Source organism: Clostridium sp. BJN0013 (assembly GCF_040939125.1).
Lineage (GTDB): Bacteria > Bacillota > Clostridia > Clostridiales > Clostridiaceae > Clostridium_B.
On the sequence record NZ_CP162495.1, the window covers coordinates 1,208,780 to 1,670,152 of the forward strand.

General features: G+C 31.2%; 425 protein-coding genes, 1 tRNA gene, 32 pseudogenes, 6 riboswitches and 4 other annotated features (2 of these 468 only partly in view). Of the genes and pseudogenes, 346 read left to right on the plus strand and 112 right to left on the minus strand.

Annotated features, from left to right (window positions below; all coding sequences use genetic code 11):
• The 5 genes from AB3K27_RS06300 to AB3K27_RS06320 form a co-directional block, all read left to right on the plus strand.
• Positions 1-408, plus strand: partial view of a PIG-L deacetylase family protein gene (locus tag AB3K27_RS06300; RefSeq protein ID WP_368490388.1) — the 3' portion only. It extends 264 nt beyond the left edge of the window; only the last 408 of its 672 coding nucleotides appear in the window; the start codon falls outside the window, past its left edge; it ends in the stop codon at positions 406-408.
• 93 nt (positions 409-501) lie between these two features.
• Entirely contained in the window at positions 502-1,653 is a 1,152-nt protein-coding gene (locus AB3K27_RS06305) for a LegC family aminotransferase (protein WP_368490389.1), read from the plus strand.
• A 16-nt stretch (positions 1,654-1,669) separates the two neighbouring features.
• The gene (locus tag AB3K27_RS06310; RefSeq protein ID WP_368490390.1) at positions 1,670-2,716 is read left to right on the plus strand and encodes a nucleotidyltransferase family protein; all 1,047 of its coding nucleotides are present in this window, start codon (positions 1,670-1,672) and stop codon (positions 2,714-2,716) included.
• 39 nt (positions 2,717-2,755) lie between these two features.
• Entirely contained in the window at positions 2,756-3,469 is a 714-nt protein-coding gene (locus AB3K27_RS06315) for an acylneuraminate cytidylyltransferase family protein (protein ID WP_368490391.1), read from the plus strand.
• Positions 3,470-3,485: 16 nt separating this feature from the next.
• The gene (locus AB3K27_RS06320) at positions 3,486-4,238 is read left to right on the plus strand and encodes a hypothetical protein (RefSeq protein WP_368490392.1); all 753 of its coding nucleotides are present in this window, start codon (positions 3,486-3,488) and stop codon (positions 4,236-4,238) included.
• 57 nt (positions 4,239-4,295) lie between these two features.
• On the opposite strand, the gene AB3K27_RS06325 is transcribed toward AB3K27_RS06320, so the two are convergent.
• Entirely contained in the window at positions 4,296-5,708 is a 1,413-nt protein-coding gene (locus AB3K27_RS06325; protein WP_368490393.1) for a DHA2 family efflux MFS transporter permease subunit, read from the minus strand.
• Between the two features lie 345 nt (positions 5,709-6,053).
• A riboswitch (guanidine-I (ykkC/yxkD leader) is annotated at positions 6,054-6,158 on the plus strand.
• 200 nt (positions 6,159-6,358) lie between these two features.
• On the opposite strand from AB3K27_RS06325, the gene AB3K27_RS06330 reads away from it, so the two are divergent.
• The 8 genes from AB3K27_RS06330 (at position 6,359) to AB3K27_RS06365 (ending at position 15,884) form a co-directional block, all read left to right on the plus strand.
• The gene (locus AB3K27_RS06330) at positions 6,359-7,084 is read left to right on the plus strand and encodes a DUF1287 domain-containing protein (RefSeq protein WP_368490394.1); all 726 of its coding nucleotides are present in this window, start codon (positions 6,359-6,361) and stop codon (positions 7,082-7,084) included.
• Between the two features lie 165 nt (positions 7,085-7,249).
• Positions 7,250-8,965 carry an ABC-ATPase domain-containing protein gene (locus AB3K27_RS06335; protein ID WP_368490395.1) on the plus strand — a complete coding sequence of 572 codons (1,716 nt, stop codon included), beginning with the start codon at positions 7,250-7,252 and terminating at the stop codon, positions 8,963-8,965.
• A gap of 238 nt (positions 8,966-9,203) precedes the next feature.
• Positions 9,204-10,253: an NADH:flavin oxidoreductase gene (locus AB3K27_RS06340; protein WP_368490396.1), complete on the plus strand. Its 1,050-nt coding sequence runs from the start codon at positions 9,204-9,206 to the stop codon at positions 10,251-10,253.
• 78 nt (positions 10,254-10,331) lie between these two features.
• Positions 10,332-11,684: a TrkH family potassium uptake protein gene (locus AB3K27_RS06345; protein ID WP_368490397.1), complete on the plus strand. Its 1,353-nt coding sequence runs from the start codon at positions 10,332-10,334 to the stop codon at positions 11,682-11,684.
• A gap of 24 nt (positions 11,685-11,708) precedes the next feature.
• Positions 11,709-12,362: a TrkA family potassium uptake protein gene (locus tag AB3K27_RS06350; RefSeq protein WP_368490398.1), complete on the plus strand. Its 654-nt coding sequence runs from the start codon at positions 11,709-11,711 to the stop codon at positions 12,360-12,362.
• 139 nt (positions 12,363-12,501) lie between these two features.
• Positions 12,502-13,470: a GTP-binding protein gene (locus tag AB3K27_RS06355; protein WP_368490399.1), complete on the plus strand. Its 969-nt coding sequence runs from the start codon at positions 12,502-12,504 to the stop codon at positions 13,468-13,470.
• 15 nt (positions 13,471-13,485) lie between these two features.
• Positions 13,486-15,156 (plus strand): permease, encoded by a 1,671-nt coding sequence (locus AB3K27_RS06360; RefSeq protein WP_368490400.1) that lies wholly within the window; start codon positions 13,486-13,488, stop codon positions 15,154-15,156.
• Positions 15,156-15,884 carry a TIGR03943 family protein gene (locus tag AB3K27_RS06365; RefSeq protein ID WP_368490401.1) on the plus strand — a complete coding sequence of 243 codons (729 nt, stop codon included), beginning with the start codon at positions 15,156-15,158 and terminating at the stop codon, positions 15,882-15,884. The genes AB3K27_RS06360 and AB3K27_RS06365 overlap by 1 nt, the downstream gene beginning before the upstream one ends.
• Before the next feature lie 207 nt (positions 15,885-16,091).
• On the opposite strand, the gene AB3K27_RS06370 is transcribed toward AB3K27_RS06365, so the two are convergent.
• Positions 16,092-16,388 carry a 4-fold beta flower protein gene (locus AB3K27_RS06370; protein ID WP_368490402.1) on the minus strand — a complete coding sequence of 99 codons (297 nt, stop codon included), beginning with the start codon at positions 16,386-16,388 and terminating at the stop codon, positions 16,092-16,094.
• Between the two features lie 260 nt (positions 16,389-16,648).
• Here AB3K27_RS06370 and AB3K27_RS06375 point away from each other — a divergent pair, with 260 nt between their 5' ends.
• The 4 genes from AB3K27_RS06375 to AB3K27_RS06390 all read left to right on the plus strand — a co-directional run bounded on the left by AB3K27_RS06375 (position 16,649) and on the right by AB3K27_RS06390 (position 21,679).
• The gene (locus AB3K27_RS06375; RefSeq protein WP_368490403.1) at positions 16,649-16,870 is read left to right on the plus strand and encodes a pirin-like C-terminal cupin domain-containing protein; all 222 of its coding nucleotides are present in this window, start codon (positions 16,649-16,651) and stop codon (positions 16,868-16,870) included.
• 202 nt (positions 16,871-17,072) lie between these two features.
• Positions 17,073-18,071 (plus strand): helix-turn-helix domain-containing protein, encoded by a 999-nt coding sequence (locus AB3K27_RS06380; protein ID WP_368490404.1) that lies wholly within the window; start codon positions 17,073-17,075, stop codon positions 18,069-18,071.
• Between the two features lie 106 nt (positions 18,072-18,177).
• Complete coding sequence (locus AB3K27_RS06385) at positions 18,178-19,938, plus strand: ABC transporter ATP-binding protein (protein ID WP_368490405.1); 1,761 nt, start codon at positions 18,178-18,180, stop codon at positions 19,936-19,938.
• Complete coding sequence (locus AB3K27_RS06390; RefSeq protein WP_368490406.1) at positions 19,931-21,679, plus strand: ABC transporter ATP-binding protein; 1,749 nt, start codon at positions 19,931-19,933, stop codon at positions 21,677-21,679. The genes AB3K27_RS06385 and AB3K27_RS06390 overlap by 8 nt, the downstream gene beginning before the upstream one ends.
• 58 nt (positions 21,680-21,737) lie before the next feature.
• Here the strand turns inward: AB3K27_RS06390 and hcp are convergent, their stop codons facing one another.
• Positions 21,738-23,390: a hydroxylamine reductase gene (gene hcp, locus AB3K27_RS06395; RefSeq protein WP_368490407.1), complete on the minus strand. Its 1,653-nt coding sequence runs from the start codon at positions 23,388-23,390 to the stop codon at positions 21,738-21,740.
• A 280-nt stretch (positions 23,391-23,670) separates the two neighbouring features.
• On the opposite strand from hcp, the gene AB3K27_RS06400 reads away from it, so the two are divergent.
• The 3 genes from AB3K27_RS06400 to AB3K27_RS06410 all read left to right on the plus strand — a co-directional run bounded on the left by AB3K27_RS06400 (position 23,671) and on the right by AB3K27_RS06410 (position 26,857).
• Positions 23,671-24,345, plus strand: a complete 675-nt coding sequence (locus tag AB3K27_RS06400) for a MarR family winged helix-turn-helix transcriptional regulator (protein WP_368490408.1) — start codon at positions 23,671-23,673, stop codon at positions 24,343-24,345.
• Between the two features lie 253 nt (positions 24,346-24,598).
• Positions 24,599-25,720 (plus strand): transposase, encoded by a 1,122-nt coding sequence (locus AB3K27_RS06405; RefSeq protein WP_368488027.1) that lies wholly within the window; start codon positions 24,599-24,601, stop codon positions 25,718-25,720.
• Positions 25,721-26,110: 390 nt separating this feature from the next.
• Positions 26,111-26,857 (plus strand): MerR family transcriptional regulator, encoded by a 747-nt coding sequence (locus AB3K27_RS06410; RefSeq protein ID WP_368490409.1) that lies wholly within the window; start codon positions 26,111-26,113, stop codon positions 26,855-26,857.
• A gap of 149 nt (positions 26,858-27,006) precedes the next feature.
• Here the strand turns inward: AB3K27_RS06410 and msrB are convergent, their stop codons facing one another.
• On the minus strand, positions 27,007-27,453 hold the full coding sequence (gene msrB / locus AB3K27_RS06415) for a peptide-methionine (R)-S-oxide reductase MsrB (protein WP_368490410.1): 447 nt from the start codon (positions 27,451-27,453) through the stop codon (positions 27,007-27,009).
• 201 nt (positions 27,454-27,654) lie between these two features.
• Between msrB and AB3K27_RS06420 the strand changes: the two genes are divergently transcribed.
• Positions 27,655-27,975: a heavy metal-binding domain-containing protein gene (locus AB3K27_RS06420; RefSeq protein WP_368491190.1), complete on the plus strand. Its 321-nt coding sequence runs from the start codon at positions 27,655-27,657 to the stop codon at positions 27,973-27,975.
• A gap of 29 nt (positions 27,976-28,004) precedes the next feature.
• Positions 28,005-28,784 (plus strand): class I SAM-dependent methyltransferase, encoded by a 780-nt coding sequence (locus tag AB3K27_RS06425; protein WP_368490411.1) that lies wholly within the window; start codon positions 28,005-28,007, stop codon positions 28,782-28,784.
• A gap of 19 nt (positions 28,785-28,803) precedes the next feature.
• Here AB3K27_RS06425 and AB3K27_RS06430 read toward each other — a convergent pair whose 3' ends face one another.
• The 3 genes from AB3K27_RS06430 to AB3K27_RS06440 form a co-directional block, all read right to left on the minus strand.
• Positions 28,804-29,304 (minus strand): amidase domain-containing protein, encoded by a 501-nt coding sequence (locus AB3K27_RS06430; RefSeq protein ID WP_368490412.1) that lies wholly within the window; start codon positions 29,302-29,304, stop codon positions 28,804-28,806.
• 252 nt (positions 29,305-29,556) lie between these two features.
• Positions 29,557-29,925 (minus strand): metal-dependent transcriptional regulator, encoded by a 369-nt coding sequence (locus AB3K27_RS06435; RefSeq protein ID WP_368490413.1) that lies wholly within the window; start codon positions 29,923-29,925, stop codon positions 29,557-29,559.
• Between the two features lie 74 nt (positions 29,926-29,999).
• Positions 30,000-30,461 carry a PPC domain-containing DNA-binding protein gene (locus AB3K27_RS06440; RefSeq protein WP_368490414.1) on the minus strand — a complete coding sequence of 154 codons (462 nt, stop codon included), beginning with the start codon at positions 30,459-30,461 and terminating at the stop codon, positions 30,000-30,002.
• Between the two features lie 451 nt (positions 30,462-30,912).
• Here AB3K27_RS06440 and AB3K27_RS06445 point away from each other — a divergent pair.
• A pseudogene (locus tag AB3K27_RS06445) lies at positions 30,913-31,347 on the plus strand (DNRLRE domain-containing protein); the annotation flags it as partial.
• Between the two features lie 35 nt (positions 31,348-31,382).
• Here AB3K27_RS06445 and AB3K27_RS06450 read toward each other — a convergent pair.
• On the minus strand, positions 31,383-32,819 hold the full coding sequence (locus AB3K27_RS06450; protein ID WP_368491191.1) for a DUF4573 domain-containing protein: 1,437 nt from the start codon (positions 32,817-32,819) through the stop codon (positions 31,383-31,385).
• Between the two features lie 655 nt (positions 32,820-33,474).
• On the opposite strand from AB3K27_RS06450, the gene AB3K27_RS06455 reads away from it, so the two are divergent.
• Positions 33,475-34,548, plus strand: a complete 1,074-nt coding sequence (locus AB3K27_RS06455; RefSeq protein ID WP_368490415.1) for a glycosyltransferase — start codon at positions 33,475-33,477, stop codon at positions 34,546-34,548.
• Positions 34,549-34,803: 255 nt separating this feature from the next.
• Here AB3K27_RS06455 and AB3K27_RS06460 read toward each other — a convergent pair whose 3' ends face one another.
• The gene (locus AB3K27_RS06460; protein WP_368490416.1) at positions 34,804-36,330 is read right to left on the minus strand and encodes a class I SAM-dependent methyltransferase; all 1,527 of its coding nucleotides are present in this window, start codon (positions 36,328-36,330) and stop codon (positions 34,804-34,806) included.
• 89 nt (positions 36,331-36,419) lie between these two features.
• Between AB3K27_RS06460 and AB3K27_RS06465 the strand changes: the two genes are divergently transcribed.
• The 5 genes from AB3K27_RS06465 (at position 36,420) to AB3K27_RS06485 (ending at position 39,656) form a co-directional block, all read left to right on the plus strand.
• Positions 36,420-36,617, plus strand: a complete 198-nt coding sequence (locus tag AB3K27_RS06465; protein ID WP_368490417.1) for a hypothetical protein — start codon at positions 36,420-36,422, stop codon at positions 36,615-36,617.
• Positions 36,618-36,733: 116 nt separating this feature from the next.
• Entirely contained in the window at positions 36,734-38,662 is a 1,929-nt protein-coding gene (locus AB3K27_RS06470) for a glycosyltransferase family 2 protein (protein WP_368490418.1), read from the plus strand.
• 65 nt (positions 38,663-38,727) lie between these two features.
• Positions 38,728-38,889 carry a hypothetical protein gene (locus AB3K27_RS06475; protein ID WP_368490419.1) on the plus strand — a complete coding sequence of 54 codons (162 nt, stop codon included), beginning with the start codon at positions 38,728-38,730 and terminating at the stop codon, positions 38,887-38,889.
• Positions 38,890-38,899: 10 nt separating this feature from the next.
• On the plus strand, positions 38,900-39,058 hold the full coding sequence (locus AB3K27_RS06480; protein ID WP_368490420.1) for a CPC_1213 family protein: 159 nt from the start codon (positions 38,900-38,902) through the stop codon (positions 39,056-39,058).
• On the plus strand, positions 39,024-39,656 hold the full coding sequence (locus AB3K27_RS06485; RefSeq protein WP_368490421.1) for an HDIG domain-containing metalloprotein: 633 nt from the start codon (positions 39,024-39,026) through the stop codon (positions 39,654-39,656). The genes AB3K27_RS06480 and AB3K27_RS06485 overlap by 35 nt, the downstream gene beginning before the upstream one ends.
• Positions 39,657-40,120: 464 nt before the next feature.
• Here the strand turns inward: AB3K27_RS06485 and AB3K27_RS06490 are convergent.
• Positions 40,121-41,498: pseudogene (locus tag AB3K27_RS06490) on the minus strand (transposase).
• A gap of 163 nt (positions 41,499-41,661) precedes the next feature.
• Here AB3K27_RS06490 and AB3K27_RS06495 point away from each other — a divergent pair.
• Both AB3K27_RS06495 and AB3K27_RS06500 read left to right on the plus strand, forming a co-directional pair.
• The gene (locus AB3K27_RS06495) at positions 41,662-42,441 is read left to right on the plus strand and encodes an SIMPL domain-containing protein (RefSeq protein ID WP_368490422.1); all 780 of its coding nucleotides are present in this window, start codon (positions 41,662-41,664) and stop codon (positions 42,439-42,441) included.
• Positions 42,442-42,775: 334 nt separating this feature from the next.
• The gene (locus AB3K27_RS06500; RefSeq protein ID WP_368490423.1) at positions 42,776-42,898 is read left to right on the plus strand and encodes a hypothetical protein; all 123 of its coding nucleotides are present in this window, start codon (positions 42,776-42,778) and stop codon (positions 42,896-42,898) included.
• Between the two features lie 348 nt (positions 42,899-43,246).
• On the opposite strand, the gene AB3K27_RS06505 is transcribed toward AB3K27_RS06500, so the two are convergent.
• Together AB3K27_RS06505 and AB3K27_RS06510 are read right to left on the minus strand one after the other, a co-directional pair.
• Entirely contained in the window at positions 43,247-43,924 is a 678-nt protein-coding gene (locus tag AB3K27_RS06505) for a Crp/Fnr family transcriptional regulator (protein WP_368490424.1), read from the minus strand.
• Between the two features lie 282 nt (positions 43,925-44,206).
• Positions 44,207-45,505 carry an IS110 family transposase gene (locus tag AB3K27_RS06510; RefSeq protein ID WP_368487541.1) on the minus strand — a complete coding sequence of 433 codons (1,299 nt, stop codon included), beginning with the start codon at positions 45,503-45,505 and terminating at the stop codon, positions 44,207-44,209.
• A gap of 432 nt (positions 45,506-45,937) precedes the next feature.
• On the opposite strand from AB3K27_RS06510, the gene AB3K27_RS06515 reads away from it, so the two are divergent.
• Positions 45,938-46,684 (plus strand): ATP-binding protein, encoded by a 747-nt coding sequence (locus AB3K27_RS06515; protein WP_368491192.1) that lies wholly within the window; start codon positions 45,938-45,940, stop codon positions 46,682-46,684.
• Here the strand turns inward: AB3K27_RS06515 and iadA are convergent.
• Both iadA and AB3K27_RS06525 read right to left on the minus strand, forming a co-directional pair.
• Positions 46,681-47,847 (minus strand): beta-aspartyl-peptidase, encoded by a 1,167-nt coding sequence (gene iadA / locus AB3K27_RS06520; RefSeq protein ID WP_368490425.1) that lies wholly within the window; start codon positions 47,845-47,847, stop codon positions 46,681-46,683. The genes AB3K27_RS06515 and iadA overlap by 4 nt on opposite strands.
• Positions 47,848-47,928: 81 nt before the next feature.
• On the minus strand, positions 47,929-48,915 hold the full coding sequence (locus AB3K27_RS06525; RefSeq protein ID WP_368490426.1) for a biotin--[acetyl-CoA-carboxylase] ligase: 987 nt from the start codon (positions 48,913-48,915) through the stop codon (positions 47,929-47,931).
• A gap of 196 nt (positions 48,916-49,111) precedes the next feature.
• Between AB3K27_RS06525 and AB3K27_RS06530 the strand changes: the two genes are divergently transcribed.
• The 10 genes from AB3K27_RS06530 to AB3K27_RS06575 all read left to right on the plus strand — a co-directional run bounded on the left by AB3K27_RS06530 (position 49,112) and on the right by AB3K27_RS06575 (position 61,047).
• Positions 49,112-50,440, plus strand: coding sequence for an ectonucleotide pyrophosphatase/phosphodiesterase (locus AB3K27_RS06530; RefSeq protein WP_368490427.1), 1,329 nt, complete (start codon positions 49,112-49,114; stop codon positions 50,438-50,440).
• A 167-nt stretch (positions 50,441-50,607) separates the two neighbouring features.
• Positions 50,608-51,477 carry a pyridoxal 5'-phosphate synthase lyase subunit PdxS gene (pdxS, locus tag AB3K27_RS06535; protein ID WP_368490428.1) on the plus strand — a complete coding sequence of 290 codons (870 nt, stop codon included), beginning with the start codon at positions 50,608-50,610 and terminating at the stop codon, positions 51,475-51,477.
• A 2-nt stretch (positions 51,478-51,479) separates the two neighbouring features.
• On the plus strand, positions 51,480-52,046 hold the full coding sequence (gene pdxT / locus AB3K27_RS06540; RefSeq protein WP_368490429.1) for a pyridoxal 5'-phosphate synthase glutaminase subunit PdxT: 567 nt from the start codon (positions 51,480-51,482) through the stop codon (positions 52,044-52,046).
• 226 nt (positions 52,047-52,272) lie between these two features.
• Positions 52,273-54,420, plus strand: coding sequence for a methyl-accepting chemotaxis protein (locus AB3K27_RS06545; protein WP_368490430.1), 2,148 nt, complete (start codon positions 52,273-52,275; stop codon positions 54,418-54,420).
• 115 nt (positions 54,421-54,535) lie between these two features.
• Positions 54,536-54,757 carry a helix-turn-helix domain-containing protein gene (locus AB3K27_RS06550; protein ID WP_368490431.1) on the plus strand — a complete coding sequence of 74 codons (222 nt, stop codon included), beginning with the start codon at positions 54,536-54,538 and terminating at the stop codon, positions 54,755-54,757.
• 158 nt (positions 54,758-54,915) lie between these two features.
• Positions 54,916-55,824: a ribonuclease Z gene (locus tag AB3K27_RS06555; RefSeq protein ID WP_368490432.1), complete on the plus strand. Its 909-nt coding sequence runs from the start codon at positions 54,916-54,918 to the stop codon at positions 55,822-55,824.
• Between the two features lie 168 nt (positions 55,825-55,992).
• Positions 55,993-57,171, plus strand: coding sequence for a PDDEXK nuclease domain-containing protein (locus tag AB3K27_RS06560; protein ID WP_368490433.1), 1,179 nt, complete (start codon positions 55,993-55,995; stop codon positions 57,169-57,171).
• A gap of 116 nt (positions 57,172-57,287) precedes the next feature.
• Positions 57,288-58,748 (plus strand): MDR family MFS transporter, encoded by a 1,461-nt coding sequence (locus AB3K27_RS06565; protein ID WP_368490434.1) that lies wholly within the window; start codon positions 57,288-57,290, stop codon positions 58,746-58,748.
• Between the two features lie 186 nt (positions 58,749-58,934).
• The gene (locus tag AB3K27_RS06570; RefSeq protein WP_368490435.1) at positions 58,935-60,167 is read left to right on the plus strand and encodes an NADP-dependent malic enzyme; all 1,233 of its coding nucleotides are present in this window, start codon (positions 58,935-58,937) and stop codon (positions 60,165-60,167) included.
• A 583-nt stretch (positions 60,168-60,750) separates the two neighbouring features.
• Positions 60,751-61,047 carry a hypothetical protein gene (locus AB3K27_RS06575; protein WP_368490436.1) on the plus strand — a complete coding sequence of 99 codons (297 nt, stop codon included), beginning with the start codon at positions 60,751-60,753 and terminating at the stop codon, positions 61,045-61,047.
• Positions 61,048-61,495: 448 nt separating this feature from the next.
• Here the strand turns inward: AB3K27_RS06575 and AB3K27_RS06580 are convergent.
• The 6 genes from AB3K27_RS06580 to AB3K27_RS06605 all read right to left on the minus strand — a co-directional run bounded on the left by AB3K27_RS06580 (position 61,496) and on the right by AB3K27_RS06605 (position 67,370).
• Positions 61,496-61,573 (minus strand) — tRNA-Cys (locus AB3K27_RS06580).
• Between the two features lie 186 nt (positions 61,574-61,759).
• Positions 61,760-63,400, minus strand: a complete 1,641-nt coding sequence (locus tag AB3K27_RS06585) for a peptide ABC transporter substrate-binding protein (RefSeq protein WP_368490437.1) — start codon at positions 63,398-63,400, stop codon at positions 61,760-61,762.
• A 112-nt stretch (positions 63,401-63,512) separates the two neighbouring features.
• Entirely contained in the window at positions 63,513-64,496 is a 984-nt protein-coding gene (locus AB3K27_RS06590) for an ABC transporter ATP-binding protein (protein WP_368490438.1), read from the minus strand.
• On the minus strand, positions 64,486-65,502 hold the full coding sequence (locus AB3K27_RS06595) for an ABC transporter ATP-binding protein (RefSeq protein ID WP_368490439.1): 1,017 nt from the start codon (positions 65,500-65,502) through the stop codon (positions 64,486-64,488). Before AB3K27_RS06595 ends, AB3K27_RS06590 begins: the two co-directional genes overlap by 11 nt.
• A gap of 18 nt (positions 65,503-65,520) precedes the next feature.
• Positions 65,521-66,435, minus strand: a complete 915-nt coding sequence (locus AB3K27_RS06600; RefSeq protein ID WP_368490440.1) for an ABC transporter permease — start codon at positions 66,433-66,435, stop codon at positions 65,521-65,523.
• Between the two features lie 11 nt (positions 66,436-66,446).
• Positions 66,447-67,370, minus strand: a complete 924-nt coding sequence (locus AB3K27_RS06605) for an ABC transporter permease (protein WP_368490441.1) — start codon at positions 67,368-67,370, stop codon at positions 66,447-66,449.
• A gap of 396 nt (positions 67,371-67,766) precedes the next feature.
• Here AB3K27_RS06605 and AB3K27_RS06610 point away from each other — a divergent pair, with 396 nt between their 5' ends.
• The 26 genes from AB3K27_RS06610 to AB3K27_RS06735 all read left to right on the plus strand — a co-directional run bounded on the left by AB3K27_RS06610 (position 67,767) and on the right by AB3K27_RS06735 (position 90,301).
• Positions 67,767-68,321 (plus strand): hypothetical protein, encoded by a 555-nt coding sequence (locus AB3K27_RS06610; RefSeq protein ID WP_368490442.1) that lies wholly within the window; start codon positions 67,767-67,769, stop codon positions 68,319-68,321.
• A gap of 322 nt (positions 68,322-68,643) precedes the next feature.
• A complete protein-coding gene (locus AB3K27_RS06615; protein ID WP_368490443.1) occupies positions 68,644-69,855 on the plus strand; it encodes a PucR family transcriptional regulator in 1,212 nt (403 codons plus the stop codon).
• Between the two features lie 323 nt (positions 69,856-70,178).
• Positions 70,179-71,327, plus strand: coding sequence for an iron-containing alcohol dehydrogenase (locus AB3K27_RS06620; protein WP_368490444.1), 1,149 nt, complete (start codon positions 70,179-70,181; stop codon positions 71,325-71,327).
• 56 nt (positions 71,328-71,383) lie between these two features.
• A complete protein-coding gene (locus AB3K27_RS06625; RefSeq protein WP_368490445.1) occupies positions 71,384-72,742 on the plus strand; it encodes an aminotransferase class III-fold pyridoxal phosphate-dependent enzyme in 1,359 nt (452 codons plus the stop codon).
• A 133-nt stretch (positions 72,743-72,875) separates the two neighbouring features.
• Positions 72,876-74,102, plus strand: coding sequence for a Zn-dependent hydrolase (locus AB3K27_RS06630; RefSeq protein ID WP_368491193.1), 1,227 nt, complete (start codon positions 72,876-72,878; stop codon positions 74,100-74,102).
• Between the two features lie 35 nt (positions 74,103-74,137).
• A complete protein-coding gene (locus AB3K27_RS06635; protein ID WP_368490446.1) occupies positions 74,138-75,625 on the plus strand; it encodes an NCS1 family nucleobase:cation symporter-1 in 1,488 nt (495 codons plus the stop codon).
• A gap of 41 nt (positions 75,626-75,666) precedes the next feature.
• Positions 75,667-77,034, plus strand: coding sequence for a dihydropyrimidinase (gene hydA / locus AB3K27_RS06640; protein WP_368490447.1), 1,368 nt, complete (start codon positions 75,667-75,669; stop codon positions 77,032-77,034).
• 32 nt (positions 77,035-77,066) lie between these two features.
• Entirely contained in the window at positions 77,067-77,396 is a 330-nt protein-coding gene (locus AB3K27_RS06645) for a hypothetical protein (RefSeq protein WP_368490448.1), read from the plus strand.
• Positions 77,393-78,598 carry an NAD-dependent dihydropyrimidine dehydrogenase subunit PreA gene (gene preA / locus AB3K27_RS06650; protein ID WP_368490449.1) on the plus strand — a complete coding sequence of 402 codons (1,206 nt, stop codon included), beginning with the start codon at positions 77,393-77,395 and terminating at the stop codon, positions 78,596-78,598. The genes AB3K27_RS06645 and preA overlap by 4 nt, the downstream gene beginning before the upstream one ends.
• A gap of 131 nt (positions 78,599-78,729) precedes the next feature.
• Positions 78,730-79,317: a protein kinase gene (locus AB3K27_RS06655; protein WP_368490450.1), complete on the plus strand. Its 588-nt coding sequence runs from the start codon at positions 78,730-78,732 to the stop codon at positions 79,315-79,317.
• A gap of 92 nt (positions 79,318-79,409) precedes the next feature.
• Entirely contained in the window at positions 79,410-80,276 is an 867-nt protein-coding gene (locus tag AB3K27_RS06660) for a hypothetical protein (protein ID WP_368490451.1), read from the plus strand.
• A complete protein-coding gene (locus AB3K27_RS06665; RefSeq protein WP_368490452.1) occupies positions 80,242-81,255 on the plus strand; it encodes a radical SAM protein in 1,014 nt (337 codons plus the stop codon). Before AB3K27_RS06660 ends, AB3K27_RS06665 begins: the two co-directional genes overlap by 35 nt.
• Positions 81,256-81,267: 12 nt before the next feature.
• Positions 81,268-81,963, plus strand: coding sequence for an SDR family oxidoreductase (locus AB3K27_RS06670; protein ID WP_368490453.1), 696 nt, complete (start codon positions 81,268-81,270; stop codon positions 81,961-81,963).
• A 74-nt stretch (positions 81,964-82,037) separates the two neighbouring features.
• Entirely contained in the window at positions 82,038-83,027 is a 990-nt protein-coding gene (locus AB3K27_RS06675; RefSeq protein WP_368490454.1) for an ABC transporter substrate-binding protein, read from the plus strand.
• A complete protein-coding gene (locus AB3K27_RS06680) occupies positions 82,990-83,733 on the plus strand; it encodes an ABC transporter permease (protein WP_368490455.1) in 744 nt (247 codons plus the stop codon). Before AB3K27_RS06675 ends, AB3K27_RS06680 begins: the two co-directional genes overlap by 38 nt.
• Before the next feature lie 85 nt (positions 83,734-83,818).
• Positions 83,819-84,451, plus strand: a complete 633-nt coding sequence (locus tag AB3K27_RS06685) for an ATP-binding cassette domain-containing protein (RefSeq protein ID WP_368490456.1) — start codon at positions 83,819-83,821, stop codon at positions 84,449-84,451.
• 256 nt (positions 84,452-84,707) lie between these two features.
• Positions 84,708-84,792, plus strand: a riboswitch (cyclic di-GMP riboswitch).
• Between the two features lie 150 nt (positions 84,793-84,942).
• A complete protein-coding gene (locus AB3K27_RS06690; RefSeq protein ID WP_368490457.1) occupies positions 84,943-85,128 on the plus strand; it encodes a hypothetical protein in 186 nt (61 codons plus the stop codon).
• Between the two features lie 156 nt (positions 85,129-85,284).
• Positions 85,285-85,590, plus strand: a complete 306-nt coding sequence (locus AB3K27_RS06695) for a hypothetical protein (RefSeq protein ID WP_368490459.1) — start codon at positions 85,285-85,287, stop codon at positions 85,588-85,590.
• Positions 85,591-85,621: 31 nt separating this feature from the next.
• Complete coding sequence (locus AB3K27_RS06700; protein WP_368490461.1) at positions 85,622-85,912, plus strand: hypothetical protein; 291 nt, start codon at positions 85,622-85,624, stop codon at positions 85,910-85,912.
• Positions 85,913-85,927: 15 nt separating this feature from the next.
• Positions 85,928-86,557, plus strand: coding sequence for a DUF5081 family protein (locus AB3K27_RS06705; RefSeq protein ID WP_368490462.1), 630 nt, complete (start codon positions 85,928-85,930; stop codon positions 86,555-86,557).
• A complete protein-coding gene (locus AB3K27_RS06710) occupies positions 86,558-86,857 on the plus strand; it encodes a hypothetical protein (RefSeq protein ID WP_368490463.1) in 300 nt (99 codons plus the stop codon).
• Between the two features lie 58 nt (positions 86,858-86,915).
• Positions 86,916-88,439 carry an HNH endonuclease gene (locus AB3K27_RS06715; RefSeq protein ID WP_368490464.1) on the plus strand — a complete coding sequence of 508 codons (1,524 nt, stop codon included), beginning with the start codon at positions 86,916-86,918 and terminating at the stop codon, positions 88,437-88,439.
• Positions 88,440-88,454: 15 nt separating this feature from the next.
• On the plus strand, positions 88,455-88,817 hold the full coding sequence (locus AB3K27_RS06720; RefSeq protein WP_368490465.1) for a hypothetical protein: 363 nt from the start codon (positions 88,455-88,457) through the stop codon (positions 88,815-88,817).
• A gap of 333 nt (positions 88,818-89,150) precedes the next feature.
• Entirely contained in the window at positions 89,151-89,468 is a 318-nt protein-coding gene (locus AB3K27_RS06725) for a hypothetical protein (protein WP_368491194.1), read from the plus strand.
• Positions 89,469-89,487: 19 nt separating this feature from the next.
• Complete coding sequence (locus AB3K27_RS06730; protein ID WP_368490466.1) at positions 89,488-89,985, plus strand: SMI1/KNR4 family protein; 498 nt, start codon at positions 89,488-89,490, stop codon at positions 89,983-89,985.
• Between the two features lie 193 nt (positions 89,986-90,178).
• Complete coding sequence (locus tag AB3K27_RS06735) at positions 90,179-90,301, plus strand: hypothetical protein (RefSeq protein WP_368490467.1); 123 nt, start codon at positions 90,179-90,181, stop codon at positions 90,299-90,301.
• 96 nt (positions 90,302-90,397) lie between these two features.
• Here the strand turns inward: AB3K27_RS06735 and AB3K27_RS06740 are convergent, their stop codons facing one another.
• A complete protein-coding gene (locus tag AB3K27_RS06740; protein ID WP_368491195.1) occupies positions 90,398-91,174 on the minus strand; it encodes an MFS transporter in 777 nt (258 codons plus the stop codon).
• Positions 91,175-91,282: 108 nt separating this feature from the next.
• Between AB3K27_RS06740 and AB3K27_RS06745 the strand changes: the two are divergent.
• A pseudogene (locus tag AB3K27_RS06745) lies at positions 91,283-92,146 on the plus strand (IS256 family transposase); the annotation flags it as partial.
• On the opposite strand, the gene AB3K27_RS06750 reads toward AB3K27_RS06745, so the two are convergent.
• Both AB3K27_RS06750 and AB3K27_RS06755 read right to left on the minus strand, forming a co-directional pair.
• A complete protein-coding gene (locus AB3K27_RS06750; protein ID WP_368490468.1) occupies positions 92,120-92,383 on the minus strand; it encodes an MFS transporter in 264 nt (87 codons plus the stop codon). The pseudogene AB3K27_RS06745 and the gene AB3K27_RS06750 overlap by 27 nt on opposite strands.
• On the minus strand, positions 92,377-92,835 hold the full coding sequence (locus tag AB3K27_RS06755; protein ID WP_368490469.1) for a PadR family transcriptional regulator: 459 nt from the start codon (positions 92,833-92,835) through the stop codon (positions 92,377-92,379). Before AB3K27_RS06755 ends, AB3K27_RS06750 begins: the two co-directional genes overlap by 7 nt.
• A gap of 100 nt (positions 92,836-92,935) precedes the next feature.
• Between AB3K27_RS06755 and AB3K27_RS06760 the strand changes: the two genes are divergently transcribed.
• The 3 genes from AB3K27_RS06760 to AB3K27_RS06770 all read left to right on the plus strand — a co-directional run bounded on the left by AB3K27_RS06760 (position 92,936) and on the right by AB3K27_RS06770 (position 95,585).
• On the plus strand, positions 92,936-93,205 hold the full coding sequence (locus tag AB3K27_RS06760; RefSeq protein WP_368490470.1) for an AbrB/MazE/SpoVT family DNA-binding domain-containing protein: 270 nt from the start codon (positions 92,936-92,938) through the stop codon (positions 93,203-93,205).
• Positions 93,195-93,464 (plus strand): hypothetical protein, encoded by a 270-nt coding sequence (locus AB3K27_RS06765; RefSeq protein ID WP_368490471.1) that lies wholly within the window; start codon positions 93,195-93,197, stop codon positions 93,462-93,464. The genes AB3K27_RS06760 and AB3K27_RS06765 overlap by 11 nt, the downstream gene beginning before the upstream one ends.
• 240 nt (positions 93,465-93,704) lie before the next feature.
• A complete protein-coding gene (locus AB3K27_RS06770) occupies positions 93,705-95,585 on the plus strand; it encodes a MutS family DNA mismatch repair protein (RefSeq protein ID WP_368490472.1) in 1,881 nt (626 codons plus the stop codon).
• A 96-nt stretch (positions 95,586-95,681) separates the two neighbouring features.
• Here AB3K27_RS06770 and AB3K27_RS06775 read toward each other — a convergent pair whose 3' ends face one another.
• Positions 95,682-95,852, minus strand: a complete 171-nt coding sequence (locus AB3K27_RS06775) for a hypothetical protein (protein WP_368490473.1) — start codon at positions 95,850-95,852, stop codon at positions 95,682-95,684.
• Between the two features lie 297 nt (positions 95,853-96,149).
• On the opposite strand from AB3K27_RS06775, the gene AB3K27_RS06780 reads away from it, so the two are divergent.
• Complete coding sequence (locus AB3K27_RS06780) at positions 96,150-97,085, plus strand: metallophosphoesterase (RefSeq protein WP_368490474.1); 936 nt, start codon at positions 96,150-96,152, stop codon at positions 97,083-97,085.
• A 3-nt stretch (positions 97,086-97,088) separates the two neighbouring features.
• Here AB3K27_RS06780 and AB3K27_RS06785 read toward each other — a convergent pair whose 3' ends face one another.
• Positions 97,089-98,360 (minus strand): IS110 family transposase, encoded by a 1,272-nt coding sequence (locus tag AB3K27_RS06785; protein ID WP_368488380.1) that lies wholly within the window; start codon positions 98,358-98,360, stop codon positions 97,089-97,091.
• Between the two features lie 263 nt (positions 98,361-98,623).
• On the opposite strand from AB3K27_RS06785, the gene AB3K27_RS06790 reads away from it, so the two are divergent.
• The gene (locus AB3K27_RS06790; RefSeq protein ID WP_368490475.1) at positions 98,624-100,852 is read left to right on the plus strand and encodes an ATP-binding protein; all 2,229 of its coding nucleotides are present in this window, start codon (positions 98,624-98,626) and stop codon (positions 100,850-100,852) included.
• A gap of 296 nt (positions 100,853-101,148) precedes the next feature.
• On the opposite strand, the gene AB3K27_RS06795 is transcribed toward AB3K27_RS06790, so the two are convergent.
• Positions 101,149-102,144 carry a YeiH family protein gene (locus AB3K27_RS06795; RefSeq protein ID WP_368490476.1) on the minus strand — a complete coding sequence of 332 codons (996 nt, stop codon included), beginning with the start codon at positions 102,142-102,144 and terminating at the stop codon, positions 101,149-101,151.
• A 108-nt stretch (positions 102,145-102,252) separates the two neighbouring features.
• Between AB3K27_RS06795 and AB3K27_RS06800 the strand changes: the two genes are divergently transcribed.
• From AB3K27_RS06800 to carB, 11 genes and pseudogenes are all read left to right on the plus strand, one after another.
• Positions 102,253-103,122: a LysR family transcriptional regulator gene (locus tag AB3K27_RS06800; RefSeq protein WP_368490477.1), complete on the plus strand. Its 870-nt coding sequence runs from the start codon at positions 102,253-102,255 to the stop codon at positions 103,120-103,122.
• A 261-nt stretch (positions 103,123-103,383) separates the two neighbouring features.
• Complete coding sequence (locus AB3K27_RS06805; protein WP_368490478.1) at positions 103,384-103,866, plus strand: RNA polymerase sigma factor; 483 nt, start codon at positions 103,384-103,386, stop codon at positions 103,864-103,866.
• On the plus strand, positions 103,859-104,617 hold the full coding sequence (locus AB3K27_RS06810; RefSeq protein WP_368490479.1) for a hypothetical protein: 759 nt from the start codon (positions 103,859-103,861) through the stop codon (positions 104,615-104,617). Before AB3K27_RS06805 ends, AB3K27_RS06810 begins: the two co-directional genes overlap by 8 nt.
• Before the next feature lie 584 nt (positions 104,618-105,201).
• Positions 105,202-105,550 (plus strand): annotated as a pseudogene (locus AB3K27_RS06815) (MFS transporter); the annotation flags it as partial.
• A 151-nt stretch (positions 105,551-105,701) separates the two neighbouring features.
• Entirely contained in the window at positions 105,702-106,289 is a 588-nt protein-coding gene (locus AB3K27_RS06820; RefSeq protein WP_368490480.1) for a hypothetical protein, read from the plus strand.
• A 444-nt stretch (positions 106,290-106,733) separates the two neighbouring features.
• Entirely contained in the window at positions 106,734-108,899 is a 2,166-nt protein-coding gene (gene recQ, locus AB3K27_RS06825; protein ID WP_368490481.1) for a DNA helicase RecQ, read from the plus strand.
• Entirely contained in the window at positions 108,896-109,801 is a 906-nt protein-coding gene (locus AB3K27_RS06830; protein WP_368490482.1) for a fumarylacetoacetate hydrolase family protein, read from the plus strand. The genes recQ and AB3K27_RS06830 overlap by 4 nt, the downstream gene beginning before the upstream one ends.
• Before the next feature lie 455 nt (positions 109,802-110,256).
• A complete protein-coding gene (locus AB3K27_RS06835; RefSeq protein ID WP_368490483.1) occupies positions 110,257-111,057 on the plus strand; it encodes an ABC transporter substrate-binding protein in 801 nt (266 codons plus the stop codon).
• A gap of 16 nt (positions 111,058-111,073) precedes the next feature.
• Positions 111,074-112,084, plus strand: coding sequence for an ornithine carbamoyltransferase (gene argF, locus AB3K27_RS06840; protein WP_368490484.1), 1,011 nt, complete (start codon positions 111,074-111,076; stop codon positions 112,082-112,084).
• A gap of 14 nt (positions 112,085-112,098) precedes the next feature.
• Positions 112,099-113,163 (plus strand): glutamine-hydrolyzing carbamoyl-phosphate synthase small subunit, encoded by a 1,065-nt coding sequence (gene carA / locus AB3K27_RS06845; RefSeq protein WP_368490485.1) that lies wholly within the window; start codon positions 112,099-112,101, stop codon positions 113,161-113,163.
• 21 nt (positions 113,164-113,184) lie between these two features.
• Positions 113,185-116,403 carry a carbamoyl-phosphate synthase large subunit gene (carB, locus tag AB3K27_RS06850; RefSeq protein ID WP_368490486.1) on the plus strand — a complete coding sequence of 1,073 codons (3,219 nt, stop codon included), beginning with the start codon at positions 113,185-113,187 and terminating at the stop codon, positions 116,401-116,403.
• A gap of 140 nt (positions 116,404-116,543) precedes the next feature.
• On the opposite strand, the gene AB3K27_RS06855 is transcribed toward carB, so the two are convergent.
• Positions 116,544-116,717 (minus strand): hypothetical protein, encoded by a 174-nt coding sequence (locus AB3K27_RS06855; protein WP_368490487.1) that lies wholly within the window; start codon positions 116,715-116,717, stop codon positions 116,544-116,546.
• Positions 116,718-116,953: 236 nt separating this feature from the next.
• On the opposite strand from AB3K27_RS06855, the gene AB3K27_RS06860 reads away from it, so the two are divergent.
• The 5 genes from AB3K27_RS06860 (at position 116,954) to AB3K27_RS06880 (ending at position 121,063) form a co-directional block, all read left to right on the plus strand.
• Positions 116,954-117,346, plus strand: a complete 393-nt coding sequence (locus tag AB3K27_RS06860) for a helix-turn-helix domain-containing protein (protein WP_368490488.1) — start codon at positions 116,954-116,956, stop codon at positions 117,344-117,346.
• A gap of 176 nt (positions 117,347-117,522) precedes the next feature.
• Positions 117,523-118,419 (plus strand): M15 family metallopeptidase, encoded by an 897-nt coding sequence (locus AB3K27_RS06865; protein WP_368490489.1) that lies wholly within the window; start codon positions 117,523-117,525, stop codon positions 118,417-118,419.
• A 119-nt stretch (positions 118,420-118,538) separates the two neighbouring features.
• Entirely contained in the window at positions 118,539-119,636 is a 1,098-nt protein-coding gene (locus tag AB3K27_RS06870; RefSeq protein ID WP_368490490.1) for an amidase domain-containing protein, read from the plus strand.
• Between the two features lie 161 nt (positions 119,637-119,797).
• Complete coding sequence (locus AB3K27_RS06875; RefSeq protein WP_368490491.1) at positions 119,798-120,250, plus strand: MBL fold metallo-hydrolase; 453 nt, start codon at positions 119,798-119,800, stop codon at positions 120,248-120,250.
• A gap of 411 nt (positions 120,251-120,661) precedes the next feature.
• Complete coding sequence (locus AB3K27_RS06880; protein WP_368490492.1) at positions 120,662-121,063, plus strand: hypothetical protein; 402 nt, start codon at positions 120,662-120,664, stop codon at positions 121,061-121,063.
• Between the two features lies 1 nt (position 121,064).
• On the opposite strand, the pseudogene AB3K27_RS06885 reads toward AB3K27_RS06880, so the two are convergent.
• Positions 121,065-121,834, minus strand: a pseudogene (locus AB3K27_RS06885) (IS5 family transposase).
• A 274-nt stretch (positions 121,835-122,108) separates the two neighbouring features.
• Here AB3K27_RS06885 and AB3K27_RS06890 point away from each other — a divergent pair.
• From AB3K27_RS06890 to AB3K27_RS06950, 13 genes are all read left to right on the plus strand, one after another.
• Entirely contained in the window at positions 122,109-122,786 is a 678-nt protein-coding gene (locus AB3K27_RS06890; protein WP_368490493.1) for a hypothetical protein, read from the plus strand.
• A 305-nt stretch (positions 122,787-123,091) separates the two neighbouring features.
• Positions 123,092-123,460 carry a GntR family transcriptional regulator gene (locus AB3K27_RS06895; RefSeq protein WP_368490494.1) on the plus strand — a complete coding sequence of 123 codons (369 nt, stop codon included), beginning with the start codon at positions 123,092-123,094 and terminating at the stop codon, positions 123,458-123,460.
• A 2-nt stretch (positions 123,461-123,462) separates the two neighbouring features.
• Positions 123,463-124,164, plus strand: a complete 702-nt coding sequence (locus tag AB3K27_RS06900; RefSeq protein WP_368490495.1) for an ABC transporter ATP-binding protein — start codon at positions 123,463-123,465, stop codon at positions 124,162-124,164.
• Complete coding sequence (locus tag AB3K27_RS06905) at positions 124,157-124,936, plus strand: hypothetical protein (RefSeq protein ID WP_368490496.1); 780 nt, start codon at positions 124,157-124,159, stop codon at positions 124,934-124,936. Before AB3K27_RS06900 ends, AB3K27_RS06905 begins: the two co-directional genes overlap by 8 nt.
• A 413-nt stretch (positions 124,937-125,349) precedes the next feature.
• On the plus strand, positions 125,350-126,252 hold the full coding sequence (locus AB3K27_RS06910) for an alpha/beta hydrolase (RefSeq protein ID WP_368490497.1): 903 nt from the start codon (positions 125,350-125,352) through the stop codon (positions 126,250-126,252).
• Positions 126,253-126,406: 154 nt separating this feature from the next.
• Positions 126,407-126,679 (plus strand): hypothetical protein, encoded by a 273-nt coding sequence (locus AB3K27_RS06915; protein ID WP_368490498.1) that lies wholly within the window; start codon positions 126,407-126,409, stop codon positions 126,677-126,679.
• 371 nt (positions 126,680-127,050) lie between these two features.
• On the plus strand, positions 127,051-127,503 hold the full coding sequence (locus AB3K27_RS06920) for a methyl-accepting chemotaxis protein (RefSeq protein WP_368490499.1): 453 nt from the start codon (positions 127,051-127,053) through the stop codon (positions 127,501-127,503).
• A gap of 268 nt (positions 127,504-127,771) precedes the next feature.
• Positions 127,772-128,449, plus strand: coding sequence for a response regulator transcription factor (locus AB3K27_RS06925; protein WP_368490500.1), 678 nt, complete (start codon positions 127,772-127,774; stop codon positions 128,447-128,449).
• Complete coding sequence (locus tag AB3K27_RS06930; RefSeq protein ID WP_368490501.1) at positions 128,446-129,975, plus strand: ATP-binding protein; 1,530 nt, start codon at positions 128,446-128,448, stop codon at positions 129,973-129,975. Before AB3K27_RS06925 ends, AB3K27_RS06930 begins: the two co-directional genes overlap by 4 nt.
• Before the next feature lie 150 nt (positions 129,976-130,125).
• Positions 130,126-132,018, plus strand: a complete 1,893-nt coding sequence (locus tag AB3K27_RS06935) for an LTA synthase family protein (protein WP_368490502.1) — start codon at positions 130,126-130,128, stop codon at positions 132,016-132,018.
• A 723-nt stretch (positions 132,019-132,741) separates the two neighbouring features.
• On the plus strand, positions 132,742-133,023 hold the full coding sequence (locus AB3K27_RS06940) for a hypothetical protein (RefSeq protein ID WP_368490503.1): 282 nt from the start codon (positions 132,742-132,744) through the stop codon (positions 133,021-133,023).
• 337 nt (positions 133,024-133,360) lie between these two features.
• Positions 133,361-134,212, plus strand: coding sequence for a DegV family protein (locus AB3K27_RS06945; protein ID WP_368490504.1), 852 nt, complete (start codon positions 133,361-133,363; stop codon positions 134,210-134,212).
• 5 nt (positions 134,213-134,217) lie between these two features.
• The gene (locus AB3K27_RS06950; RefSeq protein WP_368490505.1) at positions 134,218-134,685 is read left to right on the plus strand and encodes a PadR family transcriptional regulator; all 468 of its coding nucleotides are present in this window, start codon (positions 134,218-134,220) and stop codon (positions 134,683-134,685) included.
• Between the two features lie 54 nt (positions 134,686-134,739).
• Here AB3K27_RS06950 and AB3K27_RS06955 read toward each other — a convergent pair whose 3' ends face one another.
• Positions 134,740-135,447: a TerC family protein gene (locus AB3K27_RS06955; RefSeq protein ID WP_368490506.1), complete on the minus strand. Its 708-nt coding sequence runs from the start codon at positions 135,445-135,447 to the stop codon at positions 134,740-134,742.
• Between the two features lie 331 nt (positions 135,448-135,778).
• Here AB3K27_RS06955 and AB3K27_RS06960 point away from each other — a divergent pair, with 331 nt between their 5' ends.
• From AB3K27_RS06960 to AB3K27_RS07085, 26 genes and pseudogenes are all read left to right on the plus strand, one after another.
• Positions 135,779-136,687 carry a WG repeat-containing protein gene (locus AB3K27_RS06960; protein ID WP_368490507.1) on the plus strand — a complete coding sequence of 303 codons (909 nt, stop codon included), beginning with the start codon at positions 135,779-135,781 and terminating at the stop codon, positions 136,685-136,687.
• Between the two features lie 150 nt (positions 136,688-136,837).
• Complete coding sequence (locus AB3K27_RS06965; protein WP_368490508.1) at positions 136,838-137,419, plus strand: TerD family protein; 582 nt, start codon at positions 136,838-136,840, stop codon at positions 137,417-137,419.
• Between the two features lie 455 nt (positions 137,420-137,874).
• On the plus strand, positions 137,875-139,479 hold the full coding sequence (locus tag AB3K27_RS06970; RefSeq protein ID WP_368490509.1) for an Hsp70 family protein: 1,605 nt from the start codon (positions 137,875-137,877) through the stop codon (positions 139,477-139,479).
• 10 nt (positions 139,480-139,489) lie between these two features.
• On the plus strand, positions 139,490-141,082 hold the full coding sequence (locus AB3K27_RS06975; RefSeq protein WP_368490510.1) for an Hsp70 family protein: 1,593 nt from the start codon (positions 139,490-139,492) through the stop codon (positions 141,080-141,082).
• A gap of 14 nt (positions 141,083-141,096) precedes the next feature.
• Positions 141,097-142,641: a hypothetical protein gene (locus tag AB3K27_RS06980; protein ID WP_368490511.1), complete on the plus strand. Its 1,545-nt coding sequence runs from the start codon at positions 141,097-141,099 to the stop codon at positions 142,639-142,641.
• Positions 142,642-142,680: 39 nt separating this feature from the next.
• Positions 142,681-144,171: an Hsp70 family protein gene (locus AB3K27_RS06985; protein ID WP_368490512.1), complete on the plus strand. Its 1,491-nt coding sequence runs from the start codon at positions 142,681-142,683 to the stop codon at positions 144,169-144,171.
• 17 nt (positions 144,172-144,188) lie between these two features.
• Positions 144,189-145,661, plus strand: a complete 1,473-nt coding sequence (locus AB3K27_RS06990) for an Hsp70 family protein (protein ID WP_368490513.1) — start codon at positions 144,189-144,191, stop codon at positions 145,659-145,661.
• Between the two features lie 390 nt (positions 145,662-146,051).
• Positions 146,052-147,671, plus strand: a complete 1,620-nt coding sequence (locus AB3K27_RS06995; protein WP_368490514.1) for an ABC transporter substrate-binding protein — start codon at positions 146,052-146,054, stop codon at positions 147,669-147,671.
• A gap of 106 nt (positions 147,672-147,777) precedes the next feature.
• The gene (locus AB3K27_RS07000) at positions 147,778-148,773 is read left to right on the plus strand and encodes an ABC transporter ATP-binding protein (protein ID WP_368490515.1); all 996 of its coding nucleotides are present in this window, start codon (positions 147,778-147,780) and stop codon (positions 148,771-148,773) included.
• A gap of 3 nt (positions 148,774-148,776) precedes the next feature.
• The gene (locus tag AB3K27_RS07005; RefSeq protein WP_368490516.1) at positions 148,777-149,787 is read left to right on the plus strand and encodes an ABC transporter ATP-binding protein; all 1,011 of its coding nucleotides are present in this window, start codon (positions 148,777-148,779) and stop codon (positions 149,785-149,787) included.
• A gap of 21 nt (positions 149,788-149,808) precedes the next feature.
• A complete protein-coding gene (locus AB3K27_RS07010) occupies positions 149,809-150,759 on the plus strand; it encodes an ABC transporter permease (RefSeq protein ID WP_368490517.1) in 951 nt (316 codons plus the stop codon).
• Positions 150,760-150,775: 16 nt separating this feature from the next.
• Positions 150,776-151,693: an oligopeptide ABC transporter permease gene (opp4C, locus tag AB3K27_RS07015; protein WP_368490518.1), complete on the plus strand. Its 918-nt coding sequence runs from the start codon at positions 150,776-150,778 to the stop codon at positions 151,691-151,693.
• A gap of 87 nt (positions 151,694-151,780) precedes the next feature.
• Positions 151,781-152,950, plus strand: coding sequence for a M20 family metallopeptidase (locus tag AB3K27_RS07020; RefSeq protein WP_368490519.1), 1,170 nt, complete (start codon positions 151,781-151,783; stop codon positions 152,948-152,950).
• A gap of 25 nt (positions 152,951-152,975) precedes the next feature.
• Positions 152,976-154,148, plus strand: coding sequence for a M20 family metallopeptidase (locus AB3K27_RS07025; protein WP_368490520.1), 1,173 nt, complete (start codon positions 152,976-152,978; stop codon positions 154,146-154,148).
• Between the two features lie 311 nt (positions 154,149-154,459).
• Entirely contained in the window at positions 154,460-154,759 is a 300-nt protein-coding gene (locus AB3K27_RS07030) for an ATP-dependent Clp protease adaptor ClpS (protein WP_368490521.1), read from the plus strand.
• Between the two features lie 5 nt (positions 154,760-154,764).
• Positions 154,765-157,005 carry an ATP-dependent Clp protease ATP-binding subunit ClpA gene (gene clpA, locus AB3K27_RS07035; RefSeq protein WP_368490522.1) on the plus strand — a complete coding sequence of 747 codons (2,241 nt, stop codon included), beginning with the start codon at positions 154,765-154,767 and terminating at the stop codon, positions 157,003-157,005.
• Between the two features lie 94 nt (positions 157,006-157,099).
• A complete protein-coding gene (locus AB3K27_RS07040) occupies positions 157,100-158,182 on the plus strand; it encodes a YibE/F family protein (RefSeq protein ID WP_368490523.1) in 1,083 nt (360 codons plus the stop codon).
• A gap of 108 nt (positions 158,183-158,290) precedes the next feature.
• Positions 158,291-158,632: a hypothetical protein gene (locus tag AB3K27_RS07045; RefSeq protein ID WP_368490524.1), complete on the plus strand. Its 342-nt coding sequence runs from the start codon at positions 158,291-158,293 to the stop codon at positions 158,630-158,632.
• A gap of 270 nt (positions 158,633-158,902) precedes the next feature.
• Positions 158,903-162,445 carry a BREX-1 system adenine-specific DNA-methyltransferase PglX gene (gene pglX, locus AB3K27_RS07050; RefSeq protein ID WP_368490525.1) on the plus strand — a complete coding sequence of 1,181 codons (3,543 nt, stop codon included), beginning with the start codon at positions 158,903-158,905 and terminating at the stop codon, positions 162,443-162,445.
• 39 nt (positions 162,446-162,484) lie between these two features.
• Positions 162,485-163,882 (plus strand): aspartate ammonia-lyase, encoded by a 1,398-nt coding sequence (locus AB3K27_RS07055; protein ID WP_368490526.1) that lies wholly within the window; start codon positions 162,485-162,487, stop codon positions 163,880-163,882.
• A 192-nt stretch (positions 163,883-164,074) separates the two neighbouring features.
• Entirely contained in the window at positions 164,075-165,316 is a 1,242-nt protein-coding gene (gene hydF, locus AB3K27_RS07060) for a [FeFe] hydrogenase H-cluster maturation GTPase HydF (protein ID WP_368490527.1), read from the plus strand.
• Positions 165,317-165,591: 275 nt separating this feature from the next.
• Complete coding sequence (gene abc-f, locus AB3K27_RS07065; protein WP_368490528.1) at positions 165,592-167,214, plus strand: ribosomal protection-like ABC-F family protein; 1,623 nt, start codon at positions 165,592-165,594, stop codon at positions 167,212-167,214.
• 13 nt (positions 167,215-167,227) lie between these two features.
• On the plus strand, positions 167,228-167,707 hold the full coding sequence (rlmH, locus tag AB3K27_RS07070; protein ID WP_368490529.1) for a 23S rRNA (pseudouridine(1915)-N(3))-methyltransferase RlmH: 480 nt from the start codon (positions 167,228-167,230) through the stop codon (positions 167,705-167,707).
• Positions 167,708-168,594: 887 nt separating this feature from the next.
• Positions 168,595-169,115 (plus strand): annotated as a pseudogene (locus AB3K27_RS07075) (cysteine hydrolase family protein).
• Positions 169,116-169,174: 59 nt separating this feature from the next.
• A complete protein-coding gene (locus AB3K27_RS07080) occupies positions 169,175-169,954 on the plus strand; it encodes an alpha/beta fold hydrolase (RefSeq protein WP_368490530.1) in 780 nt (259 codons plus the stop codon).
• Positions 169,955-170,062: 108 nt separating this feature from the next.
• Positions 170,063-170,321, plus strand: a pseudogene (locus tag AB3K27_RS07085) (DapH/DapD/GlmU-related protein); the annotation flags it as partial.
• A gap of 363 nt (positions 170,322-170,684) precedes the next feature.
• Here the strand turns inward: AB3K27_RS07085 and AB3K27_RS07090 are convergent.
• The 3 genes from AB3K27_RS07090 to AB3K27_RS07100 form a co-directional block, all read right to left on the minus strand.
• A complete protein-coding gene (locus AB3K27_RS07090) occupies positions 170,685-172,217 on the minus strand; it encodes a methyl-accepting chemotaxis protein (RefSeq protein WP_368490531.1) in 1,533 nt (510 codons plus the stop codon).
• Between the two features lie 39 nt (positions 172,218-172,256).
• A complete protein-coding gene (locus AB3K27_RS07095; protein ID WP_368490532.1) occupies positions 172,257-173,243 on the minus strand; it encodes a 3-oxoacyl-[acyl-carrier-protein] synthase III C-terminal domain-containing protein in 987 nt (328 codons plus the stop codon).
• A 111-nt stretch (positions 173,244-173,354) separates the two neighbouring features.
• Positions 173,355-173,443: riboswitch (cyclic di-GMP riboswitch) on the minus strand.
• A gap of 431 nt (positions 173,444-173,874) precedes the next feature.
• Positions 173,875-174,270 (minus strand): pyridoxamine 5'-phosphate oxidase family protein, encoded by a 396-nt coding sequence (locus tag AB3K27_RS07100; protein WP_368490533.1) that lies wholly within the window; start codon positions 174,268-174,270, stop codon positions 173,875-173,877.
• A 218-nt stretch (positions 174,271-174,488) separates the two neighbouring features.
• Between AB3K27_RS07100 and AB3K27_RS07105 the strand changes: the two are divergent.
• The 14 genes and pseudogenes from AB3K27_RS07105 to AB3K27_RS07170 all read left to right on the plus strand — a co-directional run bounded on the left by AB3K27_RS07105 (position 174,489) and on the right by AB3K27_RS07170 (position 184,152).
• Positions 174,489-175,213 (plus strand): annotated as a pseudogene (locus AB3K27_RS07105) (IS5 family transposase).
• Positions 175,214-175,428: 215 nt separating this feature from the next.
• Positions 175,429-175,644: pseudogene (locus AB3K27_RS07110) on the plus strand (response regulator); the annotation flags it as partial.
• 284 nt (positions 175,645-175,928) lie between these two features.
• Positions 175,929-175,982, plus strand: a complete 54-nt coding sequence (locus AB3K27_RS07115; protein WP_368491196.1) for a hypothetical protein — start codon at positions 175,929-175,931, stop codon at positions 175,980-175,982.
• Between the two features lie 110 nt (positions 175,983-176,092).
• Positions 176,093-177,019: an ATP-binding cassette domain-containing protein gene (locus AB3K27_RS07120; protein WP_368490534.1), complete on the plus strand. Its 927-nt coding sequence runs from the start codon at positions 176,093-176,095 to the stop codon at positions 177,017-177,019.
• On the plus strand, positions 177,003-177,755 hold the full coding sequence (locus AB3K27_RS07125; protein WP_368490535.1) for a hypothetical protein: 753 nt from the start codon (positions 177,003-177,005) through the stop codon (positions 177,753-177,755). Before AB3K27_RS07120 ends, AB3K27_RS07125 begins: the two co-directional genes overlap by 17 nt.
• Before the next feature lie 16 nt (positions 177,756-177,771).
• Positions 177,772-178,674 (plus strand): sensor histidine kinase, encoded by a 903-nt coding sequence (locus AB3K27_RS07130; protein WP_368490536.1) that lies wholly within the window; start codon positions 177,772-177,774, stop codon positions 178,672-178,674.
• Positions 178,675-178,818: 144 nt separating this feature from the next.
• Positions 178,819-180,011: pseudogene (locus tag AB3K27_RS07135) on the plus strand (MFS transporter).
• Positions 180,012-180,278: 267 nt separating this feature from the next.
• Entirely contained in the window at positions 180,279-180,569 is a 291-nt protein-coding gene (locus AB3K27_RS07140) for a hypothetical protein (RefSeq protein WP_368490537.1), read from the plus strand.
• Positions 180,562-180,723, plus strand: a complete 162-nt coding sequence (locus AB3K27_RS07145; RefSeq protein WP_368490538.1) for a hypothetical protein — start codon at positions 180,562-180,564, stop codon at positions 180,721-180,723. The genes AB3K27_RS07140 and AB3K27_RS07145 overlap by 8 nt, the downstream gene beginning before the upstream one ends.
• A 90-nt stretch (positions 180,724-180,813) precedes the next feature.
• The gene (locus AB3K27_RS07150) at positions 180,814-181,425 is read left to right on the plus strand and encodes an AAA family ATPase (protein ID WP_368490539.1); all 612 of its coding nucleotides are present in this window, start codon (positions 180,814-180,816) and stop codon (positions 181,423-181,425) included.
• A 63-nt stretch (positions 181,426-181,488) separates the two neighbouring features.
• A pseudogene (locus AB3K27_RS07155) lies at positions 181,489-182,492 on the plus strand (N-6 DNA methylase).
• Position 182,493: 1 nt separating this feature from the next.
• Positions 182,494-182,790 carry a hypothetical protein gene (locus AB3K27_RS07160; RefSeq protein ID WP_368490540.1) on the plus strand — a complete coding sequence of 99 codons (297 nt, stop codon included), beginning with the start codon at positions 182,494-182,496 and terminating at the stop codon, positions 182,788-182,790.
• A 199-nt stretch (positions 182,791-182,989) separates the two neighbouring features.
• Complete coding sequence (locus AB3K27_RS07165; protein WP_368490541.1) at positions 182,990-183,460, plus strand: RNA polymerase sigma factor; 471 nt, start codon at positions 182,990-182,992, stop codon at positions 183,458-183,460.
• On the plus strand, positions 183,457-184,152 hold the full coding sequence (locus AB3K27_RS07170) for a zf-HC2 domain-containing protein (RefSeq protein WP_368490542.1): 696 nt from the start codon (positions 183,457-183,459) through the stop codon (positions 184,150-184,152). The genes AB3K27_RS07165 and AB3K27_RS07170 overlap by 4 nt, the downstream gene beginning before the upstream one ends.
• 279 nt (positions 184,153-184,431) lie before the next feature.
• On the opposite strand, the gene AB3K27_RS07175 is transcribed toward AB3K27_RS07170, so the two are convergent.
• From AB3K27_RS07175 to AB3K27_RS07185, 3 genes are all read right to left on the minus strand, one after another.
• Positions 184,432-185,097: a LysM peptidoglycan-binding domain-containing protein gene (locus tag AB3K27_RS07175; RefSeq protein ID WP_368490543.1), complete on the minus strand. Its 666-nt coding sequence runs from the start codon at positions 185,095-185,097 to the stop codon at positions 184,432-184,434.
• A gap of 169 nt (positions 185,098-185,266) precedes the next feature.
• Entirely contained in the window at positions 185,267-186,856 is a 1,590-nt protein-coding gene (gene asnB, locus AB3K27_RS07180) for an asparagine synthase B (protein ID WP_368490544.1), read from the minus strand.
• A 203-nt stretch (positions 186,857-187,059) separates the two neighbouring features.
• Positions 187,060-187,335 (minus strand) — a binding site (T-box leader).
• A gap of 178 nt (positions 187,336-187,513) precedes the next feature.
• Positions 187,514-189,208 (minus strand): M3 family oligoendopeptidase, encoded by a 1,695-nt coding sequence (locus AB3K27_RS07185; RefSeq protein ID WP_368490545.1) that lies wholly within the window; start codon positions 189,206-189,208, stop codon positions 187,514-187,516.
• A gap of 159 nt (positions 189,209-189,367) precedes the next feature.
• Here AB3K27_RS07185 and AB3K27_RS07190 point away from each other — a divergent pair, with 159 nt between their 5' ends.
• The gene (locus tag AB3K27_RS07190) at positions 189,368-189,967 is read left to right on the plus strand and encodes a TetR/AcrR family transcriptional regulator (protein ID WP_368490546.1); all 600 of its coding nucleotides are present in this window, start codon (positions 189,368-189,370) and stop codon (positions 189,965-189,967) included.
• A 200-nt stretch (positions 189,968-190,167) separates the two neighbouring features.
• Here the strand turns inward: AB3K27_RS07190 and AB3K27_RS07195 are convergent, their stop codons facing one another.
• A complete protein-coding gene (locus AB3K27_RS07195; protein ID WP_368487505.1) occupies positions 190,168-191,289 on the minus strand; it encodes an IS4 family transposase in 1,122 nt (373 codons plus the stop codon).
• Between the two features lie 442 nt (positions 191,290-191,731).
• Here AB3K27_RS07195 and AB3K27_RS07200 point away from each other — a divergent pair, with 442 nt between their 5' ends.
• From AB3K27_RS07200 to AB3K27_RS07290, 19 genes are all read left to right on the plus strand, one after another.
• Positions 191,732-192,844 (plus strand): acyltransferase family protein, encoded by a 1,113-nt coding sequence (locus AB3K27_RS07200; protein WP_368490547.1) that lies wholly within the window; start codon positions 191,732-191,734, stop codon positions 192,842-192,844.
• Between the two features lie 89 nt (positions 192,845-192,933).
• Positions 192,934-193,089: a hypothetical protein gene (locus AB3K27_RS07205; protein ID WP_368490548.1), complete on the plus strand. Its 156-nt coding sequence runs from the start codon at positions 192,934-192,936 to the stop codon at positions 193,087-193,089.
• On the plus strand, positions 193,064-193,588 hold the full coding sequence (locus tag AB3K27_RS07210) for a peptidylprolyl isomerase (RefSeq protein ID WP_368490549.1): 525 nt from the start codon (positions 193,064-193,066) through the stop codon (positions 193,586-193,588). Before AB3K27_RS07205 ends, AB3K27_RS07210 begins: the two co-directional genes overlap by 26 nt.
• 113 nt (positions 193,589-193,701) lie before the next feature.
• Positions 193,702-193,968, plus strand: a complete 267-nt coding sequence (locus tag AB3K27_RS07215; RefSeq protein WP_368490550.1) for a CDP-alcohol phosphatidyltransferase family protein — start codon at positions 193,702-193,704, stop codon at positions 193,966-193,968.
• 33 nt (positions 193,969-194,001) lie between these two features.
• Complete coding sequence (locus AB3K27_RS07220) at positions 194,002-194,235, plus strand: hypothetical protein (RefSeq protein ID WP_368490551.1); 234 nt, start codon at positions 194,002-194,004, stop codon at positions 194,233-194,235.
• A gap of 326 nt (positions 194,236-194,561) precedes the next feature.
• Positions 194,562-195,194, plus strand: coding sequence for a TetR/AcrR family transcriptional regulator (locus tag AB3K27_RS07225; protein ID WP_368490552.1), 633 nt, complete (start codon positions 194,562-194,564; stop codon positions 195,192-195,194).
• A gap of 16 nt (positions 195,195-195,210) precedes the next feature.
• Complete coding sequence (locus AB3K27_RS07230; protein ID WP_368490553.1) at positions 195,211-197,556, plus strand: PEP/pyruvate-binding domain-containing protein; 2,346 nt, start codon at positions 195,211-195,213, stop codon at positions 197,554-197,556.
• A 106-nt stretch (positions 197,557-197,662) separates the two neighbouring features.
• Positions 197,663-198,772, plus strand: coding sequence for a metallophosphoesterase (locus AB3K27_RS07235; RefSeq protein ID WP_368490554.1), 1,110 nt, complete (start codon positions 197,663-197,665; stop codon positions 198,770-198,772).
• Between the two features lie 273 nt (positions 198,773-199,045).
• A complete protein-coding gene (gene grpE / locus AB3K27_RS07240) occupies positions 199,046-199,621 on the plus strand; it encodes a nucleotide exchange factor GrpE (protein WP_368490555.1) in 576 nt (191 codons plus the stop codon).
• A 63-nt stretch (positions 199,622-199,684) separates the two neighbouring features.
• Positions 199,685-201,391, plus strand: coding sequence for an Hsp70 family protein (locus AB3K27_RS07245; RefSeq protein WP_368490556.1), 1,707 nt, complete (start codon positions 199,685-199,687; stop codon positions 201,389-201,391).
• Positions 201,392-201,394: 3 nt separating this feature from the next.
• Positions 201,395-201,970, plus strand: coding sequence for a tetratricopeptide repeat protein (locus AB3K27_RS07250; protein WP_368490557.1), 576 nt, complete (start codon positions 201,395-201,397; stop codon positions 201,968-201,970).
• 13 nt (positions 201,971-201,983) lie between these two features.
• Positions 201,984-203,354 (plus strand): tetratricopeptide repeat protein, encoded by a 1,371-nt coding sequence (locus AB3K27_RS07255; protein ID WP_368490558.1) that lies wholly within the window; start codon positions 201,984-201,986, stop codon positions 203,352-203,354.
• A 493-nt stretch (positions 203,355-203,847) separates the two neighbouring features.
• Positions 203,848-206,061, plus strand: a complete 2,214-nt coding sequence (locus tag AB3K27_RS07260) for a heavy metal translocating P-type ATPase (RefSeq protein ID WP_368490559.1) — start codon at positions 203,848-203,850, stop codon at positions 206,059-206,061.
• 216 nt (positions 206,062-206,277) lie between these two features.
• On the plus strand, positions 206,278-206,802 hold the full coding sequence (locus tag AB3K27_RS07265; protein ID WP_368490560.1) for an RNA polymerase sigma factor: 525 nt from the start codon (positions 206,278-206,280) through the stop codon (positions 206,800-206,802).
• Positions 206,795-207,574, plus strand: coding sequence for a hypothetical protein (locus AB3K27_RS07270; RefSeq protein WP_368490561.1), 780 nt, complete (start codon positions 206,795-206,797; stop codon positions 207,572-207,574). Before AB3K27_RS07265 ends, AB3K27_RS07270 begins: the two co-directional genes overlap by 8 nt.
• A 31-nt stretch (positions 207,575-207,605) precedes the next feature.
• Positions 207,606-208,493, plus strand: a complete 888-nt coding sequence (locus AB3K27_RS07275; RefSeq protein WP_368490562.1) for an ABC transporter ATP-binding protein — start codon at positions 207,606-207,608, stop codon at positions 208,491-208,493.
• Between the two features lies 1 nt (position 208,494).
• Positions 208,495-209,724 carry an ABC transporter permease subunit gene (locus AB3K27_RS07280; protein WP_368490563.1) on the plus strand — a complete coding sequence of 410 codons (1,230 nt, stop codon included), beginning with the start codon at positions 208,495-208,497 and terminating at the stop codon, positions 209,722-209,724.
• A gap of 134 nt (positions 209,725-209,858) precedes the next feature.
• Positions 209,859-210,344 carry an N-acetyltransferase family protein gene (locus AB3K27_RS07285; protein ID WP_368490564.1) on the plus strand — a complete coding sequence of 162 codons (486 nt, stop codon included), beginning with the start codon at positions 209,859-209,861 and terminating at the stop codon, positions 210,342-210,344.
• Between the two features lie 125 nt (positions 210,345-210,469).
• Positions 210,470-210,646: an H-type small acid-soluble spore protein gene (locus tag AB3K27_RS07290; RefSeq protein WP_368490565.1), complete on the plus strand. Its 177-nt coding sequence runs from the start codon at positions 210,470-210,472 to the stop codon at positions 210,644-210,646.
• A 163-nt stretch (positions 210,647-210,809) separates the two neighbouring features.
• On the opposite strand, the gene AB3K27_RS07295 is transcribed toward AB3K27_RS07290, so the two are convergent.
• From AB3K27_RS07295 to AB3K27_RS07310, 4 genes are all read right to left on the minus strand, one after another.
• A complete protein-coding gene (locus AB3K27_RS07295; protein ID WP_368490566.1) occupies positions 210,810-213,428 on the minus strand; it encodes a calcium-translocating P-type ATPase, PMCA-type in 2,619 nt (872 codons plus the stop codon).
• A gap of 334 nt (positions 213,429-213,762) precedes the next feature.
• Complete coding sequence (locus AB3K27_RS07300; protein ID WP_368490567.1) at positions 213,763-216,006, minus strand: ABC transporter permease; 2,244 nt, start codon at positions 216,004-216,006, stop codon at positions 213,763-213,765.
• On the minus strand, positions 216,006-216,704 hold the full coding sequence (locus AB3K27_RS07305; protein ID WP_368490568.1) for an ABC transporter ATP-binding protein: 699 nt from the start codon (positions 216,702-216,704) through the stop codon (positions 216,006-216,008). Before AB3K27_RS07305 ends, AB3K27_RS07300 begins: the two co-directional genes overlap by 1 nt.
• A 1-nt stretch (position 216,705) precedes the next feature.
• Complete coding sequence (locus tag AB3K27_RS07310) at positions 216,706-217,350, minus strand: TetR/AcrR family transcriptional regulator (protein ID WP_368490569.1); 645 nt, start codon at positions 217,348-217,350, stop codon at positions 216,706-216,708.
• A gap of 194 nt (positions 217,351-217,544) precedes the next feature.
• Here AB3K27_RS07310 and AB3K27_RS07315 point away from each other — a divergent pair, with 194 nt between their 5' ends.
• From AB3K27_RS07315 to AB3K27_RS07330, 4 genes are all read left to right on the plus strand, one after another.
• On the plus strand, positions 217,545-217,880 hold the full coding sequence (locus AB3K27_RS07315) for a PadR family transcriptional regulator (RefSeq protein WP_012102631.1): 336 nt from the start codon (positions 217,545-217,547) through the stop codon (positions 217,878-217,880).
• A 3-nt stretch (positions 217,881-217,883) separates the two neighbouring features.
• Positions 217,884-218,774 (plus strand): permease prefix domain 1-containing protein, encoded by an 891-nt coding sequence (locus AB3K27_RS07320; RefSeq protein ID WP_368490570.1) that lies wholly within the window; start codon positions 217,884-217,886, stop codon positions 218,772-218,774.
• Positions 218,775-218,877: 103 nt separating this feature from the next.
• On the plus strand, positions 218,878-219,750 hold the full coding sequence (locus AB3K27_RS07325) for a DMT family transporter (protein WP_368490571.1): 873 nt from the start codon (positions 218,878-218,880) through the stop codon (positions 219,748-219,750).
• A 42-nt stretch (positions 219,751-219,792) separates the two neighbouring features.
• Entirely contained in the window at positions 219,793-220,038 is a 246-nt protein-coding gene (locus AB3K27_RS07330) for a TetR/AcrR family transcriptional regulator (protein ID WP_368490572.1), read from the plus strand.
• A 79-nt stretch (positions 220,039-220,117) separates the two neighbouring features.
• Here AB3K27_RS07330 and AB3K27_RS07335 read toward each other — a convergent pair whose 3' ends face one another.
• From AB3K27_RS07335 to AB3K27_RS07345, 3 genes are all read right to left on the minus strand, one after another.
• Positions 220,118-221,161 (minus strand): polysaccharide deacetylase family protein, encoded by a 1,044-nt coding sequence (locus tag AB3K27_RS07335; protein WP_368490573.1) that lies wholly within the window; start codon positions 221,159-221,161, stop codon positions 220,118-220,120.
• A 432-nt stretch (positions 221,162-221,593) separates the two neighbouring features.
• Positions 221,594-221,929, minus strand: coding sequence for a hypothetical protein (locus tag AB3K27_RS07340; protein WP_368490574.1), 336 nt, complete (start codon positions 221,927-221,929; stop codon positions 221,594-221,596).
• A gap of 3 nt (positions 221,930-221,932) precedes the next feature.
• Positions 221,933-222,148, minus strand: a complete 216-nt coding sequence (locus tag AB3K27_RS07345; protein WP_368490575.1) for a helix-turn-helix transcriptional regulator — start codon at positions 222,146-222,148, stop codon at positions 221,933-221,935.
• Between the two features lie 429 nt (positions 222,149-222,577).
• On the opposite strand from AB3K27_RS07345, the gene AB3K27_RS07350 reads away from it, so the two are divergent.
• The 4 genes and pseudogenes from AB3K27_RS07350 (at position 222,578) to AB3K27_RS07365 (ending at position 225,575) form a co-directional block, all read left to right on the plus strand.
• Entirely contained in the window at positions 222,578-223,474 is an 897-nt protein-coding gene (locus tag AB3K27_RS07350) for a YitT family protein (RefSeq protein WP_368490576.1), read from the plus strand.
• Positions 223,475-223,662: 188 nt separating this feature from the next.
• Positions 223,663-223,899: pseudogene (locus tag AB3K27_RS07355) on the plus strand (biotin/lipoyl-containing protein); the annotation flags it as partial.
• Positions 223,900-224,118: 219 nt separating this feature from the next.
• On the plus strand, positions 224,119-224,679 hold the full coding sequence (locus tag AB3K27_RS07360) for a GDSL-type esterase/lipase family protein (RefSeq protein WP_368490577.1): 561 nt from the start codon (positions 224,119-224,121) through the stop codon (positions 224,677-224,679).
• Between the two features lie 59 nt (positions 224,680-224,738).
• The gene (locus AB3K27_RS07365; protein ID WP_368490578.1) at positions 224,739-225,575 is read left to right on the plus strand and encodes a DNA adenine methylase; all 837 of its coding nucleotides are present in this window, start codon (positions 224,739-224,741) and stop codon (positions 225,573-225,575) included.
• 180 nt (positions 225,576-225,755) lie between these two features.
• Here the strand turns inward: AB3K27_RS07365 and AB3K27_RS07370 are convergent.
• The 4 genes and pseudogenes from AB3K27_RS07370 to AB3K27_RS07385 all read right to left on the minus strand — a co-directional run.
• Positions 225,756-226,513 (minus strand): annotated as a pseudogene (locus AB3K27_RS07370) (IS982 family transposase); the annotation flags it as partial.
• 363 nt (positions 226,514-226,876) lie between these two features.
• Positions 226,877-228,004, minus strand: coding sequence for an ABC transporter permease subunit (locus AB3K27_RS07375; protein ID WP_368491197.1), 1,128 nt, complete (start codon positions 228,002-228,004; stop codon positions 226,877-226,879).
• Positions 227,937-228,661 (minus strand): annotated as a pseudogene (locus AB3K27_RS07380) (IS5 family transposase). Before AB3K27_RS07380 ends, AB3K27_RS07375 begins: the two are co-directional and overlap by 68 nt.
• A 175-nt stretch (positions 228,662-228,836) precedes the next feature.
• Positions 228,837-229,553, minus strand: a complete 717-nt coding sequence (locus tag AB3K27_RS07385) for an ABC transporter ATP-binding protein (RefSeq protein ID WP_368490579.1) — start codon at positions 229,551-229,553, stop codon at positions 228,837-228,839.
• Between the two features lie 147 nt (positions 229,554-229,700).
• Here AB3K27_RS07385 and AB3K27_RS07390 point away from each other — a divergent pair.
• Positions 229,701-229,853 (plus strand): annotated as a pseudogene (locus tag AB3K27_RS07390) (IS110 family transposase); the annotation flags it as partial.
• 663 nt (positions 229,854-230,516) lie between these two features.
• Here the strand turns inward: AB3K27_RS07390 and AB3K27_RS07395 are convergent.
• Both AB3K27_RS07395 and AB3K27_RS07400 read right to left on the minus strand, forming a co-directional pair.
• Complete coding sequence (locus tag AB3K27_RS07395) at positions 230,517-231,350, minus strand: permease prefix domain 1-containing protein (protein ID WP_368490580.1); 834 nt, start codon at positions 231,348-231,350, stop codon at positions 230,517-230,519.
• A 7-nt stretch (positions 231,351-231,357) separates the two neighbouring features.
• Positions 231,358-231,678 carry a PadR family transcriptional regulator gene (locus tag AB3K27_RS07400; RefSeq protein ID WP_368490581.1) on the minus strand — a complete coding sequence of 107 codons (321 nt, stop codon included), beginning with the start codon at positions 231,676-231,678 and terminating at the stop codon, positions 231,358-231,360.
• Positions 231,679-231,899: 221 nt separating this feature from the next.
• On the opposite strand from AB3K27_RS07400, the gene AB3K27_RS07405 reads away from it, so the two are divergent.
• Entirely contained in the window at positions 231,900-232,049 is a 150-nt protein-coding gene (locus AB3K27_RS07405; RefSeq protein ID WP_368490582.1) for a hypothetical protein, read from the plus strand.
• A 49-nt stretch (positions 232,050-232,098) separates the two neighbouring features.
• Here AB3K27_RS07405 and AB3K27_RS07410 read toward each other — a convergent pair whose 3' ends face one another.
• Positions 232,099-234,762 (minus strand): penicillin-binding transpeptidase domain-containing protein, encoded by a 2,664-nt coding sequence (locus tag AB3K27_RS07410; protein ID WP_368490583.1) that lies wholly within the window; start codon positions 234,760-234,762, stop codon positions 232,099-232,101.
• A 25-nt stretch (positions 234,763-234,787) separates the two neighbouring features.
• Complete coding sequence (locus AB3K27_RS07415; protein ID WP_368490584.1) at positions 234,788-235,726, minus strand: AEC family transporter; 939 nt, start codon at positions 235,724-235,726, stop codon at positions 234,788-234,790.
• Between the two features lie 403 nt (positions 235,727-236,129).
• On the opposite strand from AB3K27_RS07415, the gene AB3K27_RS07420 reads away from it, so the two are divergent.
• Genes AB3K27_RS07420 through AB3K27_RS07430 form a run of 3 tightly spaced genes read left to right on the plus strand, consistent with a single transcriptional unit; the run spans position 236,130 to position 240,724 of the window.
• On the plus strand, positions 236,130-237,980 hold the full coding sequence (locus AB3K27_RS07420; protein ID WP_368490585.1) for an APC family permease: 1,851 nt from the start codon (positions 236,130-236,132) through the stop codon (positions 237,978-237,980).
• A 46-nt stretch (positions 237,981-238,026) separates the two neighbouring features.
• On the plus strand, positions 238,027-240,036 hold the full coding sequence (locus AB3K27_RS07425) for an ATP-binding protein (protein ID WP_368491198.1): 2,010 nt from the start codon (positions 238,027-238,029) through the stop codon (positions 240,034-240,036).
• Positions 240,026-240,724 (plus strand): response regulator, encoded by a 699-nt coding sequence (locus AB3K27_RS07430; protein WP_368490586.1) that lies wholly within the window; start codon positions 240,026-240,028, stop codon positions 240,722-240,724. Before AB3K27_RS07425 ends, AB3K27_RS07430 begins: the two co-directional genes overlap by 11 nt.
• Before the next feature lie 158 nt (positions 240,725-240,882).
• Here the strand turns inward: AB3K27_RS07430 and mmuM are convergent, their stop codons facing one another.
• The 3 genes from mmuM to AB3K27_RS07445 all read right to left on the minus strand — a co-directional run bounded on the left by mmuM (position 240,883) and on the right by AB3K27_RS07445 (position 244,243).
• The gene (mmuM, locus tag AB3K27_RS07435) at positions 240,883-241,830 is read right to left on the minus strand and encodes a homocysteine S-methyltransferase (RefSeq protein WP_368490587.1); all 948 of its coding nucleotides are present in this window, start codon (positions 241,828-241,830) and stop codon (positions 240,883-240,885) included.
• 24 nt (positions 241,831-241,854) lie between these two features.
• Complete coding sequence (locus AB3K27_RS07440; RefSeq protein ID WP_368490588.1) at positions 241,855-242,142, minus strand: DUF503 domain-containing protein; 288 nt, start codon at positions 242,140-242,142, stop codon at positions 241,855-241,857.
• A 358-nt stretch (positions 242,143-242,500) separates the two neighbouring features.
• Complete coding sequence (locus AB3K27_RS07445; RefSeq protein WP_368490589.1) at positions 242,501-244,243, minus strand: ferredoxin hydrogenase; 1,743 nt, start codon at positions 244,241-244,243, stop codon at positions 242,501-242,503.
• Between the two features lie 751 nt (positions 244,244-244,994).
• On the opposite strand from AB3K27_RS07445, the gene AB3K27_RS07450 reads away from it, so the two are divergent.
• Positions 244,995-246,218, plus strand: a complete 1,224-nt coding sequence (locus AB3K27_RS07450; RefSeq protein WP_368490590.1) for an MFS transporter — start codon at positions 244,995-244,997, stop codon at positions 246,216-246,218.
• A 68-nt stretch (positions 246,219-246,286) separates the two neighbouring features.
• On the opposite strand, the gene AB3K27_RS07455 is transcribed toward AB3K27_RS07450, so the two are convergent.
• Both AB3K27_RS07455 and AB3K27_RS07460 read right to left on the minus strand, forming a co-directional pair.
• On the minus strand, positions 246,287-246,874 hold the full coding sequence (locus tag AB3K27_RS07455; protein WP_368490591.1) for an HD domain-containing protein: 588 nt from the start codon (positions 246,872-246,874) through the stop codon (positions 246,287-246,289).
• 277 nt (positions 246,875-247,151) lie between these two features.
• Positions 247,152-247,607, minus strand: a complete 456-nt coding sequence (locus tag AB3K27_RS07460; RefSeq protein ID WP_368490592.1) for a hypothetical protein — start codon at positions 247,605-247,607, stop codon at positions 247,152-247,154.
• A 117-nt stretch (positions 247,608-247,724) separates the two neighbouring features.
• Between AB3K27_RS07460 and AB3K27_RS07465 the strand changes: the two genes are divergently transcribed.
• On the plus strand, positions 247,725-248,483 hold the full coding sequence (locus AB3K27_RS07465; protein ID WP_368490593.1) for a hypothetical protein: 759 nt from the start codon (positions 247,725-247,727) through the stop codon (positions 248,481-248,483).
• A gap of 351 nt (positions 248,484-248,834) precedes the next feature.
• Here AB3K27_RS07465 and AB3K27_RS07470 read toward each other — a convergent pair whose 3' ends face one another.
• On the minus strand, positions 248,835-249,224 hold the full coding sequence (locus tag AB3K27_RS07470) for a DUF1284 domain-containing protein (RefSeq protein WP_368490594.1): 390 nt from the start codon (positions 249,222-249,224) through the stop codon (positions 248,835-248,837).
• Positions 249,218-249,763 carry a biotin transporter BioY gene (locus tag AB3K27_RS07475; RefSeq protein ID WP_368490595.1) on the minus strand — a complete coding sequence of 182 codons (546 nt, stop codon included), beginning with the start codon at positions 249,761-249,763 and terminating at the stop codon, positions 249,218-249,220. The genes AB3K27_RS07470 and AB3K27_RS07475 overlap by 7 nt, the downstream gene beginning before the upstream one ends.
• Positions 249,764-250,050: 287 nt before the next feature.
• Between AB3K27_RS07475 and AB3K27_RS07480 the strand changes: the two genes are divergently transcribed.
• On the plus strand, positions 250,051-250,902 hold the full coding sequence (locus AB3K27_RS07480; protein WP_368490596.1) for a DUF1186 domain-containing protein: 852 nt from the start codon (positions 250,051-250,053) through the stop codon (positions 250,900-250,902).
• Between the two features lie 86 nt (positions 250,903-250,988).
• On the opposite strand, the gene AB3K27_RS07485 is transcribed toward AB3K27_RS07480, so the two are convergent.
• Positions 250,989-253,289, minus strand: coding sequence for a heavy metal translocating P-type ATPase (locus AB3K27_RS07485; RefSeq protein WP_368490597.1), 2,301 nt, complete (start codon positions 253,287-253,289; stop codon positions 250,989-250,991).
• A 466-nt stretch (positions 253,290-253,755) separates the two neighbouring features.
• Here AB3K27_RS07485 and AB3K27_RS07490 point away from each other — a divergent pair, with 466 nt between their 5' ends.
• From AB3K27_RS07490 to AB3K27_RS07500, 3 genes are all read left to right on the plus strand, one after another.
• Complete coding sequence (locus AB3K27_RS07490; protein WP_368490598.1) at positions 253,756-253,935, plus strand: hypothetical protein; 180 nt, start codon at positions 253,756-253,758, stop codon at positions 253,933-253,935.
• 156 nt (positions 253,936-254,091) lie between these two features.
• The gene (locus tag AB3K27_RS07495) at positions 254,092-254,478 is read left to right on the plus strand and encodes a BlaI/MecI/CopY family transcriptional regulator (RefSeq protein WP_368490599.1); all 387 of its coding nucleotides are present in this window, start codon (positions 254,092-254,094) and stop codon (positions 254,476-254,478) included.
• Between the two features lie 5 nt (positions 254,479-254,483).
• Positions 254,484-256,343, plus strand: a complete 1,860-nt coding sequence (locus AB3K27_RS07500) for a M56 family metallopeptidase (protein ID WP_368490600.1) — start codon at positions 254,484-254,486, stop codon at positions 256,341-256,343.
• 13 nt (positions 256,344-256,356) lie between these two features.
• Here AB3K27_RS07500 and AB3K27_RS07505 read toward each other — a convergent pair whose 3' ends face one another.
• Positions 256,357-258,144, minus strand: a complete 1,788-nt coding sequence (locus AB3K27_RS07505; protein ID WP_368490601.1) for a GGDEF domain-containing protein — start codon at positions 258,142-258,144, stop codon at positions 256,357-256,359.
• Between the two features lie 444 nt (positions 258,145-258,588).
• Positions 258,589-261,561: an HAD-IC family P-type ATPase gene (locus AB3K27_RS07510; RefSeq protein WP_368490602.1), complete on the minus strand. Its 2,973-nt coding sequence runs from the start codon at positions 261,559-261,561 to the stop codon at positions 258,589-258,591.
• Between the two features lie 220 nt (positions 261,562-261,781).
• Between AB3K27_RS07510 and AB3K27_RS07515 the strand changes: the two genes are divergently transcribed.
• Positions 261,782-262,432 (plus strand): hypothetical protein, encoded by a 651-nt coding sequence (locus AB3K27_RS07515; RefSeq protein ID WP_368490603.1) that lies wholly within the window; start codon positions 261,782-261,784, stop codon positions 262,430-262,432.
• 80 nt (positions 262,433-262,512) lie between these two features.
• On the opposite strand, the gene AB3K27_RS07520 is transcribed toward AB3K27_RS07515, so the two are convergent.
• Positions 262,513-262,704 carry an asparagine synthase gene (locus AB3K27_RS07520; RefSeq protein WP_368490604.1) on the minus strand — a complete coding sequence of 64 codons (192 nt, stop codon included), beginning with the start codon at positions 262,702-262,704 and terminating at the stop codon, positions 262,513-262,515.
• 199 nt (positions 262,705-262,903) lie between these two features.
• Between AB3K27_RS07520 and AB3K27_RS07525 the strand changes: the two genes are divergently transcribed.
• From AB3K27_RS07525 to AB3K27_RS07555, 7 genes are all read left to right on the plus strand, one after another.
• On the plus strand, positions 262,904-263,416 hold the full coding sequence (locus tag AB3K27_RS07525; RefSeq protein WP_368490605.1) for a hypothetical protein: 513 nt from the start codon (positions 262,904-262,906) through the stop codon (positions 263,414-263,416).
• The gene (locus AB3K27_RS07530) at positions 263,413-264,675 is read left to right on the plus strand and encodes an HMA2 domain-containing protein (protein WP_368490606.1); all 1,263 of its coding nucleotides are present in this window, start codon (positions 263,413-263,415) and stop codon (positions 264,673-264,675) included. Before AB3K27_RS07525 ends, AB3K27_RS07530 begins: the two co-directional genes overlap by 4 nt.
• 88 nt (positions 264,676-264,763) lie before the next feature.
• Positions 264,764-265,021: a hypothetical protein gene (locus AB3K27_RS07535; protein WP_368490607.1), complete on the plus strand. Its 258-nt coding sequence runs from the start codon at positions 264,764-264,766 to the stop codon at positions 265,019-265,021.
• 108 nt (positions 265,022-265,129) lie between these two features.
• Entirely contained in the window at positions 265,130-265,450 is a 321-nt protein-coding gene (locus AB3K27_RS07540) for a hypothetical protein (protein ID WP_368490608.1), read from the plus strand.
• 27 nt (positions 265,451-265,477) lie between these two features.
• Entirely contained in the window at positions 265,478-267,634 is a 2,157-nt protein-coding gene (locus AB3K27_RS07545; protein WP_368490609.1) for an HAD-IC family P-type ATPase, read from the plus strand.
• Positions 267,635-267,734: 100 nt separating this feature from the next.
• Positions 267,735-269,201, plus strand: coding sequence for a PLP-dependent aminotransferase family protein (locus tag AB3K27_RS07550; RefSeq protein ID WP_368490610.1), 1,467 nt, complete (start codon positions 267,735-267,737; stop codon positions 269,199-269,201).
• A gap of 157 nt (positions 269,202-269,358) precedes the next feature.
• On the plus strand, positions 269,359-269,982 hold the full coding sequence (locus tag AB3K27_RS07555; RefSeq protein WP_368490611.1) for a LysE/ArgO family amino acid transporter: 624 nt from the start codon (positions 269,359-269,361) through the stop codon (positions 269,980-269,982).
• Positions 269,983-269,989: 7 nt separating this feature from the next.
• Here the strand turns inward: AB3K27_RS07555 and AB3K27_RS07560 are convergent, their stop codons facing one another.
• Positions 269,990-270,466: a DsrE/DsrF/DrsH-like family protein gene (locus AB3K27_RS07560; protein WP_368490612.1), complete on the minus strand. Its 477-nt coding sequence runs from the start codon at positions 270,464-270,466 to the stop codon at positions 269,990-269,992.
• Between the two features lie 186 nt (positions 270,467-270,652).
• Between AB3K27_RS07560 and amrA the strand changes: the two genes are divergently transcribed.
• From amrA to AB3K27_RS07595, 7 genes and pseudogenes are all read left to right on the plus strand, one after another.
• A complete protein-coding gene (amrA, locus tag AB3K27_RS07565; protein WP_368490613.1) occupies positions 270,653-272,059 on the plus strand; it encodes an AmmeMemoRadiSam system protein A in 1,407 nt (468 codons plus the stop codon).
• 16 nt (positions 272,060-272,075) lie between these two features.
• Positions 272,076-272,933: an AmmeMemoRadiSam system radical SAM enzyme gene (amrS, locus tag AB3K27_RS07570; protein ID WP_368490614.1), complete on the plus strand. Its 858-nt coding sequence runs from the start codon at positions 272,076-272,078 to the stop codon at positions 272,931-272,933.
• 97 nt (positions 272,934-273,030) lie between these two features.
• A complete protein-coding gene (locus AB3K27_RS07575) occupies positions 273,031-274,011 on the plus strand; it encodes a D-isomer specific 2-hydroxyacid dehydrogenase family protein (protein ID WP_368490615.1) in 981 nt (326 codons plus the stop codon).
• A gap of 195 nt (positions 274,012-274,206) precedes the next feature.
• Positions 274,207-274,683 (plus strand): DUF6323 family protein, encoded by a 477-nt coding sequence (locus AB3K27_RS07580; RefSeq protein ID WP_368490616.1) that lies wholly within the window; start codon positions 274,207-274,209, stop codon positions 274,681-274,683.
• Positions 274,680-275,990, plus strand: coding sequence for a DUF6179 domain-containing protein (locus AB3K27_RS07585; RefSeq protein ID WP_368490617.1), 1,311 nt, complete (start codon positions 274,680-274,682; stop codon positions 275,988-275,990). Before AB3K27_RS07580 ends, AB3K27_RS07585 begins: the two co-directional genes overlap by 4 nt.
• Positions 275,991-276,232: 242 nt before the next feature.
• Positions 276,233-278,107 carry a molecular chaperone HtpG gene (gene htpG, locus AB3K27_RS07590; protein ID WP_368490618.1) on the plus strand — a complete coding sequence of 625 codons (1,875 nt, stop codon included), beginning with the start codon at positions 276,233-276,235 and terminating at the stop codon, positions 278,105-278,107.
• Between the two features lie 283 nt (positions 278,108-278,390).
• Positions 278,391-279,058, plus strand: a pseudogene (locus AB3K27_RS07595) (MFS transporter).
• 14 nt (positions 279,059-279,072) lie between these two features.
• Here the strand turns inward: AB3K27_RS07595 and AB3K27_RS07600 are convergent.
• Positions 279,073-279,972: a DMT family transporter gene (locus tag AB3K27_RS07600; RefSeq protein WP_368490619.1), complete on the minus strand. Its 900-nt coding sequence runs from the start codon at positions 279,970-279,972 to the stop codon at positions 279,073-279,075.
• A 342-nt stretch (positions 279,973-280,314) separates the two neighbouring features.
• Between AB3K27_RS07600 and AB3K27_RS07605 the strand changes: the two genes are divergently transcribed.
• The 4 genes from AB3K27_RS07605 to AB3K27_RS07620 all read left to right on the plus strand — a co-directional run bounded on the left by AB3K27_RS07605 (position 280,315) and on the right by AB3K27_RS07620 (position 284,247).
• Complete coding sequence (locus AB3K27_RS07605; RefSeq protein ID WP_368490620.1) at positions 280,315-281,739, plus strand: aldehyde dehydrogenase family protein; 1,425 nt, start codon at positions 280,315-280,317, stop codon at positions 281,737-281,739.
• 130 nt (positions 281,740-281,869) lie between these two features.
• Positions 281,870-282,802, plus strand: a complete 933-nt coding sequence (locus AB3K27_RS07610; protein ID WP_368490621.1) for a ketopantoate reductase family protein — start codon at positions 281,870-281,872, stop codon at positions 282,800-282,802.
• Positions 282,803-282,862: 60 nt separating this feature from the next.
• On the plus strand, positions 282,863-283,738 hold the full coding sequence (locus tag AB3K27_RS07615) for a response regulator (protein WP_368490622.1): 876 nt from the start codon (positions 282,863-282,865) through the stop codon (positions 283,736-283,738).
• Positions 283,720-284,247 carry a chemotaxis protein CheX gene (locus tag AB3K27_RS07620; protein ID WP_368490623.1) on the plus strand — a complete coding sequence of 176 codons (528 nt, stop codon included), beginning with the start codon at positions 283,720-283,722 and terminating at the stop codon, positions 284,245-284,247. Before AB3K27_RS07615 ends, AB3K27_RS07620 begins: the two co-directional genes overlap by 19 nt.
• Positions 284,248-284,278: 31 nt before the next feature.
• Here the strand turns inward: AB3K27_RS07620 and AB3K27_RS07625 are convergent, their stop codons facing one another.
• A complete protein-coding gene (locus AB3K27_RS07625) occupies positions 284,279-284,659 on the minus strand; it encodes a L,D-transpeptidase (RefSeq protein ID WP_368490624.1) in 381 nt (126 codons plus the stop codon).
• Positions 284,660-285,327: 668 nt separating this feature from the next.
• Between AB3K27_RS07625 and AB3K27_RS07630 the strand changes: the two genes are divergently transcribed.
• Positions 285,328-286,419, plus strand: coding sequence for an alkaline phosphatase family protein (locus tag AB3K27_RS07630; protein ID WP_368490625.1), 1,092 nt, complete (start codon positions 285,328-285,330; stop codon positions 286,417-286,419).
• Here AB3K27_RS07630 and AB3K27_RS07635 read toward each other — a convergent pair.
• Together AB3K27_RS07635 and AB3K27_RS07640 are read right to left on the minus strand one after the other, a co-directional pair.
• Complete coding sequence (locus AB3K27_RS07635; protein WP_368490626.1) at positions 286,388-286,876, minus strand: dihydrofolate reductase; 489 nt, start codon at positions 286,874-286,876, stop codon at positions 286,388-286,390. The two genes, AB3K27_RS07630 and AB3K27_RS07635, sit on opposite strands and share 32 nt — an antisense overlap.
• Entirely contained in the window at positions 286,876-287,667 is a 792-nt protein-coding gene (locus AB3K27_RS07640) for a thymidylate synthase (RefSeq protein WP_368490627.1), read from the minus strand. The genes AB3K27_RS07635 and AB3K27_RS07640 overlap by 1 nt, the downstream gene beginning before the upstream one ends.
• A 146-nt stretch (positions 287,668-287,813) precedes the next feature.
• Between AB3K27_RS07640 and AB3K27_RS07645 the strand changes: the two are divergent.
• Positions 287,814-287,987, plus strand: a pseudogene (locus tag AB3K27_RS07645) (RNA polymerase subunit sigma-70); the annotation flags it as partial.
• Positions 287,988-288,075: 88 nt separating this feature from the next.
• Positions 288,076-290,322, plus strand: coding sequence for a bifunctional mannitol-1-phosphate dehydrogenase/phosphatase (gene mtlD, locus AB3K27_RS07650; RefSeq protein ID WP_368490628.1), 2,247 nt, complete (start codon positions 288,076-288,078; stop codon positions 290,320-290,322).
• A gap of 78 nt (positions 290,323-290,400) precedes the next feature.
• Here mtlD and AB3K27_RS07655 read toward each other — a convergent pair whose 3' ends face one another.
• Positions 290,401-291,252 carry a dimethylarginine dimethylaminohydrolase family protein gene (locus AB3K27_RS07655; protein WP_368490629.1) on the minus strand — a complete coding sequence of 284 codons (852 nt, stop codon included), beginning with the start codon at positions 291,250-291,252 and terminating at the stop codon, positions 290,401-290,403.
• A 117-nt stretch (positions 291,253-291,369) separates the two neighbouring features.
• Complete coding sequence (locus tag AB3K27_RS07660; protein ID WP_368490630.1) at positions 291,370-292,200, minus strand: MerR family transcriptional regulator; 831 nt, start codon at positions 292,198-292,200, stop codon at positions 291,370-291,372.
• A gap of 162 nt (positions 292,201-292,362) precedes the next feature.
• Here AB3K27_RS07660 and AB3K27_RS07665 point away from each other — a divergent pair, with 162 nt between their 5' ends.
• Positions 292,363-293,682: a hemolysin family protein gene (locus AB3K27_RS07665; RefSeq protein WP_368490631.1), complete on the plus strand. Its 1,320-nt coding sequence runs from the start codon at positions 292,363-292,365 to the stop codon at positions 293,680-293,682.
• A gap of 183 nt (positions 293,683-293,865) precedes the next feature.
• Here the strand turns inward: AB3K27_RS07665 and AB3K27_RS07670 are convergent, their stop codons facing one another.
• A complete protein-coding gene (locus AB3K27_RS07670) occupies positions 293,866-295,152 on the minus strand; it encodes an O-acetylhomoserine aminocarboxypropyltransferase/cysteine synthase family protein (RefSeq protein WP_368490632.1) in 1,287 nt (428 codons plus the stop codon).
• A 198-nt stretch (positions 295,153-295,350) separates the two neighbouring features.
• Here AB3K27_RS07670 and AB3K27_RS07675 point away from each other — a divergent pair, with 198 nt between their 5' ends.
• From AB3K27_RS07675 to AB3K27_RS07685, 3 genes are all read left to right on the plus strand, one after another.
• Positions 295,351-296,283: a LysR family transcriptional regulator gene (locus tag AB3K27_RS07675; RefSeq protein ID WP_368490633.1), complete on the plus strand. Its 933-nt coding sequence runs from the start codon at positions 295,351-295,353 to the stop codon at positions 296,281-296,283.
• 16 nt (positions 296,284-296,299) lie between these two features.
• Positions 296,300-297,415: a 5-methyltetrahydropteroyltriglutamate--homocysteine S-methyltransferase gene (locus AB3K27_RS07680; protein WP_368490634.1), complete on the plus strand. Its 1,116-nt coding sequence runs from the start codon at positions 296,300-296,302 to the stop codon at positions 297,413-297,415.
• A 62-nt stretch (positions 297,416-297,477) separates the two neighbouring features.
• Positions 297,478-297,975, plus strand: coding sequence for a GNAT family N-acetyltransferase (locus AB3K27_RS07685; protein ID WP_368490635.1), 498 nt, complete (start codon positions 297,478-297,480; stop codon positions 297,973-297,975).
• Positions 297,976-298,078: 103 nt separating this feature from the next.
• Here the strand turns inward: AB3K27_RS07685 and AB3K27_RS07690 are convergent, their stop codons facing one another.
• Positions 298,079-298,696 (minus strand): Hsp20/alpha crystallin family protein, encoded by a 618-nt coding sequence (locus AB3K27_RS07690; RefSeq protein WP_368490636.1) that lies wholly within the window; start codon positions 298,694-298,696, stop codon positions 298,079-298,081.
• A 177-nt stretch (positions 298,697-298,873) separates the two neighbouring features.
• Positions 298,874-298,981: riboswitch (SAM riboswitch) on the plus strand.
• Between the two features lie 195 nt (positions 298,982-299,176).
• Here AB3K27_RS07690 and AB3K27_RS07695 point away from each other — a divergent pair.
• The 8 genes and pseudogenes from AB3K27_RS07695 to AB3K27_RS07730 all read left to right on the plus strand — a co-directional run bounded on the left by AB3K27_RS07695 (position 299,177) and on the right by AB3K27_RS07730 (position 306,725).
• On the plus strand, positions 299,177-300,475 hold the full coding sequence (locus AB3K27_RS07695; RefSeq protein ID WP_368490637.1) for an O-acetylhomoserine aminocarboxypropyltransferase/cysteine synthase family protein: 1,299 nt from the start codon (positions 299,177-299,179) through the stop codon (positions 300,473-300,475).
• Between the two features lie 36 nt (positions 300,476-300,511).
• Positions 300,512-301,510 (plus strand): alpha/beta fold hydrolase, encoded by a 999-nt coding sequence (locus AB3K27_RS07700; protein WP_368490638.1) that lies wholly within the window; start codon positions 300,512-300,514, stop codon positions 301,508-301,510.
• Between the two features lie 113 nt (positions 301,511-301,623).
• Positions 301,624-302,778 carry an O-acetylhomoserine aminocarboxypropyltransferase/cysteine synthase family protein gene (locus AB3K27_RS07705; protein WP_368490639.1) on the plus strand — a complete coding sequence of 385 codons (1,155 nt, stop codon included), beginning with the start codon at positions 301,624-301,626 and terminating at the stop codon, positions 302,776-302,778.
• Between the two features lie 34 nt (positions 302,779-302,812).
• A pseudogene (locus AB3K27_RS07710) lies at positions 302,813-303,582 on the plus strand (IS5 family transposase).
• Positions 303,583-303,613: 31 nt separating this feature from the next.
• Positions 303,614-303,832, plus strand: a pseudogene (locus AB3K27_RS07715) (PLP-dependent transferase); the annotation flags it as partial.
• A gap of 18 nt (positions 303,833-303,850) precedes the next feature.
• Entirely contained in the window at positions 303,851-304,852 is a 1,002-nt protein-coding gene (locus AB3K27_RS07720; protein WP_368490640.1) for an ABC transporter substrate-binding protein, read from the plus strand.
• Between the two features lie 44 nt (positions 304,853-304,896).
• The gene (locus AB3K27_RS07725) at positions 304,897-305,949 is read left to right on the plus strand and encodes an ABC transporter permease (RefSeq protein WP_368490641.1); all 1,053 of its coding nucleotides are present in this window, start codon (positions 304,897-304,899) and stop codon (positions 305,947-305,949) included.
• Positions 305,925-306,725 (plus strand): ABC transporter ATP-binding protein, encoded by an 801-nt coding sequence (locus tag AB3K27_RS07730; protein WP_368490642.1) that lies wholly within the window; start codon positions 305,925-305,927, stop codon positions 306,723-306,725. The genes AB3K27_RS07725 and AB3K27_RS07730 overlap by 25 nt, the downstream gene beginning before the upstream one ends.
• A 121-nt stretch (positions 306,726-306,846) precedes the next feature.
• Here AB3K27_RS07730 and AB3K27_RS07735 read toward each other — a convergent pair whose 3' ends face one another.
• Complete coding sequence (locus AB3K27_RS07735; protein WP_368490643.1) at positions 306,847-307,233, minus strand: hypothetical protein; 387 nt, start codon at positions 307,231-307,233, stop codon at positions 306,847-306,849.
• 175 nt (positions 307,234-307,408) lie between these two features.
• Here AB3K27_RS07735 and AB3K27_RS07740 point away from each other — a divergent pair, with 175 nt between their 5' ends.
• The 16 genes and pseudogenes from AB3K27_RS07740 to leuB all read left to right on the plus strand — a co-directional run bounded on the left by AB3K27_RS07740 (position 307,409) and on the right by leuB (position 326,394).
• A complete protein-coding gene (locus tag AB3K27_RS07740; protein ID WP_368490644.1) occupies positions 307,409-309,133 on the plus strand; it encodes an ABC transporter ATP-binding protein in 1,725 nt (574 codons plus the stop codon).
• A gap of 3 nt (positions 309,134-309,136) precedes the next feature.
• Entirely contained in the window at positions 309,137-310,993 is a 1,857-nt protein-coding gene (locus AB3K27_RS07745; protein WP_368490645.1) for an ABC transporter ATP-binding protein, read from the plus strand.
• Between the two features lie 171 nt (positions 310,994-311,164).
• Complete coding sequence (locus AB3K27_RS07750; protein ID WP_368490646.1) at positions 311,165-312,415, plus strand: transglutaminase domain-containing protein; 1,251 nt, start codon at positions 311,165-311,167, stop codon at positions 312,413-312,415.
• A gap of 316 nt (positions 312,416-312,731) precedes the next feature.
• Positions 312,732-312,849, plus strand: a riboswitch (FMN riboswitch).
• Between the two features lie 290 nt (positions 312,850-313,139).
• Positions 313,140-314,249: a bifunctional diaminohydroxyphosphoribosylaminopyrimidine deaminase/5-amino-6-(5-phosphoribosylamino)uracil reductase RibD gene (gene ribD / locus AB3K27_RS07755; RefSeq protein ID WP_368490647.1), complete on the plus strand. Its 1,110-nt coding sequence runs from the start codon at positions 313,140-313,142 to the stop codon at positions 314,247-314,249.
• A gap of 23 nt (positions 314,250-314,272) precedes the next feature.
• Complete coding sequence (locus AB3K27_RS07760) at positions 314,273-314,926, plus strand: riboflavin synthase (RefSeq protein ID WP_368490648.1); 654 nt, start codon at positions 314,273-314,275, stop codon at positions 314,924-314,926.
• Positions 314,927-315,024: 98 nt separating this feature from the next.
• A complete protein-coding gene (locus AB3K27_RS07765) occupies positions 315,025-316,227 on the plus strand; it encodes a bifunctional 3,4-dihydroxy-2-butanone-4-phosphate synthase/GTP cyclohydrolase II (RefSeq protein WP_368490649.1) in 1,203 nt (400 codons plus the stop codon).
• A 22-nt stretch (positions 316,228-316,249) separates the two neighbouring features.
• A complete protein-coding gene (ribE, locus tag AB3K27_RS07770) occupies positions 316,250-316,714 on the plus strand; it encodes a 6,7-dimethyl-8-ribityllumazine synthase (protein ID WP_368490650.1) in 465 nt (154 codons plus the stop codon).
• Positions 316,715-316,889: 175 nt separating this feature from the next.
• Positions 316,890-317,325 (plus strand): annotated as a pseudogene (locus tag AB3K27_RS07775) (flavodoxin).
• Positions 317,326-317,555: 230 nt separating this feature from the next.
• Positions 317,556-318,106 (plus strand): annotated as a pseudogene (locus tag AB3K27_RS07780) (DUF3793 family protein).
• A 91-nt stretch (positions 318,107-318,197) separates the two neighbouring features.
• Positions 318,198-319,067: a DUF1002 domain-containing protein gene (locus AB3K27_RS07785; protein ID WP_368490651.1), complete on the plus strand. Its 870-nt coding sequence runs from the start codon at positions 318,198-318,200 to the stop codon at positions 319,065-319,067.
• A gap of 20 nt (positions 319,068-319,087) precedes the next feature.
• On the plus strand, positions 319,088-319,423 hold the full coding sequence (locus AB3K27_RS07790; protein WP_368490652.1) for a cytochrome C biogenesis protein: 336 nt from the start codon (positions 319,088-319,090) through the stop codon (positions 319,421-319,423).
• Positions 319,424-319,615: 192 nt separating this feature from the next.
• Positions 319,616-321,397, plus strand: a complete 1,782-nt coding sequence (locus AB3K27_RS07795; protein WP_368490653.1) for a methyl-accepting chemotaxis protein — start codon at positions 319,616-319,618, stop codon at positions 321,395-321,397.
• Positions 321,398-321,462: 65 nt separating this feature from the next.
• Positions 321,463-321,658: a binding site (T-box leader), on the plus strand.
• A gap of 55 nt (positions 321,659-321,713) precedes the next feature.
• Positions 321,714-321,911: a binding site (T-box leader), on the plus strand.
• Between the two features lie 67 nt (positions 321,912-321,978).
• Positions 321,979-323,526: a 2-isopropylmalate synthase gene (locus tag AB3K27_RS07800; RefSeq protein ID WP_368490654.1), complete on the plus strand. Its 1,548-nt coding sequence runs from the start codon at positions 321,979-321,981 to the stop codon at positions 323,524-323,526.
• Between the two features lie 50 nt (positions 323,527-323,576).
• On the plus strand, positions 323,577-324,842 hold the full coding sequence (gene leuC / locus AB3K27_RS07805) for a 3-isopropylmalate dehydratase large subunit (protein WP_368490655.1): 1,266 nt from the start codon (positions 323,577-323,579) through the stop codon (positions 324,840-324,842).
• Positions 324,839-325,333, plus strand: coding sequence for a 3-isopropylmalate dehydratase small subunit (leuD, locus tag AB3K27_RS07810; protein WP_368490656.1), 495 nt, complete (start codon positions 324,839-324,841; stop codon positions 325,331-325,333). The genes leuC and leuD overlap by 4 nt, the downstream gene beginning before the upstream one ends.
• Positions 325,330-326,394, plus strand: a complete 1,065-nt coding sequence (gene leuB / locus AB3K27_RS07815; RefSeq protein ID WP_368490657.1) for a 3-isopropylmalate dehydrogenase — start codon at positions 325,330-325,332, stop codon at positions 326,392-326,394. The genes leuD and leuB overlap by 4 nt, the downstream gene beginning before the upstream one ends.
• A 65-nt stretch (positions 326,395-326,459) precedes the next feature.
• Here leuB and AB3K27_RS07820 read toward each other — a convergent pair whose 3' ends face one another.
• From AB3K27_RS07820 to cooS, 3 genes are read right to left on the minus strand one after another with little or no spacing between them, the layout of a single operon-like run.
• Positions 326,460-327,722: an NAD(P)/FAD-dependent oxidoreductase gene (locus AB3K27_RS07820; RefSeq protein ID WP_368490658.1), complete on the minus strand. Its 1,263-nt coding sequence runs from the start codon at positions 327,720-327,722 to the stop codon at positions 326,460-326,462.
• Positions 327,719-328,174 (minus strand): 4Fe-4S dicluster domain-containing protein, encoded by a 456-nt coding sequence (locus tag AB3K27_RS07825; RefSeq protein ID WP_368490659.1) that lies wholly within the window; start codon positions 328,172-328,174, stop codon positions 327,719-327,721. The genes AB3K27_RS07820 and AB3K27_RS07825 overlap by 4 nt, the downstream gene beginning before the upstream one ends.
• Positions 328,175-328,193: 19 nt before the next feature.
• Positions 328,194-330,074, minus strand: a complete 1,881-nt coding sequence (cooS, locus tag AB3K27_RS07830) for an anaerobic carbon-monoxide dehydrogenase catalytic subunit (RefSeq protein ID WP_368490660.1) — start codon at positions 330,072-330,074, stop codon at positions 328,194-328,196.
• Between the two features lie 310 nt (positions 330,075-330,384).
• Here cooS and AB3K27_RS07835 point away from each other — a divergent pair, with 310 nt between their 5' ends.
• From AB3K27_RS07835 to AB3K27_RS07890, 12 genes are all read left to right on the plus strand, one after another.
• Positions 330,385-330,846, plus strand: a complete 462-nt coding sequence (locus tag AB3K27_RS07835; RefSeq protein ID WP_368490661.1) for a DUF4342 domain-containing protein — start codon at positions 330,385-330,387, stop codon at positions 330,844-330,846.
• Between the two features lie 326 nt (positions 330,847-331,172).
• The gene (locus AB3K27_RS07840; protein WP_368490662.1) at positions 331,173-331,859 is read left to right on the plus strand and encodes a response regulator transcription factor; all 687 of its coding nucleotides are present in this window, start codon (positions 331,173-331,175) and stop codon (positions 331,857-331,859) included.
• Positions 331,852-333,036, plus strand: a complete 1,185-nt coding sequence (locus AB3K27_RS07845; protein ID WP_368490663.1) for a sensor histidine kinase — start codon at positions 331,852-331,854, stop codon at positions 333,034-333,036. Before AB3K27_RS07840 ends, AB3K27_RS07845 begins: the two co-directional genes overlap by 8 nt.
• A 119-nt stretch (positions 333,037-333,155) precedes the next feature.
• Positions 333,156-335,414: an MASE3 domain-containing protein gene (locus tag AB3K27_RS07850; RefSeq protein WP_368491199.1), complete on the plus strand. Its 2,259-nt coding sequence runs from the start codon at positions 333,156-333,158 to the stop codon at positions 335,412-335,414.
• A 256-nt stretch (positions 335,415-335,670) separates the two neighbouring features.
• A complete protein-coding gene (locus AB3K27_RS07855) occupies positions 335,671-337,620 on the plus strand; it encodes a type IIA DNA topoisomerase subunit B (protein WP_368490664.1) in 1,950 nt (649 codons plus the stop codon).
• Between the two features lie 164 nt (positions 337,621-337,784).
• The gene (locus tag AB3K27_RS07860) at positions 337,785-340,643 is read left to right on the plus strand and encodes a DNA topoisomerase IV subunit A (protein ID WP_368490665.1); all 2,859 of its coding nucleotides are present in this window, start codon (positions 337,785-337,787) and stop codon (positions 340,641-340,643) included.
• Positions 340,644-340,764: 121 nt separating this feature from the next.
• Positions 340,765-341,328, plus strand: coding sequence for a DJ-1 family glyoxalase III (locus AB3K27_RS07865; protein ID WP_368490666.1), 564 nt, complete (start codon positions 340,765-340,767; stop codon positions 341,326-341,328).
• Positions 341,329-341,474: 146 nt separating this feature from the next.
• Positions 341,475-342,710: a M16 family metallopeptidase gene (locus AB3K27_RS07870; protein ID WP_368490667.1), complete on the plus strand. Its 1,236-nt coding sequence runs from the start codon at positions 341,475-341,477 to the stop codon at positions 342,708-342,710.
• Between the two features lie 44 nt (positions 342,711-342,754).
• On the plus strand, positions 342,755-344,542 hold the full coding sequence (gene recJ, locus AB3K27_RS07875) for a single-stranded-DNA-specific exonuclease RecJ (RefSeq protein ID WP_368490668.1): 1,788 nt from the start codon (positions 342,755-342,757) through the stop codon (positions 344,540-344,542).
• 374 nt (positions 344,543-344,916) lie between these two features.
• Entirely contained in the window at positions 344,917-345,978 is a 1,062-nt protein-coding gene (locus AB3K27_RS07880) for an undecaprenyldiphospho-muramoylpentapeptide beta-N-acetylglucosaminyltransferase (protein ID WP_368490669.1), read from the plus strand.
• A gap of 286 nt (positions 345,979-346,264) precedes the next feature.
• A complete protein-coding gene (gene nifJ, locus AB3K27_RS07885) occupies positions 346,265-349,774 on the plus strand; it encodes a pyruvate:ferredoxin (flavodoxin) oxidoreductase (protein WP_368490670.1) in 3,510 nt (1,169 codons plus the stop codon).
• Between the two features lie 211 nt (positions 349,775-349,985).
• The gene (locus AB3K27_RS07890; protein ID WP_368491200.1) at positions 349,986-350,342 is read left to right on the plus strand and encodes a DUF1292 domain-containing protein; all 357 of its coding nucleotides are present in this window, start codon (positions 349,986-349,988) and stop codon (positions 350,340-350,342) included.
• A 48-nt stretch (positions 350,343-350,390) separates the two neighbouring features.
• On the opposite strand, the gene AB3K27_RS07895 is transcribed toward AB3K27_RS07890, so the two are convergent.
• Complete coding sequence (locus AB3K27_RS07895) at positions 350,391-351,032, minus strand: HAD-IB family hydrolase (RefSeq protein ID WP_368490671.1); 642 nt, start codon at positions 351,030-351,032, stop codon at positions 350,391-350,393.
• A 289-nt stretch (positions 351,033-351,321) separates the two neighbouring features.
• Here AB3K27_RS07895 and AB3K27_RS07900 point away from each other — a divergent pair, with 289 nt between their 5' ends.
• The gene (locus tag AB3K27_RS07900; RefSeq protein ID WP_368490672.1) at positions 351,322-352,149 is read left to right on the plus strand and encodes an aminotransferase class IV; all 828 of its coding nucleotides are present in this window, start codon (positions 351,322-351,324) and stop codon (positions 352,147-352,149) included.
• 177 nt (positions 352,150-352,326) lie between these two features.
• Here AB3K27_RS07900 and AB3K27_RS07905 read toward each other — a convergent pair whose 3' ends face one another.
• Positions 352,327-353,625 carry an IS110 family transposase gene (locus tag AB3K27_RS07905; RefSeq protein WP_368487541.1) on the minus strand — a complete coding sequence of 433 codons (1,299 nt, stop codon included), beginning with the start codon at positions 353,623-353,625 and terminating at the stop codon, positions 352,327-352,329.
• 430 nt (positions 353,626-354,055) lie between these two features.
• Here AB3K27_RS07905 and AB3K27_RS07910 point away from each other — a divergent pair, with 430 nt between their 5' ends.
• Both AB3K27_RS07910 and AB3K27_RS07915 read left to right on the plus strand, forming a co-directional pair.
• Positions 354,056-356,005 carry a flagellar assembly protein A gene (locus AB3K27_RS07910; protein ID WP_368490673.1) on the plus strand — a complete coding sequence of 650 codons (1,950 nt, stop codon included), beginning with the start codon at positions 354,056-354,058 and terminating at the stop codon, positions 356,003-356,005.
• Positions 356,006-356,097: 92 nt separating this feature from the next.
• Positions 356,098-356,544 carry a chemotaxis protein CheW gene (locus AB3K27_RS07915; protein WP_368490674.1) on the plus strand — a complete coding sequence of 149 codons (447 nt, stop codon included), beginning with the start codon at positions 356,098-356,100 and terminating at the stop codon, positions 356,542-356,544.
• Between the two features lie 255 nt (positions 356,545-356,799).
• On the opposite strand, the pseudogene AB3K27_RS07920 reads toward AB3K27_RS07915, so the two are convergent.
• A pseudogene (locus AB3K27_RS07920) lies at positions 356,800-358,177 on the minus strand (transposase).
• A 172-nt stretch (positions 358,178-358,349) separates the two neighbouring features.
• Between AB3K27_RS07920 and AB3K27_RS07925 the strand changes: the two are divergent.
• The 23 genes and pseudogenes from AB3K27_RS07925 (at position 358,350) to AB3K27_RS08035 (ending at position 379,175) form a co-directional block, all read left to right on the plus strand.
• A complete protein-coding gene (locus AB3K27_RS07925; RefSeq protein WP_368490675.1) occupies positions 358,350-358,838 on the plus strand; it encodes a chemotaxis protein CheD in 489 nt (162 codons plus the stop codon).
• A 23-nt stretch (positions 358,839-358,861) separates the two neighbouring features.
• Positions 358,862-359,977, plus strand: coding sequence for a chemotaxis response regulator protein-glutamate methylesterase (locus AB3K27_RS07930; protein ID WP_368490676.1), 1,116 nt, complete (start codon positions 358,862-358,864; stop codon positions 359,975-359,977).
• 5 nt (positions 359,978-359,982) lie between these two features.
• Entirely contained in the window at positions 359,983-360,750 is a 768-nt protein-coding gene (locus AB3K27_RS07935; protein WP_368490677.1) for a protein-glutamate O-methyltransferase CheR, read from the plus strand.
• Between the two features lie 12 nt (positions 360,751-360,762).
• Positions 360,763-362,841 carry a chemotaxis protein CheW gene (locus AB3K27_RS07940; RefSeq protein WP_368490678.1) on the plus strand — a complete coding sequence of 693 codons (2,079 nt, stop codon included), beginning with the start codon at positions 360,763-360,765 and terminating at the stop codon, positions 362,839-362,841.
• A gap of 11 nt (positions 362,842-362,852) precedes the next feature.
• Positions 362,853-363,449, plus strand: coding sequence for a chemotaxis protein CheC (locus AB3K27_RS07945; protein WP_368490679.1), 597 nt, complete (start codon positions 362,853-362,855; stop codon positions 363,447-363,449).
• Positions 363,450-363,483: 34 nt separating this feature from the next.
• Positions 363,484-363,846 (plus strand): response regulator, encoded by a 363-nt coding sequence (locus tag AB3K27_RS07950; RefSeq protein ID WP_368490680.1) that lies wholly within the window; start codon positions 363,484-363,486, stop codon positions 363,844-363,846.
• A 219-nt stretch (positions 363,847-364,065) separates the two neighbouring features.
• Complete coding sequence (locus tag AB3K27_RS07955) at positions 364,066-364,467, plus strand: chemotaxis protein CheW (RefSeq protein ID WP_368490681.1); 402 nt, start codon at positions 364,066-364,068, stop codon at positions 364,465-364,467.
• Between the two features lie 62 nt (positions 364,468-364,529).
• On the plus strand, positions 364,530-365,525 hold the full coding sequence (fliM, locus tag AB3K27_RS07960; protein ID WP_368490682.1) for a flagellar motor switch protein FliM: 996 nt from the start codon (positions 364,530-364,532) through the stop codon (positions 365,523-365,525).
• The gene (gene fliY, locus AB3K27_RS07965; protein ID WP_368490683.1) at positions 365,518-366,714 is read left to right on the plus strand and encodes a flagellar motor switch phosphatase FliY; all 1,197 of its coding nucleotides are present in this window, start codon (positions 365,518-365,520) and stop codon (positions 366,712-366,714) included. Before fliM ends, fliY begins: the two co-directional genes overlap by 8 nt.
• A gap of 223 nt (positions 366,715-366,937) precedes the next feature.
• Positions 366,938-367,210, plus strand: coding sequence for a flagellar biosynthesis anti-sigma factor FlgM (flgM, locus tag AB3K27_RS07970; protein ID WP_368490684.1), 273 nt, complete (start codon positions 366,938-366,940; stop codon positions 367,208-367,210).
• Positions 367,211-367,238: 28 nt separating this feature from the next.
• Positions 367,239-367,646, plus strand: a complete 408-nt coding sequence (gene flgN / locus AB3K27_RS07975; protein ID WP_368490685.1) for a flagellar export chaperone FlgN — start codon at positions 367,239-367,241, stop codon at positions 367,644-367,646.
• A gap of 176 nt (positions 367,647-367,822) precedes the next feature.
• Positions 367,823-369,724 (plus strand): flagellar hook-associated protein FlgK, encoded by a 1,902-nt coding sequence (gene flgK, locus AB3K27_RS07980; protein WP_368490686.1) that lies wholly within the window; start codon positions 367,823-367,825, stop codon positions 369,722-369,724.
• A gap of 24 nt (positions 369,725-369,748) precedes the next feature.
• Positions 369,749-371,161: a flagellar hook-associated protein FlgL gene (gene flgL / locus AB3K27_RS07985; RefSeq protein ID WP_368490687.1), complete on the plus strand. Its 1,413-nt coding sequence runs from the start codon at positions 369,749-369,751 to the stop codon at positions 371,159-371,161.
• 28 nt (positions 371,162-371,189) lie between these two features.
• Complete coding sequence (gene fliW / locus AB3K27_RS07990; protein WP_368490688.1) at positions 371,190-371,627, plus strand: flagellar assembly protein FliW; 438 nt, start codon at positions 371,190-371,192, stop codon at positions 371,625-371,627.
• Positions 371,621-371,842 (plus strand): carbon storage regulator CsrA, encoded by a 222-nt coding sequence (gene csrA, locus AB3K27_RS07995; RefSeq protein WP_368490689.1) that lies wholly within the window; start codon positions 371,621-371,623, stop codon positions 371,840-371,842. Before fliW ends, csrA begins: the two co-directional genes overlap by 7 nt.
• Positions 371,843-371,861: 19 nt before the next feature.
• Complete coding sequence (locus tag AB3K27_RS08000) at positions 371,862-372,236, plus strand: flagellar protein FlaG (RefSeq protein WP_368490690.1); 375 nt, start codon at positions 371,862-371,864, stop codon at positions 372,234-372,236.
• 126 nt (positions 372,237-372,362) lie between these two features.
• Positions 372,363-372,665 carry a hypothetical protein gene (locus tag AB3K27_RS08005; protein WP_368490691.1) on the plus strand — a complete coding sequence of 101 codons (303 nt, stop codon included), beginning with the start codon at positions 372,363-372,365 and terminating at the stop codon, positions 372,663-372,665.
• A gap of 128 nt (positions 372,666-372,793) precedes the next feature.
• Positions 372,794-373,189 (plus strand): flagellar export chaperone FliS, encoded by a 396-nt coding sequence (fliS, locus tag AB3K27_RS08010; protein ID WP_368490692.1) that lies wholly within the window; start codon positions 372,794-372,796, stop codon positions 373,187-373,189.
• 130 nt (positions 373,190-373,319) lie between these two features.
• Positions 373,320-375,017 carry a flagellar filament capping protein FliD gene (gene fliD / locus AB3K27_RS08015; RefSeq protein ID WP_368490693.1) on the plus strand — a complete coding sequence of 566 codons (1,698 nt, stop codon included), beginning with the start codon at positions 373,320-373,322 and terminating at the stop codon, positions 375,015-375,017.
• Positions 375,018-375,187: 170 nt separating this feature from the next.
• Positions 375,188-375,529: a hypothetical protein gene (locus AB3K27_RS08020; protein WP_368490694.1), complete on the plus strand. Its 342-nt coding sequence runs from the start codon at positions 375,188-375,190 to the stop codon at positions 375,527-375,529.
• Between the two features lie 271 nt (positions 375,530-375,800).
• A pseudogene (locus tag AB3K27_RS08025) lies at positions 375,801-376,163 on the plus strand (four helix bundle protein).
• Positions 376,164-376,386: 223 nt separating this feature from the next.
• A complete protein-coding gene (locus AB3K27_RS08030) occupies positions 376,387-377,856 on the plus strand; it encodes a flagellin (protein WP_368490695.1) in 1,470 nt (489 codons plus the stop codon).
• Between the two features lie 890 nt (positions 377,857-378,746).
• On the plus strand, positions 378,747-379,175 hold the full coding sequence (locus tag AB3K27_RS08035) for a hypothetical protein (RefSeq protein WP_368490696.1): 429 nt from the start codon (positions 378,747-378,749) through the stop codon (positions 379,173-379,175).
• Between the two features lie 52 nt (positions 379,176-379,227).
• Here AB3K27_RS08035 and AB3K27_RS08040 read toward each other — a convergent pair whose 3' ends face one another.
• Complete coding sequence (locus AB3K27_RS08040) at positions 379,228-380,094, minus strand: hypothetical protein (RefSeq protein ID WP_368490697.1); 867 nt, start codon at positions 380,092-380,094, stop codon at positions 379,228-379,230.
• A 293-nt stretch (positions 380,095-380,387) separates the two neighbouring features.
• Positions 380,388-381,325, minus strand: a pseudogene (locus AB3K27_RS08045) (Rpn family recombination-promoting nuclease/putative transposase).
• Positions 381,326-381,866: 541 nt separating this feature from the next.
• On the opposite strand from AB3K27_RS08045, the pseudogene AB3K27_RS08050 reads away from it, so the two are divergent.
• The 8 genes and pseudogenes from AB3K27_RS08050 to AB3K27_RS08085 form a co-directional block, all read left to right on the plus strand.
• Positions 381,867-382,120, plus strand: a pseudogene (locus AB3K27_RS08050) (aminoacyl-histidine dipeptidase); the annotation flags it as partial.
• Positions 382,121-382,136: 16 nt separating this feature from the next.
• A complete protein-coding gene (locus AB3K27_RS08055) occupies positions 382,137-382,286 on the plus strand; it encodes a hypothetical protein (protein ID WP_368490698.1) in 150 nt (49 codons plus the stop codon).
• A 57-nt stretch (positions 382,287-382,343) separates the two neighbouring features.
• Positions 382,344-382,526, plus strand: a pseudogene (locus AB3K27_RS08060) (aminoacyl-histidine dipeptidase); the annotation flags it as partial.
• A 179-nt stretch (positions 382,527-382,705) separates the two neighbouring features.
• Positions 382,706-384,625 (plus strand): OPT family oligopeptide transporter, encoded by a 1,920-nt coding sequence (locus AB3K27_RS08065; protein WP_368490699.1) that lies wholly within the window; start codon positions 382,706-382,708, stop codon positions 384,623-384,625.
• Positions 384,615-384,965 (plus strand): PqqD family peptide modification chaperone, encoded by a 351-nt coding sequence (locus AB3K27_RS08070; protein ID WP_368490700.1) that lies wholly within the window; start codon positions 384,615-384,617, stop codon positions 384,963-384,965. Before AB3K27_RS08065 ends, AB3K27_RS08070 begins: the two co-directional genes overlap by 11 nt.
• A 432-nt stretch (positions 384,966-385,397) precedes the next feature.
• Positions 385,398-385,805: a nucleotidyltransferase domain-containing protein gene (locus tag AB3K27_RS08075; RefSeq protein ID WP_368490701.1), complete on the plus strand. Its 408-nt coding sequence runs from the start codon at positions 385,398-385,400 to the stop codon at positions 385,803-385,805.
• Positions 385,798-386,202, plus strand: coding sequence for a DUF86 domain-containing protein (locus AB3K27_RS08080; protein WP_368490702.1), 405 nt, complete (start codon positions 385,798-385,800; stop codon positions 386,200-386,202). Before AB3K27_RS08075 ends, AB3K27_RS08080 begins: the two co-directional genes overlap by 8 nt.
• Positions 386,203-386,350: 148 nt before the next feature.
• A pseudogene (locus AB3K27_RS08085) lies at positions 386,351-386,653 on the plus strand (Rpn family recombination-promoting nuclease/putative transposase); the annotation flags it as partial.
• A gap of 59 nt (positions 386,654-386,712) precedes the next feature.
• Here AB3K27_RS08085 and AB3K27_RS08090 read toward each other — a convergent pair.
• Entirely contained in the window at positions 386,713-387,663 is a 951-nt protein-coding gene (locus AB3K27_RS08090; RefSeq protein WP_368490703.1) for an Rpn family recombination-promoting nuclease/putative transposase, read from the minus strand.
• Positions 387,664-387,929: 266 nt separating this feature from the next.
• Here AB3K27_RS08090 and AB3K27_RS08095 point away from each other — a divergent pair, with 266 nt between their 5' ends.
• On the plus strand, positions 387,930-388,109 hold the full coding sequence (locus tag AB3K27_RS08095; protein ID WP_368490704.1) for a YjfB family protein: 180 nt from the start codon (positions 387,930-387,932) through the stop codon (positions 388,107-388,109).
• Between the two features lie 388 nt (positions 388,110-388,497).
• Here AB3K27_RS08095 and AB3K27_RS08100 read toward each other — a convergent pair whose 3' ends face one another.
• On the minus strand, positions 388,498-389,742 hold the full coding sequence (locus AB3K27_RS08100) for a hypothetical protein (protein WP_368490705.1): 1,245 nt from the start codon (positions 389,740-389,742) through the stop codon (positions 388,498-388,500).
• A 269-nt stretch (positions 389,743-390,011) separates the two neighbouring features.
• Between AB3K27_RS08100 and AB3K27_RS08105 the strand changes: the two genes are divergently transcribed.
• On the plus strand, positions 390,012-391,046 hold the full coding sequence (locus AB3K27_RS08105) for an FIST signal transduction protein (RefSeq protein WP_368490706.1): 1,035 nt from the start codon (positions 390,012-390,014) through the stop codon (positions 391,044-391,046).
• A gap of 15 nt (positions 391,047-391,061) precedes the next feature.
• Entirely contained in the window at positions 391,062-392,024 is a 963-nt protein-coding gene (locus tag AB3K27_RS08110) for a methyl-accepting chemotaxis protein (protein WP_368490707.1), read from the plus strand.
• 95 nt (positions 392,025-392,119) lie between these two features.
• On the opposite strand, the gene AB3K27_RS08115 is transcribed toward AB3K27_RS08110, so the two are convergent.
• Positions 392,120-393,541, minus strand: coding sequence for a sodium:solute symporter family protein (locus tag AB3K27_RS08115; RefSeq protein ID WP_368490708.1), 1,422 nt, complete (start codon positions 393,539-393,541; stop codon positions 392,120-392,122).
• A 486-nt stretch (positions 393,542-394,027) separates the two neighbouring features.
• Here AB3K27_RS08115 and AB3K27_RS08120 point away from each other — a divergent pair, with 486 nt between their 5' ends.
• The 3 genes from AB3K27_RS08120 (at position 394,028) to AB3K27_RS08130 (ending at position 396,855) form a co-directional block, all read left to right on the plus strand.
• The gene (locus tag AB3K27_RS08120; RefSeq protein ID WP_368490709.1) at positions 394,028-395,074 is read left to right on the plus strand and encodes a PocR ligand-binding domain-containing protein; all 1,047 of its coding nucleotides are present in this window, start codon (positions 394,028-394,030) and stop codon (positions 395,072-395,074) included.
• A 97-nt stretch (positions 395,075-395,171) separates the two neighbouring features.
• A complete protein-coding gene (locus AB3K27_RS08125; protein WP_368491201.1) occupies positions 395,172-395,258 on the plus strand; it encodes a DUF2179 domain-containing protein in 87 nt (28 codons plus the stop codon).
• Positions 395,259-395,403: 145 nt separating this feature from the next.
• A complete protein-coding gene (locus tag AB3K27_RS08130) occupies positions 395,404-396,855 on the plus strand; it encodes an amino acid permease (RefSeq protein WP_368490710.1) in 1,452 nt (483 codons plus the stop codon).
• Between the two features lie 109 nt (positions 396,856-396,964).
• On the opposite strand, the gene thiT is transcribed toward AB3K27_RS08130, so the two are convergent.
• Positions 396,965-397,597 carry an energy-coupled thiamine transporter ThiT gene (thiT, locus tag AB3K27_RS08135; protein ID WP_368490711.1) on the minus strand — a complete coding sequence of 211 codons (633 nt, stop codon included), beginning with the start codon at positions 397,595-397,597 and terminating at the stop codon, positions 396,965-396,967.
• A 62-nt stretch (positions 397,598-397,659) separates the two neighbouring features.
• A riboswitch (TPP riboswitch) is annotated at positions 397,660-397,759 on the minus strand.
• A gap of 103 nt (positions 397,760-397,862) precedes the next feature.
• Between thiT and AB3K27_RS08140 the strand changes: the two genes are divergently transcribed.
• Both AB3K27_RS08140 and AB3K27_RS08145 read left to right on the plus strand, forming a co-directional pair.
• A complete protein-coding gene (locus tag AB3K27_RS08140; RefSeq protein WP_368490712.1) occupies positions 397,863-398,504 on the plus strand; it encodes a lactate utilization protein in 642 nt (213 codons plus the stop codon).
• 135 nt (positions 398,505-398,639) lie between these two features.
• A complete protein-coding gene (locus AB3K27_RS08145; protein WP_368490713.1) occupies positions 398,640-399,746 on the plus strand; it encodes a Ger(x)C family spore germination protein in 1,107 nt (368 codons plus the stop codon).
• A gap of 337 nt (positions 399,747-400,083) precedes the next feature.
• Here the strand turns inward: AB3K27_RS08145 and AB3K27_RS08150 are convergent, their stop codons facing one another.
• From AB3K27_RS08150 to AB3K27_RS08160, 3 genes are all read right to left on the minus strand, one after another.
• On the minus strand, positions 400,084-400,377 hold the full coding sequence (locus AB3K27_RS08150; RefSeq protein WP_368490714.1) for a hypothetical protein: 294 nt from the start codon (positions 400,375-400,377) through the stop codon (positions 400,084-400,086).
• A gap of 599 nt (positions 400,378-400,976) precedes the next feature.
• Positions 400,977-401,435: a GtrA family protein gene (locus AB3K27_RS08155; RefSeq protein WP_368490715.1), complete on the minus strand. Its 459-nt coding sequence runs from the start codon at positions 401,433-401,435 to the stop codon at positions 400,977-400,979.
• Between the two features lie 115 nt (positions 401,436-401,550).
• Positions 401,551-402,303 (minus strand): NYN domain-containing protein, encoded by a 753-nt coding sequence (locus tag AB3K27_RS08160; protein WP_368490716.1) that lies wholly within the window; start codon positions 402,301-402,303, stop codon positions 401,551-401,553.
• A gap of 425 nt (positions 402,304-402,728) precedes the next feature.
• On the opposite strand from AB3K27_RS08160, the gene rbr reads away from it, so the two are divergent.
• The 3 genes from rbr to AB3K27_RS08175 all read left to right on the plus strand — a co-directional run bounded on the left by rbr (position 402,729) and on the right by AB3K27_RS08175 (position 404,715).
• A complete protein-coding gene (rbr, locus tag AB3K27_RS08165) occupies positions 402,729-403,313 on the plus strand; it encodes a rubrerythrin (protein ID WP_368490717.1) in 585 nt (194 codons plus the stop codon).
• Between the two features lie 351 nt (positions 403,314-403,664).
• On the plus strand, positions 403,665-404,018 hold the full coding sequence (locus tag AB3K27_RS08170; protein ID WP_368490718.1) for a CidA/LrgA family protein: 354 nt from the start codon (positions 403,665-403,667) through the stop codon (positions 404,016-404,018).
• Positions 404,011-404,715, plus strand: a complete 705-nt coding sequence (locus AB3K27_RS08175) for an LrgB family protein (RefSeq protein ID WP_368490719.1) — start codon at positions 404,011-404,013, stop codon at positions 404,713-404,715. The genes AB3K27_RS08170 and AB3K27_RS08175 overlap by 8 nt, the downstream gene beginning before the upstream one ends.
• Positions 404,716-404,816: 101 nt before the next feature.
• On the opposite strand, the gene AB3K27_RS08180 is transcribed toward AB3K27_RS08175, so the two are convergent.
• The 3 genes from AB3K27_RS08180 to AB3K27_RS08190 form a co-directional block, all read right to left on the minus strand.
• Positions 404,817-405,779 carry an alpha/beta fold hydrolase gene (locus AB3K27_RS08180; protein WP_368490720.1) on the minus strand — a complete coding sequence of 321 codons (963 nt, stop codon included), beginning with the start codon at positions 405,777-405,779 and terminating at the stop codon, positions 404,817-404,819.
• Positions 405,780-405,909: 130 nt separating this feature from the next.
• On the minus strand, positions 405,910-406,146 hold the full coding sequence (locus AB3K27_RS08185) for a hypothetical protein (protein ID WP_368490721.1): 237 nt from the start codon (positions 406,144-406,146) through the stop codon (positions 405,910-405,912).
• 99 nt (positions 406,147-406,245) lie between these two features.
• Positions 406,246-407,160 carry a DMT family transporter gene (locus AB3K27_RS08190; protein ID WP_368490722.1) on the minus strand — a complete coding sequence of 305 codons (915 nt, stop codon included), beginning with the start codon at positions 407,158-407,160 and terminating at the stop codon, positions 406,246-406,248.
• A gap of 151 nt (positions 407,161-407,311) precedes the next feature.
• Between AB3K27_RS08190 and AB3K27_RS08195 the strand changes: the two genes are divergently transcribed.
• Positions 407,312-408,220: a helix-turn-helix domain-containing protein gene (locus AB3K27_RS08195; protein ID WP_368490723.1), complete on the plus strand. Its 909-nt coding sequence runs from the start codon at positions 407,312-407,314 to the stop codon at positions 408,218-408,220.
• Between the two features lie 1,183 nt (positions 408,221-409,403).
• Here AB3K27_RS08195 and AB3K27_RS08200 read toward each other — a convergent pair.
• The 3 genes and pseudogenes from AB3K27_RS08200 to AB3K27_RS08210 all read right to left on the minus strand — a co-directional run bounded on the left by AB3K27_RS08200 (position 409,404) and on the right by AB3K27_RS08210 (position 412,437).
• Complete coding sequence (locus tag AB3K27_RS08200; RefSeq protein WP_368490724.1) at positions 409,404-409,853, minus strand: YsnF/AvaK domain-containing protein; 450 nt, start codon at positions 409,851-409,853, stop codon at positions 409,404-409,406.
• Positions 409,854-410,237: 384 nt separating this feature from the next.
• A pseudogene (locus AB3K27_RS08205) lies at positions 410,238-410,729 on the minus strand (FAD-dependent oxidoreductase); the annotation flags it as partial.
• Positions 410,698-412,437, minus strand: a complete 1,740-nt coding sequence (locus AB3K27_RS08210; RefSeq protein ID WP_368490725.1) for a recombinase family protein — start codon at positions 412,435-412,437, stop codon at positions 410,698-410,700. The pseudogene AB3K27_RS08205 and the gene AB3K27_RS08210, both read right to left, overlap by 32 nt.
• A 137-nt stretch (positions 412,438-412,574) precedes the next feature.
• Here AB3K27_RS08210 and AB3K27_RS08215 point away from each other — a divergent pair, with 137 nt between their 5' ends.
• The gene (locus tag AB3K27_RS08215; protein WP_368490726.1) at positions 412,575-412,736 is read left to right on the plus strand and encodes a hypothetical protein; all 162 of its coding nucleotides are present in this window, start codon (positions 412,575-412,577) and stop codon (positions 412,734-412,736) included.
• 194 nt (positions 412,737-412,930) lie between these two features.
• On the opposite strand, the gene AB3K27_RS08220 is transcribed toward AB3K27_RS08215, so the two are convergent.
• The 3 genes from AB3K27_RS08220 to AB3K27_RS08230 all read right to left on the minus strand — a co-directional run bounded on the left by AB3K27_RS08220 (position 412,931) and on the right by AB3K27_RS08230 (position 414,823).
• The gene (locus tag AB3K27_RS08220) at positions 412,931-413,110 is read right to left on the minus strand and encodes a hypothetical protein (RefSeq protein ID WP_368490727.1); all 180 of its coding nucleotides are present in this window, start codon (positions 413,108-413,110) and stop codon (positions 412,931-412,933) included.
• A 148-nt stretch (positions 413,111-413,258) separates the two neighbouring features.
• Positions 413,259-414,575, minus strand: a complete 1,317-nt coding sequence (locus tag AB3K27_RS08225; protein ID WP_368490728.1) for a sensor histidine kinase — start codon at positions 414,573-414,575, stop codon at positions 413,259-413,261.
• Positions 414,576-414,679: 104 nt separating this feature from the next.
• The gene (locus AB3K27_RS08230; protein ID WP_368490729.1) at positions 414,680-414,823 is read right to left on the minus strand and encodes a cyclic lactone autoinducer peptide; all 144 of its coding nucleotides are present in this window, start codon (positions 414,821-414,823) and stop codon (positions 414,680-414,682) included.
• 494 nt (positions 414,824-415,317) lie between these two features.
• Here AB3K27_RS08230 and AB3K27_RS08235 point away from each other — a divergent pair, with 494 nt between their 5' ends.
• On the plus strand, positions 415,318-416,460 hold the full coding sequence (locus AB3K27_RS08235) for a thermonuclease family protein (protein WP_368490730.1): 1,143 nt from the start codon (positions 415,318-415,320) through the stop codon (positions 416,458-416,460).
• 311 nt (positions 416,461-416,771) lie between these two features.
• Here the strand turns inward: AB3K27_RS08235 and AB3K27_RS08240 are convergent.
• Positions 416,772-418,149: pseudogene (locus AB3K27_RS08240) on the minus strand (transposase).
• Positions 418,150-418,322: 173 nt separating this feature from the next.
• On the opposite strand from AB3K27_RS08240, the gene AB3K27_RS08245 reads away from it, so the two are divergent.
• The 3 genes from AB3K27_RS08245 (at position 418,323) to lysS (ending at position 421,716) form a co-directional block, all read left to right on the plus strand.
• Positions 418,323-419,123: a YhfC family intramembrane metalloprotease gene (locus AB3K27_RS08245; RefSeq protein ID WP_368490731.1), complete on the plus strand. Its 801-nt coding sequence runs from the start codon at positions 418,323-418,325 to the stop codon at positions 419,121-419,123.
• A gap of 338 nt (positions 419,124-419,461) precedes the next feature.
• A complete protein-coding gene (locus tag AB3K27_RS08250; RefSeq protein WP_368490732.1) occupies positions 419,462-419,740 on the plus strand; it encodes a hypothetical protein in 279 nt (92 codons plus the stop codon).
• A gap of 115 nt (positions 419,741-419,855) precedes the next feature.
• Positions 419,856-420,110 (plus strand) — a binding site (T-box leader).
• Between the two features lie 85 nt (positions 420,111-420,195).
• Positions 420,196-421,716, plus strand: coding sequence for a lysine--tRNA ligase (lysS, locus tag AB3K27_RS08255; protein WP_368490733.1), 1,521 nt, complete (start codon positions 420,196-420,198; stop codon positions 421,714-421,716).
• 426 nt (positions 421,717-422,142) lie between these two features.
• Here lysS and AB3K27_RS08260 read toward each other — a convergent pair whose 3' ends face one another.
• Positions 422,143-422,937 carry a helix-turn-helix domain-containing protein gene (locus tag AB3K27_RS08260; protein WP_368490734.1) on the minus strand — a complete coding sequence of 265 codons (795 nt, stop codon included), beginning with the start codon at positions 422,935-422,937 and terminating at the stop codon, positions 422,143-422,145.
• 162 nt (positions 422,938-423,099) lie between these two features.
• On the opposite strand from AB3K27_RS08260, the gene AB3K27_RS08265 reads away from it, so the two are divergent.
• Entirely contained in the window at positions 423,100-423,339 is a 240-nt protein-coding gene (locus tag AB3K27_RS08265; RefSeq protein ID WP_368490735.1) for a helix-turn-helix transcriptional regulator, read from the plus strand.
• Positions 423,340-423,451: 112 nt separating this feature from the next.
• Here the strand turns inward: AB3K27_RS08265 and AB3K27_RS08270 are convergent, their stop codons facing one another.
• A complete protein-coding gene (locus AB3K27_RS08270) occupies positions 423,452-423,628 on the minus strand; it encodes an Arc family DNA-binding protein (protein ID WP_368490736.1) in 177 nt (58 codons plus the stop codon).
• Positions 423,629-423,758: 130 nt separating this feature from the next.
• Between AB3K27_RS08270 and AB3K27_RS08275 the strand changes: the two genes are divergently transcribed.
• Together AB3K27_RS08275 and AB3K27_RS08280 are read left to right on the plus strand one after the other, a co-directional pair.
• On the plus strand, positions 423,759-423,965 hold the full coding sequence (locus AB3K27_RS08275; protein WP_368490737.1) for a toxin-antitoxin system HicB family antitoxin: 207 nt from the start codon (positions 423,759-423,761) through the stop codon (positions 423,963-423,965).
• On the plus strand, positions 423,962-424,546 hold the full coding sequence (locus AB3K27_RS08280; RefSeq protein ID WP_368490738.1) for a GIY-YIG nuclease family protein: 585 nt from the start codon (positions 423,962-423,964) through the stop codon (positions 424,544-424,546). The genes AB3K27_RS08275 and AB3K27_RS08280 overlap by 4 nt, the downstream gene beginning before the upstream one ends.
• Here the strand turns inward: AB3K27_RS08280 and AB3K27_RS08285 are convergent.
• Genes AB3K27_RS08285 through AB3K27_RS08295 form a run of 3 tightly spaced genes read right to left on the minus strand, consistent with a single transcriptional unit; the run spans position 424,543 to position 425,487 of the window.
• Entirely contained in the window at positions 424,543-424,842 is a 300-nt protein-coding gene (locus AB3K27_RS08285) for a hypothetical protein (protein ID WP_368490739.1), read from the minus strand. The genes AB3K27_RS08280 and AB3K27_RS08285 overlap by 4 nt on opposite strands.
• 22 nt (positions 424,843-424,864) lie before the next feature.
• Positions 424,865-425,176, minus strand: a complete 312-nt coding sequence (locus AB3K27_RS08290; RefSeq protein WP_368490740.1) for a helix-turn-helix domain-containing protein — start codon at positions 425,174-425,176, stop codon at positions 424,865-424,867.
• Positions 425,177-425,184: 8 nt separating this feature from the next.
• Entirely contained in the window at positions 425,185-425,487 is a 303-nt protein-coding gene (locus AB3K27_RS08295; protein WP_368490741.1) for a helix-turn-helix domain-containing protein, read from the minus strand.
• A 186-nt stretch (positions 425,488-425,673) separates the two neighbouring features.
• Between AB3K27_RS08295 and AB3K27_RS08300 the strand changes: the two genes are divergently transcribed.
• The 11 genes from AB3K27_RS08300 (at position 425,674) to AB3K27_RS08350 (ending at position 428,657) form a co-directional block, all read left to right on the plus strand.
• Positions 425,674-425,892, plus strand: a complete 219-nt coding sequence (locus tag AB3K27_RS08300; protein ID WP_368490742.1) for a helix-turn-helix domain-containing protein — start codon at positions 425,674-425,676, stop codon at positions 425,890-425,892.
• A 113-nt stretch (positions 425,893-426,005) separates the two neighbouring features.
• Entirely contained in the window at positions 426,006-426,521 is a 516-nt protein-coding gene (locus tag AB3K27_RS08305; RefSeq protein WP_368490743.1) for a helix-turn-helix domain-containing protein, read from the plus strand.
• Between the two features lie 11 nt (positions 426,522-426,532).
• Entirely contained in the window at positions 426,533-426,691 is a 159-nt protein-coding gene (locus AB3K27_RS08310) for a hypothetical protein (RefSeq protein ID WP_368490744.1), read from the plus strand.
• A gap of 8 nt (positions 426,692-426,699) precedes the next feature.
• Positions 426,700-426,855: a hypothetical protein gene (locus tag AB3K27_RS08315; protein ID WP_368490745.1), complete on the plus strand. Its 156-nt coding sequence runs from the start codon at positions 426,700-426,702 to the stop codon at positions 426,853-426,855.
• Between the two features lie 15 nt (positions 426,856-426,870).
• Positions 426,871-427,071, plus strand: a complete 201-nt coding sequence (locus AB3K27_RS08320) for a hypothetical protein (protein WP_368490746.1) — start codon at positions 426,871-426,873, stop codon at positions 427,069-427,071.
• Entirely contained in the window at positions 427,068-427,247 is a 180-nt protein-coding gene (locus AB3K27_RS08325; RefSeq protein WP_368490747.1) for a hypothetical protein, read from the plus strand. The genes AB3K27_RS08320 and AB3K27_RS08325 overlap by 4 nt, the downstream gene beginning before the upstream one ends.
• Before the next feature lie 13 nt (positions 427,248-427,260).
• Positions 427,261-427,410: a hypothetical protein gene (locus tag AB3K27_RS08330; protein WP_368489287.1), complete on the plus strand. Its 150-nt coding sequence runs from the start codon at positions 427,261-427,263 to the stop codon at positions 427,408-427,410.
• Positions 427,411-427,422: 12 nt separating this feature from the next.
• Positions 427,423-427,854, plus strand: a complete 432-nt coding sequence (locus AB3K27_RS08335; protein WP_368490748.1) for a YopX family protein — start codon at positions 427,423-427,425, stop codon at positions 427,852-427,854.
• Position 427,855: 1 nt separating this feature from the next.
• Positions 427,856-427,996, plus strand: a complete 141-nt coding sequence (locus tag AB3K27_RS08340) for a hypothetical protein (RefSeq protein WP_368490749.1) — start codon at positions 427,856-427,858, stop codon at positions 427,994-427,996.
• Positions 427,997-427,999: 3 nt separating this feature from the next.
• A complete protein-coding gene (locus AB3K27_RS08345; protein ID WP_368490750.1) occupies positions 428,000-428,296 on the plus strand; it encodes a hypothetical protein in 297 nt (98 codons plus the stop codon).
• Between the two features lie 196 nt (positions 428,297-428,492).
• Positions 428,493-428,657 (plus strand): YqaJ viral recombinase family protein, encoded by a 165-nt coding sequence (locus AB3K27_RS08350; RefSeq protein WP_368491202.1) that lies wholly within the window; start codon positions 428,493-428,495, stop codon positions 428,655-428,657.
• A 225-nt stretch (positions 428,658-428,882) separates the two neighbouring features.
• Here the strand turns inward: AB3K27_RS08350 and AB3K27_RS08355 are convergent, their stop codons facing one another.
• From AB3K27_RS08355 to AB3K27_RS08365, 3 genes and pseudogenes are all read right to left on the minus strand, one after another.
• Complete coding sequence (locus AB3K27_RS08355; protein WP_368488020.1) at positions 428,883-429,686, minus strand: ExeA family protein; 804 nt, start codon at positions 429,684-429,686, stop codon at positions 428,883-428,885.
• A 1-nt stretch (position 429,687) separates the two neighbouring features.
• Positions 429,688-430,941: a DDE-type integrase/transposase/recombinase gene (locus AB3K27_RS08360; protein ID WP_368488021.1), complete on the minus strand. Its 1,254-nt coding sequence runs from the start codon at positions 430,939-430,941 to the stop codon at positions 429,688-429,690.
• 386 nt (positions 430,942-431,327) lie between these two features.
• A pseudogene (locus AB3K27_RS08365) lies at positions 431,328-431,699 on the minus strand (DUF6431 domain-containing protein); the annotation flags it as partial.
• A 143-nt stretch (positions 431,700-431,842) separates the two neighbouring features.
• On the opposite strand from AB3K27_RS08365, the pseudogene AB3K27_RS08370 reads away from it, so the two are divergent.
• From AB3K27_RS08370 to AB3K27_RS08465, 20 genes and pseudogenes are all read left to right on the plus strand, one after another.
• Positions 431,843-432,622 (plus strand): annotated as a pseudogene (locus tag AB3K27_RS08370) (YqaJ viral recombinase family protein); the annotation flags it as partial.
• Positions 432,622-432,819, plus strand: a complete 198-nt coding sequence (locus tag AB3K27_RS08375; RefSeq protein ID WP_368489292.1) for a hypothetical protein — start codon at positions 432,622-432,624, stop codon at positions 432,817-432,819. The pseudogene AB3K27_RS08370 and the gene AB3K27_RS08375, both read left to right, overlap by 1 nt.
• The gene (locus tag AB3K27_RS08380) at positions 432,798-433,661 is read left to right on the plus strand and encodes a recombinase RecT (protein WP_368490751.1); all 864 of its coding nucleotides are present in this window, start codon (positions 432,798-432,800) and stop codon (positions 433,659-433,661) included. The genes AB3K27_RS08375 and AB3K27_RS08380 overlap by 22 nt, the downstream gene beginning before the upstream one ends.
• Before the next feature lie 102 nt (positions 433,662-433,763).
• The gene (locus AB3K27_RS08385) at positions 433,764-434,657 is read left to right on the plus strand and encodes a phage replisome organizer N-terminal domain-containing protein (protein ID WP_368490752.1); all 894 of its coding nucleotides are present in this window, start codon (positions 433,764-433,766) and stop codon (positions 434,655-434,657) included.
• Complete coding sequence (locus tag AB3K27_RS08390; RefSeq protein ID WP_368490753.1) at positions 434,657-435,484, plus strand: DNA adenine methylase; 828 nt, start codon at positions 434,657-434,659, stop codon at positions 435,482-435,484. The genes AB3K27_RS08385 and AB3K27_RS08390 overlap by 1 nt, the downstream gene beginning before the upstream one ends.
• 14 nt (positions 435,485-435,498) lie before the next feature.
• Entirely contained in the window at positions 435,499-435,633 is a 135-nt protein-coding gene (locus tag AB3K27_RS08395; RefSeq protein WP_368490754.1) for a hypothetical protein, read from the plus strand.
• Positions 435,634-435,704: 71 nt separating this feature from the next.
• On the plus strand, positions 435,705-435,902 hold the full coding sequence (locus AB3K27_RS08400) for a hypothetical protein (RefSeq protein ID WP_368490755.1): 198 nt from the start codon (positions 435,705-435,707) through the stop codon (positions 435,900-435,902).
• 152 nt (positions 435,903-436,054) lie between these two features.
• On the plus strand, positions 436,055-436,561 hold the full coding sequence (locus AB3K27_RS08405) for a hypothetical protein (protein ID WP_368490756.1): 507 nt from the start codon (positions 436,055-436,057) through the stop codon (positions 436,559-436,561).
• Complete coding sequence (locus tag AB3K27_RS08410) at positions 436,558-436,974, plus strand: DUF1064 domain-containing protein (protein WP_368490757.1); 417 nt, start codon at positions 436,558-436,560, stop codon at positions 436,972-436,974. Before AB3K27_RS08405 ends, AB3K27_RS08410 begins: the two co-directional genes overlap by 4 nt.
• Positions 436,967-437,593: a putative metallopeptidase gene (locus AB3K27_RS08415; protein WP_368490758.1), complete on the plus strand. Its 627-nt coding sequence runs from the start codon at positions 436,967-436,969 to the stop codon at positions 437,591-437,593. Before AB3K27_RS08410 ends, AB3K27_RS08415 begins: the two co-directional genes overlap by 8 nt.
• A gap of 16 nt (positions 437,594-437,609) precedes the next feature.
• Complete coding sequence (locus AB3K27_RS08420) at positions 437,610-437,855, plus strand: hypothetical protein (RefSeq protein WP_368490759.1); 246 nt, start codon at positions 437,610-437,612, stop codon at positions 437,853-437,855.
• Positions 437,856-437,874: 19 nt separating this feature from the next.
• Positions 437,875-438,147 (plus strand): hypothetical protein, encoded by a 273-nt coding sequence (locus AB3K27_RS08425; protein ID WP_368490760.1) that lies wholly within the window; start codon positions 437,875-437,877, stop codon positions 438,145-438,147.
• Between the two features lie 4 nt (positions 438,148-438,151).
• Positions 438,152-438,481: a MazG-like family protein gene (locus AB3K27_RS08430; RefSeq protein ID WP_368490761.1), complete on the plus strand. Its 330-nt coding sequence runs from the start codon at positions 438,152-438,154 to the stop codon at positions 438,479-438,481.
• 7 nt (positions 438,482-438,488) lie between these two features.
• The gene (locus AB3K27_RS08435) at positions 438,489-439,187 is read left to right on the plus strand and encodes a hypothetical protein (protein WP_368490762.1); all 699 of its coding nucleotides are present in this window, start codon (positions 438,489-438,491) and stop codon (positions 439,185-439,187) included.
• A gap of 327 nt (positions 439,188-439,514) precedes the next feature.
• Entirely contained in the window at positions 439,515-440,132 is a 618-nt protein-coding gene (locus tag AB3K27_RS08440; protein WP_368490763.1) for a hypothetical protein, read from the plus strand.
• Positions 440,133-440,176: 44 nt separating this feature from the next.
• Complete coding sequence (locus AB3K27_RS08445; RefSeq protein WP_368490764.1) at positions 440,177-440,701, plus strand: hypothetical protein; 525 nt, start codon at positions 440,177-440,179, stop codon at positions 440,699-440,701.
• A 90-nt stretch (positions 440,702-440,791) separates the two neighbouring features.
• Entirely contained in the window at positions 440,792-441,721 is a 930-nt protein-coding gene (locus AB3K27_RS08450; protein WP_368490765.1) for a DUF2935 domain-containing protein, read from the plus strand.
• A gap of 400 nt (positions 441,722-442,121) precedes the next feature.
• Positions 442,122-442,304 (plus strand): hypothetical protein, encoded by a 183-nt coding sequence (locus AB3K27_RS08455; protein WP_368490766.1) that lies wholly within the window; start codon positions 442,122-442,124, stop codon positions 442,302-442,304.
• Positions 442,305-443,070: 766 nt separating this feature from the next.
• Entirely contained in the window at positions 443,071-443,526 is a 456-nt protein-coding gene (gene tnpA / locus AB3K27_RS08460; RefSeq protein ID WP_368487531.1) for an IS200/IS605 family transposase, read from the plus strand.
• Positions 443,527-443,683: 157 nt separating this feature from the next.
• Positions 443,684-443,845, plus strand: a complete 162-nt coding sequence (locus tag AB3K27_RS08465) for a hypothetical protein (protein ID WP_368490767.1) — start codon at positions 443,684-443,686, stop codon at positions 443,843-443,845.
• A 55-nt stretch (positions 443,846-443,900) separates the two neighbouring features.
• On the opposite strand, the gene AB3K27_RS08470 is transcribed toward AB3K27_RS08465, so the two are convergent.
• Positions 443,901-444,236, minus strand: coding sequence for a YmaF family protein (locus AB3K27_RS08470; RefSeq protein ID WP_368490768.1), 336 nt, complete (start codon positions 444,234-444,236; stop codon positions 443,901-443,903).
• A 148-nt stretch (positions 444,237-444,384) separates the two neighbouring features.
• Between AB3K27_RS08470 and terS the strand changes: the two genes are divergently transcribed.
• The 15 genes from terS (at position 444,385) to AB3K27_RS08545 (ending at position 454,803) form a co-directional block, all read left to right on the plus strand.
• Positions 444,385-445,152, plus strand: coding sequence for a phage terminase small subunit (terS, locus tag AB3K27_RS08475; RefSeq protein WP_368490769.1), 768 nt, complete (start codon positions 444,385-444,387; stop codon positions 445,150-445,152).
• Positions 445,152-446,504 (plus strand): PBSX family phage terminase large subunit, encoded by a 1,353-nt coding sequence (locus AB3K27_RS08480; protein ID WP_368490770.1) that lies wholly within the window; start codon positions 445,152-445,154, stop codon positions 446,502-446,504. The genes terS and AB3K27_RS08480 overlap by 1 nt, the downstream gene beginning before the upstream one ends.
• Positions 446,504-448,027 (plus strand): phage portal protein, encoded by a 1,524-nt coding sequence (locus AB3K27_RS08485; protein ID WP_368490771.1) that lies wholly within the window; start codon positions 446,504-446,506, stop codon positions 448,025-448,027. Before AB3K27_RS08480 ends, AB3K27_RS08485 begins: the two co-directional genes overlap by 1 nt.
• A gap of 2 nt (positions 448,028-448,029) precedes the next feature.
• Positions 448,030-449,448: a hypothetical protein gene (locus AB3K27_RS08490; RefSeq protein ID WP_368490772.1), complete on the plus strand. Its 1,419-nt coding sequence runs from the start codon at positions 448,030-448,032 to the stop codon at positions 449,446-449,448.
• The gene (locus AB3K27_RS08495) at positions 449,441-449,740 is read left to right on the plus strand and encodes a hypothetical protein (RefSeq protein WP_368490773.1); all 300 of its coding nucleotides are present in this window, start codon (positions 449,441-449,443) and stop codon (positions 449,738-449,740) included. Before AB3K27_RS08490 ends, AB3K27_RS08495 begins: the two co-directional genes overlap by 8 nt.
• A 211-nt stretch (positions 449,741-449,951) precedes the next feature.
• Positions 449,952-450,131, plus strand: coding sequence for a hypothetical protein (locus AB3K27_RS08500; RefSeq protein ID WP_368490774.1), 180 nt, complete (start codon positions 449,952-449,954; stop codon positions 450,129-450,131).
• Between the two features lie 49 nt (positions 450,132-450,180).
• Positions 450,181-450,789, plus strand: coding sequence for a phage scaffolding protein (locus tag AB3K27_RS08505; protein ID WP_368490775.1), 609 nt, complete (start codon positions 450,181-450,183; stop codon positions 450,787-450,789).
• 22 nt (positions 450,790-450,811) lie between these two features.
• Positions 450,812-451,204, plus strand: coding sequence for a hypothetical protein (locus AB3K27_RS08510; protein ID WP_368490776.1), 393 nt, complete (start codon positions 450,812-450,814; stop codon positions 451,202-451,204).
• Between the two features lie 17 nt (positions 451,205-451,221).
• On the plus strand, positions 451,222-452,271 hold the full coding sequence (locus tag AB3K27_RS08515; RefSeq protein ID WP_012103607.1) for a major capsid protein: 1,050 nt from the start codon (positions 451,222-451,224) through the stop codon (positions 452,269-452,271).
• 58 nt (positions 452,272-452,329) lie between these two features.
• The gene (locus AB3K27_RS08520) at positions 452,330-452,563 is read left to right on the plus strand and encodes a hypothetical protein (protein ID WP_368490777.1); all 234 of its coding nucleotides are present in this window, start codon (positions 452,330-452,332) and stop codon (positions 452,561-452,563) included.
• Positions 452,564-452,565: 2 nt separating this feature from the next.
• The gene (locus tag AB3K27_RS08525; RefSeq protein WP_368490778.1) at positions 452,566-452,886 is read left to right on the plus strand and encodes a hypothetical protein; all 321 of its coding nucleotides are present in this window, start codon (positions 452,566-452,568) and stop codon (positions 452,884-452,886) included.
• Positions 452,886-453,278, plus strand: a complete 393-nt coding sequence (locus AB3K27_RS08530) for a hypothetical protein (protein WP_368490779.1) — start codon at positions 452,886-452,888, stop codon at positions 453,276-453,278. The genes AB3K27_RS08525 and AB3K27_RS08530 overlap by 1 nt, the downstream gene beginning before the upstream one ends.
• A 21-nt stretch (positions 453,279-453,299) precedes the next feature.
• On the plus strand, positions 453,300-453,725 hold the full coding sequence (locus tag AB3K27_RS08535) for a hypothetical protein (RefSeq protein ID WP_368490780.1): 426 nt from the start codon (positions 453,300-453,302) through the stop codon (positions 453,723-453,725).
• Positions 453,726-453,745: 20 nt separating this feature from the next.
• Positions 453,746-453,988, plus strand: a complete 243-nt coding sequence (locus AB3K27_RS08540) for a hypothetical protein (RefSeq protein WP_368490781.1) — start codon at positions 453,746-453,748, stop codon at positions 453,986-453,988.
• The gene (locus tag AB3K27_RS08545) at positions 453,973-454,803 is read left to right on the plus strand and encodes a hypothetical protein (RefSeq protein ID WP_368490782.1); all 831 of its coding nucleotides are present in this window, start codon (positions 453,973-453,975) and stop codon (positions 454,801-454,803) included. Before AB3K27_RS08540 ends, AB3K27_RS08545 begins: the two co-directional genes overlap by 16 nt.
• A 162-nt stretch (positions 454,804-454,965) precedes the next feature.
• Here the strand turns inward: AB3K27_RS08545 and AB3K27_RS08550 are convergent, their stop codons facing one another.
• Positions 454,966-456,264 (minus strand): IS110 family transposase, encoded by a 1,299-nt coding sequence (locus AB3K27_RS08550; protein ID WP_368487541.1) that lies wholly within the window; start codon positions 456,262-456,264, stop codon positions 454,966-454,968.
• A 433-nt stretch (positions 456,265-456,697) separates the two neighbouring features.
• Here AB3K27_RS08550 and AB3K27_RS08555 point away from each other — a divergent pair, with 433 nt between their 5' ends.
• Positions 456,698-457,453: a DNA adenine methylase gene (locus tag AB3K27_RS08555; RefSeq protein WP_368490783.1), complete on the plus strand. Its 756-nt coding sequence runs from the start codon at positions 456,698-456,700 to the stop codon at positions 457,451-457,453.
• A gap of 91 nt (positions 457,454-457,544) precedes the next feature.
• Here the strand turns inward: AB3K27_RS08555 and AB3K27_RS08560 are convergent, their stop codons facing one another.
• From AB3K27_RS08560 to AB3K27_RS08570, 3 genes are all read right to left on the minus strand, one after another.
• On the minus strand, positions 457,545-458,099 hold the full coding sequence (locus AB3K27_RS08560; RefSeq protein ID WP_368490784.1) for a hypothetical protein: 555 nt from the start codon (positions 458,097-458,099) through the stop codon (positions 457,545-457,547).
• Positions 458,071-459,222 (minus strand): helix-turn-helix domain-containing protein, encoded by a 1,152-nt coding sequence (locus AB3K27_RS08565; protein WP_368490785.1) that lies wholly within the window; start codon positions 459,220-459,222, stop codon positions 458,071-458,073. The genes AB3K27_RS08560 and AB3K27_RS08565 overlap by 29 nt, the downstream gene beginning before the upstream one ends.
• Positions 459,223-459,545: 323 nt before the next feature.
• Complete coding sequence (locus AB3K27_RS08570) at positions 459,546-460,007, minus strand: DUF3189 family protein (protein WP_368490786.1); 462 nt, start codon at positions 460,005-460,007, stop codon at positions 459,546-459,548.
• A gap of 321 nt (positions 460,008-460,328) precedes the next feature.
• On the opposite strand from AB3K27_RS08570, the gene AB3K27_RS08575 reads away from it, so the two are divergent.
• A complete protein-coding gene (locus AB3K27_RS08575) occupies positions 460,329-460,607 on the plus strand; it encodes a hypothetical protein (protein ID WP_368490787.1) in 279 nt (92 codons plus the stop codon).
• 90 nt (positions 460,608-460,697) lie between these two features.
• Here the strand turns inward: AB3K27_RS08575 and AB3K27_RS08580 are convergent, their stop codons facing one another.
• Together AB3K27_RS08580 and AB3K27_RS08585 are read right to left on the minus strand one after the other, a co-directional pair.
• Positions 460,698-460,967 carry a helix-turn-helix domain-containing protein gene (locus tag AB3K27_RS08580; protein ID WP_368490788.1) on the minus strand — a complete coding sequence of 90 codons (270 nt, stop codon included), beginning with the start codon at positions 460,965-460,967 and terminating at the stop codon, positions 460,698-460,700.
• Between the two features lie 2 nt (positions 460,968-460,969).
• Positions 460,970-461,373, minus strand: a pseudogene (locus tag AB3K27_RS08585) (FAD-dependent oxidoreductase); its annotated part runs 136 nt beyond the window's last position; the annotation flags it as partial.

A 461,373-nucleotide genomic window follows, 5' to 3' on the forward strand; every position in this document is an offset into this window, starting at 1 on the left:
GTGGATAAAATATCTGAATGTATTATTGAAACAAAATGTGAAGTTCTGTACATCCCTAATTATGGAGATATACATAGCGATCATAGGATTGTTTCAGAAGCTGCAATGTCTTGTACTAAGTGGTTTAGGTATAATACAGTCAAAAAGGTATATGTTTATGAAACATTATCGGAAACTGAGTTTGGAATAAATAATTCTATAGATAGTTTTAAACCTAATGTATTTATAAATATAGAAGGGTTTTTAGATAAAAAGCTGAAGATTATGAACATATTTAAAAGTGAAATAGGAAAAGCACCTTTTCCAAGATCTGCGGATGTAGTAAAAGGGCTTTCGGTATTTAGAGGAGGAGCTTCAGGTTATAAAAATGCTGAGGCATTTATGTTATTAAGAGAGAGAATAGAATAAAAATAGCTTTTAGATATGGCTTAAAGACAATATTTTAATAGAAGGAGGCTGGAGCAGATAAAGTGAACTTTAAAATATGAGAGGAAGATAATTATGATACCCTTATCTGTACCAAATTTGAAGGGTAATGAAGAAAAATATGTGGTAGATGCTATAGGAAGTGAATGGGTTTCTACATCAGGCAGCTATGTAAATAGATTTGAAAATGATATAAAAAAATACTTAAATGTAGATAATGCTGCTGCATGTCAAAGTGGCACAGCAGCAATTCATTTAGCATTAAGGTTATCTGGAGTTAGTGTAAATAGCGAGGTTATAGTGCCAACGGTTACATTTATAGCGGCAGTTAATCCAGTTAAATATTTAGGAGCAGAACCTATATTTATGGATTGTGATAATAGTTTAAATATGGATTGCGGCAAACTTGAAGAATTCTTTGAAAATGAATGCGTGATAACTAACAGTGGATTAAAAAATAAAAATACTAACAGGTATATTAAAGCATTAATAGTAGTTCATGTGTTTGGAAATATGGCTAATGTTGAAAAAATAAAAGAGTTAACAGACAAATACAAAATAAAATTAATAGAAGATGCTACTGAAGCTTTAGGAACCTATTATACTAGTGGAAAATATAAAGGAAGGTTTGCAGGTACCATAGGTGATTTTGGAGCTTATTCATTTAATGGAAATAAAATAATAACAACTGGAGGAGGAGGAATTTTAATTGGAAAATCCTCTGAGGATATAAAAAAGGCTAAATATTTGTCAACTCAAGCTAAAGATGATGAATTATATTATATACATCATTATATAGGATACAATTATAGAATGACTAATTTACAAGCAGCATTGGGAGTAGCACAACTTGAAAGATTAGAAGAATTTATTGAAATAAAAATTAAAAATTACAAATTGTATAAGTCAAGAATAAATAATATAAAAGGATTAACACTTCTGGAATTTAATAATAATGCAAGAAACAATCATTGGTTTTATTCTTTATATATAGATAATAACAGCTTGGATAGGGATGAACTGTTAAAATACCTTTTAAAAAATCAAATCCAAACAAGACCTATTTGGAAACTAATACACACACAAAGACCATATATAAAAAATCAAGCGTATAAAATTGAAAAAGCCATTAAATATTATAATAGAGTATTGAATATACCATGTAGTACCAACTTAAAAAGGGAAAACATAGAATATATCATAAGCATACTAGAAAAAGCTCAATAGGTTAGGGAGTGTTCTTATGAGTATTCAGGCTCTTTTTATAGATAAAAAAATATCAATACGACAGGCAATTGAAAAGTTAAATAAAACTGTAAAAAAGATTCTTATTGTAGTAGAGAATAATAAATTAATAGGTGTAGTTACAGATGGAGATATAAGAAGATGGATTGTAAAAAGCGGAGATTTATCATTTTCAGTGGAAAATATAATGAATGTACATCCTATATATTTAAATATAAAAAATAGAAATAGAGCAAATGAATTGATGAAAAAGTATCGTATTGAAAGTCTGCCGCTGGTAAATGAGTATGATGAAGTTATAGATATAATATTTTGGGATGACCTGTATGATAATAAATTTAATTGTAATAATACCAGGGATATATCAGTTGTTATAATGGCTGGTGGAAAAGGTACAAGGCTGTATCCGTATACAAAGATTATTCCAAAGGCACTTATTCCAATTGGAGAGATACCCATAATAGAGAGGATAATAAACAGATTTCTAGAGTTTAAGTTTGAAAATTTTTATATTACTGTTAATTATAAAAAAGAAATAATAAAAGCATATTTTAGTAAAAAATTATCATATAAAATATCATTTTTAGAAGAAAAAAAACCTCTTGGGACTGCAGGAGGATTGAGTTTAGTGGGTAACAGCATAGGCAATACTTTTTTTGTAAGCAATTGTGACATATTGGTTAATGCTAATTATTCTAAAATTTTAGAATATCATAAAGAGCATAATAACAAGGTAACAGTAGTCACAGCTTTAAAAAATTATATAATTCCATATGGAATTTTGAATTTAAACCCAAAAGGAGATATAGCCTCAATTGACGAAAAACCCAATTATGAATTTTTAATTAATACGGGTATGTATGTATTGGAAGTAGATGTATTAAGGTATATTCCTAAAGGTATCTATTTTAATATGACAGATTTAATAAATATCTGTTTGTCAAAGGATGAAAAGGTGGGGATATACCCTGTAACTAATAATGATTGGCTGGATATGGGGGAATTTAGAGAAATGAAAAGTATGATAGAAAAATTAAATATTTGATTTGAAAGTTTTTATGATTTAAGGAGATAGGCAATGTATATGGATAGAAGTTTTTTGGCTATAATACCTGCAAGAAGTGGATCCAAGGGCATAATTGATAAAAATATAAAAGAAATAAATAATAAACCTTTAATGGCTTACACTATAGATGCATGTATAAAATCTAAAATTTTTGACGATATAATTGTATCTACTGATTCTAAAAAATATGCACAAATAGCAGAAAGTTACGGGGCGTCAGTTCCATTTTTGAGGCCTGATGAGCTATCTACAGATACTGCATCAAATCATGATGTTATTTTACATGTATTAAATGAAATAAAAAAAACTGGAAGCTCATACGATTATACTGTTCTGCTGCAGCCTACCTCACCCCTTAGAAATGAAAATCACATATTAGAAAGTATAGACAAGTTATTGAGTTATGATGCAAATTCAATAGTAAGTATATGTGAAGTAGATCACCCATCAAATATTAATATAGTTTTAGATTCAAATATGCGTTTGGATTTTCTTTTTGATGACAGCAAAAGAGTAAGAAGACAGGATATGAAGAAGGAATATAGAATAAATGGAGCTATTTATATATGTAAAACAGATTATTTTTTAAAATATAAGAGTTTCTATAGAGAGAAGAGTTATCCATATATAATGGATAAAATATCATCTATAGATATAGATGATATTTATCAATTTGAATTTGTGAAATTTATAATAAATAATGATTTTATGATGAATAGTTTTATTGATTAAATTTGGAGGAGTAAATATGCATAATAACCAAAATTCAGTTAGTATAAACTATTATGTTAATGGTTTAAAACACAGTCATTGGGAAATTATTGAGGATAATTGCTTAGGTGATTTCATTGAGGATGATTCTTTGGATTGTTTTCATGAAAGATATTTAAATAATAATTGTTCACCTGTGTATCACAGAAACAATTATAACCCTAAATATAATTTCTGTAATATTTGTCCTCCAGGATTTGCTGGAATAAATGGGGATGAATATTGCATGGCAGGATTAAGAGCCGTTTTAGGGTATTTAAAAAATGTTGGAGCAACAGATATAATAGTTGAAACAATAGCTCCTGAACCAGCTGTAAACAATCAGAGTATAATCAGATTTTATCCTGATGCAAATAATATATATACAGCAGCACTAGCACAATTTTCAAATGGAGAAATTGTACCTATTTGTCAAATGGAGCTGATACAAAGCACTTTTTTAATTGGCAATTCTTACGATTTTAGGACCAGTACCCTAAAAGCTGCCTTAGATACAACTATTTCTGAGATTCCAAAGGGATATAAACAATGTTGTCAGGAACAATTAAGAATACTTTTTGCAAATAATATAGGAAATAGGGTTTCAAATATAGATACAAGTAGAAATAATGTAATTTCAGGTGAAGGTAATATAGTTAGGGCAACAGGTGCAAATACAGTACTAATTAGTTTACCAGGGAATGATGGAGCTGCAGTGAATTTATGCTTTGTATCTTCTGTGAGTTTTTGAACTACAAATGTTTATTTAAATTTTATTCTTTTTAATATTTACTGATTTTAAATCAAATTATAAAGAAAGATTTTTATTTTCAAATTTTAAAGTAAATGACAAACAAAGGCCTACTAAAACTAATATTACTAAAACTAATGAGGCTGCTCTAAACCCGGTAGCCAAAGCAACTTCCTGTGAAGCTGAATTATTTAAGGCTTTCAGTTGAGAAGTTGACATAATACTTATAAATACTGATGAACCAATTGCAGCTGATATTTGTTGAAGAGTATTTAGTATAGCTACACCATGTGGATAAGCTTTTTTTGGCAATTGATTAAGGGCTTTTGTTTGAGACGGTGACATTGTACTTCCAACCCCAATACATATTACTATATATATGACTGTAATCTTTGCAAGAGATGTATCAATAGTTGAGCGTGATAAAATAAATAATGACACAAGAATTATAGTAAATCCTACTGGTATTAAAACCTTTGCCCCTAATTTATCATAAATTTTTCCACTTATAAGAGTTACAAATCCATTGGTAAGTGTTGCAGGAAGTAATACCATTGCAGACATGAAAGTTGTTGTTTTAAGTGCTCCTTGAAGAAACATAGGTAACATTACATTCATAGTAAATATTGTTATCATTGAAATCATGACAAGTGCTACACCAATTGAAAATAAAGGATATTTTAATGTGCGTATTTCTAACATTGGTTCTTTTAATAATAATTGACGTTTACCAAATAAGAACAATGATATTATTCCAATAATAAATATTATACCAATCATCTTCATATTTCCACCACCACTAAAACTACTTAGGCCATATATGATTCCTCCAAATCCAATAGTTGACAGTATAATTGATATAATATCAATTTTGGGCTTTGTAAGAGTTGATACAGTAACTAAATAAATATATCCAAGTATCATAGATAGTAGTATAAGTGGAATTAATATTATAAATAATGCATGCCAGCTAAAAAATTGTAATATAAGCCCTGAAATTGTTGGTCCAAGTGCTGGTCCAAGTTGAATTACACAGACACATATACCCATTGCTGAGCCCCGTTTTTCTGGTAGTGTTACAAGTAATATTGTATTCATCATAATAGGAATCATCATTCCAGTTGCTGAAGCTTGTAATATTCTTGAAATAAGTAATATTGTAAAAGTTTTAGAACAAGCTGCACATATTGTTCCAATCAAAAGTATGGTCATAGCTCCTAAATACAGTTTTTTTGTTTCAAAGGATTGGATTAAAAAAGCTGTAACTGGTACCATAATTGATACAACTATCATGTATGCAGTAACTAACCATTGTATTGTTCCTGCTGTAACATTCATTTCCTCCATAAGAATATTTAATGCAACATTTAATATAGTTTCATTAAATAATGCTATAAATGCACTAAATGCCAATACTGCTAGAATTGCCTTTATATTGATTTTTGTTTTGGATTTTATTATTTTTTCCATTGAGTTTTCTCCTCTTTATTAGATTAGTCCATATATAGTTGATCTTCAAAAAAAGCGAGTAGCTTTGACAACTGGACTTACGTTATCAAAACTACTCGTTGTATAGATATTATACAATAATTATCAGAAATTTTGCAAATCATTTTTTCTTTTAATGAGCAGTCTACACAAAAGATACTGTACCTACTTCTTTTTACCACACTAGTTTGTTAAATAGCAGTAATTATAAAATTAAATAAGTTATCATTTTATAACATAATGTTTTTGCTGAAAAACAGAAAAAGATTGGATATTGACTATCTTAATATTTTTTGCTATTATTTTAAAAATAAGAAATTTTAATAATTTAAAGTTTTATAGGGTTCTGCAGTTTGAAATTGATAAATTGCTCTGGTCCAAGATAAAACGCACAGTTTGCTGTGTCCACGGAAGGATAAAAGCCTGGGAGATATTTTACTATATCGTCTAGGGCTTTTTTATTTTAATTTTAGGGGAGGAGTAAAATTATGAAATGATTATTATTAATTGTAGCAGGGATTTTTGAAGTGTGTTGGGCTATAGGTTTGAAGTATTCACAAGAAAATTTAAAAGACAACATAGTAACTATTTTTTAAATATGCTTTATAATAAAAGAAAGAAGGAGGCGAAAAATGAGAAAAAAATTTTTTGTAATGTTCTTAGTTTTAATTTGTTTAATTGCTGTAAGTTTTAAACTTTTTACGCACAAAAATGTGTTTTACAGCAAAAATACAACAAAGGTGAAAACTAAGAATACAGATGGTGAAAAAAAGAGTGAAACAATTGATGAAAAGTTAAATAAAAGAATAGTATTAATAAATTCAGACAAAGATAAAGATGGCATAAAGGATCAAAAAGATATAGTACTTGGAGCAAGAAAGGAAGCAGATAAAAAGGTAAAATATAAAGAGGGCTATTATATAGGTGGATATCCTCCAGAAAATGAAGGAGTATGTACTGACTTAGTATGGAGAGCTTTTAAAGATGCAGGGTATAATCTAAAAGATATGGTAGATGAGGATATAAGAAATTATCCTGGTGATTATGAGAAAATTGAGGGTCAGCCAGATCCCAATATAGATTTTAGAAGGGTGGCTAATCTTTATGTTTATTTTAAAAAATATGCAGCCAGTATTACTACTGAGTTGAAACCTAATGATATAGAGAATTTAAAGGAATGGCAGCCAGGAGATATTGTAACCTTTGAGCACAGTGAACATATAGCTATAGTTTCTGATAAAAGGAGAGCAGATGGTATTCCATACATAATACATAATTCACCACCTTATGCTAGAGAAGGTGATGAAATTATGTATTGGATGCCTAGAATAACAGGTCATTTTAGATTCCCGAAATAATAGCAAGATCAGAGAATATGCATAATTAAACTAGGGGATTTGCCATCCTGAGTTTAATGCTAGCCAGATCGTTGTATGTCTAATGGATAGTTATCTCTCCATATAGTTTTCAGATAATGTATAATAGAGCAAAGAAACAATAATACATACAAGGGGGCATCTAATTTGAAAAACCATCATGAACTTGAAAAACTATTAATGTCTATAGATGGGCGTGGGTATTCTGCTTATAAAGAAATAAAGGGAGCATATGATTTTGGAACTTATCAGCTTTTTGTTGACCATGTCCAGGCAGATCCATATGCTCCTCCATCTAAATCTCATATTGTAATTAACTGTGATATTACAGGCATTCCAAATGATCTGCTTGATTCCAAAGATAAAATAACAGCTGTTTCGGATTTTCTAACGAGAGTTTTCTGGAAGAATATCCAGCACTTAAATAAGGGTATCAGTGGAATAGGGGGTAGTGGACTTTTGCTAATTGATCATTGTGGGCAAGAAATGCTTGAGAGGACAGCTGTTTTGATCAAAAATAACCGTATTGAAGTGAGATTTGAAATCGGTCTGCCCGCTGTAGGAAGACGAGTTTTGGGTAAAGCTGCCAACCGTATCTTTCAGGAGATCCTTCCTAAGATAGTAGACAGATCCCTGTTTTATAGAAATATTGATCAAAAAGCATTAAAAAATCAGGTAAATTTAATTATGGATCAAATGTATATTCGAAAGGAATTAGAGAGAAAGGGTCTTGTTGCTTTTATTGGTAATGGTTCCATTTTGCCAAGAGAAAGTGGTATATCAGATAAGCTTTTGTCTAAAGGCAAAATTCCATTTATAAGCCCGGAAAAATTTGAAATAGAAATTTCACTGCCTTATAATGGTAAAATCACAGGAATGGGAATACCCCGGGGAATAACTTTAATTGTAGGTGGAGGTTATCATGGAAAATCTACATTGTTGAAGGCACTTGAACTTGGTGTATATAATCATATTCCCGGTGATGGCAGAGAATTTGTGATTACCAGGCAAGATGCAGTAAAAATTCGTGCTGAAGATGGACGAAATGTGGAAAAAGTTAATATTAGCACCTTTATCGGCAATTTGCCGGGAAATAAAGATACTTTTAAATTTTCTACGGAAAATGCCAGTGGAAGTACTTCTCAAGCAGCAAATGTTATGGAAGCTTTAGAAGTGGGGACATCACTTTTATTGATTGACGAGGATACCTCTGCTACCAATTTTATGATACGAGATGGACGGATGCAAAAATTAGTTTCAAAAGATAAAGAACCCATAACACCTTTTATTGATAAGGTAAAATCATTATATGATGATAATGGGGTTTCAACCATATTGATAGTTGGAGGTTCAGGGGATTATTTTGATGTGGCACACCAAATTATTATGATGGATGAATATGTGCCAAAGGATGTAACAAGTACTGCCAAAGAGATTGCAAATTCCCATGGATACATACGGGAACAAATCACAAATAGTAAATTTGGAGAAATTACACATAGGATTCCTTTAAAGGTGGGATTTTTAGGAACAGGGAAAGAAGATCGTATTAAGCCTAGAGGGAAATATAAGATTTCATATGGAAGAGAAATTATTGATCTTTCTGCTTTGGAACAATTAGTAGATGACAGCCAAACCAATTGCATTGCTGTAATGATTGATTTTTTGAGAAAACGTATATTGGACGATAGGGTATCTGTTTTTCAAGCTGTCAATAGACTATATCAGCAGATAGAAAAATTTGGATTAGATTCTATTTCACCCTATACAGGTCATCCAGGTAATCTGGCACTGCCTAGGAAACATGAATTCTGTGCCGCTTTGAACCGTTACAGAGGATTAAGGGTAAAAATGTCAGAGTAATCAAGTGATTCTTAGGCTCAGGTGGAGTTTGCTCATAAGGAATACCTTTCTCCACCTGAACCTTATTAACAGTATTCTTAGTGTCTTTAGCACTTAGAATACATTATCCTTTAGGGGAATAACTTATCCAGGGGCGCAGCAGTGCTTATCCCCCATTTTAAAGAAGATGGGGGTGTTAGCAATGGTAGCCTTCGGATAAAAAATTAGTTTTAAAAATAAATGAAAGGTAGAGAAGATAATGAATACACTTTTTACACCACGTAAAATTAAAAATCTAGAAATAAAAAATAGAATTGTACTACCTCCTATGGTTTGTTTTAATTTTGCAGATAAGAATGGTTTTGTATCAAAGAAAAATATATATCACTATGAAAGAATAGCTAAAAGCGGCACAGGATTAATAATTGTGGAAGCAGCAGCAGTTTCCGAAAATGGAAAAATATTTCCAGATCAGCTGGGAATTTGGTGTGATGATTATATAGAGGGATTGGGTAAAATAGCGCACATTTGTCATACATATAATGCAAAAGTTATTCTCCAGCTTCATCATGCAGGACTTAAAGCCTCCAAGCTTGTTAATAAAGATACTATTACATCTTCTGATTATATTCATAGAAATATGTCTGCCAGGGCTATGACAAAGCATGAACTCCATTCAATACAACAGGATTTCATAAGTGCTGCCCTTAGAGCCCAAAAAGCTGGTTTTGATGGAGTTGAATTTCATGGAGCCCATTCCTATCTTATGACACAGTTTTTTTCAACTAAGATAAACAAGCGAGTGGATGAGTATGGCGGAAGCTTAGATAATAGATTGAGATTTACAATGGAGATTCTTCAAGGAGTTAAACAAAAGGTTGATGCTTCTTTTGTAGTTGGAATTCGGATGGGTTGTAATGAGAGTGATTTGGAAACCAGCATTAATATGGCAAAAAAATTTGAAGCTTCAGGTATGGATTATATTCATGTTTCTACGGGATATGATAATACACCAATTAAAGAAGAAGTACCAAAAGATTTTCCCTGTAACTGGATTGTATATGGCGCAGCTAAAATAAAAGAACAGGTAAATATACCTGTAATTGCAGTAAATTCAATTAAAACAAAAGAGCAGGCCAATTATTTAATTGATAATAATTTGGTGGATTTTGTTGCCATAGGTAGAGCACAGCTTGCAGATCATGATTTTACAAGTCATATAAGAGAAGGAAAGAGTATTATTAAATGCTTAGGATGTAAACCCTGTAGGTGGTTCACAAATGGAGATAATTGTCCAAGAAAATTTTAGTTTTTTAAATAAATCGGGTAAGTATTTTTAAATTAAATATACTATAAAGAGTAATTTATAAACAGAAGGTGAATTTTAATGGAGTTTAAAAATAAATCATTATTTAAAATGAATGAAATTCAAATTTTAATATTGGGGTTTTTGTTAATAATTATAGTAGGTGCCATTTTACTATGGCTTCCTATATCTTCTGAAAATCATACATATACCAATTTTATAGATTCACTATTTGTAGCTACATCTGCAACCTGTGTAACAGGGCTTATAACAGTGGATACAGGAACTCATTGGAACTATTTTGGAAAAACGGTAATTTTGGCTTTAATTCAGGTGGGCGGACTTGGATTTATGGCGTTTTCCACTCTTATTGCGTTGATTTTAGGAAGAAAAATCACATTAAAGGAAAGACTGTTAATTCATGAGTCACTTAATTCTTTTAATATACAGGGGCTTGTAAAAATGTCAAAGAACATATTATTGTTTACTTTTTTAGTAGAAGCTGTAGGAGCAGTTGTTTTGTCTTCTCAGTTTGTTCCTCAATTTGGGCTTAGCAGAGGACTTTTTTATTCAATTTTTCACTCTGTGTCTGCATTCTGTAATGCTGGCATAGACTTAATTGGAGAGGGTAGAAGTTTAGTACCTTATTATAATAATTTTACAATAATATTTACTATAAGTATATTGATTATCATTGGAGGATTAGGATTTTATGTATGGCAGGAAATATATAATTTAAGTTTTAAGCATATAAAGAGACTTTCTCTTCATTCAAAGGTTTGTATAACAATGGCTGTTGTACTTTTAGCCTCTGGAACCATATTGTTTTTTTTATTTGAATTTGACAATCCAGCTACTATGAAACATATGACTTCAGGAGATAAGCTGTTATCTTCATTTTTTGCTTCAGTTTCAGCGAGAACTGCAGGATTTAATTCGATTTCCATTTCTGATATGAGTGAAAATAGTAAATTTTTAACTATTGTATTTATGTTTATAGGTGGAGCTCCAGGCTCTACAGCAGGGGGGATAAAGACAACCACTGCAGCTTTAATTATAATGACAGCTGTATCTGTAATAAAAGGCAGGCAGGAGACTGAAATTTATAAAAGAACCATAAAAAAAGATCTGGTATACAAAGCTATTGTGATATTTATAATTTATGTAATATTAATTTCTATATCTTCTTTGATACTAGGTGTAACTGAGAAAAATAAATCCATGGAAACCATAATTTTTGAGTGTGTATCGGCTATTGGAACTTGTGGATTGAGTATTGGAATTACACCTAGTTTGAGTGCTATGGGAAAAATGATTATAATTATAACTATGTTTTTTGGGAGGTTAGGTGGTCTTACTGTAATATTATCCATGATAAACAGGAAGATTCCTAAATCTATAAAATATCCCGAGGATAAAATATTAATTGGATAAAATTTGAAAAACGGAGATGATCTTATGAAAAAAAAGCAGTATTTAGTTGTGGGCCTGGGGAGGTTTGGAAAATCAATAGCTAGAACTCTCTATGAACTTGGAAATGATGTACTTGCAGTGGATTCAAGAGAAGATAATGTTCAGGATATAACTCCTTATGTGACACAGGCAGTTGAGGCAGATGCCACTGAGGAGGAGAATCTTAAGGCACTTGGGGTGAATAATTTTGATGTAGCTATAATAATAGGTGCCGACATTCAAAGTAGTGTTATAGTTACCTTATTGTTAAAGGAAATGGGTATGAAATTTGTACTTGCCAAGGCCAATACAGATTTACATGCAAAGATTCTATATAAAATAGGAGCTGATAAAGTTGTTTTCCCTGAAAAAGATACAGCTGTTAGAATTGCTCATAATCTGGTATCAAATAATATGTTGGATTTTATAGCATTATCCCCTGAATATAGAGTAGCGGAAATACTATGTATAAAAAAATGGATTGGAAAAAATTTAGAGCAATTGAATATAAGGTCTAAGTATGGAATAAATATTATAATGATAAAAAGAGGGGACGATATAAATGTATCACCTGCTTCAGATTTTGTATTTTTGGAAGGGGATATAGTTGTAGCTATAGGGGGACAAAAAGAAATTGAAAAATTGGAAAATAGCATTTGATATTATATAGTTATTATTTTAATAATGCCATCCCTGTATTGATTTTTAAAATAAATAATGCTAAATGCTAATAATTTGCATTTAATTTAATATTATTATAATATTAAGTAAATTTATCCGAATAAGGAGGCATATATTTATGAAAACCAGAGTTGATATTTTTTCAGGGTTTTTAGGAGCCGGTAAGACTACTATTATTAAAAAGTTGATTTTTGAAAAAGTATATGCAGGAAATGTAGCTATAATAGAAAATGAATTTGGAAAGGTGCCAATAGATGGAAGCTTTTTAAAGAAAACAAATATAAGAATAAAAGAAATAAATGCAGGTTGTATATGTTGTACTATTGCAGGGGATTTTAAAAAAGCTATAGAGGAGATATGCTGTAAGTACAAGCCTCACAGTATTATAATAGAACCTTCTGGAGTTGGTAAGCTCTCAGAAATATTGAAGGTTATAAGTAGTAGGGAACTTAAAACAATAGTAAATTTGAATCTGGTTATAACCTTGATAGATGTAACAAAATTTAATGCCTATATAATAAATTTTGGAGATTTTTATAAGGATCAGATTGAAAGTGCTAAGTGTGTTGTTTTAACTAGAACAGAAAATCAAAGTAGTGAAAAGATTCAATCAGTAATAGAACAAATTAAAAGGATTAATAGTGGTTGTAGTATTGTTACTACCCCTATTGAACAGCTAAAGGGGGATAAAATTGTTAAAGCTGCACAGGAAGATTTTAAGGCTGAACTTCTAAAGCAGGCAGTAAGACTTGAAAGAACGAAATTAAATGTAATTGGTACAAAAGTTTCAAATAAAAACCCAAATAATGTAGATGAAGTTTTTGATAGCTATGGAATTGAAACTTCAGTTATATACAACAAAAACAAGCTGTTGAATAATTTAAATAAGCTGGGGGATGAAAAACTTACTGGAATGGTGCTCAGGGCGAAGGGTATAGTTCAGGTTGAAAATAAAAACTGGATAGAGTTTGATTATGTACCAAATGAACTAAATATAAGGGAAACTACATCTGATTTTACTGGAAGAGTATGTGTAATAGGCTGCAAAATAAATAAGGATTATATAAACAAGCTATTTACTGCTTAATACGAGGTATAATAGATGATAAAAAAAATTGATGTAGAAATAGTTACTGGATTTTTAGGGGCCGGGAAAACTACATTTATAAATGTTCTCCTGGGTAATACTTTAGCCTATGGCCAGCGGGTGCTTATATTTCAGAATGAGATTGGAGAAAAAAGTATTGAAGATAAATATATAAACAGTGGACAAGTTAATGTGGGAAATGTAATTTCAATGGATATAATTAAAAGTTATAAGCCCCATAGGATTATTATTGAACATAATGGAGCAACTTTATTGCAGGATCTGTTAGATACATTAAACCAGGATGAAATAAGAAAAAACTGCAGCATATCAACTATATTTAATATATTGGATGCAGAAAGTTTTGAACTTTATTTAAATAATATGGAATCCTTGATTTTTCCGCCTATATATAATAGTAATTTAATAATAATGAATAATTTTAAAACAATGGCAAAAAAAGATCAAGTAAGGATTAAAAAGAAGATTGAAGAGATTAACTCCTATGCAATTATATTGGGAATTGAAAATATTAATCATTTGGAAGAAGAACTTTTAAAAGCTTGTATATTGCGAAAAAAAATTTTAAAAAACATACAAACAGTTACAAAAAATTATTTTCAAGGAGAAGATGAAAAAGCATTAGGGAGTGTAGAAGCAGCTGAATCAAATAACGGAAAAATAATTATGTATATGATTTTAGGGGTATTACTTCTTTTTGTCTTTAATGGAATAAGAGGATTAACTGATTTTAATTTTAATTTGAGATTTACTAACAGTTTTTTTACTATATTTATCAGTATAATGCTGGAGGCTATTCCATTTATACTTTTAGGTTCTTTTATTTCAGCAGTGATACAGGTTTTTGTATCGGATAGAGTTATTTCAAAAGTGCTTCCTAAAAATAAATTTTTGGGAATTATGGGAGCTTCTTTAATAGGATTTGTATTTCCAATATGTGAGTGTGCCGTTGTTCCTATAGCCAGAAGGCTTATGAAAAAAGGCGTTCCAGCTAGTATAGCTGTTACATTTATGCTTGCGGTACCTATAGTCAATCCTGTTGTACTGTTATCTACTTATAGTGCTTTTTACGATAGACCCAGTGTTGTATTGTTAAGGGCAGGATTTGGAATTTTAGCAGCTGTGACAATAGGCTTTCTTATAGAAATTGTTCAAGGTAAAGATATGCCGGTAAAAGGAAAAGAATTTGAGTCTGACAGTGATATTCTCTGCGGATGTGGCTATAATCATCAATATAGTTTAAAAAGGTCAAAAATTTTAAATGTTTTGGAGCATACTACAATTGAATTTTTTGATATAAGCAAATATTTAATAATAGGTGCCGTGTTATCGTCAGTATTTCAAACATTTGTACCTAGAAGCATTATAACTCCTCTTGGAATGCACACTGTATATTCTATAATTGTAATGATGCTTTTAGCATTTGTGTTATCAGTTTGCTCTGAGGCAGATGCCTTTATTGCAAGGACATTTTTAAATCAATTTACACTAGGCTCTGTTTCTGCCTTTATGATTATAGGTCCTATGCTGGATATAAAAAATACCATAATGCTTGGAGCAAGCTTTAAAAAAGGTTTTGTAATAAGATTGATAGTATACATTTTCTCTGTTTGTTACATAATTGGCTGCATAATAAATATATTAACCACCATGGGGGTGGTGTAATGAGAAGATTTAATACAGAAGAGTTTATAAAATTTATTATTTTTATAGCTTTTAATGCCCTTTTATGTTATTTGATGAAAACAGGAGAGATTAATAATTTTATTAATCCTAAAATGTTTATATATATAAAGATCACTATAGTGGCAATTTTCATATTAGCCTTATTTCAATTAACAAAAATATTTACAGTAATGACCAGGAATAAATTTAGAGTAAGCTATTTAATGTTTCTTGCAGTAATTCTAATTGGATTTACAGCAGTTCCAAATAATTTGAATACAGAAATTGCTGGTAATAAAGGGGTCACAATAACCAATTCAAACAATAACAGTTCAACCAATGAGAATATAAAAGAAAATATAATCGGAGACAGGATTTTATTTGATGATCACAATTATTATGAAAATATTTTTAAGTTGGAAGGTAAAGTTCAGCAGTATATTGGAAAGAAGGTAATAATAAGAGGTTTTGTCTATAAGGAAGAAAACTTTAAGGAAAATGAATTTGTTGTTGCGAGAATGCTGATGAGCTGTTGTGCTGCTGATGCTCAAGTCATAGGATTAATGTGTAGATGGGACAATGCATCACAGCTTAATAAAGAACAATGGATAAGTGTAGAAGGTACTCTTGAAAGTACTAAATATGGAAATGAAGATATAATGCCCATAATAGTTGTACAAAAAATAGAAAATATAGAGGCTCCTGAGAATCCATATATTTATCCTTGATTATCAAGTTATTTAGAGGTTCAGATGAAGTTTGCACATGAGAAATGCTTTTCCTCTATCTGAGCCTTAGAAGAACTTATAAAGGAACATATAAGTGTTTATCCCCCACCTTAAAGAAGCTGGGGGTATTAGTTAATTTTATTATAGGATAAATTAAAGCATTATGGATCTAAATTACAAAAGTCAACTATATCTAGGTACCACAAGCTAATAATATAGACCTAGTAATAGACCGGCTGCAAGTAATCCCAGCCAGGAACTGTTTACATGTCCTAGTCTGTGTCCTCTCATGTCATGAACATGCCAGCCATTGAAATAACATGATGGGGATCCATTACGTTTATAGAGAGTCCCATTTCTTACATAGCCTATTCGTCTGCAATTTGCGTCATAAAGTACGGGAGTATCAATATATCCAGCAATTCTATTATATCTATCGTAAACAGTATTATTGTGTTTTAAATATCCTACTATTCTATCATTTCTATCATATATTCTTTCCATAGGGTAACCACCTTTTCATATTGTGTTTAAATAAGTTGTAATAGTTAATTTTATGCTATATTATATGAAAAGTTAACCCTGTTGCTACCAATTTACATTCTTTAAATATAGGAGGAATGATGAAAAAGAAAATAATTAAACTTAGAATATAAGATAAATATTGGAAGGATTTATATGTCAATCAGAACAATAAAAAAAGTCATAAAAGGCAATATAGAAAAAGATGGAGCTGGAGTAAAGCTTGTCAGAATACTGTCTATTTGATAGAGAAATCAAAAATCCAATATACGAAAAAAGTACTGTTTTTTGAAAGTGATGATAAAATGGAAATAAAGTCAGGTAAAGAAAAAATTCATTTTATTTTATTTACAGGAAAATCTTTAAATGAACCTATTGCATGGGGAGGGCCTATTGTAATGAATTCAAATGATGAAGTTACTGAAGCTTTTAATGAACTTGATAATGAAACTTTTATCAAATGATTTGAAGGCTCAGATGGAATTTGCTCATAAGTAATGCTCTTTTCCATCTGAGCCCTAGAGGAACTTATAAGGGATACAGTAGTGTTCATACTGGAGAATGTAAAAACTAATTGAAAGTGGAAAGGTAAAAATACAGAGGCAAATTGAGAATTGTGAGGGAAATGGAAGTATTAAAATAAAATATGGAAATGGGGAGAATTTTTTGGACAAGGAGTTGTATATAGCCGATATCAGATGGAAGGCCTCTTTTGAAGATATGATTGAAAAAGTTCAAAGGGAGGAAAACAAGACAGTTTATTATTACAATGAAAATTATATTAAGGGAAAAACAGTGCAGTATGAAATATTTGAAGGTATATGGATTGTATATCATGATTTTGTATTAAAGGTTAAGGAATTTTTTCCTATGGAGGAAAAAGGCCTTATAGAAATGAATTATTGTATGGCAGGCAGGTGCGAACTGGATTATTTAAATCAAAAGATATTTTATGTGGCACCAGGGGATTTTGCAGTGGCGATTTTGTCTAGTGGCAATCATAAACACAACTTTCCCTTGGGAAATTATAAGGGTATTTCCATTACCACCACAGAAGAGAATCTGGATAATTTTCTGAAAAATATGTTTGGGAAAACCACAATTACAAGTTACATGCTGCTTCACAAGATGAATGTCCATGGAAAATTCATGATACTGTCCAATAACAGGTACATACAAAGCATAATGGGAAATATAATATCAGAGGATGCTTTCTGGCGAGAAAGGGCCATTGTTAAATTTTCAGAACTGGTGCTTTTTTTGATTGATAAGGATATACAGATATCTGAAATAAAGGGAAAATATTTTGATAGAAGGATTATAAGCAAGGTAAAACTTATAAAGGAAGATGTTACGGAAAATGTGGAAAAATATATTACCATAAAGGAAATAAGCAATAAGTATAAGATAAATGCTAGGACATTTTCGGAGTGTTTTAAAGAGATGTACGGTAAAACTTATTATGCATTTATAAAGGAATTTAGGATAAAAAAGGCTGCGGGAATGCTTTTGAATACAAAAAATACTGTAGGGGACATTGCAATGATGGTGGGTTATGAAAATGCCAGTAAATTTTCAAAAGCCTTTCATGATACTATGGGAATGACTCCAGGTAAGTTTAGAAGGGGGAGAATTTATGGACAGTTTTGGAGCATAAATGTATAAATGGAGTAGATAAATAAGGGGCATAGGGATATAATTCAATATAGTTAGACAAGGCTAACTATATTGAATTATATCCCTATTTTTTAATAATATGAGGAGGTTGAATATGAAAAAAGATAGCACTTTTAGAAGATTGATGTACTTTGCTTCTCAGTGCAGGAACAAAATGACAGCCTCGGTGATTCTTGCCGTACTGGGTGTGGCCTGCGGCATGATACCCTATTTTGCTGCTGCAAACATTACGATGAAAATTATAGATGGAAACTCTGATTTCAGGCAGCTTTCATATGTTGTCCTTGCTGCTTTGGCAGGATATACAGGGAAAGTAGGCTTTAATGCACTTTCCACTTCTATATCCCATAGTGCGGCCTTTACAATCTTAAAAAATATTCGTGTAAAATTTGCTGAAAAACTTTCAAAGGTTCCTCTTGGATATGTACTGGAAAGTCCATCCGGAGAATTGAAGACAATAATGGTGGATACGGTTGAAAAACTTGAGGAACCTCTTGCCCATGTAATACCAGAAATGACATCAAACCTTCTGGTACCGATATTTGTGCTTTTATATCTATTTTACCTGGACTGGCGTATGGCTCTTATATCCCTTGTTACAATACCTATAGGAATGCTGCTGTATAAGCTTATCATGAAAAAATATGTGTACTATTATAAGAAATATGTCCAGGCCGGTAATCTGATGAATTCCAATGTAGTGGAATATGTAAACGGCATTGAGGCAATAAAAGCATTCAACCAGTCCTCAATTTCCTACAAGAAGTATTCCGACTCTGTAGAAAATAATTGTGCCGCAGTGACGGCTTTTTTCAAAAACACACTGTTTTTGTATACAGCTGTCATGTATGTTACTCCTGAGGCACTGCTTTTTGTCATACCTTCAGGACTTTATTTCTACATAAATGGAACTTTGGCGCTTTCTGTGTTTATAACTTGTATAATATTGTGTTTTGGACTTTTGACACCTCTTGTACAGGCCATGCAGTACACTGACAGCATAGCTTCTATGGGAACTATTATTGGACAGGTATATCAAATATTAGATAAAGAGGAATTAAAACGTCCATCTCAATATAAAAAATTAAAGAACTATAAAATAAAGTTTCAAGATGTGACATTCAGCTATGATGATACTGAAATTCTAAAGGGAATATCCTTTGATACAGTTCCACGTGGAATGACAGCTATTGTAGGGCCATCAGGTTCAGGAAAATCAACTATAGCAAAACTTATCGCCAGTTTCTGGGAAGCTTCAGGCGGGAGGATAACCATAGATGATGTAGATGTAAGAGATATTCCACTTAAGCAGATAAGTGATGTGATATCCTATGTATCACAGGAAAATTTTCTGTTTAACACCTCCATAAAGGAAAATATCCGAATTGGAAAGGAGGGTGCATCGGATGAAGAGATTATAGAAGCAGCTAAAAAAGCCAGCTGTCATGATTTTATAATGTGTCTTCAAAATGGATATGAAACAGAAGCAGGTGAGGCAGGCAAACATTTTTCAGGAGGGGAAAGGCAGTGTATTTCAATTGCGAGGGCCATATTGAAAAATAGTCCTGTAATTGTACTTGATGAAGCCACTGCCTATGCGGATCCTGAAAATGAGGCCATAATACAGGAGTCCATATCTCAGATGGTAAAGGGGAAAACTTTAATTGTAATAGCCCATAGGCTTTCCACCATTACAACTGCAGATAATATAGTTGTGGTAAATCAAGGCAAGATAGAAGCTCAGGGAACTCATGAAAAACTGCTTGAAAATTGCAAGCTTTATAGAAAAATGTGGGAGGCTCATATAGGAACTAAAGATAGAGATGAGATAAAAGGAGGGAAAAAATATGCTTAAGACCATAAAAAGGATTCTGATATTTTCGGGAAAGCACAGGGGAAAGTTGGTACAGTCCTTTGCACTTAATGTTATATTTTCCATTTGTCAGGCAGTGCCTATTTTCGCCATGGTGTATGCTCTAAACAGCATTATAGTTGCAAGAGATACAGGAGAAAATATTACTATGGAAACTGTATTTTTGGCATTTTTGATAATGGCTGTAGGGCTGGCCGGTAAAATATTATTTGGTTACCTAGCTAATGAAAAAAGAAGTATTGCATGTTTTTCCATGTGTTCGGACAAGAGAATTGAAATTGGGGATAGATTAAAGAGAATGCCTATGGGTTATTTTAGTTCCAATAGGCTTGGGGAGATTTCTTCTGTAGTTACTACTACCATTGGGGATATTGAAAACAAGGCAGGGGATATTTTGGATAAGATTATTGTGGGATTTGTTCATGCAGTTATAATAAGTATTGTAATAAGCCTTTTTGATTGGCGCATAGGTATTATATCTATTATAGCCATTATTTTAGGTGTGATTGTAAATTCCATACTTCAGAAAAAGAGTATTGATGTTGCTCCAAAACGTCAGGAAGCACAGAGTGCCCTTGTTTCTGCGGTGTTGGAATATATACAGGGAATATCCATTGTAAAATCTTTTGGACTTGGTGAAAAATCAAACAGGGCGGTGGATGAAGCCATTGAAGAAAGCCGAAAGAGGAATATGGGCCTTGAGAAGGTGTTTAACAAGTTGATTGCACTTTACCTATATGTTTTCAAGATTGCAGCATGTACTATCATTCTTATGTCCTGCTACCTTTTTTCAGGAGGCAGACTTTCTCTTTTAAGTACTCTCATGATGGTTATATCAAGTTTTGTGATTTACTCCTATATTGAGCTAATTGGAACTGTATCGGGAGTACTCAGATTGCTTGACAGCAGCATGGATAAAATTCAGGCTGTAGAAGAAATACCTCTTATGGATGAAAGTGGGAGGGACATTCAACCTAAAAATTATAATATAGAACTTAAAAATATATCTTTTTCCTATGATGAAAGAAAGATTCTAGACAACATAACTCTTACCATACCGCAAAATTCAACAGTGGCTATTGTAGGGCCTTCTGGAGGGGGGAAAAGTACTATCTGCAGCCTTATAGCCAGATTTTGGGATGTAAATGAAGGTAGAGTTCTACTTGGAGGATATGACGTGAAGGAATATACATGTGAAAGTCTTATGAGAAATATAAGCATGGTGTTTCAAAATGTATATTTGTTTCATGATACCATTTTGAACAATATAAAGTTCGGATATCCGGAGGCAACCATGGAGGAAGTAGTTGAAGCGGCTAAAAGGGCCAGTTGCCATGAGTTTATAGAAAAGCTTCCTGAAGGATACAATACGTTAATTGGAGAGGGTGGAAGCAGCCTCTCAGGAGGAGAAAAACAGCGTATTTCCATTGCAAGGGCTATACTGAAGGATGCCCCAATAATTATTTTGGACGAGGCCACTTCAAGTGTGGATCCTGAAAATGAAAACCAGCTTCAGCTTGCCATCCGAGAACTTACAAAATACAAGACTGTTATTATGATTGCCCATCGTCTTTCAACAGTGAGAAATGCAGATAAAATTTTCGTGTTGAGTGAAGGACATATTGTACAAAGTGGAAAACATGAAGAACTTATAAGAGAGAAGGGCATCTACAGGGAGTTTATCCAGATAAGAAAAAAAGCCATTGGATGGAATCTGGGGTGACATTAGTATTAAAAAGAGTCTTTTTTGGTCAAGACTCTTTTTAATATTTAGAGTAATTTTAATTAATTTGTTTAAGAGAACTTTTCAAGTCCTCTTCAGGAGTACTGATTGGCCTTATATCAAAGGTATCCACTAGATATTGAAGTATATTAGGGGATATAAATGCAGGCAAACTTGGTCCTAAATATATTCCTTTTATTCCAAGGGATAATAATGCCAATAAATCTGCCACTGCTTTTTGTTCATACCAGGATAGTATTATTGTTAATGGAAGGGAATTTACATCTGTGTCAAAAGCATCTGCCAGTGCTGTAGCTATTCTAACTGCTGAATAGGCATCATTGCATTGCCCCACATCAAGTAATCTTGGAAGGCCCTCAATTGTTCCAAAATCCAATTTATTAAATCTATATTTTCCACAGGCTAAAGTAAGTATTATACAGTCATTAGGTACCATCTGTGCAAAGCTGGTATAGTAGTTTCTGCCAGGTCTTGCCCCATCACAACCGCCTATTAAAAAGAAATGTCTTATACTGCCTTTTTTTACGGCGTTTACTATTTCATTTGCATGAGATAGGGTTTCCTTATGACCAAATCCTACTAAAATCTCTTTTGTTTTTTCATCTTCTTTAAATCCTCCAAGTTCTAAAGCCTTATTTATTATTATACTAAAATCTTTTGTTCCATCTTCATTTACATCTATGTGCTGAACTCCATCCCATCCAACAACACTGGTGGCAAATATTCTGTCTTTATATGTTTCTCTTGGTCTCATTAAACAATTAGTAGTCATTAAAATACATCCAGGTATTCCGTCAAATTCTTTCTGTTGGTTTTGCCAGGCTGAACCATAGTTGCCTACCAGATGTTTATATTTTTTTAGCTCTGGATATCCATGTGCAGGCAGCATCTCCCCATGGGTATAAATATTGATTCCTGTGCCTTCTGTCTGCTGGAGAAGCATTTCCAAATCTCTTAAATCATGGCCTGATACAATTATAAAGGGTCCTTTTTTAATATTTACATTAACTTTGTGGACAGATGGATCTTTATATCTGGATGTATTGGCCTTATCCAATGTCTTCATAACCTCTATGCTCATATCACCCGTTCTCATTGTCATGCGGATCATGTCCTGCAGAGTTAAATTATCGTTGGTGGTGGCTTCTAATGCTAAAAAGTAGAATTGATCTATCTGCTCACTATTGTATCCTATAAATCTCGCTTGATGTCCATAGGCACTTATACCTTTTAATCCATACAATATGGTAGAGCGTAGGGATCTGATATCAGCATCCAGATTTTCGTCGTACATAATTCCAGCTTTAACTGAATCTTTTAACATATCTTCTTTTGTATCACTTAAATTATATGTAGCTGCATCTGGATATTTTCCTTCTGGAGATTTATTTCTCAATGATTCTTTTATTTTCTGTGATTCTTTTAATAATTTTACATGAGAGTTTGAATCAAAGTTTACATTTGTAAGAGTAGTAAATAAAGAATTCTCCAAAAATGTTACTATATTTTTATCTATAGTTTCTCCTCTGTCAATTAGTGTTTTAGCATAACAGGATATACCTTTCAATTGATATATCAATAAATCCTGTAGATTTGCAATTTCCGGGGTTTTACCACAAACTCCACTTTTTGTACATCCTTTTCCACCAAAGGTTTGTTCACATTGATAGCAAAACATAGAATTTCCCATTTTAATATCGCCTCCTGTAAATAATTATTCCATATAGTTATTATTATATTTTTGACAATAATTATTCTATAGGTATTCATTATTAGTTTATTCTAGTGATGTCATTGTTTTTATATTGTCAAAAGGTCAAAAACAAATAATGGATTTATTGAAGTAGTTTGGCATTTTGCCATATAATTTTTTACAGGCACCTGTAAAAAATATCTTGACATTTATAACAGGTACCAGTATAATAATGCTAAAGGTACCTGTTATAAATTAATTAAGGAGGATTTACTAGATGGAAAATAATTTTAACGAACTCTATGAAAAAATGTCAAAACTCCAGTGGCTTTTGCAGCGTCACCATTTGTTGAGCCATGCGCAATACGGCCCAATGGCCGATCCAACGCGCGGGCAGGGCAGAGTTTTAGCTATACTCAAGCTACAGGAGAGAATTAGTACCAAAGACCTTTCCTATCTGTTGGGTATTCGGCAGCAATCACTTAATGAGCTGCTAAACAAGCTGGAGAAGAAGGGCTACGTTGTCCGTGTCCCATCTGAGGAGGATAAGCGTATCATGCTGGTGACGCTGACTGAGAAGGGTAAAAATGAGCACCAGGAATCAGGTCTCAATTCCGAAAGTATTTTTAGCTGCCTCAGTGAAGAGGAACAGGCGGCATTCGGTAAATATCTGGACAGGATAATCACTGTGCTGGAGTCTCAACTTGGTGTTGAAGTGAACGATGACGAGTGGGATGAGTGGATGTGTGCTGCTCGTTCCCGTATGGGACATGAGCAAATTGAACGGCTCAGATCCATGCGCGGCGGATTTTTCGGCTCAAGATTCCATGATATGTGGTCCAGAAAATCGGCACATGAGCCGCCCAAGCCAAATGACCACGATCCGCATGGCAACTGGCAGAACGGTTTTCACTTTGGTGGACAAAGGGATAAAAAGCCGGAGGATAAATAATAAATAGATGTAAGAAATTTTAATATCATAGTGTTGGTGCCGCATATCTAAAAGCCAAAGGGCGGCACCTTTGTTTAAAATATAGCTGAAATGGAAAGAGACTATTTAGAGTTAAATCTAACCTACGGACAGCTAATAACCATATAAATGGGAATTAAAATTTGTATAGAAATATTCTGAAAATAATAAAAAGCACCAATTCATAGTATAAAATTGATTTGCAGCACAATTTTACTAGAAAAGGTGGCTTATTATGATCAATGATCAAGAATATATTACTACAGAATTAAAAAAAATACTAGAAAAAATGATAATTTTATCATCATACCGTTTAAATAACTTAATAGCTATAGTTGTAGGAATAATAGTTTCACAGTCAGTTATATTATCCAAAATATCTCAAGAGCTGAAGGATTCCTATTCTTCAGGTACAGAAGAAAGTAAAATTAAAAGATTGAGAAGATTTTTAACTAACAAGGCTATTAATTGTGAGAAAATATATGAATTCTTCGCATATAGGTTACTACAAAAGTATAAAAGTCATTCAAAGAAAATATATATAATTTTTGATCACACAACTATTATAGATAAATTTGTTATATTACAGTTTTCTTTAAAAGTGGGAAGAAGGGCAGTTCCCCTGTGGTATAAGATGTTCTTATATAAAGATGAGGGAAGTAAAGATTTCAAGTATATTAAACAAGGACTTAATTTTATACATAAAATAGTAGTTCCCTATAATTTTGATGTTACAATTTTAGCAGACAGGGGATTTAAAAGTGTCGATTTGTTTAAGTTTATAGATAAGACTTTAAAATTCAAGTATTGTATCAGGTGTACAAAAAATTTAAAAATATCAATATGCGGTAAACCAAATATAAAAAAGCTGGGAAATATAATACCTTTAAAGGGAAAGACAAGACACTTTTACAATGTAAAATTAACATCTAAAAAATATATATGCAATCTGGCAGTCTGCAGGGCAGAAAGTTCTGATGATACCTGGTTCATAGCAAATAATTTAGAACAGACCTTTTCAATTAGAGAATATAAAAAAAGATTTGATATAGAAGAAATGTTTAAAGATTTTAAATCTGGTGGGTTCAATTTAGAAGGTACCTGGACACATAATATCCAGTATGCAAGAACCTTATATTTATGCATTTGTATAGCTTACTGCTGGATGATAACCCTTGGAACATCTTGTACAAAAGATAAGAAAAATAAACTTATTGGGGCTACAAAAACATTGAGAGACAAACAGGTAAGAATCTACAGCTTATTTAGGGCTGGAGTTAAATGGTTCAAAAGATGTTATTATTCTTTAAGAAATACCTATTATTTAAAAATTGCTTTTACATTATATGAATATTAGTTCCTTTTATTTACATTGACATAAAACACTGTTATAAGTATAAATTTATACTTACATTTTAATCAATTTATTCAATAATAATCAATTAGGAATATGATTAAATCCTTGAGTATAAACATCAACATCAATCATTATACTTTAATGGAATTTTATATAAATTTACTGTCCGTAGGTCAGAGAGTTAAATGGATATAGTGTAGAAATTGTTCAAGATGGAAATAAAGGAATTGATATGGTCATGGAGGAAATGTATTATGTAATAATTGTTGATTTAATGCTTCCTGGAAAAATAGGTTTAAATTATAAATATAATTTTTGTTTATAAAAATATGAAAAGTATTGACTCTGACCTTTGGTAAGGGCGTATGATTATATATGAGGTGAAAAATTATGTTATACAAGGTTAAGGAAATTTCAGAACTTACAGGAGTTACAATAAAAACCTTATATTATTATCATAAAATAGGATTGCTGAAGCCGTGTAAAATAAGTGATGCAGGATATCGTCTTTATGGAGAAAAAGAACTTGAACGTCTTCAGCAAATATTATTTTATAGAGAACTTGATTTTTCCCTAAAAGATATTAAGAAAACACTTGAGAATGAACCAAGTCGTATAATGTGTTTAATTAAACAGCAAAAACTGCTTTTTGCGCGCAGGCAGAGATTGGATGCTTTATTGGAGACTATCGACAATTCTATTAATCTAGTAAAGAAAGGAGAAACAATGAATAAAGAAGAAATGTTTAAAGGACTTAATGTAGATGAATGGGAAAATGCACTCTTAGAGCATAATAACTATATTAAAGATAACTATGGATATCAAATTCCTAAAATAAAATATGAAAATTTAGAAAATATGAATGAATCTGCAAAAGAAGCACAAAGATTCATAGAATATGTGGCAACTGCTCTAAAGAGTGGATGGAAAGCAAGTGATAAAAGACTTCAAAAGATATTAAAAGATCATATTGAATTTTTAAACAATCATAGTATGAATATAAATTCAAAATTATTTGTTAAGCAGGCCAGATTTTTTCTAGAAGATGATTTTCACAGAGTTGTTCTTGAAAAGCAGCAAATTGGACTTAGTTATTATCTTTATACAATAGCTGAAATGTATGCAGAGTTAAATTGAGTTATAGTGAAGTATAGGTGATAAATTTATCACCTATACTTAGTTCATATTTGGATGTATTTTTCTGTAGAGAATAATAAGAATAAATAATGGGGATAATTAAAATTATTATTAGGATAACTATAAAATCTTTGTTATAAGCTTTGATTTTACTTATTTAAAAATAATCTTTTATACTCACCGTACCCTTTTCTATCTAAATCATCTAAAGGTATAAATTTTATGGAAGCACTATTTATACAGTATCTGAGTCCTCCCAATTCCTTTGGACCGTCATTAAAGACATGGCCTAAGTGAGAATTTCCCTTTTTACTTCTTACTTCTGTTCTAATCATTCCATGGGAATTGTCTTTGGATTCATTTATATTTTCAGGAACTAATGGTTTTGAAAAACTAGGCCAACCGCAGCCAGAGTCAAATTTATCCAGAGAGGTAAATAAGGCTTCTCCACTACAGATGTCCACATATATACCTTCTCCATTAAAGTTCCAATATTCATTTTCAAAAGGGGGTTCAGTTTCATTTTCCTGAGTTACCTTATATTGTATAGAAGAAAGCTTTTTCTTTAGGAATTCTTTATTATAAGTATTTGACATAAGAACACATCCTTTTAATTTATTGTAAAATATCAATATATGTTTATTATAACCGTAATGGAAGTGTACTAAAATATTAAATTATTTCTCTATATTAGAATTATCTGATATTATTTAAAGTGTATAAAAAATTAATCGATTTATTTAATAATAAACTTTTTAAAATTTTGTATTTTAAAATTTAAAGAAGGAGGCATAATGATGATTATAACAACTACAAATTGTATAGAGGGAAAGAAAGTTTTAGAATATAAAGGAATTATTTTTGGAGAAGTAATTTCTGGTGTAGATGCTATTAAAGATATTGCAGCAGGATTTACTAACTTTTTTGGAGGACGTTCAAAATCTTATGAAGGAGAACTTATACAGGCTAGAGAAGAAGCGTTAGAAGAATTGAAAAATAGGGCGTATGCTGTTGGAGCAAATGCTGTTATTGGGATAGATATTGATTATGAGGTATTAGGACAGGGAGGAAATATGCTCATGGTAACTGCTTCAGGAACAGCAGTAGTAGTTGAGTAAAAATAGATTTAATTCAAGGGGGATTGTAGGTGGAAAATCAAAGCAGAGTACAACAAAATTTTGGGAAAAATGCTTCTAATTATAGGTATAGTTCAGTCCATAATAATGCACGGGATCTTGATAGAATGATAAAATTATTGGATCCACAACCTGAAGATAGGGTTTTAGATGTGGCAACTGGTACGGGTCATACAGCTATAAAACTTGCACAATACACTCAACAAGTTGAAGCGATTGACATTACACGTGAAATGTTACATGAAGCAAAAGAACAGTCATATGAAAATGGAATTACCAATATAGAATTTCGTATTGAAGATGTTCATAATATGAAAATTCCAGACAACACATTTCATATTGTTGTCTGTAGATTAGCTGCCCACCACTTTTCAAATATTAAAACAGCCCTTAAAGAAATGTGTAGAGTTCTAAAAATAGGAGGGAAATTATATATTTTAGATTGTTCTGTAGTTGATGGATATGAGTCCGAAAAGATGTTTAATGAGATTGAACTATTGAGGGATAGTTCTCATGTATTTTCATATTCACCATGTTTATGGACTAAATTACTAAGAGAACTTCCTTTAGAAGGAGGACAGTTGAATTTTCATAAAGTTTCGTATGAATTACCTCAATGGTTTGAGCGTATGAAAACAGAACAAAAAAATAGGGATAAAATATTTGGAATTTTAGATAATTTATCCCAAAGAGTTAAAGAGTATTATCCTTATAGTGAGAATTATATAACTACATATAGAGTAGAAATTCTGAAAAAGAAAATTCAAGCGAACGGTATTTGCTGTAACTAGTTTTTAAAAGAAGAAGTTACTATAAGGATATTTTTAGAAAATGCATCTTAATAGCCCAGTCTTTTTTATAGGGTATGTTTAAATGGTTTGGAGTATGTTGCGATATTAAGGGATAATCTTTGTCAAATGAAGTTATAATTGCCGAGTGTTGAATTTTACCTCTTTTATTTTTATAAAAGATTATATCGCCAACATCAAGCATTGATACAGAATCAACTTCTGTACCTTTGGCACCATATAATTGTTCATCAGCATTGATTTTCAAATACCAGTAAAGTGAACCGGCTACAGTCCATGAGACCGACCACTTGAGGCCGCTGTACCACCATTGATTTTTATGTGAAGACACCATTGGAGCTCCACCGGCTTTAAGACATTGGGATATAAAATTTGTACAGTCACCTCCATTATCACCTTGTACAAGGAAATATTTATAAGCAGGATTTGGTGATTTAGCATAGTTTACAGCATAATTTACAGCTTCTATCCTAGAGTAAGATAAATTATTTCTATAATTCATAATTGCTCCACAAAATTGTTTACTTTATAATTTATGTGAATATGTAGTAGAAAATTACTTCGTATTTAACAGTAAATTGTATTTATCACTCTAAGTTTTTTATCAAGTTCTTCTAGGGTTTAGGTGAAGTTTTCTCTCCATCTGAAATTTAGAAGAACTTATAAAGGAACGAACAGTGTTCATCCCCTACTTTGAAGAATATGGGATGTTAGCTAATTGCAGTGTTCGGATAAAAATAGAGAAATGTATATTTTACTTTTTAAAATATTCTAGCATGGCAAGAACAGATTCATCGCTGATAACGTGTTCTATAGCACAGGCATCCTTATCGGCAATATCTGAATCAACATCTAAAATTTTAATAAGAAATTTACGAATAACATGATGCTTTTTAGAAGTTTGCTCTGCCAGTTTTTTTCCGGCTTCAGTCAAAAATATTTCTTTGTATTTTTCATTTGTAATCAATCCTTTTTCGCTTAGGGTAGTCATTGCTCTATTAGTACTGGCTTTTGTAACGCCTAGGCGGTAGGCTATATCAGATACTCTGACTCCTGACTCTTCTTTTGAAAGTTCATATATTGCTTCTAGATAATTTTCCATTGTATAGGTTAATTTATTCATTATTATTGGTCTCCTTATTAAGAATAGTTTTAACAGTTCTATGGTATAAATTTTAATAGTTTATTGATAGAATCTTAAATAAAGTCCAGAAGTTTAAGGTTAAATACATTTTCATCTGTGATTCTTTCCATTGAAGGGAAAAGAACTTCTACAAGTATCATTTCAATAAGAAATTGAACTTTGCCGCCAATAAAGTGGCTTGTATGTGCTGTAGCAGAACTAAGTCTACTTCCAATGCTTATATGGAAATGAGGAAGTATTTGACCAGTTTCCTTATTATAGGCTATAGTGCCGCAGCCAAAGGATTCTACATTTTCGAAATATGCTGGTGAATTCAGCATTGGTGCTTCAGGATGCTCAGTTTTGTTACAGGTACCAACTATAGTTATTTCACTGAAATCTCCAGAGAAGAAGGGAACGTATCCTTGCTTTACATTGTTTACACTACAGAATTCTTCAAGTTCAGTCATAAAATCTTTTCCATGCTCAAATCTGATTCCAAAAGTTCTTCCTATTTTTAATTCTGATGATATCATTTTTTATCCTTTCTTATCATATATTAATTATTTTTTCTATAAAGTAATTATATTATTTAATGTGTTTTTTTACAATTTTTTTGCAGCAGACTTCACGTGAACCCAAGAATCACTTTATAGAATGGATGTAAATTTTGGCTTTAGGTGTGCATTCATTATAGAAGGATTTTTCACTGGGCTTTAATTGTACCAATTTTATTATAAGAACATATATTGTAAATAGGCTAATTATCAAGTGATTCTTAGGTTCAGGTGGAGTTTGCCTACAAGGATTACTTTTCTCCATCTGAACCTTAGAAGAACTTATCCAGGAGCGTAACAGTGCTTATCCTCCACTTTGAAGAAGATGGGGGTGTTAGCACTGGTAGCCTTCGGATAAATGCTGTCATAAGAATCAAAAGAGAATAAGGAGATGAAATTATGCCAGTTATACAAGTTAATCCTAGTGATGATGTATATATACTTCTTAAACCCTAATACAAATTTCGGTAGTTCAAGTCTTTTATTCACGGGAGTATTTGTTCCACTTAATAATGTATTTAGAAGTTTACTGAAATTTGATTTATCTGATGTTATTCCTTCAGGAAGCAGTATATTGCAAGCTTCACTAGAATTATTTGTTTTTAGAAAAGATACACCTGACTTAGCGATATCACCACAAACTGTCACTGTATTTACAAATGCAAGTGACTTTTCAGAAAATACAGTTACGTGGAATAACGCACCTGCATTGAATACAACAACAGATTCTGTAAATGTAACAGATAGTGATGTTGGCAGTTTTATTAGTATTGATATAACAAATTTAGTAGGTGGCTGGATCGATGGCTCTATCATAAATAATGGAGTCACATTAGTTGGAATAGAAAATGTTATTGACACTATAATAGGATATTTCTCCAAAGAATGGCCAGTTCCTAGTCAGAGACCATTTTTAAATGTAGAATATGTTACGTTAGTACCTACTGGTATTACAGGACCGACGGGTCCAACGGGTCCAACAGGCCCAACAGGAGCAACAGGAGATACAGGAGCAACAGGAGATACAGGAGCAACAGGAGATACAGGACCAACCGGGGCAACAGGAGACACAGGAGCAACGGGAGCAACAGGAGATACAGGAGTAACTGGGGCAACAGGAGACACAGGCCCAACCGGAGCAACAGGAGATACAGGAGCAACCGGGGCAACAGGAGACACAGGCCCAACCGGAGCAACGGGAGACACAGGAGCGACCGGACCAACTGGAGCAACGGGAGATACAGGAGCAACCGGAGCAACAGGAGACACAGGAGCAACCGGAGCAACAGGAGACACAGGACCAACCGGAGCAACAGGAGACACAGGCCCAACCGGAGCAACGGGAGATACAGGAGCAACTGGGGCAACAGGAGACACAGGAGCAACGGGAGCAACAGGAGATACAGGAGCAACCGGGGCAACAGGAGCAACCGGGGCAACTGGAGCAACAGGAGATACAGGACCAACCGGGGCAACAGGAGACACAGGAGCAACGGGAGCAACAGGAGATACAGGAGTAACTGGGGCAACAGGAGACACAGACCCAACCGGCCCAACGGGAGACACAGGCCCAACCGGGGCAACAGGAGATACAGGAGCAACGGGAGCAACAGGAGACACGGGACCAACTGGAGCAACAGGAGACACAGGAGCAACCGGGGCAACAGGAGACACAGGTCCAACCGGGGTAACAGGAGACACGGGACCAACGGGAGCAACCGGGGACACAGGACCAACTGGAGCAACAGGAGATACAGGAGCAACCGGGGCAACAGGAGATACAGGCCCAACCGGAGCAACAGGAGATACAGGAGCAACCGGGGCAACAGGAGACACAGGCCCAACCGGAGCAACGGGAGACACAGGAGCGACCGGACCAACTGGAGCAACGGGAGATACAGGAGCAACCGGAGCAACAGGAGACACAGGAGCAACCGGAGCAACAGGAGATACAGGACCAACTGGGGCAACCGGAGACACAGGACCAACCGGAGCAACAGGAGATACAGGAGCAACCGGGGCAACCGGAGACACAGGCCCAACCGGACCAACAGGAGACACAGGACCAACCGGAGCAACGGGAGACACAGGAGCGACCGGACCAACTGGAGCAACGGGAGATACAGGAGCAACCGGGGCAACAGGAGACACTGGACCAACCGGAGCAACAGGAGATACAGGCCCAACTGGGGCAACAGGAGACACAGGACCAACCGGAGCAACAGGAGACACAGGCCCAACCGGAGCAACGGGAGATACAGGAGCAACTGGGGCAACAGGAGACACAGGCCCAACCGGACCAACAGGAGCAACGGGTCCAACAGGTCCTGTAGGCATACTGTCTTCTTCAGAAGATAGTACAGCTGATGCGATTACTGCTACCCCAACTGTACTTCTTTCTCAGACAATAACTACGACTGGACAAGAAATAAAACTGGATTCCATGGTAGAGTTGGATATAGTAGTAACTGCAATACTTCCTTATAGTTATTCAATCTTATATGAGCTACGGGAAGATACAACCACTATAGCTTCAGTAACAATTAATAATGCAGGTACTGCTACTTCACTTGGAGAAGAACACACAGAAATTTCTAATTTGACATGGACTCAAACTCCTTCAGCTGGTTCTCACACTTATGATATTCAGATTACACTTACTAGTTCTACTAACATTACAAGCGTTACGGCAACCACTAAAGCATTGAACATCATAGGATAGATTGCAATATAATTGATACTGGCTATTTTTTAGATAGCCAGTATTTTTTATCCGAACGTGGTAATTAGCTAATTAATCCAATCTTCTTTAAAGTGGGAGATAAGCACTGCTACGCGTCTGATAAGTTATTCTAGGGTTCAGCTGGAGAAAAGCATTTCTCGTAAGCAAACTCCACCTGAACCTAAGAATCACTTGATGGGTATAAAGCTTGTATCACTTTTTTTGTGTTTTCATATTATATAACGTACTGAGTTTTAAGGAAGTGATTATATGATAACCGTTAGTCTTTGTATGATAGTAAAAAATGAGGAAGATACTATAGGCAGATGTTTAGATTCTGTAAAAGATGTAATAGATGAATTTATAATAGTAGATACAGGTTCTTCTGACAATACTAAAAATATAATAAAAAAACATATCAATAATGTTTATGATTTTGAATGGATCGACGATTTCTCAGCTGCAAGAAATTTTGCATTTAGTAAGGCAACTAAGGATTATATTTTTTGGTTAGATGCGGATGATGTACTACTTCCTAAAGATGTAGAAAAGTTTAAATTTTTGAAGGAAAATTTAGATACCTCAATAGATTCTGTAACAATGAAATATAATGTAAGCTTTGATCAATATGGTAATGTAACCACAAGTTATAGACGTAATAGATTAGTTAAAAAAGAAAAAAATTTTAAATGGATTGGTTTTGTTCATGAATATTTAGAGGTATGTGGAAATATAATTAACAGCGAAATCAGTGTAACTCACAAAAAAATAAACTATTCTCCTAATCGTAATCTTGAAATTTTTCAAAATAAATTAAAAGAAAGAGTGGAATTTACTCCTAGAGATATATTATATTATGGAAATGAGTTATATGAACACAGAATGTTTGAAGATGCTTTAAAATATTATAATAATTTTTTAGATTCAAAAAGAGGATGGTATGAAGATAACATCCATGTTTGTGGAAAGATATGTGACTACTATCAATCAATTAATAGGGGTGAGGAGTGTCGTAAATATGCCTTTAAAAGTTTTGAATATGATTCTCCAAGAGCTGAAGCATGCTGCAGGCTTGGATTTTCCTTCTTACAGGAAAATAAGATTAATCAGGCAATATTTTGGTACGAAACAGCTGCAAATTTAAAAAAGCCAATAGATAGTTTAGGATTTTTTAGTGATGCCTGTTGGACATGGCTTCCTCATCTACAATTGTGTGTTTGTTATGACAGAATAGGTAAACATCAATTAGCTTATGAACACAATGAAATTGCTGGCAAATTCAGACCTAATGATAAAAAAATACTTTACAATAGGAAATATTTTCAGAAAATAGGACTTAAATAAGAATATCAAGCTATTCTTAGGTTTAGGTGGAGTTTGCTCATAAGGAATGCTTTTCTCCATCTGAACTTTAGAAGAACTTATTCATGTGTGTAGCAGTGCTTATTCCTTACTTCGAAGAAGATAGGGGTGTTAGCTAATTACCGTGTTCGGATAAATAATTTTTTTAATATTATAATAAGGCTGTCAAGAATCAGATTCTGCAGCCTTTATTATTTATACTTTAAGTAAAGTTTTTGTTTTTAATTAAAGAAGTTATTATTTTCTTAATAATAATCTGAAACAGTATAGTCCTCCTAGTAATTTAGAATATATAGCATTAGGGTATATTTTATAATCAAGCGAATCTACAAATTCAAATCCAGTATTTTTTAAACAGTCAACTAACAAATTTAAATCTGCAGTTGGGTAATCAATAGTTAATACAAGCAATCCGTCTTTTTGTAAAACTCTATAGAATTCATTAATAGATTTTTTTATATCTCCAACAGGAAGATGTTCAATTACTGAAATACAATAGACTTTATCGAATTTATTGTCCTCATAAGGGAGATTTACCAAACTACTATTTGAGAATTTTATTTTATCTATATACTTGGCAGCTTTTTTAACATCTTCTTCGTCAAAGTATTCACTGACTCTTGATAAAATTTTATTTTTATCTAAGATATCAGCATCAATATCACAGGCATATACATCTTTACATATGCTAGCTAAATAAAATTTAAATGGATGAGGAGCACCGCAGGCCGCGTCTAAACAAATATCATTTTCTTCTGAGAAATTTGATGCCCAGGTATATTCATAGCATCTGCTCCACCAATCATTAGGAAATTTTAATAGACATTCTGTTTTTTCTTCATCAGTAGTAACTATAAATCTGGAGGATCTTTTATCTGTATAAGATCTTTTAATATCATTTTCTTCAATATACTTATTGTATTTTCTGTATATGTCAGGATCTACTATAGATTTATGATATTCAGTTATGAAAAAATTATTGTCAGGATAAATTCTAGCTAATTCTTTCAATCCATAGGATCCATATTCTAATTTTAATCCTTGATAATTTTTATTAAACGATTCAGACAAATTTGGAAGTTTAAATCTTTGAAACAGTGTTTTATGATAAACACAGGATTTATGGTAGATTTTAGGCACCCATTTTTTACCTGTACCCATGTAATAATTATATCCTAACAAAATACTGTCATCTTCATAACCTTGAGTACCTGTTAAAAATCCAACATCATAAGGGCATAATTCCTTTAATATACTCAATTTATGAATGACAGGATGCACAAATCCCTGGGTGATTTTATCTTCTCCCTTTGTAGATAGGTACTTGATTTTATCCGCTAAACTAATAGTGGTATTTGAAGAAATCTCGTCTGAAAAATTAGTTACTATTTTGGGAGATATCATAGGTTCTTCAGATGAATTCAAATAATCAATTAGAGGATCCTGCCAATTAGGCGGGAAAATCATATCAACATGAGCTTCTGTAACATAATCAACATGAGAATAGTTTTCTATAATATATCGAAATCCTATATATCTAGATAGTGTAATACCTATATTTTCACCATTACCCAATAGCTTATAATTAAAATTAAATTTTTGTAAAATGGAATCTAATTCTTTATTAGATAAACATCCTTGATTGAAAATTAGTAAATTGACATCCTTAGAATAAGATAAACTTTCTAAACACTGATATGCCATATCTATGTCTTCATCATAATTTTCTTTATTTATAAAAAACGGTATCATATAAATATTCATTATAAGAAACCTCCTTCTGCTTATAATTTATCCGAACGCTACCATTGCTAACACCCCAACGTACTTATTCAAGGTGGGGATGAGCACTGTTGCGTACCTGCATAAGTTCTTCTAAGCTTCAGATGGAGAAAAGTATTCCTTATAAGCAAACTCTATCTGGACCTAAGAATCACTTGATAAATACATTATATGAAGGTGAAATCATAAAAGTGACCTGTTCCTTTGGAATTTTCATATCAGTGGGTTTAACAGATTTAGATGATATGATAAGAAATGATAACCTTTAGATAAAATTATACTATTTTCGTGTATAGGCAAAAATTAAATTGATGAATAGTATATAGGGAGAATAATTTACTAGGCAATTATTTTACCTGTAGTAAATTATATAGGAGGAAAATTGATGAATGAGAATATAAAAGTTTTAATAGGGAGTCCTATAAGACAACCCTATAATATATTAGTAAACTTTATAAGCTTTCTATCAAATATTATGGAAGAAGGTATAAATATAGATTATTTTTTTATAGATGATAATGATGATATTAACTCAAGTACTTTGCTTAAAAATTTTGCTGTGGAGTCTAAAAATAGGGTTATTATTGAAGAAGGAGAAAAAATAGATAGTTATATACGTACAGAAGACACTCATTATTGGAAGGAAAATCTAATTTGGAAAATAGCCCAGTATAAAAATAGAATTATAGAATATGCTAAAAAAAATTGTTATGACTATTTATTTTTGATAGATTCAGATATAATGATTCATCCTAAGACATTATTAAATTTGATAAATAGTGATAAAGATATAATATGTGAAATATTTTGGACTAGATGGCAAAAAAATGCAGGTGAATTGCCACAGGTTTGGATGTGTGATGAATATTCATTTATCACTAAAGAAAGAAATGAAGTATTGACTGAAGAAGAATCTAATAAAAGATATACAGATTTTATAGAAAAATTAAAAAAACCAGATATATATGAGGTAGGAGGCTTAGGAGCTTGTACTTTGATAAGCAAGAAAGCGATTGATAAAGGAGTTAATTTTAATAAAATCTATAATTTGTCCTTTTGGGGAGAGGATAGACATTTTTGTATAAGGGCGGCAGCCTTAGGCTTTAAGTTGTATGTTGATACCACTTATCCAGCTTATCATATATATAGAGAAGAGGATCTAAAAGGGGTGGAGCAGTTTAGGAATAAATGTATATATGATATTAATAATTTTATAAAAGATTTTTTAGAGAAATTTTACTCTTTTAATTATGATGATATTGATAAATTTGAAGTAAATAAATATTTATGCTCTAATTATGCAGAAAAATTTAATAAGGACAAAGGCAATATTATAAATTATATATTTAAAAAAAAGCCAATAGGTAATATAAATATATTAGATATTAGTGCTGATAAACTTAGTATAGATAAAAATAAAATTAATGTAGTATGTAAATTTCAATTGGAAAGTAAAAATATAACAGAAAATTTTGTAAAAGTTTTTACTTGTAATTTAGAATTAAATACACAGTCTATGCTGATAGAAAATATAAAGCTTATAAATGGTGATAATAAACCTCTTTTTGGGTATAATATCTTGGATCTATTATATGAACGAATAAGAATTGATAAAGATACAGGAAATAAGCTAACACTTGTCATGCTTGTAAGAAATGAAAGTAAAAAATTTTTAGAAAGAGTTTTAACACATGCAGTTAAATATATAGATAATGCTGTAATTTTAGATGATGCCAGTGAAGACAATTCAGTTGAAATATGTAAAAAAGTACTTGAAAATACACCATTAACTTTGGTTGAAAATAAAGAGCATGGATTTAATAATGAAATTGTTTTAAGAAAGCAATTGTGGGAAATAGTAACAAGTACAAATCCAGATTGGATGTTATTTTTAGATGCTGATGAAATTTTTGAAGATAGAATATGTGAAGTCGTCAAAGCATTAATTAACCAACCTAATTTTGATTATTATGCCTTTAGATTATATGATATGTGGGACGAGAATCATTATAGAGAAGATTTTTACTGGAGAGCACATAGATATTACAGACCATTTTTAATAAGATATCAGCCTAATTTTAATTATAGCTGGGAGGAAAAACCGCTGCATTGTGGTAGGATTCCTCAGAATATATTTAGCCTTCCGGGATGCATATGTTATGTAAGATTAAAACACTTCGGATGGTCAACCAGTGAATTGAGACAGTCTAAATATATTAGGTATTTAGAAGCAGATCCTGAAGGCAAATATGGAAATTTAGAACAATATAAATCCATTATGGATAAAGATCCAACACTGATAAAATGGGAATGACTTATAAGATATTAGTATTAGAATATAAATATTAAAATTAGGGATACTAATTTTGAGGTGATAGTATGTCTAAAAATAAAGATTCTATCAATAAGACATTTAAAAATCCAACAAATAATCAACAAAAACTTGCTAACATTGAAAATTCTATTCAGGTTAATGGTTCCAACATTAATGAAACACACAATTCAAAAAAAGAGACATTGGGTTCCAATAATAAAAGATAAGGAGAAGGATATGAGCAAGAGAAATAAAAAAAGAAGCACTAGAAATGAAAAAACACAGGATGGAAAATTTCATTCCAAGCATATAAAACATGATCCTCAAGCAGAAAGTGCAAGAGCTGTTTTTGATTTAGATAATGACAATACAGAGAATAAAAATGAGTCCTTCTAAAAATTTATTTCAAGAGATAAGTCATCATCTGTTAGAGGATGAAGAACCATCAAAATATCTAAATAGTATAATCAACTATAAGGAATTTCAGATATATCCTTTTAATATGTTATATGAGCTTAAAAGAACTGAACAGTCACTGAGATATCATCCAGAAGGTAATGTTTGGAATCATACATTGATGGTTGTGGATGAAGGGGCTAAAGTAAAAGATAAAAGTAAGAATGTTTCGGCCTTTATGTGGGCGGCATTACTTCATGATATTGGGAAGCCATCTACTACAAAAATTAGAGGAAGTAAAATAACCTCTTATGACCATGATAAAGTAGGAGCAGAACTTTCAAAAGATTTTTTATCTGAGTTTACAGATAATGTTGAATTTATAAATAAAGTTTGTTATTTGATAAGATATCATATGCATATACTTTTTGTGTTAAATAAGCTACCTTTTGCGGACATAAAAGGTATGAAAAGATATGGGGATGTTTACGAAGTAGCTTTACTTGGGTTGTGTGATAGACTGGGGAGAATTGGATGTAATAGAGTTAAAGAGGAAAATAATATAAAATTATTTATTGAAAAATGTATTAAAAATTAGTGAAAATATAGATAAGGAAGGAGCTATTGCGTTAGCGATTTTTCAAATCGCTAGTGTAATAGTTCTTCTATTTTTTGAAGTTTTTGAAACGGAATTTTATGTTTAATCGTCTAAATTTATGAAGGTGCAAAAATAAAAATTAGAAGATCTATACATGGATAAAAAAATATAGAACTTAACATAAGGGGAATAAATTTTAAATTTATTAATATAATAGGCAATTGCGAAACTCACTGATAAAAATGAATTGAGGAGTAGGGGGAATTTCAAAAAAGATAATTAGAAGATTAAAGGTGATTTTCCTGATTTGTAATGGCTAAATAGAAAAAAAGGGTGCAAGAAATAGAACCATGATTAATTCTAAAATTTAAAAATAGCTGATATTTATGCAATTAATGGTTTTAGACTTCTGATATATTCATGCTTGTGTATTTTATTGGCTATAACAACTGTTATTAGCTGGGTTATGCCTGAAAGAAGTAAGTCAGCATGAAGAGTTTTTTCATTTTGTGTTCTACGGTTTGCAATGCAATAGCTGTTTTTAAAATGTCCAATGCTTTTTTCAACAGTAGAACGAATTTTATAAGTATAATTCCAATCTTGGGAACCACGAGTTGTTCCTGGGTATGCACGCAAATTTTTTTCTGGATAAATGTAGAACATTCTGCCACAAGATGATTTAGTACAAGGATCTTCACAAAGAGTTTTTCGTTTACTCTTTTTCGTTTCTTTATTATAAATCCATTTCATTTTAGGGCAAACGAATTTCATTGTTGGAATTTCTGAGCGTAAGTGTGATTTGCTGCCTTCTTGCTTCATGGGTAGTGAATGATCATGAGGGCAGCATGGAATACCATCTTCATTCAAAGGACAATCGGATTCTTCTGGTGCAAGCTTAGTTTTTAGTGGAATATATGCTTTTTCAAACTTTAGTTCTTGAAAAAGATATTGATAAATTTCAATACTATCAAAAGCAGCGTCACCTAAAAAAGTTTTAGGATTTATCAAAGGATGTTTTTCAAAAAAATCCTTAAGGACAGGTATAAGTGCTTTAGAATCAGCAAGGGACTTATCTTCATCAGGAGAATTGGATTTTTTCTCAACAACGATATCTGGATGAGTTTTAAGGAAATCTTGGTTGTAAAATGAAATATCTCTCACAATACCAAGGCCGTTGGTTACAATGCCAAATTTAAAAGCGTAACAAAAATGACCGTTAATGTACATCTGCTGGATGGCTGGATTAGCTGCAGCATGAGAAGGCATAGCCCTGTAAGCAGCTTTATAAGGGTCATAAGAATCATCCAGACCATGTGTCTTCTTAAAAGCTTTAAGTTGTTTTATGATGCGGTTAGCATATTTAGGGTTGTTTTCAGTGACGAAAGCTTCAATACCAGAAGTATCAAAGATAGTCATAGAAGCAAGGTTCTTATCAATTTGTTGACATATTGGCTCAGTAATATTAACAAGATTATGGAACATTGATTGTAAGTCCAAAATAAAATCTTGTCTAAAGCGTGTGAATTTAGAAGCATCAGGAACTTTGGTGAAACCGCAAAAATCCCTCAACTCTTTTGAATATTTAAGAAAAATAATCAAAAGGGAATCTGTAGGAATAGAAAAAATACGCTGCAAAATCAAAGCACGAAGCATGGCATAAAGTGTATATTTACGAGGTCTTCCAGTAGAAGCATAAAAATGATTTATAAAAGAAACTGGAACTAAATCATCCAGATCAATAGTATCTTCAAGTAAAGAAAGAAACTGGGGCTTGTTGTTTTCAAATTTTTCTTTGCAATCAGAAAAAACTTCTGCCAAAGAAAGCTGTTTATATGGTATCATAAGTATATAACTCCTTTCTGAGGTATATGGTGATTTTGTTTCTTGGCAATTCAATTTTACCATAAATCAGTGAGGAGTTATTCTATTTTACAACAAAAAATATACCGCATTTATGCGGGTTATAGCGTTTCGCAAACCCTATATTAATATAAAAATGTAAGGGGTGTTAATTTTGAAAGGTATCAACTTATTAAAAAAGAAATGGTCATTAATTTTTATGTCTACAGCTATATTTCTTTTTTTATTTGGAGCAATTCCAACTTCCAATTGTAAAGTATTAGCTGCAGAAGATACCGCTAATGTAGTTTCAACAAGAACCATAAATGTTACTGGAGATGGTGAGGTGAATGTAGTACCTGATATTGCTTATTTATCTTTAGGAGTAACAACAGAAAATAGCACAGTAGATGGAGCACAAAAAAATAATTCTACAGCAATGAATAAGGTTATTGAAGCCATAAAAAAAGCTGGAGTGGCAAGTGAGGATATTAAAACTTCAAATTATTCTATTAATCCTAAATATAATTATGATGATAAAACAGGAACTAGTATAATTATAGGATATACAATTAATAGCACTTTAAATGTTACAGTTAAAAATATAGCTTCAGTTGGAAATATAATTGATACTGCTATAGCAAATGGAGCAAATAATTCTAATGGAGTGATTTTTGGGGTTAGTAATTATGAAAAATACTATAATACAGCTTTAACAAATGCTATACTAAATGCAAAATCTAAAGCACAAGCAATAGCTACTGCTTTAGATGTGAAACTATCAACTCTAACTACAATAACAGAGAATTCAAGTGGTATTCCTATTGAATATCCTATTTTCTATGATTCGGCATCATCAAAAAATAGTGGTGGAAGTGGAGGTACAGCTATAGAAACCGGGGTTTATAAAATCAGGGCTAATGTAAGCTTAGTTTACCAGTATTAGAAGAACTTATAAAGGGACGTAGAAGTGTTCATTCACCACTTTGAAGAAGCTGGAGTGTTGGATAATTGTTGCATTTGGATAAAAGAGGCTGTTGTACTTAGGTACGACAGCCCTTGTTTATTTATATAAAAATTAACTTTTTTAGAAGTATAAGTATCTTGAATATAAAAAAATATTTTGTAAAAAATTGTATATTCATTAATAAGTTAACTACATAATAAAAAAATAAAAGTAACATTTACACTGCTGATTAATATTATAGAAGTATAGAACACATGATGAAAAAAAAGGATACCTAAATAAATTATTTTAAAGATGACAAGGAGGGATCTTTATGTCAAGAAGACGTTGTCGTAGATTTGATAGTTGTGGCGGATTTGGACGTGGAAAAGAAGTAATAATTATAATAATACTTTTATTACTATGTGGTGGCATTAATTGCGGTGATTGTTTCTAAGGAGAAGAGTTTTGAATATCTAAAGAAGTAAAAAAGAATTTAGTAAAAAGATATGTGCTTTTTATTAAATAGTTTTTGTAATTTACTAATCGATCTTATAGGCTTAATTAAAGCAATAAGATATGGAACAGATGATAATAAGTTAGGTAACTTAAAATAGTGTATATTTAGGATAACAAGGAGGGATCTTTATGTCACACAGATTTTGCGATGGACATGGACGCGGAAAAGAAATAGTAGTAATAATAATAATATTATTATTATGTTGTGGATGCGGATGCGATTCATGGTGCTAAAATGAATTATTAAAAGGGAAACGAAAATCTTTTTCGTTTCCTTTTTTAATTGTTAAAATAATAAATTTCTTAAAGTTTCTGGATCTTTTATTACAATGTAATTTCTGTGAAAGTCTATTATATGATCTTTTTTCATATTTATAAGCTCCCTTGAGAGGGAGGGTCTCGGAATTCCAAGCTGTTCTGCCATTTCTTTTCTTGTATAAGGTAAGTATATTTTTAAATTTTTTTTCTGGGCATACTCCTCTAAGATATAAAAAGCAATTTTTTGACGAATAGTTTCGTAAGATATGTTTTTAAGTTTTCTATTTAACATTAATATTTTGTCAGATAGTAAAGTCATAAAATTATTTAAAAATACAGGAAATAAGGAAAATGTCTTTAATATATCTTCTTTGGATATAAACATTATAGTGGATTCATTTGCTGAAACTATGCTAGCAGGACAGGTATCTCTATTAGAAAATATTATAACTTCTCCAAAAATATCACCTTCTTCTAGCCTACTTATTGTAATGGTTTTTCCGGAGGCGAATATTTTTTGTACCTCCACATTTCCTTTTATGACTATGCCTATTTTGGAGCAATTCCATTCTTCCATGGCTATAATTTCTCCTTTAGAGTAAGAAGAGAGAGTATAATTTATATTTTTTAAAAAATTTTCTATGGATTCTTTGGAAAAATTTCTTGTAAGTATACATTTCTCCAGTGCATTAATAGTGTTTTTCATATTAATCTCCCATTATTTTATATAATATTTCCAGACTTAATTATTATATGTGGTAACATAAGTTACAGATATTAAAATTATATTCTATTATAATGAATACATCAAGATAAGACCAGCTAGTAAAAGTCAATAGTTAATTTAAAAAATTTATTTACTAAATTTAAGAGCAAAAAAGAGCATGGCAAACAAACCATAAAAAAATACGAACTATGGCAAATTTTTACTAAAACTAAATTGGAAATAATTTATCCAATTTGGACCATAATTAATTTGTCTAAGTGGTTAAGAAACTGATCTTGAAAAATTAGTAACATACATTTGGTTGTGCAGTTTTGGTTCACGAATTTCATAAGGCTTTTGATCTCTAAGAACTGCAAATATGTACTTTACAAGTTTGTGCATAATTGCACAAAGAGCAACTTTCTTCTTCTTACCATTTAAGTTTTTATTGCGATACTGGTAAAGAACACTGTTAATTGGTTTACCAGTTTTGGATTTTCTTATTGATGCAAGAGCAGCAGCATAAAGTGCTCTTCTACCAAAGCGTGTACCACGCTTGGACATTTTATTTTGGTCACTATTAAATTTCCCGGATTGACTAACTGAAGGGTCAATTCCAAAGAAAGCAACCATTTCTTTTGGATGCTTGAACCTTGTAGGATCGCCTATTTCACTCATTATGGTTACAGCTGTAATAAAGCCTATACCTTTGAAAGAAAGAAGCAATGCTATGTTGTTCTTAAATGAAGCAGGTGTTGAGTCATTTTTAACTGCTGATTCTATTTCATTTACTAGAGTTTCAATTTGTTCATTAATGATGTTTAAAAGCTTTATATTTATGCCTATAGTTACTTTAAAGGAATTATTGGTTATTCCTATTTGTACAGCACTTAGTGCAGCGTTTAAAAGTTTGTTATATGTGTTTGTACACCAGTCAATTGATTTACAAGAATTTTCCTTTAGTAAAGCAATTAAATCATCTTTTGGTGCATCAACAATTGCTTTAGGGGATGAAAATTTACTTAAAACTGCTAATGAAGTAACACCAGCTACGTCAGAAAAAACATTATGATATCCAGGAAAAAACGTTCTAAGATCAGAAGATAACTTTTTCTTGAACTGGGAACGGTTATCTATAAGGCTGTAGTAATCACGACAAAGTGATCTTACAGCAAATATTGGGATATCTAAATAATCAGACATTTTTATATTTTGAAATTTTGCTATGTTTGCAATAGTTAAGGCATCCATTTTATCATTTTTCACTTTTCTTATTCCTAAATTTTTGTTACTATTAGTAATAAGAGGATTTATAACGAAAGTTTCTAATTCGTTATTCTTTAGGAAGTGGAAAAGAGTTAAATGGTAAACACCAGTTGATTCCATGAAAAGTGATGGTTTCATGGAGAACTCTTTTTCCACTTTTCTCATTTCTTTGAGAAGATAAGAGAAACCATCAGAAGTGTGCATTATCTTGAAAGCCTTTCTATAAACTGCTCCATCAGGGGCTAGTATTGCAACCATAGAATAATCAGCAGAAACATCGATACCTACTACAGGTAAATTAAAAAATTTTGACATTGTAAATATCTCCTTTTCATATATTTTTGAAGATAGAACAGAGTATCCATACCTAACAGTGAGCTAACAACCTCGTTTGTGACACGAGTAATTCTTCCGCAAGGGAAGAAACTCAACCAGCTAAACATCTAATCTCACTGATGGAATGATACGCTTTTTCACGGGTATAGGAACTCCGAAGGAGTCCTCCCAGGAGGAATACATCTAACCTCTATTCAGAAGATATTATACAATGATTTAACTATTAATCAAGTTACCCTTGTGGAAGATACACTCTTATTATTTTTAGACTTACTAAAGGATATTGCAATTTCCAGAACGGAACTTGAGATGTACGAACAATAATTAATTTATATTTATAAATATCCGTTAGTAGAGATGATCTAATCTCTATTGATTGGTACAACTATATTATACGAGGGAGGAATAATGATGATAAGAAAAATTGTTAATATAAATGAAGAAAAATGTAATGGCTGTGGATTGTGTGCTAAGGCATGCCATGAAAATGCCATAGAATTGGTAGATGGGAAAGCACGACTTATAAGTGATGAATATTGTGATGGATTGGGAGATTGCCTTCCAGAGTGTCCCACTGGTGCTATAAGTATAATTGAAAGGGAAAGTAAAGCATATGATGAGGAGCTTGTTACAAAGAGAATTGAAGAAATCAAAAAATTGAAAGAACAAAAACCAATGCCCTGTGGATGTCCAGGTACAGCTGCAAAAAAAATAAAGAGAAATTACCATGAAGATAAAGTAAAGATGAAAAATACAGAGAATACATCAGATGCATTAAAGAGTACATCTGAATTAAATCAATGGCCTGTTCAATTAAAACTTATAAATAGCAATGCTGACTATCTCAAAGAGGCAAACTTACTTGTAGCTGCTGATTGTACTGCTTATGCCTACGGTAATTTTCATAAGGATTTCATAAAGGATCATATTACGGTAATAGGATGTCCTAAATTAGATGATATAAAATATTATGAGGATAAATTTATAGAAATTATAACAAATAATTGCTTAAAAAGTATAACTGTAGTCAGAATGGAAGTGCCCTGCTGTAGTGGTATTGTAAATGCAGTTAAAAATGCCATGTTAAAAACACAAACTATACTTCCCTACAGAGAAGTTATAATATCTACAGAGGGAAATATTATTTTTAACTCTTAACTATTTTCAAAGGTTCCGTAAACTACAGGTTTATAATTTTGAACCATTACTTTACCCTTGCTTATAACAGTATTAATATTTAATTTATTGTCTAATAAAATTAAATCGGCATCATAGCCTTCAGTTATTTTGCCTTTGTTTCTCAATTTTAGCAATTTTGCAGGGGAGGACGTAAGGGGAATGAGAGCTAGCTCCAGAGGTATACCCAACTCTATAGATTCTTTTATTGAGTTAATGTTTGTATTTGGCATACCTCTGGTTAGTTTAGTTAGGCTACCTTTGTCATCAAAAAATGGCATACTGCCTCCAGCATCAGAACTCATTGTTACGTGATAAGGAGAAATATGTTCTTTTAGTAATGTATTGTATAGCTGAGAGGCACTTACAGCTTCATCTCCTTCATTTTTAATTCCAGTGGTTATGTCCACAAAACCACCGATTTTTACATATTCTACACATTGTTTACGTAACAGACTATTTCTATTAAGGTGTGTAGGCAATAAGTTCTCAAAAGGTATATTTGAGTTATCTATCAAATTAAATACGGCATTTAATCCATTCTTTCCATCACCTACATGCATATGTAATACTCCGCATTTGTCTGAAATGAGTCCACCTACTCTGGTTTCACAGGCTAAATGTATTAAATCATTTTCAGAAGGATGACTTCCCCTGTGATCTGAAATGGCTATTTCACCGGTCCCTATTATTTTATCTATAAGTATAATATCTCCTCTTATGCTGTCTGTAAGGGTTCTTGTAGGTACAGCATAACATCCTGTCCAGCAGTATGTAGATAAGCCTTCTATTTCAAGAGCTCTTGATTTTGCCAGTAATGCACCCATATTTCTTGTAATTCCATCTGTACCCAAAAGACCTATACAGGTTGTAATGCCATTCAAAGTAAAATCTGTGAGATTCAGCTCGGGGGTACGGGTATTGAATCCTCCTTCACCTCCAGCACCGTTTATATGTATGTGAAGGTCAATTATACCCGGAGTTGCTTTTAGGCCATTTCCTTCTATTATTTCAATTTCAGGAAAATTTCCTTTGGGTATATGTGTATTTTTAGATATATAGGCTATTTTATCAAGACATATTAATATGTCTTTTTTCCCTAAAGATTCGGGAGCAAATATTTCTACATTTTTTATTAAAAGCATAATTGAACACATCCTGAAGATATTTTAATATATATTATGGTTTACTATTTTGATTTAATTTAAACATAGAAATACTAAATTTTAAATATATCCATTTAATCCCCGTATAGAAATTTCTCCAGATATCAGATTTTCTCGGGTTCCATTTTCATATTGAACTATTAACCCTCCATTTTCATCTAGATCTAAAGCTTTTGCAAATGTTTCATTTTCCCCTCTAATTATTCTTACAATTTTTCCTATAACTGCAGAACTGATTCTGCAAATTTTTATAGAGGATTCAATATTTTGTGTTTTTTCAAATTCTTCGTATAGATATTCAAATTTATTTACTAAATTTCCTACAAAAGATTTTCTATCTAAAGTAAATCCTGTCTCTATTTTAATAGATGTAGCTTTGTTTAATATATCTTTTTGAAAATCTTCTTTAGTCAAATTGGCATTTATACCTATTCCTAAAACTACGTAGTGTACCTTATTCATTTCTGCATTCATTTCAGTTAAAATACCGCATATTTTTTTACCATTGATTATTATATCATTAGGCCATTTTATCTTTGCTTTTATTTTTAAATCTTTTAAGCTTTCTATTACAGCAGCGGCAGCTATTTGAGTAATTTTAGGTATTTGCATGGGATTTATATCTGGTCTTAAGATCATAGATAACCATATACCCTTGTATTTAGGAGAACACCAGGCCCTTCCAAGTCTTCCACGGCCTCCTAGTTGTTCTTCAGCTACAACTAAAGTACCATGATTTTCACCTTTATCTGCTAGTTCTTTTGCTTTATTATTAGTAGAATCTATGCTTTCCATGTGGATAATTTTTCTGCCTATATATTTTGTTTTTAAATATTTTTCAACTTCTTCAAAAGAAAGTATATCAGGAGAGTCCAATAATTTATATCCTTTTTTGGAAGAAGAATCTATCATATAGCCTTCTTTTTTTAAATTTTTTATGTATTTCCATACAGCAGTACGACTTACACCTAGCTTATCACTTATTAATTGACCGGATATAAATGTATTTGAATTTTGTTTTAACATATGAAGTACTTCATATTTCATATAGAGACCACCTTTTTATATTATATAAGGGTATTATAACACAGTTAGATACTTTCTAGAGGTGGTATAATATCATTAATTATATATTTAATAATGTTTAATTATTTTTACACTAGGTTAATGTTTATGTAAACTTATATAAATATAATATAATTTGTATATTTTAAAATTTATTATTCAGAAAGAGGTAAATTATATGAGAGCAATATCAAAATATTTGTATGTTATTTCATTAGATGCATTATCTACTTTAGATTTTCAATATATAAGCACTTTACCCAATTTTAAAAATTTTCTGGCTGAAGCTTCCTACTGTAAAAATGTTTATAGTGTATATCCTACCTTAACTTATCCAGCTCATGTATCTATTGTTACAGGGAAATATCCTAAAAATCATGGAATAGTAAACAATACATTACTGCAGCCTAATAGAAAATCTCCAGATTGGTATTGGTATAGAGATAATATAAAAGGAGATACTTTTTATGATCTAGCCATAGAAAAGGGTATGAAAGTAGGAGCTTTGCTCTGGCCTGTTACTGCAAAATCAAAAATACAGTATAATATGCCAGAAATTTTTGCCAATAGATTTTGGGAGAACCAGACTATGGTATCTTTACTAAATGGCACTCCTTTATTTCAGTATGAGTTAAATAAGAAGTTTGGTTATTTAAGAGATGGTATAAGACAGCCCAACCTTGATAACTTTGTTCATCAGTCATTATTATATACCATAAAGAATAAATGTCTGGATTTAACTTTAGTGCATTACACGGATTTGGATAGTACAAGACATGCCTATGGTTTTAATTCCAAGGAGGCTAAATTTGCATTAAAAAGACACGATGAAAGAATAGGAGAAATAGTACAGGCACTTAAGGAAAAAGGTATATATGAAGAAAGTACTATTATTATTTTAGGTGATCATAGCAGCCTAGATGTAAATAAAATAATTAATCTTAACATACTTTTAAAAGATAGAGGGTATATTGAAGTTAATTCAAAGGGTAAGATAACTGATTATAAAGCTATATTTAAAAGTTGTGATGGCTGTGTGTATTTATACGTGAAAAAAAATGATTCTAAAATATTAAAGGAAATTATAGATTTAATTGAGGATTTTAATAGAGTATATGAATGTATAGATGCTATTTATTCCAGGGAAAAAGCTTTAGAACTTGGTGCTGATAGAAAATGTTCTTTAATGCTGGAGGCAAAACTTTCCTATTATTTTCAAGATAAAATTTATGGAGAATTAATAGAGGAAATTAATAGAGGAAATTTGCAGAGGAAAAATGGATACAAGTTATGCAACCATGGATATTCTCCTTTTAAACCTGATTATACTACTGTATTTATGGCGTCAGGCAAGGGAATAAAAAAAGGAGTAATTGTAGAAGAGATGAATTTAGTGGATGAAGGACCAACTATTGCTAAGTTATTGGGATTAGAATTAAAAAATACAGATGGAAAAGTCTTAGAATATCTATTGGATGAAAATTGTACAAAACAAATTAGTAATTAATAGCAATGTTAGAAGAGCTTATCAGTTATAGGATAAGCTTTTTAGCTTGAGAAAATTAAACTAATTCCAAAGTGTACCGGTACATTTGGCAAATGTAATATATAAAATATAATATAATTATCTGATTTTAAATCACTTAATAAATATTATAGTAGGAGGAAAATAGTATGGACAAATATGAAATAAATAAAAATTTAGCTCAAATGTTAAAAGGTGGAGTAATAATGGATGTGGTAAATAAAGAACAGGCTATTATTGCTGAGAAGGCAGGAGCTTGTGCAGTTATGGCTCTTGAAAGAGTACCCTCGGATATAAGAAAACAGGGTGGAGTTGCAAGGATGTCCGATCCTAAAATGATAAAAGAAATAAAAAAGGCTGTATCAATACCTGTTATGGCCAAAGTTAGAATAGGACATTTTGTAGAAGCTCAGGTATTACAGCAATTAAATATAGATTTTATAGATGAGAGTGAAGTTTTAACCCCTGCAGATAATTTTTACCATATAAACAAATGGGATTTTGAAGTACCTTTTGTGTGTGGAGCCAGGAGTCTGGGGGAAGCACTTAGAAGAATTGGGGAAGGAGCTTCTATGATAAGGACTAAAGGAGAAGCAGGAACTGGAAATGTGGTTGAAGCTGTGACCCATATGAGAACTATGGTAGATGAAATAGGGAAAGTTAAAAGTGCAAAGGCTGAAGAACTTATGGCTTTGGCAAAAGAATTTCAGGCGCCTTATGATTTAATAAAATATGTATGGGAAAATGGAAAACTTCCTGTAGTAAACTTTGCAGCAGGTGGAATTGCAACTCCGGCAGATGCAGCACTTATGATGCAGTTGGGGGCCCAAGGTGTATTTGTAGGTTCGGGAATATTTAAATCTGAAAATCCAGAAAAAAGAGCCAATGCTATTGTACTTGCCACGACTTATTACAATGATCCTAAGGTAATCCAAGAAGTTTCAGAAGATATTGGAGAGGCAATGCCTGGAATTGAAATTGAAAACTTAAAAGAGAAGTATGCAGGACGGGGCTGGTAGATATGAGAATAGGAATACTATCATTTCAAGGGGGAGTAATAGAACATATTCATCATATTAAATTACTTAAAGCTATTCCTATAGAAGTAAAGAATAAATATGAATTAGATAATATTGACGGGATTATACTTCCAGGTGGAGAAAGTACTACTATTGGCAAGCTTTTAGTAGATACAGATATGCTTGAACCTCTAAGGGAAAAAATACTCAAGGGACTGCCAACCTGGGGAACTTGTGCCGGTATGATATTACTTGCAAATTCTATAGAGAACTCAAATAAAAGTTATCTCAAAGTTATAGATATTAAAGTAAGAAGAAATGCATATGGAAGTCAAATAGATAGTTTTTATTATGAGACCTTAATTCCTGAGATATCATCTTCTAAAATACCTTTAGTTTTTATAAGAGCTCCTTTTATTACTTACTTGGGCAGCAGTGTAAGGAATTTATGTAGTATAAAAGGAAATGTAGTTGCTGCAAGATATAAAAATATTCTCGTAACTTCATTTCATCCTGAACTTACAGATGATTTAAATTTTCATAGGTATTTTTTATCTATGTGTAGGTAAAAAACTTAGGATTTTATAATAGTAGTATTGAAATAAAATCTATTAAACAAGACCTAACTGTTAAGTTTCCTAGTATAGAGAATATTAATTTAAGTTAAGCATAGATTAAACTTAAGTTAAGTTTGGAATAAGAATTCAATTTCTTAACCGTAAGTTAAAATTCATGTATTACCATAGTAGATAATGGTATTTTACATATATAGAATTTGCGGGGGAGGAAATTGAAATGTTTAAAATAAGGCATTTTAGATTATTAAATTTACTTAATTATATAAAGGATAGGATGAAAAAATTTAATTTATCTTTTATAAGAAGCAAAGTAATAAAATTTCAGCTGCCATTTTTAAAAAGCAAAATAAAAAGGCCTAATTTGCTATTTTTCAATAGCGTAGTTATGAAAATAATTGTTCAAATAGCAGTATTGGTTATGTTAATCTGTGGCGTTCTTGGAGTAATAGCCTGTTATAGTTCCTATAGGGCAATGGAAAAAAGTATAGATTCTTCACTTCAGGATAAAGCAGTGGAATCATCTAAACTAATAGCATCTATGTTGAAGCAGGAATGTAGAGTTATGGGTGAAATAGCCAGCAGAGAAGAGATAAAGTCTATGGATCCTGATCTTCAAATTTCTGTTTTAGAAGAAAGGGCAAAAGCATTAAATTATGCAAGCCTCAGTGTAATGAACTTAAAAGGATTAGCTTATATGCAAAGTGGGGAAAAAACACAAATAAATTTAGAAAGCAATGATTCAAAATATCTTAAAGATGCACTGAATGGGAATACAGAAATTCAAGGCCCTTATTTTAATGTTAATGGAGAGCAAATAATTGCAGTGTCCGTGCCTATAAAAGATGATAATGGTAAAGTTGTTGGAGTATTATTTTCAAATATCAGCATGGATAAGCTAAATAAACTTGTTCAGAGTATGAAAGTTGGTAAAAGTGGATATTGTTTTATAATTAATGAAGAGGGTACTAAAGTAGTTCACAAAAATTTAACTTTAGTTTTAAATGGGGACAATACCATAAAAAATGTTGAGAAAGATAAATCACTTGTGCCTCTTGCAGAACTGGAAAAAAATATGATAAGGGGTAGAAGTGGATCAGGTTATTATAAGGAAGAAGGCAGGGATATGTTTATGGCTTATTCACCTATACCTGATTCACATTGGTTTCTTGGAATAACCATAGATAAAAAAGAGATATTTAGTGAAGTACAGGCACTTAAATATGAAATAATTTTTATAACTATTGTATTTATAATAGTAGGATTATTTATGGCACTACTCATAGCAAGAGGTATAAAAAAACCTCTATTTAAAATAAGGGAATATGCTTTAGAATTATCTAAGTTTAATTTAGATTATAGGATACAAATTAAGGAAAAGGATGAATTTGGAGATACGGCTTCAGCGTTAAATTATGCTATGGATGATATAAGAAACATTATAGAAGGGATAAAGAAAGAAAGTAGACAAACGTTGAAAGTTACTAATAGTGTAAATGAAATGTTTGAAAAATCTAATAGGGAACTAAACCTAGTATGTGATAAATCCTCTCAAATATGTTCTAATATGTCGCAAACATTGTATTCAATAGAGGGGGTAGATAAAAAAATTTCAAAAGTGAAAGATAAAATACACAGCATAGTAAACGAAGTTGATGACGGAATAATTTTTATAGAGAATATAAAGAAAAAGGTTGCATATATTAAAAAGAATACGGAAGATTCAAAACATGATTTAGAAAATTATTATATTAAATCCAGTAAAAAATTAAAAAAAGCATTAGAATCAGTAAAAGTTGTAAGTACTGTTTCCAAAATGGCAGAAAAAATAAAACATATATCAAAGAATATAAATTTATTAGCTTTAAATGCCCGCATTGAATCCGTAAGAGCGGGGGAATGTGGTAAGGGGTTCATGGTAGTAGCGGAAGAGGTGGGAAAACTCGCCATACAGTCCTCTGATATGGTAAATACTATACAAGATAATGTAAAGGATATTTTATTATCAGTAGTAGATCTGTCAGATTCAGCAGAAGGAATATTAAAAATGATAGAAAATAATATTTTATCAGATTATGAAAAAGTTATAGATATAAGTAATGAATATCAAGAAGATGGCAGAAAATTTGAATCGATGATACAAATTTTCTCAGAACTAACAGAAAATATAAGTAATTCATCCATAGAAATTAGTGAAATAATGTATTCAATAGTAGATTCAGTAAACCAATGTACAGAGACATCCATAAATATTTCAGACAATATAGAAAAAATAGAAAATGAGAATAAATCTATAGCAATGTTTACTCTGGAAAATGCATCAAAAGCTAGCAATCTCCTCCATGTATTGAAAAAATTCAATACTTAATAGCAGATGATGTGCTCTGGAGATATAGTTAAAGATAAAATTTATCTGTAAATTTCTATTCAAAAGTAGTATAATTAAATACATAAAAGTTAATATTAAATTAGGGGGTTTTCTTATGTTAAACGGAAAAAAAATTCGTGATATAAGGGTAAGTTTAGGATATACTACTCAGGATATTCAAAATATTACTAGAGATACCAAATTTAAAACTTCGATCTCAAAATCTTATTTAGAAGAACTGGAGAGAGGGGATAAGAAAAATCCAAGCCTTGAAAAAGTTGCTGTAATTGCAAAAATACTTGGCTGTAAGATTGATGATTTAATATTAAGTGCATAGATTTTAAAATTAATTTTTATAAAATTTTATATAAGGATAGTAATTGAAATTAATAATATGTAACATAAGCTGCAGGTATATCTGCAGCTTTAATTGTTTAATATACAATAAGACAGATATTATAATATTAAGTTAAAAGAGAGGATAGTATAAGATTTATGTTGGAGTTGTGTTTGTTAGGATGTGGGGGAAGTATGCCTGTACCGGGCAGAAATCTTACTGCTGCGATAGTTTCCTACCAAGGAAGAAAATTGCTTATAGATTGTGGTGAAGGTACTCAGGTAAGTTTGAAAATGTCAGGATGGAAGATTAGAAATATAGATGTAATTTTGTTTACACATTTTCATGCGGACCATATAGCAGGACTTCCAGGGCTATTGCTCACTATAGCAAGTTCAGGGAGATTAGAGCCTATAACTATAATAGGGCCTTCTGGATTAATAGAAGTTGTGACAGGTCTTAGAGTAATAGCACCGGTACTTCCCTATAGTATAGAGCTAATTGAATTTCATGGAAAAGATAAGTATTTTCAAAAAATAGGATACTTTAATATAAATATATTATCTGTAGATCATGGAATGCCTTGTTTTGCATATTCAATAGATATACAAAGAAGTAGAAAATTTGATAAGGAAAAAGCTTTAAAAAATAAAGTGCCGCTGATTTTTTGGAGTAAACTTCAAAAAGGAGAAGAAGTAAAAAAAGGAGATAAACTTTATACACCTGATATGGTGCTTGGACATAGGCGTAGGGGATTAAAAATATCCTATTGCACAGATTCAAGGCCTGATAAAAAATTAGTTGAATTTGTAAATAAATCTGATGTTTTTATATGTGAAGGTATGTATGGGGATGATAAAGAGTTAGATAAAGCCATTTTATATAAGCATATGATTTTTTCAGAAGCGGCAATTATTGCCAAAGAGGCAGAGGTAGAAGAATTATGGCTCACCCACTTTAGTCCTTCTATGGTTGAACCACAAGCCTATCTGGAAAATGCCAAAAATATATTTAAAAATACTATAATAGGACAGGACAGATATGTGAAAAATATTAATTTTAAATAAGAAAATATAACATAGCAATTCTTACAATATGTTCTTATATTGAAGATACTTGAATAAATACTATTAATTTTAGTAGAAATATTGTAGATTTTACCTTATAATATTATTATGCAATTGCTAAGGTGAAAATAAGATACATAAACAATAGGGGTTATGAGGTGGTTTTACATGTTGGAGTATCATAATAACCATAATGATATAGAAGCACTCCTTGAACATTTAAATATGGATATAATTCTTTCTAAAAATATGGCCTATAAAGATATAAGTAAAAATATGTTTAGACTGTATTGGGAAATCGGGAATTTAATTTTAGCCAAGGATGATGAAGGCTGTGGAATAGAGTTTATAAATATTTCAGCAGGTTATCTTAAGCTTAAGTTTCCTGGAAACTTGAGTTTTACGGAGAAGAATTTAAGGAATATGGTTGCCTTCGCCAGAGAATACAGATCACAGGATTTTGTAGATAAAATAGCTTCAAAGGTAAATTGGTCTTGTAATATGATTATAATGAATAAAATAAAAGATATAGATAAAAGATTGGAATTTGTAAATAAGGTTGTGGAAAAAGGTTGGACAACTGAAGAACTGATTAACAACATAGATATGGAATATGGTATAGCAGGTGAAGAGGAAGAAATATTAAAGGAGGATACCTGTTATGAAGATTTGGAATCTATTGAAAGCAAGAGTATCATTACAGAAGAAAATAATTTTGGTGAAGATACTGAATTAAAACAAAATCCTAATTTAAATTCAAATAATTCTCATTTTATACAAGATGTAAATTTAGAAGAGAATACTTTGGAAAATGAAAGTGAGCTTAAAAATTATTTTTATATATTAAAAGATGAATACCTGTTGGATTTCATGGAAATTTCCGATGAAGTAAAAGAAAAGTATTTCCAAGGACAGTTTATGAAAAATGTGATAGAATTTTTTTTAGATTTAAAAAGAGGATTTGCATTAGTGGGGAAAAAATATCACATAGAGTTGTCTGGTGCAGATTATTATGTGGATTTGCTTTTCTATAATCTCAAACTAAAATGTTATTTAATTGTTGAATTTAAGATAGGAAAGTTTAAACCTGAGTATTTAGGGATTCTAACCTTCCATCTTTCCATAGTAGATGATTCAGTTAAAGGGGAAGAAGACAACCCTTCTGTAGGTATAATTCTTTGTAAAGATGGAGAAAAATTAATTGTACAGTATGCTTTTAAAGAAAAAGGAGCTCCCGGGAATGGAGAGTATAGGCTCAATGAAGATATTCCAGAACAATTTGAAGGAATATTGCCTACAGTAGAGGAAATAGGTTCTGGAATTAAAATGAAACTTAAGGTAGAATAAATTTTTATCAGTAAATTATCTATTTTCAGATATCTAGATAAAAACTTCAGGCTCATAAATGGACCTGAAGTTTTTTAGAGAGTTCTGCTAGTATTTGGAAGGAAGTGAAATTTAATATGGATTTAGAGGAGAGAAATATAATTATCGCCAGCATGGTGGCTATGTTTCTTGCAGCTGTGGAGGGAACTGTTGTGATTACAGCTGTACCAACTATAGTAAAGAATTTAAATGGATTTCACCTTATAAGCTGGGTGTTTTCTACATATTTGCTTACATCAACTATAACCACTCCAGTATATGGCAAGTTAGCAGACCTATATGGCAGAAAAAACATTTTAACATTAGGTATAATAATATTTTTAATAGGCAGTTTTTTATGTGGACTATCTCAAAATATGTATTTTCTCATAGCATCCCGTGCTATCCAGGGAATTGGGGCAGGTTCCATATTTACATTGACTTACACTATAATAGGAGATTTATTTTCTGTTTCTGGAAGAGCTAAGGTTCAAGGGTGGCTAAGTACGGTATGGGGAGTTGCAAGCTTGATAGGACCTTTTTTAGGAGGATTTTTAATAGATACTTTGTTCTGGCACTGGATTTTTTTTATAAACATACCCTTTGGAATAATATCTGTGGTGCTTATTCAAAGGAATCTTAAAGAAAATTTTCAAAAGAGAGATGTACATATAGATTATTTGGGAATACTCGTTTTAACTATTTCTATTATACTGTTTTTATATGGATTTTTAGCTGGAGAAAAGAAAGAAAGTGGAAATATACTCTTTGTGCTTGTATATGTTTTACTGGCAGTTGTATTTCTTATTATATTTTATTTTGTAGAAAAGAAGGCAAAAGAACCTGTTATGCCCTTTGAGATATTTACAAGGTCAAATACCATAGTGAATATACTAGGTTTTCTGCAATCTGCTGTATTAATTGCAATGGATGTGTACGTAGTTTTATACATTCAAAATGTACTTGGCTTTAGTGCCACTATTTCAGGTCTTTGTATGGCGCCTATGTCACTTACATGGCTTATGTCTTCAATGCTTTTGGCAAAGTATATAACTAAATATAGTAAAAAGAATATAGTTTTATTAAGCTCTATTATATTATTAATAGGAAGTATGGTGTTACCTGTTCTTAATATAAACTCTCCATTAATTTTAGTAATACTTGCGGTATCAATACTGGGTTTTGGATTTGGTGGCAATCTCAATACTCAAACTATAGTTATACAGGATTCAGTGGACTATTCTATGAGAGGAGCGGCAATGGCATCTAATTCTCTTCTGAGAAACTTAGGACAAACCATAGGAATAAGTGTATTTGGAAGCATATTTAATTTTAGTATAATAAAATATTTTGAAAACCTACACATACAAGGTATACAACCTAGTAATTTATATAATACTCCAGCATTAAATAATAATCTTTCAGCTGAACTTGTAAAAGAGTCCTTAAATTCAGGATTGCATGTGTTGTTTATATGTTTTATTGTTTTGAATACAATTTCACTAATACTTTGTTTGTTTTTACCTAGAAGACTTAAAGGAGAACAGCTGGATGTGTAGTCAATTCATAATTTAAGGATATAGCTGTCACTTTGAAGAAGCCAATAGTGCTAGTAATGATAGCCTTTGGATAAAAGTATCTATGACATGGATTAAAAATAGTGATATACTAATTTTGTAGTAAAGAGACATCTTAGTTATGCTTAGATGCCCAAGTAAAATAGATTTTAGGAGGACAATTTATATATGAGTGATTTAAGGGAAAGGGCCTTAAAATTTCATAGTGAAAATCAAGGCAAAATTGCATTAAAATGTAAGGTACCTGTAAAAAATAAAGAGGATTTGACTCTTGCATATACTCCAGGGGTTGCAGAACCCTGTCTGGAAATTGAAAAAGATGAAGGTAAAATATATGAGTATACTTCCAAAGGGAATTGGGTAGCGGTAGTTACAAATGGAACAGCAGTACTTGGCCTTGGAGATATAGGAGCTGGGGCGGGAATGCCTGTTATGGAAGGAAAGTGTGTATTATTTAAGGCTTTTGCAGGAGTCGATGCTTTCCCTATATGTTTGGATACAAAAAATGTACATAAAATTATAGAAGCTGTAAAGCTAATGGAGCCAACTTTTGGAGGAATAAACTTAGAAGACATAAAAGCACCGGAATGCTTTGAGGTAGAGGCTAAATTGAAGGAAATAAGTAATATTCCCATATTTCACGATGATCAACATGGCACTGCAGTAGTTTCTTCTGCATGTATTATAAATGCATTAAAAATTGTCAATAAGGAATTTTGCGATATAAAAGTGGTGGTAAATGGAGCAGGTGCAGCAGGTACTGCTATTACAAAGCTTCTTCTGAAAATGGGAGTGAAGGATATAGTAATTTGTGATAGCAAGGGTGCAATATATAAAGGCAGGACTTTAGGAATGAATAAATATAAAGAGGAGTTAGCAGATATAACCAATAAATCTCTTGTAAAGGGAGATTTAAAAGAGGCATTAAAAGAGGCAGATGTATTTTTAGGAGTATCTAAAGCTAATTGTGTCACTGAGGAAATGGTGAAGTCAATGAGTATAGATCCAATAGTAATGGCAATGGCAAATCCCAATCCAGAAATATTGCCAGAGGCCGCTTTAAAGGCGGGAGCTAAAATTGTGTGTACTGGAAGGTCGGATTTTCCAAACCAGGTTAATAATGTGCTGGCTTTTCCAGGCATATTTAGAGGAGCACTGGATGTTCATGCTTCACAGATAAATGATGAAATGAAAATAGCTGCAGCTTATGCTATAGCAGAGCTGGTAGATAAAGATAAACTTTCACCTGAATATGTCATACCAGAAGCTTTTGATCTTAGAATAGCTCCTAAAGTAGCTGCTGCGGTAGCTAAGGCTGCTATCGACACGAAAGTTGCAAGAAATACAGATGTTACTCCCAATCAAGTTGAACAACACACTAGAAATATTTTAGGTATATAAAGGATTAATATAATTTTAGCGAGAATTTTTCTTAAAATTAGGAACAACTATTAGTTTTAGTTGTTCTTTTTTATTTGACAGTAATCTTCAATATTAAAATAATAGGTTTATTGTTGACAATCTATTTATATGGTGATTATAATTTAAATAACGTAAATCCGATGGTCGAGCCAATCGATTTGAGGCGAAGATAGCATATAAAGAGAATAAGACTGACTGTATAGCTCTTTATCCATCGGCGGGGTATCAGCGGCGACACGATGAAAAGGATAAAACATCAACTGGGGAAACCCTACCCGCACAATAGGGAAATCTATTGTTAAAATAAGGTAAGCTGTATAACCTTATAAAGGGAGTGCCTCAAGGGAGGCCACTGAAAAACCTAGGTGTTTCAGCTCAATTGAATAGGCGCTGGAACTATAAAATTAAGCACTTACAGCCATTAGGAATAAAATAAAATTGACGAAAGTTGAGCCACAAACCAATATGAATATAAACCTTGATAAGAATCTTTTAGGTGAGCCGTGTGAGGGAAAACTTCATGCATGGTTCCTTAGAGAGATGCTGGAGACATAGGAAACTAATGCGCCAGCATTTTACCCGACAAAACTTTTTTAGATTTATAAAGCAAAATTTGAATGTTAAAAGATTGTTTGGAACAAGTGAAAATACAGTTTACAATCAACTTTTTATAGCTTTAATTGCGTATGTATTACTTCATTTTTCTTATGTTAATATATCTAAAAATTTAAAATTTGTTAAGTTATCATTTTGTGAGTTTATTAGAAAGCTTCTTAATTCTACACTTCAAGACGAAGTTCAAGTATGTATTGACTTATTATTTAAAAATATCAATAATTATAAAATTTGTTTATGGTGAAAACTGGTTAATCAACACGTGTGATATTTGCCCTTAAAATATCAATTATAGTGATAATAAATAAGGTACAGATGGTATACATGATACAGATAAAAAACAAAAAAATACATATGCATCTTGCACATAATTCATTTTTGAAAGAAGTAAAACTATGACTAAAACCACATACAGAAAAAGCCTTCTATTAGAGAGAGGTATGACAGTACATGGGATATAAATTTTCCTTATGGTTGCAAATTGTATGGAGTAAAATCTAAGCAAGTTCCATCTATAATTGTTTCTAAATCTATAGGAATACAGTGCGACCAATTTACAGAGAAATTACGATAATAGTATATGATTTACTCTCTTTCTTATTTCATAAAAACCTATAAGGGGTAAAAAGAGGGGGGAATTTGATTTTAAGACAAAATAATAACCGCTGAAACTTAATGTTTTCAACGGTTTCTGGTACATCAGAGAGGACTTGAACCCTCCGGCACCCTGGTTTGTAGCCAACTGCTCTATCCAACTGAGCTACTGATGCATATTACCAGCATTATATTAACACAAATAACATTTAAAATCAATTTAATGTTTAATAATTTCCAGAAATTAGGATTCAGCTAATATAAGTCATACACTTATCAATAATAAAAAAATAGCAGCTCAACCTAAATCGAATGCTGCTATTTCAACATACAGTTTAAAAATCAATTATTATGTTTTTGTATTATTTTTCAAGACTAGCGTTTCTAAGAATGAAGAAACCTAAATTTGATATATGAACACCCTTAAGTTTTGGATTCATGCAAACAACTTCAGTGTAGTAGTAAATTGGGATTATAGGTAAATCAACCATCAGTTGATCCTCTGCCTGATGCATTAATTCAGCTCTTTTAGCTTTGTCAGGTTCGCCTTTAGCCTGAGCTATCAATTGATCATATTTAGTATTTGAATATCCTGCATTATTGTTGCCATTTCCAGTTGTAAACATATCAAGGAAGGTCATAGCATCATTATAATCAGCTATCCATCCATCTCTGGCTAATATAAACTGGTGATTTTGAAGTTGAGCTAAATGAACCTTCCTCTCAACATTTTTAAGAGTAACATTTATTCCCAAATTCTTTTTCCACATATCCTGAATTGCCTGTGCTATATTTTGGTGATTCTGCATTGTATTATATAGTATTTCTAATTGAGGAAATCCCTTTCCATCAGGATAACCAGCTTCAGCTAGAAGGTTTTTAGCTTGTGTTACATCTGCAGTTTTAGGCAAATATTCTTTATTGGTAAATTGTTTACCATTTGAATCACTAGTACCTATAGGTACAAATGAAGTAGCAGGATTTTCACCGCCTTTTGTAACTTTTTCTACTAGGGCAGTTCTGTCTATGGATAAATTCAATGCTTTTCTAACTCTCACATCACTTAAAGCCTTAGCTGATGCTGGATTAATATTTTTAGCCTGCGGTGATACATTTATGTTATAGTAGTAAGTCCCTAAATAAGGATAAGCTTTTGCAGTACCATCTTTTAATAAATTAGGAATTTCAGCAGTAGGTAGTTTATCGATTAAATCTAAATCCCCTGTTTTAAATGCTGCATAGTAACTGCTTTCATTTTCTAGAGTTTTAAATTCAATTCTATCTATTTTAATATCTTTAGCATCCCAATAATTAGGATTTTTTTCAAAATTTAAGCTGTCCTTTGCTTTGTATTCAACCATCTTGTAAGGTCCATTCGATATATAAGTATCTGCTTTTGTGGCCCAGGAAGTTGGATTTTTTTCAACTACATCTTTTCTTACAGGATCATAAGTAGGAAGAGATGTAAGTGACAGAAAGTAAGGGATAGGATTTTCAAGAGTAACTACTAGAGTATAGTCATCCTTAGCTTGAACTCTCACTTGGTCTGCTGAAGCCTTGCCTGTATTATAAGCTTCTCCATTTTTTAAATAGAATAACTGATATGCATATTGAGAAGCAGATTTTGAATCTAAAGCTCTTTTCCATGCATATTCAAAATCTTTTGCAGTAACTGTTTTTCCATCAGACCATTTTGCATTTTTTCTTAAGTGAAAAGTGTAAGTAAGCCCATCAGTGGATACATCCCATTTTTCTGCCACACCAGGTACAGGTTTTTCATTATTGTCTATATTTGTCAAACCTTCAAAAGCATTGACGATTACCTTAGCTCCTTCAATCGAATTGTTTAAGCCGGGGTCAATGCTTCTAGGCTCGGCACCTATATTTACTTTTATAGTACTTTTGCTGCTTGCATTATTGGAATTTCCACAGCCTGTAAACAGAGTTCCTACAAAAACAAGTGACATTGCAAGTGAAAAAATTTTCAATTTTGTTTTCACCATAATAGTAGACCTCCTATTAAATTTAATTTAAAAAATTTATCATAAATATTTATATACCTTGAATTTATTTTAAGAATCCAAAGAATATAATTTATATAAAAACTAAGTAGTATTATTTGTTACACAAATGACATGATACCCAGTGTCCATCAGCTACTTGCTTTAATTCTGGTTCTTCTTCAGCACACACCTTCATAGCATATTTACATCTATCTTTAAATCTGCATCCTGGTGCAGGATCAATTGGAGAAGGTGTTTCACCTTCCAGCATTATCCTCTTATTTTTAGCTGAAATATCAGGATCTGGGATTGGTATTGCAGATAATAGCGCTTTAGTATAAGGATGAACAGGATAGCTATATAACTCATTGCTTTCAGCCATCTCCATCATTTTTCCAAGATACATTACTCCAATTTTAGTAGATATATGCTTTACCATGGATAAATCATGGGCTATAAACAAATAAGTGAGGCCTAAGTCATCTTGAAGATCTTCCAGCATATTTACTACCTGCGCCTGAATTGATACATCTAGGGCAGATATAGGTTCATCACATATTATAAACTCAGGTTCTACTGCAAGAGCCCTTGCTATTCCTATTCTTTGCCTTTGACCACCTGAAAACTCATGAGGATATCTGCTGATATGATCTTTATTTAAGCCTACTTTATTTAGAAGATATTGAATTCTGTCTTTTCTTTCTCTTCCATTCATTAAATTATGTATGTCTATAGATTCGCCTATTATATCTCCTACTGTCATCCTTGAATTTAATGATGCATAAGGATCCTGAAATATCATCTGCATTTTCTTTCTATAGGGAAGCATTTCACCAGAAGAAAATTCAGATATATCTACTCCATCGTATATAATTTGTCCATCCGTCGGTTCGTATAATTTGATTACAGTTCTTCCTATAGTAGTTTTGCCACATCCAGACTCTCCCACTAATCCTAAAGTTTCCCCTTTGTTTATTGAAAAAGATATATTATCTACAGCTTTAACATTACTTAATGCTTTTCCAAAAAAGGATTTTTTTACTGGAAAATATTTTTTTAGATTTTTAATTTCAACAAATGGTTTTTTAGCTGCCATTCTTCATACCTCCTATGGTAATATCTACTTTCGGTGCATCAGGATAATTGAGCCAGCATGAAGCAAAGTGATCTTCACTAATTTTAAATGCCTGAGGCATTTGCTCTAAGCATATTTTCATTGCATACTCACATCTCGGATAAAATGGACATCCCTTTGGAGGTTTTAGTAAATCCGGTGGAGTTCCTTCTATTGGTTTCAGTCTCTCTTTTATTTCTGCTTTAGGATTGGGTATGCTTCTTAAAAGTCCCCATGTGTAGGGGTGCTTTGAGTTATAAAAAATATCTCTTGTACTTCCCTTTTCAATAATCATTCCTCCATACATTACATTTATTCTACTACACAGATCAGCCACGATTCCCAGATCATGAGTTATTAGAATTATAGACATATTTATTTTAGATTTTAAATCCTTCATAAGTTCTATTATCTGCGCTTGTATGGTTACATCTAAAGCTGTGGTAGGTTCATCTGCAATTAAAAGCTTTGGGTTACAGATAAGAGCCATAGCTATCATTGCTCTTTGTCTCATTCCGCCTGAAAATTGATGAGGATATTGATTTATTCTTTTCTCTGCACTAGGTATTCCAACTAATTTTAGCATCTCAACAACTTTTTTATTGGCATCTTTTTTGTTGATATGTTTATGCTTTATTAAGGGTTCAGCCAATTGGTATCCTATTTTTAAAACTGGGTTCAAAGATGTCATAGGATCTTGAAATACCATTCCAATTTCGTTGCCTCTTATGTTTTCCATTTCCTTGTTATCTAATTTAGTTAAATTTTTATCTAAGAATTTTATACTATCTACTTGTATTTCACCATTATCCGGAAGAAGTTTCATAATTGACATCATGGTTACACTTTTTCCACTGCCAGATTCTCCAACTATTCCGAGAGCCTCACCTTTATCCAAACAAAAGGATACTCCTTGTACTGCTTTTACTTTTCCAAGATAAGTGTGAAAAGATGTATATAGATTATTTATGTCAAGTAATTTATCCATTACTATAATCCCCCTTAATTATTTTTTCATTTTAGGATCTAGAGAATCTCTCAATCCATCACCTAATAAATTAAATGCCAACATAGTTAAACATATGGCTATAGATGGAAAAAATAATTGCATAGGATATAATTGAAATCCATCTAGTGCATCGGAAGCTAAAGTTCCCCAGGATGCCATGGGAGCAGATACCCCAAGGCCTATGAAGCTTAAAAATGATTCTGTAAATATAGCTTCTGGAATTGAAAGAGTTAAGGTTACAATTATTGGTCCCATACAGTTTGGAATGAGATGTTTGAAGATTATCCTGAAGGAGGATGCTCCTAGGGTTTTTGCAGCAAGTACAAATTCCTGTTGTTTAAGAGACATTATTTCTCCTCTGACTATTCTTGCCATAGTAAGCCAGAATGCCACAGCCAGGGCTATTATTATACTTTTAAGACCAGCACCAAATACTACCATGAAAAGTATTACATAAATTGTCATAGGTATAGAATAGAGAATGTCTACTATCCTCATCATTATATTATCTATTTTTCCACCAAAATAACCTGCTATTCCACCATATAATATTCCAATTATTATATTTAATAAGCTTGCAACATACCCTACTGTAAGTGAAATTCTTGCACCATACAGTATTCTTATAAATACATCTCTTCCAAATTTATCTGTTCCAAACCAGTGGGTACCACTTGGCGGTAAATTGGCCATATTCAAATCCTGGCTGTAATAATTATATTTAGAAAACATTGGCCCAAATATAGCAAGAAAAGTAATAAATATTACAAACATTAAACCCACCACAGCCAATTTATTGTCTTTTAATCTTCTCCATACATCCTGCCAGTAAGAGATATGTGGTCTTACTATGGGTTCCAGATCTTTTTGTTGTTTTAAAACCTTTTCAAATGCATCTTTTGGTAATTGCATCTTTTAACCTCCTAAGATTGAAGTTTTATTCTAGGATCTATAATTACATACAATATATCTACAATTAGATTACACATTATTAAAAATGCACTATAAAATATAGTAACACCCAATATAGTAGTATAATCTCTATTGTATATGCTCTGAACAAATTCTCTTCCAAGGCCTGGTATACCAAATAAATTTTCTACTACAAAACTTCCGGTAAGTATGCCTGCAAACAAAGGACCTATATATGTAACTATAGGTATAAGTGAATTTCTTAGGGCATGTTTATATATTATTTTTATTTCAGATAAACCTTTTGCCTTAGCCACCCTTATATAATCCTGTCTTATTACTTCTAATAAACTTGACCTTGATAATCTAGCTATAAATGACATAGAATATGCACCTAGGGCAACAGATGGAAGTATATAGCTTCTAGGAGTATCTAATCCTACAGCAGGAAACCAACCTAGTTTAACTGCGAAAAAATAAATAAAAAACGTTGCCATAACAAAATTAGGAACAGTTACTCCTAAAGTAGATACAAACATTGATAGGCTATCTTGCCACTTACCTTGGTGTAATGCAGCTATTGTTCCCATAAATATACCTAATATTAAAGCAAAAGCTACAGCTAATAATCCTACTTTAGCAGATACAGGAAATGACTGAGATATTACTTCATTTACACTTTTTCCTTCATACCTCATAGATGGACCCATGTCACCATGTAATACTACATTATCTAAATAAGTAGTATATTGTTTACCAAGTGGCTTGTCCAATCCAAATTTTTGCTCTAAATTAGCTTTGATTTGAGGTGGAAGTTTCTTTTCATCATCAAAAGGTCCCCCTGGAATTGAATGCATTAATAAAAAGGTTATTGATAACACAAACCAAATTGTAATAACACTATATACTAGTCTTTTTAAAACATACTTCAGCATTTTTGACCTCCATTGTACACTAAAATTGTAAGTTCCCTACTATAAAAGTAATTTTAGTCTAAATTCTACATTGAATAGCTATATTTATAAATAAATGTGGTTTTGTTAAAAATAATATTATTATATATTTTACCATTTTAATTATCCACTTTCAACCTTTTTTGACATTTGATATTATTGGTACTAATATTTTATATATTTATTAATTTAGTAACTATTCAGGTACTAACAATGCTTAATTCTATTGCTACTATAGATCTAAATCTTTGTCAATTTCTAATCATTTATATCTGCAATTCGTAATATAAAGAATGAGAGCATACTATGGTAAAATATTAAGTTCAAAGGTAAAATTATAAATATACCAACACAATAATAATCTGGAGGATATTTATAATGTTACAGTTAAGTAAAAATAATAAAAAGAAAGTTTTAGAAAGTATAAAGTGCGGCAGCATTGATGCTGCTGATGTCAACTTTCCAAACCTCATAGATACCATAACATTAAAGATGAAAAAAATAAATCTTATAGATAAATTATCAAACAGTTTCAAGGACAAACGAAGTAAAAATAAAAAGTTACCTTTAGATATATTAATTGCACTGGCAGTTACAGTCAAAATGAAACTAAAGACAAGTTTGACTGATGTTGTATTTGCAGTAACAGACAGTGAACTTTTATCTGAACTGGGATGGAATATATGGGATACCGACAGGGATATGAACAAAGGTTTGTTTTCAGAAGGTGTCATTAGAAATTTTGTCAGCAAATATTCAGGCAAGTCACTGCCTGCAGTCATCAAGAACTACAAATCAGACAAGCAGAAATCTGTTATCATATACTCCGGTCAATATTTTGGAGTATTCTCATTTATTGAATTTATTCAGTTGTATGCTGGCTGTCCGGCAGAAGTCAGGAAACTTCTTGATCCAACCCTAGCTTTAGTATAAACAGGATTGGATCTCTATATTCAAATTACGAATTGAAGATATATGGACTTTCTTTTTGAAAATATCATTTTGTTTTGTCGTTCCTACTATCCGTTTTCCAAATATAATATCATTTTTCCGTTTTTTCAGGTGAAGGTGTTACGCTTGTTATGTGTAACCTCTGAAGTTATAATAGAATGTAAGTGTTATTCTATATAAATTTCATTAGCAACTAACTAGATCATATTAATATCTATCCGTTTAAATATTTTATTAGTTGTTTAGAAGTGCAAATTATATAGTTGTGGATTTTTAAATTTATTTTTTGTGGAGGATGATAGGTATGTTTATAACTTGTAAGAACATATTGAATCTACCAGGACTTGAAAAGATGAAAGTTGTAGCAGGAAAAGGTGGCTTAAATAAAGTAATCAGATGGGTGCATGTTACTGAAGTTCCTGATGTATCTAATTGGGTAAAAGGTGGAGAACTTCTATTTATTACAGGTGTAGCCATAGGAAACAATACAGAGCTGCTGCTGCAATTTGTAAAGGATATTAATATGAGAAAGCTGGCAGGACTTGTTATAAATGTAGGGCCTTATATTGAAAAAACACCTAAAGAGATATTAGATTTTGCAGACAGTGTGGATTTCCCAATATTTGAACTGCCCTTTGAAGTTAGATTAATAGATATAACTCAAAATATTTCCAGAACTATTTTTACAGAAAAGTTGGAAAAGGAATCTATGAGCAATTTTATGAGAGAAATAATTTTTGAAGATGTAAATATTACAGAAGAAATATTAAGTAGAGCTACTTTATATGGTTACAATGAAAATAAAAATTATTGTGCCCTGGTAGTGGATATAGATAATTTCGGACTTTATTTGAAAGAAAATAAAGTGCATGATGAGGATATCTATAGTATAAAAAATCGTATTCAGGAGGCTATTGAGTATGTAATGTATAAAAATAATAAAAAGTGTCTTTATACCATGCAGAGTGATGACTTCTTCTTTATGATGCCTGTAGAGAAAAAAAATAATAATGTAGATTATATTGCAGAATCCATAAAAAATCAGATAAATAGGACAATTGGTTTTATTACGGTAAGTATAGGAATTGGAGGAGTTTGTGATCATTTAAGAGGCTTTAACAAAGTTATCCTGGAAGCTAGAAAAGCCCTTGAAATGACAAAGCTTTATAAAAAAAATGATTGCATTATAAATTACAGGGATTTAGGTATATTTAGATTATTTTTTGAAATAAACGATTATAATGAAATGAAAAAATTATTCGATGAAAATTTGTTGAAGTTAAAAAAATATGATGAAAAGAATTCTTCTAATCTACTGGAAACTTTGATTGTATATCTAAGAGAAAATAGAAATTTAGGTAAAACTGCAGAGATATTGTATATTCATAGAAATACCATAAAATATAGAGTAAAAAGAATAGAAGAAATATTGAATTGTGATTTAAAAGATGAAGAGGTAATATTTAATATTAAACTTTGTATAAGAATAGGAATTTTCTTAAATTTAATCAAGTGATTCTTAGGTTCAGGCGGAGTTTGCTATAGAGAAATGCTTATCTCCCACTTTGAAAAATATGGGAGTATCAGCAAGGGCAGCTTCGGATAAAATAAATTTCTATATATAAGAAATGAAAATTACAAAAATATGTTTTGTAGTTTTTATTTTTTGTGGAAATTTGAGGTTATAATTTACAATGTACAAAAAAATAGCAATATATTTGTACACTGTGGATATATGATTATGTTTTTATATATGATAATTTATATCCATGATATTTATTATATTATTAAAAAATGATATAATAAATTAATGAATTTTAAATGAGCAGAGGTGTTTTTATGAGTTATTCTATATTTCAATGTCCTAGAGATATAATTTATGGGGAGGATTCAGTAAACTTAGTTGGAGCTAAATCTGTAGAACTAGGCAAAAAAGCTATGATAGTTACAGGAAAATATTCATCTAAGAAAACAGGGGCTTTGGATAAAGTTCTGGATAGTTTAAAACAGGTAAGTTTAAACTATGTAATATTTGATAAGGTAGAATCTGACCCCAGTGTGAATACAGTGAGGGCTGGAGTACAAACTGCCAAAGAAGAAAATGTAGATGTAATAGTAGCATTAGGAGGAGGAAGTGCACTAGATGCTTCGAAAGCCATAAGTGCAGTAACTACCAATGGAGGGGATATTTTAGATTACGAAAAAAAGACTCCTGAGGTTGATGGAATTCCTATAGTAGCAGTACCTACTACTGCAGGTACCGGCAGTGAGGTTAGTAAATACTCCATAATAACAGATATAGAGAGAAAAATTAAGATGTTAATTGCCAGTGATTTTCTTATACCTAAGGTAGCCATTTTAGATCCGAAGCTTACTAAAATGATGCCCCAAAGTGTTACTGCAGCCACAGGGATGGATGCATTTACTCATGCCATAGAAGCATATATATCTAAAGCTGCCCAGCCTATATCTGACATGTATGCAATAAAGGCTATAGAACTTATTACTGGTAATTTAGTAAAAGCAATTTTAAAAGAAGATGATATGGAAGCTAGAGGTAACATGTTACTTGCCCAAATGTATGCAGGTCTTGCTTTTAGTAATTCATCTACGGCACTTGTCCATTCTATGTCCAGGCCCCTTGGAGTCTATTATAAAGTTCCTCATGGTCTTGCAAACGCACTGCTTCTTCCGGAAGTAATGAAATTTAACAGGGCCGCATGTTCAGAAAAATTTAAGGTTGTGGCAGAGGCTATGGGGGAGAATATAGAGGGCAAATCTATAAGAGAAGCCAGCTATTTAGCTATAGAATCTATAAAAAATCTATTTTTAGAAACAGGACTGCCAACAAGTTTAAAAGAAGTGGGAGTAGATAAAAACAATTTTGAGAAAATGGCCAAAGATGCCATGGAGAGCAAGACTACAGCACTTAATCCGAGAAGGCCTGAAGTAGAACAGCTTATAGAAATATATAAGACAATATACTAAGGCATGTTCAAAGAAGGTTGTTTTTAAAAATGATTCATATATTAGGGGGAGTAGAAATGGAAATTTTGCAAAATGAGGAATTGGGTTTAGAAAGTAATAAAATAAAAGAATATGATAAAAAGTATAATTTACATTCATGGAGCGCACAAAAAAAATTAGATCCACTTGTAATTACAAAAGCTGAAGGAATTTACTTTTGGGACAGTACAGGTAAAAAGTATTTTGATATGTCCTCACAGCTTGTAAATTTAAATATAGGACATGGAAATAAAAAAGTGATAAATGCTATAAAAGAGCAGGCGGATAAAATGCCTTTTATAGGTCCTGGATATGCAGTTGATGTAAGGTCCAAATTAGCAGCTAAAGTTATAGAAAAAGCTCCTGAAAATATGGGAAAAGTATTTTTTACGTTAGGCGGGGCAGATTCTAATGAAAATGCTATAAAGATAGCTAAAATGGTAACAGGGAGATTTAAAGTATTTTCCAGGTACCGTTCTTATCATGGGGCAAGCTTTGGAGCTGCAAACTTAACAGGAGAACCAAGAAGATATACCTGTGAACCAGGTATACCGGGATTTGTTAAATTTTTTGATCCCTATATTTACAGAGAAAGTATAAGATTTGAAAGTGAAGAGAAAGCATGTGAATTTTATCTTGAAAAATTAAGAGATCAATTAATTTATGAGGGAACTGAAACTGTGGCGGCTATTTTCTTGGAAACTGTAACAGGAAGTAATGGTGTAATTATTCCACCTAAGGGATATCTTCAAGGTATAAGAAAGTTATGCGATGAATTTGGAATAATCATGGTATGCGATGAAGTTATGGCTGGATGGGGCAGAACTGGAGAATGGTTCGCCTGCAATAACTGGAATGTAGAGCCAGATATTATTACTTTTGCAAAAGGTGTTACCTGCGGATATGTGCCTATGGGAGGAGTTATTGTAAGCAAAAAGATAGGTGAGTATTTTGATGATAATGTGCTTATGTGTGGACTTACTTATAATGCCCATCCACTGGGATGTGCTGCAGGATGTGCAACCATAGAAGTGTATGAAGAAGAAAACTTAATAGAAAATTCTAAAAAGATGGGTGTTATTTTGGGGCAAAAACTGGAAGAGATAAAACAAAAACATGCAAGTGTAGGAGATGTTAGATATATAGGTCTATTTTCCGCAGTAGAGTTGGTTAAAGATAAAAGTACAAGAGAAGCATTAGTGCCTTATGGAAAGGATACTGAAGGGATAATGCCTAAAATTGTAGGTATGTTAAAGGAAAAAGGGTTTTCAACTTATTCTCATGAAAACTGTATAATGGTAGCCCCTCCACTTATTATTAAAAAGGAAGAACTAGAAGAGGCGATGGATATTTTAGATAAAGTATTGGATTTTGTGGATGAGTATATCAAGAAATAGAGAAAAATAAAAAAATAAGTGCCTTTTAAAATATATATAAAGACACCAATAAATTAAAAATAATCGCGTGTTATATTCTAAACCAATTTAATGAATTTGTAAAGGAGATTTATTTATGGAAGAAGTAGAAGAAATGAGAAAAATCATTTGTAACAAAGACAGGATGGAAGATAAAATTGCCACTTTCAGTAAGTTTGGTGATACTGGAAACGGCGGCATAACAAGGTTATCCCTATCAGAGGCAGCCCTTCAGGCAAGAGGGGAATTTTCAAAAAGAATGAAAACACTAGGTGCAGAAATTGTAACGGATGATATGGGAAATATGTATGCTACTTTCAAGGGGTTAGAAGATCTTCCGCATATTGCAATGGGCTCCCATTGTGATTCAGTAGTACAGGGTGGAAATTATGATGGAATTTTAGGTGTACTGACTGCAATGGAAGCAGCTGAAACTATAGTTACAGAAAATATTCCACATCGTCATCCAATTACGGTTATGATCTGGACTAATGAAGAAGGGGCACGTTTTGACCCTGCCATGATGTCATCAGGTGTTATTACCGGTAAATTTGATAAGACAAAGATGCTTGCATCAAAAGATACAGAAGGCATAACTTTTGGAGAAGCCTTGGATGCAAGTGGGTATAAGGGTGATGAAAAAAATAGGATAAATCCCAAGGATTATAAAGCTCTTCTTGAACTGCACATTGAGCAGGGACCAGTACTTGAGGCTGCAAAAAAGGATATTGGTGTTGTAGAAGGTGTTGTTGGAATGGTTAATTATGAATTTGAATTTATAGGTCAGGCTGGACATGCAGGAACTGTTCCGCAAAAAATGAGAAAAGATGCTCTTTTAGCTGCTTCTGAGGCCATTTTGTATCTTCACAGGGAACTTGACAAGCTTGATGACAAGTTGGTTTATACTACTGGCAGAATTAACTGTTCACCAAATGTGCACACAATTATACCAGAACATGTTAAATTTACTTTGGATGCAAGGCATCAAGATCCCAAAGTAGTACAGCAGGTAGTTGAAATCATTAAGAGCATTTCTTGTGAACTTGCAGGTTGCAAAGTTAGCTGCCAGGAATTGTGGGCACGTAAAACTGTCAGCTTTAATAAAGAATTAGTGAATTTAGTTGAAAAAAATGCAAATCTTTGTGGATACTCCAACATGAGAATGTACAGCGGTCCTGGACACGATGCTCAGTTTGCAGCTGATATGCTGCCTGTAACTATGATATTTGTTCCAAGTATTGGTGGACACAGCCATTGTGAAATAGAAAAAACTCCTCTTGATAATTGTGTAAAAGGTACCAATGTATTGCTTCAGACTATATTAGATATAGATAAGATGTAAAACAATGTATTTATTAAAAGAAAGAAGGGATTATTATGGAACAACTCATGGAAAAAGAAATATATGAATTAGATAAGTCAGATACAAGTGTCACAGAAAGTAAATTATATAATGATGATAATGCCCCCGTACCTGTTAAAGAGAGAACCTGGAATACTTATAATTTTACTGCCCTCTGGATTGGAATGGCTCACTGCATACCTACCTATATGCTGGCAGGGAGTTTAATATCCCTAGGAATGAATTGGAAGCAGGCTTTATTTACTATTACCCTTGGGAATCTTATAGTTTTAATACCTATTTTATTAAATGCTCATCCTGGAACTAAATATGGAATAAACTTTCCGGTTTTTTCAAGGGCGGCCTTTGGAGTATTTGGTGCCAATATACCTGCAATACTTAGAGCTGTTGTAGCCTGTGGATGGTTTGGAATTAATACTTATATAGGTGGAAGTGCATTAAATGTATTATTTTCCGCTGTAATTCCGGGGTGGAAAACCCTAGGTGGAAGTTTTCAAATAGCGGGATTAAGTTTGCCTGCGGCTATAACATTTATGATATTCTGGGGCATACAGATGTTTATTATATTCAAAGGAATGGAACAGCTTAAAAAATTTGAAAATTGGGCGGCACCGGCAGTAATAGTTTTAGCCGTATTTTTGGTAATTTGGGCAGTGAGTTCTGCACATGGCTTTGGTCCTCTTTTAAGCGAGGAAAGTAAGCTTAAAACTATGGGTGATTTTATGGAGGTATTTCCTGCGGCACTTACCAGTATGGTAGGATTTTGGGCTACTCTCTCATTGAACATACCTGATTTTACAAGATTTGCAAAAGGACAGAAAGAGCAAATGGTGGGACAATCTCTAGGGCTTCCTATAACCATGACTATATTTTCCGCAATGGGTATAATAATAACTTCTGCTACCGTGATTATATATGGTAAAGCCATGTGGGATCCAGTAGATATAATAGCTAGATTTACTAATCCTATAGCATTATTAATTGGATTTTTTGGAATAGTGGTGGCTTCTCTTTCTGTTAACATAGCTGCAAATATTGTTTCACCGGCAAATGATTTTTCAAACATAGCACCTAAACACATAAGTTTTAAAATGGGAAGTCTTATTACAGGTATTATTGGAATACTTATAATGCCATGGAAGCTGCTGGCTGATCCTAGTGGATATATATATGCATGGCTTGGCACTTATTCTGGAATCCTTGGACCAGTGGCAGCAATAATTATTTGTGATTACTGGATTATAAAAAAGAAAAATTTGGTTCTTAAGGATCTATATCTAATAAAAGGAAAATATACTTATAACAAAGGTTTTAACATAAAAGCTGTTATTTCACTAGCTGTAGGTATATTTGCAGCCCTTATAGGCAAAATAATTCCAAGCTTAAATGGATTGGTTGACTATGCCTGGTTTGTAGGTTTTGCAGTATCTTTTGTGGTTTACTATTTATTAAGTGTTTCTACTAAAAATATAGAATCCGTTGGAGCACTTGTAAATGAATAAAGTGATTCTTAGGTTCAGATTATTTTATGAGGTGATAAATAATGGATATGATTATAAAGAACGGTGTTATAATGACAGCGTCAGATACCTATAGGGCAGATATAGGTATAAAAAATGGAAAGATTACGGCTATAGCCAGCCAGATTGAAGATAAAAATGCAAAGGTAGTTGATGTAGAAGGTAAATTTGTACTTCCAGGTGCCATAGATGCCCATACCCATCTTGCAATGCCTTTTGGAGGAACGGTATCTGCAGATGATTATGAAGGAGGTACAAGAGCAGCTGCCTGTGGTGGAACAACTACAGTTTTTGATTTTGCCCTTCAACAAAAGGGGCATGGACTAATTCAAACTGCAGAGGAGAGAAATAAATTGTGTGCACCTGTGGCTTGTGTGGATTATGCTTTTCATGTGGTTGTATCAGATTTGAGACCAGAAATTTTGGATGAATTTGAAGCTTGTGTAAGTTATGGAATACCTAGCTTTAAAGTATTTATGGTGTATAAAAAGGAAGGATTAATGGCAGATGATGGTGTATTGTGTCAGGTACTTGAAAAATCCAAAGAGGTAGGTGCCATTATAGCAGTTCATGCAGAAAATCCAGATTTAATAGATATAAGGACAGAGCAATTTTTAAAAGAGGGAAAAACTTCTCCGTGGTATCATTACCTTTCAAGACCGGAATTTGTAGAAGCAGAAGCGGATAAAAGAGCCATACACTGGGCTAAGGCGCTAAATGCCCCTTTATATATAGTTCATCTTGCAAATAAAGAGGGAATGGAAGAAGTTAAGAAAGCTAGAGATGAAGGGTATGAGATATATGCAGAAACCTGTCCTCAATATTTATATTTTACTAACCAGGTTTATAAAAGGAAAGATGGAAGAAATTTTGTATGTTCTCCGCCCATGAAGGGAAAAGAAAGTCAGGATGCCCTGTGGCAGGGCATAAAAACTGGAGATATTGCAACTATAGCTACAGATCACTGCCCATTTCAAACCTATGAAAAGGATTGGGGTAAGGATGATTTCACCAAAATACCGAATGGGTGCATGGGTATAGAAAATATGTATCCCTATATGTTAAGTGAAGCCAATAAAGGAAGGCTTTCTTTCAATAAAGTAGTAGAAGTGTGTTCTACAAATCCTGCTAAAATATATGGGTGTTTTCCTGAAAAAGGCAGCATTACAGTAGGAGCAGATGCGGATATTGTTGTATATGATCCCCATAAAGACTTTACTATTTCTAAGGGAAATATGCATTCAGATGTGGATCATACCATATGGGAAGGGGTAAAGTTGAAAGGATACCCGGCTATGACTTTTTCAAGGGGAAAATTAGTATTTAAAGATGGAGAATTCTTAGGAGAACCTGGCTGGGGAAAATTCTTAAAGAGGAAAAGGAGAAAATAATCTAGAGTTTAAATTAGATGGGAGGCTTTTAAATGGAAGATAAGATAAAATTCAAACAGATAATAGAAGAAGTAACAAGATGTCTTTTATGCTATGATCCACCCTGTAGTAAAGCATGTCCAGGTAAAAAGGCTCCATCAGATATTATAATGTCTTTAAGGTTTAAAAATTACAAGGGAGCTTACTATAAAACCATGGAAGACTTAAATAGGGCAGGAGAGTGTGGCTTGGCCTGTAATAATAAGATGTACTGTCAGAGAAATTGTATAAGAGGCAAAATTGACAGACCTATAAAAATAAAGATGGTACATGAATTTTTATATAATAAAAAGCATTTAAAACTGGAGGAGATTAGAAAATGAAAGATCTTTCAATAGAATTTTGTGGTATAGAATGTGAAAATCCATTTTTCTTATCCTCCTCTGTAGTAGGTAATAATTTTGAAATGTGTTCCAAGGCACTGGATATGGGATGGGCAGGTGTAGTATTTAAAACTATCGGATTTTATATTCCAGATGAAGTATCTCCAAGATTTGATGTAATAGGTAAGGAAAATGTACCTTTTGTAGGCTTTAGAAATTTAGAACAGATTTCAGACCATCCCCTAGAAGAGAATCTGGGGCATATGAGAAAATTGAAAGAAAAATATCCTCAAAAAGTTTTAGTTGCATCCATTATGGGAGAAACTGAAGAGGAGTGGACCAAATTAGCAGAGATGGTTACCCAGATAGGAGCGGATATAATTGAATGTAACTTTTCCTGCCCGCAAATGTCTTCACAGTCCATGGGGGCGGATGTAGGGCAGAGTCCTGAGCTGGTGGAAAATTACTGCAGGGCAGTGAGAAAGGGAAGCTCCCTGCCTATACTTGCCAAGATGACACCTAATCTTTCAGACATGACAATACCTGCAGCTGCTTCTATAAGGGGAGGAGCCGATGGAATAGCTGCTATCAATACCATAAAGAGTATAACCAGGGTAGATTTAAATAAATTTTCACCTTATCCTATAATAAGCGGAAAATCCTCAGTATCTGGATATTCAGGGAAAGCCATAAAGCCTATAGCCCTTAGATTTATACAGGATTTAGCTAAAAGTCCTAAATTAAAGGGCATTCCTATAAGTGGCATGGGTGGAATAGAAAACTGGGAAGATGCAGTAGAATTTATACTTTTGGGAGCTTCAAATATTCAGGTTACTACGGCAATTATGCAGTATGGGTACAGAATAATAAAAGATTTAATCAGCGGATTATCTTACTATATGGAAGAAAAAGGATTTAATGTGTTAGAAGACTTAGTGGGTTTTGCACTCAAAAATGTAGTTCCAGCAGATGAACTGGACAGAAGTTATGTAGTGTATCCAGAGTTTACATATCGCAACTGTGTAGGCTGCGGCAGATGCTATATATCTTGTTATGATGGAGGCCATCAGGCCATAAAATGGGACTATGAAAATAGGAAACCTTCATTATTAAAAAATAAATGTGCAGGATGTCATCTGTGTCTAAACATATGTCCGGTAGAGGATATAGTATCTGGGGAGAAGATTAAAAAAATTATTTGATTTAAAGAAACAAACTGTAAGTAATGTTACAGTTTTGTTTTTAGTTTAAGGAATAATTTTATATATATTATCAAATTAAGATGAAAGCTTTCATACAATAATAATAGTAGTAATATGGAAAGGTATGGATTATGGCAAGGAGAGATGGGTATTATGTTCAATTGGATGAAACAGCCGAAAATATGTTAAGATCAGGAGATTTTTTAGGCTGCGGGCATAATGGTATAGTATATTTACTGGAAGATAATAAAGTGATTAAAATATTTAAGGATAGGAATATTTGTAAAAATGAATATGATCTTTTAAAGAAGACGGAAAAAAGTAAATATTTTCCCAGAGTATATTCTCATGGACCTCACTATATTATAAAAGATTATGTAGCAGGAGAAAGACTTGATTATTATATTAGAAAAAACGGTATAAATAAAGAAATATCCTGTGAGATTATCAAATTAATTATGGAATTTAAAAAACTTGAATTTACTAAGCTGGATATACGGTGTAAGGATTTGTATATTGATAATAATTTTTCTATAAAGGTTATAGATCCTAGAAATAATTATTCAAGAGGGGGAAACTATCCAAGACACCTTATGAAAGGTCTATATAAATTAGGGGTATTAGATGAATTTTTAGAAATGGTGAAAGAACAATATAATGAAGTTTATAAAGAATGGAGTTTTAAAATTAAAAGATATCTATATAGAGGAGTAAAGTAACAGGTAAAAAACAGAGAACTAATTTATTTACCAATAAGGGCACATTTGAGGTATAATTATCTGGAAACATTGCTAAAGAAAATATAATACAAATGAAATTATGTGGAGAGGATGAAAAGGAGAATATGGTTTTCATAGTAACAGCATTGTATTGTGAAGCAAAGCCATTTATAGATGGCTTTGCTTTAAAAAAGTATAACCTTATAAATAAATTCCAGGTGTTCAAAAATGAAGAAGTTGTCCTTGTGATAACTAAGGGAGGAGCTATAAATACGGCTTGTGCCTGTATACATATTATAGATGAATTTGAAGCTAGTGCTTATGATACTTTTATAAATATAGGTATATGTGGAAGTAAATACAAAACCGTCGACATTGGCACAACAGTACTTTGCAATAAAATAACTGAAAATATATCAAATAAGGATTTTTATCCAGATATGATCTTTAAACACCCTTTTAAAGAAGGAAACTTGGAAAGCTTCCCTAAAATAGTTAGAGAAAAAGATGCTGGAGATGTAAAAGGAGACTTTGTGGATATGGAAGGAGCTGCTTTTTTTCAGGCAGTATCTATATTTATTCCTCCCCATAGAATATATTGTTTAAAAATAGTATCTGATTATTTAAATAGCCATAACTTAATAGCATTACAAGTTACAGAGCTAATCCATAGAAGCTCAGAGAAAATATGTACATGGATAAAGGATATTTATAATCAGTATGCAAAACCTTTTGATATATTGGATGAAAAGGATATGGATTACATAAATGAAATAGCAAGCAATTTAAATTTGTCTGTTTCTATGCAGCATAAGCTTAAAAGATTGGCCAAAGGGTATAAACTTAGAAATGATAATTTGATATTGGCTCTTGAACCCTTTACTCAAATTTACTGCAAAACTAAAGTTGAAAGGAAGATGTATTTTGAAAGACTTGTATGGCAGCTGGAATCTATGTAGTTTTTCTCATATTTATGTGGAAGGAAAAGCTATGGATAATGAAAATACCAAATATATATTATCTAAATTTAAAAATTCCAGTATAATAAAAATACATCACTACAAAGATGTGTTCTCAAGGCATAATCAAGATTTTGTCCTTCAAAAGAAAAGTCCCAAAATTATATTGGCCTGTAAAGAGGGAAATCTTATTTATAAGGGAGCCAGAGTATGTGAGAGTTTTGGAAATGATCATTTTTATTATACCTCTTCCATGATGAATTGTGTTTACAACTGTGAATATTGTTATCTGCAAGGAATGTATACTTCCGCTAATATAGTGATATTTGTAAATTTAAATGATATCTTTCATGAACTCAAGTGTCTTTTGAAAAAGCATCCAGTATATATCTGTATATCTTATGATACAGATCTTTTAGCTTTCGAAAATATAACTGGATTCACTAGAAAATGGATAGAATTTAGCTCACTTTACCCTCACTTAAAAATAGAAATTAGAACTAAAAGTTCTAATTTTAAAAGTATAGAAGATATATTACCAAAATCCAATGTGATACTGGCATGGACTCTTTCTCCAGAGGAGATTATAGAGAAATATGAAAAAAATACTCCAGGCTTAAAGTCCAGATTAAGTAGTTTAAAATGTGCTGTTTCCAAGGGATGGAAGGTAAGAGTTTGCTTTGATCCCCTTCTTTATGTGCCTGGATGGAAAGAGTATTATAGAAGGTGTGTAGAGGATACCTTTAAAGTTGTTTCAGAATCTAATATTGAAGATGTAAGTATTGGAGTATTTAGAATTGCAAAGGATTATTTTAAGAAGATGGAGAAAATTAATCCTAATTCTATTTTACTCTCGTATCCCTTTAAAACTATAGATGGGATATATACTTATTCAGAGGAACATCATAAGTCCATGGTAGATTTTATGTATAATATGGTAGGAAATTATGTTAAAAAAGAAAAGATATTTTGTACATAGGGAAGGTGAATCATGAAAACTGCAATTGTAACAGGGGCTTCTTCGGGAATAGGGTTTGAAATTTCAAAAAGGCTTCTTAAAATGGATTATAAAGTATATGGCTTTGGAAGAGATTTTTCTAAAGTAGATTTTTTTAATTCCAATTTTATTCAGGAAGTTTGCGATATTACAGATATAAATGCACTTGTAAAAATTATAGAGAAAATTAAAAAAGAAAACCAGGTATGTTTACTGGTGAACAATGCAGGGGTGGGATATTTTGGCCCTCATGAAGAATTAAATCCTAAAAAAATACACTTGATGGTTTCAACCAATCTGGAGATACCTATGGTGCTTTGCAATGTGCTTTTAAGAGATTTAAAGAAAAACAAGGGCATGATTATAAATATATCTTCAGTTACTGCAAAATATGTAAGTACCTATGGTTGTGCTTATGCTGCTACAAAGGCAGGGTTAACCCACTTCTCAGAAAGTCTTTTTTCAGAAATCAGAAAAACCGGAGTTAAGGTACTTTCTGTTCATCCTGATATGACAAAGAGTAATTTTTATAGAAATGCAAATTTTAGTGAAGATGATAGTGACACTGATTTCTATATAGATAGTGAAGTTATAGCAGATACAGTAAGATCAATATTGATGCAAGGCTCCAATATAGCTGTAACAGATATTACCATAAGACCTCAAAAACATAGAATAAGAAGAAAATAACTTCCATAAAAATCATGAAATATTTAATTAATGGTGTATAATTTTAATTAGACACTACTAAGGGAGGTATTTTTATGAAAAGAAAAATAGGTATTATTGGAATGATGTTGATATTTGTCATTTCTGTTTTATTTGTTACTGGTTGTTCCAATGGAACTGATAGCTCTGAAGAATCCACTAAAATTAAAATAGCGGCATTAAAGGGGCCTACCGGCATGGGTATGGCAAAGCTTATGGAGAATAAAAATAGCTATGATATTACTGTATACGATTCCCCGGATGAGATAGTATCTAAAATCGTAAATGGACAATTAGATGCTGCTGCTGTGCCTTCTAATCTGGCATCTGTATTATACAATAAGACAAAAGGACAGATTCAATTGGTAGGTATAAATACACTGGGGATTTTATATATTGTGGAAAATGGCAGTACTGTAAAGGATATAAAGGATTTAAAAGATAAAACTATTTATTCCAGTGGAAAAGGTTCCGTCCCTGAATTTGCATTGAACTATATATTGAAAGAGAATGGATTAACTGCAGGAAAGGATGTAATAGTGGATTACAAGATGAATCACAGTGATCTGGCTGCTGCAGTGGCATCTAAAAAGGTTAACCTGGCAGTACTGCCAGAGCCTTTTGTAACCACCGCTAAAATGAAAGACAATGAACTTCAAGTACCTATAGATTTGACAAAAGAATGGGACAAGGTATCCCAGGGAAAAGGCAAGCTTATAATGGGAACTTTGATATTTAGAAAATCTTTTATAGATAGTAGATCAAATGATGTGGATGCTTTTTTAAAGGAATATAAGGAATCTGTTGATTTTGTAAATAATAATAAAGTAGAAGCATCAAAGCTTATAGAAAAATATGGTGTAATTCCAAAGGCCAAGGTAGCAGAAGAGGCAATTCCAAAATGTAATATAGTATTTATTAGTGCTAAAGAAGGTAAGGATGATCTTCAAAAATTTTATGAAGTGTTAAATGAAAATGATCCAAAGTCCATTGGAGGAACAATTCCAGATGAAAACTTCTATTACAGCGGAAACAAAAATAATTAAAAAAATAGGTATATTAATATTTTGGATATTAATTTGGCATGTATGTTCTGTTTTTATAAATGAGGAACTTCTCTTGCCCTCTCCCTTTCAAGTATTAAAATCTCTTGTATTGCTTATGGGTAAATTTTATTTCTGGAAAAGTGTCTTAAGCAGCGTAATAAGGGTGATAATTGGAATTTTGCTGTCTGTGCTTATAGGCATTGTACTTGGGTTAACAGCAGGACTTAACAAATTTGTGGAAGAACTTTTGGAACCTCTTATAGTCACTGTAAAGGCAACTCCTGTCATATCCATAATTATTATAGCACTGGTGTGGTTTAACTCATCTAATGTAGTGATTTTTACAGCTATACTTATATGTTTTCCAATAGTATATACCAATGTGCTTCAGGGAATAAAAAGCATAGATAAAAGTCTTATACAAATGGCAAATGTGTTTAAAGTAAAAAGAAAATATGTGCTTAAAGATATATATTTGCCCTCCATAAAAAATTATATTGTATCAGGAATACTTATGTGTATGGGAATTGGATGGAAGGTTTCAGTGGCTTCAGAGGTGTTAAGCATTCCAAGATACTCCATAGGGTTGAATCTTTTAAGCGCCAAAACCACTTTGGAGACAGCAGAGTTATTTGCCTGGACTATTGTGGTAGTTATTTTAAGCTTTATGTTTGAGAAGGTGTTTAAATATTATTTACAAAAGTAGATCTTAAAGTAATGCACAATGCGCGGTTCACAATTATGGTACTGAAAGCTGGATCTTATGAAGATGCCTTGGGGCAAAATAATTTATGGGTAAAGGTGACAGAAATATGGTAGTGGAGCATGAACACAATTATGAGGTAATAATTAAAAATTTGAATAAATCCTATGATGGAGTTTCTATTTTTTCTGATTTAAGTATAAACTTTATAAAAGGCAAAATTACAGCTATTCTGGGACCATCAGGCTGTGGAAAAACTACTCTCTTAAATATTATAAGCGGCATTGAAACAAATTACAGCGGGGAAGTTATATTGAAAAATGACAGCATATCCTACGTGTTTCAGGAAGACAGACTTATTCCCCATCTCACAGTGTATGAAAATGCTGCATTCGTACTAAAATCCACTATGAATAAAATGGAAGTTGACATATCTGTAAATAAATTTTTAGATATGGTGGAACTATTGGAGTATAAAGATAAGCTTCCAGGTAAACTAAGTGGAGGAATGAAGAGAAGAGTTGCACTGGCAAGGGCTGTTGCTTATAAAAGCAGCTTGATTTTAATGGATGAGCCTTTTAAGGGCATGGATGACAGATTGAAAAGCAGCATAATAAAAAAATTTTTAATTCACCAGAGGGAAACAGGTAGAACTGTTATATTGGTAACCCATGACAAGATTGAGGCTGAAACTATGGGTGATGAGGTTTATTTTCTGTAATTAAAGGAAAGATATTGGTTTTAATGAAGTCATTCAGAGGTTCAGATGGAGTTTGATATGGAGAAATGTTTATTTCCAGCTGAACCTTAGACAACTTATCCACGCGTGTTATTCATGAATGTATTTGCTCCAAAATCAATAAGATTTTAGAACAGGTATATATACGTGAATAAATGTTAAAAAGTTATTAAAATTTAGTATAACAACAGAATACGACAGTATTTTTAAAAATAATATGATATTTTAAATATAAAATTATATAATGGGAAACAATGAGACATGCTCTATAGTTAGGGCACCTGGATCATGATGAGTTAATGGTGCAACCGACCCAATCTACAATGAAGATTGGTTTTTTTGCGTTAAATTCTATACAAAGTTAACCCATATATGTAATTAGTCTATATTTAAAATGAAAATACATTAGTAGAAAAAAGTAAAATTTGAGAAATGAGGAGAATAGTAAAGAAAATACTTAGGAGGCATGTTAAATGTATTGGGAGGTTATAAAAAGACAAACTAAAACTAGAATGTACATTGATACAATAAAAACATTTAAATTTGATGAAGAAACTAAGGACGCGATGTACAATCAAGCGTTAAACTATGCTAAATGGAGAAATAAACTAGGTATTACAAAAAAATATTATTATGAAATCGAATTTGACTGGAAATAATTTTATCAATTGCAAGTAACCCTAGCTGATTGTCAGGGGCTACGCGTATATTATGTTGCAAAAGTATGTAATTTTATTGTATTATATAATTATTAAAAATTACATAATATTGGGTTGATAGGAATAATGGGTGAGAAAGAGTATTATAAAACAAAAATGGTTGAATACGAAAAAGCTAGAGACAGATTAGCATCATATAAGGAAGAGCTTGATAGATATTTAGACAGCTGTAGGACAGGTTTTAAAGACTTTAACACTGTATATGAAGCAAGCTATAATCTTCAAGGGGAAGTTATGGATAATTTTAATTATAAATCAGAGGATTTTAGCAAGGAAGTTAATCAACTATTTGGTAAAATTGAAGATGATATAAGTATTATTGATAACCAAAGAGCTAAAGCTAATGAATTATATAACAAGTATAGACGATTATATGAAGAAGCATGTGAATGTGATAATTAGAAAAATAATTATTTTAGTTAGGAGATAAAAGATGCTTTATAGATTAGATAATAGTATACATGATGACATAGGAAATTTTATGAATGGTAATAAAACTTTACAAGAGTCTTTAGATACAGTTAATGAGGTATTATCAATTTTAAATACAGATGTATGGAAAGGGAATAGTAAAGAATCAGCAATAGATTTGATGACAATATTAAAAAAATATCACGAAATGCTTCTAAGTGTAGCCAAAGATAATGTAGACATAATGGTTAAGTTAGAAACTAAAGCTGAAGAATATATGCACAGCGGTAAAATGCCATCTTTATGGAAGTAGTATGGAGGAATGAAAATGATTAGTGCAAGTGAATTATACTATCTAAATAGGGCACTAGATGGAACACCGATTTTGGGTATAAATCCCGTTGAAACTTTGATTAGTAATGATAAAGGTGAAAATTCACCAAAAAAATCATTAATTAAGAAAAAGATACTACAAAGTAATAATGGATTAAATGAAAAATCGTTTAGAATTATTAGTAACTTAGAAAAATATAAAAAGGCAAAAAAACACGTATGGATTAATGATTTATTAATATCACTAGATAAGACTGATTTTTTAGTATTTTTAAAGAACAGAGAAAAAGGACAATTTATTATTGAGAGAACAAGCAAATCTCTTATGCTGTATGAGATAATAAAAAATTATCAATTTTTATGGAATAATACAAAGGTAGAGGATAGCGAAAAAGAAATAATAGAACCTAATAATTTTATATTAAATGAAATACAAGATAAAAAAGAAAATCAGATCTTATGCATACAAAAAGAAGAAAATAAAAATTTTAGAGTATGCACTATTTATTATCAAAAAGATTGTGTATATAAATATAATTTATTAAATAAACAGTTAATCAAAGTAAATCCTAGAGATATAAGGCTAGAACTTGCAAATATATTTGAACTTGAGGTGAATAAATAAATGGATGATACCATAAAGGTAAGTGGTGAATTAAAAAATATTGCAAACAAAATAGGTAAAGCATCAGAGTTAGTAAGTGATGCATCCAAAATGTATCAACAAACATTTGAAAGTTTTATAGGAATGTATTTAGGAAAAGCTGGGAATGATGAGAAAGTACTGTCAGATAATTTTGTTAAAGATTTAAATACATTAAGTTATTTTTATGGACAAGCAGAGTATTATGTAAATTATTGTTTAGAAAATTTAAGTAAGCAGGATGAAGAAGAAGCAGAAAGTTATGATGCAAATATGGTGTAGCGTAGCAAATTGGTAATATGTCAAGAGCAAAATGAAAAGGATATGAGGAGAATGAAAAATGAGAAAGTATATTTTAGATTCAGATCTTTTATCTAAGAAAACTACTGCTGCGTACTCCATGCTAAATGATATGCTTCCAGTCCTGGATAAGATAGAGGAAACTAGCAAGGAAGCATTTGAAGAGATAAACGCTCATGATGAATTAGGGAATGTAGATTATACATCAATAAAGAATAATATGGAACATATTGAAGAATACATGGATAAATATAAGGTTTTCGGAGCAGTATCTAGTGGTGCTGGACAAAATAGTAGTAGTGGATATAATTATAATATGAGTACTGTAAGTTATAGCAGCAATGATGGATTTATAGGGGAGTATCAAAGAGAAGTAGATGATGTATTCTATAATGATCTGGTTAAAATAATAAAAAAGCTAAGAGATTCGAAGCTGCAAGATATAAGAATAGATAACAATGTAGGAATACAAGGAGAAAGACCTGCATCGATATTTGATATGAATACAAAAGTATCAGATGGAATTAACAAGGATAAAATAGGCTTGGAAGACCTACTTGGCTTTGGAAGAATATCAATGGCTATGCATCAAGAGTATGAACAGATAAAATCTCAAATAGATGCCTATAATGCAAGTTTGCCAAAATATAGTTCAGAAAATGCTTCAAAATTCCTGCCAGATTTTATTAGTAAGCTTATATTTGATTCGGAAATAGATAAGGAAAAAATAAATAGTTGTGATGATTACATAAAAAAAATGGTAACTTCATCAGACTTTGATTACGAAACGAATGGTGAAAGAACAGCATCTATTGCAGCAGATTTCATACCAGTATTTGGTGAACTTAAAATGTTAGGTGAAATAGTTGAAGGAAAGGATTTAGTATCAGGAAAGCACTATAGTACAGGAGAACAGTTGTTTGGACTAGGCACGCTGGGTGCAGGAAGTCTACTAGGAAAGATATACAAGGGAATAAAAGCAGGAATGTCACCAGAAGTAGAAGAGGCAGCAGGCAAATTAAGTAACGGAACTGTATTTGCAATGAATGGTGCTGGTGGAGCTAGTGGAATTGAAAAACTGACTAAGAATATAACTAAAAAGATTGTTGGTAAGGGAGAAGAGGCATCTGAGGGGGTAACACAAGCTGAGGCAGAAGTTGCTATTACATCTGAGGCTAGGAGTGCAGAACAGTATCATACATTCCACCAATTTGAGTTAAAAAGTGATTTTTACTATGCTAGTGACTCAGTTCAATTCAGACAAGCTAACAAGTCACTTATAGAAAGGCTTAATAGTGATGCTAGTTTTAGAAAAGATATGTTTAGGAGAAATCCAGAGTTAAAAACATGGTTGGATAATAACCCTAATTTATCTAACAGTCCAACAGGGTTCACTTGGCATCACTCCGAGGAAACTGGTATTTTGAAATTAGTTGATAGAACTGACCATAGTACCAATTTCGGAATATATCATCCGACTGGAAATGGAGGAAGAGATATATGGGGAGGAGGAAAGCTTGGGAGAACAGGTAAGTTGGATATGTACGGAAATATTAAAAAGTAAGAAAGGTGAAGAGAAATGTTAACAAAGAATAAAGAATACAAGTTTTATGAAATAATCAATGAATTAAGAACTATTTACCTGCAAGAGGGAGCTAAAAAGCTGTATCAGGATAACAATTGGTGTGTATATTCACAGGTAGATAATGTAGAGTTAGATTCAGAATGTTATATAGATGAGTATCCAGAAATTGATGATACAAGTTATGAAGAAAAATTACCTAACTTTATTGAAGAAAAGGAGTTACAACTTGTTTTTAGAGATGAATTATTGCAAGATGTTGTGGTTTCAGCATTGAATAGAAAAGAAAATGCATCAAATGATGAATTACTTAAAGCCATTCATTATTATAACGAGAATGATACATTTTTAGAGCTGTAAAAATAACTATAGTACCAAGTAGTATCTCGCTTCATAATTTACATCAAGCTAGCTTCATAATAATTAATGGCGTAGAGATAATACAAAAATCAATAAATTACAGAAAAGATAATACTGCATAATTGTAATAATGCAGTGAGAGAAGACAAAATGAACTAGCTGAAAAACAAGTAGGCTAGTTCATTACTTTTTATAGTGATAAAATAGTAGTACATGTTGAAAACGCTAAAGTCGCTCACTAAAGAATAATAAGACAGACTCTGCCCCAAGAGGGCGACTAAAGCTGAGGTTAAACCATTTGATATAGTTGAATATGGAAATAAAACTTCTGGAATAGAAAATCATCATGGTGTATTAGATGTATGGGCAAAAAATAATATACCTGGATATGTTGAAAGAGCAAGTGATTCAACTTCAATGGCATTAACAGCAGGTAAAGAAGGGCAACATGCTGCAACAAAATCAGTATATAGAGACTGGTTGTTTGAAAGAACAGGCAAAAAAGTTGGTGGAAAAGTCAACTGGAGTGAGGTTTCTCCTCAGGAGATACAAGGTCTAAGCGAAAGAATGTTTGATGCAGCAAAAGTTCCTCAGGAGGCAAGAGTAGAGTATTATAGAGAGTTTAACAGATATATCTATAATCTTAAATAACTTAAGGAGTTGATTAGATATGGACATTAAAGAACTAGTAGAGAAAATAAAAAAACTACCTAATTGTATAGTATACCCATCAAAAGGATTACCAAATGTTGAATCAAAACACCATTTGCCTGATGATGTGAAGGAGTTTTATGAACTTTGTGGTGGAATTACATTGTTCGAAAATCAAAACTATATCGCTAATATAGTATCTCCAGATGAATTCATTCTAGCAAACCCGGTAATTGTAGGAGAACTTTGTGAAGAGGATATTACATCAGAATGGTATATAATTGCTAATGATGGAAATGGTGACTATATGACAATAGATATGAATCCTGAAAGAATTGGAAAATGCTATGATAGCTACTGGGACAGACATGGGGTAGTTGGAGAATGTGCAGTTATTGCATTATCGTTTACTGATTTGGTTGAAAGATTAGTTGAAAACAATGGTGAAAGATGGTATTGGTTAAGAGAGGATTTTGCTTCAATGGGTGATGCTTATGATGGTATCGAAACGGAATAAAATATTAAAAAAATCCTGTTACTCAATGCAATATTATACCAAAGGTAACTGCAAAAAATATGAATATGAATCTCAAATATATATTTCATAATTCTTATAAAAAGGAAGAAATATTTAAAATTAAATTAGACTGCATAATTTCAATAATGCAGTGAGTTGTAACTAAAATAAAAACTAAATATATATTATAACAATGATAAGAGTCAATGTTTCTCACGAAGAAGCATTGGCTCTTTTTCCATGTAAGGAAATTGAAAGGAGTAAAGATGATGTGGCTGGTGCTAGAATAAAAATAGAAAGGGTAAAATCAAGGTAGAAGACACTAACAATAAGTAAAATAAGTGTAGTTTTTGATAAATACTAATACTATGCAGCAACCTATTCAGTGTTTTCCTATATTTAGTAAGTAACCCTAGCTGATTGTTGCATGACCAATATTTTTAGGTAGAAATAGTACTTCAATTACTGGGAACAGCATCAATAGACCAAGAAAGATAAAACCTAATTCATAGGCAGTATTAATTAAAAAGAAAAATTGAAATAAATTTACAACCACTGTAATGAGTGATATTCCCATACCTTGAGCTAATGTTGAAACAACAGCATTTAAAGTATTTGCACTATTTCTATCTTTAGGGTCTATTTCAGAAAAACTCAATCCATTGTAAGCAGTTAAGGCTAGTGAGCGTCCTACACCTGAGACTAATGCAAGAAACATTATCCAAATAGGCAAAGTATTGGTTTTAATAAATGCTAAAGCAATGGATGTGATAAATACCATTCCAAATGATGACAATAGTGCACCGCGATAGCCTAGTTTACGAATAATTGGATTGGCTACTTTTTTCAAGTGCTTGAAAACCATAAAGCCTAGTATTACTCCTAAAATAATTAAACCTATTGGGATATTAATCAAGAAAATCCAATGCCAGCTCCAGTAAGTAATAATAAATCCACCAACCACTGGTGCTATTGTGGGTGCTATCAATTCAGGCCAAATAAGATAACTAACCATTTTCAACAACTGTGAAGCCGGTGTCTTTTCTAATACAATCAACCTTGCTGTAGGTGTCATCAAAGCACCGGAAATTCCTTGTACAATTCTCATTAGCAAAAGGAAAGAAAAATTAGGTGCTAATGCATTACTTAACGAGCTAAAGGTAAAGATGATAACAGCAATAATCCAAATTCTCTAAGCCTATAAAAAACTTTGTGTAAAGTGAATAAAAAGCACTCTTTCAAGGCAATAATTTTAGATGATAAATTTACAATTATTAACATGAAGGAGTGATTTTTTATGTCGAATATTTCTAAAGAAATTTTAAGGAATTATGTGAATGAACAAAAATTTAAAAGTCCTGATGAAGTCCTGGCTGCCATGAAGGAAATGTTTAAAGATGTTCTTCAAGAAGCATTGGAAGCAGAAATGGATACCCAGCTTGGATATGACAAATATGATGTAACTGAAAAACAAACAACTAATAGTAGAAATGGGTATTCCAAGAAAACTATAAAATCCGAGTTGGGTGCCGTTGAGCTTAATATCCCCCGGGATAGAAACGGTGAATATGAGCCTAAAATTATTCCAAAGTATAAAAGAAATGTGACTGGCATTGAAAATAAAGTCATGGCTCTATATGCAGCAGGAATGACTACAAGAGATATATCAGAACAGGTGAAAAATCTTTATGACGTAGATCTTTCTCCAGAAATGGTATCCAATATAACAAATAGAATTCTTCCAGTGGTTGCAGAATGGCAAAACAGACCACTTGAAAAAACTTATTCTTTTGTATTTATGGATGCAATTCACTATAAAGTGCGGGAAGATAAGCAAATTATAGTTAAGGCTGCCTATGTGGTACTTGGTGTAAATATGGATGGACAAAAAGAAGTACTTGGTATATGGATAGGTGCAAATGAAAGCAGTAAATTCTGGCTTTCAGTACTCAATGACCTTAAAAATAGGGGAGTTTGCAATGTGCTTGTATTTTGTGTGGATGGACTGAATGGATTTAAAGAGGCAATAGGAGCTGTATATCCTTTTGCCAAAATCCAGAGATGTATAATCCATCAGCTGAGAAGCAGTATGAAATACATACCATATAAAGATAAAAAGGCATTTGCAAAAGACTTAAAAGCTGTCTATGGTGCAGTAAATACGGCCAATTCTCTTTTTTCCAAATCGATTAGCCATCCATCCACTTAACGGGATAAAAATGGCCACTGTAATCAAATACACACTGACCAGTAAAGCAATTGTTGACGAACTTGTATGAAAATATTGTGCCATTTTAGGTAGTGCGGTGGTTACAATTGTTCCATCTAAGATCTCCATAAAGAGACTAGCAGCCATTAATAAGGCTATTTTTATTTCTTTTGTCATGCTGCTCACCATTCTTTCTTCAATTCATGTTTAAGCTTTTCAATCCATTCAATTGCCACAGTGGCTTGTTGTAGTCGTAACTCCAACTTCTTACTTGCGTACCAGTGATCTTTTGAATCTTTTTCAGCTAATTTTTGAAGTGCATTTTGTGTATCTTCCATGATGTCTTTTTGTTCCTGATAGAATTGATCTAATAATTGTATTTGTTCATCTAGAGCAAGATGCTGCATCACATCAAGCTTTATTAAATATATATCCGCATTGTGAGCACCCTTAGGAACAGGCATTTTCATTAGTTCAAAAAAACGTTTCTTTCCTTTTTCTGTAATAGTGGCAATTTTCTTATTTTTTTTGTCTGATTCTACATTGGTTATTTCTAAAAAACCTTCCTTCTCTAATTTTTCAAGTAGGGGATAAATCACTCCATAGCTGATTTTTCGATGATGTCCTAAAGAAACTTGCAATGCAAGTTATTTGTTTAAAAAATTTTTGTATACAATAAATAAAAATACATATATAATAAATTTAGAAAGTAAGAAAATAATAATTTAAGAAGGTGATTCCATGATTACTCAATTAAGAGAAAAATCACAAGTTACAATTCCAAAGGAAATTATGAAAAAGCTTAATTTAAAAATTGGGGATTCTATAGATATTGATATTGAGGATAACAAAATTGTAATTAAACCAGTAGTTATAGTTCCAAAAGAGCAGGCATGGTTTTGGAGTGAAGAATGGCAGCAGGATGAAAAACAGGCAGATAAAGATATAAATAACGGCAATACTAGAAAATTTAATTCTGCCCAGGAGTTGTTTGAAGATCTTGATAATTAAGCGTACTGATAAATTTAAGAGAGAATATAAAAAACTGCCTAATAATATTAAAGAACTATTTAAAAAACAATTTACTAGATTTATGGAACATCCATATGCTGAATTTCATCCTTCTTTAAGAATAAAGAGAATACAAGGTACTAGTAATATTTTTGAGATGACAATTACAATGGATATCAGGGTAACGTGGCAGTATATAGATGGTGGCATATTGTTAAGAAATATAGGTAAACATGATAGGACTTTAAATAATCCTTAATTTATAAATTGTAGCCGATGAAGATAAGTCTATATTAGAAGAAAAAAATTCCAAATCAACTTTTTTAGTATTTTTTAATTGTGTAGTAATATATTTTTGAGCATATATAAATTACCTTTTCCAGTATAATTGTTACGCAAATCAATTTTATACTATGAATTGGTGGTTTATATTATTTTTAGAATAGTTTTTATATAAACTTCATTTTCCATTTATAGGGTTATTAGCTGGAGGTAAGGAATGATATCAGCACTAAAGGAATATAAAAAGAGAAAAATTAAATATAATCTATTGCTCGAAAAGCAAGAAAAATATATAGGTAATTTGAGTAATTTAAGATTTGCTATTTTTGTACTAGGACTTATGATTTTGATAAGAATGTATATATTAAAAAGACATTTTATATTCGATTTTATAGTTTTAGTCATGATTATTTTGTTTTGTTATCTAACTTATTTACATAAAAAGATAGAAAGTAAAAAGAACTATTTGAATATATTATACGAAGTAAATAAAACTTCAATAAAACGATTGGAGGGAGAATGGAAAACTTTTCAGGATATTGGTGAAGATTTTATAGATGAAAATCATAATTATTCATATGATCTTGATGTTTTTGGGAAAGGTTCCTTATTCCAATGGATAAATACAGCCCATACTCACATTGGAAGACAAAAATTGAAGCAAATATTGACAGAAAAACCTCAAAATAAACAGAATATATATGATAGACAATCTGCGGTTATAGAACTTGGACAGAAAATATATTTCAGGCAGAGGTTTGAAGCAGAAGGAAAAGTAATTTGCAATGACAAACAAAATCCCCAAGAGCTTTTTTTATGGATAAAACAAAGAAGTAATTATATATTAAAAAATCAAGTAACTTGGGCTTTAAGAATTTTGTCAGTGATAACTACAATAACCAGTTTAACATTACTGGTCAAAATACTTTATTATGTATTATCTGTTTTCTTTGGTACTTACAAGAGTGCACCAAGAGTATTTTATATAATTCCTTATTATATTCCTATTTTTTTGATTTTGGTTCAATGTATTATTTTAAGGGTAAAAAAAGAAGATAGAATGAAAAATTTAACTATTGCTGAGAAACACAATTGTAGCATAAAAGCATATAAAAATATGCTTACACATATAGAAAAACATAAGTTTAAATCAAAGTATATTATAAATTTATGTAAAGAACTTTATAATAATGGTCAAAATGCATCTAAACAGATAGATGTTTTTTCTAAAATTTGTGAATCTATAGCCAATAGACGTAATATGTTATATTTCATTTTGAATCCTATTCTTATGATAGAATATCACTGGACTATTTCTATTGAAAAATGGAAGATACAATCAGGAAATAACTTTGAAAAGTGGATTAATATAATAGCAGAATTAGAAGCCCTATGTAGCATTGCAGTTATCAAATATGATAATCCTAATTGGAGTATGCCTAAAATTATAGATGGACCATCAAAGATTATAGCGAAAAATATGGGACATCCTCTTTTAGGAGAAAAACGGGTATGTAATAATTTAAAGCTCGAAGAAACTTATCCAGTTATGCTCATAACAGGCTCTAATATGTCTGGAAAGAGCACATTTATGAGAACTATAGAAATTAATATTGTATTAGCTTATGCTGGAGCTCCCGTGTGTGCAGAGCAATTTTACTGTACTATTATGGAGATGTATAGTTGTATGAGAATAAATGACAATTTGGAACAAAGTATATCTTCTTTTTATGCAGAAATATTAAAAATTAAAAATATTGTTGAGGCTTCAAAAGAAGGGAAAAAAGTATTGTTTTTATTAGATGAAATTTTTAAAGGAACTAACTCAAGAGATAGGCATATTGGAGCTATAACTTTAGTAAATCAATTAAGCAGAACAGGAAATTTGGGGGTTATATCCACCCATGATTTAGAGTTAGGTGAAATGGCAAAGCATAAAGACTCAAAAATTAAAAACTATCATTTTTCTGAATATTATAGGAAGAATAAAATTTATTTTGATTATAAATTGAAAGATGGAATATCATCTACAAGAAATGCTGTATATTTAATGAAATTAGCTGGGATTAAAATAGAAGAAATTAATGAGGATGAGTAAATCTTTTAGGGAAATGGATGTACCTTGATTTGTTTTATACAAACCTAGGTACATTCCTTTTTAGCACTTGAGTTTATAAGTTTTTTAAATTGATCTTTATTTATTATGAGATAATTTTGATCTTTTTGTGTATTTTTTTCCATTTGCATGAGAGCCTATTTTTTTACCGTGTTCAATACCTATTTCGGCACCTGCTTCAGAACACATTTTCCTTTTTTCAGCATTAGACTTAGGTCTATCTTTCATTCTGTTTTTATTGTTATCCATACAATTTCCTCCTGTAAAAATATTTTAACATTTATTTTACATTATTATGCTTTAAATAGAGTATGCTTATGCTACATTTACATTATAAATACCAATCCTAAAAAAGTTAACTACAGGTCATTAGTCATAATTTATCCGAAGGCGGCAATTAGCTAATACTCCATCTTCTTCAAAGTGGAGGATAAGCAATGTTACGCCCCTGGATAAGTTCTTCTAAGGTTCAGATGGAGATAGGCATTTTTTTATAGAAAACTCCATCTGAACCTAAGAATCACTTGATGGGGAGGAAGGATTAAAATGTCAGCTTTTAGGGTGCTGCATTTATCAGATATTCATATAGGAAAAACCTATATCAAATCTGAAGAAATAGCATATAAAATTGTTTATGACATAACCCATAATGGATTATGTACTGTTAGGAGTGTAGTTGTAACAGGGGATATTTTTGATGGGCAAGTGCAGGTTAATGAAAAATTAATTAATGAAGCTGTAGTTTTTTTTGACATCTTGCTAGAGCAAATCAATCTCAATCAAGATGAATATAAATTAACAAAAGATGATTTTATATTTATACCCGGTAATCATGATTTAATTAGAGTAGATGATTATGAATTAAGATGGAGTAAATATAATGGTTTCCTGAAAGGATTTTATATTAATATACCCAAGTATTATAATATAAAAAATTATTCGGTGTTAAGGCCCTATTATGAAGAAAAAATAGTTTTTATTGGATTTAATTCCTGTCAGATTGAGAAGAAGAAAATTTTTGACAAAACATATCTGAATATGATAGATAAAAATATTAAGGCAGAAACATTAAAAAAGCAAGGAATTGATAAAAAACAGTTAATTGAGTTGTTGGAAGGTGAAGTGGCAAACGAATATGATGATTATGGAAAAGTATCTATGGCACAGATAGCAGATATTGAGAGACAGATTAGAAAATTAAATGGGTACAATATAGTTGCCATGCTTCATCATCATTTTTATCTTTTCCCGGAAGTAGCACAAAAGTACGGAGATTCAAGTCTGGTTAGAAATTATACTGCTTTTATTCAACATTTAAAATATATGAATGTAAAAACTGTTTTACATGGACACAAACATTTCGATTTAGAGCGTCCATTTATTACAGATGATAACTTGAAAGAAATTCAGGTGTTTTTGAACATGACAAAAAGACCTATTAAAATGAGGTCAAAAAAAGAGACTTATATTATTTATAATTAAAAATCAACTTATTTTCGGTGATATCTCTTGACTTACTTTTGTTACTTCAAAGCCTTGAGCTTGAAGAAATAAAATAATTCTATCTATATCAGGTTGAAAATGTCGAGAAGTGTTTTCTCTTTTTAGATATTTTTCATAAATAGAATTATCAAAGGCTTCATTTTTTAAAAGCATATTATAAATACAGGTTAAAAGCATTCTTGCTATAGCAATAATTGCTCTTTTGTGCCCACGTCTTTTCTTTATACTTTCATAACGATATTTAAAGTATGGGCAGGACTTGTTTTTTATTGCTGCATTAGCACACTGAATAAGTATTGGCTTTAAATAAGCTCCGGCACGGCTTATACGAACACTTTTCTTTTTGCCAGCACTTTCATTATTTTGTGGTGTAAGACCTGCCCAAGAACACAGATGTTTAGCATCTGGAAAGACTGACATATCCACTCCAATTTCAGAAATTATAGTTGTAGCAGATTGTGTAGTTATCCCAGGGGCAGAAGCAATAAGCTCAATTTGTGACTTAAATTCACTTGAAATTAATGAAATGGCAGTATCAAGTTGAGAAATACAATTGTTAATATAATCATAATGATTCAAGCATACAGACATCTTTGCTGTTTGATTTTTAGAGATGCTTCCTTGCATAGCAATCTTAATTTCGTCAGCCTTAGATAACATACTCTTGTGTAGAAATTGAGTATAGTCTATATCTAATTTATCAGGATGCTCCATGGCATATTTAATTATAGCTGATGATGATTTACCAAAGGTATCTGATACTACGCTTGAAATCATGATATTTGAAACTGTTAATGAATTTTGGAATCTGTTTTTCTCACTTGAACGGAAATTTGTAAGTTTAAAGCGATAGCGCATAAGGTCTCGTAGTTCTCTTATGGCCTTTGGAGGAATAAAACTTCCTTTAACTAATCCATGCTTATGTAAGTCTGCAAGCCATAGAGAATCTTTTTTATCAGTTTTTTTGCCGGGAATGTTTTTAACGTACTTTGGGTTAGCCAGAGTAATATTACAGGAATCTTCAAGTATGTTATAGATAGGTATCCAGTACTTTCCGGTGCTTTCCATACAAACTTCTTTACAGTTATGCTCAGATAACCACTCTTTTAAATGGAAAAGATTCTTTGAGTAAGTACTGAATTGTTTGGTTGCATAGGTAGTGATGTTATTCTCATTGGTTGATGTTACAGTTGCAACTACAAATTTTTTGTGAACATCAATACCGCAACAAATAGAATAAACGATTTTTAACATTTATATCACCTACAAATAAAAAAATAAAGTACACAGGTGTTGACTGAATACTCATACTTTTAAACGGTCTTTGTTTAAACAAAGATTAACTTACGTGCCCTAGGGCACACTTATTTGTACTTAAAAGAGTAATCGGCACATGTTATTATACGGATTACAGTGAAGTGCAATCACACTCACCCCGCCGTGCTCTGTAGTACACCTGTATACTTGTCTATATTATTCACAGTAATTGGTAATTTTAATCACTCTTTCATTAATTTTTGTGCCTTGAGCACAGCGAAAGGAATGAATGTTATTATGAAACAACAGAAAGTATTATTGATGTATTTGCAGGAGGTTCTGTTGGTACAGATAAAAGGGATAGGCATACCTTTAGCGTAATTGATTTTTATAAGCAGAGAGAGGATATCAAATTAATTCAACATAAATTTATTTACAATGGAGAATCACTAGAGCCTATTTCTAAAAAGCAGATTCCTTCGAAGAATATTTCAGGTAGAGTGGTTAAACTTTTAGAGATATTAAAATTTACAAATTATGATGCGTATATGTTATATATGACATCTCTTGAAAAACTATTTAAAATTTATAAAACCTGTGGGGAAATAATCAACTGGATCAGTGAATCAATAACTGGATTTTGTGATGTTTATAAATATTTAGATAGGGATTATAGGAATATTCTGTTTTTATTATATTCTGTTAGTTGTAGAACATTAAACTATAAAAGTATTATAGAAAAGGATACACAATATTTAGAGTATGCATCATCAATATTGAAAGAAATATTCGATAATTTTTTATCATGTCCCCATTTTCATATCAGTGATGAAGATTTTCACTCTTTGTTTAAAATAAAAAGTTTAAAAAGTTTAGCGGATAAGTGTAATCAATTGCTAAATAAAAATATGAATAAAATTACTAAACAGTATTTAGCTTTTAGTATGATTGGTATATTTTTTTCGGATTTGTATTTGGTATTCACAGAATATGCAGATGACTTTTATAACGAAAATATCAAATATAAGGTAAATATTAAAATGAAAGAAAATAAGTTTCATGCAAATGTTCCTGCACCAAGAATAACTATTGAATCCAATGCTGATAGGAGAAGTGCCTATGTAAAGTTCTTGTGCAATGAGGCTACAGTATATAAAATTGCCGTTTTATTTGTTAAAGAATTTGATTTAATACTAGATAAGTTTCAAGATTGCTTTAAATCAATAGGGTTTAAAATGTATTATTTAATTCCTAAAATAGATAAGAATAATTTTAAGAATACACTTGATAATTGTAATTTTGAGGCCTATATACCAACTCTGCTGCCTTTATTAACAGGAGGTAATATATATTCTTCCAAGGAGGTATTTGCAAGAGAACTAATCCAAAATTCCATAGATGCCATAGCGGTTAGAGAAGCTAAGGAGGAAAGTAATTTTATAAAATCAATTCATATTGAATTTGGAAAAGATAAAAATGATGGACTATATTTTAAAATTAAAGACAGTGGAACAGGCATGGACAGATATAAAATCGAAAGATATTTTACTAATATTGGAAGAAGTTACTATTCAGGTGATGAGTATAGAAATTTAAATATTAGTTATGAACCTATTAGTAATTTTGGAATAGGTTTTTTGTCTTCATTTATGGTATGCAGGGAAATAGAAGTAAGAACCAAATACTTTTTCAACGGTAGTGAAGGCTTAAAACTTTATATACCTAATTACGATGGATGCTTTTTTATTGAAGGCGAGGAAAATGTAGATGTTGGTACAGAAATAAAATTATATTTAAATAAGGAAATGCATGTAGATAATATAATAGATTATATAAAAAAAGTTATGTTAGATGTTAAATACGATATTATTATAAACTGTAGAGATGAAGAAAAAGAAGAACTCATTGAAATACCGGCTCATTGTATTAGAAAAAATAATACGATTGAAACTTTTCAGTTTTTTGTTCCCTTTAAAGAAAATGGCGATGTGTTAAATATCCATTGGAAGAAGGAAGTACTTTCAGAAGATTTTATCAATAAATATGAATATGGATTATTAATAAAAGCTAATTTGGATAATGTGGATTATAATTATGGTGAAATAATATTAAATGCAGGAATTCGAGTAGAGCAGACATCTCTAGATACATTATTTCATAATGAATTTAACCATGATGGAGATGATAATGGTATTATGTATAATAGCATATTTATGAATTTTCCTACAAACTGGATACAAATTGATGTTTCCAGGGAAAAGTTGAAAGGTTTTTCTGATATGATTAGGGATATTAACCATAAAAATCCTATTGGAACTAAAATTGCTGAAGTGATATACAATCAGTTGACATGTTTTTTAAATTACAGCAGGGAAAATTCAATTAGTGTTCCTAAATCATGTGTACAAGAAATTATCCAGTATGCTATCTGTTTATGTGGAGATGAGAACTCCAGTGTTTATAAAAAATTATTGAATTTAAAGTATTAAACTTGTTTAGAAATTGTGGATATTGAAGAAGAAAATAAAAAAACTATTGATCTTTATATTGTAATATCGTAATATATAAATATAATGATTATATAAAATTTGGTGAGGAGGTTAATTATGGCTAAGGTGATAAATAGCAGGTTTCCAGCCTAAGGAAATACTAAAGTCTAGATTACAACAGTATTAAAATTTAGTTCACAAATATACATTTGTAGATTATTACAAGTGATTTTGGGATTCAGGTGGGGTTTGCTATAGAGGAACGATTTATTTTCCCCATCTGAATCTTATTATTTTTAAAAAATTGACATTATAAAATGTTGAACTCCAAGTGAGGTAAGTGACAAAACTATCCAACATATAAAACCTAAAAAAATTGGCTTTACAGCATTTTGGACAAGCTCTCTGATGTTAGTATTTAGTCCTACAGATACCATTGCCATTACAATGATGAACTTCCCAATTTGTGATAAAAATTTGGTAACTTCAATTGGAAATGGCACAAATGTATTGATTACTGATGCAGCTATAAAGCCCAGTACAAACCAGGGAAATATTTTAATCATACTATAAGATACTTTTTTGTTTTTAGTTTCTTTTTTGGAGGTATAAATAGCCAAAAGCAGAGTAATAGGAACAATTGCCAGGGTTCTTGTAAGTTTTACTATAACCGCCAGATTGCCAGCTGTATTACTGTAGGAATAGCCAGCAGCTACTACAGATGAAGTATCATTAACTGCAGTGCCACTCCACAGGCCAAAGCATTCATTGCTCATATTGAATAGATGTCCAATTAGAGGAAATAAAAAAGCAGCAATAGCATTAAAAAGAAATATAGTTGATATAGAATGGGCAACTTCCTGCTCATTTGCATTTATCACTGGAGCTGTTGCTGCAATAGCAGAACCACCACATATAGAAGAACCAACACCTATTAGTGTTGCTGTCTTATCATTTATTTTTAATAACTTGCCTATAATATAGGCGGTAATAAGTGATGCCGAGAGGGTAAAAATCATTAAAACAACTGTTTGTTTTTCCACTTTAAAAACATTGAAAAAATTCATGCTAAATCCCATAAGAATAATAGAATATTGAAGCAATTTTTTTGAAGTATATATTATACCTTCATCAAGATAGTTTGGCCTTTTCCAAAATGCTAAAATCATTCCAAATAAAATTCCAAGTACAGGGCTGCCTATGATTGGAAAGATACTTCCAATGAGCCATGCAGGAATTGCTATAATCAATGCAAATATAATACCATATGATTTGTCAATTATTTTTTCCACAATATCTTCCTCCTGTCTGCCTTTTATGATATACCTTGATATTATGTAAGTAAAATATTATTATATTATAATTATAATAAGTAAATTCTAATATATAAGGAGAATGTTATGACTTTAAGACATTTTAATATATTTGTTGCTGTGTGTGACAAAATGAATATGACTAAAGCGGCAGAGCAGCTTTTCATATCCCAGTCAGCAGTTAGCCAGGTAATTTCCGAACTTGAAGGCCACTATGGTGTGCGACTTTTTGAACGGTTGTCAAGAAAGCTTTATATAACTCAGGCAGGAGAAAAATTATTAAGTTATGCCAGATACATTATTAAATTGAATATGGAATTGGAAAATGATATGAAAACTTTAAGTGAAAATGGTTCTATCCGTATTGGTGCAAGTGTTACTATTGGGGCTTATGTATTACCTAAACTTATTTCACAGTTTCAAAAAGTAAATTCTGAAACTGATATAAAAGTACATGAGGAAAATACTGAAAAAATTGAAAAAATGCTTCTTCAGGATGAAATTGACATAGCTCTTGTAGAGGGAGAAACAACCCATACAGATATTATAAACAGGCCATTTATGGAGGATGAATTGGTACTTATATGCGGAAATAATCATAGATTTGCAAAACTTGATTGTGTTGAGCCCTATGAACTTGAAAAGGAAAAATTTATTATTCGTGAAAGGGGAAGTGGAACTCGCAGGACATTTGAAGACGAGATGAGGGAAAATCATCTAAAATGGCAAATTTCATGGACATGTAATAATACAGATACTATAAAAATTGCAGTTGCAGAAGGGTTGGGAGTATCAGTCATTTCAAGATGTTCAGTAATAAATGAATTAGTCCTTGGAACACTTTGTGAAATACCTGTTAAAGGAATTAAATTTAAAAGACAATTTAAAATTATATATCATAAAAATAAATATTTAACAGAAATAATGAAACACTTTGTAGATTTTATAAGGCAGTAGGAAGTTACTTTATAATATACCCAGTTATTCACCTGCTATATAAAAAGAAAAATTATATTTAATATCAGATACAACACCTATTAGATTGAACCCCTTTATGTCACATTCACTGTATAGTTCTTGGAGTGTTGGCATTTTTAAAGAAATAAAAAATTTAATTTTAAGCAAAAATTAAATGAACCATTTAGCAAATATATCTATCTAATTAGTGTAAGGCAAAAAAGTAGTACTACAGTTTGCAAAGAAAGGTAGGAAAGTCAATTGAATAAAGATACATTTATAGATAACGTTCTTGAGGCTCGGTCCACTTTATATCATGTATCTAAATCAATTTTGACTTATGATCAAGATTGTGAGGATGCCGTTCAGGAGACAATTTTAAAAGCCTATAATAAATTAGGTACACTAAAGAAAGAGCAATATTTTAAAACATGGTTGATTAGAATACTCATAAATGAATGTTATAGTTTAAAACGTAAAAAATATTCACAGGTATCTTATGAAGAATACTTTGAGTATGCCAGGGAGTATGATAAAAAGGATTATAGTGAATTATATTTGGCTATTAAAAATTTACCAGAGCGCATTCGTATTACAATTGTCCTTTATTATGTAGAGGGATATTCAGTAGAAGAAGTTAAACAGATTTTAAAAATACCCGCAGGAACTGTAAAAAGTAGATTAGCAAAAGGACGAAAATTATTAAAAATAAAGTTAGAGCATATGGAGGCAAATTATGAATAATTATAATTGGAATAATGCGTTTCCGGATACACCTAAAAGTTTTAAAAATAAGGTAAGTGCGACATTAAACAGCTTACCGAATCAAAAGGAGAATGCTGAAATGGAAAATAGAAAAATATCAATTAAGAAAAAAATTATTATTGCACTAGTAGCTGCTATGGTACTAGGAACAACGGTATTTGCTGCAGGAAAAATATGTTTTATAACTTTACATTCGAGTAATATACCAACGTATACCACTATACCTACAGTGGAACAAGTGAAGAATGATTTTAAATTTACTCCTAAATTAGTTAAGGAATTTGACAATGGATACACTTTTGCAAATGGATGTATTGTAAATAATGAAGGAACTGATGAGAAAGGTAATTCTGTAGCAAAAACAAAATCACTTGATTTTACCTATACAAAAGGCAATGATAAGTTAAAACTTTATATGGAAAATGGAAGGTTAGGTGAAAGATCAAAGAAAGAGACTGTTATTACTACTTATAGCGGTATAGATTTATATTATAATTCGTATGCTAATAAGCTTGTGCCAGCAGATTATAAATTGACAGAACAGGATAAACAGGATCAATCCTCTGGTAAATATGTATTTAGCTATGGATCTGATAAGGTAGAAATCTCTCAAATTCAATGTTTAAATTGGATGCAAGATGGAATTAACTATTCTTTCTTAGCAATTGATTCTAATATATCAAAAGATGAATTGGTTAAAATGGCACATCAGGTTATTGATACCAAGTAAAAACGCTTTACACATGGAACTAGAGTTTTAAAAATAAAAAACAGCGTGAAATTTGTAGAAATTTACTTACTCTTCTTAGTATGAAAGATAATACAGAGTGAAGTTTATTAATGTAATGGAAAGTAATCTAAATAAATTAGAGATTTATAATTTTAAAATTTATACGTACCAAAAATCATAATTATTTGATATGTATAAATTTTTTTATTTTTAGCTGTAAGAAGAATTCCTCTGCTGTTTTCTGTTAGCTTTCTTTTTATGTTAGGCTGACGAGAGGTATATAGTTTCTTTATACCATTAATTTATAACCCCAAAATTCGATAAGTTAACATTGAAAGTGAGATTATAAAATATGTATACTATAAGTAAAATATATTTTAATGAAAAAATAATATGCTTCCGGGTGAGTTCAGTAAAAAATATGTAGTACAAAAAGGATACAAAGTGAAATTTTTCAATATATTTTTTGCTGTTGGAATAGCTTTTACAGGTTTACTTGCTGCAGTACCAACTACACATTGGAACCTTCTGTTGTTATTTTATATACTGAACTCAATAGGGTATTCTGGAAGCAATATATTTAAGGAAAGACAATGCTTTATGTTGGGGTTATTATCTACATTTTTATTTGTGTATATGCTTGTTTTATACACAGTACCCTGGATTTTTGGATTCTTGCCGCTTGTAGGTTCATCCCAGGGAGGGATACAGGCACTAAGCAGATCATATTTTGGAAAGCTGGTGCCAAAGGAAAGTGCTAATGAATTCTTTGGATTTTATAATATATTCGGAAGATTCGCAGCTATAATGGGGCCGTTTTTAGTAGGAATAGTAACCCAAATTACAGGAAGGAGCAATTATGGAGTTTTTAGTATAATACTTTTATTTATTATTGGAGGAATAATATTAATTAAAGTACCTGATAAGGGATAGAAAGTTGCAAGGTACTGTTGAGAATGAAATAAGTTAAAGAAATAATTAATAATATGGGATATATTTTGTTATAATAGTTAATTAAAGTGATTAATTTAGATTATCTAATAAAAAAATTTCATATTTTAAAGAAAGGCAAGGTTTTAATAAAGTGGCAAAATGTATGCTCTGTAATAAAAAGATAAAATTTACCAGAAAATGTCCATCACTAAATGAAGTTATTTGTTCAACATGCTGTGGAAGTAAAAAAGGATCAGAAATAAAATGTATAGATGATTGCAAATATTTTATTGAAAGTCAAATTAGAGAAAATAAAAAACACATAATGAAATTAGTAAGAGAATCCTTCAACAAGGAAGAAGAGGATATATATCAAGATGAAAGAATGTTAAAATTAGTGATGCCCTTTGAACAATTTATATTTAGAAAATATTATAATAATATAAATACTACTGATGAGTTTATTTTTGAGTGCTTTGTGAAAATGTTTTATTGTTTAGATGGAAAAGTTAATATTTATACTTTTAATGAAATTGAAACTGAAATATTTAATGAATTTAATAATGTTGCTAAAAGAACTAAACTATCTGTAGAATCACAAAAACTTATATTACTAAGGCTGATGAAATCAATAAGTAACATGACTGGAGGTATGTTCGGAAACAGAATGTATCTTGAACTTTTAAGAAATGACTTTACTGGAACTGGTATTGTTACAGAGGTCATGAAAAGAATGTGATTTTTATAGTGCTTCAATGTAGTATAATATCGGTTTCTACATATATAACCGCAGAATATCTTAAGAACTGTAGTGAAGAAATTAAAGAAGTAATAATAAAGGCTTAACTTTTAAATTGTTAGGTCTTTTATTTTATCCAAACAGCGGCTATCTTTGACACCCCCATCTTTTTCAAAGTGGGGAATAAGCACTTTTATGTGCATGGATAAGTTCTTCCCCTAAAGGATAACGTATTCCAAGTGCTAAAGACACTAAGAATACTGTTAATAAGATTCAGATGAAGATGTTGCATTTCTTATGAGCAAACTCCATCTGAACCTTAAGAATCATTCGATATTGAATAAAGTATTATTGCGTTTAAAAGCATACTACAAATTTAAAACGCATGAGAGTCCATATATGCTATAATATATAAAATAAATTTTAATATAGAGGTGAGTAATAGTGATTGGCAATGCTGAAGAGGTTTTACATAAATATTATGGTTATGAAACTTTTAAAAAGCATCAGAGAGAAGTGATTGAAAGTATATTAAGTGGAAGAGATACCTTGGCAATTATGCCTACAGGAGGAGGAAAATCTATATGTTATCAAATACCTGCAGTGCTTTTTAAAGGCATAACTGTTGTCATATCTCCTTTAATTTCTCTCATGAAAGATCAGGTAGATAGTATAATTGGATTAGGCATAAACGCATCTTATATAAATAGTTCTATTTCTCAGCAAGAAATTTTAAGTATATTTTCAGATTTAAGGAATGGAAAAGTAAAAATATTATATGTAGCACCGGAGAGATTGGAGTCTCCAGAATTTTATCAGCTTATGAAAACCATAGAAGTTTCACAGGTGGCGGTAGATGAAGCGCATTGTGTATCCCAGTGGGGACATGATTTTAGAATAAGCTATATACATATATGTAAATTCATAGAGAGTTTTTCTAAAAGACCGGTGGTTACGGCATTTACTGCCACGGCTACTGAAGAAGTGAGAGAAGATATTGTAAACCAGATAAAATTGAAAGAAGAGGCTGTTTTTATATCAGGATTTGACAGAGAAAATTTAAAGATATCATGTCTTAAAACGGGAAATAAATTTCAATATTTATCAAATTATGTTAAAACAAATGAAACACAGTCTGGAATAATATATGCATCCACCAGAAAAGAAGTGGATAATATATATGAAAAACTTAAGGCAAATGACTTATCTGTTACAAGATATCATGCAGGATTACCAGACAGAGACAGAAAAATAAATCAGGAGGATTTTGTGTATGACAAGGTAAATATAATAGTGGCTACCAATGCTTTTGGAATGGGTATTGACAAATCAAATGTAAGATATGTAATTCACTATAATATGCCGGGAAATATAGAAAGTTATTATCAGGAAATAGGCAGAGCAGGCCGTGACGGAGAAGCCAGTGAGTGTATATTAATGTTTTCTCCACAGGATGTAATTACTCAGAAATATTTAATAGAAACAAGTATACAATCTCCAGAAAGAAGAATAAATGAATATAAAAAGCTTCAGCATATGATAGATTTTGTGCATTATAATGGTTGTCTTAGAAAATTCATATTAAATTATTTCGGAGAGGAGGTAAATTATAATCAGTGTGATAATTGTAGTAATTGTATAAATTCCGGGGAATATGTAGATAAAACCATAGATGCACAAAAGGTTATCTCCTGTGTATACAGGATGAAAAGAGAATTTGGAGTAAATATGATAGTGGATGTTTTAAGGGGGTCTTCTCAAAAAAAAGTACTTCACTATGGATTTAATAAACTATCCACTTATGGCATAATGAAAAATTATTCAAAAGAAGCATTATCAAATTTTATAAATACCATTATAGCTCATAAGTATATAACCTTAAAAGAAGGAGAATATCCCACTGTGGCGTTAAATGCCCAGTCCATAAAAGTTTTAAAAGGTGAAGAAAAAGTAATCTTAAAAGAATCAGTTAAAGCAAATAAGATCACTGCCCATAATGATTTATTTGAAATACTTAGGAATTTAAGAAGAGAAATAGCTTTGGAAGAATCTATTCCACCCTATATGGTATTTTCAGATGCAACTTTAAAAGAACTAAGTATAAGGTATCCGGTAGATTCAGATCAAATACTTGATATATCAGGAGTGGGGGATTTAAAATTAAAAAAATATGGTGAAAGATTTTTAAATGTTATAAAAAAATATATAGAGGAAAATAAAATTCAGCCCAACTGGTCATTTAAAACTGGTGTTACCAGTAAAAATGAAAGAAAAAATGACAAACCCAAAACCCATCATATAACAATTAATATGCTTAGAGACAATATGAGCATAAAAGAAATTGCGAAAAAAAGACAGCTTACCCTATCTACAATACTTACTCATATTACAAAATATTTTGAAGAAGGAGATATCGATATCAAGGATATAGATATAAATTTTCAAGAATTATTTACAGAATCGGAAGAAAGAGAAGTTTTAAAGGCCATAGATAAAGCTGGCATGTCTAAATTGAGGCCTATAAAAGAACTTCTTTCAGATAGCATAAGTTATGATAAAATAAGAGCTGTTATAGTAAAAAATTATATTTTAAAAGAGGTGGTAAAATGAAATTTGTAACTTATAATTATAAAGATAAAGAAAGCATAGGAATTTTAGAGGATAATAGTATTTTAGATTTTAAAAATATATTTTGTGAAATTGGAGAAAAAAATCCACCCCAAACTATGGTGGAGCTTATAAAATATTTAGATGAGAATAAATTAAATAAGATAGAAGAATTTTTAAAAAATAAATCTTTACAAACTGTATCTGTAGAGGCAATTAAATTAAAGGCACCTATACCTTATCCTGAGAGAAATGTATTTTGTCTTGGAAAAAACTATGCAGAGCATGCAAGAGAAATAAAATTAACTAAAATAACAGATAATGATATACCAAAGGTGCCAATATATTTTACTAAAGTTGCATCACCTGCCATAGGAAATAGAGATTCCATAGAATTTTCCAGTGAAGTTACCAATCAGGTAGACTATGAGGTTGAACTTGGAGTGATAATTGACAAGAATGGGAAAAACATAAAAATAGAGGAAGCAGAAAATTACATATTTGGTTACACCATAATAAATGATATATCAGCAAGAGATCTTCAAGGAAGTCATATTCAATGGTTTAAAGGAAAAAGTCTTGATACTTTTTGTCCTATGGGTCCTTGTATAGTACATAAAAATGAAATACCATCTCCTGTGAATTTAGATATAAAGTGTTGGGTAAACGGAGAGATAAGGCAAAGTTCAAATACTAAAAATTTAATTTTTGATATACCCTATATAATAAGTGACTTGTCTAAAGGATTGACTTTAAAGGCAGGAGATATTATAGCAACGGGTACACCCAGTGGTGTAGGAATGGGTTTTAATCCTATCAAGATGTTAAAACAAGGAGATAGTATAGAATGTTATATAGAAAAAATAGGTAAATTAGTAAATGATGTAATAAATGTTTCTAGCTAATTTATATTGGGATAAATATTCAAGAATCAAAAGTATTTAAGTATTTATATATTATAAAGGTGAATATATTTTTATATAGTATAATTCAAATTGAATGAATGTATATGCATAAAAAACAGCGTATATTATCAAATGATTTAGAATCTCAAGTGGAGTTTGCTCATAGGGAATGATTTTTCACATATAACCCTTGGAGGAACTTATAAAGAGGTGTGGTAATGCTCAACCCCAGCACTTTGGAGAAGTTGGAAGTGTTGACTGACTGCAGTCTTTGGATAAGAAAACTAAATAGAAATAAAAAATTTTAAAATTGTATTGAATTATTATTAGTATATATGTATAATTATAAGGTATATTAAGCAATTAAAGCTTAAAAGTTTGAGGTAAGTTTAGTTATATGTGAAAACTTTTTAAAGAATGGTAAACTGGAATTATTTAAATTAGGGGGATTGATAATGAAAAAAATAACTGCAATCATAATTACTGTTATATTTAGTGCAATATTATTTACCGGCTGTGGAAGCAGCACTAAAAAAGATACAAGTTCTAATCTATTGGAGAGTATAAAGAAATCAGGAAAAATTGTTATAGGAACTGAAGAAGGATATCCTCCTATGGAGTTTAGGGATTCCAATGGTCAGCTGGTAGGATTTGACGTGGATTTTTCAAATGAAGTGGCCAAAAGACTGAGAGTAAAAGCAGAATTTTTGGTTATGGATTTTAATGGAATTATACTAGCCCTTAATTCTAAAAAATTTGATGCAGCGGTTGCTTCCATAAGTATAACAGATGATAGGAAAAAGACCACTGATTTCTCTACACCTTATGTAGTAGGTGGTCAGGTTATTACAGTTAAGAATGAAAGAGAAGATATAAAGGGAGTAGAGGATTTAAAAGAAAAAGTTATAGCCTGTGAGCTGGGAACTACTGGAGAAAATGTGGCAAATGATATAAAAGGGGTTAAAGAATTAAAAAAATATGACAAAATAACTGAAGCATTTCAAGATATGTCAATAGGCAGGGTAGATGCTACCATAATAGATCAACAGGTAGGCGGATATTATATCCAGAAGAAAAAAGGTGAGTTTAAAATGTTAGAGGGTATATTAAGTAAGGAGCCTATGGGTGTAGCTTATAGAAAGGGAGATGATTCCCTTAAAAATGAAATAGATAAAATAATTGGCGATATGAAAAAGGATGGAACTCTATCCAAGCTTTCTGTAAAATGGTTTGGATTTGATGCCTATAAAGATTAACTTAGGAGGAGATATTTTGGCTAATTTATATGGTAGAAGTTTTTTAACTTTAAAGGACTTTATGCCAGAAGAAATAGAATACCTGCTTAAACTTTCAAAAAAATTAAAAGAGGAAAAATACAGCGGAAAAGAGAAGAAAAGACTACAGGGAAAAAATATTGCATTAATATTTGAAAAGGATTCTTTGAGAACCAGGTGTTCATTTGAAGTTGGTGCTTATGATGAAGGTGCCAATGTAACTTACATAGGTTCTACAGGGAGCCACATAGGTAAAAAAGAATCAATAAAAGATACTGCCAGAGTAATGGGAAGAATGTTTCATGGGGTAGAGTACAGAGGATTTTCCCAAAGGGACATGGAGATATTTTCAAAGTATTCAGGCATACCTCTTTGGAATGGGTTATCAGATGAAGATCACCCCACTCAGGTTTTAGCAGATTTTTTAACTATACAGGAAAATATAGATAAATCTTTAAAAGATATAAATTTTGTTTATATTGGTGATGGAAGAAATAATATGGCAAAAGCTCTTATGATAGGCGCTGCAAAAATGGGAATGAATTTTAAAATAATAACTCCTAAAGAACTTTTTCCAGAGGGTGAACTGGTAAAAGAATGTGAAAAGATGGCCAAAGAAAATGGGGGATATATATTAATCAGTGAAAATATATATGAAAGTGTAAAAGGGGCAGATATTATATATACAGATGTGTGGCTTTCCATGGGTGAGGAAAAATCCCTCTGGGAAAAAAGAATAGAAACTTTAATGCCTTATCAGGTAAATATGAAATTAATTGAAGCCTGCCAAAATAAAAAAGTCAAGTTTATGCACTGTCTTCCAGCTTTTCATAATAGAGAAACTGAGGTTTCAGAGCAAATATATAAAGAATTTGGCTATGAGGCTTTGGAAGTTACAGAAGATGTATTTGAAAATGAAGAAATTTCCATAGTATTTGAGGAAGCAGAAAATAGATTACATACTATAAAGGCAGTTATGGTAGCAACATTAAGTTCAGGAAACATTTAGAAAGAGGTAATATTATGAATTCCATATTATATTTAGAAGATGGTACTGTATTTATGGGAAAGGCTATAGGACAGATAGGAATAACTGTAGGAGAATTGGTTTTTAATACTTCAATGACAGGATATCAGGAAATACTTACAGACCCTTCCTATGCAGGGCAGGTAATAACTATGTGCTATCCCTACATTGGTAACTATGGTATAAACTATAGTTCCAGTCAATCTGAAAAAATACAGGTAAAAGGTATAGTAGTAAAGAATATGTACAATGACACTTCTCATTATTTAAGTGAAAATAGTTTTGAAGGATTTTTAAAAGAAAATAATATTGTAGGTATCAGCGGCATAGATACTAGAAGTATAACTAAAAAAATAAGAGCCAGTGGAACTATGAAATGTGTCATATGTAATAAAAATGAATCTATAAATGAATTAAAGGATATGTTAAATCTTTATGATGATAAAAAGTTGGTAGCACAGGTAAGTATCCCTTCTATAAAGAAGATCAGAGGGAATGGCTCTAAAGTAGCAGTTTTAGATTTTGGCATAAAAAATAATATTATTGAAAATTTAAAGAGCAGAAATTGTGATATAACTATATTTCCATATAACACTTCTTATGAAAGCATAATGAGCATAAATCCCAAAGGTATACTTTTAAGTAATGGACCAGGGGATCCTAAAGATGTATATGATACTGTGGAGGTAATAAAAAAGTTACTAAATACTGTTCCTATATTTGGCATATGTCTTGGACATCAATTGTTGTCTCTTGCACTTGGGGGAGACACTTATAAAATGAAATTTGGACATAGGGGCGGTAACCATGGTGTGTATGACAGCGATACAGATAAATCTTTTATAACATCCCAAAACCACGGCTATGCTGTTAAAAGGGATAGTTTAGATGAAAACAATATAAAAATAACTCATATTAATTTAAATGATAATACAGTAGAAGGATTTAGACATAAAACCTTACCTATATTTTCAGTTCAGTTTCATCCTGAAGGTTCCCCAGGGCCTACTGATACAAGCTATTTGTTTGATAAATTTTTAAGTTTGATGACTTTAGTATAAATAACAAGGAGAAGTGATATAATGCCGTTAAGAGAAAACTTGAAGAAGGTTTTAATAATAGGTTCAGGTCCTATAATAATAGGTCAGGCAGCGGAATTTGACTATTCAGGAACACAAGCTTGTGAAGCTATAAAGAAAGAAGGGATAGAAACAGTACTTGTAAATAGCAATCCTGCTACTATAATGACAGATAAAAATATTGCACACAAGACCTATGTAGAACCTTTGACTGTTGAATCACTGGAGGCAATAATAAAAAGAGAAAGACCAGATGGAGTTCTGGCTGGATTTGGAGGGCAGACAGCTCTTAATTTAGCTATGGAACTTGGTAAACTTGGTATATTAAAAAAGTATAATGTGGAACTTCTTGGAATAAAAACTGAATCAATAAAGAATGCCGAGGACAGGGAAAGTTTTAAAAATTTAATGGAAGAAATAGGAGAACCTATAGCTTTAAGTACTATTGCTACGGATTTACAGCAGTGCAAGTCTTTTTTAGATAAGGTCAATTTGCCTATTATAATAAGGCCAGCTTATACCCTGGGGGGAACTGGGGGAGGTATTGCAAGCAATTATGAAGAATATATGGAAATATGTAAAAATGGATTGGAAGAAAGCCCTATAAATCAAATATTGTTAGAGCAAAGTCTGGCTGGATGGAAAGAACTTGAGTATGAGATAATGAGAGATAAAAAAGACAATTGTATGGTAGTTTGTAATATGGAAAATTTAGATCCTGTGGGAATACATACAGGAGATAGTATAGTAGTTGCACCGTCACAGACGCTTACAGACAGAGAATATCAGATGCTTAGAAGATCTTCTATAAAGATAATAAGAAAATTAAAAATAGAGGGAGGGTGCAATATTCAATTTGCACTGAATCCTAATAGCAATGAATATATGGTTATAGAAGTAAATCCAAGGGTAAGTAGATCCAGTGCACTGGCTTCAAAGGCCGCAGGATATCCTATAGCCAAAATAGCAGCCAAGATAGCTCTTGGATATACTTTGGATGAGTTAAAAAACTATGTTACAGGAAATTCCAGTGCTCTTTTTGAACCAGCACTGGATTATTGTGTAGTTAAAATGCCTAAGTGGCCTTTTGATAAATTCAAGACTGCCAATAGAACCCTCAAAACTCAGATGAAGGCTACTGGAGAAGTTATGGCAATAGACAGAAGCTTTGAAAGTGCCCTTTTAAAGGCAGTTATAAGTCTTGAAGGAAAGATAGTAGGGTTAAAGCTGGATAAATTTGAAGATATGAACTTATCTCAAATAATAGATAAGTTAAAAAAAGAAGATGATGAGAGACTTTTTGCTCTTGCAGAAGCTCTTAGAAAAGGAATAAGTATAGATGAGCTTTATGAAATAACCAAAATAGACAAATGGTTTATAGGTGGAGTAAAAAATATTATAGATATGGAAAATAAATTGGTTAATAATGTACCAAATGTAGATATTATTCATCAAGCTGAATTAATGGGATTTACAGATGAATACATCTGTAGTTTAATGGGAATGAAGCTGAAAGATTTAAAGCAACTTAGAGAAGTAAATGGCATAAGAGTGGTATATAAGATGGTAGATACCTGCAGCGGTGAATTTGAAGCCAAGACTTCTTATTATTACTCCTGCTATGATCTTGAAAATGATAATGTTATTTCAGATAATAGAAAAATACTTGTAATAGGCTCCGGTCCCATTAGAATAGGACAGGGCATAGAATTTGACTACTGCTGTGTTAATGGTGTGTGGGCTATAAAAAAGGCAGGATATGAAGCTATTATAATAAATAACAATCCTGAAACTGTCAGTACGGATTTTGATATTTCAGATAAACTGTATTTTGATCCTCTTTATATAGATGATGTAATGAATGTGATAAATGAAGAAAAAGTAGATGGAGTTATAGTACAATTTGGAGGACAAACTGCTCTGAATTTATCTAAAAAATTAAATGACAGGGGAGTGAATCTACTTGGGACCTCTTTTGAGTCCATAGATCTGGCAGAGGACAGGGAAAAATTTAGAATACTCCTTAAAAGGCTCAATATAAATTCTCCTATAGGAGGGTCTGTAACTAGTTTGGAAGAAGCTTATAAACTGGTTTCTGAAATAGGGTATCCAGTTATTGTAAGACCATCTTATGTAATAGGTGGAAGGGCTATGAAAGTAGTTTACAACCCTGAGGAATTAGAGAGATATTTAAAAGAGGCTGTAGATTTATCTAAAGAACATCCTGTACTTGTGGATAAATATATACTTGGAAGGGAAATAGAGGTAGATGCCATATCAGATGGACATGACTTGATAATTCCTGGAATAATGGAACATGTTGAAAGAACGGGAGTACATTCAGGAGATAGTATAGCTATATATCCTGCTTCCGATTTACCTGAAAATGTATGCCAAAAAATAGAGGAGTATACGGTAAATATAGCTAGAGAGTTAAATGTTAAAGGTCTTTTAAATGTTCAATACGCTTTTGATGGAGATAAGATATATGTAATAGAGGTAAACCCAAGGGCATCAAGGACTGTACCTATTTTAAGTAAAGTTACTGATATTCCTATGGTGGAAATAGCCGTGGAAGTTATGCTGGGTAAAAAAATAAAGGAATTTAATTATAGACAGGATATGTATAAATACAGTAATATTTTTGCCGTAAAAATGCCTGTATTTTCTAGCAAAAAATTACCTGGAGTAGATGTGGCTTTGGGACCGGAAATGAAATCCACCGGAGAGGTTTTGGGGGTTGACTTTGATAAAGATAAGGCAATGTACAAAGCTTTTAAGGCAGCTGGAATTAAAATTCTCAAAAAAGGTAATTTATATGTTTGTGTAAATGATAGAGATAAATGCAGTTCTTTAGAAGTAATTAAAAAGTATAGTTCTTTGAATTTCAATATAATTGCCTCTTTTGGAACCTGGAAATTTTTAAATCAAAATGGTATAAAATGCAGTAAGATTTCTATAGAGGATGCAATATCCTATGTAAAAGAAGACAAGATAGATATAGTTATAAATATACCTACTCAAGGATATGATGGTACAAGAGATGGTTTTAAATTAAGGCATACTGCCCTGGCCCATGATAAGGTGGTATTTACCTGCATAGATACAGCCAGTGTTTATGCCGATGCTATATTGGTAGATAAAAAGGGAGAAACTATAGAATATAGACCTATGAGTGAATATCTACAGGGCAGTTTAAATAAGAAAATTATAAATATATGATATATTTAATGTATGGATTTTAAATTGCAGCCTTTATATAACGGATAAACAAAAAATAATAAAATCGTTGATAATTTATATACAATTTACCAACGATTTTATTATTTTGATTTTATTCTACAAACTGTATTTTGGAGAAGTTATTCTGTATCCAGAGTACTTTTTATATTTTCATGCATGAGCTCTCCTATAATTTTGTCTAGTTTATTATTTACCTCTAAAATTTCTTGCTCCAAATGATCTCTTTCACAAATTAATAAATTTAATCTTTTTCTTAGTTTATAAATATCTTTTTTTGACACATCTTTTGACACACTTAACACTCCAAATGTATAGTTTAAGTTTAAATTTTTGAATAACAGATAATCTTCTCTCTATTTACATATAAATTGTATTTATTTTAGAATTAAAGTTTGCAGAGTAATTACATACTTAATTTTACACAATAAATATGCTAAATGCAAATAATATTTGTTTACAGTAAGCTTATTTATCTAATTAATGGTTATGTATAAAGTTATCTTAAGAGGTTAGACAGGAGTGAAGACAAATGAAGAGAGTAAATATAATTAATAAACAGGAAATGGGGTTTAGAATTCGTGAAAATAGAGAAAAGTTAGATTTAACAAGAGAAAAATTTGCTGAAATTGTAGATCTTTCCGCACTTTATATTGGACAACTAGAGCGAGGTGAAAGACAGATGAGTCTTACAGCCTTGGTTAAAATAGCCAACTCACTTTGCGTAACAACAGATTATTTGATATATGGAAAGGATAAATGTAAAAATAATGAAAATATCATAAAAGAGGAATTTAAAGAATATAATTCAGCAGTCGATAAAAAAAAGAGCAGTGTGTTACATAAGTTACTGGAGACATGCTCTCCCAAAGAGTTAAATTTAATTGAAAGTATGGTGAAACTTATTTTACCTTATATTAGATAGAGATAGCCAATGGTATAGAAATTTGCATATAAAATGTTAAAATTTCTATACCATTGGCTACAATATTTATATAAACATGGTAATAACTCCAATGTATAAGCCAGGTATAGAGTGTACAACATAAATGAATAATGTAATTTACATCTATACATTTTAAAGATTGGAGGATATATTTTATGAAAAAAATAATTTTAATCATAATATTGAGCTGTATATGGGCAAATCCTGTAAAAGCCTTGTCAAATAATTATGACATTACAATGAAGCAGGATATTTTATGTCTTATGATGGCATATAAGGATTATATTATTGATATAGAAAAAGATAGTAGTAAAAATGTATATTTAATTACTAAATCAGGTAAAAAAATTTTATATGATGATAAGAAAGAAAAGAGTTTTGAAGAAAAACTGTATAACACAGATCTGCAGGATATGATGGAACAACTCTATCCAAAGGAATCCATAAATAAGGTCATGGATAAGGATATGGATCCGGGGAGATTTAGAGTTTATCCACTATTAAACGAAGTATATGGATTCAATAAAAGCTCTGTAGAATCTAATTTAAAAAGGGTTAACCTGGGATATGGTAGTTTTCAGTTTAATGGAAACAATGATGCTTCAAAATGCCTGGAAAATGTTATGAAGGAACTTATTCCACTGTCACAAAAAAGAACGGATATTTCAAGATGTCTTTTTCCGGGTAGTGGTACATTTAATTATAGGTGTATTTCCGGAACTAATTTATTAAGTCCCCATGCATTTGGAATAGCTATAGATCTTGCTAGAGATAAAAGAGATTATTGGAAGTGGGTACCTAAAGAAGAGGGAAATAGCAGATTAGAAGAATATCCTAAGGAAATTGTGGAGATATTTGAAAAAAATAATTTTGTTTGGGGAGGAAAGTGGAGTCATTTTGATATTTTGCATTTTGAATATAGACCGGAAATAATTTTGAAAGCTAAATATTTTAATACTGAGGATAAAAATAGTAAGTTATGGTATGGAGATGTACCTTGTGAAGATGAGGTAGTGAAAAACTGTATAAAAAAGATAGATGAAAAACTATAAATCAACATATTTAATACCTGAAATTTACAGAGTGATTATTATTTTAAATGGGAATAATAATTGTAAAATTATATGAACTCTGATAACTGTTAAATTATAATTATATGAGGAGTATAACTATGAAATTTTTTCTAAAGAAACATTTTATACAGTTTATTGTAATAATTCTATTTATATTTTGCATATCGCCCTATATAAAAGCACAGGAAGAGGAAACTCTCATTAAAGAAGAAATATCAAATTCCATACAGGAAATATTTCGAAATAGAAATAAGGCCATATTAAATGGAGATTTAAAATTAATAGAAGTTAGCTATGACAAAAACACAAAATATGGCACCTGGGCTTATGAACATGAAGAGACCAAGAAAAAATATCTTGAAAATTGGGAAGAAAAGCAGGGGGTAAGGTTTACAGATATTACTCCTGATATAGTAATAAAAAGAATTAGGAGAAAAGATGACAAGTTTTCTGTAAATTTGATATGTTCAACAGAATACAAATATGTATATGAAAATTGCCCTGAAATTATAAATAGATGTAGAATAGGAACCTCCCATGTATTAAATATGGCTAAAAAAGATAATAAATGGATAATAACTAAGGAGTGGTATAAAGATCCTTTTGCAGACTCTCTCAATCTAGATAATTTAAAAGTTGATTCCATAAAACAATATATATTGTCTCAAAATGAAAGAGAACTTTCAAATGTAGGAGATAGAAGAAAATCTGCAGTGGAATATGCAGATAAATACTGCGGCATAGCTACAGAAAAGAAATGCGGTTATATCTATAATAAAAAATATAGAAATTATAATTCTCAGGGAGGAGATTGTGCCAATTTTGCATCCCAAATATTACATGAAGGAGGAAAATTCAAAAAAAATCGTTCGTGGAATTATGATAGCTCAGGAGCCACTGGTGCATGGTTAAATGCAGATGGATTTAAAGATTATATGATATACAGTGGAAGAGCTTCAGTTATTGCCCATGGCAGTTATGAGAAAGTTTATAAGGCTTCTTATAAACTTCTTCCAGGAGATTTTATAGCATATGAAAAAAAAGGAGATATTACCCATATTTCAGTGGTGACAGGTGCAGACTGCAAAGGATATTCTCTGGTAAGCTGTCATAATACAGATAGAAATAGAGTGCCTTGGGATCTTGGATGGAGTGATAAGAATATAAAATTTTGGTTGGTACATGTGAATTATTAAATAATTAAAATTTATAATAGTAAATTGTGAACTGTGAATTGTGAACTGATAATATTGAACTGGCAATATTGGTGTATAAATTAATAGAAATGGGATATGATACAATTAGAAAAAATATTTTACCATGAATAAGAAACAATATAAAATAGGGGAGAGAGCATATGGTATTTAAATTAGGCAAAACCCGTAAGGTAGCAGGTAATGTATATGTAGTGAGAACACTTGTTTCTAACTTTTTTATTTATTCTAATTATGAAACTACTATATGTTTTAATTCGGGTTTTGTTCCCTTTGTTATAAATAGGGAATTAAGCAAAATAGATATTAAGCCTGAATCTGTTTCTAATGTGTTTATAACTTATCCCTATTTCTATAATATAGGAGGTATTAGATTATTTAAAAATTCAAATGTTTACATACCCTCAGAAGTATTCGATAAAAAATTAAAATATATGGAATTTAGTAAAAAAAAGAGAAGTAAAATAAAATATATAAGAGTAAAGGATGGAGATGTATTAAATATAGGAAATATAAAAATAAAAGCTATTATATTTCCGGGACGTAAAACGGGGACTATTTCATATATGGTAAATGACAGTACTTTGTTTATATAAATTTAAATTATGTATTTTAAATGATTATATACTACGCTATATTCATTTCTTTGAGTAAACTCACCTAATTACCATAAAGCATAAAATATATTTATAGTGATTGACACTATATAGGCAATATTATATGCTCTAACCAGTCTTTTTAAACTTAATGCAGTTGTAAACAAAAGGCATTCTTCACTAGCCCTGGGAATGCTTTTTTAATATGTTTTTTAAATTATGTTCTCATTTTAATGTTGCAAAAGTTCCCTTTGACCATATTTTTCGCAATTTTATAACCTTCTTTAGATACGTCTTAGAATAAATGGTATAATATACATATCTAAGAAAATAATTTTAGAATCTCCTTTTAAAACATATAACATATACAAAACTCAAATAATTATAATTTAAATTATAGGAGTGATACCAATGAATATTCTTAGAAAAAATTATTATAGTATAATGACAATATTAGGACTATTAATTTGTATTATTTGGATTATAACAGTTAATACACAACCATTTTCTGATTTTGATTACTACAATAAACTTGCACAACAAATTGCTAAGGGTGGCGAATGGGGGGATACATATACAAGTGTTGGATATTCAGTTATTCTAGGATTCATATATTCAATTTTTGGAATTAATTTAATTGTGGCTAAAATTTTTAATATAACTTTGATACTTATAAATTATATGTTAATTTATAAAATATTAAATAAAATAAATTTAAGCGAAATCAGACGAAAAATTATTTATACAGTATTTGTTTTCTTCCCTAATAATATTTTTTATACTAGAGTGTGTCTGAAAACAATGCAACAATAAATTACTTAGATAAAATAAAAATAGCAGCAATATAAACAAAAGCAAGGAAAGAATCAGCAAGCTTGTCATAACGAGTTGCAATTCTTCTAAAATGTTTGATTTTGTTAAAGAAACATTCAACTAAATGACGTTCCTTGTACAGCCACCAGTCACAATTCCATGGTTCTCTTACATTTGATTTTGGTGGAATAGTATATGAGGATTTCTTTGAAGTAATATATTCTCTAATTTCATTTGTGCCATATGCCTTATCTGCCAGGATATTGCTGCCTTCTATATCAACGTTGGAAAGAACATCTACGGCCTGTGTACTGTCGTGTAGATTGCCAGATGATAATTGAAAATGGATTGGATTGCCAAGTCCATCAACAACTGCATGAATTTTTGTTGTATGTCCGCCGCGACTCAGTCCAATATGCTGTTTTGTTTCGCTGTTTACAGCCCCTTTTTAGCACCAGCACTGTGCTGGTGGGCTTTTATACATGTTGAATCAATGCTTAAATTTTCATAATCTGCATCTGAGGTTAACTCTTTAAAAATTGTTAATAAAGTACCATCGTTACGCCACTTACAAAAACGACTGTATACAGTTTTCCATGAACCGAAGCGTTCTGGTAAATCACGCCATGCTGCACCACTTCTTGCAATCCATAGTATGGCATTAAATATAAGTCGGTTGTCTTTTGGAGGTCGTCCTGTTTTTGCTATTGGAATTAAGTTTTTTATTTGATCCCATTGTTCATCTGATATTTCATAACGCTTCTGTGACATATTTGCACCCTCCAAGTTTTTTATCTTATTTTACCTAAAACTCGGTTCTTTCGCAATATTTAGTTTTCAGACACACCCTAGTATAATAGCAACTGAAATATTATTTACTACCATATTACTTGCAATAACATTGATATATTATAGTAATACTAAATCAAAATATGTTTTAATTGGGATGCTTGTGGCTATTAACGCCATGATAAAGCCTTTTTTTATTATTTTCTTTTTAGTTATCTTTATAGTAGAATTGTTTCTAAAATATAGTATTATACACGTGTTAAAACATACCACTATAATACTAGTAATCAGTGCTATTTGCATTTCACCTTGGATATATAGAAATACAAGATATATAGGCCAGTTTACTTTTATTTCAAATAATGGAGGTATTGTACTTTATATAAATAATAATTCACAAAATAAATATGGTAGATGGATGCCTGCTGAAAAAGTAAAAAATTCAGTTGTATTAAAAAAAGAATATATTGAAGCTAATATAACAGAAAAAAATAAAATTTTAACTACATCAGCTAAAAACTGGATAATTAATCACCCATTACAATTTGTAGAACTTGGATTTAAAAGATTATTTAATACATATTTTATTGCTGACGATATATTCTTTAGTTTAAATGGAACAAATTTAAATAAATATCTTGAAATATTATTAATTGTCTATGCATTTTTAACAAAAGCAATATTATTTACAATAGCAATTATATATATAATTATATACAGCAAAAAAGTAATTGTTAACTTATTAAAAAGAGAAAATATTAATTCTTATGATCTTTATAGCTTGAGCTGCTTTTATATGTTCACTTCTGTATATTTTATTACAGAAGGTCAAGGTCGTTATGCCTTCCCCTTTATATTTATAATCATTTACTTTTTTTCTTTTTCAGTTGAGAAAATACTTAGAAATAGTATCTTTGTAACAAAGAATACATGAATATATTATGGCCATTCTAACCCAGTGGCTGTTTATCCGAGCTACCTTTGCTAATACCTCTAACTTCTTTAAAGTGGGGCATGAGCAATGCTACGCACCTAGATAAGTGATTCTAAGATTCAGATGGAGGAAAGCATTTTCCTCTATAGTAAACTCCGCCTGAATCTAAGAATCACTTAATTTTTGTTGCCATACAGGGTAATTCATGGCTTACTTTAAACTTTTAGTATATAAAAATATTGACTAAATGATAGAATTAGTGTATTATTATAATAGAACACTAGATATTATCAGGAGGTGATAAAATGAATGATGAATTTGAACCTAATATACCAATATATATTCAAATAATGAATATTATAAAGAGGAAAATAATAAATAAGGAATTAAAACCTGGGGATAAAATTCCTTCTGTAAGGGAATTGTCTGCCATGTTAAAGGTTAATCCAAATACTATTCAAAGAACTTATTTGGAATTGGAAAGAGAGAATATTGCATATAAACAAAGAGGAATGGGTACTTTTTTAAGGGAGGATGTATCTATGATAGAAAAGTTAAAAGGAGAAATGGCAAGAGATATTATATATAATTTTATAAAAGGAATGAAGGAACTAGGATTTTCTTCTGATGAAATAATTAAAATTGTAGAAGAAAAAGTACAGGAGGAAATATAAAAATGGAACCACTTATAAAATGTAAGGATTTAAAGAAGTTTTATTTTAGAAAATCAGCCTTAAATGGACTTAATCTGGAAATTGAAGAAGGTAAAATAACAGGACTTTTAGGACCTAATGGAAGCGGCAAAACTACTTTTTTGAAAATTGCAGCAGGCATATTAAAGCAGAGCTCTGGTGAAATACTTATAAATGGAAATAAACCTGGGGTAAAGACAAAATCCGAGGTTTCGTATTTGCCGGATAAGGACTATATTTTCAAATGGATGAGAATAAATGATGCCATAGATTTTTTTAAGGATATGTATGATGATTTTGATAAAAATAGAGCTTTAGAACTTTTAAAATTTATGAACTTGGAAGGGGATAGTAAAGTTAAGACTTTATCTAGAGGTATGTGTGAAAAATTTTATCTTACACTGGTGCTTTCCAGAAAAGCAAAGCTTTATGTATTGGATGAGCCTTTAGGAGGGGTGGATCCTGTAACCAGAGAAAAGATATTGGATGCAATACTTGAAAATTATACGGAAAATAGTTCCATAGTTATAACTACTCACCTTGTAAGTGATATTGAAAGATTGTTTGATGATGTAGCCTTTATATCTGAAGGGAAAATAATACTGTCAGGTAATGCAGAAGAGCTTAGAGCTGAAAGGAAAATGTCCATAGATGAGATATACAGAGAGGTGTTTAGTAATGTTTAAATTAGCAAAATATGATCTTAAGGGATGTTTTAAAGATTTTATAATAATGGTTTCTACCATAATAATTTTAAATTTGGCACTGCTTACAAGAATAAATGTATGGAGTTCCGAGGCTATATTTTTTTTAAACTTACTTATAGGGATTGTTGCGTCAGTGGTGGTTTTAATATGGAATATAACTATATTTAGCAGGGATTTATATGAAGATACATCCTATCTTGTATTTACAACACCTAAAAGTGGAAAGAATATATTGATGAATAAAATTGTAACAGCTATTATCCAATGCCTTATAGTTTCTATTATTGTTGGAATTTTTACAGTTATTCTGCTGCAGATTTTAAGACTTACCCAAAATTTTATAGCATTGAATATTACAGCCCCCCTTAGACAATTTATTAATGCCTTTACCCCTCAATTTTGGGTGTTGGCCATATTGTCTGTTCTAGCAGTATATATTACATTTTTACTTACTGTATATTTATCCATAACACTTGGAAGGGTGGCTATAAAAAACAGGAAGTTCGGTAAATTAGGTGCTTTTGGTATATTTATATTATTGTCTTTAGTACAAGTTAAATTGGAAGATTTATTTCTAAATATATTTCCACAAACATTTAATTTGAAAGTGAAAAATGTAGATAATATATTTATAGACGTGTTACCTTCGAGAATTGATTTAAATATATCACTTATAGTTTTATCCATAATAATAATAGTGGCTATGTTTTATGCTATAGCATATCTTATAGAAAATAAATTAGATTTGTAAATTAAGACTTAAATAAACTGTTATAAAATGTATTAAGTCACTCAGAGGTTCAGGTGGAGTTTGCTTGTAAATAAGCTTTTCTCTATCTGAACTTATTTTGTATACAGGGCTTTTATTATACGTAGAAGGTGTCTTCTATAATTATTTTAAAACTTAAAATTAAAAAAGAAAATAAAGTAAAAATATATTGAATTATTTATCTTTACTGCTAATATTATCAGTGATATAATAATAATTATTATTAATAATGAATTTCGTTATCAACAATTATTATTTTAATTTAAAGAGATTTTATAGGATTTTATTGGCCTAAGGTTAACAATTTTTATATGAGAAATATGATAAATTATTGCAGGGAAGTAGACTTCATCTAGGCAATAAAAAATTATTTGATTATAAGCTGGAGGTGGAAGATGAAAGACTATGGTAAAGTACTTTTAAAAGATGCATCTGGGTCAGAATGTTATGAACAAATTACTATAAAGTCTAATTCTGTTCCCATTGTACTATCCATATGGAAGAGTAAAAAGGAAGATCCGTCTATAGTTTTTTTCCCGGGAACAATGACTCACCCTTTATTCTATGAAGAATTTTTAAGTTTACTTTCATTAAATGGTTTTAATGTTATTGGAGTGCATCTGATATGCCATGGAAAAAGTCCAAGGGTAAAAGAATTGTATAGTTTTGATGAAATGCTTCAAAATGGAAAGGATGCTATTTCCTATGCAATTGGTAGATTTAATAATAAGGTATTTATTATGGGTTCAAGTCAAGGGGGAATTTTAACTATAGCATTAGCGGGGCTTGATAACAGAATTAAAGCTGCTTTCCCTCATAATATTTTGATTCCAGCCCTTCCAGATTCAATTTGTGTAACAAGATTCCCAAATAGTTTTAAGCACATATATAAGCTAATTATTATGACAATGAAAATAGGAAGAAAAGTAGCTCCAAGATTACAACTGCATGTTTCTTTTTATCTGGATGTAAAAAAAGTTACAAGAGATAAAAAAGTATATGCCAGACTAGAGGATGATCCCATTGGGTTTATGAAATATCCAATTTATTTTTTAACCAGTCTGTTTTGTGCTGACTTAAAGCAAGTATATGATGGAAGTATAAAATGTCCTGTTGTAGTTATAGCGGCAAAAAAAGATCCATTATTCCCTCTTGATTATACTAAAAAAGTTTTTAAACTGATAAAAGCTCCCCATAAGGAAATGTTGATTTTTGATGAAGATAAACATCTTATTATGAATGAGTGTGTAGATAGAATTATGGATAAAATTGTACGTAAAGTTAAGGAGTTTGTTTAAATTGTTTTAAAATTGTGCAATATTATAATGGAGACTTTAAATAATTATTGTGATATTTATAAATATTTAAATTTTTCTTAAAATTATATGAATATAAAAGGAATTATTGAAAAAGAGAAGAATATAGTATATTAAGAAAGAGGTGAATGTTATTATGGGGAAAAAACATGTTGTAAAATCACAAATAATAAAGGATAAAAAAGATAAGATAGAGAAAATATTTAGTGATTTAGGTAAAAGTTTAAATTTGGAAGAATTCATAAAAACATTTAAGGAAAATTACCCAGAAGATTGGAACAGTATAGTAAAACGGTATAAGGAACATAAAAAATTGTCCAAAAAGGGGAAAAAGTATCCTATGCCCGAACCAGATAAGTATCTTGAAAATATTTATAACAATTATATCGGCACTATAAGTGATTCTTAGATTTAAATGTTCTAAAAACATTAAAAAGAGTGTGTTCTTTTTAATGTTTTTATTATTTATATATGTGTTAATCAATGCTGTACAAATCGACTTATTTCTTATATTATTATAATAGCAAATAGAATAATTTAAAAAGTAATTTTTTAAATTATAGAAGGGAAAGAGGATCAATATGAGTTTTTTTTAGTTAAAAGATAAAGATAATTCTACCTCCAATTTTAATTCTCGTGATATTGAAATTCAATATCAAAAAAATATGAAAAGAAAAAAATGATATAAATCGACAAACCTTTGAATTTCTGAAACAATTATATAAAAAAATAGAAAATATAATAGAACAACATAATGCAGTAAACAGTGAACATGAAATTTTGGCTGAACTTACAGAGGATATAAAAAATCATATAAGGAGTATATCTTCTATAACAAATCAGACTAAAGAATCTACTAATGAGTTGTATGAAGAAGGAAATAAGCTTCATAATATAACTGAGAGTATTATTGAAAAATCTATAAAAGGAAAAGAAGCAGTAGAATCTATTATGGGTATAATAACATCCTTGGAAGATGGAATAAGAGATACATTTAACAGTATGAGTAAATTAGCAGACAAATTTAAGGAAGTAAATGATATAACAAATCTTATAAGTGGAATAGCCAATCAAACTAATTTATTAGCTTTAAATGCAGCTATTGAAGCAGCAAGAGCTGGAGAAAGTGGAAGAGGGTTTGCGGTTGTTGCAGAAGAGGTAAAAAAATTGGCTGAAATAACCGGCAATAGTACGAAAGATATATCTATGCTCATAATTGAAAGATACCGATGATCAAATCATAGTACATGTAGACGAAGCTTCAGTAATGGATAAGTATTTAACAGAAAGTGTAAATGAGTTATATGAATATACAAAGAAAATCAAACAATAATTCATAAGAAAAACTTATCTAGATGAGTAGCAGTGTTTATCCCCATATTTTGAATAAAATGGGAATATTAGCCAATTGCAGTCTTCGGATAAAATTAGCTAAAAATCCTATACTTAAAAAGTATGGGATTTTATTTAAAAAACCAATATATTTTAGGAGATATTTACAATGAATAAAACTGTTTTAATGGTAGATGATGAAGAGAGAATGAGACTTCTTATGGAGGCATATTTAAAAAGAGAGGGTTTACAAGTGCTTTTAGCGGAAAATGGAGAGGAAGCGCTTAGAAAATTTAAGGAAAATCATGTAGATTTAGTAGTGTTAGATATAATGATGCCCCTAATGGATGGCTGGACTACATGCAGAGAACTTAGAAAGATTTCAAATGTACCTATAATTATGCTTACAGCCAGGGGAGAAGATGAAGATCAACTTCTAGGGTTTCAGCTGGGAACAGACAGCTATGTAACAAAGCCTGTGAGTCCCAAAATTTTAGTGGCTAAAGTAAAAGCCCTCTTAAGACGGACTTATTATGATGAAATTAACCAGGACAATACCTATGATGGACTTTTTATAAATGAAGAGGGTCATGAAGTGAAAATAGATGGGGAAAATATATATCTCTCTCCGAAAGAATTTGAATTTCTATGTTATTTAATTAAAAACAAGGATATAGTCTTAAGTAGGGAAAAAATTTTAGATGCCATATGGGGAGTAGATTACTATGGGGATCTAAGAACAGTGGATACCCATGTAAAAAGACTGAGGGAAAAGTTAGGTGTTAAATCTTATTTAATAACAACTGTTAGGGGTGTAGGTTATAAATTTGAGGTAAAGAAGGAATGAAAATAAGGAGCATCATATATAAAAATAAACTTATAGAGAAAATAAGAAAAAATATAACATGGAAATTGTTTATAGTTACTGCTTTGATATTTACTATATTTATAAGCAGTACCTTAACTTTTCAGTCTCTGTTCTTTGGTAAATTTTATATAAACAAAAAGGAAAGAATTATAGAAAGTGAAGTTAAAAAGTTCAGAGTGCTTTATAATAATACAGAAAATAATAATGAAGTAACAGAGCTTATAAGGGAATTTGAAGATAGCAATAATGCTAAAATAGTTATAATGGATAGTGAAGGAAAAATAAATTTTATAACAAAATTAGATGATAGGGGATATGATGAAGAAAGAATAAAAATTATACAGGATATCATAGTTACATGGATAAGAGATTCAAATTTGCTAGATGAAATAAAAAGATATAATAAATCTATAACATTTATTACAGAAAAGAAAATTAATGGAACAAAAAATATAATAACTGTAGTTCCGGATAACAATAGACAGGAAATAATATTTGCAGTAACTTCTCTTCAGCCGGTAGATGAAGCTTCTTCTGTAATAAAAGAATTCTATATTTACTTTTATATGGGCGCAATAGTGCTCATTTTGATATCATCTTTAATATATACAAATACAGTTTCAAAGCCTTTAGTTAAATTAAATGATACTGCAAAAAAGATGGCTTTAATGGATTTTTCTAAAAAATGCAGCGTAAAAAGCAAAGATGAGATAGGAAATCTGGCAGATACATTGAATTTTTTAGCTTATAATCTGGATAAGGCATTGACCTCTCTTAAAAAGGCTAATGTGAAACTAGAAAAAGATATAGAAAAAGAAAGAGAAATAGAAAGAATCAGGAAAGAATTTATAGCCTCTGCTTCTCATGAACTTAAAACCCCTATAAATTTAATAGGAGGTTATGCAGAGGGTTTGAAAGATAATATATTTGAATCTAGTGAAAAGGATCATTATATTGATATTATAATAGATGAAAGTAATAAGATGGCAAATTTGGTGGCAGATATGTTAAATCTCTCCCATTTAGAGTCAGGTGTTTTAAAACTTAATAAAGAAGAATTTTTTATGGATGAATTTATAATATATTCATTAAAAAAATTTTCTAAGGTTATAAAAGATAAGAATATAACTATAAATTTTAATATGATACCTAAAATCAGAGTATATGCAGACTGGGATAAGATGGAACAAGTTATAGATAATTTCACAACTAATGCCATAAAAAATACAGAAGAAGGGGGATATATAAATTTTGTTATAGAAGATAAGGAAAAAGATAAGATTATTGTATCCATAGAAAATACAGGAGAAAATATACCAGAAGGGGAATTAAATAATTTATGGGATAGTTTCTACAAATTGGATAAATCTAGAAATAGAGAATTGGGAGGAACGGGTATTGGGCTTTCTATAGTAAAAAATATATTGATGCTTCATAACTTTCAGTATGGGGTAAAAAATACAGATATAGGTGTAAAATTTTACTTTATAATGAATAAAGTATAATATATATTTGTTTCAGTTATATTATATAAGTATTAATGAATGTTATAAGTTTATTAACAATTTATTAATAAACTTGACATGGTAATGTCATGTATGTATTGTAAAATTTTTTTTGAGTTTTAAAATAGTTCTATAGAAAGAGGAAAAAAAATGAATTTTGAAGACGTAAAAAATAATAAGTTATTTAAGGTATTGTTAAATTTCTTATATAACAATATAGATGTAATTCTATTTTTTACATTAATATGTATAAAACTTATGTCATATGCTAGAAACATATCCTCCAACTATCTGGCTGGGCTTGTATTCTTTCCTATAGCTGCTTCTGTATTGATACTAATTAGCTTTTCTCTTATTTTTAAGAAAAAAAGCAGAGTTACTTTTTTGTATATAGCAGATATAGTGATAAGTTTAATACTTATAGCGGATTTGATGTATTATAGGTATTTTAAAGATATTACTACACTGGCAGCAGTAAGAAATGCCAAATTACTTCAGGGAGTATCTGCTAGTGTAGGCAGTGTGGCAAATATTAAAGATCTGTATTATCTACTGGATATATTCATTTTATTACCTGTAGTTAGGTTCTATAAAAGAAGAATAAAAAACATAAAGCCTATATCAAAAAGATTATTAAGTTTTTTGGTAATGTTCATTTTAGGTGCTAGTGTTAATGCTGCTATTTTTTATTGGGTGTCTAAAGTGCAGCCTACATTATTAACGGCTATGAGTAATAGAATATATCTTACTACTATGATAGGAAATATAAATTTTCACATGGTGGATTCATATAACTATATAAGTACCAGCGTTAAGAATTCTAAAAAATTATCTGAGGATAGAGAAAATGAAATTAAAACCTTTTTAGAAAATAATAATAAGAGTACGGGAGAAATTAATTTTAAAGGAGAAGCAGAGGGGAAAAATTTAATAGTAATCCAAGTAGAGGCATTGCAGAATTTTGTAATAAATCAGAAAGTAAATGGACAAGAAATAACCCCCAATCTGAATAGATGGGTAAATAAATGCATGTATTTTGATAATTACTTTTATCAGGTTGCAGGGGGAAATACATCTGATGCGGAATTTATGTCAAATAATTCACTTTATCCTGCCCAATCGGGCTCTGCCTATTATACCTATAGTGGAAATAAATATGATTCTCTAGCCAGTGCTTTAAAAGATAAGAATTATTATACAGCAGCCATGCATGGAAATAGTGAAGGATTCTGGAATAGAAATGTTATGTATAAAGCACAAAATTTTGATGATTTTTTCGGAGAACATAGTTTTAATATAGATGAAAAAATAGGATTAGGACTTAGTGATAAATCATTTCTAAATCAATCTCTAGAAAAGTTAAAGAGTTTTAAAGAACCCTATTATGGATTTTTAGTTACTTTAACCAGTCATTTTCCTTATGAAGCTGTAGATAAGTATGGGGACTTTGATGTGGGTGAATATGAAGGAACCTTTATAGGAAAATACTTAAAAGCAATACATTATACAGATGCACAGTTGGGGGAATTTTTAGATGCTCTTGAACAACAGGGAATAATGGATAATTCTGTAATAGCATTATATGGTGATCATTTTGCTATTCCAAAGGATAATGCAGAAGAGCTTTTCAAATTTGAAAATGAAGAAAAAAGTGATGATTTTACCTGGTTCAAATATCAGAAAGTACCTTTATTACTGCATTTCCCACAAGATAAATACGCAGGAGTAAATCATAAATATAGTTGTCAGATGGACTTGTATCCTACACTGGCTAATTTATATAATCTACCTGGAAATTATATGTTTGGAAAGGACATGCTTAATGGAGATAATGAGAAAGTTATTTTTAGGAATGGTTCTTTTATAGATGGTAAGAACTTATATGTATCCTGGACCAATACATATTATAGTTTGGAGTCAGGAGAAAAAATAGATGAAACGGAAGAATTAAAAGAGGAAAAAAATCAATATACCAATGAATTGAAATATTGTGATGATCTGCTAAATCATAACTTAATAAAGACTTTTACAGAGGAAAAGTAAAATAAAAATTGAAAAATAGAGATAAAGCACATGTGCTTTATCTTTATTTTTATCCGAACGCTGGAAGTAGTTATACGTCCATCTCAAAGTGTGAGATAAGCATTGCTATGCGCCTGGATAAGCTCTTCCCCTAAAGGATAACGTATTCTAAGTGCTAAAGACACTAAAAATACTGTTAATAAGGTTTGGATAGAGAAAAGTATTTTCATAATCAAACTCCACCTGAACATACTAAGAATAACTTGATTAAATCAATAATATAATTAACTCTTAAGCATAGTATTTATGTAGGGGAATTTTGTTTTGAAAGGAAAAATTCAACTATGATACTAAGAAGTATATTTCAGTTTATAGTTATTATATTTATAGTTATTATACCTGTTAGTTTAACAGTGTTAATATTAACGGATTTCAAGGAATTTAAAGAAAAGCTACAAAATATTCACAAAAAAAAGTAAAAATATTAATAATTGTTAAGAGTTATTCTATACCTCTTTTAAGGATTTTGTGGTATAATTAATTTATCCGAACGCTACCATTGCTAATACTCTCACCCTCTTCAAAGGTGGGAGATAAGCACTGGATAAGTTCTTATAAGGTTCAGATGGAGATAAGTAGTTCTCTATAGCAAACTCCACCTGAACTTAAGAATCACTTGATAAATAATAATTGAGAAAGTTGTAAATAATTTAGCTTTTTCAAATAGAAAAGAGAGGAAATAATATGGATTTTGCGGGTAAAAATTTTGCTGTAGTTTGTAAAATAATATTGACCTTAATTATAGTGTCTGTGTTTATAAGAATAGTACCTTTACTAGCAATAACAGGAGTTTTACTGTTCTTGATTTTGAAAGTTAAAAAATATTTTAAAAATAAAAAAAATTATGTATTTAAAAACCAAAATAAACAGAACATAAAGAAGGATAGAGAAGAACCCTTTGATCTTTCCTATAAAAAAATTATAGATGTAGATTACCATGAAGTAGAAAAGTCAAGTGAACCCTAGAAGAACTTAATGACTACTTTAGATAAGATGAAGATGCTATTGATAATAGATGGCCTTGGAGTCAAGTGATTCTTAGGTTCAGGCAGAGTTTGTTCATAAGCACTGCTACATGCTTGGATAAATGTAGGTTTTAAGGAACTTAGAATTTTGATGAATTTGCTTGAATAAATCAAAAGTCTAAGTTCTTTTATATTTTAAATGTTATTATCAATACTGATATATCAATATTGATAATAACTAAAAAAATGATATAATTATGTATATTTGAAAATATATAACCATTAAATATATTTTTATATATAATTTTTAAATAGTTTAAAATTAGGAGGAATAACAATTGGAAAAAATTGCATTAATAGCGGACAGTACCAGTGATTTACCCGATAATATTGTAGAAAAATACAATATAAAAATGCTTCACTATAGAATAATATATAAAAATAGAGAGTTTGTAGATAAAATAGATATAACTCCAGAATATGTGTATAATAATTTACATAGAGAGATACCCACATCTTCAATACCTTCTATGGATGAAATAGAAAAGGTATTTAAAGAACTGGAGGAGGAGGGATATACCCATGCTATAGCTGTAACACTTTCCAGTGGATTAACGGGGATTTATAATGGAATAAGAGTAGTTAGTGAAAACCATCCTAAAATAAAAACCTGTATATTTGACTCTAGATCTATTTCCATGGGAGAAGGAGTAATATTAGAAGAATGCGGGAAGCTTATAGAAAAAGGTGTTAGTTTTAGTAAAATAGTTGACAAAATACCGGATATAAGAAAAAGATTAAATTTATTTTTTGTAGTAGATACCCTGGAATATCTGAAAAAAGGGGGCAGAATAGGCAAAGTGGCAGGAACTATTGCAGAACTTTTAAATATAAAACCTATAGTATCTATTGATATAAATGACGGTAAATATTATACTTATGATAAGGTAAGGGGAAGAAAAAAATCTTTAAATAAAATGATTGAAATTGCAAAAAATATCCTCAAAACTAAAAAATGCAGGTTATGTGTCGTACATGGATGTGCTCTAGAGGATTCACAAAAAATATTTCAGGAGTTAAAAGAACATCCCAATGTAGTTTCTTCAGTTTTTGGAGGGGCTTTAAGTCCTGTATCTGGTGTACATAGTGGTCCGGGACTGGTGGGGTTAATATTGTTTGAGGAAGAATAATTTTTATGGGTAAATTTAATTTTAAAAGAGATACTGAGGAGAAAGAGAAACTTTTATATGAAGAGTATAAGAAGAAACTTTTAGAGTTAAAAAAAGTAAAAAAAGAACAAGAAGCTGTAGGCCAGATTTTTACAAAAGGCCTTCTCCCTATATATGTGCTTTATATTTTAAATCTTAATGCGACTAATGGAAACGATATATCTCACAAAATAGGAGAGAGGACCGGAGGCAGATGGATTCCAAGTACTGGAGGAATTTATCCTCTTTTGAAAAAGCTGGAAAAAGATAAATTGATTGAAGGGAACTGGGATTATTCTAAAAATAAAATGCAGAAAATATATAAAATAACGGATTTAGGTGTCTGTGAGCTCAGAAAGAGAAAAAACCTTTTGAAAAATAAAATTGAGGAATCATTGGAGGTGTTTAAAATAGTATATAGTGATCTATATAATGAAAGTGATGAAAATTTATAAGGATCTATTGTAAAATACAGTTTATTTTACCTCAGATCCTTATGTTGTTAAGGTTTAAAAGTGTTGATCCTTAAATTCTTTCAGGGAGTAAGATACAGGTTTGTTTATAATATATAATCCATATAAGAGAACTATTATGGCAGCACTGAAGGATATTATATTTATCATCATCGGAGAAGTGAAGTTATGTAGAAGATTGTCCTCAAGAAGCATCTTGAAGGATGTATGAGCAAGTATTGCACCACCTATATATATGGTTATAGGATATTTATTCATAATTTTTGCTACATATTGACTTCCAAAAAATATAATAGGAATATTTAGTGCCAGGCCAAATATTATAAGACCTATATGCCCTTGGGCTGTACCTGCAATGGCAAGTACATTATCTAAACTCATAGCTGCATCTGCTAAAACTATACTGGATACTGCACTCCAATATTTGTTTGATGTATTTACCGTTACTTTTTCTGATTTTGGCGGTTCTGGTTTTATAAAGTTCCATGTGATTTTTATAAGCAAGATTCCTCCAATTAGTTTTATTGGAAGCCATTTTATAAGTAGTATATAAGTAATTAGGCAGGCAAATACTATTCTTAAAAAAATTGCAACAAATACTCCTATAATTGATGCAGATTTAGCGTGTTTTTTTGGTAAATCTCTGGTTGCTAGGGCTATAACACCTATGTTATCACCACTTAAAACTATGTCTAGCAAAGTAATTTGTAAGGCTCCTAGTAGAAAAGCTGTTAAATTATCCATATTGGTTACTCCTTTTATGTTATAATAAAAATTTCTATATTTATACAAATATACAAGCTAATATATTAAATATTACCTTTAATTTTATAACTTCTATTGTACCATATAAATCTTATAATATAAACATTTTAATCATATAATATGGTTTTTGTATCTATATTATTTATATTAAAAAATTATTTGTTTAGAATGTTAAATTAAGGTAATGTTCCAATGTTAAACGTTGAAGATTCTGACTTTTTTATTTTATTTAATTTGCAGATGTGTTAAAATTAAATTTAAATGAGTAGTTATATAAAATTCAAAAACTTATGAATGGGAGGGAATTTATATGGAGGAATATGTAAACTTATTTAGAATTAAGGTTAATAACAAATGGGGATATATTAATGAATTTGGTAAAGTTGTCATGCCGCCTATATTTCAATATGCATGGGATTTTAATGAAGATTTGGCCTCAGTTCAGGTGGATAACAAATGGGGATATATCAATGCAAAAGGAGATAAAGTAATAGATTATATTTATGATGAAGCATGGAATTTTTGCGAAGGATTTGCATCTGTGAGAATAAATGATAGATGGGGGATTATAGATAGACAAGGAAATATAGTGGTACAGCCAATATTTAGGTTTATTGATGAATTTTCTAATGGATTGGCACTTGTCATGAAAAATAAAAAGTACGGATTTATGGACGAAAAGGGGAATTGCGTTATAGAACCTATTTATGAAAACGCTTTTGGCTTTTCGGAAGGAATTGCCAGAGTAAATGAAGGAGATTATTGGGAGTATATCGATACTAAGGGTAAAGTGGTTTTAAAATGTACCTTTGATTGTGTTTTTGATTTCCATGAAAATTTAGCTCAGGTTATGTCGAATTTTAAATATGGATTTATGGACAAATCAGGAAAATTATTAATAGAACCTAAATATGATATTGCGGATGGTTTCTCAGAAGGACTAGCTAATGTAAAAATAGACACAAAATGGGGGTATATAGATAAAGAGGATAAAGTTATTATAGAGCCTACTTTTGATGATGCACTTAATTTTAAAGAAGAAAGAGCCTTTGTAAAAATAGAAGATAGTTGGGGATGTATTGATAAATCAGGTAATTTTATAGTCAAACCTGAATTTGAACATATAAATAATTTTTCTAATGGATTGGCGATGGTAGTATGTGATGATAAATATATCTATATTAATAAAAAAGGTGAAAGAGTGTGGAAAGAAGAGTAAACTCGTTATAGTAATCCTTTACTTAAGTTAGAGTTATTTCATTACTAATGATTTCAAGATTATTAAATTGATAGAAATTGACAAATATCTCTTGCAAAAGTATAATAAAATCGAAAATAAAGATGCTTAATCTTTAAGTGGAGGCATATTATGGGGATAATGATAAAAAAGACAGAAAATGTAGATTTCATAGAAGATAATAATTTATTGAGAAAAATATTAGTAGAGTTGCAATGGGATACAGATGCAGACAATAAGGATATCGATTTAGATATAGCAGCTTTTTGTCTTGGGAAAGATGGAAAAGTTCATAAGGATTCGGATTTTGTATTTTATAATAATTTGAAACATCCTTCAGGAGCTGTTGAACATTTAGGTGATAACCTTTTAGGTGATGGGAAAGGTGAACAAATAATTGTAGATCTGGCTTATATACCTTCTGATATTTGTAAGATAACTTTTGCAGCTACAATATATAAAGCTGGGATTAAACATCAAAATTTTGGACAAGGCGTTAGTTGTTATATTAGAATAGTTAATTCAAATAATAATCGAGAATTATTAAAATATGATTTAAGTGAAAAATTTTCTAATGAAACTGCTGTAATTATAGGTGAATTATATAAATATATCAGAACATGGGAATTTAAAGAAATAAGTAAAGGATTTAAGGGTGGATTAGCTACATTATGTGAAGAATTTGGAGTAAGGTATACTCAAAGTAATGACTAGTTAATAGCTTGTTTACAGTATACAGTATAGTGTTAAACAAGCCTCCTTGTTATAGTTAAATGCTAAAAGGAGTGTTTCTATGTCTAAATAAAATATTCAAAGCATTTTTGAGTTGTTGTTTATTTTCAAAGGCCTAAATTTATAGGATATATTTGATATTATTCAACAAATATAAATGTGCTTTTTTTATTTATAAGTACCTTAGAAGAATTTATAAAGAGGCGTAGCAATGTGCTCATCCTCTACTTTGAAGAAGCTGGGGGTATTAGCTAATTTCAGCCTTCGGATAAAAATAAATCATAATTATGTATGTATTGAAAAAGATCAGTTCACAATAAACCTAAAAGTAAAAAGTTTTGGAAAAGTAAATAATATAATGGTAAAATTTAAACAGTGAGTATAATCAAATTAATATTGAATTTTAGATGAGAAATAATTTGAAAGGGTGAAGTTATGTGTCAGTAGTTGTAGGTATAGATTTAGGAACTACAAATTCAGTTGTTTCATATTTGAAAAGGGGAAAAGCGGAAGTGATACCTATTGAGGGAAAAAATATTTTTCCTTCTGTTCTATCTATAAGAGATGGAGAAATTATTGTAGGAATTCAGGCTAAAGCTAGAATGATGTTGTCTCCGGAAACCTCTGTGTGTTCTACTAAAAGGGATATGGGAAAAGATGTTACCTATGATCTAGGAACAGAAATGTTTACTCCAGAAGATGTAGCCTATTATATACTAAAGACAATAAAAGAAAAAGCAGGCAGTGTATTGGGAGAAAAAATACAGCAGGCAGTAATAACTGTACCTGCATACTTTACTTCTGAACAAAGGGAAGCTACTAAAAGAGCGGCAGAAAGATCAGGACTTAATGTACTAAGACTTATGCCGGAACCAACAGCTGCAGCTTTAGATTATGGTATTGATCAGCACAGAGATCAGATTATAATGGTATATGATTTAGGTGGAGGTACATTTGACATTTCAATAATGAAAGTAGAAAATAATGAATTTGAAGTATTGGCTGTAGATGGAAATTCAAGGCTTGGCGGAGATGATTTTGATGAATTAGTCTGTGATATGATGTATAAGAAAATAAATGATGAGTTAGGTGTGGATATTACTTCAAAGAAGGATAAAAAATATATTTCTGCCCTTATGAAAATAAGAGAGAATGCAGAAAAAGCAAAGATGGATTTGTCAGATTTAGAAGAAGTTGAAATAATAATTCCTAACTTAATAGATGACTATTCTTTTGAGATGACTTTGACAAGAGATGAATTCAACAGACTGGTAGAACCTCTGCTGGAAGAAACTATTGATAAAATTTACAATGCGCTTAAATTAGCCAATCTTACCAGAGATGATATAGACAGAGTGCTCTTGGTAGGAGGATCTACAAAAATGCCTATAGTCAAAGAGAAGGTGAGGGACTCAGTTAAAGATCCTTATGTAGCACCTAATGTAGATGAAGTGGTATCAAGAGGTGCAGCTATAATGGCAGCCAGTCTGTGTGTACCTGAAACTTATGAGGAAAGTTCAGGAGTTAATGGATCGCATACAGTTAATGGATTCGATGGAGTTAATTTAGATAAGAAAATCATAGTAAAAGAAAAAGTGGTATTTACCTATGGTATAGATATGCTAGATGAAAATCGTAAATTATATTTTAGAGCTATAATAAAAAGAGGCTCTACATTGCCTGCTAAAGGTGCAGTACTTGGGTATACTTCAAGACCTCTTCAAAAAAGTGTAGTTATAACAATTTATAGGGGAGAATCCAAATCTGTAAAAGAAAATCAGTACTTAGGAGAACTGGAACTTGATATAGTAAATGTTTCTGAAAAGAATGTACCGGTATGTGCATTGTTTGAGATAGATGAAAATATGATAATTACATTTACAAGTATTGAAATACCTATGACAGAAGAATATAGTGAACTTATAGACAGTGCTGGAAATGATGGTGGAAATATGGATGTAAATTTAATAAATAAATATTTACTTGAGGGTAAATTAAAAGGTAAAAAAATAAAAATTGATGCAAAAGCTAATTTGAAATAGGAGGGTAATTATGGGTATAGTTGAAACAAAGAGTTCATATGTTTTAGGAATTGATTTAGGAACCTCTACTTCTATTGCGTCCGTATATACAAAAGGTAAAAGTAGAATTATAAAAATAGATGGGAAGGAGTATATACCTTCTGTGGTTTCATTTCTAGACAGTGAAACCATAATTGTAGGAGAGCAGGCTAAAGGAAGAGCTATAATAGATTCAGAAAATACTATACAATCTATAAAAAGGCATATGGGAGAAGATGGCTATACAGTTAAAGTATTTGGTGAGGAATATACACCGGAACAGATATCAGCAGAAATAATTCAAAAAATAGTGGAAGCCGCCATGAATTCGGAAGATTTTGATTCTATGGGCAAATTAAAATATGCAGTTATATGTGTACCTGCTAACTTTACTGACAATGCCAAAAGGGCAACTATCAAAGCTGCTGAAATTGCGGGTCTTGAAGTATTATACCTATTGGAAGAACCTGTAGCGGCAGCTATCAGGTATGGTTTTAATTCCTCAAAAGACCAAAACATTTTAGTATATGATTTAGGTGGAGGTACTTTTGATGTATGTATTTTAAAGGCTGAAACTGAGGAAGTGGGAAGTGCTGACTATGAAATACTTGCAAAAGAAGGTATTAATAAGCTAGGCGGAGATGATTTTGACCGGAAATTAATGGAACTTATCAATGAAAGGTTTCTAGATGAATGTGGAATGGATCTATTGGATGCACAAAAAGATCAGGGAGTAAGTAGAAAAAAATTAAAAGAAGCTATGCAAAAATTAAAAGAAGCTGCTGAAAGGACTAAAATAGAGTTAAGCGAAGCAGACGCTTGCAATGTAATGATACCTAATATAATTCAAAATGAAAAAGGCGAGTGGCTTAATGTAGATGTGGAAATTGAAAGAGAAGAATTTAATGACAGAATAGAAAATCTAATTTATAAAACCGAAGATACAGTAAAAAAAGCTTTAGAAAGTGCAAGGCTTACTATTGACGATATAGATAAAATTATACTTGTAGGTGGTTCTACTTTAGTTCCTATAATAAAGGAAAAAATAAAGGAAATGTTTGGGGTTGAGCCTTATTCTAATTTTAATCCTATAACCATAGTGTCAGAAGGGGCTGCTGTTTTTGGAGCTACACTATCTGTCCCTTCAGATTGTATAGACAATTATGAAGAAAAACCAGAAGGAGACATAAATATAAACCAGATAGTTACCCATAATCTGGGTATTATGATCTCAGGTATGAGATTTTCTAAACTTATAGAAAAAGGAACGGAAATACCAGATGGGGAATGTGTTGTAGAGGAAAAGGAGTATTCTACACAATTTGACAATCAAACGGAATTAAATATAATTATCTATCAATGTGACGAGGATATTGAATATATAAACGAGAAAAATGAGGATGATACTGATAAGGCCGTATGTATAGGTGAATTCAAATTAAAGAATATACCGCAGGGTGTTAGAGGAAAGGAAAAGATAACAGTTCAATTTGAGGTTAATGAAGAAAATATGGTTAGGATAAAAGCAACTTGTGCAAGTAATAATGAGAGCAGTGAAATAACACTTAAAGTAGACAGAATTTAAGGTGGTGAAATTTATTGGATAATGAAAAGGAAAATAACATCTATGATGAAAAATCCAATGATTTTGAAAAAAACTATATGGATTATAGAAAATCCATTGGAGAAGATTATATCCACATGAAAATTCTCAATGAATTAACTAAAAATTCACCTGCCAGCATAGAAAAAGTACAAAAAGAATATACATCTGAAGAAAAACTTGAAAAGCTAGAGGAAAAGGAAAAACCTATTATAGAAAAATGTGAAAATAAAAAACAAGTTGAAATAGAAGAAAAAATGGATGAAACCGGTATTAATTCTTTAAAGAAAATTGAAAAATATAAAGAGGAATTTAAAAACCAGAATATAATATATAAAAATTTAATACTAGACTATAAAAAATGGATAGCTAGAATTAAAGAGCTTATAGCATATATTAAAAAAGGTTATGAAAACAGTAGAAAAGTACCTTTGAAAAATGTATTGGATATAAAATTAGATAAAATAACCCAGATAGATGAAGTAAGCTATAATAAACTTTTTACTATGGATAATGTTGAAAATTTAACAGAGGAACAAGTTAAAAGTTATGTTAATGCCAACCATAATATAATAGAAGATAGTATAAGAGAAAGGGATAATCTTATTGATAAATATTTTGCCCTTGTAAAATCTTATATATTTCCCCTTATAGATAATTTGAATTTTAATTTATCTTCTAATATAGATATTGAAGACAAAAAACAGAGAGAATTACAAAAAATTAAAAAATATAAAGAACAGCTTCAAAATGATGACATAGCCTATGAGAAAAGTTTATTGGAGTACAAAACATGGATTGTAAAAAATAAGGAGCTGATTATATATCTTGAAAAAAATTGTATGGATATATCCCATATTATAGAAAAATTTAATGTTAGTATAGAGAATAAAATTGATAGTCTGGAAGATGGAGACAAAGAACTTTTAAAAAATAGACTCAAGGGCATAAATATGATAAATAAAATGTGTAAAAACATGCTGAATGTAGGACTGAATAAAATAAAAAATATTGAGGAAAAAAGTTATGATAAACTATGCTTTATAGAGGATTTTCAAAATTTAACAGAGGAACAAATCACTAATATATTTAATTCAAATTATAATATCATAACCAGTATTAGAAATGAGAAGGATTCTATTGTAAGGGCATATTTTAAATTTATCAATTCACAACTATTGCCTATAATTGACGGCGTGGATTCCGGTATTCAATATTTAAATACAAATAATGTAACAGCCTTAAAATATATAATATCAGATATATATGGAGAGATGGATAAAGTGTTAAAAGAACTACTGGAAAATATTAAAATAAGAGAGATAAAAACAAGTAAAGCTCAAAATATAAATTTTAATTTACATCAGGCTATAGATATAGAACACACGGAAAAAGAGGAAATGGATGAAACTGTGGCGGAAGTTATCAGAAAAGGATATGAATATTTAGAAGATATTTATAATACCGGCAGTAATTATATAATACGACAAGTGCAAGTTATAGCGTATAAATTTAAGGCATCTGAAAATACGCAAGTATAGAGGTATTTGAAGATGTTTAAAAAGGAAGAGGTGTGAAAATTGACCTATGATGCTCAGAATTCACCTGTAATAGGAATAGACCTTGGAACTACCTTTAGTTCCATTGCCAGATGGACTGGAGAAGAGGCGGAAACTTATAGTCCAAAAGGTGAAAGAATGGTAAGATCTGTAGTTTACTATGATGAAAAAAACAATAAATATATTTTTGGAAATACAGCATTTATGAGTGGAATATTAAATCCTGAAAATGTAATTGTAGGGGTAAAAAGGCTCATGGATGATAAAAATGCTAAAATAAAGCTTGGAAGTAAAATACATAATCCCATAGAGATATCCTCTATGATATTAAAGAATTTGTACAATAATGTAAAATCCATGTTTCCTTCTGGAGTTTATGAAGCTTCAGGAGTAGTAGTTACAGTTCCCTATTATTTTAAAGCCCATCAATTTCAGAATACTTCCGAAGCTGCTAAAATGGCAGGACTTAAATTATTAGGTATTATACAAGAGCCTATTGCAGCAGCACTGGCTTATGGATTTCACCATTCAAACAAACACTTAAATAGAGAAGAGAAACTTTTAATATTTGATTTAGGTGGAGGTACTTTTGATTTAACCATAATAAAAGTGAAGGAAGACGAAAATAATCTGTTTTTTGATGTTTTAGGTATAGGGGGAGACGACAGATTAGGGGGAATGGATTTTGACAGAGCTTTTATGGATTATGTAATGCATAGGGAAAAAATTGATTTTGAAAGTGTAAAAGATGAAAAAATAAAAAAAATAGGAAAGAAAAAATTTCTTGATTCAATTATAAAAAGCAAGGAGACTTTAAGTGCTACAGAAAGCGTTTATATTGCAGTGCCAGATGTAATACCTGGAGTACATGTAGATGCGGAGTATACAAGAAAAGATTTTGAAACTTCCATAGAGTCCTACATAGTTAAAATTAAAAATATTATAAAGAAGACTATAGCAAGTGCAGGTATAGCTCCTTATGAAATTGACAAGATAATAAAGGTGGGTGGCTCCAGTAAGATACCAATAATGAATAAAATAATAGAAGATGAAGTAGGAGAAGGTAAGACCTACTCAGATATTGACCCTAGTTTGTGTGTAGGGGAAGGAGCGGCTATATATGCTGCTTATATTTCAAATAACTTAAATTATAGTAAGAATATAAAAATAGAAACAGCTGCCGCTCATGCACTTGGAGTAGAAGATGCCAGAGGAGATTTTGTTGTACTTATTCACCAGAATCAAAGGACACCGGCAAAGAGAACATTGACTTTTACAACAGATGAAGACAATCAGACAGAAATTGATGTTAAAGTATATCAGGGTACAGCTAAAAGAGCCAGAGACAATGATCATGTAGGAACTGTAAAAGTTATGGGACTTAAGCCTATGCCTAAATATCAACTGGAAATAAAAATTACCTTTGAAGTAGGACGTTCTCAGGAAGTAAAAGTAACAATTGAAGAAATACAAAGTGGAATAAATAAAACTGAAGTAATGAAATTAACTTAAAATGGGGGGATATTTTAGTGATTTATGATAGTGTACATTCGCCTGTAGTAGGAATAGATTTAGGAACAACTTTTAGTTCCATTGCTAGATGGACTGGAACTAAAGCAGAAGTTTATTCTCTGAAAGGGGAATATAATATTCCTTCTGTAGTATATAATGATGGAAGTCAGTTTGTTATAGGAAAAATTGCATTTATGAAAGGGATCATGAATCCTGAAAGTATGTGCAGAGGTGTAAAACGTTTAATTGGAAATGAATATGCCTCTATAAAACTAGGGGGTAAGGATTACAATTCCATAGAGATATCAGCAGAAATTTTAAAATATCTTTATAGAAATGTGGAAGAAATGTTTCCACAGGGCAAGTTTAAATCAGAAGGAGTGGTAGTAACTGTTCCCTACCATTTTAGGGCAAATGAAATTTCAAATACAATAAAGGCCGCTAAAATGGCAGGATTGAATTTAATAGGAATAATTCAAGAACCTATAGCTGCAGCACTGGCTTATGGACTTCATTTAAGTAGTGATGCCTTAGAAGATGAAAATATATTGGTATTTGACCTTGGAGGGGGTACTTTTGACCTAACACTATTTAATTTAAATAATTCCTCAAATAGAATATCTTTTAATGTGTTAGCCACAAGTGGTGATGATAGATTGGGAGGTATGGATTTTGATGAGGAACTTTACAATTATATAGTAGATAGAGAGGGAATCAGACTTTCTGCCTGTAGGGATAAAAGGCAGCAGAACATAGCTAAAAATAAATTGATGGAACAGATTATAAGGGCAAAAGAGGCATTATCCTTTGACAATAGTGCATATATACAGGCATTTGATGTGCCGCCAGGAAATTTTGTAGATTGTACAGTTACGTTATACGAACTAAAAAATTGTATTAGAGAATATACCCAGAAAATAAAGAGAATTATAAGAGAGATGTTTGAAGAAAGAGGAATAAGTCCTAGAAGTGTTGACAAGGTAATAAAAATAGGCGGCTCCAGCAAAATAAAATTTATAGATGAGATTATAAATGATGTTGTAGGAGATGGAAAAATATACGGAGATATAAATCCAGAACTTGCAGTTTGTCAGGGAGCGGCTATTTATGGAGCTTATTTAAACAACAGAGCTTCCCAAAATAAAAAATTGGAGGTAACTCTTATAAATTCCCATGCATTAGGGCTAAAAGATGATAAGGGAGATTTTGTAGAGATTATTCCTAAGAATGTGGCAATTCCATATAAGGAAATTGTGACATTTACAAATTCAGAGGATAATGAGAGGGAAATAAGTATAGAAATTTATCAGGGAGAACATAAAGAATGTCAGCATAATAAGAAGATAGGGGTAATAAATGTTTTGGGATTAAAGGAAAGTCCAAAGGGAACTTTAAATATACCTGTTACGTTTTATATAAATAAAGATCAGACAATTAAAGTTATTGTAGAGCAAAAAGAAAGCAATATACACATTGAAAAACAATTCTAGTTAAATAAATGTTAATAAAAAGCACTATTAAATTCATTATATAAAATGAATTTAATAGTGCTTTTTATATGTTCAAATAGTACATAGTATAATTTATAATTTTAAAACTATTATGAAAAGTAAATTATATGCATTTGTGTAATATGGTAAATTTATAAGTCGGTTTTTGCATTATAAAATTATCAATATTATGTCATTAAATTAATAATTTTTTAATAAATAATGTATATATTTGATGATTTATATTGAATTGTGTAAAAAATGATGGTATTATTATAAAGACATGTAAATCGCATGCGAAATATTTTCAATGATACTGGGAGGGGAGACAAGTTTTATAAATTAATTATTAATTTTATATAAAAAATAATTTTTGGGGGTTGATAATGAATGAAAAAGTTCATTAAAAGTAAGATATTAATTTTATTTGTATGTATATTTGCATTAATTCTACCAGGATGTGGAAGTTCGTCTACAGGAAGTTCTGGAGAAGGTTCCAAGAAAATTATTAATGTAGGAATGATGAATGCTCCAAGTGGCTTTAATCCACTGGAATGGACAGACATTGCGCAGGAAGTGAATTGTGGATTGCTATTTCAAGCTTTAGTTGAATTAGATGATGACATGAAATATAAGCCTATGCTGGCGGATTCAATTACTACAGAGGATAATAAGACATTTGCAATTAAGCTCAATTCAAAGGCTAAATGGAGTGATGGAAAACCTGTAACTGTAGATGATGAAATATATACTATTGGTCTTATATCCAATCCTAAAGTGCCATCTACTGTGGCATCAAATTTTAATATTGTTGAAGGATTAAATGATTCAGGTAAAAATACTACCGGCAGCACTGATATATCCGGTATAAAAAAAATTGATGCTCATACTATGGCAATTACAACGAAAGCACCTATGGAATTGACTTTATTTGAAGATACAATAGGTACCAAACTTAAAGCTCTTCCTAAACACATTCTTGAAAGCACTGCACCAGATAAGATTTATGAGAGTTCCTTTATTCAAAATCCAACTGTAAGTAATGGACCTTTTAAACTTGAAAAATATGTGAAAGATCAATATGTGCAATTTGTAGCTAATAAAGATTATTTCAAAGGAACACCCAAATTAGATAGATTGATTTTCAAAATTATGCCTGGAGCTAATATAACTGCTCAATTGCAAAGTGGAGAAATTGATATGAATGATCCTCAGTTAGGGCAAATACCTTTTGAAGATAATGAAAAAGTAAAGGCTATGAGTAATCTTAATACAGATTCATCAGGTATTCAAGGCACTATACAGACATTGATGATAAATACAAAGACTATACCTGATTCAAAGATTAGGAAAGCAATTTCCTATGCTATAAACAGAGATATGATAATAAGTAGTTTATTAAAAGGTCAAGGTCAAGTGATTGAATTACCATATTTGAAAGAAAGTAAATTTGTAAATAAAAATTTAAAACCTACTCCATATGATCCGGAAAAAGCTAAGGAACTTTTGAAAGAGGCAGGATGGGATTCAAATAAGGCTATAAATTTTGACATACCTACAGGAAACAAAGTTCGTGAACAAGTTGCAGATATCATAACTCAAAATTTAGAGAGCGTGGGAATAAAAGTAAATCCTCAAAAATATGATTTTGTTACAAGTCTCGCTACAGCTAAAAAACATAATTTTGATATATACCTGGTAGGTATACCTGTTTATCCTATGAATCCTGATATATCATCCATATTAAAAACTGGGTTTGGGCTTAACTTATCACAATATAGTAATGCAGAAATGGATAGTTTACTTACAAGTGGTTTAAATCAAATCGATCCAACTCAAGTAAAAGCAACTTATGATAGAGTACAGGAAATATTTGCACAGGATTTACCTTGTCCGTCAGTATATGTTCAAAATCAGTTAAGGGCCGTAAATAAAAGGGTAACTTATGGAAAGCCTAAAAACTATGGAATGTTTATTGATGTATATAAATGGGATGTACAGAGCGAATAATTTGTACAAAATAAGTAATTAAAATTTGCAAAAGATTATATGTTAATTAAATACTATAATTTTCTGCCATATTAAATTATAAATTTTTGTAGAAAGGATGATAAATATGAGCTGTTTACTTTCTGTAAGACATCTTCAAACAGCATTTAAATCAAATAAAAAAGAAGTAATATCTGTTGAAGATGTAAGCTTCGATATAAAGTATGGGGAAACGGTAGGCATAGTCGGTGAATCCGGATGTGGTAAAAGTGTAACTTCTCTATCTATAATGAAGTTGCTGGGAAAGAAAGGTTATATACGTAAAGGTAAGATAAAATTTAACAATAAAGATATTGTAAAACTGGATGATAAAGAAATGAGAAATATTCGGGGGAACAAAATATCTATGATTTTCCAGGAACCAATGACATCATTGAACCCTCTTTTTACAATAGGAAATCAGATAATAGAGGTTATAAAATTACATCAGGATATAGATTACAAAGAAGCTGAAAAATATGCAATAAATATGTTAAATTTGGTAGGCATACCTAGAGCAAATAAGATAATTAATGATTATCCACATACTCTTTCAGGAGGAATGAGACAAAGAGTAATGATTGCTATGGCTCTTTGTTGCAAACCTGAGCTCTTAATTGCCGATGAACCTACAACTGCATTGGATGTAACTATTCAGGCTCAAATTTTAGATTTGATTAAGAAACTCAGAAAAGAGATGGGAATGTCGGTCATGCTTATTACCCATGATTTAGGAATAGTAGCAGAAATGGCGGACAAGGTTATTGTAATGTATGCAGGACAGGTAGTTGAAGAAGCGGATGTGTTTACACTATTTGATCATCCCAAACATCCATATACCTGTGCACTTATAAAATCAATTCCTCAAATAGATTCAGATGTAAATAAACGGCTTGAGACTATAAAAGGAATGGTTCCATCTACTTATCAAAATATAATTGGATGCCGTTTTCATAATCGCTGTCCTTATGCATCCGAAAGGTGTATAAATGAAGCTCCAACCTTGAATTTTGTTAATGATAAACATAAAGTAAGATGTTTTTTAGTTGAAAGTATGGAGGAAGTAGGTAAGGAGGTAATATAACATATGATTGTAGAAGCAGAAAAACAGATGAAAGTTTTACTTTCTCTTGAAAAATTGAAAACTTATTATCCCATAAAAAGGGGAATTCTATCCAAAACTGTGGGGTATATAAAGGCGGTTGATGGAGTAGATTTAAAAATTTATCTTGGAGAAACATTGGGATTAGTAGGAGAATCAGGATGCGGAAAATCCTCCATAGGTCGTACAATCTTAAGACTTGAAGAACCTACAGAAGGCAGTATATTTTTTAATAATGAAGATATAGCTGCATATTCTACTAAAAATATGACTAATATCCGTACTGATTTACAGATAATATTTCAAGATCCCTATTCTTCTTTAAATCCTAAAAAACGTATATATGATATATTGGCAGAACCTCTTAAAGTTCACAAAATTATACCTGAGAATAAAATATCAGGTGAAATTGACAAACTTTTGGATTGGGTAGAATTACCTAAGGGTTTCAAAAATAGATATCCTAATGAATTCTCAGGAGGTCAAAGACAGCGTGTTGGCATTGCAAGGGCACTTGCTTTAAGACCAAAACTTATTGTTTGTGATGAACCTGTATCAGCGTTGGATGTATCCACACAGGCACAAGTATTAAATCTTTTAAAAGATCTACAAGAAAAATTAAATCTTACTTATCTTTTTATAGCTCATGGATTAGGAGCAGTAAAATATATAAGTAACAGAATTGCAGTTATGTATTTAGGTAAAATTGTTGAAATTGCAAGTACAGAAGAAATTTTTGCAAATCCAAAACATCCATATACTAAAGCACTTTTAAGTGCATATCCAGTACCTAATCCCCATATGCGTGATAAAAAGAGAATTATTCTGGAAGGTGATGTACCAAGTCCAGCAAATCCGCCCAAAGGTTGCAGATTCCACACCCGATGTAAATTTACTAAAGATATATGCAGTAAAAAAACTCCAGAGTTAAAACAGGTAAAAGATGCAGAAAAAGAAGAACATCTATCAGCTTGTTTTTTTCAGGATAGTTTTTAATTAATAAGGAGGACATTTTATATGATTAATTATATTGTTCGGAGAATATTAATAAGCATTCCAGTTTTAATTGGTGTAACTATAATAAGTTTTATAATTATTAATATGGCACCAGGCAGTCCACTGGATAAAATGATTGATCCGCATCTTACTGCAGCTGATATTGCAGCTAGAAAAGCTGCACTTGGATTGAATGGACCTTTATATATAAGATATTTAGGTTGGCTTCAAAATGTACTTCATGGCAATTTAGGATATTCATTGACTTCATTCCAGCCTGTATCACAAATAATAGGACAAAGAATATTTCCAACTTTTTTACTTATGTTTTCCGCACTTATAATTGGATTTGTGATTGCTATTCCACTTGGAATTTTAAGTGCTACCAAACAGTATTCAAAATTAGATTATATATCTTCGACAGGATCACTTATTGGAATATCAGTTCCAACTTTTTTCTTAGGTCTTGTATTTATATATATCTTTGCTTTAAAGTTAAAATTATTGCCTTCTGGAGGAATGATAACTTTAGGTCAGGATAACGGGTTTTCAGATGTACTTAAACATTTAATACTGCCTGCTGTTGTCCTTGGGGTAAATGAAGCAGGAACACTTGTTAGATATGTACGTTCTAGTATGCTTGAAATACTGGATCAAGATTATTTGCGTACAGCAAGATCCAAAGGATTAAAAGAATCCATTGTTATAAATAAGCATGCTTTTAGAAACGCCGTACTGCCTATTATAACTGTAACTGGATTGGAGATTGTTACACTACTTGGTGGTTCCGTAGTTACCGAGCAAGTATTTCAGTGGCCAGGAATAGGCCAGCTTACTATATCTTCTGTAATGAGTCGTGATTATACCACTTTAATGGGCCTTATCTTATTTGGAACCGTAGTTGTCATGGTCGCTAATCTATTAATTGATATTATATATTCTATTGTGGATCCACGTATTAGATATAACTAGGAGGGAAATCAATATTATGAGCAAAATGGAAGTGGAATTGCGAAATAATTCAGGTTCAACTGCATTAGCTGTTGAAACAGATATAACTAGTGAAAATTATATATATTTAATTATGAAAAGATTTAAAAAGCATAAAATAGCTGTAGCTGGAGTTATATTTATATGTATATTAACGGTAATTGCAATATTTGCTCCACTTATAGCTCCTAAAAGTCCATATGCTGTAGAAAATTTGTTTGGGGCTGCACCGTCCTCTAGTCATGTACTTGGAACAGATCAGGTTGGTAGGGATGTATTAAGTCGTCTTGTGTATGGTGTTCGTATTTCTTTGATTGTAGGTATTGGGACTATGATTTTAAGTGTAAGCATAGGTACGATACTTGGCCTTATATCAGGATATTTTGGAGGTAAAATTGACATGATTATTATGCGTATAACCGATATTTTTATGTCCTTTCCTCAAATGATGCTTATATTGATTATAGTAAGTATAGTTGGACCTGGCCTTAAAAATATTATATGGGTTTTAGGTCTTCTTGGATGGCCAGGTATAACACGTTTAGTTAGAGGAAATGTGCTTTCTATCAAGCAGATGGATTATATAAAATCAGCTGTAGTTCTGGGATTTAATACTCCAAGATTGTTATTTTCTCATGTACTTCCCAATACTATGGCACCTATTTTGGTAAATGCAACTTTTGGAATTGCCAGAGCTATTATATATGAAGCCTCACTTAGCTTTCTGGGTATGGGAGTACAACCTCCTACTGCAAGTTGGGGAAATATGCTTACAGATGCCCAGGCTCTTACTGTTTTGACAACCAAACCTTGGTTATGGTTTCCACCTGGAATTATGATTATATTCACTGTATTGGCATTTAATTTTATTGGTGATGGTTTGAGAGATGCTTTTGATCCTAGAAATACAAGATAATTAAACTTTTATAAATGTGAAACTATATATAAATAAAAAATTTCAGTGAATAATTTATTTTATTAATAAATTGGAGTGATTGTAAAAATGAATACTTTAAGAAAAGCTGAAGACATAAAGTCTTGGATGATAGAACTTAGAAGAGATTTTCATATGTATCCTGAGCCGTCTTTTGAAGAAGTAAGAACGTCAAAAGTAATAGCTGAAGAACTTAAAAAAATGGACATAGAGGTTATTACCACAGGTAAAACAGGTGTTATTGGATTGCTAAAAGGAAAAAATCCGGGAAAGGCCATTGCACTTCGTGCAGATATTGATGGCCTGTCAGTTACAGAGGAAACAGGCCTTCCCTACAGTTCAAAAAATCCTGGATACATGCATGCTTGTGGACATGATACTCATATTACGGAACTTTTAGGAGCTGCAAAAATATTATCTGATTTAAAACATGAATTGTACGGCAGTGTAAAATTCATTTTCCAACCGGCAGAAGAACTTGGAACTGGCGCAGCATATATGATAGAACATGGGGCTCTTGAGAATCCTAAAGTTGATATAATTGTAGGTATGCACACTTTTGGAATGATCGAGACTGGTAAAATAGTAGTTCAAAAAGGTCCTTTTATGGCATATGGAGATAAATGGAGTCTTACTGTAGAAGGAAAATCTTGTCACGGATCTTCCCCATGGCAGGGAATAGATGCAATGCCTTGTGCTGTGGCAATAATGGAGGGATTTCAAACTATTGTGACTAGATTTAATGATGCAAGAAATCCTATAGTTGTTAATGTAGGAACTGTAAATGCCGGTGAACGGTTTAATGTGATTCCAGGAAAAGTTGAAATAACGGGCATGAATAGGTCATTATCAAGTTATTCTAGAGAAATGATGCCAAAGTGGATGAAGAAAATAATAGATGGCATATGTAGTGCATATGGTTGTACATACAATTTTAAGTATGAAGAGGGATTTAAGCCTATTATGAATGAAGATAGTTTTACTGAATTTATAAGAAAATCAATATCTAAAGTAATAGGAGAAGAAAATATAATTCAAATAGGAAAAATTATGGGTTCTGAAGATTTTTCCTCTTATCAGGAAAAAGTACCAGGTACCTTTTTAATACTTGGCGGCGGAAACAAAGAAAAAGGTTATATGTATTCTCAACATTCCAATCGATTTACCATCGATGAAGACTGCCTTCCTATAGGAGCTGCAGCTTACGTTCAGGCAGCTTTAGATTTTTTAAAAGCTTAATTTTGAAATTGGAGGTAATAAGAAAATGAATACTTTAGATGAAGCTAGGAAACTGAAGTCATGGATGGTACAACTTAGAAGAGATTTTCATATGTATCCCGAGCCATCTTTTGAAGAAGTGAGAACGTCAAAAATAATATCTGAAGAGCTTAAAAACATGGATATAGATGTTTCTACTACAGGTAAAACAGGCGTTATTGGATTACTAAGAGGAAAAAAGCGGGGAAAAGTCATTGCACTTCGTGCAGATATTGATGGATTGTCAGTTACAGAGAAAACAGGCCTTTCATATAGTTCAAAAAATCAAGGGTACATGCATGCTTGTGGACATGATACTCATATTACGGAACTTTTAGGTGCTGCAAAGATATTATCGCATTTAAAAAATGAATTGTGCGGCAGTGTAAAGTTTATTTTCCAACCTGCGGAAGAACTTGGAGCTGGTGCAGCATATATGATAGAACATGGAGTCCTTGAGAATCCTAAAGTTGATATGATTGTAGGAATGCATACTTTTGGATTAATCGAAACAGGTCAGGTAGTAGTTCAGGAAGGATTTCTTATGGCTTCTATAGATACCTGGCATCTTACTATAAAAGGAAAATCATGTCATGGATCTTCTCCATGGCAGGGAGTAGACACAATTCCCTGTGCATTAGCAGTAATGAAAGGATTTGAAACTATTGTGACTAGATTTAATGACGCAAGAAACCCTATAGTTATTAATATAGGTACTGTAAATACAGGTGAAAGATTTAACATAGTTCCTGGAAAAGTTGAAATGACCGGGGCAAATAGGGCATTTTCACAATATTCTAGAGAAATGATGCCTAAATGGATGAAGAAAATAATATATAGTGTATGTGATACATATGGCTGTAAAGCTGAATTTGCATATGAAATGGGATGTAGTCCTACGGTTAATGAAATTGAATCAACTGGATTTGTAAAGAAATCAGTAGCCAGAGCTATAGGAGAAAAAAATATAATTCATCAGATATCACCCATTATGGGCTCTGAAGATTTTTCCTCTTATCTGGAAAAAGTACCAGGTGCTTTTTTGATACTTGGCGGCGGAAATAGGAAAAAAGGTTATATGTATTCACAGCATTCTAATTACTTTACAATTGATGAAGATTGTCTTTCGGTAGGGGCCTCAGTGTACGCTCAGATAGCTTGTGATTTCTTAAAAAATTAATATTTAAAATTAAAAAGATAATAAAAAAATTATTAACCAATATAGTTTTGGTAATAAATTTTTCGTGAAATTCCCATCTTTGTTTTATTTTATATTTTACTTACTATAAATAAAACATTTCCATGGGATTTTTTGTGTTTTCAGTCGAAATTATCTTTACAAATTCAGGTTATTATCATAGTAAAATTTTTATTGAACTTTAATATATTGCTTTTATTTCGAAAATTTAAATATTATACACTTTAAATTTAAAGTGTGTTAAAATGATTCTAAGTACAGTATATTTTTAAAAGCTTATGGGGTTGTTGAAAATGCCACAAAAAACTATTTTAAAACAAGATTCAAAGGTTGATGTTAAAAGACCACCTATGTATAAAGTTATTATATATAATGATGATTATACTACTATGCAATTTGTAGTAGATGTTTTAATAAAAATATTTAAAAAGAGTGCTGTAGAAGCTACGCAAATAATGTATGATGTTCATAGGAAAGGTATAGGCATAGCTGGCATATATGTTTATGATATAGCTGCTACTAAAACAGCGCAGGCTATCAGTATGGCAAGAAATAGTGGATTTCCACTAAAATTTAGTATGGAAGAGGAATAGTTATTATGAAATTAGATAAAATAGTGAATGAAATTATAACTGCAGCTTATAATGAAGCAAGGTATTGTAAACATGAATACTTTACTCCTGAACATGTATTGTATGCTGCGTTATTTTTTCCAGAGGGAATAGATATAATAGAAAGTTGTGGAGGTAATGTTAAAAATATAAAAAGAGATTTATTACAGTATTTCAATGACAATATAGAAATTACAGAGAAAAAAGAACCCCTTGAGACTATAGGTCTTCAAAATATATTGACTTCTGCAGGAGAACATGTTCTGGCTGCTGAAAAAGAGGTAATAAAATTGGGGGATATTTTTATATCCATATATGATGAAGAACAGAGTTTTGCCAGTTTTTTTCTCAGGAAACAGGGTATAAGGAGAATTGACATATTGAATTATATAACCCATGGAATTTCAGCAACTATGTTTGATTATAACATTGAAGAGGATTCCAAATACTTAATAGATGAAGAAGATACACAAAGTGTTTTAAATATAGGAGATTTTGCAGTAGATCTTACGGAAAAAGCTAAAATGGGAGGTATAGATCCTTTAATAGGGAGGGAAGATATAATTCGTAGAACTATACAAGTACTATCAAGGAGAAATAAAAATAATCCTATTCATGTTGGAGATCCAGGGGTGGGTAAAACTGCCATTACGGAAGGTCTGGCAAAATTAATTGTAGAAAATAAAGTGCCTAATCTATTAAAAGATAGTAAGATATACTCTCTAGATATGGGGTCCATTTTAGCAGGAACTAAATATAGGGGAGATTTTGAAGATAGAATAAAAAATACACTTAAAAAAATTCAAAAGGAAGATAAACCTATTGTATATATAGATGAGATTCATACTATAATAGGGGCAGGTTCCGTGTCTGGAGGATCTTTAGATGCAGCAAATATTTTGAAACCTTTTTTGACCAGTGGAAAGATTAAGTTTATAGGTTCAACTACCTATGATGAGTATAAAAAAATATTTGAAAAAGACAGGGCACTGGCTAGGAGATTTCAAAGAATAGAAATACCAGAACCCACAGTAGAGGATACTTATAATATACTTTTAGGTATAAAAGATCAATATGAAAAATTTCATAATGTAACTTATAAAGAAGAAGCTTTAAAGGCAGCGGTGGACTTATCTGTAAAATATATAAATGATAGATTCCTTCCAGACAAGGCTATTGACGTAATAGATGAGACAGGAGCTTATGTAAGACTCCATAGCAGTGACGATAATAAAATAGTTATTGAAAAGGCGCATATAGAAAAAACTATCGCTGCCATGGCTAAAATACCAGAGCAAACATTATCTCAAGATGAAACCAAGGTGTTAAAAAATTTAGATAAGGTTCTTAAGGAAAAAGTGTTTGGTCAGGAAGAAGCTATAGATTCTCTGGTAAGGGCTATAAAAAGATCCAGAGCGGGTTTTAATGAAGATAATAAAACTGTGGCAAGTCTTTTATTTGTAGGCCCTACAGGGGTGGGAAAGACAGAGATAAGTAAACAACTGGCAAAGGCCTTAAATATTCCTTTTATTAGATTTGATATGAGTGAATATCAGGAAAAGCACACAGTAGCTAGGCTTATAGGCTCTCCGCCGGGATATGTAGGTTATGAAGAAGGAGGACTTTTGACAGATGTTGTAAGAAAAACTCCTTATTGCGTGTTACTTTTGGATGAAATAGAAAAGGCTCATCCAGATGTATTGAATATACTGCTTCAGATTATGGATTATGCAACTCTTACAGATAATGCAGGAAAGAAAACTGATTTTAAAAACACAACAATCATAATGACTTCAAATGCCGGTGCCAGATCAGTGGGAAAAGTGCTTATGGGATTTGGGGATAGAATTGTAAAAAAAGATGCTATCAGTGAAGAGGTAAATAGGATATTTTCCCCGGAATTTAGAAATAGATTGGATGATATAATATATTTTAATTCAATGAATGATAAGATGGCATATTTAGTTGCAAAAAAAGTTGTGGGCCAGTTTGAAAAACAGCTTTTATCTAAAAATATAAAAATAAATGTAACAGATGAATGCTATAGATGGTTGTCTAAAAAAGGTGTATCACTGGAGTATGGAGCCAGAGAAATAATTAGAATAGTTCAGCAGGATATAAAACCTTATTTTGTAGATAAAGTACTTTTTAATGAGAATATTGAAAATACAATTAGTATTATAGATGTAGAAAATGATAGTATAAAAATCAAAAGTGAGGAACAATAGCTTATAAGATGACTTATATTGAGAGGGATGAGTTAAAATATTAAAAAGGGATAAAAGAACTGTAATTTTTCTAGTAGCATTTATTGTAATACTTGTGATTATATTTTTTATAAGGTCATCTTTAAGCAGTGAAGGTGGGGATAACAGTCCTGTTTATGGGAAAGTTATCAAGATACATTCTACAGAAAATAAAGGTTCTGAGAGATTTTCCAATGCAGATGTTAAAATAATTTCAGGAAAACTTAAAGGTAAAGTAATTACAGTTCAAAATTTTGTAGGGGGAAAGATTAAAGATGAGAGCAGCAGTACTCAGAGTTTTGTAAAAGTAGGAGATGAAGTATTAGTTAATATTGACAGGTATGATGAAAAAGGAAATGTAGAAGATGCATATATATATGAAATAGTAAGGTATAAGTATTTATACAAATTGGCATTGTTTTTTATAATCTCCCTAGCCATTATTGGAGGGAAAAAAGGACTAAAATCCATTATAACATTAATTATAACCGGATTTGTGGTGATAAAAGTACTTATACCTCTTATAATACAGGGATTTAATCCTACATTGGTGTCTTCTCTAGTATGTATTTTTGTAATTGTAGTAAATCTTCTCATAATAAGTGGAAAAAATGAAAAGACTCTGGCTGCTATTATAGGAACTTCTGGGGGAGTTTTGATTGCAGGAATTATAGCAGTATTTTCAAATTTTATAATAAGGGTTAATGGACTTACCGATGAAGAAATGCAATCCATTATATATACAGCACAAAATGCCAATTTTGACTTTTCAGGATTGCTTTTTGCAGGTATAATTATGGGGGCCTTAGGGGCAGTTATGGATGTAAGCATGTCTATAGCCTCTTCCATAAAAGAAATTGGAAGTGCCAAACCGGATATGACTGTAAAAGAGCTTATAAAGTCAGGGATGAATGTGGGAAAAGATATTATGGGTACTATGGCAAATACCCTCATACTTGCTTATGCAGGGGGTGCCATGTATATAATGATTATGGTTTCTGCATATTCCTATAGTACATCTATATCCACTGCCGTAGATCAAGACATTATCGCAGCAGAGATATTAAAAGCTTTGGCAGGCAGTATTGGATTGGTTTTTGCAGTTCCAATTACTGCAGTTGTATCTGCAATACTAGTTAAATCACATTCAAATAAATAACTGGCTAAAATTATAAAGAATAGCTTAAAAAGTTAAAAAGTAACATTTTTAAATTTGGAATAATATAATACAGTGAAACAAATCGAAAATAGGAGGGTGTACAACATCATGGAAATTACTGTAAATTTTTATATTATTTCAGATGATATTTTGGAAAGTTCAAAGAAATTCCATAGTCAGATAAAATCAGCCAACCCTATATATTTGACTCTTCAAACAGGAGATTCCATAATACCTGAGGATAATAGTGGAGAGTATGCTGTAGTTAGGACTATAAAAAATCTGCATAAAGGGGAACTGGATGTATATATATCTAAATTAAAAAGTAAAGATGAAATAATGAATGAAATAGAGGACTTCACTAACAAGACTATAAAATCAATATTTGAATCTATTAAAGATACATTAGATCCTGACGAGGAAAAGGATCTTAATAAAGCTCAAAACTAAAGAACACTATTAGAGTTCATTTATCCGAAGGCTGTAAGTAGCTAATATTTTTTACTTTCTTCAAAGTGAGAAATAAGCACTGCCATGCTTCTGGATAAGTTTTTCTAAGGTTCAGATGGAGAAAAAGCCTTCCTCATGTGCAAACTTCACCTGAACCTAAGAATCACTTGATTTTAATAGTGTTTTTATTGTGAATTGTAAGTGTTTTAAAATTTAGGATCTTATATCAATGAATAACCCTTCTAATTAATAAGGAGGATATATGAAAGCATGAACAAAAATATATTGAAAAATTTTGCAGTCAGAAGCAGAAAAGAACTTGTGGAAAAAGTTAAAATAAAAGCTGCAAAGCAAGGTATAAAAAAGGAACATATTGAAAACTTGGATACAATTAGGCATTCTGAGAAAATAATATGCAGTGAACGGGAAAAGTTGCAGAGAGAAATGATCATTAATAGAATAGAAACTTTAAATAAAAATGGAGACGAAGGTTATAACATAGTTATTGAGGAAATTGCCTGTTCCTGGTTTAATAGATTTATTGCCTTAAGATTTATGGAAGTTAATAAATACATACCTGAAACTTTTATTATAAAAGATAATGAATACAATTCAATTCAGGAGATTAATGGAATAGATTTTTCTATGGATATGGGAAAAATTCAGGGCATGAAATTAAATAGGGATGTAGAAGGTATATTCAGGTATGTCATATTATCAAGATGTAATGCTTTAAATAAAGTTCTACCTTTTATATTTGAAGAATGGGCAGATTACACAGAATTGTTATTTCCAGAAGATCTCTTAAGTGGAAAAAATTTTGTATTCAAACTTATCCACATAATACCAGAAGAATTATGGCATCATGTGGAAATTATAGGATGGCTTTATGAATATTACATATCTAAAGAACAAAATAGAATAATAAGCTCAAAAAAGAAATACACAAAAAAAGAAATACCTTATGCGACTCAACTGTTTACTCCAGACTGGATAGTAAAATATATGGTTCAAAATTCGCTGGGAAGATATTGGATAGAGGCTCATCCAGAGCAGAAGGATCTTAAGAAAAGCTGGGAATTTTATGTAGAAAATTTGGAATTACAGCAAGAATTAAAACCGTATACAGATAGAAATTTAAAGATTGTAGACATAAAATGTTTTGATCCTGCCTGTGGGTGTGGACATGTACTGGTGTATATGTTCCGATTATTACATCAGATATATAAAAAATGTGGATACGATGAAAATGAAATACCAGAAATAATTATAGAAAATAATCTTTATGGACTTGATATACATGATAGAGCCTGCGAGCTTGCTTGTTTTGTTATTGTCATGGAAGGAATGAAATATGACAAATATCTCCTTGAAAAAATGAAAAGAAAAGCTATAAAATTTAATATAACATCTATAAAGGAAACCAACAATTTTAGTAATGAGGATATAGAGTATGTATTAGGTGATGATTATAATACACATTATAATATTATGAAAAATTTTATAGATCAATTTAAAGATGCAAAGATATATGGCTCTCTTATAGAATTAAGGGAGTTTAAAGAGGATATTCTATTAAATAGACTAGAATATATAAAAAATATAAGGGAAAGTAACTTACTTAAGGAAAAAAGAAGAAAAGAAATTATTGGAGAGCTGTCAAAATTAATAAAACAGGCTCGCATAATGGGGTATACATATGATATTTTAGTAACAAATCCTCCTTATATCAGTAATAAATATTTACCTGAACTTCTGGCAAAGTATATTGGAAAAAATTATCCAGAGGCGAAAAGTGATATATTTTCTGCATTTATGATATATGGCTTTTCAAAAGTAAAATATAATGGACAATTGGCATTTATGACTCCTTTTGTATGGATGTTCATACAGTCTTATCAAAAGTTGAGAGAAGAGATAATTGACCATAAAAGTATAACCAGTCTAATCCAATTGGAATACTCTGGATTTCAGGAGGCTACAGTACCTATATGTACATTTACTTTAAGAAATTATAAAGTTAATATTCAGGGCAGTTATATTAAATTGTCAGACTTTAAAGGCCCTAGTAATCAACCTGTTAAAGCTAAAGAAGCCATAGATAATCCACATGTAAATTATAGATTTACCTTAAATCAAGACAAAATGAAAAGTATTCCAGGCAGCAGATTTGGATACTGGCTTACCAACAGAGAAATTGAAATACTCAATAAAGCAAAGATGGTAGGAAATGTAGCTTTTCCATGCACTGGCATGCAAACGGGAAATAATAATAAGTATATAAGATATTGGTTTGAAGTAAAATATAAACTTATTAATTTTACTGGAGAAAGTGATAGTATAAAATATTGGATACCCTATCAAATGGGAGGGGAAGCCCGAAAATGGTATGGTAATATTTCCGAGGTAATCTACTGGAAAAACAATGGGGAGGAAGTAAGAGCGGAGGAAGGTTCTCTCATAAGAAATGAAAAATTTTTCTTTAAGAAGGGTATAAGCTGGAAAAGGATAACTTCTGGAAATAATACCATAAGAGTTCTAAATAAGGGATTCATTTTTGATCAATCTGCAGATTCCATATTTGTAAAGAGTGAAGAGGATTATAACTATATATTAGCTTTTTTTAATACTAGGATAATGATAAATATATTTAAATTTATATCACCTACTTTAAATCTTACTGCCGGAACAGTTAAGCAAATTCCAATCTATATTGAAAAGAATATAGATATAAAAAGAAGAATCAATGAACTTTGCGAAGAATGTATAAGTATATCAAAAATGGATTGGGATTTTTTTGAGACATCCTGGAATTTTAGAAAACATCCTTTTATATTGATGCACAGTAAAAACATGGATAGGGATAAAAAAGATATACCCAGTAATTATGATTTACAGGCTAAGTATTATATATGCCATGCATTTAATCTCTGGGAATCATTTGCAAATAATCAGTTCAACAAGTTGAAACATAATGAGGAAGAGCTAAACAAAATATTTATCAGTATTTATGGCCTGCAGGATGAATTGACACCGGAAGTTTGGGATAAAGACATTACTATTAGAAGAGCAGATAAAAAAAGAGATATTAAATCGTTCATTTCCTATGCAATGGGATGTATGTTTGGAAGATATTCTATTGATAAAGAGGGTATTATATGTTTTGATAGGGGAACATATGGCCTTTATGGTGATAAAAATACAAATTTTATAAGGTATTTGCCAGATAAGGATAATATTATTCCTGTACTTTGTCACAGCTATTTTAAAAATGATATAGTATGTAGGTTTATACAGTTTGTATATGTAACTTTTGGGGAAAGAACTTTATGTGAAAATCTAAACTTCATATCAGAAACCCTTGGGAAAAAGGAAGGTGAAACAGATGAAGATACCCTGAGAAGATATTTTATGAATGATTTTTTTAAGGACCATATTCAAGTATATAAAAAAAGGCCTATATATTGGTTATTTACATCAGGGAAATATAAAGCGTTCAATTGTTTGGTTTATGTACACAGGTACCATAAGGGAATTTTATCTATAATGAGGGACTGTTATGTAAATAAGATACAGGATAAAATATATAAAGACATACAATTTTTATCCCATAAAATAGAAGATTCTTGTGAAAGAGAAAAGAAGGCTATAAGTAAAAAACTAGAGATTCTTTATAAACAACAGGATGAATTGAATATATATGATGAAATATTGATAAGTAAGGCTAACAAGAACATAGAATTAGAGTTAGACTTAGGCATAAGTGCTAATTACAAAAAATTTTTACCCCTTGTGAAAACCCTAGAAAAATAAGTATATAATAATTTTCAACTTAGCATTAGGAGGTTTGGTATGCAAATTAGAATAGAAAAGGATTTACTGGGAGAGAAAGAAATAGATGATTCTTCTTATTTTGGAATCAATACCAAAAGGGCTCTTGAGAATTTTAATTTAGGAGGAAAAACCGTAAATTTAAATTTAATAAAAGAAATTGCACTTATAAAGAAAGCAGCTGCCATAGTAAATGAAGATTTAAAAGAACTTCCTAAAGATAAAGCAGAGGCTATAATTAAAGCCAGTGAAGAGGTTATAGAAGGAAAGTTTGATAGCCAGTTTTACCTTAGTGCATTTCAAGGGGGAGCCGGAACGTCTACAAATATGAATGTAAATGAGGTTATAGCTAACAGAGCTATAGAAATACTGGGAGGGAAAAAAGGAAATTATAATTTAGTGCACCCATTAAATGATGTAAATATGTCGCAGTCAACTAATGATGTTTATCCCACGGCTTTAAGAATTGCAGCTATAAAACTTATAAGAAAATTAAGCAGCTGTCTTGCAGAGCTGCAGGAAGAGCTTCAGATAAAGGAAAATGAATTTTCAGATATAATAAAGCTTGGAAGAACCCAGCTTATGGATGCGTTGCCTATGATGGTAGGACAGGGATTTGGAGCTTATGCAAAAGCAATAGCCAGAGACAGATGGAGAATATATAAGGTGGAAGAAAGGTTGAGAGAAGTTAATATAGGAGGTACTGCCATAGGTACAGGACTTAATGCCAGCAATAAATTTGTATATGAGATAACAGATGTGCTTCAGGATTTAACGGGTCTTGGAATTGCAAGGTCAGATTATCCAATGGATGTAACTCAAAATTGTGACATATTTGTGGAAGTTTCAGGATTATTGAAATCTTTGGCAGTTAATCTATTGAAAATTTCAAATGATTTAAGAATTTTAAATTCAGGACCTGTAGGGGGGATTGGAGAAATTGTGCTTCCTAAAGTACAATCCGGTTCTACCATTATGCCAGGCAAAGTTAATCCGGTTATAGCAGAAATGACTGCCCAGGTAAGTATGAAGGTAATATCAAATGATATCGCCATCACCATGGCAAGCAGTTCAGGACAACTGGAACTAAATGCATTTACCCCTTTAATTGCAGAAGGTTTACTGGAGTCATTGGAACTTTTAGAAAAGACAGTTATAATATTTAGAGAAAAGTGCATCAAAGGAATTAAGGTAAATGAAGAAAATTGCAAAAAAAATCTTGAGGCATCTACTGCTCTGGTAACAGCTCTTGTGCATTACATAGGATATGACAGGGCTGGAAAACTGGCAGAAAAGGCTTTAAAAGAGCATAAAACAATAAGAGAAGTTTTATATCAAGAGGAAGTACTTCCAAGGGAAAAGATAGATGAAATAATAAATCCATATCAACTTACAAAGCCTGGAATACCGGGAATATGAGTCTTTTAAACAATTAAGGGTTGAGGGTTAAGAATTAAGAGTTTAGGATAATTTTCTTTTGTAAACTTTAGAAAATCTAAAAATTTTTCCTTAACTTTTTAATCTTCACTTTTAACTCTTAATCATTAAAAAGGAGGTGAATTTAGTGAGAGTCTGAAACTTATAGTGAATTTCTCTCGCTAAAGATAACAAATGAGTTTAAATGAAGCCCCCCGTTCCGTTAGAGTACATATAGCTCTTTTTGGAAGGAGAAATGCAGGTAAATCAAGTATTATAAATGCCATAACAGGGCAGGATATAGCTATTGTATCTAGTGTGAAGGGCACTACTACGGATCCGGTCTATAAATCAATAGAAATTCTTCCCATAGGTCCCTGTGTCATAATAGATACAGCAGGACTTGACGATAGTGGACACCTTGGAGAATTGAGAAAGAAAAAAACTCTGGAAGTTTTGAATAAGACAGATATATCACTGGTAATAATAGATTCAACTGTAGGGATTACAGAGTATGACAGATATATAATTGATGAAATTAAGAGTAAAAAAATTCCTCTTATAGGGATTTTAAATAAGTGGGATATATCCAATATAGATGAGAAAGATATTAAAAATATAAAGGAGGAATTGGATATTCCTCTTATGGCTGTATCTGCTGTTACAGGAAAGGGAATAAGAGAATTAAAAAATCAGATATCCGGTATATTGCCTAAGGAAGAGGATAAATTCAAGATAATTGGGGATTTGATAAGTCCTGGAGATTTTGTGATACTGGTTACTCCTATAGACAAGGCCGCACCTAAGGGGAGACTTATATTACCCCAGCAGCAAACCATAAGGGATGTACTTGAAAGTGATGCTATTGCAGTGGTCACCAAGGAATATGAACTTAGAGAAACATTGGAAAGCTTAGGTAAAAAACCTAAAATAGTAATTACAGATTCCCAGGCATTTTTAAAAGTGGCTGCAGATACACCAAAGGATATTTTGATGACTTCTTTTTCTATATTATTTGCCAGATTTAAAGGTGACTTAATAGAACTTATAAAGGGGGTTAAAGCTGTAAAGAAATTGAAAGACGGAGATAAGGTATTAATAGCAGAAGGGTGTACTCATCACAGACAGTCTGATGATATAGGAAAAGTAAAAATACCAAGGTGGATAAGGCAGATTACAGGTAAAAAAATAGATTTTGAGTTCTCCTCTGGGGTATCTTTTACAGATGACATAAAGAGATATTCTCTTATAGTTCACTGTGGAGGATGTATGCTAAATAAATCTGCAATGCTGCATAGAATTAATACTGCCAAGGAGTTTAAAGTACCTATAGTTAATTATGGTATACTTATTGCCTATGTTCAGGGTATACTGGACAGAGCTTTGACGCCATTTCCAAGGGCTAAAATGATATGGGATGAAGTGGAAGAACATTAATTTTTATAATTGATATCTTAAATTAAATCTGATAAAATGTAATTAATATTATAAAAGGGCAAGGTATGTAATTAATGAAGATAAACTAATTCAGCTTTAGGAGAATTAAATTTAAATTTTACGGGCTAAGTAAGCCTTTTATTCTGCTGGATTAGTTTAAATGAAATAACACACTATAAGTATGATAACAGTACTATAAATTTAGGTATAGTATACTATTTATGTACCTGTTTTTCATTTATCTTTCCAGCATTTTGCAAAGGAGAGATTTTTTTATGCTTATTTTAGAAGCTAGGAATTTAAAAAAATATTATGGGAATAGGCTTATTCTATCTTTAAAGAATTTAAAGGTAGAAAGTGGAGATAAGATAGGAATTGTAGGTAGAAATGGTGCAGGGAAAAGTACTCTTTTAAATGTCTTAGCAGGGAATGCAAAAGAAGATGGGGGGATCATTTACAGGCACTGTTCTATATCATATATTAAACAATTTTCAAATGAGAATATAACAGCTGATGGAAAAATATTAAAAGAGTTTAAAGTAGAGAAAAAAATTGACAAAAGCAATGTAAGTGGAGGGGAATATACCAAGCTCAATATCGCAGCTGCATTAAGTAAGGAGGGGGAACTGCTTCTGGCAGATGAACCTACTTCCAATTTGGATTATGATGGTATTAAGCTTTTACAAAAAAAATTATCTAATATAGAAACATTTATGTTAATAAGTCATGACAGGGATTTTATGGATTCACTTTGCAATAAAATTGTTGAAATAGAAAATGGAAAACTTTCTTTCTATGAAGGAAATTACTCCTCTTATGTTAAACAAAAATCTATAGAGATGAAAAGCATGCAAAATGAATATACTCAATATATAAGTGAGAAGTCAAGGCTTCAGAAAGCTATTTCCGAGAGAGAAAACAAATCAAAATCTATGAAAAAAACTCCAAAGAGAATGGGAAATTCAGAAGCAAGACTTCACAAGAGAGAAACCTATGGAAAAAGAAAAAAAGTAGAAGGGGCAGCAAAAACTATGAAAACCCGTCTGGAGAAACTGGAGATTAAGGAAAAACCGGATAAAATTCCAGAAATAAAATTTGATTTTTCACTGACTGATCCTCCTAGAAATAAAATAGTGATATCTGGAAATAAAATATGTTTTAGCTATGACAGTAATGTTGTTTTAAATAATACTGATTTTAAAATATACAATGGAAGTAAAACTGCCTTGGTTGGAAATAATGGTTCGGGAAAAACTACATTGCTAAATCTTATAGATAGTCACTTTGATCCAATATATACTGTACCTAAGGCGGTAATAGGCTACTTCTGTCAGAGATTTGAAAATTTAGACTATAATAAGACCTTAATTGAAAATGTAATGGAAGATTCCATTCAAAGTGAAAGCTTTGTAAGGACAATTCTGGCAAGATTATTGTTTTTTGGTGATGATGTATACAAAAAAGTATCTGTACTAAGTGGAGGAGAAAGGATAAAAGTTTCTTTTGCAAAATTATTTGTTTCAAGAGCCAATGTATTACTTCTTGATGAGCCTACAAATTATCTTGACATGCAGTCTATTGAGGCTCTTGAAAGCATTCTTAAAACCTATGAAGGTACAGCTGTATTTGTATCCCATGACAGCAAATTTATAAATTCAGTGGCAGACAGATTAATGTTATTAGAAGGTGGAAAAATAACAGAATTTAATGGGAATTTGAAAGAATTTAAGGAGCAGCAAAAACTGAAAAATAACAATAGCTATCATGGAATGGAGAAGTCAATTTTAGAGATGAGACTTACTGAAATTATTTCTAAAATGTCACTGCCAAATTGTGATAGAGAAGTCCTTGAATTGGAATATAAAAGCATTTTAAAGAAATTAAACAAAAACACGTGAAAATGGAGATAATATGAATATTACTATAATTGCCGTAGGAAAATTGAAAGAGAAATATATTAAAGATGCAGTGGAGGAGTATTCCAAAAGGCTCTCTCGGTACTGCAAATTAAATATAGTGGAAGTACAAGATGAAAAGACTCCCGATAATGCTTCTGAAAGTGAAGAAAATATTATAAGGGAAAAGGAAGGCATGAGAATACTTAAGTATATAAATGACAATATGTATGTAGTGGCTCTTGATTTAAAGGGAAATATGATGGGTTCTGAAGAGTTTTCAAATCTTATAGGGCATTTAGGGCTTTCAGGAAAAAGCAATATTACCTTTATAATTGGAGGTTCACTTGGCATTTCCAGTAAAATTTTAAAAAGGGCTCATTATAAACTGTGTTTTTCAAAAATGACTTTTCCACATCAACTTTTTAGAATGATGCTCCTTGAGCAGATTTATAGGGGGTTTAGGATAATGAGAGGAGAACCGTACCACAAATAACGGAGGTTTTTTGAGTAATAGGTTGATATGAGCGGGATTGGGAGATTGACTTGAGGTTAATATTGATAAAAATTTTATGAATATATGATTTTAAATTGTAAAATGTGTTATAATATAAATACAAAGAAAGGAAATAAAAACAGGATGCTGTCAACATACTGTAGTATACAATCTAGTTGTTTAGGCAACTGGTATTACTAAATTTTTTAAACAAAAATAGTAGCAGCCACTTGCCGGTAGGAGCTACTATTTTTTCTATAAGTAAAACTATTAATGTTAATAGTGATATTAAGAATAAACCACTTTGAAATAGTAACATTAAAATGCTGTTACTCATTTGTATCACCTCCCTTCAAAAAGGGATGGGCGATACCAGTAGCCCACAGGCAACCTATTTAATTGTACTAGTAAATTATAGCATGTATGATGTTTTAATCCTATAGCTGGTATTATCTGTTTCTTTAAAAATATATATTATAGAAATATAAAAGCATTTGTTGATGTAGAGTCGGATCAGGAAATGCTTTATTTTTTATATTTGGAGGATGGTAACATGAAAATTATCAAAACACTGAAAGATATTGAGCTGTTAAAGGATAAGTCATAAATAGATAGGGAAGTGTTTCAGGAAATTGAGGAATATTTCAAAAATATATACAATCATAGGCAAACTGGAAGGAAAGATACATTTGAAAGCATAGCTAATGCTGCTATTTATCCTATATTATCTATATAAATTTGTAAAGAAAAGTTATTCGGAGGTTCAGGACATTATGAAAAAAAATGATATAATTTATTTATAAATTAATTCAAAAAAATAACCAACTGTTAAGTAAAGACCGTTTATATAATTTTACAGTTAAATAGTAATTTGGGAGGAGATTAAAATGGTTTTATTAGTAGTTGATACACAAAAGTTAATAACCAATGAAAAATTATATAAATTTGATATGTTTGTATCTAATGTTAAGAAAATAATACATGAGGCTAGGTAAACAATATTGAAGTAATATATGTGCGTCATGATGGTGGAATAGGAAATAAATTAACAAAAGGAACTGATGGTTTTGAAATATATGAAAAGTTTCAACCGATGAATGATGAAAAGATATTTGATAAAAAGGTCAATAGTGCTTTTAAAGAAACAGGATTATTAGAATATTTAATAGATAAGGGTGAAAAAGATATAATCATTATAGGACTTCAAACAGATTATTGTATTGATGCTACTATAAAATGCGGATTTGAACATGGATTTAATATTATAGTTCCAGCATATGCAAATGCAACAGTTAATAATAAATTTATGTCAGCAGAAGAAAGCTATAAATATTACAATGAATTTATGTGGAATGGCAGATATGCAGAATGTATTTCATTGGATGAAACGATTAAAAGAATGAAATAGTTAAATTCCAATTTGAGTAAAAAGATTTTAAGTATTTATATTTAACAAGGAGGATTTTTATGAAAGAATACATAGTAGATAACATGAACAACAAGATTAGGTATCATGATTTACCTGGTAAAGACACGCCAATATTATTTATTCATGGATTGGGTTGTGCTGGCTCATTTGATTATCCTGAAGTAGCATCACAAACTTGTTTAATAAATCACAGACGAATATTAATAGATTTGCTTGGCAGTGGGTTTAGTGATAAACCAGACAATTATTTATATACTGTAAAAGAACATGCGAAATATTTGTATAATTTTGTACAAGACCTAAAGCTTTATAGGCTTATTATTTTTGCACATAGTTTAGGTGGGGCTATTGCACTTGAACTTGCTAATAGATGTAAAGAGAATATTGAAACAATTATTCTTAGTGAAGCTAATTTGGATAAAAGTAGCCAGGGTTCATCAAGTTATGAATTTGAAACCTATAAAGAAGAAGATTTTGTAAATGGAATATTTGATGAAGTTGTCAATGAAAATTCTAGTGAAAATTCTATATGGGCATCCGCATTATCAGTTTGTTCTTCCACAGCAATTAGTAGAATTTCAAAGTCAGCGGTTGCTGGAGCGGAGCCGTCATGGCGTGAAATATTATATTCGTTGCCATGTAAAAGAACATTCATTTTTGGTGAAAAATCTTTGCCGGACGATGACCAAACTGAGTTGGAGAAGCACATGATAAATATTGAAATTGTAAAATCAGCAGGACATTCTATGGCTTGGGAAAATCCGAAGGGATTAGCAGAAGCAATAAAAAAAGGTATTCTTTATGCACGAGGATTGTAGACTTTAGAAATTGGTCAATTACGAGTGGAATATAATCTATTTTATTTCGTATTGATAAGGACGGTGTTTCTAATGAGTAAAAATTTACAATAAGGTCCAAACCCAAATGTGATATATCCAAATGAAGTAATAGAGAGTGTTTGTTATATTAAAAACGTAATTACTCGTCCCAATATTATTATTGGAGATTATACTTACTATGATGATCTTAGTGGACCAGAAAACTTTGAAAAACACGTTTGAGGATTTGCCAATTAAGGGTGATGCTGTTATTGGTAATGATGTTTGGATAGGACAAAATGTTACTATTATGCCTGGAATTCATATAGGTGATGGGGCAATTGTTGCAGCAAACTCAGTGGTTACTTATATTATGTCTATTATGTCCAATTCGGATTACAATAATATAGCTTCTCATTTTGGTAAAAGCAAGGTACAATTGCAAAATGGAGAGGTATTTATACGCACCTACAATATAATGGGAAAGATGGGAAGTAAATATTTTATAGATGACAAGGAATATTTGACTCTGATTGTCGGTGATAAAAATTTAAAGTTTAAAATAAAGGATGAAATAAGTGGAGGAGTAATTTCTTTAAAACTTCTTTAGAAATATTCCACATAAAAAAACACTCCTTCATGTTAATAATTGTAAATTTGTTATCTAAAATTATTGCCTTGAAAGAGTAGCTTTTGTTCACTTTACACAAAATTTTTTAAAGGCTCTTTTCTATTTTACAAGTTTATTCATATCTTCGGCTATATTTTTAAGCTCATTTATATTTGCTTCAATTTCTTCACATGTAGAAGCATTTTGAGAAATTGTTTCAGCTACAGTGTGATATTGTAATATTGTGTTTTTAGTTATATTTGATATTTCTTTATTGAATTTAACAGCATTTTTAGTTTGTAAAAATAAAGTATTGGATGCTTCATTTATATCAATGATATTGCTGCTAAATGATTTTAAATGATTATTCATATCATTTATTCTACTTACAGTTTGATTTATAATGCTGTTTCCTTCCTGAGATTTTTTGTTATTGCCCTTCATCTGATCCTGTACTATGTTAATCTTATTCTTTAATTTACTTACTATTGTACTTGCCTGATCCAAAGATTGTTTTGTGTCTTCAGAAAGTTTTCTAATTTCATCCGCTACTACTGCAAAACCTTTACCATATTCACCTGCTCTTGCTGCCTCGATTGAAGCATTTAAAGCAAGAAGATTAGTTTGCTCAGATATATTTCCGATAAGATTCAATATTTCATCAACTTTAGCAGATTTCTCTTCAAGATCTTTAGTTGACTCAAATGTATTTGCTATTTCATCTTTTATATTTGAAATAATTGAAAGAGTATCATTCAATGATTTTTGATTATCTTCTGTAATTCCTATAAGATTATTTATTTTATTTTTGCTGTCTTTAATCTTATCAACAACAACTTCATTAGTATTTAACAAAGTATGGAGTATATCTTCATTGTTATTTGATTTATCAAGCATTTCATCTGAATTCTGAGATGCGAGGCTTGTTGCATCTGAAACTTCAACAAGAGAACTTGTCTGTTCTGCAATAGCAGCACTTAAATTTTCACTAGATGATAAGACAGTATTTGAAATCTCAGATATTCTTTTAAATAACTTAAGCAATTTTTCATTTTCTTCTCTAATTTCAGCTTCTTTTTCACTAATTGATTTCAAGAGCTTTGATGCCATGTAGACCATTATAAAAAGAAGTACAAAAGTAATAACCACAGTAACCATAGTCATATATATTTCTGCACTTGCCAATTTTTCATACTTAAGAATAGATGGATTATGAATAAATACTATTACAATACATAAAGCACTTAATACTACTGAAGCTATTATCATTTTAAGATCGAAAAACAGAGCTCCGAGGATAACAAAAAAGATAACTATTAACCACACAGAATTCAAATGCATAGTAAAATTAAGATATAAATATTGAAAATACGTTATTGTTAAAACTAAGATTTTAGTTACATTTAAAGCTTTTGGGTCAATACTGTCGCAAGCAACTACCCATTTATAGCACTTATAAAATACTGCTCCATAAATAGCAACAAGTATTCCAAGTACAATCAAGGTATTTGAAGTTATTTCGTCGTTTATACCAATTAATTTCATAACAGAAAAACATATAAAAGACATAATGCAACATACCATGTAAATTATTAGAACTATTTTTAAAGACTTCTTATTAAAGATTTTTTGAAAACTTTCTTTATATTCCATTTAGTACCCCCATTATATAATTTTTATTTAAAATCTTGTTTAATATTTGAATAATATAACTATGCCTTGTGATCCTGCAGCAAATGTCCAAATCATTATATAGTCTCCTCTTTTTACCTTACCTTTTTCTATTGCTTCATAAAGTGCTATGAAGGGACTGCTTGTACCTGTGTATCCATATTTATCTCCAATATACAAGCTTTTTTCCTCAGATATATCCATAGCTTCTCTTATTTTATATATATTTTTAACTGCAAGCTGTGAAAAACAGAACATACTTATATCATCCTTTGTAATTCCATTTCGTTTAATCATTTTTTCCATAATTCTAACAGCATTTGAAATAAACTTCTCACTGCTAAAAGGAAGCCACTTAAGATAAAGTTCATCCAAATTTTTTGATTTCAAAAAACTTGAAAACCCACGGCTTGGATAAAGAACCTTGTCCACTATATCTGTGTTCACATAATATTCATTATCAATTAAGCCACAGTCCTCATCAACCTTTTCTAAAATCATTGCGCATGCTGCATAACCGTAATTACCATAACATAGCTCATTATCATGATTTATAATAGCATTATCGTCATCGCAGCCAATTATAAGAACTCTTTTTGCACGTTTTGATGACATAAGATAATTTGACATATTTTCAAGGGCAACAGCCATACCTGCACAATTTGCATTGACATCAAGGCACATTACATTAGCACTCATATTTAATTCTTTATGTATTAAAATTGACGTTGCAGGTGATATATATTCTGGCAATATGGAGGAATATATAATTGCATCAATGTCTTTTCCTTCAAGATTAGCTTTTTTTAACACGGATTTTCCTGCCTTTATAGTTAGTTGAAGGGCTGACTCACCATCATCTAGCATATATCTTTTATCTCTTCCCATTACATCTGCAAGTAGGTGTTTAATATCCTTGTCTTGTTTTCTAAAGTATTCAAGATAAAAATCATTTGAAATAACTTTTGATCCATGGCATACATCAATATAACTTAATTTTACTCCCAATTTATGTCCTCCCTAAAATAGCACTTTATCACTTTATAAATTAAAAGTGCCCATTATTTACTATTAATAATAGGCACCAAAATATACATGATTTTTTATAGTTAGATAAACTTTGGCAACCTGGCAATCATAGAAAAATAATTTTCTTAAGACCCATAGCTTTGCGACCCTACCTTTCGATAAGTGTGCTATTATCAATATTTATATAAACTATATTACGCCCAAATTTTACAAAATTCAATAGAAATATTTTATTTTTGTAATTTGTATGACGTAATTAGTGTAAATATGTAATTTATAGTAAAATATAATTTTACTATAAGATAAAAAAAGGCTGTTTTTTTATAGAATTTAAATTGTCTCATTCGTAATTTAGTTGTAGTATGTGATGCTGAGTAAATCATTTGTTACAAAATTGATAAATCGAATAGAAATATGATAGAGTATAAATCTGGTGGAGGAGAATAAACTACCTTGAAATAGTAACATTAGACTAGGGTTACTAACAGAAAATATTTGTCTATGAATAACCTTAGCTTTATATAGAACCATTACACAATCTTATTGGTTTAACTCTAATAACATAAGATGATGTGTTTATGTATAATAGCTCAATATTTTGAAAGTAAGTTTAAAACTTAATAGTTTTAGGTTTTTCTGTAAAGGAATATATGGTGGCAGTTGCACTTTTTAGGTAAAGTACTTCACAATTTCCATCGTCAGCAGCATACATATTTTTAAGATTTGGATATTCATCAAGCATATGTTGTCTAGCTTCAACTCTGTCATCCTGTACAGCAGTGGCTGTAATACGTATCCAAGTTCCATCTTTACCCATAGCACAGATCTCAACTTTAGGATTCTTTTTCATTTGTGCAAATACCTTTTTGACGTTTCCAGTCTGAATGTAAAGATTTCCTTCAAAGATAGCTATTGTACCAAAAGGTCGAACCCTTGGTTGATCGCCTTCAGATGTTGCTAGGTAATAGGTACCGATATCTTTTAGATATTGATAAACTTCATTCATTTTAATTACTCCTTTCAATTTGTATGATATAATCATTTTAACTCTTGTATTTAAAATAACAAGTATGATTTTTGCATAATTTTAGTATTAAATTAGGGTGTGTCTGAAAACTAAATATTGCGAAAGAACCGAGTTTTAGGTAAAATAAGATAAAAAACTTGGAGGGTGCAAATATGTCACAGAAGCGTTATGAAATATCAGATGAATAATGGGATCAAATAAAAAACTTAATTCCAATAGCAAAAACAGGACGACCTCCAAAAGACAACCGACTTATATTTAATGCCATACTATGGATTGCAAGAAGTGGTGCAGCATGGCGTGATTTACCAGAACGCTTCGGTTCATGGAAAACTGTATACAGTCGTTTTTGTAAGTGGCGTAACGATGGTACTTTATTAACAATTTTTAAAGAGTTAACCTCAGATGCAGATTATGAAAATTTAAGCATTGATTCAACATGTATAAAAGCCCACCAGCACAGTGCTGGTGCTAAAAAGGGGCTGTAAACAGCGAAACAAAACAGCATATTGGACTGAGTCGCGGCGGACATACAACAAAAATTCATGCAGTTGTTGATGGACTTGGCAATCCAATCCATTTTCAATTATCATCTGGCAATCTACACGACAGTACACAGGCCGTAGATGTTCTTTCCAACGTTGATATAGAAGGCAGCAATATCCTGGCAGATAAGGCATATGGCACAAATGAAATTAGAGAATATATTACTTCAAAGAAATCCTCATATACTATTCCACCAAAATCAAATGTAAGAGAACCATGGAATTGTGACTGGTGGCTGTACAAGGAACGTCATTTAGTTGAATGTTTCTTTAACAAAATCAAACATTTTAGAAGAATTGCAACTCGTTATGACAAGCTTGCTGATTCTTTCCTTGCTTTTGTTTATATTGCTGCTATTTTTATTTTATCTAAGTAATTTATTGTTGCATTGTTTTCAGACACACTCTAATACTAAAAGAGTAGATATGATGGAGAATAAAGGTAGCCTTTTTGAAAAAGGTTCTTGAAGGTGTTTATAATAAAAATTATAGATTAGAGAGATAGTAGTACAATGAGGTGAAGTATTTGAAACAAATAGAAATATTGATTGTGGAGGATGATAATGATATTAATAAAATATTGGAATTAATTGTGAAAGAACAAGGATACAAAGCAACTTGCTGTTTTTCTGGTACAGAGGCTCAATTAAGGCTTCAACAACAATCCTTTAATCTAATTTTGTTGGATATCATGCTGCCAGGACTAACTGGGGAGGAATTACTGAGGGAAATTAGAAAACAGTCATCTGTTCCGGTTATTGTTATTTCTGCAAAAAATATGATTGAAGACAGGGTGAACTTGCTAAAATTAGGTGCGGATGATTATATGGTTAAACCCTTTGCACGTGAAGAAGTTGCTGCACGAATTGAAGTTCAACTACGTAAAAATTATTTACAATACACAGAGAATTGTTTAAATTGGAAAGAACTTACTTTGGATGAAAGTCAGCATAGGGTAATGGTTAAAAAGTTGGAATTAAATCTCACCAATGTTGAGTTCGATATTTTAAAAATTATGTTGAAGCATCCCAAACAAGTATTCTCCAAATTTATCAGGGAAATGACAATAGTATCAGTGTTCATATATCCAATATTCGTAAAAAAATTTCTGCTATTACCAATGAAGAATATATCAAAACTATTTGAGGAATTGGTTTTTCACTAGTTTAGGTATCATCTTTATGATTTCTTTATAATTTGCTTAAGGCTTCTTAAAAAACAGTTTGTAAACTAAGAAGTGTAAAGGAGGACTGAAGATGAAAACACCAATTTTAAAAATAACTAATTTAGAGAAAAGGTATAAAAACCAGGTTGCCTTGGAGAGTACTGACTTTGAACTATATAAAGGGGAAATATGTGCTATTATCGGAAAAAATGGTGCTGGTAAATCAACTTTATTTAAGATGATTGCTGAGGAAATATTTCCCACAAAAGGTGAGATTACTTTGTTTGGCGAACCCTATGGAAAGCATAATGCCCGCAGGAGAATGGGTGTCATGATTGAAACTGATGTGTTTTTTGATAACTTTAATGCCCACCAAAATTTAGAGTACTATCGCTTGCTGCGTGGAATTCCTGAAAAGGCAGTAATTGAGAAGGTATTAAATAGGGTAGGTCTTGCACAACATAATCGGAAGAAATTCTCCCAATATTCATTAGGGATGAAACAGCGGTTATCATTGGTATTGGCTTTATTGTCTTCACCGGATTTTTTGCTTTTAGATGAGCCAACCAATGGTCTGGATGCTGAAGGAATGGTTGAAATGCGTCAACTGTTTCTTAAATTAAATCAAGAACATCAAATTACAATTTTGATTTCAAGTCATATTTTATCACAGCTTCAATCAATTGCCACACGTTTTGTTTTTTTAAATAAAGGTAAAGTTGTTCAAGATTTATCCCGGAAAGAATTATTGGAAATGAGTCAGCAGTTTATTTTCCTTCGTGTCAATGATGCTAAGAAAGCTTGCTTTATATTAGAAAATCATTTTGTAGATATGGACTATAGGGTTTTAGCCGGTGAGCAGTTGGAGATTTATAATTATATTGCACAACGTCAAAAAATTAATAGGCTCTTAAATGAAGGTAATGTGGATATTTTAGAAATGACGGTTAAAAGTAAGAACTTAGAAGAATATTTCTTAGGTCTGGTAGGAGGTGATGAGAATGTTGAATCTAATTAGAAGTGAATTCTACCGCTTAATACGTTCAAAGCTATACTACGGACTTATTATAGTTAGTACTTTTCTTGTCATGGCTGCCGCAGGGGTATTACAGCATTTTAGATTTAAAGAACCAACTTTTCCCTATGGCACAAGAATGTTCTATTATAGCAATGTACTCGGTATGACTACCTTAATTATTACTTTATGCTTATTGGTTATTTTAATATTAACACGAAAAAGTAAGACAAAAATGAGTGCGGCAGTTTCCTTTGGACATTCTCGCCAGGCTGTTTTCTGGTCAAAATTGATTACTTTATCTTTTGGGGTAGTTATTATGGGCACTATTATTTTATCAGTTACTATTTTAAGTGGTAATGTTATTTTTGATTTGGCAAATAATTCAACTCTAGGTCAATTTTTAATTGCCTTTAGCAATATATTTCCCATTGTTGCTTCTAGTTTTATTCTAGGGTATGTTTTGGCCGTTAATGGGGTTTCAGAAATTTTAAATCTGCTTATTTTGTTATTTATTTATCGAATTTTAGGCGTCTCAATCAATACTTTAGTGGGCAGAGTAAGTGCCTTAAAGACCATTTCTAAATGGACACCTACTACCTTGTTTGATAATAATTTAGTCCATTATATGTCCAATAATGTTTATTTCGATGTGAAGTGTTGGGTGCTGGGATTGATGATTATTTTTATAAGCTTGATTATTGGACAGACAATTTTCAAAAAAAAGGATTTAGCCTAATGGAAGGAGGAGAGTTATGATTTATATTGTGTGTATACTGTCAGTTGTAACTATCCTCTGTCTGATAAAATATTATTTTACTAAAATAAATATCCATGCATTAATTGCACAAACTAACAGATTGAATAGGCTTATTTCTGAAAGTAATGAACAAATTAAGGTGTTTGCCCCTGATAAAACAACAGAGAAGCTGGCTATTGAAATTAATCATTTAGTTGATTGCTATAAGGCATTACAATTGAAAAATGTTAAAGAAAAGCAGCAGTACAAAAAAATCTTAGCTAACTTTTCTCACGACTTACGGACACCACTAACCTCCATTATGGGATATATTGACATAACTTTGCATTTAGAACTATCGGAAAAAGACAAAGAAAAATATTTAGAGACTGTGCAATATAAATTGAAAACCTTAAACAATCTGGTGGATTCATTATATGATTTATCTTTAATTGATGCCAAGGAGTATCCGGTGCAGTTAAACCCGCACTCATTATTTCAGCTGCTGTGTGATAGTTTATTACTGTTTTATCAAGACTTTGAAGATAAAGGCATTTTATTACAGTTGAGTCTTGATGAAAAAGTTCCGTTGGTGTTATTGGATGAAAAAATTACCAATAGGGTATTGTTGAATTTACTCCAAAATGTTATACGTTATGCTAAATCATACTGCAAAGTTGATTTGGGAGTAACGGATGAGTATGTTAATATCAGCATCAGCAACGATTGTGAGTCCTTAAGTGAGGAAGATGTATTACAACTTTTTAACTGTACATACAAGGCTGATATTAATCGTTCTAAGTACTCTTCAGGTTTAGGTTTGGCCATTGCCAAAGAGCTGATGGAATTACAACTAAGTACTGTAAATGCAGATTATCATGATAATACTTTGACATTTATATTATGTTTTAAACGTTAATATGATTTGGTTACAGAAGATGGAATCAATTATTGAAAATACCAAAACTGAAATGGAAAAATAAATAACAATAAATATATGTATTTTTTAATATATTTTTTAACGTTCACGTTAAAATGAAATGTAACTGGAGGATTGATTGTTATGAACCAGCATGCAGATGTAAATATACATAAAGAGGTTAAGATGAGCAGATTTTTAACTGTACTAATGTCAATTGCCTGTGGAGTTAGTGTAGCTAATTTATATTATTCTCAACCTTTACTGGAAGAACTTTCTAGATTTTTTAACGTATCATCATCTATGATTGGGATTTCGGCTATGCTGATTCAAATTGGCTATGCGCTAGGACTGATTTTCCTGGTTCCATTGGGAGACATTAAAGAACGTAGAGGCTTAATTATTAAAATGTTATTTTGTTCAGCAATATCACTGATTTCTCTTTCATTTGCTTCAAACATATATTGGTTATTGGTTAGTTCTCTATTGGTTGGACTAACTTCTATTATTCCAATGTTGATTGTGCCTTTAGCTGCACATCTGGCAAATCCAGTAGAAAGAGGTAAGGTGATTGGAAATGTAATGAGTGGCCTTTTAATCGGCATTTTAATATCCCGTGTTTTTAGTGGAATTATAGGTTCAGCTTTAGGATGGCAGGTTGTTTATAGAATAGCTGCCGGGATGATGGGATTACTAATTATAATATTTAATTTATGGCTTCCCAAATCTGTTTCAGATACTTCTATGGGTTATGGAAAATTACTCAAATCTTTAATTGGATTACTGAAAAATCAGTCAGTTTTAAGGGAATCTTCGTTAATTGGCGCAATGATGTTTGGGACTTTCAGCATATTTTGGGCTACACTATCTTTTTTACTTAAATCACCAGCCTACAACTTAGGAGCTCAAGCTGCTGGAATGTTTGGATTAGTGGGAGTTTTATGAGCTTTGGCAGCTTCAATAGTGGGACGAATTGCTGATAAAAAAAGTCCTCAATTTACTTTAACTATAGCTATAATACTTTCATTTTTGTCATATATTTGTTTTTTAATTTTTGGATATCAAATATGGGGACTTGTCATTGGAGTAATCCTATTGGATTTAGGTACTCAATCTGGCCAAATTTCAAATCAGCACGCATAAATGCTTTAGATGCTGCGGCTCGCAGTCGTAATAATGCTGTATATATGACATTTTACTTTTGTGGTGGGGCATTAGGGTCGTTACTGGGCACATTTCTATGGGGATTGTCTGGATGGACTGGAGTATGCATCATCGGAATAATTTTTCAAATAATTGCAGCGTCAACTCATGTTTTGAGCATAAAACGCAGATAAAAGATTTTTCCAACTGACTTTTAAAATAAAAGTATTTCAAGCCCTTTAAATGCAATGGTTTGAGGTAGCTTTCTTATGATGATTTTCGAAAATGAAAAACGGTTGGAAAAATTTCGAACAAACTCTTTATTACCAATGCATTTAGGGTTATAATAAAAATAAAGAATGGCTAATTTACATTAGTTGAACCTTAACAAGGATTGTATTTAAATCCATTTTTATGTGCAATAGATGATAAATATATATATAGTTGAACCTTAACAAGGATTGTATGATGATAAGTCGGAAATAATGGCAGCAGTAATCTATACCTATAAAGGAGAAAAGGGAAAAGACAAAAGATATGTATACAAACTGCCAGAACTTGAAGAGGATATAATTGTATGTAATTTCAGAACTGTGGATGTTGAAAAAATAACACTAGAAAGTATAAAGGATGAAAATCCTTTGAAATTGGTATTTAAAATGGACAAAAAATTATTGAATACAGGTGTAACAAATGAAGAAATATATAATACAAAAATAGAACTGTCAGGGGAACTTAAAGACTATGGATAAAGTAAAAAACAATGAACAAGTGAAGGCATTAGTAGATTTCTTAGAATATTTGTTTTTAATTGAAGAGCCAGAGCTAGGAAACAAATATGAGAAATTTAAAAAATCACAGGGAGGTGTGTTCATTTTAGGGTATGGCATATTTCTTAGTAAATAATGATGCTAATTAATTAGTGGGATAGAGATTTATGAATACATGGATATAATTTAAAAGTTAGGTTTAAAATATTCATAAGGAGCTGCTATATTGTATATAGAGAAAGTTACTGTGAAGAATTTCACAGTATTTGAAAACTTAGAAATAGATTTTTGCAGGGGAATAAATATTTTAATTGGAGAAAATGGTACAGGCAAAACACATTTGATGAAGTTGATGTATGCACCTCTTGCAAAAAGAAACAGTAGATCCATGGTATTTTGGGAGGATGTATTCACTCATAATACTGGAGTTCAAACAGTACCAGATTATTTTAGAAGGAATAAGCATCAAAAATTTTTCATAAAAATTTTATTTAATGGGGATAAGTCATATGAAAATAAAGATGGTATATTAAGTCAAAAATTTTATGATGTGAGTACAGTATTTATTCCTGCTGTGGAGATGCTGTCACATTCAAAAGGCTTTTTAGCCTTAGAACGCGAGAGAAGTATTCCTTTTGATAGAACATTGATTGACATAATTGCTAAAGCAGAGTTAGGAGAGAGTAAAAAAGTATCGGATTTAAATAAGAACATTTTAGAAACACTATCCGATGTCATTGATGGAAAAGTAATCTATGAAAATGATACATTCTTTATATTGAAAAAGAATGGCCTAAAGGTTGAATTTTCAATGGAAGCAGAAGGTATTAAAATATAGGGTAGATTAGGAGCTGGAATTATATATAAGTTTTTTACCGTAATTGAGAAAGGAATAAAACTAATGTTAAACGGCGAGATAAAAAGTAAAATTGATAAACTATGGAATAATTTCTGGTCGAGGGGGAATCTCCAATCCATTGACTGTAATAGAGCAGATATCCTATCTTCTGTTTATTAAAAGACTGGATGATATTGATAATTCAAAGGAAAAATGGCAAATAGAGTTGGTAAACCCTATACTTCAATATTTCCGGAAGAATTGATGAAGTGGAGTGATTTTAAACATTTGGATGTAGGTAAAATGTTTGATATGGTATCACTAAAGGTCTTTCCATTTATAAAAGATATGGGGGGCCAGGATTCCAGCTTCACAGCAGAAATGAAGGATGCTGTATTTATGATATCCAAGCCTTCGCTGCTTCAAGAATCAATAAGAATTATTGATGGAATAAATATGGAGGATGCAGATACCAAAGGTGATCTTTATGAATATTTGATTTCTAAACTTTCGGTATCAGGAGTAAATGGCCAGTTTGGAACATCAAGACATATTATAAGAATGATGGTAGAACTAGTAGATCCTACAGCAGAGGATAGGATATGTGATCCTGCCTGTGGAACAGCAGGATTTTTGATAAATTCAAAGGAGTCATATCCATGCCCTCGGGAGTATTTAAGCCCTATGCGGGAGTCTCCACAGCAATACTTATGTTTACAAAAGGTGGAGAAACAAACAGGGTATGGTTTTACGATATGACAGCAGATGGATTTTCACTGGATGACAAGAGAAATCCAATAGATAACAGCGATATACTGGATATAATAGAAAGTTGGAAAAAAGTAAAAAAAGACAACGTACTAGAACCTGATAAAGAAGATAAATGGTTCTGGGTAGAAAAAGAAGAAATTGTAGCTAATGATTATGATCTGTCCATAAATAAATATAAGGAAATAGAATATGAAGAAGTGGAATACGAAAAACCACAGGTGATTTTGGAAAAGATTGAAGCTTTGGAAAGAGAAATATTAAGTGACATAGCTGATTTAAAAGGAATGGTGAAGTAGTATGAAGGAGAGGAGATTGCCTGAGAGGTGGAAAGAAATAAATCTCAAAGATTATATAATAGCACTGGAATCTGGAAAAAGACCTAAAGGTGGAGCTGTGGATAATGGTGTACCTAGTTTGGGAGGAGAACATATAAATGGTTGGGGGGGATTTAATATAGAACCTAATAAATTTGCAGATATTGTATGTAGAGTAGAGGCATTTAAGGTAAAAAATAATAAAAGTCAAATACAATTAGAAAATCTATTTAATTCCCTTATGCAAAAAGCTTTTAGAGAGGAATTAGAATTTAATTAGCCAGTGGAAATTTCACTGGCTAATTATAGTATTTTAAACTGGAGAGATATTAATGGATAAGCTTATAAAACGACATGATTTGTTTGTAAATTAATTCATATAAATTTAGGCAAATGTGTCAAGCAGCATACTAAAATTTTTTAAATATTGTAACAGAATTCAGTTTCAAGAGTCTTATGTATGAGAGCGAGGTGAAACTGTGACTGATTTTGAAGTTATATACTCTCAATATTTTGCTGATGTCTATAAATATGCTCTGTCACTATGCCGTAATGAAACTTTGGCAGAGGAAATAACCCAGGAAACGTTTTTTAAAGCTTTGAAAAGTATAGACAAGTTTAAAGGAGACTGTAAAATGCGAGTTTGGCTGTGCCAAATAGCAAAAAATACTTATTTTTCTATATATCAAAAAAATAAACATATTACAGATGAATCTCATGAAGAAAATGAAGGCGAGTGTATTGAACAAAAGTTAATAGATAGTGAAATAGCATGGGAAATACATAAAATACTTCATTTTCTAGATGAACCATATAAAGAGGTTTTCACTTTACGGGTATTTGGTGAATTACCTTTTTTACGAATTGCTGAGCTTTTTGGAAAAACAGAAAGTTGGGCAAGAGTCACATTTCATCGTGCGAAGATTAAACTCAAGGGGAGGTTAAAATGAAAATTTCCTGTGAAATAGTTAAAGACTTACTACCACTCTACCATGATAATATTTGCAGTAAGGAAAGTCGTACCATTGTCGAGGAACACTTACTAGAGTGTGATACCTGCAAAAAATATCTTGATGATATGAATAGTAATTTCATTAAAACTAATGCCGAGAAATCAGCAGAGCAAGTAAAATCTGATATATTAAAAGGAATAAAAAAGAAGCTGCTCAGAAAAAATGTTATGATATCAGCTGTTTCAGTTATATGTGCAATAGCTGTATTATTAGGAGGATTTTTACTTATCTTTCACTACCAGATGCCAATTCCCTATGAAAATGGACTAGTAAGTGTGAAAATGGGAGATAATGGAATGCTTGATATTTATTTTAACGGAGATGATTACTACTGTTCACATGAATGGAACGCCACAATTGAAAAGGATGGTATAAAGCAGTATGTTGCATATATTTATTATACAGATACTATATGGACAAAGTATTTTTCTAAGCCACAAAAGGATAAGAAATATAAATATTCAATTAACAATAGTATGTTTTTTAATTATGATAACGGCAATGAATTTATAGAGGCAAAAAAAGAGATATCAGCGGTGTATTATCTAGATTACTCACATATTCCAAAACTATCTACGAAAGAACTACAAAAGAATTCCTCAAAGGCAGTTCTTCTTTGGAAAAAGTAGACACATAAAGCATTTAAATTCCAATCGCTATAATATTACCACGAGGAAAGATAGAATATTTGAACTATATACAGATGGTATAATAAATAAGAACATACTATTTGAAAGAGTGGATAAAATAATTAAAGATATAAATAAGCTTTCATATATAAGTTCCATACAATATGTATTGTATGGAACTTGTTTTGTATTAATATTAATTATACATTGTCGATTAAAGTGTAAAAGAGCTATCAACAGGGATAGGAGACAAGAATATACAATTTCATAATGGAGCTGTTAAGTTAACGGTACACGATAATTAAAGGAATGCCATACTCCAAAATTATCACGTACATTTATACCTCTTTGACCCCCCGATGATGCATCAGTATAATATGGATAACTTTTTCCAGAAGTGTAATGTCCACTATAATTTCCAGAAAAGGCTACATTTACAGCATTAAAACGTATTTGTCTCTCAGTTACTGTAGCGGTAGTAGTTGTTTGTGCAGAATTTCTATAATTTGATTCGTGAGTTTTTTGGACGGTACTTTCATTTTTTAAAACATCAATATCGTCTTGCATGGCAGATGTGGTTTTTTCACAATTTTCGGATTCTGAATTTGATGGAGGTATGCATAGATGTTGACCAACTCTTAAATAGTTTGGATCAATACCTGGATTTGCGTCCAAAATGCTTTCTACACTGACATTGTATTCTCGTGAAATTTTATATAGAGTATCTCCTGGTTGAATTATTCTAGAAGTATAATTTGGAGGACAGGCAGGTATACATATAATCTGGCCTACCTTGAGATAATATGGATTTATTCCAGGATTTGATGCAATAATTCTTTGAATGCTGACTTCTAATCTTCGTGAAATATTATATAATGTATCTCCAGGTTGTATTACATAAGGATAATGATTTGCAGGGCATTGTCTATAATAGTTATATGGCATAGGGAAAATCCTTTCTATATTGATTGTTTATTAGAATTAAACATACACCATATTATATGTTTTAAAAGGACATTTAGTTATTAAATAATATTTTAAAGAGGTAGGAGATCAGAATAACCAGCATGTTACTAATTAAATAGTTGAACATGCTGGTTTTATTCGTTGTTAATTATTTGCCGCTGGCACCGTAATTTGACAATACCCTGGCACTAGGATCATTTACGTCACAGCCTTCCCATTCTTTATTTGGCATCCAAAAGTCCATTATCATTTCTGCTTGTCCCAAATAGTATTTTTCAAAAATTTCTCTGTATAACAATGATTCTTTTGTGAATGGTCTAGCATGATATTCATAGTTTTTACATGTTTCTTCAAATTCTTCATCACTATAGCAGGTTTCTGCATATTCCTTTAAATAATCCACCATAGAATGCCCTACAGCATCACTAAATGCCGCCTTTTCACGGTATAAGATATCATGTGGCAGATAATCCCCTTCAAATGAACGTCTTAAGAGATATTTACCCATATTGTATTTGTTCAATTTCTTTTCAGGGTCTATGGACATAACATACTCTACGAAATCCAAATCTCCAAAAGGTACTCTTGCTTCTAGGGAATTTGAGCTTATGCAGCGGTCTGCACGAAGTACATCATACATATGAAGTTCCCGGATTCTCTTTTGTGATTCCTTTTGAAATTCTTCTGCATTTGGAGCAAAATCAGTATATTTATAGCCGAATAATTCGTCGGAAATTTCACCGGTCAGAAGTACTCTTATATCGGAAATTTCATGTATTTTCTTACAGATTAAATACATTCCCATGCTTGCTCTTATTGTGGTAATATCGTATGTGCCAAGAATTTTAATAACCTCATCCAGTGACTGGAGTACTTCTTCTTTTGTCATATAAACAACAGTATGATCGCTGTGAATATAATCTGCAACTTCCTTTGCATATTTTAAGTCAATGGCATCCTCAGTCATACCTATGGAAAATGTTCTAATTGTTTTTTTAGGATTCATTTTCTGGGCAATTGCACATACCAGTGAACTATCTAATCCACCGCTTAACAAAAAGCCCACAGGAGCATCAGCATCCATACGTTTTTCTACAGCAGCTGTCAATTTATCATGAATTTTATTGAAAATAACCTCCAGGGCATCTTTGCGATAGTCACCCTTTGTTTCGGCTATATCACAATAGCATGTAAATTTACCATCAGCGTAATAATGTCCAGGTGGAAAGGGTGTAATCTTGTCGGTAAGACCAATTAAGTTTTTTGCTTCACTTGCAAATATTATTTTACCCGATTCAGAATAGCCATAAAATAGAGGGCGAATTCCAATTGGATCTCGAGCTGCAATGTAACTGTCCTTTTTGCCATCGTAGATAACAGTTGCAAATTCTGCATCTAATTTTGAAAACATATCTAGTCCGTATTCATAATACATGGGAAGTAATATTTCACAATCACTATCAGAAATAAACTTATGGCCTTTTTTTATTAATTCATTTTTGATTTCACGGAAGCCGTAAATTTCACCATTGCAGATAGCTGCATCCATTTTTCTGGTAAATGGCTGCATTCCACTAAAACTTAAATCCATAATGGAAAGTCTTTGAAATCCCAAAATACCAGATGGCAAAGTAAGAATTTCCATCATATCCGGTCCTCTGGACTCTGTTCTTTGAAGTGCCTCTGCAAATCTTCCATGTTTCATGTCTGTTCCTGTATAACACATGATTGTACACATATTAATATTCCTCCTAGTGTAATAAAGTTAATAAATATTTCATTTAAATTTTATTTATAAAGCTGAAACTGGGATTTTCTCTGGTTCAGAAGTTTTGTTAAAATATATAATAATTACTGAGATTTTAATGTTCCCATGATAGTGTAGTCAGCTGACTTTTTGTAAATTGTTTTAAATATAAAAACAGCATCAATTCGTCTTAATAATAGGACGAATTGACGCTTATCCGTGGTGCCACCTAATTTACCATAATATATTGGTCTCTTTCCAGCTACTACTGGTATCCAAATAACGCATGGAATACGGCGCTCCTACTTTACTTGAACCTGTCTCAAAAGTTTAGAATGAATACTGTCCATAAATATTTCGGTTTGCAACTTCGGAGTGTTATTCAAAAAAACCCTGCCGCTGGGTTCACACTATCCCCAGTTCACTGTTGGTGGAATATTTTTCTTACTCGTCTCCATCATCGCTTTTCTTTGATGAATTTAATTCTAAACTGTATATATGTTTTTGTCAATACTTTTTTATAAGTAAAATTATTAATATTAATAGCAGAACGAATATATAAAACAAAATTCGTTTAAAATACACGCTTTTTTTGATAAAATAATAAAAGTAGAGATTTTAAACCTATGGAAAATAATTGTTATTTTATCACAGTTTTTTATCATCTATTAAATTAAACCAGTTATTAATAGGTTCTATAATTGAACTTATACATCCATCTTGGAAAGGAGATTTAAGATTGGCACTTTCAACGAGTTCTAAAAAGGACTTTGTACCTCCCACCCTGCATATTTTTATATAGTCTTCCCAGGCAGATTTTCTATTATCCATTGCTTTTTTCCAGAATTGAAGGGCACATATTTGTGCCAGAGTGTAATCTATATAGTAAAAAGGTACATTGAATATATGGGATTGTTGAAACCACCATCCTCCATTTTCCAGAAAATCACAGCCAGTATAATTTTTATGGGGCAGATATTTTTTCTCTATGGTTCTCCAGGTTCTTTTTCTATCTTCAGGAGTTGCCTCTGGGTTTTCGTACACATAGTGTTGAAATTCATCTACTGTAACTCCGTAAGGTATAAATTTCACAGCACTTTCAAGATGGGCAAATCTGTATTTGTCTGCATCTTCATGGAAAAACAGGTTCATCCAGGGCCAGGTGAAAAACTCCATACTCATTGAATGTATTTCACAGCTTTCATAAGTTGGAAATATGCACTCTGGAATTTCAATCCATCTGGATAGATAAGTTTGAAAAGCATGACCGGCTTCATGTGTTAAAACATCTACATCCCCTGAAGTTCCGTTGAAATTTGAAAATATAAAAGGTGATTTATAATCCGGTATATAGGTGCAGTATCCACCTCCGGCCTTATTCTCTTTAGTTACCAGATCTAATAGTTCCTTTTCCACCATAAAGTTGAAAAATTCTCTAGTCTCTGCAGATAATTCAGAGTACATTTTACTGGCATTTGAAACTATCCATTCTGGACTGCCTTTTGGTTTGGCATTTCCAGTTGTAAATTCAAATTTTTCATCATAGTAGGTGAGAGTGTCAAGTCCCAGTCTATCTAGCTGCCTGTCATATAGCTTTGAAGCAGCAGGTACAAGGTACTTTTCCACCTGTTTTCTAAATTTAGCCACCATTTCAGGAGTGTAGTCACTTCTCTTCATTCTTATATAACCAAGTTCCACAAAGTTTTTAAAGCCTAATTTTTGAGCTATCTTGGTTCTCACCTTTACCAGATTATCATATATTTTGTCAATTTCATCTTCATGCTCTTCAAAAAATTTATATTTGGCATCTGAAGCATTTTTTCTTATTTGTCTGTCTTTACTTTGTATAAAAGGGGTGAGGCCAGATAAATTTCTTGTTTCACCCATAAAGGGAATTTTTGCAGAAGCCAGCAATTTGGTATATTCCGATGACAATTTATTTTCAAGTTGAAGCTCCTCTATGACTTCCGGTGAAAAAGCTTTTAGGGAAAATTCAGCAAGGGTAAAAAATTGTGTGCCCAGTTTTTCTTCCAGTTCTTTTCTGAAATTTGATTGAACTAGTTCCTTGTAAAATGTAAAGTCCAGTTCATCATATAGAGGGGAATGTTCATCCCAATAGCTTCTCTCTTCGTCATAATATTTATCTTTTGTATTTATACTGTGTCTTATTTGAGCTAGGGTTCCCATGGTCTGTAGGTGGTTTCTTATACCATTTATATGATTTATGCATTCAAATTGTTTTTCACAGCTGCGAGCAGATTTCAGTTTATCCACAAGAGAATTAATGGACTTTTTGATTTCATCGTAGTTAGGTCTTTCATATTTGAATTCATTAAACTTCATGTGATATACCTCCAATATGTTTAAATTTACTAATATTATAATATAAATGGATTAATTTTCAAAATAAATAATTTCATATTTTAATTGACAATCAACGAAATATTAATTAAAATAGTCTTGTTGAACGAATTATTCATTCATGAAAGGAAAGATAAAAACATGGATAATAGATTAATGGCAATTGATAATATAGCTACTGAGTTATTTATCAATCACGGCTATTCAAGAACTAAAGTAAGTTATATTGCAAAAAAAACAGGTATTTCAGTTGGGGCAATTTATAATTTATTTGAAAATAAACAAGCTATTCTTAAATTCATTATAAAAAATTCTATAGATCCAAATCACATAAATTCTATTTCTAGACTTCCCATAAAAGAATCTGACTTTAATAATTTAGAAACAGATGTAAAACTTTTTTTTGAAAAAAATAAATCTAACTTTGAATCCAACATACATAATGATACTTATTCTTTTGAAGAGATGCTGTCAGATATTTTTGACTTTGTTAATAGATATGGAAGAATTTTTTTAATATATGAAAATAATAGAGATATTTGTAACAACCTTTTTTTAATATATATTAATGGTAGAAATAGTTTTTTTAATAGTATTTTTTCATACATACAGCTTCTTGAAAAAAATAAAAAAATTAGAACTTTAAAATATCCAGAATATGATACAAGGCTCATAATTGAAACAGTGGCTTGGTGGCTGACGTATGGACATATATATGGTTATAACAAGTTAATCTTCTAAAAATTTCAATAAATACTTTCATAAAGTGCTGCTTAGTTCTAATTTTCATAGTATTTTCATCCTGATAATATACTGCATTAACCTTATATAGTTATATATTAATATAATTCAATATTATGGACATATAAAGGTATAGACTATTACCCTGGATTAACCGACACTATAAATATCCAAATTATTACTATAATGTTTGGTTATAATTACTTCTCATGTAGAATAAAATCAAAATTAAGCCTGTACTTTTTTCTATAATCATTGTAGCATCTCTTAAACCATTTCAAACCCGCCCTAAACAGACTGTATACCCTTATTGTCTTTTTATTCTTGTTAATCCTTACAGCTCCCAGCTCTTTATTTTTCTTATTCTTTGTGCAGATTTTTCCTAATATTATAAGCCAAGTATAGGCTATGGAAAGACATAAATATAAGTTCTTAAAATAAGTTATTCCTTTTGACCAGCTATCCTCCATATTAAATCCATTGCTCTTTAAATCTCTGAATGCTTCCTCAATATCAAATCTTTTTTGATATTCATTTATAGCTTTTTGGGGCTTCATGTTTGTTGCAATATACCATACATCATTATCTTCTGCTAAGGCAACTCCCAGATTGCATTCATATTTTTCCTCTGTTAACAGCACTTTCTCAAAGGATTTTCGCTTATTTGCTTTTATCTTTATGTCACTCAATTTTTTGATTCCAGGCTTGTTTGAAATTCTAACATTTGTAGTTGATATACATCTTATTGCATATTTCCATTTTAATTCTTCATCAATAAACTTAAACAATTCAACACTTCTAAAGCCTCTATCAGCTAAAAGAATTACATCAAAATTATAAGGGGATAAGAGTTCATGAACCACTTTTAATCCTTCATAGACATGCTCAAATTCTTTGTTTTTCTTATCTTGATACTCAAATATTTTATGCCACAATGGAATCACTCTGTTATCAACCCTTAGTGAAAATTGAAGAATAGTAAATACATCCTCTTTTGTGGTATGGTCAAAAATTATATGAACCTTTCCTGAATGATTCTTATATTTCTTCAGAAGAGTCCTTGCAAAATGGTATTGAACTATATCAGTATTTATTTTATCATTTGTTAAGAATCTGAAAATCCTTTTTACTTTACTTGCTTCAGTTGCCTCACTGAAGTCGCTCTTTAATTCTTGTGCAATTTTTGATAGCACAACTGATCCTGAGTCTATAATTCCTATTATAATTGCTACTAAAATTCTTAATCTAGGTGCTGTCAAAAAAATCATAGATTCTAGGCTTTTTTTCAGTTCTGTGATAATATATTCTTGAGTATTTAACATACTTGTTAACCGCCTTCCTATTTATATTGGTTGCAACTATATTTTATAGGGTTTTAAGGCGGTTTTCTATATAATTTTATCCTGCAAATGTTTTATACATTAATTTACATTAAACTGTCCATACGTCAGGGCTTGGTGGGGAATGCATATTAAATATGATGCTTTTGAAAGGGATGATAGAATTACTTCAAATATCGCAAAAACTGTTGCTTCAGAAGCTTTGGTAAATGCCTATAGAGTTTAATTTATAGTAGATAATAGCCCGTGTTTTAAGGCAAAATTGAACGAATAATTCATTCGTAAATTTTAGAATAAAAATACATACCTTAGGTGAATAAGTTGAAAATTGATTTCATGAAAGCCGAAGAGATTAATACTAGCTATCTTTATAGAAAGAAGATGTATATATAGTAATGAAATAAATAATGAAAGGAATAATAAAATGGAAATGAATGGTAATAATTTAGCCAAATCTAAAAAAGAACGTTTAGTGTATTTGGATAATTTAAAAGTAGCTCTGATTTTACTTGTAATAGCTCACCATGCGGGGCAAGCTTATGGTTATCAAAATGATTGGCCAATACTAAATTCTCAACGCTCTATAATCTTAGAACCTTTTTTTGATGTAAATGGAGCCTTTTTTATGGGATTTTTCTTCTTTATTTCTGCTTACTTTTTTCCAGCTTCTATGGATGGAAGAGGAGTTTTTTCTTTTTTAAAGAGTCGATTTTTTCGTTTAGGAATTCCATTTATATTTATAGTAATTGTGGTTTTTGGTCCCATAACATATTTTGTGGATAGTATAGATATGCCTTTTGGAAAATATATGCTACTCGAATATATAGGAAAAGGTGACTTTGAAGTTGGACATCTTTGGTTTATAGCTCTATTATTATTTTTTGCTTTTTGCTATTCTATTATCAGACTAATTAATCTAAAATTAAGAATGAATAGTCAAAAAACTCTGGTTAATCCACCAGGTAATAAATCGTTATTAATGTTATCTATTATCTTAATAATTTTGAATTATGTCATTAGAATATGGTTTCCTATCGGAAGATGGATAGATATTTTTTCTTTTATGCCAGTGGAAATGGGACGTTTACCTCAATATATTATTTTCTTTATTCTGGGAATTTTTGCTTATCGTCATAACTGGATTAACATAATCCCCACTAAGACAGGTGTAACCTGGTTTATTATAGGAATTATAGCGGCACTAATACACTATATAAATTTATTAATTGGGTTATTTACTTTTGATATTTGGCCTATTCTAGAAGGATTTATTGGGGTAGGATTAATAGTAGGTTTATTAGTTATTAGTAGAGAATATTGGAATAAACGTGGCAAATTTATGAAATTTATGTCCGATAATGCTTTTACAGTTTATCTAATCCATATTTTTATTATTTATATATTACAGTTTATTATAGAAGATATGTTATTTGGACCTTTAGACAAATTTTTTATTGTCTTCTTTATAGGCTCATTATTGAGTTTTATATTAAGTTATTGTATACGCAAGATACCTTTTTTAAAGAAATTTCTATAGATTGGCTATAAAGTAAAGAGTAAGTGAGTTTTTACAAGATTTATCCGAAGGCTACCATTACTAACACCCCTAGCTTCTTCAAAGTAAGGATGAACACTGCTATATGCCTAGATAAGTTCTGGAGCAAAGAAAATTATTTACTTGACAGCGGTTTTGATAAAGTTTATTGTATAAATGCAGCATATGCTGTATTACATATTATAGAAAGAAGGGAAAAGAATGAAAAATCCTATAGTTACAATTGAAATGAAAAATGGGAAACTGATGAAAATAGAACTTTATCCAGATGTTGCACCTAATACAGTAAATAATTTTATATCGCTAGCAGAAAAAGGATTTTATAATGGTACAATTTTTCACAGGGTTATACCAGGATTTATGATTCAAGGAGGAGACCCTGAAGGTACAGGAATGGGAGGACCAGGTTACTCAATTAAAGGTGAATTTTCATCTAATAACTTTAAAAACAATTTAAAGCATGAAAAAGGGGTAATCTCCATGGCTAGAACTATGGCTCCTGATTCTGCAGGTTCACAGTTTTTTATAATGGCAGATAATGCACCTCACCTTGACGGACAGTATGCTGCTTTCGGGAAAGTTACAGAGGGCATTGAAGAAGTAGATGAAATAGTATCACAGAAAAGAGATTATGATGATAAACCTTATGAAGATCAAAAGATGAAAAGTGTAACTGTAGAAACTTTTGGCGAAAAATATGATGAACCTCAAAAAGTAGAGGATTAAATATATAAGATAATATTGTTGTGAAAAGCTTCAAAAAATAGTAGTTCTCAATTATCCATTGAGACTATTATTTTTTATGTATTAATAATTTTTGAAGGGGAAAATAGTATAAGATGAAAAGTATACCAAATATCATATCCATATTTAGAATGTTATTATCTGTAATTTTATTGTTTCTAAAACCATTTACTCTTTTATTTTGGATTGTATATTCTTTGTGTGGATTTAGTGATATTATTGATGGATATATTGCAAGAAAAACTAATTCAACAAGTAAGCTGGGAAGCTTACTTGATAGTATTGGAGATATTGTGTTTATGAGTTCTGCAATTATTGTTTTTTTGCCGATAATATGGATTCCAATAAAAATGTTAATATAGATAATATGGATTTGTTTTATTAGAATTATTTCATTGTTGATAGTCTATCTTAAATATCATACCTTTGCTATTCTTCATACATATGCCAATAAAATAACAGGATTGTTCTTGTTTTTCTTTCCATATTTATATAAATTTATCAATATAAATATTATAGGATATGTGATTTGTGTTACTGCAAGTATAGCTGCCATTGAGGAACTAATAATACATATGACATCAAGAGAATTATCAAGAGATATTATAGGAATATTCTCGAAGTTTTAAGATTATGACGTAAAAGCAAATTATTGTAAAGTATTTTGTGCTTTAAAATTGTTATATATTGGAGAATTAAAAAATTATGCTGAAGTGTTATTAATGAAACATGTTAAAACAATGTTACTTCAACAATATTGCTTCTATAATAATTTCTTCTGCATTATTTATAGCATTTACGTTTGTAATTTAAGAATTTAAATAAAAATAGCACAAAAATAGAAAATATACAAATATTTATCTAGACCACACTGGTCTATGATGTTATAATAACATTGTAGACCGGTGTGGTCTATAATGTTTTACAACTTTTATCTGGAAAGAAGGTAAATAATATGTTTTCAAAATTTCTAAGTCTGGAGCCTGAAAAGCAGCAGTATATTATTAATGCAGCTATGAAAGAGTTTGCACAGAAGGGTTTTAAAAATGCATCAACAAATGAGATTGTAAAAGCAGCAAATATAGGAAAAGGAATGCTATTTCACTATTTTAACAGCAAAAAAGATTTGTATTTATATCTTTATGACTATTCTGTAAAAATATTTATTAAAGATTTAGTTGAAAAAACTGATTTAAAGGAAAAAGATATTTTCAATAGATTGCGGCAGAGAGCTTTATTAGAGATAGAAATAATTAATAAGTATCCAGATATGTTTGATTTTATTATGTCTGCAAGTATTGAAGAATCTGATGATGTAAAAAGTGATCTGGAGCTTAGAAATAAAAAAATGATGAATAATCGACTCGACAGATATTTTAAAGACTTCGATACATCAAAATTTAAGGAAGATATTGATTTAAAGCAGGCTGTTAAAGTTATTACATGGACCTTGGAGGGTATATCAGGTATATCAACGGAAGAATATAAAAAATTGAAATCTCTTTCTCTAACTCAGTCTTACTATGAAGAAATATTAGAAAAGATGGATTCCTATATAAAGCTATTAAAAAAATGCTTTTATAAATAATAAAGGGGAGATTTGTATGTCAAAAATGGTAGTTGATTTCAAACAGTTAAATCAGGAAAATCAGTCCTTTGCAGGAGGAAAAGGTTCCATGCTTGCTAGGATGTACCAGAGTGGATACTCTGTACCAGAAGGTTTTATAGTTTTATCTGAAGCTTTTGAGGATGAAAAACTTAAGAATGGAGCTTTGAATGATATACAATATAATTCAGATAAAATAACAAAGAATAATGAAGAATCACTATTTGCAGTAAGGTCTTCTGCATTGAGTGAGGATTCTGCACAAGCTTCTTTTGCAGGTGAATTTGAAACGGTCCTTAATGTTAAAAAAGAAGATGTTCTTCAGGCCATAATAACAGTTTTCAAATCAAGAGAGTCTGAGAGAGTAAAAGTATATAGTAGCTTTCAAGGTATGGAGGATTCACATAAAATAGCTGTAGTAGTACAGGTCATGGTGCAGTCTGAAATTTCAGGAGTTTTGTTTACTGCTGATCCAATAACAGGTAGTATGACACATATGTTAGGCAATTATGTCCACGGCCTTGGTGAATTACTTGTATCTGGAGAGGCTAATGCACATTCTTTTAAAATTATAAGACCTAAAGGTAAATATTACGGCCCAGATGAGTTTATAAAATATTCGAAAAGACTGTATAAGTATGCTTTAAAATTAGAAAGTGATTTTAAAGGACCTCAAGATATGGAATGGGCTGTTGCAAATGGGGAATTATATATACTTCAGGCGAGGCCAATTACAACTTTAAATATAGGAAATCTGGATACTTATGAAATAAATTATTCTTTGTCTGGAGATTATCTTTGGAGTAATTCAAATGTGGCAGAAGCAATGTCTGATGTAGCTACACCTTTAACTTGGTCTATACTTAAGGCGCAGGATGAAGAAATTAGTGTAGTACCAGGATATTATCTCTGGGGTAATATTTGTGGAAGGATGTATTCAAATATTAGCCAGTTATCATCGGCAGCCTCTGTAATTGGGAGCAATGGTGGTGTTGAAAAGATGAGTGATATATTTGGAAATATACCCGTTGGAATGAGTATTCCTATTTATCCATTTTCAAAATTGGGTTATATCAAGGAAATGCTGCCTAGGGTAAGAAACTTTTTAATAAATACCAGAAAAGCATCAAAAAACATGGCTAAATTTCTTCATAATACACCAAGTTGGTGTAAAAGGACAGCATCATCAATTAGATTAACAAGAGCGGAGAATGAACTGCTTGATTTATGGAAAAAAGAAATTCAACCATATAGTTCTAGAATGTTATGGGTTTCTGTTAAGGGGGGGCAAAAAATGGTGGTTGTGGTCAATAAACTCAGTAATGAACTAGAAAAGTTAACAGGTACTGAAGATGTTAGTGCGCTTTTATCTAATCTAAGAGGAAACTCAGAATTTGCAAGTCTTGGACCTGTTTTGGGTATATCAAATATAATTAAAGGGAAAATGAGTGTTGAAGAATATCTTTCAAAGTATGGCCATCGTGGACCTCATGAACTTGAATTATCTATACCTGATCCTGCAGAAGAGGAAGGCCTGATTGAAAAACAGGTAGAGGATTTTAAAAAATTTAATATAGATGTAGAAGGGCTTCTAAAGAAACAACAGCTTCAATATGAAGAAGCGTGGAAAAGGTTTAAAGACCAATTCCCTTCAAAAATAAAGTTAATTGAAAAACAGATGAAAAAGGCATGGAAAGCCGCACATATTAGAGAGGCAACTCGTGCAGAGTATGTAAGAGTATATAGGATTAACCGTGTTTTTGTGAAAAGGATAGGAGAACTTACAGAAATAGGTGAGGATATATTTTATCTTTATATTGATGAAGTTTTAAATCTACTTTCTGGAAATAAGAGAGCTTTAAAGAATATTGCTGCACGAAAGCTAAACTACGAAAAATATAAAGCATTACCAGTCTATCCATCAATTATAAGAGGACGTTTTAACCCTTTCCAATGGGTTAAAGATCCAAATAGAAGAGTGGATTATTATGATCCTTCATTAGCTATTGTAGCAGATAGTTCTGAAGAGCTTAAAGGTTTTGCTGGAGCAACAGGTAGGATAGAAGGGAATGTCCGTGTTTTAGCTAATCCTGAAGAGGGTGAAAATTTACTTCCAGGTGAAATATTGGTTACATCAACCACTAATATAGGCTGGACACCTATTTTTCCTAAAGTTGCAGCCATAATCACTGATATAGGAGCACCTTTATCACATGCTGCTATAGTGGCCAGAGAACTTGGTATTCCTGCTGTTGTAGGATGTGGCAATGCTACCACAAAGCTCAAAACCGGAGATAAAGTTATAGTTGATGGTGGAAAGGGAACTGTACAAGTATTTAAATAGAATATTTTTAACTTCTCATAAGTCATCAGAACCTTGTCCTTATTAATGAGTATTATATAGTAGTAATATAGAAAATTTAAATACTATTAAATTTGGGGATGAGGCTATGGATTATAAATTAAAGGGAAAAGTAAAAACTTCATTACAGAAGAAATTTAATAGAGAAGCTAAAAAAGAAGGAATAATACTGGACCTAAGCGATTTACACTATATATTGGATCTTGATGAAAAAAATGAGGCATATCTTTTAATTATTGACTTAAAAAAGGTTTATTTTGATAATCCTGAAAACAGCTTAAGCTTAAATGATATTGACTATATAGTAATTAGTGGAGATTTTGTTGAACGTGGTGATTCAGAAGCATCTTTTGAGAAGGCATTTCATTTTATAGATATATTAAGCAAACAGCTTAACGTACCATATAAAAATATAATTATAGTACCTGGAAACCATGACTTGAGTTGGACTATTACTATGAATAGTTATCATTTAGCCATTGGTACTCCAAGTCCTAAAGATAAAGTAGTTACTAATGTTGGAAAGGACTTATTTTACTTAAAAAGAAATAGTGGAGAATGGTATAAAAAATTTACAAACTATAGTAAATATCTATACCAAAGGTTATATGAAGTTCCTTTTCCAGATAACCCTAAGGAGCAGATTGAAGTTGTACTGGGAGATTTTATAGATAATAAAAAAGTAGCATTTTTCATGATAAATACTTCAGCTCAAATTGATCACTTTAATCGTAAAATAACTTATTTTGATACGGAAGGTTTAATAAAAGCTTCAAGACAACTGCCCCAAAATAATATAATAAAAATAGCAGTAGGACACCATCCTGTAAATATTATAAGTGGCTATGGAGATAATATTCCTTTTGCCAATATACTGCAAAATGAGAATTTTAAAATTTATCTGCATGGTCATGTTCATAGAAGTATAAGCTTGGACTATTTAAATCCTCAAAATATAAATCCTAACATGATTATGATTGGGGCTGGAGCTTTAAGTGTTGGGAGAAATGGCTTATGGCCAGGTGTTCCTGGAAGATATAATGTGATAAAAATATCTAAAATAGATATACCCAATAAAATACTTGTATCTGTAAACACTCGTCAACGAGAATATGTAGGGAACTACTGGCAGCCAGCGTATATATACTATAAAAATAGTGGTAAAAGGTTAACTAATATATGGAGCAATATTATATAAAGATGTACTTAAGATCAAGTGATTGAGAGGTTCAGGTGGAATTTACTATAGATAAATACTTTTTTCCATTTGAACCTTTAATCCATTGAAGGCCTGCTTTACAGATTACATTAGAAACAGTACCATTATATAGTTATATAGTCTCTAACAGGGATTTAGATATTTGTTAGCAAGGTAGTGCCTTATATGGTATAATAGAACCGATAAATTACTGGGTTAGATATCAAATCTAGCTATGCAAGAGATATCTTAATCTAAAAGGAAAGGGAAAAAATGATAGATATAACTAAAGAATTACAACAGTATAATTTAGAAGATATTGACGTTTGCTTTGAAAGTGACATTTCAGAACTTTTAAGTGCTTTTAATAAAACCTTTGAAAAAATTGGCAAGCAACAGTATAAATCTACAGCGGATATTGAGGAAATTTTAGAAATTATAGATGAAATTAAAGAAGATAATGAATCACTGAAATCTCTTAGAAATAATGTAAAATCAACAGATGAAGAAAATAAAACTCTTATAAAAACACTTATAGAAGTTGCTGATTTATTTGAAGATATATATGTATACAGTAGAAAATCATCAAATGAAGCTTTAAGAGAACAGATGAATCTTCAGTGGAACAATCTGGAGCAGATTCTGTTAACTTGTGGATTAAAACGTTTTGGAAAGAAGGAAGATGTGTTTAATAGTCGGTTGCATATACCAAAAGAAACTAGGGAAAATAGGGATATAAACCAAATACAAATATTAGAGATCATAAAAAGTGGGTATATATATAAAGGAGAGATGATTAGAAAAGCTGAAGTTGTTGTAAATGGCATTGAGACATCTGTTAATAATTAGATTTGTACATTATAATTCATATTTGTATAGTTTAAAGATAAAATAAAGAAGGTGAGAAATAAGATGAGCAAAATTATAGGCATTGATCTTGGAACATCTACTTCAGAAGTGGCAGTACTTGAAAATGGAAAACCATTTGTTATAAAGAATAAAGAAGGTAAATTGATTACACCATCAGTTGTGGGAATTTCAGATAGTGGAGCAATTATTGTAGGTGAATATGCAAAAGAACAATTATTAGTAAAGCCTGATGAGACTGTAATGGAAGTAAAACGTCTTATGGGAACTGACAAGAAAGTGAGCATGGGTGATAATGAATATACCCCTCAACAGATATCCGCGCATATACTAGAATATTTAAAGTCATGTGCTGAAGATTACATAGGAGAACAAATAGAAAGAGCTGTAATTACTGTTCCAGCATATTTTACTGACGAACAAAGAAGGGCAACAGTAGAAGCAGGAGGGATAGCTGGCTTTAAAGTGGAAAGAATTATAAATGAGCCTACAGCAGCAGCTTTGGCATATGGAATTGAACATATGGAAGATGAGAAACATATATTGGTTTATGACCTTGGAGGAGGGACCTTAGATGTTACCCTCCTTGAAATGTTTGAAGGTGTTCTTGAAGTTAAGGCAAGCAGCGGAAATAATAAGCTAGGTGGAAAAGATTTTGATGAAAAACTTATGGATATGCTAATTAAAGATTTTGAAAAAGAAGAAGGTGTAGACCTTAAAAAAGATTTAAGAGCTGTAGCAAGAATAAAAGAAGCGGCGGAAAATTGTAAAATTGTATTAAGTACAAAAAATGAATATGATATAAACTTGCCATTTATAGCTGAAAAAAATGGTGAACCAATTGGGTTAGTGAGAAAAGTTACCAAAGGCCAATTTGAAGAACTTATATGGGAGCTTGTGAAATCAACAGAAGAACCAATAAATGTAGTATTAAAAGATGCCGAGCTTTTAAAAACAGATATAGATATAGTGCTTTTAGTTGGAGGGTCAACTAGAATTCCCCTTGTAAAGGAATTTTTGCAGGAAACCCTTGATAAAGAACCAAAGACATTAGTTGATCCTGACATGGCAGTAGTAATGGGGGCGGCCATTCAAGCCGGAATAATAAATAATGAATTGTCACAAGATAAGGATATCTTAATTACTGATGTATGTCCTTATACTTTAGGGATTGAAACACTGGGCTTTCTAGGGGGAATTCCGGTTGCAGATGTTTATGATATTATAATACCAAGAAATCTAACCATTCCTGTGATTAAAGAAAAAATATACGGTACTGTTGTAGAAAATCAGGAAAAAGTTGAAATTAAGATTTATCAAGGTGACCGTAAAAAGGCATCTATGAATAATTTTCTTGGCAATTTTACCCTTAGTGGTATTCCTGCCAATAGAGCTTTTGAAGAAAAAATAAAAGTAAAGTTCATGTATGATATAAATGGAATACTTCAAGTGGGAGCACAGATAGTAAGCACAGGTAAGCAAGCCAGTATATCAATTGAAACAACAGGTGTAAAGTTAGAAGAAGAAATGGATTTAAATCTATGGAAAAAATCTACTAAGGCTAGAAAATTTAAGGGAATTATAAAACGTGCAGAAAATATGCTTGATGAATATTTTGAAAGCGAAGAATATGATGAACTTGATGAAATAGTAAGAGAACTAAAAAAAGCTATAATAAAAGAAGATGATGATGAAAAAATACAGGAACTAGAGGAAAAACTTTCAGATATTCTTTTTGATATGGAGGAATAACAAATGACATTAGAAGATATGTGGAAGGTTTATTATAATAAAGGGTTGATTTTATTTAGAAAAAATGATCTCACAGGTGCATTGGAAGCGCTCAGGAAGTCTGTAGAGTTCAGTATGGATAACTGGAAGTGTTATAATCTTATGGGATTATGTCTTTATAAGATTGGGAAGTTTACAAAATGCAAAAATGTATGGAAAAGAAGTGTTGAAATATATAGTCAGAAGGATAATCCAGCAGTAAATTATTTGAATTCTATGGAAGAAGTATCTTTTAAAAATATATGTGAGAAATATAACAAAGCATATAACCTTTCTTTAAACAAAGATTATAAAGAAGCCCTAAACACGCTTTCACGTGCTGACGTAGAAAAATATCCCATAGTTGTTATTAAAAATTTTTGCGGGTTATGCAGCTATGCTGTAGGAAATAAAAATAAGGCAATTCAGGAGTGGAAGGAAGTATTAAAAATTGATACTTCCAACAAACAGGCTCTGTTGTATTTATCAGAAGTTTGTGAAGTAAAAAAAGAATCAAAAGGATTATTAGCACGGTTAAAGGAACTTTTAATAACTAATTGAGGAGATAAATTAAATGAATACCTATTATGATATTTTAGAAATAGACCAAGACGCTAGTTCTGCACAAATAAAAAAATCTTATTTTAAAATGGTTAGAAAATACCCACCAGAAAGATTTTCAGAAAAATTTATGGAAATTCGAAAGGCCTATGAAATATTAAGTAATGAAAAAACTAGGGAAGAATATGATAGTTTTATTAATATACCTGGTACTGCTAGGGAAAAATTTAATGATGCAAATGAATTCTTTAAAGAAGGTAAAAATCAAAAGGCTATAAATCTCTTGGAGGAATTACATAAAGAGTTTCCAGATATATTGGTAATACAAAGTCTTCTTGGGGAGGTATGTATTCAAAATAACAATAATGGTAAGGCCATAAAGATTTTTGAAAAACTTGTCAAAGCAGAACCTGATAATGCAAGTTTTGCTGGATATCTGGCTAAGTCATATCTGATGAGAGGATGGCATAAAAAAGCAGTTATAAGCTTTAAAAAGGCTATAGAACTAGATGAGGATAATTTTTCTTTATGGATGGGCCTCAGCGAGGCATACATGGAAGGAAACAACATTGAAGAAGCTAAGGAAGTTCTTTATGGACTCATTGAAAGAAAAGAAAATGAAGATTTTATTATAAGTGCCTATCTTGCTATTTTTATTATAGATTTAAAAGAAGGTAATTTTGAAAGTATGAAAAAAAATCTTGAAAAATTATCAGATGAAGCAATTAAACAAGAAGACGAAAAAGAACATATAGCATGGATACTGCTTATGGTCTCCAGACAAATGGTTGAAGCACAACTGTTTGATCCTGCTGGGGAGATATTAGAAAAGGCAGAAAAAATTTCACCGGGTAATGAAGAAATAAGAAAACTTAAACTAAAGGTAGATAGATTCCATAAAGTTGAAGAGGAACTTTTAAGTTTGGAAGAAGATGAGTTTTACGATGAAGGTTTTGTGAGCTTTATAGTCAGTAGAATATTGCCTGAAGAGTCAATGGGTTTAGAACTTTATATTCGGGGGATGGAACATGAATTTTTAATGCATATAAATAAATATAGAAAATATGTTATAGCACTTTCAAAAAAATATTTTAATTTATATGGGGAGTTAAAAGATTTCTTTGAAAAGGCGTTTAATAATAGAGAAAGAAATAAAATGATTAAAGAACATGAAAAATATTTTAAAAGTCACAAGGGTATGCTTGAAATGGCTCTTGGAGGCATAGGATCTAAAAATTTATTTAATAATTTAGGAGATGATGAGGATTATGATCCCTGGCAAGGGATTCAAGATACTTATATAAGAGAAGAACCCAAGATAGGAAGAAATGATCCTTGTCCTTGTGGTAGTGGTAAAAAGTACAAAAAATGCTGTGGAAAGTAAATAGAAAAATTTATCAGCATGTACGAACTCTATCTGAACCTAAAAATAACTTGATTTTAAGGATAGGTTGTAAGTATAACCAGCATGTTAATTAATATATGCATGCTGGCTTAGTTATTGTTCATTATTTACAACTATCATTGTAATTTGATAATCCTAGTACTAGGATTATTTACATCACAGCCTTCCCACTCTTTGTTTGGCATCCAAAAGTCTATTATCATTTTGCCTGTCCTGGATAGTATTTTTCGAAAATTTATCTGTATAACAATGATTCTTTTGTGATTCCTTATTAGAGAATACTTTTTAAAAACTAGCACTTTAGATTTTATTGACATTAATCATTTAATTGTATATAATAAACATATGAATAAACACTCATATGTTTATACGTTCATAGAGAAATACAATAAGCTATGGGAAATAAAAATGATTTTGACTAGGGATTAATTCATATATTACAAAAAATTGAACTATTATGGGGGAGGGGAAAATGGATAAAACAGTTAAAAATCCTAGTAGAAGTAATATAAAATTAGCAACTAAAGATATTAGTAAAATTAGTACTAATATTAGAACGAAAGAATCTAATTCCAATGTGAAAAAAGAGTTCATATTAGAAGGATTGGATTGTGCTAACTGTGCTGCAAAAATAGAAAAAGAATCTAATAATATAAAGGGTGTAAAATCTGCTGTTGTGGATTTTGTGAACACAAAGCTTATTTTGGAGATAGAGAATCCATCTAAGCAAAGTGACATTATTCTCAAAGTTAAAGAAATTGTTAAAAGAATAGAACCAGACGTTAATGTTATTGAGATCGAAAGTAAAATTTATGAACGTAAAGAAGAGCACGGAGAAAACAGCAAGGAGAAAATGGTTATATTGGTTGTTGGTGCAGCAATTTTTGGAATAGCAACTGCTTTTAAATTTTCAAATGTCATAGAACTGATAATGTATTTAATAACCTATGTGCTTGTGGGGGGAGAAGTAGTTTTAAGAGCATTGAAAAATATAAGCAGGGGTCAAATATTTGATGAGAACTTTTTAATGAGTACAGCAACTATTGGAGCTTTTGCTATCGGCCAATATCCAGAGGGCGTAGCAGTTATGCTTTTTTACCAGTTAGGAGAGCTGCTTCAGGGAATAGCTGTTAACCGTTCGAGAAAGTCCATTACGGATCTTATGGATATAAGACCTGACTTTGCTAATTTAAAGATAGGTGATGATATTAAAAAAGTATCACCAGAAGAGGTCAGTGTAGGTAATATCATATTGGTGAAACCAGGAGAAAAAGTACCACTAGACGGTGAAGTAATTGAAGGAAATTCAATGGTAGATACTTCTGCTTTAACTGGCGAGTCTGTTCCAAGAACAGTGAGGGCGGGAGATAGTATACTGGGAGGAGTTATTAACAAAAATGGATTGCTTTCTATTAAAGTAGAAAAGGAATTTGGAGATTCTACTATTGCAAAGATACTTGACTTAGTTCAAAATGCAAGTAGTAAAAAAGCGCCAACTGAAAATTTTATTACAAAGTTTGCCAGATATTATACCCCTATTGTTGTTTTTTCAGCTGTAGCCTTAGCTGTACTACCTCCATTATTTATTGAAAGTGCTACTTTCTCACAGTGGATATATAGAGCATTAGCATTCTTGGTAGTATCTTGTCCTTGTGCTTTAGTGGTATCTATACCTCTTGGTTTCTTTGGAGGAATAGGTGGGGCTTCAAAGAATGGGATACTTGTCAAAGGTGGGAATTACCTTGAGGCTTTAAATAGTGTTGAGGGTGTAATATTTGATAAAACGGGGACACTTACAAAAGGTGTATTTAGGGTAACGGAGGTAAAATCACAAAACAATATTTCAAAAGATGAACTTATAGCTTATGCGGCCTATGCAGAAAGTTATTCTAACCATCCAATAGCAACTTCTATATTAAACGCTTATGGAAAGGAAATAGTTAAGGATTCAATAGAAAACTATGAAGAAATATCAGGTCATGGCGTGAAAGTTGTGATTCAAGGTAGAGAAGTGTTAGCGGGTAATTATAAACTGATGAATAAAGAAAATATAATTTATGAACAGGTTGAAACAGTGGGTACAGCAGTTCATGTTGCTGTGGATAAAGTATATGCAGGATATATAATAATATCTGATGAAGTTAAGGAAGATTCAGCAAAAGCGGTTAAGGCCTTAAAGGATATAGGTATTAAGAGAATAGTTATGCTCACTGGCGATAATAAAACAGTTGGGACTAAAGTTGCAAAACGGTTAGGATTAGATGAAGTTTATACTGAACTTCTTCCAGACGAAAAAGTTGAAAAGATAGAATTATTTGATAAAGAAAAATCACCAAAAGGCAAATTAATATTTGTAGGGGATGGTATAAATGATGCTCCTGTCTTAGCCAGAGCGGATATAGGTATAGCAATGGGAGGAATAGGATCTGATGCTGCAATTGAAGCTGCTGACGTAGTTATAATGACCGATGAGCCTTCAAAAATTGCTTCAGCCATAAAAATAGCCAGGAAAACGAGACACATCGTAATGCAAAATATAATCTTTGCATTAAGTATTAAAATAATCTTATTGGTACTTATAGCATTGGGCTTAGGTACCATGTGGGAAGCTGTATTTGGCGATGTGGGAGTAACTTTACTTGCGGTGCTGAATTCCATGAGAGCTATGAAGACGGTTAATATTTAATATAGTTATATTTTGTGCAGTCATTAACATTGTGACTGCACTTTTTTAGTATGGAAAATCACAAATAATTTTAAAAAATCATGTAAAAATTTTATGTATTATCTTTCTTTAGATAAATAGTTTGGACCTAATTGATAATTTTTAAATCATTTGGGAATTTATAAACGTTATATAATATAGAGGATGTTTTTTGAGGGATATTTAGGAGGATAAAACTTGATTCGGGAATATAATATATTACCAAAAATTGAAAATGACAATACAACTTGTTTGGAAGATTTGATTAATCTTTATTATCCAGATGTATTTCGATACTGCCTTTGGCATACACCAAATCGTCAAGTGGCAGAAGATGCTACTCAGGAAACATTTTTAAAGACCATTCGCTATTTTAAAAAATATATTCATTGTGGAAAATTTAAATCTTATATCTATAAGGTGGCGTCAAATGTATGTATTGATATTTGGCGCAAAAAGGGAATGGAATCTCTGCCTGAAAATCTGGCATATATGGAAAATGGATTTGCACAAACTGAATCTGATTTGGACTTGAAGTGTCTGGTGGAAAATTTGCCTGAAAAATATAGAGAAATTGTATTATTAAGATTTGCACAGGATTTATCCATGAGAGAAATTGCAGAAATAGAAAATATACCACTTAGGACTGTACAATCGCGTTTACGGGCGGCACTGAAACAAATTAAGAAAAATGTTAGGAAAGGAGAATGGGCACGTGAATAAAAAGCTATGTTCGGATTTAAAAAAGGTTCTTAATACATACCCAATATATTCACAGAATCATGTTAATGAGACTATCAACGTAGTGTGTAAAGAATATGAAAATTATAAAGGAAGACAGAGAATTGGTTATATTCAATTTTTATTTCGTCAAATTTTATTTATGGGTAGAAAAGTATGGATGTATCAGGGAGTAATATTGATTTTCATGTTTTTGCTGCTAAATATAATTTTTGATGGAGATTTTCAATATATTGTGAATCGTCATATTCCGGATCTGCTTTGTTTTTATGCAGTTTTTATTACTATAACTGGTTTACCATTTCTCCATAGATCAAGACAATACAGGATGTATGAAGTGGAATTAGCTGCATGTATGTCAATATCTAAATTAGTATCAAGCAGACTAATTATTGTTGCCATTGGGGACAGTGTTTTTTTGATTACTATTGCCCTTATTATGTTGAATAAAGTGAATATTTCCACTATTTTTATAATATTTTATTTACTATTGCCATTCTTAGTATGCTGTTGTGGTTGTATTTTTATTCTCGGCTGTAATTATAAGCAATATGGTGTATTTATTTGTGAAATTTTCTGTTTGCTTGTATTACCTCTACAGGCCTTATTCCATACATTAGTACCACAGGCCTACTATCGAACATCCTTAATCGGATGGATTGTACTTAGTATTTTTTTTGCAGTAATTCTTGCCTTTCAAGTATATCAATTAATAATAAAATCAAACAAGATATATGATTATTCTGTCGTTTAATAAATTTAATTTCTAGATTGGAGTGATAACCATGGAACTTGAAATTTGTAATTTGACCAAGCAATATAAAGATAAAATTGCTGTTAACAATGTAAGTCTGAATATATCCCCTGGCGTATGGGGACTTCTTGGTGCAAATGGTGCTGGAAAGACTACTTTAATAAGAATGATTGCTGGTATTATGGTACCAACCTCAGGAAGGATACTATATGATGGAATTGAAATTGGTGTACTCAAGGGAGCCTATCGTGATATTTTAGGTTATCTACCCCAGGATTTTGGTTTCTATCCTGAATTTACAGTGATGGATTATCTGAAATATATTGCAGCTTTAAAAGGCCTTACTAAAGATGATACAAAAGCAAAAATAGATGAATTGCTTCAAATACTTACTCTTACTGAAGTCAGAAAAAAGAAAATTTCTAAACTTTCTGGAGGAATGAAGAGACGGGTAGGTATCGCACAAGCCCTTTTGAATGATCCGGAAGTTTTAATATTAGATGAACCAACCAGTGGTCTTGATCCAGGAGAACGTGTGAAATTTCGCAAACTTATTTCTGAGTTTGCCCAGAATAGAATTGTGTTGATTTCTACCCATATTGTTTCCGATGTGGAATATATTGCTACCTGCAATGCCATTATGAAAGATGGAGAAATCATTTCTACGGGGACTACTGAAGAACTTGTAAAAACTGTCGAAGGCAAGGTATGGGAGAGCATAATATCACCCAGACAACTTACCCATTATGAAAAAATTGCCCGCATTGTGAATGTACTAAATGAGGAAGATGGAAATCTTTCTATCAGGTATTTGTCAAATACACCAGATGTACCTGATTCAAAACATGCTGTTCCACGGCTTGAGGATTTGTATTTATGGCTTTTCCCTCAAGATGGAACAGGAAAGGAGAAAATTTGATATGAGCATTTTTTATTTGGAATTGAAGAGGGTGTTAAGAACCCGTTCAACATGGATTTTGCTGTTGGCAGCCATTTTATTGACTGGAATTATGGCATACTTTCCCATATCATATGTCCATTATACTTATGTGAATAAAAATGGAAAACAGGTATCGATTTCTGGAATAAAAGCTATAGAAGCCCAAAAAGGACTTATGGTACAGGGAAAGATTACACCAGATAAAATACATAAAGCAGTTGAAAATTATCAGGAAGTCACAAAGAAATATGGAAGTATTTATAGCGACAATATCCCTCAAGATATCTACAATGAAAAAATACTTCCGGTTCAATATATAATATATCGGTTGGAGAGTGTATATGCGGATCCAAATACAAAGGCACCTGCAGATTTAAGTAAGATTTCTCCCGAAGAAGCTGCGGCAAATTTCTATAAAAAATATACTGAACAGATAAAAGGGAGAGTTTTGGATCCTGTATCACAAAAGAAGGCACTTTCCATGTATGAAAAAGTAGATAAACCTTTTAAATTCATATATGGCTATGGCAGCAGTGATGCCGGAAGCTATCTTATTATGTTGATTTTTCTTTTAGTAATTATATGCACATTTATTACTGCTCCAATATTCTCTGCAGAATATCAGACAGGGGCAGACAGTATATTAAGGTGTACTAAATATGGCAAAGCAAAACTTTCTGTATATAAGGTAATTTCTGCTATTTTAATTTGCAGCATAACTTTTGCAATTTGTATTTCCGTATTTAGTATTATTGAAAACAGGGTGTTTGGATGGGATAGTCTAAGGACATCACTTCAAAGTATAGGAGATATCTATCTGCCTGCTGTAAGTGTTGGTGAAACTGAAATTATTACAGCAGGAGCGGGCATGTTGACGCTTATTGCAGTTGTCAGCTTTACACTGTTTTTATCTGCAAGATGTAAGAATACAGCTAATTCAATTATAATAAGTATTGTATTTTGTATATTGCCCCATATACTTTCTTCTATTTCCGGAAGCAATATTATGAATTGGATTAGAATGATTCTGCCATCCGGGGGTACAGGTCTTGGAAATAGTTTTGGCTGTGAACTTGTGGGACTTACCTTTCTTAAATTAGGCTCTTTTAGTTTATGGGCACCATATGTAGTAATTGGTGCAGCAATTATTTCCATTCCCTTGTTTGTAGCCCTTACAATTTTGTCCTATTGCAAACATGAATTGGTTTAATATTCATTTTGAAATTAATAAATTTGGTAGTAGATCGGCTCTTATAAGCAAACTCCACCTGAACCTAAGAATCACTTGATAGCCGTGATATAATAAAAGTAAATAAATATGGATAAGACTGGAGGAAGCTATTTATGATAAGAAGGGCAGAGGAACAAGATATTCCTTTTTTACTAGATATATATAATGAGGCCATATTAAATGGTACAGCAACTTTTGATTTAGAACCTAAAACTTTAGAAGATAGAAAGCAATGGTTTTATGATCATATTGGAACACATCCTTTATTGGTGTATGAAAAACATGGAAAAGCTATTGCATATGCAAGCTTGTCTACTTATAGAGAGAAAAAAGCATATGATGGAAGTGTGGAGTTTTCTATCTATATTCATAAAGACTATAGAGGAGTTGGGATCGGGAAACAGTTAATGGAAGCAATTCTTAAGCTTGCGAAAGAAATTGATGGAATTCATACAATCATATCTATTATAACTGCAGGCAATGAAGTTAGTGATAGGCTTCACGAAAAATTTGGATTTACCTACTGTGGGAAAATTAAAGAAGCAGGGTATAAATTTGGACAATATTTTGATATTAATGTTTATCAGATTATGGTATAAGTATTAAGCTATTCTGTTGCTTATGATAATTTCTTTTTCTTCTTTAAAAAAAGTTTATCGAGATAATCTGTGAGGAGTATAATTCAGCAATTTATATGTAAAACTATATATAGGAGATGATAGCTTTGGATAAAAATAGAGTGAAAGAAATACTTGAATCTAAAGGAATTATAGAAGTAAAGTATAAAAATAATCCTGTGTGGCTTGAAAGTATAAGTACGGATAAAGATGACAAGATACAGGTTAAGGATTTAAATACGAATGAACACTTTAGTGTAAATATTGTAGATTTAAAAGAATAATGTTATCTTGACCTTTAATGTTTTTATAATTCATTCCATAAAGACTTGTACTCTTATGGTAGAAAATGTAAGAAATTTAAGCTTAGTAGGTTAAAATTGGAAAGTAATATTTGATATGTAAAATACCCACTAAATAGTAGTGGGTATTTTGTATCAAACGTTTCTAAGGGGTTTTTGTAGACTTCACAAATATAAATTTGTAGGCTTGTACCGATATAAAGGGTATAGAAGACATTAGGTATATAATACCAAGTTGATTTAGGGTAAGTTCTTTAATTTCAAATATATTCCTCAATAAAGGTATAAGCAGCACTGAATTTAAAAGTACTAGTCCTAACCCAAAGGCAATCCATACGTATTTATTGGAAAATATGCCAATTCTAAAAATTGACTCTTTAGATCTGCAGTTGAATCCATGGAATAGTCTTGATAGGCATAATGTGGAAAATGCCATGGTACTTGCAAGTATTTTGTCTCCCGTATTTAATCCTATATAGAAGGCAGTTATAGTACATGCAGCAATAATTAGGCCTTCAGTCAATATTTCCTTTCCAAAAGTTTTTGTCAGAATAGGGGTATTTATATTTCTGGGCTTTTCTTTCATAACGTTATTTTTATAAGGTTCCAGCCCCAGGGCAATTGCAGGAAGACTATCTGTAATAAGGTTTATGAATAACAAGTGAACTGCAGTAAACGGCATTGGCAAAGCTGCTAGAGAAGTATATAGTACTGCCAGTATTCCTGCTGTATTTCCAGATAGTAAAAATTTAATGGAGTTTTTTATATTGTTATATATATTCCTTCCGTTTGAAACTGATTTTACTATGGTGGCAAAATTATCATCTGTTAAAACCATAGAAGCTGCATCCTTGGATACTTCCGTGCCTGTTATACCCATTGCTATTCCGATATTTGCCTGTTTGAGGGCAGGAGCGTCATTTACACCGTCTCCTGTCATGGCAACTATATTTCCCCTATCCTGCCATGCCCTTACTATTTTGATTTTGTGTTCTGGAGATACTCTGGCGTAAACAGATATTTTTTCCACTCTTTTTTTAAGTTCCCCTTCACTTAAATGATCCAGTTTATATCCTTCCACAGCTTCACTTTCATCTTTTAAAATGCCGATTTCCCTGGCAATGGCAGAAGCTGTTATTTTATGATCTCCAGTTATCATCACTGGCTTGATTCCTGCTCTTATACAGTCTGAAATAGCTTCAGCAGATTCTTCTCTAGGTGGATCCATCATGGCTATCAATGCCACAAAAATCAAATCATCTTCTTCTTTAAAAGTTATTTTGGTTTTATCAGTATCTATTTTTTTATAGGCTGTGGCCAGTACTCTCAAACCGGTTCTGGAGAAATCTTTATTTGCATTTTCTATTTTCAATTTATCTTCCATTGTTATATTCTTTATTTTACTTGAAGTTTGTATTTTTGAAACTCTGTTTATCAGTACGTCTAAAGCTCCTTTTGTTACCATTAAAATTTTGTCATCTACTCTATGAACTGTACTCATTAATTTTCTTTCTGAATCAAAAGGAATCTCGTCTATTCTAGGGTATTTTTCCCTGGATGACAATTCATCTATATTATAGGCTTTACCTAAATTCACCAGTGCAACTTCGGTAGGATCCCCTATTTCGTCTTTTCTGGATGAGGATGCATCGTTGCACAATATGCTCATCAGTACAGCTTTTTTCTCTATATCATTGTTCATATCTAAATCTTTGGAATTCAATGTTTTATAGTCCACATATAATTTTTTTACAGTCATTTTATTTTGTGTCAGGGTTCCTGTTTTATCTGAACATATTACGGAAACACTTCCCAGTCCCTCTACAGCCTTGAGTTTTTTTATAATGGCGTTTTCTTTGGTCATTTTTTGAGTACCCAGGGCAAGAACTATGGTGACAATGGAGCTTAAAGCTTCAGGAATGGCTGCTACTGCCAGCGCTACTGAAAACATTATGGAGTCTATGATTGAGTATCCTCTAAATACATCTAAAATGAAGATTAAAGCACATATGATAAGTATGATGGTTGAAAGCTTTTTGCTGAAATTGTCCAAATTTACCTGAAGGGGTGTTTTTTTCTCTTCAGTATTTTTCAAAAGGGAAGCTACATTTCCAAGTTCCGTATTCATACCTATACTGGTTACAACCATAACTGCCCTTCCGTAGGTTACAAGGCTGCCGGAAAAAAGCATATTTTTTCTATCTCCAATAGGTACATTTTCCTCTTCTATTGTATTTGTTGTTTTTGACACATTTTCTGATTCTCCTGTAAGTGAACTTTCATTTACCTGAATGCTGTAATTTTCTATTATTCTGCCATCTGCACTTACATAGTCTCCTGCTTCTAGATACAGTATATCTCCTACTACAACTTCCCTAGAAGGTATTTCTACCTGTATTCCATTTCTCAGCACTTTTGCTCTAGGGGAAGAGAGAGATTCCAAACTATCCAGTGATTTTTCAGCTTTAACCTGCTGTATGGTACCTAAAATTGAATTGAGAATTATAACTGCAAATATGACTAGAGCACTTTCAACATTGCTTAAAAATATTGAAACGGTGGCAGCTACTATTAGTATGATTATCAGTAAATCCTTAAACTGTTCCAAAAAAACTTGAAATATACTTTTTTTATTTTTTTCATATAGTTCATTGTATCCATATTCCTGGTGCTTTTTTTCTACTTCTGAATCCTTTAATCCATTGAGAGAAATTTTTAAAATATCCAAAACTTCTGAAATAGATTGTTGATAAAAATTTTTCAATGAAATCACCTGCCCTATAAAATAAATAAAGACTTTCAATATAATTCTGGATAAAATCCAAAACTATATTAAAAGTCTTATAACCAATAAATTGGTATATAATGCCAGATTGGAGAATCAATCGTAATGTTGACATTATATTTTCAATTACTCCCTTTTAATATACTGTTTTACATATTTAATATAACATTATAATATAGTATTTTTAACCATATGTCAATATTTTTATGTGGTATATTTAGAAGAATTTATTCAGGCGCGTAGCAGTGCTTATCTCCTAATTTGAAGAAGATGGGAGTATTTAGCAATGGTAGTGTTCGGATAAATATATTTTTTACTCATTTTCCGATTTTAGAGAGTCAGTCATTGAAATTCTGTTGATTTTCTTCCTGTTTAGAGCTTTGGATAATTCATAGGTCAGATATATTATGATAAACCCTAGAATGATGTATATATAGTTTATAGTTACAGGGAATGAAATGCTCATATCTTTGGCGGCAGAATTAAATAATGAGTTCAAAAATACAAGAATCAGTGGTATTCCCAGAATATAACCTGCAAAAACCATAAGTGAAGAACTATTTAATATGAGAGAGTAAATCTCTTTTTTTCTATATCCCAATATTTTAAGCAGTCCTATATTTTTTCTGTTCTCTTCTATGATTAAAGAAGTTACTACATATATAACTATGAGCCCTATTATGAAAGATATAACTGATATGGAGCCTATGGTTAATTTAAGGGGTTGTATCATTGCATTAAAAGATTTTTTTATGTCCTCTACTGAAGCAGTAGTAAGTAACTTGTCTTCTGGAATTTTCAGTTTATTTGAACTCCAAAGGCCCATATAACTGTGAGGCGGATAGCCAAACATATGGTCAAATTTTTCTATTGGCATATATACATATTGCCCCAAATAAGTTTCTGCGATGTCATCTATTTTTATATTGTATTCTTTTGAATCAAGCTTGTTTATAACATTTATGGTATCATTTGGACTTAATCCAAGTTTGTCTGCAAGGGGTTTTGTAATAATAACTTTATCCGTATCCAAATTATTTCCTGCACTATCTTTCAATGAAACGTATTTCGAATTGGGGCTTATTCCGTATAGAGTGATATTCATCTTGTTGTCATATTTCAAATTTAAGGGTATTTCGCAAAAGGCTTCACCTGCTGCAGGTTCTCCACTTTGGATAGAATTAAAAATGTAGGCATAATTGTATTTAAATGATTCATTGAAAGCATCCTTCATAAGATAGTCCATAGAACTTTTGGTGGCAAATCCAAAGAGGAGAAACATTGTTGCAAATATAACACCCAATAAAAGAAATATACTTCGGGGTATGTTTCTAAGCTGTTCCCTGATCTTGAACTTGGTGGAAAATTTTAATCTGTCAAGTTTTAATTTTCTTTCCATAAAACCTACCTTATTTTTCCCGTAGTTGTTTCTTATCAGCTGTATGGGAGAATATTTGAGGGTGGATCTTATTACAAAATAGCTGCAGGTTCCTAGAAAAATTACAGGTAGAAGGATACTTGATACTATATATTTTGCAGTAAAGTCCATGGAGTCCATAGGCATATTAAAATACTGGAGCATTAAATTGACCATGGGTTTTGAGAAGATGGCTCCAAGTACGGTTCCAATTAATCCACCTGTAAATGCAATGGACAGGGGATACATAAGGTAGTGTTTTGTGATTTCCCATTTATTATATCCAAGAGAATAAAGGGTTCCTATAATTGTAGATTCCTTTTTTAACATCCTCCACATGACAGTTCCTGTGAGTATACAAGTTAGGAGTAATAAGGCAATTGGCATGGAGGAACTTATTTGATCTATGCTGTTGAGCTTTGCACTTACGTAGGTTACTCTTGGATTTTCACTGGTATTTGTCCACTGAAGTACAATTATATTTTGACTTTTTAAGTAGTTTTTAAACTGCAGTATTTTAGAATCCACATTCCCTTCACTGCCATTAAATTTTATACTGTAGAAATTGTTTCCGCTTTTAAAACTGCTAAAATCATTCTTACTTATTACCCCTATTCCAAAACTATTTGGATCATTTATCAGATCCGTTTCTGATTTCAGAGGATATATATAGTTTGGAAGTGACATAAAGCCTGATATCTTAAAGGATTTCTCATAGATTTTTATGTGGTCATTGATATTGAGATTATTTGCCTTTGCATAAGCAGGATCAATCAGAATATCATTTCCATTTAAGTTTTTTCCCTCAATGATTGCGGGAATGTTTATTTTTGTATTTTCACTGAATATCCTGAGAATGTTGTTATTTGATATTGTATAATCAACTGTTCTGGTCTCTTCTATGTCCATGTTGAATTTTGTCTTAAGAGAATCTAGATTGTTCAATCTTTTATTCAAAATGAAATCAGCATCTTCCTGGTTGTAATTTTTTTCAAAAGAAGAGGATATACTTGATATATTGCTGGAAAGCAAGTTGAACATAGTAAATAGAACACAGCTTAAAATGATAAGCAGCAGAGAACCTATATATTGTGACTTGTTTTCCATCATGGTTCTTTTGATTTTCTTATTTATGACCATTACCACTCAATCCTTTCTGCAGAAACTATGTTTTTATTTATCTTGTTTTCCACAATTTTCCCACTTCTCAATTTATAAATTCTATTGGCCATGGAACTTATAGCCTCATTATGGGTTATCATGAGTATGGTTGTACCAAAATTTCTGTTGATTCTTTGAAGCAGTTTCAATATTTCCCTTGAAGTTAAAAAATCCAATGCCCCCGTAGGCTCGTCACATAAAAGAAGGGATGGATTTTTAACTATAGCTCTTGCAATCGCGGTTCTCTGCTGCTCACCTCCGCTGAGTTCATTCGGGAATCTGTATTTTTTATCAAGCATATCTACATCCTTTAATATCTCATCTGTGGACAATGGATGTTTGCTTATATTTGAAACAACTTCAATATTTTCACCTACAGTGAGGTGGGGTATAAGATTATAAAATTGAAATATAAATCCTATTTTCTTTCTTCTATATTCAGTAAGCCTTTTATCCGAAAGTTTGGTGACTTCTGTGTTATCTACTATAACTGATCCGTGATCACAGAAATCCAGCCCGCCTATTATATTGAGCAGGGTGGATTTACCGGAGCCTGAAGGACCAAGAATTGCACCAATTTCTCCACTGTCAAGGGACAAATTTACATTGTCTAAAACAGGAGTAACTATATCACCTGTTTTATAGCTTTTCTTTAAATTATTAACCTGCATGAACATTTTATTTTTCCCCCATTCCATTTTTTAAAAGCTCAATCATGGACTTAATTTCTTTCTCATTTATTTCAAAATCTTCATCTACAATATCTCTTCCTTTTTTCCTTGAGTTTCTCATCATGTGTTCTTTAAATCCCATGGATACTGCTGTAATGAATATGGAAAGCATATTGTCATCTATGTCTTTTCTTATAGAACCATTTTTTTTACCATTTTGGATTAATTTTAGTGTATATTCATTTAAAATATCCATCATATAGGACATGGATTCATCAGTTAAATTTTTATATTTTCCAAGGAATACATCCTGGACAAATATTATAAGTTTTCTTTCCTCTCTCATCTGAACCCACAGGGATTTAGAATTTTTATAGAATAAATCAAAAATATTTATATCTTTATTATCAGAGATAAAATAGTTGCCATATTTTTTACCGATAAAATCTGTAGACCATTTTACTGAAAAGAAAAATAGTTCTTTTTTATTGTTGAAATACTGGTATATGCTACCTTTTGATATATTGGCGTTTTTAGCTATATTACCTACATTTGCTTTTTCAAAACCTCGCTCTGAAAATTCATTTACAGCAGAACGCATTATGCTTTCTTTCTTTTTTTCTTCCAAATTTAAAAATGTTTTTTTTGGCATTACACTATACCTCCATATAATGTGACTAAGAAGTCATATGACTTCTTAGTCACATTATAATACTTAATTCTATATAAGTCAAACTGTAATAAATCTTTAAAGTATATAATCTCCATCAAAGTATATTGACAATCATAGTAATTTGATATATATTGTAATTGGGCAATCAAAGAAATACAATGGGAGGTGATAAGATGGACTTAAAAACACCATCAGATCTGCTGCGGGGACATACAGATACTATTGTTTTATCCATTTTAATTAAAGGAGACAGTTATGGGTATAAAATTCATAAAGCAATTATGGAAAAGGCTGAGAATCAGTTTGAATTAAAAGAAGCAACTTTGTATTCAAGTTATAGAAGGCTGGAGCAGGGTGGGTATATTACTGCTTATTGGGGAGATGAATCCCAGGGAGGGCGCCGTAAATACTACAGAATTACTGGAAAGGGAAAGGAACTGTACAGACAAAATAAAGAAGATTGGGAATTTTCGCAGAGAATACTCAATAAATTGTTGGAGGGGGAATGATAAATGGATATGAAAGTACAGGTTTATATAGATAGATTATTTCAAGATTATGAAGATACTGCAGAACTTAAGGATTTTAAGGAAGAAATTGCAATCAATTTGCAGGAGCGTATTAAAGAATTTAAAAGCAAGGGTGATTCTCCTGATCAGGCCTTTGATAAGGCATCAGCTGAACTAGGTGATATTACTGAGATTGCAGATCAGATCAGCCGCCAGAAGAGAAAGGAGGTAATTGACAAGATGTATGTACATTCAAAAATACCAATTGATAAAAAACATGCTGCAGGGTATGTAATTGCAGGTGCTATTGCACTATTTGCAATAATTTCTGCATTTACCGCTTATTTCAGCACAGGTGATATATCTACGGGAGTATCTGTTTTATCGGTATTTATTTCAATCTCCACAGCTATGTTTGTATTTTTGGGTCTTACCCAGGAAACGGACAGTGATTTTCCTATGAAGTGGAAGCGTGCTCTGGTATATGGAATTTCATCAGCTGCAATTGCCTTTGGAGTTTGTATTTCGGCCACGTTGTATTTTATGAAAGGAATGGTGCTTGAATCTGTATCCGGAAGTCTTATACCTTTTGTAATCCCGGGACTTTGTGTGCTGGTGTTTCTACTGCTTACTGAAAAGGATAGACATAAACCCTGGGTACTGGAAAGAGAAAAAGTGTGGAGGGAAAATTATGCTAAAGTCTACAAAGATCCCAAAGTTATGGAACAAAGGGGGCTTTTGTCTGGAGCACTTTGGTTATTTGCAGCAGCGCTTTTTGTAGTGTTTGGCTTTGTAATTGGATTTAAATACTCCTGGGTAGTATTTTTGTTTGCAGTTGCCGGGGAGGTGCTTATAGAATTCTGGATGAGTTCAAGAAGTAAAAGTGGAAAATAAAATATAGCTTTCTAGCTTTCTATGATAAAATTAAGATATCATAGAAAGCTATTTATTATGAAAAAGAATACATAAAGAATTGCAGCGGGGGAGAGAAAAAACTGTGGAAAAACAATTAACTAAAATTAATCCTAAATTACTTTTATTAGTGGGAGTACTTGGAGTATCTTTTTCGTCCATATTTATAAAATACTCAAATGCTCCCAGCCTGGTTATAGCTACTTACCGTTTGGGGTGGACAGTTCTCATTCTGTTGCCTTTAATAGGAATGAAATTTCGTGATGAAATTCTAAAACTAAAAAAGGATGATATTTTATGGAATGTACTAAGTGGATTTTTCCTTGCGGTTCATTTTTCCCTATGGTTTGAGTCTTTAAAATTTACATCAGTTGCCAGTTCAACAGTACTGGTAAGTACGGAAGTTATTTTTTCTGCCCTTGGATTTGTGCTTATATTTAAAGGTAGAATAAATAAGAGTGGAGTACTTGCAATTATAATTACTTTTTTAGGCAGTGTAGTGATTGCAGCGAATGATTATGGCGGTGGAAAAAATGTATTGTATGGAGATGCTCTGGCGCTGCTTGGAGCTGTTATGGTTGCAGTATACACATTAATTGGTAGAAAACAAAGGGATCATCTTAGCACCACGGTATACACATTTGTAACCTATAGTGCATGTTTTATTACACTTATTATATTTGATTTTATAAGTCATACGCCAATTTATGGGTATGGAATCAATGAAATCATTCTTGGACTTTTACTTGGCATTTCCTGTACATTACTAGGCCATAGTGTATTTAGCTGGTGTCTTAAGTATCTAAGTCCCTCTTATGTATCTTCAGCCAAATTGTTAGAACCGGTATTTGCTTCCATACTGGCCATATTTATTTATGGGGAAATCCCACAGATTTCACAAGTTATAGGAAGTATAATTGTCATTGGTGGAGTGTACATGTATTCAAGGTATGAATAGGTACAAATTTAATAAACACCTTGAAATAGGGAAGAGTGGGTTTTGAAAAATTCATTTGTAGAGGCGAAAACATTGGACAAAACTAAACAAAAAATTATGAATGCCACAATGTCACTTGTCAAGGATAAAGGCTATGTTGCGACTACTACTAAAGATATTGCAAGTCTGGCACAGGTAAACGAGTGTACCATTTTTAGAAAATTTAAAACTAAAAAAGATATTATACTTTGTGCCATGAAAGAAAAAGAATATTATCCAAATGACTTACTATTTTACTATGATATTTGAATCGTAAAGTATAATTGAGTCATAAAAGGTGTGCCATAGGTGAATTTAATGGCAACATCCCTTTATAAGTAGTGGTAGTTCACGTAATTGTTTTAAATTCATATCCTTGAGTCCTTAAATATTCTATAATTTGAGGTAATGCTTTAGCCGTTTCTTCTTTGCCATAAGTATCATGCATTAAAATAATTACTTTTTCTTTTGTTCCCACACTTTCCTTTACATACTCTAAAAGCTCTTCTGAATTTTTCTTTCTACCTTCTGCGTCAAAGTCATAGGCATTCCAATCTATACTATACATATTTTTTTCTTTTAATTTTTCATTGAATTCACTCAAATTAGGATCATTGTAATATACCCTTGACATATATCCTCCGGGAAGCCTTAATATTCTTGTATTGAAGCCTTGTCCAACAATATTTCTTATATCGGTATCAGTTTGTTCAACTTCTCCCATACAATAATCTACATCAAGCCTATTTCCAGGATATAATTTTCTCATGTTATGAGAATAAGTATGGTTTCCAATAGCATGTCCCTCTTCGAATATTTGTTTTACCAGTTCTTTGCTTCTTTCATTTGTTTCTATATTTTGTCCTATTAAAAAGAAGGTAGCTTTTACGCCATAATTTTTTAGTGTATTTAATATCTGCGGTGTTACAGAAGTAGATGGACCATCATCAAAAGTAAGAAATGCTATTTTTTCACCATCACTTTCAAACTTATTGTCCAGTATATCTTTTACTTTTTGTGCATCATAAGTATATTGTTTCCCATCATTGGATACATTGCCACTATTATAATTTTCCACACTACTAGATAAATTAACCTTATTATTATTTATACTATTGCCTTTATTTCCAGCTGCATTTTCTTCATTATTAGGCTCTTTATTATTATTGGATTGATTATTATTTTCATTATCCTTTTTAAAAGATTGATTTTTATGAGCTTTATTTCCAGTCAATTCGACAGCAGATATTACTTTATTATTGCTTATCTTAGGGGTATGAAAATAATTATAACTCTTATATGATATAATAAAAATTGCAATTGCCCCCAACAAAAACAGACATCTATTTCTTAAAATTTTAATACGTTTATTTCTTCTATTTTTTTTTGTCATTCTTCTTATCTCCTATACCATATGAAACCATAATGTGTATAAAAACCCTTATATAATTTATATTACAACATATTTCTTAATTTTAGTTAACAAAAATATAACAAAAATATAAACTATTTTATACTAACGCGGCAATTAACTAATAATCCCATCTTCTTCAAAGTTGGAGATAAGCACTGCTGCGCCTTGGATAAGTTCTTTCCCTAAAGGATAACGTATTCTAAGTGCTAAAGATACTAAGAATACTGTTAATAAGGTTTAGATAGAGAAAAGCATTTTTCTATAACAAACTCCATCTGAACCTCTGAATCACTTGATATTTAACACTGTAGTTCAGGGATTTGGAAGTGCGGAAAAAGTGAGTTAGATATTTGGAGAGCCCATAGACTGGACTCCTGGATTACCACTTAAAGCTGATGGATAGGAGTGTAATTATAAAAAAGATATTATTAAAAATGCAATAAGTGCTGTAAATAATGCAATGGCAATGAAAGCACGGGCAGAAGAGCCATAGGAAAGAACTTTATTTTTAATCTGGTAAATTGTTGATATTAGGCCTCCAATTATTACAATCAACAGTAAGTCCCAGTTTGATGCTATGAACGAACTACTTAAATGTAGTCCCCTTATAAAGGCATCTATGAGAATTGCAAACAACATAAATCTGCCGGTATAAGCATCTCCGCGATATACAATAGCTTTTGTTCTCTCATCTACAATACCGTAAATAGGAGTACCTTTATTCTCTTTGTTGCTTTTTTTAAACATTTTTTATTCCTCCTCTAAGTAGAATAAATCTTTAAAATTTTTTTGTAGACATTTTGAAAGAATGAGTGCTAATTTAGCACTGGGGCAGTATTGGCCTGTTTCTATAGAACTTATTGTTTGACGGCTTACTCCAGCCATACTGGCAAGTTGACCTTGAGAAATATTAAGTTCAGCACGGGCAACCTTTAAACGATTATTCAATTTTATATTAGTGTTCAAAGTAACACCTCCATCAGTTAGATGGTACCATATGATAATATTTATGTCAAGTATACTTATTAAAATGACAAGTATGCCTATAAATAATTGTATTCAAAATACTATAACTTACAGATAGATAGTAATATATTGTATAAAATGATATAATACACTTATAATTCAATTGTAAGAAATAAGTTATTAGGGAGAATATTATGAAAATAGAATTGGTGAGAACTAAAAGTGAAATAATAGCCTTTTTATTACCTACTTCTTATGATATCAATTATAAATGAATTGGCTTATGGTAATTTTATTGAAAATGTAAAAAAGATTATAGGCATTTTAGGGCTGCTTCCTTTTAGTGTACTGTTTAGTATTCTCATATCCTTTGTAATTTTTTTGTTTTTGTCTATATGAGAATTTGGAGGAAATATTGCTATATTAAACATGCTTAGAATAAATAAAAATGAGGAGATTAGTGTGAAAATTAATGCTTTATTTAATAGGGAAAATATAAAAAATACAACTTTTGTCATAGTGGGGTGTTTAGTGTCGGCTATTGGGGTAAATATGTTTTTGGTCACTGCAAAGTTACTTAGTGGAGGTGTATCAGGTATAGCTATTTTAATACAATATGCCTTTCATATTCCTGCAGGATATACTGTACTAATGGCTAATATACCTTTGTTGGTTTTAAGTTACAGAAAATTGAACAGAAGATTTACCATATACAGCATAATTGGAACTTTTTCATTATCAGTGTTCTTAATACTGACCCAAAATTTAAGCAGTATTTTTAAAATACAGGATACACTGCTGTTTTCTGTATATGGAGGAGTGTTAACTGGAATCGGAGCTGGATTGGCGTACTCAAACCACGGCTCAGAAGGTGGTATGAATATAATAGTAATGCTAGTTAAAAAGAAATATGATAATTTTGATGTAGGACAATTAGGTTTCATTGTAAATTGTGTAATTGTATCTTTAGGGATGATGATAAATGGAATAATTATTGCATTATATACATTAATGAGCATGTATATAGCAGCTTTTGTTACAGATAAGATAATTCATGGATTATCAAGAAAAAAAGTATTACTTATAATTACAGATAAGGAGGATGAAGTTTTTGAATATATAACTACTTTCGTGCATCCTGGAGCTACAATACTAAATGGTAGGGCACTTGCCGGCAGGGAAAGAAAAGTTATATACTGCATAGTACATATATCAAGACTGCCGCAGTTTAAGTACTGGGTACAGAAAATAGATAAGAATGCTTTAATTTCAATAATAAATGCTTCAGAAGTAGATGGTAAAGGATTTAATTCGAGTATTTTATAATTAAGTGGCAGTGCCGATAGCAACTATATCTGATATGAATCATTTTAGTATGATTTTAAGAAACATATTCTTTTGTATATTTAATAAATTAAAATTATATACCATAATGGGAATATCAATTTCAATGTTCCCATTATGGTATTATTTTTCCCATATTTAAATTCTGTAGCTATCTTAGATACAAGTAAATTCAATATTTGTGTATCTGGGTAGGTGACAGAAGAATAGCTGCAAAGGGAGAGATACCTTTTGATGTAACTACTGACAAACTTACAAATGAAGTGGAAGCTAAGGAAAGCGGTATATTGAGAGAAATGTTGGTTAAAGAAGGAGAAACGGTAAAATGTCTTAATGTGGGATGCATACCGACTAAAGTACTTCTTCATTCTGCTGAAGTGTTTACTGACATTAAAAATAGCACTGATAGTATTGGTGACCATAGGAAGGCGTCCTAATATAAAAGATTTAAATGTAGAATCCAACTATAGGAGAAACTTTTAAAGAAGTTGTACTAGTTGTTCAGAAAAGAGCATTTAGTATGATAAATTAAAGTTTAACCTTCTAAGCCTTGATAATTTTCATTAAGGCTTAGAATAATTTTATGCTAAACTTAAAAGTGAATTAATATAAGGGAAGTGGTGAAAATGAAGGTTGTTTGTCTTGGAGATAGTTTAACCTATGGTTATGGCGTGAGAAGAGGTGAAGTATGGACTGCTTTGTTGAAGAAAAAATTTAAAATTGAAGTTTTAAATAAAGGCATATCTGGAGATACTTCAGCAGGTATGCTCTCAAGATTATACAGTGATGTCATACTTGAAAAACCATCCTATGCAATAATTATGGGAGGAACAAATGATTTTATATGGAACTTATCAGTAGGGCAGGTTATGGCAAATATAATATCCATGGTTTTTCAAATTATGCATAACAATATAAAACCTTTAATTGGTCTGTCTGTGCCTATTTGTGTCAAAACTGCCGTAGACAGGTGGGGCTTTGTAGGTGATTTTGAAAATATAAATATGGATTTAAAGGGACTTAACAATTCTTTAAAAAATTTTTGTAAAAATTATAATATAAAAATTATTGATTTCTATAGTGAATTTGTTGAGAAAAATGGCAATGTAAAAGAAGAATATTATATTGATGGCCTTCATTTAAATTCAGAAGGAAATAAAAAAATGGCTGATATGATTTTTATATAAAGAATAATGATATAATTATTATGTATTTATGTAAATATTAAATTTTCGGAGGAATAAAATTGAAATTCGATAAGCTAGTTGCACCTGTAGTTAAATGGGTTGGCGGTAAAAGGCAGTTGTTACCTGAACTTGAAAAATACATACCTGAAAATATTTCAACTTATTATGAACCTTTTGTTGGCGGAGGAGCAGTTTTATTTCATATTCAGCCTGAAAAAGCTGTTGTAAGTGACATAAATGAAGAACTGATTAATTTATATATGGTTATAAAGAACAATGTTGAAGAATTGATTGAGGATTTGAAGAAACATAAAAATACATCTGATTATTTTTATATGATTAGAGAATTGGATAGAAAAGCAGATATTTATTCCAAACTTACAAAAGTGGAAAGGGCTTCAAGAATTCATTATCTGAATAAAACATGTTATAATGGATTGTTTAGAGTTAATATACTTGGACAATTCAATTCTCCTTTTGGAAATTATAAAAATCCTAATATAATTAACGAGATAACCATAAGGGCTGTGAACAAATATCTGAATGAAGCAGAAATTGAATTAAAGTGTTGTGATTATGGAGAGATTTTAGGAGATATTACAAAAGGAGCCTTTGTATACCTTGATCCTCCCTATGATCCAGTATCAAGTAGTGCCAATTTTACTGGATATGTTAAAGGAAGATTTAATAAGGATGAGCAATCCAGGTTAAAATCGGTGTGCGATAAATTAACTTCTAAAGGAGTTAGATTTCTGCTTTCTAATTCTTCAACAGATTTTATTCTAAATTTATATAAGGATTATAATATTGAAATAATACAAGCAAAACGTTCTGTTAATTCCAATGGAAACAAAAGAGGAAAAGTTGATGAAGTTTTGGTAAGAAATTATGATTGATGTATAGTAGCTAAGTTATCTTTATTATGTAAAATATTATTTTTGAAATCCATCCAGATTAATTTTTTACCATTGGGAAGTTGGTATTTAAGGTAAATTCTCACAAATAGGCTATATATGCCATAAGAAAGTAGAGCTCTGCTATAATATTCTTAAACTCTCACCATATTTTAAGAAAATTTAACCAAATATGAGTTTTTTAATTTTTGATATATTGGGATTAATACCCAATATTTTATTGATGAAATAGCAGAGATTATGAGCTAAAATTTTGTTTGTTATTCTGCTTGTTAATACCCACATGGATTTGGCAAATACCCTTTGTATATTTAGCTGGCTGGATAATTGAGAGAAAGTTATTTCAATCCTCTGTCTGGCTTTAAATATCGCTTGCCTGAACTCTTTTAGAAATTGATTTTTTTCCGAATTTTAGTCCTAAAGCAAATTTACCTCCAAATATATACTCTATCACCTATTATAGCTGATAGAGATAAAGTATAGGTTAATTCTCATACTGTGGTTCTATTGTCAACACTGGCAGGGATAAAATAAAATCGGTAAGGTATCTGTCAAATGTTGTCAGAGCATGTAGCTTAAATCTATAGTATGTTTCTTTCCTAGAGACACAGCTGGCATAGGGGCCTATGTTCTAAAAGTTTTATGGAAATGAGCTCTTCTAAACTCACATACGGGGATTGGCATACTATCAATTATTCTGTACTTATTTTGTACGATTGTTCATAGATATAATTAAGAAATTGAGTAATTTCTTCACGAATTTGCTCCATAACCTTATAAAGAGATTTTCTTGTTCTTGTACAGAAATTAGGAAATAAATCCTATGGATTTCTAGTACAAAAGCTGAACCATGATTTTTCAGAATCTATGGTGATAAGTTCACCAAGCAGTGATAGAGTAATTATCTCACTGTCACTCATATGAATAAATTCGATAAAAAAATACACCAAAATATTGACCAGAATATATTACATTGGACTTTTGCCTATCTTCCTTAAAATTCTTAATAACTAGAGGGGACTTACATTAATACTTATTAATACTTATTTTCCTCCTCTAAGTTTTTAAACAACTGAAAATACATATAGCCAATAAGTGTCATGGCTATATGGAAAGTTATACAATTACATTTTGTATCTTAAAATTCTCGAAGAAATAATGAAGAAATAATTATGAGAATGACAATAATGTTATTCATAACGTATATCTCTTATTAACGTGATATAAGACAACTAATCTATTCCTAAATCCATGCTTGTTATATAGATTTAAGAATATTTTAACTATGCAAATACATCTTGATTAGTAAATTTAAAATGAGCTATAGTATAGCAAACTATAGTCCATGCTATCAAAACAAATATAGAAATTTTAACGTTGATAAAAGCTATACCGGTAAATCTATTAATATTTCCTGTAAGAAGCATTACACCATTACTATATGTTGTGAATAAAAATGGCAATATTTTTAGCATGAAACTGGATTGGGGTGTATTTCCTGAATTTGTAAGCATCAAGAAATTAGTAAATGTTAATATTGTTACAACTACAAAATTAACGGATATGGATACTGCACTGCTCTTAAAAAAAACAGATATTAAAGTTGATAAAGATGCACATGCTATAATGAATAAAATTTGAAGCAGCAAAACTTCAACAATGAATTGCCACATTGGTATAATATGCGAACTACCACCTTTTTCAATAATATTTTGAACTCCATCCATATGTTTAAAATTAAAACCTACAGCTATTGGTGACAATAAATTTCCAAATTTGAATGTAATACCAATAATTACAAAAGATAAAAATTCACAAATAAGTAATGATAATACTATAGATATTATAGACGCAATAAATTTTGAAAACAAGATTTTTCCCCTAGAAATTGGTTTTGTAAGCAATACTTTTATTGTTGGTGGATTATTTTCACCAGAAACTATATCGGAACAACCTAAAACCACTATTAATGATAAAAATAACATATTTAAAAATGAAAAAATTTCAGATATATATTTTGTAGCATTAAATGTATAATTATAATCATTAGGATTAATGTCATGATTAATATAATATTTATCCATATCTATCTTAGAATTTATTGAGTTTATATGAGTAATGTTATTTTTAGGTATCTTATTTTTTAGTTTTTCTAAATCAAGTACATTTTTATGTAAGATATTTTTCCAATCATCACCTTGTGCAGTATTAAGACTTTTTAAATTATTTATAGTAATCTTAAGCTCTTCTATTTCATTGGATGTATTTTGTCTTTCTTTAGTAGACAAATTTTTATTTGTTAATTTTATATTAGGGTGTGTCTGAAAACAATGCAACAATAAATTACTTAGATAAAATAAAAATAGCAGCAATATAAACAAAAGCAAGGAAAGAATCAGCAAGCTTGTCATAACGAGTTGCAATTCTTCTAAAATGTTTGATTTTGTTAAAGAAACATTCAACTAAATGACGTTCCTTGTACAGCCACCAGTCACAATTCCATGGTTCTCTTACATTTGATTTTGGTGGAATAGTATATGAGGATTTCTTTGAAGTAATATATTCTCTAATTTCATTTGTGCCATATGCCTTATCTGCCAGGATATTGCTGCCTTCTATATCAACGTTGGAAAGAACATCTACGGCCTGTGTACTGTCGTGTAGATTGCCAGATGATAATTGAAAATGGATTGGATTGCCAAGTCCATCAACAACTGCATGAATTTTTGTTGTATGTCCGCCGCGACTCAGTCCAATATGCTGTTTTGTTTCGCTGTTTACAGCCCCTTTTTAGCACCAGCACTGTGCTGGTGGGCTTTTATACATGTTGAATCAATGCTTAAATTTTCATAATCTGCATCTGAGGTTAACTCTTTAAAAATTGTTAATAAAGTACCATCGTTACGCCACTTACAAAAACGACTGTATACAGTTTTCCATGAACCGAAGCGTTCTGGTAAATCACGCCATGCTGCACCACTTCTTGCAATCCATAGTATGGCATTAAATATAAGTCGGTTGTCTTTTGGAGGTCGTCCTGTTTTTGCTATTGGAATTAAGTTTTTTATTTGATCCCATTATTCATCTGATATTTCATAACGCTTCTGTGACATATTTGCACCCTCCAAGTTTTTTATCTTATTTTACCTAAAACTCGGTTCTTTCGCAATATTTAGTTTTCAGACACACCCTAGTAAAATTCTTTTTTTCTTTAGTAATTTTTGTAGCTCATTTATTATTAAATTAAAGATCATTTACTTTTCCTCCTTCAATTATATCTATAAATTTTTTTTCTAAGGATATAGAGTTGTTATCCAAAATATCTATTGATTTGATCTCACCATCATTAATAAAAGCAACTTTCGTACAAATATTTTGTATTTCTGAAAGCATATGGGATGAAATCAGTATTGCTGTACCATTTTTAGCTATTTTTTTTATTGCATCTCTAAATTGCATGATACCAATTGGGTCTAAACCATTTGTAGGTTCATCAAGTATAAGAAGTTTAGGATTTGATAGAAGTGCTTGTGCAAGACCTAGTCGTTGTTTCATTCCTAGTGAATATTTTTTTACTTTCTTGTTTATATGATTTTTTAAGCCTGTAATGTTTATAATTCTTTCTATCTGATCTTTAGCTATATTTTTATACATTCTGGAAATTTGTATAAGATTTTCTTTGCCAGTCATATAATCATATAAATCAGGATTTTCTACTATGGAGCCAACATATTTAAGAGCATTTTCTATATCGTTTTGTACATTATATCCCATTATAGATATCATTCCTTGAGTAGGTTTTATAAGGCCAACTATCATTCTTATAATTGTAGTTTTTCCAGCTCCATTTTTACCTAATAGACCTAAGATTTCACCTTCATCTATATTTAAATTTATTTTCTTTATTATATTATTTTTACCAATATTCTTTTTTAAGTTTTTAATTTCTAATATATTCATTTATATATCCATTCCTTTCACTTCGCTCAAGGCATAAAATGAAATGAAAAAATTTTGCTTCGAGCGAATATTTTTATTATAATGTCATAGGGAATCGGCACACTACAAATCACGAGGAGGTGAATGGGCTATCTTGTCTATCAGATAACCGCTAAGTATTGGATTTCTGTATACAACGTCTTAGAAAAAGACTGTTCCATTGTTCTTGCACATCCTAAATATGTTAACGCTATTCATGGTAAAAAAACTGATAGAAAAAATGCCAAATGGATTGCTGATCTGTTTAAGCATGATCTTGTTTAAAGTTCTAAAAGAATTCTAGATAAGATACTTGAAAATTTTCTACACACTTCTTTTGATTTGGAACCTTATTGATGGTTATATTACACCACTTGAGAATTTGGAATTCCAGAAAGCAGAGTTAGAAGAACTGATTCTTGTGCTCACCAGTCCCTATCAACAAGAACTCGACTTAATCCTAATCACTCCATATCAACGATTTTAAATTATCTTTTGTTTATTTATATCTTTATTCTAACACATATATTTTTGAGGAAATACACCAGATTGACTCCTTAAGTTTGGACAAAATCCAGATAAATTTACAAATATCTTAGGATACCACTTTTATAAAAGTTTTTATTATAATATATACTCTAATTGCCCTTGTGTAACTTTAAAGATGTAGAGCCATATACTCTACCTATTTTAAATTTATGATAATTTAAAATAACAGGTGGCATTTTTGACTTCAAGTTTAGCAAATGCAATTTTAATAGATTTCAAAATTTCGCGATAATTATTTTCATTTTTACTTTGAGTTATTCTTATATGATCAATTGTTTTTGCAAAATTAAAGTACACTTTTAATACCTTTTTTATAAATCAACACAAAAGATTTAATTAATAAAAATAATAAAAGAATTAAGCCTATGTTAGGAATTAGTAGATTATTGTTTATTATTAAATATAATATATTTTTTTTACTTGTATAATATTTGAATTGATTAAATTGGTTAATATTTTTTTTAATATTAAGTTACTGCTTGGAAGCATATAATAACCTATCCACAGTAATATTGATAAAGAGAAAAGTAAAACAGAAGTAAGTTTATTTTCATATATGTTTCTAATATTAGAAAAAATGATTTTGTTAAATAGCTTTGTAAATATTACAGAAACTACAGTGCATAAAATAAATGGTATAAATAAATTTGATATATATGTAATTAAAAATCCAAACAATGCTAATGAAAGTGGTTTATGAAATGGACTACCAAATAATAGTATTCCAATAAACATTACAAATGTTGCAAGCAGTTTTAGAATTATATATAATAATATATTGCATATGATAATGTTTTTTATAGCATTTTTAGTATTACTTATTTTTATATTTATATATAAGTAAGAAAAAATAGTATTAATTAAAGGGACTCCTAGCAAAAAATAGTTAGAATTCGTATTTTTATTTAGAATGCATATAAAGAAGAATGTAGAAATTAAAGAAATTAAAATCATATTACAAATAAGTTTAATCATATTCTTAATATTAAATTTGTAATATTTATTTTTAGAAGGTAGATTTAATTTTAGATCATTGCCTATTAAATTAGAATCACCAAAACTATCAATGGCTAGATTAATAGCTGTTTTTTTATCATAGCCTTTTTCTAAATATTCATTTTCTAGCAATAAAAGATGCGACTCTATTTCATCTCTTAATTCAAGTTTATCATTTTCATTTATACCTCTTTTATCAATAATATCTTCTATAAATTGTTCAAATTTTAACATGACTAATTCAATCCTCCATACAATTATTTATTAACTTAGTTATGTTATTCCATTGGGTTAATTTTTCTTGTAGTACTCTTTGGCCTAAAGTTGTAATTGAATAATATTTTCGTTTACCAGTTAAATTGTTGTTTTCCCAATATGACTTAATTAAGTCTTTAGATTCTAATCTTTTTAAAGCAGGATATAGTGTACCTTCCCCTATAGAGTAAGTCATATTACTCTTCTTTTTAATAATTTTTGAGATCTTATATCCATATAAATTTTCTTTACTTATTAAAATAAGGATAAGTATATCAATACTACCTTTCATGATTTCTTTATTCATAATTATTATACCTCGTAATACTACTATAATTTTAACATAATATTACTACTAGTATAATTAAATGTCAATAATATAAAATTGTTATTTGAAGAAAAAACAGAAATAAATCTTATATAATTGTTCCGGGAGATTTTAGGACTACAGCCAGTAATAGTGGTAATAATGATTATGTTTACTGGGGTGAAGGTGGCTTTAGCTGGGCTATTCCTTATATTACAGGCATGGCGGCTTTGGCATGGCAGATTAATCCCAATATTACTTTTAACCAGATAATAGATAAACTGGTATCAACAAAAACTGTAACTGAAGAGGGAAGGTATATAATTGATCCTGAAAAATTCATTGAAAATGTAATTAAAACTACAAAGTGATATTATAAAAATACTACAGAATCATATTAATATTCTGTAGTATTTTAATCTAATTGTTTAGAGAATTGGTACTGGTGTTTAATTGTTTACTAAAATATGCAGAATAAATATCTCTGGCTATATAGGCAGAACCGGAACCCATACCTCCATCAAATACCACTACATATACGGCTATTTCAGGCTTATCTAAAGGTGCATAACCTACATACTCTGCATAGTCCGTTCTTCCAATTTGAGTTTGGTGTTCCTGACTGATTATAGTTGCAGTACCTGTCTTTCCAGCAGTTTTTATAGGAAAATCTGCAAAGGCTTTAGATGCAGTACCCTTTTCATTAACTGCCTCCATTCCAGCTTTAACAGCCTCTATATTTTCAGCCTTAACCCCTGTTTTTTCAAGAATCTCCGGTTTAACCTGTTCAATAACATTTCCATCAGAATCTAAAAATTTATCTACAAGGTGAAGCTTGTATCTGGTTCCTCCATTTGCCAGGGTGGCAATATAATTTGCTATCTGAAGGGGGGTAAACTGGTTTAAACCCTGTCCTATAGCTGCATTTTCTATATTGGCAGGTACATCCAGCTGGGCATTGGCATCTGAAACAGTTATGTAGTATATAGCTTGAATTAAACCATCCATATCTTTATCACTGATATCTTTTTTATTATTTGGATCTTCTAATGTCAGTTTTGAGAATAATTCTTTGTATTTTTCTTTGTCAAAGGCATTCTTTCCACCTTTTATAGAATTCTTTATTAAATTTTTTATTTCATTTTTTAATGATTTAACCTTGTCAGAATCACTGTCATTATCGTATAAATCTATTTTAACTATGTTGCTGCCCTGGTCATCTACTCCATTTTTAAGTACCGACATGGTATTTGCAAGATAATTCCTAGCAAAAGTATTTTCATTAGATTGAGTATTATATACTTGACCATAATTTTCTGAAATTTCTATGCCTGTAGCAGGTTTTTCTTCACTTCCTGAAGGTATGCCAAGTCCAAACTTCCAGGCATATTTAGCCAGGGTATCATCTCCAAAAGCTTCTCTAATAAGTCTTGCCACCTCCATAAAATAAGGGTTACTTGATTTTTGTATGGCAGTTGTAAGGTTCACCCAATAATTAGGTCCATCCAATTTAAATTCTACAGGTCTCCCACCTTGATTATAAGTACCATTATCGTAATAACTAGAATAAGGTGTTATAACTCCACTTTCCAGTCCGGCAATGGCAGTCATAGGTTTAAAAGTAGAACCTGGAGGTATTAGAGACTGGGTGGCATAATTATAAAAAGGCTTTGGGTATATGTCATATAGATCCTGTCTTATGGTAGTGTTGTTTTTTATGCTTTTATCAATAGGAAAAAGTATATTTAACACTTCATCCTCACTTTTTCCAGCATAATTAGCTGTGATATTTCTTTTCCTTATGTATTCTCTTCCAAATTCCTCTAAATTGGGATTGAAATATTGGTTGTATTGTTCTGTAGAAAGTTTTCCAGGAGTTGAGAAATCATTAGGATCATATCCTGGTCTGCTGGCCAGGGCTATTATACCTCCTGTATTTACATTAATAGCTACAGCTGCCCCTCTGGTTGCATTTGTGGTATCAGCCCTTTCCTGGTCATAGGCGTTTTGTCTTAATTCTTCCATTCTCTCATCCAGTGATTTTTCTGCCGCTGCTTGCACATCCTTGTCTATGGTAAGCTGTAGAGTTTGTCCCGGATAGGAATCCCTGCTGCCAAGTTCTTCAAGTACCCTTCCATTTTTATTAAGTTTTACTATTCTGCCGCCTTTGGAGCCTTTTAGTCTGTCCTCAAAAGCTGCCTCAAGTCCTCCCTGACCCACATAATCACTGCTTATATCATAGCCCTTGTCTTCATATTTTTCATAATTGGAGGCTATTTTTGATATATATCCCAGAAAAGCAGAACCTAGCTCTCCATTTGGATAGGATCTTATAGGCTGGGTGTTTACATCTATGCCTGGAAGTTCATTTAGCATTTGTAAAAACTTAAAAGCAGTATCCTTGCTTATACTTGCTATCGTTACTGGTTTATAGCCTGAAAAACTCTGCTTATTTAAAGTATTTCTTATAGTCATAAATCTTCTTTGCTCTTCCAGTGAATATCCACTGGGAATTTTATATTTTTTTAAAAGTTCTTTAAAGGTGTCCTCTGCAGATATCTTTAAAAGTTCTTTGTTGACCTGACTCTCCAAATCATCCTCTGAAATATCCTCATTTTTACTCTTGATTTTTTTCTCTATGGAATCATTTAATCCACTGTCTCTTTTAAATCTTATCTCTAGAGTATTCCGGGCGTTTTCATCCTCACTTCTAAATTCAAATTTAAAGGGATTTATCTTAAGTTCAAAATCGTCCTGCTGGTTTTCTCCGTTTTCGTCCAATATTTTAAATACTTTATCCATGGTAGAAAAAAATGTTTTATCACTTTCGTCTGTCTGATTATATACAAGCATGTAACCTAGTCTACTTTTGGCGAGCTTATTTCCATTACAGTCTAAAATATCCCCCCTTGGAGCGGTCTCAGGTATTTCTCTTATAGACTTATTGTTTGACTGTTCCTTATATTCCTTGCCCTGTACCACCTGGAGGAAAAAAAGCCTTGCAGCCATAGTTGTAAAGATCAATAACATAATTATTATAATAGTAGTATACCTTGTAACTTTAAAGTGTTTTTTCTCTTTCATAAATATCATCTCCATTTGCAAATAGTCAGTTTAATAGCAGCATATAAATGGGAATAATTAGCATGCTAGAAACAGTTGTTATTACTATATTTATTGATGCATATTCATAATCTGCATTATAGTTTTTTGAAACTATAGCAGTGTTGGTCATAACTGGCATGGCAGCCTGTATAACGAATACCTTTTTCATAAGTGAAGGAGTACCTGAAAAAATACACAGTATATAAGCTACCATAGGTGAAATAAGAAATCTTCCCAAAAATACTACTAACATGTCAATACTAAATTTAAATTGTTTCAAGTCAACAGAATAAATGGTTATCCCTATAAATAACATGGCCAATGGAGTGGTTAAATTGCCAAAATATCTAAAGGTATCCATAATAAACTTTGGCAGATGAACATCCAACAAAACAAGTATAACTGCCATTATAAAGCTCAAAAGGGGTGCCGATATAATTCTCTTTAGTGTATCAAGAGAAAATATATTTGCATTTCCAGATTGTCCATCTCTGCTGATTTCATAGGAACCGATAGTCCAAAAAAAAGCAGTATTTGCTATGTAATATAGTAAAACATCAGGTATGCTTTGTTCTCCAAATAAAGATATATTTACTGGAAGCCCGATAAATATAGAATTAGATACAAAAAACATGGATCTGAAAGTACCTATTCGTCCTCTTTTAACTTTGATAACTTTAGAAATTACTACGGCAATTAAATAACAGATTGCCATGGATGTAAATGGAGCAAATAGCCCCCTGCTAAGGGTAATCAATTTATGTTTATCAAAGTTTTCATTAAATTGAGATATCATAAGGCAAGGAATAGCTAGATTGCATACTATTTTTGAAAAAAGTTTAGAGGTTTTTTCATTAAACCATCCTTTATGAGATAAAAAAAATCCTGTGGAAATCATTAAAACAATGCTAAATACACTTCCTAAAGCATTTAAAATTATCACTTTGTATCCCCCTATTTGATGCTGAATCAACTTTGTAGAATTCCATATCTAACTTTAGTTTGTACAATCCATTTTTAAAATACTTTACTGTGTGTTGTTGAAATTATGTAAACACATCAAAATTAAGGAATTTAAAATTATTGCTCTGTTTTTGCAAAGGATTATTCTGGCTAAAGTTTATAGTTAAATTATTTAATTCTAAGTAGTGACAGTATGCCTCTAAATACTATTATACTGATTTTCATTACAAATTTAAATATGGTAAATGGAATACTTTTCATATATTAAATATTTATAGAATCTTTATATAGACCGTACAATCTTAACAACAGTTTTATATTCAAGATGATTATAATAAATCATAGCAGTAAAAGATAAAAATTTACTCATAGAGGTGTTAAAAATGAGCTTGAAATTAAGTAACTTACTAGACAATTTAACGGGTAAAAGATTAAAAACTGAGGAGATAACACAGGAAAAGTTTACTGTATTTTGGGGACTGCCTATAATGTCCAGCGATGCAATTTCTTCAGTGGCATATGCTGGTGAAGAAATATTATGGAAGCTTATTCCTATTATCGGTATAATGTCATATAAGTATATGCTTTATGTGTCATTATGTATTATATTTTTAATGTTTATGCTTACATTTTCATATAGACAAACTATTGATGCCTATCCAGAAGGTGGTGGATCCTATATCGTAGCAAAGGATAATTTTGGAAAAAATGCAGGGCTTGTAGCAGGAGCCTCTTTAATTATAGATTATATATTGACTGTAGCTGTAAGTGCCTCTGCAAGTACTGCGGCTATAACTTCTGCTATACCTGCCTTACTCTCTCATAAAGTAACCATAACTTTGATACTTATAATATTTTTGGTTATTGGAAATTTAAGAGGTATAAGAGAATCTTCAAAATTATTTGGTATTCCCACATATTTATTTATATTTTCAATATTATTTATGATTTTATGGGGAATAATTAAAGTACACTTTGGAGGATATGTTCCAAAGCCTGTTTATAATATACCTGCTGTTTCAGGAGAAGTAACTTGGTTTTTGCTTTTAAATGCTTTTGCAGCAGGATGTACAGCATTGACAGGTATAGAAGCTGTCAGCAATGGTGTGCCAAGTTTTAAAGAACCTTCCCAGAAACATGCCAAGATTGTATTATTGCTTTTGTCATTGGTAGTACTTATGGTTTTTGGAGGTATTTCATATTTGACCACACTTTATCATGCTGTTCCTAATTCAAAAGTAACTGTAATTGCACAGATTTCCCAGCAAATATTTGGGGGGAATATTATGTTTTATGTAATTCAATGTACTACTGCAATTATACTTATCATGGCTGGCAATACTGCTTTTACCGGATTGCCACTTTTACTGGCATTTATAGCCAAAGATGGGTATGCTCCAAGACAGTTCACAAAGAGAGGTAAAAGACTTAGCTATTCCAATGGTATAATAGTATTAGGAGTGCTATCTTGTATATTAGTTATAATGTTTAAAGGAGATACTCATTTCCTATTACCCCTTTATGCAGTGGGAGTATTTATATCATTTACATTGTCTCAATTTGGTATGTTTACAAGATGGGTCAGAAATAAAGGGCGAGGATGGAAACATAGGGCTATTATAAATGGATTAGGAGGACTGTTAACTTTTATTACAACTATTATTATAGGAGTAACTAGATTTAAACATGGTGCATGGATAGTTTTTATACTTATACCTGCAATAGTTTATATAATGTTGAAGATAAATGAACATTATAGAGAAGTCGCAAGACAATTAAAATTGTCTGCAGGTGAAATGCCTAAAAAAGTTGATTTTTTAGATCAGAAAAAACATGTAATAGTTCCTATAGATACTTTAAATAAATCATTTTTAAAGGCTTTAAATTATGCCAGGACAATATCTAAAAATATAATAATATTTCATGTTTCTATAGATGATGAAAGTACTAATAAGCTTTTAAAAAAATGGGATGAGTATGATATTGATATACCTATAGTAGTAAAGAAATCTTCTTATAGAAACGTTATAGGACCGCTTATTAAATTTATAGAATCAGAGGAATATTATGCAGGATCTGAAGATACGGTAACTGTTGTAATTCCACAATTTGTAATTACCAAATGGTGGGGTAACATACTTCACAATCAAACTGCATTATTAATTAAAACTATGCTTCTTAAGAGAAGAAATATAGCTATAGTTACCATACCTTATATAATAGATGAATATTAAATGGTTATAATTTAATTTAAGGGTAGCATTAGTTCAAAATTAACTCATAGGAGGAAGTGAAATAATGTCAAAAAAGCAGATTACTTTAATGCCGATCTCTGAACAGATACTGGCCTGCATCAGTCCATCTCCGTCTTCGGCAAGAGTAATACGAACTGCTGCAAAAATGGCAAAAAATTATCATTCGAAATGGATAGTTTTATATGTAGATTCTATAAAATCTCAAAGATTGAGCAATGAAGAAAAGAAAAGATTAAATTCCTATTTCAATTTGGTAGAACAACTGGGCGGGGAAATGGTTACAATATATGGAGATAGCATAGATAAACAGATAATACAATATGCTGAATTCAGAAATGTTACTAAAATAATAATAGGAAAAAATCATAAAAAGTTCAGCAACATATCTCATTTTTATACAAGAGATCTGGTAGATAAGCTTATGAGTTCCAATGACTATATTGATGTCTACATTATACCAAGTCCATTTTATAAAGAGGAGAAGAATAATTTTATCCGAGAATTCAGTAATGAAATAATATCATTCAAAGAAATCATTGAAACCATAATAATTATGGCAACTGTAACGTTAATTGCAAAATTGTTTAATTATATGGGTTTTACCGATGTAAATGAAATCATGATTTTTATTTTAGGTGTTATAGTGGTATATATAAAGACAACTGGATACTTGATGGGTATAATATCTTCTATAGGTGGGGTACTGATATTTAATTATTTATTTGTACAGCCAAAGGGTTCATTTCAGTTTTATGATAAAAATTATATAACTACATTTGCCATGATGCTGACAGTTTCATTTATAGTTGGTGGTCTTACCGATAGAATACAAAAGGAGGCCTATAACTCCTACACAAGGGAAAAGAGAACTGAAATACTGTATATGGCCAGCAGTAAATTATTAAGTGCGGTAGGAAACTTTGACGTTATTTCCACAGGTATAAAGTATATTTCTAGATTAATCAATAGAAGTGTAATAGGGTATTTGTGGGAAAATGGCAAGCCTTCTACTCCCTTAATATATAACCATGATAAAATTGATAGTAAAAATATATTTTTAAATAAGGATGAAATAGCTTATTGGACTTTTTTAAATGGAAAGGACTCGGGAAAAGGTACAGATATTTTTTGTCAATCTGATGTGTATTACACACCTATAAAGGTGCATAATAAAGTATTAGGAGTAATCGGAATTTCCTGCTGCCAGGGAATTATCGACAGGGAACAAAAATTCATTGTTCAAACTATTGTAGGGCAGATGGCTGTGGCTCTGGATAGAGAAATTCTTTCAAGTCAACAGGAGGCTTCTAAAGTTCAGATTGAAAGAGAAAGACTTAGGAGCAATCTTTTAAGATCAGTTTCTCATGATTTAAGAAGTCCTCTGGCAGGTATAAAGGGTTCTGTAAGTACAATTTTAGAAAATGGGCAATTTATAGATGAGAATACAAAAAAAGATTTATTGATTGGCATCTATGATGATACGGAGTGGTTGATTAGATTAGTTGAAAATCTATTGAGTATGACAAGATTTGATGAAGGAAATGTAAATATAGCTAAGAATATGGAATTGGTGGAGGAAGTGGTATCCGAAGCAGTTCAGAGAAGTTCTAAATGCTTTAAATATCATAGGGTAAAAATAAATATTCCTGAAAAGATTATAATGGTTTCTATGGATGGGAGTTTAATTGAACAGGTACTTATAAATCTTTTTGACAATGCTGTTAAATTTTCTCCAAAACATTCACTTGTAGAAATAAAGGTTTACGAGGAAAGTGAAGATGTAATTTTTGAAGTGATTGATAATGGCAAGGGGATATCAGAGGAAATATTACCTTATATATTTGACAGATTTTTTACAAATGGAAGTAAGGTATCTGATTCCAGAAGAGGAGTAGGTCTAGGACTTGCCATTTGTAAGTCCATAGTGGAATTACATGGAGGGAAGATTACGGCTCATAACAGAAAGGAAGGGGGAGCTGTTTTTAAATTTAACATTCCAAAAGAAAAAAGGAAGGAAATTAATTATGAAAGATAAGCCTTACATTCTTATAGTTGAAGATGATAAACCTATAAGAAATTTTATAGCAGCAGCTTTATCATCACAAGGATATAAATATATTGAAACCGACAAAGGAAAAGAGGCTGTTGCACTTTCCATGTCAAATAATCCGGATATTATCATATTGGATTTGGGTCTTCCGGATATTGATGGAATTGAGGTTATATCAAGAATAAGAAAATTATCAAATGTTCCAATTATAATCGTATCTGCCAGGGAAAAAGAAAGGCAAAAAGTTGAGGCCCTTGATGAAGGTGCTGATGATTATTTAACCAAACCCTTTGGAATAGGGGAACTTCTAGCTAGAATTCGTGTATCCTTAAGACATGGTATGTCAAATAGAAATGAGGATATAGTAATTCATACTTTTAAGGTTAAACAGCTTTTTATTGATTTTGATAAAAGGCGTGTAACTGTAAATAATAATGAAATACATTTAACTCCTATAGAGTATAAAATAATGGAGTTGCTCTGCAGGTATTCAGGCAAGGTATTGACTCATAATTTTATTATCAGGGAAATTTGGGGAACATCCTTTGGAAATGAGACTCAGTCACTTAGAGTTTTTATGGCCAATTTAAGGAGAAAAATAGAAAGGGATCCTTCTCAACCTGAGTATATATATACAGAGGTCGGAGTAGGATATAGGTTTGTTGAGGAATAAAATTGTGGATAACAAATCATAATAGTCAATTTTTATAAAATCAAAAAGAAAAAATAAGTATTCTAAATAATATTAGAGCTGTTTTCTGGAATTTGTCTGTTTAAATATAAATAAAAAATTAAAAAGGTACCAATAACAATGAAAAGAACTTCGTAAGGTTAGTTCGAAAGGTTGTTTTTAAGAACTTTGCAAGTCAATTTAATATCTTCAGGATTTGTTCTGCAGCATCCCCCTATAAGTCTGGCACCTTTATCAAACCAGCTTTTGGCACTACAGCTGAAAGTTTCACTAGAAGAATCTCCATACCAGGTTCTAGTAATACTATCATATTCTTCACCTGAATTTGGATAGACTACTATGGGTTTGGTAGAATTTTTTAAAATCTGTTCAATCAATGAATCTATGTATTTAGGCGGGGTACAGTTAACTCCAAGAGCAGCTACTTTATCATAGGAATCTAAATATCTGGCACACTCGGCTATTGGGGTTCCGTCACTTATATTCAATTGATCTTTGGCACTAAAACTTATCCAGGCATAAACCGAAGGAAATTCTTTAAGTAGTTTTAAAATAGCCTTGGCTTCTACAAGGCTTGGAATTGTTTCACAGGCCAGAATATCAACTCCTTCTTCTAGTAACAGTTTCATCCTTGGTCTGTGGAATTCAATTAATTCTTTTTCGCCAATATTGTAATGTCCTATATATTCAGAACCATCTGCAAGATAGGCTCCATAGGGACCTATTGAACCTGCAATTAACGGTTTTGGTCTGTTCATTCTATTCGAAGGATTTTTCCAGAATCTATCTCTTGCTCTTTTGGCTACTTTTACAGAAAGTTTGATAAGTTCTATTGCTTCGTCTTCTTTAAAACCTTTTTCCATAAAACCACAAATAGTAGCCTGATAACTTGAGGTAATAGCACAATCCGCTCCTGACATAAAATAGTCATAATGTACATCCTCTATTATTTTTGGGTTCTCACCAAGTATTTTTGCTGACCATAGGGAATCATTTATATTGCAGCCTCTTCTTTCAAGCTCTGTGGCCAGGGCACCATCTAAAATAATAACTTGAAAATCTTTTAAAATATTTTCTACTGGATTCATATTGTATCTCCTTTTTTTTAATTTCTAAATTTTCATGTGTTCTTTTTCAATATCAGTTATCTCTGCATCAGTATTATGTTCTATAAAAGTTATAATATTTTCCATGGTAGAATGTATTTGAGGTGTAGTTGCACATATTCCTGCAATACCTATAACTATAGTTTTATGAATATCCTGTTGAGCTATTTCTGATACGGATATATTGAATTTATTTTTTAGTTTTTGAGTTATACTTCTTACAATCATTCTCTTTTCTTTTAATGACTGTACCCAGGATGCCCTTAAAGTAATTTTCATAAGTAAAATTTTCATATTTTATCTTCTCCATATCAAGTGATTCTTAGGTTCAGGTAGAGTTTGCTTACAAGAAATACTTATCTCCCGCTTTGAAAAATGTGGGAATATTAGACAATTGCCGCACTCGGATAAATTTAAGAATAACTTGATTATAAATATTATTTTGTTTTAACAAAGTTATATCATGTATAGATAAATTATACAACTATTTAATTAAGGATTTTATCCGAAGATGGTAATTATAACATCCTATAATCCCTTGATATATTTAAAAAATAAGTAATATGTAAAGTTACAGTAAAAAGGGTATTTACTTTTTATTTAGGTAAATACCCTTAAAAATTTGATAATTTTGCTTGCAATTTTCTATCTTTTAAACAATTTTAAATTCAGATGAATCTTCTGTATATTTAAAATGTAAAAGCTTATGAGCAAGTCCATGTCCTGGCTTACCAAAATAAGTATTATACATTTTTATTATTGCAGTATTTTCATGTGATTTTCTCTTTGGCAAATGGTTATCCTGATTATATAATACAGAGGCTCTTAAGGTTTTGTAATCTACAAGTTCTCTATTGAGCGAATTTAAATGAGGCTGTCCACCGCCATTTATACAACCACCCGGGCAGGCCATAACTTCTATAAAATGATATTGTTTTTCTTCCGTTTTTCCAGAATCCATAAAATCAAATAAATTTGCGGCACCGTTAATTACAGCAATATTATAGGTGTTTCCGGAGATTTCAACAGAAGATTCCTTTATACCTTTTAATCCTCTAACTTCAGTATATTCTATATCTTTAAGATCCACATTTTCTGCAAAATCTTTTGCAGTTCTAAGAGCAGCTTCCATAACTCCACCAGTGGTACCAAATATGACACCAGCTCCACTGTATTCACCCATAGCAGGATCAGCTTCACTATCTTCAAGAGGCGCAAATTTAATTTTTGCAGCTTTTATCATTTTAGCAAGTTCTCTTGTAGTTAGTACAGCATCTATACAGCGCATACCATCAACTTCCATATCAATGAGATCTGCTTCATATTTTTTGTCATTGCAAGGCATTATTGCAACAGTGTATACATCTTTTGGATCTATACCGGATATAGATGGATAATAAGTCTTAGTTGCAGTCCCAAATATTTGCTGAGGTGATTTTGCAGATGAAAGATTTTCAAGTAATTCAGGGTAATAATTCTGAGCCTGTCTTACCCAGGCAGGGCAGCAGGATGTAAACATTGGAAAAGGGCCTCCATTTTTTATCCTTTCCAAAAGTTCTGTAGCTTCTTCCATTATAGTCATGTCGGCTCCGAAATTTATATCAAATATTTTGTCAAAATTAAGCATTCTTAAAGCAGTATAAATTTTACCTGTTACATCTTTGCCAAATCCCATGTTAAATAATTCACCAATAGCAGCCCTAACAGAAGGTGCCATGGCAACTATTACATGTTTTTTAGGATCTTTTAGGGCTTCTTGTACCCTGGATATATGAGGTTTTTCAGTTAAAGCACCCACAGGGCATGCAATAACACATTGTCCACATAATAGACAATTTGAATTGTCAAAGCAAGGGTTATTTTCAATTCCAACAGTTCTTTTACCATCTTTTTTTATAAATTGCATTACAGAAGTACCAGAATGTACCTTACATGCTGCTACACATCTACCACACAATATACATTTAGTTCTATCTAATACAAGTGCACTGCTTCTTGAGTCTATATATTGCTCTCTATCTTCTGGTAAGAATGGTTTTGAAGCTTTTGCTTTGGTCTTGATTACAAGTTTTAAAAACTCACAATCTTCTCTTCTTGGGCATGGCCCACATTTGAATTCATGGGTATCTAAAAGTGAGGATATTCTCTTTTTAATTCTTTCCTGCACAGCTTCTGATTTAGTATCAATAACCATACCTTCTTTAATTTTTGTGGCACAGGCTACTATAATTTTACCATTTGCGTCTACAAGACAGACTCCGCATTTACCAAGGCTCATGCAATCCTTTAGATAACATAGTGTAGGTATATCTACATTGTTGTCTCTTGCTACCTGTAATATAGTTGAGTTTTCTTTTGCCATTATTTCTTTACCATCTAAAATAACTGTAATCATTTAAATACTCCTTTTAAATATTTTCCTTAAATACTGTATTTAAAATTTAATATGAATTCTTAAGAATAATTATCATAAATTAAGTTAGTATTAATATTAACAATAGAAACCGTTTTCTGAAAATTCCAATGATAAAAATTTAACATTTCAAATTACAAAATATTTTTAAACCTATCTGGCTGATTTTAAATATACATACAGTATTTAATAGGTATTTTATGATTTTATTTATTCATTTTCAAGCAAATCATCTGTAAAATCATTCAATAAATATTCTGATTTAAGCCTAAAATGAAATTTATTTCTTATATTAACTAAATTATATCATCTTATGGGGGTTATGTAAATTTAAAATTGGCTTATTATTTTTATAATATTATGGTAGAAAATATAATAAATTAGAAATATATAGCAAAATCTTTGTGTATAATTAAATAAATTACAGTAAGAAAGAGCAAGTATATTAAGTTATTTATCTGTAATTCGTAATTTGAAATAAATATAAAAGTTTTAAATGAAAGAATGCGGATTTTAGAGTATTTTTAATATAATATTTATGCAAAAATATATGAATATTTAATTTTATACGATTAAAATATTAAAATAGAAATTTTCTGGTATAATTGAGAATGAAGCCAATCAATTCTTATCCCTATATTAAAGAATTAGGGGTGTTAGCAGAATGCTAGCTTTCGGTTAGAAAATACTTATGGAAAACTATGATTGAATATGATGGGAGTGAAAGTTATATATGAATAAAAATTGGGAAAAGAACATAATACTTTTTTTGGCTAGTCAGACTATATCCCTTTTTGGAACATCTTTAGTTCAATATGCAATTATATGGTTTATTACATTAAAAACACAGTCTGGAGTTATGATGACCATATCAATTGTCAGTGGTTTTCTCCCTACATTTTTTCTTTCTCCTTTTGCAGGGGTGTGGGCTGATAGGTACAGTAGAAAAATATTGATTATTTTATCGGATTCTTTTATTGCAATATCAACGTTTGTACTGGCGATATTATTTCTCTTGGGATATGATGAAGTGTGGCTGCTCTTTGTTATATCTGCCATAAGGGCTCTTGGAACGGCCGTTCAAACTCCAGCAATAGGTGCATTTATTCCTCAGCTTGTACCTGAAAATAAACTCACCAAAGTTAATGCCACAAATGGAAGTATACAATCAATTGTTATGTTGATATCTCCTATGATTAGCGGAGCGCTTCTTACTATAGCTACAATAGAGGTAATATTTTTTATAGATGTTGTAACTGCAGCTATAGCAATTTTTATGTTAATTTTATTTTTACACGTTCCTGCTCATAATAAGGCATTAAAAAAGCAGACCAATGGTTATTTTATAGATATGAAAAAGGGAATTATGTATATCAAAAATCATGAGTATATTAAGAAATTCTTTTTATTTTGTATGGTATTTTTCTTTTTATCGGCTCCAGCTGCATTTTTAACCCCACTGCAGGTATCACGAAGTTTTGGAAATGATGTATGGAGGTTAACTTCAATTGAAATTGCTTTTTCCAGTGGTATGATATTAGGAGGAGTTATTATGGCTTATTGGGGAGGATTTAAAAATAGGATTTATACAATGGCATTGTCAAGTTTTCTCATAGGAATATGTACTTTTTTACTTGGAGTTACACCTAATTTTATATTATATTTGTTTTTTATGGGTTTAGTTGGAATAGCTATTCCGCTGTTTAATACACCTTCTATGGTATTATTGCAGGAGAAAGTACAAGAGGATTTTTTAGGCAGGGTATTTGGAGTGCTGACTATGATATCCAGCTCCATGATGCCCCTTGGAATGCTTATATTTGGACCAATGTCAGATATTATTAAAATAGAATGGTTACTTATAGGAACGGGCATATTTATGTTTATTCAAAGTTTTTTCTTAATAAGTAGTAAAATATTAATAGAAAATGGAGAATCAAATTTAAAAACTGAATAATAATTAAAAAAATCCCACTTAATATTAAGTAATGATTTGGTGGGATTTATAAAAGTAAAATAAAGATGTTAACTATATTCTAACTTTATTGATGTATTAAATACTTTCTGGAATAGATGCGATTTTTTGTCGAATTTATTTATAATTTTATCAATGCTTTTACCACTGATGGATAGCTTTAGAATTCTATTTTCAAAGTAAATTTTTTCTAAGGATGTTTTTAGTTTATGGGTATGGTCTAATACATCGGCAACTCTCAATAAAGCAATTAATTGCAGTATTTTTAGTTGAACTTTATGAGAATAAACTTTTATACTGGGGTCAATTGATTTACCATGTCCACTTGCAATAAGGGCAATAAGGATCTTTTTGTCATCCGGTATTTTGTATAGTATTGGCTCCGTTAAAATAAGCTGTTTGGTGTGTTTATGATGTGATTTCTTACTAATAAAATATCCTATATCATGAAAAAGTGCACTATAATACAATATATATCTATGTTCTTTTGTAAGTTCATAATATTCATTTATATGATCGAATAATTTTAAAGCATAGTGCGTTACTTTCAGTTGGTGTAAAGCAATATCATGTACATTATATTTGTTTAAAATTAAAATTTGTTCTGATTTACTTAAATAGCTTTCAATAATTTCCATACTTTTCTCCCGATATAACCACAATTTCATTTTTAAATTATATGAAATACCGGAGAAAAGTATTCAATATTATTGTATTCCAACAATTAATTTCTTATCAAAAATTTTTTCGAAATCAGATGCTGCTTCTAATTGAAAGGTTGTTTCGGATAAAACTGTAGTATTTATGATCACTTCTTTTTTTAATACGGTGCAGTCAATTTTATTAATATTGCCATTTGTAGATTTATGAAGATTTCTAGAGATTTTTAATAGAACTGAAAGTTTTTCAATTATCTCAATATCTTCCTTTTTCTTTTACCCAGATAAGTTCTGTACTGCTTCCTCCCATATCCACCAAAAGACCATCAGAAAAATCTATACTATTTACGGTACCCAGATAAGCATAATAAGCTTCTTCTTTACCCGATAATACACGTATGTTTATATCCAGTTCATTTTTAACTCTATTTAAAAATTCTATCTGATTAGCTGCTTTACGTACGGCTTCTGTGGCAACTGGTATAATGCGTTCTACCTTTTTATATGTACACAGGTGCTTAAAAGAAGACAAGGCAGATATTGCTTTATTCATTCTTGTAAGGTTAAGCTCTCCTTTTAAATTCATATCTTTCCCAAGATCTATGGCTTTTTTTGCTTCTTCTATTATATTAAAGGAGCCATTTTTATGAATTTGGGCTATTACTAAACGTATAGAATTGGATCCTATATCAATAATTCCTATTTTAAGCATCAATTTTATCTCCTTTTCATATATAACTTTTATGTGTTAATATAGAGTATATCATATAAAGAATAATAAGATAACATTTGAATTTTTCATAATAAAATATATAAGTATAGTTTTAAAGTGTCAAATCAATGTAATATTATAATAGGTTTTGTAAATTTAATGAAGGATTATAATGTTAGATATTATAAGGCTGTTTCTACCAGTGGAATTAGAGAAGCTGAAAATAAGCAATATGTAGTAGAAAAAATCAGACTCAGGGTTGGAATTGATGTACAAGCTATTACTGCTGCAGAAGAACGGTTTTTTATGCTTAAGGCCATTAGAAAACATTTTTTAAAGTCCAACTTTAAAATTTTAAAAAATACTTTAATTGTAAATGTTACTTCTGGTGGATTGGAAATGTTGATTTATAAAAAGAATCAGCTTAAATTTGCTGAATATGAAAAATTGGGTGCACTACGGCTTAAAGAAAATCTATGGGAATTAGAGAAAAAGACATTACATTTTTCAAAGGTTATGGAACAACACATTGAAAGTAAGCTTTATTTATTAAAAGATGTTATAGCAAAATATCAAACAGAGTATTTTATTGGACTAGGGGGAGAGTTAAAAACTATTATTAAAATAATACGAGGTTTAAAGAAATCAAATGGTAAAAGTTTTACTGAGGATTTTATTTTGAAGGAAAGTTTCCTGGAATTATATGATGAAATTAAAGATATGAGTGAAGATGAACTTTTATTTACCTATAATTTATCTAAGAAAAAAGTAGAACTTTTAATGCCTTCTATTTCAATATTTTACTACTTTTTTAAAATTACCAATTGTACAATTAATTATAACATTATTATACATTTAAATCTAATTTTTATCTAAATTTTCAATTTAAATTATTTTCTTAAAAAATATTTTGACAATTCCCATATTATTTTGCTTTAAAATGATAACTATTTTACTTTAAATCTAAAATAAAGGATATTTTTACATAAAAATCAAACTAAATGTTTATTTTGTTTAAAAATTTGTGAAAATTATTTTTTACAGATGAGATATGATGATACTGGAATTTAGAATTGAAAATTGCTTTTTCTCATTCAAATACATCAGAGTATTATTTTAAATCCATGAAAAAGATAATAGATATATTTTGAGTTGATAGTAATAAAAAATATTATAAATTTTAGGTGTATTCCATTAAACTAATATTAAATGGAGTACACCTATTTATCACAGCCCCAGTCCTTCTTTACAATATCCATATTTAAACCATTGGCAGGTGCTGCATATATTTTTAAAGTTTTTAAAGTTTATTTCTTTATAAAGAGTATTTAAAATATATTTGTAAGTGTAAATTTGATTTAGATTTAATTCCAATAGATTTAACACCTTTTTATCAAGAAATTTAATTTTAAATTCATAATGGCATAATTTTTCTACTGTATTGTTGGGACAGCAGAAACAAATTTCATCTGCATTTGCTACAACTTTTATTTTGATGGAAATATCTTTTTTTAGCTGGGAAATTATTTTGTCCATATTTTGGGTGAAATCTGTACTATAGCCATAACCTCTGTATCCTTGAATACATAATAGATGATGAGCTCTCAGTGTTAACATTTTATAAGATGGGTTTTCACAAGAGCTACCCTTATTCTACCCCCCAATAAATAAGATAATGCAATTTTTATAATATCCAATGGTATAAAGGGAAGGGCACCTAGTACTATAGCTTTTTTAATTGTAATATTCGTTATAAATGAAAGTTGGACTACTCCCATTCCATAGCAAAGCAGTAAAGAAGCAATTAATATTGCGGCTGAATGTATAAATGATAAATTTTTATCTGATATTTTTCCTACCATAAAAGCTATTATAGGATAGGATATAAGATATCCGCCTGATGGTCCCAATACCACATTTAATCCTCCTTGAAAATTAACGAAAATAGGAATTCCCACTGCACCTAAAAGTACATATGTAATTTGAGATAGTGCACCAAGTCTACTTCCTAGGATTATTGCGGATATGTAGACTGCCATTACTTGAAAAGTAATTGGCACGGGACTAAAAGGAAGTGGAATGGAAATTTGGGCTAAAATAGCTGTCAAAGCTGTAAAAATAGCTACTATAGTAATATCTCTTATTTTTAAATTCATTTTTTTACTCCTTTCAAATATTGTTAACTAAATCATAAAAAACATTGACAATTTAATTATAATAATCAGATAATAAATTGTCAACATATAATATATCGTGGTTTACAATGTATATAGAAAATATCTTATTTCAGTTCTGATAAAATCTAAAAGTAATAGGACATGGAAAGATCCTTTATCTATTTTTGTCATCTTTGTATGACAATATATAATCAGTAGGATATAATAGAAATTATGTACAAGAGAGTAATTTAAAAGATAAAGACTATAGAGGTGATTATATTTTTATGAATAGACTATTAGAACAAATTGAATATGTTAATGGTAAATTTCCAGAAAAACAGCTAAGAGAGATAATAAATAGAAAGGAAGAATTTATTCCAGAATTACTTGAAATATTAGAAACTGTTAAATATAATTATGAAGAAATTGTAGAAAAACCCGGGTATTTTTTACATATATATGCAAGTTATTTATTAGCACAATTTAAAGAAAAACAGAGTTTTTTACTAATTATAGATTTAGTCAGTTTACCTGGCGAAATTACATATAACATTTTTGGCGATGTGATTACAGAAGATCTACATAGAATTCTGGCATCTGTTTGTAATGGAAATATTGAACCAATCAAAAAATTATTGGAAGATGAAAATGTTAATGAGTACGTAAAAATTGCTGCCATTAAAACATTTTCAGTATTATGGGTAGAAGGTGTTATATCCAAAGGTGAAATAGTTGAATACTATAGAAGCTTATTTAAAGAAAAATTGAAAAGAGAATGTTCTGTTGTTTGGGGTAGTTTGGTAAGTAACTGCTGTGAAATATGCCCGGATGAATTATATGAGGAAATTAAAGAAGCTTATAAGGATAATTTAATAGAGACTTTCTATATATCTTTAGAAGAAGTAAAAGAAAATTTTAATATTGAAGATGATGAAAGAATTTTAAACTTAAAAATGAGAGGATATGAGTTTATCAGGGATACCATTAAAGATTTGAAATATTGGCCATGTTTTCGGCAGAATATTAAATCTCAATCACAAAATGCAACCCATATTCAAAGGAAAATTCCAGATAAAAAGAAGAAAAAAAGAAAGCAGATAAAAGCTTCTAAGAAACAGCAGAGAAGAAATAAATAGAATATTTAATTGATGGACATATTCCTAAATAAGGATATATGTCCTTTTTCAATAATTTGATGAATTATTGAAAAGTGTGTAATTTATCAGAGTTTTAATCTTTTAAGGCTTAGTGAGTTTAATAAAACAGATATGGAGCTAAATGACATAGCTACAGCACCTATTACAGAATTCAAATGTCCTGTTACTGCAATTGGTATGGCAATTATGTTATAGATAAAAGCCCAAAATAAATTTTGTTTTATTTTTCTCATAGTTATTCTGGAAAGTTCTATTGCCTCCGGTAGAGCTCTTAAATCTTCTTTTAAAAGTACTATGTCACCACTTTCAATGGCAGCGTCAGTACCTGATCCCACGGCAAATCCTATATCTGCTGTAGCAAGAGCAGGGGAATCGTTTATGCCGTCTCCCACCATGGCTACCACTTTTCCTTTGCCTTTTAATTTGGAAATTTCCTGAGTTTTGTTTTCTGGCTGTACATCTGCTATTATATTTTTTATACCAAGCTTATTTGCAACCGATAGGGCTGTATTTTTATTATCTCCTGTGATCATATAAATTTCTATATTCTTTTTGTTAAGAGATTTAATGGCATCTGCTGAAGTATCCTTTATTTTATCTTGCATAGCAATAGCTCCGGCTAAAATATTGTTAACTGCTATTAGCACAGATGTTTTTCCCTGTTTTTGGAGTTTACTTAAGTTATCTTTAAGTTCCCATAAATCCACTGAATTTTCCGTTAAAAAGGTTTCATTTCCTATAAGGACCCTTTTGTTATCCACAAGTGCAGTTACACCTTTACCTGGAAAATACTTAAAATAATCCAGAGTACTTATTTCATCTTCATAATTATATTTTCCATATTTGTATATAGCTTCTCCAAGAGGATGCTCAGAAGGTTTTTCAGCTGATGCAGCTAAAATCATCAAATCTTTTTCTTCGATAATATTTAAAGATGAAATTTGTTTTTTATTAAATGAAATAATATCGGTAACATGAAGTTTTCCTGTGGTTAAAGTTCCCGTTTTGTCAAATACCACAGTATTGATTTTACAGCATTGTTCTAGTTTTTCACCATTTTTAATTAATACTCCATTTTCTGCTCCTTTTCCCATTCCTACCATTAATGCAGCAGGAGTAGCAAGACCCAGCGCACATGGACAGGATACTACCAAAACTGAAACAGCATGAATTATAGCAATGTCTATAATAAATATCTGCTGATCGAAAATCACAAAATACCATATAACAAATGTAAGGGCTGATACAGCGAGTACAGCAGGTATAAATAATCCTGATACCTTATCTGCAATTTTTTGAATGGGAGCCTTGCTTTCCTGGGCTTCTTCGACTAACTTTATTATGTTTGAGAATACAGTATCATCACCAACTTTAGTAGCCTTAAAAGTAAAAGTACCATTTTTGTTTATAGAAGCACCTGTTACCAAATCATCTTTTTTCTTTTCAACAGGTATGCTTTCTCCCGTAAGCATTGATTCGTCAACATAAGAGTAACCTGTAAGTACAATGCCGTCTACAGGTATTTTTTCACCTGGTTTTACCATTAGAATGTCACCTATGGATACTTTTTCAATAGGAACTGCATGTTCAATATTGGTTTTTAGTATTCTGGCTGTTTTGGGCTGGAGCCTGTTTAGGGCTTTTATGGAAGTAGCTGTTTTACTTTTTGCAATGGATTCCAGATATCTTCCAAGAAGTACAAGGGTAATTATAGTAACAGAGGATTCAAAATATAAATTTACCATTCCTAAAGTATATGTTACAGTTTCAAAAAGTGCAATGTATAAGCTGTAAAAATATGCAGCGGTAGTTCCTATGACAACCAATAAGTCCATGGTAAATGCTTTAGCCTTTAATGCGTAAAAGGAACTCTTGTAAAATCTAAAACCTATTATGAATTGGACTATAGTGGCCAGTGTAAGCTGAAATTTCCAGTTATGTAGCTGTGAAGACTTAAATCTTAAAGTTTCCATAGTGTTTCCCCACTTATTAGCTGAATTAGGGTCAAAAGTATTGTGGCAGAATCCTGTAGTACCAAGTATCATGCCTAGTATTAATGGAATACTTAAAATAGCGGATATTATAAATAAATTTCTAAGCTTGTTTCTCTCAATTTCCTGTCTTGTAAGGCCTTTATCTGTATTTTTTTCATTTTCCTCTCCCACAGAAAAACCCAATAATTCTATTTTTCGTTTTATGTCCTCTAAGTTTATTTTATCACTATCGTACTCAAATCTTGCTTTTTCAGTAGCATAGCTTACATTTATTTTATCTATACCTTCAATTTCAGAAACAGCACATTCTATTGTAGTAGAACATAATGTACAAGTCATACCGTAAACTTTTAATGAAGCATTTTTAATCATTCTATCACATCCTTATAATTTAAGATAAAGTAATTCAGAGGTTCAGGTGGAGCCTGCCATAGAGAAATGCTTGTCTTCATCTGAACCTTGGGAGAACTTATGGAGGCGCGTAGACCTGCTTATTTCCCACTTTAAAGAAGATAGGAGTATTAGCTAATTGCCGCGTTTGGATAAAATTAAAGACCAATAATCTATAGTAATAGATTATTGGTCTCCAGATTTCTGGTCAACAAAGTATAATTTCTTGTATTCTAGCATGATGGCAAGCTTCTGTCAACGATTTGCAATAATTTAAAGATATTTAGATGAATTAACTAAATATTAACAATGTCTACATGTAATCTACATATTTTATTCATTGACATATGATTTTGTAGCTAACTAGAAAGCTAGAGGCTGAAACTTTCTTTAATTATAAAAAGAAGGTTTTGACCTTTTTTATTTAAAATTTAAAGGAGAATAAATTATGAAAAGCAAAAAATTAGTGTATTTAGTACTTTTGGCAGATCTGACAGCTTCAGCTTTAGGAAATTCTATAAATTCAACTGTTACGGAGGAAATATCCGCAAACAGTGAGGAAATCAGTGCATCAGCTTCCAGTCTTTTAGTTAGAAGGAAAGTAATATTTTACAGCAGTTTGTCTTAAAGTAAAAAAATATAACATTATAAGCCCTATATGGAATTTAATCTTATAGGGTTTTTATTGTAAATTTTTTATCCGATGATAATATAGTTGACAAATTCGTACTACGGGTATAGTATAGTAATAAAGACTACATTTGTAGTATGAAAGGAGGGAAAAATGTTGGGTAAAACACCGAAAATATCTGATTCAGAATGGGAGGTAATGAAAGTATTATGGAAAAAATCACCTCTTACCTCTAGTGAGATAATTGAAATTTTAAAAGAATATATTTCTTGGAATCCAAAAACCATTCATACTCTCATTAGTAGATTGGTAAAAAAGGATGCCATTGAAGTAAAAAAAGATGCCCCTTTTTATTTATATTATCCCAAGGTATCTCAAGATGAATGTAGAAAAATGGAAACAAGATCTTTTATTAAAAAAGTTTATAATGGCTCAATTCATCTATTAATTTCTAATTTCATTAAAAATGAAAAATTATCGGATGAGGAAATAGAGGAATTAAAACAAATACTGGATAAAAAAAATAGTAGAAGGAGATGATTTATATGAATCTTTCTTCTATATTTAAAATGATTATTTTATCATCTGTTATAGGAAGTGTAATTGCAATTATCATTCTTATAGTAAAAAGGATGTTTAAAAAAAGGCTTAATGCTTTCTGGCAATATTATATATGGTTCTTGCTTATTGTAAGATTAATTATACCTGCTGGATTTGAAACTCCTTTAAGTAAATTTAATAAGATAGAATTTGCTGCTGAGAAAATTCAAGTACATTCAAATTCATCTAAAACTACCGATGATTTGGAAAGTGCGAGTAAAATTAATTTACAAAATGGCAGTAAAGTTTCAGGGTTAAAATTAAATGAAGAGGGCAGCTTAAAAGAAACAGTATCTAAAGATTTTAACTATTATTTTAATATAGCGGGTATAATTTGGGCATCAGGTGCTGTCTTTTCTTTTCTTATTGTGTTATTTATAAATGGAATATTTGTATTTAAAATAAATAAACAACCTTTTTGTAAGGATGAGGATACACTTAGAACACTTGAGGAATGTAAATCTATTATGAATATTTCAAGATCTATACCAATAATTTGTGATAGATATGTAAATGTGCCCTCACTTTTTGGAAATATAAAACCTAAAATTTTAATTAGTACAGAGTTAATATTTAAGCTTTCTGTTGAAGAAAAAAAGTATATTTTTTTACATGAACTCTCCCATTTTAAGAGAAAAGATATTTTTATAAGCTGGATAATGTTGTTTTGTGGAATACTTAACTGGTTCAATCCTATAATATGGCTTTCCCTCCACAGAATGTGGGAGGATTGTGAATTAGCTTGTGATGCTTATGTACTATCTTATTTAAAAGAAATGGAACAAAGAGAATATGGTAGAACAATTATCAATTTGGTGAAACTTGTATCAGATATTAAGTATATTCCTGGAACTACAGGAATAGTTAGTAGTAATTCAAATATGAAGAGGAGGATAATTATGATAAAAAAATTCAAAAAAAGTCCATATAAATGGGCAATAGCTGCAATTTGTATTTTAATAGCCCTATGCATGACTGGTATAACCAATTCACCTATTAAAGCCGAAGCTTTAAAAAATGTAGGAGAACCACTGGAAGAACAACAAGATAATATAAATTATGTAAATATAGTAAAGGGATTTTTACCTGCAAATTCACAAATTGTAACTTCTGGTAATACAAAGGAAGAAGACAATGTTTTATTAAAGGATTTAGATAATGATGGTCAAAAGGAAATTATAACTGCTTATAAATTATCAGGACAACCAATTAGTGCAGATGAAAAAATAAATTTACTTGTTCTTAAAAGAGTAGGGAAAAAATGGTTTAAAGCTTTAGATGAATCTGGACAGGGCTTTAAGTTGGATTTAGTATTAACTGCAGATATGGATGGAGATGGAAGAGAAGAAGTGCTTTTAAGTAGAAGAATTGGGGGAACTGTAGGAGAGATTTTTGTGTATCAATGGAATAATAATATGTTGAGTAAAGTTTCAGGTGAGAGTTTATATTATTCTAAGCTAGATATAGTAGATGTTCCAGGTAAAAATATGAAAGATATAGCTGTATGGCAGCATGATACTGGGGATGCTTACATGATAGATATTTTAAAGTGGAATGGAAAAACCTTTGTTCCAGAAAAAGTTGATTGTCCTAATTATTTTAAACAGTCAGTGGTACCTTATTATGAGCAAAAGGTAAAGGAAATGCCAGGAGCCGGCTTTTATTGGTACTACCTGGCAGAGGCACAATTAAAGTCAGGGGATAAAAAGGGAGCCCTGAAGTCCGCAGAAAAAGGATTAAAGTTAGATACAGGATATCCTCCAAAAGAATATTTTAATGAGATTGAGGAAAAGGCTTCTAAATAATTATCTATTAAATTTAATAACACTCTTTTATTATATAGCAACTCTTTTTTATACTTTTAGCTTCTTTTTTTATGGATGCTGTTTTTTCGCCAATGGTCTCAATACTGGAGAAGTTTCCTATATTACCATAGATGCCTGCAATAGATAGGGAAGGAAGTGTAAATATATCCTTATTTCCTTTCCTGTCTATATGTTTAATATATCCGTTAGCTTTATCTTTTTCATTTAAAAAATCCAATATACCTGTATCGAATTTTTTAATAATATTTTCACATAATTGTAAACAGCTATCCAAAGAATTTTCTATTATAGAGAAGAAATCATCCCCTCCAATATGGCCTACAAAGCTATTATGCGGAAACAAACCTCCTATTTCTGATCTTATTACCTCAGATGTAAATTTAATTACTTTATCTCCATTTTCAAATCCATAGGTATCATTATAGACTTTGAAATTATCTAAATCAAAATATAAAACGCAGCATTTCTTATTAAGGGAAAGAATATCCCTAAGTTTATTTTCTATAATTGAATTACCAGGTAATTCTGTTAAGGGATTAAGCTGTTTTGCATAATTATATTCCAGCATTGTAGTATAGTTAAGGAGTGTCTTTATGGTGACAATTCCGTAATATTTATTATTTTTAGTTACAATGACATAGTCATATATATTGTCAATTTTTCGTTCCATGGCAATTTTAGAAACCTGGTTTACAGGGATATAGTAATCTACTATTATAGGATTGGAATCCATAACTAAAGATATGGGACGTCTGGAAAAAATAGCAGCACCATATTGAGTTGCAAACACTGAATCTAAAGAATGTTTCATTATAAGTCCCACAGGAAATTTATCATTTACAATACATGCCCCTGTGATATTATTATTATGAAAATACTCTTTTATAATTTTACAAGTAGTATTTGTATTAAATGGTTTGTCTAAACGTGTAATCTTACCTATGTAATTGTTTGAAGAAGAAATAAACCTGGCATTTTTCATTTTATGACAAGATAAAATAGTATTTTTTACATAATCAGGTATATCTAAAAATGCTCCTGCAGGCGGGCTGATAAAATACCCTTGTCCTGCATAAACTTCAAGGTTAATTAATGTTTTAAGTTCTTCTTCACTTTCTATACCTTCAGCAATTAGTTTCATATTAGTTACTTTAGATAATCGTACAAAACATTCTATTAATGCTTGTTTAAAAGTATCTTTATGGATATTTCTAATTAAATCCATATCAATTTTTATATAATGTGGATGTATCTCACTTAGCATTTTAAGACCTGAGTAGCCAGAACCAGTATCATCAATGGCAATTTTGTATTCTTGATCTATATAATTATTAAGTACAGATCTGAAATTTTTATAATCTTCTATGGAAGTTTTTTCAGTTATTTCAAAAATTATTATTTCAGAAGATATATTATTTTTTGAAAGGAATTCTTTTGTAAATCCACGCTTGAATTTTTCATCTTTAAAAATGTATGGATCCACATTGATAAAGAGAAATTTGTCATCCGGAATATCCGATGCTCTCTCAATAGCTTTTGTTCTACATAAAAGTTCTAGCTCCCAAGTTCTGTTATGAAGATTGGCAACGGAAAATAATTTGTCAGGGTTTTGCAGTAAGGAGTTTCTAGGACCACGACTTAATGCTTCATATCCAATAATACTTCCATCTGTTAAGGATGCAATGGGCTGATATACAGTAGAAATATCTGCATTTTCAATTATCTTTAATAGTTCATGAAATTCTTTATTATGGAGATTATTTAATGATTTACATGACATTATACATGCCCCCGAATTATTATATTATTAAAATAAAGTGAAAAAATAAGTAAATAGATTCTTATGACATAAATATATCATAAGAATCTTATGTATAATTCGTAATGATGTAAATTATATGTTAAAAGATTTTAATGTAATAGAAGTGTAAAGTTATGTATAATCCTGTCGAGAACATAATATTTAAAAATTCAGCAATAAAAGGCTATAAAATAATTAATTGGAGGCTTGAATGTCAATTCCGAAGATGAATTAGGGCATATGGCTCAAGACCTAAATAAATGGAGAATATAAGTTTACAAGTTTCTGAATCAACACATATAGATTATTATAAAAATAATGCTGTTGTTTAGATATCCTTAAAGAAGTATTTGAACGGCAACATTTATTTTTTACTCTTTTTAATTAACGATTAATTTGGTTAATGTAAAGCATTATATAAGTTTATATTCTGCTAAGCATAGTTACTCCAGCTACAGCCCCCCAATCCATTAGAGTAAGAGCTTGGGTTCCAAAGTAAGGATTTAAAAATGGTATGTATATGGTACCCAACAACATAGCTATAGAAGAAGCAGTTGCAATACTAGTACACCTATTAGGCAACTTTGATTTATTTCTTCTACAATCATAAACATTAGCAAGCTGAGAACATACTAAACTGGAAAAGGCTAAAGTTCTTGCCTTATTTAATCCAGCACCTAATAATATGGAACCTTCAAATATTGCGAAAGTGGTTAAACCTATTCCAATACCTCTTCTAACAATCTGTGATCCTAGTTTCTTATCAATTAATGGTTCATATCTTTTTACAGGTGGATTATCCATAACTTCTTCACTGGAGGGTTCTGTTGCCAGTGTAGAACCTAGAATACTTTCTGAAATTACATTTATCCATAATATTTGTATGGATATAAGTGGCAAAATTCCTCCTACAGTTGAAGCTAATGCAATAGCTATTACTTCACCTATGCTGCCTGCCAATAAATATCTCATTGAATTTTTTATATTGTTATTTACAGTTCTTCCTTCTTCAATAGCGTTTACTATAGTACAAAAATCATCATCAACAAGGGTTATAGATGCAACGTCTTTTGCCACATCACTTCCATTGCTTCCCATGGCTATACCTACATTGGCTTCTTTTATGGCTGGCGCATCATTTACTCCGTCACCGGCCATGGCAACCACATATCCAAAACGCTTGAAAGCCTTTACAATTCTATGTTTTTGCTGTGGTGATGTTCTGGCAAAAATTTGTATTTTTTGAATTTTAGAATCTAGTTCTTCCTCAGTCATATTCTCCAGTTCATTTCCTGATATGACCAATCCGTCGGTTAATAGACCCAGTTCTCTCCCTATAGCAGATGCAGTATTTTTATGATCCCCCGTAATCATTACAACTTTAATTCCGGCATTATGACATTTTTGTATGCACTTTTCAACGCCTTCCCTTGGAGGATCTTCCATTCCTACCAGCCCGAGAAAGACGAAATTATTATCAATATCTTCAGAAGATCTATTACCTACTTTTTTGTATGCAAAAGCTAAAACTCTAAGAGCATTTTCACCCATTTCATCACATACAGATAATAATTTTTCTTTATCCGTTGATGTTAGCAATCTTTCAACTCCATCATCATATATTGTTTTACACTTTTCTATAATGCAATCTAAAGAGCCTTTACAATATGCTATTTTTTCATCTGGGTTTTCCACTACTACTGTCATAAACCGTCTACAGCTGTCAAAAGGAATTTCTTTTAGTCGTTGATTGACTCCTCTTATTGCATATTCATCTAAGTCCAGCTTATGTGCAGCGGTTATTAGTGCTCCTTCTGTTGGATCTCTTTCTATGATCCATTTATTTTCTTTATTTACTAAAGAAGCATTATTACAAACTACTCCTGCAGTTAACAATTTTTCTAAACTAGTCTTTTTTGTTGGGTCACCTTCAATAAGATTAATTTCTCCTTTTGGACTATATCCTGAACCGGTTACATCGTATAAACATTTATCTGTATAAATTCTCTTTACTGTCATCTCATTCATGGTGAGTGTTCCTGTTTTATCACAGCAAATTACATTAGTAGAGCCTAAAGTTTCTATTGAATTTAACCTTCTTACAATTGCATTGTGCTTGCTCATTCTCTGTACTCCCAGGGCCATTGAAACAGTTACAATAGCTGGAAGACTTTCAGGCAATGCCCCCATGGAGAAGCTTACGGACATGGTTAATACTTGAGCCAAACTTCTGCCTGCCAGCAGTGCGCCAAAACCGATAACAGCACAGGAAATTAAACATATCTTAGTTAATTTTGTAGTGAAATTTTGTATTTTTAATTGGAGAGGAGTAGCCTCCGATTTTATGTTTTGAAGTATTGCTTCAATTTTCCCAATTTCAGTATTCATTCCTGTAGCTACTACAACTGCTTTTCCTCTTCCACATATTACATCAGTACCCATAAATAACATATTATGTCTACTTCCCAGTTCAGTATATTTATTACAGGTATCTACGGACTTAACTACAGCAGTGGATTCGCCAGTTAGTGAAGCTTCTGTAGTTTTTAAATCATTACATTCAATTATCCTGGCATCAGCAGGAATTTTGTCTCCTGCTTCCAGTAGGATAACATCACCAGATACTAAATGTTTAGCATTTATATATCTCTCTTTACCATTTCTGAGTACCCTAGTTTTATGTACAATCATATCTTTTAAAGAATATAAGGATTTTTCTGCCTTATATTGCTGGGCTGTTCCAAGTATGGTTTCTATAAGTACTATACCAAGTACAGCTATGGCATCAGGTATTTGGCCTAAAAAAAATGAAATAGCACTAACACCTAAAAATAACTTTATTGAAAATTCATTTAAATTTTTCATAAATTTAGATAGTAAAGAACTTTTCTTTTTTTCTGATAGAACATTTAAGCCTAATTCTTTAATCTTTTCTTTTGCAGTTTTATTGGTTAAACCAGATTGGAAATTTGTTTTAAGTATATTTTCTATTTGGCTTTTATCCATAGTATGCCACATTGTTAAGCCGTCAACTGGTGTATTTTTGCCCGATGGGGGAGTTCTAATATCTTCAAAGGCAATAGACTCTGACATTTCTCCATCAGTTCTATTGATTCTGATTACATTAGAGTTATATTTTATTTTTGACTTTCTTATATAAATGTTAATTTGGCTTTCTATATGGCTTTCTGATACCATGTTTTCATCAAATATTATAAGTACTTTGCCTGTTATGGGATTAGCTTTTGCTTCAGCTACTCCTTTAATAGACATAATGAAATTAGTTATTTTTTTTGACATGTTTTCATTTCTGTATACAGATTTGACAGGTATTCTTATCCTTTTATATAAAATGTGGTCATCTAATTTTTTGATATTTGCCCTATTGTTAAACATATAAAACACTCTCCATCATCTTTCTTTAAAATTAATCTAATACATATCTAAATAAGTTTCCCCAAGATTCTCCCAACTATTCCCTAATATTTTAAATTTATTTAACATAGATTTTATATTGCTTTTACCTTATTAGCGTAAAATAAAAATCAACAATCAAATTCCACCTGAATCTAAAGAATTATTTGATATAAAATTATTGAAATAAAAGGAGATAATTATGATAGATTCAAGTATTTATTTTGAATATTATGTAAGTGAATTTGAAAAAGTTTATATTTTGTTAATAGAAAAAGAGTTAGACATTTTTTTTTCTAAATGCTTAAAATCAGCTGAAACTTATTCGGTAGTTATAGCTAATAAGCCCTTATTACATAATAAAGAGATGTTCCAGCAATTGGTATTATCTTCTGAAACCATTAAAAATTTTTCAAAAAACATAATATTAAAAATCAATGAGCAATTTAAGAATAATGTGAATGATTTACATATAAATTATGAATGTATAAATTCATTTGATTTCAATAGGTGCAATAATTTTCTTGAAAATACTATTAAGAATTTCACAACTACTCAAATAGTGACAAAAGTCAGTGAAAAAATTATGGATTTTACAATCTCATGTATGTTTGATGTATTATTTTCTGACATAGTGATAAATAACTTATGTGAAAAAATAATTTCCGGCAAAGAAATATTGCACAAAAATAATCTTCAAAATCAAGTAAAGAAACAAGAGGGATTAATTTATAAACAAATAGAAGGATTTTTAATTAATACAAAAGTAAATTTAAGAAACCAGTTAATTAAAGTATTTATTACATCCATAAACAGCATTGAGAATATGGAAGAGTTAGTTTCAATTGCATAATAAATTGTAAAGAGCCTTTTGCAGTAGTCAAAGGCTTCTTTGTGAATAGTATACAAATTATAAGAAAATTAATATTATATCTAATCCATCCTTTTTGTCATATTCTTTTTATGTCTGCTCATCTCTATTCCTCCAAGAACTATATGTGCTAATCCAAAACCAACTGCTCCAGCAGCAACCAACGGTACTATTTCCATAGCTGTTAAAGCAGCTCCAGTAGCTGTAACTGCTGTTCCCAGAAAGGTTGGAATTGCTCCTCTGCGAACTTTCATATTAAATTCCTCCACACTAATTATTTAAAATTTTATATTATATATAATGCCATTCATTATATTAATTTATGCCTAAAATATTTTATAAAATTATGAATTATTACAGATATATGCTGTGGTTAAAATTACCTTGTTCAGGTATAGAAAAAAAAAATCCGAGCATAATAAAATGTATATAATTTAAGGAGGTTGTAATCAAATGGATAATAATGGGACACATTCAATGGAAGGAAAAAATGTAAATGGTAACAGTTCAACAGAAAAAATTGAAGAGCTGCAGAAGAAAATGCAGCAGGAACTTGTCGATTTACAGCAAAGGTATAGTAAAATAAACGAGAAAGTAGAGGAACTGCAAAATGATAAACTGGATATAAAAAATAGTATTAAAGTTATGAACGATAATTTTGGTCATATGAGTAAAAATGTTGAAAATATATTATCTAAGCTTGATAATATTAATACAAAGAATAAAAAATTAAATGATGATCATATTGAAGATGATAGAATTGATATTTCAATGAAAAAAATGATATTTAATCCTCTAAGAAAACTGGCAGTGGGAACTATAGCTTCAATTCTTGCAGTAACAGATAAAGTAACTGAACTAACCTGTGGAGCTAAAGAAGGATTAGAGGATATAGTAGCGGAGGTACAGTATCAACGCAGGAAAAAACACATGGCTAACATGGATGAACCTGAAAGTGTAAAATGATCAATTTAAATTATAACAGGATAAAAATTATATCCTCCTTACCGGGAAGGCTTAGAGCTAATGTATCTGATCTCTTTAGAAATGATAAAATAGCATTTAATATAAAAATTATACTGATCAGATCAAAGGGTATATTTTCTGTTAAACCAAGTAAAGTGACTGGAAATGTTCTTATTAATTATGATACTGCCCATATATCTGAAAATGAAATTATAATTATTTTAGACGGATGTTTGAATATTAAAGATAAATTAGAGATTGCTGGAGATGTAAATAATGGTTCATTATATAAAATAATATTCCATACATTAAATCCTCTATCATTATTCGGAAAAAAACGAGGTAAAGAAATATATGAAAATGAATATATAAGTTCTAAGAAAATAATAAATATTTCATTAATTATGTCAGGTATTACGCTTTTAGTTACTAATAGTATATCTAAAGCTTTTTCAGTGCTTATTTTAGGCTATCCAGGAATTTTATTTTCTATAGCTTTAGTTTCATATTATTATGCATCATCCAAGCTAAAATATAATGGTATATATTTTAAAGATTACCATTATATTTATTCAATGGGCAATATGAATACTTTATTGATAGATAGCAGCTTATTTTTAAATGAGTTTTATAAGCACAATAGCTCATTATCACATTTAGACAGAATGAATTTTGAGAAACTTGTAATATTAAGGCAATTAGAGAATCCTGTTTCTGATAGAATGAAATCAATTATAGAAGATATACGCTTGTTAGGAATTAACAATATATCCATAATTGGAAATTGTAAAAATGTTGTTATAAACTATATTAGTTATTATTTAGGAATAGATATATTAGATTATGAGGTTTTGAAATATAATGCTAACTATGATTTTAATAATAAAACAAAAGGAAAAAAAGCTTTTCTGGTTACAAATGAATTTTTAGAGGAGTTTGAGGAATATTTATACCATGATCTGGTTATATGTGTATATAAGAATTATGCTACTATGATGGATATGTTAAAAGGTAATATTAACTTTGAATGTAATCATATGGATAAGTTACCTTCAATAATAGAACTAAGTTATTTTTGCAGTGAAATAGATGTTCAAACTAAGAATGTTGCTGTAACACTGAATATAATTGGAATGTTACTATCAATTATGGATTATTTAAATCCATTAAAAACTATAATATTTTATAGTTTTAATATTTTGATTTCAATTTTAACTTTAAAATTTAGATTAAAACTTTATAATATCGAAAAAAAATAATAATTTATCATATATAAAGCACAAGTTATACTTATATCATATTTTTATAAATTAATATACTAAAATATTGTTCATAAGGGGTTAGTGTATGAAAGATAATAAGGATAATTCAGCTAATTTAGTATTATTAAATAATAATTTAGATAAAGTAAAAGAAGTATTACAAGATTTGTTGATTTCTAGTTTAGAGGAGATTAAAAATAATCCATCCTCTGAAGAGAAAATATTAACATTGTGGTGTAATTCCATAAAAAGTTTTAATGACTTCTTTTTTCAAGAATTTGAAAGGACAAATAATAAGAAGTTGTATAAACGTATAATGAGGTTAGTAATGTTTAAACATTGATAATTATAAATTTTAAAAGCACTTATTTATAGAGTGGAATGAAATTCAATAGCACTTTAATCAATGAAAGAATAAAATTGTAATAATTGCCCATGGAGGATTTTAATTATGGTAAACAAAAAATTTTTATATGGCTTTGCAGCTGGTTTAGTTAGCTATAGATTTTATCACAACGTAAAAAACAATATAAGACCTATGGCCATGAAAATGATAAGAAATACTCTGGCAATTAGAGAAAATGCAAGAAGTTTTATTGATGAAATAAAAATAGAAGTGCAAAGGCAAAATAATGATATATGTAATACAGTTTCTGAAATAGATAGACAAAAGGATTTTAAATTTTTAGAAGAACAAAGGCATGCATTGGATAAAATGTCTGAGTTAAAAAAACAGTTAGAAAGTATATCTGATAAAGTTGATAATTTTTAGCTTTAAAAAGGAGGCTGTATTTTAAAATTGAAAGAAGTAAATATATTACCTGGGCGTATTAGATTTAAAACTAATAAAATCTATAGAAACAAAGTATTAGCTAAATATACGGATATATATATTGGAAATATATATGGAGTAAAATATAGTAATGTAAGCTGTAATACTGGAAGTATTCTTATAGTATATGATGAAGCAAAGACAAATATGAAATTAATTAAACATAGTATAGAACAAGTTTTATCATCTAAAATAAATTATGATTCTAAAAGTCTGGATTCTTATAATTCATATTATGAGATTAAGCAAAAAACAAATAAAGTTAAGGCTAAACTTGTATGGTCTGGTTTAGTCTATTTGTTATTTAGAATCAAAAATTCTATATTTGGGAAATCTTTCATTGGCAGCAGTATAAGGGCATTAGGGACAGCTTCTGTAATTACTATTGTAGCGGGATATCCTTTTCTTAAAAATGTTTATAAGAAGTTTACAAAACATATTTATTTAAATTCAGAATTCATCTTAAAATTAGCGGCTATGTGTCTTACTGTTTTAAGAGAAAGTACAGAAGGTTTATTATTAATTGCTTTAATTGATTTTAACAATTACATAAAATTATCTGCTGACTTAAAATGTCAGAAATTATTAAAACATAATATGGTTACCCCTCCTAATACCGCATGGATTATCACAAGTACTGGTGATGAGATATTAACTTCAATTCATTCAGTACAGTTAAACGATATTATATATATCCACAAGGGTGAACTAGTTCCAGTGGAAGGAGAAGTTTTAGATGGCAGTAGTTTCATTAGCAATTTTTATCGCACAGGCCAACCCACTGTATTTCCTATAAGTAAAGGAAATACAGTATACCAGGGTACTGTAGTTTTATCTGGTAATTTAAAAGTTCGCATAACAAAAATTCCTCAGGTGTTAAATAAAGATGATATCTCTTTTGAACAATTAAATTTAAATAAGAGAGTAGTTAAATTTCAAGATAGAATTGTAGTTATTGCTGCTTTATTAGGAATTACATGTTATATATTTACAAGAGATATATTGAATGTTTTATCAATAATATTGGTCTTGTGCCCTGAATCATCTGAATTAGCTTTAAATACTGGAATAAAAAATTATATTCATTTATTGAGTAAGTATAATATATACCTTAGAAATCCCAACACCTTTGAGAAAATTATAGATACTAACAGTATAGTTTTCGATAAAACAGGTACATTAACTTATGGAAATATGGAGATTATAGATATACAGTCTTTTGATAAAAACTATACTGATGAAGCTATACTTAAAATATGTTCATCCTGTGAAGCACCTAATTATCATCCTATATCTAACACTTTCAAAAGTCAGTTACAAAAATCACATAATATAGATAAAATGCAGGCAGCTGAGGATTCCTTAGTAGAAAATGTAAAAAATTCCATATTGATACCGTCAAAAGGAGTAAAAGCCGTATACAATAATCATACAGTTCTAATAGGAAATGATGAATTTTTCATGGAAAATAACATAGCTTTAGATGAAGTACTAGATAAATACTTACATTATAAAAATAAGCTATACACGCCTATTCTCATCAGCTTAGATGGCAAACTTACAGGCATAATCATAATGCGGGAAAGTATACGGCATAGTTCTTACGAATTAATTCCTAAGATTAAACTTAAGGGGATAACAAATTTATCTTTATTGACAAGTGATAGTTATGACAGAGGTAAATATGTTTCTGATATATTAGATATAAATAATATCTATGGTGATTGTAATGATGAAGAAAAGCTAAAGATTATAGAAAAGCAGAAAATATATAATACAGTTATGATGGTAGGAGATGGTTTAAATGATGTATCTGCAATGAGGGCTGCAGATGTAAGTGTGAGCTTTGCAGATTCATTCTGTGATCAAATCAAGTTAAATTCAGATTGTATAATATTTGAAGATAATATGGTTAGATTGAATGATTTAATTACGTTGTCTAAAAGTTCTTATAAAATAATAGATATGAATATTAAAATAGCAAATTTATATAATATTACGTTTGGTGCTCTTGCATTAATGGGAGGATTCAGTGTATTTGCTGCGAAATCAATAAATACAATAAATTCCATTTTAGTTTTAATTCTTAATGAAAGAATTAAATGGATTTTTCTCAAAACTTAATTATTAATAGTATTTTAGTGAATTTTAATTACATATATTTAAAAATGTACCTTTATGATATTATGTAGTAAGTGTTTAGACTAAAGAAGGTGCAATATAAGTGATAGATATTAATTGGAAACCGAATAAAAATTCTTCTAGAACTTTGTATAGACAAATTGTAGATTATATAATCAGTGAAATATCCAGTGGAAACTTTGCCATAGGTACTAAAATTCCTTCTCAAAGAAAACTTGCAGAGATATTTGAAGTAAATAGAAGTACTATAGTTGAAGCTTTGGATGAGTTAAAAGGCAGGGGACTTATTGAAGGCAATAAAGGAGGTGGTACTACAATAATAAATAATACATGGTCCTTACTTTCCTCAAAACCAGAATTGAATTGGAAGAATTATATTGAAGGAAGTATTCATAAGCCGAATCTCCGTACCATTCAAATGGTTAATAAGCTGGAATATGAAGAAAATATAATTAGACTTGGAACCGGGGAACCAGGTCCTGATTTATTTCCCAGGCATATGATGAATAAAGTTTTAAATAGATGTTTAAATAGAATTACTTCATTAGGGTATCTTGAGGCAAAAGGGTTGTTGGAATTAAGGCAGGTAATTAGTAAATACATAAAAAAATATGGCATACAGATACCACCTTCTTCCATACTTATTGTTTCTGGAGCACTTCAAGCATTACAGCTTATATCACTAGCTCTTTTACCTCCAGGATCTAAAATATTGGTAGAAGATCCCTCCTATTTAAAGTCTTTGCATATATTTCAGTCTCTTGGAATGAATCTGACTGGTTTGAAAATGGATGGTGAAGGAATTATTCCTGAGGAAATACAAAAAAATGTAGGAAAGAATGCTGCTAAAATGTTATACACCATTCCTACATTTAATAATCCGACAGGAATTGTAATGAGTGAAAAAAGACGTATGAAAATTTTAAAATGCTGCGGAGATTTAAGAATTCCCATTGTAGAAGATGATGTCTATAGAGAATTGTGGATAGAAAAATCTCCTCCCATGCCTCTTAAAAGTAGAGATAAAAATGGTAATGTATTGTATCTTGGGAGTATTTCAAAATGTCTTGCTCCCGGTTTTAGAATTGGATGGGTTGCAGGTCCTGAAAGTGTAATAGAAAGACTAGCGGATATAAAAATGCAAACTGATTATGGTTCTAGCTCTATATCTCAGATGATGTTAACGGAGTGGATAAGCAGTGGATTATATGAGGAACATCTTAAAGAATTCAGGAGAAAACTTAAATTTCGTAGGGATAAAACTATAGAAATTCTAAAGGATAACTTTAAAGACATAGCCTCCTGGAATATTCCTCAAGGCGGATTTTACATATGGCTTAAATTAAACTCCAATATATCTATAAATAAATTATTCCAAGAATCAATAAAAGAAAAAATTCTTATTAATCCCGGAAGCATGTATAGTTTTTCTAATAATCAAAATTTAAGAATATCTTATTCCTATGCTTCAATTGACCAAATGGAAATGGGACTTAAAAAACTATCCCATATAATTAGAAAATTAGAAAAAGAACAAAATAGTTGTTAAATCAAGTGATTTTAAGATTTAACAACTATTTTTGTGTGTTTGGTTGGCATAAGTTTTATTTTCTTGGATGGAGATAACAGATGGCATTACTATTATAATTTGTAATAGGTCTCTGTTAAGACACTAAAAAAATCAATTCAACAAGGGGAAGATAACTATGATGAAATATTTAATACAAGGATTTATACTTGGCATTAGCTATGTGGCACCTATAGGAATGCAAAATTTATATGTGATAAATACAGCTGTAGCTATGAGCAGAAGGAGAGCTTATGAAACAGCATTTATTACTATATTTTTTGACATAACCTTATCTGTTGCAAGTTTTTTTGGAATAGGTATACTTATAGATAATTTTTATTTTTTAAAGCTATTGATTTTTCTTTTGGGAACCATTGTTATTATCTATATAGGAATATCACTTATTAAGTCCAAGCCTCAACTGTCAAAGGATAACATAAATATAGACATGTCCTTATGTAAATTGGCAGCAGCCTGTTTTACAGTAACCTGGCTTAACCCTCAGGCTATAATAGATGGCTCACTGCTGCTGGGGGGCTTTAGGGCATCCATGCCTTTATATGCCTGTAAATTTTTTATTGCCGGAGTATGCATGGCATCCTTTATATGGTTTATTTTTCTTGCTACAGTTTTTTCAATTTTAAAAAATAATCTCAATGAAAATATATTTGGAAAAATAAATATAATTTGCGGCAGTGTGGTTATTTTTTATGGAGTAAAATTGGGACACAATTTTTTAAAACTTATACTTCATTCATAGATTATATTTAGATAAACAGCTGCATATTTGAATTAACGGCATCTTTTAAGTAATCTTTTGCTTCGATTATTTCAACTTCAGGAAGAAGTTCCTCCTTTTTAAATCCCATAATTTCTACTGAAAGCTTACAACCATAAAATTTTACTCCTTTTTTTAGGGCTCCTTTTAAAAAAGCTGTGATGCTTGGAGTATCCTCTTCTTTCATCATGGCCTTAAGCATTTCCTTCCCTATGCCGCTAAAATTCATTTTAGATAATGGCAGCTCTTCAATGCCATTTGGCGTCATCATGGAAAACATTTTTTCATAAACAGTTTTATTTTCACAAGGAGGGGCTTTAGGATCACGTACAAGGAGAAGCCCCCAAAAACCAAAAAATATTGATACGTCTATGTCTATTTCTCTGGCGGCATTAGCTATAATCAGTCCAGCAAGAGCTTTGTCATAATCTCCACTAAATATAAGTAGATTCAATTTTTTGTTCAAATGAAACACCCCTTAATTTTATAAAATATAGTAGTTTACACATCATATAAAATTAGTTTGAGTCTTATGAAAAATTTTATTCAAGAATTAATTTATGTAACTGTCTTATTGGTTATATATTGCATAATATTTGATTTTCTAATATTATTATAGAAAAGTGTAAATATTATTTATGGAGGTGATTCTTTGAGTTTAAAAGGATTTTATTTACTGCCTCATCCTCCCATTGTAATTCCAGAGATAGGAAAAGGGCAGGAAAAAAAGATTAGTAATACCGGTGATAGCTTTCATATAATAGGAAAAGAGATTGCCAAAAAAGCTCCAGATACCATTATACTTGTGACTCCCCATGGTGTCATGTTTAAAGATGCTATTGCCTTAAGTTATGAAGATGAAATATCAGGGGATTTAAAGAATTTTGGAGCCTGGGATATTTCTAGGAAATTGCATGTTAACAAGTCTCTTACCAGTAAAATATATGAACTTGCATATAAAGATCATATACCTGTTGTAATGGCCACCAATTCTCTTTTAAATAAATATAATACTTCTATTTATTTAGATCATGGAGCTATGGTTCCTCTGTATTTTATTGATAAATACTATAAGGACTATAAACTTGTACACATAACTTATGCACCTTTAGGTGATATTAATCTATATAAGTTTGGCATGTATATAGATAAAGCAGTGGAAGAGTCAGGAGAAGAAGTTGTATTTATAGCAAGTGGAGACTTATCCCATAAATTAAAAGAAGAAGGACCTTATGGGTACAGTCCTTTTGGGGAAAAGTTCGATAGGGAGTTTCTTGAAAATTTAAAAAATGGAGATGTTAAGGACATTTTTAATATGGATAGGGAGAATATAGTTAATGCAGCAGAGTGTGGGAGAAATTCTGTTTTAACCTTACTGGGAGCTTTAGATAAGAGTAAATTTAATGGGGAACTTTTAAGTTATGAGGGAACTTTTGGAGTAGGTTATGGAGTAATGAGGTTTAATGTATTATCAGAGGATACCTCAAAATTAAAGCAATTAGAATTACTTCAAAGTCATGCCTTGGAAAAGAGAAAAGAGGAAAGCAATCCCTATGTAAGACTTGCAAGAGAAAGTGTTGAGTTTTATTTAAATAGGGGAAGAGTGCCTAAAAAAATTCCAGATTATATAACAGATGAAATGAAACATACCAAAAGGGGAGTATTTGTATCTTTAAAAAAATATGGAGATTTAAGAGGATGTATAGGTACCATATTTCCTGCCACAAATAATGTAGCGGAAGAAATCATACGCAATGCTGTTGAAGCTGCTTTTAATGATCCAAGATTTTATAAAGTGGAAAAGGAGGAGCTTTTGGATATTGTCTTTTCAGTAGATGTTTTAACAGAACCTGAACCCTCTTGCAAAGAAGAATTGGATCCGGAGCAATATGGTGTCATTGTGAGAAAAGAAAGAAAAACAGGACTTTTACTTCCCAATTTAGAAAGTGTAGATACAGTGGAAAAGCAACTCTTAATTGCCCTGGAAAAGGCAGGTATAAAACCTGAGGAGGAATATACAATAGAAAGATTTAAAGTAGTTCGATATAAAGAACATTGAAAAGAAGGTAGATATTATGAAAATGGAAGCTTTATTTTATGAAAAACTTAAAGACAAAGTTCATTGTTTTTTATGTCCTCATAATTGTGTAATTAAAGAAGGGGATTTTGGAAAGTGTAATGTGAGAGTCCATGAAAGAGGAAAACTTTTTACTATAAATTATGGGGAAATCACCTCTGGGGCACTGGATCCTATAGAGAAAAAGCCTCTTCGTTACTTTAAACCACACAGCTATATTTTTTCAGTAGGGAGTTTTGGATGTAATTTTACCTGTGATTTTTGTCAAAATTATACTATATCCCAGTTTAGAGCTAAAAGTAAATTTGTGTCCGAAAAGAATTTAATAAATACTGCAGTGGAATTGAAAAATAATATAGGAGTGGCCTTTACTTATAATGAGCCTACAATATGGTATGAATATGTGTATAATTGTGCTAAACTTTTAAAAGAAAAAAAGTCTGATTCGGCAGTAGTACTTGTTACTAATGGATATATAAATGAAGAACCTCTTGTTCAGCTTATTCCCTATGTAGATGCCATGAATATTGATTTGAAAAGTTTTAATGAAGGGTATTATAAAAATCTCTGCGGGGGAAGTTTAAAGCCGGTACTAAAAACTATTGAAAAAGCTGCAGGAGTTTGTCATGTGGAAATTACTACCTTGCTGGTGAGCGGGAAAAATGATGATTTAAAGGAAGTGGAAAATATTTCGAAATTCTTAAGTTCCATAGATAATAATATACCTCTTCATCTCTCCAGATATTTTCCAAGATATAAACTTAAAAATTCTCCTACGGATATAAACTTTATAAAAAAGGCAGAAGCTGTGGCCAGGAAATATCTTAATAGAGTAATTTTAGGAAATGTATATTAAAAATTGTGTATTATGAATTGTGAACTGTGAATTGTCAATATGGTATAATGTTCTCTGTATAACCATTTAATATATGAATCAAGGAAGGTGAAAATTAATGAAGATACTAGCTTATAGTTATAGAGCTGATGAAACCATGTATTTTCAGGAGTTCAGTAAAAAGTATAAAGTTGAAGTGGTATTATGTAATGATGCTCCTAATATGAAAAATGCAGAACTGGCTAGGGGGTTTCAATGTGTGAGCATAGTTACTACTCCCATTTCAGGAGAACTGGTAGAAAAATTTCATGAAATGGGAGTAAAATTTATATCCACAAGAACTATTGGATATGATCATATAGATATTGAAAAGGCCAGACAATTAGATATGCATGTAGGAAATGTAACTTATTCTCCAAGCAGTGTAGCAGATCATACTGTTATGGTAATTTTAATGACAATACGGAAGATGAAAGCTATTATGGAATGTGCCAGTGTACAGGATTATTCCTTAAAAGGTGTACAGGGGAGAGAACTTCATAATTTAACTGTGGGTGTTATTGGTACGGGGAAAATTGGACAAAGGGTAATTAGAAATTTAAGTGGATTTGGTTGTAAAATAATAGCCCATAGTTCTCATGAAAATGAAGATGTAAAAAAATATGCTACCTATGTTTCATTGGAAGAACTCTTAAAAAATAGCAATATCATTACATTACATATTCCCGCTAGGAAAAATAATTATCACATCATTGATAAAAATTCTATAGATATGATGAAAGATGGAGTATTTATTATTAATACAGCCCGGGGCTCTCTTATTAATACCGATGATTTGATAGAAGGTATTGAACAGAAAAAAATTGCAGGAGCGGCTTTAGATGTTATTGAACATGAATCCAATCTGTACTACAATAATTTGAAATGTGAAATACTGGATAATAGACAATTGGCAATTTTAAAATCCTATCCTAATGTAATTATTACACCTCATACGGCCTTTTATACAGATCAGTCTGTGAGTGATATGATAGAAAACTCTATTTTAAGTTGTATCTTATTTATTGAAGGAAAAGAAAATCCCTGGCAAGTTGTATAAGGAGGGCGCAACCTCCTTTAATTTTAATATTTATAAAATAAAAAATAGCAAAATCAACTGCTATTATATTGAATTTCTATTCAAATATGTTATAATACAATATATACAAAACACACAATTATACCATATGACTACTATACCATATTACAAATCATATGTCAAGTATTTTGTTTAATTTTTTAAGGGGTGATAATTATGAACCTGCTTGAAATGTTTAATTCTCTCAATAACATTGAAAAATCAAAGGATATAACTGAACTTTTAAAATTAAATAAACATCTAAAAAAACAAAATCTTTTTCTCAAAGAATGGGATGTAAAAGATATTATAGAAACAAGAAATATTACTTTAAAAGCTCAGGGCAGACTGGAACTTAATATGAATATTTTAAAAGATATTATAAGAGAGCTCGCATATTCTCCTTATGTAAATCAGCATAATTTAGTTGAAAATATTAATGATATCTATGAAATATTCCATTATATAAAAAATCACACATCAGACTTTCTTGAAGATGAAGAAATATTTAAAGCTATAATGTTCCTTTTTAATAAAGTTTATAATGGTTCCACAGAACTTATGAAAGGAAAGGGTATCGAAAGAATTGTAAATAATTTTAGAAGTGGTAGAGAACTTACTGATATGGAAGATGAGGAGGGAGATGAGTATTGAAGACTTTGCCCAAAAGTATGGAAGCAGGTGTTCTTTTAATTTTTAAAGAATTAGTTATAAGGTATACAAAAGGAGAAAGCAGTTCTATAAAGGAGGACAATGCCATTAATATTCTCAATTCCATATACTATTCCATAAATGCCTATATACAAAATTATGGAGGACAAAATAGATGTTATACTTTAATCTATGAAATAGATGTTAAATTTATATATAAAGAAGGTGTTGAACTTGTTAAAAAACATACTGAAGAGTGTAGGGAGTTCTATAAAAATATAAAAGAAAATAAACTTAATATTCCTCTAGAGATTTATAATGATACAATAGATAACTTAGGCGATTTTTTCAATAATTATGATGAGATTTTTGCAGCTTATGATATACCCTGCAGCGTCGATTATCCACTTATGTTTGATAATATGAATTTAACAGGTATTTTTTATATAAAGCAGTATCTTGAAAAATTAAAAATAGAAACTGATTTTTGTAATTTTTTCAAACAATCTTCCATTAGAAAAGTACTCAGGGATTATGGCAAAAAATATAAAATAAATATTATAAAATCTCCAATTAATGTATTTCAGGTGCTCTTAGATCAATCTATTTTTGTGATTTTATGTGGAAACAATGAAATTACTCTTGAAATTTCACCACATGACAGGGAAGTAATGAAAAGAAGTTTACTTGAAAAAAATAGAGAGGAATTAAAAAGTATCTTAAAGGAAATCTTTAAAGGGGTAATCGTTAAATTTAATATTAGAGATAAAAAGCTTATAGAGTATATAAAAAGATATAAAAGTTCATTTATAGTACGATTTTTAAATGCTTACGATAATGGAAATCTGTCAAATATGATTATTATAGAAAAGGAAGAATCTAAAGAAGATAAAATTATCTTTAAAAAAGGCAGCAAAATGAGTAATTATAAGTTCGCTTCTATTGTAGAGGAGGTAATGGAATGTAGATATATTGAGGATAAAATTAATATTATATCTTCGAATTTAAAGTCATTTGAAGACTATATAGATCTTTTGGATTCCGAGTGCCTATTTGGCAGTGAATATATAGAAGTATTCAAGACACTAGGAGATATGCCTCTGGCTGTACTTGGTAGAACAGTATTTTATGATGATTTAAACTACAATTCTCTGAATTTATCCTGTGAGAAATTAACTAAATATAAGGATAATATGGAATCAGAATGGCAGAATTATTTCATTGAATTTTTATTGAGTTTACCAGAGAAAAGGATAAAAAATGTGGAAAATTTAATAGTTAAAATAGATTTAGAGGAAAATTTAATTTAAAAATGTATTGACAAAGGAAAAATAATTGCTAAAATAAAATTAGCACTCAAGTATTATAAGTGCTAACAAAAATGTACTTAAATACCTTTAAAATAAGGTTATATCAAAATTACAAAATGTATCTATGTAATAATATAGTAATGATGAAAAATACAGTATTAATTACATAGATTTTATGTGATCTATATATTATTAAAGTTTTAAGCCATATATTTTACATATTAAAGAAAGGAAATGATAAAATGACTACAAAACAGTTTAAAGCAGAATCAAAGAGGCTGCTTGACTTGGTTATTAACTCTATTTATACCAATAAAGAGATATTTTTAAGAGAACTTATATCCAATGCCAGTGATGCAATTGATAAAAGTTATTACCGTTCGCTTGTTGATGAAAATGTTACTTTTAACAGAGATGATTTTTATATTAGAATTACTGCAGATAAAGAAAACAGAACACTTACAATTTTTGATACAGGAATAGGTATGACAGAAGAAGAACTTGAAAATAATCTGGGTACTATTGCAAAAAGTGGTTCTTTTGCCTTTAAAAATGAAAATGAATTGAAAGAAGGAGTGGATATTATAGGTCAATTTGGAGTTGGCTTTTATTCTGCTTTTATGGTATCTGATTTAGTTACGGTAAAAAGTCGTGCCATTAATTCAGATAAGGCATATAAATGGGAATCAAAAGGGGTAGAAGGTTACACTATTGAAAGCTGTGAAAAAGAAGATGTGGGAACTGAAGTCATATTAAAAATTAAACAAGACACAGAAGATGAAAAGTACAGTGAATTTTTAGATGAATATAAAATAAAATCTTTAATAAAGAAATACTCTGATTTTATAAAATATCCTATTAAAATGATGGTAAAGAAAAGTAAATTGAAAGAAGGCAGCGACAAGGATTATGAAGACTATTTTGAAGATGAAACTTTAAACAGCATGGTGCCTATCTGGAGAAAAAATAAAAATGAATTAAAACCTGAGGATTATGAGCAGTTTTACATGGATAAACATTTTGGCTATGAAAAACCTCTTAAAACAATTCATGCCAGTGTAGAAGGGGTAACAAGTTATAATACCTTGCTTTTTATTCCTGCAAGAGCACCTTATGATTTTTATACAAAGGAATTTCAAAAGGGATTGGAACTTTATTCAAATGGTGTACTGATAATGGAAAAGTGTGCTGATTTATTACCAGATTATTTTAGTTTTGTGCAAGGGCTGGTTGATTCTGCCGATCTTTCCCTTAATATTTCAAGAGAACTTCTGCAGCATGACAGACAGCTTAAATTTATTGCTAAAAAAATAAAAGAAAAGATTAAAAGTGAACTTTTACTTATGCTGAAAAATGATAGGGAAAAGTATAATGAGTTTTATAAAAACTTTGGAAGACAGCTTAAATATGGTGTTTATTCTGATTTTGGAATGAATAAAGATGTACTTAAGGATTTATTAATGTTCTACTCTTCCACAGAGAAAAAACTTGTAAGTCTTGATGAATATATATCCCGTATGAAAAATGAGCAGAAATTTATATATTATGCATCGGGAGAAAGTATAGAAAAAATTGATAAATTGCCTCAAACTGAACTGGTTAAAGATAAGGGCTTTGAAATATTATATTTTACTGATGATGTAGATGAATTTGCTATTAAAATGCTTGTAAAATATGATGAAAAAGAATTTAAATCTGTTTCCAGTAAGGATTTAGGTTTTGAATCCGATGAAAAAGAAAGTGATAAAGAAACAGAAGAAAATAAGGAACTATTTGATTTTATGAAAGAAGCTTTAAAGGATAAAGTAAAAGAAGTAAAGGCATCCAAACGTTTGAAGACCCATCCTGTTTGTCTTGCAAGCAGTGGAGAACTTTCTATTGAAATGGAGAAAGTGCTTAATATGACGCCGGAAAATCAAAATATTAAAGCGGATAAAATTTTGGAGATAAATACAAATCATGAAATGTTTAATGCTGTTAAACAGGCTTTTACAGAGGACAAAGATAAATTAAAAATGCTTTCCAATGTTTTGTATAATCAGGCATTGTTAATTGAGGGGCTTTCTGTAGATGATCCTGTACAGTTTGCAAATGATGTGTGTTCTTTAATTAAATAAAAAGATTTAAATAACATAAAAAGAGAGAATCTTGAAATACAGATTCTCTTTTTGCACGTAATTTGATTTATAGTCATTATTGTATTTCTTAATTTTTTATGCTACTATAGATGTTATTAATCAATAGCTGAATAAGTTTATACAAATTTTGAAGTATTTACATATGTATTTAATTCCTATAAACTCAGCAAGTATATCATAAAGCATCTTTAAAAAATTATCAGTTATTTTTAGATATCTTATAGGTAGCTCTGGAGCTTGTAGGTAAAGGAGAGAGCTAATAATGAATCGGTTTTATGGCAATATTTTGACTTTTGGGCATTTTACTGCAGATTTTTATCAGGGTGCATTACCTGCACTGCTTCCTTTTTTGGTTTCGGACAAACACTTTAGTTATGTGGCTGCTGCTTTTTTAATTTTTTCAGCTAATATAAGTTCCTCTATAATACAGCCTTTATTTGGAATATGTTCAGATAGAATTTCTGTACCATGGACATTGCCTTTTGGAGTATTATTGGCAGGAATCAGTTTTGGCATGTCGGGAATTGTGGATAATTACTGGATTATGGCTGTCTTTATAGCACTAAGTGGTGTTGGAATAGCTTCTTTTTTATAAATGTCAGCAATGTTTTTATAGCAACTGTGCTGTTAATTCCAATAGGTCTTTCTCTTTATGCACCCTATAGTCCCATGGTAGTATTAGGGCAAAAGTATTTGCCAAACCATATGGGGCTGGCCTCAGGAGTTACCCTAGGATTGGCAGTTACCATGGGAGGAGTAATTTCACCTGTACTTGGGTGGATATCAGATAATTATGGAATTCATGCAGCAGTATCTAGCCTGACTATATTACCAATTATTGCAGTATTTTTAACACTTACTCTTACTATACCTAAGGTGGATTTAAATAGAGACAATGTAAATGAGGCAAAATTCAATATGACCAGGTAAAATATTTTAGAAGATTAGATATCTGCTTTGGCATTATTAAAATTAGAAGTTTGGGATAAAAGCATTCCTGACAGCATTAGAAAACAGCCTAAATATTCCTTTAATTGTAAATGCTCATTTAAAAGTATCATACCTCCAAGGGTTGCGAAAACAGATTCCATGCTGAGTATTATTGCTGCATGGGAAGGTCTGGCATGTTTTTGTCCTATTATTTGTAAGGTATAAGCTATTCCTACGGAAAATATTCCACCATAAAGTATAGGTATAAGAGCTTCATATACACTGGAAATAGTTGTTTTTTCAAAAATAAGTGATACTATCATGCTAAGTATAGAGCAGGTTAGGGTTTGTACAAAAGATAATCTTAATGCATCTACCTTTTTTATAAAGTAATCTATAGCTAATATATGTAATGCCCAGAAAAATGCACCTATAATTTCCAATAAATCCCCTTGACTTATGGAAAAATTTTCATTGATGGTTAAAAAGTATAAACCAATGGCAGTTATAATTACACTGACCCAGATAGTTAAGGGTATATTTCTTTTAAAAAAAATGCTTATAATAGGTACAAATACCATATATAATCCTGTTATAAATGCAGCTTTTCCGGCAGAAGTGTAATTTAGTCCTATCTGTTGAAGAGAAGCTCCAAAAAAAAGTACACATCCAGTTATGATTCCTGCAATTATGAAGTTATATTGTTTATGGTAATTATTTGTATTTTGTTTCGGAGTTTTATTAAAATATAATAACAGAGGAATTAAAGAAATGCCTCCCAGTGCAAATCTAATTCCATTGAAAGCAAAAGGTCCTATGTATTCTGCACCAACCTTTTGAGCTACGAAGGCTAGTCCCCATATGGCTGCTGTTATTAAAAGAAGTATGTTGGATTTTAATTCTTGTTTTTTCATTCAATAATTCACCTACCTGATTTAAAGTATTTTATATTTAAGCAACATTATAATGATATCACAATAGTTTCTTTAATTACAATGTATTTATCGGAATGCTGTAAGTAGCTAATGCTCCTACCTTCTTCAAAGTGGGAGATAAGCACTGCTACACATATGGATAAATTCTTTCCCTAAAGGATAACGTATTCTAAGTGCTAAAGACACTAAGAATACTGTTAATAAGGTTCAGGTGGAGAAGAGGCGTTTCTCATGTGAAAACTCCACATGAACCTAAGAATTACTTGATCTTTAATTGAAATTGCTATTAATTTTACAAATATTTAAAGAAGGTGTAATAAAATGGATATAAATTCAATTGAAATAAAAAAGGAAATAGACAGGGTTTTTAATCTTCAGGTAAATAATAAATGGAAATTAAGAAGAAGTAGTGCCAGGGACAGAATTAAAAAATTAAAGATGCTAAAGAGCTATATAATAAATTATATGGAAGAGATTGAAAAGGCACTGTATGATGATTTTAAAAAGCCAGAAGAAGAGGTGCTTTCGACAGAAATTTATCCTGTTATATCGGAGATTAAGCATGCCATAAAAAATTTACATAAATGGATGAAAGACAAAAAAGTAAAGACTCCTATTGCTTATTTTGGAGCTGTATGCAAAATAAGATATGAATCAAAAGGTGTTTCTCTAATAATTTCCCCTTGGAATTTTCCATTTCAACTGGCTGTATCACCACTTGTCTCTGCCATTGCAGCAGGAAATTGTGTAATATTAAAACCTTCAGAGTACGCACCTTTTACCGCAGAATGTATAAAAAAAATACTTTCTTGTATGTTTGAAGAGAACGAAGTAGCTGTATTTCAAGGAGACTATAGAATTTCTAAGATGCTTCTGGAAAAACCTTTTGAAAATATATTTTTTACGGGAAGTCCTCCTGTGGGAAAAATGGTTATGGAAGCTGCCTCTAAAAATCTTGCCACTGTTACATTGGAACTGGGAGGAAAATCTCCAGTAATAATTCATCCATCTGCAGATTTGGATGAAGCTGCCAGAAGGATAGTCTGGGGCAAATGTCTAAATGCAGGTCAAATATGTGTAGCCCCTGATTATTTACTAATCCCACAAGATAAGGAAGAAGTATTTGTTGAACTGACAATTAAATATATTATTCAGTATTATGGTACTTTGGAAAAAGATATGGAGAATTTAAAATATTCTAGAATAATTACAAGAGGACATTTTTTAAGAATAAAAGAACTTGTAGAAGAGGCTGTACATAAAGGGGCAAAAATAAGATATGGGGGACATTTTAATGAATGTGACAATTTTATATATCCCACCATAATTACTGATGTAGATTTGACTTCTAAAATATTGGAAGAGGAAATATTTGGCCCTGTATTACCCATTATAGCCTATAAATCTATTGATGAAGCTATAGAGTATATAAACTCTAAACCCAAACCTTTAGTTATCTACATATTTAGCAGGGATAAAAAAACAGTAAATTATTTATTGGATCATACTGAATCTGGAGATGCGGTAATAAATGATGTAGTAGTGCATGCGGCTAATATCAATTTACCTTTTGGTGGATTCAACAACAGTGGCATGGGAAAATCTCATGGATATTATGGTTTTATGGCATTTACCCATGAACGTTCCTATATGAAGCAAGGTAAAATTTCTACTCTATCAATTGTGTATCCGCCTTTTGGTATTAAAACTAAAGAAATTATTAAAAAATTTATAAAATATTTTTGAAGAATAATTATGTAACTATTCTTGTGATTTTAGAAAAAGTGTATATTATAAAGGAAGTATTTGTTTTACAATAAATATTAAAGCAGCTATTTTTTGAGTATACCTAATATAAGAAAGAGAGGATATTTTTATGAAAAACATAAAAAATATATCTGTTATAGGACTAGGAGCCATTGGATGTGCATATAACAGCAAATTATATGATATGAATTCAGAAGGAATAAAGGTTATAGCAGGGGGAGAAAGGGCAGATAGATATAAAAAAAATGGATTTGTAATTAATGATAAAAAGTATGATTTTACATATGTATCTCCCCAGGAAAAATGTGAGCCGGCAGATTTAATCATTGTTTCAGTAAAGGCAAATGAACTGGACCAGGCTATTGTAGATATGAAGAATCATGTGGGAAAAGATACAATTATTATTTCCCTCATGAATGGTATTACCAGCGAAGAAGTTATAGGGAAGCAGTATGGCATGGATAAGATACTTTATGCATTATGTATTGCCATTGATGCCAATCGTAAGGGAAATAATATTCATTTTTCAAGCTATGGCAGTATAATTTTTGGGGAAAAGACAAATGTAACTTATAGTGAAAAGGTACAAGCTGTGGAAGAACTTTTCCGAAAAGCTGGCATTTCCTATGAAATTCCCTGTGATATGATGCATTCACTATGGTGGAAATTTATGATAAATGTAGGTATAAATCAAGCATCAGCAGTACTTAAAGGTAACTATGGAGTATTTCAAAGGGTAAAAGAGGCCAGAGATCTTATGGAATCCGCTATGTGGGAGGTAGTAAAATTATCTAAAAAAGTGGGGGTTAATCTGAATAAAAGTGATATTGACAAATGGTATAAAGTACTAGATACTATGAATCCTGACAGTAAGACTTCAATGTTTGAAGATATTACATATGGAAGAAAAACAGAAGTGGATATGTTTGCAGGAACTGTTTGTAAATTGGGAGAAAAATATGGAATAGATACTCCTGTTAATAAAACACTTTTAAACATAATAAAAGTAGTAGAAAATAATAAAGTTTATCTCAATAATTGATATAATGTAGGAAACAATATTAATCAAATATTACGTACAATTAGGAAAGTTGGTGGAAAAATGAAAAAGACTAGAATAGTTGTTGTGGACGATTCTCCATTTTCAATTGCAATGATTAAAGACATGCTCCTTGAAAATGGCTTTGATGTTGTGGGAGAGGCAACTTCATTAGAAGAAACAATTGAAGTAGTAAGTAAATTTAAACCAGATATTGTAACTATGGATATGACTATGCCTGGAGCAGATGGTATTGAATGCACCAGAGCAATTCATAATATAGATCCAAATATAAATGTTATAATAATAAGTTCTATGATGGATGATGAAATAGTAAAAAAAGCAAGAAAAAATCATGTTTCTGGATATATTCAAAAACCGGCAGATCCAGAGGAGCTTTCTTTATTGATAAATAGAATAATGGCAGATGAAGAGCTTTTCAAGGAACTGGAAACTATATATTATAAAGCATATAAAGAAGCTTTTATGGATATATTCAATAAACTAGTAAAGTCCATTCCTGAATTTGAAAAGGAAGACAGATCAAATGTAGAACATGTATCTAAGGGAATATCTATTGTAATGGGCATTATAGGAAAATATTCTGGTAGAATGTTACTTGACATGTCTTATGATACTGCAGAAAGTTTTTGTACATTTATGTTAAAAAGAAAACCTAAAAGTTCAGAGGAAATGTTAAATATTATGGGAGAATTGTCCAATATGATAGCAGGGAATGCATCTTCTGTAATAAATAGGACCAATAAATTAATGGGATTAAGGGTAGCACCTCCTACTATATTTTATGGAAATTCTATAAATATATCTAAAGCAGAATTAGATACTACTACCTCTTCCACAGCTAAAACAGACTTTGGAGATATTTATATAAATATAGGCTTTCAAAGGAGGTCGGGAGAATGGATGTCAGGTATATAAATCCATTTATAGATTCATTTATAGATATAATGCCTCAGCTAGGTATAAGTGATATAAAAAAAGGTAAACTTAGTGTTAAGAATAAGACCATAGATAGTATTGGAGTCTTAATTATAATTGGAATAGTGGGAGATCTCAAAGGAAATATTATATATGGAGCTACCATGGAAAGTGCAAAAAATATTGCCTCTAAGATGATGATGGGAATGCCTATTGAAGAATTAAATGAAATGGCTCAAAGTGCTATTTCTGAGATGACTAATATGGTAACTGCAAAAGCCTGTACCCTATTCTGTGAAGAAGGTGTTAATATAGAGATATCCACACCCACTTTAATGTATGGCAAATTTAAAGCCACTGCTGGCAGTGACAAGGTATTATGTATTCAGTTATTTGTAGATGGTCTTCCCTTTGAAATTAACATTTCAATAGAAAAAATAATTGATCAAGTGCAGCCTTCGGGCAAATTAAAAACATCCTGTTGTAAAAAGTTAACAGGATGTTTTTAAAAAGTTATACTTATGAAGATAGTTGTCAAATTTAAATAATTCTTACTACAGTGCCTACTGGAACTATATTAAATAGTTCAATTACATTTTTATTATACATTCGTATACATCCGTTGGATACAGCACCACCTATAGAACTGGGGTTATTTGTACCGTGTATTCCTATACCTCTGGCACTTAATCCCATCCAGCGGGCACCATAGGGGCCACCGGGATTAACCTGTTTATTTATTATTCTAAATGTTCCTGCTGGTGTAGGAGTCCGACTTTTGCCCACAGCTACAGGATATGTTTTGTATACTCTGCCATTTTTATATAAAGTAAGTCTGCGGGCAGCCCTGTTGATTGTAATATTATATGTGGGGTTGGGGCTGCGAGATAAAAAATAATCTGTAAAAGGGCAAAAATACATATAATCCTCCAGAAAATTAATTGTTCTTAATTTATTAATATGTAAAAATAAGAATAATGTTAATTATTAATATGTTTTCATGTTTTTTAATGGTGTATACCACTTAAGTTTAGGTCTATTAATTCTAGTATAATTGCTAAAGATAAAAAACAGTATATTGATATTCTCCTCTTAAGTTAAAAATATTGATTCATTAATATTATATATAATAAACTTCTTTTATACATAGTGTAAGAAAGTAATTCGTTTCTGAAATTATAGATTTGGAATCTTTCTAAATTTGTAATTACAATATAATACAAGAATAAAATATTACACAAGGTATTATTTTTTTGATGTTACATAATTTGGGAGTTAGACTGTACAAGATAGATAAAAGTTATTGGAGGTATAAATAATAGTTAATTGACAGCATATATTAAATGCTATAGTATATACCTATATTTGAAAATATAAGATGTATTAGCTTTTTTATTTAAATAGAGTTTTGTTGACCAGAAAGTTGGAGACGGTTTTATATAGTAATTAAGTAGCTATATATAATTTGATTCCAGCTTTTTGCAATTATCTCAACTTATTTATGCTAAAAATTGCTTGTTAATATCTGTTAAGTAAGGTTAATATATTTTCTATCAACTGACATGAATAGATTATTTGGGAGGTATAAAATGTTAAATAGTCAGATTAAAGCTAAAAAAGTATTTTTGTTAGGACTAGATGGTGCAGATCCAATGCTAGTTAAAAAATATATAGATGAAGGTAAATTACCCAATTTTAATAAAATAATATCTAGTGGTGTTACAACAAAAGATTACTCTATGAGAAGTGTATTGCCGGCAATTACTCCTCCTAACTGGGCATCTTTAGCTACGGGAGCATTTCCGAATACTCATGGTATAACTTGTTTTTGGAATCACACTCTTGGGAATCCTCTAGATCAATTGGAGTACGGATTTGATTCAGGATTGTTAAAAGCGGAAACTATATGGGAATCTTATGCAAGGCAAGGCAAAAAAAGTATATTATTTAATTATCCTACAGCATGGCCGCCTAAAACCAAAAATGATATTTATATAGATGGTACGAGTATTTATACAAATTTAAGGGGATATGTGGATTATGAAAAGGTATATAACTGTATTGAAGGAAATTTTCCTATAAAAGAGATACCTCATGTGCTGGATAATACCGGTACTGACTGCAGAGTTGAAGGTGAAGTATCCTCTATAAAAGCAGGCATAAGCAAGTCCGAATATGATGGTTATGGATATACTCCACCTGATATTGTGACTTCGGAAGAAGATGGTGAATCATCTGCAGATGTTCCAAATGCAGACAAGATAACTACTCCAATCAAGCCTGCCATCGGATGGAAATATGCCCCTAGTAAATCAAAAGAAGTTATTTTACCAGTCAATAATGGTATGACAAGACGGTATGGATTAATAATAGCAGAGGATGGTAGAAACTATAATGAAATAAAAATATATGTTAGTAAACAGGATAAGAATCCAATTGGAGAGGCAAAGGTAAATCAGTGGAGCCACTGGATTTATGACAACTATAGGATTAATGGTAAAATCACTAAAGTAGCTTATAAAATAAGAATAATTGATTTAAAAAACGATGGAAGCAGGTTAACTTTTTATTATTCATTTGCACTTGATTTATATAATAAAAAATATTTTTATCCATTAAATCTTTATGTTCAATGTGTGAATTTCGTGATTAAAAAATCTTATGTTTTTCGAGAGTTATAAAGCTGTATTCTATATTATCTTCATTATGTTTTTCACATTCAATTACAGTATAGTCTTCCATGTTAAATTGAGGAAAGTAGGTGTCACCTTTTTTCTTAGAAATTACTTTAGTTAAATATAATTTAGTACAATAGGGAAGCAGCTGGGTGTAAATTTCTCCTCCTCCTATTACAAAAGCGTCCTCTTCAGAATGTACATACTTTAGAACATCTTTAATATTATGTACTACCAGTGCATTTTCATCTTTAATACTATAGTTATGGTCTCTCGTAATAACAATATGTTTTCTATTTGGAAGTATACCTGGTAGGGATTCAAAAGTTTTTCTTCCCATTATAATTGTTTTACCATAGGTGATTTTTTTAAATCTTTTCAGATCTCTTGATATGTGCCATATAAGCTTATTGTTACATCCTATTACATAATTTTCATTAAGGGCTACAATTATACTAAGCATTATATAGCTACCTCCATGCTAATTTTTTCATGATGTTTATAGTCTATAAGTTTTATGTCGTCTATGGAAAAGTCATAAAAATTTTTAATCTCTGGATTTATCCATAATTTTGGGGCATCATAGGCTTTATCCTTTCTTGTAAGCTGTAATTTCATACCTTCAACCTGATTTTCATAAATATGGGCGTTATTTATAACATGGGTAAAAAGTCCAGGCTTAAGCCCTGTTACACGGGCAATTAAATGAACAAGAACTGCATATTGACACATGTTAAAAGGAACACCGATTGGAAAATCTCCGCTTCTTTGTACCAACATGCAGTTCAATGTATCTTCTTTTACATCCCAAAGAGTTTCATAACAACAAGGGTATAATGCCATATCTGGGAGGTCTTCTATATTCCACAAAGATATAATCATTCTTCTACTTTGAGGATCTGTCCTTAGGATATTTATTAAATTGTCAATTTGTTTGAATTTTGCGACCTGATAACCGTAAGCTTTTCCTATGGTACCATCTTCTCTCATCCATTCATCCCAAATGTGTACATTTTGTTCCTGCAGTTTTCTTACGTCATTTGATTGTTCCTTGTATATCCACAGAAGTTCTTTTACTGCTGTTTTAAAGGCTACAAATTTTGTAGTGAGTATGGGAAACTCCGAGGATAAATCAAATTGCATAATTTGATGGGGAAGTTTAAATGTGGGAATACCTGTCCTGTTTTGATCATGATATCCATTTTCTAAAATATTTTTTACAATATGTAAATACTGTTTATCTGCAATACTCATTTTTATACCTCCATTCGATTTGATATTAAATCACACATATTATATCATAAATTTTTAAAAAGATAAAACCAAATTGAACACTTCATGGTCTAACAAGTGAAAGTTATTACCGGTTATAACTTGATAAATTGTTTGGAGGACTATAGATGAATGTTGAGACATTAGTTAAAAGTGCAAAAAGTGGTGATGAAAATGCTTTTTATGAACTTATGAAAATTAATAAAGAGATTCTGTACAAAACTGCCTATCTTTATACAAAAAATAAACACGATTCATTAGAAATATTAGATGAAACTGTTTATAAAGCTTATGTATCAATTCTCTATACTAAACTCTACCTAAACCTTTGAATCGCTTGATCTCTAAATTTGACATCTAACAACTTGTTATATATAATAAAGTTGTTAGATGTCAAAAGTACAGAAAGGAGAATGTCTTATAAATTTTGAAAGTAAACAAATTTATGCAGCAATTTTTGATATGGATGGAACTATGTTTGATACTGAAAGACTGAGAATTAATATGTTAAAGTCATCATCTAAACTTATATATGGAGAAAGCATGACAGACAAGCTTCTTCTGGATTCTCTAGGAGCTAGTGCAAAAACGGCAGAAGAACTTGCAAAAAAACAATATGGAGAGAGTTATCCTTATAAGGAGATAAGAAAAAAAGCTGATGAATACGAAGTGAGATATATAAGACATAATGGTGTACCTGTTAAAGAAGGATTATATGATGTACTGGAAAGATTGAAGAAAAGCGGGATTTTAATTGCTCTTGCAACTTCAAGCAGAAGGGTCATAGCAGAAGAATATCTTTTAAGTGCAAGAGTGATGAGATTTTTTGATGTTATTGTATGTGGTAACGAGGTTACAAAAGGGAAACCTGATCCAGAAATATTTTTAAAAGCAGCAGATGAATTAAATTGTCATCCATCACATTGTCTTATATTTGAAGACTCTCAAAATGGTCTGATCGCAGCAGCAGATTCAGGAGGAATCCCTATATTTATAAAAGATATAAAGGAGCCTAAAAAACACATAAAAAATCGTGCTTTTAAAGCATATAATAGTATGGTAGAATTTCACGAAGATCTGGTTAAATTTACACCCAAAATGTCCATGCCCAAACTAAATGAACATTTTCCACAAAGTTTTGGGTATGTAAAAGCAGGAATTCACGGTTTTGGCGCAATAGGAGGAGGATATCTTACACAGATTTTTTCCCATTGGGATGGCTATACCAGGCCTAAGGAAATAATTGGAGCAACTAAAAAAGTTGTAATTAAAGAGTTAATAAATTCATTAGGAAAATTTAATGTGAAGTATGAAAGCAGGGCATATTTTCAAAGTATAAGCAACGTTCATATTATTGATATGGATGATGAAACGGAAATGATAAAGATGTATACGGAGTCTCAAATCATTGGTCTTGCTATTCCAGAAACGGCAGTGAAGTCCCAGTCTGAAATTATAGCTAAGGGTCTCATTGAACGCTATAGTAAAAATAACACCAATCTTACAATACTTGTGGTACTAAACAAAATAAAAGGAGCAAAATTTATTAGAAAAAATGTTAAAAATGCTCTTAAGAAGTTAGTGGGTGAAGAAAAAGCAGAAGAAACAATATCTAGAACATATTTCTGTGAGACTGTTGTAAATAGAATGGTTTCTGCAATACCTGAAAAAACACTACTTACACAAATTCAAAAAAAATTATCAGATCTTAAAAGGACTATTTCTTATTTTCAACCGGATATTACAGAGCTCTTCAAATACTTTCAAGAGGGTGAAAATATTTTAGTTAATCATAAAAAAACAGTAAAAAAAATTGATGAAAAAACTCTGTTAAAGGTTGGAGATATATCAAAAAAATTATCTATTATGTCTCAATTTGATAAATATATTTCAAGATTTAATATAACTTTATTTAGCAGTGAACCATATATTCCGTTGTATGCAAGTAATGAAAGTCCTTTACTTGAAAGATTAAGGCAGGTTAAAGTTGTAGATAATATTGAAAAAATGCAGCAGATAAAAAATAGACTTTCAAATGGTCCTCATGCAATAATAGCATGGTATTCTGCTTTACTTGGCTACAAAACAATTGGACAGGGAATGGGGGATAAAAAAGTACTTTCATTGGTGAGGAGTATTATTGAAAAAGAAATTAAACCTTCTCTTATTAAAGATAATTCTGAATTATCTCAATATATTGATGAATTTATTTCGAATTTCATTAAAAGATGTAGGAGTTCTTTTAAGGATAATTGTATTCGTGTGGGACGTGATCCTATGAGAAAATTACAGTGTGGAGAAAGAATTTTTGGAACTATCACTCTGGCACAAAAGTTTAACATACCTACTCCTATGATTGAATTTGGTGCAGCTTGTGCTATTCTTTACTCTGTTTTACTTATAAATCCAAAGGATAAAGAATGTAGGAAAATCAAGGAGATATATAATAAGAATCATTCTGTAGAGGATGTTCTTACTTATGATGGTGAATATAATGGTGCAAGATATCATGGCTTGAATTTACAAAAAGATAAAGATTTAATCAGGAGAATAAAAATACAATTTAATAATCTTATATTGTCTGAAGATATAATAAGTTACCATCATGTAGAAATAGATAATCAGCTAAGTCTTTAAAAATATTCTATTAAGTTATTGTAATAAGGTGTGCTTTGCTGATTATTTATTTCAAAGCATTTTAACGAAAATATACCTTTATTCTCTTTCCAAAGGAAATGTCATACAGTGGGGACCTCCACCTCCTTTTAATATTTCAACCAGGTCAACTTCAATGGTTTGTAAACCAAGTACTCTTAGTTTGTGGTTTACATCCTTGTTGCTTACAAAAGTTAATACTTTGTTATTTCCAAGACATTGAAGATTACAGTAATGTTTAAAAACTCCTTCCTGGGGAATATCAATTAAGGTAAATTTCCGTTTTTCCAGCATTCTTAGAAAGTTATAAGGTAGAGCTTCTTTGCATATTACAGCTACCTTTTCTGCTACTATGTTAAAGCACATGTCAAGATGCAGATTTTGTCTTAATGCAGGTACGGAAATTAATTCATAACCTAATTCCTGTACATGGGTTTTGATATTTTCAAATCCATGCCAATCTGTTCTTGCAATTATACCCTGGGCCATTACATAGTCATCTAAAAACCAGAAATCCCCACCTTCAAAGGCACCTGCAGTACACCTGGCAACACAGGGGATGCCAAGTTCTTTCATTTTTTTTTCATAGATTAAGGATTCACCTTTGCGAACAGGTTCTCTAAATTTACCCATTATGTAGCCTTCGGATATACAAGCTCCAAAATCCCTGGAAAATACCTGGTAAGGTAAGTTAGAATCTGGCTCCATTAAAATTACCTCTACTCCATTTTCTCTATAAGCCTGCACAATTTCTGCATGTTCTCTTAAACAAATATCCCTATTGGATTTTTCACCTTTTTCCATCCATTTTTCTGTTATTACATTAATGGGTTCAAATTGAAAATATGTGGGAGGACATAGCAGTACTTTTTTTAAGGTATTGGTTGAGTTTTTTACATAATTTTTCTTCATAATCATTGCCCCTTTTATGATATATTTGATTACAATAATTATAAAGTTTTGTGTTACACAAATGTCAATATTAAATTGTCAAGTGATTGTTATACCAAGGTTATCATAATCAAATAGTTACTTGATGGGAACTTGAATTTCAAAACACTCTTCTTCAATAATATCTGTTACTGTAATATCTACCTGGGCTATTTCTATAAGGTCACCATCTATAATATAGTGGTTATCATTAATAAATTGCAGGAGCTTTTTTATACTTTTTTCTCTATCCCAGGGTTTACCGCTATTATATACACAGACATATCTACCGCTTTTTATTTTTTTGGTGTTCTTTTTATTGATTTTGTTGTTTTCATCTGTAAACACGAAAATATCACTAGAATTATTGAATTTAAAGCATTCAATATCTTTTCTGGATATAATAAATCCTAGTCTGTTGCTGGCTAAAATAGGTGAAATTTCTTCTAGGGCATTTTCAAGATGAAGAAATCCATAGCTTAATTCTATTGCATTATTAATAGATTTGCCAAAAGTAATAATCTCCCTTTCAGGTATTTGTTTAATTATGATTTCTTTCATTTTGGACTCGGTAATAACATTTTTTAAAAATTCTATTTTTTTAGAAAGGGTTCTTTCTAATAATTGCAAATCTTTTATTTTTTGTTTTAATTCCTCATGTCTATTTACAAGCATGGAAAGAGACTTGGTTACATGTCTGTTGTCAAAATATTCTTTTATTTCTTTAAGGCTCATGCCAAGTTGACGTAACTCCTTGATTGTACCTAATTTTTCATATTGAAGCACTGAGTAATACCTATAACCGGTTTTAGGATCTACATAAGTGGGTTTAAAAAGTCCTATTCTATCATAATGTCTTAAAGTTTCAGTATTTACATTTCTAAGCCTTGCAAGGCCTGTAATGGATATTCTATCTTTTATTTTAATCACCTCTATTCATAAGCTTAATGCAGCTATATCTATTTTTCAATAGAAATTAAAATGAATTGTTTGTTAAGGATCTAAATGGTAAAATCGGTGAATTAGTTGATATTTATAGCTTATTATGATAATATTAATTAATAAATTTTTATTTCAAGGAGGAAGAAATAAATGGAACCAGACCCAGGACCGGTCAATTTAACATTACAATTAACATTGATTGTATTGCTTACTCTATTAAATGCTTTTTTTGCTTCTGCAGAAATGGCAATTGTATCACTTAATAAAACTAGAATAAAACTTTTAGCAGAGCAGAGTAATAAAAAAGCACAGCTATTGGAAAAGCTATTGAAGGAACCGACTAAGTTTTTATCTACTATACAAGTAGGAATCACCCTTGCAGGATTTTTTTCGAGTGCATCGGCGGCAACCGGTATTTCATATAAAATTGGTAGTTATTTAAGTAAACTTAATGTTCCTTATGGTCAAGAGATATCATTGGTTGCAGTAACAATTATTTTATCTTATATTATGTTGGTTTTTGGAGAATTATTTCCTAAAAGGATAGCATTGCAAAAGTCAGAGGAAATTGCAATGCTTTCAATAAAACCAATTTTATTTGTATCAAAAATAACAGGACCTTTTGTAAAATTGCTTTCAGTATCTACTAATCTTTTGATAAGGATTACAGGGATGAATAGTAATAAATTAGAAGAAAAAGTTTCAGTAGAAGAGATTAGGTCCTTGGTAGAAATAGGACAAGAAAATGGAGTTATTAATTCCACTGAAAAAGAAATGATCAATAGTATATTTGAATTTGATGATAAATTAGCAGAAGAAGTAATGACACCTAGAACGGAAGTATACTTAATAAATATAGATAAGCCTTTAAATGAATATATGGATGAGCTGCTTCAAAAAAGGTATTCAAGGATTCCGGTATTTGAAGGTGATAGTGATAATATTATAGGCATACTTTATATGAAGGATTTTACAATTGAAGCCCGTAAGGTGGGTTTTGAAAATGTAGATATAAGAAGTATAATTCATCCTGCATATTTTGTACCTGAAAGAAAAAATATAGATGAACTATTTAAAGAGCTTCAGAGTTATAGAAAACATATGGCCATATTAATAGATGAATATGGAGGATTTTCAGGAATAGTAACCATAGAAGATTTAATTGAAGAAGTAATGGGAAACATAAATGATGAATATGACGAGGATGAGCCCTGTGTAAAAAAAATTGACAATAAAACCTTCATGGTAAAAGGAAATATTTCTATAGATGAATTGAATGAGAATTTACATCTAAATCTGAATGAGGATTCTGAAGATTACGATACACTGGGTGGATTATTAATTAAAATTATAGGGCGTATACCAGAGGATGGAGAACAACCTGTACTCAAATATGAGAATATTACATTTGACATAGAGGAAGTGAAAGAAAAAAGAATAGAAAAGGTCAAACTTCATATGGAAGAATAATCAAGTGAGTTAGCTTTCGAATAAACTTACTAAACACAGAAAGTTTTAAATAGTTTTCTGTGTTTTTATTGATTTTAATATATACGAGTCTGGATAAGTTCTTCTAAGGTTCAGATGGAGAAAAAAGAATTACTTATGAATAAACTCCACCTGAACTTAAGAATCACTTGATTATAAGCAGCGCTATTCAATACAATCCAGTGATTGAGAAATATCAGAAATCAAGTCTTCTTTGTCTTCAATGCCACAGCTGATACGGATTAATTCTGCTGGAACTCCAGCTTCCCTTAACTCTTCATCATTCATCTGGCGGTGTGTACTTGTTGCAGGATTCAGGCAGCAGCTACGGGCATCTGCTACGTGGGTTTCGATAGCTACAAGCTTAAGATTCTTCATAAAGATTTCAGCTTCCTTACGTCCACCTTTTAAGCCAAAGGAAACGACACCACAGGAACCATTTGGCAGATATTTCTGTGCAATCTTATGGTATTTGTCGCCTGGAAGACCGCAGTAATTAACGTAGGCAACCTTTGGATGATTTTGAAGGAATTCTGCAATAGCCTGTCCATTTTCACAATGACGGGGCATACGGACATGAAGGCTTTCAAGTCCTAGATTTAAGATGAATGCATGTTGTGGGGATTGAATAGAACCAAAGTCACGCATCAGTTGAGCAGTACATTTGGTAATGAAAGCTCCTTCCTTGCCAAATTTTTGGGCATAGGTAATACCATGATAACTGTCATCTGGTGTACAAAGCCCCGGGAATTTATCAGCATGAGCCATCCAATCAAAATTTCCAGAGTCTACAATGACTCCTCCCACAGCGGCACCATGTCCATCCATGTATTTTGTAGTAGAATGGGTAACAATGTCAGCACCCCATTCAAAAGGGCGACAATTAATAGGTGTTGCAAAAGTATTATCTACGATAAGTGGAACACCATGTGCATGGGCGGCATTTGCAAATTTTTCGATATCCAGTACGGTAAGGGCAGGATTGGCAATCGTTTCACCAAAAACTGCCTTTGTATTAGGCTGGAAGGCAGCATTTAATTCTTCTTCTGTACAATCAGGAGAAACAAATGTGGTGGTAATACCCATTTTTGACATGGTTACAGAAATTAGGTTGAAAGTACCTCCATAAATGCTGGAGGAAGCAACAATATGGTCTCCACAGTTACAAATATTAAACAGGGCAAAGAAATTGGCAGCTTGTCCTGAAGAGGTCAACATTGCAGCAGTGCCTCCTTCCATATCGGCAATTTTGGCAGCAACATAGTCATTTGTCGGATTCTGCAGTCTGCTGTAAAAATAGCCAGTAGCTTCAAGGTCAAATAGTTTTCCCATATCTTCACTGGTATTGTATTTGAAAGTTGTACTTTGGATAATGGGAACTTGACGTGATTCCCCATTTCCAGGTCTATAACCAGCTTGTACGCATTTTGTGTTTATCTTATAATTTTTCATCTCATTATGTCCTTTCTGAAAATAATAATATAATCATTATAATTTTAATATTGTGTTAATTCAAGAGAAAAATCCATAGGTCAATGTAGTTATTAGTATCAGAAATTGCTTTTATAATTAGTGTACATGTTGCAGGGGTGATGGTATTATATTTATAACATTAACATTAAGATGAATTAAAAGAAGGTGAGAAATGTTATGACACTGCAGCAGCTAAAGTATGCAATAGAAATTGCCAATTGTGGTTCTTTTAACGAAGCTGCAAAGCGACTTTTTATATCCCAGCCTAGTCTTTCTAAAGCTATAAAGGAGTTGGAGATAGAACTTGGAATTGATATTTTTGAAAGAACCAACAGAGGAATTAGTATATCTATAGATGGAGCGGAATTTTTAGGATATGCCCGTCAAATTATAGAGCAGACAGAAGTATTGGAGAATAGATATCATGGGGAAAGATTTAAAGCCTTGCATTTTTCCATTTCAACCCAGCACTATGCTTTTGTGGTGGATGCCTTTATAAAACTTATGAAAAATAATTATAATTCAAAATATGAATTTACCTTAAAAGAAACTAAAACTTATGAGATTATTGAAGATGTAAAAACATTGAAAAGCGACATAGGTATATTGTATACAAATGATTTAAATTCAAAGGTTATGAATAAACTTTTTAGTGACAGTAATATTAAATTTACACCCTTATTTAATGTAACACCCCATATTTTTGTGGGTAAGAATCATCCCTTGCTGAATAAAAAAGTTGTCACAATGGAGGATTTGAGTCCTTTCCCATTTATATCCTTCGATCAGGGAGAAAAAAATTCATTGAATTTTTCAGAGGAAATTTTGAATTTTTCTAGTACAAATAAAAGTATTACAGTTAATGACAGGGCAACATTATCTAATCTATTGACAGGCAGTAATGGATATACTGTAGGAACAGGAGTGTTAGTGTCTAACTTTAATGGAGATAAAATTCAATCCATTCCCATTGAAAGTGATCAGATAGTTACAATTGGGTGGATTGCCCATAAAAATATAAGGCTGAGTGAAATTGCAACCAAGTATATAGAAATCTTAAATTATGATATTGCAACTAAATATTTGGAATTTAATTATTGTTTGCTATAGCAAAAAGGAGGAAGTTATGATTAATCAAGTTATAGGAAGAAAAAGAGACATTCCCCCATATAGATATGATATTGTAGGAAGTTTTTTGCGTCCAGAAGAAATAAGATTGGCCCGCAGGCAGTATGAAAGAAAGGAAATTTCAAAGGAAGAACTTAAAGCAGTGGAAGATATAGAAATTGCAAAGCTTGTAAAAAAGCAAAAAGAAATAGGACTGAGAGCTGTTACTGATGGGGAGTTTAGACGGGCCTGGTGGCATTTGGATTTTTTCTTGGGAGTTAAAGGAACTGAAAAGATTAAAATAAATCAGAGCAGTAATTATTATAACAAACTTATGAAAGCCGAAACATTTCGCGTTATTGACAATATAAAGTTTGAAGATCATCCTATGATTGAGCACTTTAAATATTTAAAATGCATTACAGAAGGTTGCATTCCTAAATTTTCAATACCTTCTCCTGCACTTTTTCATTTTGTAGAAAGTTATAATTCAAATAGATTTTATAAAGATAATGAAAGATTTCTCAGTGATATTATTGAGGTGTATAAACATGCCATAAAAGCCTTTTATGATGCTGGATGTAGATATCTTCAGCTGGATGATACTACCTGGGGTACATTATGCAGTGAAGTTCATAGAAGGCGGTATATGAAATTAGGTGTAGATCCAGATAAACTGGCAAAGGATTATGTACGATTGATTAATGAATCAATTTCATGCCATCCTAAGGATATGACAATTGCACTTCACATATGTAGAGGTAATTTTCATTCTATGTGGTTTGCAGCTGGTGGATATGAACCTGTTTCCAAAGAACTTTTTTCAAATGCCAAAGTAGATGCCTTTTTCCTCGAATATGATAATGAACGATCAGGTGATTTTTCTCCATTAAGGTTTATTAAAGATCAAATAGTAGTATTAGGACTTGTTACTACGAAACATGGAGGTCTTGAAAGTAAAAAGGAATTAAAAACTCGTATCTTTGAAGCCTGCAAGTACATAAATATAGATAGACTTTGTTTAAGTACACAGTGTGGTTTTGCATCTACAGAAGAGGGCAACCTTCTTACTGAAGAAGAACAGTGGAATAAAATAAAACTTGTAAAGGAAATTGCAGAGGAAGTTTGGAAATAGTAAAATAATCAATTATTATAGAGATTTATTTTGTTATAATAAATGTAGAGAGGAAGTTTAAAATGAATATTACAATTAGGACAGTAAATATAAATGATTTAGATTCAGTGGCAAAAGTGGAGGCAAAGTGTTTTCCGCGAGCAGAAGCAGCTACTAAATTATCCTTAAAAAGGCGTATTGAAACATTTCCAGAAAGTTTTTTTGTAGCAGAAATCAACAATAAAATAATTGGATTCATAAATGGATGTGTGATAAATGGAACTGTTATTTATGATAAACTCTATGAAGATTCTACATTACATGTGCCAGAGGGAGACTATCAGACCATTTTTGGACTTGATATGATGCCAGATTATCGTCATAAGGGAATTGCCACGCAGTTGATGAATTATACGATAAAATCGTCAAAATTATCAGGACGTAAAGGGATTATATTAACTTGTAAAGAGAATCTCATTGAGTATTATAAAAAATTTGGGTATAAAAATAAAGGAGTATCAAAATCAGTACATGGAGGGGCTAAATGGTATGATATGATTTTAGAATTTAGTGAAAAATAAGTACCGTTATCTTAGGTACTTATTTTTCTAATATATTTTACTTTTTTAATGAAATTTTCTTTATGTAGGGCACTCTTTTAAATATCTAAAAGTACATATAGAATTAATTACTTGTCATTATATTGCCAGTATTGTGACAAGTTTGAATTGTTCTACTAAATTTTTCTGATTTTGGCAATCTGATCTCAAGAACCCCACTTTGTAAAGTAGCTTCTACAGCTTCTGCTCTTACACTGGTGGAGAGAGGAACTGTTCTATTCAATACCAATTGATTATCTCCATTTAACAAGGTTCCTGAAATGGTTAATGAATCATTGCTAACATTGAGATTTAAATCATTTACTGGTGCATCTGATACATATGCTGATATCATAATGTCACTGGATGTTTCTGAGATATCTATTGTAGGCTGAACCATAATGCTTCTTATAACTGGATGATGGTAAATCATATTATTAAAATTTCCACTTCCCATTTGAATACCCTGGTATGATAAAGTACATGGTGTCGTAATCATTTGATGAGGACTGGCTCCGCAGTTTATCATTTGAGTTTCCATGGCATGCGGAGTATTATAAAAATTGTTTACTCCAGATTGCATGGGAAGTCCGTAGTTAAAAGCAGTACATGAATTTAAATGGCTTGATGACATTGGAACAAATTTTAGCTGTTGTGCATTAACTCCCTGTTGATTTAAAGTATTAGTGTTCATTTGTATCATAGTATACCTCCTAAATTTTCTTAATTTTTACAGTAATTATTATTGCATATTAAGAGAAAAATTATTCAGAAATAAAAATTTATACATGTAATATAAAACTTTATTCTTAAAGGATTAATTTACTATTGACAAAATGGCTAAAAAAGTATATCATTAACTACAAATTTAAATGAAAATTTCTTATCGAGAGTAGTGGAGGGACTGGCCCTATGATACTCGGCAACCTGAATATTTTTTATATATCAATGGTGCTAATTCCAGCAGGTTAAACCTGAAAGATGAGAGAAACGGTTAATATAGCTTTCTATAGTTTCTCTATAGGAAGTTTTTTTATTTGATTGGCTAGACAAACTGGAGGTCAAATTTTATCTATTATAGAGTTTTTTAAGTGTAATCTCTATGATATGTAGAATTTGGCCTCTTCTTCATTATATAGTACTTTATGAAAGTATATCTAAATTAGGAAAAGAGGAGATTTTCATGAGTGAAAAATTTAAAATAGGAACAAAAGCAGTACAAGGAGGATATTCGCCTAAGTCAGGTGATCCCAGGGTAGTTTCAATAGTTCAAAGTACATCATATAAATATGACAGTTTTGATGAAGTGGCAAATGTAGCAGCAGTGAGTGCAGATGTAACAGCATTAAATAAACAAGGAGGATATCTGTATACAAGAGTAGGAAATCCAACGGTGACAGCACTTGAAAAAAAATATGTAGAATTACAAGGTGGTGTTGAAGCAATTGCTACTGCATCGGGACAATCAGCAGTAGTTTATTCCATAATAAATATTGCAAATTCAGGAGATCACATTATTGCAAATTCAAATCTATATGGAGGTACATATAATCTTTTTAATACAATTATACCTAAGTTAGGGATTAATGTATCCTTTATGGATCCTGTGGCTTCTGAAGAAGAAATTTTAGCGGCAGCAACAGAAAAGACTAAACTGATATTTGGGGAAACCATAGGAAATCCAGGACTTAATGTATTAGATTTTGACAAATTTTCTTCTGTGGCAACAAAATTGGATATACCATTTATTGTTGATAATACTATAGCAACACCTTATCTTATAAATCCATTTGAATATGGAGCAAATATAGTGGTTCATTCTACTACTAAATACTCAGATGGGCATGCAGTATCCCTTGGAGGAATAATTATTGATGGAGGAAACTTTAATTGGGCAAATGGAAAATTTCCTGATTATACCACTCCAACTGGTCCCTATGATGTGGTATTTGTCAATGAATTTGGAAAACGTGCTTTTTCAGGAAAATTAAGAACCAATTTAGTTGAAGAATTTGGTGCGGCGCCAGCTCCATTTAATGCATTTTTAACAAATCTGGGATTGGAAACTTTACATTTAAGAATGGAAAGACATTCATACAATGCTTTAAATTTAGCTAAATACCTTTCAAATCATCCTAAAATTCAATGGGTCAGATATCCCTATCTGGAATGGGATCCAGAATATGAAAGAGCAAAAAAATATTTAAATGGAGGAGCAAGTGGAATTTTAACTTTTGGGGTAAAGGGGGGAATTGAAGCGGCAAAAACTTTAGGAGAAAATTTAAAATTAGCTTCCATAGTTGTTAATTTAGGTGATGTAAGAACCTATGTAATCCATCCTGCAAGTACAACCCATTTGGCATTATCGGAAGAACAACAAAGAGAGGCAGGAGTGACGCCTGAATTAATCAGGGTGTCTGTAGGAATTGAAGATATTGAAGATATAATAGCAGATTTTCAGCAGGCTTTAGATAGAGTCTGAAATAGGTAATTTTAAAAATACAGAGGTGTAATATATATGGGTATAAATAATATAGAAGTAACTCCAACTGTGAAATCAAATACTGTATATATATCTGAAACATTTTTTTATAAGGATGCTCAGGGGGTGGATATTTTTACTGAAAAGTGGTATCCAACTAAAGGTAAGGATATATATGGCGTTATACAAGTGGCCCATGGTATGGGAGAAACTACTGATTATTATAGAGAATTTAGCCAGGAGATGGTTAAAGCTGGTTTTATTGTATATATTAATGAGGGACGTGGACATGGTAGAACAGCAGGAGACATAAATGAACCATCCTATGCAGAAAATGCAGGATATATGGGAGAAGATGGAATAAACTGGATGGTTGAAGATATAAAATTATTGACGGATATTATAAAAAGGCAGAACCCGGCATTGCCAAATTTTCTCTTGGGCCACAGTTTAGGTTCAGTTTTAGCTCAAATATATGCCTATAAATACGGCAGTGAAGTAAATGGAATCATATATTCTGGGACTACAGGCCCAATTCACATAAAAAAAATAGCAGAATTAATTGAAACAGCAAGTAAAGAGGCAAAAAAGATTGGAAGAAAGGCTGTGAGTATTGAGGCTTCAAATATATTTTTTGAGCATTTTAATGATGAATTTCAACCGTCTAAAACAGATTATGATTGGCTGACAAGTGATTCTAAAATGCTTGAAGATACATTAAGTTCTCCTTATGCCGCAGTAGAATATAAGGTTGGCTATTTTGAGGATTTATTTAATTCTTTAAAGGATATACACAAGCCTTCTATTATCGAAAAAATACCTAAGGACTTACCTATATTTTCAATATCGGGGAGTAAAGATCCCTTTGGAGATAATGGAAAAGGTATAAAGGAACTGTTTAAAATATATAAGCAATATGGTATTAAAGATGCAACTTATAAAATATATGAAAATGGACGGCATGAAATGCTCAGAGAGGTAAATAGAGATGAAGTAATAAAAGATCTGCATAATTGGCTATATAATCATATATAATTTAAAAAATAGTATTTACACAGTTTACCGGTAAACCGGAGGCTACATCCCTAAAAAGATGTAGCCTTTTTATGTAAAATTAATTTCAATAAATTTTTAAGGGGGTTTTTTTAGTGTCAGAAGAAAATTTAAAATTTGATACCATAAAGGTAAGAGGAGGTTATAATTCTGAGGAACATAATCTTTCTGTATCAGTTCCAATTTATGAAACTGCGGCATTTGATTTAGGAAATACAGAAAGGGCAGGAAGATTGTTCTCATTTTCAGAACTGGGATTTATCTATTCAAGACTTAGCAATCCTACAGTTGAAGTATTAGAAAAAAGAGTAGCTGCTTTAGATGGAGCAGCCGGTGCCATTGCATTAAGTTCCGGGATGGCTGCTATAACTTATACACTTCTTAATGTAGCTGAACACGGAGGCAGAATACTTACAACTCCTTATCTTTATGGAGGAACATTGGATGGTTTTAAAAAGTTATATCCTAAATTTGGCATTGAAATAGATAAGTTTGATGATTTCAATAATCCAGAAGCTCTTGCAAAACAAATAAAGCCGGATACTAAGGCTATATTTGCAGAAAGCATAAGTAATCCAAATGCCGCTGTAGCAGATATAGAAAAAATTGCGGAGGTAGCCCATAAATATGATATACCACTTGTTGTAGATAATACATTAGCTACACCATACCTTCTTAATCCAATAAAATATGGTGCTGATATTGTAATTTATTCAGCTACAAAAGCACTTAATGGCCACGGAAATGTAATTGCTGGAATTATACTGGAAAGTGGTAAATTTAATTGGGGAAATGGTAAATTTCCACAATTTTTGGAACCGTATTATACTTTAAGAGATCATGAAGGTAGAGCGAGGAATTTCATTGAGGTATTTCCAGATTTTCCATTTATCACGAGAATAAGACTTAATTATTTGAATTATTTTGGTGCATCCCTGAGCCCCTTTGATGCTTATCTGGTGTTATTAGGCCTGGAAACTTTATCTGAAAGAATAGAAAAGCAGCTGTCAAATACTAAAAAAATAATTAGCTATTTACAAGAGAACAATAATGTTCAGTGGATAAAATATCCTTCATTAGATAATAATCCCTATAAAGAACTCAGCAAAAAATACTTGCCCAAAGGAGCTGGAGCTGTATTTTCCTTTGGACTTAAAGGCACAGATGATCAAATAAATAAATTTTTAAATTCAATAAAATTATTTAGGGTGTGTCTGAAAACTAAATATTGCGAAAGAACCGAGTTTTAGGTAAAATAAGATAAAAAACTTGGAGGGTGCAAATATGTCACAGAAGCGTTATGAAATATCAGATGAACAATGGGATCAAATAAAAAACTTAATTCCAATAGCAAAAACAGGACGACCTCCAAAAGACAACCGACTTATATTTAATGCCATACTATGGATTGCAAGAAGTGGTGCAGCATGGCGTGATTTACCAGAACGCTTCGGTTCATGGAAAACTGTATACAGTCGTTTTTGTAAGTGGCGTAACGATGGTACTTTATTAACAATTTTTAAAGAGTTAACCTCAGATGCAGATTATGAAAATTTAAGCATTGATTCAACATGTATAAAAGCCCACCAGCACAGTGCTGGTGCTAAAAAGGGGCTGTAAACAGCGAAACAAAACAGCATATTGGACTGAGTCGCGGCGGACATACAACAAAAATTCATGCAGTTGTTGATGGACTTGGCAATCCAATCCATTTTCAATTATCATCTGGCAATCTACACGACAGTACACAGGCCGTAGATGTTCTTTCCAACGTTGATATAGAAGGCAGCAATATCCTGGCAGATAAGGCATATGGCACAAATGAAATTAGAGAATATATTACTTCAAAGAAATCCTCATATACTATTCCACCAAAATCAAATGTAAGAGAACCATGGAATTGTGACTGGTGGCTGTACAAGGAACGTCATTTAGTTGAATGTTTCTTTAACAAAATCAAACATTTTAGAAGAATTGCAACTCGTTATGACAAGCTTGCTGATTCTTTCCTTGCTTTTGTTTATATTGCTGCTATTTTTATTTTATCTAAGTAATTTATTGTTGCATTGTTTTCAGACACACTCTAGTTATCATACCAATATAGGTGATTCCAGATCCTTGATTGTAAATTCACCTAAGACAACTCACGGTGAACTTACTCCAGAGGAAAAAGAATTCTCACGTATAGAATCCAATACAATAAGGCTTTCCATAGGACTTGAAGATGCAGAAGATCTTATTTGGGATTTGGAGCAGGCATTTGAGAAAACCTTCTCGGAAAGGCCTCAGGAAGTATTAAAATAGAAAGATGAGGGGATTATCATGAAAAGATTTAAAAGTTTGGCTGCTATTTTTTTAATTGCAGCTTCTATTCCAGTTTTTACTGCATGTGGGCAAAATAGCTCTTCTACTGAATCTACAGGAAAATATAAATATGGAAAACTTCAAATTCAGGCTCTTGGAGGAGGAGTTTGTGGTGCTCCAGCTTATATAGCCAAAGAAAAAGGATTTTTTGCCAAAGAAGGATTTGATGTAACTCTTGTAAGTGGAACATTTGAAGAACAAAAAACCGGACTTGCAAGTGGTGAGTTTACTGTTACCAATGGTGATTTTCAATTTTTCCCTTCAGTTCAACAAGGCCTTGATATTAAAGTTATAGGTGGGCTGCATAAAGGTTGTATTAAATTGGTTGTACCTCCTAATTCCCCTATAAAAACTGCAAATGATTTGAAGGGAAAGAGAATAGGGGTGGATGAAATAGGAGGAACTCCAATGGCTATTACTACTCTTGTACTGGCTAATGCAGGAATTGATCCAACCAAAGATGTTAAATGGGTACCTTATCCACTTGATCAATTGACAAAGGCTGTAGATAAAGGCGATGTGGATGCTTTTGCTGCATGGGATCCATTTGCTACACTAGCTGAACGAGATAATAACTATAAAGTTATAACGGATATTGCACAGGATCCATTGTTTAAAGGAAAATCATGTTGTTTTTTATATGCATCTAATAAAGAAATCAAAGAGAATCCGGAAAAAATTGCAGCTCTTGTAAGAGCATATAAAGCAGCAGATGACTGGATAGCAAAGAATCCAGAAGAAGCTGCCAAAATTGAAGTTGATAAAAAATATGTATCAACCACGGATGTAAAACTTGTTACTGAACTTATAAAAAATTATGATTTTCAATATACTACGGATGCTGCAAAAGAAGATGTTAAATATTTTGTAGGACAGTTAAATAAAACTGGATTCTTAAAAAAGGATACAGATCCCGAAAAATTTGCCAATGATGTATATTATGATGCATCAGGCAAGTAAGGTATCGGCATATTTTCACATATATAGTAGGAAGGAGAATTAAAGTGAGCATTTTAAGTGAATTGGTGAATTCAAAGGCTGTATCCAAATCAAAAATTTTACCAGAGGGCACTGATAAAATAAATGTAGTAAAAGCACCTGATACAGTAAACTGGAAACCCAAATCAAAAGTTTGGACAGTTTTACAAATTATTGCTTTTATTGTGGCTTTAATTGAAAATTTTGCACTGCCTACAGTGCAGGCAGTTAATGTATTACCCTATAGAATTATGCTGATACTTTTTATAGTTTATCTGGGAGTAATATATATTCTATCCTTTTCAAATGAAAAACTAAGAGCAAAATTTAATCATAAAGCCCAATTTTATTTTGCTATAGGAATTGGATTTACAACATGGGATATATTGTCTACTAAAACTAATATACTGCCTCTGCCATTTTTCCCTGGACCAGCTCAGATAATTCAAGTAATTGTTGAAGATTGGAGCACACTCTTGATGAGTACTGCTTATTCCATGAGACTTTTAGTTATAGGTTTTATAGTAGGGACATTTTTAGGATTGGTAACAGGAATTCTAATGGGATGGTACAGACAGTGGTATTATTGGTTTTTCCCTGTACTTAAAGTCATAGGAGTAGTTCCCGCAGTAGCATGGATACCTTTAGTAATGGTAATATTTCCGTCAACTTTGGTTTCAGAGGCAGCTTTAATTGTACTTTGTGTGTGGTTTCCAGTAGCTTTTATGGCCTCTGGAGGTATAGAAAATATACCTAAATCCTATTTTGAAGCAGCTAAAACTCTTGGAGCAGATGAAAAATTCTTAATATTTAAAATAGCTATACCCGGTGCTATGCCATCCATATTTACAGGTATTTATACAGCTACAGGACTTTCATTTACTACACTTGTGGTTTCTGAAATGGTAGGAGCAAAGGCAGGACTGGGGTGGTATATAAACTGGGCTAAAGGCTGGTCGAATTATGCAAAAGTTTATGCGGCCATAGTCATAATGGCAGTAGTTTTTTCTATTGTATTGGCAATTATATTTAAAATTAGAGATAAGGTACTTATATGGCAAAGGGGGCTGTTAAAATGACAAGATCTCCAGTTGCAAATAATGCGGCTGTCGAAATAAAAAATGTAGATAGAACTTATATAGATGTAAATGGCAATTTAGTTGAAGCTTTGCGTAATGTAAATTTAAGTATTAGAGCAGGAGAGTTTATTTCATTTATAGGATCATCCGGGTGTGGCAAGACAACGCTTATGAGACTTATAGCAGGTCTTGATAAGCCTCAATCTGGAGAATTGTTTTTAGATGATAAAAAGATAGAAAGCACTAATTTTGAAAGAGGATATGTATTTCAACAGGCAAATTTATTTCCCTGGGAAACCATTGAAGATAATATTGCAGCAGGACTTAAAGCCAGAAAGATTTATAGAGAACATAAAAGCGAAGTTCAAGAATATATAAAACTTACAGGACTTCAGGGATTTGAAAAATCATATCCTCACCAGGTTTCTGGAGGAATGGCTCAAAGAGCTTCTCTTGCCCGTGCACTTATAAATAATCCCAAAGTATTGCTTCTTGACGAACCTTTAGGTGCATTGGATGCTTTTACGAGAATGGATTTACAGGATAAATTAATAGAACTCTGGCAAAAAAGAGGAACAACCATGGTACTTGTTACCCATGATGTAGATGAGGCAATTTATCTCAGTGATAGAATAGTAATTATGACTCCACGTCCGGGAAAAATAGAGGATGTGGTAGAAGTAAAAATTAACAGGCCTAGAAATAGAAATGAATCTGAATTCATTGAAATCAGAAAACAAATACTTGAAAAGTTACATTTAGCCAATAAACATTAAAATGAATTATATAATTAAGATGTAAGGTGAGCATTATTAATTGAGAAAATGCTCACCTAAATTTTAGTCCAATGAGAAAAGTTAATATGAACCCTTCAATTATTTTACCTATGTCAGGTTATCAAGATTTACCTTTAAATGAAGTTCCGCAGTTATTGCAGGTTATAGTTATTTTCCCCTTTTTTTTAGGCACTCTCAATTTTTGAGCACAATTTGGACATCTGAATATTTTATAGGGATTACGTGGATTATTTGAATTTATAAAATTTTTCATTTTATAAATTAAAGGCGAAATAAAATTTTCATAAGCCTGTAATTCTCTGAACCTTTTATATTTGTTTTTTGAAATACACCTCCAGCTGCTGTATATTATAAATACAAGGCCTAATGTGTAGGCAGGTCTCACCAGGAGAATTACAAGTCCAATGATATAAAGGTGTTTAGAAAGTTTATCCATACCGTAGCTGTCTCTAAAATAATAGGAAATTTTATTTAAAAATTTGTTCAAAGCTATCACCTCTAGAAATAAAATTTTAGAACTGAATAAGTTTACATAATAAAATAATCTGTTTTTAGATAATTATACAATATAATCTTCACTTTTGCATTATTTTAAATTATTATATTTGAATTTATTTTTTAAAAATAATATCATTAATAGATAGAATAAATTTTAGGAGTGCATGTATTTGAAATTTATGAAAAAATATATAAATAAGTACTGGAAAGGATTTTGTCTTGCTATATTTTTTCTTTCTATTGAGGCATTGTGTGATTTAATGCAGCCTACTATAATGTCCAAAATAGTCGATATAGGTGTGGCAAACAAGCAGATGGACTATGTAATTCAAAAAGGTTTGATAATGCTTCTGATTACGGCCGTGGGAGCACTGGGAGCTTCAGGACGTAATATATTGTCTGGAAGGGTATCTCAAAAATTTAGTGCAGAATTGAGAGCAGATTTATTTGAAAAAATTCAAAGTTTTTCTTTTGAAAGCATCGATAAATTCGAAAGCAGTTCCCTTATAACACGTCTTACCAATGATGTAACTCAAGTTCAAAATTTTGTGAATGGACTTATGAGAATATTTGTAAAATCACCTCTTGTGTGTATTGGAAGTATTATTATGGCATCAAGGCTTGATTTACATCTTGCAATAATACTTTTTATTGTAATACCAATTGTAGCTGTATTTATATTTTTAAATATGAATATAGGATATCCATATTTTATAAAGGTCCAACTGGCTTTAGATAGGGTAAATTCTGTAATAAGGGAGTATTTATCCGGTGTAAGGGTAGTGAAAGCCTTCAACAGGTTTGATTATGAAAATGAAAGGTTCAAAGAGGCAAATGAGGAATTAGGAAGATTATCTGTACTTGCAATGCGTGTAATGGCTGTATTTTCTCCTACTAGGAGTCTAGTTATAAATATAGGAATAGTATGTGTTCTGTGGATTGGAGGGAAATATGTCAATAGTGGCAGTATGCAGGTGGGACAAATAATTGCATTTACAAATTATATGACTCAAATATTATATTCAATTATGATGATATCTGCAGTTTTTAATATGTTTGTAAGATCTAAAGCTTCTGCAATACGTATTTTTGAAATAATTGAGGAAGAAAGCAGTATTAATTTTAATGAAGGTATTTCAAATTTGAAACAAAGTGGAAGAATAGATTTTGAAGATGTGAGCTTTTCCTATGCAAACGGCCATGAAGTTATCCATAATATTAGTTTTACCTGCATGCCAGGGGAAACATTAGGTATTATTGGAGCCACAGGTTCAGGCAAAAGCAGCCTTGTAAACTTAATTCCAGGATTTTATGATGCAACTTCTGGAAGAGTAAAGGTTGATGGAGCAGATGTAAAGGATATAAATAAAAGAATTTTAAGAGAAAAAATAGCCCTTGTACCCCAGAAGACAATGCTGTTTACAGGAAGTGTTCTGGAAAATATAAGATGGGGTAAAGAGAATGCTTCACTGGAAGAGATAAAAAAGGCAGCTGAAATTGCAGAAGCAGATGAGTTTATCTCTGGATTTCCGGAGCAATACAATACAAAACTTGGACAGGGAGGAGTCAATTTTTCAGGAGGCCAAAAACAGAGGGTTTCCATAGCTCGTGCATTAATTAAAAAACCTGAAATACTCATACTTGATGATTGTACAAGTGCTGTAGATGCAGCAACGGAAGCTAAGATAAGAGAAAAGCTGAAAAAGTATTCTAATAATTTAACTTGTATAATAATTGCCCAGAAAATATCATCTGTAATATCTGCAGACAATATAATTGTGCTGGATGAAGGAAAATTGGTGGGTATGGGAAGACATGATGAACTTATAAAAAACTGTGAAGTTTATAAAGATATTTTTCTGTCTCAAGTTGGAAAGGAGGTAATTTAGTATATGGATGGGAAGGAGAAATATAATAAGAGTGATATAAAAATGCCTTTAGGATCGAGAAGAGGAGTAAGAGGAAGAGGAAGAGGAAGAGGAAGTATCGGTCCTGTGGAAAAACCAAAAAACTTTAAGAAAACCTTATTTAGACTTTGGAAGTATTTCGGAAGTGAAAGAAGACTTTTAGTCATAATATTCACGTCTGTAATAATAGATTCTATCATAGGGCTTCTTGGACCTTATCTCATAGGAAAGTCTATTGATGCTATGTCAGAATTGAAAGGAAAAGTGGATTTTGATATACTATCTGTAGTGGTTATATTACTTTTATTTACATATATATTAGATGGTATTTTGACTTTTTTGCAGGGATGGCTTATGGCTGGTACTGCTCAGAAAATAGTGATGAATCTTAGAAAAAGTTTATTTGACAAGCTTCAAAAATTGCCAATTTCTTTTTTTGATACTAATACTCATGGAGAGATAATGAGTAGATTAACCAATGATATAGAAAATGTAAGCTCTACTATATCGCAATCCACTACTCAGCTTATGTCAGCAGTAGTGACAGTTTTAGGATCTTTTATTATGATGCTCATTTTAAGTCCTATTTTGACTTTTGTAAGCCTTATTACAGTGCCTATGGTATTTTCCCTTACTAAAAATATAGCAAAGAATACCAGTGTATTATTTAAAAAACAACAGGTAGAACTTGGAAAGCTCAATGGACATATAGAGGAGAATATATCCGGCATCCATGTGGTAAAGGCTTTTAACCATGAACAGAAGGCCATAGAAGAATTTAAGAAAATAAATGACAGTTTAAGTCAGGTGGGATTGAAAGCTCAAATTTGGTCCGGATTTTTAATGCCTATTATGAATGTAATAAACAACATAGGTTTTGCTGCTGTAGCCGGTGTAGGGGGGGTTTTGGCTGTAAAAGATATTATAACCGTAGGAATTGTAGCCAGTTTTTTAAGTTATTCTAGACAATTTGCAAGACCATTAAACGATATAGCCAGCATATTTAATACACTTCAGTCTGCTGTTGCCGGTGCCGAGAGAGTATTTGATATATTGGATGAAAAAGAGGAGAGGGAGGATAATACTGAAGCTATAACTCTTGAAAATACAAGTGGTCAGGTTGATTTTCAAAATGTAAATTTTAGTTATAGAAAGGACGTTCCAATACTAAATAATATAAATTTTAAGATTAATCAGGGTACAAGTGTTGCCCTTGTTGGACCTACAGGAGCGGGAAAAACAACTATTGTAAACTTGCTTGCCAGGTTTTATGATGTGTCCAGTGGAAAAATTTTAATTGATGGAATAGACATAAGGAATTATACAAGAGATAGTCTCAGAAAGTGTTTTGGCATAGTTCTTCAGGATACCTATCTTTTTACAGGCACAATACTTGAAAATATTAAATATGGTAGATTGGACGCGGATTTTTTACAGGTTAAGGAGGCAGCAGAGGCAGCAGGTGCAGATCAGTTTATTGAGAAATTTCCTCATAAATATGATACTATGCTTCAGGAAGGAGGAAGTAATTTAAGCCAGGGAGAGAGGCAGCTCATAGCTATAGCAAGGGCCATACTTTCAGAGCCTTCCATACTTATTTTAGATGAAGCTACAAGCAATGTGGATACGAGAACAGAACTTAAAATACAAGAAGCTATGCGTAAACTTATATGGAGAAGAACCAGTTTTATAATTGCCCATAGACTAAGTACCATTAGAGATTCAGACATTATAATGGTAATAGACGGAGGGACGATAGCGGAGGCTGGAAATCACAATGAGCTAATGCAGAGAAAAGGAATATATTATAACATGTACTCTAATCAGATAACTAATAATTGAATAAGGTATCTCAAAGTTAACAAGTCAAATATGTCTAAAGGATGTGAGTAAAATATGTTAATAAAAATGATCAAAAATGTTAATTAATTTGTAACTCAACCGTAATATAGTTACTTTAAACTGATTGTTAAAAAGATTTTTAAGATGCCAAACATATATGGAGGTGATAAAGTGTTTAAAAAGATATGTAAGTTTATGATAACAGGCATGTTAGTTATTTTACTATTCTCCAGTGAAAGTTGTTATGCTGCAGGAGAATATAGAATTTGGAATAATAGCATTTCTACTGTAAGTAGTAATAAAATTTGGACCATTACTTTTAATAGAGATATTGATTTAGACTCTGCAAAAAATTCTATAAAAATATATGAACAGGACACTAGTACACCTTTAGAAGTTAATATTATAAATACTTCCCAAGATACAGTACAGGTTTCTCCGGCAAATTCGTACGTAGAAGGGAAAGACTATGTTCTAGTAATAGATAGCAGTCTAAAATCTATTGATGGTAAGGTATTAAACCAAGGAGTAAAATATAATTTTACAGTGGAGAAGAACAGTTCTCAGAGTCCAGCTGATATAGAAAGCTATTCACAATACTATAATGTCATAAAGAGTGCATTAGACAACTATGAAGATACTTTAATTTTAAATATAAGTAATTATGATAAAGACACATATAGTTTAGATGTTATAAACAAAATATTAATTGCTTATCCTAATCTAAGGGCAAGATATTTAAGTGCAGCAAGCAACATTGAATACACAAGTCCCACAAAAGTTACTATAAATTTTAAATATGCAGATACAAAGGAAAATTTAATAAAAAAAGAAGAAGTCGTGCAGGAAAAGGTTGATAAAATAGTCAGTACTCTAATTACTTCTGACATGAAAGATTATGAAAAGGAACTGGTACTTCATGACTATGTAGTGAATAATACTAAATATGATGAAAGGGCATATGTGGGTAATATACCGGAAGACTCCTATACAGCCTATGGGGTTTTGATAGATGGAGTTGGAGTGTGTCAGGGCTATGCAGATGCTATAGATAGACTGCTTATAGCAGCAGGTGTAGAGTGTAAGATGGTAATAGGAGATGCAAATAATGGGACTGAATGGATTGGACATGCATGGAATATAGTAAAAATACAAGGGGAGTATTATCAGTTAGATTCTACCTGGGATGATCCTGTTACTAGTGATGGTTCGAATAGGCTTTCTTACTCCTATTTTAACATAACCGATGATCAGATTGCCAAAAATCATAGGTGGAATACAGATGATTATCCTGAATGTACCAGCACCGAATACAGTTTTGACAACCTTGATGTAATAGAGAAGGATGCTTATGATAATGATATAAAAGTTGTTGATAATTATAATGATTTTTATAGTGCAGTAGAAGAGGCATTATCATAAGGGGAAAAGTCTGTAAGTGTAAAAATATTAAATTATGATTCAAGTCAGTATAATATATCACAGACTTTAAACAGAATATGCAGGAAGTATAACATTTCAGATGGAGTTACTATAACTACTTATTCAGATGAAATTTCAGGTGCAAAATATGTAAGTATAGTGAAATCCTAGCTGCTTTTTAACGTACAGTATCAAATCTAATAATATTTACAATGAAGATTGCTAAAATTATAGTGATGATTACAAATTTTTTTAAAATTCTTATTGACAAGTAAAAAAAAGAAGTATATATTAAAGCTATAGTTAAAAGTTAATAATATGCTTTCGGGGCAGGGTGAAATTCCCGATCGGCGGTATAGTCCGCGAGCTGATTATCAGCAGGAACTGGTTAGATTCCAGTACCGACAGTAAAAGTCTGGATGGAGAAAGTGGAAGGTTTTTGTATATACTTTATTGTATATGTTAAATTGCTTTTGTTGTGTTTATTATCCCCCTGAAGGTTTTTGAGGGGGTTTTTTGCATGGGAGAAATATTAGAGACAGTGATAAGTATAGAACTTATTTAGAGGGCATGGCAGTTTATCTTCCATATTGAAGAAGCTGGGTACTGGCAATGTTAGCTTGCACATAAAAATCTATAAAGTCAGTATGAGTTTTACGTCTTGACTTGTAAAATTCATATTAAGAGTAATAATATTTTTTATAAAGTGGAGGAATTCAATTTTATGAATTATGACAATAAAGATGAACATTATATGAAAATTGCTTTAGATTTGGCATTAAAAGGAGAAGGTTTTGTGAATCCAAATCCACAGGTGGGGGCTGTTATAGTAAAAGAGGGTAAAATAGTAGGAAAGGGTTATCACAAATTTTATGGAGGACCTCATGCAGAGGTATATGCATTGAAAGAAGCAGGAGATAAAGCAGTAGACGGGCAGATATATGTAACTTTGGAGCCTTGTTCCCATTATGGAAAAACTCCACCTTGTGCAGAAGCTATAGCAAAAGCAGGGATAAAAAAAGTAGTGGTTGCATTAAAGGATCCCAATCCACTAGTATCAGGCCGGGGGATAAAGTTTTTAAGGGATAGGGGAATAGAAGTGGTTACAGGCGTTTTAGAAAAAGAAGCCTTAAATATAAATGAAATATTTATAAAATATATCAGTGAAAAGCTTCCTTTTGTCATATTAAAATCTGCAATAACTTTAGATGGTAAAATAGCAACTGTTACAGGACAGTCAAAGTGGATAACCTGTGAAGAATCCAGAAATCTTGTTCATCACATAAGAAATAGAGTTATGGCAATTGGGGTGGGTATAGGTACCATACTTTCGGATAATCCTCTTTTAACTACAAGACTTGAGAAAAAATGTAAAAGCCCTATAGCTGTAATTTTGGATTCCAAGTTAAGGATACCTCTGGGCTGTAAGATTTTTGATACGCTTAAATATAGGAAAATCATAATAGCTTGCACAGAGGAACATGATATGCTTAAAAAGCATGAAATCGAAAAAATGGGAGTAGATGTAATTATTTGTCCTAAAGATGAATTTGGTCATATAAATTTAAAGATTTTAATAGAAAAGTTAGGGGATATTGGCATAGATAGTTTACTTATAGAAGGAGGGGGCACATTGAATTTTTCCGCCTTAAATTCAGGAATTGTAGATAAAATTGTTTATTTTATAGCACCTAAAATTATAGGTGGATTAGAGGCCAAAACTTCCGTAGAGGGAAAAGGTATTGAAGATTTAAACAATGCAGTTAAATTAAAAAATATTAGTTATTCAAAATCAGGGGAGGATATGGTAGTTCAAGGATATGTAGAAAAATAATTTAAAGATGGGGAGGGGAATATTTGTTTACAGGTTTAGTAGAGGAAATTGGACAAGTGATGGGAATAAAAAATGGAGAAAATTCTTCTAAAATAACTATCTCTTCCAGGAAAGTTTTAGAAGAAGTCAAATTAGGAGACAGTATAGCTGTAAATGGAGCCTGCCTTACAGTAACAAGTTTTACAGGAAATTCTTTTACAGTAGATGTAATGGCTGAAACACTAAGAAAAAGTAACTTAAAACTTTTAAAAAGAAACAGTAGTGTAAATTTAGAAAGAGCAGTTATGATAGGTGAAAGACTGGGAGGACATATAGTAACAGGCCATATAGATGGAATTTGCAAAGTAAAGGATATAAAAAAAGAAGATATAGCCACCTGGCTTATTATAAAACCTCCTTTGGAATTATTGAAATATATGGTTTCAAAAGGCTCCATATCTTTAGATGGAGTAAGCCTTACTATAGCAGAGGTGTATGAAGACTGTATTAGTGTATCATTAATCCCGCATACTAAAGCACAAACTATTCTTCAATATAAAAGTGTGGGGGATGAAATAAATGTAGAATGTGATTTAATAGGAAAATATATTGAAAATTTTATTTTAAGAAGAGAGAAAAAGCCCTCAAAAAATTCCAATATAACAGAAGAATTGTTAAAAGAAAATGGATTTTTTTAAAACAAAAATTAAATTTGTGTTGTGATTAAAGTAACATAATTAATAAAATGTAAATATAGTTTATTCTAATGGCATTTTTAAAAGAGGAGTTGAAAATAATGAGTAATAAATTTAATAGTATTGAAGAGGCTCTGGAAGATCTTAAACAGGGTAAAATGATTCTAGTAACTGATGATGAAGATAGGGAAAATGAAGGAGATTTAATTTGTGCCGCAGAATTTGCCACTCAGGAAAATGTGAATTTTATGGCAACACATGCAAAAGGACTTATTTGTATGCCTATGAGTAGTAAAATGATTTCTAAGTTAAACCTTCCACAGATGGTTTCAGATAATACAGACAACCATGAAACAGCCTTTACGGTATCTATTGACCATATAAGTACAACTACGGGTATTTCAGCTGCAGAACGTTCCATAACTGCATTAAAATGTGTAGAAGAAGATGCAAGGCCTGAGGATTTCAGAAGACCTGGTCACATGTTCCCATTGCGTGCAAAAGAGTATGGAGTTTTGGAACGTAATGGACACACGGAAGCTACTGTTGATTTAATGAAATTGGCAAATCTAAAAGAATGTGGACTTTGCTGTGAAATAATGAGAGATGACGGTACTATGATGAGAACTTCCGAGTTAATGGAATTTGCAAGAAAACATCAACTGAAATTTATTTCAATTAAGTCTCTACAAGAGTATAGAAAACAAAAAGAAAAACTCATAGAACAGGTGGTACATACAAAGTTGCCAACCAAATATGGAGAATTTACAGCTTATGGATATATAAACAAAATAAATGGAGAACATCATATTGCACTTGTAAAAGGTGATATCTCAAAGGGAAACTCAGTTTTGTGCAGGGTACATTCTGAATGTTTGACAGGAGATACCTTTGGATCAGTTCGATGCGATTGTGGACAGCAATATGCGAGGGCCATGACTCAAATTGAAGAAGAAGGACAGGGTATCCTTTTATATATGAATCAAGAAGGTCGAGGTATAGGTATAATTAATAAATTAAAGGCCTATGCACTGCAGGATAAAGGATTGGATACTGTTGAAGCAAATATTGCACTGGGTTTTGAGGAGGACTTAAGAGATTATTATGCTGCCGCACAAATTTTAAAAGATTTAGGTGTGGAAAATATACGACTTATGACAAATAACCCGGATAAAATGGATCAGTTATCCAAGTATGGTATAAATATTACAGAAAGAGTACCAATCCAAATGAAGGCATCTGCCTATGATACTTTTTACCTTAAAACAAAACAGAAAAAAATGGGACATATTTTAAATTATTAATATATTAAAGGAGCATAAAAAGATGAAAGTTTATGAAGGAAAGTTAAATGCAGAGGGTTTGAAATTTGGAATAGTTGTGGGAAGGTTTAATGAATTTATAGTGTCCAAATTATTGTCTGGAGCCTTAGACTGTTTAAAAAGACATGGAGCAGAAGAGGATAATATAGATATAACATGGGTGCCTGGAGCATTTGAAATACCTATGATTTCAAAGAAAATGGCTTTTTCACAAAAATATGATGCAGTGATATGTTTAGGAGCTGTAATTAGAGGGTCTACACCTCATTTTGATTATGTATCCAGTGAAGTTTCAAAGGGTATAGCTAATGTCTCACTGGAAAGTAATATTCCAGTTATATTTAGTGTACTTACTACAGACAATATAGAGCAAGCTATAGAAAGGGCAGGAACTAAAAGTGGAAACAAAGGGTATGACGGAGCTATGGCTGCCATAGAAATGGCTAATTTAATCAAAGAGTTAGAATAGAAAATATATTTAAAATAGGTTATTGGAAGGTGTGCCCTTTTTAATAATCTATTTTTATATTATATGAAATATTTTATGTGACTATTGACAATTGAAATAAACAGATATATTATTATATGTATATGATAATGATTTTCATTATTGATTATTTCAGGAGCTTGAGGAGATGATAAGAATGAGTAAAGTAAATATTATTTATTGGACAGGAACAGGTAATACAGAAGCCATGGCTAAATTAATAGAGGAGGGTGCTAAGGAAAAAGAAGGAAAAAGGCGGAGAAGTTAAGCTTTTACATGTTTCAGAAGCTAGTGTTGATGATGTAAAGAATGCAGATGTGGTATTATTAGGTTCCCCGGCTATGGGTGCAGAGGTTATTGAAGAAAGTGAAATGGAACCTTTTGTAGAATCTATTGCATCTTCCGTATCTGGAAAAAAAGTAGGATTATTTGGCTCTTATGGATGGGGCGACGGAGAATGGATGAGAAACTGGGTAGAAAGAATGGAAGGATATGGAGCTAATCTATTAAACGAAGGGTTAATTGTACAGGAAGCACCAGAGGAAAGTTCAGAAGAGGAATGCAGAAATTTTGGACGGGAAGCAGCTAGCTAATATTAGAGAGGTATATTTAAGATAGCTAAATAGTTAAATTTTTATAATATTAAATTTAAAAATTGGATATATGATAATACCTATAGGATTCTGAGTTTAAATATATTTTTGCAGCATATATTTTTTATCTTGGAATCCTAGTATTATATTAAAGGAGCTGGTAGAATGTGAAAAGTTTAAATCAAGAGTTTATTAAGTTTATTTACAATGCAGATGAAAAAGAGTATATGATGAGTCTTATAACCTATGCGTTATCTCCTACCATTGCAGGATACAAACCATCTTCTATAATTACTATATCCAATAAGTATAAAAATATGTATAATCTATGGTGCAGATATGGAAGTGAATATTTGAAAAATATAAATTTAAAGGTATTTGAAATTCATAGAAAGGAAAATGCAATAATACTTTTATTTTATAATGAAAAAATGCTCTCTGAAGTATTGTGTTATGAAGATAATGCTGAGTTTTTAAGTAAATTTGGATATCATAATTCCATGCCTTTAATTGATAAGTTGAATCTTCTTAAAAACAGATATGAATATAATTTTTGCCCTCATGAAATGGGAATTTTTTTAGGTATACCTGTTAAGGATGTAGAAGATTTTATAAATTGCAGTGAAAAAAATGTGTATGTTGTGGCTACTGGAAGGTTTACAATGACCGAGAAAATGCACTTAAGATTTTTGAAAATTATAATAAATCAAAGTATGATTTTTTAAAATTACTTCAAAAAGACATAGGGCTTACAAAAGCAGTAGAAATATTATCTTCTTAAATGTACCTAATATTTTTAGAATTTGGTACTTTTTATATTGATAAATGTAGTATATTATATTTATTAGTATATTAAAAAGGAGATTTTAAATATGAAGTGTAGAATATTTGCAAGTAAATTGTTAGTATTATTTATGATTTTATCTATGGTATTAGTAGGGGGTGTAAATAAAGTACAGGCAGATGCCTATAAAGTAGTTACTTTAGGAGGAGACCTTACAGAGCAGCAAAAAAATGACATGCTGAAATATTTTAAAGTTAATAAACAGGAAGTTAATGTAATAGAAGTAAATATAGATGAGGAAAAAAAGTATTTGGGAGATGTGGCAAGTAGTGAACAGATAGGAACTAAATCCATATCCTGTGCTTATGTAGAACCAACTTCCAGTGGAGGTCTTCAAGTATCCACCAATAATATATATTGGGTCAGCAGCAGTATGATAAAGAATGCTCTTATAACTGCAGGAATAAAAAATGCTAATGTTAAAGCGGCTGCTCCTTTCAACGTATCTGGAACTGCAGCTCTTACAGGCATTTTAAAAGGCTTTGAAAACAGTACGGCAGGTAATAAAATTGATGAAGAAACTAAAAAGGTTGCAAATGATGAACTGGTAACTACAGGAAATCTGGGAGATAAAATAGGGAAAGATGAAGCTGCAGGTTTGATAAATGAAATAAAAACTGAGGTAGTTAAAGAAAATCCTAAAACAGAAGGAGAAATAAAAAACATAGTGCAAAATGTGGTTAACAATTATAATTTTAATTTATCCTCTGAAGATGTGGATAAAATAGTATCTCTAATGAGTAAAATAAATGGTTTGAACTTAAATTTTTCTGATTTGAAAGATCAATTAAACAGTGTGGCAAGTCAATTGAAAGGAAGTATATCTTCTGAGGAAGCTAAAGGATTTTTTGCTAAAATTATAGAAGCCATTAAAAATTTTTTCAGCGGTTTATTTTAGAATTTGATGAGGTGAAATTCATGGATTATGAAAATTTTAAAATAGAAACTTTTATACCTGAAAATTATGTGAATAAATTGAGAGAAAGTTTAAATAATATAGGGGTACTCAATGTAGGTGAAAATTACGATAATTGCATGTCAGTTTCTAAAGTTACAGGATACTGGAGACCCCTTCAGGGAGCAGATCCTTTTCAAGGCACTATAAATGAAGTAAGTAAAGAAGAGGAATGCAAGGTGGAATTTTGCTGTAAAAGTAAAATAGTATATAAAGCTGTAAGTACAATAAAAAAAGTTCACCCCTATGAAGAACCTGTAATAAATATAATACCTCTTATTGAAATATCTGACGAATAGAAGCTTGAAACTTTTGAAATGAAATGGTTAAAAAATGCAAGGAAATTTTTATTATGAACCCCTTATATAGGAATATATGGAGGGGTTTATACATTATATTGTGATTATGCACAAATATGCGGTATAATAAAGTAATATAGCAAATCAATTTGTAATTAATGTGTATTTGTATCGGGGAAGGGGTAGTTGCTTATGAAAGAAAAAGGATCTAAAAGGCATGAACTAAAAAACGACAAGTTAAGCTGGAGTTTTTTTAGTTCTTATTTATGGTTTTTAGGCATAATTGTAATTTCTATAATTATAATAGGAACTGTATGTTTTTATAATACAAAAAAGGAACTTACAAATTTAGGGGAAACTGCTATAAAAAATAGAATTCAAATGGGTATTGTAATGATGGAAGCACTGGAAAAACAAGTTCAAAAAGGAAAGCTTACCAGGGTGGAAGCTCAAGAAGTATTTAAAAGTAAAATGTTAAATCCAAAACAGTCTGATGGAAAAACAAGGGGACTTAATTCAAATTTAGAATTAAATATAGAAGCCTATATGTATGCCATCAATAGTAAGGGAGTTGAGATGATGCACCCTTACAAAGAAGGAGAGGATATATCAAGTATTAAGGATTCAGATGGAAACAGTTTGGTACAGCTTATAATGGATGAAGCTAAGAATCCTAAAAGTGGAGGAATAGTACATTTCAACTGGAAAAATCCAGGAGAAACCCGAGAAAGACCTAAAATAAATGCTGTAGCTTATTTTGAACCCTGGGATTGGTACATAAATGTAGGATGTTATGATGAAGATTTTTATAGACCTCTATATAAAATTTTAATAATCACAGTTACAATATCTGTAATTATAATATTGGTTTCTGTACTATTTATAGGCCTCCTTATGAAAAACAAGGTAAAACCTTTAAGTGAAATAATAAATTCTATGAAAATGGCATCTAAAGGTAATATGTCTGTAAAAGTTAATATAAAGAATAAAGATGAAATAGCAATTATAGGACAAATATTTAATGAAATGATAGATGAGATAAAAAATGTTCTTGTAAAGATAAAAAATACCTCTGCTGTAATAGATGAAAAGGTAGTCAGCATAGCTTCCTTTACTGAGGTTACTTCTGAAAATTCAAGCAGCATAAAAGACGCAATGGAACAGGTATCTTCAGCTATAAGTGATTCTGCAAAAGACATGCAAAATAGTATTGAAAGCATGAGTATTTTGTCAGAAAATATAAATGTAGTGAAAAAAAACAGTATTACCATGAAAGAAGATGTATTTAAAGCTAGTCAGTTAAATTCAAATATTATAAATATACTTACTGAACTTGAGAATAAAAGTAAGGAAAATATAGAAGCTTCCAGGAAAACCAACAGTAATATAAAAAAATTATTAAACAAATCCAATGATATAGTAAGTATAGTAGAGACCATAGAAGGAATTTCAAATGAGATAAATTTGCTTTCTTTAAATGCGTCTATAGAATCCGCCAGAGCAGGAGAGGCCGGACGGGGATTTGCTGTGGTGGCAGAACAAATTAAAGAACTATCGGATAAAACCTTTGAATCTGTAAAACAGATTAATATACTTATAAAGGAACTTATAGATACAGTTAATATTTCTGCAGGTAGTGTGGAGACTTCAAGTAAAGTAATAGAATCTCAGGTTGATACTATAAATGAAACAAAACAGACATTAGGCAAGGTGATTGATTTTATGGAAAATATGCCAAAGGTAATTGAAAAAAATGTATCCCAGATAGAAGAAGTTTATAAAAATAAGGATGTGGTTAGTTCTTCAATGGATTCCATACTTTCAGTTACACAGGAAATAGCTGCATCTTCTGAAGAAATAACAGCCTCTACCCTTGAAGTAAGAGAAAAAATGAAAAATGTTAAAAATCTTACAGCAGATTTGGAACAAGTTTCCGGCGAGTTAAAACAAAAAGTGAACAAATTTTTATTGTAATAAAAGTTATTTATCTATTGACAGTAAATTTAATTTATAATATACTGACAGGTATATAGTTGATTATAAAGACTAAGATGGAGATTAGTAAATGTGTTTGTATTTTAAAGAGATTGGGGAAAGGTGGGAACCCATAAATGGTACACATTGAACTCACTTCGGAGTTGCAGGCTGAAATTTCAGTAGGCTGTGCCGGCAATATGTCGTTATTTGATTAAGAAAAAATTTGGGTGGTACCGCGACAGACTTCTCGCCCCATGAGGAGTCTGTTTTTATATTTAAAAAGAAAAAATTTGTAAATTGTGCATTGTGCATTGTAAAAACTATGATAGGGAATAGTAGACATGTGAATTGAATTTAAAAGCGAGTGAGGATAGGTGAAAGCCCATAAATCATACAGGTTGAACTCGCCCTGGAGTTATAAGCTGAAATTTTAGTAAGCTCTATCGGTTTATGCCGTTATTTAATTGAGAAAAAATTTGGGTGGCACCGCGACAGACTTCTCGCCCCATAGAGAAGTCTGTTTTTTTATATTTAAAACTGTAAACTAAATTGTGAATTATAAAAAGGGAGGAATTTTTATGACAAAGAAAATATATATATTTGATACTACATTAAGGGATGGAGAACAGACGCCTAAAGTGAGTCTGAATATAAATGATAAACTTACCATTGCAAAACAACTTCAAAAATTGTCTGTAGATATTATAGAAGCTGGCTTTCCTAAAGCTTCACATGGAGACTTTGAGGCAGTTAAGGCTATTGCTGAAAATATACAGGGACCCGTCATAGTGGGACTTGCGAGAGCTTCAAAAGAGGATATAGATTGTGCCTGGGAAGCTCTCAAAGGTTCCTTAAAACCCAGAATTCATATTTTTCTTGCCACATCAGATATTCACATGGAGCATAAGTTAAAAATGAAACCAGAAGAAGTTTTAAAAAGGTCGGCAGATATGGTAAGATATGCTAAGGGATTATGTCCTAGTATAGAATTTTCACCAGAAGATGCCACAAGGACCAGACCTGAATTTCTATATAAAGTTTTAGAAGCTGTTATAGAAGCAGGTGCAGATATAGTAAATATACCAGATACAGTAGGGTATACTACTCCTTTAGAGTATGGTGCATTTATTAAAGGAATTAAAGAAAATGTAAAAAATATTGATAGGGCCATTATAAGTGTACACTGTCATAACGATTTAGGCTTGGCTGTGGCAAATTCTCTGGAAGCTATTGAAAATGGTGCAGAGCAAATTGAATGTGCCATAAATGGACTTGGAGAAAGGGCAGGCAATGCAGCCCTTGAAGAAATTGTAATGGCAATCAGTACAAGAGCGGATAGTTTTAACTGTCATACAGATATTGTAACAGAGGAGATAACTAAAACCAGCAGTATAGTAAGCCATGTAACAGGCATGCAAGTTCAAGGAAATAAGGCAATAGTGGGAGCTAATGCTTTTGCCCATGAATCTGGCATACACCAACATGGAGTATTAAATTGCAGAGAGACCTATGAAATTATGACACCGGAGTCCGTAGGACTTAAGAAAAATTTTATAGTTTTAGGCAAACATTCTGGTAGACATGCTTTTGTAGAACATTTACATGAAATGGGATATAAAGATTTAAGTGTAGAAAAAACAGATGAAATTTTTAAAAAATTTAAAGAGCTGGCAGATAAGAAAAAGCATATATCAGATGAGGATATAGAAAGCCTTGTAAAAAATGAAATATTTCATGTTCCAGAAGTATTTAAGTTAAAGTATTATCAGGTTTTTACAGGAAACACTGTAGTGTCTACTTCTACTGTGGAGATTGAATGTAACGGAAAAAAAATAAGTGAAGCTTCTTGTGGAGATGGACCTGTAGACGCTACATTTAAAGCTATTGAAAAGGCTACTGGCATAGACGTTACTTTAAATGATTACTTTATAAAAGCTGTAGGGAGTGGAAAAGATGCAATGGGAGAAGTTACTGTAAGAATTGAAAAGGAAGGTAAAATATTTTCAGCAAAAGGTATAAGTACGGATATCGTAGAAGCCAGCGGTATAGCTTTTATAAATGCTGTAAATAAATTATATTATGAAAATTACTCAAAGAACTTACCGAAAACCCCAGTCAATCAGTAAATATTATATAAAATAAACATTAATATAAAATTTTGATAGGAGTGATTTATGTGGCAATGACCATGACGCAAAAAATACTAGCTTCCCATGCAGGGCTGGATAGTGTAAAAGCGGGAGAATTAATAAAAGTAAAATTGGATTTAGTACTTGGAAATGATATAACTACTCCGGTAGCTATAAATGAATTTAATAAAATTGGAAGCAATAAAGTTTTTCACAAGGAAAAGGTTGCAATTGTTCCAGATCATTTTACTCCTAATAAGGATATAAAATCAGCAGAACAGTGCAAGTTTGTAAGAGAATTTGCCAAAGACATGGATATCAAAAATTATTTTGAAATAGGTCAGATGGGAATTGAGCACGCATTGATTCCTGAAAAAGGATTGGCAGTGTGTGGAGATGTAATAATAGGGGCAGACTCACACACCTGCACTTATGGTGCTTTAGGAGCTTTTTCCACAGGAGTGGGCAGTACAGATATGGCTGCAGGAATGGCCACTGGAGAAGCCTGGTTTAAAGTGCCTGAGGCTATAAAATTTGTACTTGAGGGAAAATTAAATCCCTGGGTAAGTGGGAAAGATATTATTCTCCACATTATTGGAATGATAGGAGTAGACGGAGCTCTTTATAATTCCATGGAATTTACGGGAGAAGGAGTAAAAGAATTATCCATGGATGATCGATTTACCATATCTAACATGGCTATTGAAGCAGGTGCTAAAAATGGAATTTTCCCGGTAGATGAAAAAGCTATAGAATATGTAAAAGAGCATTCAAATAGAAGTTATACTATATACGAAGCAGATGAGGATGCAGAATATAGTAAAGTTATAGAAATAGATTTATCTAAAATTCGTCCTACGGTAGCATTTCCGCATATACCTGAAAATACCAGAGCTATTGATGAGGTTGGAGATGTAAAAATAGATCAAGTGGTTATAGGCTCCTGTACCAATGGAAGAATAGGAGATCTTAGATCTGCGGCTAAAGTTTTAAAAGGGAAAAAGGTAAACCCTAATGTAAGGACTATTATATTCCCTGCAACACAAAAGATATATCTTCAAGCCATGAAAGAAGGACTTTTAGAGATATTCATAGAAGCAGGGGCTGTGGTAAGCACACCCACTTGTGGCCCATGTCTTGGAGGACACATGGGTATACTTGCAAAAGGAGAAAGGGCTGTAGCCACTACAAATAGAAATTTTATAGGAAGAATGGGACATGTAGAAAGTGAAGTTTATTTAGCAAGTCCAGCAGTAGCAGCAGCTTCTGCTGTAACGGGAAAGATTTCATCACCAGAGGAGGTAGTAAAATGATAAAGGGAAAGACTATTAAATATGGAGACAATATTGATACAGATGTTATAATTCCGGCTAGATATTTAAATACCAGTGATGAAAAGGAACTTGCTTCTCACTGTATGGAAGATTTGGATAAAGATTTTTCAAAGAAAATAAATAAAGGAGATATAATTATAGCAGGCAAAAATTTTGGATGTGGCTCTTCAAGAGAACATGCCCCCATAGCCATTAAGGCAGCGGGAATTAGCTGTGTAATAGCAGAGACTTTTGCCAGAATATTTTTTAGAAATTCTATAAATATTGGGCTTCCTATAATGGAATGCAGGGAAGCTGCAAGGGATATAGAAGAAAATGATGAGATATCTATTGATGTAAATTCAGGAGTAATTACCAATATAACCAAAAATAAAACCTATAAGGCAGCACCTTTTCCAGAATTCATGCAGAAGATAATAGAATCTCAAGGACTTATAAACTATATAAAAAAAGAGGTGGAAAACAAGTGAAAGTAGCTATTATACCAGGAGATGGAGTTGGAAAAGAGATAATTACTCAGGGAAAGAAAGTTTTAAAAGCTGTAGCCAGCAAGTATAAATTTGATCTCCAATATGAAGAAGTACTTTTAGGAGGCAGTGCCATAGATGAAAAAGGGACACCACTGCCAGAGGATACTATAAAAGTTTGTAAAAATAGTGATGCAGTACTTTTAGGAGCAGTAGGAGGACCTAAATGGGATAAACTACCTGGAAATTTGAGACCTGAGGCGGGACTTCTGGGCATAAGAAAAACCCTTGGGGTATTTGCTAATTTAAGACCTGCCATATTGTTTCCACAGCTTAAATCTGCTTCAAATTTGAAGTCAGAGGTACTGGGAGAAGGTCTTGATATAATGATAGTTAGAGAATTAACCGGAGGAGCATATTTTGGAGAAAAAAATAGGGTGAATATAGAAGGAGGTCAAAAAGCCTGGGATACTATTAGCTATTCCAGTTTTGAAATAGATAGAATTGCCAGGAAATCCTTTGAAATTGCTAAAAAAAGGGACAAAAAACTTACTTTAGTAGATAAAGCCAATGTGCTTGAAAGCTCTAAGCTGTGGAGGGAAATTGTAAGTGAAATTGCAAAAGAATATAAAGATATAGAATTAAATTATATGTATGTAGATAATGCTGCCATGCAGCTTATTAAAAATCCTAGGCAGTTTGATGTAATTCTAACGGAGAATATGTTTGGAGATATTTTAAGCGATGAGGCTTCAATGCTTACAGGTTCCCTTGGAATGCTGCCGTCTGCCAGTGTAAGGGAAGATTCTTTTGGATTGTATGAACCTATACATGGCTCTGCACCAGATATTGCAGGGCAGAACAAGGCCAATCCTATTGGTACATTGATGAGTGTAGCTATGATGCTTAAATATAGTTTTAATATGGAAGCACCTTCGCAAGATATAGAAAATTCTATATCAAAGGTTTTAAAAGAAGGCTATAGAACCTTAGATATAGCTACAGAAGGTTCAAAAATTGTAGGGACAGAGGAAATGGGAGATTTGGTAGTTAAAAATCTATAACTTATATTATTAATGAAAGAACTGTATAAAAACATAAATAAATCTTTTTATACAGTTCCCATTATTTATACGCTCAGTTTATAGCTGTATTCACCATTTTCTTTTACACTATAAAAGTCAGAGTAATCTATGTCAAAAATATTTTTATGAATATGACTTATATCTATTTTATTCTTTATAAGATGTCCAAGTACTCCAGAGTAAGATATATCACCTACTAACAGTGCGCCTGTAATTATACCATTTTTGTGTATTATTTTCTTGTAAACGCCTTCCCATTCTAGAGTATTTATGGTATAAGAGTCATCGGGAGTATTGACTTTTCCAAGGGATACGCAGGGAACCCCCAGTAAATTCATAGAATTTTTCATGCCAAAATTATCATCCAATTCTTTTTTTATAGATGCCATGTTGTAAGCAGCGATTATACCTTGTTTTACTGCTATGGGCCATATTGGTGCAGTGAAGGTCACATCTCCTGCTGCATATATGTCATCTACTGTGGTTTTACAGTGCTTATCTATTAAAATTCCCTTTTCAACTTTTATATCTGTATTTTTTATAAAGTCTATATTGGGACGCACACCAGCAGCTGCAATTATCATGTCACAATCTATAGAAGATGAATTTGACAACACTGCTTTTTGAACATAACCATTTTTATCCAGAATCACTTCTTCCAATTTGGTTAAGGTAAAAATATCCACATTTTTTTCTTTCAAAAGTTTTTCGTATATAGAGGATGCCTTATTGTCAAGCTGAAGGGGAAGAATTTTATCTCCCATTTCCACCAGAGATATTTTAATACCTTTTTCCATAATACCTAAAAGTGCGTCTATTCCAACTAATCCTGCACCAAGTATTACTGCACTTTTGGACTCTTTGGCTCTTTCTTTTATAGAAATCACATCTTCAAAATTTCTAAGACAGTATACACCCTTTCCTTCCCTTAAATTTTTGACAGGAGGAACAAAAGAAGAGGCTCCGGAAGCTATGAGAAGCTTGTCATATTTAAAGTTCCTTGTATCTTTCAAGTGTACTTTTTTACTTAAACTGTCTATATGGTCAACTTCAGCACCTTTTATCCAATTTATGTTGTATTTTTGGAAGAAGTCATCTTCTATAAAGTTTATGGTGTTTAAATTTCTGCTTCCATCAAGTACCTTGTGGAGCATACATCTTGAATAGACACTTTTGTCTTTTGATATAATTGTTATGCGGGAGTTACCGTCCAGTTTTCTCAAGGTTTTGGCAGCATTTATTCCAGCGGCACTGGCTCCTATTATCACATATTTGTTGGGGTGCAGTTTTTTTATTAAATTCTTCATAAAAGCCCTTCCTCCTTTTCTATATAAATTGCTCCTGTAGGACAATTTTCAACACATCTTGGAGTATCTCTATCACCGCACAAGTCGCATTTCACCACTTTACTCTTTGTTTTAGTATCTGGTTTTAGGACTCCATATGGACAGGACATGACGCACATGAAGCAGCTGGCACATTTGTCTTCATCATAGGAAACCAGGCCGGTTTCAGTATCCTTGGTCATAGCTCCGCTCATACAGGTTATCACACATTCAGCATCATCACAGTGGCGGCAAAATATAGGAAGTTTATTTCCATGTTCATCTTTGGATATATGATTTCTGCTTTCAAGAGAAATGTCTTCAAGATCCAGATTGAAGAAGGATTTACCATTTTTATTGTGTTCTGCCATACAGGCCAAAGTGCAATTTAAGCATCCAGTACATAAGTCTTTATTTATCATTATCCTTTTCATAAAAACCACCCTTTAAATTTTAATTAAGACCTAAATTTTTTCTTCTTTCAAGTATGGCTTCTTCTAATTTATCCGCAGCTTTTACTATATCGTCCTCCACTATAAGTTTTCCACCTGTAAGGTTTACCATATCTTCACAGAGAACTTTTGTAACAACTTTACTTCCTCCTATGAATGGGGATATGGCAAGATGAAGAGGAAGCCCAAGTGCAAGTCCGAAACTTCCATCTGCAAGAGCTTGTTCTTCAAGCCACTGAGGTGCTGAAAGAACTAGTGGAAGCTGAGGAATATCTATATTCAAGTACTCTGCCAATTTCTTTGCCACAATTTCAAGTCTTCCAATGGCAAGACAAGGACCAAAATTTAATACAGGTGGTATACCAAGGCTTTTACATACTTCTTTCAAACTGTCTCCTGCAAGTTCTGCAGCACTAGGTGACATAAGCCCTACATTTTCAAGACCACCGCTGGAGCACCCTGCAGAGAGCACAATTATATTTCTCTTTATAAGTTCTTTTGTAAGTTCTACTGTAAATACATCGTGGCCTTTGGCGGTTAGATTTGAGCAACCTACTATTCCAGCTACACCTTTTATTTTCCCGGAGGCTATGAGATCTACAAGAGGTTTCCAGCTGCCTCCTAAAAATTCTCTAAGAGAAGTTTCACTTACACCGGTTATTGCATCGTCAAAACCATGATTTTTAGGAATATTAATTTTAATTTTAGGTCTTCTTTCCTTATAGCTTTCAATTGCTTCTTCTATAATATGACTGCTTATTTTTTCTCTATCTTTGTAGGAGTATTCTATATATTCTGCGTTGGATTTTTTACTTACATCGTCAAGACATATCATTTTAACCAGGAACTTATCGGTTATTGGTTCAATACCGGGAAGAGTACAGTTAAACTCTGATACTATGGCATCTATACCTCCTGTAGCTATTAGAGCTTCACTTGTAAAATTATTTCCGGCATGACCTGAAAAAACTTCAGTATAGTGTTTGCCTCTCAATTGTAAATCCTGTCCCACACAAGTACAGCCTACTAATCTAAAGCCTTTGGCACCAACTGCCTGAGCTTTTTTGATAACTTCAGGTTCAATAAGTTTATCCTGAAGATGGGCAATCATGGAATGCTGATGACCTGTTATCATCAAGTTTATATAATCAGGGTCTACTACTTTAAAACCAACCTTTGCAGGTCTTATTTCAGGTTCACCTAAAATAATGTCGTTTAGTAAATTGGTAAGGGTAAGACCGTAAATTCCAGTGGATATTCCAAGTTTTAAACAGGTTAAAAGCATGTTGACAGGATCACTATTTAGATTTGTGGAAGTCTCTACTATGCCATCAAAAACTTCTGATTTTGCGCCTCCAGGCATTATATTCAATTCTTCCCAGTTTTTAAGTCTAGGTGCATAGGCTATTTTGTTTATAACCTCCATTTTTTCGAATTTTGGTTTATATAAATCTTTCAATATTTCATCCGCTACTAAGACAGCTTTTTTGTGGAGGTCAGGTTCTGTTATACCTAGTTTTTCTGCCAGATTATTTAAGGCATTTATTCCTTTTATTTCCCCACGGGTTTCTCCAAGGGATTTCACATTCCTAGCTGTATTTTCTACTATATGAATATAACAGCCACTTCCTGCAGCTACAGCCCGTAGAAAATTTCTGGCAACTATGGTATCTGCATTAGCACCACATATGCCTTTTGGAGATGTAGGTGTTATTCTACAGGGACCGTTGGCACACAGTTTACAGCATACTCCCAGTTGTCCAAAACCACATTTGATTTTCTGACTGTCCACTCTGTGGTGTGAAGTTTGTACATTATCTAGAGAACTTATAAAATTTTCTAATACTTTATCTGCTGATTCACAAATTTTGTTATTTGACATAATAAAACCTCCTAGTTATATTCTTATAATAATACTTATTATTCGATATATATGATTTATAAATATAATTTATCCATAAATTTAATATAAAGCTTTTAAAAATTTTTGTCAATAATAAATATGAAGAAAAAAAGAAGTTTTAAGAATAATCTTTATTGATATAATATATTTTTGCGTTAATTTTCTAATGAGATTTTAATCTTTTACTAATTTTGTTTTAATCATTAATCTTTATCATATAACTATAAAAAAGTATTTGCAGATAAGAAAAGATTAATATCATAGTAAAAATGAATTGGAGGAATTTAAAATGTCAATTAGTATTGAACAGATTGACCTATTGAGGAAAAGAGCTAATGTAGGATATAAAGAAGCAAAAGAAGCACTGGAAAAATGTAATGGGGATATAGTTGAAGCACTTTCCTATCTTGAAGAACAAGATAAGATTAAACCGGAAAAGGAATGTACTGGCAATTCAGATTTTATGGGAAAAGTAAAAAGATTAATTACTAGGGCCAATAAAATAAAATTTGTAATATCAAAGGATAAAAAGACCATATTGAATATACCATCTACTTTAGCAGCAATATTTGTTATAGTGGCAATGCCAGTGGCGGTAGTATTCCTTATAATTGCCCTAGTTACAGGTTGTAAAATAAGATTTCATAGAGAAAATGGAGAAGATTTAAATATCAATAGTAAAATAGACAAGGTTACAAATGTAGTCACAGATGTCAAAGATAAAATAACAAAAGAATTTAATAATGCCTAAACAGGGGCCTGCTTGTGATTTTTCATAAAGCAGGCTTTAAATTTTATCCGAACGCTGTAATTAGCTAACACCCCAGCTTCTTCAAAGTGGGGAATAAGCACTGCTACGCGCCTGGATAAGTTCTTCCCCTAAAGGATAACGTATTCTAAGTGCTAAAGACACTAAGAATACTGTTAATAAGGTTCAGGTGGAGAAAAGTATTTCTCATGAGCAAACTCCACCTGAACCTAAGAATCACTTGATAGTATAATAAATTTAGCATACACTAAGTATAATAAATTGTGCATTATGAACTGTGAATTGTGAACTGAAAAGGGGTGTATATAATGGCTGGTAAAAGAATTCTTATTGTTGAAGATGAAGTGAAAATAGCCAGATTTGTTCAGCTGGAACTTGAACATGAAGGGTATATGGTTGATCAGACTGGAGATGGAAGAGTGGGATTGGAAAAAGCCCTAAAAGGAGGCTATGACCTTATAATACTTGATGTTATGCTTCCCTCCCTCAATGGAATGGAAGTACTTAGAAGACTTAGGCAAACCTCGGAAATTCCCGTTATCATGCTTACTGCAAAGGATGAGATTATGGATAAGGTTATGGGACTTGATATAGGTGCAGAGGATTATATGACAAAACCCTTTGCTATAGAGGAACTTCTTGCAAGAATTAGGGTGGTGTTTAAACATAAAAGCAATAATAATGTAGAAATTAATAATATTATTAACGCAGGTAGGCTGCAAATGGATATTGGCAGACATATTGTTACATATGAAAACGCAGGAATAGATTTAACGAAAAAGGAATTTGATCTTTTAAAATATTTAATGGTGAATAAAAATATTGCACTTTCCAGGGAAAATATCCTAGAAAAAGTCTGGGGATATGATTATTTAGGAGATACAAATATAGTAGATGTGTATATTCGTTATTTAAGAAGTAAAATTGATGATAAATTCAACAAAAAGTATATATATACCATTCGTGGAGTGGGGTATCAATTTAGGTATGAATAATAGAAAATCTCTGTATAAAATACTGTTTAAAATCATAAAAATACTATTTTCATTTTCAAAGATGATTTTTAAATTTTTATATGATCTTATAGAAGATATTGCTTGGAATATTTTAGAAAAATTTAGATTTTCATTAACTTTTAAAATTACAATAACTTATGTATTTAGTTTCATCATGGTTTTCTCACTAATAGGAGTCTGTATAATGGCCAGCTTTAAATACTACATGGATAAGGGAATAAATGCTGATTATATGTCAATTTTAGGAGGTATTATATTTATATCCAATGTTATAGGATTATTTATTATTAGCATTGTAGGTTCAAAAGCCAGTAAAAAATTTTTATCTCCGTTAAAAAGTATGACAGATACTGTAAGGGAGATATCTATAAATGCTCTGGATAAACGTCTTAATGTAAAGGGTTCAAAAAATGAATTAAAGGACCTTGCAAAAACTTTTAATGAAATGCTGGACAGAATTGAAAGTTCTGTGGAACAGCAAAATCAATTTGTATCCGATGCATCCCACGAATTGAGAACCCCTATCTCTGTAATTCAAGGATATGCGAACCTTCTGCACCGCTGGGGAAAGGATGACAGGGAAGTTCTGCAGGAATCCATTGCTGCAATTAAAAGTGAATCAGAAAATATGAAACAACTGATAGAAAAGCTTTTATTTCTTGCACGAGGAGATAAAAATGCCCAAAAAGTTGAAAAAGAAGACTTTATACTCAGTGAACTTATTGATGAATTAGTAAGAGAGACAAAATTAGTTCATAAAAATCATCATATAGGAAGCGATTATAATGAAAAATTTAATGTATATGCAGACAGGAAGCTTATTAAAGAAGCTTTGAGAATATTTGTTGACAATAGTATCAAATATACACCTGAAGGAGGAACTATTAAGTTGGACTGTTATTTGAGATATAATACAGCTGTTATAACCATAGGAGATACGGGTATAGGTATTTCTGAAGAGGACATTCCCCATATATTTGAGAGATTTTATAGAGCGGATAAGTCTAGAACAAAATCCAGCGGCGGAACAGGACTTGGGCTTTCTATTGCAAAATGGATACTTGATGAGCACAATGGAAAAATAGATGTTTGGAGTAAATTGGATATAGGAACAGTCATAAAGATCATAATTCCTGTAAAATCAAGTAATTCTTAGGTCCAGATGGAGTTTGCTTATGAGAAATACTTTTCTCCATCAACTATTCCGTTAATTGTATATTTATGATATCATAAACAATATATACATTTTTTTAAATTAAGGGGGGAGCAAAATTGATGATAGCTGATATTACCATTCCTAAATCAACAAATTCTATAAAATCCTTAATATTGCGATACCTTGGGACTTTAGTTCTGTCTTTTTTTGTTGCAGTATTTATGCATAATACCTGGGTTAAGTATCTAGATATATATCATACAATCTTAGAGTTAATCTGTGTATTCATAGCTCTGGCAATATTCTTCTCTGTATGGTTCCTATACAACCGCAATTCTGTAAACTGTAGTATATTGGGTTTTGGTTATCTGGCAATTGGTATTATTGACATTTTACATACCTTTTATTTCCTAAAGCTAAACTTAACCTCCAGTTCATATTTCGATCTTTCTACAAAATTTTGGATATTAGGCAGACTCACTGAAGCTATAGTCTTATTATTGTCAGTGCAGTTGGGTTCACTGAAATTAAATAAATGGACAAGCTTACTTGTTGTTTTAGGTATAACCTTAAGTATATCTTATTTTGTGATTATTTATGGGGCTTATTTGCCTGTATTATTAACTTCCCATGGAGTTACACCTATAAAGATAATGTTGGAGTATGGAATTATTTGTTTATATATAATAAGCCTATATAAAATAAAAGATAAAATAGACTGTAGGGGAGTAATAACATATAAATATATTTTTATATCATTACTTATGAGTATTTCCTCAGAATTTTGTTTTACCTTATATACTTCGGTAAATTCGATTTCATGGACTATTGGTCATATCTTAAAAATTACCTCTTACTGCTTTCTTTTTAAAGGCATTTTTATTAGTACAATAGTTTATCCCTATGAACAATTGGAAGCTGGAAATAAAAATTTAGAGGAAACAAGCAAAAAGCTAAAATACACCAGTGAAACTTTAAGCGATCTACTAGATGCGCTTCCAATAGCGGTAAAGGAACATGATCTTAGTGGAAAAGTAAGATATGTTAATAAAAAGTTTGAAGAATTATTTGGCTGTGGAAGGGATGAACTATATGGAATTACAGAAGAAGAACTTTTAAAAAAGTTTCCAAGGATTGAAGGAGATGAAAGGCAGTTTTCTCATAAGATGATTCATTGTGGAAAAGATACAAAAAGCATAGTGAGAACTTATAGAAATTTAAAAGGTGACAACATTAAGCTTTCAGTAAATTCCGAAAGGGTTAGAAATGGTGTTTTAATATTTTTTAGTGACACAAAAAAGGAACAGGAACTTGAAAATCTACATATACAAACTGAAACTATACTTGAAGCTGTAGACAAGTGTATATTGATGGTAGATAAAAATGAAAAGGTTATTCTTTGCAATAGAGCACTGGAAGAAGTTTTGGAAACAGATAGAAAATATATTCTGGGCATGGATATAAATAAATTTAAAGAATCAATACAGTTTCAGTTTAAAGAAAATTCTAGCTCGTTTTCAAAAGATTATATAAAAAGGCCACTTTATGAGGTATCTTTAGTTTCTTTAAAAGGTATCAAAAAGTATATGTTGCTTTATTGCACTGCTATTAGAAATGTTGATGGAGAGCTAATTGGAAGTATAAATGTAAGTACAGATATAACTCCATTAAAGAAAGAACAGCAGAAGCTAATGCGGCAGGAAAAACTTGCATTGCTTGGACAAATGGGTGCGGCAATTGTACACGAAACTCGAAACTTTCTTACGACAATTAAAGGAAGAAGTCAATTAATAGGCTCATTGACAAAAAAAGAAGATGTTAAGAAGCATGCACTAAAAATCAATGAAGAAGTTGATGAAGTGAACAGAATCGTTAGTGAATTTTTGTTTCTGTCAAAGCCAAGAAAAACTGAGATGACAGAAGTTTCTATGATTGATATATTTCGGTCTATAAAAAGCATGGTTAAGTCATCCTCTCTTGTAAAAGGTATTGATGTTGATTTTCAGTTATGCAAGGAAGAACGTTATGTTATGTGTGATGAATCAGAATTAAAACAGGTAATATTGAATATTTGTAAAAATGCTGCAGATGCAATGACTGGTAAAAGTAACGCAAATCTGATAATTGAAACCGGTTTCAATAAATCCACAAATGAGATGTTCATTAGAATAACTGATAACGGAGAAGGTATATCCCAGGAGAATTTAGAGAAAATAGGTAAGCCATTTTTCACTACAAAGAAAAATGGTACGGGTTTAGGTTTAAATGTATCTTACAAAATAATAAAAGAACATAAAGGAAAAATAGAAGTACAAAGCAAGTTGGGAGAAGGAACAACTTTTTCCATTATACTGCCCGCTATAGATGACGAGGAATAAGTTGGAGTGGTAAAAAGAGTTACATCTTATCTGACATATAATGTTTGTTGAACTGCATTAGCAAACATTATACGTCATCTTCAGCATAAATTGTAGAAATTAGGGGGGGAAATCTAATAATTTGTTCAGGTTTCTTAAAATAAATTTGCATGTTCCAAATATTATTTATATAATAATTTTAAAGTTGTATGCCTTCTTTTAATTGGTAGAGGGTATTTTTTCTTAGAACAGCACAGGTATTTGAAGGAGGAATTTTGTGGGAGATAAAATAAGCAGTGTTTATGATGTTAATTCATTAACTTCATTAGAAAAACTTGAACCAGTACGTGTTAGGCCAGGTATGTATATAGGATCTACCGGCAGCAAAGGTCTTCACCATTGCATATGGGAAATACTAGACAATTCCATAGATGAAGTTTCCAATGGATTTGGAGATAAGGTATGTGTAACACTAAATGAGGATGGAAGTGTATCTGTAATAGATAATGGCAGGGGGATACCTACAGGAATTCATCCTGTAACCAAAAAAAATGGAGTTGAAATGGTATTTACATCCCTTCACACAGGAGGTAAATTTAATAATGATATATATAAGACTTCTGGAGGACTCCATGGAGTTGGAGGAGCAGTAGTAAATGCCCTTTCCAGCTGGATGGAAGTGGAAGTTAAACAAAATGGACATATATATAAACAAAGATTTGAATATACCTATGATAAAACACTTAAAAAAAATATGCCTGGGACGCCTGTAACAGATCTTAAAATAATAGGAAATACGAATGAGACAGGAACTAGGGTTACATTTATGCCGGATAATAAAGTATTTTCTACAATAGATTTTAAATTGGATGTAATAGAGGAAAGATTGAAAGAACTGGCTTTTCAGAATAAAGGTATAACCTTAAAATTTATACATTGGGAAGAAAAAAATAAAGTTGAAAAAGAATATCACTCAGAGAGAGGACTTTTGGATTTTATAGAATATTTAAATGAAAGTAAAACCCCTCTTCACAAAGATCCTATATTATTTCAAGGAGAGAGAAGTGTTGAAGGTATAAAAATGAAAGGGGAAGTGTGTATTCAGTTTACGGATTCTACTACATATCACATAGCAAGCTATGTAAATAATATTCCTACTACAGAATCGGGGACTCATGAGAGTGGGTTTAAAACAGGTATGACCAGAGCCTTTAAAGAGTGGGCTAAAAAATTAAATTTATCAAAGGAAAAAGATAGAGAATTTGAAGGAGAAGACTTAAGAGAGGGAATGACAGCCATAGTTAAGGTAAGTATAAATAATCCTGTATTTGAAGGTCAGACTAAAACAAAGCTTGGAAATAGCGAGGCGTATACTATAATGAATGATCTTTCTTATATCAAGCTTTCAGAGTGGATAGAAGATAATAAAAATACTGCAGCTATTATAATAAATAATGCCCTTCATGCTGCCGCAAGGAGAGAAAAAATAAAAAAGATAAATGATGCAGAAAAGAAGAAGGTAGGTAGAGGGGCGGCACCTCTTGCGGGTAAAATTGCAGTATGTACTTTAAAGGATCCTTTAAAATGTGAATTTATAGTGGTGGAAGGAGATTCTGCGGGAGGATCTGCAAAGCAGGCAAGGGATAGAAGATTTCAGACCATAATGCCCTCCAAGGGAAAAATAATGAATACAGAAAAACAAAAGCTGGAAAATGTTCTAGGCAGTGAAGAGCTAAAAATATTTAATACTGCCATAGGTACGGGAATACTGAAAAATTATAATGAAAAGGATCTTAAATATGACAAAATTATAATATTAAGTGATGCGGATGTGGATGGATACCATATAAGAGCTCTTTGGATGACTTATATATATAGATACATGAGAGAACTTATTTTAAATGGACACCTTTATATAGCATTACCTCCCCTTTATAAGGTGTATAAACAGGCAAAAGGCAAAGAGGTAGTCAAGTATGCCTACAGTGATGATCAGCTCCTGCAGGCAAAAAAGGAAATCGGTTCTAAAGCTTTGATACAGAGATACAAAGGTTTGGGGGAAATGAATTCGGATCAGCTGTGGGATACTACTTTAAATCCCGAAAGCAGGACACTTCAGCAGATAACCGTAGATGATGTGGTAAAGGCAGAAAAGATGGTATCTTTACTTATGGGAGACGTGGTAGCACCTAGAAAAAAATATATGTACAAATATGCAGAATTTTAGACAATTCACAAAGCACAATTCAAAATTCACAATGCACAGTTCACAATTGGTGAAATTTTGCCCAAGGCAAAGTCGATTTAATTAGTTTTTCAGCATATGCTGAGAAACTTCTATAATTGTGAATCATGAACTGTAAATTGTGAATTGAAAAGAGGAGGATTTTCTTGGCAAAAAATACATCAATTCCAAAAGATAATAATATAATAAAAATTCCAATAGAGGAAGCAATGCCGGATAACTATATTCCCTATGCTGTGGAAGTGGCAAAAGACAGGGCACTTCCCGATGTAAGAGATGGATTAAAACCTGTACATAGAAGAATAATATATGGAGCATATATGTTAAAGGCATTTCCAGACAGACCCTATTATAAATCTGCAAGGATAGTGGGAGATATACTTGGAAAATATCATCCACATGGAGATACCTCTGTTTATGATGCCATGGTAATACTGGCTCAGAATTTTACAACCAAAATGCCTATTATAGACGGCCACGGCAATTGGGGAAGTCAGGATGGAGATAGTGCTGCAGCCATGCGTTATACAGAAGCAAGGCTCACACCTATTGCCATGGAAATGGTGAGAGATATAGAAAAAGATGTAGTAAATATGGTAGATAATTATTCAGGTTCTGAAAAAGAACCGGAAGTACTTCCTGCCAGGTATCCTAATTTACTTGTAAATGGAGCTTTCGGGATAGCAGTGGGACTTGCAACTAATATTCCACCTCATAATTTAAAAGAAGTAATAGAAGCTGCCTGTGCTTATATTGACTGTGAGGATATAAGTACGGAAGAGCTTATGGAGTACATTAAAGGACCTGATTTACCCACGGGGGGAATAATTATAGGGAGAAAATCCCTGGTTTCCGCCTATACCACAGGAGAGGGTAGGGCTACTTTGAGGGCTAAAACTTCCATAGAAAAATTGGATAATGGCAGACTTGGAATAGTTATAACAGAATTTCCCTACAGGAGAAGTAAGGCCAGGTTACTTCAGACTATTTCAGAGATGACAGCAGATAAAAGGCACATGAAAGCCCTGGAACCTATATCCGATATAAGAGATGAGTCTGATAGAAATGGTATAAGAGCGGTAATAGAATTAAAGAAATCTACAGATAAAAATTTAGCTGAAAAAGTTTTAAAATACTTGTTGAAAAAAACGGATCTGCAGTGCAATATATTTTTTAATATGGTGGCTCTGGCGGATGGAAAGCCTGTTACCTTGGGATTAAAGTCTATGTTGAAATACTATATAGAATATCAGAAACAAATTATAAAAAGAAGAACTGAAAAGGAATTAGAAGGGGCAAAAGCCAGATTTCATATTGTAGAAGGATTTATAAAAGCCATTGGACTTATGGATGAAATTATAAAGACTATCAGAAGTTCAAAATCAAAAAAAGATGCTAATTCAAATCTTATGGAAAAGTTCAAATTTACCAGGGAACAGTCAGAGGCTATTTTGGAACTTATGCTTTATAGACTTACAGGACTTGAAATAGTATCTTTTGAAAAGGAACATAGGGAACTTTTAAAAACTATAAAAAAACTTACAAAAATATTGGATAGTGAAAAGGAAATTTTAAAAGTTATAAAAAAGGAACTGAAAGAAATTGCAGAAAAATATGGAGATGAAAGAAAAACTCTTATTATTGAAGAGGAAGAAGAGGCAAAAATAGATGTGGAAGAAATTTTAGTAGATGAGGATATAGTTATTACCATGTCCAAGGAAGCATTTATAAAGAGAATTTCTTTGAAAAGTTACAATCGTTCTAGCCGGGAAGTTAAGGATATAGAATATAGAGAGGGAGATTTTAATAAATATATTATAAATTCCAGTACAAAAGATACAATTATGTTTTTTACTGACAAAGGAAATATGTATAAAATAAAGGGAATTGATATTCCAGAATTTAAGTGGAGAGAAAAAGGAGAAAAACTGGAGAATATAATAAAAGGTATTGATCTTTCAGAAGAAAATATTGTGGCAGTTTATGGTATAGAGGATTTTAATTTACCACAGGATTTAATATTTTTCACTAACATGGCAGGTATAAAGAGAACTGAAATGAATGCATTTGTTACAAAGTATACAAAACTTATGGCATTGAGGCTAAAAAGGGGAGAAGAACTTATAGATGTAAAACTTGTAGATAGAAGTAAGACTATAGACTTTATTAGGGCAGAAACAAAAGTTGGACTTAAATTTACTGTAAAAGTACCAGAGCTCGATTTAGAAGATAGAAGTATAGTTACCACAGAACTTTTTTCTTTGGTTAAAGAGGATAAGGTAATAAAAATGGATTTTTCAGAAAAGCCTGAGTGCAAAACATTTCATATAAATGTAAATAAATCAGGGATAATTAAAACTTCAAATAGCAGCAGAGCTTTTAAAGGTGTATTTACAAATTCCTCAAGCACTATATTGATATTTACAGCTTGTGGAAAAGTTTTTTCCATGCCTTCTTTTATGTTTGGAGAAATTGAAAATAATAGAATAAACATTGAAAAATTAATGGGAATAAGTGCTTCAAATATATTAAAAATGATTTCTGTGGAAAATTTTAATCATGGATATATTTATTTTTTTACTAAATATGGTATGATAAAAAAGACAGAACTTAATGAGTTTAAAGATATAAATGGATGGAGTATGATACATAAATTCAAAAACAATGAAGATTTTCTTGTAAATGTAGAGTATGGTGAAGAAAAAAATGAAATACTTTTGATAACTGAAAAAGGCATGGCTATAAAATTTCAGGGGGATTCCATAAATTCTATGGGAAAATCAGCCTCTGGAGTAACAGCTATAAATTTAAAGGAAGAAGATAGTGTAATATACTCTGTAATTATGGAAGAAAAAATAAATTACAAGTTAAATTTAACTTCTGTAAAAGGAAATAAAAAACAAATAAAATCAAAAGATATTGCCCTGCAGAATAGGGGAGGTAAAGGTTCAAATATTATGCTTGTAGTTATGGAGGATAGAATTTTGGAGGTTAAACCGGTATAAAATTATTTTTAATTAAGAGTTAAGAATGAATAGTTAAGAGTAAAAGAGAGATTTTTTTAACTTTGTTAAAAAAATTAACCATAACTCTTAACTAATAACTATAAAAAGAGGTGTTCTTATAATGAAAAAAGTTATAATTTTACTTGCTGAAGGTTTTGAGGAAATAGAAGCTTTAACTTGTGTAGATGTTCTAAGAAGAGGAAATATAGAATGTAAAATTTGTTCTATAAATTCTAAAGAAGATGTAAAAGGGGCACATGGTATAATAGTGAAAGTAGATAGTTTATTGAAAAATATAAATGAAGATGAATACCATGCAGTTATACTCCCGGGAGGTATGCCAGGAGCAGTAAATTTAAGGGACAATGAAAAAGTCATAGAGATTGTAAGAAAGTTTGATAGAGAAAATAAAATAATAGCTGCAATATGTGCAGCACCTATAGTTTTAAAAAAGGCGGGAATAATTTATAACAGAAAAGTAACTTCTTATCCTGGATTTGAAGAGGAACTTCAAGCTTATAATTACAGTGAAGAAATTGTAGTTCAAGAAGGAAATTTAATAACAAGCAGAGGGCCTGCTACAGCCGTATATTTTACTTTTAAAATTTTAGAAAACCTTGTTGATAAAAATATTGTAGAAAATTTAAAGAAAGATTTGCTTTTAGATTTAGTTAAGAATGAATAGTTAGGAGTAAAGGATAAATTTTTTTTAACTTTGTTAAAAAAATTTAAATGTATATTTTAAGATTTTCTGAAGTTTTAATGAAAGAAAATCAACCATAACTCTTGACTTTTAACTCATAACTCTTAACTTTTAAGGCAGGTGAAACAGTGGAGAAGTATGTATTTGATAATGGACTAAAGTTAATATATGAGCATAGGCCTGGGAAAGTATCTTCTGTTTGTATAGGATTTGGTGCAGGAGCTTTAGAAGAAGGGGAATATTTTTCGAAAGGTACTGCCCATGCACTGGAGCATGTTATATCAAAGGGTACTAAAAAGAGAAGTGAGGATGATATAAATATCCAGCTTGACAGGATATTTGGATTTGAAAATGCCATGACAAATTACCCCTATACCATTTATTATGGAACTTGCTTTTCAGAAGATCTGCATAAAGGAATTGAATTATACAGCGATATGATTTTAAATGCTTCTTTTCCAAAGACGGGTTTTAAAGAAGAAATGAATATAATATTTCAGGAATTAAAAGAATGGAAGGATAATGCCTACCAGTACTGTGAAGATTTGCTTTTTAAAAATTCATTTAAGTTAAGGCGCATAAGAGAAACTATAATAGGAAGTGAACACAGTATTAAAAATATAACTTTAGATGAAATAAAGAGATTTTATCATAAATTTTATGTGCCTGAAAACTGTGTTATATGTATTTGTTCTTCTCTGGAGTTTAATTATATATGTGATCTTTTAGAGAATTATTTTGGACATTGGAAAAAAAGTCATGAGAAAAGTTTTATGGAATTTGATAAAAATTCAAACGTACTATATGAAAAAAATAAAAAAGGTATATTTGTAGAGAATGTGCCGGGTATAAAAGGGGTAAAAATACAATATATATTTGATATTCATCATTTGAATTTCAGAGAAACTAGGGTCCTTTCTGTATTTAATACTATTTTTGGTCAGGGAGGGGGAAGTTTGCTTTTCAATGAGATAAGAACTTGTCAGGGTCTTGCCTATGAAGTGGGAAGCAGTATAAAAAATGAAAGGGGAATAAAGCTTTTTTCTATAAAAATAGGAACCTCTGTGGAAAATATAGATAAAGTCATATCTACAGTAAACAATGTGGTACATAAGGTTAAGTATTCTACTTTGTATTTTGAAAACCAGGAAATAAAACATAAAATTAAAAGCATAAAACTAAAAGATGAAATTAAAAGAGAAAAATCTATTGAGTTCTGCAAGGAAAGTGTTATAAAAGAACTTATGAATGAGAATTATTTTCTGGACGAAAGAGAAGAAGCATGTAAAATTAAACCTGAGCATATAAATGAGATTGCCAATAAGTTTATGAATGAGCCTTCCATACAGATTTTGAGGGGATAGTGTTATAAAAGTATTTTTTGCAACTGGAAGGGGTGGTGGAATATTTGAAGAGAAAATGGATGCTTAAAAGGTGTAATAAAGATGTGAAGTGTATTTCAAAAAAAGCAGGAATAAGTGAAGTTATGGCAACTATTCTTGCAAATAGAGGGATTGTAGAAGAAAAAGAAATAAAAGATTTTCTAAACCCCTCCATAGAAAATTTAAAAAATCCCATGCTTATGAAAGATATGGAAAAAGGTACGGATATAATATATAAAGCCATAATAGATAATAAAAACATAGCCATATATGGTGATTATGATGTGGATGGAGTAATGAGTACTTATATATTATACTGTGGACTTTTAAAATGTGGGGCAAAAGTCAAATATCACATACCAGATAGAATAGAAGAAGGTTATGGAATAAATATAAAAAGTATAGAAAAATTAAAAGAAGAAGGATTTGAAGTTATAATAACCTGTGACAATGGTATTTCTGCACTGAATCAGGTTAAAAGAGCTAAAGAACTTGGCATTACTGTGGTGATTACAGATCACCATCATATATTTTTTGAAGACTTGCAAAATGGGGAAAAAAAATATTTAATACCTGAAGCAGATGCAGTTATAGACCCTAAACAGGAGGACTGCACATACCCTTTTAAACATCTATGTGGTGCAGGGGTGGCTTTTAAATTTATTCAGGTACTTTATAAAAAATTTAATTTAGATAAAGAGAAGTGTTATGAATTCATTCAATATGTTGCCATAGGAACTATATGTGATGTGGTAGATTTAATAGATGAAAACAGGATCATAGTTAAAAAGGGTCTTGATATGATAAATAATACCCAGAATTTGGGGCTAAAAGCACTTATAGAGGAAACCTCCCTAAAGGGTAGAAATATTACTTCCTACCACGTAGGTTTTATTATAGGGCCTTGTATAAATGCCACAGGGAGACTTAAAAGTGCAGCTTTGGCCCTGGAACTTTTGCTGTGTAAAGATGCAGAAAGGGCTCGTAAACTTGCAAAAAAGCTTCATGAGTTAAATACACAGAGACAGGATATGACAGTTAAAAGTTTAAATAACATAATAACTAAAGTGGAAAATTCAAATTTGAAAAGAGATAAGGTACTTGTAGTATATGAAAAAGAAACTCACGAAAGTATAGCAGGAATAGTGGCAGGAAGACTTAAAGACAGATATAATGTACCTTCTATAGTAATAACTTCTGGGAAAAATATATCAAAAGGTTCAGGTAGATCTATTGAAGGGTATAATATGTTTGAAGAACTTGTAAAATGCAAAGAACTGATGGAAAAGTTTGGGGGACATCCTTTGGCAGCGGGATTATCCATAGTGGAAAAAAATATAGATACATTGAGAAAGGATTTAAATAAAAATTGTAATCTCACGGAGGAGGATTTAATACCTAAAATCAGGATAGATAAAAAACTTCCTCTTGAAAATATATCTTTTGATATGCTGAAAGATATAAAAAGATTGGAACCTTTTGGAAAAGGTAATTCCACACCTTTATTTGGAGAAAAAAATGTAGATGTATTTAAAGTTTATTTTATAGGAAAGGATAAAAGTGTATTAAAATTATTTTGCAGATTAAAAAGTAGTTTAAAGAAGATTGATGCAATAGCTTTTGATGGGGGAGAAAAATTTAAAAAATTAATACTTGAAGTTTACGGTAGTGAACATGCAAGTAAAATTTTTAATAATGATTTTACCAATTTAAAAATGGATTTTATATTTTTACCCAGCATTAATGAATTTAATGGTGTTAAAAATCTTCAACTTGTGATAAAAGATTTTAGACTGACTTCAAAAAATAAATAAAAAAAAGGTAGACTTAAATAAGTTTTTGATTTAACATAAAATTACCTAATATGCAGTTGACATGAGACAATTAAAAGTGTACAGTAACACTTGACACTTTAAAATAATAACTTTAAAATTTTTTATAATGGAATTTTATTAAGATTATTATGCATTAGATTTCCAAGGAAAAATCACAGAATTTTCTGTATGTACGAAAATTGTCAAATTAAACTTGCAAGTTGTAAGATTTCCCTTAAATTTTAAAAGTATAAACTGGAAGATTATTGCACATCCTAACTGTTTAAAAACAGGGTCAAGCACTGCAAACCATAAATTGTGAACTGTGCATTGTGAATCGTGCGTTGTGCATTGTATTAAGGGGGAATCGTGTTTTGAAAAAAATAATATTAACTGGAGGTGGATCTGCAGGTCATGTTACACCAAATCTGTCACTGCTTCCAAAGTTAAAAGAATTAGGCTATGAAATACAATATATAGGCACAGAAAGTGGTATTGAAAGAGAAATAATAGAAAGTGAAAAAATAAAATATCATGTAATTTCCAGTGGAAAGCTTAGGAGATATTTTGATGTAAAAAATTTTACAGATCCCTTTAGGGTAATTAAAGGAATATTTCAAGCTATATTCATAATGAGAAAGGAAAAACCCAATATTGTGTTTTCAAAGGGAGGTTTTGTCTCAGTACCGGTAGTTTTTGCTGCATATATAAATGGCATTCCTGTTATTGCACACGAATCTGATATAACTCCAGGACTTGCAAATAAACTGTCTTCACCTTATTGCACCAAGGTCTGTGTTACTTTTCCTGAATCTCTAAAATCCATAAAAGGTGATAATGCTGTACTTACAGGTACACCCATAAGACAGGAACTTTTAGATGGAAGCAGAATAATAGGGAGAAGAATGTGTGGCTTTGAAAATGACAAACCGGTGCTGCTCATAATAGGGGGAAGCTTAGGGTCAAAATTTATAAATAATACAGTGAGAAATTGTTTAAATGAATTGTTAAAAATTTATAATATAATTCATATATGCGGAAAGGGAAATCTAGAAAAAAAACTTACAAAAAGGACTGGCTATGTACAATTTGAATATGTAAGTGAAGAAATGCCACATATAATGAATGCAGCAGATATAGTAATATCAAGAGCCGGGGCAAATGTCATATTTGAACTTCTAGCCCTCAAAAAACCTAATTTACTTATACCACTGTCTAGAAAATCCAGCAGAGGAGACCAGATCTTAAATGCCGCATCTTTTGAAAAAAGTGGTTACAGTATGGTACTGCAGGAGGAGGATATGACCACGGAGCTGCTTTTGGACAAATTAAAAAAATTAGATATGTCAAAACATACTTATATAAACAAAATGAAGGCAAGTGCTGCCCAAGATGCAACAAATAAAATTATAAATTTAATAGAAAAATACAGTTAATTAAAAATATTTAGTATAAATAAAATAAATAGTATGTACATATCACAATAAATGTTATATTATAAAGTAATATACATCATATATGATATATTATTTTATAATAGGTTGATAAAATATAAAAAAAAATGATATATTATTAAAAAAATAAAACTTATTTTTATACAGATATTTGTTACTTAAATATTGTTTTGATTTAGTTTATAAAAATGCAGTTGTTTTATACTGCAATATTAATTTATAAAAAATTCATATTGTATATCAAATATTGAAAAGGAGAGGAATTTTTATGAGTAAAATGAAAACTATGGATGGAAATACCGCAGCAGCTTATATATCCTATGCATTCACTGATGTAGCGGCTATTTATCCAATAACTCCATCATCCCCTATGGCAGAACATGTTGATGAATGGGTTGCCCAAGGAAAAAAGAATATTTTTGGACAACAGGTAAAAGTTATGGAAATGCAATCAGAAGCGGGAGCTGCAGGAGCTGTACACGGATCTCTGCAGGGAGGAGCACTTACTACTACCTACACTGCATCTCAAGGACTGTTGCTTATGGTACCTAACATGTATAAAATTGCCGGAGAGTTATTGCCGGGTGTATTTCAGGTGTCTGCAAGAGCCATAGCTGCAAGCTCTCTTAACATATTTGGAGATCATCAGGATGTTATGGCTACAAGACAGACTGGATTTGCACTACTTGCTGAAAGTTCAGTACAACAAGTTATGGATCTTGCCGCAGTAGCACACTTATCTGCAATAAAGGGAAGAGTTCCATTTGTAAACTTTTTTGATGGGTTCAGAACTTCACATGAAATTCAAAAGATTGAAGTATTGGAATATGAGGATTTGGCAAAATTAGTTGACTACAAAGCTGTGAATGATTTTAGAAGAAGAGCTTTAAATCCTGATCATCCAGTAACTCGTGGTACAGCTCAAAATCCTGATATATACTTCCAGGGAAGAGAAGTTTCCAATAAATACTATGAGGCACTTCCTGAAATAGTTGAAGACTATATGAAAGAAGTAACTAAACTTACTGGAAGAGAATACCATACATTTAACTACTATGGAGCAAAAGATGCAGAGAGAGTTATAGTGGCAATGGGATCTGTTTGTGAAACCATAGAAGAAGTAATAGATTATTTAGTGGCAAAAGGAGAAAAAGTTGGACTGGTTACAGTTCATTTATATAGACCATTTTCAATAAAATATTTTCTTAACCAAATGCCAAAGACCGTTAAAAAGATTGCAGTACTTGATAGAACAAAAGAGCCGGGTTCAACTGGAGAACCTCTATATTTAGATGTTAAAAATGCATTCTATGGAAAAGAAGGACAGCCAGTAATAGTTGGAGGAAGATATGGTCTTGGATCGAAAGATACGCTTCCATCACATGTTCTTTCAGTATTTGAAAACTTAAAATTAGACAGTCCAAAAGATAGATTTACAATAAGCATAGTTGATGATGTTACAAATACATCTTTAGGGGTGACAGAAGATATAAACACAACGCCAGAGGGAACTACAGCTTGTAAATTCTGGGGACTTGGATCCGACGGTACTGTTGGAGCAAACAAAAGTGCTATAAAAATCATAGGAGACCATACAGACATGTATGCTCAAGGATACTTTGCCTATGACTCTAAAAAATCCGGAGGTATAACAGTTTCACATTTAAGATTTGGTAAATCTCAAATAAAATCACCATATCTTATAGATAAAGCTGATTTTATTGCAGTTCATAATAAATCCTATGTTCATAAATATAATGTGCTGGAAGGACTTAAAAAAGGAGGTAAATTCCTGCTTAATACTACCTGGACGGAAAAAGAACTGGAAAGTGAATTACCAGCTTCCATGAAAAAATATATGGCAGACAATGATATCGAATTCTATATATTGGATGCAATTAAAATAGCTGAAGAAATTGGTCTTGGCGGAAGAATAAACATGATATGTCAGGCAGCCTTCTTTAAACTTGCAAATATAATACCTGTAGAGGATGCTGTAAAATACTTGAAAGATGCTGTTGAAAGTTCCTACAGTAAAAAAGGACAAAAAGTTGTAGATATGAATAATGCAGCTATAGACAAGGGAGTTAATGCCCTGGTTAAGGTTAATATTCCAGCTTCATGGAAAGATGCCAAAGAAGGTCAAGCTGCAGCTACACTTGAAGTACCGGAATTCATATCAAAGATAGTTTATCCAATGAATAGACAGGATGGAGATAAGCTTCCTGTAAGTACTTTTGTTGGAATGGAAGATGGTACATTCCCACAGGGTACAGCAGCTTATGAAAAGAGAGGAATAGCTATAAATGTTCCAGAATGGCAGTCAGATAAATGTATACAATGTAATCAATGCTCTTTTGTATGTCCTCATGCAGCTATAAGACCTGTTCTTACAAATGCAGAGGAATTAGCTAAAGCACCAGCAGGTTTTGAATCCAAGGCTGCTTCAGGAGCAAAAGGATTGCATTTTACCATAGCTGTTTCACCTCTTGATTGTACAGGATGTGGAAACTGTGCAGATATATGTCCTGCAAAGGAAAAAGCTCTTGTTATGAAACCTATAGATACACAGTTAAATAAAACAGATGCATGGGATTATGCAATGTCTGTATCCTACAAGGAAAACCCTATTAATAAATTCAGTGTAAAGGGAAGCCAGTTTGAAAAACCTCTTCTTGAGTTCTCAGGGGCTTGTGCAGGATGTGGAGAAACTCCATATATCAAGCTTGTAACTCAATTATTTGGTGACACAATGATGGTAGCCAACGCTACAGGATGTTCATCAATTTGGGGTGCATCAGCTCCAGCTACTCCTTATACAACAAATCACAGAGGGCATGGACCATCTTGGGCTAATTCCTTATTTGAAGACAATGCTGAATATGGACTTGGGATGTTCCTTGCAGTTAAACAGGTAAGGGATAAAATTGCATCAAATATGAAAGAGGCATTAAAAGGTAATTTAAGTGCAGAACTTAAGGCTGCTTTTGAAGACTGGCTTGAAAATATGGATAATGGAAAAGGTACCCGGGAAAGAGTAGATAAAATAATAGAATTGCTTGAAAATGAAAAGAATAAAAATGATATATTAAATGAAATTTATGAAAATAAGGATTTCCTAATTAAGAGATCTCACTGGATGTTCGGCGGAGACGGATGGGCTTATGATATAGGTTATGGCGGATTGGATCACGTTTTGGCATCTGGGGAAGATGTAAATGTACTTGTAGTTGATACAGAAGTTTATTCAAATACAGGTGGACAATCTTCGAAAGCAACTCCTACAGCTGCAGTGGCTAAATTTGCTGCCAGTGGTAAGAAGACTAAAAAGAAAGACCTTGGAATGATGGCTATGACTTATGGCTATGTTTATGTAGCACAAATTGCCATGGGAGCAGATAAGAATCAGACATTAAAAGCTATTCAGGAAGCAGAAGCTTACAAGGGACCATCACTTATAATAGCTTATGCTCCATGTATAAACCACGGATTAAAAGGTGGAATGGGCAAAAGCCAGAGCGAAGCTAAAAAGGCTGTAGAATGTGGATATTGGGCATTATACAGATATAATCCAGAATTGAAAGAACAGGGTAAAAAATCCTTTAGTTTGGATTCTAAAAAACCAACTGCAGACTTTAGGGAATTCCTAATGGGTGAGGTTAGATATTCTTCCCTTGCTAAACAATTCCCAGAAACGGCAGAACAATTATTTGAAAAGACTAAAAAAGATGCCTTTGACAGAATTGCAGGCTATGAAAAACTGTCAAATGAAATATAATAAATAAAAGATACCAGGTAAGACCTGGTATCTTTTCTCTTAATTTTTAACTAAAAAAATATTTTTTTTAAAAATACTTTTATTATAGTGCAATTAAGGTTAAAATTAGAACATAATAGTAAAAGGAGGTGAAGATTCCTGATGGACTATGCGGCAAAAGTTATTCTAGTTTTTAACATAAATGTGTCAAAAAGTAAATCAGGTATACTTTATGGATAGTGAAAATTTAAATAACTGCGGTTCTAAAGAAGAAGAAAATTGTGGTTGTGAGGATCATGTACATGGCCAAGAGCATGATTGTGATTGTGGCTGCGATTGTGGAGAATATGAAAATCTCATAGTGGACCTGGAAGATGAAAATGGAAATTTAGTTTCTTGTGAAATAATTGATGAATTTGAATATAAAGATAATCAGTATGTTTTAGTTCAAAATCCTGAAAATAATTCTGTATATTTATTTAAAATAGAAATGGGAGATACTGGAGAAGAACTTGTTATACCAGAAGATGAAGAATTTGAAGAGGCATCTGCCTACTATGCAGAGTTAATAGAAAAATCAGAGGATTAATCTAAAAAATCAAAGACCGCAGACAATTTTATTGTTTGCAGTCTTTATTTATTTCCATTTTAGTATTTTGATATGAGGGTGATTTCTCTTATAATTTATAAGATAGGGATTGCCCACCATGTTAAAAAGAGGTAAGTCGGATAGTGAATCTGAAAACATATAGGAGTTTTTAAAGTCAACCTCTATATTATCTTCTTTTAAAGATTCCATAAGTCTTTTTACTTTTTCTTCCCCTTTACAGTTTTCACCTAAAATTTTTTTGCTGTGTTTTCCATCCAATACAGTAAATCTGGTGCCTATTACTTTATCTACTTCTTTTATTTCATATAGTTCATTTAAATAGAACTCTGCAGAGGCAGATATAAGGTATATTTTATATCCTCTTTTTTTCAGTTTTTTTATAGTATTAAGTGCATCTTCATAGATTATTTTACTTAATCTTTTTTCATAGAATTCTTTTACTAACAATTTCATATCATTTTCACTTATTCCATTTATAAATGCAATGAAATTTTCCTTGGCCTTCGCCGCAGGAAATAGTTTTATTAAGTATAAAATAGAAGAAAAAATACTAAAAGGTGCATATATTATAAGTTTTGGCCTTTTCTTTACCATAAATAGGTAAAATTCCATTAGAGTTTCTCTTTTGGTTAGAGTAAAATCCACATCAAATATAGCCAGTTTTTCCAAACAAATCACTCCTTATCTATGATATGATATCATAATTTAAAAATATTTTAAAATATAACTTATATTTTTTACCTGCAGTGTATTTTAAATAAATAATATCGATAAAATAAATAGGAAACTATAGGGCAAAATTATATGTGAATTTAAGAATCACTTGATATTTTATATAGTGCTAGGTAAAATATAAACAGTTTATCAGGATAATGAAGGAAAATTTCTTTAGATAATGATAAAATAAATTTGAATAATGTTAATATTTAGTTAAATTTAATTTAAAGAGGGGATCGTAGTGAAAGAATGTTTAAGTGAATTTTTTTTATATAAGGATGAAATAAAAAAGAAGGAAGAATTTGAAGACAATATATTAAATAAAGGAAAATCCATATATGAAGTTATAAGGATAATAGATGGCAAACCTTTATTTTTAGAGCCTCATTTAAAACGTATGGAAAATTCTTGTAAAATAACTGGTTTAAAGATCTGGCTTACAGGAGATGAGATTAAAAGCAGAATAAAAAAGTTGGTGGAAGTGAATAAGGTTTATATTGGAAATATAAAAATTATTTTTAATTTTTCTCGTGAAAATGTATTTGTGGCATATTTTTCAAAACATTTTTATCCACCTCAAAAATATTATAAAACAGGGGTAGATACTATCTTTTTTCATGGGGAAAGAGAAGATCCCAATGCTAAAGTAATAAATACTGCATTCAGGGAAAAAGTCAATGAAAAAATTAAAGAAAATAATGTGTTTGAAGCAATACTTGTAGATAACAGCGGAAATATCACAGAGGGAAGCAAATCCAATATATTCATGATAAAAGGGGAAAAAGTAATAACTGCCCCGGTGGGAGATGTACTCCCTGGAGTTACAAGAAATATTATAATCAAAATTTGCAGTGATATAGGTTTTGAAGTTATGGAGAAAAAAATAAATTATAAACAAATAGAAAAATTTGATGCTCTTTTTATATCAGGTACTTCTCCTAAGGTATTACCTATAAAAAAGGTAGAAAATATAAAATTTCATTCTTCTGAAAATAAGGTACTTATAAGTATAATGGAAGCATATAACCATGAAATGGAAAGTGATATAAAAAGCTTTATATATTCTTAACTAAAGACCAGCTAGTAAAAGTCAATAGTTAATTTAAAAAATTTATTTACTAAATTTAAGAGCAAAAAAGAGCATGGCAAACAAACCATAAAAAAATACGAACTATGGCAAATTTTTACTAAAACTAAATTGGAAATAATTTATCCAATTTGGACCATAATTAATTTGTCTAAGTGGTTAAGAAACTGATCTTGAAAAATTAGTAACATACATTTGGTTGTGCAGTTTTGGTTCACGAATTTCATAAGGCTTTTGATCTCTAAGAACTGCAAATATGTACTTTACAAGTTTGTGCATAATTGCACAAAGAGCAACTTTCTTCTTCTTACCATTTAAGTTTTTATTGCGATACTGGTAAAGAACACTGTTAATTGGTTTACCAGTTTTGGATTTTCTTATTGATGCAAGAGCAGCAGCATAAAGTGCTCTTCTACCAAAGCGTGTACCACGCTTGGACATTTTATTTTGGTCACTATTAAATTTCCCGGATTGACTAACTGAAGGGTCAATTCCAAAGAAAGCAACCATTTCTTTTGGATGCTTGAACCTTGTAGGATCGCCTATTTCACTCATTATGGTTACAGCTGTAATAAAGCCTATACCTTTGAAAGAAAGAAGCAATGCTATGTTGTTCTTAAATGAAGCAGGTGTTGAGTCATTTTTAACTGCTGATTCTATTTCATTTACTAGAGTTTCAATTTGTTCATTAATGATGTTTAAAAGCTTTATATTTATGCCTATAGTTACTTTAAAGGAATTATTGGTTATTCCTATTTGTACAGCACTTAGTGCAGCGTTTAAAAGTTTGTTATATGTGTTTGTACACCAGTCAATTGATTTACAAGAATTTTCCTTTAGTAAAGCAATTAAATCATCTTTTGGTGCATCAACAATTGCTTTAGGGGATGAAAATTTACTTAAAACTGCTAATGAAGTAACACCAGCTACGTCAGAAAAAACATTATGATATCCAGGAAAAAACGTTCTAAGATCAGAAGATAACTTTTTCTTGAACTGGGAACGGTTATCTATAAGGCTGTAGTAATCACGACAAAGTGATCTTACAGCAAATATTGGGATATCTAAATAATCAGACATTTTTATATTTTGAAATTTTGCTATGTTTGCAATAGTTAAGGCATCCATTTTATCATTTTTCACTTTTCTTATTCCTAAATTTTTGTTACTATTAGTAATAAGAGGATTTATAACGAAAGTTTCTAATTCGTTATTCTTTAGGAAGTGGAAAAGAGTTAAATGGTAAACACCAGTTGATTCCATGAAAAGTGATGGTTTCATGGAGAACTCTTTTTCCACTTTTCTCATTTCTTTGAGAAGATAAGAGAAACCATCAGAAGTGTGCATTATCTTGAAAGCCTTTCTATAAACTGCTCCATCAGGGGCTAGTATTGCAACCATAGAATAATCAGCAGAAACATCGATACCTACTACAGGTAAATTAAAAAATTTTGACATTGTAAATATCTCCTTTTCATATATTTTTGAAGATAGAACAGAGTATCCATACCTAACAGTGAGCTAACAACCTCGTTTGTGACACGAGTAATTCTTCCGCAAGGGAAGAAACTCAACCAGCTAAACATCTAATCTCACTGATGGAATGATACGCTTTTTCACGGGTATAGGAACTCCGAAGGAGTCCTCCCAGGAGGAATACATCTAACCTCTATTCAGAAGATATTATACAATGATTTAACTATTAATCAAGTTACCCTTGTGGAAGATACACTCTTATTATTTTTAGACTTACTAAAGGATATTGCAATTTCCAGAACGGAACTTGAGATGTACGAACAATAATTAATTTATATTTATAAATATCCGTTAGTAGAGATGATCTAATCTCTATTGATTGGTACAACTATATTATACGAGGAGGAAAAATATGAAAAAAGTATTTCAGGGAACCTCACTGGAAAATTGTCTGCAGCTTGCAAGATATGAACTAAATATACCGGAAGATAAGTTTGGGTATAAAGTACTTGAAAATAAAAAATCTTTTTTTAGAAGAAAAGTAACAATAGAAGTGACTTATGATGACATGGGAGAAGGAATTTCTAAAGAACAAGAGGGACATGAAGTAAATAAAAATCAAGGTACTGTAAAAGTTGTAGAGGGCAGAATAATCGTAAAGGACCCTTTAAAAGAGGAGAAACCAGCTGTAATAGTAAAAGGAGATCATATGTCCATTTTTGTGGATGGAGATGAAATAAAAAGGGAATGTGAAGTTTTAAGCAGCAGTAATATAGAAGTGATTTTGGAAGAAAATGAGCCCAAAAGGGAACTGAAAATAGATATTTCAGAAGATGCCATGGAGGCCTATGCAGGAATTGCTTACACATCTAGAAATGTTTATGCACTGAAAGATACCAGAGAAAGTAATAGATTGAATTTGGATACTTATGTAGTGGAAACCGTAGAACCACCTAAATATACTGCAAATGACATAAAAAATGAACTTGCTAATAATAAAATTGTTTATGGCATAATGGAAGAAAATTTTAAGGATGTTTTAGAAAGCGGAAAAAGAGTATTAATAGCAAAAGGGAAAAAAGCTGTGGATGGACAAGATGATGTTATAGATATCAATTTTCAAGATTCTGTGGACTTGAAAGAAGATATGGAAGGAAATGTAGATTTCAAGAGTATAGGCATTATAAGTACTGTAAAAAAAGGTGATATTATTGCTGAAAGGCATAGAGGATTTGAAGGAGAAAATGGATTTGATGTAAAGGGGAAAACTTTAAAATTTAGAAAAGCTAAACATAAGAAACTTGCTGCAGGACAGGGATGCATGCTTAAAGATGAAGATAAAGTTGAAGCAGTCATAGAAGGAAAGCCTTTTATAAAAAATGGTACTTTTTATATACATCAGGTTCATGAAATTAGTAAAGATGTGGATTTAAGTACGGGGAATATAAAGTTTACAGGAGATATAATAGTACAAGGTAACGTAAGAGAAGGGATGGAAATTGAATGTGGAGGCAACCTTATTATATATAAAGAAGTGGAAAGGGCTAAGATTAAAGCCAGGGGAGATATTTTAATCAATGGCAGTATTGTAGGATCAGACATATATGGAGGGGGAGATTGTGTAAATAAAATTAAATCCATAGATCACCTTGTAGAATTTAATATAAACTTAGGAGAGATGATTGAAGCTATAACAGAAATAAAAACGTATGATTTACTTGGCAAGAATAAAAAAGATGGGGAGATAATAAAAATATTATTGGAAAATAAATTTAAGGGCCTTTTAAAACTTGGAATAAACATAATTGCAGATTTAAATATAGATCCTGATGAATGTGAACAAAATTTAGGAAAGGAAATAGTGAAAATTATAAGGACAAGGTTTATGGGTATGGGACCAATAAGTATAACAAACTACTCAGAGTTAAGTTGTCTAAAAGAGAAAATTGAAGCTGAAATTGAACATTTAAGTAATTGTCTGGCCCTTCCTGTAAATTTAACTATAGCCTATTGTCAGGATTCCCACATAGAAAGTTCAGGCAGTGTGATAATTACTGGAAAAGGGGAGTATATATCTGAAATTACTGCAAATGAGTCCATTGAGTTTTTACAGGAAAGAAGTGTGGCAAGGGGTGGAACTTTAAAAGCAAAAAAAGAAATTAAATGTAAAATTGTAGGTAGTATGGCAGGGGTATCTACAATACTTCATGTAGAAGATGAAGGGCACATATGGGCTGATGTAGCATATCACAATACTGTAATTAAAGTGGGAAAGAAGAAAGTGATGTTAGATACTCCAAGTAAAAATTTGCATGCTTATTCTGATAAAGGCAATATTGTTGTAGACAAATTTCTTCTCTAAAAGCCTATTATAAATACATCAAATTATGCTATAATTGTGTAATAAATTGAATTAAATGCTAGTTTTAAATATTATTTAAGGAGGATATTTAAATGAGCCAGGAAGAAATAAAAGTATTAATATTTAGTATAAATGAGGAATATTATGCTACGGATATTATGGAAATAGAGAGAATTTTAGGATATGAAGAAACTACAAAATTACCGGATTCTCCTGATTTTGTAGATGGAGTTATAAATTATGAGGGAAATATACTTCCTGTAATATCCCTTACCAAAAAATTTGGATTTAGTGGGGAAGAGAAGAGGGACGAGTCTAAGATTATAATTACAAAACAAGATGGGAATAAAATAGGCATAATAGTTGATGTAGTATCTGAGGTAAGGGATGTAAATGTGGACAATATTGAAGCTCCTCCGGATATAGTAGCTGGAATATCTAAAAGATATATTAAGGGACTTATTAAAATAAATGATAAAATAATAATATTTTTAAATCTTTCTAAAATATTAACAGAGGAAGAGAAGGAACTTATATAATTTAATAGGCAATTGCGAAACTCACTGATAAAAATGAATTGAGGAGTAGGGGGAATTTCAAAAAAGATAATTAGAAGATTAAAGGTGATTTTCCTGATTTGTAATGGCTAAATAGAAAAAAAGGGTGCAAGAAATAGAACCATGATTAATTCTAAAATTTAAAAATAGCTGATATTTATGCAATTAATGGTTTTAGACTTCTGATATATTCATGCTTGTGTATTTTATTGGCTATAACAACTGTTATTAGCTGGGTTATGCCTGAAAGAAGTAAGTCAGCATGAAGAGTTTTTTCATTTTGTGTTCTACGGTTTGCAATGCAATAGCTGTTTTTAAAATGTCCAATGCTTTTTTCAACAGTAGAACGAATTTTATAAGTATAATTCCAATCTTGGGAACCACGAGTTGTTCCTGGGTATGCACGCAAATTTTTTTCTGGATAAATGTAGAACATTCTGCCACAAGATGATTTAGTACAAGGATCTTCACAAAGAGTTTTTCGTTTACTCTTTTTCGTTTCTTTATTATAAATCCATTTCATTTTAGGGCAAACGAATTTCATTGTTGGAATTTCTGAGCGTAAGTGTGATTTGCTGCCTTCTTGCTTCATGGGTAGTGAATGATCATGAGGGCAGCATGGAATACCATCTTCATTCAAAGGACAATCGGATTCTTCTGGTGCAAGCTTAGTTTTTAGTGGAATATATGCTTTTTCAAACTTTAGTTCTTGAAAAAGATATTGATAAATTTCAATACTATCAAAAGCAGCGTCACCTAAAAAAGTTTTAGGATTTATCAAAGGATGTTTTTCAAAAAAATCCTTAAGGACAGGTATAAGTGCTTTAGAATCAGCAAGGGACTTATCTTCATCAGGAGAATTGGATTTTTTCTCAACAACGATATCTGGATGAGTTTTAAGGAAATCTTGGTTGTAAAATGAAATATCTCTCACAATACCAAGGCCGTTGGTTACAATGCCAAATTTAAAAGCGTAACAAAAATGACCGTTAATGTACATCTGCTGGATGGCTGGATTAGCTGCAGCATGAGAAGGCATAGCCCTGTAAGCAGCTTTATAAGGGTCATAAGAATCATCCAGACCATGTGTCTTCTTAAAAGCTTTAAGTTGTTTTATGATGCGGTTAGCATATTTAGGGTTGTTTTCAGTGACGAAAGCTTCAATACCAGAAGTATCAAAGATAGTCATAGAAGCAAGGTTCTTATCAATTTGTTGACATATTGGCTCAGTAATATTAACAAGATTATGGAACATTGATTGTAAGTCCAAAATAAAATCTTGTCTAAAGCGTGTGAATTTAGAAGCATCAGGAACTTTGGTGAAACCGCAAAAATCCCTCAACTCTTTTGAATATTTAAGAAAAATAATCAAAAGGGAATCTGTAGGAATAGAAAAAATACGCTGCAAAATCAAAGCACGAAGCATGGCATAAAGTGTATATTTACGAGGTCTTCCAGTAGAAGCATAAAAATGATTTATAAAAGAAACTGGAACTAAATCATCCAGATCAATAGTATCTTCAAGTAAAGAAAGAAACTGGGGCTTGTTGTTTTCAAATTTTTCTTTGCAATCAGAAAAAACTTCTGCCAAAGAAAGCTGTTTATATGGTATCATAAGTATATAACTCCTTTCTGAGGTATATGGTGATTTTGTTTCTTGGCAATTCAATTTTACCATAAATCAGTGAGGAGTTATTCTATTTTACAACAAAAAATATACCGCATTTATGCGGGTTATAGCGTTTCGCAAACCCTATTATAATTTAAAATTGAAAGGTGCAATATTTATGGAGATAAAAGAGATAAAGGTAGGAATAGCAGATATGAATACTGCCGGCTCCCCCCATAGACTTATAACTATAGGCCTGGGTTCCTGTGTTGGTATAGCTTTGTATGATAAGATGAGGGGCATAGGCGGACTAGCACATATAATGCTGCCGGACAGCACACAATTCAGTAATATAAAAAATCCTATAAAATTTGCAGATTTAGCTGTCCCTCTTTTAATAAAAGATTTAGAAAAATTAGGAGCAAATAGGAGAAATTTAAAAGCTAAAATAGCAGGTGGAGCATCTATGTTTAATTTTTCAGATAAGAGTATGATTATGGATATAGGCAATAGAAATAGTGCTGCGGTGAAGAAAATATTAGAAGAATGTTCTGTTTCTATATTATCCCATGATCTGGGAGGTAATAAAGGAAGGACTATGATATTTGATACCTATGATGGCGGGGTGAAAATACGTACTGTAGGAAAGGGAATAAAGGAAATTTAAAAATTTAATGGAGTGATAATAGTTTGAAAAAGATTAAAGTTTTAGTAGTAGATGATTCAGCACTTATGAGAAGAATCATCTCAGACATGATAAAAGAGGACAGTTCTATAGAAGTAATAGGTACTGCCAGAAATGGACAAGATCTTATGGATAAATTTTCTTCAAATTTTTATAAAACCATGCCAGATGTGATAACCATGGATGTAGAAATGCCCAAAATGGATGGTATAACTGCACTTGGGGAACTTAAAAAGAAAAACATAGATATACCTGTAATAATTTTAAGCAGTATTTCAAAAGAAGGTACAGAGCTCACTATGGAATGTTTAGGAGCAGGAGCCTTTGATTTTTTACCTAAACCCTCTGGAACCATATCCCTTGATATAGATAAAGTAAAAGTTGAATTGATACAAAAAATTAAAGTGGCTTATTTTAGTACATCTAATCAAAGTAACCACACTGAGGCTAATAGTACAGCTAAAAATAAAAGTTATAAAGAAGTTGCTTCAGCGTATATTGCAGATGGAAATACTAAAAAGGTGAGAGAAAATAAATTTCAAGCGGGAAGAATAGATGCCATAGTAATGGGGGCATCTACAGGAGGACCTAAAGCACTTACTTCAGTTATAACAGAGTTCCCCGAAGACATAGGAGTACCTGTATTTGTGGTACAGCATATGCCTGTAGGTTTTACTAAAGCTTTTGCAGAAAGATTGAATTTAAGTTCTCGTGTAAAAGTAGTAGAAGCACAAGATGGGATGAACACTGAAAGAAATGTTGTATACATAGCTCCTGGTGGATATCATATGGAAGTATGGAATGATAAAAAAATTCATTTAAATAAAGAACCCGCAATTTGGGGAGTTAGACCTGCGGTAGATAAGCTATTTATGTCTGCTTCAAAGGCATATAAGGAAAATATTATTAGCGTAGTTTTGACGGGAATGGGAAAAGATGGTGCAGAAGGAACTGTAGAAATTAAAAAAAATGGGGGTGTTACCATATCCCAAGATGAGTCTACCTGTACCATTTATGGTATGCCAAAGGTTGCATATGAAACGGGAAAAGTAGATTTAGTTTTGGCGCTAGATGACATAGCAAAAGAAGTGTTGAAAATAATAACATCTGGTAGGAGGTAGACTTTATGGATATGGCTTATTTTGAGCAGTGGGTTTTAAAAGAGTTTAATATAAACCTGTCAGCCTATAAATCAAATCAATTGCACAGAAGGATAAACAGTTTAATGTCTAGAGTGGGAGTAAGCAGCATAGATGAATATGTACTGCTTTTAAAAAGAGATAGTGCACAAAGACAAAAATTTTTAGATTTTATTACAATAAATGTATCTGAGTTTTTTAGAAATCCGGATATATTTGAGGAACTTAAAGTTATACTAAAACAAGAATTGCTTCCTAAAAGCAATTCTTTAAAGATATGGAGTGCAGCTTGTTCAATTGGGGCAGAACCTTATTCCATAGCTATATATTTAGATGAATTATCCAGAGGCGCAAGGCATAAAATATTGGCTACAGATATAGATAATACTATAATTGAAAGGGCTAAAAAAGGTGAATATACCGCATCCGAAGTAAAAAACGTAAAGAAGGAGTATTTAAGTAAATATTTTACCTTGAAAGATGGTAAATATATTATAAATTCTCAGATAAAGAGTTTAGTTAATTTTAAAAAGCACGACTTAATATTAGAGGGTTATGAAAGTAATTTTGATTTAATAGTATGCAGGAATGTGGTAATATATTTTAATCAGGATATAAAGAACAGCATATATAAAAAATTTAGCCAATCCTTGAAAAAAGGTGGGTTATTGTTTGTTGGAGCTACTGAAAGTATATATAATTTTAAGGATTATGGCTTTGAGAAGGCTTCTACCTTTATATACAGAAAGCTATAGGGAGGGAAAGAAATGGATACGTCACAGTATATGTCTATGTTTTTAGAAGAAGCAATGGACAATCTACAGATTTTAAATGAATCATTACTTCAACTTGAACAAGAACCTCACAACATAGACAAGGTAAATGAAATTTTTAGAGTTGCACATACATTAAAAGGAATGGCAGCTACCATGGGATTTAATGAAGTAGGGGAACTAACCCATAAAATGGAAGATGTGTTGTCCAGGTTTAGAGATGGCAAACTAAAGGTTACTCAAGATGTGGTGACAGTTTTATTTAAATGTCTGGATACCCTTGAGCAGATGATAAAAAATATAGAAGATGGTGTGGAAGAGGAAGTTCCTATAAAGGGTATCATAGAGGAATTGGAAAATATAGCTAGTTTAAAGGGCGATAATAAAAAGGAAGAATTAAAACAGGATATACAGGAAGAAAAACAAAGTGACAGTGCAAGGAGTACTAAAAACATACAGGTGGAATTAAATGAATATGATATAAATGTAGTTAAACAGGCACAGGATAAAGGATTTAATTCCTATCAGATAAGGGTAACCATTAGTGAAAATACCCTGCTAAAATCTGCCAGAGTATTTCTTATATTCAAGAGCCTTGAGGAAATGGGGGAGATAATTAAATCTGTTCCAAATACAGAAGATTTGGAAAATGAAAACTTTGATTTTGAAGTGGACCTCACCTTTGTTACCACGAGTGACGAAAACAAAGTATATGAAACCTTGATGAATATATCTGAAGTGGAAAAAGTATTCATAGAAAAAATAGATATAAAAGCAGAAAAAATAAAAAAGATGCAGATTAAAGATAAACAAAGTGAGCAAATAAAGTCTGTAATTCAAAATCAGGCTTCAGCCAGGGTAGAAGATATAAAACCAAAGCCTGCCCTTGTACCTGACAAAGACAAGGAAAGTAAAAAAACTGCAAAAAAAGAACCCCATAAAAAAATGCATCAGTCTGTGAGAGTGGATTTAGAGAGACTGGATAAATTTATGAATATGGTATCGGAGCTTGTTATAAATAGAACAAGACTTGAACAGATAAGCAGTAATTATAAATTAAATGAACTGAATGAAACCCTGGAGCAGGTAGCCAGAACCACTTCAGATCTTCAGGATCTGGTTATGAAAATCAGAATGCTGCCTCTTGATACTGTATTTAATAGATTTCCAAGGATGATAAGAGATTTATCTGTAGAACTTGACAAAGAAATGGAACTTGTAATTGAAGGGGCGGATACAGAACTTGATAGAACTGTAATAGATGAAATAGGAGAACCTTTAATTCATCTCATTAGAAACGCAGCAGATCATGGTATAGAATCAAAAGAGGAGAGAATATCAAAAGGCAAAGATCCTGTTGGAAAAATAAGTCTTATTGCTTATCAAGAGGGTACCAATGCAGTAATAAAAGTTGTAGATGATGGAAGTGGAATACCTGTGGACAAAGTAAGAGAAAAGGCTGAAAATATGGGTATAAACACCGATGGAATGTCAGACAATGATGTGAAAAACCTTATATTTTTGCAGGGATTCAGCACCAATACTGAGGTAACGGATATTTCAGGCAGGGGAGTAGGTATGGATGTAGTTAAGACAAAAATATCCGCCCTTGGAGGAACTGTGGATGTGGTAAGTGAAAAGGATGAAGGTTCTGCCTTTGTAATAAGACTTCCTCTTACGCTTCAGATAATACAGGTACTGTTGGTAGGTGTAGGAGATGAGACTATGGCCATATCCTTAAGTTATGTAGACAGAGTTATAGACTATAAAGAGGACTTGATAAAAATGACCAACAACAAAGAGGTCATAATATACAATGGAAATGTAATATCTCTTGTAAGATTATATGATAAGCTAGGAGTTGAAAAATCCAAAAACAATAAAAATTATATAGTAATAGTTAAAGTAGGGGAAAAAACTGTGGGACTTATGGTGGATTCACTGCTTGGACAAAGAGAAATTGTTATAAAACCTCTTGGAAAGACATTACAAAATTTAAAGGAATACATGGGAGCAACAATACTTGGAGATGGTCTTGTAACCTTGATATTGGATGTTGCTGCTCTGGTATAAGGAGGATATATATGGACTACAAAAGCCTTACATCCATGCAGCTTGATGCACTAAGAGAAGTTGTAAATATAGGTACGGGAAATGCAGCTACAGCCTTATCTCAGCTTATAAACAAAAAAGTTGATATTACGGTACCTGATGTAAACATAGTGCCTTTTAATGATATTTTTACCAGCATTGAGGGAGATGAAATAGTTGTAGGAGTAATTGTAAGAACTTTGGGAGATGCACCTGGAAATATATTATTCATATTTGAAAAGGAAACTGCCCTTGAGCTTATCTCCATGTTGATGGGTTATAAAGAGGAATATTTAAATGATATGGGAAACTCAGTGCTCTGTGAGGTGGGTAATATAACATCCAGTTCTTACATGAATGCCATATCCAAACTTACAGGACTGTACCTTATACCTTCAGTACCTGCGGTTACATGTGATATGCTGGGAGCGATACTTTCAACTACATTTATAGAATCTGGACAGTTTGATGAATATGTTCTGGATATAGAAACGTTGTTTATACAAAATAATTCTAAAATAAGCGGACATTTTTATTATGTACCTATGCCTGGTTCGCTGGAGAAAATTTTTAATGCTTTAGGAATATGATAATATTAGTAGTAAATAGTTTGGAGGGAAAAAAATGGCTAAAATATTAATTGTGGATGACGCTGCATTTATGAGAATGATGATAAAGGATATACTGGAGAAAAATGGTTTTGAAGTAGTGGGAGAGGCAAACAATGGCATAAAAGCTGTGGAGTTATATAAGAAGGAAACTCCCGATGTGGTTACTATGGATATAACAATGCCTGATATGGATGGTATTGAAGCTGTAAAGCAAATAAGGGCTATTGACGCCAATGCAAAGATAATAATGTGTTCTGCCATGGGACAACAGACTATGGTCATGGATGCCATAAAAGCAGGGGCTAGGGATTTTATAGTAAAACCATTCCAGCCAGACAGGGTACTGGAAGCCATAAATAAAGTTGTAGCTTCTTAAAAATTAAAGTAGAATTTTAAAATTAAAATTTTTGAATTTATATAAAGGTAGCATGGTTTATGACGAAAACATTAAATGTGGATAAAATTTTTATTAAAATTTAATGTAGTGCAGATGAATATTTGTGTGATTTGAACAAAAGAAGTTAAACCTGCTATTTTATGTATAATGATATTTGTATACATAATCTTGTGTATCTCTATAAAGGGAGGTGTAAATATGCAGGTTGTTATATTCGGATTAAATAATGAGCAATTTGCGGTAGAAACAGCCAAAGTTCAGAGTATAAACGATGCTATGGAAATAACTAAAGTTCCTAAGGCACCAACTTATATAAAAGGACTTATAAACTTAAGGGGAAATGTAATATCTCTTTTAGATATAAATTTTTTAATGGATATTCCTAAAAATGACAAAAGTGAGGGAAATGTAATAATACTTGAAATGGAAGATGAACTGGTAGGAATAAGTGTAGATCAAGTAGATGAAGTTTTAGATTTAGAAGATAGTATTGTGGAAAAGGAAAATGATGAGAAAAAGCAGGCCTATATAAAAGGAATAATAAATTTAAATGATAGAATAGTTACCTTGATTGATATAGATAAGCTTCTTTCAGATTAAATTGACCTTTGCATTTATTAGTTTCATATACTTGAAATTTTCTCAAGAAATGGGGGAAGAAAATGGCAGATGTATTATCGCAGAATGAGATAGACGCCCTCCTGGCCGCTCTTTCCACAGGGGAACTTACCCCGGATGAGGTGCCACAGGAAGAGGAACAGCAGAAGATAAAACCCTATGATTTTAGGAGTCCCCAAAAATTTTCCAAGGATCATATAAGAACACTGGAACTTATTCATGACAATTATGCCAGAATAATTTCCAATTATTTAACTGCACAGGTTAGAAGCAATGTAAAAGTAAAAGTGGAATCCGTGCAGCAGATAACCTATGAAGAGTTTATCCATTCTGTGCCAAACCCTACTATTTTGACCATATTTAAAATGCCGCCTTTAAGTGGAACTGTACTATTTGAAATAAATCCTCAATTTGTGTTTGAAATTATAGATTTACTTTTAGGTGGAAGTGGAACAGGAAAATATAAGGCTAGAGAATTTACAGATATAGATAAGAATATTATAAAAGTGGTAAATGAAGGACTCATATCAAATTTGAAATTGGCCTGGGAAGATGTAATGGAAGTGGAAACAGAAGTGGAGGGAATAGAGACAAATCCTGCACTGAATCAGACCCTTGCACCGAATGATCCTATTGCCCTTATAAGTTTTTCTGTGGAACTGGGTAAAAGTACTACTTTCATAAATATATGTATTCCTTATTTAAGTATAGAAAAAGTACTTGATAAATTAGTGGTTCAGTATTGGTTTCAAGATGGAGATGAAGAAGTGAGGCTTGAATCCAGAGAAAAGCTTAGAGAGAGATTAAACGTAGTAGGAGTTCATCTTACAGCAGTTCTCGGAACTGTAGAAATAACAGTAAATGAATTTTTGAATTTGAATATAGGAGATGTACTGACATTAAAGGAAAAGACTACAGATCCTGTGAAACTGATGCTGGAAGATAAGGTGTACTACTATGGAAAACCTGGCATAATAGGAAAGAATATGGGGGTTGAAATATTGGATACTATAGATAAGGATGTGGAAAATTATGAGTAATGGCTTTCTTTCACAAGAAGAAATAGATGCGCTTTTAAATGGGGGACAAGAAGATGAAAACACTTCTCCATCAGAAGTAGCAGCAGAAGGTGGAGATACGTCAGAATTGTCAGATGTAGAGAAAGATTTACTTGGTGAAATAGGTAATATATCCATGGGTTCTGCCTCCACAGCACTTTCTACAATAATAAACCAACAGGTAAATATAACTACTCCAGTGGTAACTTTGACTACCTTGCAAAAATTAAAAGATGAATTTGAAATTCCAAATGTGGCCCTGGAAGTTAAATATACAGCAGGCATAATCGGGGAAAATCTCCTGGTTATGAAGGTTACAGATGCCTATGTAATAGCAAATCTCATGATGGGTGGAGACGGGAAGATTGAAGGGGAAGTTAAGGAGCTTGGTGAGATAGAAACCAGTGCGGTATCTGAAGCTATGAATCAGATGATAGGGTCTGCAGCTACTTCCATGGCAACCATGTTTATGAGAGAAATAAATATTTCTCCTCCTGTATCCAATATATGGGATGATAGTACAGAACCTTTATCCAAGGAGATAGCAGAGGATGAAACTATTGTAAAAGTATCTTTTTCTCTTAAAATTGGAGAACTGGTGGATAGTCATATAATGCAATTATTCCCGATGGATACGGCTAAAAAAATAATTTCCATAATGATGGGAAAAGAAGAAGAGGAAAATGCAGAGGCTTCTAAAGCAGCTGAACCTGTTAAAGATGAAAGTACTCAATCACCTCCCCCATCTAAAACTGTGGATAATTCGCCATCGGTTAGCTCGCAGCCACAGAGGGAAGTTTCAAATAATATATATGAAAAACCTATAGAAACCAGTGTAAATAAACAGCCCGTAAAGGTGCAGAAGGCAGTATTTCAGTCTTTGGATTCTACTCCTTCAAAAAGTAATATACCAAGAAATATAGATTTGATATTGGATGTACCTCTTGAAATATCTGTAGTTCTTGGAAGGACTAAAAAGAGTATCAAAGATATTTTAAATCTTGGTACAGGCTCTCTGGTGGAGTTGGACAAATTAACGGAAGAACCAGTGGAAATATTGGTAAATGGAAAAAAAGTGGCCTATGGAGAAGTAATCGTAATAGATGAAAATTTCGGGGTGAGAATAAAGGGCATTGTAAGCAGTAAAGATAGAATTAGTTCTCTTAAATAGAGGACATGGGATCTCATTTCAGCAGAGGTAATACTCTGCTTTTAATTTTTTATATTATTAAATTTACAGCTTCATTAAAGTGGGAAGATAAAGGGATTTTGGTATAAAATTAACTTATTTATCTTCTAATAAAAGTATAAATATTAGATTTATATACCCGATAATATTAATAATTATTACAGAAGAACATGTAAAGCTGTTAAGTTTAAGGAGTGTATTTTATATGAAGGTTAATGGAATCAGTTTGAATAAAATATTGAATATCTATGAAAAAAGTAAAAGAGAATATGGAACAACCAAGATTGAAGGGCAAAAAGATTCCATTGAAATTTCATCTCTTGGAAAAAGTTTAAGTTCTTATATCCAGGGAGATGAAACCATAAACTCTAAGGAAAAGGTAGAAGATATTAAAAAAGCTGTGGAAAATGGCACTTATAATGTGGATAGGAAATTAGTTGCAGCTAAAATTATAGAAACTATGAAGGAAAAACTGTAATAATGCTCTGCAAGGGAGGTAAATCAGTGTGCTTTTAGAATTAAAGCATATAATGGAAGAGGAATACATTGTCTTAAAAAAGCTTTTGGAAGCCTTAATAGAACAGAACAGATATCTTGTAAGAAGGGAAGCCTTTAATTTAGATAAAATAGTAAAAGTACTGGAAGAGAGAAGCAAAACCGTGGCCCTTCTTGAAATGAAGAGAAGAAAGCTCACTAAAAACAGGCCTATGAGGGAAATAATAGAAGAAGCAAAAGATGAAAACTTAAAACAAATTTATGAAGACATAGTAGAAGTACTCCAAAAAATGCAATTTCAAAAAGATACAAATGAAGCACTTATAAAGCACGGCATGATTTTTACCCATCAGATGTTAAGAGCTCTTAATCCAAATATGGAGGCAAAAACCTACAATTCCATTGGAAGGAGCAGATGAATTGCTAATAATTAAGAGTTAATGGTTAAGAGTTTATGATGATTTTCTTTCGTTGAAACTCCAGAAAATCTGAGATAATAGTTTTAAATTTTTCGCAGCGAAGTGCAGAAAAATTATCCTTCACTTTTCACTCTTCATTTTTAACTTTTAACTGAAAAAGATAAGGAGATGATTAAATGCCGGGGTTGTTTTCAATATTTAATACGGCAAAAAGTGGACTCTTTGCCCAGCAGACCTCAATAAATGTTACTTCCCATAACATAGCAAATGCAGAAACAGAAGGATATACAAGACAGAGAGCTACTCTTGTTACCACCACACCCTATACCATGCCTTCCATGAATGCGGCAACTATTGCAGGCCAGCTGGGAACAGGAGTAACAGTAGCATCCATAGATAGAATAAGGGATAGTTTTTTAGATTACCAGATAAGAGTGGAAAATGCAATTAATGGCCATTATACGGCCAGAGATGAATATTTAAGTCAGGTGGAAAATATACTTAGTGAACCAACAGAAAGTGGTATATCCTCTCTTATGAGTAAATTTTTCAATTCCTGGCAGAACCTTTCATCCTCTTCTCAAAACAGCAGTACTGTAGCACAGCAGGCTTATCAGCTTACCAATGATTTAAACAGTGTTTATGCAAAGTTTACCAGTCTTAAAGATAATACTCATAGTGAAACAAAAACTGCAGTAGTGGATATAAATGGTATGCTCAGTCAGATTTCGGAGTTAAACCAGAAGATAAAGGATGTAAAGATGTCTGGAAACAACCCAAATGATCTTATGGACAAAAGGGATTTGCTTTTGGATCAACTAAGTGAGAAGTTTGGTATAAATATAGATGAAAAAAAATATGGTGGAATAAATGTAACGACTTCCAACAGTTCCATATACGATAAGGATGTAAATGATAATGGTACTGCCCCACTAATTTCAGAGGGGGGCTCGCCCCTTAACATAGTTCAGGCAAATGATTCGGATGATATAAATGTGGCCACCTTTTCCTATGTAAGCAGTATAAATAAAAAGACAGATGCTGATACAACCACCGGAAAAGCCACCTATGAAGTATCTTATTATAAAAAGGGAGATACTCTTTCAGATGATAATAAAGTTACCATGTATGTAAGCATGACTGAAGAGGAAGCAGAACTGTTAAATACAAGCAGGGTACTTTGGGCCAATAATGAAGGAACTGTCTATAAAGTAAAAGATGGAAAAGATGCTTCGGGAAATGATGCCAAAGTAATTGACGGCAATTTAAGTAGTACCAGTACAACACTGGACAGTCCTGTAAGTTTTGAACAGCTTGCACTGTTTACGCCGCCTTCTGGAGAATTGAAAGGTTACATGTCAATTCAAAATAATATAACAGAATATCAGGATGAGCTTAACAGATTGGCCAAATCCCTGGCTGTTTCAGTAAATGCCATAATAAGTCAGAGCAGTACCTGGGTGGCAGATAACAGCGGCTCCCCTGAAGGGGGAATTAACAATTTCTTTGTAAATGGAGATACCGATGGAAATAATTCTGAAGAGGACGAAAACAATATAACTGCAGATAATATAACTGTAAATATAGAGATATTAAATGACTCTTCCAAGATAAAAACAGATACAAAATACGATTCAAATGGAAATTCCCTGGGTACTAACACAGATGGCAACAGGGCACTGGCTATAGCACAGCTGGCAAACACCCTTATGAATATTCAAGGTGTTACAGAGAGTTCCACAAGAGAAGATCTTATAGGAGATTTTTTTGCTACAGACAGTGATTTAAACGATGTATACTCTATAGAGGATATGAATGGTGGATCTACATTGGATAATTATTTTAACAATCTGGTGAATAAAGTAGGTATGCATGAGGAAGAAGCTAAAAATCAGGTAGAACATGAGGCTACCCAGCTTGCCAGCTTTACTCAGTCCAAAGAGTCTGCATCAGGAGTTTCAATGGACGAGGAAATGACAAACCTTATACAGTTTCAGCACTGTTATCAAGCCAATGCAAAAGTAATATCCACGGTAGATGAACTTCTGGATGTGGTGATAAATGGACTTAAGAGATAATTGAATGAAAAAGGAGGAAAAGTTTTGAGAATAACAAATAAATACCTTACAAATAGCTTTCTTTCAGATATGCAGGTAAACATGAATAATTTAAATAAAATACAACAGCAGCTGTCTTCTACTAAAAATTTTTCCAAGCCCTCTGATGATCCTTTAAATGTACAGAAGTCAATGCAGCTTCAGACTTCCATAACTGCCAATAGTCAATATGGCACAAATATAAAAACGGCACTGACCTGGATGGAGAATACAGATACCAGCCTAGGTCAGATTGGAACTGTCCTTACTAAAATAAGAGATAATTTAGTAAAAGCAGGGGATGCAGCATATGGACAGGATGACAGGGATAAAATCAATGATGAAGTAAATCAGCAGATATCTCAATTGGCACAGCTTTTTAATACAAATGTGGGTGGGGAATATATATTTGGAGGTACTCAAGGGCTGTCGAAACCTGTAACTACGGAATCATATAATATAACACGAAAAGTAACAGATGATGATGGTAATACAATTACTGAGACCTATGAAGGCTGTATTTCTCTAAAGTATGCAGATAAGGATGGAAATGTATTGGAAGCACTTCCACAGGTGGTATCAGATGATTTTAATGTAGATAACTGGACAGGAAAGTCTATAACATTCAATGTAAATGGAACGGATTATTCTGTGACTTTAAATGCTTCAGATAAAACCATAGATGAGGTGGTAAAGGATTTAAATGATAAAATACAAGGTAGTTCAGATCTTAAGGATAAGATAAATGCAGTAAAAACCAATGATGGAAATATAAAATTTTTAGCTGTGGATGAAAGTGACACCATAAAAATTACTACAGATATATCAGATATGACATCTAGTTCTGGAAAACAACTTTCAAATATGGCCATGGACAATATAGCTTCTGATAAAAATATAGAGGTATCCCAGGGAGTGGTTCTCAGTTACAATGCCACAGCAGTAGAAGTGATGAAGTACGGAGAAGGACAGGAGGACGATATAAGGGCACTTATGGACAGAATAGTGCACCATCTAGCTGGACAGGTAGAATCTAATACGGATGAAAGTGGCAATGCTGTAGATGAAAGTACAGCAGGTGCCATACTGGGTTCTGATGGGAAGTATTATATATGGAAAGATGACGCCAGTGCAGCAAAAGAAAAGCTTACAAATGAGGATCTTACTAATATAGATGCGGCTTCCAAACAGGTACTTAAAGTTCGTTCTGAAATAGGGGCAAAAGAAAAAAGGATGGAAGATTTAAGTGATCAAAATGATTCTACGAAATTAAGTTTAACTGAAACTCTTTCTAAAATAGAGGATATAGATGTAACAGAGAAAACCGTAGAGTACTCTACTATGATTACAGTATATATAGCGTGCCTTCAAACCAGTGCAAAAATAATGCAGACTACCCTTATGGATTATCTTAATTAATAGCAGCTTTTGAAAAAGGAGAGGGACTATGAAGTTAAATACAAAATACCATGGTATATTAGAGTACAGTGAAAAAGATATTGTAGTTTTTAAAAAAGGTATTCCGGGTTTTGAACATTTAAAAAAATTCATACTGGTTCCTGCAGAGGAAAATAACTTATTCTATATACTTCATTCTGTTGAAGATAGTAATATTGGAATTGTAGTAGCGTCCCCTTTTGATATATTAAGAGACTATGAATTTGATTTAAATGAAGATAAGGCAGCTGAATTAAAAATAAAAAATGAGGAAGATATATTCGTAGTAAATACAGTTACTTTAAATTCTGTATTAGAGAATATAACTATTAATTTAAAAGCTCCCATAGTAATAAATATAAAAGAGCGTATTGGGGAACAATTAATACTGGATAAGGTGGAATATCCTATAAAATACCCACTTTTTAAGGGGGAGGTCAGTTGTTAGTTATAAGCAGAAAAAAAGGAGAATCTGTACTCATAGGGGAAGATATAGAAATAACAGTTACAAAAATAGAAGAAGGTACTGTTAAGCTTTCCATATCTGCACCTAGAAGTGTTACCATACTTAGAAAAGAACTTTACAGAGAAATAGAAGAGGAAAATAAAAATTCAGCAGCTTCAGATATAAGTATATTGAAAAAATTAAAAGGTAAAAAGTAAATTTAAAGAGGTGTTTGGCATGGAAGTTAGAGATATGGGTCAGGGAAGACAGGTATCTTTTGATACATCCACCAGTGGAAATATAGAAATTTCTACTGGTACGATTTCGGTAAGTAATAATGTAGTTAATATTAAATCACAAATTCAAAATGCTGAAGGAAAAAATATAGACTCAAAAGATACAAAAAAAGCTGTAGATAAGCTAAATAGATTATTAGAGGATACACCTACTCATTTGGAATATGAAGTTTATGGAAAATTAAACAGTGTTATGATAAAAGTAGTAGACGATAATACCAAAGAAGTAATAAAAGAAATACCACCAAAAAAGATAGTGGATATGGTAGATAAACTCTGTGAACTGGCAGGACTTTTTATGGACAACAAAGTGTAATAATTATTCGGAGTTAGGAGTTAATAATTAATAATGAAGAGTTAAGGATATTTTTCTTCGAAAAATTAACCATTAATTATAATCATTAACTATTAATTTTTAATTGAATTAAGCGGGGTGATTCTAATGGAATTTAGACTAAATAAAGTAGACCCGGAAGTTCGTCAAAGAGTTAAAGATACTACAAGTGCAGGGAAAGTCCATAATAAAAGAGGAATTTTTATAAACAAAGATTACAGAGACAGAGGAAAGGACAGACAGGGGGATTTTAGTTCTGAACTTAACAAGTATAAACAGGGGAAAAATAAAAAAACTATTTTAGTAAAAGCTGTTAAGACAGAAGAAGTACAGGTAGATGCTTTTAAGGAACAAAAAGATAACATTTCAAAAGATAGGGGAAGAGGGACTATTTTGGATGTGAAAAAATAGTTTTAAAAGTTAAGAGTTGAGAATTAAGAGTTAATGAAGGAATTCTTTAACAAAGTCAAAAAATTTCAACCTATACTATTCATTCTTAATTATAGACTATTAACTCAAAAAAGGAGGGCGTTTAGAATATGTATACAGCTAATGCTTACAGTACCTATAAAACCAACAGTATAAATTATGCATCCAAAGATCAGCTGCTTTTAATGCTGGTGGATGGAGCAGTTAAGTTTGTAAAAATAGGAAAACAGGCTTTAATAGATAGGGATGTAAAAAAAGCCCATGAGAACATAATTAAAACTCAAAATATATTCTACGAACTTATGGCTACACTGGATATTTCAAAAGCAGGAGATTGGGGACAATCTCTTATGAGCGTATATGATTTTATAGTAAGAAGACTTATAGATGCAAATATAAAAAAGGATATAGCAATATTAGATGAGGTAATTCCACTAATAGAAAATGTAAAGGACACATGGGAAGAGGCTTATAAAATTTCAAAAACAGGTACCATTAAGAAATAATTGACATTCGAATAAGTGAATAATTAAGAGTGAAGAGTATATAGTGATTGAAGATTTTCGGCGGCACCCGAGAATTCTCATTACTATTAACTTTCTTAAAAATTGTGAATTGAAAAAGGAGGTAATTTATATGGCAACTAGTACAACTAGCAGTGTACCAGTGGGATCAACTGGTGCAGGTGGGGGAAATACATTGAGAATTACAGGACTTAATACAGGACTTGATATAGATGCAATGGTAGAAAAAATGCTGACAGCAGATCAAACTAAAGTTGATCAGGCAAAGCAGGCTCAGCAGCTTATAAAATGGAGGCAGGAAGCTTATCAGAGTATTATAACAGATGTAAAGGAGTTACAAAGCACGTATTTTGACATAACAAATAGTACAAATTATCTACTGTCTTCAAATAGTTATAATAATATGACGGCAAATAGTTCTGATGCAGCTATAGTAAGTGGAAAAGCATCATCTACAGCAGTGGCTGGCACATATAAGATAAAGGTGATACAGCTTGCATCTTCAGCTACTGTAGAAAGTACGAGTAAAGTACAAACTACAGATGGAAAAGATGCATTAAGTTCTACTAAGTTAAATGATCTGGGCATTAATTCTGGAAGTATTTCAATTAGTTTAACTTATAATGATGGTAATTCTACAGAGGATAAGATCGCTTCAGTTAATTTTAGTGTAACGAGTTCATCTACTATTCAAGATCTGGCAGATGCAATAAAAAATCAAACAGGAGGGGTTGTTACAGCTAAGTTTAATGAGATTACAGGAAAATTTTCTATTCAGACTGCGGCTACCGGTGAAAAATCTACTATTAAAATTGATGGTACTTTATCAAGTGATTTGAGTAAGCTTGGAATAACATCTTCAGATATGAATGTTGTAAAAAATGGAAAAGATGCACAGGTACAAATAAAAGAACCGGGTTCAAGTAGTTACAGCGATACTTTAACTAAGAGTTCCAATAATTTTACTGTAAATGGAGTGACTTATAATCTCGTAGATGTAACTTCGGATGATAATGCTGTCAGCATATCAGTTACCCAGGATACTTCGAAGGTACACGACTTGATTTCAAGCTTTATAGATAAATACAATAATTTAGTAGGAGAAATACAAGATAAACTGAATGAAAAGAAAGATTATGATTATAAACCACTTACGGACTCACAAAAGGAGGAAATGAGTGATACAGATATAACCAATTGGGAAAATAAAGCTAAGCAAGGTATACTTAGAAATGATGATAATCTGCAGCAGCTTTTAAATGATCTTACAAGTGCCTTTAATACTCCGGTTGTAGACAGCAGTGGAAAAAGTATATCATCATTTTATTTTGGAAGTATAGGTTCCAATGCTCTTGGAATTGATACATCAGATGATTACAGTCAAGGGGCTAAACTTTCTATAACTGATGATCAGCAGTTTACAGATATTATTACCAATCATATAGATGATATAATGAAGCTTTTTACAACTATATCTGATAGTACGGATGCTGCAACAAAATTTAATGAATCCGGAATATTTGAGAGGATAAATCAGATTATAAATAACAATGTAGGTGTAATAGGTACTACACTAAATAGTGGTACGCTTACAAAATATGCAAATCTACAAGATGATTATAGTGTAACAGGAGGAAGTGGAACAGGAACTCTTCCAGATCAGATATACCAGAAGCAGCTTCTTATAAATACTTTAACGGAAAGAATGAATGCCGATCAGACCAAATATTATAATCAGTTTACACAGTTGGAAGTGGCTATGGAACAGTTAAATGCACAGCAATCAACTTTGTCACTATATCTTGGTTAATTGGTAATTTAGTTAAGTCAGTTAAGAGTGTAGAGTTAATAGTTAAAAGTAAATGAAGAAATATTTTGATTCTATCAAAATATTTCCACCATTACTATATACTATACACTCTTCACTATTAACTTAAATAATTAGTTTGAATAATTGGCTGAGAGAGGGGAATGACTGTTATGAAAAGGACAGTTGAAGAAGTATTAATGAATTATAGAAAGTGTACAGAAAGGATTATACAACTGCTTGAAAAAGATGATATTGAATCTCTTCAAAGTGAATTGGAGAAAAGACAGGATACTTTAAATGAACTTATTTCTTACGCTGATAAAAAAGATGAGACCAGGGAAATTTATAAAAAACTTAATATAAAGAAAATTGAAAATGAAGCTAGGGAGCTTATGAAGCAGAAAGCACTATTTATAAAAGAAAAACTAAAAAATATATCCAAAAATAAAACCGCCAGCGGTGCCTACGGCAATATAGGAAATTCCCCGAAAATATTCAGTAAAAAAATATAAAAAAGTATAAAGGCACACAATGCAAAGTCGATAATGAAAGTAGTTGAGAGATTATAGATGAAAGTTAAAAGTGTATAGTTAAGAGTGAAAAGTAAGTGAAAAGTAAATGAAGAAATTTTTTAACAGAGTTAAAAAATTTCCACCATAATTGTATACTATTGACTATAAATTCTCCACTAAAAAGTTCACTAAAGAATAAAATCCAACTGACTAAATGATAATTTTTTTACTAATAATTCTAAATACAATTATTATTTAGGAGGCTGATAAGTTGAAAGAAAGTCTGGTTTATAATAAAGCTTTTAAATTTTCCATAAATATAGTTAAACTATATAAGTACTTATGTGAAGAAAAAAGAGAATACATTCTTTCAAAACAACTCTTAAGATCAGGAACCAGTATAGGTGCAAATATTAAAGAAGGTCTATTTTCACAAAGTAAAAGGGATTTTTTGTGAAAAATGAATATTGCTTTAAAAGAGTGTTCTGAAGCTTCATATTGGTTGGAACTATTATCTGCAACCAGATATATTGATCCTTTAAAGTACAAACCATTATTAGATGATTGCATTGAGTTAAATAAGATGTTAATTGCGATTGTCAAAACTACGAAGGAAAAACTTAATATGAGTTAAAAGTGTATAGTGAAGAGTTAAGAGTAAATGAAGAAATTTTTTAATAAAATTAAAAAATTCCAACCATTACTATATACTATTAACTGTACATTCTTAACTAAATGAATTCGTTAGTAATCTTCAATTAAGTTATAATCTATAAATTAGCTATAACTTAAAAAGAAGTCACTATAAATAAAATTCGGACAAGGATGTCCAATACAAAAATCAAGGAGGAATAAGTATGATAATAAATCACAATCTTATGGCAAACAATGCACTGAGAAATATGAATATCAATTCAAATAATGCTTCAAAAGCAATGGAAAAACTTTCTTCTGGTCTTAGAATAAACAGAGCAGGAGACGATGCAGCAGGCCTTGCAATATCTGAAAAAATGAGAGGACAAATTAATGGTCTGAATCAGGCATCCAGCAATTCACAGGATGCAATATCTCTTATCCAAACTGCTGAAGGTGCATTAAATGAAACTCACAGCATACTTCAGAGAATGAGAACACTTGCTGTACAATCAGCTACTGATACCAATACAGATGATGACAGAGCCAAGATACAATCAGAAGTTGACGAGCTTGCAAAGGAAATCACAAGAATTTCAAATACTACAGAATTCAATACTCAGAATTTGCTTGCAGGAGGATTGAATGATACTTTCCATATAGGTGCAAATAAAGGACAAAATATTAATTTGTCAATAGGTGCTATGGATGCTAAAACTCTTGGTGTAGCAGGAGATCTTGAGTTATATAAATTAGATGCTACTAACGCAGCTGGAATTTCAGGGATATCAAACCCAAGCACAAATTTAGATGGTTATAAAATAACTACTGTAGCAGCAACTGCAGCAACTGCATCCACTGATATAACAGGTGGAGCAATTACTCAAAGTAATGCAAGTGGAGGAGCTTTATCAGTAACAGGTGGAAGTTATAATGGTACTACTAATTTAACTATTACTGTAAAAGGTACTTTTGATGCTTCAGGAGCTTTAACTGGAGCTCAGGTATCTAAAGATGGTGGAAGTTCATGGGAAACTGTTACTGTTACATCTAACGCATTTGACTATGCTGGGTTAACAGGAATAACTATAGCCACTGATACTGATAATGTAAATAATGATACTTACACTTTTAATGTTACTGCAGGTTATAAAGAAATTAAATTACAAGATAGTAGTAGTGCTGATGTGGGCTCATCAGTTAAAGTATATAGTAATATGACTAGTGCTGTTGTTGGAAATAGTGATACTTATGCAACTGTGAACTTTGATAATGCAACATTGGATGGAACTGGAGGAGTTTCAACTACTTTAACAAGAAGTGTTACAGAATCAACATCAGCTGAATTTTCTGTTGATGGTTCAATAACTAGTGAAGCAGTAGCTCAAAAAGGAATAAATGTTTCAACTCAAGCTAATGCAAATACTGCTATTGAAACAATAAATAATGCAATTACAACAGTTTCTGAAGCAAGGGCTAAGCTTGGTGCTTATCAAAACAGATTGGAACATACAATAAATAATCTTGGAACTTCATCAGAAAACTTGACTTCTGCAGAATCAAGAATCAGAGATGTGGATATGGCATCAGAGATGTCTGAGTACTCAAAGAACAATATTCTTTCTCAGGCTGCTCAGGCAATGCTGGCTCAGGCAAATACTCAACCACAACAGGTACTGCAGCTGCTAAGATAAGCAGATTAGGTTGAGTATTTATAGGGTCTCTTGAAGAGCAATCTTCAAGTATATTGGGTGAATTGCTGGAACTTCCTTAAGCTGTTTCTCTAAAGCAAAGCTCGAAAGGGCAGGTGCGAAAGGTTGAAAAGCAAACAGATTGGATAATCAGCAGCCAAGCTCCTGTGCCGAAAGGCTGGAGAAGGTTCAACGACTAAGACGAACGGGCTAAACATTTAAATTAGTGGATAGTTAAAGATGAAGAGTTAATAGTAAATGAGGAAATTCAACTCGCTGAATTTCAACTAAAACTGTGAACTGTGCATTGTGAACTGTCAATTGGAAAATACATGCCTATGAGGTCTGTAGGGATGAGGCTTCCCGAAGTGTCCAACCCCGTAAAGTAGTTAAAGGTGAATAGTTAAGAGTGAATGAGAAAATTAAGTGAACTGAATTTCAACTATAAATGTTAATTTTCAACTCATGACTTTTAGCTAAAAAACGGGTGAAGATATAGTCTGGCGGTGATTGAAAGGTCATTGGTGAAACGCAAGCAAATCAACAGCCTCAACAGGTTCTTCAATTATTGAGATAAGCAGAGAACCAAATTTAATGGTAATTAAATTTGTGTGAATCGCTTACTCCACCGACGTAAGGAGGCGGAGTTTCATTTAGAAGAATTTGAAATAAGGATAAAGAATTTCAATAATTAATTGAATAAATTGTAATAACTTTAAGAGAGGACTAATCTTTGTGATTGGTTCTCTCTTTTAAATTATGAATTCTATAGGAGTAAAATTAAGGTGTTTATGATATGGAATTATATTCAGAAATAAATCCATAAAATTAGGTTGAATTCTGAAGATTTTTCTTTTAACTGAATACTGTATAATTTGCGAGGTGGTATTGAAATGGAATTAACAAAAGAAAGAATAAAAAATGAAATGGCTGATTGCCCTAATTTTTATAATGTATTTTATAAATGTGATGATTATCTAAAGAAATTATTTTTCAAATTGACCATTGATATTTCTAAATATTCCTGTAATAAGGGAAGCTATGTAAAAAATATGAAGGATACAGGTTTCAGATTTGAGAAACCGTATACTACAGGTAGAAAAAATCAAAATTATTGTATGCTCACTTTAAAACCACAATTTAATAGTATAGATGTTTTCGTCAGAACAGATAGAATACCTATAGATTCACAGGTATTGGAGCTTAATAATATAGGAAATAGATTTAACGGAGGTTTTGAATGGTATAAGTTTTCAGTAAGAGATGAAGGCGATATTGCTGAAGCTGTTAGAATTGCTTCTATATTATATAAATATGACTGATAAAAAAGATCTGTATCAAGAATTAGAGTGGGTTAATTACAGGATAAAAATGTTAAATTTTATTTTGAAGCTTTAACCTCCTTGTTTTGTCCACTATACCCCAGCAGCTCCTGCCAAGGAAAGCTGCAATTTCCCTGTTGCCAATACCTGCTTTTTTTGACTTTATGATAAAGTTTTCTTCCTTTTTTGAATACTTGTTCTCTGTTATATTTTCAGACCACTCATTTATATTTTTATAACCTTGATTTACTAATCTCAATCTTTTATCCTGAAATCTTTTTTTAATCTTGATTTTATAGTGCATACAGGGGATTTCTTCTATAAATGGACTTATGGTATTTATGAATTTTATTATTTCATTTCTCTTGTTTATCTCCAGTAAAAAACGTTTTCCATCTTTTCGTTCTTTTAATTTTGTATGTATATTGAATATTTTACTTATATGATTTTGTAGTATTATATTCTCATCTTTTGAGAAATTAAGTGTATAGATATATATTCTGGGAAAAATGTATATGGAGCCATTTTTCCTTTTGCTTGAATCTATAACTAATGAGTCATCATCCATATAAAGACATGCCAATCCTATTGGATGATCCAGAAGCAATATATTTTCAGGTGTAATTGTCTTTTCTCTGTTTTTATAAAACAAATTGTAAAGATCAGTATAAATTTTACTACTTGGAGAGCGGAGTTGAGGATTTTTACAGTCTGTAAACATTTTAAAATCAAGATTTTTAAGTTTTTCGGCCTTCCATAATCTGTATGGTATTTGTTTTAAGCATCCATGTTCTCTATAATATGCATTTTTACTTCTGCCGTAAAGTGCAAGATTTCCATCACCTAGAAGACTTCCTATGATTATGTTTCTTTCTATTTTATTCATATTATATATTTTGGTATTTTCAACAAAAGGCATTTTTATCTCCTGTTTAAAGATTTATAGTGATATGATTATTATTTGCAAAATGTATTGAAAATAAACTTGCTGTATTTACCTCTTATAGAATTAGTAAAAGATTTTAATTATAATAATATTTACAACCATAAAAGGTTAAGCAATTTCAAAAATTATGCTAGAGTAATTTTAAAGACAATATTAAGTGCGTTGGAGGATTGCTGTAGGGATGAAGGGTGACTGTCACTTTTTATAAAAAAGAAAATAGGGGACGTACTCGGATTTATAAATTCAAATCCAGATACGTCCCTGTCCTAGTTTTTAAACTTTTCTAATTCTTCTATTGTAAGACCTGTTTTTTCAGCAACTATTTCTATATCCAATATATCCAGTAAGCTTTTGGCTATTTTTATTTTTTCTTCCTTTTTACCCTGTTCAATACCTTGTTCAATACCTTTTTGTGTATAGTGTATTTTCCTTATTTCATCCACAGACATGTTAAATACACCTCCCTGTAATTTCTTAAATTCTTCATATTTATCTTCAAGTGTTGGATCTTCAATTAAGAATAAATATTCTAGGAAGTCTACCAGTGCTTTTACTTGTTCGTTGTTTTTTACTTTGTCGTAATTTTTTAGTTCTTTTGCCAGTTCTATTTTTGCATTGTATATTTCTTCATCGGCAGCACCTGTATTTAATAATTTTTTACCCATTTTAAATACTAATTTCAACGGATTTTCATTATTTATACTTTCAAGATCTATTTTTTCAATATCCAAAGTTTTGAAATTATATACAAGCATATCTTCTGGAAGTTCCGGTAATTTGTATACATATTTTCTATCTTTTCCTCTTTCTCCTTTATAGGTATAAATTGCAGCTGCTACTATTTCCGATTTATCATCATACTTATATCTGAATTTATCCCATATCCTGTAAAAATATCTGAACATTCTCTCTCCAAAAACTTCATATCTGCTGCTGTAGCTTTGTACTTCCACATGTATGAATAGTATTTTACTCCTTCTATCTTTTAATTTAACTTTTATAATTTTGTCTGAAATTATTTTTCACTGCTCTCCCTGTCAAATATCTCTTTTTGTATCTCATCTAATTCTTTGTCCAGGGATTCTGTTCCGTGTTCCCATGCTATTTTATAAAATAATTCAGGAAAGAGAAGTTCTATTATCTCAACTTTAAAGGCTTCCAGTATTGTTTTCCATGCCGCATCAAAATCATATATTCTTGTCAAAGGTTTTTCACGTCCTTATAATTTAGTTAATTCTTTACCTTGATTATATCAAATAATCAGTCTATTTGGCATTATAATTTGAGATCTTTTCTAAGAAAATTATATCTTTGATGGAAATTTAATAATTGAAAGAAGCCTTTGTTTTTATTCTGGGAGTGCACTACCTGCATCATAATAAGTAGTAGATATAATGAAGAAAATTTATAGGAAATTATAGTGCTATAGAGGGAATCGCAGTAGGTTTTACACAGGCAGAAATCAGCGACCAATTGACTGGGATAAAGTCTGCGGAGGAAAGAGGAACTATTTAACATTTCCATTTCTGCAGCAAGGCAATTTATGTGTGAATCTACAGCCATCATCATTTTCTTTTCATCCCTATTTTTTATGGATTTGATTATGTCTTTATGTTCAGCTTGAGCCTTTAATGCTCTATTAGGGTACATTGCTTTTTTTCTGTTTTTGTGATGAAATATAAATAGGTATTGTCTTATAATATCCGGCTAAGAATAGATGTTCTAATGTTGGGAGGCGATTATAAATGGAAGGTAGAACATTGGAAAACCTTGAACCTGTTGAAGTATTTAAGTATTTTGAGGAAATCAGCAATATTCCGAGAGGCTTGGGGAATGAAAAGGAAATCAGTAATTATTTGGTTCCTTTTGTAAAAAAATATAATTTGAATGTTATACCAGATAAAGCATTAAATATGATTATAAAAAAACAGCTTCCAGAGGATATGGAAACAGTCTTGGCATAGTAATTCAGGGGCACATGGATATGGTTTGTGAGAAAAGATCTGGAATAGAACATGAAAAACACTTATAAATATAGATTCAGAGGAAGAGAGGGGATGCTGCCTGTAAGTTGTGCTGGCGGATGTTCAGCGAAAACGAATATTTCAGTAATGTGGAATAATATAGATAATATGGATAATATTTTCGATGCTTATGCAATATAAGTTCTATAAACGGAGATTCAAAACAAAATGACATTGCCCGTGAAGCACAGGCTGTTGGTAATTGCAACTCATGCAGGACTTGAATGTGTGCTTTTTGAAGAAAAGTTTAATGGACAACTAGACATGATATCTTTTGGCCCAGCTACGTTTGGAGTTCATACTGCAGATGAACATCCGAGCATACCTTCCACACAGAGAATATGGGGATATCTGGTTGAAGTACTAAAGACTCTTAAGTAAGCAATAAAAGGAGGTGGATTAAAATAACCTTTCTTATTATGATCGTGTATAACAAAACCATCTGATGATGAATATTTATTTTGCTATAAAAATATTCAATATAAGTATTACAAAAATTAAAAAGTGAATTTATAGTAATTGATGTATTGTAATTATTGCTATAAAAGGAGGTACATATTGTGAATAAAAAATTATCTAAAGGTGCCTATGGCGGCATATCTGGTAAAGATTATGTTCCCTATATTTCCAGCGGTTCTAAATCTGGTGGAAATGCTGCTGTGTTAATAATAGGTATTCTTCTAGCTGTGCTATTTGCAGCATCTACTGCTTATTCAGGTATGAAAGCAGGGCTTACAGTTGCCGCTGGTATACCTGGCTCTATATTAGGCTCCGTATTTATAACTATATTTGCCAAACAAAAAGGTATCCTTGGCAAAAACTTACTTCAAGGTATGTCAAGTGGTGGAGAATCCATTGCTAGTGGTATAATATTTGTTTTACCAGCAATCCTTTTAATAGGTTCAAAAGTTTCTTTCTTAGAAGGTTTTGTTGTTGGTGTAGGTGGAGCTTTATTCGGTATAGGAATAGCTTCCCTTGTTTACAATTATTTAATAGTTGAAGAACATGGTAAATTGATGTATCCTGAGTCAATGGCTATATCTGAAACACTTGTTGCTTCAGAAGGTGCTAAAGAATCAATCAAGTACATGGGAACCGGATTTGGAATAGGCGGTGTTATAACTGTTTTAACTAGTTCATTTCTAAATGTGACTAACAATGTTATAAGTTATGTAAACGAATCCTTCTACAAATGGAAATTTGAAGTTGAAGTTAACCCACTATTATTAGGCATAGGATTTATAGTTGGTATGGAAGTAGCGTTGACTATGTTTGCTGGCTCTATATTATCTAATTTCGCTATTATGCCTTTAATAGGCTACTTTACCTCTCTAGGACAAGGCGGTCCATCTGTATGGAATAATCCGCATGTTGCTATAAACGCCATGCAGGTTAAAGATATAGCAGGTAGTTATGTAAAATATATCGGGGCAGGTATAATGCTTTCTGGCGGCTTGATAAGTGCCGTAAGACTTATACCAACTATAGGATCTTCTATAAGGGAAACTCTTAATGCCAAGTCTTCAAAGGGTACTGGTAGTTCATCTGCTGAAAACCTAATATTACTTAGTGGTATATTAATAGGTTTTATAGGCGGTTTTCTGGTATCTGGTGGTAACATATTAATGGCAGTAATTGCTTCTATTTTATCACTATTGTTATCCTTGCTATTTGTTATAGTCTCCGGTCGTTTAACTGGTACTATAGGAACTTCAAACCTTCCTGTATCTGGTATGACTATAGCTTCTATAGTTATTGTGACATTATTATTTGTAGGAATGGGATGGAAAAACATTGGAGATAACAGATCTCTACTATTATTTGGTACATTTATAGTTACTGCCATAGCTGCAGCTGGTGGTTACAGTCAATCACAAAAAGTTACTTTTATAGTTGGCGGTGACAAGAATGAAATGCAAAAATATTTTGCCGTAGCTAGTGTAGTTGGTGTTGCAGTAGTTACTGGTGTCATATTATTACTTTCAAGTCAACTTGCAATGACTGGTGATAACGTACCCTTTGCATTACCTCAGGCTAATTTGATGTCAACGTTGACCGCAGGTATAATGTCAAATAAATTACCATGGGTCATGATAATTGTTGGAGCTGTTATTGGAGTTGTTTTATTCTTGGTAAAACTTCCTGTAATGACAGTTGCTATAGGATTCTATCTACCGATATCTACGACTTCTATAATATTGATAGGTGCATTCGTTCGTTTATTTGTAGAAAAAATTTCTAAAACTGAGAAAGAAAAAGAAGCTAAAGTTTCTAATGGTGTAAGTTTATCATCTGGACTTGTTGCCGGTGGATCTATAATAGGACTTATTGGTATAATACTTCAAGTATCAGGCATTGTAAAAGGAAATGGTCCAAGCGGATTTGCAGCTACTAATGGAATGGCATTTGTAATGTTGATAGTTCTTGTAATAGCGTCCATGATACCTATACTGAAAAGTAAAGTGAAAAATGATGAGTAACAACGAAGAACTTTTAAATATAATATTTAAAATCTCGGATAACTTGGAATATGAAGTTGATAAAGACCATATTGTGACTATACTTGAAAAACAAGATGACAATATCCAAAGGTTTTTGAGAAAGCTTAAATTCAGAATTCCAGGGTATAAAAAAATTACTATGGATGAGTACGGAAGTTATGTGTTTCTACAAATAGATGGCAATAAAACTGTAAGAGATATTGGAAAAAATCTAGAAGTAGAGTATGGTGATAAAGTTCATCCACTCTACGAAAGGTTGTTGCTATTTTTAAATCATATTGATGTTAATTGTCACTATATAGAAAAAACAAATTTGTAATAAAAAAGATGGCAGTATATTGTAGCTGCCATCTTTTTTATTACTTTCACTTTTAAATTTTACAAAATCCATATTAGTATTAAAATATGATATAATATTGGAAAAAGGATGATGGATAAGTATGTCAGCAAATATTAAAGTATATGATGATATTATTCCAATAGTAAACATGCTAAATGGAAGGAAAACTATAGATGAAAAAGTAAATGTTTCAATTGTATATGGTGGTCATATATAAATTATATTATAGATAAAGCTAAATATTTTATTGAAAGGATAAATAAAAAAGGGAGAATTTTTTGGAGGATAAAATTTATGGTTAAACGAGAAATAGTAATTTCAATTTCTTATTTTGAGTGAAATTGATGAACATTTATATGATGTGAATTTTATATCTAATATAGAACTTTGTTTAGAATAGGAGTGAGTTCGTTGAATATAGATAAAAGTGATATAAATAAAATAATTGAATTTCTTATAAGAAATGTAACTCCATATTTAATATATTTGTTTGGTTCAGCTGTGAATGGAATTTTTAGAGAAGATAGTGATATGGATATAGCTTTTTTAAGTGATAATGAATTTACATCCTATGAAGTGTTTATATTGGCACAGAAGCTTTCAGATAAGTTGAAAAGAGATGTTGATCTGATTGACTTGAATAAGGCATCTACGGTGTTTAGGGTTCAGATAATAGCTAAGGGTAATATTATATATTGTATTGATGATAATAGAAGAGCTTATTTTGAAATGTATGCATTTAAGGAGTACGCTACTTTAAATGAAGAAAGAGAAGTAATATTACAAAATATAAAAAAGAGGGGTAGGGTATATGAATGATGTAATATTGAATAAAATATCTGTTATTGAAAGATGCATAAACAGAATAAACGAAGAATATGATAATAATTTTGAAAATTTACGAAATTATACCAAGCAGGATTCCATAATTTTAAATATTCAAAGAGCTTGTGAGGCCTCTATAGATTTAGCCATGAATGTAGTATCTGAAAAAAAACTTGGTATACCTCAGAATAGTAGGGATGCATTTGAATTTTTATTTCATAACAATATTATAGATGAAAAACTTGCTGGCAATTTAAAATCCATGGTTGGATTTAGAAATATAGCTGTTCATGATTATCAAACAGTAAATTTAGATATAGTGAAAGAAATAATTGAAAACCATATATATGATTTAAAAAAATTTGCAAATCAAATGCTTCAAATTAAATAATTATCATTACATAATAGCTAATGAAAGTATTTTATATTTTAAAATAAAGCTTAAATTATACGAAAACTAACATAGAGCACAACCTGCGTAATGTGATAAAATGTAAGAAAGAAATGGGAGATAACCATGGAAAAGGAGTGGATTTGTAATGTGCAGGTTAAATCCTAAAGTGGATTTTGCATTTAAGAAATTATTTGGAAGCCCTGAAAATAAGGACATATTAATTTCATTTATAAATTCAGTACTTTCAGAAGAGGAGCAGGTTGAAGATATAGAATTAAAAAATCCCTATAACATAGCAAGTTATAGAAAAGGTAAAATGACCATACTGGATATAAAAGCTGTAGATGAAAAAGGAACCTGGTATGATATAGAAATGCAGCTGGCAGAAGACAGTGCGGTTAAAAAGGCTATAGAAAAGCTTGATATTATGTATCTTGATAAAGAAGAAAGGGAAATAATTGAAGACGTACTCGGATTTATAAATTCAAATCCAGGTACGTCCCTGTCCTAGTTTTTAAACTTTTCTAATTCTTCTATTGTAAGACCTGTCTTTTCAGCGACTATTTCTATATCCAATATATCTAGTAGATTTTTAGCTATTTTTATTTTTTCTTCCTTTTTACCCTGTTCAATACCCTGTTCAATACCTTGTTCAATACCTTTTTGTGTATAGTGTATTTTCCTTATTTCATCCACAGACATGTTAAATACACCTCCCTGTAATTTCTTAAATTCTTCATATTTATTTTCAAGTGCTGGATCTTCAATTAAGAATAAATATTCTAGGAAGTCTACCAATGCTTTTACTTGTTCGTTGTTTCTTACTTTGTCGTAATTTTTTAGTTCTTTTGCCAGTTCTATTTTTGCATTGTATATTTCTTCATCGGCAGCACCTGTATTTAATAATTTTTTACCCATTTTAAATACTAATTTCAACGGATTTTCATTATTTATACTTTCAAGATCTATTTTTTCAATATCCAAAGTTTTGAAATTATATACAAGTATATCTTCTGGAAGTTCCGGTAATTTGTATACATATTTTCTATCTTTTCCTCTTTCTCCTTTATAGGTATAAATTGCAGCTGCTACTATTTCCGATTTATCATCATACTTATATCTGAATTTATCCCATATCCTGTAAAAATATCTGAACATTCTCTCTCCAAAAACTTCATATCCACTGCTATAGCTTTGTACTTCCACATGTATGAATAGTATTTTACTCCTTCTGTCTTTTAATTTAACTTTTATAATTTTGTCTGAAATTATTTTTTCACTGCTCTCCCTGTCAAATATCTCTTTTTGTATCTCATCTAATTCTTTGTCCAGGGATTCTGTTCCGTGTTCCCATGCTATTTTATAAAATAATTCAGGAAAGAGAAGTTCTATTATCTCAACTTCAAAGGCTTCCAGTATTGTTTTCCATGCTGTATCAAAGTCATGTATTCTTGTCAAAGGTTTTTCACGTCCTTATAATTTAGTTAATTCTTTACCTTGATTATATCAAATAATCAGTATATTTGGCATTATAATTTGAGATCTTTTCTAAGGAAATTATATCTTTATTTTCATTCTGGGATTGTACTACCTGTATTATAATAAAATGAATTTACATTTTATGAAGTGTTTATATTGTCACAAAAGCTTTCAGATAATATTTAAAGTAGTTCTTAAACTATACGAAAACTAATATAGAATATAAACATTAAAGGAGGGATATTATGGATATAGCGGCACTTTCTGTAGCAATGAGTGAGTATAGTGTTAAACAATCAGCAGGTATAGCCATTACTAAAATGGCTATGAATGCATCAGAGCAGAATGCTGTAAATATGACAGATATGATAAATAGTATGGCAGTTGATCCTAATTTAGGAAGTAAACTGGATGTAAAAGTATAATATTTATGGATGAAAATGAAAAATCGAAGAGTTAAACCACAGTATAAATAATTTGGCTCAGCAGGTAAGAGCACTGGATGAAGAAAGCAGAATAACAAAGCATGGAAAAATACTTTAACTTAAGCATATGTCCTATTAAGGTATAGTCCAATGTTTAATAGGGTATGTGCTTAAGTATATTAGGTTCTTCATAATGAGGATAATAAGAAAAGTTCAGAGGAGATTTTAAAAAAGGTCGTAGATGAGAATTTCACTGTGTATGAGGAATCATCAATAGATATACTTGCATGATGGGATGTGAAAGTTTTATATTTATGCTAGTTGAAGCATGGGGAAAAGTACTTTTTCAACACTTTCCCTTATAGTAAAACCTAAATTTAAAAATTACTTAGCAAGCTTCTTCATTGAATATCTCACGCTTGCTTATATCCTTGTAAGCTCCGGTATTTACTACGCTTTCAGGATTTTGTGATAGTGCGTCTTTTTTGACCATGTCTTCATCTAATCTATTTTTTGCCTCTGTTAACTGATCTTTAATAGTGGACATTTTTCCAAGATAAATTAGCATTAATTTCATTATTGCTTGTTCCTTGGATTCTTCCAGTCTTTTTTCATATTTTTCATATTGCTTTTTTAACAGTTCATAGTAGGCTTTATCTTTATTGATTTGATTTTGATATTCATCTGATTGAGAGCTAAATGCAAAACTTTTATGATAGGCTGATATGTTTTTTAACATGGTATTGAAAACTTTTTTTCCTGTGAAATCAGAAATTTTACCTGATTTCAGAAAGTCCTGAGTCATAGTATATGCCTTGTTTATGGCATTTGCAGCATCTTCTGTGGACCAGTTGCCGGAAACTGGATTGTATGTACCATCTGATGAGTATTCTCTAACATGATCTTTGAATTTAGGTATTTCCTTTAAAAAATTATGAATTTCTTTAATGTCATTATAGCTGATATTTTCAATATTTGTAACTGATTCATTACTGGAGAGTTTTATTTCAATATTATACTCTAAATTATTTAACATATCTGAATCCTTATCTTTAAAGGCTTCTTTTACTACGGAAATGGCTTTGTCAGCTAGAGAAAGTATATTGTCTTTAAAGGCTTTCCTATTAAATTTAGTATCATTTGAATTATTGTCATAACTCCACTTTGTGGAAGCATAGTCAAAAAAATATTGAAAATCATTAGTTATGCTTTGGGCTGCAGTATTAACAGCATCATTATAGGTTTTATCTAAAATAGCTATTTTTTTCTCCGCTTCTTCTGGAGAGAATTGTTCTACGATTTCTTTTCTTATTTTTGCATAATTTAAAGCATAGTTTTCAATAAAGTCAGCATCTATGGAGTTCTCAGATAGAAAAGTATCTCCGTTATTTTGTATATTTTTTAGAGTGGGCATAGTAGGTGAGGCTTCTTTATTATCTTCTAATCCTGTTATTTTTTGCATGTATTCATATTGCAATTTTCCATCATCAGATATATATCCTATTTCGTGTAATAAGTTATTAGTTGATTCTGCAGATGAGTTTGTAATTAAATTTAAAGATGATGTTTTATTTATAGCATGACTATTAATTATGTTAGAAAAGTTGATAATTCCATTTTTAAACGTGATCAAAGTTATAATCCCCCTTCTAAAGTAATCATTAGTAATATCGTTATTACGACAAATAACTTTAATACTGTGACTGGGAATCATATGTCTTCATCATCTTGTGGGAACATTTTTTTATTTATGGATCTAATTAATTTAAATGGTGAAATATATGAAGATTAGTTAGCTATATATAAATAATTCATATTATGTACGGAAAATTCTTATTAATTATGATATAATATTTGATGAGATTTAGATCAGGATAAATTGTTAAAATAGGGAGATTTGATATGAAAGCCTTATATTTTTCTAAAATCCAGGAAGCTTTTAGATTTATTGGAGAAACTGATGAAAGTAAAGGAATAATTTTATTTTCTTCTGTAGACAATATAAAGGAATTATCTAAAAATGTTCATAAAGACATAATACTTTGTTCAACTGCCGGAGAATATACATATGAAGGATATAAAGATGGGGTGATTACTGGTTTTCAATATGATAAAAAAGAAGTGGACATAGTGGAGATATTATATCCACCTATATTAAGTGTAAATGAACTTAAAAGGGCCTATGGAAATGTAAAAAGCAATAAAAATGCATTTATGTTGTTATTATGTGATGGACTAAAGGGAATCGAGGAAAGTATTTTAAGCACTTTTTATTTTATGGATTCCAATTTTAAAATTATAGGTGGTAGTGCAGGAGATAACGGGAAATTCGAGGAAACTTATATTTATATGGGGAATAAGAGAGTTATGAATATTGCCTTATTTTTCAACTTGAAGAGAAGGACAGATATTGTTAAGGAAAATATATATGTAAAAACGGATAAGATACTGAGAGTTACTGAAGCTGATGTGGTAAAAAGAAGGGTAATGACTTTTAATAATAATCCTGCAAGTACTGAATATGCCCGTGCAGTGGGAGTAAGTGAAAGTAGACTACCGGAATATTTTATGAGCAATCCTCTGGGAAAATTATATGAGGATGATATACTTATTGCTTCTCCTATGAAAGTAAATGAAGATAAGTCCATTACATTTTATAGTGAACTCATGATTAATACATTTGTATATCTTTTGAAACCTGTAGAGCCTATAGGTGTACTTAGGGAAACATTAAAAAATGTATCCTTCAAGCCGTCTTTTGTATTTTCGATAAATTGTATATTTAGAAAATTATTATTTGTAAAGGATAGTATATGGGAGGATTTTGATAGGGAAATGACTTTATTCTGTAGAAATACTGCCGGATTTATAAGTTATGGGGAACAATATTATAAGAAACATTTAAATCAAACTATGGTAATGTTGCTGGTGGAATAGAGGGTGATTAAGCATATGGCAGAAAGTTTTAATAAAAAGATACATCCCAAAAATATTGATGAAAATAATACAAAGTATATATTTCCATATATAACCCAGGTATTTGAATTAAATAAAGAAATAGAGAAGGAAACTAATCGTATAATAGAAGAAGAGGAAATATCTACATCTAATGTAGACATGCTGTTAAATGAATCTGGATATACAGAACAGCAGATAAAAAAAGTTGAAGAACATCTTCAGGATTTAGCCGAAAGCAGTAAAAATACCAATGATTTAATAGAAAAACTTTTTAAGAGTTTCATTAAAGAATCAGAAAAAGTCAACAATATAAAAGCACAAAATGCCCTTATGGATGGGGAAATGAATATTATAGAGAAAATGTTTAATGAGTTTATACTTTTGTGTGATAAATTAAAGATACAGTATGAAAGCATTGAACAATTTACAAATGTTATTTCCAATGTAGCAAAACAGACAAAATTGCTTTCATTAAATGCATCTATAGAATCTTCAAGAGCAGGGGAATATGGAAGAGGTTTTTCCATTGTTGCAGATGAAATAAAGAAACTATCTATTAACTCTCAAAATAATGTAAAAGATATAATAAATTCTTTAAAGGGTATGACAGAGATTATAGAACAGCTCAGTAGCAAGTCCAAAGAAGGAATGGACAAAGTCTCCAGTGCAGTTCAGGGCATTAAAAAGTCAGATGTATTGATGGACGATATTGTGGTATCACAGGGAGAATTTTTAAAGCATTTTAATAATGTGAAACATTCCCAGAAAAATAATTTAAGTGATGTAGAAGAGATAAATCATGAACTTACCAATATTATTAAGAAATCCAATAATGATAAAAATGAATTTGAAGGGCTAATTATGGGCTCTCAAAAGAAGGCAGATTATATTTTAAATATTTTGCACCATCTTAACCAGATTGAAATTTTGTGGAAAAAATATGTTTCAAAAAGTTAACAAAATAAAAGTTGGACAGAAATGTAGTAAGAAATATATTTTTGTCCAACTTTATTTTGACAATATATATGTATGCTTTTTAGATTATCTTAGATTTACACAACATCTTCAATGGATTTCAATTGTTCAGATGTAAATATGTTGTGTTTGTCTAGTACTGCTATCAATAGGAAAGTGCAAAGACATACTAGCCATTCCATAAATATTACATGAGGGAATATCCTAAATGAAGGTACTATTTGCCATACAAGTAAAACTATTATGCTTACTAAAGTGGTATAAAAGGCAGAACTTTTTCTGCATAGTTTAGGGTAGAATATGGTAAATAAAAATACTATTGTAAAGGCAGTGCAGAGACTTAAACCTATGGATATAGTTTTTAATATACCTGACATAGACGAAGCCAATACAAAAGTAAATACTCCAAGCAGAATAACCGATGTTTTATTTATTATAAGATATTTTTTGTCATCTACTTTTGGATTTATAGACTTTTTATATATATCTTGTGAAAATAGTGTAGACGCTCCCAGCAATAAATTACAAGCAGTAGATACATCTGCGGCCCAAAGTGCTGCAAGAGTTATGCCTGCTGCCAAAGGATTTAGGGACAGTATCATCTTAGGTAATGCCAAAGTAGCACTTACCTCTGGAAAAGCAACCTTAGCTGACATACCTATAAGGGCGCATAAAAATCCTATGGGAATCATGCATAATCCACCTATTATGAATCCTTTTTTTGCTGTTTTGGAATCCTTAGCTGCAAAAGCTATCTGTACAGGTCCCTGCATAGACATGACCTGGGTTAGCATAATTAAAAACCAGCTTAAAATTATCCATATACCGGTACCCTGGGTGAAGCTGAAATAAGGTACATTTTGTGGCAAATTCAATCTTATATTTTCAAATCCGCCGGTGGATATTACAGCTAATATGGTACAGAGTATAACTCCTGCATATTTTAAAGGTACATTAAATAAATTGCATAATCCTGCAGACCACATTCCACCCATAAAAGTTATACCTATAAATACACAGGCACTGACTATCATACCGGATTTTAATGTGAATACTCCAGGTAAAAGTGAAGACAAAATAGAACCACCGGCAATATACTGAAGTGACACAACTACTATAAGAATAACCATCTGGCATATAACGCAGATAAATCTTCCTTTCTCATCGTAGAACTTTCCAAAAAGCTCCGGTACTGTGGATACATTGAAATTTCTGTATTTCTCAGCAGTAACAAGTCCCATAACTATAGCCGCAAATCCCCAGGCCACAGTATACCATCCTGCTGCAAGACCTACACCGTAGGCTTGTTCTGCAACACCTATGGTAGAAGCCCCCCCAATGGCAAGACCTATAAGTGAACAGGCTACAATAGGAGTTGAAAGCTCTCTACCTGCTAGGGTATAACTTTCTCCTCCTTTGGATACTCTTCTTTTAGCAAAGAAACTTATTACAAAGAGCATTGCTATATAAAGTATAATAATTATTAATGATGCACTCATTTTTTACCCCCTGTTTATTTTGATCTACAGTTTGAGTCAATAATTTCTAAATTACATATAGAAAAAATCCGTATTGAAATTTAAGTACTTACCTAGCTGTAATTATATTTTATCTTCCCCCCTTTAAAGCATTAAAGTAAATGCTGGAATTTATAGGATTTCTGTTTCAAAACTTAATTTGTGCATGCATTAAGTTTAAATTCAGGAATCCTGTATTTTGTAGAATTACCTTCTACATAAATGTATAGATATAATAATTTTCATAAGTTGTACGAATATAAATATAAATATAAATATAGATTATATATTATACTATAATACAACTTACATTATAGTTGAAAATTCTTATAAATACAAGTGTAAGATAGTCACTAAAAACTTTACATTAAAAACTTTATGTAAAGCTAAGAATTTTACTTGTATATAATATATAATATATATTGTAATAAAAATTTAAATTTTTTATTTATAAAGGGAGGTACTACAATGATAAAAATATTGGATGATGGAGAATTAGATCTGGAATTATTGGAAGTGGAGGATGTTATAGATATAGATATATTGCAAAAGTTTCAAGATAATTTTGCTGAAGGTATGAATATTGCCAGTGTAACAGTGGACAAGCTTGGAAAGCCTGTAACAAAACCTAGCTCCTATACCGATTTTTGTTTGAATCTTACCCAGTCTACTTCTGCCGGAGAGGCACGCTGTGCAAAGTCCCATAAAAGAGGAGGAGAGGAGGCAACAAGACTTGAAAGGCCTTATGTCTATACCTGTCATGCAGGTCTGATTGATTTTGCTGCACCTATAATGATAAAAGACAATACAATAGGTACCATATTAGGTGGACAAGTTATGTATTCACATCCAGAAGAATCACGTTTTAGGGATACTGCCGCTGAAATAGGTGTGGATGCGGATAAGTATGTGGAGGCTTCAAATCATGTATATAAAGTAGATGAGAAAAATGTAAAGGCAGCGTCTGAAGTACTATATGTAGTTGCTAATGCACTTTGTAAAATAGGTTATGAATCCATTTTAGTAGGAACGGTTGCAGCAAATCTTTCTGAGAACTTTGAACAGATTTCAGCTACCATGGAAGAATTGGCAGCATCCTCTGTAGATGTAAGTAATAATCAGAAAGCTTTAAACGAAGAAATTACCAGAGTTAAAAGTATTTCTTTAGAAATAAACAGTGTATTAAATTCCATAAAAAATATAGCAGAACAGACGAAAATGCTTGGCTTGAATGCAGCTATAGAAGCAGCCAGGGCCGGGGAGCTTGGAAGAGGTTTTGGAGTTGTAGCAAGTGAAATAAGAAAATTATCTGAGGATTCAAAGCAGACAGCTTCCACCATAGTAGATCTGACTAAAAAAATACAAGAATCAGTGGATAATACTATTGAGACCTCTAATGCCACTCTTGAAACCACGGAACAGCAAACAGCAGCAATACAGGAAATTTCATCCAATGTTCAGCAAGTTTCGGAAATGTCAGATACTTTAAATGAAATGGCAAATTCAAAAATATAAAGTGGCGACATATGCTTACCTATTTTTCGATATATAGGATAAATATCTATAATTTACATCATCTTATAAAAGAATCTAAATAGGGGGAGTCACAAAAATATCCGGATTTGGAGGATATACTGGAGAGGAACGTACAATTTTAATGGTTGTTATGAATCAGCTAAGCTTAATCCACATACTATAAGGATGAAGTTAAAGATAAAAATGAAAAAATATGAAGATATTTTTATAAAATGGGTTTGGATACCCATTTTTTTATATATTTTATAGAATGTTTTTTTATTATTAAGACATACTATTTTTAGAATCACATAATTTGGAGGTGGATTATGGAAAAGAGACATAAAGGATTATCTGTTTTAGAACTTACAATGATGGCTCTTGGAACCGTAATTGGAGGTTCTTTTTTCCTGGGATCCTCTGTGGCTATCCATACCTTGGGCCCTTTTATAATTATTTCCTATGTATTAGGAGGAATTTTAGTATATTTTATTCTTTCTGCCCTTTCAGAAATGACAGTTGCGGATCCATCACCAGGATCTTTTTTTACATATGCTAGAAAAGCTTTTGGTTCTGGAGCTGGATTTATTGTAGGATGGGTCTACTGGACTGGCATGGTTCTTGCTATGTCCAGTGAAGCTGCAGCCGTATCTATTTTACTGCGCAGATGGTTTCCAGGCATATCCATATCTTTTTTTGGAAGTATGACCATTCTTGTAATTACATTGCTTAATTTATTAGGTGCTGATAAGTTGAGTAAACTGGAAAGTGGTCTCGCTGCTGTTAAGCTGCTGGCAATAGTATCTTTTATAATTATCGCCCTGCTTTTAATTACAGGTCTTTTAGGGTTAAATCCCGGTGTAGCGGGGGTTAAAGTGAGAGGAATGTCATTTTTGCTTCCAGGAGGAATAAAAAGTATTGCAGGAAGTATGCTTACAGTTATGTTTGCCTATGCAGGTTTTGAAATAATAGGCCTGGCAGCTTCTGAGACTGATAATCCACAGAAGATGATTCCAAAAGCTATAAAATATACTGTATTAAGTCTTGTGGTTCTTTATATAGCTTCCATTTCTGCAGTTCTTCTGTTAATCCCTACAGAGGCTCTTGGTGAAAATGTAAGTCCTATGGTAGCAGCACTTAATAGATGGGGAATGAACTGGGCTGGAAATGTGATAAATATAGTAATGGTTATAGCAATACTTTCTACAATGCTGGCAGCTATGTTTGGGATAGGAAGAATGATCCGTTCTCTTGCAGATGAAGTTTACGCTCCCGGGTGGTTAAAGGATAACACAAATATTCCCTACAGAGGTATGATGTTTTCTGGTGCAGCTATGTTCTTGGGGCTAATGATGGGACTTTTATTTCCCAGAGTGTATTTGTTTTTAGTAAGCTGTGGAGGATTTTCATTACTTTTTACATATATAATGATTGTAGCTTCACAAATTCGATTGCGTAAAAAGCATATGTACATTATAGAAGAGAAGCAACATAGCTACATTTCATGGATTACTGCCATAAGTCTTATTGCTATTATTTTAAGCATGCCTTTTATCCCAGGCCAGGCATCAGGTCTCATAGCAGGTATAGTAATTATTGTCTTTTATTCAGTAGTATACATAGGTGTGAAGTATTATGTAAGAATTAAAAAATATGTCAGATTAGATAGTAGATTTGATGCAAAAGAACGTAAAGCTAATTTTTTTATGGAGTTTTCTAAAGAATTAGTTGAGAGGAAAAAAGTTTTCCCGAAAAGGAAGGGGAAAAAATATGATAAGTGAAGTATTTCATCTTGCTCAAAGCTCTAGTGATAATGCAGAAACTATAAAGTCCAGAAATTCAAAATTTAATTTCAAGGCTAGTAGCATCACGGCTATTAGCCTTGCCAGTTCAATTAGATATTATTTTTTTATTTATAATTGTTTCTAAATGTTTTACAGGAAGTAATATTATTATTGAAATACATATTACACCTTCAATAGCCATAAATATACCATTTAAGGTAAGAGAATAAATTGCGGGGGACATTCCTTTTGGGGCAAAGCTTCCAAAGAAGATTACTCCAGATATAAAATGACATATAAATCTTCCTAAAAGTGCCAGCAATGTACCTATAATTTTTCTGTTTCTAAAATATCCAGCTATACCTAAAGCCATAAATGGTAGAGGATAATCAAATATAACTTGTACAGGATGAAGTATGTATGGATCTAATATTAAGGTTATAATTCCATATAAAAATCCAGTAATGAAACCAACTTCCGGGCCATAAAGTAAAGCCATGAGAAGTATAGGTACCATACTTCCTAAGGTTATACTTCCACCTTGAGGCAGATGATATATTCTAAATATTTTAAGTATGGTGGCCAGTGCCAGTGCTATACCTATATGAGTTATAAGCTGTGTAGTGAATTTAACATTTTTAACTTTCGCCCAGAATAGGATAAAAATAATAACAGCAATTAATGCAAAAATAGAAGTTGGGTGAGATGAGATCTCTGTAATATTTTTTATTAAAGACATAAAAAACCTCCTTACTCAGCTAAGGTGCTAAAAAAGTCGCATTCCATAGGAATACGACTTGTTTTTTTAAAAATCCGCTTCCCTACGCTGGTGTTATCCAGATCAGGTAGAAGGGTTAACAACTGGTGTTTCTCAGCCTACAAGGCACCCCTAGCATTAAGTATTTAATTATTATATAATCATTATAGTATATAATGTATAATATTTCAATTATGTAGGTTGATGTAGAGATTATAATTTAAAATGAATTTTGGAGGTGGCTATCATGGATACAAATATTTCCTGGGTAAATGATAAAAAAATAGAGAGGACTATTAAAGCCTTAAAAAGGAATAACATGAATGGATTTTATGTGAAGGATAGGCAAGAATTTTTCAGTAAAATAGAACAGCTAGTCAAAAAAGATTCTGTGGTAAGTTGCGGAGGGTCTGTTACATTGCAGCAGTCAGGTGTTTTGGAATATTTGAGAAGTGGAAGATATAAGTTTTTAGATAGGGCGGCAGAAGGAGTGACTCCGGAGCAAAAAAAGCGGATACACAGAGAAACTTTTTTTGCAGACGCATTTTTTACCAGCGTTAATGCCTTAACTGAAGAAGGAGAACTGTTTAATGTAGATGGTACAGGTAATAGAGTTGCAGCTATGCTTTTTGGTCCTGATAAAGTTATTGTAGTCTGTGGTGTAAATAAAATTGTAAGAAATTTAGAAGAAGCTATAGAGAGAAATAAAAGTGTATCTGCCCCTGCTAATGCCAGAAGGCTTAATTGTAATACACCCTGTGTTAGCACCGGACGCTGTATGGAGTGCAATAGTAAAAGCAGAATATGTAACGAGTATACCTTAATAAGAAATCAACTTGATGATTCCAGGATTTATGTATTTATAATTGATGAAAATTTAGGATATTAAATTTATCAATCATATAGAAATACCGTATTATTCATATATTTGAATTTTACGGTATTTTTATCTAGGAAAGTAAATAAATATTTCAATAACTTTAGGGAATTATAAATATAAATACGATATTAAAAGGTGATAGTTATGAATAAATTCAAGATTTTTTTGCATATTATTGTAGTAGTAATATTTATTATATGTTTTTTAGGTACAAGTGGAATGCTGGTGGAAAATATGGAAATACCAGTAGGGGTAGGAGCGGATATAGAAAGAAATTCTGACAATGTATTTTATAGCATACCACTTTTGGTATATTCCTTTGAGAATGTAAATCAAGTGATGAGTACTACCATTATTGGAAGCAATGGAAATCTGGGACAGACAATTCAAAATAGACAATTAAAAGAAGGGAAAAAATCCAGTTTGGGGCTTAATAGAGTATTTTTATTTGGTGAAGAAACTGCAATGTTTGGCATAAAAAATTTTTTAGATATATGGGTAAAGAATCAAGCTACAAATGACAGGGCATTATGTGCAGTGTGTAAAGGGAAAGCTGAAGACATATTCAAATATAAGACTAAAGAGTACTCTAATGCTGCAGAATATATTGAGGGAATGATAAAGAATCTGCGTGAATATAATTTTTTTTCTATGCAGTATACTGCTATGGATTTAATAGTTAGAGTGGATGCGGAGGGAAGAAATGTACTATTACCCTATATAGAGTTAAAGAATAATGGCATAGAAACTACAGGGCTTGCCATATTCAAACGGGATGTTATGGTGGGAAAAGCAGATATGAATGAAACAAGAATAATTAATATTTTAAAGGAAAGTAGAGTTAAAGGTATATTGACATTACAAAAAGATTTAAAGCATTATATAAATTGTTATGCATATTCAAAAAGAAAAGTTAAATGTTATAAAGAAAATGGTAAGTATAAATTTGTAATATATTTAGATATAGAAGGAAATATGATGTCCAATGAATTGTATAGCAATTTATCTTCAAATCCTCAGGTATTAAAAGAATATGAAGAAGATATGAGAAATTATATAGAAAAAAAAGCTAATGAAACCATAAGGAATATTAAATATAAGTATAAAACTGATGTTTTGGATCTGGGTAAAATTGCCATATCAAAGTACGGGAGAGGTACAGGTACTGATTGGAATAAAGTGGTATGTGACTCTGAAATACAGGTTAATGTAAAGTTTAAGGTAAATACTGAAGGTAGGGGAGATTATTAATAATATGTGTTCAGTTGAGTTCCGTGTGATAATGGAATATTTTCTCAAATAAATAACTGGTGATAGAATTTATGTCACACGTAAATAGAATTTTACGTGTGACTAATGTTAAACTAAAGTTTTATTAAATAATATGTGATAAACCTAAGTTAAATATTTTATCTGAGGGTTGGAATTAACTAAATATCCCAGCTTCCTTAGAATGGGGTATTAGCATTGTTGTGTCCCTTTATAAATTCTTCTAAGGTTCAGATGGAGAAAAACATTGTTTATGAGCAAACTCTACCTGAACTTTAGAAGAACTTGATAGTTACCTTAATTTAAATAAACATTAATCTTATTTTGTACAGTTAACTCCTAAGTTACTAAGTGATGAAAAATCAAGATTTCCACAATTGTAGTTTGTTCCATTAAGAGTTATACAATTAGAAGAATCTGTACAATTATTGGTATTTTTACAGTTAGTAGGGTCTGTACAATTATTCGATTCTGTTGAAGGACAGTAAGACTGACAGACTACAGATGCATCTTTTGCATCGGATGCATGAACCGTTGTAGCAATTCCTGTGTTTAATAATAATGGTGCTGCAAGTATTAAAGCTGAAAGTAATTTGTGTTTAAGTTTTAACATTTTCAATTCCTCCTAAATTTTTACTATAATATAATTTTCAATTTATTTTTCACTTTAGATTTCGTTTTTGGAAATTTAGGTTTATCTATGGTTGTTATGTTAACAGTATTTTTATGGTGTATCATTATTAAATTAATGGATTTAGTGGCTTAAAAATACTTTAAAACAAATTTACTCATTATATATAATAAACTTCTAAGGGAATTTCATTATATATAACATAATTATAACAAGGAATTTTATATAATATATATAATATAATGGAAAGTATTTATATTCCATAAATATATTGAATGTAGTAATACACACTGCTGAGTATAAAAATGTACAGAGTCTAATTATAAAAATACAAATAATTACATATTCAAAATAAAGTATAAATTTTCCCGTAAATAAAAAAACAAATATTTTTTAAAAATATAAAAATAGTATTGGTATAATAAACATATTTTATGATTTAAACCTATTTAATAGAAAAAATTAAGGGTTTTAATGCCATATGTGGTGAGTGTGATGATGTATATTAAGGGAATATATTTTCAATTTATATAATAAATAAAGTAATAAATCCTCCCTTAAGATTGTACATCATGTCAATTTTACGCTGTTTTTTTAGTAATATGCACTGAATTTATAATTCTGCCAAAAACCCAAAATCTGTATCCTAAAAAGTTAACTGTTTGAGCTAATACCATAGAAATAATTTTTGCTAAAAGAGAATTTACGGAGCTATCCATTAATATACTTAATCCTATTAAACTTACAGTTAGGGAAGTTGAATTAACCATAATAAATTGAATAATTTCCTTTATTGTTTTCTTGTTAGCTTTTGTATCATTAAAAGTCCAGAATTTATTTAAAATATAGCTGTTTAAAGTGCCACCACCATAAGAAACTATCTGACTTATAATATAGTTAACACCAAATAAGCTATTTAATATACAAAACAGTATAAAATCAATCATGGTATTTAAACCGCCTACACAGCTAAATCTTGTAATATGTCTAAATTTTTTATTATTCACAAATATATTATAAATATTTTTAACAATAGTCATATAGCTCACCTCTCCTAAATTAATATATTTAAATAATAACAGGAGAATGTAGCATAATAATGGCATAATTATGTTAAAATAATGTGATTTTTTTAAATTTATTGCATTTGTGGTATCAGTCTTTATTTCTAATATATTTAAGACTTATACTAGGATTGCTGGTTTTTATGGATCTAATTTCAAAGTGTTTTAAAGAGGATACAAAAGGGGTAAGTTTTGAATAGCCGTAGTTTCTGGTATCAAAGTCTGGATATCGTTTGTTAAGAGTGCTGCCTACTTCACCCAAGAATGCCCAACCATCTTCATCGGAGATTTCGGTGATAATAGTTTTTATAGCCTCTATCAATTTATCCATACTTGTCATGCCGACTTTTGGGTCTTCCTGTCTTTGGGATTCTTTATTATTTGTATGTTCATCAGATTTTGAAGCCATTGAAGCCAATACTTCAAGGTATTTGAATTTTTCGCAAGCGGATATAAAAGGAGTAGGAGTTTTCTTTTCTCCCATGCCAATAACAAACATACCTGCTTCCCTTAAGCGTGCTGCCAGCTTGGTAAAATCGCTATCACTAGATACAATGCAGAATCCATCAACATTATTTGAATAGAGTATATCCATAGCATCAATTATTAAGGCTGCATCTGTTGAATTTTTCCCTGTAGTATAACCATATTGTTGTATTGGACTAATAGAATAATTGAGCAATACATTTTTCCATGAGGCCAATTGGGGCTTAGTCCAGTCACCGTAAATTCTTTTATAAGTTGGCGTCCCATGATTTGAAATTTCATCAAAAATATATTTTATATATTTTTCAGATACATTATCAGCATCAATTAAAACAGCAATTTTTTTATCTTTATCCATAATTTATCTCCTTCACATCTGAATATTTTTAAACTATTTTACTATAGACCTGTATAATGAAGGGCTCTTCAATAATTATATATCTATTATAATACACATTAGGTGATTTTTGTGAATAATCCCATGATCATTTTGATTTAAAATAGTATTTTTGTAGAATTATTTTTATTTATATAGTAATATAATACTGCATATATGTCACTTTGAAACACCTTGTATTTAGTTTCATCTATTAGTTAAACTAATATAACTATTTAGGGGGTGTTTCCAATTTTTTTGTACATTTTATAAGAATAAGGGTTAATATGTAAATTAAAATGTTTATAATGATTGAATATAATGTAAATATATTATAAGATATTATTGTAACCATAAATTAAGGAAATATTATTTAATAATAAAATTTATTTTAGGAGGTAATTTTTATGGCATCTTTAAAAGGTACGAGAACTGCTGAAAATTTAATGAAAGCTTTTGCAGGAGAATCTCAAGCAAGAAACAGATATACTTATTATGCATCTATTGCTAAGAAGGAAGGATATGTTCAAATTTCCAATATATTTTTAGAAACTGCAGAAAATGAAAAGGAACATGCAAAGAGATTTTTTAAATTTTTAAATAATGATCTGCAAGGACAATCTGTGGAAATAAATGCCTCTTATCCAGTTTCTTTAGGGGATACTAAAACTGTTTTGAAATCTGCTGCAGCAGGGGAAAATGAAGAGTGGTCCCAGCTTTATCCTGCATTTGCTGATGTAGCTGATGAAGAAGGATTTCATGCCATAGCAATGGTTTTTAGAAAAATAGCTGAAGTTGAAAAGCATCATGAAGAGAGATATTTAACATTACTTAAAAATGTAGAAAATGGCACTGTATTTAAGAAGGATGAAGTAGTTAAGTGGAAGTGTGCTAATTGTGGATATATTCACGAAGGGAGTTCAGCACCAGAGGTTTGCCCTGCCTGTGCACATCCTCAAGCATATTTTGAAATACTTACGGAAAAGTATTAATAATTTATGTTTAGATAAATAAAACCTGCACTGTGGTTATGGTGCAGGTTTTTACTATATTTAGTATGATTAATATAGTCTTGCAAGTAAATGATATCATTAAAATAAATTTTATTCAATAATAAGTTTAAGAAATTTGTATTAAATCTAGAAATAGGGAGTTTAAGATAAAAAGACCTTAAAGAGGAGCGTAAGCAGTGCGTATCTCTCGCTTTGAAGAAGTTGGAATGGAAGTATCTAATTGCTGCCTTCGGATAAATAATTAGAAGGAATATAGAATTTTATGTAGAAATAAATATTTATAGTGGAAGAATTCGAAGCATTAAAATATTAAAGTAAGTAGGTGGTACAATGAAATATTTAAGACAATTAATGATCATTTTATTCATATGCTTTTTAGGGCAGGTATTAGAGATTATATGTCCTATACCTATTCCGGGAATTGTCATAGGCCTGATTTTGCTTTTTTTAGCATTATGTACAGGTATAATTAAAATTGAAATGATAGAAGATATAAGCAATCTATTATTATCACATATGTCTTTTTTATTCATTCCAGCAGGAGTAGGTCTAATGGTATCATTCAATATATTAAAAGGGAAATGGGTAGCTTTTATGTTTATAATTGTTATTTCTACCATAATAGTGTGGATTGTAACTGCTTATGTAGTTATTCTTTTAAGAAAGGTGCATTTACATGAATAATTTAATCAATACAGGTATATTTGGAATATTAATATCATTAATTGCTTATGAAATAGGAATTTACATAAATAAAAAAACCAATATGTCTATATTTAATCCATTATTAATTGCAATAGTTTTAATAATACTTTTTCTAACAAGCTTCCATATAAAATACGAAAGCTTTAATATAGGAGGGGATATAATATCATTTTTCTTATATCCTGCTACAGTGGCATTGGCAGTACCTTTATATAAAGAATTTTCCTTATTTAAAAAAAATGTCGTACCCATTTTTACAGGCATATTGTGCGGCTGTATAGTTGGGATTGTTTGTGTTATTGTATTTTCAAAATTTTTCAAACTATCAGATATACTTATAATATCTTTAATACCTAAATCTATAACCACACCTATTGGAATGGCTTTATCAAAACAATTAGGAGGAGTACCCTCTATTACAGTTATTGCTATTATTATAACGGGAATATTAGGTTCAATTGTAGGACCATTTTTATTTAAAATTTTAAAAATCAAGGATAAGGTTGCTTTTGGAGTTGCCATGGGTACATCTTCTCATGCCATTGGGACAGCTAAGACCATGGAAATAGGAGAAACTGAAGGGGCTATGAGTGGACTAGCTATGGCCATTTCAGGAATTATTACTGTTTTTTTGGCTCCTGCTTTATGGAAAATAGTTCTTATAATTTTGAAGTGATGATTTTCCATAATTCTTGGAAGTGATAAATAAGATTTTGTTATATTCAGATGGAGAAAAGCATTTCTGGCGGTAAACTCCATCTGAATACAAGAAGTGTTCTATTTACAATCTTTTATAGGATTGTTTTTACTTTGGAGATAGTCTATAACATAGGTTCTCATTTCATTCATGGCATTAGAATCTCTCACCATTTCACCATGGGTATAGGAAGTGTGTACTACACTAAATCTATTATTTACATGGGCAAATTTATCAGCTTTTGTCTTTAAAAAGTCAACTAAATCCAATATATTATTTTCTGTTATATCTGGAAGTAATTCCGCTTCAGCTGGATCTATTCCAAATTCTAATGGATTTTCTTTAATCATCGACACAATCTCTGCTAATGATGGAGTACCTGTTGAGGGATCTCCTGTGAAATTTTTTGTATCTGCGGAAATTAGCAATACATTTTTAGTTATATTCCAGGTTCTGGTAATATCGCTATCCCAGGACATATTTATATATTGAAGTTGTTCATCTTTTGATAAACCTGATTCTGGATCATATTCTAAAACAGCACTAAGATTTTTTGTCATATTAAATTGCTCAAGATCTTTGAAATTATAGTAGGCTCTATCGAGCAACACTATATCTTTTACTCTATCTGGATATTTTTTTGCAAACATCATGGCTGTATCTGCTCCAAAAGAATGACCTACCAAATGTGCCTTTTTTATACCATATGAATCTAGAACTTCTTTTATTGAATCTAACTGAGTTTTCCAGGATACAACAGGTATATGTCCACTATTACCATGATCTAGATAATCTAAAGTTATTGTCATGTATGGGTTGCTCTGATTATATAAAAATTTTCCGTGGCTGTGAGTACCTCCCATACCATGTAAAAATATAATTGCTTCTTTTTTGTTTGGAGAGTAATTATAGGCTTCAGTATATATTTTTACTTTTCTGTACCTTACATATTTTTGTCTAATATCACTATTGGCACTACAAGGTATTATTGCAAAACTTAAAATTAATATAGTTATAAAGGTTAGTCTAAAAAATTTTTTCATAACAAAACTCCTCCTAAAAATAAATTATAGTTAAATATCATTCCATATAAAATTCTTATTTCCTCCTAATTTTTGTAAAAAACTTCATTATAAAAACACACGAATAGTAAAACTATCCGTGTGCTATAAATCATTTTTTAAGTTCTTTAATCTGCTCTCGGAGATCTTTAATTTGACTCTTTTTTTCTTCTAAAGACGTAAGATTCTCTTGTTGGGATGCAATGTTAAGTATATCGGCTGAAACAGCAGTTAAAAAATTTCCCAATACATTATTCTCATCAGCTGATTTTCCTTCTGTAAGTGCAAGCGCAATTAGATTTGCTAAAATGGACAGATCTTTAGGGGTTATTGAATCAAAAAGTGACATTATAGTTCACCTCAGATTCATTATATTAAGGTGAACTATGTATAGTTACATCTGCTTGATGTATATATAAAATTTTAATGATTCCATAATATAATTATTTTACTCGTATAGGACTTCTTCATTTTTTACATGAGCTAAAATTATAATTGCAACTATAATGCATATTGTTCCTAACCATTCTGATAGACTAAAAGGGACATGCAGCCATAATATAGATAAAAAAGCTGCTGATAAAGGTTCAACAGAGGATAATATACTAGTTTCTGTTGGCTGTATATATTTTAAACTTTCTAGGTAACAATAGAAAGCAATGAGAGTTCCAAATAACACTACAAATATGATGGCAAATATGGAAGCAATAGACCATTGACCTGTAAAATTCCAGGGTGGGTGAATGAAACTAAAAGCTAGTCCACCAATTAGCATTCCCCAGCCAACTACAAGTGTAGAATCCCATCTAGTAAGAAGGGAACGAGGCTGTATTGTATTGAAGGCTGCTGTAAAAGCTGAACAAATTCCCCAAAATAAGGCTAGATTAGAAATAGATAAATTGTGAGCATTGCCTTTTGTAATAATAAAAAATGTGCCTAACATTGCCAGTATAACAGATAGCATTTGTTGCAGAGTTGGAATTCTTTTGGTGGAAATGGCTAGATAACAGGTAATTATTATTGGTGACAAATATTGAAGTATTGTAGCCGTTGCTGCATTTCCATATTTAATGGCAGCAAAATATGTATACTGAACGCCTAACATTCCTATGATACCAAAAAATATAAGTTTTAAGCCATTGTGTTTGAGTTTCCAGATATTCCATATATCTTGATCGTTTTTAGCAAAAGTATATAATAATAAAATTAGCCCTGATACTAATAGACGAATTACAACAAGCCATTCTGGAGTAACTCCCTTTTCGTGGAATAGATATTGAGCAACAGTACCTGATATTCCCCACAACATAGCCCCTATAATTACAAGTATTATTCCTTTTATTCTTGGTTGAAAGTTTACCATACTCTCACTCGCTTTCTTTGTAATTATTTTGTGATTTATTATAAATATATTGATTTGTTTAAATAAATCTGTAATAATTTTATTATTATTTTTAATTTGTAACAATTAATATATTGTCAATATTTAAAACTATATTAGCGAGATGATAAAGATGCAGGTAGCAAAAATAGAAGTAGATGATAATTTACAAGAGGTAACAAAACATGGTTCTTACAGCTTTCCAATAGCAATTTATACAGATAGATTTAATTTATTTGAAGATGGTCATATTAGGTGGCATTGGCATAAAGAATTGCAGTTTTCATATTCACTTTGTGATAAGATGTATTTTTTTATCGAAAATCAAAAAATAGTCTTGAAACCTGGAGAAGGAATTATGGTAAATTCCAATGTACTCCATCAAATTAAGCCTTATGACAATAGTAATTGTATGATGTTTTCTATTGTTTTTCATCCTGTTTTAATAGGAGGTGCAAAAGAGTCACTTATTGAAAGAAAATATGTGAATCCAATCTTAGAAAACAGTGATTTGAAATTTATCTATTTAAAACCTAATGTTCAATGGCAAAAAAATATTTTAAAATATTTAAAACAAGTTTTCCTACTGTCAAAGAAAAAACCATATGGATACGAACTGGAAATAAGAAATTTTTTGAACATCCTCTGGTTAAACTTATTGAGAGAAGTAAAAAAGGATATTAAAGAATGTGGAACTGTAGTTTCTTATGATGAGGAACGTGTAAAATTAGCGCTACAGTATATACATAAATATTATGCAGAGAATATTTTATTGGATAATATTGCAATGGCAGCAAATATTAGTAAAAGTGAGTGCTGTCGTAGTTTTAGAAGGATCTTAAGAGTGACACCTTTTGAATATTTAATGGAATATAGAATTTCAAAGGCGTCAGAACAGCTTCTGAAAAGTAAAGATTCTATTTCTAATATTGCTTTTCAGGTGGGTTTTAATGGAACAAGTTATTTTGGGAAGATTTTTAAAAGATATATGAATTGTACTCCTTCTGAATATAGAAAAAAATGCTTTAAATGTTATAAATGATTATTAATGGCAAGTAATGATTATTTTTATATTGTTTACAAATAGTTAATTAATATAACATTAAATTGTAACAAATACTATATATAATTATAAGTGTCCTAAGGAAATACCTTAGAGAAAATAAAAATAATAATTGTCCCCTTGAAATAATAGTTTGCCTAGATAAGTACCTAATAATGTAAGGTGCTTATCTTGTTTGATTTTTTGAAAATTTATTTAAAGTTCATATCTCAAAATAGTAATCGAAGCTGTTATTAAATAATGTGGTATTAACATATATAATATAATTATATGTAATGATTGTTTATATTAGAAAAGTATAGAAATGGACTGATATAAGTATAATTAGAAAGACAAGGTTTAAATTAATATTATAAATTATGAATAAAAATATGAATAAAAAGAGGTATAGGAAACAAGCCATCTTTATTATATCCTGTGCCTTGAGTGAAGTGAAAGGAATGGTTATAAAAATGAAAGTTAATGCTGCATTTATTTTGTTGCACCAGAATCTGTTGGTGCTGTAAAATTTGATCATCATCCTGGATTTGGCTTTAAAAGTGGGGATGAACTTTTTAAAAGCCAGATGTCTTTTTAAATATTTCATATTATTCATAAATAGTTAATTAATATGCCATTAAGTTGTAACAAATACTACATATAATTATAAGTATCCTAAGGAAGCAAGCCTTAGTTTAAATAGATAGTTTATAAATTAATGTCCCCAAGTGTAAATTTAAACTGGTGTCTGTAGTTGCAGGGCACTTTAAACTTAAATGCAACTGCCAGAAGTTCGTATACTAAATAATAGTCTCCTTTAAAAATAATGTTATTAAAAGTAAGTACCCGTCATCTAGGGTACTTACTTTTGTTTTGGAGTAGAAAGAGATGGATGCAAACCTACCTTTTCTGATTTTTAATATTTAATATTAAGTTGATCCTTCAAATCAATTTTCTTTTTTCCAGCTGTCTTTAAGTATTTTGTTTAATGTTCCTGGTCTTAAATTTTACCTTTTTTAGTTGAATGGATGAAATGTTTATGTGAACTGACTTATCTTCTTCAGAGTGAGAAATAAACACTATTATGTACATGGATAAGTGATTCTGAGGTTCAGATGGAGAAAAGCATTTCTCATAAGCAAACTCTACCTGAACCTAAGAATAACTTGATTTTATAAATTACTTAACGGAAGCTATTATCTGTATTGTTATCCACTATCTTTGCATCACCATTTGAGTTTATACGAGCTTCTTCTCTTTTTAGTTTCTCATCCACTTTCCTTGTTTCTTCGATTTCACGTTTATGAGCAGATACCTCTCCAGTTACCACGGTGTGTTTATCCACATTGACCTGTTCTTCACTGACTGGAATACGTATAGTTTTTTCATCACTAATAGGTGTATCACTGGATTTATTATCTATTGCTCTTCTTTCGATAACAACTTCTTCACGAGTAACTGGAACATCAACTGCTTTTTGTTCCTCAACAATTTCTTTGCTTAGTTCAACTTCACCCTTTGCAACTTTGTTTTTATTTATATCAAGTTCTTCCTTATGAAGTGTAAGTTTTCCATCATCTTCACTTTTCTTATCATTGTCATTACCTGAAATATTGTCAAATAGACCCATCATATTACCTCCTATAAGTACATATTTTCAATTCATTAATATTTTATCCCTGCTGGAGTAATATATTCTTTATGAAATATGGATCTAGAGTAAATAGTTTACAACAAATAAATGTAATTTTTATTTTGCTTAAGAAGTTTATAATGATAGAGAGAGTATTGCATGAAAAAAATTAAAAAAATAACCATGTTTACCTGAAATTAGAATTTATTTCTTTGAATTCGGATTAGGTTAACATAATTTCTTGAAATTTCTTTAGAAGTATTCAATATAAAAAAACACTCCTTCATATAAATAATTGTAAATTTATCATCTAAAATTATTGCCTTGAAAGAGTGTTTTTTATTCAGTTTATACAAGATTTTTGTTTTTTCAAGTATCTTGCATTTAGGTAAGACTTTTATTGAATATATTTGATAGGCCAAGGGCAGATATTTTATTTTTAATATCTGTTGTATTTATGGTATAGAGTCCTGTTTTTTTCATTCTTTCAAAATATTCTGAGCCGGCAAAGGTATATCTATTTTTTCGACCTTCTTTAGTTCGTATTTTATAATTTGCGTAGTTTATTATATCACCGATAACTGTATCCTTTGGAAGGATTAAAGTAGGCATTTCAAGTGCACATCTTACAGCATTGTGTCCTGCCAGAGATCCTGTACAAATAGCTTCTGTATGACCCACAAATAATCCACTTTTTTCTCCAGCACAAAATAGATTTTCTACATTGTTTACTTTTAAATCATCAGAAACCGGTGCTACAGATAAATATCTTATAGAATTTCCTTTACCACCGGAATAAGGATCTATAAATTTGGCATTTTCTAAACCAGGTATTTTCCTTAGTTTATCTAAAGGATAATAAGAGGTCATAAGTTTTACATGTGCTAGGTGAACAAAACTGCAACTTAGTATTGGAAAAATCTATATCGGGTAATTCGATTTCTTCAAAATCATCTTTATCAGAGCCTATAAATTTTATAAATACTTTTCCATTGTTGTTTTTGTCTCCGTACCAGTATATAACATCTATCAATGTATTGATAATTTGTTTTTGTTTGTCACGTGAGAGCCTGTCTATTACTGCACAGTCACATAATATATTTTCTATTAGATCTAAGTTGATTTTTTCTATTTTATCTTTTTTACTTTCACTGTCAAGAATAGTTAACTTCTTTTCAATTTCTATGCATTCATTTTTAATGGTTTTAATTTTATCAATCATTACATCTTCTATATCTTTACTCTTTGAAAGTATATTCAGTAGGTTATCAATTTGATTTTTCTTTTCAATTAAAGTTTTATCCAATAGTGCTTTTTCATTTTTATTATCATCTTTTAATCTGGAATCATAATTTTCTTTCAACCTAGCCATAAATTGTTTTTGTTCATTGCCTAGTTTTTTTAAACTTAACAATACTAAACTTTCAAGCTCTGCAGCTTTAGCATTTTTATTATCGCAAAATTTCTTGTGAGATTTTCGTTTCAACGAGCACACATAATAAAAGAGTTTTTCTCCGGTAAGTTTAGAAACTCTTCCATGTTGTACTAACATATATTCTTTACACCGGCCACATTTTAATTTACCAGTTAATAAAGCATTATGGGTTTTACCTAATCTAGGAAAAGTATCTTTATTTTTATCAAATTGACTTTGAACTTTTAACCATAGTTCAGGTTCCAGTGCTCCTGTTATATTGCTCACAGAAGCAAATCGTTCACTTTCAGGATTTAGGGATTTAGTACGCTTGCCGTTTCTTATTACTTGTCTAGTTTTATTATATGTGAGTAGAGAATGAATATTATCTGCTTCACCATAAATATTCCATCCATTCGATTCCAAATATTCAATTACTGCTGCATTAGCCTTTACATATATGGGATTCTGAAGTATGATTTTTAAAGTGGATTTTTCAAACAAAATATTATTTTTTGATTTTATTTGATTTTCAGTTATATACACTTCCAATTTATGAAGGCTACCAACTTCTAAATATTTTTCATATAGAAATTTAACGAAGTCCATTTCCTCCTTATTTATTTCAAGAATAGAAAATTCTCTTTCCAATCCAGATTTATCTCTGTATTTTTTTCTTTTAGAAGTAAACCCTAATGGTATTTTCCCTCCGGTCCATCTACCATTCTTAGCTAACTCAAGCATATTATCTCTTACACGTTCTGCAATTGTTTCCCTTTCCAACTGGGCAAAAACACTAGCAATGTATATCATGGCCTTTCCCATTGGAGTGCTTGTGTCAAACTGCTCTTTTATACTTATGAAGCTCACATTGTAATTTTGCAATAATTCTAAAGTAGCTGAAAAATCAGATACATTTCTACTGATACGATCTAACCTATAACATACTAAATAATTTATTTTTTGAAGTTTTATATCTTGAATCAGTCTTTTGAATTGAGGCCTGTTTATTGTGCTGCCACTAAAGCCTTCATCTTCATAAATTAAAAAATCGACATCTCCCTCTAAGTGATTCGCAATATATTGCTTACACATTTCTATTTGGTTCTCTACAGAATCTCCCTTGCCGGTAAATTTTGATTTTCTGCTGTATATAGCTACCTTTAGCATTACTTTTATCCCCCTTTGTAGCATTTATTTTATTATATCATTTTTTACAAACTTAAAATTATTTAGTGTTAAGTAACAATATTGGTAAATCTAACATAACATAAGATGGATATGTTTTTAATACAGGAGTTGTTTGAATGTATTCAGTTATTATCTCAATTCCAAAAAATAAAGATAAGCTTAGAAAAAGATATGCAGAACTTCTTGCAGATGCAGTATCAGAAGAGTTAACACACGAAGAACTTGGATACTTGATATCTGAATTTGATAGGAGGCAGGGTATTAAAAATAATAAGTAAATTACTTGAAAGATTATAAAATGAGTAACTATAGATACATAAACATCTTATAATTTGATTTTAAAATTAAAGCTAAATAAGTTTAAATTTAATTTAATTGTGGTATAATATATTTAAAAGAAGCCGTTGCGGTTTTGAATAGTTAAGTTAAATTGTTTCTAGTTTAAAATGCACTTATGGGAATGGGTGCATTTTTACTTTTTTGAGTTTTTATCTTCAGCAGTTATAGAAATTTCATTTTCAGTCAATTTTCCAATTGAAGATTTACCTTTGATTATTAATCTATCTTTTAAATATGTTCCTACAATCACCATAGCTGTTATGCATGATGATGTAATACATACTGATATTACTATAATCACAATATCACTCATTTTGCCACCTCCTCTGCTGTCAGATTAACCGCAATGACCTCTTTTGTAAGAGATAAATTCCGGGAAGTGGCTAACTAAAAACACTTTATTCTCTTGGTAAATATTATACCATATTTTAGTTACTTTTCTACGTAAGAGCTTTATCTATTTACTCCATTTTAAACTTTATCAAAAATTTAGTTTTTTCTGGAATACTTTCTACAGATATAGTTCCATTATTTTTTTCAACCAATTGTTTGGCAATATACAGTCCGAATCCATGAAGATCATTTTGTTTAACTTTTGTAGAAAAACCTCTATTGAAAATTTTTTCTATTATATTTTCAGGGATAACATCTCCATTATCGGCTATCTCAATACAAAAGTTTCTGTCTTCCTTAAAAGTGGTAATGGATATTTCCTTATCCCCCACATCTGATTTAGTGAATGCTTCAAATGCATTGTCTATAAGATTACTCATAATACTTATCAATTCGTCTTCTCTAATTTTTATTGAACTGAAAGGTTCATCAATTATAATTTTAAAATCAACATTATTTTTTACTGCATAGTTGTTTTTTATGGATAACATACCATCTATGTAATCATTTCCTGTATTCAAATATCTAAAAGATGAATGTAATGTACCTGAAATTTTTCGTACATAACTATCTATCTTCTCTACGGTATCAGGCTTGTTTAATAAACACAGTCCTTGTATAATATTTATATGGTTGGCAAAATCATGTTTTTCTTGCCTTATGATACTTATTATTTCCTCCATATTTTTAATTTGCTGTTTTTGAATTTTATAATTAATATTTATATTTACAGCCAGCTGTTTTTCTTTTAAATTTTTGAATTTTGATATTAGAAATATAAAATAAATAATAAAAATAATAATATTATAGGTTTGAATACTCTTCACATTAAAAATGCTAAAATTAATGCTATATATAAAGAGAGTAAATATGCCTAACTCAATTATTAAGCTAGCAAAAATAGATCCTTCTTTTTCAAATAAATCAAGTTCAATAAAATATGAGTTAAATTTAAAAATTATTGATATAATAAGTATTTGCAACACTTTGGAAAGTACTAAAAGAATGTTAAAATATTTATAATTCAAAAAAATTTGATTTAAATCTATGTTAAATATAAACATTTCAATGATTTCAACAAAAATTTCTGTACATATAAGTGTTGTAAAAAATAAAGAAAATATAACTATAGAATCAAAAATTTTTATTTTTATAATGAAGGTCAGTAATAAAATATCAACTATTACAAGAAATAGTGTATGATAAACTCTTGATATATAGAATGTACTCCAATAGGTTATAAAAACATATAGTATAAAAAATAACAATGTTTTAATTTTATTCTGTATTACAAATCTTTTGTCATCATATAATGCTTCGAAAATTCCTAAAAGAAGTGAAGCTTCTATAATATCTATTATAATTTCACTTATACTACTCTCCATGTTGTTCTCCTTTTATTTCTGGAGGTTTTTACAAAAGTTATATTTTGAAATTAGTATTTTCATAAAAATTTTTAATCACACTTTTATAAAACCCCCTTAATTTATTATTTCAAGAGTTCATCAGGACATTTGGGCTGATAAACGCCACCCAAACATGTTGGAGTTATGACTATTGCTGCTAAAAGCAAAGATAAAGAACCTACCATTTTCATACTTTTCTTTAATAATTCCTGTTTTAAAAACTTCATATTCCATATACCTCCTTAAACGTTTTAATATATAAATTCTACAAGATATTCAATTTTCCTGCTATATTTTACAAAGAAATAAAATTTAACAGAATTAAGTTTTATTTCTCGAAAGTTTGATAAATCTTTATAGAAACTTGAGTATAAAAGAATACATGCTGTCTCTGAATTTAGATAATTAAGATAGAAAAATTGTGGAATAACCTGTAAAAAAGTATATAATTCCCTGCAAAATGCCGTGAAATTCAATTTATGAATAATACAGCATTTCAAAGAGTATTTTGTGCTTAGTAGTTGTGACGACAAATAAAAATTTTACATATTAAACGAAATAAATTGTTCTTCATTTTCCTTATAGTTTAATAATATATCTTTTGTATAAATATTATGTCCTAAATAATTAGATTTTTTATCACTTTTAGGATGATTTTAGAAATATATGTAGAAATACCTAATTGTAAAAATCTATTAAAGGGATAAGGGGGAACTATAATTTGAAAGATATATTAAAATATGTACCAGGATTTAGATCCGGTCAAAAACTTAAAATGGTAGTTGCATCAATCTATTATGTAATTTCCTTGTTGATGCTTACTGAAGGATTTGGATACTTTCTATTTCTTTTGGCAGCACCTTTTGTAATTTTTTACGGTATAGGTGCTTTTAAAAATAGATCTAAGCAATCAGCACTAATTTGTATATTAGCTTTTATAATCATGATTGTCGGAGTAGTTAATACACCAGATACTTCTAGTAAACAAACAAATGTAGCATCTAATACACAATCTCAGCAAACAAGTAAAAAGGTTGAAAATACAAGCCAATCTAGTACGGATACTACTGCGAAGGATGAGGTGAAATCTCCGATACAGCTTGAGAAAGCAGTCGTAACCAAACATACGGATGGAGACACTATTGGAGTAACACTGGAAAATGGAAAAGAAGCAAAAGTGAGATTTATTGGAGTGAATACTCCAGAGCCCACTACTGAACACGAACAGTATGGAGAAGAAGCAAGCAACTATACTAAAAGCCTTCTGGGTAAAACCATATATATTGAGAAAGATACAGGTGATACAGATACATATGGAAGGCTTTTGAGGTATGTATGGATTCAACCGCCTACTGAAATAACTGATGATGAAATTAGGAATAAGATGTTTAATGCTATACTAGCTTACAATGGCTATGCACAACAGATGACAGTACAGCCCAATGCAAAATATGCAGAATATTTCAAGAAATTCTGTGCAGATGCCAGAGAGAATAGCAGGGGATTATGGGCAATAAATATAAATGGAACTACAAAGGGGGATACCATAGCTCAAGTAGATAATAGTAGCAGTACTGGAAGTAATATTGGGACAAGTACATCTAGTACCAGTCAAATTAGTGATAGCAGTAGTGCTGGAAATAGTAGTTCTAGTCAAAGCAGTAGATCTACAACACAGGAAAGTTCTGTACAGCAAAGTGCCTCATCAGATAATCAGGGAACAACAGTATATATAACACCCACAGGTCACAAGTACCATAATGCTGGTTGCAGAACAATAAAAAACAGTTCTACGGCTATATCCTTATCAGAAGCAAAAGCAGAAGGTTATGAACCTTGTAAAGTATGTAATCCACCACAATAAAGGATGAGTTTTTAAAATGTAAAAAATAGAGTATAATTTATTAATATTAGTAGATCTCTATTAGGCAATTGCGAAACTCACTGATAAAAATGAATTGAGGAGTAGGGGGAATTTCAAAAAAGATAATTAGAAGATTAAAGGTGATTTTCCTGATTTGTAATGGCTAAATAGAAAAAAAGGGTGCAAGAAATAGAACCATGATTAATTCTAAAATTTAAAAATAGCTGATATTTATGCAATTAATGGTTTTAGACTTCTGATATATTCATGCTTGTGTATTTTATTGGCTATAACAACTGTTATTAGCTGGGTTATGCCTGAAAGAAGTAAGTCAGCATGAAGAGTTTTTTCATTTTGTGTTCTACGGTTTGCAATGCAATAGCTGTTTTTAAAATGTCCAATGCTTTTTTCAACAGTAGAACGAATTTTATAAGTATAATTCCAATCTTGGGAACCACGAGTTGTTCCTGGGTATGCACGCAAATTTTTTTCTGGATAAATGTAGAACATTCTGCCACAAGATGATTTAGTACAAGGATCTTCACAAAGAGTTTTTCGTTTACTCTTTTTCGTTTCTTTATTATAAATCCATTTCATTTTAGGGCAAACGAATTTCATTGTTGGAATTTCTGAGCGTAAGTGTGATTTGCTGCCTTCTTGCTTCATGGGTAGTGAATGATCATGAGGGCAGCATGGAATACCATCTTCATTCAAAGGACAATCGGATTCTTCTGGTGCAAGCTTAGTTTTTAGTGGAATATATGCTTTTTCAAACTTTAGTTCTTGAAAAAGATATTGATAAATTTCAATACTATCAAAAGCAGCGTCACCTAAAAAAGTTTTAGGATTTATCAAAGGATGTTTTTCAAAAAAATCCTTAAGGACAGGTATAAGTGCTTTAGAATCAGCAAGGGACTTATCTTCATCAGGAGAATTGGATTTTTTCTCAACAACGATATCTGGATGAGTTTTAAGGAAATCTTGGTTGTAAAATGAAATATCTCTCACAATACCAAGGCCGTTGGTTACAATGCCAAATTTAAAAGCGTAACAAAAATGACCGTTAATGTACATCTGCTGGATGGCTGGATTAGCTGCAGCATGAGAAGGCATAGCCCTGTAAGCAGCTTTATAAGGGTCATAAGAATCATCCAGACCATGTGTCTTCTTAAAAGCTTTAAGTTGTTTTATGATGCGGTTAGCATATTTAGGGTTGTTTTCAGTGACGAAAGCTTCAATACCAGAAGTATCAAAGATAGTCATAGAAGCAAGGTTCTTATCAATTTGTTGACATATTGGCTCAGTAATATTAACAAGATTATGGAACATTGATTGTAAGTCCAAAATAAAATCTTGTCTAAAGCGTGTGAATTTAGAAGCATCAGGAACTTTGGTGAAACCGCAAAAATCCCTCAACTCTTTTGAATATTTAAGAAAAATAATCAAAAGGGAATCTGTAGGAATAGAAAAAATACGCTGCAAAATCAAAGCACGAAGCATGGCATAAAGTGTATATTTACGAGGTCTTCCAGTAGAAGCATAAAAATGATTTATAAAAGAAACTGGAACTAAATCATCCAGATCAATAGTATCTTCAAGTAAAGAAAGAAACTGGGGCTTGTTGTTTTCAAATTTTTCTTTGCAATCAGAAAAAACTTCTGCCAAAGAAAGCTGTTTATATGGTATCATAAGTATATAACTCCTTTCTGAGGTATATGGTGATTTTGTTTCTTGGCAATTCAATTTTACCATAAATCAGTGAGGAGTTATTCTATTTTACAACAAAAAATATACCGCATTTATGCGGGTTATAGCGTTTCGCAAACCCTATGTAGATCTCTATATATGAAAGGAGGAATTTTATGGTAAGTAATACATCAATTATGTTTTTAATTATATCTTTAATTATTTCAGTTGGGTTACCTTTAGGGTTAGTAGCTTACTTTTATAAAAAGTATAAAATATCAATAAAATGTGTATTTATAGGAGTATTAATATTTATAATATTTTCTCAGATTTTAGAAAAAGCATTACATTATTTTGTATTAACAAAAAACCCTCATACCATAGCATTATTAAAGAATTCATGGCTATTTATGATTTATGGAGGACTTGCAGCAGGAATATTTGAAGAAGTGGGTAGATATATTGGTTTTAAGTTTTTACTTAAAGGCCAAAGAGAATGGAAAGATGGAGTCGCCTATGGTATAGGTCATGGCGGAATAGAGGCTATATTAATAGGCGGAGTTGCAAGTATACAGAATATAGTATATTCAAATTTAATAAACTCTGGTACTTTTGAAAAAGTTCTTAGTGCCAAGCTTCCTGTTAGTATGTTAGCATCAATAAAAAATAGCTTAGAGAACACTCCGTCTTACATGTTTGGATTTATAGGTATAGAAAGAATGCTGGTACTGCCATTACATATAGCGCTATCTCTTGTGGTGTTATATGGAATTAAAAAAGGGAAAAAAATATATCTTTTATATGCTATAATAATCCATGCTATAATTGATTTTCCTGCTGCTTTGTATCAAGCAGGAAAGATCAAAAGTATATTTTTGATAGAGGGTGTAGTTTTAGTAGTCGCTATTATATCTTTAATTTTCATTATTAAATCAAAGGGTTTATTTGACAAAACTTCTTCTGAAAAGGTGTATTAAAACGGCATGAATAACTAAAAAATATGGATGTAATATTATTGTAAATAAACTTTGAATTAGATATATAAAATGAAGCTGTAGCTTATATAGTTCCATTTTGTTTATAGTTCTTAATTAATTCATTTTTGCAATAATTTTTTCGGAAAAAATCTTAAAAAAATATATATTCTGAGCTCAATGAAAATTGCAGTTAATTGTAGAGATGAATATATTAAATCTACAATAAAACTGTAAAATTCAAAAAATTAGCTTACCAGAATATGATCCATAAGAGATATTTTAGAAGAATAAGGGTACAATGGATAATTAGAAGGATATTTTATGGAAGGAGGAATACAATGAATAATTATGGGGAAATGCTAAAGAATATTAGAAAAGGAGACATACCAATGGTTGATGAAAAGAGTGTTAAAGACATTGGTAAATATGAAGGTGAGTGCATTTGTGAGAGAGAACCAAAAGAGTTATTTTTTGTTATGGGTAAAAAGTATCTTTTTAGACAAGAAGGTATTGACGTAATCATTGTACAAGATGGGTCAGAAAAAGAAGTTACCTTTAGTAATGACAATGATGAAAAATCATCAAGCTACTTTGGAGATTATTTTGAAGTGTATTAGTTAAAATTATTAAATTAATGCGAATTACTCTTAGCATATGATCACTACTATTTATTCACATAAATAGTAGTGATTTGAAGTAAGGACATATGTAATTTTTTTATGTTATAATCTTTTAAAGACTATGAAGAGAAGAGTAGATAAATATATGAATTTACAGAGAGCTCTACAAGGTGAGAATGAGCAAGGATTTTTTTATTGAAGAAGGTCTCAGAGTTGCACACCGAGTCTGGCTTTAGAGGTAGGCTGTGACGGTATAACCCGTTATAAGTTATAGAGTATACAATTAATTATGTACTTGAAGAGGTCTATGTGGCAACATATGGATAAACTGAGGTGGTACCACGAATATATAACTTTCGTCCTCAAGATTAAAATCTTGGAGGTGAAGTTTTTTTTATTTGTCTAAAAATCTATTAAATCATAAATAAATATTTAAAGGTGGTATAGCTAAAATGTATAAGGAATTTGAAAGTATAGAAAACTTAGAAAAGATAATGCCAGATTCAAATGAATTTGTAGCAGAAAGAGTTAAAAAGTTAAATAAGCTTTATGAATTGGGAGTTAATCCATATCCTTATAGCTACAAAAATATAACTCATACTAAGGATATTTTTGATAACTTTGAAAATATAAAAGAAGAACAAGAATTCACATTAGCAGGAAGAGTTATGCTAATAAGAAGGATGGGAAATGCCACATTTGCCAATATTGTAGATGAAAAAGGAAATATACAAATATTCTTAAGTAAAAAGCTAATAGGTGCTAAAAGTTATAAAATCTTAAAATTAATTGATGTAGGAGATATTATTGGAGTTGATGGAGCTGTATTTAAGACACAGACAGGTGAAATCACTATTAGAGTAAATCAGTTTGAATTATTGTCAAAGTCCATTAGAACACTTCCAGAAAAATATCACGGTATACAAGATGCTGACTTAAGGCAAAGACATCGTTCATTAGATATGATAATGAATGAGGGTGTTAAAGAACGATTTATTAAACGTTCAAAAGCCATAACAGCTATCAGGGAATATTTAAACAATTTAAACTTTATTGAGGCAGATACTCCTATTCTGGATACTAAATACGGTGGAGGAGAAGCAAAGCCATTTACAACATTTGTTAACGCATTGGATTGTAATGTATATATGAATGTTTCTCCAGAATTATATTTAAAAAGACTCATAGTTGGAGGAATTGAAAGAGTTTATACCTTTGCAAGAGCTTTTAGAAATGAGGGAATTGATAGAACACATTATCCAGAATTTAGCTTGTTTGAATGTTATATGTCTTATGCTGACTATAATGACATGATGAAACTTATGGAGAATATATATGAATATGTATTTAATAAGGTTAATGGAACAACAAAGATTCAGTATGGAGACGTAGAAATTGATTTTAAAGCTCCGTGGAAGAGAGCGAAGATGTGTGACCTTGTAAAAAAGGATACAGGAATTGATGTTGAGACACTTACCATGGAAGAAATTATTAAAAGTATTAAGGACAATGAGCTCTTAATAGAAAGTCAAAATGAGGGGTTAGTTATTGATGAATGTTCAAAGGGAGAATTAATAATTAATTTGTTTGAAGTGTATTCTGAAAAGAAACTAATTCAACCAACCTTTGTTATAGACTTTCCTGAAGAATCTTCTCCGTTATGTAAGATTCATAGACATAACTCGGATTTAATTGAAAGGTTTGAACCTTATGCTTATGGTGTTGAGCTTGGGAACGCTTATTCAGAACTTAATGACCCATTGAAGCAAAGAATACTTTTGCATGAACAAGCGTCAAAACTAAGAGCTGGGCTTGAAACAGCAAGTCCAATGGATGAGGAATTCGCTGTTGCTATCGATACTGCAATGCCACCAACTGGAGGATTAGGAATAGGTATTGATAGAATGATAATGTTTCTTACTGGTTCTTATACCATAAAAGATATTATAGCATTTCCTCTAATTAAAAGATAATAATAAAATAATATATACAATATAAGAAAAAGGACTCATATCACTGATAAAAAGTGTTGATATGAGTCCTTCTGTTGTTATATGTTATTTAATTTTTTATATGTATTTTTAGTTACAAAAAATTTTAATAATGATATATTCTTAGTTGATGGAAGGTTTTCTTTAACTTAATTGACTCAAGTTTAATTAATTCGCATTAATTCACTTTTGTGATATTTTATATATTCAGTAAGTTATGTTAACTTAAAATTTATACTAAATATTTAATAATAAACAAATACTAAAGTTAGAATTACAATATTTTCTCTAACGAGTAAAAATAAAACTCAAATTATAAAATTTGAGTAATATTATTACAAAAAGAATTATATTCATTTACCAATCCTAAATCTTCTCAAGTTCTTCTATATTTATTCTTCAGTCCATTCAACAAATGTCTTGATCCAAAATGGCTGAGCTTTCGTCTTTACCAGCATCCATACTTTGCTTAAGTTTAAGCAATTCAATATATTTTTCAGCTTCCTTTTTTAAATCATCATCCAAAGAAGATATATCATCTAATATTTTTTTATCTTTATCTGAGTATTTTTTTGGAATGTTGCTTTCAATTTCCGGTTCTTTTTTATCTGTATTACCTAGTAGATAATCTACTGAAACAGTAAAATATTTAGCTAATTTTAATAGCATTTCGGGATCTGGCATACTTCTCCCTTGTTCATAATATCCATAACCACTTTTAGATATTCCTATGGCTTTAGCAACATCTTCTTGCTTTACATTTTTAGCATATCTTAGTTTTTTTAAAGCAGTGGAAATTTTTACATCCATCTTAGCTGGTTCTGAAACTTGTTCTATATTACTATGAGTATTTTTATTATTTAGCATTAATTGTATTAGTTTTAATCTCTCTGGATCTTTCTTGATTTCCTCTAATAGTTCATTATAACTCATCTTAGTTAATTTATCAGGGTATAATTCTGATAATGCTTTATGTAAAAATGCACTAGAACCACATTCCGGATCAATAATAGAACCTGCTAATTGATCCAATGTAACATTAAAAAATTTAGCAAGCATTTTTAACGTTTCTAAATCTGGTTCTCTCCTACCAGTTTCATAATGAGCATAAGTAGCTCTATTTATATTTAATAGTTTACTCAATTCATCTTGTGTTAATCCTTTTCTAGTTCTAAGTTCTTTTAAATTATGTGCTATATTCATAAATTACACCTCACTTTATATTATCAAAAAATGATACAAAAACAAACACATGATACAAAAAGTATATTTTTTTGTAAAGCATATTGACAACGATACAAAAAGCAACTATAATCTAAACATAGATACAAAATGTATCAAAAAATATTTAGAAAGGAGAAACGTATGAAGAAGTATAGTCTAAAAGAACTCAGAGTTAAAAAGAATAAAACTCAAAAAGAGATTTCAAAAGCTATAGAAATAAATCGTGCTACATACTCGCATTATGAAAATGGATTAAGAATTCCTAAAATTGATATAGCAGGTAAACTTGCATCATATTTTGGTGTCATGGTAGAAAATATTAATTTTTTACCCCAAAATGATACAATAAGCCACAATAAGCAAAAGGAGATAGCGAGCTAATGATTAAATTAGTATTCCTAGAGCCTAACAAAATTGATGCTGTTCCTTTTACAACTTCAAAAGTAATTGCTGATAACGGTAAAGTAAAACACGACACAGTTCAAGTAAAAAATTAATTTTCTTTAATTTTAATATTTCCATTTTCTTCTTCAAAATTTCTAATACATTCTTCAACTAAATATTCTATCTGCATGGAAATGGAACGCTTATTTCTATCTGAAATATATTTTATTTTTTCAAAATTTTCTTCTTGTAATCTCAAAGTGAAAACTCTTTTATTTGTAGCCATATATAATACACCTCTTTGATGATTTTAAAATGATATCACTATAGTATCATTTTTAGAAAATATTTCATACTGCCATATTGACATTTAAGTGACATCACTATATAATGAGGATAAAGGTGGTGATAGTAAAGTGATAGCACCTAACAAAAAACAAACTACTTTAAGAATACCTAAAGAACTTGATGAAACACTAACAAACAAAGCTAAGGAATTAGGAATATCTAAAAATGCGTATATATTAATGATTATAACGAATTTTTGTGATAAGCCTTTATTTAGCAAAGGGGCAACAATATTAAAAGAAACAATAACTCAGAAGGAGGCAGTAAACCAATGAATAAACTAGGTCATGTATATATTGTGGACAATGGTTTAGGAAACGTTAAAATAGGCAGAACTATAAATCCACAAAAACGGTTAAGAGACATAGAAACTCAATCTGGTATAGTTGCAAGAAACAGTTATTTGTCTCCCATGTGTTCCAATTATAGAGAGTTAGAAACAATAGCTCATGATAAATTTAGAAATTATTGGTTAATAGGAGAATGGTTTAAAATCGACTTTGTAACAGCTAAAAATTTCTTATCAACTTGCAATTTTCAAATTAATAACGAGATTTCAGAAGTTGAACCTGAGTTTAATATATTTAGCAAGGAAATTGCTATATTAAAAATCGGCAATTACATCACAGATTTAATTAATGCAAAAATGGATTCGTTGATTCTTGAAATAAACATATACAAAGGTATACATGGTGCTATCCCAAATGAATTAAAGCAAAAAGCTCTTAATATCATAAAAACAAGTGAACATTGTGAAACTCACGTTGAAAATCAAATATCAGTCCTTATTGATTTTGGCAATGACTATAAAGCCATAAAAGCAATACTTGAGAAAAAATATTTGATGTCAGCTTAATTCTCAGATGTAGAAAACTTGTTAAAGTTTTCAAGAAAATTATAAGCTTTTTCGCCTTTAGTTACAGCAGCTTTAATCGATTTTACATCACCGGATAATTCAGCAACAGCATGGGTTAAATTATCTATTTCAGCCTTATGTACCTGTGAATTATGTTCAAGAGCTTTGAGTATTAGGGTATTTTCTTGAACTTGAGATTGAAGGCCATTAAATTTTGATTCAATACCATCAAGGCGTTCATTAGTCTTATTTTGAGAGTCAAGTATTTGTTGTAATAGTTTCTCGGTAGAAGGCATTTATATCATATCCTTTCAGAATTTATTTTAGGGATTGTATAAATTTAGATAACAACTCCAATTGTTCTGGAGTTAAATCTTTAGCACTATTTAAAAGTTCCTTGAGTTCAGAGGTAAGAACTATAGGGTCTGAATTATCATCATTGAAAAACTCAGAAAGAGTAATAGAGAAAACCTCGCATATTTTCATAATGGTATCAAATTGAGCAGTATTAACGTTATTTTCTATTCTGCTTAATTGAGCCTGAGATATACCAATTTTATTTGATAATTCTGTAGTAGTTATATTATTAAATTTTCGTAACTCTCTAATTCTATTACCGATATTAAACATTTTATCACCTATTTCATATTTTTGACGAGTTGAGATAACAATTGAATCTGTTCAGGTGATAGATTTTTAATATCTTTTAAAAGTTCTTTAAATTCACGAGGTAATACAATATTTTCATCCTCAGTAAAAAATTCAGCTAGTGAAATATTAAAGACATCTAATATCTTTGAAAGTTTCTCTATAGTAGGATTGCTTTTGCCGGATTCAATATCACTTAAATATGATTGAGCAATACCAGCCTCTTTGGAAAGTTTGGTCGTAGAGTAATTATTTAATAATCTTAGTGATTTAATTTTTTTACCAATGTTCATATTAATCAATCCTTTTATCGATATATCTATAATTATTATATGATTGCTTAAACTTTAAATCAATAAAAAATAAAGAAATTTAAAGCCTAAGAGAGATAATATCAAACGATCAATCTATATATCGATTATATTATTTTACATTTAATCGATATAACGATAAAATTAAAACATAGGAGGTATCTCAAAGTGAAAATTATAAAATTATTACGGCAAGAAAAAAACATCAGTCAAAATAAACTGGCTAGGATTGCAGGAATCTCACAATCTTTATTGAGTGATATTGAATCTGATAAAGTAAGTCCTACAATCGATAAATTAAAAAGCATATCTCAAGCTTTACAAGTACCAGTAAGTAAGCTACTAGAGCTAGACGAAACAGATTCAACTCAAAAGGAAGTAGTATAGCCAACTCATTTAATTAAATATAGCAAATTTAAAGGTAGATATAAATATGGTAAAATCTACATTTCAAAAAATATCTATCAGAGATTCTACAGCGAAGGGAGGTGACAGAAAGAATGATAGGAACTGCGATAAAGGAAGCTAGGGAAGAAAGGGGGATGACACAGGAGCAGTTGGGTCAGATGAGTTTTTTATCAGACAAGACAATTTCAGCAATAGAAACAGGCGGAAGAAATCTTACAAAAGATAATTTGAGGATTATATGCAAGGAGTTGGACAATCCCTTTATATATTTTCAAGCCGTTAGTGAAGTAACAGGAGATGTATTTAATATTAATTGGCTGGATGGAGAAGCTGCCGACTTGCACAGGGCAGCAGTAAGAGAAAAAGCGATAGAAGAACTTGATGAAGCAATACAGGCTATATCTTTGGTCAAAACTTCTAAAAATCCAAAGACATGCACTATGGAAGATGTTCAAAACATAGTTGAAAGCATTCAAGAAACCATAGATGTATATAATGCAAGTGCAATTTATATAGCAGTTATGTGTAAGGAATTTAATTTAAACATTCAGGAGATGTTTAAAGTTCAGAAAGAAAAGCTCATTAGTAGAAAATACATCAAAAGATAGGAGGTACTTATATGTATTCAGCAATTGTATCACTACCGAAGGACAGGACAGAACTTGTTAAGAAGTTTTCTATACTTCTTGCAGATGCAGTATCAGAAGAGTTAACACACGACGAACTTGGGTATCTGATATCTGAATTTGATAGGAGACAGGGAAGTAAAGAAAGGTAGGCGACAAAATGACAAACCTAAGAAAACTGTCCAAAAGGCAGGAGGAAGTACTAAGAGATATGGGTAAAAACCCAAAGGACTACTTAAGGTTTTCACAGGATATGGAGAGCTTCACACCAGTGGATGTCAAGACTAAAAAGGTACTTAAGGCGATTAGGTATTAGGGAGGGAGGAATAAAATGTTCAATCAACGATATAGAGCTTATCTCAAGGCTACAGGTACAGACCCAAGTAAGGTAAGAGGATATCAATATATACTTTGGGTGAATGATATGTGGTATGAGTTTATGAAGGAGAAAGGCATTAAGGATGACTATAACTTAAACGGAAGATTTGGGTCTGAATTTGATAATTGGTTGGAAAGGAGAATAGGTGCATGATAAGAAAATTATTCCAAGATTCCGGCATTCAAGTGACTGACCAAGAGTTCAAAGAAATAATGCAAATTACCACAGACGACATAAGGGAAAACAGGGTTAAGTTCGGTAAAAAGACAAGCTTGCAGCAGATGTTTACTATTGCGAAAAGAAGTTTAAAAGTGCTGATGAGTGCTTGAAGGAGGCCAATAGATGAGAGATAAGAAGTTTGTAAAGCTGCAGAAGGAAAACAAAAATCTAAAAGCACTTTTAGAAGAAAGCTTTGATTTTATAGAATTCTACAGAGAAAGAGCAAGGTACTTGGAAGGCGTGTACAAGCAGTTGGATATTAAGAAGGATTAGGAGGCGTAGCAGATGCAAAGAGAAATTAAATTCAGAGGAATTGTCATAGACAATGGGAAGCATGTTGTTGAAAAAAATGAATTTAGGAAGCTATTAAAAAATGGCGAGTGGGCAACAGGCCAAATGTTTTCAAATAAAGGACAATTCTTTATTGGATGGTTTGGAATTTGGTATGAGGTTAATCACGAAACAATAGGTCAGTATACAGGCTTGAAGGACAAGAACAACAGGGAGATATATGAGGGCGATATATTGCAAGTCTTTTATGGAAAAGAAAATACACCACTTACAACAACCAAAGTGTATTTTGATGAAGAAGGATATTGGGATTCAAAAAATTTATCAGAGAAGAATCCTTTTAAGGTATGCTATGCCGGATTTGATAAATGTGAGGTTATAGGCAACATTTATTCTAATCCAGAACTTTTAAAAGAAGGTGAGTAATATGGATGCACTTACAGTAAAGAAACTTAGAGAGTGCGAACTGGATAACAATGGAGAACTTTATGATCCGGTATCTGGGGAGACCTTTAAGGATATTGATGCGCTTACAGATGAAGAAGTAAAAATATTTGTGGAGGGATAGAATATGTGGATTAGATCACAAGACAAGAAAGCTATGGTCAAAATACAGGCGACGAATATCAATTACAATCAGCCAGGGCAAATACTAGGATGGATTCCACCCTTTGATACATTGGATTCATGCTTTATATTAGGGGATTATGGCACTGACAAAAGAGCTATTGAGGTATTGGATGAAATACAAAATGAAATTTCAAATTGTGTAGAATTTACACACACAACAAAGTTTTTATCTAAATCAGAAGGTAATGTTAGTAACACATCTACCTCATATATTGTTTATCAAATGCCAGAGAAATAAAAAAGGCCCTCGCCAAAGGGCACAAAATTAAATTTATATCATCCCCATTCTACCGCAGAATGGGGGAAAAATCAAATATGGGAGAGAATGATATATGATTTCTTTATATATTATGTAGTAGTGCGATTTATGTGAGTAGTATTTATTACTTCTATAGAAAAAAGTAAATATGTAGGAGGTGCAAAAGTTGTACAAGGTGTTGACCAAAACTAAAGATATGACAGAAATAGAATGGCTAAAGAGCAGACAGCAAGGGATTGGAGGCTCTGATGCAGGGGCAATCCTTGGAGTGAATAATTATAAAACGCCCTTTGATGTATATATTGATAAAACTCAAGACATAGTTGAACCAAACTGTTGATTTACACTTTGTTTTCTCCTACTTTTTTCAAACTATTTTATCCTGGCCCAATATAGATTTTCACAATAGAATATCCTTTAATCACAATAAATTAACCAACTTTTGCAAGCAAATTTAACCTATATAAGAAAAAGAGCAGATAACTGCTCTAATAAATTGTGTATTTCTTCAAAGTTTAATATATCTATTATGGAAACAAAGGTACTTTATTTACGAATTCCTCAATTAAATAAGATTTATCTCATTTTGCGCTAACATTACTGTTTCTGTATCAATAACTTTTAAGTTTTTTTGATAGCCTATCATTAAACATTTTTCAATAAGAAAATTTAGTATTCTTGTAGAACCATTACAACAAGAATTTACAGCTTCTAAAGCGTTATCGTTAAATATTTCAGTGAACACTCCACAAAGCTTTAGCCTTGAAGAAATATACTCAATAACTTCTTCTTTGGATATTCCTTCATAGTTATAGTTAATTACAATTCTTTGTTTTAAGGCTTCATGGATTTGTTTTGAAAGTATGTTGTTTAAAAGAGGTTGTCCGCAAAGTATTAGCACAGCATAATTTCTAGAGTCCATATCAAAATTTAATAGTAATTTAAGGTCATTTAAAACCTCTGTTTTCAAGTATTGTGCCTCATCTACAATAATTACAGGTGTGATTTTTTTATCCCTACATAATGAAATAATTCTTTCCTGGATTGCTTTAAACAGATCTATTTTCTTTGAATAGATTTCTACACCTAAGCCGTAGGCGAGGGATTTATAAAATTCCAATACTGTAACAGTAGATAGTGTTAGATAAATAACTTTGTATAAATTTGAGTTCAATGAATTTGTAAAACATCGTAAAGTATAGGTCTTTCCTATGCCTGACTGACCTGTAAATAGTCCTATTCCTTTAATATTTTTAAGATGCTCTAATCGTGACATTGCCTGTGAAAAATCTTGAGATTGAAAAAAGTTTTTTTCGCTTAAGCCTTTCTCAAAGGGATTAAACTCCATTCCCCAATAAGCTTTATACATTTTATTCTCCTCCATTGACTTTAGAATAATCTATAACATTTCTCTTAATCTTTGAATTATCAACCTTTTTTAATGGATAAACTGTATCGCATATATTATTGTCTTTGTCAAAAATGAATGCCTTATTTAAATCTATAGGTGAGTACCTTAAATTAATTCTTTGCCCTATATACTTTGCAGGAACTTCAAATTGAAGACAATTTAATTTAATTGTAGCGTCATTACTAACCTTTCTACTTACTCGATGTAGAAAATGGTTATCTAATTCTTCATGTGGTATAAATTTCATTTTATCCATATCTTGAATATATCTTTCTCTAGGGGTTATACTTAAAGAGGAGTGAATACAATTGATATATTTCTCATTTAAGTATTTATTGAAATCTATATTTAAGGCTTCTAACGAAGTGTAATCATTCCAATTGATGCCATTCATCCAGTTATCTTTTATAGTTCTAAAGGACCTTTCTATTTTACCTTTTGACTCTGGACTGTAAGCCTTTGTATGAATTAACTCAATTCCTAAAGAAGCACAAATTAGCTGTAACTGATCATTTTTATAGGTTCCTCCATTATCTACAAATAGTCTTTTAGGAATTCCATATTTTGAAACAGCTTTTTTAAATACAGTCTGCATATTCACCGCATTGTCTTGAAAAAAAAATTCACCATGAAGTATTAGCCGGGAGGCATCATCGATAAAGCTTATCAAGAAAGTTTTCTTCTTTTGTTGTCCAGTAACCTTAATAATAGGGCCATAGGAAGTGTCTGACTGCCAACAATCGTTTGCAAACTCCATTTCATAAGCTTTTCTATCTACAGGAGCTAATTGGCTTCTTTTCAAGTTATTTTCCCTTATGTATCTTAAAACTGTTGCTAAAGAAGTTTTACTCTCTTTAACATATCCTTCTTCAATAAGCTTTTGATAAACTAAGCTTCCTGTTATATAGGGTAATCTTTCTTTTAATTCATGAATTTTTGCAATAGCATTAGCATCAATATTTCTAGGTTGTCCTACATCGGCTCTCGCCTTAGGTATAAGTGCATCAAAACCACCATGTTTATAATTTAGAAACCACTTTTTTATGGTTCCAGAGGAAATTTTAATGTTATGTCCATTTGGTAAAGTATGTTCTTTAGACGCAATATCTCTAAAAAATTGATTTTTAGAAGCAGCTTCATAAGTTTCATTTACTAAAGGAGCTATTAAAGAGAATCTAAAAAGAGCTATGGCTTGTTTTCCTTTATCTTTCACAATGAAAAACCTCCTTAAAATATATTTGATTTGATATTACCAGGACAAGCTATCAAATTCTATTCAAGAGTTATGTGGGTTGGAAAAAGTACTCAGTAGAAGCCCCCAATATAAATTGGACGAGGTAAAACATTTTGAAACTTAAGCATTAGAAATATCCACTGAGAGTTAAAGAAATATTGGTATAAAAAGTTCCCATTCAATTGATAGTTGGCAATTGCGGGTACTATCGCATCTAGAGTAGAAGCCATGGAGGAGCTTAGGCTTCTTAAAACAGATTTACAAGAATTAAGAAATGATGAAAGTTTTGATATAAACACATAAATGACTTGAAAAGAAATAGAGAAATTCGAACTTATTTCCTTAACTTTATGCTGCTTAGAATAATATGCTGTTAGAACCTTTAAAATAAATGAAAAAGAATAAATACAATAAGGTATAATATCATTGGGCAAAATAGCGTGAGTGCTCCTACATGAAGAGCATTTAACCCTTAAAATAAGCATCTTTCTATCTTGTATATTGTCAAATTCATCAATAAGGAAGACATTTCTTTCGTAGCAGCCATGTCTAGTTAAGGAATGTTTTGCGCCACACTTTGGACAAGTATAAATAATAATTGAATAATTTTTTAAAATCCTATCATCATAATTATTGAAATTTACTGTAAAATCTATTATCATAATATTATTGGTTTGAACTATCTTTATAGTTCTATTCAGATTTGGAGAAGTAACTTTGATCGGTGGCTTCTCCATTTCTTATTTTATATCAAAAACAAAGGATAAAAGAATGTTAGATATATTTCTCATATTCTTTTATCCTTTTTTCATTCTAGTGGTTAAATTAATTTGAAATAATAACTGATATTTGAGAGCGTGTAAAATACAAATCTACACCAAACGAACAAAGTGAAGCTGCTTATTGGGGGATAGTGCTTGAACCTATGGTAGCAAAAAGATTTTCAAAAGAAACTGGTAAAAAAGTAAGGAAGAGAAATGCAATACTTCAAAGTATAAAATATCCTTTTATGACTGCAAATTTAGATAGAGAAATAGTTGGAGAGAAATCATTGCTAGAATGTAAAACTACAAATGCATATCTGGTTAAGGGCTGGGAAAGTGAAGAAATACCAGTAAGCTATCTGGCACAGGTTATGCACTATCTGGCTGTTACAGGGGATGAAAAGGCATATATAGCCGTGCTTATAGGCGGACAAAAGTTTATATACAAGGAAGTCCAAAGAGATGAGGAACTTATAAACATAATTGTGGCCAAAGAAAAAGACTTCTGGGAAAACAATGTACTTAAAAGAGTGCCGCCTAAGTTGGATGGTTCTGATGCGGCAGAAAGATATTTAAAAGAAAGATTCAAGGACTCAGCTCCGGGGACGGTTGTAAATTTAAAATCTGAATATAAGGACAAGATTAGAGATTACCTTGAACTTAAAAATACAATAAAAACCCTTGAGCTGCAGGCAAAAGAAATTGAAAACAATATAAAACTTGAGCTAGGCGAGGCAGAGATTGGGTATGCACATAAATATGAAATTGACTGGAAGAGTATAACTGCTAATAAATTTGACAATAAAAGATTTAAGAAGGACCATCCGGAACTATTTAAGCAATATTTGAATACCAGTTCCTATAGAAAATTCAGTATCAAGGAGGTACAAGCATAATGGGAAATCCAGCATTTAGAACGCTTATAAATAGCTTTAATGCTCAATTGAAGACTATGAATAATGAAGATTTTAAATTATATGATCCAAGCGATTGTGAGTATTTTATAGATTCTATATATTATGACAGTGATAAAGATAAAATAATGTGCAAGTTTAAGGAGGATAAAGAACAATGGCAACAACAGAGAGTTTAAAAAAGCAGCTTATAAAAAAAGAGTCTAAACCACCAAAAGATCCTTTTAAAGCACTTGTCTATTCGGCGGGGATAAAGAAAAGGTTTGAGGATATGCTGGATAAACAGGCAAATGGATTTATAACAAGTTTACTTAATTTAAAGCAGGATAAATTAAAAGGCTGTGATGACATGACAGTCTTGGGAAGTGCCTTAAAGGCAGCTTCCTTGAAATTACCCATAGATCCTAATCTGGGCTTTGCATGGATAATACCTTTTAAAAACCATGGAAAATTAGAAGCACAGTTTCAGATAGGATACAGAGGGTTTATACAGATGGCCCAGAGGTCTGCACGATATGAAAAGCTAAATGTAATAGAAATTTATGAAGGACAACTTAAGAGTTTTAATCCACTTACAGAAGAAATAAAACTTGATTTTGATGATAAACAATCAGATGCAGTTATAGGGTATGCGGGATTCTTTAGGCTGCTAAATGGATTTGAAAAAATAGTGTACTGGAATAAAGAAAAGGTAACAGCTCATGCGAGGAGATTCAGCAAGAGTTTTGAAAAAGGACCATGGCAGACAGATTTTGATACAATGGCCAAGAAAACAGTACTTAAAAACATGCTTTCAACTTGGGGGATTTTAAGTATTGATATGCAGGAAGCAATTACAAGCGACAGTAAAATAATTAGAACTAATGAGGACAATTATGAGGTACCTGAAGAGTGGCAGGAAGATGAACAAGAGTTGGATGCCACAGACGTCGAGTATACGGAAGCAGAAGAAGAAAATAAGCAACAGGATGAGAAGGATATATACAAAGGCACACCATTTGCCGAAGATATGGAAATTTAGAATACTTTAGAGATTACAAAGCAGGACTGCCGGTACCGATCTGGCAGGCTGCTTAAAATTCCAATATGTCCAGTAATTTATTTTAGTAGAAAAGGTGAGATTATGGCAGAGATTAAGTGGATTAAGATAACAACAACAATGTTTGATGATGAAAAAATTAAATTAATAGATGCAATGCCTGAACGTGACACTATATTTTACATATGGATGCGTCTTTTAGTGCAGGCAGGCAAGACAAATGCAGGAGGGTATATATTCCTTACAGAGGATATGCCTTACACTGATGAAATGCTATCAACAATCTTCAATAGGCCTCTTAATACTGTTAGGCTTGCCTTGGATACTCTAAAGAATTTTGGAATGATTGAAAGATCTGAAAACAATGATTTAAAAATAACTAATTGGGATAAACATCAAAATGTAGAAAGTATGGACAAAATCAGGGAAGGAAATAGGCTTAGAAAACAAAGGCAAAGGGAAAAAGAAAAACAGCAAAAGCTACTGGAAGAATCAAAATCTAGTGAAAAGGATGTGACAGAAAAAACGGAACATGAACCGTCACAAAATAGTCACGCAATGTCACGTGACAGTCACGTTATAGAAAGAGAGAGAGAAGAAGAAAGAGATCTAGATAAAGATAATAAGAGAGAGAGTAGAGAGAAAAGAGATCTCTCTCTTGATAATAAAGCACTAGAACTTTGTAAATATTACGAGACATTAAAACCAGGTGAAAATATAACTGCACACTTAGCAGCTTTAAAGATTTTTATAAACAAATATGGCTATGACTGGTGCAAAGAAGCACTACAGGTTATAGTCAAGAATAAAAATAAGTTTATTTTAGGCTACATGGAGAAGATTTTAAAAAATTGGCTTGTGGAAGGGAAAAGTGAAGTTAAGAAAAGTGCCCCTAACAACTTCAAGGGCAGAAATTATAGCAAAGACCAGATAAAAGACCTGGAGAATAAACTTCTAGGATTGGAGGACGGTGGATAGTGAAACTTAAGAATTTAAGCAACATAAAGTGGATTGGCGGCAAACATGGCAAGGAAGAACGGTACTTGGAGCTTATGCCTAAGCATAAAATATTTGCGGATTGTACTTTTGGGAGTGGAGCTGTGACTTTTTACAAGAGTGTCAAGTCTCCGGCCAAAATAACGGTTGTCAATGATAAAAATGATGAGCTTATAAACTACATGCTTGTTTTACGAGATAGACCGGAAGAATTATTCCATGCATGTGATGGGCTGCCATATAGCGAAGCTCTTTATAAAAAATACAAATGGGACCCCCTACCTGAGGACAGTTTAGAAAGAGCTGTCAGGTTTTTCTACAAGATGCGACTAACATTTTCAGGAGGAGGACACAAGTATAGAAATGGGTTGGGGCTTTCAAAGACCTGTGATAAGGCTAAGCAACTAAGGTCTGCAGTTAACTTAATACCTAAGATGGCCCAAATAATCAAAACATGGAATATACTGTGCAGGGATTTTGAAGAGGTAATTGATTTCTACGATACGGAAGAAACACTGTTCTTCCTGGATCCTCCCTATGTGGGATATGAAAATATTTATGCAGGTGGATTCCAGCCAGAGGACCATGTAAGGCTTAGAAAAGTGATTGAAGGAATAAAGGGAAAAGCTATGGTTTGTTATTATCCGGATCCATTGATTGATGAATTATATTCTGGGTGGTACAGGGTTGAATACAATACAGCTTCACAGATTGAGGTTAGAAGTGATGGAGATAAGTGTCCGATCCGGACCGAATTAATTCTCATGAACTATAGACCTCAGGTAGAGGAACAAATGAAAATTGTTTGATTGAGGTGATAAAAATGGCAGTTGCATTCGAAAAAACGAAAGAAACCCTTGACTTTGTAAGAGATAACTGGGAAATTATGCCCAAAAAGGATATGGCAAAGAAATTAGGGTGCAGTACTTCTCTTGTGAGTGTGATAGGTCTGAATTAGGTTTACCCATCCAGCGTAAGCTACCCACGCTTTCTAGGGATTCATTCTATACCACAGATAGTATTCGGAGGATGAGAAAGAATTTTAGAATAGAGGAGAAGATAACTCTAAAGGTGCAACGCAGTCGTGGAAAATATAAACTCATAAAAGGGGTTGTGGCCGACAAGACGGACTATTTGGTATTGGTCAAGTGGAAAAAGTATGAAGAAGACCGGCGGGAAAGTTTTAGGTATGCGGAGTTCTGCGTGGGAGAGGTGCAGGTTGTGTAATTGTATAAATAATAGCCAATTTAAGCCATAAACATAGCAAATCCCAAAGAAAAGGGGACGAGCAGAATTAATCATTTGGAAATCAGGATAGGTTTAAAAGGGCTGTATGAGAGTTTTAGAGTAATAGTATTTTAGTAAAGTAGGTGGATGATATGGGTAATAAAGAAAAATGTTTTAAGTATTTTGGCGAGCATAAGGAACTATCTAAGAAAGAGTTGATTAATAGAGTAGCTAAGGAATTTAAAATAACTCATATGACAGCCGAGAGTTATTACTACAAGTGGAAAGGTGAAAATTTAAGCTCTCTTGATGAAGTGGCAGAGAAAGCAGTGGAACAGATATGGGGAGAAAGTGAGAAAAAAGAGGAAAAAGATTTATGCAAAGCAATTAAGCCTTTACCAGTTGAAAATGTAGAAAAAGAAAAGAAGCCGATTGTGGGAACCAAGAAATCAGATGATAAGCCAGTGAAGAATCCAGAGGTTAAGGAGAAGGCTAGAAGATTAAAAATTACTGAAATAAAAGGCGTAGCTATGAATTACACCATAGACCAAGGTAAAATAACCATGCATAAATCCCAAGGCGATTCTGGAACTATAAGGGCGGAAGAACTGGAAGATTTGATACTGGATTTGCAGGAGCTTAAGGAAGTGGTTATGTGAGAAGTAAATACAATGCTAAAAAAATAACGGTTGATGGCATAACCTTTGATTCAAAAGATGAAGCCAGGTATTATGAATATCTGAAAAAACTTAAGGCCAAGGGTGAAATAGAAAATTTTGAGTTGCAGCCTAAGTTTACTCTTATACCGGCTTTTGAATATAAGGGTAAAAAGGAAAGACCGGCCACATATACTTTGGATTTTTTAATATACAACCTTGATGGTACGGAAACTTATGTTGATGTTAAAGGTGACAGTACACCACAAGGAGAGCTTAAATTTAAAATGCTTAAATATCTTCATCCAACTATGGATTTCAAGTGGATTTCAAGAAGCCTAAAGTACAGTGAAAGTGGCTGGATAGATTTCAAGGAACTCCAGAAAAAAAGAAGGGAGAGTAAGAAGGATGCCTAGAATAAAGATAATTGACGACCGCACTGGTAATGTAAAAGAAATAGAATGTTTGGGATTTAATCTTCAGTATGTTCAATCCACTGGGAATGGAATAATACAAAAGATAAGAGAGCTAAATAACGGAAAATATGATTCTAGACATTGGATAAAGAATGAATTCTATGCTCCTCTGGCTCAAAAAATAAAAGACAAGTTCAAAGAGAAGGTACCTGAATTTACAAGTATAAATATAAATAAGATTTTATTCATTGAGGATACAGACTATATGGGAGATGAATTAAAGCGTGATGATGATGTAATGTGGATTAAGAAAGCTCCAAAGCAGCTAACACTGCTTACAGGATATGAATTCATCATTGAGAGCAGGGAATTCTGGACGGAGAGAATCTCTAAAGAACAGATAATTGCATTGATTTATAGTTGCCTAAAGCAAATAGATGGGGACAAACTAAGGACACCTGATGTAAAAGGATGGAAAGAGATAATAGGGACCATGGGTTATGGATGGGAAACTACCATGAGCCCGATACCCAATATACTTGATGGGTTTGATGATAGTGATTTCAGTATACTTAAAAAGGCAGATAGGCAAGTGAGTATATTTGATAAAGCTAATTGATTGGAGGTGTGAGGCCATGACACCAAATGAAGTAATTCATAGACTGACAATTAGATTTAATCTTGATTTGAAACAAAGGTCAGAACTCAGGGAAGTCATAAAAGATATTGCCAGGGTTAAATCTTGTGACACTAAAAATGCTGCAGAGGAAGTAAGGACGTTAATGGAAAATAAGCATAAAAGTATTGCTGAGATAAGAGAAATTTATGGTATTCAAAAGTTATGTTTTTTAAAAGAGTTTTCGCCGGATGATGCGAGTTGAAGATATGGAGGAGAGTATTATGCTTGATACTGCAACGGTAACATTGTCATATAAGGAATTTAAGGAATTAGTGGACAAGGCTAATAGAGCAGAAAAACAGGAAAAGGAAATTTTGAAGTTAGAGGAAGAAATTGAAAATAGAGACGAAAGAAAAGCGTTAGATAGTATAGTGGATATCTTATTTAAGGCCAATGATAGTAAAACAGCAAAGGAAAAACAAGCCTACATCAGAGAATGTTTGGAAATATATTGCAAGACGTTTGATATATCCTTAGAGGAATTACTTAGATAAGGAGATGAAAGTATTGAAACTAAAGCTAATGGTGCTTAGAAAATTGGTAAACCATAAAGGTGAAAAGATAGATAATAGGACAATGACCTGGGATAAATGGAAAGAGACATTATTAGGAGAGGTGAAGGAGCTGTGTGAAGCTCTCTCCTCTGGAAATAAGAAAGACATAATGGAAGAGGTTTTAGATGTTATTCAGGTGTGTATTGGAATGTTGGCCAAGCTTTTCAGAGAAGGGATGGTAATAGAGCAGGGCATATATAGGCATAATAAAAAGCTTATAGATAGGGGCTGTGAAGCTTCTGGGGAGATTAGGTTTAATGTTAGTAGGAGGTAGGGGGAAAATGAAATTATTAATTGGCAAAATTAAGAATGATTGCAGTGAAGACTTGCAGGAACTAAGAGGAATTAAGCTAGTGGGATTTACAATAGACGAGGAAGATAAGAAATTACATGGAATCCATCCTATAAATTTAGGTGATATGGAAAAATTTTATAAGTTTAGTTTTGAAGGGCTTAAAAATGATATATCAGAGGATTATGACTACTGTATATGGTATTTGCTTGGGGAAGATTGTGAATTTGTATCCAGTATAAATCTAAATGAATTAGAAGATATAAGAGAATTTACCAAGGAAGATGATGAACTGTATGGAAAGAATCTTGAAGAGTTTAAGAAAATACACCACTTTTATGATATGGAGCAGCGAATCAAAGATGAAGAAAAAGCTGAAAATAAAGCCAACGAAGAGTTCCTGAAAGAAAAGAAACAGAAAATTGAGGTGCGTGTTCGTGGTGAGACTGAAACAATAGATGCTGTGATATATAGGGGTTTTGGCATACACAATCCATTGGATATAGAAGATAGTTCTTTCAAAACCATAACAATTTTGGAAGGTGATAATAAAGGATTAGCTATGATACATTATTGCAAAACCTCAAAGTGTAAAACTTTAATTAACGAGATGAGAGAATCTATAGGAGATAAGGCTGTTGCAAATGAAGATAGGGTTAAGTTAGCTGAAATAGTGAAGAAATATTAGAAGTTGATACGTAATTCAAATATTATATGATAAACCCAAACACCGGGGATTTGAGCATCCCCGGCATAAGGATTAATTATGTTATACAATGGAACACAAAAATAGTATATGCAAAATTGGATTTATTATACAGGGAATTTAATATAGATTAGTTGAAATTTCAAGTAAAATTAAACACCGGGGATTATCCATCCCCGGCATGGTGAAAAAGCAATGGTTATGTTTAGAAAGTAAATAAAAAATGTAAAAGTTTTTATCGAAGAAGGGTTTACACAAATATAGGATATGTAAGATTAGGTTTATTATACTGGAAATAGGAGGGATTCCATGGAAGCATTGATAGCAGAACGTAAACATATAGATTTAAGCAAGCACTGTAAAATGAGATACGTGGAAAGGGTAAAGGGTATAACAGGTGACTTTGCTGTTCAAGAATATATGGTAGCCAATGATGAACGAATAACACAAGATGTAAACAAGATATTTACTTATTCTGATTTCGTGATAGAGGGTAAGATTGGTGAGGATAAGGTAGTCAGAAGATTTTACGTGAAGGATGATATACTCCTTGTTTTAAGTAAAGACGAGTCTGTAATTGTTACACTTATTAAAGTAGACTTTGGGTTCCCTGGAAAAACCAATAGAAATATTGTTAAGGACCTTCTGGAGGAAATAAATTTGTTAAGAGAGGATTTAGAGGAAGATGAAAAATCCATAATTGATTATGTAAATGCTAGAAGTTTGGAAAGAGAAAGATACTTTGATAGAATCCAGTTATTGCAGGAAGAGATTAATTCTCTTGATTTAAATATAAAACAAATTGATGTAGATATAGAAAAGAAGAGGGAGAGTACCAAGGTTCTGAAGCTTAAGTTGAAGGAGTATGTTAACATGATATGTAATTCTAGGGCTTTTAAGGATGATTTGAAACAGATGGGTAAGTAGAGGTATTGTAGCTTAAATAACATTTTAGGGGAGGAATTAAAATAATGGATGAAATAAAATTCATTGAGATGGAAGAGAAACTCCGAAATTATTTTAACAAGGATAAGAAAATTAGTGTACTTAATAAGAAGTTGGAAGTTCTAAGAAACCAGATAGATGTTATAGAGTACAAGCTTAAGAATGTTGCAGTAGACCTCCCTGAAGAATCCAGAGCAATGACATATGAAGAAAGAGTTCAGACAAGTCCTACAGGTGAAAGTTATGCCGAGAGGACTTTACTGCGTATAACGGATAAGTTACTCAAGGAGCAGTCATGGAAGAGGGAACAGGTGGCAGATATAGAGGAAACACTTAGAAATATGGAAGCTGATAATTCTGTTATTGAGGCTAATATTAAAGATTTAAGGATTGAGGACCAGGAGCTTTTGAAAGAGAAATATAAGTATAAAAAAACAGATTGGCAGGTGGGGATGAAATTTAATATGTCTCAAGGGGCAGTTACAAAGAGGCGGCATAGGTTGATTGAGAATATAGTTAATTGGGATATGTGGATTAGTGCCGTGAATTAGTATGGATGTGTTTATTTAATAGTAACGGTTTATTCATAAAATTAATATAATAATTGCAGTAAGTAATTGTTATATTAAGGAAGGTAAACTATGTTATCTAGTACTGAATTTATACAACAATCTTTGGGATTACATCTTTTTTTTGCAAGGATTATGAAAGAACATTCATTTTTTTTGGAAGTAAGTTTTACACAAAAGAACTCAAATCTTATACTTAAAGCAGATACGCTTAGGATGGAATTTGATAGACTTTTAGCAGATACAATAGCTCTTTCTAATGGTGTTGTTAGTTGTAGTGTATTACAGTCTGATGAAGTAATAACCCCATTTACTTTAAAAGCTGAAATGGCTTCAGCATATTTTACAGGAGTAAACATTTTAACTGATTTGACGAAGACAGAAGCAACATTGATGTGTAATGACTTAATGATAGTTAACCCCATCCTTGAACAAAGGGTATTTATGCTTAATCAAAGAGCTATGGAGCTGATTTCAACTTTAGTACAGTTTAAGTCCAGGATATTATCAGCAGTCATATCATGTAAGATATTCACAAGTAATTATCCTTTACTTATAGACCACATTTTAAGAGAAGCGAAGTTTTATCATAAGTTGATTCAAAAACTTCAAAATTGTGAAAATATGAACTTGGAAATGGAGGCTTATAAGCAAGAAGCTTTCTGGAACAGAATTATGGCCGAACATTCAAAATTTATTCGTGGACTTCTCGATCCAAGCGAAAATGAACTTATAAATACGGCAAATAATTTTGGAAATGAGTTTGATAAATTGACAAAAGAAGCGAAAGAAGCTATGGAAAAGACAATGCCAATTTCAAAAGTAACAGATGACAGCCTTAAAGCAACTATAGAAATTAGCAAATTTAAAGCACAAGGTACACAAGGATTGGTAAATTGTGAAATCAAATCCATAATAATACCGTTATTGGGTGATCATGTCTTACGAGAAGCAAATCACTATTTACGATTATTAAAAATATTTAAGAAAGCAAAAGTATAATAAAATATTGTTATGTAACAAAAATATTAGGAATTAAACAGGAATTAAACAGGAATTAAAGTGGAATTAAAATATTGCCAAAATGTATTATAATAGTTATTGTGAGAACATCAGGGACTACACTGGTAGTAACTCATATACAAATTTCTCCCTTAAAATATACCTGTGGCTCCAGGGTTAAATGGAGCTCCAATTAATATGAAAATATGGCTAACGTAAGAAAAATTAGAGGAATTGAGCTTGTATAAATCTGTTATTTGTTTAAATATTGTTTTGATTGAAAGAGAAAATTTTGTATAACGTTGGCTACATTTGGTGTTTAAGGGGTCAAAAAAAGAAAAAATTAAACGAAAATTTAGATATGCGTATAAAAAGAAATTTGATGTAAGAGGGTGGTTAGATGAAAGATTTTATAAAACATATTCCAATATTTTTAGGATTGTGGCTTGGGTTAAGTATAATTTGTACTGTGATATTTTGTGTGATTGTTAATAAACTAAAGAAAAAACATGATAGAACAGATGATGAGCTTAATGAAAGGCGTAAAGAATTTAAAGGAAGATGGAATAAACATGGGAGATGAAATGCATGGAAGATAAAAACATAGAGAAAAATAACTTGTCTCCGGAAGTAATAAAAAGGCTAAAATCGATTTGAAGAGATAAATAGGAAGGTTGAACAACTGACAGGGTAAGGGGCAATATGCAGGATATTATTGAATTAAGATATTTTCAAGGGTATGGCAGGGAGAAGGCACTTAGTAAGTCTGAGTATCTTATTTTTATGTGTATATAGAAAATAGACCTGTTAAATCAGTGCTTATTTTATATTATTTACAAATAGTTATTACATAGGACATTGGATTGTAACAAATACCGTATATAATAAATATCGTAACAGATTATAAATTAGTTCCCCACATAAAATTTAAGCCTGTGTCTGTGGTTGCAGGGCACTTAAAACTCAAATGCAACCGCCAGAAGCTAGTATATTAAAATTGTATCCCTTCAAAATAATATTGTTAAAAGTAAGTACCCGTCACCTGGGTGCTTATTTTTATATCTTTTAACATATGCGTAATGATATCATAACAATTGGTGAATATAATATATTTAAAGGCAATACCCATAATTAAACATAGATAATTATTAATTATACTCATCAACTAAAACTTTTAATATCACACAAAGTACCAATATTATTTTGGTACTTATTTTTTTGTCTATATGAAAACCACCTGCTATGCAGGTGTGTTCAGAATAGCTTAAGCGGTGAACAAAAAACCTCACTTTGATAAAATAGAAGAGGTCTCGTCAACCAAATCTATAATCAAAGGAGGTTTGCCCTAAATGGACAGTAATAGTTTATCACATACTAAATGGAGATGTAAATATCATGTAGTATTTTCACCCAAATATAGAAGAAAAGAAATATATGGAGAAAAAAGAAAAGAGATAGGAAAAATATTAAGGAAACTTTGTGAATGGAAAGGTGTAGAAATAATAGAGGCGAATGCATGTGAAGATCATATACATATGCTTTTATCGATACCACCAAAGACAAGTGTTTCAAGTTTTATGGGATTCTTGAAGGGAAAAAGTAGTCTAATGATATTTGAGAGATTTTCAAATTTAAAATATAAATATGGAAATAGGCACTTTTGGTGCAGAGGATTCTATGTAGACACAGTTGGAAAAAATAAAAAAGCAATAGAAGAATATATAAGAAATCAACAGAAAGAAGATATGATCGCCGACCAAGTAAGTATGAAGGAATACATGGACCCTTTTAAGGGTAGCAAGTAACATAAATTGCGGCTGGCGAGATCTTTAAGATGCCTTGAGGCATAATGCTGGTAATGTGCCCTTATAGGGCTTAGGAAAAACCACCAGCTAAGCTGGTGGATATTTATTATTTCAAGGAGTTAATGGAATATTGTGGACTAATAGGGAAGTGAGAGGTATGAAGATAAGAGAAATCCTGAAAGAAAAGCTTGATCAAGATAAAAAATCAAATAAAGATAAACTAGGGAGAGGCGAATACCTCTCCTTTTCTGATATAGAAAGATTGATGAGGCATGAATGTTACAGGAGGGTCAAGGGTGCTGTTAGGAGGGCGAGGTAGAATAATTAAAATACAGCAGAGCTGTATGAATATTTAACAGCTCTACTTTTTAAGATTAGGCTTCTTCTGAAATAGGATTTTCAATAAGTGTAGCAAAAATTAAATTATGAGTGTGACCATCGTTTTCTGTAGTTGTTGCTCGCACAAAATGAACATGCCTTCCATTTCCAACATCTATTTGAAGTCCTGAGGTTGCTTCGAGTTCATGGAAATGATTTTCATAAAAATCTGTTCTTGCTTTAACTACATGAACATGTCCGCGTGTAACTCTAAGTGCCGGACCAGATACTCCGGCAAATCTATGATTATGAGGATCTTCCTCTAATTCAGCTAACATAGTGCTTCCTAAAAATTCATGGTCATGTGTTTGAATTCTATTACAACAAGACATAAGTCTTACCTCCTTAGCATTATAGTATGGTTGACGAATTTATTATGATACTTATAATTAATGAAATTTAGTAAAGGGATGAAACTATAATAAAGCTCTTTCTTCATCCCCAAAACAAAACGAATAGGCAGGTGGTGACAATGTAGAGATGCCGAGACAGAGAAGTCCGAACAGGGATAAAGCTAAACAAATGTACTTAGAATCGGGTAAAACACTATTATGTAAGAACATAGCAAAGATTTTAAATGTTTCTGAAAGTCAGGCTAGAAATTGGAAAGCCCAGGATAATTGGGACAATAAAAATAAAATTGCGCAATCAAACGGGAATAGTTGCGCAACTAAACGTAAAAAAGGCGGCCAACCCCAAAATAAGAATTCAAAAGGTCATGTGAGCAGCGTACCAAAAGGAAACAAAAATGCTGAATCCCATGGCTTTTTTTCTAAGATTTTTCCGCCCGAAACAATGGAGGTGGTGCAGGATATTATGGTTAAAGATCCATTGGATATGCTCTGGGAAAATATAATAATTCAGTATACGGCCATAGCAAGATCCCAGAGAATTATGGATGTTAAGAGTAAGGAAGAAATGATTAAGGAACTTAAAAAATCCAAGGTTAAGACTAAAGGTAGAAGTACAGAGAAAACTTTCACCAATGAATCAGAGAAAGAATTGGAATATGAGTTTCAATTTGCATGGGACAGGCAAGCCACATTTCTTAAAGCTCAATCAAGGGCAATGTCAGAATTAAGGAGTTTGATTAAGCAGCATGACGAGATGGTTCATAACAACCCAGATATGGCAACAGAAGAACAAAGGTTGAGGATGGAAAAACTTAGGACTGAGATAGAGAAGGTTAAAAATCCTGACGATAACAAGCCTATAGAAATAATGATAAAAAGAAAAAGTGTTGAATAATGCTTATAGAAAAAGAGGTAAATCCTAGTTTTGAAGACTTTATTTTTGATTGGAACCATAAATTCTATTTTTTAGTTGGAGGGTATGGAAGTTCTAAGAGTTATCATGTGGCATTGAAATTAATTCTAAAGTTGCTTAAAGAAAAAAGAACTGCATTAGTAGTAAGAGAGGTATTTGATACAATAAGAGACAGCTGCTATTCTCTTCTTGAGGAAATAGTAACAGACATGGGGCTTGATGATAGAATCAAATTTACAGCTTCACCAATGCAGGTTAGATTTCCTAATGGTTCTAAAATAATATTTAAAGGTATGGATAAACCTTCAAAGCTAAAGTCTATAAACAATGTTTCTATAGTATGGATTGAAGAATGTTCAGAGGTCAAATATGAGGGATTCAAAGAACTTCTAGGACGTCTAAGGCATCCAAGCTTATCATTGCATATGATACTTTCGACTAATCCTGTAAGCAAGGATAACTGGACATACAAGCACTTCTTTAAAAATGAAAAGAAGAAAATATTCATACTTGATGATGAGGAGCTTTACAAAAAAAGAATAGTTGTAAGAAATAACACTTATTATCATCACTCACTGGCAGATGATAATTTATTTTTACCTAAGAGTTATATAGAGCAGCTAGAAGAATTAAAAACTTATGATATTGATTTATACAGGATAGCCAGAAAAGGCAGATTCGGTATAAATGGTAGAAGGGTACTCCCACAATTTGAAGTTAGGCCACACTATGAAGTGCTTCAAGCTATAGGGAATATAAAAAATCCGATTAGGAGGGTTGGCTTTGACTTTGCGTTTGAAGATTCTTACAATGCTTTATTAAGGTTAGCTGTGGACGATAAAGAAAAGATACTTTATATTTACTGGGAATACTACAAAAATCAAATGACAGATGATAGAACTGCCATTGAAATAGCTGAATTTAAAGATACACAGGAACAAATCAATGCAGATTCAGCCGAACCCAAGACAATCAAATATTATAGACAGCAAGGTTTTAATATTAGAGGAGCTAAAAAGTTTCCAGGGTCCAGGCTGCAGAATACCAAGAAGGTTAAAAGATTTAAGAAAATTATATGTTCAGAGAATTGTACTAATACCGTAGATGAATTAAAGGACTTGACTTATGCTGTAGATAAAAATGGTGAAATTATAGAAGATGAATTTAACATAGATCCTCATACATTTAGTGCTATATGGTACGGATTAGATGGTTATGAGGTTGCTGATATTAAAGAACAAAAGTATGCAGATAGTGTTTATGAAAAAGGAAAAGGTGTAATTAAAAATACATCTGAAGATCCTTACAATAGGAGAGGAGGTGCAGTATTCTAGTGGAAAGTAGTGAAGAAAGACAAGTAAGGACAATAAGAGATACATTGTTAAATCTACCTGACAATGAGATAGTTGAGAGAAGAAAAGTAAGAAGGAATTATATCTTTTATAAGGGAAAATCCGTAGATTTTGAGAGAGCTAAAAATGATCCCATGTTATATGGTCAAAACTGGCCGACAGATGATAACTGTGATTATAAACCTACGCAGGATATAAGAAATAAGGTAAAGCCTCTTCTCAGGAAGCAGGCAAGATGGATGTTTGGGAAGGAACCTACCATAATATTTAAACCAGATGACTTTAAAGACAAAGACAAGTGTGAAGATCTAAGAAAATTCGTAGAGGATATTTTTGAAAATAATAACTTCTGGAATAATACAAGAAAGGCTTTTTTAGAATCTACGGTAAAAAAGAGGGTACTGCTTAGGGTAGAAGCTAATCCAGGACAACCTTTAGTGCTGAAGTATGAAACTATAGAAAATTTTTATTATAAAGAAAAGAATGGAGTTCTGTTAAAGGTTGTGTTCTTTGAAGAGGATGAACTTAATGTATACAGGGAAGCTGATACAGATAAAATTTATTACCTTCACACCTATTACTATAAAGTCAATGAGAATTCAAAAGAAAGGCAGGCGTGGTATAAGAAAGAAACCTATAAAAATACAGACCTGCAGGAAGGACTTACAATAGATATTGACACTGGATTTACTACTATACCCTGCTGGCTTATTAAAAATGGTGGGGAACTTAATGATTCTTTCGGAGAATCTGATGTTACTGAACTAGAAGATGCTCAAAACCAATATAACAGAAGAATATCGGATTTTGCAGATGCATTGAGGTTTCAACTATTTGGCTCAGAAGTTGTGATTGATGGTGATGAAGATGATGTAAATAAATTCACTATAGCTCCTAATGCACTACATGCAGTAAAAACCAGAGGTGAACTTGTAGAAAATGGGGGACAAGCTGCAGTTCAAAGAATGGAATACAATATAGGAAATTCTGATGCAATAGAATCTTACCTGGACAGGACAGAAAGGGATATGAATTTTGCACTGGATATGCCTAAGTTATCAGACTTGAATAATATACCCTCTGCTAAAGCTATGATTTATCTTTATAATGATTTGATAGCTAGGTGTGAGGAAAAGTGGAATGACTGGGAAAGGCCCTTATTAGCATTAATCAATTTTATTATTGAAGTGGCTCCAGTATGCTATAAAGGTATATTTAACTCTCAATGGTTGGGTATAAAGTATACGACCATCTTCAAGCATAATTACCCTCTCCCTTCTGATGATGATGAAAAGAAAAAGACTGCCATTTCAGAAGTTGAAGCTGATGTAAGGTCAAGAAAATCGTATATTAAAGAATTTAGTGACGAGGAAGATGATGAAAAAGCTTTCAATGAAATACTTGAGGAGAAAACACAATTGAGTAATGCAGAAGATTCATTTACTGAAGGATTGAATAGTGAATTAAACAATAATGTTGATAATAATTTGAGAACTGGTGAATAGTTATGAATGAATATGAAAAAAGAGTTCTCCAGGCAAGAAAAGAATTTATTGACCTGAATTTTCAGCAGGAAAAAGAACTTTTTAATATTTACAAGTATGCAGGGGATAAACTTATAGATGAAATTTTAAGTATGCCAGATTCCAGAACCAGGTATCATAAAATAGAACAATATAAAATAATCAATGAGTACAGAACAGAACTTTATTATAATCTCAATAAAACCATTGAAAATAATGTCCGGAAAAGTTCTGATATACAAAAAGGTGTACAGCTTAGCTTTGTAGACATGATTTCACCTGATGAAGCCACAAATAAAACTTTAAAGAGGACTATAACCAAGGTATCAAGTGATACTGTAAAGCAGCTTATAGCAGGTAATTATTATAAAGATGGAAAGACATTAAGTAAAAGATTATGGAACATAACTGGTGATAATGGCAGTAAAATTGACATGATTATAAAAGCCAATATAGCCAAAGGTGCCAATGTTAAAGAACTTGCTGCAGAGCTGGATAAATATATTAACCTTAAAAATCGTATTACTCCTAAGACCTTTGCTGATGGACTAGGCGGAGACAATATATCGTATCAAGCTAGAAGGTTAGCGAGGACCAGTATAACTCATGCACAGACTGAAACATTGATTCAAAATGCAATAAGGAATCCTTTCTGCAAGGAGCTTAAGTGGAATTTAAGTGCCAGTCATTTTTCACGTATGCATGGGAAAAGTGATATATGTGATTTTTATGATGGCAAGGTATTTAAACCTGAAAATTTACCACTGCAGCACCCAAATTGCCTATGTTATATGACAGAAGTTATTGAAGAACTTAATAAGTGCATTGAAACCATGAAAGACTGGGGTAAAGGTAAAGTTAGTCCTGAAATTAAATCTAATATAGATGAATGGGTTGATAGCAAAAAGTATCCCGGTATTCAAACTAAGAGTAATTATGATACTGATACCGGAACAATTGATATAAAAGTTCGTGGAGGGGAACCTACTACTAATTCTGACGAATTGGAGAAAATACAAAAGTATAAACCTCCACTAGCTAAAAGGCACAGGCTTCAATCCATAGGTAGAAATTCTAATCCAAAGGATAAGACCACAATAATACTTCCATATGTTGATTACAATAAAGATATTGAAGATATAAAGAAAGGATTGTATAATAAAGTAAATGATACCTTTAAAGTTAACGGAAGAGTATATGGTTATCATGGTGATAGATTTTATCCTATAAGTGGTGATGGTTTCATAACATTAGATAGGAATGAATATAAAATATTAATTAAGATGAAAACTGAAAGTAAAAACCCGAGACTTAGAGAATTTTTAATGAGAATGGGAGCTACAGAAGAAATAATCCAAAAAATATCAAACATTTTGAAGGCAGGTGAAGGGGATAATGGATAGTAGAGAACTTTTTAGTAAAAGAAAATTAGCAGATGATGAATTGATAAGAGCAGCAGTGAAAATATTAAAAGTTGAAACCAAAGATGTGTTAATAGTTAATGAAGTCAACGACTGGTTAAAAAGAGATAAGCAATCCATTGTTTTCGAGTATACCGGACTTCTTGATGAAGAAGATACAGATGATTATATTGGCTATTATTATTACAGCATATATTTTTATAAAGACGAATTTCTAAGTAGGTTAAAACAATTGGAAAAAGAATTTAATACAGAAATAATTGTTACGATTTAATAAGCACTTGCTAATTTAGAATAGTAGGTGCTTTTATTTTGCAAAAAGTGAGGAGGGAAAAAATGCATCACTACATTACAAAATATGAGGAAAATGGGAAAAGATATGCAGAGGCATGGATACAAATTAATATATTTAATTTATGTCTATGTATGTGGAAAAAGAAAATAGAGGTTTAATTACTTTGTAAAAAGTTAAGGAGTGGGAGCTAATGGATAAAGATAAAATAAATACCGAGTTAGACCAACAAATTGAAAATCTAGCATATTTAAAATCATTAGCAGATGAATATTTAGATAATCAAGAGATAAAGCCAATTGAGTATTTAAATATAGTTGCTGAACTGTATAAATTGAAATTTGATTTACTAAAAATTAAGTGGAAAGTTTAAAGGGATAAAGTTAATCATTTAATAGAGAAAAACAAGGAGGATTAAAATAATGCCAAAATTAAGTGAAATATTAGGAGAAGAAACTTTTAAAACTCTTCCAGAAGAGATTAAAAGTAAGTATAAGGATACTGATTTTGTAAATAGTTCTGACTATGTACCAAAATCTAAATTTGACCAGGTGGATAGTCAGGCTAAAGAATATAAGAAGCAGGTAGGGGACAGAGATAAGCAAATTTCTGATTTGAAAGAACAGTACAAGGACGTTGATGGCTTGAAAGAAAAGGTTACTGAACTAGAAACTGCCAATAAGACTCAAAAGGAAGAATATGAAAAGCAGCTAGGGGATATAGCTTTTAACAATGCTTTAGAAAAAGGCTTAGGAGCTTATAGTGTTAAGGATAAGAAGTTAGTTATGGCACTTATTGATAAGGATAAACTTAAGGTTGATGGGGATAACATCATAGGACTTAAGGAACAGATAGAACCACTTCAAAAATCCCATGAATATCTCTTTGAAAAAGAAATTAAGGGAACAGGTGCTTTTAGTACAGGTGGTGGAGATCCAAAACCGGGGGATGTAACTAATTTTGCAACAGAGTTAGGTAAGAAAAAAGCAGAGGTTTTAAAAGCAAAAGGATTACAAGATTTTGCTAAATAATAAAAAGGAGATGTGAAATATAATGAGGCAATCAAGTTATACATTAGGAGCAAAACAAAATAAATTGAGATTAATTGCAGGGGATCATTTTATATCGCTTCCATTAAAAATAAGAAAAGGTGACGTGAAAACACTCTTGGATTCCAATGAGGTACTATTAGCTGGAACTTTAATAACCGAAGATGGAAAGCTGGTAACTTCAACTACCACAACTACAGATGTATGGGGAGTGGTATACCAGGATGTGAGTTTCAAAGGGTCTATGTCACCCACAGCTAACGCAGATGATGCAACAGAAGTAGTACCGATATTTGTGCATGGAGCTCTATATGAATCAGCAGTCAAATTTAATGCAGATGATGCCATTAAGGCTGTAGAAAAAGCTGCACTAAAACTAATTATATTTGGAGAATAGAAGGAGGAATTTAGGACATGAACTTAAGTGATTATATAAACTCAAAAAACATTGCCCTTTATGTTAAAGAACTGCCTGCAGAAGCTACAGTTGATAAAGTATTGTTTCCGGCAAAGAAAGTTACTGGAACTAAACTTGAAATGGCCAAAGGTGCTAAGAAAAAAGCAGTTGCTTTAAGGATGAGTACTTTTGATGCTGCTACGAAAATGAGGGCATTAAGTGCAGACTTGACAGTAAAGTCAAGAGAAATACCTTTCTTTAAAGAGGGTATGGGAATTGACGAGACAACAAGGAGAGACTTACAGAATGCAATTGGTGCCAATAACGAAAACTTTGTAAATGCTTTGTTAGACCAGGTATTTGAAAACTATGCTAACTTAGTGGATGGAGCAAATATAAATGCCAAGAAAATGAGAGCCAGCGTGATTCAAAATGGAGTATTGAATTTTATCTCTAAAAATGGTGATATTGTAGTTGACTATGGAGTTCCTGAAAATCATAGAGAAGTATTAACTGCTGATGATAAATGGACAAATCCTGATGCTGATATAGTAGGAGATGTGAGAAGATTTCAAAAGGCCATAACGGATGATCATTATGCAAAACCAACAGTACTTTTGTTAACTGAAAAGACATTTGATAGTACATTTTTGGTTAATAATGTAATTACTAATCATATTAAGAATAGCAACTTAAATACTTCTTTGATTTTATCTCAGCAAGATTATATTAATTTTGCTAAAGAGAGACTGGGATTGACAGTGATTTTCTTGGAAGACACTACCTACATTCCAGAAGAAGGGGCGGAGGCAATCCCATACTATACAGACGGTAAAATTACCCTCATGAGTGGTACAACTCTTGGAAATACTGTCTACGGTACAACACCAGAGGAATTTGACAAGCAAAGTGGATCGTCTAAATTAGATACTTATATAGTTGATACAGGAATTGCAGTTACTACAATGGTTAAAGAAGACCCGGTAACTGTAGATACCAAGGTATCTGTAATGCCCATAGTTAGTTTTGACAGGGCAGATGAAGTATTCTTTGCAACAGTATATTAATTGGAGTAGTCCAAATAGGACTGCTCTTTAATTTTTATTAAGAAAGGATGGTCAAGAGATGGCTAAGAAAGATGCAAATACAACAGAAAGAACATTTAAGGCGAAAGCAAGGCAGTTCATTAAATATGGTGGGGAACATTTAAAAGAAGGAGAAGAATTTGAAGTAAAGGAATCAGACATAGAGGAACTAAGCAAATATGCAGATATAGAAATTCCGAAAGAAGCTGAAACGCCTCCAGTTACTCCGCCTAATGGAGAAGGGGAAAATGCAGGGACAGAGGCAGGTGTATAATTATGGCTTTTGTTCCTTTAGACATATTGAAAGTAAATCTTAATGAAAGTCAGTATCCAGTGTTTACGGATGAAGAACTGCAAAATTTACTTGAAGTAAATGACAATAATGTCCTTAAGGCCAGCTGGAGGGGCTGTTTAATGAAAGCAAATATGGAAAGTAAAATAGTGGTGGGACCTGTAACAATAGAAAATGCAGATCCCGACTATTGGAATAACCTAGCTTCCATATATCAGGCTGATTATTTAGAAGAACAATCTAAGCTTAATCCAATTGTAAATACAGGATATAAAACTTCAATGAGAAGGGCAGATGGCTGCTGATGACTAGGATAAATCCTAATAAAATTATAAATGCAATCAATAAGGCCATAGCAGTAAATCCAACTGTTATAACTTATACTAAGACTAGCAATGAAGAAGTTGACGGTGCTTTTGTAGATGATGAGCCGGTTGAGAAAACCATAACAGTGCTAATTTATATTGGCACTACAAGTAATTCGGTAAATATCAATATAAATTCAGGAATCCAGGGAACTTCTTATATAAGCAGATACAAAATGATTGCTGACAAGGATGCAGAATTGGATGTTACGCCTAAACAATCCATTGAATTTACAAGTAATGGCGATAAATTCAAGGTAAAGGCTGCATATCCTATAATAATCAGTGATACAATCTGCGGTTATGAGTGTGATTTGGAACGTATAGATTAAAATATCTTAAGGTGTGATTATATGGGATTCAAAGTGAATGATTTTATAGAACATAAATTAAATGGGATGTATGGGCTGATTGACAATAAAATAAAACCCATGCTGGTTAATGAGGTCAAGTCGAACGCCTACTGGAAAGACAGAAGTGGAGATGCAAGAAGGGGTATAAGAGGTAGTGTGGAAGGCTCAGGGAGAAAATATACTTTATCTTTGATTCCAAGTGAAGAATATGGAGAATGGTTGGAAGAAGGTACTGGAATATATGGACCTACAGGAAAGCCTATAGTGCCTGTAAATAAGAAAATATTAAGTTGGGTTGATGAAGATGGAAACAGACATTTCGCTAAGCTTGTAAAGGGAATAAAACCTATGCCTGTTTTAGAGGATACCCTTAAAAACAATAAAGACAATATAGCAAATAAAATAATTAAATACTGGAGTGAATAGATTATGGGAGGATTGATTGTATGCGTGAAAGTCCAGTTAAAAATCAGGAAGAGCTAAAACTGGCTGATATAGAAATAGAATATGACATTGATAAGTGGTCAGGGAAAATAGTTATAGACGGTGTTGATTACTCAAAAAAAGTAAAAAGTATTGAAGTTTTAATGAATGCACGAGATATACCCATGGTGAAAGTTGAATTCTATGCAGAGAATTTGAAAATAAAAACTAAAGCAAAGGTAGAAAAGCAATGCGTGACGGAATAAGAAAAAAACTTACTGATAGTATCCCGGAACTTAAGAAATGCTGTGAACCCAATGTTCCGACAAAAGATACTCCAAAACCTTATGCAGTAGTATTACAGGGTGATGATACCGACAATGGAGAGGTAGTTGGATTCAAAAGAACCATAGAAGTATGGTTGTATGAAGAGAGGACTACTTTTAAGAATCTGGATTCATTAAGTGACAAAGTGATAAAAGCATTGGACATGCAGGTTATAGAGGATTCCAAGACAAATGAAACATTTACTTGCATCTTTGATGGTACTATAGGGCAGGATACTGTGGATTTAGAGTGGGATGCTATTGCAAGAGGTCTTAGGTTTAATGTTATAGCTCTTCATGAGGAAAGTGAATCTTATATAGATCCATGGATTGAAGCTGTATCTAATTATATAAACACTATTATAGATTTCCCAGTATATCCGAATTACTGGATAAAAAATTTTGCGGTACCTTCTGTATTATGCAGGGTACTTAAAAGTGATTTATCCCCTGCTACACTTGGAGCTAACAGGGTTATGAAGACTATAAGATGCCATTTTGTGAGCAGAGATAAAAGTATGGCCAATAAATTTATTGATGCTGTAGAAAGTCAATTAATCCAGGACACTAAGATACCTTTGGATATAGCAGACAGAAGATACTTAACCATAAGTAGCATAAGAGAAGACAGAGAAGCAGACCCATTTACAATGGGTCAACTCAGTGTGGATCTTTTCAGGTTAGAAAATATTAAGAAAAAAAATATTCCTGTCATGAATAAAATTTATGGCAGGGGTTCGATAAAGACCAGCTAGTAAAAGTCAATAGTTAATTTAAAAAATTTATTTACTAAATTTAAGAGCAAAAAAGAGCATGGCAAACAAACCATAAAAAAATACGAACTATGGCAAATTTTTACTAAAACTAAATTGGAAATAATTTATCCAATTTGGACCATAATTAATTTGTCTAAGTGGTTAAGAAACTGATCTTGAAAAATTAGTAACATACATTTGGTTGTGCAGTTTTGGTTCACGAATTTCATAAGGCTTTTGATCTCTAAGAACTGCAAATATGTACTTTACAAGTTTGTGCATAATTGCACAAAGAGCAACTTTCTTCTTCTTACCATTTAAGTTTTTATTGCGATACTGGTAAAGAACACTGTTAATTGGTTTACCAGTTTTGGATTTTCTTATTGATGCAAGAGCAGCAGCATAAAGTGCTCTTCTACCAAAGCGTGTACCACGCTTGGACATTTTATTTTGGTCACTATTAAATTTCCCGGATTGACTAACTGAAGGGTCAATTCCAAAGAAAGCAACCATTTCTTTTGGATGCTTGAACCTTGTAGGATCGCCTATTTCACTCATTATGGTTACAGCTGTAATAAAGCCTATACCTTTGAAAGAAAGAAGCAATGCTATGTTGTTCTTAAATGAAGCAGGTGTTGAGTCATTTTTAACTGCTGATTCTATTTCATTTACTAGAGTTTCAATTTGTTCATTAATGATGTTTAAAAGCTTTATATTTATGCCTATAGTTACTTTAAAGGAATTATTGGTTATTCCTATTTGTACAGCACTTAGTGCAGCGTTTAAAAGTTTGTTATATGTGTTTGTACACCAGTCAATTGATTTACAAGAATTTTCCTTTAGTAAAGCAATTAAATCATCTTTTGGTGCATCAACAATTGCTTTAGGGGATGAAAATTTACTTAAAACTGCTAATGAAGTAACACCAGCTACGTCAGAAAAAACATTATGATATCCAGGAAAAAACGTTCTAAGATCAGAAGATAACTTTTTCTTGAACTGGGAACGGTTATCTATAAGGCTGTAGTAATCACGACAAAGTGATCTTACAGCAAATATTGGGATATCTAAATAATCAGACATTTTTATATTTTGAAATTTTGCTATGTTTGCAATAGTTAAGGCATCCATTTTATCATTTTTCACTTTTCTTATTCCTAAATTTTTGTTACTATTAGTAATAAGAGGATTTATAACGAAAGTTTCTAATTCGTTATTCTTTAGGAAGTGGAAAAGAGTTAAATGGTAAACACCAGTTGATTCCATGAAAAGTGATGGTTTCATGGAGAACTCTTTTTCCACTTTTCTCATTTCTTTGAGAAGATAAGAGAAACCATCAGAAGTGTGCATTATCTTGAAAGCCTTTCTATAAACTGCTCCATCAGGGGCTAGTATTGCAACCATAGAATAATCAGCAGAAACATCGATACCTACTACAGGTAAATTAAAAAATTTTGACATTGTAAATATCTCCTTTTCATATATTTTTGAAGATAGAACAGAGTATCCATACCTAACAGTGAGCTAACAACCTCGTTTGTGACACGAGTAATTCTTCCGCAAGGGAAGAAACTCAACCAGCTAAACATCTAATCTCACTGATGGAATGATACGCTTTTTCACGGGTATAGGAACTCCGAAGGAGTCCTCCCAGGAGGAATACATCTAACCTCTATTCAGAAGATATTATACAATGATTTAACTATTAATCAAGTTACCCTTGTGGAAGATACACTCTTATTATTTTTAGACTTACTAAAGGATATTGCAATTTCCAGAACGGAACTTGAGATGTACGAACAATAATTAATTTATATTTATAAATATCCGTTAGTAGAGATGATCTAATCTCTATTGATTGGTACAACTATATTATACGAGGAGGAAATTATTGATGAACAGTTTTATAGGATGGATAGGTGGAAAGAAGTTATTAAGGAAAGAAATCTTAAAGAAGTTTCCTGAAAATTTCAATAGATATATAGAAGTCTTTGGAGGAGCTGCATGGGTTTTATTTTCAAAAGATAAACTTGCGAATATGGAAGTATATAATGATGTAAACGGAGACTTGGTGAATCTATTCAGGTGTGTAAAGTATCATTGTGGAGAGCTGCAGAAAGAATTATCATTTATGTTGAACTCAAGAGAATTGTTTTATGACTTTGCCAGTCAGTACAATACCAGGGGAATGACCGATATTCAAAGGGCAGCTAGATTTTTTATGCTAATCAAGACAAGCTATGGAAGTGAGTATAGATCCTATGGTTGTGTTAAGAGAAATGTAAATGTAATGATTCAATATCTTACAGATATTCAAGGAAGGCTTTCGGGCGTAGTAATTGAAAATAAGGATTTTGAGGATTTATTTAAAGTATATGATAGGGAGGAAGGTCTTATGTATATGGACCCTCCATATTATGGTACCGAAAGATACTATCAGGTACAGTTTTCACAAGAGGACCATATAAGGTTATTTGAGTGTCTTAAAAGTGTAAAAGGCAAGTTCATTCTTTCTTACAATGACTGCGAATTTGTAAGAGAGCTTTACAAAGATTTCAATGTAGATGAGGTTGAAAGAAATCACAATCTGGTGGGGAAGTACAAGGATAAGGAGCATAGGTATGGCGAGTTGATTATTAGGAATTATTAGGGAAAGAGTAAGTCCTAGAATAGTTTTACACTACTTTAGGACTTCTATGTATGAAAGAAATACAGATTTGATGATAGTATAAACATAAATGTTAATTTGCTTTTTGGTTATATTCTATGATATTAGGAATATCGTAAAGTTTTTTAATTTCATTTTTTATACTATCATCAATACGTGCACTTGTATAAACACCATATTTATTAAATGCCGTTACAAAATCATTCCACTTGATAATGTTACTTTCATACCCTGCACATAAGATTCCAAGAGTTCCAATAACATCTGTTCCTAACTCTTTGCAAGCATTTCGTGCTCTTTTATCATTTGTACAACATATAAATTTGTTTTCATAGGCAATACATATTACTATTTTATCAGATGTAGATAATTTTTTATGAGTATCATTCAAGTATGAGTATTTTTCAAAACCTAAATTCTTCTTTAAGTTTATTTCAATGTAATTCATGTTGAGTAATTCTTCAACAAGAGGATCATCTATTTCTTCTATGAGAATGTTATCGGGGATAAATACTTTAGAAAAAATTTTCGGAGGAATATCCAGCAAATCTAATTCTTGCAAATCAAGAATTGAATTTGTATCAATTACAATTTTAGTATTATATAAAGCTTTGTAATTTTTCCTCATCCGAAACCCATTTAGCTGTGATTCTTCTGGCATCAATATTTTTAATGCCCAGAAGTTCAGCTGTTTTATTTATCCCAATTTCATCTCTTATATATAAATTTTTAACCATATTATAAATCTTAGTATTTTTTTGAATATAGTTCATTGGCTCAGGTTCTTTTAATTTATACCCGGATAAATATAATTTTTTAAAAGCAGTATTTTTTTCAGTTGAGTTAATATACTTATATTTATGCAAGGCCATAATTAACGATTGAATACTTACTTTTAATTCGTTTTTTATTTCAAATAATATTTTCCATGGTATAGGAGGTTTAAGAAAATAATCATACTTTTTTAAAGAATCACATGTAATTAAAAAGTAACCTGCGAAAGAATTTGCTATTTTTTCATTTATATCAGTTTTGTAATTACTATATTGAGTGCATACAGTGCTATTAGAATATAAACTTCTATTAAATAGTAAATGTGCATATTCGTGAACTATACTAAAAATTTTCCTTTCCTCAGATATTGATTTATTATCATTAATAAAAATAAAACAACCATCTTCTTCGTTAAAAGCAGACACTCCAAATATTTGATTATTATCCATATCATCAAATATAATTCTAATACCTTTGTTCTCAAAACATTTTATTAAATCAGTACCAACACATTCACCTATAGATAGATATTCTCTTTCTTTAATTGCAATAGATTCAAGAGTTTTTTCAATATTATCGTTTAATGATTTGATATCATGTTGTTTAAGATTTAAATTATACTGAACTGGTATAAAGGAAATATTTTCATCTACAAGTTTGTAAATTTCAGAAACTTTTTTCATTTTACTTTCAATAAAATTTTTATCATAGTTATTGCAGTTTTCCTTAGGATTATTTGCCCTAAATAAAAAAGATAAGCCATCATGTTCTTCTTCAAGAAAATATTCAAATGGTTTGTTAAAGTATTTGGATATTATTAATAACTTCCCACTGTCAATAATAGTCGAGCCTTCAATTATCTTTTTTATCGTTGGTCTTGATAAACCTATTATCTTAGAAAGTTGAAGTACAGAGCAATTGTTTTCACTTAATAGATTTTTTATATTTTTACCAATAATTTTTGAAATATTCGACATACTCAAGCCCTCCTTTGTTAATATATTATACAATTAAATAAAAAAATATACAACAATATTGTAAAAATATTTTACAATATTATAAAACAAGAATAATAAATCACGAAATGGATTTTCATGTATTGAAATTATATAGAATATGGGAATTAATATAAGTATAAATCTAAGATACTTAAGGCTTATTAATAAAACTGAAAGAACATAAAAGCCCCAGGTCAACCCCAGGGCTTTTATCAATGATAAAACTAATTTAATGAGATAAGTATTCTTATGATATTAACTATTATACCCAACTCCAAACATTTTATATTTATTTTAGAAATTTAGTTTGATTTTAAATTATTTTTTACGCCCTTAACTAAATTAACTATACTCATGTAAGCTTGCTGTGTTCCTTTTGTTACAATAGGTCTGCCAAAGCTTACCCAATGTAATTTCCTTGAAGTATATCCGCCTATATTCATAAGTAGATTAACAACTGGTTTAGTATTCACAATAAAAAGTCCATTATTACTACCATGTAAAACTGAGTACATATCCTCAATGGCACGTACAACTAAATTTGCATTGTATTTTCTAGCTAAAGTATAGACTTTTGTATTAAATTCGTCTTCTCCAATATACATTAACCGTCCAATTTGATCTTTTTCAATTTTATCAAAGGTTGGCAAACTAAGGAGTTCCTCTTTATTTGGTATTCTATCCATTGGTAATTTATTAATATGTATATTAGCTGCTACTGACGTAGAATGAGTTCCTCCTACATCATGGTATATAACTATCATATTATTACACCTACTTCCACGATGAATTTTATAATTATGTATAGTGTGCTTATATTTTTAAAAAATATTATATTTATAGGAATTTTTATTCATATCTAGCTACATTAATTTACAATCTGTAAACTTAACCAATTCGTTAAAATCTCTATATTTTCTACAATTTCTATGTAAGAACATATGGATATTTAGTGCATACATTGTATATTACAAATTGCTATTAGATTATTTATTGAAAAATCCTAATATAATAATGAAATAGATTAATGTTTGTTTGGTAAATCTGGTGGTGAACTTACATCATAGTAAGGGGGAATCGATTATATGTCATTTCTTGATAACTTAAATAAGACAGTCGGGAGTGCAGCGTCAGCGGCTGCTAAAAAATCAGGGGAACTCGTCGAAATAACTAAAATCAATATGAGCATCAACAAAGAGGAAGATAGTATCAATAAGGTTTATGCAAAAATCGGAAAGAAGTTCTATGAAGTCAATGTGGATTCAATGGAAAATGATGAATATGCTAAGCTTTTTAAACAGATAAAAAAACATCAACAAACAATTAATGAACTAAAGAAAAAGCTGAACCAGATAGGAGGATAAACTCCTAATGTGGTTTTGTTGGATAAGGATTTATTGCATAAAATAAACAAGATAACAAAGAGGGGATTTCAATATTCCCCTTGTTGTACTCTATAAAAAATAATCAATAGACATATTAAAAATTTGACATATCTTTTTCAAATTGACACGATTAGGTTTTGATGTTCCTATTTCATATTTACATAAAGAAGAATAGCCTATAGAACAAACTTTAGCAAATTCACGTTGGGTATATCCTTTGATCATTCTTAATTTATAAATTTTTTGTGCAATTGTTTTTTCAGGAAGTGTATAATATATTGTAGAAGTAGAGTTTTCAATATCTTTAAATACATTTCTATATGTTGCAGTTTTGTTCATACTGCATGTCCAGTGTCAAGAAGTACTATATTTTCTGCAAATTCTTTTAAGGCATACTGTTGGCAAACTTTATTTTTTAGTTTATCCAAATTTATATCTTCTTTTGGAACTTTAAGAACAACCGCACCATCTTCTTCTAATTTATTTACAAGATCTTTAGATAAAGTTTCCTTAGCAAGTTTACAAGAACCACTGAAAGCTCCATAATTTCCATCAGTCCTTTCTCCATGAAAATCTTCAACTCCTGCACAGTTGCTTATGCTTATTCTTGGACCAAAAGTTGGACACCTTAATATACACATAGAGCATCCATTTCCGTATTTCATACAATTTCCCATAGGACCTGTAGAACCTGTGGTTTCAATAAATACATCACCTTCTTCATACTCTCCATTAGAGGTATAAA

What these genes read in the sequence shown, in the direction of transcription:
- AB3K27_RS07405 (WP_368490582.1), top strand. Translation starts at nt 231,900, where the DNA reads ATGGCGGCTTTGGCATGGCAGATTAATCCCAATATTACTTTTAACCAG.
- AB3K27_RS06565 (WP_368490434.1), top strand. Translation starts at nt 57,288, where the DNA reads ATGGATTTAGAGGAGAGAAATATAATTATCGCCAGCATGGTGGCTATG.
- AB3K27_RS07420 (WP_368490585.1), top strand. Translation starts at nt 236,130, where the DNA reads ATGAGCTTGAAATTAAGTAACTTACTAGACAATTTAACGGGTAAAAGA.
- AB3K27_RS07795 (WP_368490653.1), top strand. Translation starts at nt 319,616, where the DNA reads ATGAAAGAAAAAGGATCTAAAAGGCATGAACTAAAAAACGACAAGTTA.
- AB3K27_RS08180 (WP_368490720.1), bottom strand. Translation starts at nt 405,779, where the DNA reads ATGAAAAAATTTTTTAGACTAACCTTTATAACTATATTAATTTTAAGT.
- AB3K27_RS06420 (WP_368491190.1), top strand. Translation starts at nt 27,655, where the DNA reads ATGATTATAACAACTACAAATTGTATAGAGGGAAAGAAAGTTTTAGAA.
- AB3K27_RS07190 (WP_368490546.1), top strand. Translation starts at nt 189,368, where the DNA reads ATGGATAATAGATTAATGGCAATTGATAATATAGCTACTGAGTTATTT.
- AB3K27_RS08280 (WP_368490738.1), top strand. Translation starts at nt 423,962, where the DNA reads ATGAATAAACTAGGTCATGTATATATTGTGGACAATGGTTTAGGAAAC.
- amrS (WP_368490614.1), top strand. Translation starts at nt 272,076, where the DNA reads ATGAAAATGGAAGCTTTATTTTATGAAAAACTTAAAGACAAAGTTCAT.
- AB3K27_RS06310 (WP_368490390.1), top strand. Translation starts at nt 1,670, where the DNA reads ATGAGTATTCAGGCTCTTTTTATAGATAAAAAAATATCAATACGACAG.
- AB3K27_RS07450 (WP_368490590.1), top strand. Translation starts at nt 244,995, where the DNA reads ATGAATAAAAATTGGGAAAAGAACATAATACTTTTTTTGGCTAGTCAG.
- AB3K27_RS06735 (WP_368490467.1), top strand. Translation starts at nt 90,179, where the DNA reads ATGATAAGAGTCAATGTTTCTCACGAAGAAGCATTGGCTCTTTTTCCA.
- AB3K27_RS08440 (WP_368490763.1), top strand. Translation starts at nt 439,515, where the DNA reads ATGGAAGCATTGATAGCAGAACGTAAACATATAGATTTAAGCAAGCAC.
- AB3K27_RS06570 (WP_368490435.1), top strand. Translation starts at nt 58,935, where the DNA reads ATGAGTGATTTAAGGGAAAGGGCCTTAAAATTTCATAGTGAAAATCAA.
- fliW (WP_368490688.1), top strand. Translation starts at nt 371,190, where the DNA reads ATGAAGTTAAATACAAAATACCATGGTATATTAGAGTACAGTGAAAAA.
- AB3K27_RS06835 (WP_368490483.1), top strand. Translation starts at nt 110,257, where the DNA reads ATGAAAAAAATAACTGCAATCATAATTACTGTTATATTTAGTGCAATA.
- AB3K27_RS06340 (WP_368490396.1), top strand. Translation starts at nt 9,204, where the DNA reads ATGAATACACTTTTTACACCACGTAAAATTAAAAATCTAGAAATAAAA.
- AB3K27_RS07250 (WP_368490557.1), top strand. Translation starts at nt 201,395, where the DNA reads ATGACATTAGAAGATATGTGGAAGGTTTATTATAATAAAGGGTTGATT.
- AB3K27_RS08570 (WP_368490786.1), bottom strand. Translation starts at nt 460,007, where the DNA reads ATGATAGTTATATACCATGATGTAGGAGGAACTCATTCTACGTCAGTA.
- AB3K27_RS07460 (WP_368490592.1), bottom strand. Translation starts at nt 247,607, where the DNA reads ATGCTTAAAATAGGAATTATTGATATAGGATCCAATTCTATACGTTTA.
- AB3K27_RS06485 (WP_368490421.1), top strand. Translation starts at nt 39,024, where the DNA reads ATGACAATACAGAGAATAAAAATGAGTCCTTCTAAAAATTTATTTCAA.
- AB3K27_RS07260 (WP_368490559.1), top strand. Translation starts at nt 203,848, where the DNA reads ATGGATAAAACAGTTAAAAATCCTAGTAGAAGTAATATAAAATTAGCA.
- AB3K27_RS07375 (WP_368491197.1), bottom strand. Translation starts at nt 228,004, where the DNA reads ATGACAAGCTTGCTGATTCTTTCCTTGCTTTTGTTTATATTGCTGCTA.
- AB3K27_RS06330 (WP_368490394.1), top strand. Translation starts at nt 6,359, where the DNA reads ATGAGAAAAAAATTTTTTGTAATGTTCTTAGTTTTAATTTGTTTAATT.
- pglX (WP_368490525.1), top strand. Translation starts at nt 158,903, where the DNA reads ATGAACAAAAATATATTGAAAAATTTTGCAGTCAGAAGCAGAAAAGAA.
- preA (WP_368490449.1), top strand. Translation starts at nt 77,393, where the DNA reads ATGAAAGATCTTTCAATAGAATTTTGTGGTATAGAATGTGAAAATCCA.
- AB3K27_RS07890 (WP_368491200.1), top strand. Translation starts at nt 349,986, where the DNA reads ATGGATAGTGAAAATTTAAATAACTGCGGTTCTAAAGAAGAAGAAAAT.
- AB3K27_RS08515 (WP_012103607.1), top strand. Translation starts at nt 451,222, where the DNA reads ATGAACTTAAGTGATTATATAAACTCAAAAAACATTGCCCTTTATGTT.
- AB3K27_RS07245 (WP_368490556.1), top strand. Translation starts at nt 199,685, where the DNA reads ATGAGCAAAATTATAGGCATTGATCTTGGAACATCTACTTCAGAAGTG.
- AB3K27_RS07310 (WP_368490569.1), bottom strand. Translation starts at nt 217,350, where the DNA reads ATGCCAAAAAAAACATTTTTAAATTTGGAAGAAAAAAAGAAAGAAAGC.
- AB3K27_RS08310 (WP_368490744.1), top strand. Translation starts at nt 426,533, where the DNA reads ATGTATTCAGCAATTGTATCACTACCGAAGGACAGGACAGAACTTGTT.
- AB3K27_RS07235 (WP_368490554.1), top strand. Translation starts at nt 197,663, where the DNA reads ATGGATTATAAATTAAAGGGAAAAGTAAAAACTTCATTACAGAAGAAA.
- AB3K27_RS06325 (WP_368490393.1), bottom strand. Translation starts at nt 5,708, where the DNA reads ATGGAAAAAATAATAAAATCCAAAACAAAAATCAATATAAAGGCAATT.
- AB3K27_RS06865 (WP_368490489.1), top strand. Translation starts at nt 117,523, where the DNA reads ATGAAAAAAATAATTTTAATCATAATATTGAGCTGTATATGGGCAAAT.
- AB3K27_RS08245 (WP_368490731.1), top strand. Translation starts at nt 418,323, where the DNA reads ATGGTAAGTAATACATCAATTATGTTTTTAATTATATCTTTAATTATT.
- asnB (WP_368490544.1), bottom strand. Translation starts at nt 186,856, where the DNA reads ATGTGTACAATCATGTGTTATACAGGAACAGACATGAAACATGGAAGA.
- AB3K27_RS08345 (WP_368490750.1), top strand. Translation starts at nt 428,000, where the DNA reads ATGTGGATTAGATCACAAGACAAGAAAGCTATGGTCAAAATACAGGCG.
- leuD (WP_368490656.1), top strand. Translation starts at nt 324,839, where the DNA reads ATGATAAAGGGAAAGACTATTAAATATGGAGACAATATTGATACAGAT.
- AB3K27_RS06930 (WP_368490501.1), top strand. Translation starts at nt 128,446, where the DNA reads ATGAAAATAAGGAGCATCATATATAAAAATAAACTTATAGAGAAAATA.
- AB3K27_RS08340 (WP_368490749.1), top strand. Translation starts at nt 427,856, where the DNA reads ATGGATGCACTTACAGTAAAGAAACTTAGAGAGTGCGAACTGGATAAC.
- AB3K27_RS08330 (WP_368489287.1), top strand. Translation starts at nt 427,261, where the DNA reads ATGAGAGATAAGAAGTTTGTAAAGCTGCAGAAGGAAAACAAAAATCTA.
- cooS (WP_368490660.1), bottom strand. Translation starts at nt 330,074, where the DNA reads ATGTCAAATAACAAAATTTGTGAATCAGCAGATAAAGTATTAGAAAAT.
- AB3K27_RS06430 (WP_368490412.1), bottom strand. Translation starts at nt 29,304, where the DNA reads ATGAATTATAGAAATAATTTATCTTACTCTAGGATAGAAGCTGTAAAT.
- AB3K27_RS07600 (WP_368490619.1), bottom strand. Translation starts at nt 279,972, where the DNA reads ATGAAAAAACAAGAATTAAAATCCAACATACTTCTTTTAATAACAGCA.
- AB3K27_RS07690 (WP_368490636.1), bottom strand. Translation starts at nt 298,696, where the DNA reads ATGATACAAATGAACACTAATACTTTAAATCAACAGGGAGTTAATGCA.
- AB3K27_RS07925 (WP_368490675.1), top strand. Translation starts at nt 358,350, where the DNA reads ATGGAGATAAAAGAGATAAAGGTAGGAATAGCAGATATGAATACTGCC.
- AB3K27_RS06355 (WP_368490399.1), top strand. Translation starts at nt 12,502, where the DNA reads ATGAAAACCAGAGTTGATATTTTTTCAGGGTTTTTAGGAGCCGGTAAG.
- AB3K27_RS08540 (WP_368490781.1), top strand. Translation starts at nt 453,746, where the DNA reads ATGCGTGAAAGTCCAGTTAAAAATCAGGAAGAGCTAAAACTGGCTGAT.
- AB3K27_RS06345 (WP_368490397.1), top strand. Translation starts at nt 10,332, where the DNA reads ATGGAGTTTAAAAATAAATCATTATTTAAAATGAATGAAATTCAAATT.
- AB3K27_RS06360 (WP_368490400.1), top strand. Translation starts at nt 13,486, where the DNA reads ATGATAAAAAAAATTGATGTAGAAATAGTTACTGGATTTTTAGGGGCC.
- AB3K27_RS07515 (WP_368490603.1), top strand. Translation starts at nt 261,782, where the DNA reads ATGATAGATTCAAGTATTTATTTTGAATATTATGTAAGTGAATTTGAA.
- AB3K27_RS07195 (WP_368487505.1), bottom strand. Translation starts at nt 191,289, where the DNA reads ATGTTAAATACTCAAGAATATATTATCACAGAACTGAAAAAAAGCCTA.
- AB3K27_RS08465 (WP_368490767.1), top strand. Translation starts at nt 443,684, where the DNA reads ATGAAGATAAGAGAAATCCTGAAAGAAAAGCTTGATCAAGATAAAAAA.
- AB3K27_RS07615 (WP_368490622.1), top strand. Translation starts at nt 282,863, where the DNA reads ATGAAAAAGACTAGAATAGTTGTTGTGGACGATTCTCCATTTTCAATT.
- AB3K27_RS07025 (WP_368490520.1), top strand. Translation starts at nt 152,976, where the DNA reads ATGAATACTTTAGATGAAGCTAGGAAACTGAAGTCATGGATGGTACAA.
- AB3K27_RS07210 (WP_368490549.1), top strand. Translation starts at nt 193,064, where the DNA reads ATGAAAAATCCTATAGTTACAATTGAAATGAAAAATGGGAAACTGATG.
- AB3K27_RS07625 (WP_368490624.1), bottom strand. Translation starts at nt 284,659, where the DNA reads ATGTATTTTTGCCCTTTTACAGATTATTTTTTATCTCGCAGCCCCAAC.
- AB3K27_RS07500 (WP_368490600.1), top strand. Translation starts at nt 254,484, where the DNA reads ATGAATCTTTCTTCTATATTTAAAATGATTATTTTATCATCTGTTATA.
- AB3K27_RS08295 (WP_368490741.1), bottom strand. Translation starts at nt 425,487, where the DNA reads ATGAACATTGGTAAAAAAATTAAATCACTAAGATTATTAAATAATTAC.
- AB3K27_RS07785 (WP_368490651.1), top strand. Translation starts at nt 318,198, where the DNA reads ATGAAGTGTAGAATATTTGCAAGTAAATTGTTAGTATTATTTATGATT.
- AB3K27_RS07655 (WP_368490629.1), bottom strand. Translation starts at nt 291,252, where the DNA reads ATGAAGAAAAATTATGTAAAAAACTCAACCAATACCTTAAAAAAAGTA.
- AB3K27_RS06925 (WP_368490500.1), top strand. Translation starts at nt 127,772, where the DNA reads ATGAATAAAACTGTTTTAATGGTAGATGATGAAGAGAGAATGAGACTT.
- AB3K27_RS07530 (WP_368490606.1), top strand. Translation starts at nt 263,413, where the DNA reads ATGATCAATTTAAATTATAACAGGATAAAAATTATATCCTCCTTACCG.
- AB3K27_RS07950 (WP_368490680.1), top strand. Translation starts at nt 363,484, where the DNA reads ATGGCTAAAATATTAATTGTGGATGACGCTGCATTTATGAGAATGATG.
- ribD (WP_368490647.1), top strand. Translation starts at nt 313,140, where the DNA reads ATGAATTATGACAATAAAGATGAACATTATATGAAAATTGCTTTAGAT.
- fliY (WP_368490683.1), top strand. Translation starts at nt 365,518, where the DNA reads ATGAGTAATGGCTTTCTTTCACAAGAAGAAATAGATGCGCTTTTAAAT.
- AB3K27_RS08470 (WP_368490768.1), bottom strand. Translation starts at nt 444,236, where the DNA reads ATGTCTTGTTGTAATAGAATTCAAACACATGACCATGAATTTTTAGGA.
- AB3K27_RS06545 (WP_368490430.1), top strand. Translation starts at nt 52,273, where the DNA reads ATGTTTAAAATAAGGCATTTTAGATTATTAAATTTACTTAATTATATA.
- AB3K27_RS08425 (WP_368490760.1), top strand. Translation starts at nt 437,875, where the DNA reads ATGCTTGATACTGCAACGGTAACATTGTCATATAAGGAATTTAAGGAA.
- AB3K27_RS07185 (WP_368490545.1), bottom strand. Translation starts at nt 189,208, where the DNA reads ATGAAGTTTAATGAATTCAAATATGAAAGACCTAACTACGATGAAATC.
- AB3K27_RS08080 (WP_368490702.1), top strand. Translation starts at nt 385,798, where the DNA reads ATGAATGATGTAATATTGAATAAAATATCTGTTATTGAAAGATGCATA.
- AB3K27_RS08005 (WP_368490691.1), top strand. Translation starts at nt 372,363, where the DNA reads ATGGAATTTAGACTAAATAAAGTAGACCCGGAAGTTCGTCAAAGAGTT.
- AB3K27_RS07945 (WP_368490679.1), top strand. Translation starts at nt 362,853, where the DNA reads ATGGACTACAAAAGCCTTACATCCATGCAGCTTGATGCACTAAGAGAA.
- AB3K27_RS06660 (WP_368490451.1), top strand. Translation starts at nt 79,410, where the DNA reads ATGAAATTATGTGGAGAGGATGAAAAGGAGAATATGGTTTTCATAGTA.
- AB3K27_RS08150 (WP_368490714.1), bottom strand. Translation starts at nt 400,377, where the DNA reads ATGTTAAAACTTAAACACAAATTACTTTCAGCTTTAATACTTGCAGCA.
- iadA (WP_368490425.1), bottom strand. Translation starts at nt 47,847, where the DNA reads ATGCTTTTAATAAAAAATGTAGAAATATTTGCTCCCGAATCTTTAGGG.
- AB3K27_RS06635 (WP_368490446.1), top strand. Translation starts at nt 74,138, where the DNA reads ATGGAACAACTCATGGAAAAAGAAATATATGAATTAGATAAGTCAGAT.
- AB3K27_RS07685 (WP_368490635.1), top strand. Translation starts at nt 297,478, where the DNA reads ATGAATATTACAATTAGGACAGTAAATATAAATGATTTAGATTCAGTG.
- AB3K27_RS06780 (WP_368490474.1), top strand. Translation starts at nt 96,150, where the DNA reads ATGTCAGCTTTTAGGGTGCTGCATTTATCAGATATTCATATAGGAAAA.
- AB3K27_RS06645 (WP_368490448.1), top strand. Translation starts at nt 77,067, where the DNA reads ATGGAAGATAAGATAAAATTCAAACAGATAATAGAAGAAGTAACAAGA.
- AB3K27_RS06830 (WP_368490482.1), top strand. Translation starts at nt 108,896, where the DNA reads ATGAAATTTGTAACTTATAATTATAAAGATAAAGAAAGCATAGGAATT.
- AB3K27_RS07280 (WP_368490563.1), top strand. Translation starts at nt 208,495, where the DNA reads ATGAGCATTTTTTATTTGGAATTGAAGAGGGTGTTAAGAACCCGTTCA.
- AB3K27_RS08225 (WP_368490728.1), bottom strand. Translation starts at nt 414,575, where the DNA reads ATGGAGAGTAGTATAAGTGAAATTATAATAGATATTATAGAAGCTTCA.
- AB3K27_RS06705 (WP_368490462.1), top strand. Translation starts at nt 85,928, where the DNA reads ATGATTAGTGCAAGTGAATTATACTATCTAAATAGGGCACTAGATGGA.
- AB3K27_RS07525 (WP_368490605.1), top strand. Translation starts at nt 262,904, where the DNA reads ATGGATAATAATGGGACACATTCAATGGAAGGAAAAAATGTAAATGGT.
- AB3K27_RS08375 (WP_368489292.1), top strand. Translation starts at nt 432,622, where the DNA reads ATGGGAAATCCAGCATTTAGAACGCTTATAAATAGCTTTAATGCTCAA.
- carB (WP_368490486.1), top strand. Translation starts at nt 113,185, where the DNA reads ATGCCGTTAAGAGAAAACTTGAAGAAGGTTTTAATAATAGGTTCAGGT.
- AB3K27_RS06365 (WP_368490401.1), top strand. Translation starts at nt 15,156, where the DNA reads ATGAGAAGATTTAATACAGAAGAGTTTATAAAATTTATTATTTTTATA.
- AB3K27_RS06385 (WP_368490405.1), top strand. Translation starts at nt 18,178, where the DNA reads ATGAAAAAAGATAGCACTTTTAGAAGATTGATGTACTTTGCTTCTCAG.
- AB3K27_RS07955 (WP_368490681.1), top strand. Translation starts at nt 364,066, where the DNA reads ATGCAGGTTGTTATATTCGGATTAAATAATGAGCAATTTGCGGTAGAA.
- AB3K27_RS06525 (WP_368490426.1), bottom strand. Translation starts at nt 48,915, where the DNA reads ATGAAATATGAAGTACTTCATATGTTAAAACAAAATTCAAATACATTT.
- AB3K27_RS06700 (WP_368490461.1), top strand. Translation starts at nt 85,622, where the DNA reads ATGCTTTATAGATTAGATAATAGTATACATGATGACATAGGAAATTTT.
- AB3K27_RS06600 (WP_368490440.1), bottom strand. Translation starts at nt 66,435, where the DNA reads ATGCAATTACCAAAAGATGCATTTGAAAAGGTTTTAAAACAACAAAAA.
- AB3K27_RS06690 (WP_368490457.1), top strand. Translation starts at nt 84,943, where the DNA reads ATGTATTGGGAGGTTATAAAAAGACAAACTAAAACTAGAATGTACATT.
- AB3K27_RS06710 (WP_368490463.1), top strand. Translation starts at nt 86,558, where the DNA reads ATGGATGATACCATAAAGGTAAGTGGTGAATTAAAAAATATTGCAAAC.
- AB3K27_RS06800 (WP_368490477.1), top strand. Translation starts at nt 102,253, where the DNA reads ATGACTTTAAGACATTTTAATATATTTGTTGCTGTGTGTGACAAAATG.
- AB3K27_RS07850 (WP_368491199.1), top strand. Translation starts at nt 333,156, where the DNA reads ATGATAGCTGATATTACCATTCCTAAATCAACAAATTCTATAAAATCC.
- hcp (WP_368490407.1), bottom strand. Translation starts at nt 23,390, where the DNA reads ATGGGAAATTCTATGTTTTGCTATCAATGTGAACAAACCTTTGGTGGA.
- AB3K27_RS07485 (WP_368490597.1), bottom strand. Translation starts at nt 253,289, where the DNA reads ATGATTAAAAATGCTTCATTAAAAGTTTACGGTATGACTTGTACATTA.
- pdxT (WP_368490429.1), top strand. Translation starts at nt 51,480, where the DNA reads ATGAGAATAGGAATACTATCATTTCAAGGGGGAGTAATAGAACATATT.
- AB3K27_RS07145 (WP_368490538.1), top strand. Translation starts at nt 180,562, where the DNA reads ATGGATAAAGTAAAAAACAATGAACAAGTGAAGGCATTAGTAGATTTC.
- AB3K27_RS06480 (WP_368490420.1), top strand. Translation starts at nt 38,900, where the DNA reads ATGAGCAAGAGAAATAAAAAAAGAAGCACTAGAAATGAAAAAACACAG.
- AB3K27_RS06910 (WP_368490497.1), top strand. Translation starts at nt 125,350, where the DNA reads ATGAAAGACTATGGTAAAGTACTTTTAAAAGATGCATCTGGGTCAGAA.
- flgK (WP_368490686.1), top strand. Translation starts at nt 367,823, where the DNA reads ATGCCGGGGTTGTTTTCAATATTTAATACGGCAAAAAGTGGACTCTTT.
- AB3K27_RS07090 (WP_368490531.1), bottom strand. Translation starts at nt 172,217, where the DNA reads ATGGAATATAAAGAAAGTTTTCAAAAAATCTTTAATAAGAAGTCTTTA.
- AB3K27_RS07455 (WP_368490591.1), bottom strand. Translation starts at nt 246,874, where the DNA reads ATGGAAATTATTGAAAGCTATTTAAGTAAATCAGAACAAATTTTAATT.
- AB3K27_RS08535 (WP_368490780.1), top strand. Translation starts at nt 453,300, where the DNA reads ATGGGATTCAAAGTGAATGATTTTATAGAACATAAATTAAATGGGATG.
- AB3K27_RS08070 (WP_368490700.1), top strand. Translation starts at nt 384,615, where the DNA reads ATGATGAGTAACAACGAAGAACTTTTAAATATAATATTTAAAATCTCG.
- AB3K27_RS07740 (WP_368490644.1), top strand. Translation starts at nt 307,409, where the DNA reads ATGTATTTGAAATTTATGAAAAAATATATAAATAAGTACTGGAAAGGA.
- AB3K27_RS06350 (WP_368490398.1), top strand. Translation starts at nt 11,709, where the DNA reads ATGAAAAAAAAGCAGTATTTAGTTGTGGGCCTGGGGAGGTTTGGAAAA.
- AB3K27_RS07020 (WP_368490519.1), top strand. Translation starts at nt 151,781, where the DNA reads ATGAATACTTTAAGAAAAGCTGAAGACATAAAGTCTTGGATGATAGAA.
- AB3K27_RS08335 (WP_368490748.1), top strand. Translation starts at nt 427,423, where the DNA reads ATGCAAAGAGAAATTAAATTCAGAGGAATTGTCATAGACAATGGGAAG.
- AB3K27_RS07315 (WP_012102631.1), top strand. Translation starts at nt 217,545, where the DNA reads ATGGACTTAAAAACACCATCAGATCTGCTGCGGGGACATACAGATACT.
- AB3K27_RS07230 (WP_368490553.1), top strand. Translation starts at nt 195,211, where the DNA reads ATGTCAAAAATGGTAGTTGATTTCAAACAGTTAAATCAGGAAAATCAG.
- AB3K27_RS07640 (WP_368490627.1), bottom strand. Translation starts at nt 287,667, where the DNA reads ATGAGTATTGCAGATAAACAGTATTTACATATTGTAAAAAATATTTTA.
- msrB (WP_368490410.1), bottom strand. Translation starts at nt 27,453, where the DNA reads ATGTCAAATACTTATAATAAAGAATTCCTAAAGAAAAAGCTTTCTTCT.
- AB3K27_RS07440 (WP_368490588.1), bottom strand. Translation starts at nt 242,142, where the DNA reads ATGAAAATTTTACTTATGAAAATTACTTTAAGGGCATCCTGGGTACAG.
- AB3K27_RS07340 (WP_368490574.1), bottom strand. Translation starts at nt 221,929, where the DNA reads ATGTTTAAAAAAAGCAACAAAGAGAATAAAGGTACTCCTATTTACGGT.
- AB3K27_RS06960 (WP_368490507.1), top strand. Translation starts at nt 135,779, where the DNA reads ATGGAGGAATATGTAAACTTATTTAGAATTAAGGTTAATAACAAATGG.
- AB3K27_RS07620 (WP_368490623.1), top strand. Translation starts at nt 283,720, where the DNA reads ATGGATGTCAGGTATATAAATCCATTTATAGATTCATTTATAGATATA.
- AB3K27_RS06955 (WP_368490506.1), bottom strand. Translation starts at nt 135,447, where the DNA reads ATGGATAATTTAACAGCTTTTCTACTAGGAGCCTTACAAATTACTTTG.
- AB3K27_RS08110 (WP_368490707.1), top strand. Translation starts at nt 391,062, where the DNA reads ATGGCAGAAAGTTTTAATAAAAAGATACATCCCAAAAATATTGATGAA.
- AB3K27_RS08170 (WP_368490718.1), top strand. Translation starts at nt 403,665, where the DNA reads ATGAAATATTTAAGACAATTAATGATCATTTTATTCATATGCTTTTTA.
- AB3K27_RS07300 (WP_368490567.1), bottom strand. Translation starts at nt 216,006, where the DNA reads ATGGTCATAAATAAGAAAATCAAAAGAACCATGATGGAAAACAAGTCA.
- AB3K27_RS07335 (WP_368490573.1), bottom strand. Translation starts at nt 221,161, where the DNA reads ATGACAAAAAAAAATAGAAGAAATAAACGTATTAAAATTTTAAGAAAT.
- mmuM (WP_368490587.1), bottom strand. Translation starts at nt 241,830, where the DNA reads ATGAATCCAGTAGAAAATATTTTAAAAGATTTTCAAGTTATTATTTTA.
- AB3K27_RS08215 (WP_368490726.1), top strand. Translation starts at nt 412,575, where the DNA reads ATGTATTCAGTTATTATCTCAATTCCAAAAAATAAAGATAAGCTTAGA.
- AB3K27_RS07400 (WP_368490581.1), bottom strand. Translation starts at nt 231,678, where the DNA reads ATGAATAAAGAAATCATGAAAGGTAGTATTGATATACTTATCCTTATT.
- pdxS (WP_368490428.1), top strand. Translation starts at nt 50,608, where the DNA reads ATGGACAAATATGAAATAAATAAAAATTTAGCTCAAATGTTAAAAGGT.
- AB3K27_RS08575 (WP_368490787.1), top strand. Translation starts at nt 460,329, where the DNA reads ATGTCATTTCTTGATAACTTAAATAAGACAGTCGGGAGTGCAGCGTCA.
- AB3K27_RS06400 (WP_368490408.1), top strand. Translation starts at nt 23,671, where the DNA reads ATGGAAAATAATTTTAACGAACTCTATGAAAAAATGTCAAAACTCCAG.
- AB3K27_RS07495 (WP_368490599.1), top strand. Translation starts at nt 254,092, where the DNA reads ATGTTGGGTAAAACACCGAAAATATCTGATTCAGAATGGGAGGTAATG.
- AB3K27_RS06915 (WP_368490498.1), top strand. Translation starts at nt 126,407, where the DNA reads ATGGGGAAAAAACATGTTGTAAAATCACAAATAATAAAGGATAAAAAA.
- AB3K27_RS07215 (WP_368490550.1), top strand. Translation starts at nt 193,702, where the DNA reads ATGAAAAGTATACCAAATATCATATCCATATTTAGAATGTTATTATCT.
- opp4C (WP_368490518.1), top strand. Translation starts at nt 150,776, where the DNA reads ATGAGCAAAATGGAAGTGGAATTGCGAAATAATTCAGGTTCAACTGCA.
- AB3K27_RS08020 (WP_368490694.1), top strand. Translation starts at nt 375,188, where the DNA reads ATGAAAAGGACAGTTGAAGAAGTATTAATGAATTATAGAAAGTGTACA.
- AB3K27_RS06560 (WP_368490433.1), top strand. Translation starts at nt 55,993, where the DNA reads ATGTTGGAGTATCATAATAACCATAATGATATAGAAGCACTCCTTGAA.
- AB3K27_RS08120 (WP_368490709.1), top strand. Translation starts at nt 394,028, where the DNA reads ATGATAAAAATATTGGATGATGGAGAATTAGATCTGGAATTATTGGAA.
- AB3K27_RS07745 (WP_368490645.1), top strand. Translation starts at nt 309,137, where the DNA reads ATGGATGGGAAGGAGAAATATAATAAGAGTGATATAAAAATGCCTTTA.
- AB3K27_RS08270 (WP_368490736.1), bottom strand. Translation starts at nt 423,628, where the DNA reads ATGGCTACAAATAAAAGAGTTTTCACTTTGAGATTACAAGAAGAAAAT.
- AB3K27_RS07915 (WP_368490674.1), top strand. Translation starts at nt 356,098, where the DNA reads ATGAGCCAGGAAGAAATAAAAGTATTAATATTTAGTATAAATGAGGAA.
- AB3K27_RS07720 (WP_368490640.1), top strand. Translation starts at nt 303,851, where the DNA reads ATGAAAAGATTTAAAAGTTTGGCTGCTATTTTTTTAATTGCAGCTTCT.
- AB3K27_RS06475 (WP_368490419.1), top strand. Translation starts at nt 38,728, where the DNA reads ATGTCTAAAAATAAAGATTCTATCAATAAGACATTTAAAAATCCAACA.
- AB3K27_RS06575 (WP_368490436.1), top strand. Translation starts at nt 60,751, where the DNA reads ATGCGCCAGCATTTTACCCGACAAAACTTTTTTAGATTTATAAAGCAA.
- AB3K27_RS07505 (WP_368490601.1), bottom strand. Translation starts at nt 258,144, where the DNA reads ATGTCATGTAAATCATTAAATAATCTCCATAATAAAGAATTTCATGAA.
- AB3K27_RS06975 (WP_368490510.1), top strand. Translation starts at nt 139,490, where the DNA reads ATGGGTATAGTTGAAACAAAGAGTTCATATGTTTTAGGAATTGATTTA.
- AB3K27_RS08495 (WP_368490773.1), top strand. Translation starts at nt 449,441, where the DNA reads ATGGATAGTAGAGAACTTTTTAGTAAAAGAAAATTAGCAGATGATGAA.
- AB3K27_RS07610 (WP_368490621.1), top strand. Translation starts at nt 281,870, where the DNA reads ATGAAAAACATAAAAAATATATCTGTTATAGGACTAGGAGCCATTGGA.
- AB3K27_RS08435 (WP_368490762.1), top strand. Translation starts at nt 438,489, where the DNA reads ATGAAATTATTAATTGGCAAAATTAAGAATGATTGCAGTGAAGACTTG.
- AB3K27_RS07630 (WP_368490625.1), top strand. Translation starts at nt 285,328, where the DNA reads ATGTTAAATAGTCAGATTAAAGCTAAAAAAGTATTTTTGTTAGGACTA.
- AB3K27_RS08265 (WP_368490735.1), top strand. Translation starts at nt 423,100, where the DNA reads ATGAAGAAGTATAGTCTAAAAGAACTCAGAGTTAAAAAGAATAAAACT.
- AB3K27_RS07350 (WP_368490576.1), top strand. Translation starts at nt 222,578, where the DNA reads ATGCTTAGAATAAATAAAAATGAGGAGATTAGTGTGAAAATTAATGCT.
- fliM (WP_368490682.1), top strand. Translation starts at nt 364,530, where the DNA reads ATGGCAGATGTATTATCGCAGAATGAGATAGACGCCCTCCTGGCCGCT.
- AB3K27_RS06320 (WP_368490392.1), top strand. Translation starts at nt 3,486, where the DNA reads ATGCATAATAACCAAAATTCAGTTAGTATAAACTATTATGTTAATGGT.
- AB3K27_RS06775 (WP_368490473.1), bottom strand. Translation starts at nt 95,852, where the DNA reads ATGGATAACAATAAAAACAGAATGAAAGATAGACCTAAGTCTAATGCT.
- AB3K27_RS07475 (WP_368490595.1), bottom strand. Translation starts at nt 249,763, where the DNA reads ATGAATTTAAAAATAAGAGATATTACTATAGTAGCTATTTTTACAGCT.
- AB3K27_RS07865 (WP_368490666.1), top strand. Translation starts at nt 340,765, where the DNA reads ATGAAAAAAGTTATAATTTTACTTGCTGAAGGTTTTGAGGAAATAGAA.
- AB3K27_RS07120 (WP_368490534.1), top strand. Translation starts at nt 176,093, where the DNA reads ATGAAAACACCAATTTTAAAAATAACTAATTTAGAGAAAAGGTATAAA.
- AB3K27_RS07480 (WP_368490596.1), top strand. Translation starts at nt 250,051, where the DNA reads ATGAATAGACTATTAGAACAAATTGAATATGTTAATGGTAAATTTCCA.
- AB3K27_RS08400 (WP_368490755.1), top strand. Translation starts at nt 435,705, where the DNA reads ATGAGAAAGAATTTTAGAATAGAGGAGAAGATAACTCTAAAGGTGCAA.
- AB3K27_RS08450 (WP_368490765.1), top strand. Translation starts at nt 440,792, where the DNA reads ATGTTATCTAGTACTGAATTTATACAACAATCTTTGGGATTACATCTT.
- AB3K27_RS08480 (WP_368490770.1), top strand. Translation starts at nt 445,152, where the DNA reads ATGCTTATAGAAAAAGAGGTAAATCCTAGTTTTGAAGACTTTATTTTT.
- rbr (WP_368490717.1), top strand. Translation starts at nt 402,729, where the DNA reads ATGGCATCTTTAAAAGGTACGAGAACTGCTGAAAATTTAATGAAAGCT.
- AB3K27_RS06900 (WP_368490495.1), top strand. Translation starts at nt 123,463, where the DNA reads ATGGAACCACTTATAAAATGTAAGGATTTAAAGAAGTTTTATTTTAGA.
- AB3K27_RS07635 (WP_368490626.1), bottom strand. Translation starts at nt 286,876, where the DNA reads ATGCTTAGTATAATTGTAGCCCTTAATGAAAATTATGTAATAGGATGT.
- AB3K27_RS06675 (WP_368490454.1), top strand. Translation starts at nt 82,038, where the DNA reads ATGAAAAGAAAAATAGGTATTATTGGAATGATGTTGATATTTGTCATT.
- AB3K27_RS07360 (WP_368490577.1), top strand. Translation starts at nt 224,119, where the DNA reads ATGAAGGTTGTTTGTCTTGGAGATAGTTTAACCTATGGTTATGGCGTG.
- AB3K27_RS07580 (WP_368490616.1), top strand. Translation starts at nt 274,207, where the DNA reads ATGAACCTGCTTGAAATGTTTAATTCTCTCAATAACATTGAAAAATCA.
- AB3K27_RS06615 (WP_368490443.1), top strand. Translation starts at nt 68,644, where the DNA reads ATGTTTATAACTTGTAAGAACATATTGAATCTACCAGGACTTGAAAAG.
- AB3K27_RS07910 (WP_368490673.1), top strand. Translation starts at nt 354,056, where the DNA reads ATGAAAAAAGTATTTCAGGGAACCTCACTGGAAAATTGTCTGCAGCTT.
- AB3K27_RS07555 (WP_368490611.1), top strand. Translation starts at nt 269,359, where the DNA reads ATGATGAAATATTTAATACAAGGATTTATACTTGGCATTAGCTATGTG.
- AB3K27_RS07410 (WP_368490583.1), bottom strand. Translation starts at nt 234,762, where the DNA reads ATGAAAGAGAAAAAACACTTTAAAGTTACAAGGTATACTACTATTATA.
- AB3K27_RS06605 (WP_368490441.1), bottom strand. Translation starts at nt 67,370, where the DNA reads ATGCTGAAGTATGTTTTAAAAAGACTAGTATATAGTGTTATTACAATT.
- AB3K27_RS08380 (WP_368490751.1), top strand. Translation starts at nt 432,798, where the DNA reads ATGGCAACAACAGAGAGTTTAAAAAAGCAGCTTATAAAAAAAGAGTCT.
- AB3K27_RS08145 (WP_368490713.1), top strand. Translation starts at nt 398,640, where the DNA reads ATGAATAAATTCAAGATTTTTTTGCATATTATTGTAGTAGTAATATTT.
- AB3K27_RS06440 (WP_368490414.1), bottom strand. Translation starts at nt 30,461, where the DNA reads ATGATATCATCAGAATTAAAAATAGGAAGAACTTTTGGAATCAGATTT.
- AB3K27_RS08395 (WP_368490754.1), top strand. Translation starts at nt 435,499, where the DNA reads ATGGCAGTTGCATTCGAAAAAACGAAAGAAACCCTTGACTTTGTAAGA.
- clpA (WP_368490522.1), top strand. Translation starts at nt 154,765, where the DNA reads ATGAAATTAGATAAAATAGTGAATGAAATTATAACTGCAGCTTATAAT.
- AB3K27_RS07695 (WP_368490637.1), top strand. Translation starts at nt 299,177, where the DNA reads ATGAGTGAAAAATTTAAAATAGGAACAAAAGCAGTACAAGGAGGATAT.
- ribE (WP_368490650.1), top strand. Translation starts at nt 316,250, where the DNA reads ATGAAAGTTTATGAAGGAAAGTTAAATGCAGAGGGTTTGAAATTTGGA.
- AB3K27_RS07835 (WP_368490661.1), top strand. Translation starts at nt 330,385, where the DNA reads ATGTCAATTAGTATTGAACAGATTGACCTATTGAGGAAAAGAGCTAAT.
- AB3K27_RS07790 (WP_368490652.1), top strand. Translation starts at nt 319,088, where the DNA reads ATGGATTATGAAAATTTTAAAATAGAAACTTTTATACCTGAAAATTAT.
- AB3K27_RS07205 (WP_368490548.1), top strand. Translation starts at nt 192,934, where the DNA reads ATGAACACTGCTATATGCCTAGATAAGTTCTGGAGCAAAGAAAATTAT.
- AB3K27_RS06555 (WP_368490432.1), top strand. Translation starts at nt 54,916, where the DNA reads ATGTTGGAGTTGTGTTTGTTAGGATGTGGGGGAAGTATGCCTGTACCG.
- AB3K27_RS06500 (WP_368490423.1), top strand. Translation starts at nt 42,776, where the DNA reads ATGTCAAGAAGACGTTGTCGTAGATTTGATAGTTGTGGCGGATTTGGA.
- AB3K27_RS06695 (WP_368490459.1), top strand. Translation starts at nt 85,285, where the DNA reads ATGGTTGAATACGAAAAAGCTAGAGACAGATTAGCATCATATAAGGAA.
- AB3K27_RS07000 (WP_368490515.1), top strand. Translation starts at nt 147,778, where the DNA reads ATGAGCTGTTTACTTTCTGTAAGACATCTTCAAACAGCATTTAAATCA.
- AB3K27_RS07080 (WP_368490530.1), top strand. Translation starts at nt 169,175, where the DNA reads ATGAAAGAATACATAGTAGATAACATGAACAACAAGATTAGGTATCAT.
- AB3K27_RS08405 (WP_368490756.1), top strand. Translation starts at nt 436,055, where the DNA reads ATGGGTAATAAAGAAAAATGTTTTAAGTATTTTGGCGAGCATAAGGAA.
- grpE (WP_368490555.1), top strand. Translation starts at nt 199,046, where the DNA reads ATGATAGATATAACTAAAGAATTACAACAGTATAATTTAGAAGATATT.
- AB3K27_RS08195 (WP_368490723.1), top strand. Translation starts at nt 407,312, where the DNA reads ATGCAGGTAGCAAAAATAGAAGTAGATGATAATTTACAAGAGGTAACA.
- thiT (WP_368490711.1), bottom strand. Translation starts at nt 397,597, where the DNA reads ATGTCTTTAATAAAAAATATTACAGAGATCTCATCTCACCCAACTTCT.
- AB3K27_RS07125 (WP_368490535.1), top strand. Translation starts at nt 177,003, where the DNA reads ATGTTGAATCTAATTAGAAGTGAATTCTACCGCTTAATACGTTCAAAG.
- AB3K27_RS06585 (WP_368490437.1), bottom strand. Translation starts at nt 63,400, where the DNA reads ATGGTGAAAACAAAATTGAAAATTTTTTCACTTGCAATGTCACTTGTT.
- AB3K27_RS08290 (WP_368490740.1), bottom strand. Translation starts at nt 425,176, where the DNA reads ATGTTTAATATCGGTAATAGAATTAGAGAGTTACGAAAATTTAATAAT.
- AB3K27_RS08420 (WP_368490759.1), top strand. Translation starts at nt 437,610, where the DNA reads ATGACACCAAATGAAGTAATTCATAGACTGACAATTAGATTTAATCTT.
- AB3K27_RS07935 (WP_368490677.1), top strand. Translation starts at nt 359,983, where the DNA reads ATGGATATGGCTTATTTTGAGCAGTGGGTTTTAAAAGAGTTTAATATA.
- AB3K27_RS06965 (WP_368490508.1), top strand. Translation starts at nt 136,838, where the DNA reads ATGGGGATAATGATAAAAAAGACAGAAAATGTAGATTTCATAGAAGAT.
- AB3K27_RS07730 (WP_368490642.1), top strand. Translation starts at nt 305,925, where the DNA reads ATGGCAAAGGGGGCTGTTAAAATGACAAGATCTCCAGTTGCAAATAAT.
- AB3K27_RS08260 (WP_368490734.1), bottom strand. Translation starts at nt 422,937, where the DNA reads ATGAATATAGCACATAATTTAAAAGAACTTAGAACTAGAAAAGGATTA.
- AB3K27_RS06810 (WP_368490479.1), top strand. Translation starts at nt 103,859, where the DNA reads ATGAATAATTATAATTGGAATAATGCGTTTCCGGATACACCTAAAAGT.
- AB3K27_RS06515 (WP_368491192.1), top strand. Translation starts at nt 45,938, where the DNA reads ATGATAAGAAAAATTGTTAATATAAATGAAGAAAAATGTAATGGCTGT.
- AB3K27_RS06875 (WP_368490491.1), top strand. Translation starts at nt 119,798, where the DNA reads ATGGTATTTAAATTAGGCAAAACCCGTAAGGTAGCAGGTAATGTATAT.
- AB3K27_RS07320 (WP_368490570.1), top strand. Translation starts at nt 217,884, where the DNA reads ATGGATATGAAAGTACAGGTTTATATAGATAGATTATTTCAAGATTAT.
- AB3K27_RS08565 (WP_368490785.1), bottom strand. Translation starts at nt 459,222, where the DNA reads ATGTCGAATATTTCAAAAATTATTGGTAAAAATATAAAAAATCTATTA.
- AB3K27_RS06405 (WP_368488027.1), top strand. Translation starts at nt 24,599, where the DNA reads ATGATCAATGATCAAGAATATATTACTACAGAATTAAAAAAAATACTA.
- AB3K27_RS06630 (WP_368491193.1), top strand. Translation starts at nt 72,876, where the DNA reads ATGAGAAAAATCATTTGTAACAAAGACAGGATGGAAGATAAAATTGCC.
- AB3K27_RS06455 (WP_368490415.1), top strand. Translation starts at nt 33,475, where the DNA reads ATGATAACCGTTAGTCTTTGTATGATAGTAAAAAATGAGGAAGATACT.
- AB3K27_RS08220 (WP_368490727.1), bottom strand. Translation starts at nt 413,110, where the DNA reads ATGAGTGATATTGTGATTATAGTAATATCAGTATGTATTACATCATCA.
- AB3K27_RS06470 (WP_368490418.1), top strand. Translation starts at nt 36,734, where the DNA reads ATGAATGAGAATATAAAAGTTTTAATAGGGAGTCCTATAAGACAACCC.
- AB3K27_RS08510 (WP_368490776.1), top strand. Translation starts at nt 450,812, where the DNA reads ATGAGGCAATCAAGTTATACATTAGGAGCAAAACAAAATAAATTGAGA.
- AB3K27_RS08230 (WP_368490729.1), bottom strand. Translation starts at nt 414,823, where the DNA reads ATGAAGTTTTTAAAACAGGAATTATTAAAGAAAAGTATGAAAATGGTA.
- AB3K27_RS06935 (WP_368490502.1), top strand. Translation starts at nt 130,126, where the DNA reads ATGAATTTTGAAGACGTAAAAAATAATAAGTTATTTAAGGTATTGTTA.
- AB3K27_RS07285 (WP_368490564.1), top strand. Translation starts at nt 209,859, where the DNA reads ATGATAAGAAGGGCAGAGGAACAAGATATTCCTTTTTTACTAGATATA.
- AB3K27_RS08500 (WP_368490774.1), top strand. Translation starts at nt 449,952, where the DNA reads ATGGATAAAGATAAAATAAATACCGAGTTAGACCAACAAATTGAAAAT.
- AB3K27_RS07675 (WP_368490633.1), top strand. Translation starts at nt 295,351, where the DNA reads ATGACACTGCAGCAGCTAAAGTATGCAATAGAAATTGCCAATTGTGGT.
- AB3K27_RS08000 (WP_368490690.1), top strand. Translation starts at nt 371,862, where the DNA reads ATGGAAGTTAGAGATATGGGTCAGGGAAGACAGGTATCTTTTGATACA.
- AB3K27_RS08055 (WP_368490698.1), top strand. Translation starts at nt 382,137, where the DNA reads ATGAAAAACACTTATAAATATAGATTCAGAGGAAGAGAGGGGATGCTG.
- AB3K27_RS06940 (WP_368490503.1), top strand. Translation starts at nt 132,742, where the DNA reads ATGGATTTTGCGGGTAAAAATTTTGCTGTAGTTTGTAAAATAATATTG.
- AB3K27_RS06715 (WP_368490464.1), top strand. Translation starts at nt 86,916, where the DNA reads ATGAGAAAGTATATTTTAGATTCAGATCTTTTATCTAAGAAAACTACT.
- AB3K27_RS07170 (WP_368490542.1), top strand. Translation starts at nt 183,457, where the DNA reads ATGAAAATTTCCTGTGAAATAGTTAAAGACTTACTACCACTCTACCAT.
- AB3K27_RS07225 (WP_368490552.1), top strand. Translation starts at nt 194,562, where the DNA reads ATGTTTTCAAAATTTCTAAGTCTGGAGCCTGAAAAGCAGCAGTATATT.
- fliD (WP_368490693.1), top strand. Translation starts at nt 373,320, where the DNA reads ATGGCAACTAGTACAACTAGCAGTGTACCAGTGGGATCAACTGGTGCA.
- AB3K27_RS08115 (WP_368490708.1), bottom strand. Translation starts at nt 393,541, where the DNA reads ATGAGTGCATCATTAATAATTATTATACTTTATATAGCAATGCTCTTT.
- AB3K27_RS06390 (WP_368490406.1), top strand. Translation starts at nt 19,931, where the DNA reads ATGCTTAAGACCATAAAAAGGATTCTGATATTTTCGGGAAAGCACAGG.
- AB3K27_RS08040 (WP_368490697.1), bottom strand. Translation starts at nt 380,094, where the DNA reads ATGCCTTTTGTTGAAAATACCAAAATATATAATATGAATAAAATAGAA.
- AB3K27_RS06995 (WP_368490514.1), top strand. Translation starts at nt 146,052, where the DNA reads ATGAAAAAGTTCATTAAAAGTAAGATATTAATTTTATTTGTATGTATA.
- AB3K27_RS07445 (WP_368490589.1), bottom strand. Translation starts at nt 244,243, where the DNA reads ATGATTACAGTTATTTTAGATGGTAAAGAAATAATGGCAAAAGAAAAC.
- AB3K27_RS08355 (WP_368488020.1), bottom strand. Translation starts at nt 429,686, where the DNA reads ATGTATAAAGCTTATTGGGGAATGGAGTTTAATCCCTTTGAGAAAGGC.
- AB3K27_RS08030 (WP_368490695.1), top strand. Translation starts at nt 376,387, where the DNA reads ATGATAATAAATCACAATCTTATGGCAAACAATGCACTGAGAAATATG.
- AB3K27_RS07175 (WP_368490543.1), bottom strand. Translation starts at nt 185,097, where the DNA reads ATGCCATATAACTATTATAGACAATGCCCTGCAAATCATTATCCTTAT.
- AB3K27_RS07825 (WP_368490659.1), bottom strand. Translation starts at nt 328,174, where the DNA reads ATGAAAAGGATAATGATAAATAAAGACTTATGTACTGGATGCTTAAAT.
- AB3K27_RS07160 (WP_368490540.1), top strand. Translation starts at nt 182,494, where the DNA reads ATGAAGGAGAGGAGATTGCCTGAGAGGTGGAAAGAAATAAATCTCAAA.
- AB3K27_RS06625 (WP_368490445.1), top strand. Translation starts at nt 71,384, where the DNA reads ATGGAAATTTTGCAAAATGAGGAATTGGGTTTAGAAAGTAATAAAATA.
- AB3K27_RS08505 (WP_368490775.1), top strand. Translation starts at nt 450,181, where the DNA reads ATGCCAAAATTAAGTGAAATATTAGGAGAAGAAACTTTTAAAACTCTT.
- rlmH (WP_368490529.1), top strand. Translation starts at nt 167,228, where the DNA reads ATGAATATTACTATAATTGCCGTAGGAAAATTGAAAGAGAAATATATT.
- AB3K27_RS08160 (WP_368490716.1), bottom strand. Translation starts at nt 402,303, where the DNA reads ATGGATAAAGATAAAAAAATTGCTGTTTTAATTGATGCTGATAATGTA.
- AB3K27_RS07470 (WP_368490594.1), bottom strand. Translation starts at nt 249,224, where the DNA reads ATGTTAACACTGAGAGCTCATCATCTATTATGTATTCAAGGATACAGA.
- mtlD (WP_368490628.1), top strand. Translation starts at nt 288,076, where the DNA reads ATGTCAAAAGTACAGAAAGGAGAATGTCTTATAAATTTTGAAAGTAAA.
- AB3K27_RS06950 (WP_368490505.1), top strand. Translation starts at nt 134,218, where the DNA reads ATGGGTAAATTTAATTTTAAAAGAGATACTGAGGAGAAAGAGAAACTT.
- AB3K27_RS06435 (WP_368490413.1), bottom strand. Translation starts at nt 29,925, where the DNA reads ATGAATAAATTAACCTATACAATGGAAAATTATCTAGAAGCAATATAT.
- AB3K27_RS08315 (WP_368490745.1), top strand. Translation starts at nt 426,700, where the DNA reads ATGACAAACCTAAGAAAACTGTCCAAAAGGCAGGAGGAAGTACTAAGA.
- AB3K27_RS07800 (WP_368490654.1), top strand. Translation starts at nt 321,979, where the DNA reads ATGACAAAGAAAATATATATATTTGATACTACATTAAGGGATGGAGAA.
- AB3K27_RS07840 (WP_368490662.1), top strand. Translation starts at nt 331,173, where the DNA reads ATGGCTGGTAAAAGAATTCTTATTGTTGAAGATGAAGTGAAAATAGCC.
- AB3K27_RS06510 (WP_368487541.1), bottom strand. Translation starts at nt 45,505, where the DNA reads ATGTCAAAATTTTTTAATTTACCTGTAGTAGGTATCGATGTTTCTGCT.
- AB3K27_RS08525 (WP_368490778.1), top strand. Translation starts at nt 452,566, where the DNA reads ATGGCTTTTGTTCCTTTAGACATATTGAAAGTAAATCTTAATGAAAGT.
- AB3K27_RS07605 (WP_368490620.1), top strand. Translation starts at nt 280,315, where the DNA reads ATGGATATAAATTCAATTGAAATAAAAAAGGAAATAGACAGGGTTTTT.
- AB3K27_RS08385 (WP_368490752.1), top strand. Translation starts at nt 433,764, where the DNA reads ATGGCAGAGATTAAGTGGATTAAGATAACAACAACAATGTTTGATGAT.
- AB3K27_RS08555 (WP_368490783.1), top strand. Translation starts at nt 456,698, where the DNA reads ATGAACAGTTTTATAGGATGGATAGGTGGAAAGAAGTTATTAAGGAAA.
- AB3K27_RS06655 (WP_368490450.1), top strand. Translation starts at nt 78,730, where the DNA reads ATGGCAAGGAGAGATGGGTATTATGTTCAATTGGATGAAACAGCCGAA.
- AB3K27_RS06880 (WP_368490492.1), top strand. Translation starts at nt 120,662, where the DNA reads ATGAATATTCTTAGAAAAAATTATTATAGTATAATGACAATATTAGGA.
- AB3K27_RS07100 (WP_368490533.1), bottom strand. Translation starts at nt 174,270, where the DNA reads ATGAATGAAGTTTATCAATATCTAAAAGATATCGGTACCTATTACCTA.
- AB3K27_RS07540 (WP_368490608.1), top strand. Translation starts at nt 265,130, where the DNA reads ATGGTAAACAAAAAATTTTTATATGGCTTTGCAGCTGGTTTAGTTAGC.
- AB3K27_RS07940 (WP_368490678.1), top strand. Translation starts at nt 360,763, where the DNA reads ATGGATACGTCACAGTATATGTCTATGTTTTTAGAAGAAGCAATGGAC.
- AB3K27_RS08190 (WP_368490722.1), bottom strand. Translation starts at nt 407,160, where the DNA reads ATGGTAAACTTTCAACCAAGAATAAAAGGAATAATACTTGTAATTATA.
- AB3K27_RS08105 (WP_368490706.1), top strand. Translation starts at nt 390,012, where the DNA reads ATGAAAGCCTTATATTTTTCTAAAATCCAGGAAGCTTTTAGATTTATT.
- AB3K27_RS06530 (WP_368490427.1), top strand. Translation starts at nt 49,112, where the DNA reads ATGAGAGCAATATCAAAATATTTGTATGTTATTTCATTAGATGCATTA.
- AB3K27_RS06370 (WP_368490402.1), bottom strand. Translation starts at nt 16,388, where the DNA reads ATGGAAAGAATATATGATAGAAATGATAGAATAGTAGGATATTTAAAA.
- AB3K27_RS08490 (WP_368490772.1), top strand. Translation starts at nt 448,030, where the DNA reads ATGAATGAATATGAAAAAAGAGTTCTCCAGGCAAGAAAAGAATTTATT.
- AB3K27_RS07700 (WP_368490638.1), top strand. Translation starts at nt 300,512, where the DNA reads ATGGGTATAAATAATATAGAAGTAACTCCAACTGTGAAATCAAATACT.
- AB3K27_RS08130 (WP_368490710.1), top strand. Translation starts at nt 395,404, where the DNA reads ATGGAAAAGAGACATAAAGGATTATCTGTTTTAGAACTTACAATGATG.
- AB3K27_RS07055 (WP_368490526.1), top strand. Translation starts at nt 162,485, where the DNA reads ATGCAAATTAGAATAGAAAAGGATTTACTGGGAGAGAAAGAAATAGAT.
- AB3K27_RS08140 (WP_368490712.1), top strand. Translation starts at nt 397,863, where the DNA reads ATGGATACAAATATTTCCTGGGTAAATGATAAAAAAATAGAGAGGACT.
- AB3K27_RS06670 (WP_368490453.1), top strand. Translation starts at nt 81,268, where the DNA reads ATGAAAACTGCAATTGTAACAGGGGCTTCTTCGGGAATAGGGTTTGAA.
- AB3K27_RS06460 (WP_368490416.1), bottom strand. Translation starts at nt 36,330, where the DNA reads ATGAATATTTATATGATACCGTTTTTTATAAATAAAGAAAATTATGAT.
- AB3K27_RS07680 (WP_368490634.1), top strand. Translation starts at nt 296,300, where the DNA reads ATGATTAATCAAGTTATAGGAAGAAAAAGAGACATTCCCCCATATAGA.
- AB3K27_RS07045 (WP_368490524.1), top strand. Translation starts at nt 158,291, where the DNA reads ATGGAAATTACTGTAAATTTTTATATTATTTCAGATGATATTTTGGAA.
- AB3K27_RS06770 (WP_368490472.1), top strand. Translation starts at nt 93,705, where the DNA reads ATGATATCAGCACTAAAGGAATATAAAAAGAGAAAAATTAAATATAAT.
- AB3K27_RS08430 (WP_368490761.1), top strand. Translation starts at nt 438,152, where the DNA reads ATGAAAGTATTGAAACTAAAGCTAATGGTGCTTAGAAAATTGGTAAAC.
- hydA (WP_368490447.1), top strand. Translation starts at nt 75,667, where the DNA reads ATGGATATGATTATAAAGAACGGTGTTATAATGACAGCGTCAGATACC.
- AB3K27_RS07665 (WP_368490631.1), top strand. Translation starts at nt 292,363, where the DNA reads ATGGAACCAGACCCAGGACCGGTCAATTTAACATTACAATTAACATTG.
- AB3K27_RS08095 (WP_368490704.1), top strand. Translation starts at nt 387,930, where the DNA reads ATGGATATAGCGGCACTTTCTGTAGCAATGAGTGAGTATAGTGTTAAA.
- AB3K27_RS08580 (WP_368490788.1), bottom strand. Translation starts at nt 460,967, where the DNA reads ATGAACAAAACTGCAACATATAGAAATGTATTTAAAGATATTGAAAAC.
- AB3K27_RS08155 (WP_368490715.1), bottom strand. Translation starts at nt 401,435, where the DNA reads ATGACTATTGTTAAAAATATTTATAATATATTTGTGAATAATAAAAAA.
- AB3K27_RS06685 (WP_368490456.1), top strand. Translation starts at nt 83,819, where the DNA reads ATGGGTAAAGGTGACAGAAATATGGTAGTGGAGCATGAACACAATTAT.
- lysS (WP_368490733.1), top strand. Translation starts at nt 420,196, where the DNA reads ATGTATAAGGAATTTGAAAGTATAGAAAACTTAGAAAAGATAATGCCA.
- fliS (WP_368490692.1), top strand. Translation starts at nt 372,794, where the DNA reads ATGTATACAGCTAATGCTTACAGTACCTATAAAACCAACAGTATAAAT.
- AB3K27_RS07510 (WP_368490602.1), bottom strand. Translation starts at nt 261,561, where the DNA reads ATGTTTAACAATAGGGCAAATATCAAAAAATTAGATGACCACATTTTA.
- AB3K27_RS07395 (WP_368490580.1), bottom strand. Translation starts at nt 231,350, where the DNA reads ATGTTAAAATTTGAACAATTTATAGAAGATATTATTGATAAAAGAGGT.
- AB3K27_RS08520 (WP_368490777.1), top strand. Translation starts at nt 452,330, where the DNA reads ATGGCTAAGAAAGATGCAAATACAACAGAAAGAACATTTAAGGCGAAA.
- AB3K27_RS08035 (WP_368490696.1), top strand. Translation starts at nt 378,747, where the DNA reads ATGGAATTAACAAAAGAAAGAATAAAAAATGAAATGGCTGATTGCCCT.
- flgM (WP_368490684.1), top strand. Translation starts at nt 366,938, where the DNA reads ATGAAGGTTAATGGAATCAGTTTGAATAAAATATTGAATATCTATGAA.
- AB3K27_RS08210 (WP_368490725.1), bottom strand. Translation starts at nt 412,437, where the DNA reads ATGCTAAAGGTAGCTATATACAGCAGAAAATCAAAATTTACCGGCAAG.
- AB3K27_RS06870 (WP_368490490.1), top strand. Translation starts at nt 118,539, where the DNA reads ATGAAATTTTTTCTAAAGAAACATTTTATACAGTTTATTGTAATAATT.
- AB3K27_RS07030 (WP_368490521.1), top strand. Translation starts at nt 154,460, where the DNA reads ATGCCACAAAAAACTATTTTAAAACAAGATTCAAAGGTTGATGTTAAA.
- AB3K27_RS07130 (WP_368490536.1), top strand. Translation starts at nt 177,772, where the DNA reads ATGATTTATATTGTGTGTATACTGTCAGTTGTAACTATCCTCTGTCTG.
- AB3K27_RS08175 (WP_368490719.1), top strand. Translation starts at nt 404,011, where the DNA reads ATGAATAATTTAATCAATACAGGTATATTTGGAATATTAATATCATTA.
- AB3K27_RS08550 (WP_368487541.1), bottom strand. Translation starts at nt 456,264, where the DNA reads ATGTCAAAATTTTTTAATTTACCTGTAGTAGGTATCGATGTTTCTGCT.
- AB3K27_RS06410 (WP_368490409.1), top strand. Translation starts at nt 26,111, where the DNA reads ATGTTATACAAGGTTAAGGAAATTTCAGAACTTACAGGAGTTACAATA.
- terS (WP_368490769.1), top strand. Translation starts at nt 444,385, where the DNA reads ATGCCGAGACAGAGAAGTCCGAACAGGGATAAAGCTAAACAAATGTAC.
- AB3K27_RS06305 (WP_368490389.1), top strand. Translation starts at nt 502, where the DNA reads ATGATACCCTTATCTGTACCAAATTTGAAGGGTAATGAAGAAAAATAT.
- AB3K27_RS06505 (WP_368490424.1), bottom strand. Translation starts at nt 43,924, where the DNA reads ATGAAAAACACTATTAATGCACTGGAGAAATGTATACTTACAAGAAAT.
- AB3K27_RS06905 (WP_368490496.1), top strand. Translation starts at nt 124,157, where the DNA reads ATGTTTAAATTAGCAAAATATGATCTTAAGGGATGTTTTAAAGATTTT.
- hydF (WP_368490527.1), top strand. Translation starts at nt 164,075, where the DNA reads ATGAGTTTAAATGAAGCCCCCCGTTCCGTTAGAGTACATATAGCTCTT.
- AB3K27_RS07490 (WP_368490598.1), top strand. Translation starts at nt 253,756, where the DNA reads ATGAAAAGCAAAAAATTAGTGTATTTAGTACTTTTGGCAGATCTGACA.
- AB3K27_RS07845 (WP_368490663.1), top strand. Translation starts at nt 331,852, where the DNA reads ATGAATAATAGAAAATCTCTGTATAAAATACTGTTTAAAATCATAAAA.
- AB3K27_RS08200 (WP_368490724.1), bottom strand. Translation starts at nt 409,853, where the DNA reads ATGATGGGTCTATTTGACAATATTTCAGGTAATGACAATGATAAGAAA.
- AB3K27_RS07005 (WP_368490516.1), top strand. Translation starts at nt 148,777, where the DNA reads ATGATTGTAGAAGCAGAAAAACAGATGAAAGTTTTACTTTCTCTTGAA.
- AB3K27_RS08325 (WP_368490747.1), top strand. Translation starts at nt 427,068, where the DNA reads ATGATAAGAAAATTATTCCAAGATTCCGGCATTCAAGTGACTGACCAA.
- AB3K27_RS06550 (WP_368490431.1), top strand. Translation starts at nt 54,536, where the DNA reads ATGTTAAACGGAAAAAAAATTCGTGATATAAGGGTAAGTTTAGGATAT.
- AB3K27_RS06680 (WP_368490455.1), top strand. Translation starts at nt 82,990, where the DNA reads ATGAAAACTTCTATTACAGCGGAAACAAAAATAATTAAAAAAATAGGT.
- abc-f (WP_368490528.1), top strand. Translation starts at nt 165,592, where the DNA reads ATGCTTATTTTAGAAGCTAGGAATTTAAAAAAATATTATGGGAATAGG.
- AB3K27_RS06720 (WP_368490465.1), top strand. Translation starts at nt 88,455, where the DNA reads ATGTTAACAAAGAATAAAGAATACAAGTTTTATGAAATAATCAATGAA.
- AB3K27_RS07275 (WP_368490562.1), top strand. Translation starts at nt 207,606, where the DNA reads ATGGAACTTGAAATTTGTAATTTGACCAAGCAATATAAAGATAAAATT.
- AB3K27_RS08415 (WP_368490758.1), top strand. Translation starts at nt 436,967, where the DNA reads ATGCCTAGAATAAAGATAATTGACGACCGCACTGGTAATGTAAAAGAA.
- AB3K27_RS07430 (WP_368490586.1), top strand. Translation starts at nt 240,026, where the DNA reads ATGAAAGATAAGCCTTACATTCTTATAGTTGAAGATGATAAACCTATA.
- AB3K27_RS06595 (WP_368490439.1), bottom strand. Translation starts at nt 65,502, where the DNA reads ATGGATAAATTACTTGACATAAATAATCTATATACATCTTTTCACACT.
- AB3K27_RS08305 (WP_368490743.1), top strand. Translation starts at nt 426,006, where the DNA reads ATGATAGGAACTGCGATAAAGGAAGCTAGGGAAGAAAGGGGGATGACA.
- AB3K27_RS06785 (WP_368488380.1), bottom strand. Translation starts at nt 98,360, where the DNA reads ATGTTAAAAATCGTTTATTCTATTTGTTGCGGTATTGATGTTCACAAA.
- AB3K27_RS06750 (WP_368490468.1), bottom strand. Translation starts at nt 92,383, where the DNA reads ATGGTGAGCAGCATGACAAAAGAAATAAAAATAGCCTTATTAATGGCT.
- AB3K27_RS07905 (WP_368487541.1), bottom strand. Translation starts at nt 353,625, where the DNA reads ATGTCAAAATTTTTTAATTTACCTGTAGTAGGTATCGATGTTTCTGCT.
- AB3K27_RS07575 (WP_368490615.1), top strand. Translation starts at nt 273,031, where the DNA reads ATGAAGATACTAGCTTATAGTTATAGAGCTGATGAAACCATGTATTTT.
- AB3K27_RS08250 (WP_368490732.1), top strand. Translation starts at nt 419,462, where the DNA reads ATGAATAATTATGGGGAAATGCTAAAGAATATTAGAAAAGGAGACATA.
- AB3K27_RS08320 (WP_368490746.1), top strand. Translation starts at nt 426,871, where the DNA reads ATGTTCAATCAACGATATAGAGCTTATCTCAAGGCTACAGGTACAGAC.
- AB3K27_RS07670 (WP_368490632.1), bottom strand. Translation starts at nt 295,152, where the DNA reads ATGAAAAATTATAAGATAAACACAAAATGCGTACAAGCTGGTTATAGA.
- AB3K27_RS08445 (WP_368490764.1), top strand. Translation starts at nt 440,177, where the DNA reads ATGGATGAAATAAAATTCATTGAGATGGAAGAGAAACTCCGAAATTAT.
- AB3K27_RS07520 (WP_368490604.1), bottom strand. Translation starts at nt 262,704, where the DNA reads ATGAAAGTTCGCAGAGGAGCAATTCCAACCTTTCTGGGAACAGCAGTT.
- AB3K27_RS06730 (WP_368490466.1), top strand. Translation starts at nt 89,488, where the DNA reads ATGGACATTAAAGAACTAGTAGAGAAAATAAAAAAACTACCTAATTGT.
- AB3K27_RS06590 (WP_368490438.1), bottom strand. Translation starts at nt 64,496, where the DNA reads ATGGCAGCTAAAAAACCATTTGTTGAAATTAAAAATCTAAAAAAATAT.
- AB3K27_RS06450 (WP_368491191.1), bottom strand. Translation starts at nt 32,819, where the DNA reads ATGCCTACAGGACCTGTTGGACCCGTTGCTCCTGTTGGTCCGGTTGGG.
- AB3K27_RS06620 (WP_368490444.1), top strand. Translation starts at nt 70,179, where the DNA reads ATGAGTTATTCTATATTTCAATGTCCTAGAGATATAATTTATGGGGAG.
- AB3K27_RS07305 (WP_368490568.1), bottom strand. Translation starts at nt 216,704, where the DNA reads ATGTTCATGCAGGTTAATAATTTAAAGAAAAGCTATAAAACAGGTGAT.
- AB3K27_RS06895 (WP_368490494.1), top strand. Translation starts at nt 123,092, where the DNA reads ATGAATGATGAATTTGAACCTAATATACCAATATATATTCAAATAATG.
- AB3K27_RS07200 (WP_368490547.1), top strand. Translation starts at nt 191,732, where the DNA reads ATGGAAATGAATGGTAATAATTTAGCCAAATCTAAAAAAGAACGTTTA.
- AB3K27_RS06760 (WP_368490470.1), top strand. Translation starts at nt 92,936, where the DNA reads ATGATTACTCAATTAAGAGAAAAATCACAAGTTACAATTCCAAAGGAA.
- AB3K27_RS07820 (WP_368490658.1), bottom strand. Translation starts at nt 327,722, where the DNA reads ATGAAGAATTTAATAAAAAAACTGCACCCCAACAAATATGTGATAATA.
- AB3K27_RS07010 (WP_368490517.1), top strand. Translation starts at nt 149,809, where the DNA reads ATGATTAATTATATTGTTCGGAGAATATTAATAAGCATTCCAGTTTTA.
- AB3K27_RS08185 (WP_368490721.1), bottom strand. Translation starts at nt 406,146, where the DNA reads ATGTCACTTTTTGATTCAATAACCCCTAAAGATCTGTCCATTTTAGCA.
- AB3K27_RS08455 (WP_368490766.1), top strand. Translation starts at nt 442,122, where the DNA reads ATGAAAGATTTTATAAAACATATTCCAATATTTTTAGGATTGTGGCTT.
- AB3K27_RS07255 (WP_368490558.1), top strand. Translation starts at nt 201,984, where the DNA reads ATGAATACCTATTATGATATTTTAGAAATAGACCAAGACGCTAGTTCT.
- AB3K27_RS08560 (WP_368490784.1), bottom strand. Translation starts at nt 458,099, where the DNA reads ATGAGGAAAAATTACAAAGCTTTATATAATACTAAAATTGTAATTGAT.
- AB3K27_RS07765 (WP_368490649.1), top strand. Translation starts at nt 315,025, where the DNA reads ATGAGTAATAAATTTAATAGTATTGAAGAGGCTCTGGAAGATCTTAAA.
- AB3K27_RS06610 (WP_368490442.1), top strand. Translation starts at nt 67,767, where the DNA reads ATGTTACAGTTAAGTAAAAATAATAAAAAGAAAGTTTTAGAAAGTATA.
- AB3K27_RS06860 (WP_368490488.1), top strand. Translation starts at nt 116,954, where the DNA reads ATGAAGAGAGTAAATATAATTAATAAACAGGAAATGGGGTTTAGAATT.
- AB3K27_RS07535 (WP_368490607.1), top strand. Translation starts at nt 264,764, where the DNA reads ATGAAAGATAATAAGGATAATTCAGCTAATTTAGTATTATTAAATAAT.
- AB3K27_RS06315 (WP_368490391.1), top strand. Translation starts at nt 2,756, where the DNA reads ATGGATAGAAGTTTTTTGGCTATAATACCTGCAAGAAGTGGATCCAAG.
- AB3K27_RS08545 (WP_368490782.1), top strand. Translation starts at nt 453,973, where the DNA reads ATGCGTGACGGAATAAGAAAAAAACTTACTGATAGTATCCCGGAACTT.
- htpG (WP_368490618.1), top strand. Translation starts at nt 276,233, where the DNA reads ATGACTACAAAACAGTTTAAAGCAGAATCAAAGAGGCTGCTTGACTTG.
- AB3K27_RS07385 (WP_368490579.1), bottom strand. Translation starts at nt 229,553, where the DNA reads ATGAATATATTAGAAATTAAAAACTTAAAAAAGAATATTGGTAAAAAT.
- tnpA (WP_368487531.1), top strand. Translation starts at nt 443,071, where the DNA reads ATGGACAGTAATAGTTTATCACATACTAAATGGAGATGTAAATATCAT.
- AB3K27_RS08285 (WP_368490739.1), bottom strand. Translation starts at nt 424,842, where the DNA reads ATGCCTTCTACCGAGAAACTATTACAACAAATACTTGACTCTCAAAAT.
- nifJ (WP_368490670.1), top strand. Translation starts at nt 346,265, where the DNA reads ATGAGTAAAATGAAAACTATGGATGGAAATACCGCAGCAGCTTATATA.
- AB3K27_RS08530 (WP_368490779.1), top strand. Translation starts at nt 452,886, where the DNA reads ATGACTAGGATAAATCCTAATAAAATTATAAATGCAATCAATAAGGCC.
- carA (WP_368490485.1), top strand. Translation starts at nt 112,099, where the DNA reads ATGAATTCCATATTATATTTAGAAGATGGTACTGTATTTATGGGAAAG.